A 382267-nucleotide genomic window follows, 5' to 3' on the forward strand; every position below is an offset into this window, starting at 1 on the left:
GCGGACGCGAAGCGGAAGCCTCGAAGGAGGGCTCCAGCCAGCCGCTGCGATCCCTGGAGCCCTCCTTCGAGGCTTCCGCTTCGCGTCCGCACCTCAGGATGAGGGGATTTGGCGGGAGAGCCCGTGACCGTCATCGCACCACGATCCGCGCGGTAGCCTCGGTGACGCCGGGCGTCGCTCGGATCTTGTCCAGGAGATCGAGCACGTCGGCCGGCTGCAGCAGCCGGGCCTCGCCATCCGCGGCCGGCGCCGCCGCGAGCCAGCGTTCGGCGAGTTCGGGCGGCAACCCGTCCTCCACGCCGAAACAGGCAAACAGGTTCTCGAAGGGCTCGCCCGCGACGATCTCGTCGAGGCCGTAGCCGCGCGGATAGCGGCGGGTGTCGCCGGGCTTCAGCGGCGCGAGCGAGGCCGCGTTGCCGCGCACCGGCAGGGCGACATAGGCGGTCTCGTCGGAGGCGACGACCCAGCAATACAGGCTCTGGCGCGCCCGCGATTCGATGCGCATTTCCAGGCGCTGCCCGGCCGAGAAGGGCGTCGCCGTGGCCGCGACGGTGAGGCGGCCGCCATCGGTGCGGGCGGTCGCGGCAAGGTGGTCGAGGAAGGGCCGCGGGGTCGGATCGCAGCCGAGGCCCTCGATGCCGATCCGGCGCCGGCCGGTCGGCGCGATCACGGCGCCGTCGCGCTGGAATTCGAGCTCCATCCAGGACTGGCGCTGCTGGTCCATGGAAAAGCGGCCGCGCGCGGTGAGGGCGCCGGAGCAGGCAGTGGCAGGCGGTCGGCGGCGCACGTCGAGGCGGTTGCCCTTGAGGACGCGGTTCGGCGCGCGGGCCTCGGCATCCAGCGCGATCATCAGGCGGTCGGTCAGCGCGCCGGCGCAGGTCGAGTGGCCGCCCTCCGCCACGAAGGGACAGACCTCGATCGCGCTCGCATTCGGCGCGGCCTGCGCGAAGGCCTTCACCGCGCCCTGCATGACGGCATCGACGTCGGAGACGCCGGCCCCAACGCGGATCGGCACGATCATCGGCTCGCTCGTCGCCTTGCAGGCGGCGTTGCGGGTAATGGCCTGGAGCCGGATCGCCGCGGTCTCGCCGGCCCGGCGCGGCTCGACCAGGAAGACGCTGGCATCTCCCGCGAACGCCTCGCGGATCTGGCTCTCGGCCTCGGCGCCCGAGAGGCCGGTGGTGCCCTCGCGCAGGGCCTTGATCCGCACGACGTCGGCCGAAGCGGCAAGTTTGACGCGGCCGGTGGCCTGCAGGCGGCTCTCGACGGCGAGGCGGATTTCTTCCGCTTGCTCGCGGGAGAGCGCGGCCTGGCTCGGCTCCACGCCGATGACGGCGAGGGTCAGGTCGGGGTGCCCGGCACAGGCGGAGACCGCGTCGAGGAAGGGGGCGAGGGAGGCGGTGGCGGGGTTGGCTTGGGCGGAGCTCGACAGGAAAAGCCCTGCAAGAACAACCCAACCCGTCATTCCGGGGCCGCGAAGCGGAACCCGGAATCCACGGCTGGCCTCGGCGCGTGATCGTGGATTCCGGGTTAGACGCTTCGCGTCGCCCCGGAATGACGGCGCGGTGAGCCTCATTCCGTCTCGTTCGCCTTGGCATACTGGTCGAGCGCCCTCACGAAGACCGGGTTGAAGCGGCCGTCGATGGCGCCGGGGTAGTAGTCGGCCTCCTTGATGGCCCGCTGGACGGTGCGGATCGTGTCGGGCTTGAGCTTCTGGGCCGCCGTGTCGGTGGCCGAGACCGAGGCCGCGCCGAGCTCGCCCTTCTTGAGCGCCCGCATCACCATGTCGGAGGAGCGCACGCCCGGAAAGAACCCGGCAAAGCCGTTGTCGATCAGCGTCGCCATGGTCGCCATGGCCACCGGGTCGCCCTTGTCCGCTGCCCGGCGGAACAGGTCGAAGCCCTGCCTGAGGTCCCTCGGGAAGCCGTAGGAGCCGCTGGAATAGTAGGGCACCAGCTTGCTGATCGAGGGCACGTCGCCCCCCTCGGCCGCGCGCTTGTAGAGGGCCGCCGCCTGCGCCTCATTCTTGGGGATGCCGTTGCCGTATTCGAGCATGCGGGCGGCGTTGGCGAGCGCCACCACGTTCCCGCCATCGCCCGCCTGCCGATACAGGCGAAACGCCTCCGCCTGGTGGCGCTTCACGCCCTGGCCGTTCTCGTAGAGCGTGGCGAGGTTGTTCATGGCCGAGATGCTGCCGGCCTTGGCCGCCACGTCGTAGGCCGCGAAGGCCTCCTTGTAGCGATCGACCCGGTCGTAGGCCCGGCCGAGCTGGTAGGAGAGGCGCCGGAGGTTCGGATAGGCGGTCGCGGCATTGCGGCAGGCCTCGATCGCCGAGGCCGACTCGATCCGGCCCATCTTGACGCCGGTGACGCCCTTGGGCCGATCGCGGTCGTCGGTGGCGGCCGCGAGCTCGTCGCAGCGTTTCACGCGCGGGTCGCTGCTCGGATCGGAGCCGCCGAGATAGCCCTCGGCGAGGGACTTGTAGGCGCAGACCTCGCGGCAAGATTCGAGATAGGCCTGATATTGGCGCTGCGCGCTGAAGCGGCCCCAGTTTTCCTGGTCGATCGCCGCCGCGTCGCGTTTGCGCCCGGCGAAGAGGCGCTCCATGGCGCTGTCGCGATAGGCGCAGATCTCGCCGCAGGTGCCGACATAGGTCTCGAAACCCTCGCGGGTGCCGAGGCCCTCGGCCCGGCGCCAGGCGGCCTCGTCGCGCACGGCGGCGACGCCCTTGGCGACGGCGTCGACGGGCAGCGACGCCTTGAGCACGATCGGGGCGTCGTCCACTTCCGGAACCTGCGCTCGGCCGCTTGCACGGCGAGCGGCGTCCTCGACCTCCCTGCGCAGGTAGCTCTTCAATTCGGGCCATGCGATCTGCCCGTCGCCCTGCCCATCCTTCGCATCGGCGAGCCCCGAGACGCCCATCAGGAAGCGGCTGGTGAGCAGGCCGAGCCTGTTCGGCTCGTCCCAGTTTGCCGGCGTCGCGCCGGAAGTGGCGACGACGCGCACGATGCCGGCCTCCGTCTTGGGCTTGGCCGGTGCGAAGCCGGGAGCCGAGACCGCGAGCAGGCTCTCGCCCTTGCGGCCGGTCTCGCCGGTGAAGCAGGCATCGACCATCACCACGAGTTGGCGGTCCGCACCGATCTTGCGCTTTACGAGATCGAGGTTGCGGTAGAGCGTCTCCAGCGCATAGCCGCTCTCGCCCTGGTTCGGGTTGCCGTCCTCCGGCAGCAGGAAGGGCTGGTGCGTGGCGAGGTCCGGCACGCCGTGGCCGGAATAGTAGACGAAGACGTTCGAGCGGCCCTCGCGGACGCTGCGCCAGAGGCGGCCGGATTGCGGGTTGCGCTCGGTGCCGAAGGCCTGGTTGAACTCGTTGAGAGTCGCGTCCTTCAGTACGAAGACGTTGCTCTCGCGATAGCCGAGGCGCTGGACGAGGTAGCTGCGGATCGCGTCGGCATCATTGTGGGCGTAGTCGACCGGCACCGTCTGCTTGTAGGTGCGGTTGCCGATGACCACCGCCACCGAGTCGGCATTGTCGGCGAAGATCGCTGGATCGGCGGCAGCTCGCGCTCGTGGTGGGAGAATGAGTCCGAGGCCTGCTGCGAGAAGAATGGCTCCGGCAATGCGCATGCCCTTGCGCATGACGGACATCACGGCCTCTCTCGGCATGCGCGTCTTCTCCGGTCGGCCTCGGCCTGGTCGTCGGTCCTTGGAATGGCGCGCACCCGTCTCCGGGCGCGGCAGAGGGTTAGCCGCTGGAGCCGGGAGAAACAATCGCGCGCCATGGTGGTCGGCCGGAGGCCGTTCCCGCTCGTTCCTCAGCATCCGGCGATCAGTGCCACGGCGAGGCTGAGGACGATGAGGTGGAGGGGCGAGATCGTGACGAGCACCATCGCCTCGCGCGCCCTACGGCAGGTAAAGGCCGCGGCCGCAGCGGCGGACCCTGCGGGCTTCGACGTAGCCGGTGTAGCGGTTGTAGACGTCGACGGTGCGGTAGAGGCAGTAACGGCCCGAATTGTAGCCGTTGTAATAGACCCCGCCATTGTCGAGATCGACGCCGAGGAACTCCTGATTGCTAGCGGTTCCCTGGGCGCGGGCCGGCTGAGCGAGGCCGAGCAGGCCGAGGCCCACCAGTACGAGGATCGTCGTCTTGGTCATGATTCCATCTCCCATGTCGGGCGGCGATCACCGCCTTCGACAGGGGCATGGGACGGGCAGAGCGGTTTTCGCGCAGGCTGGCGGAAGAATCGTCAGGTGGACGCCCGCAGGAAACAGGCTTCGGCATCAGGCGACCGATCGCGGCCCACTCCGCATCCGTCACATCGGTTTCGTAGCGAAGACCCGCGCGGCCATGCTGCCGCAGGGCAGTCGGGGCCCGCATGGCGCCTAGATCACAGGCCTCAGCACCGTTCTAGAAACACCGCCATCTCAGCCACTCAACCCTCTCGTACCCTTGTCGAGCACACTCTCAGCGAAACTTGATTACTCCGGGCTTTGCTCGCGCGACTTCAATCGAGGTTATACGCCGACGAAGTTCGGGGCGGTTGGCGGCCTGCTTTTCCGGTGGTGGCCAAGATTTTGCTGCGCATCATCAGCAGATTGGGCGGTCCCACCATTGAGGCCGCGATATCGATCGGCGAGTGGCCAAAGAAGCGGAGACGATACGGCTGGAGAAAAGAGGGGCAATTCGAGGTGTCTTCTCGGCGAGAAGCGGCCCAAAGGCGTATCGAGCGAGGAGCGGCACTCGATGACGAAGGATGGACGCGGCAAGGCCTTCGAGCAGCGCGCCGATGCTGGCGAAGCGGAACTTCGACTGGCGATGAGCCGGTCTCGCGCCGCTTTCGTCGGCACGGCCGTGATGAGCGGGCTCATCAACATCCTCTATCTCACCGGCTCGTTCTTCATGCTCGAGGTCTACGACCGGGTCATTCCCAGCCGGTCCGTTCCGACCCTGACCGGCCTTCTGGTGTTGGCCCTGGCGCTCTTTGTCTTTCAGGGCGCTCTCGAGATGCTTCGGTCCCGCATCCTCGCCCGAACGGCCGCCAGCCTCAATGAAGACCTCGGCGGCCGCGTCTTCGATCTCATCGTCAAGAGCCCGCTCAAGGGCAGCCTGCCTGGCGACGGCCTGCTGCCGTTGCGTGACCTCGATGCGGTGCGCAGCTTCATGTCCGGATCAGGACCGAGCGCGTTCTTCGACCTGCCTTGGATGCCGATCTACCTGTTCGTCTGCTTCTTGTTTCATCCCCTACTTGGCAGCATGGCGCTCGCGGGGGTCTTCGTGCTCGCGGGCCTGACCGTGCTGACAGACCGCGCGACGCGCCAGCCGACACTGTCTGCCACCCGATCCATGCAGCAGCGCAACGCTTTAGCCGAGGCAGGCCGTCGAAACGCGGAAGTCCTGTCGGCCTTGGGCATGCAAGAGCGTTTCGCTCACAGATGGATTCGCGCGAACGACGACCATCTCCAGGCCCAACAGAGCCTCTCCGACGCGACCAGCGGCTACGCCACCGTCTCCAAGACCTTCCGAATGGTTCTGCAATCCGGCGTGCTGGCCTTGGGCGCGTGGCTCGTGATCAACAACATGGCCACCGGCGGCATCATCATCGCCTCCTCGATCCTGGTCTCTCGCGCGCTTGCGCCCGCTGAGCTCGCCATCGCGAACTGGAAAGGCTTCGTCCAGGCCCGTCAGAGCTGGGGACGCCTTGCCGATCTTCTCAACCGTATTCCCCCTTCGAACCCGCTTCACGCGCTACCCGCGCCACGGCAGTCGCTCGTCGCGGAGGCGGTCAGCGTCGCGCCTCCCGGTGTGCCGCGCCTGATCGTCCAGGACGTCAGCCTCGCGCTACAGGCCGGTCAGGGATTGGGGATCATCGGTCCCTCGGCCTCCGGCAAATCCACGCTCGTGCGCTGCTTGGCCGGGATATGGCCGACTGTGCGAGGCAAGGTCCGTCTCGACGGCGCCGCCTTGGGCCAATGGTCGGCTACCGACCTCGGCTCCCATCTCGGCTTTCTGCCCCAGGAGGTCGAACTCTTCGCCGGCACGGTCTCCGAAAACATTGGGCGCTTCGACCCGGCGTCGTCCGCCCAGGCCGTCATTGCGGCGGCCCAGGCCGCCGGCGTGCACGACATGATTCTTCGCTTGCCGGATGGCTACGACACACGACTCGGCGAAAGCGGTACCGGCCTTTCAGCCGGTCAGCGCCAGCGAGTCGGCTTGGCCCGCGCCCTCTACGGCGAGCCGTTCCTCGTCATTCTGGACGAGCCCAATGCCAATCTCGATGCCGTGGGTGAGCATGCCCTGACCCAGGCCATCCTCGGTGTTCGTCAGCGCGGCGGAATCTGCATCGTCGTGGCCCATAGGCCGAGCGCGTTGGCAGCAGTCGACCTCGTCCTGATGATGAACGAAGGGCGCGCCCAGGCTTTCGGCCCGCGAGACGAGGTGCTGAAGCGCGTGCTCCAGCCTGTTCCTGCCGCGCAGTCCGGGCAGGTGTCATCGCGGTCCGTAGAGGTTGGCGGGCGCGCCTCCCAGGGAGGTCTGCAATGAGTGGCGCTTTGGTGACGACCGGGCCGCTTCCCTTGCCGGCCAACTTAGGCTCGCGCGCTCAGGGCTCGATCCGTCGCCATCTGGCCGTGGCTCTCGGCCTCAGCGGCGTGCTCGTCTTCGGCATCGGCGGTTGGGCGACCTTCACTCAGATTTCAGGCGCCATCATCGCGCCAGGGCAACTGGTCGTCGAGTCGGACGTCAAGAAGGTACAGCACCCCACCGGCGGGGTCGTTGGTGAACTTCTGGTACGCGAAGGTCAGGCCGTCACGGCCGGGCAAGTGCTGATACGACTGGACCAGACGCAGACCCGTGCCAATCTCGACATCATCATCAAAGCGTTGGACGAGCTTGCAGCCCGAGGCGCGCGCGACGAGGCCGAGCGCGACGGGGAAACGACGGTCATGTTTCCACCCGAGCTCCTCGCGAAGATCGCCGAGCCGACGGTGGCGCGGTTGATCGACGGGGAGGCGCGCCTGTTCGTCTTGCGTGTGACCGCACGCGCCGGACAGAAGGCGCAGTTGCGCGAACGGGTGGCTCAACTCGGCCAGGAGGTTGCCGGCCTGACGCAGCAAGCGTCGGCCAAGGTGCGTGAGATTGCGCTGATCCAAAGCGAGCTGACCGGCGTGCGCGCGCTCTACGCCAAGAATCTTGTGCCTTTCTCCCGGGTTACCTTGCTGGAGCGGGACGGTGCCCGACTGGAAGGTGAGCGCGGGCAGCTCATCGCGCAGACGGCCTCGGCGAGGGGCAAAATTACCGAAACCGAGCTGCAGATCCTTCAGATCGATCAGGAACTGCGCACCGAGTCCGGTAAGGATCTGGCCGAGATCCGGGGCAAGCGGTCCGAATTGATCGAGAAGCGGATCGCTGCGGAGGACCAGCTCAAGCGGATCGAGCTGCGCGCACCCCAGGACGGGACCGTCCATCAGTTGACGGTCCATACGATCGGCGGCCTGGTGACCCCCAACGAGCCGGCGATGTTGATCGTGCCCTCAGCCGATCAGCTCGCGGTCGAGGCGCGTATTCAGCCACAGGACATCGACAACGTGCGTCTCGATCAGAAGGCGATGCTGCGCTTCTCTGCGTTCAACCAGCGGACCACGCCCGAAGTCGAAGGCGCCGTCAGCCGCGTCTCGGCAGACGTGATGACCGATCCGAAGGCCGGCACGAGCTATTACACGGTGCGCATACGGGTCCTTCCGGACCAATTGAGTCGGCTCGGCGGCGCGCGCCTCGTGCCGGGCATGCCCGTGGAGAGCTTCGTGCAGTTGGGAGACCGCTCCGTGCTGAGCTACCTCACGAAGCCGATTTCGGACCAGATCGCAAAAGCTTGGCGGGAGCGGTGATGCCGGTTCGCCGGTGGCGGGCGAATCTCGGTCGCGGCTGTTTCAGCAGTCGTTGATCTTTACCGATCGGCTCAATGACATTTTGGATTTCGAAAACCCCGATCTGATCGCCCGCTTATGTCGGCATCCATCGGCTCAAGCCGCGTCGAGGTTGACCTGTAGGCCGGAGCCATCCGGGCGGTTGCGCAGCCGCAGGGCGAGGCGCGAGCGACGCGCCGCCATCTCGGTGATCGCCAGCCCGAGCCCGCTTCCCGAGGCGCTCTTGTTGCGTCCGCGGAAGAAACGGGTCGTAACGTGCGGCAGCTCCTCCTCCGGGATGCCCGGTCCTTCGTCGCGTACGAAGAAGCCGGCCCCGGTGGGGCTCAAGCCCCATTCGACCGTGCCGGCGCCCATGTGTTGGATGGCGTTCTCGTGGAGGTTGCGGATGGCGAGCCGCAGGCTTTCCGGGTCGCCTCTCATCCTCAGATCGGCGAGGCGCGGGTCGACGATCGTCCGGATACCGTCGCCGACGCGCATGCCGCCCACCGTCTCGGCGATCAGGGCGCCCACCTCGACGTCGACCAGCGGGCGTTCCTCGGTCTCGGCATCGAGCCGGGCGGCGTCGAGGAGCTGGCGCACCAGCCGGGTGGTCTGATCGACGGCGACGAGGATCTGGCGGAGAGCCGCCTTCACGACGCCGGGATCGGTGGTCGCCATGGCGACCTGGGCCTGCGTCTTCAGCCCCGCGAGCGGCGTGCGCAATTCGTGGGCTGCGAAGGCGGTCACCGTCCGCTCGTGCCGCCGCGCCGTTTCCACTTTCAGGAACAGGGCGTTGAGGGCATCGGCAAGCGGCCGCACTTCGGCCGGCGCGCGCCCGGCATCGATCGGACGCATGTCGTCGGCGTCGCGCGCCGAGAGGTCGCGCGCCATGCGCCGAAGGGGACGCAGGCCACGCCCGAGGCTGACCCAGATCAGGAGGCCGAGCAGCGGCACCACGAGGATCATCGGCATCAGGAAGCTGCGCACGAGGTCGGTGGCCAGCCGCTCGCGCATGCCGACCCGGTCGCCGACCATGACGCGGAGGCCCTTGCCCGGATCCTCAAGGGTAAAGACGCGCCAGGTCTCACCGTTGATCTCCCGCTCCGAGTACCCCGAAGCGGTGTCCGTCATGCGGTGCTCCGGGGCGCCGCTGGAGCGGGCCAGCATGCCGCCGGAGAGCGACCAGATCTGGCAGGTGAGCTGATGCTCGTAGCCCAGCGCCGGGATCGGCGTCTCGAGTGCGCCGGTTCGGGAGCCCGGCGTGACCCTGTCGGCCACTGAGATCACCATGCGGGCGGCTTCCTGGAGCTGCGTGTCGACGAAATGCTCCACCTCGCGCTTGGAGCTGACGTAGATCCAGAGCACCGCGCTCAGCCAGATCAGGCCGGTGGCGACGACGAGGATGGCGAAGAGCCTGGTGCGAAGCGCGCTCATCAGACGCCCCTCATCCGGTAGCCGAGGCCGCGCACCGTCTCGATGGCGTTCCGGCCGATCTTGGCGCGCAGGTTGTGGATGTGCACCTCCACCGCGTTGCTCTCGACCTCCTCCTGCCAGCCGTAGAGCCTCTCCTCCAGTTCGGACTTCGCGTGCAGGACGCTCGGGCGTTCCATCAGCGCGCCGAGCACCATGAACTCGCGCCGCGAGACCGGGACCGGCCTGTCGTCGACGCTTACCGCGAAGCTGCCCGGGTCGAGCCGGATGCCGCCGTGCACGAGGGCGGCCGAGGCCCGCCCCGCCGCGCGGCGAACCACCGCCCGGATGCGGGCCGAGAGCTCGTCGAGGTCGAACGGCTTGCCGATATAATCGTCTGCCCCGCCGTCGAGGCCGGCGATCCGGTCGGCGACCGCGTCGCGCGCCGTCAGCAGAACCACCGGGGTCCGATCACCCCGCGCCCGCAGGGCGCTCAGGACGTCGAGGCCCGAGCCGTCCGGCAGCATGAGGTCGAGGACGACGGCCGAGAAAGCGCCAGCGATGAGAGCAGAATCCGCATCCTCGCAGGTGCCGACGCAGTCCACGGTCGCGCCGGACAGGCCGAGCCCGACCCTGAGGCCGTCCGACAGGATGGGATCGTCCTCGACCACAAGCAGGCGCAACGCGTGTCTCCTCGGTTGCGGGGCAGTCTAAAGCGTTGCCTTAAGCCTGGCTTAAGCTGCGTTTCCGACCTGGGGCGACCTCATCGAACAACCGACCGCGTCGCCATCATGTCGAACACCGTCCATACACGTCCCGCTCACCGCCGTGATCCTGTCCGCGGTGCATCGGCCTGTGTGCTGCGCCTCGCCGCGGTCCTGGCCCTCGCGTCGGCGCTGGGCGCCTGCACGGCCTCAATGGGCGGGCAGCCCGAGGTGGCTGCCGTGAGCCATCGCTTCGGTCCCGACGTGCTGCGCCGCTACGCGGCCCTGACCGACGAGCCCTTCCCGGTCGCGGCGATCGAGGACCGGGATCTCAAGCCCGACTACGTCCGCCGCGTCGTGGACTACCCGACCCGGGAGCAGCCCGGCACGCTCGTCGTCGATCCCAACAACCGCTACCTCTATCTCGTCATGGAGGGCGGCCAGGCGATGCGCTACGGGGTCGGCGTGGGCAAGGCCGGGCTCGAGTTCACCGGCACCGCCACGGTCGGCCGCAAGGCGAACTGGCCGCGCTGGACGCCGACGCCGGACATGCTGCGCCGCGAGCCCGAGCGGAACGGCAAGTGGGCCGGCGGCATGCCCGGAGGTGCCGGCAATCCCCTCGGAGCACGTGCTCTCTACCTGTTCAAGGACGGCAACGACACGCTGTACCGCATCCATGGGACCACGGAGCCGTGGAGCATCGGCGAGGCCGTGTCCTCGGGCTGCATCCGCATGCTGAACCAGGACGTCATCGATCTGCACCGCCGGGTTCCGGTCGGCACGCGCGTCGTCGTGCTCGGTGGGCAGGGAGCGGTCGCCGCGCGGCCGCAGGCCGCCGAACCGTCGGAAGCGTTCGGCGAGGCGCCGGTAGACCTCGACGACGCGCCCTCGCCGGTGCGAGGCTAGATCGAGCCACGGACGGGCGGCGCGGCAAATCGCGCCGGACCCGCTTTTCCGGGACAGGAGGACGCCATGACCGATGCCATTCCCGACACGTCGAGCCGGCGGGAGGTGTTGGCGGCTTCGCTCCTCGGTGCGCTTCCGCTGCTGCTCGCAGGCTCTGCGACGGCGAGCCCTCTCGACCCCGCCCAGACCATCATCCAGCCGCCGGATGAGCTGAAGTGGATTCCGACGAAGGGCTATCCCGAGGGCGCATCCGACCGGTGCGTCCTCGCCGGCGACATGAACGGTAGTGGGCTCTACTACACCCTGGTGCGCTGGTGGCCGGGCTACATGAGCGCCCCGCACCACTACACGACCGACCGCTTCTGTATGGTCGTGTCGGGCACCTGGTGGTGCAACAGCGGCGCGGATTTCGACCCGGCCTCCTGCGTGCCGGTGAAGGCCGGCAGCTATGTCCACCGCGTCGCCGGCACGCCGCACTACGACGGCGTGGTCGCACAGGGGACCGAGCCTGCCGTGATCGCGATCTGCGGGATCGCGCCGATCAATTACGCCCTGGTCGATGCCTCCAAGCCCGGCTGGCGGAAGGTCTGATCGGCCGGCCCTGAGACTGAGACGATCAGCGCTCGGCGGCGAGGAGCTGAAGCAACTCCACGAGATGCGGATCGAGCTGTTCCTCGATGATCGGATCGTAGAGCCGCTTCAGCTGCTCGCCCAACCGTGCCCGCGTGCCCTCGTCCAGCTTCGGCGACGCGTCGAGGTTCGGCTCCGGTGCGCGCAGGGGGCGTTCGCTGTTCGACATCGTCCCTAGATCGCGCTCTCCGGACGCGCGGCAACGGGCCGAACCGGTCGTGCGGTCATTTTTGATGCTGGCGCACCGCGCATTCTCGATGCGCCCCGAGGATCGACTGCAAATTTCCGCGGACGCGATCCGTGCAAACGAAAAGCGCCGCGGGCCTGCCAGCCCGCGGCGCTTTCGGATTCTCGGTGTCGGAGGCTTACGCGCCGACGATGGTCTTGAGGTGGCCGATCAGCGAGGCGACGCTGCCGAACTTCTCTGCGAAGTTCGGATTGAAATAGGCCGCACGCGCCGCGACGATCACGACGACCATCGCCCAGAACAGTCCGACGCCGGTGCGCAGAGCGATCCGCGATACGCTGCTGGGCGCGCCGTGGTCAGTGCCGTGAGCGACCGGCTCGCCGAATGGGTCGAATTGGATGGGGCGCATGACGACCAAGATTGCTCGAAACCAGATCTGTAAGTCGTCACAGCATAGCCTCGACGCAATGGAGACGGTTTTCGAATTTCGGGCTCGGCGGGGAGAGTCCTTCTCCGTGGAAATTCCGGCAGAGAAGAATTCTCTCGGGGGGCTTTGGAGCGCCCGGCGATCGCGCCGAGGACGATGGCGAGGTTCTCGATCTCCGGTCATGCGGGCCTCGATCGATGCGCGTCTGGCATCGATCGATCCAGTGTTTGACTTGGACGGCGCATCGATCCGCCTTTTAGGTTGTCTTCGGAAAAGGCCGCCTCGTGCCGATCGGGACGAAGAAGCCGGCCGACCTCCGCTACGGTAACAGCCGGGCGGCTCGATCACATGGGAGAACGCTCATGGGCGCCACGCTTGCCGTGTCGCTGGCCAGGCCGAGCCGCGTCCGGCTCGTCATCGTGACGATGATCTTCGTCGCCAGCACCATCAACTACGCCGACCGGGCGACGCTCTCGATCGCCGGTCCGTCCCTCGCCAAGGATCTCGGCCTCGACGCCGTCTCCATGGGCTACGTATTCTCGGCTTTCGCCTGGTCCTACGTGCTGGCGCAATTGCCGGGCGGCTGGCTGCTCGACCGCTACGGCGCGAAATCGGTCTACGCCGTCGCCATCTTCCTGTGGTCCTCCTTCACCCTGATGCAGGGTGCGGTGGGGTTCTTCACGGGCTTTACCGCGGTCGCGCTGCTGTTCTGCCTGCGCCTGATCGTCGGCCTGGCCGAGGCGCCGGTCTTCCCGGCCAATGCCCGCATCACGGCCGCCTGGTTCCCGGCCTCCGAGCGCGGCACGGCCTCCGCCTTCTTCAACTCATCGCAATACTTCGCGACGGTGCTGTTCACACCGCTGATGGGCTGGGTGGTGCACAATTTCGGCTGGCACCACGTCTTCACCTTCATGGGCGTGCTCGGCATCGCCTTCGCGCTGCTCTGGACGCAGGTCATTTACGGGCCGAAGGAGCACCCATCCGTCAACCAGGCCGAACTCGATTACATCAGAGAGGGCGGCGCGCTGCTCGACATGGATGGTCACACCCGGGCCACGGCCCCGGGCCAGACCTGGGAGACCATCCGCAAGCTGCTCTCCAACCGGATGCTGCTCGGCATCTATATTGGCCAGTACTGCATAACGACGCTGACGTATTTCTTCTTGACCTGGTTCCCGGTCTACCTCGTCAAGGAGCGCGGCCTGTCGATCCTCCAGGCTGGCTTCGCAGCGGTCCTGCCGGCGCTCTGCGGCTTTGCCGGCGGCATCCTCGGCGGATGGGTCTCCGACCTGCTGCTCAAGAACGGCTACTCGCTCACGGCTGCGCGAAAAATCCCGATCGTCGGCGGCATGCTGCTCTCGATGGTGATCATCGGCTGCAACTACGTTCAGGCGGATGCGGTGGTGATCGGGCTGATGGCGCTTGCCTTCTTCGGCAAGGGGATCGGCGCGCTCGGCTGGGCCGTGGTGTCGGACACCTCTCCGAAGGAAGGCGGCGGCCTCTCGGGCGGCCTGTTCAACACCTTCGGCAACACTGCCGGCATCACCACACCGATCGCCATCGGCTACATCGTCCAGCAGACCGGCTCGTTCAACGGCGCGCTCGTCTTCGTCGGACTGAACGCGCTCGTGGCGGTGTTCTGCTATCTGGTGATCGTCGGCGAGATCAAACGGGTGGAGCTGCGCTGACGGCGCGCGACGTCTCCACCCACGCTTCGTCAGGGTGGGGGCATGCTCGACTTCAGCCAGCTCCGTTGCTTCGTCGCCGTCGCCGAGGAGCTGCATTTCGGCCGCGCCGCCGCGCGGTTGAACATGACGCAGCCGCCTCTGTCCCGGCAGATCCAGGTGCTGGAGCGGGTGCTCGACGCGGCCTTGCTGGAGCGGACCAGCCGCTCCGTGCGCCTCACCGCGGCGGGGCGGAGCTTCCTGCCCGAGGCGCAGCGCATCCTGCGGCTCGCGGAAACGGCGGCCCACGTGACCCGGCAGGTTGCGGCGGGACGCGCCGGCACCCTCCGGCTCGGCTTCACGGCAGCCTCGGCCTACGATTTCCTGCCGCGTCTCGTCATCGGCTTCCGCAATGCCCTGCCGGACGTGACGCTGGCTCTGCGCGAGATGGTTTCCCGCGACCAGCTCGAAGAGCTTCTTTCCGGGCGGATCGACGCGGCGCTGATGCGGCCGCCGGTGACCCATCCCGACCTCGTCTGCGCCCGCGCGCTCGCCGAGCCTCTCGTCGTGGCGGTACCGGCCGATCACCCCCTGGCCCGGTCCGAGGTCATCACCGTCCGGCACCTGCACGAGATGCCGTTCATCGACTACGCTCCGCACGACGCGCGCTACTTCCACGACCTCGTCCAGGGCCTGCTCGACGAGGCAGGCGTGCGCCCGCGCGTGCTGCAGCAGCTCACCCAGATCCATTCGATCCTCGCCCTGGTGCGCGCCTCGCTGGGCCTCGCCCTGGTGCCGGAGGCCGCCGAGCGCCTGCGCTTCGAGGGCGTCGTCTTCAAGCCGCTGGTGACGATGCGGCCGCGACTCGTCGAGCTCTACGTGGCGTGGCGGCGCGACCGGGACGACCCGCTGATCGGCGCGCTCGTCGGCCTGCTCGACGGGCTTTGACGATCGATCGATGCGTATCGTGCATCGATCGATCCATCCTTTGGCTTGGACCCGCATCGGCGGCCATGATGAGATTGCCTCCGGACGCCCGGCGCATCGCACGCTGGCGCCGCACGGGAGGAAGCCATGCTCGCCCAGTCCGCCGCCGCGCAGTCGCGTGGCCTGTCGCGCACGCCGACCATCGCCGAGATGCGGGTCGTGCCCGTCGCCGGCCGGGATTCGATGCTGCTCAACCTCAGCGGCGCGCATGGACCGTTTTTCACCCGCAACCTCGTCGTCCTCACCGACTCGACCGGAGCCACCGGCCTCGGCGAGGTGCCCGGCGGAGAGGGTATCCGCAGAACTCTGGAGGATGCCCGCGACCTCGTGATCGGCCGGTCGCTCGGCGACTGGCAGGCGGTGCTCAACGCCATGCGGACCCGCTTCGCCGACCGCGACGCGGGCGGGCGCGGCCTGCAGACCTTCGATCTGCGCGTGACGATCCACGCGGTCACTGCGATGGAATCCGCCTTCCTCGACCTGCTCGGCCAGTTCCTCGACGTGCCGGTAGCGGCGCTTCTCGGCGAAGGCCAGCAGCGCGAGGCGGTCGAGATGCTCGGATATCTCTTCTATGTCGGCGACCGCCGCCGCACCGATCTGCCCTACCGCGAGCCGGAGGCCCGCGACGGCTGGCTGCGCCTTCGCGACGAGGAGGCCCTGACGCCCGACGCCGTGGCGCGCCTCGCCGAGGCCGCGCACGAGGCCTACGGCTTCAACGACTTCAAGCTGAAAGGCGGTGTGCTCGCCGGCGACGATGAGATCGCCGCCGTCACGGCGATCCACGAGCGCTTCCCTCAGGCCCGCGTCACCCTCGATCCGAACGGCGCCTGGTCGCTGCAGGAGGCGATCCGCCTCTGCAAGGGCCGGGGCGACGTCCTCGCCTATGCCGAGGACCCTTGCGGAGCCGAAGACGGCTTTTCGGGCCGCGAGATCATGGCCGAGTTCCGCCGCGCCACGGGCTTGCCCACCGCCACCAACATGATCGCCACCGACTGGCGGCAGATGAACCACGCGATCCAGCTCGGTTCGGTCGACATCCCGCTGGCCGATCCGCATTTCTGGACCATGGCCGGCTCGGTCCGCGTTGCCCAGCTCTGCCGCGACCATGGCCTGACCTGGGGCTCGCACTCGAATAACCATTTCGACATCTCGCTCGCGATGTTCACGCATGTCGCGGCGGCGGCGCCCGGCAAGGTCACGGCGATCGACACCCACTGGATCTGGCAGGATGGCCAGCGCCTGACCCGCGAGCCTTTGCAGATCCGCGGAGGGCTGGTTCGGGTGCCGGAGCGGCCGGGGCTGGGCATCGAGATCGACTGGGCCGAGGTCGAGGCGGCGAACCTCCTCTACGAGAGTCACGGCCTTGGCGCCCGCGACGATGCGGCGGCGATGCGGTTCCTGATCCCTGGCTGGACCTTCGACAACAAGCGCCCCTGCCTGCTGCGCTGAACGAGACACCTCGAGGAGACCCGTGCGATGGACGTCCTGACCAACCGCTTCAAGGCCGCGCTCCGCGAGGGGCACCAGCAGATCGGCCTATGGTGCAGCCTGGCGAGCCCGATCTCCACCGAGATCGTCGCGGGCTCCGGCTTCGACTGGCTGCTCCTCGACATGGAGCACTCGGCCAACGACCTGCGCGACATATACGGGCAGCTTCAGGCCATGGGTGAGGGCACGGCCAGCGCCATGGTGCGCGTGCCTAGCGACGAGCCGATCACCATCAAGCGCATCCTCGATACGGGCGCGCAGTCGCTGATGATCCCGAACATCGACGATGCTGACCAGGCCCGACGCGCGGTGGCGGCGACGCGCTACGCCCCGCGTGGAGTGCGGGGCTTCTCGCAAGCACCGCGTGCCGCCCGCTTCGGCCGCATTCCCGACTACCACGCCCGCTGCGAGGCCGAGATCTTCGTGGCCGTGCAGATCGAATCCCGCCGTGCCCTCGACAACCTGGAGGAGATCGCCGCCGTCGAGGGCGTCGACGGCGTCTTCATTGGCCCCGGCGACCTCTCGACCAGTCTCGGCTTCATCGGCCAGCAGAACCACCCGGACGTGGTGCAGGTGATCGAGACCGCGATCGCGCGCATCCGCGACGCAGGCAAGCATGCCGGCATCCTCACCGCAAACGAGGAGCTGGCCCAGCGCTACATCACCGCCGGCACCACCTTCACGGCGATCGGATCGGATATGGGGCTGCTCGCGCGCAGCTCCGAGGCGCTCGCCAAGCGCTTCCGCCACGACGACTGATCGGTATCTCGGAGACGGACATGAAGGTCGGATTCGTCGGCCTCGGCATCATGGGCGCGCCTATGGCCGGGCACCTCATCGCGGGCGGCAACAGCCGGTTTCTTAAGACGCGCCGAGAGGTGCCGCAGGCATTGATCGAGGCCGGCGGCTAGGCCTGCGGCACGCCGGCCGAGGTCGCCGAGCGCTCGGACGTCATCCTGCTGATGCTTCCAGATACGCCGGACGTCGAGACGGTCTTGTTCGGCGCCGATGGCGTCGCGGAGAGCCTGAGCGCCGGCAAGACCATCGTCGACATGAGCTCGATCTCACCGATCGCCACGCGCGACTTCGCTGCGCGGGTCGCCGAGAAGGGCTGCGACTATCTCGACGCTCCGGTCTCCGGTGGCGAGGTCGGCGCCAAAAACGCCGCTCTCTCGATCATGGTAGGCGGCAAAGTAAAAGCTTTCGAGCGGGTGAAACCGCTCTTCGACCTCATGGGCAAGACCGTGACACATGTCGGCGAGGCCGGTGCGGGACAGGTCGCCAAGGTCGCCAACCAGATCATCGTTGCCCTGACGATCGAAGCTGTGGCCGAGGGCCTGCTCTTCGCCTCGAAGGCCGGCGCGGACCCGGCCAAGGTCCGCCAGGCCATCACCGGGGGGCTCGCCACGTCGCGCATTCTGGAACTGCACGGCGAGCGCATGATCAAGCGGACCTTCGATCCCGGCTTCCGCATCAGGCTGCACCAGAAGGATCTCAACCTGGCCCTCGAGGGTGCGCGCTCCCTCGGCATGGCCTTGCCGGCGACGGCCCTCGCTCAGCAGCTCTTCTCGGCCTGCGTCGCCAATGGCGGCGCCGATGCCGATCATTCCGCCATGGTTCGGGCCCTGGAGCTGATGGCTGGTCACGAAATCGGCGAGGCCCCCCCAACCGAACGCTGACCGGGCGGTTTCTTCTCAAAACGGTGCGCTCTTCGACCGCGCCGTCCAGGCTGTGCACGCGAGCGAATCCTTCATGGCTCGCTAAGCGTGGCCGGCTATTCTGGAGGCATGTTCCGGTCGGTCCTCAGCCTCGCCGTTCTGCTCACCTTCGTCGGGGCGGCCTCGGCCCTGCCGAAGACGGCAGAGGTTCCCACGCTGGCGACCGTCAAGGGCACCTGCGAGCGGCTGGTGATCGGCGGCCAGGATGTCACCGGCCAATGCAGCGGCACGCTGCTCAACACGAGCTACGCGACCGGGCGCGTCGGGTTCTACTTCGTCACCAGCGACGGGGCGGCGCTGACCTTCACGGGGCTCGGCAGCAGTCAGGTCAAACCAGATCCGGACACGGCGGTGCAGCCCGTCGACGGGGTGATCTTCGGCTTCAAGGGGCAGTACGACCGCGAGAAGGCGGTAGGGATCTGCCGCTTCACCAACCCCAACGACCGCCCGGGCAGCGTGAATTGCAGCGCCGAGACGCGCGGCGGCAAGTTCTCGGCGGATTTCACCACCGACGGCAAGCCGCCCGAGATCGTGAAGCCCTGACGCGATCAGGCCGCCGGCTTGGTCCGGTGCGGCGCGAACCAGGCGAGACCGTCCTGCGTGCCCGCGGCAGGGAGATACTCGGCGCCGACCCAGCCGTCGTAGCCGATGCGGTCGAGCCGTTCGAACAGGCCTGCGAAGTCGATCGCGGCAGTGCCCGGTTCGTGCCGGCCGGGTGCGTCGGCGATCTGGATGTGGTCGATCCGCCCGAGATGCTTCTCGATCACGGCACCTGGATCCTCGCCCATGAGCTGCATGTGGTAGACGTCGTACTGTACGGACAGGTTGGCGGAGCCGGTCTCGGCAATCAGGTCGAGCGCCTGCGCGGTACCGGTCAGGAAGAAGCCGGGCACGTCGCGGGTGTTGATCGCCTCGATCACCAGCCGGATTCCGGCCCGTTCGAACGCGGCGGCGGCGAAGGCGAGGTTGCCGACGAAGGTGTCGCGCAGCCGCGCCTGGCTCACCCCCTCGGGGGCCAGTCCGGCAAGGCAGTTCAGCCGGGGGCAGCCGAGCATTCCCGCATAGTCGATCGCGCGGGCGACGCCTTCACGGAACTCGGAGACCCGCTCGGGCAGGATGGCGATGCCGCGCTCACCCGCATCCCAGTCTCCCGGTGGCAGGTTGTGCAGGACGCAAGTCAGACCGTTTCGCACCAGCCGCTCGGCGATGGCCTCCTTCGGCGTTTCATAGGGAAACTGGATCTCCACCGCCTCGAATCCGGCCTGGGCCGCACGGTCGAAGCGGTCGAGAAAGCGGTGCTCCGTGAACAGCAGGCTGAGATTGGCGGCGAAGCGGGGCATCGATCCTGGAACTTCGGGTGGGGGTCGTCGCTTCAGTCCTTCACGCCCGGCCATCATGGAGGGCGATCGCCGACAGGCGGCGTCCTTCTCCGCGAACCGGCGGACCCCGCATCCGGGCGGGGCCGCCATGTCCTGATGAGACCGTGAGCTGCGAAGGGCAAGGCGGCGGCATGACGGAGATGGTCGTTTCCATCCTTTGTGCAGCCGGGCTCGGCATTGTCGCCGGAGCCTCATTTTGGCTCACGCGAATCGTCTTGCGCAGTCGGCGCAGGGAGAAACCGGCCGACCAGGAGCGCGGTTCACGAGACCTGCGCACCTGGTAGGCACTCGTGCCTTGCCTCGGGCGCACGCCTTGCGCGGCTTCCGGCGGCCCCGTATTCAGCTCCCGGACCGGCTCCGATCGGGCGGAGCGGCGAGGCCCGTTTCGATGATCCGTTCCATCGCCAGCTTCCTCGGCCTGCCCTTCCTCAGCCGCGCGCTCGGGTTCCTGTTCCTGGCCGCCGGCTTCGTCCAGGTCGTCTATGACGGCGCCCGCTCCATCGCCAACAACACCCTGCGCATCACCACGGTGAGCGAGCTGCTCTTCGCGCTGTTCAAGGATAAGGCGAGTGCGCTGCAGGTCTCGATTGAGGGTGTCGCTCCCTGGCTCTGGAAAGTGCTCGTGCTGCCGCTGACGCTGGCACCGGCTGCCGCCTTGGCCCTGCTGGTCGGCGCGGCGCTGCTCTGGCTCGGCCAGCCGAGCCGCGAGCCGATCGGTTTCGCGATGCGGACCTGAGGCGGCCCGTGCCCGCACGGCGCTTGACCGGCTGATCAGGCGATGCGGTCGGCCACCTCGGACCACTGCACATTGAAGGCGAGCCGTACCTCGGCCTTCGCCTGTCGGCCGTGATCCCGAACGGTCACGACGACGGCTCCGCCATCCTCCGGCCGCGTTGTCGGATCTTTCATGAAATCACTGGCGATGACGGCTGCATGACGAATGGCCGCTCTGTCGTTGGGACAGTCGCACCCATCGTGATCGACCATCTCGCGCCCGTCGTGAGCATCGAAAAAGTAACGCGGCATCAGCCTGTCGCCTCCCAACGGTCCTGATCATCTTTCAATGTAAATTCGAGGATGTCCAGGTTGATGAAACCTTGAAAATACAAGATTTTGCTTTCGCTCAACTATCGCCCGGCCCGTGCAACGCATTCAAAATTAGGAGTATGACCAAAACTCACGGCTCGTGATATTTTGTCACGGCTTTGGAATGCTTGACGGTTTCGATGCTCGCCTGGCGCCGTACCGTTGTTCACGCCACGCGCGCACAACTTTACGTTCGAGGCTCGCGGTGGCCTCGAAGACGGCCATCGTGCTACGTAGTCCGGCCCAACTCACTCAGAGGCGGCTGTGCCGCAGCAATCTTACGTACCCCCGCCCTGCCATTGCACGGCCATCCGGCAGGCCGCCCGGCAGGTCACGCAGATTTACGATCGCCATCTGGCACCGGCGGGCCTGCGCGCATCGCAGTTCGCCGTGCTGCGTGCCGTCCGGCGATACGCGCCCGTCGGGATGCAGGGCCTCGCGGAACGATGCGTCATGGACCGCACCACGATGAGCCGGGCGCTCCGTCCGTTGGAGCGTGGAGGGCTGATCGAGGTGAGTGCGGGCACCGACGCGCGCACGCGTCTCGTCGAGCTGACGCCGGAAGGGCACTCTCTGCTGGAGCGGATCGCACCCGCCTGGGAGCAGGCGCAGGCGGAGTTCGAGCGGCGCTTCGGCGCGGACGAAACGAGCGGCTTCCGCGCGATGCTCTCACGGGCCGTCGTGCAGATGGCTTGACGGCGGTCTTCGCGACCGGCCCGGTCTTCAGATCCCCCAATACGGCGCCGCATTGTAGTAGCGGTGGACGTGCTCTTCCCATTCACGCTCGTCCTGCGGATCGCCACCTTCGGGCGAGCGCGCCGGCGCGTTGCGGAGTTGCTCTTCGGTGATGTCGACGGAATAGGCGTCCATGCCGGTGTCGTAGGTCAAGACGGCCCAGGGCAGCGTGTAATAGTCCTCGCCGAGGCCGAGGAAGCCGCCGAAGCTCATCACCACGTAGGCGACGCGGCCGGAGGCCTTGTCGAGCATCAGTCGCTCGATGCGCCCGATCTTGCTGCCGCCCGGCCGCCTGACCTCGGCGCCCACGACGCGGTCGCTCGCGATGAGGGTACGGGGCGGTCGACCGGCGGTGGCGGCGGGCGAGGGGGTGTGGGTGTCCGTGTCCATGGCGCGCGGCTCGCAACCTTGTTACATCTCGCCTCGAAAACGCCTGGGCGACCGGGCACGTTCCGGTGCGGCGAGCCCGTCGGCTTGCCTCATGGTCGAGGGATCCCCCCGCCGATGCTGCTGACTGCCCGTCTGCCCGCCGCTCTCGCCCTCACTCTGGCGATTCTCGCAGGACCGGCACAGGCGCAGGACAAGGGGACGCTGGACCCGAAACCGCTGCCGCCGCTCGCCAACCCCAACGACCCGTCGACGCCGGCCAAGGCGCTGTTCGGCCGCGTCACCGTGCCGTCGAGCGGCGCCAGCCACATCTACGGTTCCTATGCCAAGGGCTGTTTCGCCGGCGGCGAAGGTCTGCCGTTCGACGGGCCGACCTGGCAGGTGATGCGCCCCTCGCGCAATCGGCGATGGGGTACGCCCTACCTGATCAACTTCATGGAGCGCCTCGCCAACACGGCACCGCAGGTCGGCTGGCCGGGGCTGCTCGTCGGCGACATGGCGCAGCCACGCGGCGGCCCGATGCTCACCGGCCATGCCTCGCACCAGATCGGCATCGATGCCGACGTCTGGCTGACGCCGATGCCCGACCGCACGCTGACCCGCGCCGAACGCGAGCAGACGTCGGCCACCGATATGGTGCGCGGCGACCGCCTCGACATCGATCCCGACGTCTGGACCTCGGCGCATCTCGCCCTGATCCGGCTCACGGCCAAGCAGCCGGAGGTGGCGCGCATCTTCGTCAACGCAGCGATCAAGAAGGCGCTGTGCCGGAGCGCCGGCGGCGACCGCGGTTGGCTCACCAAAGTGCGCCCGATGTACGGTCACAACTACCACTACCATATCCGGCTCGCCTGCCCGCGCGGCTCCGAGACCTGCGAGGACCAGGCGCCGCCTCCGGGCGGCGATGGCTGCGGCTCCGAATTGGACTATTGGTTCAGTAACGCGGTGCTGCATCCGCAAAAGCCCAAAAACCCACCGCGGCCGAAGCCGCCGATGACCATGGCTGCCCTCCCGGCTGCCTGCCAGGCGGTTTTGCACGCGCGATAGGCGTCCGAGCTACGGCTCTCGCCCCGGCGGCCTGGTTCGTGCACCATCGGGTGCATGACCGTTCCCGCCCAGGAGCCCTGCCCGGACACTCTCGCGCCCACGCGGCCTGACGGATCGGCCGGCGCCCTGCGCGAGGGGCTCCGCCACCGCCATCTCGGCATGATCGCGCTCGGCGGCATGATCGGCGCCGGATTGTTCGTCGGCTCAGGGTCCGTAATCCGACAGGTCGGGCCGGGCGCTTTCCTGTCGTACGCGGCCACCGGCCTCCTGATCATCCTGGTGATGCGGATGCTCGGCGAGATGGCCACCGCCGCACCCTCGACCGGCTCGTTCGTCACGTATGCCAGGGAGGCGCTTGGCGACTGGGCCGGTTTCTCGACGGCGTGGCTCTACTGGTATTTCTGGGTGATCGTCGTCGGATTCGAGGCGGTGGCCGGGGCCGGCCTGCTGCAGGTCTGGCTGCCGCAGGCGCCCCTCTGGACCCTGTCCCTCGGCCTGATGCTGCTGATGACGGCGACGAACCTCACCTCAGTCGGAGCCTACGGCGAGTTCGAGTACTGGTTTGCCGGCATAAAGGTTCTGGCGATCCTCGCCTTCCTCGCCCTCGGCGGCTCATTCGCCCTCGGGCTCTGGCCCGGCCATGCGATGGATCTGTCGAACCTGTCCCGCGGCGGAGGCCTGTTTCCGAACGGCGTCGGCGCGATCTTTTCAGGGATCGTCGTCGTGGTTTTCTCGATGGTGGGGGCGGAGATCGCCACGGTCGCCGCCGCCGAAACCAAGGACCCCGCGAAGGCCGTCGCGCGGGCGACCCGCACCGTCGCGTTCCGCATCATCGTCTTCTACGTCGGCGCGATCCTGCTGCTCACGATCATCCTGCCCTGGGACGGTCTGACCCCGGGCGGCTCACCCTTCGTCGCGGCCTTCGAGCGCATGGGGTTCGGCTGGGCGGGCGGCGCGATGAACGCGGTGGTTCTCACCGCTGTCCTGTCCTGCCTGAATTCGGGGCTCTACACCGCCTCGCGGATGTTGTTCGTGCTTGGGGAGCGTGGCGAGGCGCCGAGGGCGCTGATGCGGCTCAATCATTCCGGTGTACCGGTGCTCGCGATCCTCGTCTCGACGGCGATGGGCTACCTCGCCGTTGTGGCGGCCTACGTGTCGCCGGATGCGGTGTTTCTGTTCCTGCTCAACTCGTCGGGCGCCGTCATCCTGCTGGTCTATCTGGCGATCGCGGTCTCTCAGTTGATCCTGAGACCGCGCATCCCGCCGGATCGTCCCGTTGTGCGGATGTGGCTCTATCCCTACCTGACGCTCGCCACGATCGCGGCGATGCTCGGCATCCTGGCCGCCATGGCCTTCCAGCCGGAGACGCGGTCGCAGCTTCTACTCAGCCTGCTCTCGGCCGCGCTCGTACTGGGCGCCTATGGCATCCGGCGCAGGTTCGTCGCGGCGGCCTGACCGATCAGGTCTCGTGGTGTCCCGCCGAGGTCCGGTCCGTCAGCGCCATCAGCAGACCCGAGACCACGAAGACCATGTGGATCCCGACGAACCAGGCGAGGTCGCGATCCGTGTAGTTCTTCATGTCCATGAAGGCCTTGAGGAGTTGGATCGCCGAGATCGCGACGATCGACGACATCAGCTTGAGCTTGAGCCCCGTGAAGTCGATCGTGCCCATCCATTCGGGCCAGTCCTTGTGTTCCGTATGGTCGAACTTCGAGACGAAGTTCTCATAGCCCGAGAACATCACGATGATGAGCAGCGAGGCGGTGAACGACAGGTCAACCAGGGTCAGCACGCCGAGGATGGTCTGCGATTCGTTCAGTTCCAGCAGGTGCCCGGCAAAGTGCCAGATCTCCTGGCCCAGCTTGACCAGGAGGATCAGCAGGCCGAGCACCAGGGCCGCATAGAACGGCGCGAGCAGCCACCGGCTCGCGAAGAGAAAACGCTCGAAGCCCCGTTCCAACATCCGTCCGCCGATCCCTTGCTGAGCGATCAGCGGTGTGGCACGCGACTGCTACGCCTTCAAGGCAGCCGCTACGCTGCGGCGACGCCCGCTCCCAGGCCGACCGGGCACGACACGCCGGTGCCGCCCAGCCCGCAATAGCCGGCCGGATTCTTGGCGAGGTACTGCTGGTGGTAGTCCTCGGCGAAGTAGAACGCCGTGAGCGGCGCGATCTCGGTGGTGATCGCTCCGTAGCCCTGCTCCGCCAGCGCCTGCCCGTAGCGCGCGCGCACCGCATGAGCGGTCTCCGCCTGAGCCTCGCTCGTGGTGTAGATGCCCGAGCGGTACTGCGTGCCCGTGTCGTTGCCCTGGCGGTAGCCCTGGGTCGGATCGTGGCTCTCGAAGAAGGTCCCGAGCAGGCTCTCGAGCGGCAGCACGGCAGGATCGTAGGCGACGAGCACGACCTCGTTGTGCCCAGTCAGGCCCGAGCAGACTTCCTCGTAGGTCGGATTCGGCGTGATGCCGGCGGCATAACCCACAGCCGTAACGAAGACTCTCTCGGGCAACTGCCAGAACTTGCGCTCGGCGCCCCAGAAGCACCCGAGCCCCAGCGCGATCGTCTCGACGCCGGGCGGATAGGGTCCTTTTAGTGGATTGCCGTTGACGAAGTGCCGCTCGGCGGTGGGCAGCGGGGTCTGCCGCCCCGGCAGGGCATCGGCGGCAGACGGCATTTCGGCGCGCTTGCGGAAGAACAGCATGGATACGCCTCTCGCGTGTCGGGAGATCTTTGGGGTCTCCCGGATATGGGGTGCGAGCCCTGCTCTTGCGATGGGCGTGTCTGGTCGCTCAGTGCCTGTCGTCGAGCGCCGGCGGCAGAGGGGCAACCTCGATGCCCTCGTCGATGAGCGCGCGGGCCTCGTCCGGGCTCGCTTCGCCGTAGATCGCGCGGGTCGGCGCTTCGCCGTAATGCATGGCGCGGGCCTGCTCCGGGAACTCGGCCCCGACATTGTCGGCGGTGCGCGTCACCTCCTCGCGGACCGCCCGCAGCAGGGCGCGCAGGCGCCGCTCCGGCTCGGCGATCATCGGGACCGCAGCCTCCGTCGCTGCAGGCGGCGCGTCCCCTTGCGGTTCTGCCGGGGCGGGCAGGCCCGAGCGCTCTCTGTCCCGACGCGCGATGGCGGGGGCCATCAGGGCCTTGGAGACCTTGCGCGAGTCGCAGATCGGGCAGGTGACGAGGCCGCGTTCTACCTGCTCGTCATAGGCGCTGCCGGAGGGAAACCAGCTTTCGAAGCCGTGGCCGGAATCGCAGGCGAGGGTGTAGCGGATCATGCGGTTCAAGCGTGCCGCACGGTGAAGGGCCGCGCATTTCGTAGAGCCGGGATACGTCCCCGCACCTCGGCGACCTGGGCGAGATCGATCTCGGCGAGGATGATGCCCGGAGCGTCGCCGGCGGCTTCGGCGAGGATGCGGCCCCAGGGATCGACGATCAGCGAGTGGCCGTAGGTCTCGCGCCCGTCCTCGTGCAGACCGCCCTGGGCGGCAGAGATCATGAAGGACCCCGTCTCGACCGCGCGGGCACGCTGCAGCAGGTGCCAATGCGCTTCGCCCGTCTGCCGGGTGAAGCAGGCTGGTGCGGTGAGCACCTCGGCGCCGGCCTCGGCCAGCGCGCGGAAAATCGCGGGGAAGCGGATGTCGTAGCAGATCGAGATGCCGATCTTGGTCCAGGGCAGAGCGGCCACAACGGCGCAATCGCCGCCCGTATAGGTCGCCGATTCCCGCCAACTCTCGCCGTTCGGCAGGTCGACGTCGTAGAGGTGGACCTTGTCGTAGGAGGCTCGGATCTCGCCCTCGGCATCGATCAGGAAGGCGCGGTTGGCGACCTTGTCGCCGTTCCTGACCGCGAGCGAACCGATCTGGACGACGACCTGGTTCTCCCGCGCCGCTTCGCGCAAGCTCGCGAGCGTCGGATCGCTCTCCTCGGGTCCGACGTGCTCGAAAAGGCGAGCCCGGTCGCGCTCCACCAGCGAGGTCATTTCAGGGGTCTGGACGTAGTCGGCGCCCTGCCCAGCCGCCTCGCGCACCGCCGCCACGGCCGCGTCGCGGTTGACCAAAGGCTCGCGACCCGAGCGCATCTGCACGCAGGCGGCGACGAAACGCGGAGGTTCGATTTGCGCCATCAAGCGGTCAGCAGCGGATCGAGGCGTCCGGCCCGGTCGAGGGCATAGAGGTCGTCGCAGCCGCCGACATGAGTCTCGCCGACGAAGATCTGCGGCACGCTGGTGCGGCCGCCGGCACGCTGCGTCATCTCGCTGCGTGCGCCGGCTGTCTTCTCGACGTCGATCTCGTTGAAGGCTGCTCCCTTCTCCTTCAGCAGGCTCTTCGCTGCCGAGCAGTAGGGGCACCAGGCCGTGGTGTAGATGGTTACCGGAGGCATGTTTGGGAAAGGCCGTGCGAGGGATTGCCCGACCCATATAGTGTCCCGGCAGGCGGTTCCTATTGCAGGCGCCACACAGGCGCCCGCTTTGCCGAGCCGATCAGGCGGCCAGCAACTTCTCGACCTCGTTGACGAGCTCACGCAAGTGGAAGGGCTTCGAGAGCACCTTCGCGTCCTTCGGAGCCTTCGAATCGGGGTTGAGGGCCACCGCGGCGAAGCCCGTGATGAACATCACCTTGATGTCGGGATCGAGCTCGGTGGCGCGGCGCGCCAACTCGATGCCGTCCATCTCCGGCATCACGATGTCGGTGAGCAGCAGCTCGAAAGGCTCTTCGCGCAGGCGATTGTAGGCGGAGAGGCCGTTGTCGAACGACAGCACTTCGTAGCCGGCATTCTGCAGCGCCTTGGCCAAGAAGCGGCGCATGTCATTGTCGTCTTCCGCCAGAAGGATCTTCATCAAACGGCTTCCTGGGGCTCTTCGAGGCCCGACATGACTCGGTAGTTCTTTTCATAAAGCGGCGGCTTGGTAAACACGACGTTAAGCGTTGCGCGGCTGACCCGGTGTCGCGGCTCGGTGGACAGGATCGCGCGCGCGCAGCAAACTGCGTCGATGATCGAGCGCCCCGCGCCCCCGCCTTCCGGTTTCGAGCTGCCCTTCGCCGTGGACGAGCCGGACGCCCACGCGGTTCCGTTCGTGTTCAACACGCCACACTCGGGCGCGATCTATCCGGATCATTTCCTGGCGGCCTCGCGCCTCGACGCGCTGGCGCTGCGGCGCTCTGAGGACGCCCATGTCGACCGGCTGTTCGCGCCCGTCGTCGCGCTCGGCGCGCCGCTGATGCGGGCGAATTTTCCGCGCGCCTATCTCGACGTGAACCGCGAGCCCTACGAACTCGACCCGCGCATGTTCCTCGGGCGCCTGCCGCCCTTCTCCAACACACGCTCAATGCGTGTCGCCGGAGGGCTAGGCACCGTGCCCCGTATCGTCGCGGACGGTCAGGAGATCTATCGCGAGCGGCTGCCGGTCGAGGATGCGCTCGCCCGGATCGAGCAACTCTACAAACCGTATCACCGGATGCTGCGCAGCCTGATCCAGCGCACGGTGAAGTCGTTCGGCAATGCCGTGCTGGTCGATTGCCACTCGATGCCCTCGACCAGCCTCGGTCGGAACGACGATGCCAGGACCGACATCGTGCTCGGCGACCGCTTCGGCACCGCCTGCGCGCCGGCCCTGATCGACAGCTTCGAGCACTACATGCGCGCGGAGGGTCTGCGGGTCGTGCGCAACAAGCCTTATGCGGGTGGCTTCATCACCGAGCATTACGGCGAACCGAACCTGTCCCGGCACGCGCTGCAGATCGAGATCAACCGCGACCTCTACATGAACGAGCGCACGCTCGCCCTGACGGCCGAGTTCGATGGTCTCGTGGAATGCCTGACGCGGGTCGTGGCGGCAGTGGCGGCCGATTGGTCGGGCTGGGGCACGCAGCGCATCGCCGCCGAGTAGATCCTGCTCCCGAAACGGTGGCCCGAAAAGAAAAAAGGCCACTCCCGAAGGAGCGGCCCGAAGTCTAGGGAGGAAACGCCCAAGAAGGGCTGCAAAACCGCGACGCCATCGCGATCTCGCAATGCACAAGATACAGTGCGGCGCACAAAGCGCAAGCTGCCTTGCATGAAAATTCCCCGCGCTAAGCGCATGGCCGGCCTGCAAGGGCTGCGAGCTATGCAATTCTGCGGGTAACTGCGCACCCTTTCAGCTGCGTCAGCTGCCCAGGCTGAGGTCGATATTCGACGAGCGATCATGTTCGGCGGCGATGTAGGGCAGGGCTTCGTTGGCGAAACGACGGCCCTGGGTGCTGTCGCCACTGCGCGCATAGCCTTCGTAAAGCGCCAGCGCCCGCGCATCGGCGCGCGCCTGCTGTGCGACGTAGAGCTGATCGAAGCTGCCGCCATCCGGCGTCGCGCGAAGCCGATCGACCCGGGCCTGGCCCTGCGCGCCGAGGGCGACGCGCCGGCCGGGCTCTCCCGAATCGCCGTCGGCCATCCGTGACGGGACCGCCACGGGCGTCAGCACGATGCCGGCCGGATTTCCCGACGCGGCCGCGTCGCCCATGCGATCGAAGGCGATGAGGCCGCTGGCGGTGAGCAGGGTGCCGGGCGGAAGCAGGGCGTCGGTCGTCGCCTCGCGGGTTTCGATCACACGGCGGGCATAGTCGCGCACGTCGCGATTGCGCGAGCGCTGCAGGGCGAGTTGGCTCGACGCGATGCTGGCGGCATCCGAGCGCAAGGCCTCCACGCGGAAGGTGCCGGTGTTCGTCAGGGCGCCGACGGGAAGCGACGCCTCCGGCGGCGCGACGCGCACGGGCAATGGCTCCTGCGCGAAAGCGGGGCCGGCGAGAACCGCGGACAGGCCGAAGGCGGCCAAGGCGAGGGTCTGTTTCATAGACAATACTCTTCTCGATCCATGCACCACTCCGCCCCTTGCGGCGCAACCGGCCGACCAACCGATGGGCGGAATCGCCGTTCCTGCATTGCAGCGTTGTGCTGAGGGGGATTCCCACAGCCGGGACGTCACTCCTCGCCAGCGGCCTGAGGCTGCTGCGGTTCGGCGCGGTGCAGGAGGAAGATCGAAATCACCATAACCAGGATCAGGCCGGCGAGTACGCCGAGTTCGACCATCGAGGCATTGAACAGGGCCTGTCGCTCTGCGGTCATCGACCCGTGCATCACCTCCGATGACTGAAGCGTGATCACCAGGACCCGCCGGATCGAGGCGATCAGCCCGACGATCAGGAAGGGCTCGCAGGTCAGCCGGCCCGAGCGCATCGAGACCCGCACCGTATGCAGGATCTCGACGATCATCAGCAGGAAGAGCAGCCGGTCGATGACATCGAGCATCGGCTGCGCGCCGCCGAACTTCTTGAGCGCCTCGAACAGCACGCCGGCCGCATCGAGCAGAGCGAGGGCGGCCGTCACCGCGAGCAGGCCGCCGAGCAGGGCGTAGACCAGATGCTCGGTGTGCAGGAACAGGAAGGCCGACAACTTCGTCAGCCGGTTCTCGACCTCGTCGTCGGAGCGCTGCGCCATGGCCGGCCCGTCCGCTGCGGCTCGGAGAGAGGCCGCCAAGCGCAACTCTGACAGGCGTGTCCGGCGAACGCTACACGTCTCCTCGTCGCGGGAGCTGGCCGGATCAGTGCAGGAAGGGCAGCGTGTGCGGCGCGAACATGCCGAAGGCGGCGAGCGCCAGGCCCGCGAAGCCGAGGAAGCCGCCGGCGAATGCCAGCAACACGATCCCGGTGATCACCTGAGCCGAGGCCAGCACGATGCCGACCTGGAAGGCTGCCGAGGCGAGCTCGTAATGATGGTAACGCTCCAGGGCGAGGTCGCGCCGGTGCTCCGCGTCCTTGGCTTTGGCGGCCAGTTCCTTGCGGCCCTCGCCGGTGGCGGGCTCGGATTCCCAACGCGCGATGGTCTTGGCCCAATCCTCGCGCTTGGCCTTCACGGCCGCCTCGTTTCCCGCGGCGGGGGAGGTCAGCGCCAGGGTCTCGTCGGCGGTCTTGAGGACGGTCGCGCGGATGGTGCGGGCCTGGAAATACGCCCATTGATTGGAGGCCTCGACGTTGGCTCCGAGTGCTTCGGTCTGCGCGCTCTTGGCCAGCGTCTCTGCGCCGGCCAGAAACAGCGCCAGAACCGAGATCAGCAGCGCGACGCGCTTATTCGACCCCTCGACTGCCCCGTGACCGCCACCCGACATCCGTGTCATCCCTTAGTGATTCGCAAGCGTCGCAGTCACAGCCCATGACGGGACGGCGCGCAATGCGAAACTGCTACGGTGGATCGACCCTGGACGACGGAACGGAGTGACCATGCGGCTTCAGGTTCTCGGCTGCGGCGACGCGTTCGGATCGGGCGGGCGCTTCCACACCTGCTTCCACGTCGAGGCGGAGCGAACCAACTTCCTGATCGATTGCGGAGCCTCCTCGCTCATCGCGATCCGCCGCTTCGGCGTCGACCCGAACGGGGTCGACACGATCTTCGTCACCCATCTCCACGGCGACCATTTCGGCGGCCTGCCCTGGCTGATTCTCGACGGGCAACTCGTCAGCCGCCGGACCAAGCCGCTGGTCATCGTCGGGCCGCCGGGGATCCAGGCGCGGTTGTTCGCGACCATGGAGGCGCTGTTTCCGGGATCGAGCACGGTCGAGCGCCGGTTCGCGGTGGATGTCCGGGAGATCGAAGCGGGAGCACCGCTGACGGTTGGCGAGGTCGAGGCCGAGGCCTTCACCATGAGGCACCCGTCCGGCGCGCCGTCCCAGGCGCTGCGTCTGGAGAGCGGCGGCAAGGTCGTCGCCTATACCGGCGACACGGAGTGGGTCGACGCCATCGTGCCGGCCGGCCGCGAGGCCGATCTGATGATCGCCGAGGGCTACACCATCGCGCGTCCCGTGAAGTACCATCTCGACTGGGCGACCTTGAAGGCGCGCCTGCCGGAGATCGCCCCGAAGCGGCTGATGCTCACCCACATGAGCGACGAGATGATCGCGCATCCGCCCGACGGCTACATCGCGGCCGAGGACGGCCTGGTCGTCTCGTTTTGAGCGCTGTCGCCGTTGCGTCGTGGAAGGAGGATAATCCGCCCTCCTCGCGAGATAAGGAATCCCATCATGCGCTCACTGGTCGTGGCCGGGCTTTTCTCCCTCGGCGTCGGTCTCTCGCTGGCGATGGCGCAAGTCCCGGCAAAACCCGGCGCGACGCCTCAGGTCGCGGCAGACCCGGAGCGCCTCGCTGCCGCAAAAGAGGTCGTGGCAGCCGCGCAGGGTGACCGCGCAGCGGTCCTGGCGGCCATGAAGACGCCCATGGTCGGGATGATGCAGCAGATGGGCATCAAGGAACTCGATCGCGCGCAGATCATGGTCGACGAGGTCGTACTGCCGACGCTCGCCGCGCATTACGACGATCTGCTCTCGGTGCAGGCGCTCGCCTTCGCGGCGGTTCTGTCGAAGGACGACTTGAAGGCGGTCGCCGCGTTCTACGGCACGACGGCCGGCAAGAACATGGTCAAGGCTCAGCCGCAGCTCTCCCAGGCCATGCTGACCGGCATGCAGCAATGGATGGGCTCGCTGACGCCCGAATTGCGCGACAAAATCGCCAAGGCCGCGCAGGCCCATGGCTGGGACGGGAAGTCCGTGAAGCCCTGAGGCTTCAACGGCCGCCTACTCCGCGGCGGCGGCGAAGATCGTCCCCGCCCGCGGCAAGTCGAGCGTGTCCCAGGTCTCGACCAGCGCCGTGGTCAGCGTGGCGATGCGGGCATCGTCGTGGAACGGCGTCGGCGTGATGCGCAGGCGCTCCGTTCCGCGCGGAACAGTCGGGTAGTTGATGGGCTGGATGTAGATGCCGTGATGCTCGAGCAGATGGTCGGCGGCCGCCTTGCACAGCTCGGCATCGCCCACCATCACCGGCACGATATGCGTGTCGGTGGCCAGCACCGGCAGGCCGGCAGCGTCGAGCGCGGCCTTGGTCTGTGCGGCCTGGCGCTGATGCGCTTCGCGCTCGGTCTTCGAGCGCTTGAGGTAGCGCACGGAGGCCCGCGCCGCTGCGGCGATGGCGGGCGGAAGGGCGGTGGTGAAGATGAAGCCGGCCGCATGGCTGCGCACGGCATCGCAGAGCACGGCCGAGCCGGTGATGTAGCCGCCGACGCAGCCATAGCCCTTGGCCAACGTGCCCTCGATCACGTCGATCCGGTGCATGACGCCGTCACGCTCGGCGATGCCGGCCCCGCGCTCGCCGTAGAGGCCGACCGCGTGGACCTCGTCGATATAGGTCATGGCGCCGTATGCATCGGCGAGGTCGCAGATCGCCTCGATCGGCGCGATGTCGCCATCCATCGAGTAGACCGACTCGAAGGCGATCAGTTTCGGCCGGTCGCCGGCCTCGCGCAGCAATTGCTCCAGGTGGCCGCGATCGTTGTGGCGGAAGACGCGCTTCTCGCACCCCGAATGGCGTACGCCCTCGATCATCGAATTGTGATTGAAGGCGTCCGACAGGATCAGGCAGTTCGGGATCAGCTTGGCGATCGTCGAGATGCCGGTCTGGTTCGAGACGTAGCCCGAGGTGAAGACGAGGCCCGCCTCCTTGCCGTGCAGGTCGGCGAGCTCGCGCTCGAGGTCGACCAGGGGCGAGTTGTTGCCGGCGATGTTGCGGGTGCCGCCAGCGCCGACGCCGCAGCGCTTGGCCGTGTCCGTCATCGCGCCGACGACCTCGGGGTGCTGACCCATGCCGAGATAATCGTTCGAGCACCACACCGTGATCTCGCGGGTGCCGCCATCGGGCTTGCGCCACTTCGCCTGCGGGAAGCCGCCAGCGATCCGCTCGATGTCGGCGAAGACGCGGTAGCGGCGCTCGGCGTGCAGCCGGTCGACGGCCTCGCGGAAATGGCCGTCGTAGTCGATCTTCGGCGAGGAACTGGCCCGAGCTTTGCTGGGACGGTCGAAGCCCATGTCCAGACGATCGGAGCCGATGGTCTGCGCAGGCACTAGGGTCACGGGCATCCGTCCTCGCCGCTCTTCTCGGCTGCGGGCCTCGACGCCTCCCGACCAGCCGCAAGACCGGTTTCGCCTCGGGAGAGTGATCTCCTACGGCGGCCCGGCCGAGTGTGTTCTGTGGCCGGGACAATAGTAGCGATTTTGGAATTGGTTCAAGGTGACTTCTGGGCAATCCAGCTCTGCACCTGTTGAGACGGCTTCGCGAAATCGCTAGCCCTCATCGAGAACGGAATGCGGCCGCTTCCGACCCGACAGCGACCCCGTTGCGAAAAGTTGTGGTTTGCCAGAAGTCTAGCGCCGCTTTGCGATGCGAGCCGGGGCGGGCTCCGGTGGCGACGATGCGTCGCGCAAGGGGGACGGGATCGAAGCCGATGTCGCGCCAGGAACGATTGAAGTCAGCTCTGCGGGACAACCTCAAGCGCCGGAAAGAGCAGGCGCGCGGACGGACGCAGGCCGCAGACAACGGCACCGAGCAGGCCGGCGAGCCGAAGCCGCCTGCGGAGAAAGGCGACGGCGACCGGTCGTAACCGGACCGGCGCGGGAATCGCTGTCCGGTGGCCGGCGCCCACGATGCATCGCGGCCACAGAGCGTGAGTTCCGCGATCCCCCATCATCCTCTTTCCGCCCCATAGCGCTTATACTTGGCCGTTTAGAGGGGCGTCGGCCCCGCGATTGACGGGGCGGCGCTCGGCAGACGGGTTCGCGCTCGGGGAACGGACATGGACCGCATCCACATCACCGGCGGCACGCAGCTCAACGGCGTGATCCCGATCTCGGGCGCGAAGAACGCGGCTCTGCCGCTGATGATCGCCAGCCTGATGACGGGCGAGACGCTCGAACTCGTCAACGTGCCGCGGCTCGCCGACATCACCTCGCTGCTGCGCATCCTCGGCAATCACGGCGTCGACCAGATGGTCGTCGGCAAGCGCCCCGGCCAGACCACCGAGGCCGGCCAGACCATACGGCTGACCGCCTCCAACATCATCGACACAACGGCGCCCTACGAGCTCGTTTCCACCATGCGCGCCGGGTTCTGGGTCATCGCACCGCTGCTGGCGCGCTTCGGCGAGGCGAAGGTCTCGCTGCCGGGCGGCTGTGCCATCGGCACGCGGCCGGTCGACCTGCTGATCAAGGCGCTAGAGGCGCTCGGAGCCCAGGTCGAGATCGATGCCGGCTACGTCATCGCCAAGACCAAGAACGGCCTGCGCGGCGCCGAGATCGACTTCCCGAAGGTCACAGTCGGAGGCACCCATGTCGCGCTGATGGCGGCCTCGCTCGCCTACGGCACCACGGTCATCGACAATGCCGCGCGCGAGCCGGAGGTCGTCGACCTCGCCGAGTGCCTGATCAAGATGGGCGCTCGCATCGAGGGCGCAGGCACCTCGCGCATCGTCGTCGAGGGTGTCGCCCGGCTCGGCGGCGCGCGCCATGAGGTGCTGCCCGACCGGATCGAGACCGGCACCTACGCCATGGCCGTGGCCATGACCGGCGGCGACATCGTCCTGGAGAATACCCGCGCCGACCTGCTGTCCTCGGCACTCGACCTTCTCGGTACCACCGGAGCGGAGGTGTCCTCGGTCGCGAACGGCATCCGCGTCCGTCGCAATGGCGGCGGCATCCACCCGGCGGACGTGACCACCGATCCGTTCCCCGGCTTCCCGACCGATCTGCAGGCGCAGTTCATGGCGCTGATGACGCTGGCCAAGGGCCAGTCGACCATCCGCGAGACCATCTTCGAGAACCGCTTCATGCACGTGCAGGAGCTGGCGCGGCTCGGCGCCAAGATCCGCCTCGACGGCGACCTCGCCATCATCGAGGGCGTCGAGCGGCTGAAGGGCGCGCCGGTCATGGCGACCGATCTGCGCGCCTCCGTCTCACTGGTGATCGCGGGATTGGCGGCCGAGGGCGAGACCCAGATCAACCGGGTCTACCATCTCGATCGCGGCTTCGAGGCCCTCGAAGCCAAGCTCGGCCGCTGCGGCGCCGAGATCCGGCGCGTCCGCTCCTGACCAGAGCATGTTCCGGCGAAGCGTCTCCGCTTCGCCGAACGTCGTGACGTCGAGGCGCGCGTTCAGTATCCGTTGTCGATGGCGCCACGCTTCGGGCCGAAGCCGGGAATCTGGCAGCGGCACGGGGAATCCTGCGGCGCCGGCGGGTAAGGGCAATTGCCGCGCGGAGTCACGCAGACGCTTCCCTGACGGCCATAGGGCCGCGGGCGCGGGCGATACTCGTCGTCGTAGCGGCGCTCGTAGCGGCGCGGACGATCGTATTCGTCGCCGTTGTAGTACTGGCCGCCATATTGCGCGGCTGCAGGAACGGCACCGGCCGTCAGCCCCAGTACCGTCGCGGCCATCGCGGCCAGGGTTACTCGTTTCAGGATCATTCGCTGCCATTCCTCGCCTTCGGGCCATCGCGCAGACGCTGCGGATCGCCTCGCTCGTCGCCGGATCGTCCGCATCGGACACGGCGCGCGCTGCAAAATCATTTCTACCGGTGGCGGATGAACCGCGGCTGACACGGCGGACAAAGCCACACCTGGGCTTTATCGGTTGGTGACTTGACCAGGATCGCGATGGTGCCTTGCAGCCGAGTCGGGCCCTCGGCAAAAAGGTGGTTCTGCTTCTGGTTGCGCCGACCCCTGAGATGAAGACCCCGATGGCTCCGACAATCGGCCTGCGCGGCGGCCTGTGGACCATCGGTCTCGTCGGGCTGCTGGTCGTGCTGCCCCTGTCGATCGTCGCTCCCGTCGCGGGAGCGTTGGGCCTGGCCGTGCTCGGGCTCATGGCCGCGCTGCTGACCGCGATCATCCAGCAGCGCCGTGCCGCCGGCCTCTCAGCCTCTCAGGAGAAGCTGTCGAACGAGATCGGCGTGCTCTCGCAGCGCCTGCTCAAGGCGGAGGCCGCCATCACCGTTGCCGCCCGCGCCGTGCTCGCGAAGACCGAGCCGCCGGCCGCGGCGCCGGCGGCCGCCGACGCGGTGCTGGCAGCCGGGGTCGAGGACGTGACCCGCGAGATCGGTCTGCTCAGCGGCATCGTGCGCGAACTCGCCGAGGTCGTCTCGGCGCAGGAGGCCGAGATCGGCCGCCTCAAGGCTGTTCCTCGTTCCGTGCCCGCGGCGCCAATGGAACCGCCATCCGTCACCCCGCCGCATCGCGGACCGGCTCCGATCGCGGCGTTCAAGCCGCCCGCCTTCGTGCCGGCCCCCCGCGATCCCGAGCACGAGAGGGCGCTGGTCGAGGCCTTCGACGGCGACGGCCTCGAGGTGTGGCTGCAGCCCATCGTGACCCTGCCGCAGCGGAAGGTGGTCTCCTACGAGGCGTTGGCGCGTTTGCGACTCGGTGCGGACATCCTGGCGCCCGAGGCGTTCCTGCCCGCGCTGGAGCGCCAGGGCCGCACGACGTCCCTCGATCGCCGCATGATCCGCAGCAGCACCGTGATCGCCCGTCACCTACAGGGTCGCGGAAGCACGGCGACGGTGGCCTACGGTCTCTCGCCGCTCTCGCTGTTCGAGCCGGATTTCCTGCGCTCGCTCGGCGGCCTCGTCTCGGACGGCTCGGACATCGTTGGCCGCGTGACGGTGATCCTGCCGCAGGCGAGCTGGCGCAGCCTCGACGCGGAACAGAATGCCGTCCTGGGCACCCTGCGGGGACGGCTCGGCTTCGGCCTCGACCGGCCGACGGACCTCCGCTTCGATGCCGGGCAACTCGCCGAACGCGGGGTCTCGCAGATCAAGGTGCCGGCCGCGCTGCTGCTGCGGCCGTCCTCACGTGAGACGATGCCCGACATCGCGATCGAGGACCTCGTCACCGCCCTCGGCCGGGCCGGCATCCGGCTGGTGGCGACCGAGGTCGAGCGCGAGGGCGAGGTACCGGACCTGATCGATCTCGACGTGCCGCTGGCGCAGGGCACGGTCTTCGCCGGCCCGAAGGCCGTGCGGGCCGAGGTCTTTGCGGAGGCCAAGGCTCCCGCCGTCGCGTCCGCCGGGCAGGAGATCGGCGAGGATCGGCCCGCCTCAGAGGCGCCGCAGCAGCGCAAGGCCTTCCGGGACTTCCTCCGCCGCGCCGTCTGACGGGACTGAGCACCGGGTCATCCGCTGGCGATTGATTTCCGAGGCTGCGGTCCCTAACCCGGCGGCTGATCCCCGAGCCTCGAGATGTCCATGTCCGACCGCGCCGCCGCGGCCCCCGTTCCCACGCTTCGCGGCTTCGCGGAGGTCGCCGAGTCCTACGACCTCATCCTGTGCGATGTCTGGGGCGTGCTCCATGACGGCCGGGTCGGTCACAAGGCGGCCAGTGAGGCGCTGATCCGGTTTCGCGGGTTGTCCGGCGAGCGCCCGCGCCGCGTCATCCTGGTCTCGAACGCCCCGCGGCCCTGGCGCGGCGTCCAGACCATCCTCGACGGTTACGGCGTGCCGCGGGAGGCCTACGACGCCATCCTGACCTCGGGCGACCTCACGCATGCGCTGCTGGCGCAGCATCCGGGAGAGCGGGTCTACCATCTCGGCCCGGACCGCGACCGGCCAATCTACGAGGGACTCGATCTGAGGCTGGTTCCGGCGGCCGAGGCGCAACGCGTGGTCTGCACGGGCCTGTTCGACGACGACATCGAGACGGCCGAGGATTACCGGGAGGAGCTCGCCGACTTACGGGCGAGAGGGATCCCGATGATCTGCGCCAACCCGGATCTCGTGGTCGAGCGCAATCGCCGGCTGATTCCCTGCGCCGGCGTCATCGCCGCGGCCTATGCCGAGATCGGCGGCGAAGTCGTCTATGCCGGCAAGCCGTACCGTCCGGTCTATGACGCAGCCCTGGCCAAGGCCGGGACGCTCGACGGCTTGCCTGCGCCCGACCTCGCGCGGGTAGTCGCGGTCGGCGATGCCATTCGTACCGACATCGCCGGGGCCAGCGCTGCGGGCATCGCCTCGATCCTCGTCGCCCGCGGCATCCATGCCGAGGAGCTCGGTCTCACGGCGGAGCATCACAGCCTCGGCGACGTCGCCGACTGGCTCTCGCGCCAGCCGGTCAGACCCAACGCGGTGATCGAGCGGCTGGCCTGGTAAGCCGCTCGACCGGCGCGAGGCTCAGCTCCCCTTCTTCGGCGTCAGCTTGAGGATCTCGCCGTTCTCTCCCTCGGTGACGGCGTAGATCGCGCCGTCCGAGCCCACCTTCACGTCGCGGATGCGGCGATCGAGGGACAGCCGCTCCTCGGTCACGACGGTGTCTCCGGTCAGCTTGAGGATGACCAGGCCCTTGCTGACCAGTCCGCCGACGACGAACTCGCCCTTCCAGGCCGGAAACGCGTCCTTATCGTAATAGGCGATGGCCGAGGGGCCGATGACAGGGTCCCAGTAATAGACCGGCTGCGAGGTGCCGGCCGCCACGGTGGCGCCATCGGCGATCTTCTCGCCCGAATATTCGATGCCGTAGGTCGCCAGCGGCCAGCCGTAATTGATGCCGGGGCGGGGCCGGTTGAGCTCGTCGCCGCCGCGCGGGCCATGCTCGACGATCCAGAGCCGGCCCTGGCCGTCGAGCGTCGCGCCCTGCACGTTGCGGTGCCCGTAGGACCAGATCTCGGGCTTGGCCTTGTCGCTGCCGGCGAAGGGGTTGTCCTTCGGCGCGTTGCCGTCGGTGTCGATGCGGAAGACCTTGCCGAGGCCGCTGGTGAGGTCCTGGGCCTGTCCGCGAGTCTGCTTGTCGGAGCGCTCGCCTACGGTGACGAACAGCTTGCCGTCCGTCGAGAAGACGAGGCGCGAGCCGAAATGCTTGTCGCCGTCATAGGTCGGCGTCTGGCGGAAGATTACCTTCAGATCGTCGAGCTTGGCCGTGCCGCCGGCCTCGATCAGCTTGGCTTTCGCCACGCTGGTGCCGTTGCCCTTCTCGCGCGGTTCCGAATAGCTGATGTAGACGAGCCTGTCGGCGGCGAAGCTCGGGCTCAGGGCGATGTCGAGCAGGCCGCCCTGGCCGCGGGAATCGACCTTCGGCACGCCTGCGATCGGATCGCCGACGGCCCCTTCCTTCGAGACGATGCGGATCTTGCCGGCCTTCTCGGTCACGATCATGCGACCGTCCGGCAGAAACTCCAGAGCCCAGGGCGAGGCCAGGCCCTTGGCGACCGAGGCGACATCGACCTCCGTCTTCTGCGCAGGCTGGGGCGCCCGGGTCTGGTTCGGCAGCAGCGGCTTGTAGTCGGTGTTCGGCGCCTGCGACTCGGCGGTGCTCCCGGTGCCGGAGGCGGTCGGCGCCTGGAAGGCTTCACCGCCGACGCGCGCTGCCGGGGTTCCCGCGTCGTTGGTCTGGGCGAGACCTGCCTGCTGTCCCAGTCCGAGGGTGGCGGCGGTCGCGAGCAGAAGGAAGAGAGTGCGCTTCACGTGATCAAATCCTTGAAATCGGGCACGGCCGCGGATGGGTCCGCCGTCGGGCGCCTTCCCGCCCGCGTCGGCGCTTGCGCCGCGAGGTGACGGGACGGGTCTGAAAACCGCGAGTTGGCGCGGGTCACACCCGCAGATGGGGCGGCAAAGCCTCGCGGCGAGGGCTGAGCGCGTCATCGGCGTCGTCAACCAGCCCTGGGAGCGGGCGTGGCTGCCCCCGCCGGGGCGGTCGACGGCATGAGATACCCGCGTGCCAGGGCTGTCTCCAGCGAAGGTGCCTTGACCGTGCGTCGGGCCGTCGCCAATTCTGCACGTATTCCCCGGCATCGGTCCTCGGTGAGGACGGATCGGCCGTCGCGGCATGGGTCCGCGGGGAAACGAGATTGCGAAAGGGTTTTACGATGGCGACGGTCAAGGTAACCGATGCGAGCTTCGAGCAGGACGTCCTTCAGTCCGCCGAGCCCGTCGTCGTAGATTTCTGGGCGGAATGGTGCGGCCCCTGCCGGCAGATCGGTCCGGCGCTCGAGGAGATCTCCACGGATCTGCAGGGCAAGGTGAAGATCGCCAAGGTCAATGTCGACGAGAATCCCGGCATCGCCTCGACCTACGGCATCCGCTCGATCCCGACGCTGTTGATCTTCAAGGACGGCAAGCTCGCCAGCCAGAAGGTCGGCGCGGCTCCCAAGGGCGATCTCTCGCGCTGGATCCAGGCCAGCGCCTGAACGTTCCGACAAGATTATCGATAGAGCGAAGCCCGGCCATTTGGCCGGGCTTTTTTGTCTGCACTTCGCAGACGGCTTGGCGCAAACGAAGAAAGCCCGGCCAGATGGCCGGGCTTTCCTGCGAGGATCGAGATCCTAGAGTTCGGCTTAGTACGAGCCGAACTTGTAGTTGATGCCGGCGCGCACGACGGCGAACTCGGTGTCGCGGGTGCGGGCCCCACCGGAGACCAGGACGACGCCCGGGCCGCCGATGGCGGAGACAACGCCGTCGGCGCTGGTGGCGAAGGCGCCGTTGTTGCGGTTGCCGCGGTCGAGGTTCACGTAGAGACCTTCGACCTTGAACGTCACAGCCGACGAGCGGAAGAAGTTCAGGAACGAGTCGGTCGGGAGAGCGTACTCGATACCACCGCCGGCAGCGTAACCGGTCTTGAAGTCGTCGGTGGACGTGCCCGAGCCGAACTGGCGGCCGCCGCCGGCGCCGTAGGCGAAACCGCCGGTGCCGTAGAACAGGACGCGGTCGAAGGCGTAACCGATGCGGCCGCGGACGGTGCCGAAGTAGTCGAGGCCCGAGATGCCCGACGGGTTGTACACCAGGGTGCCCGGGATCACGCCGCCGGCAACGCCACCGTTCGGGAAGGCGCTGAAGCGGTTACGGTTGCGGCCGAAGTCGGCGTACTGAGCGTCAGCCTCGACACCGACGACCACGCCGTTGCCCGGGGTGAACTGGTAGTTGTAGCCGATCTGGCCACCACCGACGAAGCCGTCGCTGCTGTTGCTGTTGCCGAAGGCGAGAACGCCGTTGCGGAAAGCAGCCGGAGCAGCACCCGTTGCGAAGACGTGACGCGAAGCGTCAACGCCGACCACGGTCGGGCCGCCATCGTTGGAGCCGGCATCGAAGCCGTAACCAGCGTTGAAACCGGCGTAGAAGCCCGTCCAGGTGAAGACCGGAACCGGCGTGAAGACGGGAGGAGCCGCGCGGCGCGGCAGGTCGGCCGCGGAAGCGGCGGCGGTGAGCGCCGTGAAGGCGGCGAACGATGCGAGAAGCTTTTTCATTGTTTGATCCCCAGCGAGGTGCCCGATCGCCGGAGAAGCTAGACCATTCTCAACCGACGGGATGTAGCCTCGAGGACACACCGCCGGCTCGGAGACTCCCGGATGGTTCCGACAGAGTGCTGATCGGCCCGCTCTGCAGAGGCGATTCCCTTCGCAACGGCCTAAATCACATGATCGGTATTCGATGCATTCTTGGTTATTGAATTCTTAATTGAAACCGCTGCCGCCCTAGGCAGCGATTGCTGACGAGAGCTTAGGCCTAGACCGGCGGCGTCCCGTTCGCTTCGAGAACGGCACCGGCGAGATAGAGCGAGCCGCAGATCAGCACGCGGGGCGGCCGCTCGAAGGCCTCTGCAGACAAGCCGAGCAGGGCGGCCTCGGTGCCGCGCGCCACGCGGGTGACGAGTCCGACGGATTGCGCGATCTGCGCGACCTCCTCGGCCGGGCGGGCAGCGATCTGGCCGGGAATCGGCACCGCGACCAGCGTTCGGGCGAGGCCGACGAAGTTCTTCAGGAAGCCTTCGGCGTCCTTGGTCCCAAGGAGCCCGACCACCAGCACCAGCGGCACGTCGCTGCGCTCGCACAGGTCGGCCATGGCGGCGGCGAGGATGCGGCCGCCATCGGCGTTGTGGCCGCCGTCGAGCCAGAGCTCGGCATCTTTCGGCATCAGGTCGGCGAGGCGGCCGCGGGTGAGCCTCTGCAGGCGGCCCGGCCAGTCGACGTTGCGCAGGCCCGCCTCGTAGGCGGCTGTTCCGAGATCGCCGAAGCCGGCCGCGCGCAAGGCGGTGATGGCGGTTCCGGCATTCACGAGTTGGTGGCGCCCGGCGAGCCGCGGCAGCGGCAGGTCGAACAGCTCGGTCTCGTCCTGGTAGACAAAGCGCCCGCTCTCTTGATGGACCGAGAAATCCTGGTTGCCGACGAGGATCGGAGTGGCGCCGACCCGCTCGGCCTGCCGGCACAGGACCGAGTCGGCTTCGGCATAGTCCTGCGCGGCGATGACGGCCGGGCAGCCGCGCTTGAAGATGCCGGCCTTTTCGGTGGCCACCGATTCGAGCGTGTCGCCGAGATACTCGGCATGGTCTCGTCCGATCGGGGTGACGACGGCACAGGCCGGCTGCGCGATCACGTTCGTGGCGTCGACCCGGCCGCCGAGGCCGACCTCGAGGAGAAGCACGTCGGCCGGGGCTTCCGAGAAGAGCAGCAGGGCCGCCGCCGTGGTGATCTCGAAAACGGTGATCGGATCGCCGGCATTGACCGCCTCGCAGCGGGCAAAGGCCTCGGCGAGGCGCTCCTCGGGGACGAAGGTGCCGCCGCCGATGCCGCCGATGCGGATACGCTCGTGGAAGCGCACCAGATGCGGTGAGGTATAGACGTGCGCGGCGAGGCCGCCGGCTTCGAGGATCGCCCTCATGAAAGCGATCGTCGAGCCCTTTCCATTGGTGCCGGCGACGTGGATCACCGGCGGCAGCCGCCGCTCCGGATGGTTCAGCCGAGCGAGAAGGCTCTCGATCCGGCCGAGAGACAGGTCGATCGTGCGCGGATGAAGGGCGAGGAACCGCCCCATCAGGGCGTCTGAAGAGTCCATGTCTCGCTGATCGCGGTCTTCGTCGATGGTGGGCCGGCCATGGATGGCCGGCGGGTCAGGCTGCCTTGGACGTCGGCACGTTCAGGAGAAGGCCGCAAACCCGCGCGATCGTCTCCCTGAGATCCTTGCGGTGGACCACCTGGTCGACCATGCCGTGCTCTCGCAGATATTCCGAGCGCTGGAAGCCATCCGGCAGCTTTTCGCGGATGGTCTGTTCGATGACCCGCGGGCCGGCAAAGCAGATCAGCGCGCCGGGCTCGGCGAGATGCACGTCGCCGAGCATCGCATAGGAGGCGGTGACGCCGCCGGTGGTCGGGTTGGTCAGCACGACGATGTAGGGAAGCTTCGCCGCATTGAGCCGGCGCACGGCCACCGTGGTGCGCGGCATCTGCATCAGCGAGAGGATGCCCTCCTGCATGCGCGCACCGCCCGAGGCCGAGAACAGCACGTAGGGTGTGCGCTTCTCCAGTGCCGTCTCGGCGCCGCGGACGAAGGCCTCGCCTGCCGCCATGCCGAGCGAGCCGGCCATGAAGGCGAATTCCTGCACCGCGATCGTCGTGGGCAGGCCGCTGACCCGGCCGAAGCCGATCTTGAAGGCGTCCGGCATGCCGGTCTTGGTGCGGGCCTCCTTGAGGCGGTCGATATATCTCTTCTCGTCGCGGAACTTCAGCGGGTCGGTGGCGACCTCGGGAAGCGGCACGTCGATCCAGGTGCCCTCATCGAACATCGTCTTAAGGCGCGCCTGGGCGCTCATCTTGAGGTGATGCTCGGAGCCGGGGATCACCCAGAGGTTCTGCTCGACCTCCTTGTGGAAGACCATCTGCCCGGTATCGGGGCACTTAATCCAGAGGTTCTCCGGGGTCTCGCGCTTGTTGAAGAGCGTTTTGATCCTCGGCCGAACGACCTCCGAGATCCAGTTCATCGGTTCGACCATGCGAACGTCCTTGCCGCGAAGCCACGGATGGTGAGCACGACTGCCCATTGGGCGATCGGATCTCGGCGAGCGCTTTATCCCAGATCCTGTCGCGGCGAAACGGATCGCGCGCGGCTGGTGTGCGCCGGCCCTCAGTCGGGGATGGCGATCGCGTCGGGATTGCCGCCATCGACGGGCGCGGGCTTACGGCGCACGGGCCGCGGCGCGACGCTCGCAGTCGGTGCGGTCACGCCGAGCCGGGTCGCGAGCGAGACGGCGCGGGCCTCGGTGAAGCGCAGGTGGCAGAAGCCGTGCGCGCCCTCGCGGGCGTAGGTCCGGCAGACCTCTTCGCGATCGGAGGAGAAGGCGGCCTGCTCCTGAACCACGGGGCGCACGTCCTGGCCGCGCACGCGCTGGGTCATGACCTTGTAGTTGTCGTAGACGGCCCGATCCGCGGTGCCGCGGGCGCTGTCGAACTCAGCCGAGCGCGAGATCAGGCTGGCGGCGGCCGGTCCCCACAATCCTTTCGGCGTGGTGGCGCAATCCGCGGCGGAGAAGGTGCAGATCGCGCTGCCGCCGAGGGGCGTGGCGAGCACGCTGCCGTCGAGCACGTCGAAACGCAGGGGGCACTCGGCCGCGGCCGCCTCGAACCGCGCGACGCCCTCGGGCTTGCCCGACGACGTCAGGGCGATCGGGTTGCCGGCGTTGAGCTTCACCGTGCAGGTCTCGGCCGGCTGCGAGATCTTGGTGCCCGGCAGCGTGACGCGGGCGCTGACGGCGGTGCCGGCCCGCTCCAATTTCAGGCTGCCGGTCAGGCCGTTGAGCAGAAGATCCTGCCCGACGACGTTGTCCTCGGTCGGCGCCCTGAGCACCACCGGCTGACGCGGCGGCGGAGGGGCGGCCGGTGTCGCGGGCGGAACGTCGCCGGGAGGCGGGGCGCCGGGCTCTCCCGGAATCGGTGCGCCCGGAACCGGCTGGCGCGGCTGCGGGGGACGCGCCGCGCGGCCAATCCCGAACAGTTCCTCGAAGAAATTTTGCGCGTTCGCTGGGCCCGACGCTGCCAAAGCCGCAGGCAGCATCATCGCCGAGAGGAGGAGAATGCGGGGGAGGCGCATCGAAAGTCTCGCCCGTGGAGCGGAGGATTCGCCCGCGGCGAGGCCGGTCTCGCCGAAGGCGCGAGGGCATCGACAGGGCAGGGTCGGATGGCGCTGTAGCACGCGACCCGTGGCGGGGACGTGGCAGGCCCGTAACATTTCGGGGGCAGAACGGCGAATCGGGCCGCCTAACCGTCGACGATCGCGGCTTCGCGCCCGTCTCCGCGATCGTCTTGCGGCTCCGCGACCACATTCTTATATCCGGCTAGGCACGGCGAGGGGGCCGATCCGACCGGGTTACGGTGCGGACCCTCCCCCAGTTCGTTTCCACGCTTTCAGTTTTGCACCGCCAGTAAACCCAGCCATGGGCCGAGCTGCTTCGGGGCTCGGCGGTCTGCTTGAACAGATAAACAGAGGGATCCCACCATGGGTAAAGTCATCGGTATCGACCTCGGCACCACCAATTCCTGCGTCGCCGTTATGGAAGGGTCGCAGGCCAAGGTCATCGAAAACGCGGAAGGCGCGCGTACCACCCCGTCCATCGTCGCCTTCACCGACGACGGCGAGCGCCTCGTCGGTCAGCCGGCCAAGCGCCAGGCCGTCACCAATCCCGACCGCACCTTCTTCGCCATCAAGCGTCTCGTCGGCCGTACCTTCGACGACCCGATGACCAAGAAGGACATGGGTCTCGTCCCCTACAAGATCGTGCGCGGCGACAACGGCGACGCCTGGGTCGAGGCCGACGGCAAGCGCTACTCGCCCTCCCAGATTTCCGCCTTCACTCTGCAGAAGATGAAGGAGACGGCCGAGTCGCATCTCGGCCAGCCCGTCACGCAGGCCGTGATCACGGTGCCCGCCTACTTCAACGACGCCCAGCGCCAGGCCACCAAGGATGCCGGCAAGATCGCCGGCCTCGAAGTGCTGCGCATCATCAACGAGCCGACCGCGGCTGCGCTCGCCTACGGTCTCGACAAGAAGAAGACCGGCACCATCGCGGTGTACGACCTCGGCGGCGGCACCTTCGACGTGTCGATCCTCGAGATCGGCGACGGCGTGTTCGAGGTGAAGTCCACCAACGGTGACACCTTCCTCGGCGGCGAGGACTTCGACAACCGCGTGGTCGAGTACCTGACCGCCGAGTTCAAGAAGGAGCAGGGCATCGACCTGACCAAGGACAAGCTCGCCCTCCAGCGCCTCAAGGAGGCCGCCGAGAAGGCGAAGATCGAGCTGTCCTCGGCCACCCAGACCGAGATCAACCTGCCCTACATCACCGCCGACAACACCGGCCCGAAGCACCTCGCGATCAAGCTCTCGCGCGCCAAGTTCGAGTCGCTCGTCGACGATCTCGTGCAGCGCACTGTCGAGCCCTGCCGCAAGGCGCTCAAGGATGCCGGCGTGACCGCGGCCGAGATCGACGAGGTCGTGATGGTCGGCGGCATGACCCGCATGCCGAAGGTCACCGAGGTGGTGAAGGCGTTCTTCGGCAAGGAGCCGAACAAGGGCGTGAACCCTGACGAGGTCGTCGCCATCGGCGCCGCGGTCCAGGCCGGCGTGCTCCAGGGTGACGTCAAGGACGTGCTGCTGCTCGACGTGACCCCGCTCTCACTCGGCATCGAGACGCTCGGCGGCGTGTTCACGCGCCTGATCGACCGCAACACCACCATCCCCACGAAGAAGTCGCAGACCTTCTCGACGGCCGAGGACAACCAGAACGCGGTCACCATCCGGGTCTTCCAGGGTGAGCGCGAGATGGCGGCCGACAACAAGATGCTCGGCCAGTTCGACCTGATGGGCATCCCGCCGGCCCCGCGCGGCATGCCGCAGATCGAGGTGACCTTCGACATCGACGCCAACGGCATCGTCAACGTGACGGCCAAGGACAAGGCGACGAACAAGGAGCACCAGATCCGCATCCAGGCCTCTGGCGGCCTCTCGGACGCGGATATCGACAAGATGGTCAAGGACGCCGAGGCGAATGCCGCCGAGGACAAGAAGCGCCGCGAGCTCGTCGAGGTGAAGAACCAGGGCGAGAGCCTGGTCCACTCCACCGAGAAGTCGGTCGCGGAGCACGGCGACAAGGTTGGTGTCACGGAGAAGGGCGCCATCGAGTCCGCGATCGCAGCGCTCCGCACGGCGCTGGAGGGCACCGACGTCGAGGCGATCAAGGCCAAGACCAACGACCTGATGCAGGCCTCGATGAAGCTCGGCGAGGCGATGTACGCCGCCAATCAGGAGGGTGCCGCCGAGGGTGGTGCCGCTCACGAGGGCGAGAAGAAGAAGGACGACGACGTGATCGACGCCGACTTCTCCGAGGTCGACGAGAAGAACGAGCACAAGAAGCGGGCCTGATCCGCAGATGGACCCGGCGCTCGACGGTGCCGGGTCCTCGCTCGTGATCGAGGTGGGCCGATGACCGACTCGCTGCGCGTTTCCCGGGCCGATCGGCGTCAGGTCGAAAACCTGACTTACGTCGAGGTCGAGTTGACGAACGGTTCGGCCTCGATCGTGCCTCCCGGCGGTTTGCGCGTGCGGGCCGGCCGCAGCTACGGCGACCCGCATGCCTACCTGTCCGCCTCGAACCACTGGCCGATCGCGCCCGGTGCAGTGGTTTTTATGACCGTCATCCTGCCGACCGACAGCTTGAAGCACATCGATTTCGTCGAGTACATCGACGCGAACGGCACCGCTCATGCACTCGGCGATCGGCTCTCGATCGGATGGCTGGGGTGCGAATTCAAGCGGGGAGCCGCCGGCGCCGATGTCTAAGCGTGATTATTACGAGGTCCTCGGGGTCACCAAGACGGTGACCGAGACCGAGCTGAAGGTCGCCTTCCGCAAGCTCGCCATGGTCCATCACCCGGACCGCAATCCCGGCGACAAGGAAGCCGAGATCAAGTTCAAGGAAGTCAACGAGGCCTACCAGTGCCTCTCCGACGGCCAGAAGCGCTCGGCCTACGACCGTTTCGGCCATGCCGCGTTCCAGCAGGGCGGCGCGGGCGGTCCCGGATTCGGAAACGAGTTCGGCGACTTCATGTCGGACATCTTCGAGAACTTCTTCGGCGAAGCGCAGGCCGGGCGCGGCGGCGCTCGCGGACGTGGCGGGGCGCCGGGCCGCGAGCGTGGTGCCGATCTTCGCTACAATCTCGAGATCACCCTTGAGGAGGCGTTCTCCGGCAAGACCGAGACGATCAAGATCCCGACCTCGATCGCCTGCGAGACCTGCTCCGGAACAGGCGCCAAGCCCGGCTCCAAGGCGCGGACCTGCCAGACCTGCGCCGGCTACGGACGGGTCCGGGCGGCGCAAGGCTTTTTTGCGATCGAGCGGACCTGCCCGAACTGCCACGGCCGCGGCGAGGTGATCGACGATCCCTGCTCAGCCTGCTCCGGCGCGGGCCGGCTCGAGCGCGAGCGTAGCCTCTCGATCAACGTGCCAGCGGGCGTCGATGACGGCCTGCGTATCCGGCTGGCCGGCGAGGGCGAGAGCGGGTTGCGCGGCGGCCCGTCGGGCGACCTCTACGTGTTCCTCTCGATCGCGCCGCATCTCTTCTTCCAGCGCGACGGCGCCGACCTGTTCTGCCGCGTGCCGATCTCGATGGTCACCGCGGCGCTTGCCGGCGAGATCACCGTGCCGGTGATCGACGGCGGACAGACCCAGGTGCGCATCCCGGCCGGCACGCAAGCCGGCAAGCAGTTCCGCATCAAGGGCAAGGGCATGCCGGTGTTGCGCTCGCGCGAGGTCGGCGACCTCTACATCCAGGTCTCGGTCGAGACACCGCAGAACCTGACCAAGCGCCAGCGCGAGCTGCTCCAGGAGTTCGACCAGTCCGCCTCGGACGAGAACCATCCCGAGAGCGCCGGCTTCTTCTCCAAGGTCAAGGACTTCTTCGTCAGCGGGGCGACGCGCCCGTGATCGCCGAGCGCGGGATCAAACGCGGCACATTTCCTGTTATGCCTGTGGCGGCAGGTCGCACCGGGTCGCGATCTGCCGATGGCATACCTCAGAAAGGTTGCCGGCTTGACTGTGTGAAGGCTTTCGTCGTCTAGCCTTTTCGCCCATCTCCGACCCGAGGGTCCTCGCTCTTGCCGCCGCTTCGCCGTTCCAGCGCCAAAGCCGTCGCCGTGTCCAACAGCGTCAAGCGATCGCCGGCGGAACGGCGGGAGTCGCTCGAGGACGATGCCCGCTTTCTTCGCTCCTGGTTCGAGCGCCCCCTCGTCACCGGCTCGGTGACGCCGTCGGGCAAGATGCTCGCCCGCACCATGGCCTCCTACGTCGATCCGCGCATGAGCGGCCCGGTGATCGAACTCGGACCCGGCACCGGTCCGGTGACCGAGGCTCTGATCCGTCGCGGGATCGAGCAGGAGCGGCTGATCCTGGTCGAGTTCAATCCGGGCTTCTGCGAGCTGCTGCGCAGCCGCTTCCCCCGCGCGACCGTGCTGCAGGGCGACGCCTACCGCATCCGCGACACGCTCAAGGGCCTGGTCGAGATGCCCTGTGCGGCGACGATCTCCAGCCTGCCGCTCTTCACCAAGCCATTGGAGCAGCGCATGGAGCTGCTCCAGAGCGCCCATGACGTGATGCATCCCGGCGCACCCTTCGTGCAGTTCACCTACGCCGTCGTGCCGCCGATCCCGGCGAAGTGCGAGGCGGGCAGCTACACGGCCAGCCGCTCCAACAAGGTCTGGCTCAACCTGCCTCCGGCGCGTGTGTGGGTGTATCGCCGGCCCTGAAAGCCCGCGACAGCAGCGAAGCGCGTCAAAGCCTACACGCCTGCATTGCGGGTTTAATCCCGGGTTGCTTCTCTGCGCTCGTAATTCCGAGACGATTGCCAGTGCTGCCGCAGTATTGCCCGGCGTCTGCCGTGCATTGTTGCAGTTTGTTGCTTTCCCTCTCACGTCACATTCATGGCGGGCGCCCTAACTCTCGTCGTCCAAGCCGGGATCGTCCGGCTCGACGACAGGAGCTCAGCATGATGAAGGATCGCACTATCCGGCGCGGGCGTACCGCTCTCGCCGCAGCGGCCGTGATCGCAGGCGGACTCTTCGCAGCCGTGACCGGGTCGGCTCAGGCCGCGCCGCTCGCTCCCTCGGCCGCCGCAACGGTGGCGGGCGACGCCGGCACCACTGCGGTGCATTGGCGCGGCCATCGCGGCTGGGGGCATCACCATCATCACCACCGCCATTTCGGCTGGGGACGGCCGCGCCACTATGGCTGGGGTGGGCACCACCACCATGGCTGGGGTCATCGCCACCATGGTTGGGGTGGCCGTCACCACGGCTGGGGCCATCGCCACCACTGGTAAATCGGGCTCAGCCGACGCGTTCGAGGATCGCGTCTGCGATCTCCGGGGCGTCGGCGCCCACCCGGTAGGCGGCCCTCAAGGCCGCCGCCGCAACGTCCGCGGCACCCTCGTCGCGGGCGTGAACCATACCGAGCGGAGCCTCCGCGCCGACGGCATCGCCCGGCCGGACGAGACCCGAGAAGCCGACCGCGTGATCGATTCCGTCTTGCGGTCGGCTGCGCCCGCCGCCGAGTCCGATCACCGCAAGCCCGATCTCCCGCGTCGCGACGCCCGCGACGACGCCAGGCTGCTCGGGCAGCACGGCGCGAATGACGGGGGCGGCCGGCAGAAGAGCGGTTGAGCCTTCCAGGAACCCGCTTGGCCCACCGAGCCCAACGACCATCCGCTCGAACCGTTCGGCCGCACGGCCCGCTGCCAGGGCCTCCTCCAACCGCCCGGTCGCCTCGGCCGTATCCGCCGCGAGACCGCCGATCACCAGCATCTCGGCGGCCAGTGCCAGCGTCACGGCGCGGAAGCGCGGCTCCCGCTTCCGACCGGTGAGGTAATCGACGGCATAGGCGACCTCGACGGCATTGCCGGCGGCGGAGGCGAGAGGCGCGTCCATATCGGTAATCAGCGCCACGGTCCGCATCCCGGCGCCGGTGGCCACGCCGACGATGCTCTCGGCAAGCGCCCGCGCTGCGTCGAGCGTGCCCATGAAGGCGCCCGAGCCCGTCTTCACATCCATGACGAGGCCGTCGAGCCCCGCCGCGAGCTTCTTGGAGAGGATGGACGCCGTGATCAGATCGAGCGACTCCACCGTGCCGGTGACGTCGCGGATCGCATAGAGGCGCTTGTCGGCCGGTGCGAGATCGCCGGTCTGGCCGATGATGGCACAGCCCGTCTCCGCGACGACCCGGCGGAAGGCATCAAGTCCCGGCATCGCATCATAGCCGGCAATGCTTTCGAGCTTGTCGAGGGTGCCCCCGGTGTGGCCGAGGCCGCGCCCCGAGATCATCGGCACGTAGCCGCCGCACGCCGCCACCATCGGCGCCAGCACGAGGCTGACGGCATCTCCGATGCCGCCGGTGGAGTGCTTGTCGAGGACGGGACCAGGAAGGTCCCAGCGCAGGACGGTGCCCGACTCCGTCATCGCCCGCGTGAGCGCGACACGCTCGTCGAGCGACAATCCACGGAAGTACACGGCCATGGCGAAGGCCGCTGCCTGCCCCTCGGTCACGCCGCCATCGGTCAGCCCGGCGATGAAGCCGGCGATCGTCGCCTCATCCAGCGTTTCGCCGTCGCGCTTGGCCCGGATGACCTCCTGCGGAAGCTTCACGGCGCGGCATCCCGCGCTCGGACGAGGTCGGCATAGAGGCTGCTCGCCCCGAGGCGCATGGTTTTTGGGTTGGCCCAGCCCGGCCCCATGATGCGGTCGGCCAAGTCGAGATAGGTCGCGGCATCCGCGACGGTCTTGAGCCCGCCGGAAACCTTGAGACCGCCGCTTCCATGATCGCGGATCGCTGTCAGCATCACCTCGGCCGCCGCCGGCGTCGCCGAGATGGCGGTCTTTCCGGTGGAAGTCTTGATGAAGTCGGCGCCCGATCGAAGGGCGATCCGGCTCGCCTCGGCAATAAGGTCGGACGTGGCGAGCAGGCCGGTCTCCAGGATCACCTTGAGTGGCTGGCCCTGGTCGCAGACCTCGCGCACGGCCTGGATCATGTCGCGCACCAGCCCGGTCTCGCCGCGCAGCAGCGCGCCGTAAGGTATGACCAGATCGATCTCCTGCGCGCCATCGCGAAGAGCCTGGACCGTGTCCTCGACGGTCCGCTCGATGTCCTCGCCGCCGGCCGGGAAGTTGACGACGGTGGCCACCGCGATCGGATCGCCGTGCAGTCCGCGCAGGCATTGCCCGACGAATTGCGGCCAGACGCACACAGCCGCGACACCGCCCTCTCGCGCCGTGCGGCAGAGCGTGTCGACGGCGCTGGCGCGGCAGGCATCGCCGAGATCGGTGAGGTCGAGGAGCGGGATCGCGCGGCGGGCGAACCCGGCCTCCTCCTGCGGCGAGAGCGTCGGGCTGGCTGTCATGATCCGGGTGTCGAAGAGGGGAGGGGAAGGCGCGACAGGAAGGCGGTGACGAGGCGGGCGAGGTCGTCCGCGGCGCGGGCTGCGACAGCCTTGGTCTCTGCGTGGTGCGGATCGCCGCCTGCGATGCCCGCGGCGTGGTTGGTGACGACGGACAGCGCGGCGACCCGCAGGCCGAGGAAACGCGCGAGGATCGTCTCGGGCACCGTCGACATGCCGACGAGATCCGCGCCGAGCCGCCCGGCCATGCGCACCTCTGCCGGCGTCTCGAAGCTCGGTCCCGAGAACCAGGCGTAAATCCCATCGTGCAGCGAAATCCCGGTGGCTGCGGCGGCTTCGTGCAGCAGCGCGCGCAGGCCGGGATCGTAGGAATCGGTCATCGGCACGAAGCGGGCATCGCTCGGCTCGCCGATCAGCGGATTGAGGCCGGACAGATTGATGTGGTCGGAGAGCGCCACGAGGCTGCCGGGGCCTGCCTCCGGTCTCAATGAGCCGGAGGAATTCGTCAGCAGGAGCGTCTCGGCGCCGAGCTGGTGCGCGATCGTCAACGGCAACCGCATCGCGGCGGCATCACCCGCCTCGTAGGCATGGATGCGGCCCTCGAAGACGAGCACGGGGCGCCCTGCGAGCCGCCCGCGAAACAGTGATCCGGTATGCCCGCTGACGCCCGAGCGCGGGAAACCGGGGATGTCGGCATAGGCGATGCCGATACGCTCCTCCAGGCAGGAGGCGAGGCCGCCGAGACCGGTGCCGGTGACGATGGCGGAGGCGTACGGCCCTTCGAAGCCGCCCTGCCTCAGGCATGCGAGGGCGCCAGCGAGGAGCGGCTCCGCCGTCACGCGAGGTTCTCCGGGCCGAAGGAAGCCGGCAACAGTGCGTCGAGGGTGAAGCGGGCGCGCAGGCCGGAGGGATCTGCGGCGAGCACGGGCGTCTCGGGGCCGGCGAATTCCCGGATACGCTGGCGGCAGGCGCCGCAGGGCGTCACCGGAACCGGGCCGTCGCCGAGGACGAGGATCGCCGCGATGCGCGTGCCGCCTGCGGCGACCATCGCGGAGATGGCCCCAGCCTCGGCGCAGCAGCCGACGGGGTAGGCCGCATTCTCCACGTTGCAGCCGGCATGGATGCGGCCCGCCTCGTCGACGAGCGCCGCGCCGACGTGGAAGCGCGAATACGGCGCATGGGCGCGCTCGCGCACCGCGCGCGCCGCCTCGAACAGGGCGTCGACGGCGGGATGATCCGGCACGGAATCGGAGGCCTGCGGGACCGGGCTTGGCATGGCCGACCATAGGCCCGAGCCGCCACTCCCTGTCGAGAGGCATCTCGGTTCGATCGACAATCGCGATCGGACGGCGCTATGACGCGAGGGACGAGACAGGAGTGGCAAGGATGCTCGGTCGCTACGATCGCGGATCACCCGGCGGCGAGGCGAAGGTCGAGTACGGCGACGGCACGATGCGGGTGGTCAAGCCCGGCAACTTCGTGCGCTGCGCCGTGACCGGCGAGGAGATCGCCCTCGACGCGCTGCGCTATTGGAGCGTCGAGCGCCAGGAGGCCTATTCCACCCCGGAGGCCGCCATGCAGCGCCTCAAGGCGATCGGGCTGGCGGGCTGAAGCTCAGCCGATTCCGCCATTCCGGGTTCACCTACGGCGCCCCGGAATGACGGCGGTGGGTTTCAGACCGTCGAGTCAGGCCGTGGTCGAGTGCAGAATCCCCTCAAGCTGCGTCCGTAAAGCCGCCTCATCTTCGAACACCAGCCGCACCGCCAGCGTCTGAGCGAAGGCTTTCGGCAGTCGCACGGCATCCTTCTCGGTCGTAACGAGCGTCGCGCCGACGCGCCGGGCAGCATCGGCCAAGCCCGCGAGATCGCTCTGCGAGAAGCGGTGGTGATCGCCGAACACCCGCGTTCCAGCGAGATGAGCCCCCACGCCACGCAGCGTCTCGAAGAACTTTTCGGGCCGGCCGATGCCGGCGAAGGCAAAGACCGGATGCCTTTCGAGGCGGTGGTCGGACTGCGGGACCAGCCGCCCGCGATGGACCGGCAAACCGCGGCGTTCGGCCTCCCGCGCAATTGCCTCGCCGGGGTGCCCGTCCCCGATCAACACGATCCCGCCGACGTGAGGCCATTGCCGCGCGAGCGGTACCCTGAGCGGGCCGGCCGGAAAGGTCAGGCCGTTGCCGATGCCGGCGCCGGCATCGATCACAGCGAGTGACACGTCTTTGATCAGGCTTGGATTCTGCAGCCCGTCATCCATCACGACGATGTCCGCGCCCTGCGCGACGCAGAGCCGGGCACCTGCGGGACGATCGCGCGAGACCACGGTCGGCGCGACGCGTGCGAGCAGCAGCGGCTCGTCGCCCACCGCATCGGCAATCCGCAGGGCCGGATCGACCACGAGCGGTCCGCGCTCCCGTCCGCCGTAGCCGCGTGAGAGAAAGGCGGCCCGCTTGCCCTGCTCTCGCAGCATCGTCGCGATCGCGATCGCGGTCGGCGTTTTGCCGGCGCCGCCCAAGGTGAGGTTGCCGATGCAGAGCACCGGGCAGGCGGCCCGTTCGCCCGGCGCGTCCATGCGCTTGGCCGTGAAGCGTCCGTAGAGGCCGCCTGCCGGCACCAGCGCCCGGGCCAGTGGAGACGGAGGCGTTTGCGCCCAGAATCCGGGCGCGCGCATTCAGGCCGGGGTCCGAGCCGCGAGCTTGAGCTGCGCCACGAAGGGATCGAGCACCGCGAGCGTGCGCAGGACCGCGCCCTCGAACGGTCGCAAGGCCGCGTGACCCCGCCGCGCCATCACGTCGATGCGACGATGGTCGGCGAGCAGATCGCCGACGGCGGCTGCCAGGTCGCGCGCATCGGTGACGGTCAGCGCGCCGCCGGCCGCGTCGAGGGCCTGGTAGGGTTCCGAGAAGTTCGCGACGTTCGGTCCGTGCAGGATCGCCGTATCGAGCCGGACCGGCTCGATCGGGTTCTGGCCGCCATGCGGTACCAACGAGCCACCGAGGAAGACGAGCCGGCTGAGCCGGTAGAACAGGCCGAGTTCGCCCAGCGTGTCGGCCACATAGAGATCGATGGAGGCCTGCGGCCTTCCGTTCTTGGCGCGGCGGCTCGTGCGAAGGCCGGCGGCGCTGGCGCAGGCGGCGACTTCCTCGCCCCGGCGCGGATGGCGTGGCACTATGACGGTGAGAAGGTTCGGCAGGCGTTCCTTCAGCAGGCCGTGGGCCTCGGCGATCACCTCGTCCTCGCCGGGATGCGTGCTCGCCGCGACCCAGACCGGCCGGTCGCCGACCATGTCGCCGAGATAGGCGAGCTGCTGCGCATCGGCCGGCGGCACGGCGGAATCGTATTTGAGATTGCCGACGACCTTCACCCGCGGCGCGCCCAGCCGCAGGAAGCGCTCGGCGTCGTCCTTGGTCTGAACGAGGCAGACCGAGATGCGCGCGAGCAGGGCCTCCGCCGTTCGCGGCGAGCGCGCCCATCCTTTGAACGAGCGATCGGACATCCGGCCGTTGACGAGGATCAGCGGCACCTCGCGCCTGTGCAGCGAAATCACCGTGTTCGGCCAGATCTCGGATTCGGCGATCACCGCGAGATCCGGCTGCCAATGATCGAGGAAGCGCTCGACCCACCGCGGCGCGTCGAGCGGCATGTATTGGTGCACCGCGCCGGGCGGCAGCCGCGAGCCGAGCAGCTCGGCCGCGCTCTTCGTGCCCGTCGTCACTAGCACCGAAAACCCCCGCTCGATCATGCCGTTGATCAGGCCGATCAGCGAGAGCGACTCGCCGATGCTGGCGCCGTGCATCCAGACGAGATTGCCGGCGGGCCGCGCCCGGCCCGGTCGTCCGCGGCGCTCCGGAAGGCGTCCGGGGTCCTCTTTGCCGCGCCGCGACCGCCAGGCGAGAAGGCCAGCGACGGCCGGTTCACCGAGATACAGGCCATAGCGATAGGCCCGCAGCGTCATGGGGAGGGACGGCGCTCTCACGCTGGATTCCCGACGCGGTCAGGACGCCCGACGAGCGTGTAGGCGTGGTCGTGAACGCGATTCAATTCGGTCTGGACCTTCATGCGCAGGTTATCAACGAACTCGGGCTCGACCTCGCGCGGAACCCAGATCGGTTCGCCGAACACCATGGCACCGCGGCCAAAGGGCAGCCCGAGACAGGCCCGGTCCCAGCTGTTGAAGCGGATGTGCCGGCTCGTGACCACGGCCACCGGCAGGATCGGCCGGCCGGAGAAGCGGGCGAGCATGATGATGCCGGCATCGCAGATCCGCGAGACCTTCGGAACGTCGGCCGAGAAGCAGACGGTGTCGCCGCCCTTGAGCGCCCGCACCATTGCACGCAAGCCCTCGGCGCCGCCCTTGGCCTTGGCGTCGCGTACCACCCGGCCGCGGGCTCCGGAGGCGCGCATCACGCGCACGCCCATCTTCTCCAGAGCGTAGGTGTTGATGTTGCCGTCCGGCGACTTCGAGATGATCGTGGCGATCCGATCGTGCGGGCGTTTCATGAACGAGATCATGATGTGCTGGCCGTGCCACATCGCGGCGATGAACGGGCCGGTCTCGTCGAGCCAAGCATCGGGCGCGGCGGGCACAACGGTGAAGCGGTTGGTGCGCCGCACGAGGTTCAGATAGCCGTAGGCGGCGAGGCCGAGGGCCTTCTGCACGGGCGGCTTGCGGCCGATGGTCTTGATGAGGCCCATGTGCCGGGGGCGGTCTCCCGCTCTTCGTGCGCTGCCGCCGGAGGCCGCGACGAATGCGGGCGGCGAGTCGCGGCTCTGTACTCTCAGTTAAGATTGCGGCGCAACCTCGCCGGGCGCGCGAAACGCCGCGCGGTTGACCTTCGGCGCGACTGCGGCACATGCCGGCGCACCTGACTTTCACGATCGCGTGGCCTCGCTCTCTCGCCGATGTTCCGTCTCGCCCACATCACCGATCCGCATGTCGGTCCGCTGCCCCGGCCGAAGCTGCGTCAGCTCTTGAGCAAGCGCGCCACCGGCTACGTGAACTGGCATCGCGGGCGCGGTCGGCACCACGACATGGATCTGCTGGCGGACCTCGTCGCCGACCTCCACCAGCAGGATTGCGATCACATCGCCTGCACGGGCGACCTCTGCAACATCGGCCTGCCGGACGAGTGGGAGACCTCGCGGATCTTCCTCGAGGCCCTCGGCGCGGCGGACAGCGTCAGCTTCGTGCCGGGCAATCACGATGCCTATGTGCGCGGCTCCCTCGACGGGCTGCTCGCTGCCTGTGGCGCGTGGGCGAGCGGCGAGGATGGCAGGGCCGGCATGTTTCCCTATCTGCGCCGCCGCGGACTGGTCGCTCTGATCGGGCTGTCCTCGGCCATTCCCACGAAGCCGTTCGCTGCGACCGGCCGGGTCGGGCCTTCACAGATCGAGGCAACCGAGCAACTACTTGATGCGCTGGCTAAAGAGTCCGATCCGCCCTTCCGGATCGTCATGATCCACCATCCGCCCCATCCCGGCGGGGCACGCCAGGGGCGCGAGCTGAAGGATGCCGAGGCTTTCACCGCGATGATCGCCCGTGTCGGCGCCGAGTTGGTCCTGCATGGGCACAACCATGTCGGCAGTGTTGCTTTCGTCGAGGGGCCGAAAGGCGCGATCCCCATCGTCGGTGCGCCCTCGGCCTCGGCCCGCAGTATCCGCGAACACCACCGGGCCTCGTACTACCTCTACGACATCGTCAGGGATGGTGGCCGTTTCGTCGTCACGGCAGCCGAGCGGGGGCTGACGGCGGAGGGCACGATCGGCCCGCTGCGCCCGCTGACATTGATGCGGGCATGAAAAAAGGCGCGGACCTCACCGGGTCTGCGCCTTCTTCCAGTCGGTTCGAAGGGCTTAGCCCAGGACCGCGATCGGCGTGCTGCGCGGCTGCCGCCGAACGATGCTCGCTTCGTAGCGCTCCGCCTGCAGCCTGGTGAGGCCCGCGACGAGGGCCATCGTGCCGCGATAGACCGTGTAGGTGCCGTCCTGCGTAGGTTTGACGCGAATCGCTTCCTGCATACGTTGGCTCCCTGCCCCCAGGATGATCGTTTTCGGACGCGACTGAATGGCAACATGCTACCCGGACCGGGCCGTCTCACAAGAGCGACAGGACGCGCGAGCACCAACATTCGTCGCTGCAGCGCAAGAGGCAATTAGGGGGTAAGGGAGCGCGGCTGCGCGGTCCGATCGTCCTTGCGGCGAGCTACCGGCGCCGGCGGTTATCGGTCGAAACTGCGTAAGTACCGAGGCCTGAGTTGTTATCTGCGGCGTGCTCGGTTCTCGGCCGTTTGGGCCCACCCGGATTGTGCCATGCAACAGAAAGTTTTGGGGATAGGCCGCCGGCCCCGGTCTCAGTCAGTCTCCGTCACGCGAATGTGAAGGTACGCGAGCGCGGTTCATCCGCGCAGCGCCTGGGGATCGTCGCCGCGCAGCCGTTCGAGCCTGTGAGCAGCAGAGTCTCGCAGAAGCGCAGGTGAACGATCGCTGGAAATCAGATTTCGGCGTAGCGGTGCAAAAGTCTATTGTTGCGAAAGCAGATATCAAGATTTCGGTGACAGCATCGCCGCCTTGGGGAGGCGCGGTGGGATCCATGCCAGGGGAAGGGCTCGTTAGGTTTCTCGCAGAGTCGGGAGATGCGAGTGGGGCGGCCTCCGCCGACTCGCGCGCAGTCGAACGACGCAGCGAGCCACGCACACCGACCAACTGGATCGCCAAGATCCGATTGCCCGACGGTGAGGAGATTGCCTGCACCGTGAAGGACGTGTCGAAGTCCGGTGCCCGGCTTGGCGTTCCCGGTGCGGTTGTTTTGCCCGAGAGCTTCCAGCTCAAGGTCGTCGGTTACGACTTCCTGTTCAACGTCAGATCGGTCTGGCGGAACGATCGCTGTGCCGGCGTCCGTATCGAGCGGTTCGGGAAGCAGCCGCCTCCGACGACCGCGCCGGAGGAGCCGAAGCCTGCGGCCGATTCTCCAGGGACCGGCAGGTTGCTCGGACGCCGCCTGAGCCGATTCTCGCCCTATTGATCAGTTGCGGAGCGGGCGACCGCTGCTCGCCGAGCCCGAGAAATGCGTGGCGGCGAGGTCGTCGCCCGGACTGCGGGCGGTGAACCGGGTCGCGACGGCGTCGACGGTGAAGATGTTCTCCAGCGCTTCATCCGGCTTCGGTTGGATGGCGGCGAGGCGGATCGGCGCATCGCGGCGCGCCGGCTCGGAGGCGCCCTGTGCCTGGGTCGAGAACAGAGCGTGCAGGTGATCCCGCGCATCGGCCTCGGGCGGCAGCAGGTGGAAGGCCGCCGGTGCGACCGGCCGATTGCCGAGAGCGAGGTTGGCGAGGCCGACATTGCCGATGCCGGCAACCTGGACGGCGCGTCCCGGCGGAAGCGGTGCCGCGATGGCGGCGGCGATGGCCGCGAATTCGGCCGGCCGCCGCGGCGGGAGGGGAGCAAGGCGGGCCGTGGGCTCGCCGGAGGTCTGATCGGCCTTCTCGGCGGTGAGCAGGGCCTTGGCGGAAGGTGTCTCGCGGCCCTCACGACGCAGCATGGCGTTGCGCAGCGCGTCGGTGCTGTTCGGTGCGGCGTAGGCGAGCGCCTGGCGGGCGCCGGTCGCATCATCCGGATCGGCGCTGGCCACCGCGATCGTTGCCTTGCCGCGCGCCTTGGTCGGCGCTGCCGTAGGCGCGGGCGCCGATGCCGTCGTGCTGCCGCCCCCGAAAAGGCCGGCGAAGAAGCCCTTGATGCTCGGGCCGTCGTCGAAGTCCTCGTTCGCGGCCATTGCGGTGTAGCCGAGCACGGTGCCGCCGCGCGCCAGGATCTCGGCACGCGCCTCCTCGTAGCGGGGGAAGGGCTTGCCGTCCGCCGGCAGGTGCACGGTCTTGCCGTCCGGGAAGATGCGGGCGAGCTGGTCGTGGGTCATGCGCGGCCAGGCGCGCACCGAGCCGACGTCGAGATGCACGAAGGGTGAGCCCGAGCGCGGGTACCAGCCGACGCCGCCGCGCTGCAGCCGGATGCCGGCGGCGCGGATATCGTCGATCGAGGCGTCGGTCATGAAGAAGTCCATGGCCTTGCCGAGCATGTGCTGGCTTTGCTCGGCAACGGCGCGGGAGCGACGGCGAAGCATGCCGTTGGTCTTCGGGCTGCGGTAGCCGCAGACGACGCGCAGGGGCTGCGTCGAACCGATGGAACGTTGCGCCTCCCAGACCACGTCGAACAGGCGCGGATCCATCTTCGTCGCCTCGGCCTCACGCCAGTCGCGCAGCAGCCAGTTCAACTGCTCGAGGGCCGCCTTGTCGTAGCGGCCGTCGCGCTTGAACGTGACGGTTGCGCTTTCCTTGGTGTGCTCGTTGATCAAGGACAGGGTGCGGGTATCGCCGTTGGCGACCGCGTTCTGGGTCTCGACGGTGCCTGCGAACATCGCGGCGGCGAAGGCCAGGGTCGAGGCGAGGTGTCTGGACTTCGCGCGGCGCAGGCGGTCGAAGGTTTGCCCGGCGAGAGCGCCGGCCCGGTCGCGAAGCGATGTCAGCACGGTGGTCACCCCTCGCAGACGGCATGACGGGCTGTGCGCGGCACAGGGCGTCATGGTGAGCGCGAGGTTGCCGAAAACCGTGACGGCGCGGTTGACGGGGCCTGATGCTGCTCACCTTCTCGTGAACCGGCTAAAGCTCAACCGTGGCGGAATCGTGCCGGGCAAGTGTCCGGACGCACCCGTGCCCTGGAAAGAGTCGTCAGAGCCCGAATTTCGTGCAGCGAACAGGGGCCGAGGAACGGCCCACTGCGCTCACCACCAGAACCGAGGCGCGGCGGGCGGCGGTGCCGGCGTCCACAGATCCGGCTCGCCCTGCGCCGCCGGCGCGGCGCGGCGCTGACGCTGGACGGTGGAATGCTGCTCGACGGGAGCCCGCATCGCTTCACGCCGAGGCCGTACCGGCCTCGGTTGGGCATTGGCCTGCGCCGCCGGTACGGACGGGACGTTCGCCATGCGGCGCGCCGGTTCCTTCGGCACCGAGACCATCGCTCCCGGACGCGTCGACAGGCCGAGCGCTTCCTTGATGCGGGCGTCGTAGCCGTAGAGGTCTGGCAGTGTCCGGTAGACGCCGGCATCGTCCACGAAGGCTGTGAAATAGGCGATGTGGACCGGCAATTTGTGCGGCAGCTTGATCGAGCGCTCGCCCTTGCCGATCAGCTTCCTCAGGCTCGCCTCGGTCCAGGCATCCGGCAGCACGGCGTCGGCGAAGCGGAAGGGATCGTCGACGCGCACGCAGCCATGGCTGAAGGCGCGCTTGGAGGCGGAGAACAGAGAGCGGTTCGGCGTATCGTGCAGGTAGACCGCGTGCTGGTTCGGGAACAGGAATTTGATGAAGCCGAGCGCGTTCTTCTCGCCGGGTGGCTGCCGCAGCGAGATCTGGCCATGGCGGTTGACCACCTCGAAGCCGTTGGTCCGCCCGGAGGCAAGCATCTGCTTGAGGATGGACGGCGGCACGTACCAGGACGGGTTCACCACGGCGGTTTCCATGGCGCCGGAGAAGATCGGCGTCGGGGAATCCGTCTTACCGACGATCACCCGAGTCTCGTCGCGCATCACGCCGCCGCGATAGACGCGCAGCCGGTATTCGGGGACGTTGACCAGAACGTAGTCGGAGCCGAGTTCGCGCGGCAGCCAGCGCCAGCGCTCCATGTTGGAGATCAGCTCGGCCTCGTCTCCGCTGCGCGGCGCCGACGACGGCGCGTCGGCGAGCGCCAGAGCGACGATCGTCGAACGGGTCAGGTTGCCGTTGTCCGGCAGGCCGTGGCTGCGCTGGAAGGCGGCGACGGCGTCGGAGACGGCCTTGTCGTAGGTGTCGGGCTCGCCGGGCGCCGCGTCGAGCGTGCCGGCGCTGCGTGCGGGCAGGCTGAAATGGTCGCGCAGGAGCGGAACGCGCGGATCGCTCATCCCGATCTTGAGGACCGGGCCGACCGGAAGGCGCAGAGCCTTCGGCGCGCTGGCCGTGGCCGTCGTGTCCACGCCGCGCAAGGTTGCGAGCCGCTGCTTGAGGGCGAGGTAGCCCTCCTGGTTCGGATTGTAGGCCTGAAGCCGGTCGCCGGCCTCGGTGTCAGAGACCGCGAGCTGGCCGAGCACGAGATCGGCCGGCGTGATGTTCAGGTCCGGCGTGATCAGCTTCGAGATTGCGGCGAGGTTGACGCGGCCGCCGCGGGCATCGCGCGCATAGAGCACGATGGCGGCGGAAAGCTTCAGCTCGGCGTCGGCGATCTCGGCCGGGGACATCGTCCGGCCGTCGCCGGCGAGCGATGGGATCGGGTAGGCGCTCGGGCTGAGGCCGTCATCGGCAGCAGCGCGCAACCGCGTGATCAAGGATTGCGCGGCGGGCGTGAAGGCGCTGCCGCTGATCCAGACCGGCCTGTAGTCGGCGATGGTGTAGAACACCTGCATCGCCTCGCGCTCTTTCGGCGTCAGGCGCGCGACCAGCGGTTTGCCGTCCTTCAGCCGCGCCAGGATCGCCTCGCCCTGCGCGTCGAGCGCCTGCGTCGGAGCCACGGGAGCGGCTGTGACCGGCTGCTCCTCCTTGGCGGGTTCCTTGAAATCGGATTGCGGCGGCGCGTCGCTGGTGGGAGGCAGCGTGCTGAGGTCGTCGCCCGGAGCCGCCGGTGAAGTTGCGGCCTTCACCGTCGCGGAGGGCTCGACGGCGGCGCTGCGGATCGTCGAGGATGGCTGGGCCAGCGTCGACTGCGCGCGCGCCAGCGTGGTCATACCGACGGAAGACGCCAGCGCCATGGCCAGAACAGCGGCGGCCGTACGCGAAGCGTTCGACGAGGCGCGCATGACGAGGTCTCCTCCAGTATGGCTCAAGGCCATACGGACTGTATGATTATCGTCTTAAGCACGGCCGTGTGCAACCGCACTGCTCTCTTGGGACGACGCTTCGGCGCGACCTGTGTCGAGCCGGCCACCCTCAAGTCTCTGTCTTTCCACGGCCTCGCGGGCTCATCGCCGCCACCCACGGTGACGGCACCCCGCGAGATCGCGGTGGACAACCTCAGGCTGCAGCCTCGTCCGACTTGTCGTCGCCGTCGAGCCCCAGGTCCTTGAGCTTGCGGTAGAGGGTGGATCGGCCAATTCCAAGGCGGCGCGAGACTTCCGACATCCGGCCCCGGTAGAATTGCAGAGCGAAGCGGATCGCTTCGGCCTCGATCTCCTCCATCGTCTTCATCTCGCTGGTGTCCTCGACGACGAGGGACATCGCGTGCGGGTCGCGAACCTCGACCCGGACGATCTCGCGCACCGGTTCCAGGCCGCCGGCCGGCAGCATCGGCTGGTTCGGCAGCGGCGGGATGCGAACGTCGAAGCCTTCGACCTGCGCCGCGATCTGCGGAAATTCCGTGACCGAGAGTTCGTCGCCGTCTGCAAGCACCACCGCGCGAAACAGGGCGTTCTCGAGCTGGCGGACGTTGCCGGGCCAGGGATAGCGGGTGAGCAACGCCATCGCCTCGGAGGAGATTCCGCGCAGGCGCTTGCCTTCTTCCGCCGCGAAGCGGGCGCAGAACGAGCGGGCGAGATCCGGGATGTCCTCGCGGCGCGCGCGCAGGGGCGGCAGCGTCATCGGGAACACGTTGAGGCGGTAGTAGAGGTCTTCGCGGAACTTGCCCTGCTTCACGAGGTCGAGGAGCGAGCGGTTCGTTGCCGAGATCAGGCGGATGTCGACGCGCACGGAGCGCTTGCCGCCGACGGGATCGACTTCGCCCTCCTGCAGCGCGCGCAGCAGCTTCACCTGGGCATCGAGGGGCAACTCGCCGATCTCGTCGAGGAAGAGCGTGCCGCCCGACGCCTCGACGAACTTGCCGGCATGGCGCTCGGTGGCGCCGGTGAAGGCACCCTTCTCGTGGCCGAACAGGGTCGACTCGACGAGGTTGTCCGGGATCGCCCCGCAATTGACGGTGACGAAGGATTTTCCACGCCGGTCGCCCGAGCCCTGGATCGCGCGGGCCAGCACTTCCTTGCCAACGCCCGACTCGCCTTCGATCAGCACGGGGATATTCGACTTGGCCGAGCGCTCGGCGAGCCGCATCACCCGGTCCATGTCGGGGCTCTTGGAGGTGAGATCCTTGAATCCGAGTGCGCCGGAGGCGCGACGGCGCATGCGCCGGACCTCCTCCTCGAGTTGGTCCACGCGAAGCGCGTTCTTGATCGAGACCTGGAGGCGCTCGGCGCCGGCGGGCTTCACGACGAAGTCGACGGCGCCTGCCCGCATGGCGTTGACCACTGCGTCGATCGAGCCGTTCGAAGTCTGCACGATCACTGGGGTGTCGATGCCGGCCTTGCGCATCTCGGTCATGACGGCGAGCCCATCGAGGCCACCCGGCATCACCATGTCGAGCAGCACGACGTCGATCTCGCCGCCGGCACGCAGGGCGTTGAGGCCGTCGAGACCGTTCTCTGCGACGCGGGCATCGAAGCCGAGCCGGCGCACCATGCTCTCGGCGAGACGGCGCTGCACCGGATCGTCATCGACGATGAGAACGGTGGTCGACATGCGGGTCCCTCGCTTCTTCGTTGGGGACAGCCGTCCGCTCGCCAGGATCGTCTCGTGGATCGAGACCAACGGCGGGGTGCTTCGGGGCTGTTCCGTTTCGAAGCGTAAGGTCGCCGAAGAGCGTAAAGCTCCGCTTAACGACGTTGCGAGTTTTTGCCGAGCCCGCGCAAACGGCCCCTTTGAATGCAATCCTCGACCGGATTTCGCGATGCCTCGTTGAACGGTCGCAGAAGCACGCGATATCAGGCGCTCAGACGAACCGAATGAGGTGGCCCAAGGCCGCCGGAGAGCAGATCCCATGTCGAGCCGAGTCATAGCGTCCGCGGGATTGTCGACGGCAGCGCAGAGCCTTGCCACCGCCAAGGCCATGGCCCACGCGGTCGATCTCGGCGCGCTGCCGGAATGGGATCTGCGCGACCTCTATTCCGGCATCGACGCCCCGGAATTCCGCGACGACCTCGCCAGGGCCGAGACCGACTGCAAGGTCTTCGCCAAGGACTATGCGGGCCGGATCGCCGAGTTGGCCGAAGGTCCGCACGCCTCCGAGAAACTCGGCGCAGCGGTGAAAGCCTACGAGGCGATCGAGGATCTGCTCGGGCGGCTGATGTCCTTCGCTGGCCTCGTCTATTCCGGGGACACGACGGATGCGGCACGGGCCAAGTTCTTCGGCGATACGCGCGAACGGCTCACCGCTGCGTCGGGCGACCTGCTCTTCTTCGGGCTGGAGCTCAACCGCGTCGACGACGCCGTGATGGACCGCGCGACGGCCTCTGGCCCACTCGCCCACTATAAGCCGTGGATCGACGACCTGCTGAAGGAGAAGCCGTTCCAGCTCGACGACCGGATCGAGAAGCTCTTCCTCGAGAAGTCGGTGACCGCGAGCGCGGCCTGGGACCGCCTGTTCAACGAGACCATCGCGGCTTTGCGCTTTCCCGTCGGCGGAGAGAAGCTGCCGCTGGAGCCGACCCTGAACAAGCTGCAGGACCCGGACGGCGCCGTCCGTCAGGAGGCGGCCGGCGCGATCAGCGAGACGCTGCGGAGCAATCTGCGGATCTTCACGCTGATCACCAACACGCTCGCGAAGGACAAGGAGATCTCCGATCGTTGGCGGGGTTTCGCGGACGTCGCCGACGCGCGCCACCTGTCGAACCGCGTCGAGCCCGAGGTCGTCGCCGCCTTGGTCGAGGCGGTTCGTGCCGCCTATCCGCGCCTGTCGCACCGCTATTACCGGTTGAAGGCCAAGTGGTTCGGCGTCGAGGCGTTGCCCTATTGGGACCGCAACGCGCCGCTGCCGAAGGTCGAGCAGCGCACCATCCCCTGGACCGAGGCGCGCGACACGGTGCTCGATGCCTATGGTGCCTTCTCACCGGAGATGGCGGGCATTGCCCAAAAATTCTTCGACCATGGCTGGATCGATGCGCCGACCCGGCCCGGGAAGGCGCCCGGCGCCTTCGCTCACCCGACCGTCCCGTCGGCCCACCCCTACGTGCTGGTGAATTACCAGGGCAAGCCTCGGGACGTGATGACGCTCGCCCATGAACTGGGCCACGGCGTCCATCAGGTGCTCGCCGCCGGCAACGGCGCGCTGATGGCGCCGACCCCGCTGACGCTCGCCGAGACTGCCTCCGTGTTCGGCGAGATGCTCACCTTCCGCCGTCTGCTCGCCGCCACCACGGACTCGACCCAGCGCCGCGCCATGCTCGCCGCCAAGGTCGAGGACATGATCAACACGGTGGTGCGCCAGATCGCGTTCTACTCGTTCGAGCGGAAGGTCCACCTCGCCCGCGCCAACGGCGAGCTGACCGCCGAGCAGATCAACGAGCTCTGGATGTCGGTGCAGGCCGAGAGCCTCGGCCCGGCCATCACCCTCGACAAGGGCTACGAGCCGTTCTGGGCCTACATCCCGCACTTCATCCACTCGCCGTTCTACGTCTACGCCTATGCTTTCGGCGATTGCCTCGTGAACTCTCTGTATGGCGTCTACGCCAAGGCCGAGGGTGGCTTCGTGGATCGCTATTTCGCGTTGCTCAAGGCCGGCGGTTCGAAGCCGTATGGCGAGTTGCTCGAGCCGTTCGGACTGGACGCTAGCGATCCGGCCTTCTGGCAGATCGGCCTCGGCATGATCGAGCGGATGATCGTCGAGCTGGAGGGGATGGAGGAGGGCTGAAGCCCGCGACGCGCCGACCCAGCGCCCTGGTAGCAGCCACGCCTCGGCTTATCTCGTGAACAACAACCGCACGAGACAAAGCCGCCCGATGGCCGAATCCGACCGCGAAGCCAACCGCTTCTCCGCCCGCGCCAGCCGCTACGCCAATGTCGGCGCCAATATGGGCGGCGTCGCCGCGCGGATGGCGATGGCGCGCCTCTTTGGCGGAGAAGGCACGACCAACGCGGCGGCCCTTGCGCAGGCGCTCGGCGGCCTGAAAGGACCGATCATGAAGGTGGCCCAGCTGATGGCCACCATCCCGGACCTGCTTCCGCCGGAATACGCGGCCGAACTGCAGAAGCTGCAGGCGGACGCTCCACCGATGGGCGCGGCGTTCGTCAAGCGCCGGATGATGGCCGAGCTCGGAGCCGACTGGCAGACGCGGTTCGGCAGCTTCGACCTCAAGCCCGCAGCGGCGGCCTCGCTGGGCCAGGTCCACAAGGCGACCTCGCTCGACGGAGCGGCGCTCGCCTGCAAGCTCCAATACCCGGACATGCAGTCGGCGGTGGAGGCCGATCTCAAACAGCTCGAGGTCGCCTTCGCCCTCCATCGCCGGATGAACACCTGGCTCGATACCAGCGAGATCAAGAAGGAGATTGGCGCCCGGGTCCGCGAGGAACTCGACTACGCCCGGGAGGCCAAGCATGCCACGCTGTACGGAAGCGTGCTGAAGGATTTCGACACGGTGCGCGTGCCCGTGGTTCATCCCGATCTCTCGACCAAGCGCCTGCTGACGCTAGGATGGCTCGATGGGGAGCGCATCCTTTCCTTCGCCGAGGCGCCGGTGGAAATCCGGAATCGCATCGCACAGGCGATGTTCAAGGCTTGGTGGCACCCCTTCAGCCGCGCGGCCGTAATCCACGGCGATCCGCATCTCGGCAACTACACCGTCTTTTCCGAAGGCGGCGAGGCGCAGGGCATCAACCTGCTCGACTATGGCTGCGTGCGGATCTTCCACCCGCGCTTCGTCGGTGGGGTGGTCGATCTCTATCGCGGCCTGCAGAACGACGACCATGACCGCGTGGTCCACGCCTACGAGGTCTGGGGTTTCAAACGCCTCGACCGCAAGACCATCGACATTCTGAACATTTGGGCGCGCTTCATCTACGGCCCTCTTCTGGAGAATCGCACCCGCACGGTGGCCGATGGCGTGAAGCCCGGAGCCTATGGGCGCCGCGAGGCCTTCTCGGTGCACCAGGCCCTCAAGGAGCACGGCCCGGTGACGGTGCCGCAGGAATTCGTCTTCATGGACCGAGCGGCGGTGGGCCTCGGCGCCGTGTTCCTACATCTGCGTTCCGAGCTTAACTACCATCGCCTGTTTGAGGCCGAGATCGAGCACTTCTCGCTTGACTCCCTCGGTGCGCGCCAAAAATCAGCTCTGGAGGCGGTTGGTCTGACGTCGCCAGCCTGAGGAAATCCCTCAGATCAATCGTTTGCCGACGGCCAAGCCGATTGCCGCTGCGAAGACCATGCGCTAAATCCGCCCGGGACCAGAATAAGACATATTCGAGGGAACGGGCTCGCAATGGCCGATACCAAGACCCTGTCCGGTGCGCTGTACAGCCCGGCTATGGACGAGAAGACCCACGAGCAGACCTATCGCGGCTTCGTGAAATTCGTCGAGATCGGTTCGGCCACCGTGCTGTGCTGGGTCGTGGCTCTGGCCGTCGGCGGCGTGCGTGAGGCCTGGCTGACGGCGATCGCCGGCGTCCTGCTGTCCTGGGTCGCCGCGGCGATCGGCGCGTTCGTTCCTGCGATCGGCTGGAAGGGCCCGGCCGTGGTGCTGGCCCTCCTGATTCTCGCTTTGGTTCTCGGCTGAGCCGACCGAAGCGTTTCGCAAAATCCTGAGGCGGGTCGCGACCGAGGTATCCGGCGGGCCGACCCGCGCAGGCAAAAATTTAATCTGACAGGCTCGGATACCGGTATCCTCGCGGGGATGCTGTAAGAACGGGAGCTCTTGAATGCGCATCGGCGTCTTGACGGAATCGGATCCGGGGGAATCCCGGGTCGCGGCCGTCCCCGACATGGTCAAAAAGTACGTCGCGCTCGGCGCCGAGGTGGCGGTCCAGTCCGGTGCCGGCAAGGATTCCGGAATCACGGACAAGGATTACGAGGATGCCGGCGCGCGGGTCGTCGGCTCCGCCGCCGAGGCCGTCGGCGATGCCGACCTCGTCCTGAAGGTTCGCCGTCCCAGTGCCGACGAGCTGAAGTCCTTCAAGAAGGGCGCCCTCGTCCTCGCGATCATGGACCCCTACGGCCGTGACGCCGAGCTGAAGGCGATGGCCGATGCCGGCATCTCCGCCTTCGCCATGGAGCTGATGCCGCGCATCACCCGTGCGCAGGTGATGGACGTGCTGTCCTCGCAGGCGAACCTCGCCGGCTACCGCGCCGTGATCGACGCCTCCGCCGAGTTCGGCAAGGCGCTGCCGATGATGATGACCGCCGCCGGCACCGTGCCCGCGGCCAAGGCCTTCATCATGGGCGTCGGCGTTGCCGGTCTCCAGGCGATCGCCACCGCCAAGCGCCTCGGCGCGGTGGTCTCGGCCACCGACGTGCGCCCGGCCGTGAAGGAGCAGGTCGCCTCGCTCGGCGGCAAGTTCATCGCCGTCGAGGACGACGAGTTCAAGCAGGCCGAGACCTCGGGCGGCTACGCCAAGGAGATGTCGGCCGACTACCAGAAGAAACAGGCCGAGCTGGTGGCGAGCCACATCGCCAAGCAGGACATCATCATCACCACCGCTTTGATCCCGGGCCGGCCTGCGCCGAAGCTCGTCTCCAAGGCGATGGTCGACTCGATGAAGCCGGGCTCGGTCATCGTCGATCTCGCGGTGGAGCGCGGCGGCAACGTCGAGGGCGCTCGGCTCGGCGAGGTCGTGACCACCGAGAACGGCGTGAAGATCGTCGGCTTCGCCAACGTGCCGGGCCGCCTCGCCGCGACCTCTTCGGGCCTCTACGCCAAGAACCTCTTCGCCTTCGTCGAGACGATGGTCGACAAGGAAACGAAGACACTCGCGGTGAAGTGGGACGACGAGCTCGTCAAGGCGACGAACCTCACCCATGACGGGCAGGTCGTCCACGACTCGTTCAAGCCGAAATCGGACGCGCCTGCAGCCGACGCCAAGCTGCCCGAGGCCACGGGCCTCGATGAAACCAAACCCGCGATGCCTGCGACCAAGGACGGGGAGAAATAAGAATGGCCAATCTTCCTTCCGGTGCGGCGGCCGACCAGGCTCAGTCCGCAGCGGCTGCCGCTCGTGCGGCCGCCGACATCGCACGGCAGAACGCCGACTATGCCCAGAGCATCGCCGACGGCCTCGGCCACGGTGCCGCCGCCATGACGCATGGCGCGGTCGACCCGACCGTGTTCCGCCTCGCGATCTTCGTGCTCGCGATCTTCGTCGGCTACTACGTGGTCTGGTCGGTGACCCCGGCGCTGCACACGCCGCTGATGTCGGTCACCAACGCGATCTCCTCGGTGATCATCGTGGGCGCTCTGCTCGCCGTCGGCGTGCCGCTTCTGGAAGCCGGCACCGGCTGGGCCCGTGCCTTCGGCTTCATCGGCATCGTTCTGGCCAGCGTGAACATCTTCGGCGGCTTCCTCGTCACTCAGCGCATGCTCAGCATGTACAAGAAGAAAGCCTGAGCCGATGTCTGAGAATATCTCCTCGCTTCTCTACATCGTCGCCGGCGTCATGTTCATCATGGCGCTGCGGGGGCTATCGCATCCGACGACGTCTCGTCAGGGCAACTATTACGGCATGGCGGGCATGGCGCTCGCCGTACTGACGACGCTGGTCGGGCATCCGCCCTCCGGCGCGAGCGCCTGGTTCCTGGTGTTGCTCGCTCTCGCCATCGGCGGCGGCATCGGCGCCGTGATCGCCAAGCGCGTGCCGATGACGTCGATGCCGGAACTCGTGGCGGCCTTCCACTCGCTGGTCGGCATGGCTGCGGTCTTCGTGGCGGCCGGTGCGCTCTACGCTCCGCAAGCCTTCGGCATCGTCGAGAACGGCCACATCCACGGGCAGTCTCTCTTCGAGATGGGCCTCGGCGTAGCGATCGGCGCGATTACCTTCACCGGCTCGGTCATCGCCTTCGCCAAGCTGTCTGGCCGGATGTCCGGCAAGCCGATCATCCTGCCGCAACGTCACCTGATCAATGCCGGCCTCGCGATCCTGCTGGTCGTGCTGCTCGGCGTGTTCGTCGGCGGCGAGAGCAAGGCGGTGTTCTGGTTGATCGTGCTGGTGTCGCTGGCACTCGGCGGCCTGCTGATCATCCCGATCGGCGGCGCGGACATGCCCGTCGTCATCTCGATGCTCAACTCGTATTCGGGCTGGGCGGCGGCCGGCATCGGCTTCACCCTGGGCAACCTCGCGCTGATCATCACCGGCTCGCTGGTCGGTTCGTCGGGTGCGATCCTGTCCTACATCATGTGCCACGCGATGAACCGGTCTTTCTTCTCGGTCATCCTGGGCGGCTTCGGCGGCGAGACCGCCGGCGGCGGCGCAGGCGGATCGCAGGAGCAGCGCCCGGTCAAGCAGGGCTCGGCGGACGACGCCGCCTACCTGATGAAGAACGCCGAGCGCGTCATCATCGTCCCGGGCTACGGCATGGCCGTCGCCCAGGCACAGCATTCGCTGCGCGAGATGGCCGACGTGCTCAAGAAGGAAGGCATCGAGGTCAAATACGCGATCCACCCGGTCGCAGGCCGCATGCCGGGCCACATGAACGTGCTGCTCGCCGAGGCCAACGTGCCCTACGACGAGGTCTTCGAGCTCGAGGACATCAACAGCGAGTTCCGTGATGCGGACGTCGCCTTCGTCATCGGCGCCAACGACGTCACCAACCCGGCGGCCAAGACCGACAAGACCTCGGCGATCTACGGCATGCCGGTGCTCGACGTGGAGAACGCCAAGCAGGTGCTGTTCCTGAAGCGCGGCATGGGCTCCGGCTATGCCGGCGTCGAGAACGAGCTGTTCTTCCGCCAGAACACCACGATGCTGTTCGGCGACGCCAAGAAGATGGTCGACTCGATCCTCAAGGCGATGTGATCGACCCATCGATCGCGCGCTAAACGAAAAAGCCCTCGCCGACCGAAAGGTTCGCGGGGGCTTTTTGGTTGAGGTCGTGCGTGTCGGATCAACCGCCAGCGAGCGTCCGTGCGACTGAGCGCGGATGACGACCAAGCAACCGAGGCTCGAACAGCCTCAGCTTCTCGCGATGTTGGGTGGGGAGCATAGGCCTGATGTTCGGGCATCGGCCTAAGTCTTTGATATCTTGGTCGGAGTGGCAGGATTTGAACCTGCGACCCCCACGTCCCGAACGTGGTGCGCTACCAGACTGCGCTACACTCCGAAGCACGGCCAAAAGCTCTGCTTTCGGCCAGCGAGCGGGCTTATAGCCGGGGGGCGTGGCCCCGGCAAGCGCATTGGGAAAAGGTTTTCGGCGCTCATGCCGGGCGGCTGGCCCAGTCCGCTCCGAGGCTTCGGAACAGACAGGCCGCTCCCGCGCTCTCAATCGCTACCGCGCCGACATGACCGGCCCCGAGATCCAGATGCTGCAGGCTCCAGGCCGACGCCGCCCCAGTCGAGCCGCCAATCGAAACCAATGCGGGAGGCTCGGGCGGGACCGCGACGACGAAGCCGTCGAGCGGGAAGGACAGGCCCGAGCCCAGGGCCTTCACGAAGGCCTCCTTGCGCGTCCAGCAGGCGTAGAAGGCCGCCTGACGCTCTGCCGAAGGTAGAGCCTCCAGTGCCGCAATCTCGGGGCGGGCGAAATGGCTGCGGGCGAGGCTCAGGCAGTCGGGGAGTGGACGCATCCATTCGACATCGACGCCGATCCGCGCGGCCGGCGACAGGCCGATCAAGCCGACGCTCCCGGAATGCGATAGGTTGAACTCCAGACGATCCCGCCAGGGCGCGTCGAGTTCCGGCTTGCCGGAGGGACCCAAGCGAAAGCGAAGCAGGGCTGGGTTGGTACCCAAGGCACTGGCGAGAATCCGACGCAAAGCCGCATGGCTCGCTGCGTAGCGGTCGCGGTCTTCCAGGCGCAGGAACCGTGCGGCGCGGGCGCGTTCGTCGTCCGAGAGCGCGGCAAGGCACGTCCGTTGCCCGGCTTCGTCGAGAGTGAGATCGATATGCCACACCGTCGGCTGCCGAACAGGACCCCGCTCGCCGGTAGGCCACTCGGCCGCCGTCATCGCGATCGGCCTCGATGCCAAGCTGAGCAGCGGTTTGGAAGACGCCTTCGGCCGTCAAGCCGGAATCGCTGCAAAAGATTAGGCAAGCTTAATTGATTTCGCGTCAAGAATAAGAGGCGCTGAGATCTTGCGAATGATCGCCACCTGATCGCTTCCTAAGCATTGGCCGGTCGCGGCATTCGATTCGGGCATTGGCGTGATCCGCCATCTCCGAAAACGACAATATGCTATTTGGTACACAAAACACCTTCTCGCACAGCTTTTTTTGGGATCTGATGTCGATTCCGCCGCGTTCCCTTTCATGAGCGGAAAAATGATTCCACGAACGAAATCGTCCCGAAAGCGGACGCCGACATTGATTGCTTCGCAGTATGATCTATTGAAATAAAGTACCTCATGAGTGAGGCCATAGCTGCACTGAAAGACGACTAAATCCTCAGATAACGAGCAGACATCATTATGCCACATCCCCAAGTTCTCAGAGATATGGCGTTGTTTGTGGAGGTCGCCAAGCGCAAGAGTTTCAGCCAGGCGGCTGCAGCGCTCGGCATGCCCATCTCGTCGTTATCGAGACGAATAACGTTATTCGAATCCGCCATCGGTTTGCGTCTTCTCGACAGGACTACGAGAAAACTCGTCCTGACGTCCTATGGTGAGGCCTACCTCGGCCAGGCCACTAGGCTGGTCGAGGAAGCACAGCGCACCTTCGACGACATGGTGTCTCAGGCCAAAGGGCCGAGCGGCCAGCTGAAGATCGCGGTTCCCCCGGATTTCTGGGTCCTGCGCCATCTTTCGGGAATCATTTCGGAATTCTCTCGCGAGCACGAGAACATCCAGGTCCATGTCGACCTCAAGCCCCCGCCCGTCGACCTAGTGGGCGACAACTACGATCTTTCCATCGCTATTGAGGAGCCGCGCGAGACGTCGCTGATCGTACGCAAGGTCGGCGATCTCGAGAATGCGTTATTCGCCTCGCGGTCTTACCTGCTCGCGCAAGGGCGACCCGAGCATCCGCAGCAACTGCCCCAGCACCGCATGATCCTTCCGGCACAGGGGAGCAGCGCCAAGTGGGTGCTGACCCGCAGCGGCGAGACGGCGACCGTCGTCGTGAACGGTCCGGTCTCCTGCAACAGCCTCAGCCTCGCGCGCCAGTTCGCCGTATCGGGGCAGGGCATCACCTCGGCGAACCTGATCAACGTCGAGCGCGATCTGATCTCCGGTAAGCTGGAACGCGTGCTGCCGGATTGGTGGCTGCCCCCCACGCCCGTCTACATCGTAACCACGTCGAGGCTGTTGCCCGCGAAGGCGCGCACCTTCATCGATTTTGCCACGCGGCGTCTCAGCGCGATCCTCATCGCCGTCGCTCGTGGCACTCCGGTGCCCGATAGCTTTGCCGCCGATCCCCGCAAGGAGCATGTGCCGCAGCCCATCTTCGCCGTGCGTTCCTGATCCGCGAGCGCCCGTCGCCTAGACGGCGGCCGCGGCGAGATAGGCCAGCTCGGTGGTGGCCAGCATCCCATAGAACAAGGCCGCTGCCTGGCACGGAGCGAGCCTGTGGTGGCATGTGGCCACGAGCGTCAGAACCGCGAGGACCAGGGTCAGTATCGCCAGGGTGGGGATTACCTTCACCGGGGCTCCTGCTGGTTGTCGAGCGGCACGCTTGGCGCCCGCCTCACCCGACATCCTCCGCGGGCGGCCGTGTATCCAGAGCAGGCTGAAGTTCGATAACGGAGACGGCGGAGTCATCGCTGCTCCGCCGCTCCTCGCCGCTGATGAGAGATCGCGTTTCAGGCGTAGATGTTGTTCGCCGAGCTCGGGAACCGGTCCGCCAGAGCGCGGCGGAGCTTCTCCAGCGCCCGGTTCTCGATCTGCCGCACCCGCTCCTTCGAGATGCCGAGCCGGTGCCCGAGAGCCTCAAGCGTCGCCTGATCCTCGGCGAGACGGCGCTCTCGCAGGATCCGCAGCTCGCGCTCCGACAGCACCGTGAGGGCCTGTTTCAGCCAGTTCAGCCGGCGCTCGCCGTCGACCGTGGCGGTCACGGTCTCGTCCGGCAGGGCGGCGCCGTCCACGAGGAAATCCATTCGCTCGGAGGAGGCCTCGCTCTCCTCGCCGACCGGGGCGTTGAGGGACATGTCGGGACCCGACAGCCGCGCATCCATGAGAGCGACGTCCTGGGTGGAGACACCGATCGCCGTGGCGATGCGGCTATGGATCTCCGAGCCCACCTGCTCCTCGGTCGATTGCATGAGCCGGGCGCGCAGGCGGCGAAGGTTGAAGAACAGGGCCTTCTGGGCGGAGCTGGTCCCACCGCGCACGATCGACCAGTTGCGCAGGATGTAGTCCTGGATCGAGGCGCGAATCCACCAAGTGGCGTAGGTGGAGAAGCGAACCTCACGTTCCGGCTCGAACCGCGCGGCGGCCTCCATCAGGCCGACGTGGCCTTCCTGGACGAGATCGGCCATCGGCAGGCCGTAATGACGGAAGCGGCCGGCCAGGGCGATGACGAGGCGCATATGGGCCGAGATCAGGCGGTGCAGGGCACGCTCGTCGCCTTTGTCCTTCCAGCTCACCGCGAGACCGCGTTCTTCGTCCCTTGCGAGAAACGGCGCCTCCATGGCGGTCCGAATGAACTGACGCCGAATCCCTGCGATTTCCGCCATCCCCGTCGTGCCTTTCTGGTCCAAGTCTTATGGCAGCAGGGGTGCCGCGGCGGCCGATCGTGTCGCGCGGCCCCTCGCTGGGCGTAACCACAACACGCCCGCGTCCCACGTTGTTCCGCACTTTTCGCGCTGCAAGGTGGAACGGACCGGGCGATTTTCAAGAGCGGGCCGAATGGCTCTCCCAAACGAAAAAACCCGGCGCATCGGCGCCGGGTTTCGAAATATCGGGTCGTCGAGAGGGGAGGCTGATCAGGCCGCCTCCTCCTGGACGTCGTCGCTCTCGGCTTCGCCCTCGGCATCGGCCTTGGCGCGGCGAGGGGACTTGGCGAGGCTCTGCTCGATGAGCTTTAGCGCCTCGGTCTCAGTGATCTTGTTCACCGAGGAGATCTCGCGCACGATCCGGTCGAGGGCCGCCTCGTAGAGCTGGCGCTCGCTGTAGGACTGCTCGGGCTGAGCCTCGGAGCGGTACAGGTCGCGCACCACCTCGGTCACCGAGATCAGGTCGCCGGAATTGATCTTCGCCTCGTATTCCTGGGCGCGGCGCGACCACATGGTGCGCTTCACGCGGGCGCGGCCGGTCAGCACGTCGAGCGCCTTCTTGACGAGCTCCGGCTCGGCGAGCTTGCGCATGCCGACGCTGTTGGCCTTCGCGGTCGGGACGCGCAGGACCATCTTGTCCTTCTCGAAGGAGACGACGAACAGCTCGAGCTTGTAGCCAGCGATCTCCTGCTCCTCGATCGCGGTGATGCGGCCCACGCCATGAGCGGGATACACGACGGCCTCGCCGGTCTTGAAGCCCTGACGGCCGGCGGCGGGCGTCGTCTTCTTGGCTGTGGTCATGCGAGAAGGGCTCCAGATCATCGCGCGCGGATGCGCGTCCGCGCAGGGTCACATCCGGGTTGGGACACCCGGCTCACACCACTCGACCGCCAAGCGCGTCTCACGCCCTTGCCGGCTCCCGGGCTCGCCATGCAATCACGCAAAAACTGAACCGCCACGGAAAGCGACAGAGCTTTCCGCGGGCGATCGCATGCAACCTCTGTCCAAAGCTGGAACCGCAAGGAGGCGGCGGAGGGAGCACGTCAAGCGAGAGCGACGGCAGACATATGTCTACCACAATCCAGGCCTCGAATCAAAGGATTGCCGCGGCACGACAAAGCCTCCGCACAAGCGGTTTGCCGGCCAGCCGATCGCCATGGCCTCTTCTGCCGTATGCCCGATCTGGGCCCGGCGAGAGGCTGCTCCCCGTGCCTGCGGCGCTCAGTCGCCGGAGCCGGCGTTGGCGGAGAAGTGCTCTTCGAGCTTGTTCGACACCCCGTCCCACTCCTTGGCGTCGGCGGGAGCGTCCTTCTTCTGGGTGATGTTGGGCCAGCTCTTGGCGTAGTTGGCGTTCAACGTCAGCCAGCTCTCGAGGCTCGGCTCGGTATCCGGCTTGATCGCCTCGGCCGGGCATTCCGGCTCGCAGACACCGCAATCGATGCACTCGTCCGGATGGATGACGAGCATGTTCTCGCCCTCGTAGAAGCAGTCCACCGGGCACACCTCGACGCAGTCCATGTACTTGCACTTGATGCAGTTGTCGGTGACGACGTAGGTCATGGGCTGCTTGGTCCTCGGTACGCTTTCTCGGGCCTGTCCTGCCGCGTGCGGTGACGAGCTTGGCAGGGCCCGTCGAGCGTCGGTTTCCCGTTGGATCACGCGCAGGATCGAAGGGATCTGCACGCCTCCGTGCGCCTTAGACCCTGCCTTCCGCACTGACAAGCCGATGTGAAGTGCGCGACGACGCTCGGCGACGGGGTGTCGCGCGGCGGCCATGCCGCAGACCGTCCCACTCAAGAGGCTGTCGGCTCCTCGGATTGTCGATCGACTTCCTCGTAGAGAAGACGCGCCTCCGGCGCCGGGCCGCGGCGTTCGCCGAGACCACGGACGCGGATCAGCGCGGTGCCGTGGGCCGCGGCGACCGTAAGGACGTCGCCGACCGCGATGCCTTTGGATGCCGCCTCAGCCCGCTTGCCGTTGATCCGCACATGCCCGTCCGTGACCAGCCGTGCGGCGAGGGAGCGCGTCTTGGCGAAGCGCGCGAACCAGAGCCACTTGTCGAGGCGCTGGCGGCCGGGATTCAAGCGAGGCCTTGCGCCGTCACGCTCATCCCCACCCTTCTCCGCTCAGCTTTTGCTGCCGTCGCCGGATTCGAGCTGCGCCTTGAGGGCGGCGAGCTTGGCGAAAGGCGAGTCCGGGTCGGGCTGTCGCTCGCGGCGCGGCGGCCGAGCCTCCGCCTTGCGGACGTCGTCGCGCGCCTGATCGGGCCGGCGATCCGGACGGCCCCGCTGCTCGCGGCGCGGCCCACCCTCGAAACGCTCGCGTCCGCCCTCGGGGCGATCGCCACCACGGCGGTTGCGGTCGTCGCGCCGGCCACCTTCCGGACGGCCGCCATCGCGGCGCCCGTCGTCCTGACGGGCCTCGCCGGATCGCGGTTCGCCTGGGCGTGCATCGCCGCGCGGGCCGCGGTTGGGCCGCTGACCAGCGGGACGCTGATGGCGCTGGAGCCGCCAGACCTCGGTCGTCTCGACAGGAGCCGGTTCGGCAGGGGCGACGGCCTCAGCCGACGCATCGACGGGAGCGGCCTCGGCCGTCGCATCCGGCTCGGGAGACGCGGCCTGGACCGCGGCGATTTCGGACGTCTGCTCGGCAGCAGGCTCCGCAGCCTCGGGTTCCGCGGTGGGCTCCTCGGAGGACACCGCCTCGGGCGTCTCGGCCTGGGCTTCGGGCTCGGCGGCGGTCGGGGCGGCTTCCACGGCGGTCTCGGCGACCGGCCCGGTCGTGGGCGCGTCTGCGGCCTCGGCCTCGGAGGATGCGGAGGGCTCCGCGCTCAACTCGGCCGCCTCGTTGACGGTCTCTTCGTTGCCGGTCTCCTCAGCCCCATCTGAGACGACGGCATCGGTGCCGGCAGCCTGCTGCACCGGCGCAGCAGGCGTCGTTGCGGCGGCGGGAACCAGCGGAACGGTGATGGCCGGCCCCTCGCGCGTCTCCGAGGCGTAGCCGAGCGACTTTAGGATCGAGGCGAAATCCTCGCCCGAACAACCGACCAGCGAGGTCATGTTGACCGTCGCCGTGAAGCCGTCGCCGTCGGCGGTGCCGGGAGGTGGCTCACCGGGCGTGGTGCCGGGGCGGTAGGCGATGGCTGGGCGGATGAGGTCGGCGAGGCGTTCCAGGATGTCCACGCGCACGGCCCGCTCGCCGCAGACCCGGAAGCCGGCAGCGCGATACAGGCCTTTGGCGATTTCCTGGTCAACTTTGATCGAGGTGCGGCCGGAGCCGGCGAGATGCGCGATCTCGTCGAGCCCGCGCTGGTCGAGGCCGCCGTTGCGCAGGGCCCAGAGCTGGGCTGCCAGCGTACGCGGGGCCGGCTTCAAGAGAGCCGGCAAAAAGATGTGGTAGGCGCCGAAGCGGACGCCGTGGCGGCGCAGGTTGGCTCGGCCGTCCTGGTCGAGCGTGCGCATCTCGTGCGCGACTTTGGCCCGCTCGAGGACGCCGAGCGCTTCGACGACCTGATAGCCGATGCCGCGGGACAGGCCCGTGAGGTCGGCGGCCGACTCGATCTCCATCAGCGGCCCGAGCAGCCGCACCACATAGGCCTTGAGCCATGCGGTGAGGCGGCCCTCGACCTTCTCGCGGTGCGGCCCGGTCAGGCCGTCATCGGCGATCAGGCGCAGGCCCGGCTCGAACAGCTTGTCGCCGGGAGTGAGCTTGGCCACCGGATCGCCCGTCCAGCGGATGATGCCGTCATGCGAGAGCACCAGGGCGGAATCGGCTGCAGCCGAGAACCTTTCGGCCCGGGCCTCGATCTCTCCGCCGAGCGCCTTTTCGGCCGCGCTACGCAGGGTCTTGGCCTCTTGCCCTTCCGCATTCGCATCGGGGACGAACTGAAAGCCGTGGAGGTGACCGACATGTTGACCCTCGACGGTGACGTCACCGCCGGGAGTGATCTCAGCTTCGAGCATCGCGTTCTCTCGTAAGCGCCGCATCAGGACGCTGGTACGCCGGTCGACGAAGCGGCTCGCGAGGCGCTCGTGCAGGGCATCCGACAGCCTGTCCTCTACCCGACGAGTCTCGCCCTGCCAATGCAGGGGGTCGATGAGCCAATCCGGGCGGTTCGCGACGAACGTCCAGGTGCGTCCCTGCGCGATCCGCTGGGACAGCGCGTCGATGTCGCCGTCGGTTCGGTCGATCATCGCGACATGCTTGGCGAACCAGTCGTTCGGGATGCGTCCGGCCATGCCGCGCATGAGGAAGCGGTAGAGCTGGGCGACGAGATCCGCGTGGGTCTGGGGATGCACCTTGCGGTAATCCGGCACGCCGCAGGTATCCCAGAGCCTCTGCACGGCCGCCTTCCCCTGAGCGAGATCGCGGATGTCGTCCTCGCGCGACAGGATCTCGAAGGAGGCCTGGTCCTCGCCGATCGGCGCACGGGTCAGGCCCCCCTCGTGGGGATGCTCGTCAAGACTCTTCTGCAGGGCGTCGAGCGAACTGAAGTTCAAGTCCGGATTGCGCCATTGCAGGATGCGCACGGGATCGAACTGGTGGTTCTCCAGCGCCTCGACCATCTCCGGTTCAAAAGGCTTGCAGCGTCCCGTCGAGCCGAAGGTGCCGTCGGAGAGGTGGCGTCCCGCGCGTCCCGCGATCTGTCCCATCTCGGCCGCCGTTAGCTTCCGGAAGCGGGTGCCGTCGTATTTCCAGGTGGCCGCGAAGGCGACGTGGTCGACGTCGAGATTGAGACCCATGCCGACGGCGTCGGTGGCGACGAGGTAGTCGACCTCGCCCGACTGGTAGAGCTCGACCTGCGCGTTGCGCGTCCGGGGCGAGAGCGCTCCGAGAACCACCGCCGCTCCGCCGCGCTGGCGGCGGATCAGCTCGGCAATGGCGTAGACCTCCTCGGCCGAGAAGGCGACGATCGCCGTGCGGCGCGGCAGTCGCGAGATCTTCTTCTCGCCGGCGAAGCTCAGGGTGGACAGGCGGGGGCGCGTGGTGACGTGGACGCCGGGAATCAGCGCTTGCACCAACGGCTGCATGGTGGAGGAGCCGATCAGCAGCGTCTCTTCGCGGCCGCGCCGGTAGAGCAGGCGGTCGGTGAAGACGTGGCCGCGATCCATGTCGGCAGCGAGCTGGATCTCGTCGATCGCCACGAAGGCCACGTCGAGGTCGCGCGGCATCGCCTCGATGGTGCAGATCCAATAGCGCGGCCGGTCCGGCTTGATCTTCTCCTCACCGGTGACGAGGGCGACCTTCTCCACGCCGACCCGCGCCACGACGCGCAGATAGACCTCGCGGGCGAGCAGCCGCAGCGGCAGGCCGATCATGCCGGTCGGATGCGCGAGCATCCGCTCAATGGCGAGATGGGTCTTGCCGGTATTGGTCGGGCCGAGCACCGCCGTGGCGCCGCGGGAGCGTGCCTGCGGGGAGAGCGAGTGAAAGTTCATCCTGTGGTCGGCGGTCCCTTCGACGGGGGACGTCGATGCGCGAAGGCCGCGCCGGTGAACCCGTAGCCGGCGAAATCTCTACGGATAACGCGGCTGCGGCGGGCCTCCGACGAGCGGCTGCCGGGTACCATATGGGGCCGAACCGGGCCCGGAGCCAACCTGCGGCGCGATGATCGGGTTTGCGTAAATGTCGATCCTGGCCGGAGGCTGCTGCGGCGTGATGTCGGCGCAGAGCGTGTCCGGCACCGCGGTCAGAGGCCCGCGCCGGGGTGGCCGGTGCTCGATGACCTGGACCGAGGAGAAAGCGTCGCCTCCGCAATCCGGTGTGCCCGCGCTCAACTCGCTAGCCGAAGCGGGGCAGGCGAGGAGGAGGGTCGCGACGAGGAGAGTTGTCCGGCGCATCCGATCATCACACGCGGAAAACGTGAAGATTCTGCTCCTGTCGTCGTCGCAAGCTCGGCGAAGCAATCCTGGGTCGATTCGCACAGACGGCGCGATCGTCAGCTCATCGGGAGAAGTATAGTTCAGACAGTGACTTGATGACGTTTCCGTGCGGGCCCCAATGCCTGCAAGCCGTCTGCCCTAGAGAGGCCCAGCATAGGCTGGCGATGCCTGCAGACGCTCGATGTCGCGCCTTGGTGGCGCGCCGAACAGCCGGTGGTATTCCCGGCTGAACTGAGAGGGGCTGTCATAGCCGACGGCAAAGCCTGCATTGCCGGCGCTCATGCCCTGCGCGAGCATCAGCCGCCGCGCCTCCTGCAGGCGGAGCTGCTTCTGATATTCCAGCGGCGTCATCCGCGTGACCGACTTGAAATGCTCGTGCAGGGAGGAGGCGCTCATCCCCGCCGCCGCGGCGATCTCGTCGACGCGAAGCTGCTCGCTGAACTCGCCGCGGATCTTCGCGATGGCGCGGCCCACCTGACTGATGCGGCTATCGACCACCGCCATCTGGCGTAGGGACGGGCCGTGCGGACCTGTCAGCAGACGGTACAGAATCTCGCGCTCGACCAAGGGTGCGAGGACCGGAATGCTTGCGGGCTGGTCCAACAGAGCTACGAGACGGCAGGCAGCATCAACCAGGTCCGGGTCGCTCGGATAGACGGCGAGAGCCGGCAGGTCCGCCCGCGGGGCGGCGGTGCCCTCGGCCATAATCAGCTCGGCGAGTGCGCCGTGATCGATGTCGATCTTCGCGCAGAGATACGGCGCGTCGGGGCTCGCCTCGAGGATATGACCGACGAGCGGCAGGTCTAAAGAGACCAGCAGATAGCTGTAGGGGTCGTAGGTCACGCTACGGCCGGCGAGCGAAACGCGTTTCGATCCCTGGGCGATCAGGCAAAGCGAAGCCTCGTAAACCGAGGGGATCGGCATGGTCGGCCCGTTTGCGCGGATCAGCTGCAGGCGGCGCATGACCGTGCCGGCCAAGCCCTCCTCGGGGCCATGACGCAGGATGAGCGCGGCGAGTTCCCCAGTTCTGTCCATGACAGCGTTGTCGACGCGCCCTCCAGGCGCCGCAAGCGTGACGACCGCTTTCGGAGTATCGTACAAAGCCTTCGGGCGATCGCTCTAACGGCGCGATCCGCCTCCGCCGCATGGTCCGCCCCGTGATCCGCAACGGGAAGGACCCATCATGACGGGCGTCAGCGACAAGACCATCCTCATCACCGGCGCGTCCAGCGGCATCGGCGAAGCGACCGTGCGCGAACTGGCCAAAGAGGGCGCGCGGCTTTTCATCGGCGCACGCCGGGCCGACCGGCTCAAGGCGCTAGCCGAGGAACTCGGCGATCACGTCGCGTGGAGCGAACTCGACGTCACGCGGGCAGACGCCTTCGAGGCCTTCGCGGACGCAGCGGCGGCGCGGTTCGGCCGGATCGATGCGCTCGTGAACAATGCGGGTGTGATGCCACTCTCGCTCCTCGCCGCACTGAAGCGCGACGAGTGGACCAGGATGATCGACGTGAACATCTACGGCGTCCTCAACGGCATCGCCGCCGTGCTGCCGCGGTTCATCGCGCAGAAGTCGGGTCATGTCGTGAACGTCGCCTCGATCGGCGCGCATCTCGTGGTGCCTTCGGCGGCCGTCTATTGCGGCACGAAATATGCGGTCTGGGCGATCACCGAGGGTCTCCGGCAGGAGCATGACGACGTCCGCGCGACGATCATCTCGCCCGGCGTCGTTGCGACCGAACTCGGCAACGACATCACCGACGCGGAGGTCGCGGCCGGATTGAGGGTCTGGCGGCAGAAGTCGCTGACCCCGGACGCCATCGCTCGCGCAATCCGCTACGCGCTGGAGCAGCCGGAGGGCGTGGACGTCAACGAAGTGATCGTGCGCCCGACTGCCGCCGGCATGTAGTCCGTTCAGATCGAAGTACTCGATCCGCGAAGTTTCCAGGCACAGGGCAACGTTTGCCTGGAAACCGGTGCGGGCAACTCGACCGTCAGGATGGCGGTCTGGTCTCGCGGTGCCGAAGCATAAGGCCGCAAAACGCGCGCCGAATGGCCCGGCTCTGCTATGCCGTCCGGTTTGCGCACCGGGACGCCTTGATTACTGGCCAGCGAGGCTCGCCTGGACCATTGCGCCTTCCGGCGCGGCCTGCGTGCGGCCGGCGGTCCCGGTCGGGGCGCCGCCGGAGCGGGTGAAGCGGGTTGCTTCGATAATGTTGGTGCCGACCGTGGTGCGCACCGAGATGCGCATCGGCACGAGCACGCGCGAGCCCTCGACCGGCGCGAGCCAGACCGACATGTCGCGGTTGTCTTCCATGAACTTCACGCCGGGCCGATCGGGCCGGTGACCGCCGATCGCCACGTAGCGGGCGTTGCAGACCAGGACCGGGCCGCTATAGCCGGGCTTCTCGACCTGGCGGGTCTCGGCATAGCTCAGCACCACGTTGAAGCGGGTGGCGCCGTCGAAGACTGGCAGGGTGCGGTTGCAATTGGCCGGATCGGTCAGTTCGCCACGGCTCTGCGCCGGCATCAGTAGGGCGCTGGCCGGATCGACGATGCCTCGCTTGGCGGCGGCCGTCACCGGCACGCGGTCGCCCATGTCGGGCAGCGGCGGGATGACCTCGGCGCGCGAAACGTTGCCGTTGGCGAGCGCCATGCGCACGGCGATGCCCGAATTCGTTGTCCGCGTCGCGATGGAGAAGGCGTTCGGCAGCGGCTTGTCGGCGAGGGCGCCCGAAGCGCGGGCCGATCCCTGGCCGCCGGTCACGGCGCCGACGAGACCGGTCAGCTGCGCGGAGACGTCCATGCTGTAGCGGCTGCCCTGGAAGGCGCCGGAGAGCTGCGCGGTCCCGATCGGGAAGCCGGCGAGATTCACGCCGTAATCGACCACGACGCCCGTTCCACCGGGCGGAACCTTGGCTGCCCTCGGCCGGGCCTCGGCGCTGCCGCCGGCGAGACCGCACAGGAGGGCGGCCGAGATGAGGGCGGCGCGCGGGGCGGGCAGGGCGCACATGGTCACGACTGGGATGTCCTCAGAACAGCGCGCGACCGATGACGGCGCTGGACGCATCATTACGGACCCATCGTCCAGCCTCATGGTTAACAGACGGTTCTCCGGCGTGAAGTCGCCACGAGGGCACACCCGCCAAAAGCCGCTCGGCCTATCCAGCCTGCTGCCTGCTCGTTCAGCGCGTCCAAAGTTTCGGCATGCTTGCCGCAGTTGCTCACGAATGAGCTGAAATTCAGCATGCACATATTGAAAGCATTCGGCGCCTTTTTATCGTTAAGATGATGTTAACGACTTGAAACGTCTGATACGAACATCGAATTGAAGGTTAGTAATCGTAGGATCGCACAAGCAGAGGCAATGCGATGTCCGTGACCAGCTACCAGGAATCGGCCCGGATCTATCAGTTCGTGCCGCGTGCGCGCGCAGGCCAGCCGCTCCAGCGCGATCAGATTGCGCCTGTGATCGAGCTGATGCCCTCACGGATTGCGCTGTGCGACTTCGGAAGCGGCTCGTATCACGACGCCGCGATCGCAGAGGATCGCGCGCGCAAGTCGTGAGCCCGGCGCTTACGCCCGCGGCAGCATCCTGTCGCTGATGATGCGGCGCTGGATCTCGCTCGTCCCCTCGAAGATCGTCGTTAGCCGCGCATCCCGCCAATAGCGCTCGACGCGCCGCTCGGTCGTGTAGCCGTTGCCGCCATGGAGCTGCATCGCCTGGTTGGTGACGCGCACGGCCATCTCCGTCGCGAGCAGCTTCACCATCGCGCAGCCGCTCTCCGCCGGTTCCCCCTCATCGAGCAGATGCGCCGCCTGCTGCCAGAAGGCACGGGCCTGCGCGACCTCGGCCGCCATGTCGGCCAGCGCGAAGCGCAGCGCCTGGAAGTCGCCGATCGGGTGCCCGAACTGCTCGCGCTCCTGCAGGTAGGCCTGGGTGTCCTCGACGGCGGCGCGCGCCACCGCCACGGCGCGTGCGGCCGTGTGCACGCGGGCGATGTTGAGTCCACGCTGCACCGAGGCGAAGCCGCCGGAATCGGCATCTGCACCCTCGTCGCCGTAGAGCCCGGTGAGCCGGTCGCTCTCGGGCACGCGTACGCCGTCGAGCTCCAGCTCGAAGGTGAGGAAGCCGTGATAGCCGATCTTGTCGATCACCTTGCCGGTGATGCCGTTCGGGAAGGTACCGGGTTTCTTGATGACGAGGAACGGCTCCAGTCCCGCCGAGCGGGACTCGCCGGGCTCCGGATCGCGGGTACGGGCAAGCACCTCGATGAAGTCGGCCGCCTTGGCGAAGCCGGCCCAGCGCTTGGTGCCGGTGAGCACCCACGCGTCGCCATCTCGTACGGCGCGGGTCTGGACGCCGGCGAGATCAGAGCCTGCGGTCGGCTCTGAGAGCGAGATCGAGCCGATCCACTCGCCCCGAGCCGACTTGCGCAGCAATTCGCGCTTACGGTCGTCATCGAGGGTCTGAGTGCCGAGACCCTGGCCGCGGGCCAGGATCGAGCCAACGGAAAGCCACGCGCGGGACAGCTCCTCCGAGATCAGGCAGTACTCGAAGACGCCGAGGCCCATGCCGCCGTATTCGGCGGGGATGGTGATGCCGAACCAGCCCTTCCGTGCCATCGCATCGATGAGCGAGCGGGGCATCTCGCCCTTCTGCGGATCGAGTTCGTCGGCGATCGGCAAGACGACGTCGCGGGCGAAGGCGCGGGCCTCGTGCTGGAGCCTGACGCGCGTCTCGTTCCGCCACGGCGAGAGCAGTTCGGGCGGCCGTGGCTGATGGCGGTCCTGCTTCGGCATGGGGTTCCGGGTCCGATCACCTGACGAACGGCCTCGCAGGAAGCGCGACCGTGTCGGGCTATAACCCGCTCGCCCGCCGACGGTTGCGGAGGCGGAATCACCAATGCCTGGATCAGGTTGGCTATGGCTGGCCGCTCACTCGTCTTCGCCGAACCGGGTCGCTAGCAACTCCTCGATCGCGTCGAGCGCGGCTTGCGCATCCTCGCCGACCGCCGTGACGTAGATCGACGTGCCCTGCGCGGCGCCCAGCGTCAGCAGGCCCATGATCGAGCGCCCGCCGACCGTCTCTCCGGCACGGGTCACGGTGATCGTGCTCGAGTAGCGCTCGACCATCTGCACGAACTTCGCCGAGGCGCGGGCATGCAGGCCGCGCTTGTTGATGATCGGCAAAGAACGGAGGAGGCCGCCCTCGGGAATCTCCGGCGCCTCGTCATCCGTGCTGAAACTGTCGCTCATCGCCGTGGCGTCGTCCTGGAAAGCGGCCGGACCGGAAAGGCCCCACGCGTGCGGGAGGCCAGAGCGCAGATAGAGCGCTCAAGCTGAACGGCGACCGACAGGATGCGAAGACTGATTGCGCGGGGCGCAAAACCGGGCGGCGGCCGGCTACTTTCCGGCGAGGACCCGTGAGGCGACGTTGATGTATTTGCGGCCTGCTTCCTGGGCGTGGAGCACCGCGTCGCTCAGGCTCTCCTCGTCGCGCACGCTGGCGAGCTTGATGAGCATCGGCAGATTGATTCCGGCGACCACTTCGACCTGGCCGCCGTTCATACAAGACAGGGCGAGGTTGGAGGGCGTTCCGCCGAACATGTCGGTGAGCACCACGACGCCGGCACCGGTATTCACCCGGCTGACCGCGGCCATGATGTCGCGCCGCCGCAGCTCCATGTCGTCCTCGGGGCCGATCGTGATCGTCTCGATCTGCTCCTGCGGGCCGACGACGTGCTCCAGCGCGGCCTTGAACTCGGTGGCCAACAGCCCATGGGTGACGAGCACCATTCCGATCATGGAAGCGCTTTCCGACGCCGTCCGAGCGGCGTCGCCGAGTTGTGCAGCGCAAGATACAGCGCGAGCCATCTGAGACGTTTTGCCCATTCTCAAGCCATCACCATACATGATGGCCTTGCCGGCGCTACACGTCGCGATCGTCTGCGGCCAACGCGGCGGCCGAGTGCGACCGTGGAGACACGATCGCTTCTTGCCGCATCGCAGTAAGCGCCTGTCGAATCACGTATGCGCGAGGCTGGCGAGGTTCAAGTCGCAGCCAGGGGAAGGCGATCCCGAGAATCGTCGCGGGCTCCGCCGCGTCATCCGGCAGTCGCGGACGCTTCGCCACCAGATCGACGACCAGCCGAATCACGGCCGCCGGCGCGACGTCGACCATGCGCCGGATCCCGAGGCCTCTCAGCTCGATCAGGCCGGCGACGGCCGGGTGCGGGCGGGCGATGATACGGCCGTGCCGTAGGGCGAGTCGAACCCGGTCGTCCGCCACGAGCCGCGCGTGCTGGCCCACCGTGTCGGCATGATCGAGCAGTTCGACGCAGAGCGACGATTTTCCGGAGCCGGCCGGCCCCCGGATCAGGATGCCGTCCTCGCCGAGGACAAGGCAGGTGGCGTGGCAGGCGAGCTCGGAGGCCGAGGCTCGCCCGTCTTCGCTCATGCGGCCTTCTCGTCGGGGCCGAACAGGTCGGCCCGCGAGGCCGGCGGCAACCGGACGATGAATCGGGCGCCGCGCACGGTCGGCTCGCCGTCCTCGTCGGCCGGCCCAGGCCGGTTCTCGGCACGGATGGTTCCGCGATGCGCCTGGATGATCTGGCGCGAGATCGAGAGGCCGAGACCGGAATTCTGGCCGAAACCCTGCTCGGGCCGGTCGGTGTAGAAGCGCTCGAAGATGCGCTCCACGGCGTGCTCGGGGATACCCGGACCCTCGTCCTCGACGACGAACTCGATCTCCTTGCCGAGCCGCCGGAGCGCGAGCCTGACCTTGGCGCCTGGCGGCGAGAACGAGCGGGCGTTGTCGAGCAGGTTGTTGACGACCTGGCCGAGGCGGCTGTCGTGGCCGACGATGCGGAAGGGGTCGTCGAACTCGCTTGGCGGCTTCTCCAAGTCGAAGGTGATCACCGCCGCGTCGGCACGCCGACGCTCGTTCGCCACCGAGACCACGGTGGTCAGGAGCTTCTTGAGGTCGACGCGGCGCGCTTCGGCGCGGGCGAGTTCGGCATCGAGGCGGGAGGCGTCGGAGATGTCGCTGATCAGACGGTCGAGCCGCTTCACGTCGTGCTGAATGATCTCCAGCAGACGCCCGCGCGATTCGTCGGATTTGGCGAGCGGCAGCGTCTCGACGGCGCTGCGCAGCGAGGTCAGCGGGTTCTTCAACTCGTGGCTGACGTCGGCCGCGAAGCTCTCGATGGCGTCGATCCGCCGGTAGAGCGCCTGGGTCATCTCGCGCAACGTGCCGGAGAGGTGCCCGATTTCGTCGGTGCGGCTTGTGAAGTCCGGGATCTCCTGGCGGGACTTGATGCCCATGCGCACCTTCTCGGCGGCATCCGCGAGGCGGCGCACCGGCCCGGCGATGGCGCCGGCGAGCAGGATCGAGAGCACCAGCATCACCGCGGCGGCCACCAGGAAGACCTGGAGCAGGCCGAAGCGTTCCGACGCGATGACGCGGTCGATGTCGTCGCCCTGCGTCGAGACCATCAGCGCGCCGCGCACGCCGCCGGTGCGTTGGATCGGCACGGCGACGGAGACCACGGTCTCGCCGAGCTCGTTCCGGCGCACGATGGTGCCGCGCGAGCCGGACAGGGCCGCCTCGACTTCCTTGAGGCTGCGGCCGTTCTGCGGGCCGACCTCCTCGGTCGTCCCGGAGCGGTCGCCGACCATCAGGCCGAGGATGCGGACCTGCAGGAAATCCCAGCTGCGTTCGAGGAAGTTGCGCTTGTGGCGCGGCATCTCGGGGCGCCCGGCATCGCCGCGCGCCGAGAGCGAGCGCGTGTCGAACAGCAGGCCGCCCTCCTGGTCGTAGACGCGGGCGCGATGCCCCGTCGGCGTCACCAGGCGACGCAGCAGCGGGGCGACCTTCTCCGGGTTGAGGGAAAAGCTCAGCGCCGAAGGGTCATCGTCGCCCTCCTTGCCTTCGCCGGCCTGGAGCTGGAGCAGGCGGTCCGGGTCGACGCGGATCGTATCCGTATCGACCGAGGCCTGCGCGGCCAGCGCGCCGGCGATGATCTCCCCCTGTACGAGCAGGCTCTGGATGCGTGCCTGGATCAGTCCCTGCCGGAACTGGTTCAGATAGAGGAAGCCGACGAGCAGGACGATCAGCCCGACGAGGTTCAACACGACGATCCGCCGGGTCAGGCTCGACGAGGCGCGCTGGCCGATGCCGTTCCAGATGTCGCTCAGCCAGTTCAGCGGCGGCTGACGGAACAGGCTCGACAATGTGGCCCAGGCGCCGGCCGCACGCGGCCGTGTGTCGCCTGGCTCCGAGTTACGGAAGAAGGGTGAGAGCATCGCGCGGAGGCGCTTCGTCCCGGACAGGTCTCTCACGCTTCCTTGAAGCGGTAACCGACGCCGTAGAGCGTCTCGATCATGTCGAAGCTGGTGTCGGTCACTTTGAACTTCTTGCGCAGGCGCTTGATGTGGCTGTCGATGGTGCGGTCGTCGACATAGACCTGATCGTCATAGGCCGCGTCCATCAGGGCGTTGCGGCTCTTCACCACGCCGGGGCGCTGGGCCAGCGACTGCAGGATCAGGAACTCGGTGACGGTGAGCGTCACCGGCTCGCCCTTCCAGGTGCAGGTGTGACGCTCCGGGTCCATCATCAACTGCCCGCGCTCCAGAGAGCGGGCGGCGGCTTCGGCGTCGGCCTTGGCGGCGTTGGCTGGGTCCTTCGGGGCGAACCGGCGCAGAACCGCCTTCACGCGCTCGACCAGGAGCCGCTGCGAGAACGGCTTATGGATGAAGTCGTCCGCGCCCATCTTGAGGCCGAACAGCTCGTCGATCTCCTCGTCCTTCGAGGTCAGGAAGATCACGGGAAGGTCGGATTTCTGCCGCAGGCGCCTGAGCAGCTCCATCCCATCCATGCGCGGCATCTTGATGTCGAAGATCGCGAGATCGGGCGGGGAGTGCTTCAGACCGTCCAGCGCCGAGGCGCCGTCGGTATAGGTCTGGATGCGGTAGCCTTCGGTCTCGAGCGCAATCGAGACCGAAGTCAGGATGTTCCGGTCGTCGTCGACGAGGGCGATGGTCGGCATGCGCTTTCCCTGACTAATCGGCGCGTCGGCGGATGGTCATGAAAAGAGCCGCCCCGCTGCCGGTCCTGTTGAACAGGCTTGTCATCGACGCGGATCGCGGCTCGCCTCGGGGGCGAACCGGTTGGCGCGTCAGAGCTGTGTCCTTTACGACCATCGTTCGAAAAAAGCGAGCGAGTCTCATAGCTTGGCCATATAGAGGCTTCCGCGGCGTCGTGCCCTCGTGCCACGCGCGCCGGCCGACTTATGCTCGCTCCGCGGGAGGAAAACGATGTCCGAGACCGAGCCGTCGAACCAAGTGTCTGAGCCGGCAGGCGTCTCTCCGCGCGAGCAGGCCCGGCCGCTTCCCGCCGGCGAGGCCGGCTTCGATGCGATCGGACTCGGCCGCCAGCTCCTGCGCACGATCCGTTCCGGCGCCCTCGCGACGCTCGATCCGGAAACCGGCATCCCCTTCGCCTCGCTCGTCACCATCGCCACCGATTGCGACGGCACGCCGCTGATGCTGCTCTCGCGGCTCTCCGCCCATACCCGCAACCTGATGGCCGATCCGCGCGCCTCGCTGCTGTTCTCAGCCGGCGGCAAGGGCGATCCGCTCGCCCATCCCCGCCTCACTGTGACGGGACGCGCGCTCCGCACCGAGGAGCCGCGGATACGCGAGCGCTTCCTAGCCCGCCATCCGAAGGCGAAGCTCTATGCGGACTTCCCGGATTTCGGGTTCTTCGCCCTGGAGCCGATCGCCGGCCACCTCAATGGCGGTTTCGCCAAGGCCGCGACGCTGACCCCGGCGGAGCTGTTGCTCGATATCGGGCAAGCCGAGGCGGTCATCGCAGGCGAACGCGGCGCTGTCGAGCACATGAACGCGGACCATCTCGACGCCATCGCGCTCTACGCGAAGGGTGTCGGCGCCGAGGGCGACGGCTGGCACCTCAGTGGGCTCGACCCGGAGGGCATGGACCTGATCGCCGGAGACCGCACGGCGCGGGTTCTCTATCCGAGCCCGGTCACGGATATGGGCTCTCTTCGAAAGGGACTCGTGGCGATGGCGCAGGCGGCGCGGGCAGCCGGCGAGAGCACGCCGGGCTGACGCCTTGGCGCTGGGGCCTGCCGCTGCTATCTCCCGCGGCTCATACGTTTCCCTCTTCAGACCTGCCGTGCGCCGCCAGCCCCTCGGACGGGCCGCCTCGCGCCGGGGACCATGATGACCACCGCACCCATCGACAACATCCGCAACTTCTCCATCGTCGCGCATATCGACCACGGGAAGTCGACGCTCGCCGACCGGCTGATCCAGACCACCGGCACGGTGGCTTTGCGCGACATGAGCGAGCAGCTGCTCGACTCGATGGATATCGAGAAGGAGCGCGGGATCACCATCAAGGCACAGACGGTGCGCCTCGAATACCGGGCCGAGGATGGCAAGGACTACATCCTCAACCTGATGGACACACCTGGCCACGTCGACTTCGCCTACGAGGTTTCTCGTAGTCTCGCCGCCTGTGAGGGTTCGTTGCTGGTGGTCGACGCCTCGCAGGGCGTCGAGGCGCAGACGCTCGCCAACGTCTACCAGGCGCTCGACGCCAACCACGAGATCGTGCCCGTCCTCAACAAGGTCGATCTGCCCGCCGCCGAGCCGGACCGCGTGAAGGAGCAGATCGAGGAGGTCATCGGCCTCGATGCCTCGAACGCTGTGCCGATCTCGGCCAAGACCGGCCTCAACATCGAGGCGGTGCTGGAGGCAATCGTCACCCGGTTGCCGCCGCCGAAGGGCGACCGCGACGCACCGCTCAAGGCGCTGCTCGTCGACAGCTGGTACGACGTCTATCTCGGCGTGGTCGTGCTCGTGCGCATCGTCGACGGCGTTCTCAAGAAGGGCATGAACATCCGCATGATGCGGGCCGATGCCGTCCACGGCGTCGACAAGATCGGCGTGTTTCGCCCCAAGATGCAGGACATCGCCGAGCTCGGCCCCGGCGAGGTCGGCTTCTTCACCGGCTCGATCAAGGAGGTCGCCGATACCCGCGTCGGCGACACGCTCACGGAAGACAAGCGGCAGTGCAAGGAGATGCTGCCGGGCTTCAAGGACGTCCAGTCGGTCGTGTTCTGCGGGCTCTTCCCGGTCGACGCGGCCGAGTTCGAGACGCTGCGCAGCGCCATGAGCAAGCTGCGCCTGAACGATGCCAGCTTCTCCTACGAGATGGAGACCTCGGCCGCCCTCGGCTTCGGCTTCCGCTGCGGCTTCCTCGGCCTGCTTCACCTCGAGATCATCCAGGAGCGGCTCGAGCGCGAGTTCAACCTCGACCTGATCTCGACGGCGCCGAGCGTGGTCTACCGCCTCGACATGACTGACGGCACCACAAAGGAGCTTCACAACCCGGCCGACATGCCGGACGTGATGAAGATCACCTCGATCAACGAGCCCTGGATCCGCGCCTCGATCCTCACCCCCGACGAATATCTCGGCGGCGTGCTGAAGCTCTGCCAGGACCGGCGTGGCGCCCAGGTCGATCTCAACTACGTCGGCAAGCGCGCCATGGTCGTCTACGACCTGCCGCTCAACGAGGTGGTGTTCGATTTCTACGATCGGCTGAAGTCGATCTCGAAAGGCTATGCCTCGTTCGACTACCACATCTCCGACTACCGCGAGGGCGACCTCGTGAAGATGTCGATCCTGGTCAATGCCGAGCCGGTCGACGCGCTCTCGATGCTGGTCCATCGCACCCGCGCCGAGCATCGCGGCCGCGCCATGTGCGAGAAGCTGAAGGACCTGATCCCCCGCCACCTGTTCCAGATCCCGGTCCAGGCGGCGATTGGCGGCAAGATCATCGCCCGCGAGACCATCAAGGCCCTCTCCAAGGACGTCACCGCCAAGTGTTACGGCGGCGACATCTCCCGGAAGCGCAAGCTCCTGGACAAGCAGAAGGAGGGCAAGAAGAAGATGCGCCAGTTCGGCCGTGTGGAGATCCCGCAAGAGGCGTTCATCGCCGCGCTGAAGATGGACGACTGAGTCGGATCGCGATCGTCTCGTTCGCCGTCAGCGCGTCACTGCGCACGCGATGATGGAATGACGAGCGAAGCGATCCGCCTCCTCTGATGAACGTTGGTTCGTCGGTCATTGCTGCCAGCAGCCGCCCTGAAATGAGCGCTGACCGTATTCCACCGAGGTGAAACTCCTCGCTGCCCTGGGTGGTCGGTAAGCTACCCGACGATCCGCCGAACCACGGGCAGATCCTGCGCCGGCCTGCGTTTTTGGAGCTCATCCAGGAGGCGCTCGGTGAGGCGCTGGGGTGGCAAAAGCAAGTCGTCCAGAGACGTCCCAGCCCCGACCTCGCTCGGCTCGAAATCCGGTGGATGGTGAACCCAAAGCGCTATTGCCACGTTCGGATCTCATGATTTCGACAGCAACGCTCCCCAACAAGGCCGCCTTCGATGTCTCCGGTCTCGACGATGTTCTCGGCGGAGGGTTGACGCGAAACCGCCTCTATCTGCTCGAGGGTGATCCTGGCACCGGCAAGACCACGATTGCTCTTCAATTTCTGCTGGAGGGCGCCAGGCTCGGCGAACGAGGACTGCACATCTCCTTGTCCGAGACCGCGGTCGAGCTGCGCGAAACCGCCGAATCCCATGGCTGGACGGTCGGCGACGACGTCGACATCTTCGAGTTGATCCCGCCGGAGAGCCTGCTCGACGCCAACCAGCAGCAGAGCCTGCTCTATTCCTCCGATCTGGAATTGGGCGAGAGCACGAAGGCGATCTTCGAGAAGATCGATGCGATCAAGCCGGTGCGCGTCGTGCTCGACAGCCTGTCGGAGATCCGTCTGCTGGCCGGCAGCTCGCTGCGCTATCGTCGTCAGATCCTGGCTCTGAAGCACTACTTCGCCCGTCAGGGCGCGACGGTCCTGATGCTCGACGACATGACCGCGGATTCGAAGGACCGGGCCGTCCACAGCATCGCTCACGGCGTGATCCGGCTTGAGGAACTCGCGCCGGATTACGGGGCCGAGAGGCGACGGCTTCGCGTGATCAAATATCGCGGCCAGCGCTTCCGCGGCGGCTACCACGATTTCACCATCGCAACGGGCGGCGTGAAGGTTTTTCCGCGCCTCGTCTCGCTCGAACACAAGACGACCTTCGCGCGCGATCCATTGACTTGCGGCATCCCCGAGCTCGACGCGCTTCTCGGTGGCGGCATCGATACGGGATCGAGCGCACTGATCCTCGGGCCGGCCGGCACCGGCAAGTCGCTGTTCTCGATCCAGTATGTCTGCGCGGCGGTGGCCCGCGGCGAACGGGCGGCGATGTTCATCTTCGAGGAGGAACTCGGACTGCTGTTCGAGCGGACCAAGGCGATGGGCTTCGACCTCGAGAGCATGCGTGACCAAGGCAAACTGGTAATCGAGCAGGTCGACGCCGCCGAGCTATCGCCCGGCGAGTTCGCGCACAGGGTGCGGTCCGTCGTCGACGATCTACAGGCCAAGACCGTGGTGATCGACAGCCTCAACGGCTACCAGGCGGCGATGCCGGAGGAGAACGCGCTCATCCTCCACATTCACGAATTGCTGCAATACCTGAACCGCCAGGGCGCCACGACCTTCGTGACGGTTGCCCAGCATGGCCTGATTGGCGACATGCGCTCGCCCGTGGACGTGACCTACCTCGCCGACACCGTCATCCTGTTGCGCTACTTCGAGGCGACGGGTCAGGTGCGGCGTGCGATCTCGGTCGTGAAGAAGCGCACGGGCGCGCACGAGGATACCATCCGCGAGTACCGCATCACCGGGACCGGGTTGCGTGTCGGCGAGCCGCTCAGGAAATTCCAAGGAATTTTTCGCGGTGTGCCGACTGTGGTCGAGAACCAGGGGCCGTTCCTGGACACCAAGACGCCGTGACGGTTCCGGGCAATCCAAACTCCGAACGCGTCCTGATCCTCGCGCCGCTCGGCCGCGATGCGGTGCTGGCCGCCAACCTGCTCGGTGAGGCGGGCCTGCGATCGGTGATCTGCGAGGATTTGAGCGCCCTGCTTCGCGGCCTCGAAGAGATCGCCGGCATGGTGCTGGTCACCGAGGAAGCAGTTCGCACGGCCGACCTCGCCGAGATCAGCCGCTGGATCGCATCGCAACCGGCCTGGTCGGACCTGCCTTTCGTGGTCCTCACTGGCCATGGCGGTGGCGTCGAGCGCAATCCCGCGGCGGCACGGCTCGCGGAGGTTTTCGGCAACACGACCTTCCTGGAGCGGCCATTTCATCCGACGACGCTGATCAGCATGATCCAGGCGGCCTTGCGCGGGCGCCGTCGGCAATACGAGGCCCGCAGCCGGCTGGAGGACCTTCGCCTCGGTGAGGCGAGACTCAAGGTGATGCTCGCCGCGGAAAAAGTCGCGGCCGAGCATCAGCGCCTCTTGATCGACGAGCTGAACCACCGCGTGAAGAACACGCTCGCGACGGTGCAATCGATCGCGATGCAGACTCTGCGGAACGCCGACGATACTGAACAGGCCAACGAGGCTCTCGAGCAGCGTCTGCTCGGCCTCTCGCGCGCTCACGACGTGCTGACCCGCGAGAACTGGGACGGAGCCGACCTCCACGAAGTCGTCACGCAGGCGATCGCCCCGTTTCGCGATCGCGCCGGCCGGCGCTTTCAGGTGGAGGGGCCGTCCGTCCGCCTCAATCCGCGCATGTCGCTAGCCATCGCCATGGCTCTGCAGGAGCTCGCCACCAACGCGGTCAAATACGGCGCCCTGTCGAATGCGGACGGCGTGGTGGCGATCGCCTGGACCAGCGAGGCGGTAAGCGGAGGGGATCAGCACCTGCGCTTCTGCTGGCACGAGCAGGGCGGCCCGCCGGTCGCGCAGCCCAAGCGCCGCGGCTTCAGCTCGCGGCTGATCGAGCGCAGCCTCGCGCGCGACCTCGATGGCAGCGTCGAGATCGCCTTCGAGCCGTCCGGCGTGGTCTGCCGGATCGAGGCGCCGGTGACGTGACGCCGGCGCGCGTGGTCAGAGCCCGTAGGCGAGGTCGATCGCCGCCCGGGCCAGCACGCCGTCACGCGGCCTCAGCGCGTCGAGCACCGTGAAGTGGTTGGCCTTCGGCACCGGGATCAAGGCGCCCGCGGCGTGCTGCGCGGCGCGGAAGGCGTGGAAGACGCGGGAGTTTTCCACCAACGGCGACAATTCGGCGGTGCCGTAGGCGAGCGTCAGCGGTTTCTCGATGGCGGGCAGGCGCAGCGGCGAGAGGCCCGCCACCTCCTCGTCGGTGAGTTTCAGCTTGTCGTTGAGATAGGTATCGCGCAGCGGCGCCAGCTCGAAGATGCCGGAAATGGCGAGCCCTGCCCGCACGCTCGGATGCGCCAGCAGCCGCGCGGCCAGATGGCCGCCCGCAGACCAGCCGGAGATGATCACCGGCCCCTCGATGCCGTGCGCTGGTCCCTCCTTGCCCAGCCAATCGAGCGCCGAGATCAACTCGGCGAGGATCTGCGAGAGGGTCGCATCGGGCGCGAGGGTGTAGCCGGGCAAAGCCGCCGACATGCCTGCTTCGCGGACACCTTCGGTCAGGCACGAAAAGCTCTCGCGCGAGCGAGACTGCCAGTAGCCGCCATGGACGAAGACCAGGCAGGGTGCCTTGGAGTCCTTGGCCGGAAACAGGTCCCAGCGGTTGCGTTCACCCTTGCCGTAGGGGAGGTCGACCGTGTCCTTGTGCTGCTTGCGCAGATCCGCGGAGGCCGCGTTCCAACGGTCGATCATGCCGGCGCCCTCTGGTACGGCGGCCGAGTTGTTGTAGGCCGCGTCGCGCTCGGCCCGGTTCATCGTCGCCCAGTTATCCGGCCCCTCGACGAGGTTCTGCGCGGCGCTCGGGGCGGCAATCAACCCACCGCCGAGCAGAGCGCCAGCGGTGCCAGCGAGGAGGGAGCGGCGGTTGGGATCGGTCATGAAGGCTCCGGCGGGGAAGAGGGTGCACGGGTGATCTCGGCCGCGGCGCGCCACTATCAAGCAAGCCCGCGCTCGGACGAGGGCCTTGCGGCCTCCGAGAAGAAGTCGATGAAGGCCCGCAGCGCCGGCCGCATCTGCCGGCGGCTCAGGTAGTAGAGGAAGAAGCCGGGGAAGACTGGGCACCAATCCTCCATGATCCGGACGATCTCGCCCTGCTCGATGGCGGGCGCTGCGAGGCCTTCCAGGATGAAGCCAAAACCGAGGCCCTGGATAACCGCGGCGAGGATCAGGCGGTTGTCGTTGAAGATCAGCGGGCCGGTCACGGCGACGTCGACGGCCTCGCCGTCCTTCTCCATCTCCCAGGCATAGAGCGCGCCGCTCGTGAGCCGCATGGCGATGCAGGGATGGTCGGCGAGGTCGCGCGGATGGCGTGGGGGCGGCCGTTTCGCCAACAGGCTCGGGGCGCCGATCGCGACGAGGCGCTGTTGGCGCGGGCCGAACGGAACGGCGATCATTTCGCTGTTCAGGCTCTCGCCGAAGCGCAGTCCGGCATCGAAACCCTGCGCGACGATGTCGATCAGGCCGTTTTCGGCGTGCAACTCCACCGTGATGCCGGGATAGGCGCGTACGAAATCGCCGAGGCGCGGCAGGATCAGCACCTCCACCACCGAGCGGGGCACGGTGATGCGCAGAAGCCCGGACGGCTTCGCCCCGCTCTCCATTGCCTGCCCGACGGCCGTGTCGATCCCGGCGAGCGCCGGCTGAAGCTCGCGCAGGAGGGCGCGGCCGGCCTCGGTCGGCGCGACGCTCCGGGTGGTGCGGGCGAGCAGGCGTACGCCGAGGCGCGCTTCGAGAGCGCTGACCGCATGGCTGACGGCCGAGGGCGATAATCCGAGCTCACGCGCCGCCGCGCGAAAACTGCACCGCTCGGCGACGGTTGCGAACACGGAGAGGGCAGCGAGGTCGGCGCGCGGCATTGATGCACCAGATCGAACAGCTCGTGCAGGATTGCACGAATTATCCGGACGTCGCCACGGCCGTATCTAGCTTGGCATTCGACGAGCCAGGAGAAACGGCATGCAACAACGTCACCTCGGGAAAGACCTGCGGGTCGGCGCCATCGGCCTCGGCTGCATGGGATTCACTGGCGTCTACGACGGCGGCCAGGACGAGGCGGGGGCGATCGACACCCTGCGCCGCGCGGTCGAGATCGGCGTCACTTTGTTCGACACCGCCGAGGTCTACGGCCCCTATGAGAACGAGGAGGTCGTCGGCAAGGCGCTGAAGGGCCTGCGCGACAAGGTCGTGATCGCCACCAAGTTCGGCTTCGACATCAGTCCCGAGGGTAAGGGCCTGAGCCGCATCGCCGGCCTCGACAGCCGCCCGGAGCATATCAAGCAGGTGGCCGACGCTTCGCTGAAGCGCCTGGGCATCGACCACATCGACCTGCTCTACCAGCACCGGGTCGACCCGAACGTGCCGATCGAGGAGGTGGCCGGCGCGGTCGGCGAGCTGATCAAGGCCGGCAAGGTGCGCGCCTTCGGCCTATCGGAGCCGAGCGCCGACACGATCCGTCGCGCCCATGCCGTGCAGCCGGTCAGCGCAGTGCAAAGCGAGTACTCGCTCTGGACCCGTGATCCGGAGGCCGCCGTCCTGCCAACCTGCAAGGAGCTCGGCATCGGCTTCGTGCCGTATTCGCCACTCGGCCGCGGCTTCCTGTCGGGCGCGCTGAAGGATCTCAGCAGCCTGCCGGAGGACGATTACCGCCGCACCTCGCCGCGCTTCCAGGGCGATGCGCTGGCCGCCAACCTCGCGCTGGTGGCAACGCTGGAAAAGATCGCGACGGCGAAGGGCGTGACGACGGCGCAGCTAGCGCTCGCCTGGGTGCTGCACCAGGGCGATGCGATCGTGCCGATCCCTGGGACGCGCAAGATCTCACGGCTTCAGGAGAACGTCGGAGCGGCCGATGTCGTGCTCAGCGCGGCGGACCTCTCCGAGATCGAGGCAGCGATCCCGCGCGAGGCCGTGGTCGGCGCGCGCTACACCGCACCGGGCATGGCGATGATCAACCGCTGAGCGGTGCGCGGCTTTTCCTCCCCCTTGTGGGGAGGGGTGGGGGTCGTTCAGGATCGAGCGCAGAGATGCCTTCTGAACCACCCCCACCTCCACCTCCTCTCTGCAAAGGGAGAGGAGAGTCCCCGCCTGTCCGATGAGATGCAGGGTCCGAAACACGTCTCAAACGCAAAACGGCCCGGGGCATCACCCCGGGCCGTCTCGTTTCGTCCGTGTCTCGTGAGGCGCCGAGCCCCTCAGCCTTCCTTCGAGCGCTCGAAGCGCTTGCGGTCGTTCGGGTCGAGGTGGGTCTTGCGCAGGCGGATCGACTTCGGCGTGACTTCCATCAGCTCGTCGTCCTGGATCCAGGCCAGCGACTTCTCCAGCGTCATCCGGATCGGGGGCGTCAGGCGCACGGCCTCGTCCTTCGAGGTGGTGCGGATGTTGGTGAGCTTCTTGCCCTTGAGCACGTTCACCTCGAGGTCGTTCTCGCGGTTATGCTCGCCGACGATCATGCCCTGGTAAACCTTGGCACCGGGCTCGATCATCATCGGGCCGCGGTCTTCCAGGTTCCACATGGCGTAGGCCACGGCCTCACCCTTGTCGTTCGAGATCAGCACGCCGTTGCGGCGGCCGGCGATCTCGCCCTTGAAGGGCTCGTAGGCCTTGAACAGGCGGTTCATGATCGCGGTGCCGCGCGTGTCGGTCATCAGCTCGCCCTGATAGCCGATGAGGCCGCGGGTCGGGGCATGGAAGACCAGGCGCAGGCGATCGCCGCCCGAGGGGCGCATCTCGATCATCTCGGCCTTACGCTCGGACATCTTCTGCACGACGACGCCGGAATATTCCTCGTCGACGTCGACCACGACCTCTTCGACCGGCTCCAGCGTGTCGCCGTTCTCGTCCTTCTCCAGGACGACGCGCGGACGCGACACGGCAATCTCGAAGCCCTCGCGGCGCATCGTCTCGATCAGGATCGAGAGCTGCAGCTCGCCGCGACCGGAGACGTAGAAGCTATCCTTGTCGGCGGCTTCCTCGATCTTGAGCGTGACGTTGCCCTCGGCCTCCTTGAACAGGCGGTCGCGGATCATGCGGCTCGTGACCTTGTCGCCTTCCGTGCCGGCGAGCGGCGAATCGTTGACGATGAAGGACATCGTCACGGTGGGCGGATCGATCGGCTGGGCCTGGATCGGCTCGCTGACCTGCGGATCGCAGAAGGTGTCGGCGACGGTGCCCTTGAGCAGGCCCGCGATGGAGACGATGTCGCCCGCCTCACCGACGTCGATCGGCGCGCGCTCGAGGCCGCGGAAGGCGAGGATCTTGGAGACGCGCCCGGTCTCGACGACCTTGCCGGTGCGATCCATGACCTTGATCGCCTGGTTCGGCTTCACGGTACCGGCGGCGATGCGGCCGGTGATGATGCGGCCTAGGAACGGGTTGGCCTCGAGCAGGGTGCCGAGCATCCGGAACGGACCGTCGTCGACGCGGGCCTGCGGCACGTGCTTGAGAACGAGGTCGAACAGCGGCGCGAGGCCGTCCTCGGGCGAGGCTTCCGGAGAATCGCCCATCCAGCCGTTGCGGCCGGAGCCGTAGAGGATCGGGAAGTCGAGCTGCTCGTCGGTGGCGTCGAGCGCGGCGAAGAGGTCGAACACCTCGTTGACCACCTCGGTGATGCGCGCGTCCGGCCGGTCGACCTTGTTGACGGCAACGATCGGCTTGAGGCCGATCTTGAGGGCCTTCGACACCACGAACTTGGTCTGCGGCATCGGGCCTTCGGCCGCGTCCACCAGCACGATCACGCCATCGACCATCGAGAGGATACGCTCGACCTCGCCGCCGAAATCAGCGTGGCCGGGGGTGTCGACGATGTTGATGCGGGTGTCCTTCCAGACGACCGAGGTCGCCTTGGCCAGGATGGTGATGCCGCGCTCCTTCTCCAGGTCGTTGGAATCCATCGCCCGTTCTTCGACGCGCTGGTTTTCGCGGAAGGTGCCCGACTGCTGGAGCAGCTTGTCGACGAGCGTGGTCTTGCCGTGGTCGACGTGGGCGATGATGGCGATGTTGCGCAGCTTCATCGGGAGTATGGCGTCCGAAACGGGTCGAGCCCGACAAAGCGGGGGCCGCGTCATGCGGCCCTCGACGTCGGGCGGGGAAGGCTGGATCGTGTCGCGCTGCAATAGAGCCAGCCGTCGCATCCGGCAAGGCACCCGAGCGCATGCCGTCGCGCGACGAGGAAATCGTGTTGGCGGAAACGTGTTGACGGGGCGCCGCAGCCACGGGCGCGGCCTGCAACCTGCTATAAGGACGGATGGTCCACCCGTTCTCCACCTTCAGCGGACACAGCCTTGACCGGCCCTGACACCTCCCGCCCGCCGATCCGCTTTCGCGGCCGCTCGTTCCTGGCGATGGTGCTGGCGCCGGTTCCGCCGATCGCGCAATGGCTCGAAGAGCTCGATGCGCTCAAGCAGCGCGCGCCGGCGTTCCTCACCGTGCGGGCGCTGATCCTAGACGTGACCGGCCTGAGCTTCGATCGTTCGGATCTCGCCAATCTCTGCGCCGAGCTCGCCAAGCGCAGCATCACCATCCTGGGTATCGAGGGCATCGGCCCCACGGCGCTCGGCCCCGGCTTCCCGCCGCCGCTGACCGGCGGAAAGGCGGCCGACGACGTCACCGTGCCCGAGGGCGGCGCGGCGGCGCCGGCTCCCGCCGAGCCCATGCCGACCGCTTCCGCCAAGCCGCTTGCTCGGGCGCGCTCCCTCGTGCTCGATCAGCCGGTCCGGTCGGGTCAGGTGGTGCAGCATCTCGACGGCGACGTCACCGTGATGGGCTCGGTCGCCTCGGGCTCAGAGATCATCGCCGGCGGCTCGATCCACGTCTACGGCGCACTGCGCGGCCGGGCCATCGCGGGCGCCGTGGGCGATGCCAATGCACGGATCGTCGCCCGTCGGTTCGAGCCGGAGCTCATTGCGATCGACGGCCTCTACAAGACGGCCGACGATCTCGGGCCGAAGCTGTGGGGGCAGGCCGTGCACGCCCGGCTCGACGACGACGCGATCGTGGTGACGTCCCTCGACTGAAAGCCCGTTCCGTCATCGCGAGCCGAAGACGAAGCAATGATCACCCCACGGCGATCGGCAGTTTTCTTGACGTCAGCAGCAATGACGGCGTCGTCTGAATGACGACCGCGCTCATTCGCCAGACAGGTTCCCGCACGTCTCTCGTTGCCAGTCGATGAGGCCGTTGGCAGCCGCGCGGCCGCTCGCGATCGCCGCCTGGAGCAGGTAGCCACCGGTCGGCGCCTCCCAGTCCAGCATCTCCCCGGCGAAGAAGCTGCCGGGCTGCGCGCGCAGCATAAAGCGCGCATCGAGTCCGTCGAAGGACACGCCGCCTGCGGTCGAAATCGCCCTGGCGATCGGCGCAGAAGCGACGAGCCGCAGGGGCGCAGCCTTGATCGCTGCGGCCAGCGCCGCGGGCGCGTCAGGCAGGTGGAGGCCGTGGGCTTCCCGCAAGAGGCCGGCGGCGACGGGGCTGAGGCCGGCATCCTTGCGCAGTCGCGTCGCCATGGACGCTCCGGGTTTCGGATGGTCGAGGCGCCGGGCCAGTGCCTCCGCATCAAGATCGGGCCGCAGGTCGAGAAGGAGTTCCGCGGCGCCCTCCGCCCGGATCGCCTCGCGGATGCCTCGCGACAGCGCGTAGACCGCGCCGCCCTCGATGCCCTGGGCGGAGATCATCGCCTCGCCGCGCACCTGCCGGTCGCCGAGCCGCAGGCCGAGCCGCTTGACCGGCTCGCCCGCGAAACGCCCAGCGAAATGCTCCGACCATTGCACCGAGAAGCCGACATTGGCCGGAAGCAGCGGCGCAACCGCGACCCCGCGGTCTCGGAGCAGGGACACCCAGGCCCCGTCCGATCCGAGTCGCGGCCAGCTCGCGCCGCCCATGGCGAACAAGCAGCCGCGTGGCCGGACTTCGAAGGCGCCGTCGGGGCCTTCGAAGCAAAGCGCGGTTCCGTCCCAGGCCGTGAGGCGATGGCGGGTGCGGATGCTGACACCAAGCGTGTCGAGGCGCGTGAGCCAGGCGCGCAACAGCGGCGAGGCCTTGAAGCTCTTCGGAAACACGCGGCCGCTCGACCCGACGAAGGTCGGCTGGCCGAGCCCTTCGCACCACGCTCGGAGGGCATCGGGCGGGAAGGACTCGACCGCCTCCCGCAGGGCCGCATGCGCCGGATGGTACCGTTCGAGAAATGCGGGCAGCGGTTCGGAATGCGTCAGATTCAGGCCCCCACGGCCGGCGATCAGCAGCTTGCGGCCGACCGACGGCATCCGGTCGTAGACCGTCACGCGCCGTCCTGCCGCGGCCAGAACCTCGGCGGCGGCGAGCCCGGCGGGTCCGCCGCCGACCACCGCGATGAAATCGTCTCGCTCCATGGCCAGGGCAGGCCGTGTCGAGCCTGTGGCTGTCAACCCTTCGGCTGCGAGGTGCGGTTGTGGAGACTGCCCTTGATTCGCCGAACTCCGCTCGCTAACTCGCGCCTATCGGCTGCGGGCCCCTCTGGCGGACGCATCTCCATGCGTCCGTGATGTCGGAGTCGATGCTCTCTTCAATGAAGCATGGGCTCCGCATTCGATGGACTTCCTACATACGCTTTGGCTCGGCCAGCCCGTCTGGATGTGGCTCGGTTTCCACGTCCTCGTCGTGGGGCTGATGGCCTTCGATCTCGGGCTGCTTCACCGCGACAAAGACCGGGTGATCGAGGTCAAGGAGAGTCTGGTCCTCACCGGCTGCTATCTGCTGCTCGGCCTCGCCTTCGGCGGCTGGGTCTGGTGGTACATGGGCCGGACGCAGGGCGAGGAGTTCGTGACGGGCCTCGTCATCGAATACTCGCTGTCCATGGACAACGTCTTCGTGATCGCGGTCATCCTCACCGCGCTCGGCGTACCGCGCTCGGCCCAGCACCGCGTTCTGGTCTGGGGCATTCTCGCTGCCGTCCTGTTGCGCGGGCTGATGATCGGGCTCGGCTCCGCGCTGGTCGCCCAGGCGCATTGGGTGCTGTCGCTCTTCGCCGCCTTCCTGATCTATGCCGGCCTGAAAATGCTGTTCTCCAAGGAGGAGGACGAGGCCGACGTCGAGAACAGCGCCTCGCTGCGCTTCCTCCGTCGCCGCCTGCGCATCACGCGCGAGCCCCACGGGCAGAAATTTCTCGTGCGCTTGCCCGATCCCACGACCGGCAAGGCCGTCCTGTGGTTTACGCCGCTCGCCCTGGCGCTGACGGCGGTCAACATCGCCGACGTGATCTTCGCGGTCGACAGTGTGCCGGCCATCTTCGCGATCACCACCGACCCGTTCATCGTCTACACGTCGAACATCTTCGCCATTCTGGGCCTGCGCTCGCTGTATTTCGCGCTGGCCGCGATGGTGGAGCGCTTCGCCTATCTGAAGACGGCGCTGGCCTTCATCCTGATCTTCATCGGCTGCAAGATCGTCGTCGCGGATACCCTTGGCCTCGTCGACCTGCCGCCCTGGGTCTCGCTCGCCGTGACCTTGGCTTTGCTCACGATCGGCATCGTCTACAGCCTGTGGCGCACCCGAGGTGTTTCGCAGGCCCACGACAAGGCTGCGCACCGGGTCTAAGCACGGGCAGTCTCAGTCCGCAGGTCGCGTGGCGATCAGATCGCGCAACGTGGTGATGGTCGAGGCATCGGCGATGCCATCGACGCGGTCCTGCCGGAAATGGCGCTGGAAGGCGGTCACCACCGCAGCGGTGCGCGCATCGAAGATGTCGGTCACCGGCTGGTCGTAGCCGTAGAGCGAAAACATCTCCTGCAATGCCCGGATCGGCTCGCCGGAATCGCCCTGCGAGAAGAAGCGCCCGTCGCGGATCGGCGCCGGTTTCACGAGATGGCCGACGCCTGCCTTCGAGAAACTTTCCCATGGAAAGTTCTCGCCGGGATCCTCCTTGCGCTCGGGCGCGACGTCGGAATGCGCGAGCACACGCTCGGCCGGGATCGCGTTGCGGTCGACGATATCCTTCGCCAGCGCGATCACCGCATCGATCTGCTCGGCCGGGTAGGGTGGAAGGCCGCCGACATGGCCCGGATGCACGATCTCGATGCCGATGGAGCGCGAGTTCACGTCGCGCTCGCCTTTCCAGCAGCCGAGTCCGGCATGCCATGCGCGCCGTCTCTCGGGCACGAGCTGCGCGATGCGACCATCCTCGAAGACGAGGTAATGCGCCGAGACCTGTGCCGCGGCTTCGCAGAGCCGCTCCAGGGCGACCTGCGCGTTGGCCATGCCGGTATAATGCAGGATCAGCATGTCGAGCGGGCCGTCCTTGCGCTCGCCGTGGTTCGGCGAGGGGACGACCTCGTGGACGAACGCGCTGTCGGCGGGAAAGCTCATGCCAGAGCCCGCTCCTTGGCGATGCGGTCCCAGGCGGCGTTGATGGCGGCCAGCCGCCGCGTTGCGATCGCGACGGCTTCGGGCGGCAGGCCGCGGGCGATGGCCCGATCGGGGTGGCCCTCGACCACGAGGGAGCGGTAACGGGCCTTCAGCTCCGCGTCGCTCGCGCCGCGCTCCAGGCCGATGACCAGGTAGGGATCGTCCGCGCGCTGCACATGGCGCGCGGCGAGGCGCTCGAAGGCGGCGTCGTCGAGCCCGAAGATGCGCGCGACCTCGCGCAGGTAGCGGTCTTCGTTCTCGTGGATCGCCCCGTCGGCCTTGGCGATGTGGAAAAGCCCGTCGAGCACGTCGACCAGCAGGGCGGGCTCGTCGTGAAAGGTGCTGGCGAGCTGCTGCGCGTAGCCCTCGAACCCGTCCGTGGTCCTCTTGGCGAGGTCGAACAGCCGCTCCACGCCGGCCCACGCCTGCGGCTCGACCTCGATGACCTGCCCGAACGCCTCGACCTCCGATGGAGTCACCACGCCGTCGGACTTCGCCATCTTCGCGGCGAGGGCAACGAGGCCGGTGGTGAAGACCACGTCCCGCGGCGTCGCGCCGAACGGCGCGCCCTCGCGATCAACCAGAAAATGCCCAGCGACCGAGCCGACGAGCGCCCCGATCGGGCCGCCGACGATGGCGCCGAGCCCGGCCCCGCCGAGCTTGCCCCAGATGCCGAGGCTCATCGGGCAGTGCCGTTCGAGGGGGCGGCGAGGAGCCGCTGGCGGAGAGATTGGGGCACGGGCTCGGCCTGCGCAGCGTTTCGGGTCGGTTGCTAAACCCGAATGGCGTGGCGGGCGCAAGGCGCGCAGTCGACACCGGTTCGAGCGCTGGACTTCCGCGAGCTCTCGCGGCCACGGTCTTTCATGACCTTGCAGGATCTCCGCTACCTCGTCGCCCTCGTCGACCATGGCCATTTCGGCCGGGCGGCCGAGGCCTGCCATGTCAGTCAGCCGACGCTCAGCACGCAGATCAAGAAGCTCGAAGCGCAGCTCGGCGTGACGCTGTTCGAGCGCACCAACCGCTCGGTCCGCGTCACTGCCTATGGCGAGGAGGTGGTGGCGCGGGCGCGACAGATCCTCACGGACGTCGAGGCCATCGCGAGTGTGGGCCGTCGCGTCGCGGGGCCGCTGGTGGGCACGTTCAGCCTCGGGGTGATCCCGACGCTCGGCCCGTACTTGCTGCCCTGGCTCGTGCCGGCCCTGAACGGCGACTATCCGGAGCTGCGCCTCGCGGTCCATGAGGATCTGACCGCCTCGCTGATCGAGCGCCTGCTCTCGCACCGCCTCGATGCGGCACTTGTCGCCCTGCCCGTGGAGGATGCCCGGCTCGAAACGCTGCCCTTGTTCGACGAGCCTTTCTGGTTCGCCGAGCCCAAGGGCGGCGAGGCCCTGGCCGAAGTGTTGACCAGGGATGATCTGCGCGGACGGCGGCTGCTTCTGCTCACCGAAGGGCATTGCATGCGCGACCAGGTGCTCTCCTTGTGCCGGACGCCCGACCGTGAGGCCGACGAGGATTTCCGCGCGACCAGCCTCGAGACCATCCGCCAGATGGTAGCGACCGGCATGGGCAGCACGCTGCTGCCAGCCATGGCGGTGGAGGAGTTTCGCAACCGCGGCGTGACCGTGCGCCCGCTCGATGCCGGGCTCGGCCGGAGGATCGGGCTGGTCTGGCGGCGCTCCTATCCTCGATCGCGGGACCTGCAGCTCGTGGCCCGAACGCTGTGCGAACACCTGCCGGCGGCCGTCCTACGCTTGCCGGCCGAGCCCCTATCATAGCGCTAGTCAATCGCACTCATCTCGGCAATCAATTATACAAACACTCTAAAGAGCCCTACACCCCGGCGGAACGATCTTCGACGAGGCGCTCCGTAAGGCGCCGGCCCATCACGAGCCGGCTTTCGGCGCGCCCGTGAACCGTTTTACCGATGTGATGGAGTTCGACATGGACATGCAGGTTGACGGCCAAGGCGGCGGCAAGTGCCCTGTGGCGCACGGCCCCGGCGGCCGGGGGAACCGCGACTGGTGGCCCGAGCAACTCAACCTCGAGCGCCTGAACCAGCACAATCCCCGTTCGAACCCGCTCGGCAACGTTTTCGATTACGCCAAGGAATTCGAGACCCTCGACCTCGATGCGGTGATCAAGGACCTCCATGCCCTGATGACGGATTCGCAGGAGTGGTGGCCGGCCGATTTCGGCCATTACGGCGGCCTGTTCATCCGCCTCGCCTGGCACAGCGCAGGCACCTACCGCACGACGGACGGGCGCGGTGGCGCCGGTGGCGGCCAGCAGCGCTTCGCGCCGCTCAATTCCTGGCCGGACAACGTCAACCTCGACAAGGGCCGCCGCCTGCTGTGGCCGATCAAGCAGAAATACGGAAACAAGCTCTCCTGGGCCGACCTCTACGTGCTCGTCGGCAACGTCGCCCTCGAATCGATGGGCTTCAAGACCTTCGGCTTCGCCGGCGGCCGCGTCGACACCTGGGAGCCCGAGGAGCTGTTCTGGGGTCCGGAGGGGACCTGGCTCGGTGACGAGCGCTATTCCGGCGAGCGCCAGCTCTCCGAGCCGCTCGGCGCCGTGCAGATGGGCCTGATCTACGTGAATCCCGAAGGCCCCAACGGCAAGCCGGATCCGCTCGCCTCGGCCCATGACATCCGCGCGACCTTCGCCCGCATGGCGATGAACGACGAGGAGACGGTGGCGCTGATCGCCGGCGGCCACACCTTCGGCAAGACCCATGGTGCGGGTGATCCGTCCTTCCTCGGCGCGGAGCCGGAAGGTGCCGTGATCGAAGATCAGGGTCTCGGCTGGCGCTCCAAGCACGGCACCGGCTTCGGCGCCGACACCATCGGCGGTGGCCCGGAGGTGACCTGGACCCAGACCCCCACGAAGTGGAGCAACCTCTTCTTCGACAACCTGTTCAAGCACGAATGGGAGCTCGAGAAGAGCCCGGCCGGCGCCCTGCAGTGGGTCGCCAGGGACGTGGCTGCCGACGTGCCGGACGCCCACGATCCCTCGAAGAAGCATCGCCCGAAGATGCTGACCTCGGATCTCGCGCTGAAGGCCGACCCTGCCTATGAGAAGATCTCGCGCCACTTCTACGAGAATCCGGACGCGTTCGCCGACGCCTTCGCCCGCGCCTGGTTCAAGCTGACCCACCGCGACATGGGTCCGATCCAGCTCTACCGTGGCAAGCTGGTGCCGCAGGAAGAGCTGATCTGGCAGGACCGCATCCCGGCCCTCGATCACGCCGTGGTCGACGCGCAGGACGTCGCGGCGCTGAAGCAGAAGGTGCTCGCTTCCGGCCTCACCGTGCAGCAACTCGTCTCGACCGCCTGGGCCTCGGCCTCGACCTATCGCGGCTCTGACAAGCGCGGCGGTGCCAACGGCGCGCGCATCCGCCTCGCTCCGCAAAAGGACTGGAAGGTGAATGAGCCCGCACAGCTCGCGGGTGTGCTCGGCAAGCTCGAGGCAATCCAGGCCGAGTTCAACGGCTCGGCCTCCGGCGGCAAGAAGGTCTCGCTGGCGGACCTGATCGTGCTCGCCGGCGGCGCTGCCGTCGAAAAGGCTGCCAAGGATGCCGGGATCGACGTCACGGTGCCGTTCACGGCGGGCCGCATGGACGCTTCGCAGGAGCAGACCGACGTCGAGTCCTTCGAGCCCCTGGAGCCGCGCTCCGACGGGTTCCGCAACTTCCGCGAGGGCCCGCAGTTCATGGCGCCGGAAGAGGCTCTCGTGGATCGGGCGCAGCTCCTGCGTCTGTCCGCTCCGGAGCTGACGGTTCTGGTTGGCGGCCTGCGCGTGCTCGGTGCCAACGCCAACGGCTCCAAGGACGGCGTCTTCACGAGCCAGCCGGGCAAGCTGACGAACGACTTCTTCGTGAACCTGCTCGACATGGGCACGGAGTGGAGCCAGGCCGGTTCCGATACCGCGTTCGTCGGCAAGGACCGCAAGACGAAAGAGCAGAAGTGGACGGCAACGCGCGTCGACCTGATCTTCGGATCGCATTCCGTGCTGCGCGCACTGGCCGAGGTCTATGCGGGCTCCGATGCCAAGCAGAAGTTTGCCGACGACTTCGTGGCGGCTTGGACCAAGGTGATGAACGCCGACCGCTTCGACGTGGCGGCTTCGACGCTGACGTGAGGCTATGAAACAAGGGCGGCGCTCATCTCTGAGCGCCGCCCTTTTCGACGAAGAAGGCCGGAGCGGATGCTCCGGCCTTCTTCGTCTCGTTCGATGGCCTGGTGCCGGAGTGGCTCAGCGGCAGTACACGTCGCCGTAGGCGTCGCGGTAGGTGCCGTAGGGGCATTGCGGGGCGGTGGCCGCACCGCCGATGGCGCCGGCAGCGCCGCCGATGGCCGCACCGGCGAGCGCGCCGCTCGCACGGCCGGTGGCGAGACCGCCGACTGCTGCGCCGAGGCCTGCGCCGAGGGCGCCGCCGCCAACGGCGCGCTCGCCCGGCGTGTTGCAGGCGCCGACGGACAGCGCCAGGGTGGCGGCGAGCAGAGCCGCGGTGATCTTCTTCATGGTCGAATGACTCCCTTGTGCATCGGCCCGCCCGGCGTTTTCGCCGTGGCGTACCTGGAGACCGCGCGAGCGGCCTTCGGTGCAGGCACGTCACGCGATACGGTCAAGATTGGGGCGGGGGTCGCGGGGGACATGACATTTCGCGCGCGAGAGGCCATTTGAGGCGCAAGCTGTTGCGCAAACACACCGAACCCTTCGAGGATCTCATGCCGAACGCCACCCTGATCGTCCGCAAGGCCGCCGTCCGGCCCGAGCAGGTCGTGGACACGGTCGTGCTCGACCACGCCGCGCGGCAGGTCTCGACGGGCTCGCTCAGCGCTTCGGGCGGGACGGCTTTCGACCTCGCGCTGGCCAAACCCGCCGAGGTTCAGGACGGCGACGCCTTGCGCCTCGATGACGGCCGCCTCGTCGCGGTGAAGGCCGCCGAGGAGGCGCTGCTCGAGGTGCGCGCCGACAACATCGCCCGGCTCGTGCGTCTCGCCTGGCAACTCGGCGGCAACCACGTCCCGGCCGAGATCGGCGCCGACGTGCTCTACGTCCCCGCCAGCGCCGCCGAGCTGGTCCGCGGCTCCGGTTGCGCCGCGACTCCCGTTCAGCGTGCCTTCCGGCCGGAGAAGGAGGCGCACGACCACAGCACATGCGGGCACGATCACGCGCACGGGCATGACCATGCTCACGGCCCGTCCTGCGGCCACGATCACAGTCATGATCATCATCACCACGATCACGGGCATCACGGCCATCACGATCACTGATTGCAGCCGCCGATGACCCTGATCGCGCGAGACCTCCGCTTCTCCGTCGCCCCGATGATGGATTGGACGGACCGGCAGTGCCGGGCCTTCCACCGTGTCCTCTCGGCCCGCGCCCGGCTCTATACGGAGATGGTGACGACCGGCGCGGTGCTGCACGGCGACCGCGAGCGGCTGCTCGGATTTTCGGAAGCGGAGCACCCAGTGGCGCTGCAGCTCGGCGGCTCCGACCCCGTCGCGCTCGCTGCCTCCGCGAGGATCGGCGCCGATCTCGGCTATGACGAGATCAACCTCAATGTCGGTTGCCCCTCCGACCGTGTGCAGGAGGGCAGATTCGGCGCCTGCCTGATGCGCGAGCCGGGCCTCGTCGGCGTTTGCGTCGCGGCGATGAAGGCGGCGGTCTCGGTGCCGGTCACCGTGAAATGCCGCATCGGCGTCGACGACCAGGACCCGGAAGCGGCCCTCGACGCCCTCGTCGCGGCGGTGAAGGGCACCGGCGTCGACGGCCTCGTCGTGCATGCCCGCAAGGCCTGGCTGAAGGGCCTGTCGCCGAAAGAGAATCGCGACGTCCCGCCCCTCGATTACGGCCGTGTTGTCCGCCTGAAGGCAGCCCATCCCGAGTTGCCGATCGCCATCAATGGCGGGATCACGGACATCCGGCAGTCTGTCAAACTCGTGGATCAGGTCGACGGCGTGATGATCGGGCGCGCTGCCTATACCGATCCGGCCATCCTGCTTGACGTCGACCCGCTGCTCTTCGACGAATCGGCCCCGGCTGCGGACCCGTTCGAGGCGATCGATCTCTTCGCGCCGACGATCGCACAGGGCCTGGAAGGCGGATTGCGGCTCCACGCCTTCACCCGGCACATGCTTGGCTTGTTCAACGGACGCCCCGGCGCCCGCGCCTTCCGACGGCACCTCGCCACGGCGGGCATGGCACCCGATGCCGGCCTCGCGACTCTGCGCGAGGCGGTCGGCAAGGTCTCGCGGGACTGGCAGCCGCTGCCGGCCGGGCAAGCGGCCTGATTGTATACTCTGGCCTGTCGCCGCCGCACCACGATGCACCGCGATACAACCAGAGCGTATTGACCATCCGGCCGCTTTACGGCTTAGCTTGAGCCCGACGGTTCCCCTCGGGGATCAAAAGGGAACGCGGTGAGGGGCTTTGACCCTGATGCCGCGGCTGCCCCCGCAACTGTAAGCGGCGAGCCTTCCACCACCGATGTCACTGAGGTTCCTCGCCTCGGGAAGACGGATGGACGGCAACGACCCGCGAGCCAGGAGACCTGCCGTCAGTCGTGGTCACACGCGAAACGCGTCGGGCGGGGTGCTCCGGCGGGTGTCGAGCCGCTGGGCCATGCCCGGCGCCGAGACTTCGTTCGCGGTGACGTGCCACTGCCGTTGCCCGAGGTCTCGTGTCCCGTCTGTCGTTTGGTTCCGTTGCGCTCCCCGTATTCGCTCTCTTCGCTTTCACCCTGACGGCCGCCGCCGAGGAGGCGCAGCTCGACGAAATCGCCGTCGCCGCTGAGAGCACGAGCGGCCAGGCTGCCGGGCCGTTCGCGAGCGCCGGCTACGTGAACGGGCTCACGGGCACCGGCGGCGCGCTCCGCGTGGTAGATGCGGCCAGTGCCGGCACGATCACCGGAGCGCAGCTCAACAGCCGTCCGGTCACGCGGGCCGGCGAGGTGCTGGAAGCGGTGCCGGGCCTGATCGTCACCCAGCATTCCGGAGAGGGCAAAGCCAACCAGTTCTTCCTGCGCGGGTTCAACCTCGACCACGGCACCGACATCGCGATCGATGTCGATGGCATGCCGGTCAACATGCGCACCAACGCCCATGCCCAGGGCTATGCCGACATCAACTTCCTGATCCCCGAACTCGTCGGCGCGGTGGAATTCCACAAGGGCCCGTACTTCGCCCGCGACGGGGACTTCGCCTCGGCCGGCTCGGTGCGGATCGACTACCTCGACAGCGTCGAGAAGAACCTCGCGCAGCTGTCGCTGGGCAGTTTCGGCTACAAGCGCGCGCTGTCGATCGCCTCGACTCCCCTCGGCGAGGGCCGCCTGCTCGTTGCCGGCGAGGCTCAGACCTATGACGGGCCTTGGGACGTGCCCGACCGGCTGGGCAAGCTCAACGGCGTCATCCGCTACAGCCAGGGTACGCAAGCCGACGGCTTCTCGCTCACCGGCATGGCCTATTGGGCCAAATGGAACGCCACCAACCAGATCCCCGAGCGCGCCGTCTCCGAGGGCATCATCGGCCGCTACGGCACGCTCAACCCGACCGATGGCGGTAATAGCGGCCGCTTCTCGCTCTCCGGCCGCTGGAGCCAGACCGACGAGACCGGGATCACCAGGGCCTCGGCCTACGTGATCCGCTATCAGATGAACCTGTTCAACGACTTCACCTATTTCCTGAACGACCCGATCAACGGCGACCAGTTCCACCAGCGCGATCAGCGCATCCTCGGCGGCGGCGAGGTCGCGCACATCTTTCAGGGCAGCCTGTTCGGGTTGTCGATGGAGAACGAGATCGGCGTCCAGACCCGGACCGACAGCATCCGGGTCGGCCTGTTCAACACGGCGAGCCGGCAATACCTCTCCACCGTCCTCGACGACCGCGTGCTGGAAGCCAGCGCCGCCTTCTATTTCGAGAACCGGGTGAAGTGGACCGACTGGCTGCGCACCAGCATCGGCTTCCGGGCGGACGGCTACTATGCTGACGTGGTCTCCGACACGCCCGCCAATTCCGGCAAGGCGCGGGACGGCATCGTCAACCCGAAGCTCGGTCTCGTGCTGGGTCCATGGTTCGATACCGAGATCTTTGTGAATTACGGCGGCGGCTTCCACTCAAACGACGCGCGTGGTGTGACTGCGACGGTCGATCCGCAGAGCCCGCTCTTCACGCTGAACCGTTCGCCTTTCCTGGTGCCCTCCACAGGCTACGAGGTCGGCATCCGCAACCGCTCCATCGCCGGGCTGGAGACCTCCCTGTCGCTGTTTCGTCTCGACTTCGCCTCTGAGAACCTGTTCGCGGGCGATACCGGGACCACGGAGCCGAGCCGTCCGACCCGGCGCATCGGCGTCGAGTGGACCAACCGCTACGCCGTCACCTCCTGGCTGTCGCTCGAAGGCGACCTGACCATCACCAATGCCCGCTTCACCGATGCCGATCCGGTAGGCAACCGCGTGCCGGAGGCGCCGACCACCATCGCTTCGGCCGGCTTCACGCTGGGGCAGGGGCTCGGCTGGTTCGGCTCGATGCGTCTGCGCTATTTCGGCCCGCGTCCGCTGATCGAGGACAATTCGGTGCGCTCGAAGCCGACCGCGCTCGTCAATGGCCGCGTCGGATACAATTTCGACAACGGCATGAGCCTGGCGCTCGACGTGCTCAACCTGACCAACGCCAAGGCCGACCAGATCACCTATTTCTACGAGTCGCGCCTGCCCGGAGAGCCGGTCGCCGGGATCGCCGACAAGCACTTCCATCCCGTTGAGCCCACTGCGGTCCGGCTGACGCTGGCGGGGCGGTTCTAAGCTGCTCGGGCCTCAGCGCCCGTAGCAGCTCACGAATTCACGATACACCCAGCCGATCGGCTGGTCGCCGAGTTCGACGTCGCCGACATAGACCCAGGCCTTGCCGTTGATCTGCTGGCGCTCGAGGACGCTGACGCGCTGGCCGTTGGCGAGCGTGCCGACGACACGCCCGTTCGGCGTTGTCCGCACGTTGAGCGGCGTGCCGGTGGGATCGGTGACTCGGCACTCCGCCGCCTGTGCGCCCGCTGCCGCCAGCAGGCCGATCGCCGAGAACCCCCACATCCGCATCGCTGTCTCCTCTGCCCCGAGTCGGTCGGCAAAAGCGTAGCAGTCAAGCTGTGTTCGGCGAAGGGCAGGTGTTCGCCGAGGCTTCGTCCACACCCAACAAGAGCTGTAACACAGTCTTTGATGAGCCGGATAAGTATGCGTTGGCAAAGGATTCGTTGCAAGTAAATCACAGAGCAAACCAAGTCTAAATATGACGAGATTATGACTAAGCGGCCAACGTGATTCTCGCTTAACCGCAGCGAAGACGACCTGTCCCGGTGGTCGAGGGGAATCCGACAATGCTCTTTAAACATAGCGTATCGATGGCGGCGATCCTCGCAGGCACTATCGGGGTCGCGCACGCGCAGACCGCCAACGTCACGCCCGCCAACGTGAACGTCCTGAACCTGCTCTCGCCCTTCCTGGCCCTCAACGGCAATCAGGTCGGCCAGCAGACGCTTCAGCAGAACCTTGCCTTGGGCCTCGCCGACAACCAGGCCGCCAACACGGCCCGCCAGCAGCTCGCCATCAGCGACAAGACGCTGGCCGGCAGCATTTTCAACGGCGCGATCGCGACGATCACCCTCGCAGATGGCACGAAGGTCAATCTCGGCCCGGGCGACAACCTTGCCGGCGGCCTTCCGCTGCAGCAGGCGCAGAGCGCCGGCGGCCTGCAGCCGCTCCAGCCGTCGGGCGGCTACGGCCTGCGCCTCGGCCCGATCTACCAGACCGGCATCCGCGCCAGCAGCCTGACCTCCGGCCCGCTGACGAAGACCTTCACCCTGCTGAATAATGCCTATTCGGTGATGAGCGCCGATCTCGGCGTTGCGAAGAACTACTTCGCCAACGGCGCCGCCACGAATCCGAGCACCACGCCTCCCGGTTACGTGCCCGTCCCGGCCGTGGCTCCGGCCGGCTACACGCTGCCGACCGCACCCTACACGATCCCCGCCGGCTCGGCTGGCGCCGGCACGACCGGCACGCTGCCGAACACCCGGGACAGCGTCCTCGACATCGCCTACGGTGTGAAGAACACCGGCGCCGGCCAGGACGTCTACGGCTCCTCGCGGCCGGTTCAGGTAACTCCGAGCAGCTACAACATCTTCGACCCGACCGCGCTGAACGGGCTTGCCACCAATCCGTCCTTCCCGAGCGGCCACACGCAATACGCTTTCACCGACAGCTACCTGCTCGGCATGCTGGTGCCGCAGCAGTTCCAGTCCATGATGGCGCGTGCCGCGGAATACGGCGACAGCCGCATCGTGCTGGGCGTGCACTACCCGCTCGACATCATCGCCTCGCGTTCGTTCGCGGCCTACGACATCGCCCAGGCCCTCACGAACCCGCTCTACGTCAACAACGCCGCGACGACCGGCACGGCGATCAACCTGCCGAGCCTGTTCACGGCGGCCCAGGGTGAGCTGCAGAGCTACATCTCGGCGCAGTGCGGCAACACCGTCGCGGCTTGCGCGACCTCTTCCGCGAACACCGCCGGCAGCCCCTACGCGGCCTCCGCCGCCAACCAGGCGCTCTACCAGCAGCGTCTGACCTACGGCCTGCCGACCCTGACCTTCGCTCAGGCTCCGCGTGAAGCCGCCCCGACCGGCGGTCCCGACGCCTCGATCCTGCTCTCGACGCTCTACGGCGGCAGCACGGCCGCCGCCAAGACGATCGCCCCGACCGGCGGCATCTACGGCAACCTCTCGACCGACACGATCAACCAGATCATCGTCAACACCGAGACCAACGCGCTCGCTGCCTTCTACGGCACGTCGCTGAGCTACTGGAGCCGCCTCGACCTGTATTCGGCCGCCGGCTACTTCGACAACGTCACCGGTCGCCTCGACCTCGCCACCACTGATCGCGTGACCCGCGACGTGGCGATCGGCAATGGCGGCTCGCTGTTTGCCAACGGCACCATCACCGGTGTGGCGATCGTGCAGACCGGCGCGACCCTCGGCGGTTCGGGCACGGTCGGCGGGATCGCCGCTCAGTCGGGTTCGACGGTGGCTCCTGGCAACTCGATCGGCACGTTGAATGTCGCCGGCAACGTCGCCTTCGCGGCAGGCTCGACCTATCAGGTCGAGGCGAACGCGGCCGGCCAGTCCGACAAGATCGCGGCCACGGGCACGACGACGCTCCAGGGCGGCACCGTGCAGGTGCTGGCGGCGGCCGGCGCCTACAATCCGCGTACCCAGTACGCGATCCTGACCTCGGCCGGCGGTGTCGGCGGCCAGTTCGCGGGCGTGACCTCGAACCTCGCCTTCCTCACCGCCACGCTGCGCTACCAGCCGACCGAAGTCGACCTGACGCTCACCCGCAACGACGTCGCCTTCGCCACGGTGGCGTTGAACCGCAACCAGGCCGCTGCCGCCAACGGCGTCCAGAGCGCGGGTCCGAACTCCGGCGTCTACGGCCGCACCGTCGGCCTGACGACGGCCGAGGCCCAGGGCGCGTTCCAGGCTCTGTCGGGCGACATCCACGCGAGCGCGTCGGGCGCGGCCTTCGAGACCGCCTTCTTCGTGCGTGAGGCGATCCTCGACCGCCTGCGCAACGGCGGCACGGCGGAGGGCGCCGATTACGGCTCGCTGCCGGCGACCTACACCGCCGACCTGCCCGGTCGTCGGGTGGCCCCGACCATGGTGCCGGCCCGCGTGCTCGATCCGCGCGTGTTCGGTGTCTGGGCACAGGGCTTCGGCGGCTTCGGCCATGCCGACACCGACGGCAACGCCGCCGGCGTCAACAGCTCGACGGCAGGCTTCGTGGCCGGTGCCGACGTGCGCTTCGAGAATGGCTTCCGCATCGGCGTGGCCGGCGGCTACACCCGCACCAATCTCGACACCGCGGCCCGCACCCAGTCGGCCCAGATCGAGAGCGGCTTCGGCGCCATCTACGGCGGCACCGAGTTCGGTCCGATCGCGCTGCGCCTTGGCGCGGTCTATTCCGGCAACGACTCGCGGACCCGCCGCTCGGTGGTGTTCCCGGGCGTCGGCGACAACGACACCGCCCATTACGGCGGCTCGACCACGCAGGGCTTCGGCGAGATCGGCTACCGCATCCCGTTCGGCAACGCGGCTCCGGTCGGCCTGATCACCAAGGGTGCGGCGCCGGCTGCCGCCTTCGCGACGAGCTACATCGAGCCCTTCGTCGGGGGTGCCTACGTGAACGTGAACACCGACCGCTTCACCGAGACCGGCGGCATCACGGCGCTTCGCGGCTTCTCGCACGACAACGACATCGGCACGGCCACGGTGGGCGTGCGGGCTCAGACCACGTTCGACCTCGGCCTCGGCGCCCCGGTCACGGCCCACGGCCTCGTCGGCTACCGCCGGGCCTTCGGCGACGTGGTTCCGACCGCGCTGCTCGCCTTCCAGACCGGATCGAGCTTCGTGACGGCGGGTCTCCCGATCGACCGCGACGCGCTGGTGGCCAATGCCGGCCTCGACCTGCGCATCTCGGCCAACGCCACGATCGGCGTCGCGTATACCGGTCAGATGGGCAGCCGCGCCGAAAACCACGCCGCAAAGGGCAACTTCACCATCCGCTGGTGAGCTCTTGAGACTGACGAAACGAAGGGGCGCCCCCGAAAGGTGGCGCCCCCTTTTTCTTGTCCTCACGACAACCTGATCACCCCATCGCGCGTCGTCCTGAAGGTCGACACCAGTGACGGAGGAGGGCCGCCTACTTCTCGTATTTGATGTAGGCGAAGCGCGGGTCTTCCGGCGTGCCGGAGAGAGGGCTGCCCTCTTCCAGGCCGGGCTGCCACATCACGACCTCCTCGATCTTCTTCGCCAGGGCGAAGTCCGAAGCGGTGATGCCCTTGGCTGCGTGATTCATCAGCCGGACCTCGACCCAAGCATAGGAGGCGGTGATGTCGGGATGGTGGAACGCGGCCTCGGCGAGGTGGCCGACGGTGTTGATGATCATCAACGTGCCCTTCCAGCCCGCCGTCTTGTAGGTCCGCCGGATCCAGCCATCCTCCAGCCGCCACGTCGGCAGCTCGGTCTTGAGCCGCTCCTCGACCTGGGCCTCGTCGAAGACCGTCGCCTTGGCCATCCTCGTCACTCCTCGAGTTTCGCTCCGTGTCGGCGTGAGACTGCGCCGAGTCCGGTGGTGGCACAACCACCGTGGAGATCCGGCATTTGCCGCAGGGTGAACTGGCCTCGGGCTGTGGACGCCACAAGGCCGAAACCCTATTGGAAACTCAAGAGATTGCGCCCGGCACGCCGCCGGGTGGTCGATCCTGGAAGGTTCAGGGAGAAGGCGCCCATGCTGTCACGGCGCGGACTGCTCGCGACGGCGGCCTTGTGGCCGCTTCCGGCGATCCTGCCCGCTCGCGCGGCGGCCGACGTGATCAAGCTCGGCGTGCTTCCCTTCGGCACGGCCTCCTGGGAGGCGGCCGTCATCAAGGCGCGCCGGCTCGACGAGGCGAACGGCTTCACGCTGGAGCTGGTCAAGCTCGCAGGCAACGACGCGGCACGCATCGCCTTCCAGGGTAACCAGCTCGACACCATCATCGGCGACCTGATCTGGGCGGCCCGTCTGCGCAGCGAGGGGCGCAACGTGAAGTTCCTGCCCTATTCCACCACCGAGGGCGCGGTGATGGTGCCGGGCGACAGCCCGATCAAGGGCCTCAAGGACCTCTCGGGCAAGCGGCTCGGCGTGGCGGGGGGCGCCCTCGACAAGAGCTGGGTGCTGTTGAAGGCGCAGGGGCGCGAAACCGGGGACATCGACCTCGAACGCAACGCCCAGCTCGCCTTCGGCGCGCCGCCGCTGCTGGCGCAGAAGCTCGAGACCGGCGAGCTCGATGCGGCTCTGCTCTACTGGCAGTTCTGCGCGCGGCTCGAGGCCAAGGGGTTCAGGCGCCTGATCAGCGCCGACGACGTCATGCGGGCCTTCGGCGCCAAGGGTGCCGTGTCGCTGATCGGCTACCTGTTCGAGGGAGAGACCGTCGACCAGCGCCCCGAGGCAGTGAAGGGTTTTGCCCGCGCCTCGCGCACGGCGAAAGACATCCTCGCCAACGAGCCCGAGGCCTGGAACGCAGTCCGGCCGCTGATGGCCGCGGAGGACGACGCGACCTTCGCCGTGCTCAAGCGTGACTTCCTCGCCGGCGTGCCGCGCCGAACCGTCGAGGCCGAACGAGCCGACGGCGAGCAGATCTACACGACCCTGGTGCGCGCCGGCGGCGAGCAGCTCGTCGGCACCGGCAAGACCCTGCCGCCGAACCTCTATCTCGACGCGACGGGCAAGGGGTGAGTTCGTGACCTCACGCCTCGTCCGGAGCCGCTGACGCGCAGATGGCCCTTCTCGCGCGTCTCGCCTCGCTCGTCGTTCTGCTGGTGCTGTGGCAGGCGGTCTCCGTCTACGCGGACGTCCGCACGCTGCCGGCCCCAAGCGCGGTGCTCGCCTTCGTCATCCGCGAGGCAGAGAAGGGGGATCTGTTCTCCAACGTCGGCATCACCCTGCTGCGCGTGGCGATCTCCTTCGTCATCGCCATGAGCCTCGGCGGGTTGCTCGGTATCGTGCTCGGCCGCTCGAAATGGGCCGACCAGATCCTCGACACGCCGTTGCTCGTCATCCTCAACACGCCGGCCTTGGTGATCACCGTGCTCGCCTATGTCTGGCTCGGGTTGACCGAGACCGCGGCGATCGTCGCGGTGGCGCTGAACAAGCTGCCGAACGTCGCGGTGATCATGCGCGAGGGCGCCCGCGGTCTCGATCCGGGCCTGGAGGAGATGGCGGCGAGCTACCGTTTCGACCGGCGGACCTGGATCGGCAACGTCCTGGTGCCGCAGCTCCAGCCCTTCGTGATCGCGGCGGCGCGCTCGGGCATCTCGCTCGCCTGGAAGATCGTGCTGGTGGTGGAGCTGATCGGCCGGCCGAACGGCGTCGGCTTTGCCATCAACTACTATTTCCAGCTCTTCGACGTCACGGCGGTGATCGGCTACAGCCTCGTGTTCATGACCGTGATGCTCGCGCTCGACACCCTAATCCTCCAGCCGATCGACGCCCATGTCCGCCGCTGGCGCTGAGATCGCCCGGGTGACGGCCGAGGTGAGCGAGCCGCTGCTGCGCGTCGCCATCGCGAAGAAGGTCTATCGCCGCGCCGGCACCGAGCCGGTGGAGGCGGTGCGCGACCTCGCCTTCGAGGTCGGCCCGCGGGAGATCACCTGCCTGATCGGACCCTCGGGCGCCGGCAAGACCACGACCTTGCGCATCCTGCTCGGCCTCGATGCCGACTACGAGGGCTCGGTCGCGCCCGATCCGGCCGAGGCCGGCATCGCCATGGTGTTTCAGGATCCCCGGCTGCTGCCCTGGCGCACGGTCGAGCAGAACGTGCGGCTCGCCCTGCCACGGGCGAACCGCGACAAGAACCTCGACGAGCTGTTCGAGGCCCTCGGCCTGGCGCCGTGGCGCTCGCGTTATCCGGGCGCGCTCTCGCTCGGCATGCAGCGCCGCGTCTCGCTGGCCCGCGCGCTCGCGCAGGAACCGCGCATCCTGGTGCTCGACGAGCCCTTCGTGTCGCTCGACGACGCGGCGGCGGCGGGCTTGCGCGGGCTCGTCGTCGCGGCGGTGGCGCGGTTCGGCACGAGCGTGCTGATGGTCACGCACAACGTCGACGAGGCCATCGAGATCGCCGACCGGCTGCTGCTGCTCTCCGGCCGGCCGGCAAGCCTCGTCGCCGCGATCCCCCTCGACACGCCGCGAGCGCAACGAACCCGCGGCTGGGCCGAGACCACGCGGCGCGGGCTGGCGCAACGCTATCCGAGCGTCATCGCGGACTGATCCTCCACGGCTACGCCGCCTTCGCCGGCCGCGCGAGCCGCACCGACGTCACCACACCCACCGCGAAGATCACTGCGGCACACACGGCCAGCGCGGGGAACTGTCCGAGGTGCTCCAGCGTGAAGCCGAAGATCGCGACGCTCATGGCTTGCCCGCAGAAATACGAGAAGGCGTGAAGCGCCACCGCCGAGGCGCGCGCCGTCGGCGACAGCTCGGTCACCTGCACCTGGTAGGTGTTGTGCAGCATGTAGAAGCCGAGGCCGAGCCCGACGAAGGCGGCGCAATCGACCGGCCAGTTGCCCGCGAGCCCGACAATCAGCAGCGCGACGGCGCAGATGGCACCCCCGACGATCAGCATCCGGTAGATGCCGAGGAAGCGCAGCAGCAACGGCACCAGCAACGAGTAGAGCAGGCCTCCCACCGCGAAGCCGGCAAGCACCAGCCCGGCCTCGCGCGGGCCGCCCTCGCCGCGCGCGCTCAGCAACGGCGCGATGTAGGGCAGCACGCCGAAGATCGCGATGCCCTCGACGAAGACCGCCGAGAACAGCAGCTGCGCCCGGGGATTTGCAATGAGCGAACCGTAGCGCGCGATGGCTTGGCCGACCTCGATCGGCCTCGGGGGCGCCTGCTTGCCCTTGTCGAAGCCGAACAGGGTGGTGGCGCAGCCCAAAGCCGCGACGACGCCGGTGGCGGCGAAGACGCCGCGCCAGCCGACGAAGGCCTCGATCAACCCGGCGAAGGTCGAGCCGAGCAACTGGCCGAGGATCACCGCGACGAGAAAGCGGCTGATCGCCACCTGTCGCTGGCCCAGCGGCACCCGGTCCCCGAGCATCGCGAGCGAGAGCGGAATGCAGCCGCCGGCCGCGGCGCCCGCAACCATGCGCAGCACGAAGAGCAGGTCGAGATTGGGCACGGCCGCGCAGCCGGTCAGGGCGATGGTCAGGGCGGCGAGGCAGGCGACGAGCACCCGCTCCTTGCCCAGGGCATCGCCCACCGGTCCGAGGATCGGTTGGATCAGCGCATAGGGCAGCGCGAAGGCGGTCGAGAGCAAGGCAACGGTGTGCGGGTCGCTCTCGAGGTCGTGTGCGAGCACGCCGACGAGCGGCTCGGCCGACCGCAGGGCGAAGCTGCTGGCGAAACCCGCGGCCGCGAGGACGAGGACCAACCGGGAATGGGACGAGGGATGCGGTCCGGCCGCCCCGGCCGAGTCGACCCCGGAGGTCACGCGACGAAGTCCGTCATGGGAACGGGCCTACTCTGCGGCCTGGCGCGTGGTCTCGCGGAACGGGTGGGCCGGGTAGGTGCCGATGATCCTGAGTTCGCGCGAGAAATAACGCAGCTCGTCCAGGGCGCGCACGAGCGCCGGATCGTTCGGATGGCCGTCCACTTCGGCGTAGAATTGCGTGGCGGTGAACCGCCCTTCGACCATGTAGCTTTCGAGCTTCGTCATGTTGACGCCGTTGGTGGCGAATCCCCCCAGCGCCTTGTAGAGCGCGGCTGGAATATTACGCACCCGAAAAACGAAGCTCGTCACACTTTCCACGCCACTCGGCATGCCCGGTCCGGCCTCTGGCGAGAACACCACGAAGCGCGTGGTGTTGTGGGCCTCGTCCTCGACGTCCGTCTCCAGGATCTCCAGACCGTAGACGTCGGCCGCCAAAGCCGGAGCGAGCGCCGCGCGGGTCGGGTCGCGCACTTCCGCCAGCTCGCGCGCCGCGCCGGCGGTATCGCCGGCGACGACCGCCTTGAGCCCGAGCCGGCGAATGACGCGGCGGCACTGGCCGAGCGCGTGGATGTGGCTGTGCACGCTCCGCAGGTCTTCGATCCGCACGCCAGGCATCGCCATGAGCTGGAAATGGATCGGCAGGAAGTGCTCGGCGATGATGTGAAGCGGCGAGGACGGCAGCAGGTGGTGGATGTCGGCGACGCGTCCGGCGATCGAGTTCTCGATCGGGATCATCGCGAGCGCCGCCCGCCCCTCGTTCACCGCCGCGAAGGCGTCCTCGAAGGTGGCGCAAGGGAGCGAGGACCAGTCGGGATAGGCCTGCGCGCACATGATGTGCGAGTTGGCGCCGGGTTCGCCCTGATAGGCGATGGTCTTGTCGGTCATCGGCCGTACTTTCTTTGGCTCGTCCTCGACCGAGGACGGTCGAGGACGTCCGCTGCACGATCAGCGGCGCGCATTCGCGCTTGTCGACGGCCGATCGCAGGAGAGCCCATGGTCTTCGGTCGTCGGGATGTCAGTTGAGGCGCCGACGCGTCAGCAGAGTGCGGGCGCGGTCGAGGTCGGCCTGGGTGTCGACGCCGAGGGGCAGGTCGTCGACGATCATCGCATCGATGCGCATGCCGGATTCGAGCGCGCGTAGCTGCTCCAGCTTCTCGCGCCGTTCGAGCTCCCCCTGTGGCAGCGAGACGAAGCGGGTCAGGGCCGTGCGGCGATAGGCGTAGAGGCCGATATGGTGGAAGAGCGGGCCGTCGCCCCAAGGCGCCCGGCCGCGCGTGAAATAGAGCGCGTGCAGGCGGCCCGGGCCGACATTGTGACCGACGAGCTTCACGACGTTCGGATTGTCCGCTTCGTCCGGATCGGTGATCAGCGCGCAGAGCGTCGCGATGTCGACCGTACGGTCGGTCAACGGCGGCAACACCGCGCCGATCACGGAGGGATCGATGGTCGGCAGGTCGCCCTGGACGTTGACCACCACGTCGTGCCGGCCCTCCGGGTCGACGATCTCCAGGGCTTCCGCGAGGCGATCCGAGCCGCTGGCATGGTCGACGCGGGTCATCACGGCGAGGCCGCCCTGTGCTTCGATGACGGCAGCGATGTCGGGCGTGTCGGTGGCGACCACGACCGGGCCGATGCCGGCCTCCATGGCGCGACGCCAGACATGCACGATCATGGGCTCGCCGGCGATCTCGGCCAACGGCTTGTTCGGCAGGCGCGTGGCGGCAAGGCGGGCGGGAATCAGGACGAGAGGGTCGGACATGGTTGGGGCCGGAATGCGGGCTCGTCGTGCGCGGGAGGCCGGTGCTTAACAGCGGCGGCGGCCCTTGTCATGGAAGCGCTGCGCCGTCGGGCGCGCTCTCGAGGCAACGACCCCCTGCCAAAACCGCGTGATCCGCGCACCCGCGACGCGCGCGGCCATTGTCAGGAACGGGGGCTTGCGGCTAAGCACCTTCGAAATCCTCCAAAGTCCGGCGATGCGTCCGCCGGTCCCTCGATAGGCCGGGTTTCAGAGCCCTGCGCGCGGAGCTGGTGAGAATGGACTCCTTCGAGATCAACAAGGTCGCGGGCGCGGTGCTCGGGACCCTGCTGTTCGCCTTCGGGACGGGCTTTCTCGCCGAACTGATCTACACGCCCAAGCCCGCCGGGACCGCGGGCTACGCCCTGCCGGGCGGCGGCAAGGAAGGCGGCGAGCACGGCGCCCCTCCGGCCGGCGGCGGCGAGGCGGCGGCCGCCTCGGACTCGATCGCGACCCGTCTCGCCAGCGCCGACGCCGAAAAGGGCAAGGGCGGCACCAAGGCCTGCCAGGCCTGCCACAGCTTCGAGAAGGGCGGCCCCAACAAGATGGGCCCGGATCTCTGGGAGGTCGTCGGCCGCAAGAAGGGCTCGCATGAGGGCTTCGGCTATTCCGATGCGATGAAGACCAAGGGCGGCGACTGGAGCTACGAGGACCTCGACCACTTCCTGACCAAGCCCGGCGAGTACGTGAAGGGCACCAAGATGGCCTTCCAGGGCATCTCCTCGCCGGCCGACCGCGCCAACGTCATCGCCTACCTGCACACCCTCGCCGACAGCCCGAAGCCGCTCCCGGCCGCGGACAAGAAGGACGACGCGAAGAAGGACGCGGCCAAGCCCGCCGAAGGCGAGAAGAAGGCCGAGGGTGACAAAAAGCCCGACGCGAAGGCGGCAGAGGGCGAGAAGAAGTCCGACGCCAAGCCTGCCGACAAGCCGGCGGATGCCAAGAAACCTGCAGATGCCAAACCTGCGGATGCGAAACCGGCCGACAAGCCTGCCGAGCCGGAGAAGAAGGCAGACGAGGCCAAGCCGGCCAACAAGCCTGCCGAAGGCGAGAAGAAGGCGGATGACGCCAAGCCGGCAGACTCCAAGCCTGCGGAGGCCAAGCCTGCAGACAAGCCGGCCGAGCCGAAGCCTGCGGACGACAAGCCGGCTCAGCAGTAAGCCGCCACGCGGCCGGCCCAGTCCCAGGTCGACCCTGCGCGCACGCGTCGGGTTGGCCTCGGGCCGGCGTCCGTCCTAGAACGGCGCCCGACCCCCGCGGCCTGAAGGCTGCGAGAGACCGGGAGACCGCTCGACCGTGACAGCACCCGCCGTGATCGGACGCCGTAGCTTCCTCGCCGGAGCCATGGCCGTCGCCGCCGCCCGCAACGCCGCAGCGCAGGGAGGTGCGGCTCAGGTATCGGCCCAAGTTTCCGCCCAAGAGGCGCCCGGCACGTGGCGCCACGCGCTGACGCTGCTCGGCGATCCGAAATACCCAGCCGATTTCAAGCATTTCGAGTATGCCGATCCCGCCGCGCCTAAGGGCGGCCTCGTGCGGCTCGGGGCGCAAGGCGGCTTCGACAACCTCAATTTCATCGTCAACGGCCTGAAGGGCGACATCGAGGGCGGGATCACCCAGATCTACGACTCGCTCATGGAGGATTCGGGCGACGAGCCGTTCTCCTCCTACGGCCTGATCGCCGAGGGCGTTCGCATCGGCGAAGACGGCAAGTCCGTCACCTATCGGCTGCGGCCGGAGGCCAAGTGGCATGACGGCCAGCCGATCGGGCCGGACGATGTGATCTGGTCTTTCGACACGCTGAAGGCCAACAGCCCGTTCTACGCCGCCTATTATCAGAGCGTCTCGAAGGCGGAGAAGACGGGCGAGCGCGAGGTCACGTTCCGTTTCGACGAGGCCGGCAACCGCGAGCTGCCGCAGGTCCTCGGCCAGATGCAGGTGCTCCCGAAGCACTGGTGGACCGGCAAGGACGCGACCGGAAAGGCGCGCGACGCGACGCAGACCACCCTGGAGATCCCGCTCGGCTCCGGTCCATACAAGCTCGCCAAGATCGATGCCGGCCGCAGCGCCGTCTACGAGCGCGTCGCCGATTATTGGGCCAAGGACGTGGCCGTGAATGTCGGGCGCAACAACTTCCAGACCGTGCGCTTCGAGTATTTTCGCGATGGGTCGGTGCTGCTCGAAGCCCTGAAGGGCGACCTCTACGACTTCCGCACCGAGAACATCGCCCGCAACTGGGCCACCGCCTACGACGACTTCCCGGCCGTGAAGGAAGGCCGGCTGGTCAAGGAGGAGTTCCCGAGCCGTGGCACCGGCATCATGCAGGCCTTCGTGTTCAACCTGCGCAAGGACAAGTTCAAGGACGAGCGCGTCCGCCGGGCCTTCAACCTCGTCATGAACTTCGAGGAGATGAACCGGCAGCTCTTCTACGGGCTCTACAAGCGGATCGATTCCTTCTTCTTCGGCTCCGAGCTGGCCTCCTCGCAGGGGCTGCCGGAGGGCAAGGAGAAGGAGCTGCTGGAGGGCCTGAAGGACAAGGTTCCGGCGAGCGTCTTCACCGAGCGCTACAAGAACCCCGTCAACGACAACCCGGAGGCCGTGCGTGCCAACCTGCGCGAGGCCGTGAAGCTACTGCGTGAGGCCGGCTACGAGCTCAAGGGCGGCCAGATGGTCGACAAGACCGGCACGCCGCTCACCGTCGAGTTCCTGGAATTCCAGAACGTCTTCGAGCGGGTGATCCTGCCCTTCGCCGCCCAGCTCAAGCTCATCGGCATCCAGAGCTCGATCCGGGTGATCGACCAGGCGCAGTACCAGAACCGGATGCGCAACTACGAGTTCGACATCACCACTTCGAACTGGCCGGAATCGCTCTCGCCCGGCAACGAGCAACGCGAGTTCTGGGGATCTGCGGCGGCCGACAAGCCGGGCACGCGCAACATCGCCGGCATCAAGGACCCCGCGATCGACGCACTGATCGAGACGGTGATCTACTCCACCGACCGCGAGAGTCAGGTCGCGGCGACGCATGCCCTCGACCGGGTGCTGCTCTCGCACAACTACGTGCTGCCGCAATGGTCGTCGCCGACCACGCGCACGATCCACTGGAACCGCTTCTCGCGGCCGAAGCTGCTGCCGAAATATCGGGGATCGGGCTTCCCGGCGACCTGGTGGTACGACGAGGCGCTCGCCGCCAAGACGGGGGCGCCGCGTTGAGCCAAGATCCCGCCTCCGTCATTGCGAGCGAAGCGCGGCAATCCAGGGCCGACGGGCCGCCGTCGCGGGTGGGGTACTGGATCGCTTCGCCTCCAGCTCGCAATGACGCGGAGGGGCAGCCGAGCCGTCGCGACCTCGTGATCGGCGCCGGAGCGCTCGCTGCAGGCTCGCTGCTACCGCCCCGTGCCCGAGCCGCCGACGCTCGCGTCACCCACGGCCTGTCGAGCTTCGGCGAGCTGAAATATCCCGCCGACTTTCCGTATTTCGACTACGTGAACCCCGCGGCTCCACGTGGCGGCAGCTTCTCCGCGCAGCTCACGCAGTCCTACGGCAACCAAGCCTTCGACACGTTCGACACGCTCAACATCTACGTCTTCCGCGGCAACGGCGCCGCAGGCATGAACCTGACCTTCGACACCCTGATGGTCCGCGCCCTCGACGAGCCGGATGCGCTCTACGGGCTCGTGGCGCGGGCCGTCGAGATCAGCCCGGACGGCCTGACGTACCGCTTCTTCCTGCGTCCGCAGGCCCATTTCAACGACGGCACCCGGCTGACCGCTAAGGACGCCGCCTTCTCGCTGACCGTCCTCAAGGAGAAGGGTCATCCGACCATCTCCCAGGTCATCCGCGACATGGCCGAGGCCACGGCCGAGAACGACGAAACGCTGGTGGTGCGCTTCGCGGCCGGGCGCAGCCGCGACCTGCCGCTGGTGGTGGCGCAGCTCCCGATTTTTTCCGCGGCCTATTTCGCATCGCGCGATTTCGAGGAGCCGACCCTGCAGGCGCCGCTGGGATCGGGGCCGTACCGGGTCGCGCGCATGGATATCGGCCGGTTCATCGAGCTGGAGCGCGTGCCCGAATACTGGGCGGCCGACCTGCCCGCCGCCATCGGCCAGAACAACTTCGACCGGGTGCGCTACGAGTATTTCCGCGATCGCCAGGTGGCCTTCGAGGCCTTCAAGAGCGGCGCCTTCACCTATCGCCAGGAATACACCTCGCGGATCTGGGCGACGGGCTACGATTTCCCGGCCGTGCGCGAGGGCCGCGTGAAGCGTGACACGCTGCCCGATGCCTCGCCGCCCAACATCCAGGCCTGGTACTTCAACACCCGCCGCGAGGCCTTCAAGGATCCGCGCATCCGCGAGGCGATCGGGCTGTGCTTCGATTTCCCCTGGACCAACCGCACGGCGATGTTCGGGGCCTATACGCGCATCTCGTCTTTCTTCGAGAAGACCGAGCTGATGGCGACGGGTAAGCCCTCCGCCGAGGAGCTGGCCCTGCTCGAGCCGCTGCGGGACAAGCTGTCCGAGCAGGTCGCACCCTACGTCTTCGGCGAGCCGTGGTCGCCGGCCGTCGCCGACGGGTCGGGGCAGGATCGGGTCCTGCTCAAGCGAGCCGATGGCCTGCTGAAAGAGGCCGGCTGCAAGAGGGACGGTACCAGGCTGCTGCTGCCGAACGGCAAGCCGCTGGAATTCGAGTTCCTCGACAACGATCCCGTCTTCGAGCCGGTGATCCAGCCCTTCATCAAGAATCTCGGGCTGCTCGGCATCAAGGCGAGCCAGCGCGTGGTCGATGCCTCGCAATACCAGGCGCGGATGCGCGACTTCGACTTCGACGTCAGTTCCCGCGCCTCGGGCGCCGATCCCACTCCAGGGCCGGAGGTCCGCGAATCCTACGGCTCGCGCTCGGCCGGCATCCCCGGTTCCAGCAACTTGGCCGGGATCAGCGATCCGGCGGTCGATGCCCTGCTCGACAAGGCTATGGCCGCCGCCACGCGGGCGGAGCTGACCATCGCCTGCCGAGCCCTCGACCGAGTGCTGCGCGCCGCGCGGTACTGGATTCCGGCATGGTATTCGCCGAACTATCGGCTCGCGGTCTGGGATGTGTTCGGCCATCCCGAAAAGCCGCCGACATACGCGCTCGGCACACCGGGCCTGTGGTGGTTCGACGAGGCCAAGGCCGCGCGGATCGGGCGGAACTAGAGATCCTGCATGCTCGCCTACATCGCCCGCCGCATCGCGCTGATGATCCCGACCATCTTCGGGATCATGCTGATCACCTTCGCGATCATCCAGTTCGCCCCCGGCGGCCCGGTAGAACGGGTGCTGGCGCAGATGCAGGGCCAGCAGGAGGGCTCGCTCTCCCGCATCACCGGCGGCCAGGGTGACATGGGCGGCGGCGTGACCCGTGGCGGCACCGGCGATTCGAACTCGAAGTATCGCGGCGCGCAGGGGCTCGACCCGGCCTTCATCAAGAAGCTCGAGGTGCAGTTCGGCTTCGACAAGCCGGCCCCTGAGCGCTTCGCCAAGATGCTCTGGGACTACGCCCGCTTCGATTTCGGCAAGAGCTATTTTCGCGACGTTTCGGTGCTGCAGTTGATCAAGGAGAAGCTGCCGGTCTCGATCTCGCTCGGCCTCTGGATGACGCTGATCTCCTACGCGATCTCCATCCCCCTCGGCATCCGCAAGGCCGTCTCGGACGGGTCGAGCTTCGACATCTGGACGTCGAGCATCGTCATCATCGGCTACGCGATTCCGAGCTTCCTGTTCGGCCTGCTGCTGATCATCCTGTTCGCCGGAGGCTCGTTCTTCCAGATCTTTCCGATCCGGGGCCTGACGTCCGAGAATTTTGATCAGCTCAGCGTCTTCGGAAAGGTGCTCGACTACGGCTGGCACCTGGTGCTGCCGCTTTCGGCCCTGGTGCTAGGTGCCTTCGCCACCTCCACTCTGCTGACCAAGAACTCGTTCCTCGACGAAATCCGCAAGCAATACGTGATGACCGCTCGGATGAAGGGTCTGACCGAGACGCGCGTGCTCTACGGCCACGTCTTCCGCAACGCGATGCTGATCGTGATCTCGGGCTTCCCCGGCGCCTTCATCACGGCCTTCTTCACTGGCTCGCTGCTGATCGAGACGATGTTCTCGCTCGACGGGCTGGGGCTCTTGTCCTTCACCGCGATCATCGGGCGCGACTATCCGATCGTGTTTGCGACCCTCTACATCTTCTCGCTGATGGGTCTGGCCGTGAACCTGCTGTCGGATCTGATCTACACCTGGATCGACCCACGCATCGATTTCTCTGCACGCGCCGCGTGAGGTCTGCTATCGGCCCAGCCGAGCCTCGCAATGACGGAGAGGCGATGGCACGACACGCTCCGACTCCGTCGGGGACAGGCATGATTGGGCAGACGTCGCCTTGACTGCGCTCCCCCTCGATATCCGGCAGGAACGTCCAGAAGACGCACAGGCCATCGAGCGCCTGCATGCCCGCGCCTTCGGTCCGGGCCGTTTCGCGCGCACCGCCTATCGCCTGCGCGAGGGGGCGCCGTTGCTGCCTGAGCTGTGCTTCACCGCTTTGGTCGGCACCTATCTCGTCGGCTCGATCCGGTTCAGTCCGGCCGTTGCCGATGGGCATGCGCTGCTGGCGCTGGGGCCGCTGACCGTCGATCCGAGCTTTTCGAGCCGAGGCATCGGCTGCTCGCTGATGAATGCGGGGCTCGATGCGGCGCGTGCCGCCGGCCATGGCCTCGTCGTGCTCGTCGGCGACCTGCCGTATTACCGGCGCTTCGGCTTCTCGCCCGTCCCGATGGGGCGTCTGGTATTGCCGGGGCCGGTCGATCCGGCGCGATTCCTGTGGCTCGCCCTGTCGGAGGGTGGCGCCGAGGGCGTGTCCGGGAACGTGAGCGCGCGGGCCGGGCTTTAGCCGCGAGGCGGCGGTGATGCTCTGGAACAGCGGTTGAGTGTCGAGGTTTCCTGGAGGAATTCCAGGAGGATCGCCCCATGCTCAACCCGCCCATCCGCTACATGCCGGACGTCGAAGACGTGAAGCCCGACGAGGGGCAGACGATCGAGCACCTCTGCGAGGCCTTCGACACAATCCTCGAGACCACGGCGAAGGATTACGGCCACGCGGTCCGCTCGGTCCACGCCAAGTCCCACGGTATCCTCGAAGGCGTGATGCGGATCGAGGACCGGCTGCCGCCCGAATTGGCTCAGGGGCTCTTCGCCACTTCCGGCGAGCACAGAGTCTTCATGCGGATGTCGACCAATGCGGGCGATATCCTCCCCGATACGATCTCACTGCCACGTGGCCTTGCGCTGAAGGTGCTCGACGTGACGGGCGAGCGGCTGCCCGGTGCCGAGGGCACGACGCAGGACTTCGTGATGGTCAACGGGAAGGTCTTTCAGGCGCCGAACGCCGAGAAGTTCCTAGGCAGCCTCAAGCTCCTCGCGAAGACGACCGATCGGATCGAGGGTGTGAAGGTTGCCGCCTCGGCCGTCCTGCGCGGCGTCAACAAGGCGCTGCATGCGGTCGGCATCGACAGCCCCGCCATCGGATCGCTCGGGGGCGCCCCGAACGTCGATCCGCTCGGCGAGACCTATTACAGCGTCACGCCGTTCCGCTACGGCGACTACATCGCCCAGTTCTCGCTGGCCCCGGTGGCACCCGCCCTGACTGCGCTGACCGGGACCGAGATCGATCCCTCTGGCAGGCCGGATGCGATCCGTGAGACGGTGCAATCCGAGATGCGTGGAATCGAAGGGGTCTGGGAATTTCGGGTTCAGCTCTGCCGCGATCTCGAACGGCAGCCGGTCGAGGATCCGACCGTGGCCTGGGACGAGGAAGAAGCGCCATTCCAGAGAGTCGCCACGATCACGGTCCGCCCGCAGGATAGCTGGGACGCGGAGCAAGTTCGGGCTGTCGATGAGGGCATGCGCTTCGGCGTTTGGACCGGCCTCGCCGCACACCAGCCGCTCGGAAACATCAATCGCGCCCGCAACGCGCCCTACCGGCACTCGGCGAACTTCCGGCAGCGATTCAATGGCTGCCCGATCCACGAGCCGCAGGCGGGGGATGCGCCGCGATCCTGAAGCGGCACTCAGTGGATCGCTAGGCATGTCTCAAGCTCAACCGTCATAGCGAGCGTAGCGACGCAATCTAGGGCCACAGCCGCAACGTCGGTGCGTTGGCCCTGGATTGCTTCGCCTTCGGCTCGCAATGACGGGTCACGGTCGAAGCCCAGCCGCTACGCCGTCCGGCCTCTCCGGCCTTCGACCAGCCACATCGCCAGCACCGCCAGCGCGAGCGCCGCAAGCGCCCACAGTCCCAGCGCCAGCGGATAGACCTCGACGCCCAGGATGTTGGCGCTGTCGCTCGGGCGGAAGCCGATCCAGTCGGCGCCGCCGAGGCGACCACCGCGAACGGTCTGGAGGCGCGGAACGATGGTCGCGCCGTTGGCGTCCGCCACGCGGCGGATGCTGCCGCCACTGGCCTCCGCGACGGCTTTCAGCCGCTCGGTATCGCTGAACACGTCTGCGAGTTCGCGGGGATTGGCCGGGCCGACGCTGACGAAGGCGACGAGGTTGCCGGAGCGCAGGGTGTGCAGGCCGAGCTGCTCGGCCTCGAAAGTGCCGGTGAACAGGCCCGGCTCGGACTGTTTCAGGTCGAGGGTACGCGTGTTGCCGGTCGGGCCGGTGACAGTGACGGGCTCGGCCATCTCGCTCATGGTCTGGCGCTCGACGCGAACCTCGCGGCCGTGCCCGGTGGTCTGCGCGCGCAGGGCCTCCTCTTCCAGGCCCGGCTCCTTCATCAGCCAGTGGGCGAGGCGGCGCAGCAGGTCGAGATAGGGGCCGCCCTGCTGGTAGCCGCGCGCCCAGAGCCAGGATTGATCGGACAGCATCAGCGCGACGCGGCCCTTATCGACCCGCGACAGGTTGAGCAGCGGCAGGTTGTTCGGGCCGGATAAGATCGGCTGAATGCCGGGTCGCGATTCCGACGAGACGATGCGCAGCCAGTCGCCCCAGGCCGGCGGGTTCGCTTCCGATCCCGGCAGCGCCCGCGTGACGGGATGGCGTGCGCCGGTCTCCGTCAGCTTGGCCTTGAAGGCCTGCTCGACGACCTTGCCGTTGGGTTCGCCGGGCAGGACTGCCGAGAGCCGCGTGCGGGCGAGGCTCATGGGCGAGGCGAATTCCGGCCCGGCGGCCACCAGCAGCGCGCCGCCCTCACGGACGTAGCGGGCGATGTTGTCGAAATAAGCCGAGGGCAGCACGCTCTGATTGGCGTAGCGGTCGAAGATGATCAGGTCGAAGTCTTTGATCTTCTGGACGAACAGCTCGCGGGTCGGGAAGGCGATCAGCGAGAGTTCGGAGATCGGCGTGCCGTCCTGCTTCTCCGGGGGACGCAGGATGGTGAAGTGCACGAGGTCGACGCTGGCGTCGGATTTCAGCAGGTTGCGCCAAGTGCGCTCGCCCTGGTGAGGCTCGCCCGAGACGAGCAGCACCCTGAGTTTCTCGCGGATGCCCTCGATCGGCAGAACGGCGCGGTTGTTCACCGTCGTCAGCTCGCCGGGCAGCGGATCGACCTCGATCTCGACGACGTTCGGGCCGCCATGCTCGATCTTGGTGGTGAGCGAGAAGGGCTGACCGGTGGGGAAGGTTTTCCGGCCGATCTCCTCGCCGTCCCGACGTACGGTGACGGTGGCGCTGCCGGTGCCGCCGCGCTCCTGCACTTCGGCCCGGATGGTGAGGTCCTTGCCGACGATGCCGAAGCGCGGGGCCTCCAGCATCTTGATCTGTCGGTCGCGCTCGTCCGGATGGCCGGTGACGAGCACGTGCAGCGGTGCCTTGATGCCGAGCGCCTCGAGGCTCTGCGGGATGTCGTGGACCACGCCGTCCGTGAGCATCACGACGCCGGCCAGCCGCTCGGGCGGGACGTCGGCAAGGGATTGCGAGAGGGCCGTGAACAGCCGGGTGCCGTCGTCGCCGTCCTTGGCGTCCTGCACGTCGATGAAGCGCGGTTCGATATTGGCGAGGGTGCCGAAGCGCCGCTCCAACTCGGCCTTCACCTGATCGGTCATCTGCGGCCGGTCGCCGAGCGTCTGAGAGCCCGACCGGTCGACGATCACCGCGGCGACGTCCTTCACCGGCTCGCGGTCCTCCCGCACGAGGGAGGGGTTCGCGAGCGCGGCGAGCACCAAGGCGAGGGCCACCGCGCGTAGCAGAGCTGTCCGTCCACGCGCCACGATGGCCAGCACGACGAACAGCGCGACGATGACGCCGAAGCCGGCGAGCACCGGCCAGGGAATCAGCGGAGTGAAGCTGAGGCTCAGCATAAGGTGGAGCCTTCAGTGATGAACGGGAAAATCCCTCTCTCCGCGTACGGGGAGAGAGGATGCGCGGGTGGCGTGGTCTGGCAAAAAATCACTGCCCCAACCGCTCAAGCAGTGCCGGGACGTGCACCTGATCCGCCTTGTAGTTTCCCGTCAGCGTATAGATCACGATGTTCACGCCGCCGCGGAACGACATCTCGCGCTGGCGCTGGTCGCCGCCGGACATCGGGTAGAGCGGAGCGCCCTCCTTGCTGAACGCCCAGGCCGCGGCGAGATCGTTGCCCGTGATGATGATCGGCGTGACCCCGTCGCCGGCGCGGGCCGGGCGTCGCTCGGCGCCGTCGGTCGGAGCCGGGGGCAGGGCCTCCACCCAGGTCTGGCCAGTCGTGTAGCGGCCAGGAAAATTGTCGACGAGGTAGAAGGCTTTGGTCAGCACGTGGTCGTGCGGGATCGGCTCCAGTTCGGGCACTTCGAGGGTCGAGAGCATCTGGCGCAGATAGGCGCCCTCCGGCGTCGGCGGCCCGCCGGGGCGGGCGACCAGGGCGTCGCGGGTATCGAAGATCACGGTGCCGCCGTTGCGCATGAAGGCGTCGATCTTGCGGATCGCGGCCTCGCTCGGCTGCGGCCGGCCGGCCACGATCGGCCAGTAGATCAGCGGGTAGAAGGCGAGCTCGTCCTTGGCCGGATCGATCCCCGCCGGCTCGCCGGGCTCCAGTGCCGTACGGGCGGCGAGCACCTGCGTCAGGCCGGAGAGGCCGCTGCGGCTCGCTGTATCGACGGTCTCATCGCCGGTCGCGACGAAGGCGAGGCGGGTGATCAGCGCCGATTCGATGCCGTTCGGCCGGTTGGGCTGCGGCTCCGCGGCGTGGGCCGGTCGGATCGCGGGTGAGGCGGCGAGGAGGCCGATGCCGACAAGTGCGATCACTGCCGGACGGCTTCTCAGGCGCCCCATCAGGCTGGGACGGCCGCGTCCGCCGAGGAAGCCGCCGAGCCACAGGCCGGCGAGCGTGTCGAGGACGAGCAGTGCCAGGGCGAGGCTGAACAGCACGGCCCGCAGATCCACCGTCTCGGCCCCGCCGAGACCGCCGAGGCGGACGCCGGCGATGGCGCCGATATCCAGTGGCTTCAAGCGATCGTCGGGTTTCAGGGCGTTGACGCTGATGCCGCCCTCGGCCGGACCGTAGAAGCCGGGCGGATGGTCGAGCGTGGCGCGGTCGCCGTAATCGGCCGACACGGCGGTGGCCGAGGCGGGCGGGGAGCCGAGCGCGCCGAAGCCGTCGAGGGTCAGGCGCGGGGCGAGCACGGCGGCCTTGGCTTGTCCGCCTTCTCCGGTGGTGGGCTTCGCGCCCGATCCGGCCATGCCGACGACCCGGCGCAGCATATCCACGAACAGCCCGGAGAGCGGCAGGTTCGACCAGGTCGTGTCGGCGGTGACGTGGAACAGCACGAGGAGGCCCTGGCCGCGCTTCTCGGCAGTCACGACGGGCGTGCCGTCCTGCAGGGAGGCCCAGGTCTTGCCGGGCAGGTCGCCATCGGGTTCGGCCAGGATCTGGCGGCGCACGCCGATATCGGCAGGGGGCTTCAAGCCGGCAAAGGGACTCTCAGGCGCGAAATCAGCCACCGTCTTCGGATTGTCCCAGGAGAGCGTGCCGCCAAGATTACGGCCGCCGCGGCGCAGCCGCACCGGCACCAGCGGGTCGTTACCGCCCGCGAGACGCGGGCCGGCGAAACGCAGCAGCAAGCCGCCCTCGTCGACGAATTTTGTGACGCGCGCCAAGGTCTTGTCGTCGAGGGCGCCGACATCTGCCAGCACCAGCACGGTGACCTGGTTGTCGAGCATCTGCCCGATCGCCTCGGCCGTGCCCTGGCCGCCGCGCGGTTGTTGCACGTCGGCGAAGGGCGTCAGTGCGCGCGACAGGTAGTAGGTCGGGGCCAGCAGCGGCTGCGCCTGATCGCTGGTCCCGCCGAAGACGAGGCCGACGCGGCGGCGTTTGCCGCGCTCGTCCATCAGCACGACGGCGCCGGCCGAACGTTCGCCGGCGATCTCGAGCCGGGCGATGGTGTTGCGGATCTCCACGGGCAGGTCGAAGCCGACTTCCTTCTCGGTGCCATTGGGCTCGAAGGCAAAGGGCGTCTCGGCGAGCGGCAGGCCCTTCTGGTCGAGGGCTCGCACGGTGCCGGTGTCGCGTCCGTTGGGCGCCGCACGCAGCACATGGGCGACCAGCCGACCGCCGCTTTCGCCGCCGGCCAGGGCCAAGGCGGGTGGCTGGTCGGCCTTCAGGACAGTGAGGGCTGTGCCGTGATTGGCCACCAACGCCGCGAGTGCCTTGGGGAAGCCTGCTCCGCCCGCATCCTCGATCCCGTCGCTGATCCAGACGATCGCGGCATTCGGCGTCTTGTCGAGGAAGGCGCCGATCTGCGGGAGATGCGCGGAGCGGTCGGTGAGGATCGGGCGGGGCTGCACGGCGCGCAGCCGCTCCAACGCCGCGGCCGGCGCCTTGGCTTCGAGTGCGCCAGACTGCACGGCGACCGGATCGGCGGTCGGTAGCAGCGCCACCGGGCGGCCGTCGCGGGCGGCGCCCTCGATCTCGTCGGTGGCGGCGCGCAGCCGGTCGCGCCAGTCGTGGGCGGTGGAAAAGCCGTTATCGAGCAGGACGAGGAGCGGCGTGCGTCCGGCGGCCGCGCCGAGGCCGGCGGGGTTCCAGACGGGGCCGGAGACGGCGAAGATCAGGCAGGCAGCGGCGAGGATGCGCAGCAGCAGCAGCCAGGGCGGCGTGCGGGCCGGAGTCTCGCGCTTCGGCAGCAGGTCGGCGACGAGCTTCAGCGGCGGAAACTCGATGCGGCGCGGCCGCGGCGGCGTCACCCGCAGCAGGAACCACAGGGCCGGCAGCGCGGCGAGGGCGGCCAGCGCGAGCGGTGCGGCGAAGGTGAGGGGAAGTCCGAACACCGCGTCTCCTCAGCCGCTTCCGCGCGCGGCGGCGACGAGCGTCAGAAGGCGGAGCGCCGCCTCGCTCGCCGGGCGATCGGTGCGGTGGATGGTCAGGGTCCAGCCCTGAGCGCGCACGATCTCGGACAGCCCGTCGCGATGCGCCGCGATTCGCGTCCGATAGGCCTCGCCCCAGGCGTCCGCATCGCCGATGTCGAGGCTCACCCCGCTCTCCGGTTCGTGCAGGACGGCCTGGCCGGCGAAGGGAAAGGTCTCCTCGATCGGGTCGACGATCATGACGAGGTGGCCATGCGTGCCGCGTCCCGAGATCGACTGGACCGACCCGCGAATCCGATCGAGCGGGGTCAGGAAGTCGCTGATCAGGATCGCCTCGTCGAAGCGGCCGGGCGTCGCGGTGGGGGGCAGGTCCTGAGTCAGTCCCGCTTCGTCATGGGCCAGCGTCTGAGCCATGCTCTCGACGATTCCGCGCGAGGAAACGGAGCGGGTCAGTCCGAGCAGTCCGACTCGCTCGCCGCCTTCCACGAAGGTGTCGGCCATTGCGAGGCCCAGCACCAGGGCGCGCTCGATCTTCGGCGCCTGGGCGAGATCGGAGGCGAAGCCCATCGAGGCGGAGCGGTCGATCCAGAACCAGATGTTGTGAGCCGCTTCCCACTCCCGCTCGCGGACATAGAGCCGGTCGTCGCGGGCGGAGCGGCGCCAGTCGATCCGCGCGGCGGCCTCGCCGGTGACGAAAGGCCGAAACTGCCAGAAGGTCTCGCCCGGTCCGGCCCGGCGGCGACCATGCAGGCCGTGCGCGAGCAGGCTCGACACGCGTCGCGCCTCGAGGATCAGTCGCGGCATCCTGTCGGCGAGCGAGAGAGCACTTTCGGTCTCGCCCCGTCCGGGGATGCGTCGGTCGGCTTCGACGAGCCGGGTCTGGACCATTCGGTGCGGCGCCTCAGAGCTTGTTCGCGAGCTGCGCGATGAGCCCCGGAATGGTCTCGCCATCGGCGCGGGCGGCGAAGTTGAGCGCCATGCGGTGCTTGAGCACCGGCTCGGCCAGCGCCTTCACGTCGGCGACCGAGGGTGCGACTCGGCCCTCGATGAGCGCGCGGGCGCGCACGGCGAGCGTCAGGGCCTGGCTGGCGCGTGGACCCGGACCCCAAAGCAGCTTCTTGCCGATCGCGGCATCCCCGCCTTCGGGGCGGGCGGAGCGCACGAGGTCGAGGATCGCATCGACCACAGCGTCGCCCACCGGCAGGCGGCGGACGAGGCGCTGTGCGGTGAGCAGTTCATCCGTGGTCATCACGGGCTTGGCCGTCTGATCCTCGACGCCGGTGGTCTCGATCAGGATGCGGCGCTCGGCGGCGCGGTCGGGATAGCCGACGTCGATCTCCAGCAGGAAGCGGTCGAGCTGTGCCTCGGGCAGCGGGTAGGTGCCCTCCTGCTCGATCGGGTTCTGCGTGGCGAGCACGTGGAACGGGCGGGGCAGGTCGTGCCGCTCGCCGGCGACCGAGACGTGGTGCTCCTGCATCGCCTGAAGCAGGGCGGATTGCGTGCGCGGCGAGGCGCGGTTGATCTCGTCCGCCATCAGGAGCTGCGTGAAGACCGGCCCCTTCACGAAACGGAAGGAGCGGTGGCGGTCGGCATCCTCGTCGAGGATCTCGGTGCCGAGGATGTCGGAGGGCATCAGGTCCGGCGTGAACTGCACGCGCCGGGCATCGAGGCCGAGCACGGTGCCGAGCGTCTCGACGAGCTTGGTCTTGGCCAGTCCCGGCAGGCCGACGAGCAGACCGTGGCCGCCCGACAGGATGGTCACGAGGGCGAGATCGACCACCGCCTCCTGGCCGAAGATCACCGAATGGATCGACTCGCGTGCCCGGCCGACAGCGGCGAGGCAGGATTCCGCCGCCGCGACGATGCCGTCGTCGAGGCTCGTCGCTGCCGGGTTGGCGCCCTGTGCCATCGAGGGGGATGCTCCGCATGAAGAGAGGCCACCTCCTGGACGAAGGTGGCTACGAAAGGTCGAGTCTGCCGCCGAACATGGGGCGAACGCAAGCACCGCCGGTTTTGCCCGAGCGGACGGACGCTATATGGGCGGCTTCGGGCTCACGGCAGCATGGCCGCGACATTACGCGGAGGCCGGGCCTGAGATTTCGCCGCGAGGGAGCAGGGCTGCATGGCTGACGGATCGGACGGCACGGCGTTTCCGGCAGGCTGGACGGCGTTCGACGATCCGGGCTTCGTCGCCCTCACCGGCCCGGTCCATCACCGCGTGGTGGATGGCCGCAAGCAGTTCGCCTTCAAAGCCGAGGACAAGCACGTCAACCTCGTCGGCCTCGTGCATGGCGGCATGCTCGTGACCTTCGCCGACCGCTCGCTCAGCATCGTCGCGATGGACGCGATGGACGGCGCCGGCTGCGTCACCATCGAGATGAACGTCCAGTTCGTCGGCGCGGCCAAGATCGGCGATCTGGTGGAGACGGTCCCCGAGATCGTGCGTAAGACCTCGTCGCTCGTCTTCGTGCGCTCGATCCTGACGAGCGGGGGGCGCCCGCTGGTCACCGTCTCGGGGATCTGGAAGGTCCTGAAGGATCGGTCCTGACGCCGGGCGAGCGGTTCGACGGAGAGGTTTTGCGTGCAGTTCGTCCTGATCATCCACGATGTCGCCGATTACGGTGCGTGGAAGGGGGTGTTCGACGATGCCGCCTCGATCCGGCGGGAGGCAGGCGAGATCTCGTATCAGGTGCTGTGCGACGAGACGGACCCGAACAAGGTGGTCCATTTCTCGCACTGGCGCTCGCTCGATGAGGCGCGGGCCTTCTTCGAATCCGAGCGTCTGGTCGAGATCCGGCGGCAGGCCGGTGTGGCGGCTCCGGAATTCCTCTACCTGCATCAGCGCGACAGCGGCGTGCTGAGCTGATGCCTGCGCCTCGGCAGGCGCAACGCGCGGAGAGCCGACGCGTTGGAGAGTTCGGCCGGTCGACAATGGACCAGAGACAGCGAAACTGCGACGGCATGAACGACTCAGCCGACCCAACCCTCGAACGGCTCAGCGCGGCGCTTGGCGACCTGCCGAAGCGCGGTGCGCCGCCGGTGGAGACGTGGCATCCCGAACATTGCGGGTCGATCGACATCCGCATCGCGGCCGACGGCACGTGGTTTCACGAAGGCTCGCCGATCCGCCGGCCGGCGCTCGTGAAGCTGTTTTCCACGATCCTGCGCAAGGAGCCCGACGGTTCGACCGTGATGGTCACCCCCGTCGAGCGCATGACCATCACGGTCGACGACGCGCCCTTCGTGGCCGTCGAGATGGCCGTGGACGGCGAGGGCGAGGCCCGGCGCATCGCCTTCCGCACGAACGTCGACGACCTGGTGCCCCTCGACCACGGACATCCGATCCGCTTCGAGCAGGACGGCTCTGGCGGGCTCAAGCCATACGTGAAAGTGCGCGGCGGCCTCTGGGCGCTGCTGACGCGCGCGCTGACCCATGAGCTCATGGATTGGGTCGAGGAGCGCGAGGTCGACGGCGAGCCCTGGCTCGGTCTCGCGGCCGGCGGTGTCTTTCACGCCATCGCGCGCAGCGCCGAGCTGGAGGTGGCCAAATGAGGCTTCCCGACGGGGCGCTCGCCCTCGACTTCCCGGCGATCCACGCCGATGAGCTGTCGGATTTCCTGCATCGTGCCGAGCGTGGCCTCTCGCGCGATGCGCCGGGGCCTGGCGATCCGACCTGCAACCCCCGCGGCGACCACGACCTCGATCCGGACGGTCTCGCCATCGCGCCACCCCAGCCGCACCGCCCGGCGGCGGTGCTCGTTCCGATCAAGCCGGTCTGCGGTGGCCTCGCGGTGGTGCTGACGCAGCGCGCCGTGCATTTGCGCGACCATTCCGGACAGATCGCCTTTCCCGGTGGCAAGGTCGATCCGGGCGATCCCTCGCCGGTCGCGACGGCTCTGCGCGAGGCGGAGGAGGAAATCGGGCTCTCGCCGGCACTGGTTCGTCCGCTCGGCTATCTCGACCCCTACCTCTCGGCTACCGGCTTCATGGTCACGCCTGTGGTGGGACTGGTCGAGGCGAATGCGCCCCTCACCATCAACCCGGACGAGGTGGCCGACGTGTTCGAGGTGCCTCTCGACCACCTGATGGATCCCGGGCGCCACCTTATCAAGACGCGGAGCTGGCAGGGGCGGATGCGAATCTACTACGCCATTCCCTTCGGCGAGCGATTGATCTGGGGCCTCACGGCCGGGATCGTGCATAATCTCTACGAGCGCCTGTTCCGGTAGGCGCGCGGCTCCGAATTCGCGTCAATCGCCCGCCATGCTCCGCTGGATCATCGAAGAGGTTCCGCTCTTCGCGATACCCTTTATCGCCTTCGCCTGCTTTCTCGTGCTCATGCGGCGCAACCCGCTGCAGGCCGAGCATTGGGAGGAGCACTGGCTGCGCCTCGTATTCGCCGGGGCGGCGGTCGTCGTCGCCTCGCTGGTGCTGACGGGGCTGTTCGCCCCCCGTCACCCCGACGGCTACGTCCCGCCGCACATGGAGAACGGCCGCATCGTGCCGGGGCAGTTCAAATGATCCCGGCGGGTCTCGACCCGGACGGGCCGAAGCGCCTGCTCGAGCGGCCCGGCGTCGCCACCTGTCTCGCGGCGCTCGCGGCCGAGGGAGAGGAGACGCGCCTCGTCGGCGGCTGCGTGCGGGACGCGCTGCTCGGACGGGACGCCGCCGACATCGACTTCGCAACCACCCATCCACCGGCCGGCACCCTGACGCTCGCCAAGACCGCTGGCCTCAAGGCGGTGCCGACGGGATTCGAGCACGGCACGGTGACCCTGGTCGTCGACGGTGCGCCCTTCGAAGTCACCACGCTGCGCGAGGATATCGAGACCGATGGCCGTCACGCGGTGGTGCGCTTCGGCCGCGACTTCGCCCGCGATGCCGAACGGCGCGACTTCACCATCAACGCGCTCTCGCTCGGCGCCGACGGCCATCTGCACGATCCCGGCGACGGTCTCCGCGACCTCGCCGAGGGCCGGGTCCGCTTCATCGGCGATCCGGCGACGCGCATCCGGGAGGACGCTCTGCGCTCACTGCGCTTCTTCCGCTTCGATGCCCGGTTCGGTCGGGGCGCACCGGATCGGCCGGCGCTCGATGCCATCGTCGCGGCCCGCGCCTCGCTCGATCGCCTATCCCGCGAGCGCATCAGGGCGGAGCTCCTCAAGCTGCTGCTCGCGGAACGCGCCGTACCGGCGGTTGCGGTGATGAGCGAGACGGGGCTGCTCGCCCGGCTCCTCGGCGGGGTCATCGATCTCGGCCGCCTCGCCCGCGCCTCCGCCGATCCGGCTTCACCCGCGATCGCACGGCTCGCCGCCCTGGCGGTGCAGACCGTGGAGGATGCCGAGCGGCTGCGCGAGGTCTTGCGGCTCTCCAAGGCCGAGCACACCCATCTCGTGGCTTATGCGAAGGCTCTCGCCGCGCTTCGCGGGCAAGCGCAGATCGAAGCGCAGGCGATGCGCGGACTCGCGGCGACATATGGGCCGGACATGGTCGCGGAGGTGCTGCGCGCGATCGAAGGGGAGCCGCGTCCGCGAGTGGAGGCCGAGGCTCTGGCCGTGTTGAGCGGTCTCGTCGCGGCCCGCGACACGCCGGTGCTTCCGCTGGGTGGTGCCGATCTCGTCGCCCGCGGCGTTCCTGCGGGACGCGCGATCGGGCGCGGGCTTGCAGCAGCGCGAGCGCTATGGCTGTCGGAAGGTTGCCCGATGGACGAGGCCGCACGGGAGCGGCTGATCGCTCACGCCCTGACGGCCGCCGAACGAGATGATTGAGACGGCTTCCGCTTTCCCGTCATTGCGAGCGCAGCGAAGCAATCCAGGGCCAATGCGCTGACGTCGCGGGTGTGGCCCTGGATTGCTTCGCTGCGCTCGCAATGACGGCTGAAGGGCCGGCGCATGGGACCGAAGTCATCAAGTGGTAGCTAGCGGGCCTTGCCGGCGCCCCGCACGCCCTCTGCCAATTCTCGCACCAGGTCACCCACCGCCGCGACGGTGTCGGAGGTCGCGCGGTTGTCCGCATCGAGGCTGCCGGCAAGCGCCGCCACCAGGGCCGAGCCCACCACGACGCCGTCGGCGCCGCGGGCGATCTCGGCGGCATGCGCGCCCGTCTTCACGCCGAAACCGACCACCACGGGTAGCTCGGTGTGAGGCCGGATGCGGCCGACGGCCTCGGCGACGCGGCCGAAATCCGGGGTCGCTGTGCCGGTGATGCCGGTGATCGAGACGTAGTAGACGAAGCCCGCCGTGTTCTTCAGGACGGCCGGAAGCCGTTGCGCGTCGGTCGTCGGCGTGGCGAGGCGGATGAAGGCGAGGCCCTTGGCGAGCGCCGGCAGGCACAGCTCCTCGTCTTCTTCCGGGGGCAGGTCGACGACGATCAACCCGTCGATCCCGGCGCTCAGCGCATCGTCGAGGAAGCGGGTAACGCCGTAGACGTAGATCGGGTTGTAATAGCCCATCAGCACGACGGGCGTGTCGCGGTTGCCCTCGCGGAAGCGGGCCACGAGGTCGAGGGTCTTGCGCAGGTCCTGACCGGCCGCGAGGGCGCGCAACCCGGCCGCCTGGATGGCGGGGCCGTCCGCCATCGGGTCGGTGAACGGCAGGCCAAACTCGACGATGTCGGCGCCCGATTCCGGCAGGGCCTTCAGCACGGAGAGCGAGGTCTCGGGGTCGGGGTCGCCCGCCATCACGTAGGTCACGAGGGCCGCACGGCCTTCCGCTCGGCAGCGGGCGAAGGTGGCATCGATGCGGGCGGTCATGGCCGAAATCCGGGAACGAGAGAGGCAGGGTCGGAAAGGGTGGCGCCTACACCATCGCCGCCAATGCGTGAAGCGCGGGCGCATCCGGCGTCGTGCACGACGAGGAGCGGCGATCCCGCGCCGGAGACGAGCCGCGTGAGCAAAAACGCGAGAATCCAGAGTATTTTGGTCAGACTCCCTTAGGCCTCTTTCTCAAGCCGCCCTTCATGCGCCGCTGCCACGATCCGGGACGTTGGCCCCCGGGCCGTTCGCGGAGCGTGTTGATGTCGGTGGATGGGGTCGCGCTGCTGGTCTTGAGCCTGACCGTGATCGTGCTGACGACCATCCTCGTCGTCGCCATCCGGCGCAGCGGGCCGCTGACGCACGAGACCGACGATTCCGAGGCGCTGCAGGACCGCCTCTGGCTGCTCGCCGAGAGCGAGGAGCGCTACCGGACGCTGATCGAGGCGACCACGGAGTGCATCGTCCAGCGCGACGACCAGGGCCGCATCACCTTCGCCAACGAGGGCTTTGCCGCGATGCTCGGCATGCGGCCGCTCGACCTCCTCGGCTCCGCCGTGCAACTCCAGGTCCTGGAATCGAGCGAGACCGTGCAGCGCGCCGACGGCGTGCGCCAGGTCGAGGAGCGGGTGCTGCCGGTCGACGGGCGGCCGCGCTGGTTCTCCTTCATCGAGATGCCGGTTCAGGGCACCGGCGGCGCGCCGCATTGGCTGCGCGCGGGCTGCGACGTCACCGCCCGCGTCGAGGCGACGCGCTCGCTCGACGAGGCCAAGAGTAGGGCCGAGAGCGCCAACATCGCCAAGTCGCGCTTTCTCGCCACCGTCAGCCACGAATTCCGCACGCCGCTCAATGGCATCCTCGGCATGGCCGATCTCGTGCTGGAGACCGGCCTCGACGCCGAGCAGCGCACCTATGTCGAGGCCGTGCAGACCAGCGGCCGCGCGCTGCTGACCCTGGTCGACGGCATCCTCGATTTTTCGCGCATCGAAGCTGGAAAACTCGATCTCGCGGCCGAACCCTTCGATGTCGCCGCCACCGTCGAGGGCGTGGTCGAGCTGCTAGCGCCGCGCGCGCAGGACAAGGGGCTGGAGATCGCCCTCGACGTCTCGGAAGACTTTCTCGCCCAGCGCGTCGGCGATGCCGACCGGGTGCGCCAGATCCTGCTCAATCTCGCCGGCAACGCCATCAAGTTCACCGAGGCCGGTGGAGTCGGTGTCAGTCTCTCCCAGGCGGAGGGAGCGGTGGTGCTGTCGATCGAGGATACCGGCCCCGGCATCCCCGAGGAGCGGATTCCGCTACTCTTCGAGGAATTCGAGCAGGGCGACGGCAGCGCGAGCCGGAGCCACGAGGGCACCGGCCTCGGGCTCGCCATCACCCAGCGGCTCGTGGACCGCATGGGCGGCCGGATCGAGGTGAATTCCAAGCCCGGCCGCGGAAGCGTGTTCCGCGTGATCCTGCCGCTCCCGCTCTCCGGTGACGAGGTCGCGATCCGCGCGCCTTCGCTGCGGGCGAGGACAGTGTTGATCGCGGCGGATTCGCCGTTCCAGGCCCAGTATCTGGCGCGACGCCTGTCTCGCTCGGGCGCCGCGGCGGTCATCGTGCCGAGCGTGGAGGCTGCCCTCGACGCGCTCTCCGGCGCCCGCTTCGACGCCCTGATCGCCGACCGCTCGCTGGGTGATGCCGACGTGCGCCGTCTCGCGGCCGAGGCCCGCCGCAGCGGCGTGCGCTGCAGCCTGATCCTGCTCTCGCCCTTCGACCGTCGGGAGTTCGGCGCGCCGGGGGCGGCGGGGTTCGACAGCTACCTGATCAAGCCGGTGCGTGCCCGCTCGCTGTTCGACCGCCTGCTCGAACCCGGCGCCGGCCCCGTGACTGCGGAAACTGCGACGGACGCCAAGCCGACGCCGCCGCGTCAGGCCGTCGCTCAGCCAGTGACGGGCTCGTCAGTGAGGGCGAAATACTTGCCCGGAACGGGCAAGCGCGTGCTGCTTGCCGAGGACAACGCGATCAATGCGCTGCTCGCCACCAAGGCGCTGGAGCGCCTGGGCGCCGGCGTGACGCTCGCCCGCGACGGCATCGAGGCATTGGCGGCGATCGAGGCGGCGGCGGATCCCTTCGACCTCGCTCTGATCGATATCCGCATGCCCGGTCTCGACGGGATCGGAACGATCCGCCGCATCCGCGCCCTCGAAGCCGCAGGGGCTCCGGTGCCGCATCTCCTGGTCGCACTGACGGCCAATGCCGCAGGCGAGGACGAGCGCGCAGCCCGCGAGGCCGGCTTCGACGACTTTATGGCCAAGCCCCTCGACCTCAAGGCCTTGCCGGGCCTGCTGGAGTGGCGCTCACAGGCGGCGTGAGGCGTCGCGCGCCGAAGGTTCTTGCCAGTCACGGCCGGTCGTCCGATCACTCCCGCTTCGGATGGCGGAAGGCAGGGCACGGATGAAGGTTTCGGCAGGGGCGCTCGCCCTCGCATTGCTGGGCTCGGCGGCGGCCGCTCAGGACAAGCCCCTGGTCATCCCGCAGGTCGAAGGTGCCAAGCAGGGCCGCATCGTCGGCCGGGCCATCGCTTGCGGCGTCGCGCAGGAGCGGACCGGCCCCGTCGTCACGCAGAACCGCCAGCGGATGCTGGCCCGGGTCGGCGCGGCCTTCACCGAGGATCGCTATCTGCCGGAGCTCGAGCGGGCGATCGCCTTCGAGACCAGCCTACCGAAACCCTCCGAGAGCTCCTGTGCCAAGGCCATCACGGCGTTCGAGGCTCTGGAGACGCTCAAGTAGGCCGTCGACCGCCGGAATGGGTGAGAGAATCTTAACTCTCCGAGCGCAGGCTTTCCGCAGTGGGACATTATCCCACACTACGAAGGCCTCTCGATGAGCACGATCTCGGCAGCCAGCCAAGCCTATCCGTCACCCAAGCAGCGCATCCTCGACAGCATCTCGAGCAAGGTCAGCGCCGGCAGCATCAGCAGCACCGACCAGAGCGCCCTCGACAGCGCGGTCGAGTCCATCGACAGCAGCCTGACGAGCAATGGCTCGGTCTCTCCGAGCAGCCTCGACCCCTCCGATCTGAAGAGTCGGATCGACGGCCTGATCTCCCAGCAGGTGGACAGCGGTACGCTGACCAGCGACCAGGCCGACACCCTCAAGCAGGTGCTTTCGCAAGGCCACGGTGGTCACGGCGGCCATCATGGCGTCGGCGGTGCCGGCGGCCCCCCGCCCGGTCCGCCCCCGGCCGATGACGGTTCGGATGATTCCGATAACTCGGACGATCCCTTCGCCACCGCACTGAACGGGACGAGCACGACATCTTCGACCAGCGACTCGGCTGGCGACCTGCTGTCGAGTTTCATGAAGCAGCTGCAGGAATCGCAGAACCAGTCTAGCGCCTACGGTGCCAACGGCAGCACTGGCGGAAACCGCTCCGCCAGCGCGATGCTCCTCGACTTCCAAGCTTGAGACGGTTCGTCCCGCTCATCGCAGGGGGGCGCGCCCCTTCCCGGATCACCTTTCGCTGCCGCTCCAGGCGTCCGGGAATTGAGTGCTGTGCTAGCTGATGGAGGCGCCGTTCTCGGCGTCTCCAGCCGCTGAAATCAGAGCAGGCCCTGAGCCTTCGCCAGGGCGACGAGGTCCTTCTGCGGACGTGCGCCGATATGCTCGATCACCTCGGCTGCGGCGAGCGCTCCGAGGCGCGCGCTGGCGACGTGATCCAGCCCGCGGGCATGCCCGGCGAGGAAGCCGGCCGCGAACAGGTCGCCCGCGCCGGTCGTGTCGACCACCTCGTGGACGGGTGAGGCCGGCACGGCCTTCACCTCGCCGCCCTTCACCACCAGCGCACCGTCGGCCGAGCGCGTCACGAGGCCGAGCAGGTGCCGGCCCTTCGCGTCGCGCTCGTCGCGCAGGGCCTTGATCGCGGCCTCGGCGTCGTCGGTCTGGTAGAGGCTCTTCAGCTCGCCGAGATTGGCGAACAGGATGTCGATGCTGCCGTCGCGGATCAGCCCCAGGAACTCGTCGCGGTAGCGGCCGACGCAGAAGGCGTCGGAGAGGGTCAGCGCCACCGCGTTGCCGGCGCCGTGCGCGATCTTCACGGCCTTGCGGAACGCATCCTTGGCCTCCGGCGGATCCCAGAGGTAGCCCTCGAGATAGGTGACGCGGGCGCTCTTCACAGTCGCCTCGTCGACATCGGCCGGCGAGAGCTTCTGGCAGGCCCCGAGATAGGTGTTCATGGTGCGCTCGCCGTCGGGCGTCACCAGGATGAAGCAGCGTGCGGTGGCTGGCCCGTCCGTGGCGGCGGCCACGTCGAAGCGCACGCCCGTCGCGCGAAGATCGTGGGCGAAGAGGCCGCCGAGTTCGTCGTCGCGGACCTTGCCGATGAAGCCGGTTTTGGCGCCGAGAATGGCCGCGCCCGCCGCGGTGTTGGACCCTGAGCCGCCCGAGACCACCGTCGTCTGGCCCATGGCTCCGAAGAGTTCTTCGGCCCGTGCCTCGTCGATCAGCGCCATCGCGCCCTTCGGCACGCCCTGCTTGGCGAGGAAGTCCTCGTCGGTGCGGGCGATCAGATCGACGATGGCGTTGCCGAGGACGAGGAGATCGAGGGGGTGGGACATCGGGCCATCCGGTCTGTCGGTCGGTATGACTCGGGCTGTCGCATCGCCGCGATGGGGCGTCAACCGAACACGGAGTTGGGCCCGAAACGAAAAAACCCCGCCCAGTGAAGGGCGGGGTCTTGGTGTCCGTCTCGGATTGCGTTCAGGCGGCCCGCACGGTGACGAGGAAGCGGTTCACCTCGTCCGTCAGCTGCTCGGCTTGCCGCGACAGCTCGGAGGCTGCGCCGAGAACCTGGCTCGCGGCGGCGCCGGTCTCGTCGGCGGCGGTGGCGAGGCCGGCGACGTTGCTGGTGACGTCGCTGGTGCCCATGGCGGCCTGGGCGACGTTGCGCACGATCTCCTGCGTGGCGGCGCCCTGCTCCTCGACGGCGGCGGCGATCGAGGTGGCGACGCCGCTGATTTCCTCGATCCGCGCAGTGATCGAGCTGATCGCGGTCACGGCCTGGCTGGTCGAGCCCTGGATCTGATTGATCTGGCTGCTGATCTCCTCGGTGGCGCGGGCGGTCTGACCGGCCAGTTCCTTGACCTCTGAGGCCACCACCGCGAAGCCGCGGCCGGCCTCGCCGGCACGGGCCGCCTCGATGGTGGCGTTGAGGGCGAGCAGGTTGGTCTGGGCGGCAATGGTCGAGATCATGGCCACGACGTCGCCGATGCGGGTGGCGGCGCTGCTGAGTTCCTTCACCAGGGCGGTGGTCTGACCGGCCTCGGTTACGGCCGCGCGGGCGAGGTCCGCCGAACCGCCGACCTGGCGGCCGATCTCCTGAACCGAGGCACCGAGCTCTTCGGCCGCTGCGGCGACGGTGTTGACGTTGGAGGCGGCCTCTTCAGCGGCGGCGGCAACGGAGCCGGACTGGCCCGCCGTCTGGCTCGCGGTGGCGGTCATGGTCTGCGCGGTCGCCTGCAACTCGGTGGCCGAGGAGGACACCATGCCGACGATGCCGCCCACGGCGCGCTCGAGGCCGTCGGCCAGGGTCCGCATCGTGTGCTTGCGCTGTTCCTCGGCGCTGGCGCGGGCCAGAGCCGTCTCCTCTTCGAGGGCGCGCATGCGCAGCAGGCCGTCCTTGAAGACCTGGACCGCTGCGGCGATGGTGCCGATCTCGGTCTTCTCCTGCTGATGGGGCACGTGGACCGTGAGGTCGCCGGCGGCGAGCGCCTGCATCGGCTTCACCACGGAGGCGATGCCGCTGCTCACCTGATGGATGATCAGGCCGGCCGAGAGAACTGACAGGACGAGGCCGAGGATCACAGCGCCGACGCCGAGCTCCCAGGTCGTGTCGAAGACGTCCGCGCTGCGCTTGGCCGCGGCGGCGGCTCCGTCGTTGTTGATCGTCACGAGCTTGCCGAGTTCGGCCGACGCGATGCGGCGCGGGCCGATGCCCTTGTTTTCGTAGAGCGCGAACGCCTCGGCCTTCTGGCCGCTGCGCGAGAGCTGCAGGATGCTCTCCCGGACGATCTCGAACTGGCCCAAAGCCGCGACGAAGGCGTCGTAGGTGCTCTTCTCCTCCGGCGAAGCGATCATGCGGGCGTAGTCGGCCCGGGTGTCGGCCAGGATCTTGGCGAACTTGTCCATGTCCTTCTCGATGGCGGCGACGAGCGCCGGATCGGTGGCCTGCGTGTGGCGGAGAAGGAGCGCGCTGGAGCGCGCCGTGTAGGTGTCGATCACGCCCAGCGCGCGGATGCTCGGCAGCCAGTTCGTCTCGGTCTGAATGCTGTTCTCGCGCAAGCGCTGCGCGCCGATGATGCCGAGACTGCCGAGGCCGACGACGAAGGCCGTCAGCAGCGCGAAAGCGGCGATCAGCTTGGAGCGGATGGAGAATTTCTGGAGCGACACGTCGAACCTCGGATGACAGCCGGTCGGATCGGGTGCGTGCGGCTGCTTAATCCCAGTCTTTGATCCTCAATTGTTAAAAAGTGGTCCTTTGGTGAAGGGTTGGTGCATGGTCGACAGGCATTTCGCGCGATAAGACCGCAGCCATTTTCCGGCTCGTGCAGTTTTGTCACGGGTGGGCGGACGAGCGGAGGACGGCATGGCGAACCCGGGCGACGTCGGCCATGGTCGTGACGAGGCCGATGGCGAGACCGTCTCGCCATCGCGCAGGCGCTTCCTCTCCCGAGGGACGGCGTTGGTCGGCGGCGCGATGGCAGGCGGACTCGCGGCGGAGACGGCCCTCGCCGAAGACCCGAATGGCCCACCCAATGTTCCGGAATGGATGAAGGCGCCGGGCGCCGATACCGGCGCGCAGCCCTACGGCGCGCCCTCGCCCTTCGAGAAGCACGTCGTCAAGAACATCCCGAAATCGCTGAAGCAGTACACCTCGGCCTCGGTGCGCACGCCGCTGCAGGATCTCGACGGGATCATCACGCCCAACGGCCTGTTCTACGAACGCCACCATGGCGGCGTGCCTGCGATCGATCCGGCGCAGCACCGGCTGATGATCCACGGCCTGGTCGAGCGGCCGCTGATCCTGACCATGGAGGACATCCGGCGCTTCCCCTCGGAATCGCATGTCTACTTCCTCGAATGCTCGGGCAATCCCGACTTCAAGGCGATCCAAGCCGGGAAGACTGCCTCCGACCTCGTCGGGCTGGTGAGCTGCGCCGAATGGACCGGCGTGCGTCTCAAGACCGTGCTGGAGGAGGCCGGGCTCAAGCCGGGGGCGAAATGGGTCGTCGCGGAGGGCGCGGATTCCGCTGGCCTGACCCGCAGCATCCCCATCGAAAAATGTCTCGACGATGCGCTGCTGGTCTACAGCCAGAACGGCGAGCGCCTGCGGCCGCAGCAGGGCTATCCGCTGCGCGTGTTGCTGCCCGGCTTCGAGGGCAACATGAGCGTGAAGTGGCTGCGCCGCCTCAACGTCACGGACGAGCCGGCCTATTCGCGCGAAGAGACCGCGAAATACACCGATCTGATGCCGGACGGCACGGCGCGGCAATTCACCTTCATGATGGAGGCGAAGTCGATCATCACGCGGCCATCGGGCACGCAGCGGATCGCGCGCGGCTTCAACGAGATCACGGGCATCGCCTGGAGCGGTCGCGGGAAGATCACTAGGGTCGAGATCTCGGTCGATGACGGCAGGACCTGGCAGGATGCGGGGCTGCAGGCGCCGGTGCTGAACAAGGCGCTGACCCGGTTCCGCCTGCCCTGGAGCTGGAACGGCGAGCCCGCCATCATCCACAGCCGCGCCACCGACGAGACCGGCTACGTCCAGCCGAGTTTCGACGCGCTGACCAAGGCGCGCGGCATGAACTCCTTCTATCACGACAACGCGGTCATCCCCTGGCGCATCGCGGCGAGCGGAGAGGTCTCCAATGGCTATCCGAAGGCTTGAGATTGCCGCCGCGCTGATCCTGGCGCTGGCCGGATCGGCGCAGGCCGAGGGTCGGTACGGGCTCGGCCGCCCGGCGAGCGAGGCCGAGATCGCGGCCTGGAACATCGACATCGACCGGGACGGCAGGAAGCTGCCCGCCGGCAGCGGCAGCGTTGCCCATGGCCGTGAGGTCTTCGCCGCACAATGCGCCTCTTGCCATGGTGAGACGGGCGAAGGCGGGCTCGGTGACAAGCTGGTCGGAGGCAAGGGCACGCTCGCCTCGGCCAAGCCGGTGAAGACGGTGGGCAGCTATTGGCCCTATGCGCCGACCTTATTCGACTACGTCCACCGCGCCATGCCGATGAACGCGCCGCAATCGCTCGGCAACGACGACGTCTACGCCGTGGTCGGCTACCTGCTGAACCTCAACGGACTCGTGCCGGACGGCGCGGTTCTCGATGCTAAGTCGCTCTCCGCGGTGCGGATGCCGAACCGCGACGGCTTCGTCCCCGACCCGCGGCCCGACGTGCGCTGAACTCGGGCTCGCCTATTGCTGCAGCGACTTCGCTTCGCAGCCGGCATACTCGCTGCTCGCCTTCACGTAGGCATTGAGCTTCTGGATGTAGGCCTCGGCCAGCGGCCGGAAGGCCTGTGCCTGCAGGTTGTAGGCTTTCACGGCGTCGTTGAAGCTGTAGGCCTCCCAGCCAGGGCAGCCGCCCTTGGCATCGAGGCAGGCCGGCTTTTCCGGAAGCTTCGGCTTTTCGGGCTTCACTTCGGCCGTCGGCGGCACGGGGGGCGTGCAGCCAATCGGCGCGGCGAGCGCCGTGCCATGAGCGACCGCCCAGGCTGCTAAAACTGCCACTGTCATCGCTCGCGCGGTCTGCATCGAACTCACTCCCGTCGGCCCTCGAGGCGTCTTTCGCCGGGGCGTGTGGCAGGATTCGGGTGCGGGCGCAGCCCCGCTCGACCTAGACGCCCTCCGTCCAAAGCAATGGCCGATGCCAGGCTTGTCCGAGGCGGGGCGCGATGCTGTAGAAGGCGCCGCTTCACAAGGGTCCGCGTTCATGGCCAAGGCTGCTTCCGCCTCCGTCGAGGATCTCACCGAAGAGGGTGCCAAGGCCCGCCATGCCACCCTCTCGGCCGAGATCGCCGAGGCCGACCGGCTCTACCACGGCGAGGATGCGCCGGAGATCTCGGATTCGGATTACGATGCCCTGCGGCGTGAGCTGGAGCAGATCGAGGGGCGTTTCCCCGATCTCGCCGGAACGGGCGAGGCCAGCGCCTCCGTCGGCGCGAAGCCGTCCTCGAAATTCGAGAAGGTGAAGCATGCCGTGCCGATGCTCTCCCTCGGCAACGCTTTCGCCGAGGAGGAGGTCGAGGAGTTCGTGGCGCGGGTGCGCCGTTTCCTGAACTGGCCGGAAAGCGAACCGCTGGCCTTCACGGCCGAGCCGAAGATCGACGGTCTGTCGCTGTCCCTGCGCTACGAGGACGGGAAGCTCGTCACGGCCGCGACGCGCGGAGACGGCGAGGTCGGCGAGAACGTCACGGCGAATGCCCTGACGATCGACGACATCCCAGAGACCTTGAAGGGCGAGCCGCCCGGCATCTGCGAGGTGCGCGGCGAGGTCTACCTGTCCCACGAGGACTTCGCCGGCATCAACGCGCGGCAGGAGGCGGCCGGCAAGCCGCTCTTCGCCAACCCGCGCAACGCGGCGGCCGGGTCGCTCCGCCAGCTTGATCCGAGCATCACGGCCTCGCGGCCCCTGCGCTTCTTCGCCTATGCCTGGGGCGAGGTGAAGCCGGCCTTCGAGGGCACGCAGTCGGTGGTGCTGGAGCGCTTCAAGTCTTTCGGGCTGACCGTGAACCCGCTCACGGTCCGCTGCGAGACGGCGGCCGAGCTGATCGCGCACTACGAAAAAATCGGGCGGCAGCGGGCCGATCTCGGCTACGACATCGACGGCGTCGTCTACAAGGTCGACGACCTCGCCCTGCAGAAGCGCCTCGGCTTCGTCTCGCGCTCGCCGCGCTGGGCGCTGGCGCACAAATTCGCAGCGCAGGAAGCCTTCACCACGCTGGAGGCCATCGACATCCAGGTCGGCCGCACCGGCTCGCTCAACCCGCTGGCGAGATTGAAACCGGTCACGGTGGGCGGCGTGGTGGTGTCCAACGCGACGCTCCACAACGAGGGCTACGTCCAGGGCGTCGGCGGCGACGGCGAGCCGATCCGCGAGGGCCGCGACATCCGCGAAGGCGACACGGTAATCGTGGTGCGGGCCGGCGACGTGATCCCGAAGGTGCTGGACGTGGTGCTCGACAAGCGCCCGGCCGATGCAAAGCCCTTCGTGTTTCCTGACCATTGCCCGGCCTGCGGCAGCAAGGCCGTTCGAGAGCTGAATCCGCGCACGAAGAAACTCGACGCGATCCGGCGCTGCACAGGCGGCCTGATCTGCCCGGCGCAGGGTGTCGAGCGGCTGAAGCACTTCGTCTCGCGCAACGGCTTCGATCTCGAAGGGTTCGGCCAGACCTATATCGAGGTGCTGTTCGAGGCCGGCCTGGTGAAGCAGCCGGCGGACCTGTTTCGGCTCCAGTTCGAGCCGCTGAAGGCTGCGATCGTCGCCCGCCGGGAGGAGTTGTCGGCGCAACGGCGCGGTGAGGACGAAGCCGCGCCGAAAAAGGCGGCCAAGAAGAAAGGCGACGACGAGGACAAGGCGATCAAGAACCTGCTCGCCTCTCTCGATGCGCGCCGGATGATCCCGCTCAACCGCTTCCTGTTTGCGCTGGGCATTCCGCATATCGGGGAATCGACGTCCAAGGCGCTCGCCAAGCGCTTTTCGGATATGCAGGCGCTGAAAGTTGCGCTCGATGCCGCCGCAGAGGCCCAGGCCGGCCCGGATTGGCTGGAGCTCTCGGCGATCCCGCGCATCGGTCCCGGCACACGCGACAAACTGCTCGCCGATGTCGAGGCCACGCCGGGCGAAGCCTTGAAAGGCCAGTCGACGGGTGCCCGCCTGCGCGCGCGGCTGACCGCGAGCCAGGGCGAGGCGCTCCTGACGCATTACAAGGACGCCGAGACGGCGGAGGCGGCCCTCGAACGGGCGGCCGGGCAAAAGCCGGGCGAGGCCTATCACCTATTTTCCGACGACGGCGAGATCGGGCCAGTCGCGACGGATTCGCTGATCCAGTTCTTCTCGGAGACGCACAACGCCGACGCGGTCGCCGCCCTGCTCGACGAGGTGAAGACCGAGAAGCTCGCCGCCGCCACGTCTTCCGCCGCCTTCTCAGGCAAGACCGTGGTCTTCACCGGAACGCTCGAAAAGATGACGCGAAGCGAGGCCAAGGCCACGGCCGAGCGCCTCGGCGCGAAGGTCTCGGGCTCGGTGTCTGCGAAAACCGATCTCGTCGTGGCCGGTCCCGGCGCGGGCTCGAAGGTCAAGGATGCCGAGAAGCACGGGGTAAAGGTGATCTCGGAGGACGACTGGCTGGCGATGCTGGCGAGCGCCTGAGCCGGGACGGTCAGAACTCCATGTCGAGCTCTTCGATCTCGTCCGGCTCCTCCGCGGCGGCCTGCGTCCATTCCGCCAGGAGATCCCATGCGAGGATGGTGTCTCGGTACGTCTCCGCGATGAAGGGCAGCGGCACGTCGTAGGTGCGGAAGCGCGTGCAGACGGGGGCGTACATCGCATCCGCCAGCGTCGGGCGCGCGCCGAACAGGTACGGGCCGCCGGAGCGGCCGAGGCAATCCTCGACGATCGCGACGATGCGCTCGATGTCGCCCCGGGCGCCGTTGAAGATCCGGAAGCCGGGGATGTGCGCCCGCAGGTTCATCGGCAGCGCCGAGCGCAGGTTGATGAAGCCGCCATGCATCTCGCCCGAGACCGCGCGGCAGCGAGCCCGGTCGGCCACCGACTCCGGGAGGAGGGCCGCACCCGGATAGGTCTCGTTGAGATATTCCCCGATCGCGAGGGCGTCCCATACGGCGACCGGGCCGTGCGTGAGCCGCGGCACCAGGAACGACGGCGACAGGTGTAGGAGTTCGGCCCGGGTGGAGGAATCCGAGCCCGACAGGAGTTCGACCTCGAAGTCGAGCCCGGCCATGCGACAGAGCAGCCAGCCTCGCAACGACCACGAGGAGTAGTTGCGGCTGGAAATCGTGAGCGTCGCGTCCGCCATCACCCTCGTCCCACTGAATCGGTCCCACTGACACGGCATCCAAGAGTCGTGCCGCGGCATGGCTCGAGGCCGACGCCGGGACGATCGTGCGCTGGACGGGGGAGAGGATGCGAGAGGATGTCCTGGCCTTTGGTTAGTTCAATACAGGTGCCCTTTCGGTTGGGTTTCGAAATTCGCGCTGTAGAACAACCGTTTACCGTCGATTGGATATATGAGGCATTTTTGTTTCACTGACTCTAAATCATGGTGGAGTTGTACCTTTAGCCGGTTGCGAAGAACTCGCACGCCCGTAACCCTTGCTCCCCCGCTGCTGCGCTCATCCGAGCGTCGGCATGTCGGATCATCGCGGACGCGCCGGGAGTTGCGGATCTGATGATGTACCGTGCGTTCGATGCCCAGTCGGACTTCGCCCAGCAGACACGCAACTGGGGGCGGATGCTGAACCAGGTGGTCTCGCCCTGGGCGGGCACGCCGTTCCGCGACCAGGCGAACTGGTGGTCGGCCGGCGCGCGCATGATGATGCGCGCGGGCCTGACCTTCGCCCGGCCCGATTACGGGATCCACTCGGTCACGGTCGGCAACCGCGAGGTGCCGGTGATCGAGGAGGCGGTGGTGGCCACGCCCTTCGCCACCTTGCTGCGCTTCCGCAAGGACATCGCCAGCCCGCAGCCGAAGGTGCTGGTGCTCGCGCCGCTCTCGGGGCATTTCGCGACGCTGCTGCGTGGCACCGTGCGCACCTTGCTCGCCGACCACGATGTCTACATCACTGACTGGCACAACGCTCGCGACGTGCCACTCTCCGAGGGCGAGTTCGGCTTCGACGACTACGTCGACCACGTCGTGCGCTTCCTGGAGACGATGGGCGAGGGCTCGCACCTCGTCGCCGTCTGTCAGCCGGCCGTGCAGGCGCTGGCGGCTTCGGCCGTCATGGCCCACACCAAGAACCCGGCCCAACCGCGCAGCATGACGCTGATGGCCGGCCCGGTGGATTGCCGCATCAGCCCGACCTCGGTGAACGAGCTCGCCACCTCGAAGCCGATCGAGTGGTTCGAGAAGAACCTGATCGCCACGGTGAGCGACCGCCATAAGGGCGCCGGCCGCCGGGTCTATCCCGGCTACATGCAGGTCTCCGCCTTCGTGGCGATGAACGCCCAGCGCCACAGTCAGGCCCACCAGGACCTGTTCTGGCATTACGTCAGCGGCGACGCGGACAAGGCGCGCGCGGTCGAGAGCTTCTACGACGAGTATTTCGCCGTGCTCGACCTCACCGCCGAGTTCTACCTCGAGACGGTCAAGACGGTGTTCCAGGACTACACCCTGGCTCGCAACGCGCTGACCTATCGCGGTGAATCGATCGACATGCGCGCGATCCAGCGCACCGCGCTGATGACGGTGGAAGGTGAGCGCGACGACATCTGCGCGGTGGGCCAGACCATGGCGGCGCACGATCTCTGCGCCAGCCTGCCGCCCCATATGCGCAGCCACCACCTCCAGGCCGGCGTCGGCCATTACGGTGTCTTCTCGGGGCGCAAATGGGAGGCGCAGACCTATCCGCTGGTCCGCAACTTCATCCAGTCCCACGCCTGAGAGCCGAGCCCTGCACGGGATGCCGGGGACGGTTCCGCCGGCCAGCTTGCCGCAGGCGACCCGCCCCCGTATACTCTTGCGCTCTATGCCCTGTTGAAGAGTGAGCCCTCAGCCCGCCGATGTCCGATCTGGTGCAGCTTCAGGCCGTGTTGAATGCACGTCCGTCATCCGTTCCGAGCGAGGCTCCGGGCCGTCGTGGTTGCCCGCTGTCCGATCTGCGTGACCGGCTGCGCCGGGCGGGCCTGCGCCCGACCCGTCAGCGCCTTTCGCTCGGCTGGCTGCTCTTCGGACGCGGCGACCGCCACCTGACCGCGGAAATGCTCTACGACGAGGCGATGCGCGCCAAGGTGCCGGTCTCGCTCGCCACCGTCTACAACACGCTCCATCAGTTCACCGAGGCCGGTCTTCTGCGCCAGCTCGCGCTCGACGGGTCGAAAGCCTATTTCGACACCAACCCGAGCGAGCACCATCACTTCTTCCTCGAGGAGGAGGGTGAGGTGATGGACATGCCGGAATGCGGCATCTCGGTCGAATCCCTGCCGAATGCCCCCGAGGGCATGGAGATCGCCGGCGTCGAGGTGATCGTGCGCCTGCGTCGCCGGGGAGCCTCCGGCCGCGCCTGATCCGATCGGGTAACAAGAATATCGAAAGGGCCGGCGAGGGATCGCCGGCCTTTTTCGTATCTTGCCGGTTCAGCCGTCATTGTGAGCGCAACGAAGCAATCCAGGGCCAACGGGCAAGCGTCGCGGGTCTGGCTCTGGATTGCCTCGGCTTCGCCTCGCAATGACGCGGAGCCGTATCAGTCCAAGGTCTCGTTCGGATAGACGCCCCAGAGACGCTCCTGGCGGATGTAGCCGTCGACGTCGCCACGGCTCTGCGGCAGCGCCACGATGACGCGGCACCACGTGCCCGTGCAGGTCTTTACGCTGCCGATGACGCCGGGTTCGAGTTTGGCCTCTTCCGTCGAGCCGGTATCGGCACGCGCCAGCAGCGGCACGGTCGGCGTGGCCTGGGCGCCGGCCGGCGGCGTGACGACGGCGGTGCGCCGGCCCGAGAGCAGCGAGTGCAGCACCCAGCCCTCGGTCCCCTCGGAATCGCGGATGCGACGCCAGGTCTCGAATTCGGCGATGATCTCCACCGGCAGCCCTGCCCGGCGATAGACCCAGAGCGTGCGGTTGTCCTTCGACGGACCCTCGCGCAGGTTGACCCGGTCGGTCTTCAGGCTGGCATAGCGGGGCAGCGGCAGCTTGGTCGCGCGCCCGCCCTCGGGGGGGGCGGCGCTCACGGGGCCGAGGCCGGCGAGGAGGAAGGCGAGGGAAGTCCCGAGAATCGCGTTGCGCATCATCGATCGTCCTTAGCTCGTCGCCCGGAGCCACGGGAGCTTGGCCCGCATTGTCTTCCGACCTCTCTCTGATAGAGAAACCGGGAAGATGTGCGGCGGAGCGTGGTCCGAGGCGCGTCGGCCGATCGCTCCATCTGGCCGTGTCACGGTTAACGGAGCGTAAGCCCAGGCGCTGCAGAACCCGCCGAACGCGTAACGAGTGCCCTCACGGGAGGAACCATGTCGTCGTTGAAGCGCAAGCCTCTGGTGGTGGTGACGCGTCGCCTGCCGGAAGCGGTCGAGGCGCGGATGCGCGAGCTGTTCGACACGCGCCTCAACGCCGAGGACGCGCCGCTCTCTCAGGAGGCCCTCGTCGCGGCGCTCCGCGAGGCCGACGTGCTGGTGCCCACCGTCACCGATGAGATCGATGCCGGGCTGCTGGCCCAGGCCGGCCCCAACCTCCGGCTGATCGCCAATTTCGGCAACGGCGTCGATCATATCGACGTCGGCACGGCTTTGGAGCGCGGCATCACCGTCACCAACACCCCGGGCGTCCTCACCGAGGACACCGCCGACATGACCATGGCGCTGATCCTGGCCGTGGCCCGCCGGGTCGCGGAAGGCGCGCGCATCATCCCGGAAGACGATTGGAGCACCGGCTGGTCGCCGACCTGGATGCTCGGCCGCCGCATCACCGGCAAGCGTCTCGGCATCGTCGGCATGGGCCGCATCGGTCAGGCCCTAGCCAAGCGCGCCAAGGCGTTCGGCCTGTCGATCCACTACCACAACCGCCGCCGGGTCCCGACGGCCATCGAGCAGGGTCTCGACGCCACCTACTGGGAATCTCTCGACCAGATGTTGGCGCGCGTCGACGTGGTCTCGGTGAATTGCCCGCACACGCCAGCCACCTATCATCTGCTTTCGGCGCGCCGCCTGAAGCTGATGAAGCCCGAGGCGATCGTCGTGAACACCGCTCGCGGCGAGGTGATCGACGAGAATGCCCTCGCGCGCCTGATCGAATCCGGCGACATCTCGGGCGCCGGCCTCGACGTGTTCGAGCAGGAGCCTGCGGTGAGCCCGCGCCTCGTCAAGCTCGCCCGCGCTGGCAAGGTGGTGCTGCTGCCCCATATGGGCTCGGCGACCCACGAGAGCCGCACCGACATGGGCGAGAAGGTCATCATCAACATCAAGACCTTCATGGACGGCCACCGGCCGCCGGACCGCATCCTTCCGAGCATGCTCTGAGGCGGGGCGCTTCATCCGCTCAGGGCGCGACCCCGTAGGACTGCCCAAAAGGATCAGGCGATGGCGGATGACAGCGAACTCGACCGGACGATCGCGCCGCTGATCGCGCTGGCGCAGGATGTCTTGAACGGCAACGGGTCCGCGGCCTCGCTGCAGGACGTGTCCGAGGAGGACTGGCAGACCCTGCTCGGCAAGGTCGCAACCCAGGCGCAGGAGAACGGCCTCGGCTTGCCGCTCGGCTGGCAGGAGTCCCTGAGCCGCTACCGAGATCGGCAGCGGCTGCAGGCAGATGTCGACGACACCCGTCTCGCGGAGCAGGGCGAGGTTTTTGGCCGGGAAGACGACGCCTGACGTCGGGGGCGTTCAGCGCTCCGCGACGGCGATGAGCGCGGTCGAGGGGATCGGCAGGATCGGTCGCGTTCCCGCCATCCGCCGCGCTTCAGCGACGACCGCCTCCTTGTCCTCGGCAGTCAGGCCGGCCCAGTCGGGGGACATGCCGAACAGCGTGTCGGGCTCGTCGAGCATCGCGATATCGAGCTCGTAGTCGAAGACCGCACGCTCGATCCGCGGAGCGTGATACCCGGCGGCTACCAGTTCGCGGGCGAAGGCATCTGGCTCGCCGAGCGCCATCACCCCCTCGGGCATCGCCATGGTCTCGCGCTCGGGGAAGAGCTTTCGGCGGATCTGGCCGAGCAGCAGAAACGTCGCGGCGCCGCGCTCCTGCCATGTCGCCACGACACCATGGCCGCCGGGCCGCGTCACACGGGCCATCTCGGCGAGCCCCCGGCGCCAGTCCGGGAACATGATCACGCCGAAGATCGAGAACACGGCATCGAAGCCGGCATCGGGCAGCGCCAGATCCTGTCCATCCATGACCTTGGCATCGACGTTGGGCAGCCCCGCCGCAGCGACGCGGGCGACCATGCCGGGCGAGAAGTCGACAGCGAGAACCTGCGCTCCCGTCCGTGCCGCGGCGAAGGCGAGGGCGCCGGTTCCCGTGGCGACGTCGAGGACGCGGCTCTGCGCAGTCAGCGGCACCCGCGCGAGCGCGGCTTCGGCGAAGCGCGCCGTGAAGGGATGGGCGGTGCGCTCGTAGTGCTCGGCGGCCTTGTCCCACCGGTCGGGGTTCTCGAATTCGCGCAAGGCGGACGCTCCATGAATCACGTAACTTAATAAGTAGCGTGATAGGCCATGGTTGCCAATCCGCAGGTCCGGCGTGAAGGATCGTGTCGTGCGTAACGACAGCCGCCTTTCCCGAACGCTCCACGTGCTGCTTCACATGGCGCGCCGCGACGGACCGATGACCTCCGAGGTGATCGGGCAGATGCTCGGGACGAGCCCCGTGGTCGTCCGCCGCACGATGGCGGGCCTGCGAGAGGCCGGCTACGTGAGATCGGAAAAGGGGCATGGCGGCGGATGGACCATCGCCGCCAACCTCAGTGACGTCTCGCTTCTCGACGTCCATCGTGCCGTCGGCGGTCCACGCATCTTCGCGATCGGCAGCGACCATCCGAACCCCGATTGCGCGGTCGAGAAGGCGGTCAACGCAGCGTTGGAGGACACGCTGCGCGAGGCCGAGGCCTTGCTCATCGCGCGGTTGGGCGCGGTCAGCCTCGCCGAGCTGGTGCGCGGCTTCGACGTCCAATGCGATCCGAGCGGGCCAGCGGCCGCTTCCCGGTGCGGATGACCGATGGCTAACGGATGGACGTGGCGGATGGCGCCTCAAGCAGCGCCTTGCGGCTCAAGCCCTTGTGCACATGGACCATCAGCGCGATGCCGAAGAGCGGCACGGCGAGGTTCACGATCGGCACCACCATCAGCCCGGCCAAAGCCGCTCCGGCCGTGAGCGTCGTGACGTTGAAGTGCCGGCGCATCTCCTGCGCCTCGGCGATCGGCCGGAATCGGCTGGCGGCGGCCTCGAAATACTCGCGGGCGAGCAGGTAGGCATTGGCGCCGAAGAAGGCGACGAGGTTCACGCCCGGCACGAAGATCAGAAGCAGCGCGACGAGGTTCACCAAGAGCGCTAGGCCGGCGAAGCGCAGCGCATAGAGCAGGGCCTGCCCCCAGGGCAGCGGGCGGCCGGGCGGGTCGTTCGGAAAGTCGGTGCGCTCGACGATGGCGGCGGCGTCGTCGAGGAAGAAGCCCGCCACCAGGATCGAGACCGCTGGCATGATGTAGGCCAGCGCCACAAACAGCCCGGCCCCTGCCAGGAAGAACGCGATGGTGTCGAGGATCGGATAGTCCGCCGCGATGTGGTGGCTCGACTGGAACCACTGGATCAGCCGCGTCAGCGCGAACCAAACCACGATCAGCAGGCCCAGGGTCAATGCCAGCGATTTCAGGAGGATCGCCCGCATGGCCGGCGAGAAGACCTGCCGCAGGGCCGCGGCGGCGGCTTTGATCAGCATCGTGGGTCCGGATGTGCAACGACGTCGCGAAGGGTTCTCGCCGCATGGCGAGATCTGCGCAAGGGAGGGTCCTTTTGCGGACCCGGGCGTTCTCCTCGCGAATGGATGGAGCCGAGCATGCCGAGACATGCCGCCTTGCTGATCGCGGGCACCCTGCTGGCCTCGCCGGCCATGGCGCATGAGGTCGGCGCCTGGGCCGGCGCGAGCAACGCCCCCGCCGAGCGCTCCGAAGTCGCGGTCGCGGCGATCGACGGGAAGGCCTACGTGGTCGGCGACTACAACGGCGCGACCGAGCTGCTGATCTACGATCTCGCCGCGGATCGCTGGAGCCGGGGCGCGCCGTTTCCCTATCCGGTCCACCACACCATGGCGGTCGGGCAGGGCGGCCTGATCTTCGTCTTCGGCGGCTATGTGAATGGCTGGGAGGCCACCGACAAGGTCTGGGCCTACGATCCAAAGGCGGATTCCTGGACGCCGCGCGCCCCGCTGCCCTCGGCCCGCGCGGCCGGCGGCGCCACGCTGCTCGACGGCAAAATCCACGTCGTGGCCGGCAGCGTCTCGGGCCGCAAGAACACGCCCCTGCATGAGATCTACGAACCCGCGACCGATCGCTGGAGCAAGGCTGCGCCGCTGCCGACGCCGCGCGACCACCTCTCCGTCCAGGCGATCGGAGGCAGGATCGTCGCCGTGGGCGGTCGCATCGATGGCGATCCCGGCAAGAATCTCGCGACCAACCAAGTCTATGATCCGGCCGGGGATGCCTGGGGCGAAGCGGCCCCGCTCCCCACGGCGCGCAGCGGCACGGCTTCCACCGTGCTCGGCCAGGACGTCTACGTCATCGGCGGAGAGTCCAACCGCAAGACCTACGACGAGGTCGAGGCCTTCGACCTGCCGAAGAACTTCTGGCGCAGCCTCGCGCGGCTGCCGACGGCCCGGCACGGTTTCGGCGCGGTGACCTATGACGGGCGGATCTACACGATCGTCGGAAGCCCGAAGCCGGGTGGGTTCAAGTCGGGCACGGTGGAGGTGTTCGATCCGAGGGCGGGTTCGACGACGCGCTAAGATCCCCACCAAACCCCGTTATTCTGGGGCTCGCCGTAGGCGAGAACCCGGAATCCACGACTGGCCGCCACGGAGTGTCTGGGCCGCGCATCACGGGTAGATTGCCCGCCTTCGGCGTGCCCCTTCGGGTCCGGGATCCGCTTCGCGGCCCCGGAATGACGGGTCGGGGGGCATCGGCTCGATGCGCTTGCACAGGGCACAGCGCAGACATGCCGTTCGATGGACCTGCGAAATTCGCCATCCGTCGCTAGTTTGAGCTTATGCTGCGCTGCAAAATGGGCTGCTCGTGACGAATTCCTCCTCCATCTGCTGTGACGACGCCTCGACGGCCACCGCCGAGCGCGAGGTCCACCCCGCGCTCGTCATCTTCGCGCTCGCGGTCGGCGGCTTCGCGATCGGGACGACCGAATTCGCCTCGATGAGCCTGCTGCCGGAATTCGCGCCCGCGCTCGGCATCGACGCGCCCACCGCCGGCCATGTGATCAGCGCCTATGCGCTGGGCGTCGTCGTCGGCGCGCCGGTGATCGCGGTGCTGGCCGCGCGCATGGCCCGGCGGACGCTGCTCGTCGGCCTGATGCTGATGTTCGCCGTCGGCAACCTGCTCTCGGCCCTGGCACCGAGCTATGGGGCCATGATGGCCTTCCGGTTCTTCGCCGGTCTGCCGCACGGGGCGTATTTCGGGGTGGCCATGCTGCTCGCTGCCTCGCTGGTGCCGCGCGAAAAGCGGTCGCAGGCGGCCGCGAAGGTGCTCACAGGCCTGACGGTCGCCACCGTCGTCGGCGTGCCGCTAGCCAATGCCGTCGGCCAGCTCTTCGGCTGGCGCTGGAGCTTCGGCATCGTCGCCGGGCTGGCGCTGCTGACGGCTGCGCTGGTGCGGCTCTACGCGCCGCTGGGCGCGCCGATCGCGGGAGCCAGCCCGTTGCGCGAACTCGGCGCGCTCAAGCGCGGGCAGGTCTGGCTGACGCTCGGCATCGGCGCAGTCGGCTTCGGCGGCATGTTCTCGATGTACACCTACCTCGCCTCGACCATGCTCTCGGTCACGCAGGTCTCGCCGGCCCTGATCCCCGTGGCGCTCGCCGTCTTCGGCGCCGGTCTCACGGTCGGCAACCTCGCCTGGGCCTGGATCGCGGACCGCTCCGGCAAGCTGATGCTCTCGGCCGGGGCGACGCTGGTCTGGAGCGCCGTCGTGCTCGCTCTCTACCCCGCCGCGACCGCGAGCCTCTGGACGCTGCTACCGGTGGTGTTCCTGATCGGCAGCGGCGGCGGCCTCGCCACCATCCTTCAGACGCGTCTGATGGACGTAGCCGAGGACGCGCAGACGCTGGCCGCCGCGCTGAACCACTCCGCCTTCAACGTCGCCAACGCCCTCGGGCCGTGGCTCGCCGGGCTCGCCATCGCCGCCGGCTTCGGGCTGCCGGCGACGGGCTGGGTCGGCGTCGCCCTGGCGCTGGGTGGGCTGGCGGTGTGGGCGGTCTCTCTGGCGCTCGATCGCGGCAAGACCACCTTCGCTGCCTGACAGGTGGTTGGGGATCGTTGACTGACGATACCCAGGCGTTGACCGTTTCCGACCCGACGACCAGGAGAGCGCTAAGCAAAGAAGCGCAGCGCCGATAGCGATGCACGCACGGCTATCTTTCATCGTTGAAGAAGCGCATCCTGCCTCATCACCGGCCGAGAACGACAGGCTCCGGTGACTGAGGGCCAAGTGCTCCCGCCTGCAGGGTTCGGGAGATCACGTGGCCAGGATCGATATCCACCGGACATCCTTGAGTCAGCCGAGCAGCCCGGCCGTTTCGGCCATCTGCTTCTGTATGCCGTGGCTGCCGGGTGCGGTGCGGCCAGTTCCACAATCACAGATCGGGAGTGACGATCATGGCTACGGAAAAGCAGCGCGGCAGTCGTGAGGCGAAGAAGCCGAAGAAGCCCGTCGTGAAGATGAATGCCTCTGCACCGTCGACGAAGAATCTCGTCAGCGACACTTTGAAGTCCGCCGGACGAAAGTAAGCGCGAGAGCGCTCGATCGCACTGAGGGGCCGCCTCGATCGCAGCAGTTGCGCAACGATGCGGCCTCTCGTTCAGCCGGCTGATGAGGCACTTCAGACAGTAGCTGAATCGCCGGCTTCGATTTCTTGGCAGTTTTGGACCAGCACGAATGCGAATTCTCGTCGGCTGCGAGATGACCTACGATTTTCAGTATCCGACAACGCTCATCGCGATGCTCAATGTTCACTCATCGCGGTTTTCTGACCTTGAGCGGCCGGATTATATCCTGACGACGCCATCCGTACCGCTCGAAGGATATCGTGACAGCTTCGGAAATTGGTGCACGCGCCTGGTCGCGCCGGCCGGCCGACTGACGCTGAAGACCGATACGGTCGTGCGCGATCACAGCGAGAATGAAACACCGCCCGACACGAGTGCGACCGAGGCGTTCGCCTCGATGTTGCCGACGGACACGCTGCTCTTCCTTCTCGGGAGCCGGTATTGCGAGACGGATCGGCTCTCGGACATTGCCTGGAATCTTTTCGGAAGCCTGCCGCCAGGGTGGTCGCGTGTGCAGGCCATCTGCGACTACGTGCATGATCGGATCACGTTCGGATACGAACACTCGCGGCCGACGCGTACCGCCGCAGAGGTCTTCGAGGAGCAGCGAGGCGTGTGCCGCGACTATGCTCACCTCGCGATCGCCTTTTGCCGATGCCTGAACATCCCGGCACGTTACTGCACCGGTTATGTCAGCGACATTGGCTTGCCGCTGCCGCATTCACCCGGCGATTTCGCGGCCTGGATGGAGGTTTTCCTGGGCGGACGCTGGCACATGTTCGACCCGCGGAATAACAGCCCGCGCATCGGCCGAATTTTGATTGCATACGGTCGCGATGCTGCCGACGTGCCGCTGACGCTCACCTTCGGGCCAAACTCGCTCGTCAATTTTCTGGTTACGACTGAAGAGGCGCCCGCCATCGCGCGTTAAGGTCGGCTTCTTGTCGTTCTTTTTCGGCTGCTTCAATGGGCGTGTACGTCTCGAGCTAAATTTTCATGATTGCTACACTTGCGGCTTTTTCGGCGCCCGCACCTTGTCTCAAGGATGCGCAAATGGAGGACGATAAAATACTGATTGCGTCGGTTCTGATGCCTTCGTAATCAAGAGTTCGATCAAAATCTTTGATTTGCTTAGCGTAATACGAATTAGGATAGTGTTGATCGACGTACTTCTGAGTCAGGCGCATTGCCAGGCGATACTTTTCGTCGAAATCGCGGCCTCCAAAAGTAGATTCATCAGCAAAAGTGCCATTTTCGATCGCATCGGCTCGATTTTCATTCAAATTTTTACTTCGAGCGGATTCTTTTCGCCGCCGAATCTGATCTGTCAGCCAGGAGATAATTTTCATTGCCGACTCTCAAATTTTGATGGCGCGCAAACATTTATTCTATCGATCTAGTGCGCGGATCATAAAACTGCACACGAGCAAAAATATTTATTCCGACTCAGGGATACATATCGATATGCATTCCAACGAACGCACATCATCGATCATCTAGCGCTAGGCACGAGCGGCATACGACCGATCGAGCCGCATGTGTCATCGCTGTTGCAGCACGTAGACGAGAAACCCGCAGCTCTCGATCGGATGGTCAGCGCCGCGCGGAACGCTCAATCGCCAGGCGTCCACTCAATGTTCGGTCGCTGGGCCAGCATTCGCTCAAAGTAGCCGGCAACCGCCTGTGCCCCGTCCGAATGCATCATTGCGACCGGATGCGCGAGATAAGCGCGGGCGAGGTCGCGCGGTAAGCGGCCAGACTGAAAAGCACCGAGCACCTCATCGATAAAAGCGTCATTCGCTTCGTTGAAGTCGTTCGACAGCTTCTTACGGTCGTTCAGTGCTTTAATTGCCATGCATTGGTCCTAGCGTATCCAAGATGGAGATCAGGCCAACGCCATGGGATGTCGAGATGGTCGACCCTTGTAGCGGCTCTCGAGGCGTGAGCAGCCGTCGTGCCTCTTGCGATGCTGGAGGTTGACCTGTCCGCCTGGCGTGTAGACGCCTGCGGTCGCCACGGCACCGTGGCATTCCGGGCACCGCTTCGGATTGTCCCGATGGATCTTGTGGGCCACCGACACAGGCATTGCTACCCAGGCGCCATCAACCTGGACATCGCAGAATGGTGAGGTTCGCTGGGTCATGAGCCTCTATGGCAGGCGAACCGCAAGACTTGGTTAACGGAACGGAAAAGTCCGGTGCAGCGGGCGCTGGCCGGTCGGTTCAAGTCCGTCCGATGACGCTCAGTTCGGGTTGCTGCCTCCACCGGCATCGCCGGTTGCGGATGACGACGCGCCGCGTCCGTCGGCGCAAGCAGCAATGGTGAGGTTTTTCGTCTCCGCTTACGACTGACCGCTGCGCCGCGCCGCCACGGTGGCCAGCGCCGCGAAGTCCAATTCTCCGTCGCCGTGGCTGATCGCGTCGATGAGGTTGTCGCGGAGCACGCTGGCGAAGGGCATGGTCACGCCCGCGCCCTCTGCCGCCGCGAGGACGAGGCGGATGTCCTTGGCGCCGAGCCGCAGGGTGAAGCCCGGCGGCTCGTAGCGGTCCTCCGCGATCAGCGCGCCGTAGTTCTTGTAGACCGGCGAGGCGAAGAGCGTGGTGTTGAGCAGGTCGAGCAGCGACTGCTTCGAGACGCCGTGCCCTTCCGCAAAGGCGGAGGCCTCGCCCATGGCCTCGATGGCCGAGACGATCATGAAGTTGCCGGCGAGCTTCACGGCGTTGGCGGCCGAAGGCTCAGAGCCGAAGCGCCAGGTCCTGGTGCCCATCGCGTCGAGCAGCGGCTGTACCTTGGCAATGGCGGTTTCGTCGCCTGCCGCGACGATGTTGAGCGCCGCGTTCGCCGCCGCATCCGGCCGGCCGAAGACGGGGGCGGCGACATAGGCGATGCCGGCCTTCTCGTGCAGGGGCGCCAGCTCCTTCGCGAGGGCGACAGCGACTGTGGACATGCTGACATGCACGGCCGGGCGCTCGGCGGCCTCGAGCAGGCCGCCCTCGACGATCACCGAGCGCAGGGCCGCGTCGTCGGCGAGCATGGTGATCGCGGCGTCCCCGCGGAACGCCTCGGCCGCCGTGGCGACAGGGGTCGCGCCCGCGATGCCCTGCGCGGCCTCCGGCGATCGGTTCCAGACCCGGACGGTATGGCCCGCCTTCACCAGGTTGGCGGCCATGGCCTGGCCCATGCGGCCGAGCCCGAGAAATCCGACATCCATGCTCATGCCTGCCTCAGTGATTGCCGCGGTCGACGCGAGACGCGCCGGGGCTGCGTGGGATAGGAGCGGGTCGGCCCCGCGCGGGAGATAGGGCGCCGCCCCGCCCCCGTCGCCATCGGAGACCCTCCCGGAACGCATGACCGACACCCCACCCGACGGCCTGCCGATCCGCGAGCGTCTGCTCGCCCTGCTCGCGATCGCCCTGGCGATGACGCTCGCGGTGCTCGATGGCGCGATCGTGAACGTCGCGCTGCCGGCCATGGCCAAGGATCTCGCCGTGCGGCCGGACCAGGCGATCTTCCTGGTCAACGGCTACCAGATCGCCGTCACCGCCGCCCTGCTGCCGCTGGCGGCGCTCGGCGACGGAATCGGCTACCGCAAGGTCTATCTCGCCGGCCTCTCAGTCTTCACCGTCGCCTCGGCCGCCTGCGCCTATGCGCCCAACCTCGATCTGCTGATCGTGGCGCGGATCGCGCAGGGGCTCGGCGCAGCCGGCATCATGAGCGTGAACATCGCGCTGGTGCGCTTCATCTACCCGGCGCGGCTGATCGGGCGCGGCGTCGGCAACATCGCGCTCATCGTCGCCGTCGCCTCCGCCGCGGGGCCGACGGTGGCCGCCGCGATCCTCTCGGTCGCGACCTGGCACTGGCTCTTCCTGGTGAACCTGCCCGTGGGCTTGGCGGCCCTGCTCGTCGGAGCGCGCACGCTTCCCTACACACCGACGAGCGGGCGCCGCCTCGACATCCCGAGCAGCGTCCTCAACGCCCTGACCTTCGGCCTCGTCATCATCGGCGTCGACGGGCTCGGCAGCGCCGAGAGCCGTCCGCTCGCCCTCGCCGAGCTCGGCGCGGCCCTCGTGATCGGCACCGTCTTCGTGCGCCGCCAGCTCGCCCTGCCGGCGCCGCTCTTGCCGGTGGACCTGCTTCGCATCCCGGCCTTCGCTCTCTCGATGGCGAGTTCGATCTGCGCCTTCTCCGCCCAGATGACCGCCTTCGTGGCGCTGCCCTTCTACCTGCAGGACGTGCTGCATCTCTCGGCGACGCAGACCGGGCTGCTGATGACACCCTGGCCGATCGCGGTGGCCGCGATCGCGCCCTTCGCCGGGCGGCTCTCCGACCGCTACCCGCCGGGGCTGCTCGGCGGGATCGGCCTCGCTACGATGGCCGCCGGGCTCACGGGCGTGGTGCTGCTGCCGGCCGATCCGTCGCCCCTCGACATCGCCTGGCGGCTCAGCCTGACCGGCCTCGGCTTCGGGTTGTTTCAGTCGCCCAACAACCGTCTGATCATCACCAGCGCCCCGCCAGAGCGCAGCGGCGGTGCGAGCGGCATGCAATCGACCGCGAGACTGACCGGCCAGTCGCTCGGCGCGGCGCTCGTCGCGGTGCTGTTCGGGATCACCCATGCCGACGGAGCGGGCGGCAACCCGGCCCATGCCGTTCTGTTCTCGCTCAGCGCCGCCATCGTCCTGGCCCTCACGGGCACGCTCACCAGCGTCCTCAGGAAACCGCTGCCCGCAAAGTCGTGACGCCGCCATGGCCGATCGATGGGGCCGTTCCTACGTTGCAGGTGCGAGCGGGCGAGACCTTCAAAACGACGCGGGTGAAAGCATGGATATCGATCTCAAGGGCAAGAGCGCCCTCGTCACCGGTTCGACGGGTGGCATTGGCTACGCGGTGGCGCGGGAGCTGGCGCGGCTCGGCGCCTATGTCGCCGTGAACGGACGCACGGGAGAGCGGGTCGAGGCGGCCATCGCTCAGCTGAAGGGCGAGGTCCCGGAGGGCGAGTTCATCGCCGGGGTTGGTAGCGTTGCCTCGGCCGAGGGTGTCGCCGAGCTGCTCGCGGGGCTGCCCAGGGTCGACATCCTGATCAACAATGCCGGCATCTTCGAGCCGAAGCCGTTCTTCGAGATCCCCGACGAGGACTGGCAGCGCTTCTACGACGTCAACGTGATGAGCGGGGTGCGGTTGTCGCGCGCCTACGTCCCCGGCATGGTCGAGCGCGGCTGGGGCCGCGTGGTGTTCATCGCCAGCGAGTCGGGGATCAATATCCCCCTGGAGATGGTCCATTACGGGATGACGAAGACGGCCCAGCTCGCGATCTCGCGCGGCCTCGCCGAGACCGTCGGCGGCAGCGGCGTCACCGTGAACAGCGTGCTGCCCGGCCCGACCCTCACCGAGGGCGTCGCGGAATTCCTGAAATCGATGGGTGGCGCAGGCTCGGATCTCGAGCAGGTCGGCCGCGAATTCATCGCGGAGAACCGCCCGACCTCGCTGATCAAGCGTCTCGCCCGGCCCGAGGAGGTGGCGAGCATGGTCGCCTATCTCTGCACCCCGGCCGCCAGCGCCACGTCGGGTGCGGCCCTGCGGGTCGACGGCGGCGTTCTGCGCGGCATCGCCTGATCGTTTCCGCTGCGGAGCTGCGCCGGCCACTGACGAGGCCGGCGCAGCTCCGCAGGAGGGCTTAGGCCTTGAGGTGGGCGGCGAGGTGCTTGTTCATCTCGAACATCGAGCACTTGTCCTTGCCGAAGACCTTCTTGAGCTTGTCGTCGGCGACGATCTCGCGCTTGTTGGCCGGGTTCTGCAGGTTGTGCTTCTTGATGTGCTCCCACACCTTGCTCACGACCTCGCCGCGGGCCAGCGGCTTGTCACCGACGATGGCGGCGAGCTCGGGCGACGGCTTGAGGGGCTGCTGAAGCGCGTTCGGCTTGGCAGTGCCGGTCTTGGCCGCGGCGGTCTTGGCCGGGGCCGCCTTCGCGGCAGCGGCCTTCGGGGCTGCAGCTTTGGTCGTGGTGGTCTTCTTGGTCGTGGTAGCCATCGGTTTCCTCCGTTCGGCGCTCGAGCGCAGATACCTGCCTGCCTGCCCCACGGGCACGTAGCAGCAACAACTAGACGGTGATGCTGCCGTTCCAAGAGCGGAGTGTTTCCTCCGATCGCGCCATCCACAGGTGTAGCCCGTGTCAGGGGGATCGGTCCGCGCTCTCGGGGAAGTCTTGCACTCACCGAGCGAAATCTGTTCCCCGTCCTGCAGGACGAGGTCAAGCCGAAATGGCCGCCTTCCCCCTGGATCGCCCGGATTTCTCGCTCTTCTCGGGGGCCTGACCCCGTCTTCGGACTGGGAAGCGCCGTCGAGCGATCTCTTCGAGAACCCGTGCCGGGCATCGGCGATGTAGATGCAGTCGCGCCGTCGAGAGTGGAGTGCGGGCTGCCGGACCGTGTCGGAGCGCGGAACGGGAAGGGCGAACCGAAGGTTTCCGCGATGGCGCCCCGACCGACGGCGTGCGGCTCGAAGCTGCAATCTCGGGTCGTATAGTCGTTGCAGTGCCTAAAATGAAAATCAGGTGCTGAATAAAAGGACGTGAATTCGGTAGATCGAAGCTTATATGATCCATGCACGGCGCATGAGATTTCGCGATGCTCGCGCATGCTAGGTCCGGAGAGGGTTTTGCCAAGGTTTTATTTCGACATTCACGACGGCGCGACCATCCGCGACGAGATCGGGCGGGTGCTGACGAGTCGGGAGGAGGTCCGCCGTGAAGCCCTCAAGGTCGCGCTGAAGCTTCTCGCCGCCGAGGCCGAGGATGCGCGCGAGACCGCCCTCGTTCTCACGGTTCGCGACGAGGCAGGCGGGGTCTCGCTCAGGATCCGCGTCGTGAGTCAGGTCGAAGAGCACTGACACCCGCACTCTCCCGGTCATAGCGGAGTCCTGCACGGGACCGGGAACCAGCTGCCGCTCCCGCGCTTTGGCAGCCCTGTGACCGCATCCGCGGGAGCAGGCTGCGAAACGGCTTTTCGCCGGAGGCCTGCCCTCGCTCCATGATCTGGCAGGGAGACAGCTGATGCCCACCGATCTGCCGAAGGAGCGCGCCCTGAGGCCGCCGGGCAGCCTGGAACTCGATCCATCCTCCGGCGAAGGCGTCGCGGTCGACGAGACCGGGCGACTGATCGCCTCGAGCAAGGTCGAGGGCACGCCGGTCTTCGACGGACGAGGCGAGCGGCTCGGTTCGGTCTACAACTTCATGGTCGACAAGGTCTCGGGACAGGTCGCCTACGCCGTCCTGTCCTTCGGTGGTTTCCTCGGCATCGGCGAGGCCTACCATCCGCTGCCCTGGAACGCGCTCACCTATTCCGTGGAGCTCGGCGGCTACGTGGTCGAGCTCGACCGCGAGACCCTGGAGGGCGCGCCGACCCACGGGCCGGGCGAAGACCCCTTCTCGGAGCCCGGTTACGGCGAGCGCCTCAAGGGCCATTACGGCGGCAGGAAAGCGCCCGCGACGTGAGGCGCGGGATGCTGTCTCTGCACCGCCGTTGCGGGCGTTGGTGCGCGGCAGCGGCATGACCGGCTCGGAAAAGCCGTCGGCCGCCGGCGTGGCTTTAGAACTTGCCGCCCATGCCGATGCCGCCGCCCGGCGTCAGCGCCGGGGTCATCCCGCCGCTGCCACCGCGGCCGCCGGACTCGGCGCCCTCGATCTCGTCGCGGTTGATCCGGCGCGGGCCGGCATCGGCACTGCGCACATCGCCCCTCGCGTTCTTGGGCAGGGAGAGCGCCCGGCTCGGCGCGGTGGAGACCGGATTGCCGTCGTCGTCGACCGCCACGGCGGTGCGCTGCGGGGCGCCCTTGATCGAGCCGCGCATGGAGGGCGGGGGGCCGACCTCGGTCTCCGGCATGACGCCGCCCGTGCCGCCGATGATGTTCCCGAGGCCGCTGTTGCAGGCACCGAGCGAGACGGCGAGGAGCGCCACGGCGCAGAGTCTCGACGGAAGGGACATGGGCTCAAGATCCTCGAACAAGCCGCTTGTGCAGTCGGCAGGCTAGATCACGCTGCGTTTCGACGGAATCCGCCGAAACGCAGAAAACGCGATCGATTCAACGGTTTAGAGCATTCTTTATCCGAAAAACCGTTGCCACTTTTTCGCAGCATGCTCTGGGCCGCTTTCCGGGCACCTCTAAGACGAGGATTGGGCGAAAAACAGACATCGCATCGACCCATGTTAACGAGGCCGAGGTTGTCCGCACGATTTGACGGGGTCGCCTCGCGGATTCCCGCGTGCGTTGCACGGTTGCGCCACCGAGCCGACGCGCCCTCCGCACCGGTCGGCCGCGCTGCCATGGTCCGGCTTTGCGGCATCCTTAACTTCGCCCAGGTCCGGCGCGATATCTGCAGGGTCGGTGGCCGCTGCTTCGCCAGTGGTTTAACCAGTCGTTAACGAAGCCGGCCGAACCATCGTCGTCTGTCAGGTCTGAGACGGGTGGAGCCAACCTCGAGGTAGACGGGTGCTGAGACTGATCCGGACGATCGCATCGCTGACGATCGCCCTCGGCTCACTGGCGATGGGTTCCCTGGCGACGGCCGGCGAAGCCGGTCCTGCGGGACAGCCCGAGGCATCCCCGAGTGCGCCTGCGACCACGCCGCCCCCCACGACGCCCGCCGCACCGCCGCCGGTCGCCCAGCCGACGGGCTCCGCACCTGCCGCGACCCCGGTCCAGCCCCCCAGCAATGCGGCCAATGCGCCGAGCCACGGCACCCCGGCCCTTGTGCTCGACACGGCGGATTACGAGGGACTTCTCGGCAAGAGCGTGCGCGCCCAGAACGGCGACGACCTCGGCCGGATCATCGACGTGATCACCGACCGCGAGGGGCACCCCCGCGCGGCGATCATCGATTTCGGCGGGTTCCTCGGCGTCGGCTCGCGCAAGATCGCCGTGGACTGGCGGGTCTTGAAATTCAGCGTTGACGGCAAGGCCGGCCGCGTCACGCTGGCGCTGAACCGCAACCAGGTCCGCGTTTCCCCCGAATACAAGACCGGCGAGCCCATCGTCGTGCTCGGTGCCGTCGCCCCGGCGCCCGAGGGTGAGCAGACGGCCGCGCCCGCATCTCAGGCCGCGCCCGCCGCGGCAGGGGACAAGCCGGCTGCGGCTGAGAAACCGGAGAAAACTCCGGACAAATGATCGTTCATCGCCCCCTGGAGAGACGCACCATCGGATCGCGCGACACGGCCCGGCCGGAGATGCGCGGACGCGCTCCGCGCCCGGCTGCGATCCGTCGCGATCCTCCGCCCCCGGAGCCTGCGACGGCGTCAAAGGCCGGGAACCGCGGGCTCGACGCTTTCACCTTCTTCATCGCCAACCTGCAGACCGGGTTCGGGCCGTTCCTCGCCGTCTATTTCACCCAGCAGAAATGGACGCAGTCGGATATCGGCCTCGCCCTGACCGTCGGCGGCCTCGTCAGCCTACTCGGCCAGGTGCCGGGCGGCGCCTTCGTCGACGCCTCGCGCTCGAAGCGCTTCGCCGCTGGCTTCTCGGCCTTCTGGGTCGGGGCGAGCGCCGTGATGCTCGCCGCCTTCCCGAGCTACCTCGTCGTGCTGCTCGCCATGGCGATCCATTCGGCGGCGAGCTGCGTGTTGACGCCGTCCATCGCAGCCATCGGCATCGGCATGGTCGGCCATGCCAGGGCCGGCGCGCGGTTGGGGCGCAATGCGAGCTTCTCCGCCATCGGCAACGCGCTCGGCGCCGCCTCGATGGGGGCGATCGGCTATTACCTGACCAACGACGCGGTGTTCTATTTCGCCGGCGCGCTCGTGGTCCCGGCGCTCTTCGCGCTGTCCTTCATCCCCCGCCGCGCCATCGGCGAGGTCTCGCAGCCCGAGGCCGGCACCACCGAATCCGAGGGTTCGGTGAAGGGGCTCCTCACCAACCGGGCGCTGCTGTGCTTCGCCGCCTGCATGGTGCTGTTCTTCCTGGCCAATGCCGCGATGATGCCGCTCGTCGGCAGCGTGCTGACGATGCGCGCCAGCGAGACCGCGACGGCGCTGGTCGCCGCCTGCATCATGGTCCCGCAGGCCGTTCTGGCGCTCACCGCGCCGCTCGCCGGCCGCCTCGCTCAGGTCTGGGGCCGCAAGCCGCTCCTGCTGATCGGTTTCGCCGCCCTGCCGATCCGCGGCCTGCTCTTCGCCTACGTGGACAACCCCTATTGGCTGGTCGCGATCCAGGTTTTCGACGGCGTCTCGGCCTCGGTGCTCGGGGTGATGGTGCCGCTGATCGTCTCCGACGTGACCCGCAGGACCGGCCGCTTCAACCTCGCGCTCGGCGCCGTCGGCACCGCGATGGGGCTCGGTGCCGCGCTCTCGACCTCGCTCGGCGGCTACATGGCGGACCGGCTCGGCAGCCAGAGCGCGTTCCTCGGCCTCGCCATCGTTGGGGCCCTCGGCACCGTTCTCGTGGCGCTCCTCATGCCGGAGACCCGGCAGCCGGACCGCAAGGCCTGATCCAGGCAGCACTCTTGCATCGTCGGCTCACGATGGAGGATGCGGGGCGCTCAACTCGGGTTCAGGTTCGGCCGGTATAAGTGGAAAAACGGCCGCCTGCCGAAACAGAAGGCGACGCTTCGCGTTGCGTTACGGGCACCCCTTGCGTTTGGGGCTGTTCCCCTTCAGCGACGACGTTTATCGATCGAATCGGGATTTGCGATCGCGATGGAAGAACTCACCCCGTACGCGGACCGACCGTTTGCCTTCGTCGGACGCTACCTCAAGCGCCGCATGCTGCCGCACCTGGTGATCCTGGTCTCGGTGCTCGGCGCGGTGAGCTTTTCGGTCTCCACCGACTGGGCGCTGAAGGGCGTCGTCGACTCCCTGAGCAAGGGCCCGAGCAGCGGCATGGTCTGGCCAGCCTTGGCGATCCTGATTGCCTTCATCGCCGCCGACAACATGCTCTGGCGCGTCGCGGCACTCGTCGGCGCCTTCACCTTCGTCGGCGTGACCGGCGACATCCGCCGTGACCTGTTCCGGCACCTGACAGGGCACTCGCCCTCCTTCTTCGCCGACCGTCAGCCGGGCACGCTGGCCTCGCGCATCACTGCCACCTCGAACGCGATCTTCACCGTCGAGAACATGGCGACCTTCAACGTGATGCCGCCCTGCATCGCGGCCTTCTTGTCCATTGTCTATATCGGCACCGTGAACCTCACGATGGCCGCCGTACTCGCCGGCATCTTCGCCGCCGTCGTCGTGCTGATGTTCAAGATGGCCTCGGCCGGCAAGCCGCTGCACCACGACTTCGCCGCCAAGGCTGCCTCGGTCGACGGCGAGATGGTCGACCTCGTCGGCAACATGAATCTGGTGCGCGCCTTCTCGGCCTTCCGCCGCGAGCAGGTGCGCTTCGAGGGTACCATCGGCACCGAGATGCGCTCGCGCCGCTCGTCGCTGCTCTACCTGGAAAAGCTGCGCATCACGCACGCCTTCCTCACCGTCGTCTCGATCCTCGGCCTGCTCTACTGGGTCATCAAGATGTGGGAGGCGGGCAACGCGACGAACGGCCAGGTCGTGCTCGTCACGACGCTCGGCATCCGCATTCTCGCCGCCACCCGCGACCTCGCCGTGGCCCTGGTCGATGCCACGCAGCACACCGCCCGCCTGTCAGAAGCCCTGCACACGCTCCTGCAGCCGCACGATCTCGTCGACCATCCCGAGGCCGTGCCGCTGAAGGGCGAGACCGGCGTCGAGATGAATTTCGACCACCTCGCCTTCAAGTACCCCGACGGCCGCACCGTCTTCTCGGATTTCAACCTGAACATCCCGGCGGGCCAGAGCGTCGGCCTCGTCGGCAAGTCGGGCGGTGGCAAGTCGACGCTGTTCTCGCTGATCCAGCGCTTCTACGAGGTGCAGGGCGGCAAGATCGAGATCAACGGCCACGACATCACCCTGGTCACGCAGGAATCCCTGCGCGAGGCGATCACCGTCGTCCCGCAGGACGTCTCGATGTTCCACCGCTCGCTGCTCGAAAACATCCGCTACGGCCGGCCGGACGCCAGCGACGAGGACGTGCGCCGGGCCGCCGCGGCCGCCCATTGCACCGACTTCATCGAGGCGCTCCCTGAGGGCTACGACACCATCGTCGGCGACCGCGGCGTGAAGCTGTCGGGCGGCCAGCGCCAGCGCATCGCCATCGCCCGCGCGATCCTCAAGGATTCGCCGATCCTGCTCCTCGACGAGGCCACCTCGGCGCTCGATTCCGAGTCCGAGTCGGCGATCCGCGCGGCGCTCGCCAACCTGATGAAGGGCCGCACGGTCATTGCCATCGCCCACCGGCTCTCGACGCTCCGCGATTTCGACCGGATCGTCGTCCTCGAGAACGGCGGCATCAGCCAGGACGGCTCGCCCGAGATGCTCACCCACAAGGAGGGCTTCTACCGCGAGCTGCTCAAAAAGGAATCGATGTCGGTGCTGGCGGCGGCCTGACATCCTGTCCAGCGTCGGGCTCAGGCGCCTCGCGCCAACTCCTCACCCGTCATTGCGAGCGCAGCGAAGCAATCCAGATCGAACCCGCGACGTCGGAGTGTCGGCCCTGGATTGCTTCGCTCACGCTCGCCATGACGGCGCGTTCGTCGCCTCACTGGGCGGGACCCGCCGTGAGGCGCCCGCTCTAGGCCGGCAGCACCACCACCTTCGTCTTCACCGGCGTGCGGGAATAGAGGTGGATCATGTCCTGGCTCAGCAGGCCGACGCAGCCGCTGGTGATGCCGCTGCCGATCGTGTCCGGCTCGCTGCTCGCGTAGATCGTGTAGAGCGTATAGGCGCCGTTCTGATAGAGATGCAGCGTGCGGGCACCGAGCGGATTGTCGAGCCCGCCCGGCATGCCGCGGGCATATTTGGCGGCCTCGGGCTGGCGCTTGATCATCTCCTTCGGCGGCGTCCAGGTCGCCCATTCGGACTTGCGGCCGACATAGGCGTCACCGTGCCACAAGAACCCGTCCCGGCCGACATTGGCGCCGTAGCGCGTGGCCGTGCCGTCGCCCTCGATGCGGTAGACGTAGAACTTGCCCGGATCGATGATGATCGTGCCGGGCGCCTCCTTCGACTCGTACTGGACGACCCGCCGATAGTATTTCGGATCGACCTTGCTGATATCGACGGCCGGGATCGCAAATTTCTCGTCCGGCATCGGCCCGTAATTCTGCCGCGCCTCGGCGAGCAGCAGGGCATCGGTGCCCGAGCAGCCGGCGAGCCCGAGCGCCCCGAAACCGGCGGCCGTGCCGCCGAGGAAGGCCCGGCGGTTCAATAGCGCGCGCCGGAGCCCGGACGCATCGCTCTCGCCGATCCCAGCGTTCCGATTATCCCACATCATGACCCTGGGGATCTCCCTTCCGGCGCCCGTCGCGTGAGCCCGCGCTCCCGCGCGCGTAAGGCCAAGCTGACATGTCCGATGCACAGCGCGCCCTGCAACCTCCGCCGTCGCCGTATGGCACCGACTGTGCGGCATCCGTGAGGCAGGGGAGAGCGCGCCTCGGGTTATCCAGACCTTCGGCCCGCCCGCGCGGCAGCTATGCCGCGAGGCTTGCGGTGACGCTGGAAAGCGCGGGGTGTTGCAAGCGCGACTGGAGCTGGATGCCCGCCTCGCCATCCGCGATCCAGACGATCGTGCCCGCAATGCGTTGGCCGTCCCCGAGTCTCAATTCGACCGTTCGCCCTTGAGACAGAGGAGGCAACCTGCCGATGCGCGCGCCCGTCTCCGAGATCTCGATGAGGGTGACGGGGTGGTCGTGTCCTTCGACCAGGAGCGATGCGGCCTCGTTGATCTCGACACGCATCGCGTTGCGCCGCTCCTTGGCCGGGACCGAGACACGGTCGTTGAACCCGGCGATGGATTGAGCCAAATCGCTCGCAACGGACTTCAGTGCTTCCGACGCGCGCAGAGCCGTCTCGGAATAGCGTTGCGTATCGCTCGTTGCCTGGGAAACCGTCGCGGCGACTTCGTGAGCCACCGAGCTGCCCTCGGCAACGCGAGAGATCGTCCGCGATATCTCCCCCGTCGCGCTGTTCTGCTGCTCGACTGACGCCGCAATCGAATAGGTCAGGCTGGCAACCTCTTGCGTTGCCAGTTCGATGGCCTCCACCGAGGCCACCGTTCGACTTGTCGAGACCTGGATCGCCGCGATCTGTCCGACGATCTCATCGGCCGCCTTCATCGTCTGGTTCGAGAGAGCCTTCACTTCGGCGGCAACGACAGCGAATCCGCGACCGGCTGCACCCGCTCGCGCCGCTTCGATCGTCGCATTGAGGGCGAGAAGGTTCGTCTGGTCGGCAATCGATTTGATGAGTCCGATGACGGCTTCGATTTGCTCGGCCAGTCCAGCCAGATGCCGAACATCCTGGCCGGTCGAGATCGCGATCTGGTTCATCCGTTCGATCAGGCTGCGGGCCTGTCCGGACTGACCGGCGATCTCGTTGATCGACACGGTCAATTCCTCGGCTCCGGCCGATGCGGAGACGACGTTTTGCGCGGTTTTGGATGCCGTGACCTCGGCTCGACCCGCATGAAGCCTCGCTTCGTCCGCCACCCTGCTCAGAGCAAGCGCGGTGTGTTGCATGCTCGTCGTTTCCTGATCGACCTGGCGTTCGATCGCGATCAGGGCAGTGCGGAAGTCAGCGACGACCTCGCCGAGCGATTGTTGGCGATAATGCTCGAGTCCGCGTGTCTGGCGGGCCACCATCTCCGTCTGCCGCTCCGCTGCGGCGCTGTTGGCAGCCTGCCGCGCGGCAGCCTCGGTTGCCGAGAAGGCTTTGGTCAGCTGGACGGCCGCGAGAGCCAGCGCGCCAGCCTCGATGACCAGAACGACCGCATGCAGCATGACGCGCATGAAGTCGGCGCCGTCCGGAAAGACCGCCGCCGGATAAACCACGTTCAGCCCGAGGTGGTGGATGGCAACGACGCCTGTCGCAACCAGGATCGAGGACCAGCAGCACCAGCCGGCGACGACCGCCAGGGCAGCAAAGAAGATCATGTGCAGATCGATGTGAAGATGTGTCCCCGAAGCGGAGAACACGAGCAGGCCGACCAGCCCCATCATTGCGGAGGCGGACAGATGCCGCGTTGCCGTCGAGGCCCCGGTCGCCGCCGCCGAAAGGGCCACGACCGCGCTCATCATCATCGCGGTTATCGTGAGGAGCACCGGCTGGGCGCTCGCCCACCAGGCAACGACAACGACGATGACGGTCAATACCGCCAGCAGACCGATCATGAATGGCAGGAAAGAGCGACGGAGGGAGTCGAGGCTGGCAGTTTGGGTCATGGAGCGCTCGGTCCGTTCGTCAGCGGGGTGTTCGGGTCGGCAGGCATGCGCTGAAAAGGTCAGCCGCGAGCACGATGGAGGCGCCATTTCGATAAAGCGCTGCCGCCAGGTCCTTCGTCTCGGACGATTGAACGATTGCGACCTGACCGCCCGGAGACAGCCAGAGGATCCGCGCATCCGATGCCGCGATGGATCTGATGATCGGCTCGGCCGGCCACACAGAGACGGCGAGGACGGGCTCTCCGGATTTGGGTGTCAAAGCAAACGCGGTCGGCGCGAGGCCGAACATCAAGACTGCAGAACAATTGAGAACAGCGAGGCGCATCGGGCGTCGAACGTTAAAATGGCGTCTATTTTATTGATTATTATAGGTTATCAAACGGTAAATGAAGAAATACTGACAAAAAGCAAGTATCTATAAATGTGAGATTTCAAATCGGCGTAGAGTGAAATTGGAAGTTGCATCGTGCGCGTGCCTGCCCCTAAGCCGGCAGCACCACCACCTTCGTCTGCTGCGCCAGGGCGAGCAGAAGGGCGTCGGTCCCCGAGCAGCCGGCCTCGGCGGCCGTCCCGCCAAGGCCGGGACTGAGGCGGCGATCCGTGCGGCGTTAGGGTGAGAGACCTCGTCCCAATTGTAAAAAGCAGGGCGCGAGGGTGAAGGCCCATGAGTCCGCTTTTCTGTCTCCTGCTATCTGTTGGCAGACCATCGCCCAACCACCCTATGCAGCCATGTCGCTACCGACCCAATCCAGTCGTTGTTCACGGCCCCACCATGCCGGTAAGCGGTCGTTCGCCCCGCCGCCGTTCCGGCAGCGTTGCGATCATTTCCTTCATCCAACCGGCACGGACAGTTTCTTAGTCCCGCGGCTGTGGCGCGACTTTGCCGAGGATGCGCCCGAGCTGATCGGCCGAGTAAGGCTTGTGCAACAGCTCGAAGCCGTGCAACCCGTCCTGAGCCAACACATGGCTGTAGCCCGATGCCAACAGGACGGGCAGGTCCGGCATCCGTCGCTGCAAGGTCTTGGCTAGCTCGATGCCGCCCATGCCGGGCATGACCACGTCGGAGAACACGACGTCGAAGCCGGCTCCATCGGCGCCGAGCTTCTCCAGCGCCTCCTCGGCATTGGCTGCCCAGGTTGTCCTGTAGCCAATGTCTTCCAGAATCTGGGTCGCGAACTTGCCGACCTCGACGTTGTCCTCGACGATGAGCACGCACTGGCCATTTCCGGCCGAGAAGCCTTCTTCGTTGCGTGCGGTTGCCGGAAGCTCAGACGCCCCCGCATCGATCTTCGGTAGGTAGAGCGTGAAGGTTGTGCCCCGGCCAGGCTCGCTCTCGACCTCGACATCGCCGCCCGATTGTTTGGCAAAGCCGAAAACCTGGCTGAGACCGAGCCCGGTTCCCTTGCCGATCTCCTTCGTGGTGAAGAACGGCTCGAAGATACGGGCGATCTGTTCCGGCGCGATCCCACTTCCGGTGTCGGTCAAAGCAATGGATGCGAACCGACCGCTTGCGGCGGCGTGCCCCCGAATGGGAGGCAAGTTGCCGGTGCGATCGAGGCGGAGTGTCAGCACGCCCTCACCGTCCATGGCGTCACGGGCATTCACTGCCATGTTGACCAGGGCAGTCTCGAACTGGCTTACGTCAGCCATCACGAGGCAGGGCTCTTCTGGGATTTCAGTCACGACGCTAATGCGTGCGCCCGTGACCGTGTCGAGCATGTCGGCGACGCCGCGGAGCTTTTCCCCGACATTGAACACCTCCGGCTTCAGGGCCTGACGTCGCGCAAAGGCGAGGAGCTGGCCGGTGAGCTTCGCGGCCCGGTCGACCGTGTCGGAGACCGCATCCATGTAGCGGGCCCGGCGGTCCTCGGGCAGGTCCGGCCGGCGCAGGAAGTCGACCGACGAGCGGATGATGGTGAGGAGGTTGTTGAAGTCGTGCGCCACGCCGCCGGTCAATTGCCCGACCGCTTCCAGCTTCTGCGACTGGCGCAATGCCTCCTCGGCCCGGACCAGTGCGACGGCCTGCTCATGCTCGACCGTCGTGTGTCGTCCGGTCGCGTAGATCTGGCCGTCCTCGAACGCGCCGGTCCAAGCGAACCGGCGATAGGTCCCGTCGATGTGCCTGAGGCGGAACTCGTAAGGTTCGGCGAGGGGTGTCGTCATGATGCGGCCGAGGGCGGCCCGCGTCGGCTCCAGGTCGTCCGGGTGGGTGAACCCGGCAAAGCCCTGCCCGACGAGGTCGGAGGCCTCCCAGCCGAGCAGGTCCGTCCAGGCCGCGTTCACCGCGAGCAGCGTCCCCTGCGCGTTGGCGATGGCCAGGAGATCCGGCGAGAGCCGCCAGGCCCGGTCGAGGGCGCGCGCACGGTGGGCGACCCGAGCTTCGAGGGTCTGGTTGAGTTCCCGCAGCGCGACCGTGGCCCGCTCCGCGACGCGGCGCGCCTCCAACATCTCCCGCTCGTAGCGCCGGCGGTCCGAGGCGTTGAAGACGGTGATCCGGATGAAGCGCACGCCGCCCGCCTCGTTCTTGCGCACGACGGCGTTGACGAGGACCGGCAGCGTCGTGCCGTCAGCGCGCACGAGATCGAGGGCGACCTCGTCGAAGAAGCCTTGCATCCGCAGCATCGGCGCGAAATGGGTCTCGTAATAGACCTTGCCGGCGATGTTCAGGAGGTCGAGGAAGCGGCGTCCGACGAGTTCTCCCGCCGGGTGACCCAGCCAGGTCGAGAGCGTGTGGTTGACCTTGGAGATTCGTCCGTTCGCCAGGGCGGAGGCGTAGCCGCAGGGCGCATTCTCGAACAGGTCCTCCAGGTCGTCCACGTCCGGCACCGGAAGAGTGGCTGATGTCTCATCCACGGCTCGGGCCTTGAAGGAAAGCCTGGATGGCCGCGATGGTCTCAGCAGGCGCACTCAGGTTCGGGCAATGGCCCGTCGCGTCAAGCAGCACGAGCTCGCTGTTCGCCAGATGTCGGTGAACATAGGCGCCTACTTCCTGTGGTGCGATCACGTCCTCGGAGCTCTGGATGACGAGGCAGCGGGCCTCCACGCCCGCAAGGTCGGCGCGGTTGTCCGCTAGGAAGGTCGCGCGTGCGAAGCGCTTCGCGATGTCCGGGTCGGTGCGGCAGAAGCTGTTGGTCAGCTCCTCGCCGAGGTCGGGGCGGTCGGCGTTGCCCATGATCGCCGGCGCCATCGCCTGGGACCACCCCATGTGGTTCGTGTCGAGAAACTCGAGCAGTTCCTCGACCTGTGGGCGGGTGAAGCCGCCGACGTAGCCGTCGTCGTCGAGATAGCGCGGCGAGGGGCATACCAGGACAAGGCTCTCGAACAGCTCCGGGGCCTTCTTCGCGGCGAGGACGCCGATCATGGCGCTGACGGAATGGCCGACGAACACGCCGCCGGCCACCGACAGGCCGCGGCACAGCGCGACAACGTCGTCGGCATAGCCGTCCAGGGAGGCGTACTTGGCGGCGTCGTAGGCGGACAGGTCCGATCCGCCAGCCCCGATATGGTCGAACAAGATCGTGCGGTACTCATCTTCGAAGGCTGGAGCCACGAAACGCCACATGTTCTGGTCGCAGCCGAAACCGTGCGCGAAGACCATGGCGGTCGCGCCGGCGCCGGCCTGCCTCACGTTGTGCCGCTGAACGACGGACAAGCCCGCACTCCTTGGAAGCCGAGCGGTCTAGCATGCATCGGCGCGCAGCGCTCACATAACCCGCTGGCCCTGCTGACGCGGCAGTCTTCAGGTGTGCAGGGGGCCACCTGTCGTTTTCGGAACCGGTTCGCGATCATCCCGCAGCCAGCGCTGGCCATTCAGCGAATGTCCGCTTGTCTACTATCGCGCTCCGAAAGCAGCCCAGCGGAAATCCACCCATCTGCGCCATCCGCATGTCTAGCTGCACGGCCACTTTGGAGTTGATGAAGAGGCTGTAGCGGGTTGGGGCTCATCCTGCTGTCATTTCCCCACGCTTACGCGCACCCTACGCGGCCGCGACACCCGCGAGCGCGGCATCCCTGGCCGATCGAGACGCTGCACCAGCGCGAGGATGCGGACGGCACGGGTGAAGGCGGCGGGAGTTGCGGAAGGGTCCAGCTCGACCCGGCGGACCAGGTCCTCGGCCGCGCGCAAAACCCGCTCCGCCAGGAGACCGCGCCGCGCCCGGCGCTCGGCCTCCGCGCTGAGCGGCGGGACATCACCGCCCTGCGGCCTGATCCAGCCGCCATCCAGCACGTGGCGCGAGATGGTCGTGCGCGGCACGCCGGTGATCCGCGCGATGGCCCGGTAGGAGAGGGCGCTCGTCTCGATCAGCCGCCGTACCTCGGCGAGGGAGGCTGGATCATGCGGCTTGCTCCGTGACCGCTTCGGCTGCTCGCCCGGCGGGTCCTGGAGTGCCGTCGACAATCTGAGCACGCTTCCCAACATATAGGAATTATGTCATAGTATGGGCTGGGTGTCAAGATTTTGGGAGTGGGGCTTCCCACCCACAACCTCATCCTGAGGTTCGGAGCGCAGCGCAGCCTCGAAGGAGGGTTCTAGGGATCGTAGTGGGTTCTGGAGCCCTCCTTCGAGGCTCCCCTTCGCTCCGCACCTCAGGATGAGGGGGGTTGGTGAGAGAGCGCAGTGGGCCGGGCTCGGGCGGAATCGTTGCGGCTACGTTTGTTTGGGCGAACGGTGCGAGAATCGTCTGCGGAGTGCGGGCCGGCGTGGGACGGGCCGGGACGGGTGGGACGGGCGTCCCAAATCCCGTCGATGAGACGCGTTTCGGCGCGGTTGCGTTCGGTTTGCCGATGGTCGGCCAGGATGGCGAGCGTTGCGAAGCCACCCAGCGCGAGCACCTGCGTCACCTGCCCGGTGGCCCTGAATGGCGTCGGCCGGGCCTCGCCATGACAGGCGGCATGCGGCGCATGCTGGCGCGCGTCATCGCCCGGAACATGATCAGGCCGGGTTCGGCTCGCGGATGAAAGTGAGGTAGCTCGGGCGGCGGCCCGCGGCGATGGCCTTGGCCTCGTAGCGGGTGCCGGGCCAGCCCGGGAAGGGTTTTCGCCAGTCCTCGGCGCGCTCGGCCGCCCAGCGCAAGGCGGGGCAGCGGGCGGCGCGCACCAGGGTCCAGCCGGCATAGTCGTCGATGTCGGAGGCGAAGCGGAAGAGGCCGCCGGGCTTCAGCACGCGGGCGATCTCGGCGAGCGAGGCATCCGAGACGAAGCGGCGCTTGCGCTGGCGGCGCTTCGGCCAGGGATCGGGATAGAGCAGGTAGAGGCGGGCCACGCTCGCATCGGGCACGGCCGCGAGGAGCGCGGTGGCGTCCTCGTCGCGGATGCGCACGTTGGTGAGGCCGCGCTCGTCGACCTCGCGCAGCAGCTTCACCACGCCGTTCACGAAGGGCTCGCAGCCGATGATGCCCACGCGCGGGTTTTTCGCAGCGTTGTCCGCGAGATGCTCGCCGCCGCCGAAGCCGATCTCGACCCAGACCTCGTCGACGGGGGTGGGGAAGAGGGTTGCGGGGTCGAGGCGGCTGCCGTCCTCGGGGGGCGTGACGCGCAAGCGCGGGAGGAGGGAGGCGAGGCGATCCTCCTGCGCCGGGCGAAGGCGCTTGCCCTTGCGGCGGCCGAAGAAGGCGCGATCTGACGGATCGGGGAGAATGGGACTGGTCTCGTACTGGACGGGAGGCCCGTGTCGCGCAGAGCAGGGGACGGGACAAGGGCGATTTTGGGCTGGCTTCCAACCCGTGCCCTCATCCTGAGGTGCGGACGCGAAGCGGGAGCCTCGAAGGAGGGCTCCAGATGGCGCGGTGCTCGCTGGAGGTCTCCTTCGAGGCTTCGCTGCGCTTCGCACCTCAGGATGAGGTGGGTGGGGTTGGAGTGGTGCTGTTCTCGTGCCCCGTCGTCATTGCGGGGCGGAGCCGAAACGATCCAGGGCCGTCACCCGGTTGTGCGGGTGCGGCCCTGGATGGCTTGGCTCAGCTCGCGATGACGGAGCGGGGTCGGACCCGAGCGGGTCTCAGCTCAGCGCGGACTTCAGCTTGTCGGCCAGATCCGTCTTCTCCCAGGAGAAGCCGCCATCGGCATCGGGCTCGCGGCCGAAATGGCCGTAGGCGGCGGTGCGGGCGTAGATCGGCTTGTTGAGCTGGAGCGCCGTGCGGATGCCGCGGGGCGACAGGTCGATGGCGTCGTTCAGGACCGCCTCCAGCTTCGCCTCGTCGACGTTGCCGGTGCCGTGCAGGTCGACATAGATCGAGAGCGGCTTGGAGACGCCGATCGCGTAGGAGAGCTGGATCGTCGCCTTGCTGGCGAGACCGGCCGCGACGACGTTCTTGGCGAGGTAGCGGGCCGCGTAGGCCGCCGAGCGGTCGACCTTGGTCGGGTCCTTGCCGGAGAAGGCGCCGCCGCCATGGGGCGCTGCGCCGCCATAGGTGTCGACGATGATCTTGCGGCCGGTGAGGCCGGCATCGCCGTCGGGGCCGCCGATCACGAACTTGCCGGTGGGGTTCACGTGCCAGACGGTGCCCTCGGTGATCCAGTCCTTCGGCAGGGCCGCGCGGATATAGGGCTCGACGATGGCGCGCACGTCGGCCGAGTCGAGGGACTCGTCGAGGTGCTGGGTGGAGAGCACGATCTGCGTGGCCTCGACCGGGCGGCCGTTGGCGTAGCGCACCGTGACCTGGCTCTTGGCGTCGGGGCCCAGCTTGGCGGCGTCGCCCTGCTTGGCCTTACGCGCGTCGGCGAGGTCCTTGAGGATCTTGTGGGCGTAGTAGATCGGCGCCGGCATCAGCGAGGGGGTCTCGTCCGAGGCGTAGCCGAACATGATGCCCTGGTCGCCCGCGCCCGCGCCCTCGTCCTTGTTGCCGGCCGCGTCGACGCCCTGGGCGATGTCGGCGGACTGGGCGTGCAGGTAGATCTGGACGTCGTTGTTCTTCCAGTGGAAGCCGTCCTGCTCGTAGCCGATGTCCTTCACGGCCTCGCGGGAGAGCTCCTCCAGGTCCTTGAAGGTCACGGAATCGGGGCCGCGGACCTCGCCGGCGATGATCACTCGGTTCGTGGTGGTCAGGGTCTCGACGCCGAGACGGGCCTCGGGCATCGCCGCGAGATAGGCGTCGACCACGACGTCCGAGATCCGGTCGCTCACCTTGTCGGGGTGGCCTTCGGAGACGGATTCGCTGGTGAACAGGAAGTCGGAACGAGGCATGAAGCACCCCCGATGACGGGCACGCCCGCCAATACCGCGGCGCTTGACCCAGAAGCCCAAGCTTCTCGCACCCCCAAAAAAAACGGTCAACCCGATCTGGCGAAATCGTCCGCTATACCGAACGACGTCAGAATAGGTATCAGCGGTTCAGCTGGCGTGAGAGCGCATCGATCACGAGGCCCAAGTTGCGCCTCTGGGGCTCGTCGAAGTGGTCGGATACGTGCTTGACGACCACGGCGGCGAGTCCCGCCCAGCGGTCGTCCGATGAAAAGGTCCGCTGCTCCGCGTCGGCGAAGCCACGATCGGGCACATCGTCGAGATGCGGAATTTCTGTGAAGAACTCCGACAGCGGTACCCCGGTCATCCGGCTCAGGATCTCGAGATGCACCGCGCTGACCCGGTTAATGCCCTTCTCGTATTTCTGGAGCTGCGCCGCGGACATGCCGAAGCTTTGAGCGACCTTCCGCTGCGTCAGCTGGCGACGTTTTCGCTCTTCCGCCATGCGTTGGCCGAGATAGATATCTCGCTCGTCGGTTTTTTGCCCCGCCATCTCGTGTCCTGCGCAGCCCTGTCCCTCTGCCGGATCATTCGGAAGGATCCCGGCACCGCACAAGCTCTAAAACATAACAAAAGATAAAAAGACAACTAATTCTGCGTTAAGAAAGAATGGTTGGCGTCCCCGGCAGGGCTCGAACCTGCGACCCCAGGTTTCATACCACTTCGGTTTTCACCGCCACCCTGGGGCTGTCCCTCGGGTGTTCGTGGTCTGGACTATCCCTTCACCGTAGGCCTCGGAACGAAGCCTTTAGGTGCCGCCCGTCTAGTCTCTACACCTTCCTGCGGTGATCGCAGGCTTGGCTCGGGATCGGCAGGCGCCCTCGCGGGCGCTGTGAGCTTTCCCCGAATTTGAGCGGATCCGCCGCGTGGTTTCCCTTCGCGGCGCCCAATTTGTGTCTAGGAAACCTGTGCTCTGTCCAGCTGAGCTACGGAGACAACCGAGGTTGCCATAGCATCGCGGCGGGGCAGCGCCAACTGGCCGCGCGCGGAACGTATCCGCCGGCTCCAAGACACGCCGCCCCATCGGCTGCGGAAGCAACCGCTGCGGGAAGTACATCGGCGCCGTCGAAGAACCGCCGCAGATGATCGTGATGATGCGCCTCATGCTCACGCAGCGGGCCCATTTCCGCAGCGCCGATATCGGGTCGTCCATCCGTGTCACGATCGTTCGTCCCAGCCGTCGGCTGCCTGGGTTTTGCGCTCGCCATCCTGCCGGCTGCGGCCGCGCCGCGCATCGCGCCGGAAACCTGCCAGGCCTCCATCTTGCGCGAGGATCGCATTGACGCCGTGGGTCCTCGCGGAGAGCTGGTTCTGGCTTCCGGCACGCGGGCGATCCTCGACGGGATCCACTGGCCCGAGACCGAGCCGGAAGCGGCTCAGGCCGCCGCCCATCTCGCCGGCTTCCGCGGCAGGGGGCTGGCTATCAGTCAGCGCGGCGAGACCGACCGCTGGGGGCGCGCGCGCATCGACGCCGTCGCCGAGCCCGCCTCAGAGACGGACGAACCGAGCGATCTCGCCACCGGCCTCGTCGTGGCCGGCCTTGCCCACGCCGATGCCGGCGAGAGCGACCTTTTCTGCCGGATCGACCTGATCGCGCCGGAAGGCCAGCCGCGGCTCGCGCGGCGTGGGGTCTGGCGCGAGCCTGTCCTCGACGCCCGCGACGGATCGGCACTGGCGACCCAGGCGGCCCGCTTCGTCGTCGTCGAGGGCCGGATCGTGAGTGTCGGCGAGCGAGCCGAGCGCACGTACCTCGACTTCGTGAGGCGTTCGGCGGAAGGCTTGACCGTAACCGTGACGAAACGCACTTGGCGGATCATGCGGGAGCGTGGTTTGACTGCCGCTACGCTGAGGGGGCGCCTCGTGCGTGTTCGCGGCAGACTGGAGGTTCGGCGAGGGCCGATCCTCGAGATCGCAAGCGCGGACATGATCGAGGTGCTGGAAGGGGAGCGGGCGCTGACGCGCTGACTGGTAATGGTTGGGGCACTGCAGCATAGATTGCGGGCGAAATTCGCACGGCGCCTGATCGCGCTCGGCGGACTTGCCGCCGCGCTCGCGGGATGCGCCGGCGAGCAGACCGGCACGATCCTCGCGCCGGCCACGATCGCCGTGCCGGCCCAGGCACCGCGGACCACCGGACGGCGCATGGCCGACGAGGCGGATCACGCCAAGCTCGTCGCCTCCTTCGGCGGCGAGTACCGTGCCCCCGCCACGCTCCGCCTCCTGACCGAGGTCACCGACCGCTTGGTGCGTGCCAGCGAACGGCCGGACGAGGCCTACGCGGTCACTCTGCTCGATTCGCCCGTGGTCAACGCCTTCGCGCTGCCGAGCGGCCGGCTCTACGTCACCCGCGGCCTCGTTGCGCTGGCCTCGGACACCTCCGAGGTGGCGGCCGTGCTCGCCCACGAGATCGCTCACGTCACCCTGCGCCATGCCACGGCGCGCACCGAGATGGCGCTCCGCTCGCAACTCGTCAGCCGCGTCGTCGCCGACGTTCTGAACGACCCGGCCACCGGCGCGCAGATGGAAAGCCAGTCGAAGGTCACCTTGGCGCGGTTCTCGCGCGACCAGGAACTCGAGGCGGATGCGGCCGGCGTGAAGACGCTGGCCGGGGCCGGTTTCGATCCCTTCGGCGCTGCCCGCTTCCTCAACGCGCTCAACCGCACCACCGCGATGAAGAACGGCACCGGATCGGGCGCCGAGCCGGACATGCTCGCGACCCATCCGGGCACCGCTGAGCGCATCAACCTGGTCACCCGCGCTGCACGGCGTATCGGCGCACCAGGGCTCGGCGTCGACGAGCGGGCGCGGTTCCTCGCGGCGATCGACGGCATCGCTTACGGCGACAATCCGGGCGATGGCATGGTGCGCGGCAACCGCTTCCTGCATCCGAGCCTCGGCATAGCTTTCGAGATCCCAGACGGTATCGCCGTCGAGAACACGCGTAACGCGGTGCTCGGCACCACCCGTGACGGCAGTCGTCGCATCCTGTTCGATCAAGTCGAGAGCAGCACTGGCCGCAGCCTCGATGACGTGCTCAAGGCGACCTGGAACGACGGGATCGATGCCGCGTCCATCGAGAACCGGATCGTCGGCGGCCGCCCGGCGGTGTTCGCTGTCTCGAAGGGCAAGGATTGGACCTTCCGCCTCGCAGCGATTCGCGTCGGCGAGGGCACGTTTCGCATGATCATGGCCGCCAAGGGTTCAGCGGACCCCGATGCCGCCTTCCGGCGCTGGGTCGACAGCCTGTCGGGCGTCGATCCGGACGAGGCGCGCTCGCTGAAGCCGTTGCACCTGCGCATCGTCACGGCATCGTCGGGCGACACCACCGAGCAGCTCGCCGCCCGCATGGTCGTGCCCGATCGCGCGCTCGATCGCTTTCTCGCCCTCAACGGGCTGGAGCGCGGAGCCGTTCTGAAACCGGGTCAGGGCTACAAGCTGATCGAGGAATAAGGCGCGGATCGGCCGGGCGAGACCAAAGCCGGGCGGTTGCCGCGAGAGCCGCTCCAAGCCCGTGTTCCGAGACTGCGAAACAGCCCTCGGAATCCGAGCCGGACCGCTTCCTCGCAAGCCTTGCCGTTGCACCTCGCGGAGTCCATGGTGCGCCCGCTCCGCTGGACAGGGCCGACGAGCGACCCATTTCCGCCCGACAGCACGGCTGCGAGCCCGCTGAACGAGGTTGCGTCTTGGACGACAGAGGCGAGGACGACGACCGGGCGGCTCCGCCCGCTCCCGGCCTGCATGAAGCGGTCTTCTCGGCGGCGTCCGTCGGCCTCGCGCTGATCGCCGCGGACGGCCGGACTCTGCGCGACGCCAACCCTTTTCTCTGCCGCTTGCTCGGCTACACGCCCGGCTGCCTCTTCGGCGCGCCCGTCGCGAAGCTGCTCATCGACCGCACGCCTGTGCTCGCGCCCGGCATCCGGCGCTGGCGCAGGGCCGATGGCGAGGGCATCGACCTTCGCTTGACGATCACTCCGGCGGCGCAGGCAGGGGGGGAGCCTGACCTCGTCGCCGTGGTCGAGCCGGTCGACGCCGACGAACTCGTCCGTGCCGAGCAGAACCGCGACGCCGTCATCGCCGCCGGCCTCGGCGAGTGGCGCTGGGAGGCGGCGCGCGGCCAAGTCTCGCTCTCGCGCCGCGCCGGCGAGATCCTCGGCCATCCGGCCGGCCGCTCCGCGCGTTGGGCCACGATGCAGGCGGGCTTCTCCTCGCGGAACTATCAGCGCATCGAGCAGGTCGTGACCGCGGCGCTGGCTCGTCGCGAGTCTTGGGAGTTCGAGAGCCGCTTTGTCCGTGGCGGCGACGGCGAGGAGATCGCCATCGGCGTGCGCGGCCAGCCGATCTACGGCGCCGACGGGGCGCTCAGCGGCATGGTCGGCATCGTCTGTAACGTCACGCAGCGCATCGAGGCGCAGCGGCTGTTGCGAGAGCATGAACAGCGCCTGCGCGTCGCCACCTCCCTGGCCGAGCTCGGCATCTTCGAGTGGCACCTACTCGACGATGCGGCGATCTGGGAGAACGAACGCATGTTCGAGATCTTCGGGCGCCGGCGGGAAGAGGGTGGCCTCGGAAAGGGTGAGTTCCTCAATAGGATCGTCCACCCCGAGGATCGCACGACGGTGCGCCGGGAGATCATGAAGGCGCTGCGCAAGGACGGCATCCTCCAGGTCTCCGGCCGGATCAGGCATTTCGAAACCGGTGCCTGGCGCAGCATCGAGATGGCGGGCCGTTTCGAGCGTGACGCTCCGGAGCAATTGCCGACGCGGCTGATCGGGGTGGTCGCTGACGTCACCGACCGTCGTCAGGCGCAGGAGCGCCAGAGCCTGCTGATCCGCGAACTGCACCACCGAGTGAAGAACACGCTGGCCACGGTGCAGGCGATCGTCGGCTCGACAGCCCGCACGGCGACGAGCATCGACAGCTTCTACGAGGCCTTTGTCGGCCGCATCAAATCGCTGTCGCACACGCATTCGGTGCTCACCGAGGACACTTGGCAGACGGCGAGCCTGCATGGCCTGCTGTCCAATGAGCTGACGCCGTATCTCGGAACCGGTGTGGAGGGCGGCCTTGAATCCCGCGTCTCCCTCGATGGGCCGGAGGTCGACCTGCCCTCGGACATCGCCGTGCCGATCGGAATGGCGATCCACGAACTCACCACCAACGCGGCGAAATACGGCGCGCTCTCGACGCGTCAGGGCCGGATCAGCGTGAGCTGGTCGATCCTACCGGGCGGCGAGGCCGGCATCCTGCATCTGGCCTGGCGTGAGAGCGACGGACCGCCGGTCACCGCGCCGTCGCGCCAGGGGTTCGGCTCAAGGTTGCTGCAGCGGGTCCTGACCACGCAGGTCCAGGCTCAAGTGCACAGCGAGTACGCCGCGGATGGGTTCCGTCTGATCATGCAGGCGCCGCTGCCCGGCCGAAACGCGGCGCTCAACCCGCTGGTCTGACGTGGTTTGCCGCCTAACTAGTGCGCGCAAGCATCAGGCCGCGCCGCGAGCGGCCGTCTCTCCGCCGGAATCCACGAAGGCCTTCAACTCGTCGAGCGACTGGAAGGTGAATTTTCCGCGCGGCGTGTCGGCCTGGATCGTTCCGTTGGCGAACATGACGTAGGTGTTGGCGCCGGACGAGTAGGTTCCGACGACCTGCAACTCCTCGGGTTTCTGCGGCTCAGTCTCCGTGGCCGATGGCTCCTCGGCAACCGGGGCGACATCCACGGCGGCGGCTTTGTTCTCTGGGGCCGGGTCTTCGAGGGCTGGCCGCAGCGCGAACTCTTCCTGAGCCGGGTCGGGCTCTGGAGCGGCCACGGCGGCTTGTTCCTCGATCGGCATGTCGGGGGCGGCGCGCGGACCATGCCCGACCTGGTCGTCGGGCCAGGCGAACAGGTCCTCATCCTGCAAGATCGGCTCGCCAGGCGCGGGCGGCGGCACCGGGCCGGGCACGGCCGGCGGGGGCAGGTCCGGCAACGGCAGCGTCGGCTCGGCTTCGAGGGAGCGGGCCGGCGTCGGATCGAGGGATGGGCGACGGTCCCGGCTGAACATGTCACGCGCGGCTCCGAGCGCAACTCCGGCGAGGCCGGCCGCGCCGGCCGTGGCAGCGGCCGCGCCGGCCGTGGCAGCGGCCGGCCCGATCGAGACGGGCGCGGCCTCCTCGATGGCGGGCGCGTGCAACGGGACGGCCGTCGCGGTGAGAGCTGGTTCGGACACGACGTCGCCGCCGTGGCGCTGGCCGAGCCGCGAGATGAGCCGCCTCACCTCGATGAGCGCCATGGCGATGCCGAGCAGCACCGCGCCTGCGGACGCCGCCGTGGCACCACCCATCACCAGGACCTGCCCACTCTCGAGGCGGACGTAGGGGAAGCCCTGCGTCACCGCGGCGATGCCGCCGAGGATCATGACGAGGCTGAGCGCAAACAGCGCGACGATCATGGGATACTCATGTACGGCCGCAGCGAGGGCTGCGGGTGTTGCGGCGAGGATAAAGCTCTGAGGTGCTTTTTCAAAATTGAGTGACCGGACGCGGCGGGCTTGCGCACAGCCGCACGATCGACGCAGGACGATCATGCGACATTGCGGCGTTGCCGAGGCGGCGACGTGACTTACCTACAGGCCGGTCGTCCCGAGAGGCCACACGCACTCAGCGTGCGCCAAGACCGACCTGCGCCCCGGGGCTCAACCGACACGGAGTGACCAGATGACCCTGACCTTGCCAGAGCTTCCCTACGCCTACGACGCGCTCGGCCCGTACATGTCGAAGGAAACCCTCGAGTTTCACCACGACAAGCACCACAAGACCTATGTCGACACGGCCAACAAGCTGCTCGAAGGCAGCGAGCTCGAGGGCAAGAGCATCGAGGAGATCGTCAAGGCCTCGCACGGCTCGAACCAGCCGCTCTTCAACAACGCCGCGCAGCACTTCAACCACCTCCATTTCTGGAACTGGCTGAAGCCCAACGGCGGTGGTCAGCCCCCGGCTGCGCTCGCCAAGAAGATCGACGAGGATCTCGGCGGCTACGAGAAGTTCAAGGCCGACTTCGTCCAGGCCGGCATCGGCCAGTTCGGCTCCGGCTGGGCCTGGGTCGCGGTGAAGGACGGCAAGCTCGCCATCATGAAGACCCCGAACGGCGAGAACCCGCTGGTGCATGGCGCCAAGCCGATCCTCGGCGTCGATGTCTGGGAGCACTCCTACTACATCGACTACCGCAACCGCCGTCCCGACTACCTCAAGGCCTTCGTCGAGAACATGATCAACTGGGAATACGTCGAGAAGCTCTACGGCGAAGCGAAATAAGCCGGCTTAGTATCGCCGTTTCGGCGATGTGCGATCGAAGCCGTCCCTGTTTGGGGGCGGCTTCTTTCGTTTCCGATACCGTGGCGCGCTGCTCTGGCCGCTTGCTTGTGCTGCCACGCCGCGCCTAGACCTGCCGCCGGATCCCCCCCTTCTGATCCGGGTCGAAGAAAGACGATGATCCGCTCGATCCTCTCCGTCGGCGGCTGGACGCTGGTCTCGCGGGTGACGGGATTTGCCCGTGACGTGGTGATGGCGGCGATCATGGGCGCCGGCCCCATCGCCGACGCCTTCGTCGTCGCCTTCCGCCTGCCGAACCATTTCCGTGCGATCTTCGGCGAAGGCGCCTTCAACACCGCCTTCGTGCCGGCTTATGCGCGCCTGGAGGAGGCGGGAGAGGCCGGGGCGGCCAAACGCTTCGCCGACCGCGTCTTCACGCTGATGCTCGTCGTGCAGATCGTGCTGCTCGCCCTCGCCTGGCCGGCGATGCCCTGGGTGGTGAAGGCGCTCGCGCCGGGCTTTTCGCAGGACCCCCAGCGCTTCGATCTCGCGGTCTCGCTGACGCGGATCACCTTCCCCTACCTGCTGTTCATGACGCTGGTGACGCTGTTCTCCGGCGTGCTGAACGCCCATCGCAAGTTCGCGGTGGCGGCGGGGGCGCCGGTGCTGCTGAATCTGGCGATGCTGGCGGCTTTGGCGCTGGTCGGCCTGTTTCCGAACGCGGGCTACGCCGCCGCCTGGGGCGTCACGGTCTCCGGCGTGCTGCAATTCGCCCTGGTCTGGTGGGCCTGCCGCCGTGGCGGCTACGCACCGAACACGACGCGTCCGACGCTTCGCGACCCCGACATGCGCCGCTTCTTCAAGGTGCTCGGCCCGGCGGTGATCGGCTCGGCCGGTTTCCAGATCGCCTCCTTCGCCGACACGATCATAGCGAGCTTCCTGCCAGTGGGTGCGGTCTCGGCGCTCTACTATGCCGACCGGCTCTACCAGCTCCCCTTCGGTGTCATCGCCATCGCGGCCGGCACCGTGCTGCTCCCCGAGATGAGCCGGAGGCTCGCGGCAGGGGACGCCGCCGGAGCCCATGCCGCGCAGAACCGGGCCGCCGGGTTCTCATTGGCACTGTCGGCCCCCTTCATGGTGGCCTTCCTGACGCTGCCCGGGCTGATCATGGCCGCGCTTTTCCAGCGGGGCGCCTTTTCCGCGGAGGACGCGGCCCGCGCGGCTTCGGTGCTGGCGGCCTACGGGATCTCGCTGCCGGCCGTCGTCCTGGTGCGAAGCGCCGTGGCGAGCTTCTACGCGCGCCAGGACACGGTGACGCCGCTCGTCGCCTCGCTCACGGGCATCGCGGTCAACGTGCTGCTGAAGATCGTCCTCACCGGCCCCTACGGCGTGACGGGCCTCGCCCTGGCCACCGCAGTCGGCCAGTGGATCAACCTGATCCTGCTCTACGGTCTGGCCATGCGGCGCGGTTGGACGGCGCCGGGCCGGACGCTCGGAGTAACGGTGCTCGGCGTGGCGATCGCCTGCGTGGTGCTGTCATTGCTCGCGGTCTACGGGCTGCCCTTCGCTGAGCAGATCGTGCCGCCGCTGCCGCATCTGCGCGAGATCGCGGTGCTCTCGGTGCTCGGCGTTGCCGGGGCGGTCGCCTACGCAGGCACCCTGGTCGCCGTTCTCGCCGCGTTCGGGCTGCGGCTCAAGCGGGCCTGATCATTCTTCGCCGGCCAGCGACCATTCCAGCACGCGGGCGAGGTGGTCGTACTCGTTGTAGGCGCGGGCATATTGCGGGTAGGGCCGCGAGACGTAGGCTGCCTCGCCCGTCATGAAGCGCGCGATCAGACCGCGCAGCCGGGCAACATGTTCGTCGACGATGCCGTCCACCGTGCGCGCCTCCCCCTGCGGCGGCTTCACCGGCACGGGCCGGAACGGCTCGCGCCCGCCCGAGGCGTGGACGTAGAGCAGGTCCGGCGTGGTCGTGGCCTTCATCCCGTCGAAGGCGCCGTGCATCAGCATCGCGGCTTCCAGCGTGAGCTGCGGCGAGAAGCCGGCAAAGACCGTCTTGTTGCTCGGCGGCGCGCCGGTCTTGAAGTCGACGATGCAGTGGGTGCCATCCTGCCGTGCCTCGATGCGGTCGGCACGCCCGGTCAGGGCGAAGCTTTCCTGGCCCAGCGGGATCGTCCACTTGCCCCCGATTTCCGGGCGGATCTGCGCCAGCTCGGGCCGGCGCGCGCGCTCCCAGGTCAGGAAGGCCGCGGCCATGCGCTGGAAGCGCGGAAACCACTCGGCGAAGAGTTCGGGATAGTCCCGCTTCACCCAGGCGAACTCGTCCTCGGCTAGCCGGTCGAGATCCGCCTTGGCCCGGTCCGGATCGTCGATGGCGTCGGGATAGAGCCCGACGAATTTCGCCATGACGTCGTGAACCAGCGTGCCGCGCTCGCTGGCACCGGGCGGCACGGCGAGATCGTCGAGGGCTTCGAGGCCGAGCACGTATTCCGCAAAGATCGAATAGGGGTCGCGCACCAGCCGCTCGATGCGCGTCACGCTGAGACTGCGCGGAAACAAAGCCGGGTCCGGCTTCGGTGCTGGCCGGGCTAAACGCGGTGTGCGAGCATCACCGCTGCTGTCGATGGCGACGGCATAACCGCGCAGGCGCTGGCCGGCCGCGATCGATACCTGCCAGGCCTCCTCGCCGGAAAATGCGCGCAGCCGCTGCAGAAAGCGGGAGGGTACCGTCGGCGTGCCCTCGCGTTTGGCGGCGCGGGTGACCACGGCGTCGTGGCAGCCGAGCGCCTGCACGAAGTCGTGCGCGCTCTGGCCGATGCGCCGCTCCGGCGGGTTCAACCCGACTCGAATCCGCATCGGCCGATTGAGAAAGGCGTCGGTCTTGGTCCGCATCGGCCAGACGCCTTCGTCGAGGCCGCCGAGGATGATGCGGTCGACGCTCAAGAGCCGCGCCTCGAGCAGGCCGAGGATGCGCAGCCGCGGATGCACAGCCGCCGGCATCGCGACGATCGTGCGATCCTGGGCGAGGGCGGCGAAGAAGGCCGGATAGTCGCGCAGCTCTCCGGCCAATTCCTCGGTGGTGGCGAAACCGAGATCGTCGAACAGGCTGTCGAGCACATCGAGCGACTGATCGCCGGGCGCTCCGGCGGGGTCGTCGGCCGGGGCGTCCATCAGACGCTCGCAAGTCGCGCGGTGATGCTCCGCTACGCCGACGAGGTTGCAGATGCCCTCGCAGGCATCGGCAAATCCCGCAAAAGCCGCGTCGAGACGCTCGATGAGCATCTCGGCCAGATCCCAGTCGATGGGTTTCAGGCGGCGTCGCGCCCGCGGCACGCGGCCGGTGCTCGATCGCGCCTTGCGTGCCGCCTCTCGAAGCCCATCGAATCCCGGGCGCGGCGCCGGCCCGCGCAGCACCCCAATCTCCAGGGCGGCCGTACCGCGCACCACCTCGCTTCGCGTCAGCCCGAGGCGGGTGAAGGGATGCGACAGCAAAGCGATGACTCGCGCCGGTTCCACGGCCACGGCGAGCTCGGCGGCGAGCCGGGCGAAGCGGCCGGCCGGCGCGCGCGCGAGGCTCGCGCCGGCGGAATCCTCTGCCGCGATGCCCCAACGGGCGAGCTCCGCCGAGACGCGCATCGCCAGCATCCGGTCCGGCGTGACGAGGGCCGCCGTGGCATCGGGCGTCTCCAGCGTCTCGCGCATCGCCAGCGCGATCACCAGGGCTTCCTCGCGCTCGTCCAGGGTCTCGACCACGGCGATGCCGTCGAGGCCTCTGCTCGCGATCGCGACCCGCGCGTCGGTGTCGATCTCCGCCCAGGCGTCGGTGGTCTCGGCCGGACGCAGCGCCTGGGACAACACAGCCTGCCGCGCCTCCGCGGCGGGCGACGGCACGCCGAGGGGGACGACATCCGGGCGGTCGACGGCGAGACAGCCCGGCCCGAGCAGCCGGTGCAGGATGGCTTGCGGATGGCCGTGCGCGATCTCCTCGTCCGTCTCGATCGCGTCCCAACCCTCCGCGTCGAGGCCCTGATCGAGGCCGGGCAGCACCACGGCGCCGCGGGGCAGGGCGGCGATCGCTGCGATGAGCTTGGCGGTGGCCGGGACCGAGCCCGTCGAGCCGGCGACGATCACCGGGTCGGATGGCGTTTCCCGACGCAGCCGTTCGGCTTCGGCCAGCACCATCAGCCGCGAGCGGGCGACGGGGTCGCTCAAGCCGCGCTCGGCGAGGATGCCGGGCCAATGCTCGGCGGCGATCTTCAGGAAGTCGAGGGTCAGTCCAAAATAGCGCGAGTGCTCGGCTTCCACCGCCGCGCCGATCTCCTTCCAGGGCAGGCCCTCGACGGTGAGGGCATCCATCAGGCGTTCCAGATCCGCTGCGAGGCTGAGGGAGTCGGCCGGGGACGAGGGCACCAGGAAGGGCACGTCGTCGCTGATCGGCAGCAGGTTTCGGTCGATTGCGTTCGACCAGCCCTGCACCAGCCGTGAGAGGGTCAGCCGGCGCTCCAGCGGCGGCATCGCCGGATTCAGCGCCTGCGCGGCGGTCTCGAGCTGCGGGCTCGCCGCGAGGTCGAGCTCCGCTTCGTCGGCCTCGCCGAGCGGGATCATCCGCGGCAGCAAAGCCGCGTGCCCGAGCCTCTCCGAGAGGATCGCCGACAGGGCCGGCACGGCGCGCCGCGTCGGTAGGTAGAGGGTGACCGCACCCAGCGCGAAGGGATCGCTGCCGACATCGCCCACGAGCCGCCCGGAGACCAGCGCGTCGGCCAGTGTCGGCAGGAACGGGACGCCGGGTGGGATCGTGAAGATGTGGGACGCGGGCATGGCTCGCGCCTTCTAGCATCGGCTGCGGGCCGAAACCTAAGGCGCGGTGGCGCTCTCCTTCACACGCGTCTCGGCGGCGGCGATGGCTTCCGGCGTGCCGACATGGAGCCATTGGCCGTCGAGGCGTAAGCCGTACAAGCGCTCGCGCTCGATGGCGCGGCCGAAGAGCAGGGTGAGGGAGAACGAGCCCTCCGGCGTGTCCGCGAAGAGCTCGGGCTTCACGATCGCGACGCCTGCATAGATGAAAGGCGCCACCTCGCGCTCGCCGCGCCAGGTCAGGCGGCTGTCGGGGTCCATGAAGAAGTCGCCGGCGCCCTCGTAACCGAGGCTCGTCGCGGTGGGAGCGACGAGGAGCAGGATGTCCATCGTCTCCGGATCCCAGGTCTCGATGAGACGGGACAGGTTGGGCCGGGGTCCTTCCAGCCAGAACGAGTCGGAATTGAAGATCACGAAGGGCTCGCTGCCGAAATGCGCCAGTGCCTTTTTCACGCCGCCGCCGGTCTCGAGCAGTGCGTCGCGCTCGTCGGAGATGGTGATGGACGGAGCTCCGGTGCGGTGGCCGAGATGGCCTTCCATCTGGTCAGCGAGCCAGTGGATGTTGACGACGGCCTCGCTGATACCGCCTTCCGCCGCCCGGTCGAGGGCGTGGTCGATCAACGCCTTGCCGGCGACCTCGACGAGAGGCTTGGGCACCGTCGCGGTGATCGGACGCATCCGCTTGCCGAGGCCAGCCGCGAGGACGAAGGCGCGCGAGATCGCGGGCTGTTGGGGGGCGTCGCTCATACCGGCCGGCTCTCTCGAAGGCACAGGCACAGGCCGTGCCGCGGCATCCTGTTCACGGCGCTTGCCGCGTCAAGCGGAGATGCCGGAGGTCGGTCAGTCCGGCAGCCGCATGCTGCCGTCGGGCAACAGGGTGAATTCCGGATTCCAGGCGACCTCCCAGAGGAAGCCGTCGGGATCGGCGAAGTAGCCGATATAGCCGCCCCAGAACACGTCGTGCCCGGCCTTCACCAGCGTCGCCCCGGCCTCGACGGCCTTGGCCAGCACCGCATCGGTCTCCTCGCGACTCGCCGTGTTGTAGGCGAGCGAGAAGCCGCGAAAGCCGCTGCCCTCTACGGGCAAGCCGGCGTCGCGCGCGAGATTTTCACGCGGGTAGAGTGAGAGGGCGAGGCCGCCGAGCTGGAAGAAGGCGACGCCTTCGGCCGCCTTCACTGACCGCGTCCAGCCGAGCGCCTCGTAGAACCGGATCGCGCGAGACAGATCGTCGGTGCCAAGGGTGATCAGGGTCAGGCGTGGCTGCATGGTGGGATCCTCTCCTGTGGCCGAGAAGCAGAGGCGCGCGGCCACCGGCGGTCACATGCCCTGCCAAGCCCGCTTGAACGCTCCCCTCACGACGGTTGATTGGCCGGTGCCCCGATCGACCGTCATGGTCATCTGGAGTTCGTCGCGTTCGAGTCGGAAGCCGATGGCAAACGGGCGATTGCTGACCCAGTTGCGTCCGACGTCCTGCCAGCGTCCGGCCCCGCTGACGACGGTGCCCCCCGCGCCATCCAAAGTGGCCTGCCAGCCGTTATTCGCGATCACGGACAGGCGGCCACCGAGGCGAACGAACGCGATGCTGCAAGTCGGGCACGCGCCCGCGTTTGAAGCGACCTGCCCCCACTCGCCGAGCAGCGCATCGCCGTCGCCTGCATGCGATGGGTCAGCCGTCGTCGCCAGAACCGGGAGCACCACCGCGATCGCTCTGAGCGTACCCCACACCGAACGTGCTCCGATCTTCTGTGCCATGCGGGCGTGCCTCGCCTGGGTCATTCGCCTCAGCCGACGAGGTCCGGCAGGTGCCTGGCGTGCCAGGCCCTCAGGCTTTCGAGGGCCGGATGGGCGAGGTTGCGCGCGAGATAGCTCTCGATCCGCGGCAGGTGGGCGAGGTAGCCCGGCTTGCCGTCACGCTTGTTCAGCCGGGCAAAGATGCCGAGGATCTTCGTGGCACGCTGTGCCGCCAGCACCGCATAGGCGCGGGCGAAGGCCTGCATGTCGAAGTTCTGGTCGCGGGCGCGGCGCTCGCGGATGTAGAGGCCGAGCAGGCGCAGCTCGAAATCGGCGCTCGCATCGACGCGGGCATCCTGGAGCAGCGAGGCGAGGTCATAGGCCGGGTGGCCGAGCACTGCGTCCTGGAAATCGATCACGCCGACCCGCTCCAGGCCATCGCGATCCGGGAGCCAGATCAGGTTCGGAGAGTGGTAGTCGCGAAGCGTCCAGGTGGGCGGTTCGGCCAGAAGGTCGTTCAGCGCATCCGTCCAGAGGGCGAGGAACTCGCGGCGACCCGTCTCGTCGAGGGAGCTGCCCTTATGGGCCGTGTACCACTCGGGCATCAGCTCGGCTTCGAACAGCAACGCCTCAAGATCGTAGGGTGGCAGGTGGTGATCGATGCCGTCGGCCACGGGCAAGACGGGCGGCAGCTCGGTGGCGTGAAGTCGAGCGAGCAGGCGCACCGCCTCCGAGTAGCGCTCGGGACGCGGCGCGCCGTTCTCGACCACCGGCTCGCGGCCGAGGTCTTCTATGATCAGCAGGCCCTGCTCGCGATCCTCCGCGTAGATCTTCGGTGCCGAGAAGCCGAGCGCGCGCAGGCCTCGATCCATGGCGACGAAGGCGTCGACGTTCTCGGCGAGCTTGACGATGGCGCTGTAGGGCTTTCCTCCGCGCACCGGGGGTCCGTCGGCACGAGCCGGGGCGATCATCAGCACGGCGCTGGAGCCATCCGGCTTCACCAGCCGCTCGTAAGCACGGGCTGAGGCATCACCCTGCATGAACTGGCGCTCGGCCTCGTCCCAACCGCTGCGGCCGAGCAGGGCGCGGATGGCCCGGGCCCGTTCGAGCCGAGCGCGCATGCTGTTGAGACCGTCGATGCGCACGAAGCGCGCGCCCTCGCCGAATTCCGGCCGGAGCGACAGCTCCACCGTGAGGATCGGCGTGGCCCGCGGCTCCATCCGCTCCGGCCACTCGACCAGCGTGATCGCCGCCTCGGTGATCTCGTCGAAGCCGAGCTCGACCAGCTCGTCGGGGCCGCGCAGCCGATACAGGTCGGCATGGATGATCGCCGCGCCGGGCTGGTCGCCGCGGGGTTTGGCCTCGTAGGGCTGGATCAGTGTGAAGGTCGGGCTCGGGACTTCGAGATCGTAGTCGCCTGTGAGCTCCCGGATCATGGCGCGGGCGAGCACAGTCTTGCCGCCGCCGAGGCCGCCGGACAGCGCCACCAGGTCGCCCGGTACGAGCATGCCGGCGAGGAAGGCTCCCAGATCCTCGGTGGCGCCCTCTTCGGGCAGCACGATCTCCCAGGGCTTCAGCGCGGCAGCCTCCGCCTCGGCGCCCTGCACCCCCTGGATGGTCTCCCGATCCTCGTTCACCGCGCTCTCCTCCGCCCCAGGCCCTCCGCGTGGATCGGCCATGCGCGAAGGTCAATCTGTCTTGGGGCAACCTTAGACTGAATTTTCCTTGGTTCGTCAGCCCTTGGGGGTATCTGCGCCGGTTTCTACCCAGCCGGATGTATCCCCTTTCGCGCTGTCTACTCCGCCGCCTCGCGGTTCCCTTCGGGCGTCTGCAGCGGGAAGATGCAGGTGACGCTGGTGCCGACCCCGAGGGTCGACTCGATGCCGACCCGGCCGCCATGCAGCTCGACGAAGGAGCGCACGATAGAGAGGCCAAGCCCGACGCCGCGGTGCTTGGTGCCCAGCGTATGGCTCTCGAACCGGTCGAAGACCCGCGCGATCACGTCTGGCGGGATGCCGCGGCCGTGGTCGATCACCCTGAGCACCAGCTCGTCGGAGGTGCGTCGTGCCTCGACCTGCACCCGTTGGCCGGGCCGCGAGAAGCCCACCGCGTTCGAGAGCAGGTTGAAGAGGATCTGGCGCACCCGCTTGGCATCGGCGGGGAAGCTGCCGACGTTGCCGGGCACGTCGAGATCGAGGGCGACGTTCGATTCCTTGAGCCGGTCCTCGACGCCCCGCGCCGCCGCCTCGATGGTCGAGCGCACATCGACGGTCTCGCGCTGGAGCGCCAGCGAATGCGCGTCGATCGAGGCGAGGTCGAGGATGTCGTTGATGATGGCCAGCAGCGCCGAGGAGGAGCCGCGAATATGGTCGGCATATTCGCGCTGGCGGCCGTTGAGCGGTCCGACGGTCTCGTCTCCAAGCAGCTCGGTGAAGCCGATGATGTTGGTGAGCGGCGAGCGCAGCTCGTAGGAGACGTGATGGACGAAGGTGTCGCGTAGCTGTGCGGCGCGTTCGAGGGCGTCGTTCTTCTCGGTGAGCGCCCGCTCGACGTTCACGCTCGCGGTAACGTCGATGAAGGTCAGCAGGGTCGCGTTGGCGGGCAGCGGCTGGGCGGTACAGTCGAGGACCGAGCCGTCGAGCACCTCCAGGCGACAGGACAGGCCCGAGCGGGTCTCGCTCAGGCCTGTGACGATCCCGCGGATGTCCATCCAGGGCGCCGGGTCTGGCGACAGCGTGCGACAGGCCGCGATTACCGCGTCGATCCGCGGGTTCTCGCTCACCGCAGCCTCGCTGATACGCCAGACGGTGCGGAAGGCCTGATTGGCGATCCTCAGGCGGCCATCGGCTCCGAACAGGGCGACCGGTTCCTTGAGGGTGTCGAGAGTCTCGGCCTGCTCCTTCATCGCCGCCGAGTAGCGGGATTCAAGCATCAGGTTCTCTGAGACGTCCTGGAACAGGTAGGTCAGACCGCCCTGCGGGTTGGGGTCGGCGATCACGTTCAGCGTGCGGCCGTCGGGCAAGTACCATGGTCCGTCCGTCGCCTCGACGGCGCGATAGGCGGCGAGCACCTCGGCCTTCCAGCTCCGGAAATCGGCCTGCTCCGGAAGTTTGCGCATCACCCGCAGCCGGTCGAGAATCTCGCCGTCGAGGGGGCGGCTGTCGAGGAAGGCGGGATCGAGGTCCCAGAGCTTCTGATAAGCGGCGTTGTGGAAGATCAGGCGCTGGCCCTGATCGAACATCGCCACTGCCGTCGGGAGCTGGTCGAGGGTGCGGACATGGGCCGCCATCTGGCGCTGGTGGTCGGCTTTCACGCTCTCGAGGTCCGTGACGTCGACGGCGATGCCGACCCGGCTGCCCTCGGCCGTGCTCTCGCTGACATCGAGGATGCGTCGTGCGCCCGCGACGACGGCGGACAGGCGCAGGGCTTGGGTCGCGCCGCCGAGCCCGGTCTCCTCGCGCGCGACCCGCTCGCGCGCACCGCGGTCGAGGAGTTCGGTGCCGGCCTGGAGCACCGCGTCGCGGCTGCCACCCTCGACGGCCGAGACATAGGCGGTGTTGACGAAGGACAGCGCGCCGGCCCGGTTACGGTGCCAGACCGGTTGCGGAATCGCGTCGAGCAGGCCGTGTAGGGCGAGGATCTCGTCCGCGGCAGCATCGACGCTGGCCCGGGCCTCGATCAGCGCCCGGTGTTCGCCGGTGGTCTCGCGCAGGCGCAGGAGTGCCCGGCCGCTCACCGCCTGACCATGCGCCTCGACGAAACGGCCCGATTGCGTGCGCAGGGTACGGCGGAAGCCGGTGCCGCGCCGGCACAGGGATTCGATCGCGGCCTCCAGCGCGGTCGCGTCGGCTTGGAGAAGCCAGGTGCTGAAGGCGAAGATGCGCCGGCTCGCGGAATGGGCCTGCACCACGGCACCGAGATGCGTGCCGTCGAGCGCAAAGCTCGGATCGCCCTCGATGGTCGGTTCGCCGCGTCCTGCCCAGGCGATGATTATCTGGCTGTCGGCATTGAGCAGCAACTCGGCCCGGTCGTCGGCGCCCTGGAGAGCGACGAGAGCACTCTGGAGGGCCAGTTCGCGGCGGTTCCAGCCGGCGCGCTCGCGCAGGTAGAGCAGAGACAAGATGGTCGCGAAGGCGGTCAGTCCGACGAGAACGACGAGGACGCTGCCACTATGCGCCGGAAAGGCGTGCATCAGCGGACCCGCCGGCGCCACGGAGTCCTGCGCGGTCGCCGTGTGCGGCGCCGAGGCAAAGACCACGCACAGAGCGCCGGCGCGCGTCAGGCTGCGCGCCGCCCGTTCAAGCCCCATGACCCCCACCGTCTCCAAGACCCGCCCGCGGACCGCCGACGGGGTGCAGCCGGAGCGCTCCAACGAGCATCCCGGCTGGCAATCGCTGCCGATTCCGCTCCCGACATCGGCCGAACGCGAAGCACTCTCACCCGAGAATCGGTTCACCATATCTCGGTGCCGAATCGCGCCGGAAGGGGGAATTCGGCGCGTGACTCACGCCGGCGGCGGTGGGCGCAGAAAAGACACAGTCAGAAAAACCGATCTTGACTTCGGCTCACGTTGATGGATCGTTTTTGGACTGAGAACGAAACAGGAAAAGCCCGGCGCAAGGCCGGGCTTTCCAGTCGTCATCAAGTCTTCGGCGGATTGAAGCCGAAGGGGTAAGATCAGTAACGGTAGTGCTCGGGCTTGAACGGGCCGTTCTCGCCGACGCCGATATAGGCGGCCTGATCAGGCCGAAGCTTCGAAAGCTTCACGCCGATCTTCTCAAGGTGGAGTTTGGCGACCTTTTCGTCGAGCGCCTTCGGCAGAGTGTAGACCTGCTTCTCGTACTTGCCCGGGTTGGTCCAGAGTTCGATCTGGGCGAGCGTCTGATTGGTGAAGGAGGCCGACATCACGAAGGACGGGTGGCCGGTAGCGTTGCCGAGGTTCACCAGGCGGCCTTCCGACAGCAGGATGATGCGGTGGCCGTCGGCGAAGGTGATCTCGTCGACCTGCGGCTTGATGTTGTTCCAGGTGAGGTTCTTCAGGCCGGCGACCTGAATCTCGTTGTCGAAATGGCCGATGTTGCAGACGATCGCACGGTCCTTCATGGCCCGCATGTGTTCGATCGTGATGATGTCCTTGTTGCCGGTGGCGGTGACGAAGATGTCGGCGCGCGGGGCGGCCTCTTCCATCGTCACGACCTCGTAGCCTTCCATGGCGGCCTGGAGAGCGCAGATCGGATCGATCTCCGAGACGAGCACGCGGCAGCCGGCGTTGCGGAGCGAGGCGGACGAGCCCTTGCCCACGTCGCCGAAGCCCGCGACCATCGCGACCTTGCCGGCCATCATCACGTCGGTGCCGCGGCGGATACCGTCGACCAGCGACTCCTTGCAGCCGTAGAGGTTGTCGAACTTCGACTTGGTGACCGAGTCGTTCACGTTGATCGCCGGGAAGAGCAGCTTGCCCTCCTTGGCGAGGTTGTAGAGGCGATGAACGCCGGTAGTGGTCTCCTCGGAGACGCCCTTGATCGCGTCGGCGAGGCCGGCGAACCAGCCCTTCGGCTTTTCGGCGAGCTTCTTCTTGAGGAGGGCGAAGAACACCTCCTCCTCTTCGCTCTCCGGCTTGTCCAGGAAGGCGGTGTCGCCGTTCTCGGCGCGCAGGCCGAGATGCACGAACATCGTGGCGTCGCCGCCGTCGTCGAGGATCATGTTCGGCGTACCGCCGTCATGCCAGTCGAACAGGCGGGCGGTGTAGTTCCAGTAGTCTTCCAGGGTCTCGCCCTTCACGGCGAAGACCGGGATGCCGGCGGCGGCGATGGCGGCTGCGGCGTGGTCCTGGGTCGAGTAGATGTTGCACGAGACCCAGCGGATGTCGGCGCCGAGAACCTTCAGCGTCTCGATGAGCACTGCGGTCTGGATCGTCATGTGCAGCGAGCCGGCGATCTTGGCGCCCTTGAGCGGCTGCGATGCGCCGTATTCCTCACGGGTGGCCATGAGGCCCGGCATCTCGGTCTCGGCGATCGAGATCTCCTTGCGGCCGTAATCGGCCAGCGCGATGTCCTTGACGATGTAATCGGTGGCGGCAGCCATGTGTCCAAATCCTCTTGCTGTGCCGGCGTTCGGCCGTCCCTAGCAGGCCGCTCGATAGGAATCAATCAAGACATAAAGATGTCTTTATATAAGTTCGAAGCTGGCTACGGCTCCCGAGGAACTGGAGGGCGGTTTCCGCGACCTCGACGGATCGCCGCCGCGCTCGATCATCGAAAGGGCCAAGCACTCTTGCCGAGGTCTCGCACCGGCCGCTATCACCGCATCGCCGAGTCTGACGAGGACTGGATGCGTATTCTTTCTGCCCTTGCGGTCTCGCTGCTGTGGCTCACGGCGCTCGCCGTCTCCGGTCATCCGGCTCCCGCGCAGGCCGCCTCCGGCCGCGTTGCTTTGCTGATCGCCAACGCGGATTATCCCGACAGCGACGCCGAGCTGCCGACGCCGAAGAACGATGCTGCGGCCCTGTCCGAGGAACTGAGCCGCCGCGGCTTCGCGGTCGAGGTCGTGACCAACCTCACCAAGGACCGCTTCCAGAGCGCGATCGACGGCTTCATGCGCCGGATCGAGCCGGGCTCCACGGCACTGATCTTCTACAGCGGCTTCGCGATCCAGGTTGCTCGGAAGAACTACCTGATCCCGATCGACGCGAAGATCTGGAGCGAGCCGAACGTCCTGGAGGAGGCGATCGGAGTCGATGCCCTGATGGCCGATGCGGCCAAGCGCGGCGCAAGCAGTCGGGTGCTGGTGCTCGATGCCTCGCGCCGTAACCCATTCGAGCGCCGTTATCGAAGCTTCTCGACCGGGCTAGCGCCGGCCGCGGCGCAGCCGGGCTCGCTGGTGCTGTATTCGGCCGCTGCCGGAAGCGTCGTCAACGAGACGACCGCCAACCGCGGCCTGTTCGCGACGGAACTCGTGAAACAGATCGCCCTGTCGGGGATCAGTGCCGAGCAGGCCTTCGGCGCGACGCGCGATGCCCTGTCCAAGGCGAGCAAGGGCCAGCAGATTCCCGCCCTGGTCTCGGGTCTCGAAGATCCGTTCTCTTTCGACCAGAATTGGGTGAGGCCGGCCGTCTCGAAGCCGCCGCCGGCTGCAGTCGAGAACAAGGCGCCGCCCCCGCCCTCCAACAAGCCTGTCGCCGTCGAGCCGAAGCCTGAACCGGAAGCGCCGGTGGCGAAGCTCGAACTCCCACCCGACCCGAGCGATCCCCCGCTATCCCCGGCGGCTGCGGATCCCTCCGCCGCGATCGAGCCGAAATCCACTCCGCCGGCCGACACCAAGCCGTCGCAGCCGGTGCAGACGGCTACGAAGGAGCCGGCCGCGCCGGCTGCGAGCGAGGCGACGACATTGCGCGAATTCGAGGATGCGAAGGCCATCGGCTCGCGGGAGTCGTATCAGGACTTTCTGGACCGGCATCCCGATGGGTCCCTGGCCGCGCAGGCGCGTGCCGAGATCGCCAAACTCGACGCCGCCGCGCTGCCGCAGCCGGCCCAGCCGCCGACCTACACGCCTGCCGAGAGCGCGCGGAAAGCGGCGCTCGACGCGGCCATCAAGAAGAATCCGGCCGATGAGCAGGCCTATTACGAGCGCGGCCAGTTCCATGCCCAGCGCGGGGACACGGTGCCGGCGATCGCCGATTTCGACCAGTCGATCCGGATGAACCCCAGCAATCCCGACGCCTACAACAACCGCTGTTGGATGCAGGCCGTGAGCGGCGCGCTGGATCGTGCGCGGGCCGATTGCGATCAGGCCCTGAAGCTGCGCCCGAACTACGTCGACGCCCTCGATAGCCGCGGCTTCGTGAACCTCAAGGCCAGCCGTTTCCGCGCCGCCGTGGCCGATTACGATGCGGCTCTGCGGATCGACCCAGCGCACAGCTCCTCGCTCTATGGGCGGGGTATCGCCAAGCGCCGGCTCGGTCTGACCGGGCAGTCGGAGAAGGACTTTGCCGGCGCCCTGCAGCTCAATGCCCGCATCGGCGAAGAATTCGCCGGCTACGGGCTGCGCTGAGCCAGGGAAAAGGGGTGAATCGACTGGGGAGGACAGCAGCCGCAAGGCCAGGGCCTTGCCCGAAGACTGGAATGATCTGTCGTTTCGTGTCGCGGCGCACGGCTGATCTGTGGGTTGCCTGTCATCACGTCGTTGATCGGCGCGCCGCGCCGTGTGAAGACAACCGAGGCACAGGATGTCGCAGGCGTCGACTCCTTCGCCCTGTCATGGGAGGCTCTGATGGTGAGCTCAGCACGTGCGGTCCGCCGGGTGATCGGGTTGGGTGCCCTTGCCTTGGTCGTCTTGTCACAACCGGCCGGCGCGCAGGAGGTGACCGAGCAGCAGATCGTGCGGGCGCTGATGCCGCCGAAGACACGCGGTCTCTCGCTCGGTGCGCCGACCCCGGCCCCGGCCGAGGTCGTCAGCCCGGACAAGGCCTTCGTCGACTCCCTGCGCGGGCGGTCGACGCGCTCCTTGAGCCTCGGCGACCGGGTGAAGCTCGATACCGTCGCCGCGGACAAGCCCGCGATCGACCTCGTGATGGAGTTCGATTTCAACTCCGACATCCTGCGTGGCGATGCGCTGGCCACCGCAGACAAGCTCGGCAAGGCGCTGTCGAACCCCGAACTGAGGGGCCAAACCTTCATGATTGCCGGTCATACCGACGCCAAAGGCGGCGAGGACCCGAACCAGAAACTTTCAGAGCGCCGTGCCGACGCCGTGAAGCGCTATCTGGTCGAAACCTATCGCATCCCGGCCGACACCCTGATCGGCGTCGGCTACGGCAAGTCGCATCTCAAGAACGGGAGTGATCCGTTCGGGCGCGAGAACCGCCGCGTGCAGGCCGTCAACATGCTCCAGGTCAAGACCGCCGAGCGCTGACTGCTCGCAGCCGGCGGGTCCGGCTGCACGAACGACACCCATGGACGGCCCGGTAGTGGTCGAGACGGAGCAGCGGGGGCATGCGCGAGGATCCCATCGGGCGATGGTTCTGTGACGTCTTCGGGGTTGCGTCGATCCTCGCTTGCCTCGTGACGCCCGCGCTGGCCGAGAGCACGCCCGAGGGCACCAGCGTCGTCGGCGTACGCGCGGGCGCTGCTTGCCTGAAAGAGCAGGTCCGGATCAGCGGCTTCGCGCTAGCCCGCGAGGAGAGCGGCGCCAGTGTTCCGCTCGAAGGCTACCGTATTACCGAAATCCTGGTCGGCGAGGGCGACACCGTCACCGCCGGGCAGGAACTCCTGCGTGCGACGCGGCTCGGGGCCGAGGCGGGGCGGCCTGCCCAGGCCCTGCCGCCGAGCTATAGCCTGCGCGCGCCGATCGCCGGCCGCATCACCAAGCTCAACGTGCGCGTCGGCATGGTCACCAGCCTGCCTTCGGCCGCGCCATCGGCCTCGGGCCAGCCGCCGGAGCCGCAGGTGCGGATCATGGCCGATGCCGGCATCGATCTGCTGGTCGACGTGCCGAGCCTGTTCGTCACCAAGATCCGCACCGGGCTCACCGCGCGCATCCTCTCGGAGGACGGCCGCGAGGCTGCCGGCACAGTCCGCGTTCCGGCGAGCGAGGTCGATCCCGCGACCCAGCTCGGCCGCGCCCGCCTCTCCGTGGAGCCGGCGACGGCCCTGCGCCCTGGCCAATTCGCGAGTGCCGTGCTCGAGACGGCGCGCGATTGCGGCCTGTCGGTGCCACGCACGGCGGTGAGCTACCGCAACGGCGAGGCGACGGTTCAGGTGTTGAACGGGACGGCGGTCGAGACACGCAGCGTCCGCACGGGGCTGTTCGACGAGAACACCATCCGCATCAGCGACGGGCTCAGCGAAGGCGAGCCCATTGTCGCGAATTCCGGCAACGACCTGCGGGCCGGCGACAAGGTGCGTGCGGTGATCCCCGCCGCCGGCGGAGCATCGCGATAGACATGGGCCACTGATGTCGCTCAACATCTCGGCGCTTGCGATCAAGCGGCCCCTGCCTTCGGTCGTCTTCTCGATCATCCTGCTCATCCTCGGCTGGACGAGCTTCATGCGGCTGCCGGTCACGCGGCTGCCGAGCGCCGACATCCCGCTGGTCTCCGTCGTCGTCTCGCAATTCGGGGCCGCGCCCGCCGAAATCGAGGCGCAGGTCACCAAGACCGTCGAGGACGGCGTCTCCGGCGTCGAAGGCGTGCGCCACATCGCGTCCTCAGTCACAGACGGCCTCTCGATCACCACCATCGCCTTCCGCCTGGAGACCAACACCGACCGGGCGCTGAACGACGTCAAGGATGCGGTGACGCGCATCCGGGCGAACCTGCCGCGCAGCGTCCAGGAACCGCTGATTCAGCGCGTCGACGTGGTCGGTCTGCCGATCGTCACCTACGCCGCTGCCGCCCAGGGCAAGAGCCCGGAGCAGATCTCCTGGTTCATGGAGAACACCGTCAAGCGCTCCCTCCAGGACCTAAAGGGCGTGGCGCAGGTCGAGGTGATCGGCGGCGTCGAACGCGAGATCGGCGTGGCGCTCGATCCAGACCGGCTCCAAGCCTTCGGCCTGACGGCGGCGGATGTGAGCCGGCGGCTCTACGGCACCAACATCACCGTCACCGGCGGTAGGGCCGAGATCGGCGGCCGCGACCAGGCGATCCGCACCCTGGCCTCCGCCAAGACGCTCGAGGAGCTCGCCGGCACCATGATCACGCTGCCGAGCGGCGGCGAGGTCAGGCTGCAGGACCTCGGCATGGTCACTGACGGCATCGCCGACCGGCGCACCTTCGCCCGGCACAACGGCGAGCCGACGGTGGCAGTCGGCATCAAGCGCGCTCAGGGCGCCAGCGATGTCGTGGTGGCCAAGGCCGTCGCCAAGCGCATCAAGGAGATCAAGGCCGAGAACCCGGATTACGACCTGAGCCTGATCGACACCTCGGTCGATTTCACGCTCGGCAATTACGAGGCGGCGATCCACACCCTGTTCGAGGGCGCCATCCTCGCCGTGGTCATCGTGTTCCTGTTCCTGCGCGACCTACGGGCAACGGTGATCGTGGCCGTGTCTCTGCCGCTGTCGATCTTCCCCGCCTTCTGGGCGATGGACATGCTCGGCTTCTCGCTGAACCTGATCAGCTTCCTCGCCATCACGCTCTCGACCGGCATCCTCGTCGACGATTCCATCGTCGAAATCGAGAATATCGTCCGGCACATGCGAATGGGGAAGAACCCGATCCGGGCCGCCATGGACGCCGCCGACGAGATCGGGCTCGCCGTCGTGGCGATCTCGCTCACCATCATCGCGATCTTCGCGCCGGCGAGCTTCATGTCCGGCATCGCAGGCCAGTTCTTCAAGCAGTTCGGCATCACCGTCGCGGTGCAGGTGTTCTTTTCGCTGATCGCGGCACGCTTCGTCACGCCGATGCTCGCCGCCTACCTGATGAAGCCGCACCAGGCCGAGGAGAAGTCGCCGGGGCCGGTGCTGCGCGCCTATACGAAGTTGGTGACGCTCTCGGTCGAATGGTCCTTCGTCACCGTTCTGATCGGCCTCGCCTTCTTCGCGGCCTCGATCGCCAGCGTCGGGCTGCTCTCGAAGGGATTCTTGCCGGCTCAGGATACCGCGCGCTCGGTGATGGCGCTGGAGCTGCCGCCGGGCGCGCAACTCTCCGATACCGAGAAGACCACCGAGCAGGTCGTCTCGGTGATCCGCGGGCTGCCCGAGGTGCGCAGCGTCTTCGTCGATGGCGGCCGCGTGCCCAAGGAGCCGGTGGAGTTCCGGCGCGCCTCGCTGATCATCAACTACACTCCGAAGGCCGAGCGATCGATCACGCAGGTCGAGCTGCAGCGCGAGATCGGCAAGCGCTTGAGGCAGGTGCCGGACATCCGCTTCTACTTCGTCGACGAGAACGGCCTGCGCGCGATCTCCCTCGTGGTACGCGGCCCGGATCCGCGCATCGTCGCCAACGTCGCCAACGAGTTGGCTGGCCAGATGCGCCGCCTGCCGACCGTGGCGAACGTCATCTCGGGCACTACCCTCGATAGGCCCGAGCTTCAGATCCGTCCGCGCCTCGACCTCGCCGCGCGTCTCGGCGTCTCGCCGACGATCCTCGCCGAGACGATCCGCGTCGCCACCATCGGCGATGTCGGCCCCGCGCTCGCCAAGTTCGATGCCGGCGACCGGCTTGTGCCGATCAGGGTGCAACTCGACGACAAGGCGCGCGCCAACCGCCACATCCTGGAGCAATTGCGGGTGCCGAAGGGCGGCGGCGGCTCGATCCCGCTCTCGGCCATCGCCGATCTCGACTTCCAGCAGGGCCCGTCGAATATCGGCCGCTACGATCGCCAGCGGCAGGCAACGGTGGCCTGCGACCTCGTCGGAATGGCCGCGCTGGGCGACGTGCTGAAGTCGATCGACACGCTGCCGGTGATGAAGTCGCTGCCCAAGGGCGTCACGGTGAGCCAGTCGGGCGATGCCGAAAGCCTCAACGAACTCTCGGAGGGCTTCACCCAGGCGATCAGTGCCGGTCTGATGATGGTCTACGCGGTGCTGGTCCTGCTGTTCGGCTCGTTCCTGCTGCCGCTGACCATCCTGTTCTCGCTGCCGCTTTCGCTCGGCGGCGCGGTGATCGCGCTGATGGTTACCGGCAAGCAGCTCACGACGCCGGTGTCCATCGGCATCCTGATGCTGATGGGCATCGTGACCAAGAACGCGATCATGCTGGTCGATTTCGCGGTGGAGTCGATCCGCCACGGCATGCCGCGGGACGCCGCGATCATCGATGCCGGCCAAAAGCGCGCCCGGCCCATCGTGATGACCACCATCGCCATGGTCGCCGGAATGCTGCCCTCGGCGCTTGCCTTCGGCATCGGCGGCGAGTTCCGTTCGCCCATGGCGATCGCCGTGATCGGCGGCCTGATCCTGTCGACGCTGCTGTCGCTGGTCTTCGTCCCCGCGGTCTTCGTGGTGATGATGAAGCTGTCCGGTGGATCGGAAACGGTGTTCCGGCGGATCAGCTCCCGGTTCGGTGGCCGCAAGACGCAGGCGGATTCGGGCGAGGCGTCGGCCAATGCCACGAACCCGCTGCCCCATGGCGCGATGCCTCAGAGCGCCGGCACTGCCTCTCCTTTGCGCTGAGGGCCGGTTGCCGACAGGCATTCGTCGAGAAATGCCATGACGTCTTCCGAGAAGCCGTAGCGCTCGAATTCGCAGAACGGGACACCAGCCGCGACGAGTGCCTCGGCGCAGCCGACATAATCGCCGGGTGCCGTGTCGTCGATCTCGCCGAAGCGCGACGCGAAAGACAGGGTCCCGAGCGAAATATCACCGAAACCGTGCCGCGTGCGCCAGTCGGCACCGTGACTGAGGAGCAGCTGTGCCATCTCCGCATCGCCGCGGAAGATGACGAGGTTCAGGGCGGTGGTGTCCCAGGCCGTCTTCACCTCGGTCGGCCAGCCGAGACTGAGCATGGTGCGCACTGCCTCGGTGTCTCCGATGTCGGCCAGTTGCGGCATCACCTGGAGCTGCACTGAGCCGAGCCGCGCGACAACATCCGGTACGCGGGCCAGGATCGTGCGCGCCCCGGCCTCGTCGGCCCGCGTGCAGGCCACGACGAATGCGTCCTCTTCGCTCAGCGCCTCGTCGACCCCTCTCTCGCGCAGCAGGCCGACCACGTCCTCGCGTCCATGCAGGAGTGCCCAGCGGAACAGGCTGACGCCGTTGTCGTCCTCGGCGCGCGGATCGGCCCCGTGGTCGAGCAGGGCGCGGACATGGTTCAGCGAGCGGCCACGCAGGATGGCATGGTGAATCCAGGGCCGCTCGCTCGCATCACCGCCATGCGAGAGGAGAAGCAGCAGCCCGTCGAGTCGATCGAAGTCGAGCACGCGGCCGATGGCGTTGGTGCGGATCACGCGCGCGCCGGCATCGAGCAGGAGCCGGGTGCAGGCGAGGTCGCGGCTTTCTACCGAATGGTAGAGCGACTCGCCGTCATCCGTTTTTGCTCCGGCATCCAGCAGCAGCCGCGTCATGGCTGGATGGTGCGTTCGGCCGGCGGCTCCGTAGAGCGCGGGAAGCGGCGAGTCGGGAAAGCGAGTGTCGATCCATGTAGCGTTGGGGTCGGCTCCGGCGCGCAGCAACAGTTCGGCGCTCGCGAGGAGGCCCGCCACGAAGGGCTGTTCGAGGATGAGACGGGAATGGGTGACGGCGATGAGCGGCGTCATGCCCGAGGGACCGCCGGGACGGTGGACCCAGTCCGCGTCGGCGGAGAGGGCTTGCCGGATGCGAGGCGTGTCGCCGGTCACGCAGGCTAGCCAGGGATCGTCGGCGAAAAGCGCAGGTCCCTCGCGAAGCATCCGGATCGCCGATCCTCGGGCGCTGGAATTGCCCTCGAAGACCCAGCTCAGCCAGGTCTCGATGCGCTTGGCCGCGGCGCTGCGCTTCCATTCGACGAGCCGCTTCAGCTCGCTCCATGAGGCGAAGCCGTATTCGCGAGCCACGACGGATTGCGCGTCATGCAGCTTGAGCGCGTCTTCGGCGAGGGCCGCGATCTGCCGGTTTTGGAGAGCGGGCAGCGTCTCGATGAAGCGCTGAACGGCCGTTGACTCGCCCGCCAGGGCGTCTCGCAGCAGGGCTTTCGCCTGCTTCTTCAAGTGAGACAGGTCGGGGGATGCAGGAAGGGTCTTCACGGTGCCTCCATGTGCATGAGGCCGAAGACCCGCAATCCGGCTGCACAGGGGCAGAGCGTCGACGCAGCGATCGTCCGAGCAGGTTGAACCTTTCCCGCGGGTCCGGAGGCGTCTCGGTACGCCAACGGCAGATTACGAGTGCCGTGCTCGCGGGGCAAGGTGAACCGGATTTCAGGCGATGGCCTGCACCTGCGGCTCCGAGGCCTCGACCGGCGTGCACCGGATCGACAGGCGTCGGCACAGTCAGCGCTTCACACTCGCGGACGATGGCGCCGTGGAGACGCGGGACGGATTTGCAATCGCGTACACATGGTCCTAACCCGAGCTTGGCCGTTACCGGCCGGTGACCGAAGGACATTGGATGACTTCAGACACGCAGCTCGACCGCTCTTCTGCGCCTCTCGCTTCTGTCTCTGAGCAGACCCGACCCGACACCATCGTTCGTCCTGACGCCCCGCTCATCGTCATCGAGCAGGCATCCTCCGACCTCGAAGACAGTTCGGACACTCCTCCGACGAATACGTTCGAAGGTTTCGGCTCTTTTTCGAGCTGACGATCAAGGACTTGCTGCGGTGCCGGGGGTCACTGCGGTAGGCCGTCCAGGCCCGGCGCGTCGCGAAGGCGGTCCGTCGCTAGCGACTGCCGTTCGCCCGGCCCTTATCCTCGACCACGACCGGATGGACCCGGTCGCCCTCCCGCACGAAGGCCCCGGCTCGCGTCAGGACGACGTCGGTTTCGCCGAGCCCCGAGCGAATCTCGGCCTCCTCCCCGTCCGCCAGCCCGACGGCGACCTGCCGCGCCTCGATCCGGTCTTCCGCGACCACGTGGACGATCGTGCCCTCCGGCTCATAGGTCACCGAAGAGAACGGCACCGAGAGCCCGCAGCTCTCGCCGACCTCGACGATGGCGCGCGCAAAGGTGCCGATGCGCAGGTCCTGGCCCGTGCCGAGACCGACCCGTACCTTGCCGAGCTGCGTGGCAGGATCGGTCGACTCATCGACCCGTCGCGTCTTTCCCGTTATCGGCGCGAGGCCGAGCGGCGTCACCGTAACGGCTTGGCCGGCTTTGAGCCTCGAGAGGGCGTCGATCGCGACGCCGGCTTCGAGTTCGATGTCGCCCTTCGCCGCGATGCGGAACAGCGGGCCGAGGCTCGACGACACAGGAAGGCCCACCGTCGCGGCGCTCCGCACGATGAAGCCGGCGACGGGCGCCCGCACTGCAAGCCCGGGCGCATTACCGGCATCGCCCGGCTGGGCGACACGCGCCAGCACCTGGCCCGAGGCCACCTCGTCGAGAGGCTGGGCCAGGACCTGGATGACACGCGTCCCCTCCTGCTCCGCGCCGACATCGACGATCTCGCGGGCGACGAGGGTGCCGGTGATCTCGATCCGGTCGCGGAAGCAGCGCTTGTGCACAGGCCGCACGCTGACCGACATTTCGACTGGCCGGGCCGAGGGCTCGTCCGCCGCGAGGCTCGGGCTGTAAGCCAGGGCGGCCGCGAGTACGGGCCCGATGCAGCCGCCCGCTCGCCGGCTCCACCCCATTCTCTCGTCCCGTCGGGTCATTGGGCCGCCCTCATACCTCGACCGGCATCATCGTGCGGAGTCGAGGTCATCGTCGAGGGAGCGCGAGCGCGGCCGCAGGGGCGATCCACGGTCCGATTTGCCGAGGAGGCCGTCGAGCAGGCCGCCCAAGGCGTCGCCGATATCCTTGCTACCCTTCTCGCCGATGATGTTCGAGCCGAGATCCTGCAGCGACTGGAGCGCGCCTTCGGGATTCTCGGCGATCCCCGAGAAATCTGCGGAGACGGCCGGGTTGGTCCAGGGGCCGACGATGTGGACCGGCACGTCGAGCGGGTTGCGGCCGCCCTGCTGGCGCGCACCGGAGGCGACTGCCTGCGGCTTGAGCCGCACGTCGAGGGTACGGGCGATCAGATCGATGCTGCCGATTCCGGTTGCCTCGATCAGCGAGGTCTTCACCGTGAGATCGTTGGAGACGGCCTGTCCTTCGGCGATGGCGAAGTTGCCGCCGAGCTTGTCGAGCCGCGTCGCCAGCGCACCGTTGCGTGCGCTCTTCGAGGGCAGCAGGCCGATGGCCCCGGCGAGATCGAGCCCGTCGATCTTGCCATCCGTCACCAACACATTGGCCGACCCGGACAGAGAGCGACGGACGGCGTCGACCTCCGCGCCCTTGGCCTGCAGATCGACCCGCAAGGTGCCGCTCCCGTCGATGCCGCGCACCCCAAAGGCGTCCGACAGGAGCGGGAGCACCTGCATCTTGTTGAGCGACACTGCGAGCTGATGCCGGCCGCCGCTGTCAGCCTCGGGCGACAGCACGTAACGCCCACGCGCGGCGCCGCCGTAGCCGGAGGCCGCAGTGAAGGCGGCGTCGAGCCCACTGTTCTTCACGCTGCCCGTCAGCGCGACCGTGTCGAACCGTGTCGGGCCGAGGGTGAAACGCGCGATGCTCAGCCGGCCCGTCGCGTCGAAGCCCGAGAACCAACGCACGTCCGGAATGGTGTCCGGGGTCACCGGCACGACGAGTCCGGTCTGCTGCCCTGATTCCAGCTTCGTCGCACTGGTTGCGTCGACGAGCGCGAGCGCATCGAGCTGTGCATCCACGCTGATCCGGGGCTTCGCCTGGTCCCAATCGACCGCGACGCTGCCCTTGAACGGTGCGGCGTCGATCGTCCCGGCTCGGGTGTCGAGCGAGAAGCCGTTCGGTTTGACGCTCGCCTTGCCGCTCGCCGCAACGCGCATGGCCTTCGCGTCGTGCGGGTTCAGGGTGAAGGTGAAGTCGCCCCCGTGCTGGCCGGATACCGGGATGGTGAGGCTCGCCGCGGCGCTGGCGCGCAGCAGCTCCAGGGTGGCGCGGATCTCGCTCGCGGGCTTGGCGGAGGCGAGATCGAAGGTGATCTCCATGGTCTCGGCGGAGACGACGACGGCACGGCCCGATTCCGCCAAGCCGGCATCGGCACCGCGCGCGGTGATCTCGACGCTTGCCGCCTTGCCGCGGCTTCGCGATGACGCCGCCCCTCCAGCCGTTCCGGGCTTCCCGGTGAGAGGCGCCCGCAAACTCACGCCCTGCGCGACGGCGTGGCCGCTGCTGCCAGAGCAGAGCATCAACGACACTGGATCGCCGAGCCGCAACTCGCGAATCCGCGCACCTGCGATTTCCGACCCCTCGCGATCGTCGCCGAAGGCGAGGTTGCGCAGGGTGATCTGCGGCGTCGGCGAAAAACTCAGCCCCACGCCTTCGACGCGCCAATCCTGACCGGTCTCCTCGCGCAGCCTGTCAGCGACGCGCCTGCGGGCGGTCTCCGCGATCGAGGGCCAGACCACGACCGCCGTCACGGCAGCGACGATCAGGACGAGTCCGGCAATGGCCAGGCCGCGAAGTCTCATGCAATGTTAGCCGAGGTCATGGGCACGGGCATGCCCTGATCTCCCATCGGCACGGGCCGCTTGTCGAGCCTTTCCTGCTCGCCCGGCAGCAGCGCGGTGATGTTTCGCATCGGTATTCAGATGTGACGCGAGCCGCTGCTGACGAGCCGCTTCGTCTCGACATCTCCTGCCAGTCTCAAGGGGCAGCCGACACGAGAGCCGGCTGCCCGAGACGATTATTCCGCGGCCGCCGCCAGATAGTTTGCCGGATCGTAGTTGAGGATCGGACCGAGCCAGCGCTCAACGTCACGGATGTCCATCGCCTTGCGCAGCGCGTAGTCCTCGACCTGGTCGCGCTCGACCTTGGCGACCCCAAAATAATGCGATTGCGGGTGGCCGATATAGAGACCCGATACAGAGGAGCCGGGCCACATCGCGTAGGATTCGGTGAGCTTCACGCCGATGCGGCGCTCGGCCTTGAGCAGGTCGAACAGGGTGACCTTCTCGGTGTGGTCGGGCTGGGCCGGATAGCCCGGAGCCGGGCGGATGCCGTCGTATTTCTCGTGGACGAGGTCATCGATCGAGATCGTCTCGTCCGCCGCGTAGCCCCAGAACTCCTTGCGCACGCGCTCGTGCATGCGCTCGGCAAACGCCTCGGCGATGCGGTCGGCGAGTGCCTTGACCAGGATCGAGCGGTAATCGTCGTTCGCCCGCTCGAACTTCTCGGCGATGCGCACCTCTTCGAGACCCGCCGTGACGACGAAGCCACCGATATATTCGGGGAGCCCCGTCTCCTTCGGCGGGATGAAGTCGGACAGGCAGGTATTCGGCCGCCCATCGCGCTTAGAGAGCTGCTGGCGCAGGCCGTGGAACGTGGCGAGCACTTCGCTGCGGCTCTCGCCCGTATAGAGCTGGATGTCGTCGCCAACTGTATTGGCCGGCCAGAAGCCGATCACCGCCTTCGGGTTGAACCAGCGCTCGTCGACGATCTGCTTGAGCATGACCTGGGCGTCGTCGAACAGAGCCTTGGCGGCCGGCCCCTGGACCGGATCGTCGAAGATCGCCGGATAGCGGCCCTTGAACTCGTAGGTCTGCAGGAACGGCGTCCAGTCGATATAGGGGACCAGGTCGGCGACCTCGTAGGAGCCGAACACCCGCGCGTCGGTGAAGGATGGCTTCGTCGGCTTGTAGCCCGACCAGTCGATCTTGAAGGGGTTGGCGCGCGCCTTGGCCAGCGGCAGGCGCTGCTTGTCCGCCTCCGAGCGGGCATGGGCGTCCGCGACCTTCTTGTACTCGGCGCGCACGTTCTCGATGACGCCGCCGCGGGTCTCCTTCGAGATCAGGCTCGACACCACGCCCACCGCGCGGCTCGCATCGGTGACGTAGACCGTCTGCCCGCGCGCATAGGCCGGGTGGATCTTCACGGCGGTGTGCACGCGGCTCGTCGTGGCGCCGCCGATCAGCAGCGGCACGTCGAAGCCCTCGCGCTCCATCTCGGCGGCGACGTTCACCATCTCGTCGAGGGAGGGCGTGATCAGGCCGGACAGGCCGATGATGTCGACCTCTTCCTTCTTCGCCGTTTCCAGGATCTTGGCAGCCGGCACCATCACGCCGAGATCGATGATCTCGTAGTTGTTGCAGGCCAAGACGACGCCGACGATGTTCTTGCCGATGTCGTGGACGTCGCCCTTCACCGTCGCCATCAAAACCTTGCCGGCGGCCCGGCGCTTGCCGTCGCCGCCATTGGCGAGTTTCTCGGCCTCCATATACGGCTCGAGATAGGCCACGGCTTGCTTCATCACGCGCGCCGACTTCACGACCTGCGGCAGGAACATTTTTCCTGAGCCGAACAAGTCGCCGACCACGTTCATGCCGTCCATCAGCGGGCCTTCGATGACGTGGAGCGGGCGCTCGGAATTCTTCCGCGCCTGTTCCGTGTCCTCGATGATGTACTCGGTGATGCCATTGACCAGCGCGTGCTCGATCCGTTTGTTCACGGGCTGCTCGCGCCAGGAGAGATCCTGCGTCTTGGCTTTGGCCTCGCCGCCGGTCTTGAAGCGCTCGGCCGCCTCCAGCAGGCGCTCGGTGGAATCGGCCCGGCGGTTGAGGACGACGTCCTCGCAGAGCTCGCGCAACTCGGCCGGGATTTCGTCGTACACGGCGAGGTTGGCGGCGTTGACGATGCCCATGTCCATGCCGACGGCGATGGTGTGGCGCAGGAACACTGCGTGCATCGCCTCGCGCACCGGCTCGTTGCCGCGGAACGAGAAGGACAGGTTCGAAACGCCGCCCGAGACGTGGGCGTGGGGCAGGGTGTCGTGGATGGTGCGCGTCGCCTCGATGAAGGCGTTGCCGTAGTCGTTGTGCTCCTCGATGCCGGTGGCGACGGCGAAGATGTTCGGGTCGAAAATGATGTCTTCCGGCGGGAAGCCGACGTCCTCGGTCAGGATCTTGTAGGCGCGCGTGCAGATCTCGACCTTGCGCTCGTAGGTGTCGGCCTGACCGACTTCGTCGAAGGCCATGACCACGACGGCCGCACCGTAGGAGCGGCAGATCTTGGCTTCCTTGATGAACTTCTCGATGCCCTCCTTCATGGAGATCGAGTTCACGATCGGCTTGCCCTGCACGCATTTCAGGCCGGCCTCGATCACCTCGAACTTCGAGGAATCGACCATGACCGGGACGCGGGCGATGTCGGGCTCGGCGGCGACGAGGTTCAGGAACTCGACCATCGCCTTTTCGGAATCGAGCAGGCCCTCGTCCATATTGATGTCGATGACCTGCGCGCCCGCGATCACCTGGTCGCGCGCGACGTCGAGGGCCGCGGAGTAGTCGCCGTTCTTGATGAGCTTGCGGAACTTGGCAGAGCCGGTGACGTTCGTGCGCTCGCCGACATTCACGAAGGGAATCTCCTTCGTCAGCACGAAGGGTTCGAGGCCCGACAGGCGCATGAAGCGCGGGATCTCGGGAATTTTTCGTGGAGCCTTGTCGGCAACCGCTTCGGCAATGGCGCGGATGTGGTCCGGCGTCGTGCCGCAGCAGCCGCCGACCATGTTGACGAGGCCGGATGCCGCGAACTCGCCGACGAGCCGGCCCATTGCCTCCGGGCTCTCGTCGTAGAGGCCGAATTCGTTCGGCAGGCCGGCATTCGGATAGGCGCAGACCAGCGTGTCGCAGAGCCGCGACAGGTCGGTGATGTGCTCGCGCATCTCCTTGGCGCCGAGCGCGCAGTTGAGGCCGAAGGTCAGCGGATCGGAATGGCGCAGCGAGTTCCAGAACGCGCCCGTGGTCTGGCCGGAGAGGGTGCGGCCCGAGAGATCCGTGATCGTACCCGAGATCTGGATCGGCAGCTTGATCCCAGTCTCCTCGAAGACCTGCCACGCCGCCGCGACCGCCGCCTTGGCGTTCAGCGTATCGAAGATCGTCTCGATCAGGATCAGCTCTGCGCCACCGTCGATCAGGCCGCGGACCTGCTCGACATAGGCCTGCTTGACCTGATCGAAGGTCACGGCCCGGTAGCCCGGATTGTTCACATCCGGCGAGATCGAGAGCGTGCGATTGGTCGGGCCGATGGCACCGGCCACGAAACGGCGGCGGCCATCCTGCTCCTCGGCGAGCTTCGCCGCCTCGCGGGCGAGCCGCGCGCCCTCGCTGTTCAGTTCGTGGATGATCGACTCCATGCCGTAATCGGCCTGGGCGATCGTGGTGCCGGAGAAGGTGTTGGTCTCGCAAACGTCGGCGCCGGCGAGGAAGTAGTCCAGGTGGATCTGCCGGATCGCGTCGGGCTGCGTCAGGATCAGGAGGTCGTTGTTGCCCTTCTGATCGTGGCCGTGATCCATGAACCGCGACCCGCGGAAATCCGCCTCGCCGAAGCCGAGCCGCTGGATCACGGTGCCCATCGCACCGTCGAGGACGAGGATTTTCTCGGCCGCGCGCTCGCGCAGGGCCTTTTCGATCTCGGTGCCGTCGACAGGTCGCAGGTCGGTCATTGGATATCCTTCGGGATCGTCGATCCCAGCGGTCACCTCATGTCGAGGCGCCGCAGCGAAACTCAAGTGCGTGTTTCTAAACCCGCGTCACGCCTGGGCTCGCCGGAGGCGAGAGCCTGGACTGACGAAGGCTTCACGCTGCCTTCCGATCCGTCGCCTTCGGGCCATGCCCGCGCAGGCCGAGGATGTGGCAGATCGCATAGACTAGGTCCGAGCGGTTCATCGAGTAGAAGTGAAAGTCGTTGATCCCGGCATCGACGAGGTCGACGACCTGCTCGGCCGCGACCGCAGCCGCCACGAGCCGTCGCGTCTCGACGTCGTCCTCGAGACCCTCGAAGCGGGCGGCGAGCCAATAGGGCACCGAAGCGCCAGTGCGGCGGGCGAAGTTCGCGGCCTGCTTGAAGTTCTGAACCGGCAGGATGCCCGGGATGATCGGGATGGTGATCCCGGCCGCGCGCACCTTGTCGAGGTAGCGGAAGTAGACGTCGTTATCGAAGAAGAACTGTGTGATGGCCTGGTCGGCGCCGGCATCGACCTTGGCCTTCAGCGCATCGATGTCGGCGTCGAGAGAGGCAGCCTCCGGGTGGACCTCCGGATAGGCCGAGACCGAGACCTTGAAGTCGCCGACCTTCTTGATACCGGCGACGAGATCGCAGGCTTGGGCGTAGCCGCCCGGGTGCGGGCGATAGGTGGTGCCGACACCATCCTGCGGATCACCCCGCAGGGCCACGATGTGGCGGACGCCAGCGTCCCAGTAGGACTGCACGACCCCATCGATCTCCTCCTTCGTCGCATCGACGCAGGTAAGGTGCGCCGCCGGCTTGAGGTTGGTCTCCTTGACCATGCGCGCGACGGTGTTGTGGGTGCGCTCGCGGGTCGAGCCGCCGGCGCCGTAGGTGACCGAAACGAATTTCGGCTGCAGGGGCGCTAGACGCTCGATCGACGACCACAGGATCTTTTCCATCTCGTCGGACTTCGGCGGGAAGAATTCGATCGAGACGCGGATCGGCTTGAAACCGTCCCGGCTGGCGCGGTGGCTCTTGGAGGGGGCCATGGGTCGTCCTCTATGACTCGGTTCAGACGAAGCTGTCGGGCGCCCCCGTCATGCGACGGCGCGTGCGGAAGTCAGGGCAGCGGCCGAGGTGTCCTCGGCGAGCCAAAGGGTGACGGTGAGCGGATGCTCGGTCCCGTCGGTCGGTGCGATGTCGCGGTGCTCGACATGGTCGAGCCCGGCCTCGACGAGCCAGTTCGACACCTGATCGGCCGCGAAGCCAAGGCGGCGATGCGCCTGGGTCTCGCGTAAGTGTTCCAGGCTGTGCGGGGCGAAATCCACCACCAGCAGGCGGCCGCCCGGAGCGACGAGACGCGTGGCCTCGCGCAGCGCCCGTGCCGGATCGTCGAGATAGTGCAGCACCTGATGCACGACGACGAGGTCGAAGCTGCCGCGGCCGAAGGGCGGCGCGTGGATGTCGCCCTGGCGCAGGTCGACTTTGGAGAGACCGGCCCGTTCGAGATTGGCGCGTGCCACCGAGAGCATGGCGTGACTGGTATCGAGGCCCGTCGCACGTCCTACGAGCGGGGCGAGCAATCCGAGCATCCGGCCGGTGCCGGTGCCGAGGTCGACGAGGCTGCGGATGGGTGCGTCGCCGAGGGCGTCGAGGACCGCAGCCTCCACGGTCGCTTCGGGCACGTGAAGCGAGCGGAGGCTGTCCCATTTCGGGGCCAGCCGCGCGAAGAAGGCCTGCGCCGACTCGGCTCGCTGCTCGCGCACCGCGTCGAGACGCGCACGATCCTCGGAAAGGGGAGGCGTCTCACGGTCGAGCCCATCGATCATGGGATCGACGAGGCCGATGCTCGCTTCCCGCAGGCGGAAAAAGGCCCAGGCGCCCTCGCGGTGGCGCTCGACCAGGCCGGCTTCGACCAACAGCTTGAGATGGCGCGAGATGCGGGGCTGGGACTGGCCGAGAATGTCGGTGAGGTCGCTGACGGAGAGTTCGCCATCGGCGAGCAGCGCGAGGATGCGCAGCCGCGTCTCCTCGGCGACGGCGCGCAGCATGCCGACCGCGTCCGCGAAGGGGATAGATGCTGTCGGGATCGGGTCCGTATCAGACATAAAGATATCTTTATGTTCGACGAGCGGGATTGGCAAGCCCTCTTCTCAGCCCGATCATCTTTCCGGAGCCGCGCCGCGGAATCCGGATTCCAGGCACGCAGGTTCGGTCGGCATAAGCACGGCCGGTGTTTCAGGATTTCGATCTATCGCCTCCGGCGAGCCTAAGAATGCTGGCGAAGGAATCGTCGCGCCAAGCTCTCTTATCGCGCGCCATGCTCGGCATGACAGAACGCATCCACCGCGTCGGTCACCGCAGAGGCGATCCGGTTCTGCCGGCCCACGCCCGCGAGTTGCTCCTCCTCTGCCCGGTTCACGATGAGGCCCGCTTCCATCAGCACCGCTGGCGCCTCCGTAGCCTTCAGGACGGCGAGCGCGTCGTAGCGGTAGATGCCGCGCGCAGCGTCGAGGAAGCGGCGGTTCTCGCCCCGGATCGCCTGGGCATGGTGGCGCGTGAACGGCAGCCCGGAAGCAAGCAGCCTGTCGGCCAACATCCGGGCGAAAGCCGCGCTCTCTCGCGGATGCCCGCTCGCCTGCGACACGAAGAGCGACCAGCCCTTGAAGCGATCGCTGTATTGCTGGTCGGTGCCATTCACCGACCAGGTTTCGAGATAGGTTTTTTGGACCGAGTCGTGGTGAACCGAAAGGAAGAGATCGGGCTGGAGCGCATTCGCCTTGGCAACGCGCGTACCGAGGCCGGCCCGGCCGCCTCCGGTCAGCATCCGAGTGGTTTCGGTGTAGCCGCGCTGCTGGAGATGCGACTCGATCGCCGCCGCAAGGGCAAGGTTGAATTGGTACTCGTCGACGCCGCGTGCACTCTTGGCGCCCGGCGACTCGGGACTGTGGCCGACATCGAGCACGATGCGGAAGGCCGATCGCTCGCAGGCCGCGCCGGCAGCGTCGGCGTGGAGCGCGGCTGGGCCGAGCATCAGCGCCGAAACCGCGAGCCGGGCGATCATGGCCCGATCTCCGCCGCGCGTTGCTGGACGGCCTCCAGAAGGCAGCCGCGGATCGCGCTCACCGGGCCGCCGGCGCACCGGGCGTCCCGATCGAGAAGCCAGACGCGGCTCTCCCTGACGAAGCGGAGGCGGGCCTGACCGTTCAGTCGCGCGACGGTGCCGTTGTAGAGTCGGTTCAGCCTGACATCCCAGCGTGACAGCTCAGGATCCGAGCAGATGATGAGCTCGACCTGCTTCTTGGGCGTATTGCCGAGACACCAGTCCGGACGTTCGACCGCGATCTCCGCAGCCGTCGGCCTGTCCGGCGCGGACAGGGCGTCGGTACGCTCCTCGATGGCCGCGAGCAGACAGGTGCGGATGGCCGCGTCGGTCCCGGTGGCGCAGCGTGCATCCCGCTCGCGGATCCAGTCGCGGCTGTCTTGAATGAAGCGCAGGCGCGTCGGCCCGGAGAGCTTCGCCGCCCGCGCGACGTAGACCTGGTTGAGCTTCACGTCCGATCCGCCGAGGCGGGGATCGGAGCAGATGATGCGCTCGATCCGTGTGCCGGGGCCGCCGCGCGTGCACCAATCCGGCATCGGCCCGACGACGGTTTCGGGCTCGACCGGACGCTGCACCACCGACGGCGCGGGTGGCTGAACGGGAGGCAAGGCGGCGACTTGCTGGGGAGGTGCGACGGGAGCAGGTGTCGGGGCCTCCGGCTGCATGGTGTTCGACGCCTGGGCGGTGCCGGCGAGGTAGAGTTTCCGCGCGCCGATCAGGTCGTTGTAAACGGCGGGCACCTGGTCGTGGCCGGCCGAGCGCGCCAGCATCGCGACGTCGTCGCGCACGGTCTCGCCCAGTTCAGAGATGCTGACGCCGGGCTTCCTCAGCGTCTGCACGAAGATGCGCGTGAAGACGGAGTTGCGGTTGTCGTCGCCCGCGATGCTGTCGAGCGCCGTTTGGCCCTCGCGGGCCGAGTAGAGGGTGAAGACGCCGTCGGCCGCCGTCATGCGCGTGAGGCCGCGCGTCGAATTGCCGAGCGCACGGGTGCCGCGGGGCGGGAATGGGTTGTTGCGGCAGGCATCCAGCACGACGAGGGCGGCGCGCGCGCCGGTCCCACGCAACTGGCCGCTGATCTCGCGCTCGGCGATGGTGGCCCGCTTGGCGAGAAGCTCGTCGGTCGGCTTCAGGGACGGCACGTCGGAGGGCAGCAGATAAGTGCCGTCGTCGAGCGAGATGCCGTGGCCGGCGAAGAAGAACACCACGGTGTCGCCGGGATTCACGGTGCTGACGAACTGGCCGAAGCTCGACAGGAGTGGCGCAAGATCCGCCTTCTGCGTAAAGCGGGTGACGGTGAAGCCGATCTGCTCCAAGGCGTCGCCCACCGCCTGAGCGTCATTCCCTGCACGCTGCAACTGAGCGTCTGCGCCGAGATTGGGATAGGCGTTGAGACCGACGACGAAGGCGCGCTTGCCCTCTGCTCGCACCGGGACGGCGCCGAGGATGACGAGCAGGCAGGCGCTCAGCAAGGCTGCGATCGCGTGCCGGCCCCTCTGCATGCAGGATCGTCCGTCCGTTTCGACGAGATCCGTTTAAGGCGTGGCGGCAGCGATGCAAGTGGACCCGGCCGCCGAAACGGCTGGGGCGACTTGGAGTTGTGGAAGATCAGCCGTGCAGGCCGGATTGCTTCTCGATGGCCGCGAGCAGGATGCAGATCGCGATGCCCTCCGAGGCGGATTTCACGTCGGCGAGCGACGGGAAGGTCGGTGCGAGGCGCAGCGTGCGGTCGTGATGATCCTGGCCGTAGGGTGAGGTGGCGCCGGCCGGGGTCAGCGCGATGCCGGCCTCTTTGGCGAGCGTCACGATCCGCTTGGCGGTGCCCTCAAGCGCATCAACGGTGACGAAATAGCCGCCGGCCGGCCGCAGCCACTCGGCCGCACCCGTGCCGCCGAGCTTGGCTTCGAGGATCTGGAGCAGGGCCTCGAACTTCGGTGCGATGATCTGGGCCTGCTTCTCCATATGCGCTTCGATCCCGGCATGATCCTTCAGGAAGCGGACATGGCGGAGCTGGTTGAGCTTGTCCGGCCCGATAGTACGGAAGAAGGCGCGCTCCAGGTACCAGCGCACGTTCTCCGGCGAGCTCGCGAAGAAGGCGAGGCCGGCGCCGGCCAGCGTGACCTTCGAGGTCGAGGCGAACAGGAAGGCGCGATCCGGGTTCCCGGCCTCGGCGCACAGCGCCAGGATGTCGGGGACGGTGTGGTGGTCCTTGGTGAGGTGGTGGACCGAGTAGGCGTTGTCCCAGAAGATGCGGAAATCGGGCGCGGCGGTTTCCATCGCGGCTAGCCGGCGCGAGGTCTCCTCCGAATAGGTCTCGCCCGAGGGGTTCGAGTATTTCGGCACGCACCAGATGCCCTTGACGGCATGGTCCTCGACGAGCCGCTCGACCATGTCCATGTTCGGTCCGTGGCCGGTCATCGGCACGGGGATCATGCGGATGCCGAGCTCCTCGCAGATCGCGAAGTGACGGTCGTAGCCCGGCACCGGGCAGAGGAAGGTCGGAGCCCCCTCGCTCCATGGCGCAATCGAACCCGGGACGCCCTTGAGCATCGCCGAGACGAGGGTGCCGTGCATCAGCGCGAGGCTCGAATTGTCGGCGATGACGACCTGGTCCGCCGGCGCCTGGATCATCTGCGAGAACAGCGCGCGCGTCTCGGGCAAGCCGTTCAGGCCGCCGTAATTGCGCGCGTCGACATGGCCGTCGGCGAAGTAGTCGCCGTTGCCGGGCAGCGTCAGCATGGCATTTGAGAGGTCGAGCTGCTCGGGCGAGGGCTTGCCGCGCGTCATGTCGAGCTTGAGCCCGCGCGCCTTGAAGGCCTCGTACTCGGCGCGCACTGCCTCATGGCGGCTGCGCAGCGTCTCGGGATCCATGCTGGTGAGGGTCGTCATCGGGGTCTCAGCCTGATTGGGGCGAACGGACGGAATGCGGCCCTCCCTTACAAGCGGCGGCTCCGTCTGTGTAGGGAGCGCCGGTGACAGCTCCCATGCAGTGTCAAGAAGGCGCGTCCCACAGCCAGGCCGCACCGCGCACGCCCGAGGCGTCGCCGTGCAGGCTCGCGCGGACCGGCGTGTCGAAGACGTCGGAGAAGACGTGCGGAGCGATGGCCTCCGGCAGGCCGGCGAGCAGTTCGGACACGCGCGAGAGGCCGCCGCCGAGGACGATCACGTCGGGATCGAGGATGTTCACGACATGGGCGATGCCACGGCCCATCCGGTCGAGGTAGAGAGCAAAGGTCTGCTGCGCTTCCGGGTCGCCCTCGCGCATGGCGGCGACGATCGCCTCGCCGCTGAGGGTCTGCCCGGTGCGGCGGCCATGGTCGGCGGCGATGCCCGGGCCGGAGAGCCACGTCTCGATGCAGCCGTGGCGGCCGCAGTAACAGGCCGGGCCAGGCCGCTCGTCGTCGCGGGGCCAGGGCAGGGGGTTGTGGCCCCACTCGCCGCTCACGCGCCCGCGCCCCGAGAGGGGGCGTCCGCCGACAGCGATGCCGGAGCCGACGCCGGTTCCGAGGATCGCCGCCCAGACGAGATGCGCGCCGGCGCCTGCGCCGTCCGTCGCCTCGGACACGGCCAGGCAATTGGCGTCGTTCTCGACACGCACCGGGCGGCCCAGCGTCCGGGCGATGTCCGCCTCGAACGGCTTATCGATCAGCCACGTCGAGTTGGCGTTCTTGATCAGTCCGGTTGCCGGCGAGATCGCGCCGGGCATTCCGATGCCGACGCTGACGGCACTGATGCCGGCCTCGGCTTCCAGGGCGGCCACCAGTCCAGAAACGGCGGCGAGCGATCCGTCATAGTCGCCACGCGGCGTCGGGATGCGCTGGGCGGCAAGCGTGCGCCCGTCGGCGGCCAGCACGATCCCGGCGATCTTGGTGCCGCCGAAATCGATGCCGATGCGCGCGCGGCTCAAGGCCGGCGCGCGCTTACTGCGCCGCGACCGCCGTGACGCCCGGCTTGCCGACCTCCGAAGGTGCGTCTGGCGTGTGGTCGGAGATGTCGGTGCCGATCGCGATCGGATGCGCCATCACCTGGCGCAGCTTCTCCTTGTCGAGCTCACCCTCCCAGCGGGAGACCACCACCGTGGCGACGCCGTTGCCGACGAGGTTCGTCAGGGCGCGGCACTCGGACATGAACTTGTCGACGCCGAGCACCAGGGTCATCGCGGCCACCGGCACGGGGTTGCCGGGGATGGCGGCCAGCGTCGCGGCCAGCGTGATGAAGCCCGCACCGGTGACGCCGGATGCGCCCTTGGAGGTCAGCATGGCGACGAGGAAGATGGTCGCGTACTGCCCGAAGGTCAGGTCCGCGCCCACTGCCTGCGCCAGGAACAGCGTGGTGAGCGTCATGTAGATGTTGGTGCCGTCGAGGTTGAATGAATAGCCCGTTGGGATGACGAGGCCGACGACCGAGTCCGAGGCGCCCAACCGCTTCATCTTGGTCATCATGTGCGGCAGCACCGTCTCCGAGGAGGAGGTACCGAGCACGATCAGGAGTTCGTCCTTGATGTAGGCGAGGAACTTGAAGATCGAGAAGCCGGAGAAGGCGGCGATCCCGCCCAGTACCAGGAAGATGAACAGCAGCGAGGTGATGTAGAAGGTGCCGACGAGCCAGGCGAGATCGATGACCTTGCCGATGCCGTACTGGCCGATGGTGAAAGCCATCGCACCGAAGGCGCCGATCGGCGCGAGCTTCACGATGATGCCGATGATGCGGAAGAACACCTGCCCGGCGGCCTCAATGCCGTGGGTGATGCCCTCCCCCTTCTTGCCCATGCCGGTGAGCACGACGCCCGTCAGGATCGAGACCAGCAGCACCTGCAACAGGTCGCCGTCGGAGAGCGCGTGGAAGAAGCTCTTGGGGATGATCGCGAGGACGTGCGCAACGGTCGAGTCGTTGGCCGCCAGCTTGGCGTAGCCCTCGACCGCCTTGGCATCGAGCTTGGACGGATCGGCACCGAAGCCCGCGCCTGGCTTGATGACTTCGCCGACCAGAATACCGATGAGGAGCGCGACGCTCGAGACGACCTCGAAGTAGATCAGCGCTTTGAGGCCGACGCGGCCGACCTTCTTGAGGTCGCCGATCGAGGCGATGCCGTGGACGATGGTGCAGAAGATGATCGGCGCGATCATCATCTTGATCAGCGCGATGAAGCCGTCACCGAGCCATTTCAGCCCCTTGCCCTGTTCGGGATAGAGCCATCCGAGCAGGACGCCCAGCGCGATCGCGATCAGCACCTGGATATACAACACCTTGTACCAGGGCGTGTGATGCCCCGCGGACTCGGCGGTGCCAGGATGATGTGTGATCGACTGAGCCATCTTTCCTCGCCTTTGACACTCGATCGTGTCGGCCTCTTTGCGGGCCGGAGCTGACGCTAGCGGGTTTGCCGTTGCCGCTCAACGGCATATCGGACGTTCGACGGCGCTCACCCTGTGAGAAGAATGTCGAAACTGTGGCGCGGCCTCTTTTCTGCCACACCCAAGGGCAGCAGAAATATCCGCCTGCTCAGCGCCTGATGTCGACCAATATGTCCTTGGCCGAGCAAGAGGATCGCGCGGCAGCTGCTCGGCTGGCCATCTCGGATATCCGTGTCCCTGTCCGCATTCGCCAAGCGCCCCATGGGATGGCGGCGGTACGCGAAGGGCAATCAGCGATCACGCGGCGTCTCGACCGATGCCGTCGGATTGCGCCAAACCCAGTCGATCCAAGAGTTTCGGCTGCACGATTTCACAGCGTACCTTGGCCTGCCGAGTCTCCATGGCAGGAGCTTCGGCCGCCGGCCGACCACCGAGATCGCTGCCGGTACGCCGGAACGGTCGCCGAAAGGACGAGCCGTCCGATCGACAGGAGGCCTGCGGCGTCAGCTCTGGTTCGTGCGACGGGGGCGAACCGTCCAGCGCTCGAACGAGCTGCCGCCACTTTCGTCCTTGGCCGGTTCCTTCGGCTGCTGGATCGCGGCGCTGAGGGCTTGCGACAAGCTCTCGATGACGTCGTCGATGCGCGCGTCGCCCTTGTCCTCGGTGACCGTGCTGGGCTTGGGTGCCTCGGCGGGAACTGGTGCGGGAGGAAGCACGGCGGCCGGCATTTCGGCGACGGGCTCGGGAGCTGGCGCCTCGACCGGCTCCGGCGCGGTCGCCTGTGCCACGGGAGCGGGCGGTGCGACCGGTGCGGGAGCGGGGGCTGCCGGGATCGGAGTTGTATCGCTCAAGGGAGAGCGCCGGACGCTGCTGCCGAAGCCGAAGCGCGGCTCGATCAGATCGAGCACTGCGTTGAGGGCGGCATTGGTCAGGCCGATCTCGCCTGCATTCGGCACACCCTGGATCGCCACGGAATGGCGGTCATAGCTGGCCTCCTTCGAGACCTCGGTACCAAACCAGGCCGGCGCAGCGAAGGCGTTCGCGGCGGCCTCGTCGTCGAAGGACACGTTGGCGATGTCGAGCCCGGCGGGCGTGACGTAACGATCGATCTGGACGTCCCGGCCGCCCAGCGGGATCAGGGTGCGCTCGTAGGCGGCCTTGCCGGAGCAGACGTCGAGAAGCGCGTCGCCGTGGGCGCGCGGCACCTCCGTACGCTCCTCGGTCGAGCGGCCCTCGGCATCCGTGGTGACGAGCACGAGGTGGCAGTCCTGCCCGTCGATCCGCACGAAGGACGTGCGTCCGGCCTGCGGGGCGAAGTAGCCCTCGGTGATGCGGGCACCCCCGCGTTCCTTGCGGATCAGCCGCACAAGCGACGGAGCAATCAGAAAACGCCGGACGACACTCATACGCTCACCTCCCCGTGGGGTTCGAGGTCGAGCGGCCCGGTCGCCCCGGCCGGAATCGTGTCGATGGCGCCCTGCCGTCGTCTCGAAACCGGGTAAGCGAAGTCGCTCGGCATCTCTATTCCGTTCACCGCTAAGCGAAACGCCGTCGAAATCAAGACAGTTCAACCTCTGTCACGCCGGCATTAACCCTCTCGTCCCCATACAACGCCCCTCGCACGGCAGTGGGATCAATCCGCAGGCTCGAACTGGAGCGAGACCCCGTTCATGCAGTAACGCAGACCGGTGGGAGCCGGGCCGTCGTTGAAGACGTGCCCGAGATGGCCCTGGCATCGCGCGCAATGCACTTCGGTCCGGCTCATCCCGTGGCTGCGGTCGACGGTGGTTTCCACAGCCCCTTCGAGCGGGTCGAAGAAGCTCGGCCAGCCGCTGCCGGACTCGTATTTGGTGCCGGTCTCGAAGAGGGGGGCGCCGCAGCCGACGCAGCTATAGGTGCCGGCGCGCTTCTCGGCGTTGAAACAGCTCGAGCCAGGCCGCTCGGTACCGTGCTCGCGCAAGACACGATATTGCTCGGGCGTGAGCACTCGGCGCCATTCCGCGTCGCTGCGCGTCTCTGGCGGGCTGATCGTGCCGGCATCGTGCTCGGCCATGGGCGTCCTCCACGTCTCGCGGGGTATGTCGTCGCCCCGATATGGGGTCTTGGCACCGATCGAGCGAGGCCGGAAGACGATTCAGGCCGCCGCGCCCACTGTGTCGGCCATCCTGGCCCGGCGTTCGCCGAGCGCGCGCTCGCGGCCCGTCGTCGAATCCCGCGCCGTCTGGTGCTCGATCTCCGCGTTGATCTCGCCTCCGAGCAGGACGATGGTCGCCGAAATCCAGATCCAGGTCATGAAGGCGATCACGGCGCCGAGAGACCCGTAGGTCTCGTTGTAGGAGCCGAAGCTCGCCACGTACCAGGAGAACAAAATCGAGGCGACGATCCAAAGCAAACCGGCCACCGCGCCGCCCACGCCGACCCAGCGCCAGCGGGCAGGTTCGCGGCTCGGGCCGTAGCGGTAGAGGATGGTCAGCCCGCCCAGCAGCACGATCAGCAGGGCCGGCCAGCGCAGCATGGCCAGTGCCCAGGCGCCGTCCCCGAGGCCGACGAAGTTGAACACCACCGGCAGCACGACGATCGCCGAGAGCGCGAGGATCACGAAGAGAAGCGCGCCGATGGTGAAGGTCAGCGAGCGCAGGTTCAGCCAGAAGAAATTGCGCTTCTCCTCTTCCTCGTAGACCACGTTCAGCGCGTCGAACATGGCCTTCATCGCGGCGTTCGCGCTCCACACCGAGAGCAGCAGCGTGGTGAAGAAGGTCAGCCCGAGCGTGCCGCCGCCCTTGGCCGCGATGCGTTTCACCTGGTCGCCGACGATGTCGATGGCCGAATCCGGCAATACGCCGCGCAGGCTGGCGAGGTGCACGTTGATGGTACCGGCATCGGAAATCAGGCCGTAGCAGGTGACGAGCGCGGCCACCGCCGGAAAGAGCGAGAGCAGGGTGTAGAAGGTCACGCCCGCGGCCACCGACAGCACGCGATCCTTGTTGAATTCCTGGAAGACCCGGAAGGCGATGTCCTTCCAGCCCGGCGCCTGGATCTCGGTGGGGTCCTTCGCGGCCCGGCCGCGATCGGCCTGTGTCGCGGCGACCCAGCGCGCGCTGCGGCCCTTGTGAGAATGTGCTCCGCCGTTCCGCTCGGGTTGCTCCGGCGCCGTCTCGTCATTGACTTCGGATCGCACGCGGCGGGGGCTGGCGGCGATCGCGACCAGTGCCGCTCCGAGCGCCAGCGTCCACAGGATCGACGATGCCTCGCCGGTTCGATCGGGCGGGGGCGAGAGGGGCGACGACATCGGCAATCAGGGCGCCTGGATCGGGAAGGACGCAGTTCAACGGGGATCAGGCTTGGCTGTTCCCCCTGTTCCAGACGGTTGCAAGGAGCAGCCAAGTCGTTTGCCCAAGGGGCTGACGCGGCGCCGATTGAATGCCCGGCAACCGTGATGATCGCCGGTCGATCGATGCCGAAGACTTCGATGAAGAGGGCTGGCGAAACGGGGGCGTGTCACGCGCAATCGCCCTTCGCCCTTCGCCGTTCGCGAAGTCTGCGTATAGAACTCTCGAATTGCGGTGATCCGACGATTTCATCAGATTTTCTCCAACGACAATGATCGATGGAGACAGACGATGGGCTCGCGGTCACTCTCCGTGAAGAGCCGTCAGGCTACTCAGGACTTGTACATCATCATCGCGATCGGATTTCTTGCGCTGACGTGTTTCGGCGCGGCGATCGATCGGCGAGGCTCCATCCTCGACAGATCGTCGACAGCCCTCCGGATGGCCGACAGAGCGTCCGTGCCGCTCGGCAACGCTGAGCTGGTGCGGGAAATGCTCACGCACGACTGACGGGTCGCCCCGGGCAGAGCAGCCGGTCAGCCGTCCCGGTAAAGCCCGGCATGGGTCTCGCGCAGCAGGTTCTTCTGCACCTTGCCCATGGCGTTGCGCGGCAGATCATCGGCGAAGAGGATGCGCTTGGGCTGTTTGAAGCGCGCGAGCCGCCCTTCCAACGCCGTCAGGATCGCGGCCTCGTCCCGAGCCTCGGGACCGGCGACGACCACGGCCGTGACGCCTTCGCCGAAATCCGCGTGCGGCAGGCCGATCACGGCCGACTCGACGACCCCGGGAAGTCCGTCGATCTCGGTCTCGATCTCCTTCGGATAGACGTTGTATCCACCGGTGATGATGAGGTCCTTGCCGCGGCCGACGATGTGGACGTAGCCCTGCGGGTCGATCTTGCCGAGGTCGCCGGTGATGAAGAAGCCGTCGGCCTTGAACTCGGCCATCGTCTTTTCCGGCATCCGCCAATAGCCCTTGAAGACGTTCGGGCCTTTCACCTCGATCATGCCGACATCGCCGACCGGCAGGCGCGCACCCGTCTCGGGATCGACCACGCGCAGCGCCACGTCCGGCAGGGGGAAGCCCACGGTGCCGGCGATGCGCTCGCCCTCGTAGGGGTTCGAGGTGCTCATGTTGGTCTCGGTCATGCCGTAGCGCTCGAGGATGGCGTGACCCGTGCGCGCGGACCATTCGCGATGCGTCTCGGCGAGCAGAGGCGCCGAGCCGGAGACGAAGAGCCGGATGTGCGCGGTCGCCTCCCGCGTCAGGCCCGGCTCCTTCAGCAGCCGCGTGTAGAAGGTCGGCACGCCCATCATCGCGGTGGCCCGCGGCATCACCGACAGGATCTGCTTGGCGTCCAATCGCGGCAGCCAGAGCATCGAGGCGCCGGCCATGATCACGGTGTTCGTCGCAACGAACAGGCCGTGCGTATGGAAGACCGGCAGGGCGTGGATCAGCACGTCCTCCGGCCCGAAGCGCCAAGTGCGCGCGAGCGTCACCGCATTCGAGCCGAGGTTGTCGTGGGTGAGCATGGCGCCTTTGGAGCGCCCGGTCGTGCCGGAGGTGTAGAGGATGGCGGCGAGGTCGTCGGAACCGCGCGCGACGTCGGCGAAATCGGTCGCCGCGGCATCCGCAGCATCGCGTGCCGTGCCTCGGCCGTCACCGCCCAGAGTCAGCACGCTGGCGACGCCGGCCTCACCCGCGACCGTGTCGAGACTCGCCTTGCGGGTCGGATCACAGACGAAGACGGTCGGCTCGGCATCGCCGAGGAAATAGGAGATTTCTCGATCGGTATAGGCTGTGTTGAGGGGCAGGAAGACCGCGCCAGCCCGCACGGAGCCCAAAAACAGAAAGACGACCTCAGGGCTCTTCTCGACTTGAGCGGCGACGCGGTCACCCGGCTTCACGCCCAGCGCGACGAGCGCGGACGCATAGGCGCCGGAGCGCGCGATCATATCGGCGTAGCTGAAGCGCGGGCCGTCGGGCGTCTCGAGCAGGGTCTTTTGCGCCGGCTCCGGCGGCAGATGCGTCCGGATCAGGTCGAAGAGGTGATTGGCCATGTTTTGCCGTCGGCGTTTCCGTTCCCGGCGACGGCTTGGCGCGGTTCGCGCCGGCGTTCAAGCCCGCTGGCGGTCAGCCCGGCGGAATGCGCCCGACCGAGCAGAGCGTGCGCAGGGACGACGAGCCCGGATCCGCATAGCAGCTCGCCGACCAGCCGCTCTGCTGGATGAAGGACTTGCGGCGCTCGCGGAGCGCCGTCTCGTAGGCCTTCACCAGGGCGGCCTCGACGGCGGCCGGCGGGACCTCGATCGCGATGCCGCCGGCGATCGACAGGTCGCGGTAATAGGTGGCCGACGGGCTCGCATCGGAAGACGAGGCCTGGACGATCGGCTCGGCGCGGCAGGTGATGTCGATCTTGAGGCCGCCGGCGGAGCGCACGTCGACACTGGGACCGACCCGCCGCCCGACCTTCTTGGCACCGGTGGCCTCTGCGATCCGTCCGACCAGGGCGTCACACTCGTCGGCCCGTGCGGCGGTCGAGAGCAGAAGAAGGCAGGCGAGGGCGGTCCGGATCATGGGCGCAGTCTTTGGCAAAGGCGCTGCGGGAAGTCGAGGCCATTCCGCGCGGCCTCGCGGCCGCTCGCGCAGGCTTGACCGGAGGGCCGGCGCGGCCGCAGGTGCATGCCGGTTCGCGAAGGAGCTGGTTTCATGATCGGGCGCGTCTCTGCGGCTCTGGCACTGATGCTCGGCGCGGGATGGCCCGCGGCCGCTCAGCAGCCGGCGGCTCCGGTTCCGGCAACTCAGGCGGAGGTGCCTCGCGAGCGGTCGAAGCCCCGCCGGCCGCGGCAGCCCCAGCAGCCGATCATGGTCTACGATGCCCGCATCGAGGCGGGCGATCTGCGCATCTCGGGCAGCGTGCGCAAGGGCGGCCTGATCGTCGTGCTCGACGACGACATTTCGGTGGCCGCCGACGGCCGCGGCCGCTTCACCTTCCGCCTGCCATACCGCCCGCGCACCTGCGTCGCGACGCTGAAGTCCGAAGAAGACGAACGCGAGGCGGTCATCGCCAATTGCGCTCCCGAGGGCGAGGCCGGCCCGAAGGGCGAACTCGGTCCGACCGGACCGCAGGGCATGGCTGGGAATCAGGGGGCTGCCGGCCCGCAGGGGGCGGCCGGCGCCCCGGGTCCGGTCGGTCCGAGCGGCGAGCCAGGTGCCAAGGGCGAGCAGGGCCAGCAGGGCCAGCAGGGCACCTCGCCACCGGCCGGCATCGTCATGCGGCAACTGCAGGCCGGCACCTGCCCGGAGGCCGGTTGTGCGCTCTCCTGCGAGAGCGGCGAGGTCCTGGTCTCGGCCTATTGCCTCGGTAGCGCGAGCCCGAGCTACCGGGCCGGCCCGGGCGGCTCCGCGACGGCGACCTGCCCGGCGGGCGGCGAGGGCATGACGGCCTTCTGCGCCAAGCCCTGAGCGGGCTTCCGACGGTTTCCTACCCATCCGACCGGCTCACTGAGGCCAAGCCGCCGATCGCATGGCAACGAGGCGACCCAGGATCTGATTCGTCGAGCTTGGGGCGTCGGCCCTGGATCGCGGTCGATCCGCCCTCAACGACGGGGTCGCAAAATCTAGCGGCTCCGCAGGATCAGCCGGTCTCCGCGCACCTCGTAGGAGGGCAGCCTCGTCAAAAAGCTCTGGCCGAGGAGGTTTGTGCTCAGCGCGCCCGGCTGGCTCACCATCGCGTCGACGTTGCGCTCGGTGATCGGCCCGATCGTGATGGATTCGAGCCGGATCCGCGCAGTCATCGCGGTGCCGTTGGCAGTGGAGACTTTTTGGGTGAACTCCCGTTCCGCCGGCTTGATGCCGAGCGCGGCGGCGCTCTCCATGGTCAGCACCACCGAGCTGGCTCCGGTGTCGAAGGCGAAACGCTGCTCGGTCCGGCCGTTGATCTCGGCAAAGACCGAAAAGTCGCCGTCGGAGCGTCGGGTGATGGTGACCTCGCCGCCGGCCCCGACGACGGCGGTCCCCGGCCGCAGCGAGCCGAGCATCGTGCCGCCGAACTCCTTGGCCTGTTCCTTGTAGGCATAGCCGGCGATGACGACTGCGCCGATGACGGCCCAGACCAGCAGGTGCCGAACATTCTCGCCCATGCGGTCGCGGAAGCGATGCCAGATCCCGGCGCTCATCAGCACGAGCAGCGCGCTGAGATAGGCCATCCGTCCAAACTGATCCGAATCGACGCCCCCGACCTGGCTGTGGTCGCCGGCGGCGAAAAGCGCGATCAGCGCGATCCCGAGAACGCCCAGGCCGATCCAGAGTCTCATGGGTCCTCGCCGGTGCGGTGGGGGTAGGCCCGGCGGAGGCGCTCGGGCAACGTGGCCATTACCGCCAATCGCTGCGGCTCGGTCATCGAACCCCAAAGCGCGATCTCGTTCCGTGAGCGGCCGCACCCCTCGCAGAGCCCGGTGACGGCATCGAGGACGCAGACCTTGGTACAGGGGCTCGACGGCTTTGGGTGGGGCAGGGTGCTCATGTGGTGCGCAAATGAGCCGCCGGGCGCGTCGGAATCAAGAGTAAGGCCGGCACTCGAAGTCTCTCCCCGTCATTGCTTCGCTTGCGGCTCGCAATGACGGGATGAGTGCTCACACAGGCGTCGCCGCCAATAACCCGATCAGACCGGCGATCTCGGCGACCTGTTGGCAGGCGCCGATCACGTCGCCGGTCTGGCCGCCGATCTGCTGGCGGGCGAGGCGGGTCAGCCCATAGGCGGCGGCCGGAGCGAGCACCAGCATCAGCACGACCCCGAGCAGCGGGAGCCCTGCGGCCCAGGCGATCAGCCCCAAGACGATGCAGATGGCAGCCGCAACGGCGACCGTGGGCGGCGTCGGGCGGCCGACCGAGGCTCCGGCCCCGCCGGGCCGCGCGGGTTCGAGCAACACCATCGGGGCGAGCGCCGCACTGCGCGAGACGGCGGCCGTCAGGAGGAGCGCCACGGCTGCAAGGGCGCCCGAGCGGTCGAGCAGGGTCGCGAGCGCGCCGAGCCTCAGCGAGAAGGACAGCACCAGGGCCGTGCCGCCATAGGCGCCGATGCGGCTATCGCGCATGATCTCGAGGCGGCGCATCCAGGTGTTGCCGCCGCCGAACCCGTCGGCGACGTCGGCGAGGCCGTCCTCGTGCATCGCGCCGGTGACGAGAGCCAGCACCGTCAGCGCCAGCGCCGAGGCGACGAAGGGGCCGAGCCGCAATTCCCAGGCGACGACGAGCACCAAAGCCGCCGGCAGCGCCAGCAGCAGCCCGGCCAGCGGTAGCACGCGGGGGACGGTGGCGAAATCCGGCGTCGCGAAGGGTGCCGGCTCGTCCGGCAGCGGCGGGATCGGAAGTCGCGTGAAGAAGCGCAGGCAGGCGGCGATGTCGTAGAGGACGCCCGCGCCGGGAAAGAACGGGGTGTGGTCGGCCCGATCGTCGCTCATCGCTCGCCTGTCGCCGGGCCCGGCTGCGTGTCGGATCGTCCGCACGCCTTCACCGCGCCCGCCAGGACTTCTATAGCGCCGCAACCGCTTCCCGCCACGCCCTCCCGGCGCCCCCGTTTCGTTCGAGTTCCCGCGATGACAGACGAATCCTCGCCCTTCGCCGATATCCGCCGCCTCGTCGCCGAGATCCCCGGCCCCGACGAGGATGCCCTTGCCGCGGTGCGCGCCCGCGATGCCGTGCTGACCAAGCCTGCTGGCGCGCTGGGCCGGCTGGAGGATCTCGTCGAGTGGGTCGCCGTCTGGCAGGGCAAGGCGAAGCCGAGCTTCGACCGGCCGCTCGTCTGCGTCTTCGCCGGCAGCCACGGCGTCACGGCACGCGGCGTCTCGGCCTTCCCGGATGCGGTCAACCGCCAGATGCTGGAGAACTTTTCGGCTGGCGGGGCGGCGATCAACCAGCTCTGCGCCGCCTATGGGCTCGGCTTCAAGGTGTTCGACCTCGCCATCGACATGCCGACAGGCGACATCTGCGAGGGGCCGGCGCTCGACGAGAAATCCACCGTCGCCACCATGGCCTTCGGCATGGAGGCGGTGGCCGCCGGCACCGATTGCCTCGGCATCGGCGAGATGGGGATCGGCAACACCACGATCGCGGCGGCGATCTATTGCGCGCTTTGGGGGGGCGAGCCGGAGCATTGGGTCGGGCGTGGCACGGGTGTCGACGCGGCCGGGCTCGCGCGCAAGGCGGAGGCCGTGGCGCTCGCCATGAAAACGCATGCCGGGCATCTCGACGATCCGCTGAGTGTGCTCGCCCGGCTCGGCGGCCGCGAGATTGCGGCCATGGCCGGGGCGATCCTGGCCGCGCGCTTACAGCGCGTGCCGGTGGTGCTCGACGGCTACGTTTCGACGGCTGCGGCGGCCGTGCTGCATGCCCTTGATCCGCGGGCGCTCGACCATTGCGTCGCCGGCCACGTCTCGGCTGAAGGGGTTCATGCGGAGGTCTTGGATCGCCTCGGACTGGAGCCCGTCCTGTCGCTGGGCCTGCGCCTCGGCGAGGCCTCCGGCGCGGCCCTGGCGATGGGGCTGATCAAGGGCGCGCTCGCCTGCCACCGCGACATGGCCACTTTCGAGCAGGCCGGGATTTCGGGGAAGAGCGCGGGCTGATTCCGGCATCGCTCCGGCGCAGCGAGCCACGCCGGAACGATGCTACTCCGAGGTCAGCGCCAGTGACGATGGTGCCGGTGGTGGCGCCAATGGTGGCGGTGATGCCAATGGTGGTGCCGTCGGTAGTGACCGTGCATCCGGGGGCGGCCGTTGCCGCTGCGCGCGGCGCCCGGCGTCAACCCATCGCCCGGGCTGTTCATCTGTGCGAGCTGGATGGGCTCGTTCGCCCGGATGTTCACGTTCGGCGAAACGGCAGCGGCTTGAGCGCTCAGGCCACCGGCCACGAGCAGGCCGGCCGCGAGCATCGCGGTTCGTATTGTTCTCTTCATCCGTTCTCGATCCTGTCTGCCTTGACGGAGCCGCCGGCGTAGCCGTGCTCCTGTCGGGCTAACGAACGAAGGGCATGTTTCAGCGGGAGATCGGCTGGAATGTCGCAGGCGGACCTGTCAGCCGTCAGCCGTCAGCCGTCAGCCGTCAGGCGGCCCGGCGGCGCTTGGCGGCCGCGCCCTGCCGGGCCTCGGCGGCCTCGTCCTTCTTCGGAGTCAGATCCACCGCCGGCAGCGTGTCCATCACGCGGCTCGCCGGGAAAGTCACGATCACCTCGGTGCCCTCGCGCGGCTTCGACTTGAGTTGGAAGCCGCCGCCATGCAGGTCGACGAGACCCTTCACGATCGGCAGGCCGAGGCCCGAACCCTGCTCGGCGGTCTTGATGGCGAGCGAGCCGCGGCCAAAGGACGAGAGCACGGTGCCGATCTCGTCCTCGGGGATGCCCGGTCCGGAATCCTTCACGCTGACATATTGGCCGCCCGACGAGGTCCAGCCGACCTTCACGGTGATCTCGCCGCCCTGCGGCGTGAACTTCACCGCGTTCGACAGCACGTTCAGCACGATCTGGCGGAGCGCGCGCTCGTCGGCCCAGAGCCTGGGCATCGAACCGTCGACGTGGACGTGGATCGTCTGGCTCTTTCCGCGGGCACGCAGGGCCATCATGTGCTGCGCCTCCTCGACGGCGGCGGCCAGCGTCACCGCCTCCTCGTTGAGGTCGTAGCGCCCGGCCTCGACGCGGGAGAGATCGAGGATCTCGTTGATCAGGTTGAGCAGGTGCATCCCGCTGTCGTGGATGTCGGTCGCGTATTCTTGGTAGGCCGGCGAGGCGTGGGCGCCGAAAATCTCGTTCTTCATCACCTCGGAGAAGCCGAGGATGGCGTTGAGCGGCGTGCGCAGCTCGTGGCTCATGGTGGCGAGAAAGCTCGACTTGGCGAGGTTGGCCTCCTCGGCACGCTTACGGGCCTCGTCAGAATTCGCCTTGGCCTGCTCCAGCTCGGCAAAGATCGCGTCCTTCTCCGCGCGCGATTGCAGCGCGCCGACCGCCGAGGCGTAGAGCCGCCGGCCGAGCCCGGCGAAGAAGACCTGGCTGCCCACCGCCATCACCACCAGCGGCACCGTGTGGGTGCCCTGCGCGTCGACGAGGAGCGACAGGGCGGCCAGCATCAGCGGTACCAGCGCACAGATCGCGGCGAGCGGCACGGTGGCGGCGAGCATCGTCGCCACGGCCGCGACCACGACGAGCCCGAACAGCGAGAAGGTGCGCGCATCCGCCATCGTGAGCGGGATCAGGAGCGCCCAGGTGCTGCTCTGCAGGACCTCGCCGAGCACGAAGTTGCGACGCCAGCGCTTGAGCGCATTGCTGGCGGACGCATCCTTCAGGAAGCGCCGGCACACCAGCGTCGTCGCGGCGAGCGCGGCCACCACCATGGTGCAGCCGATCGCCGCCGTGATGGGGGGCACCCAGATCGTCGAGGCGCCCGCCAGGGCGATGGCGAAAATCACCAGCGGGATCGCGGCGTCGGCGCGATACTGCGCGTAGAGCCTCATCAGCTCGTAGTCGAAGGCCCGCTCCAGGCCGCTGGTCGAGGTCAGCCGCTCGCGTGCCGAGCGAAGATCGCGCGACATGCTGCGGCGGCGGGCGGCCTCTTCGATGGAAGGGCCGCGGCCACGCTGAACCATCTCCGCGGTCAGTTCGGACATTCGGGCGGGATCGGGCACGCAAGCGACGCCCCGCTGGTGCGAGGCTGGATACCAAGACCGACACAGTGCGCCGGAACCGTTAAGAAGCGGCTGCCGGGATCGACGGCATTTTGCGGTTCACGCCCGTCCGTCGCGTGCGGCCTCGGGCTGGCGATGCGCGAAACGCTTCGTCATGGTGCAGTCCTCGATTCCGATCGCGCGGCGGATACTGTCTAGCGAAAGACGAAGACTTCCGAGGACACGGCGATGCGCATGCGAATGGCACCCTCTCTGCGGATCGGCACGCTCGTCGCCCTGCTCTCGGGATTCGCGTCGGCGACCGCCTGGGCGGGCGACGTCGCCGGGGCGAAGGACCATCCCCTGGCCGGCCGCTTCGAAGGATCGACCATCGTGGACTACAAGGCCCGAAGTTTCGACGAAGCCGCGCTGCTTCGGGCACCGATCGACTATGCCGCTCTTCTCGATCGCAATGCGCCCGAGGAGAGATCCGGCCCCGAATGGCTCGCCGTCCAGGGCAAGCTGACCGAGATCCGATACGACATACCGGAACACCGGTCGTCGCTCGAAGTGATGGTCAACTATCAGTCATTCCTGAAATCGAACGGTTTCGAGATCCAGTTCAACTGTGCGGACAGCGCATGTCTGAAGGGCAACGTGCGAGATCCCTACGTGCTCGGTCAGCTGATCGATACGCGGAACGGCGTCTCGACGTCCTATTTCGACCATGCGCGCTATCTTCTGGCCGTGGTCGATCGCTCGGGCGCTCCTGCCTACGTGGCCGTGATCACCGGCGAGGACAAAGAGCGGACCACCGCCTTCGTCCGGGTGGTGGAAACCAAGGCAGCCGAACTCGACAAGATCAAGCTCGTGACGGCGAGCGAGATGAAGCAGGCCATGGATCGCGCCGGACGAGTCCAGCTCTACGGAATTCAATTCGATTTCGACAAAGCGACGATCAAGCCGGAATCGAGGCCGACACTCGCCGAGATCGCCAAGGTGATATCGGACAACCCCGGCCTGAAGCTGGAGATCGTCGGTCACACCGACGACAAGGGTAAGGACGCCTACAACCTGGCTCTGTCCAATCGCCGCGCGGCCAGCGTCGTCTCGGACTTGCAGGGCAGCTTCGGCGTCGCGCGATCGCGGCTGACGAGTCGCGGTGCTGGCGTGTCGCAACCGCTCGTCCCGAACGACAGCGACGCCAACAGAGCGAAGAATCGGCGAGTCGAGCTGATCGTCAAATAGCTCCGCGACGATCGCGACGCTTCAGGCCCCGAGACGAATCTCCCTTGCGCTGCCGATGAAGAGGGCGGCTTCTAGGAACGATTCCAGCTTCATGTGCGCCGGCGCACATCGCATTCGCCCTCGCCGGTCACATTCCCTCGGGCAATTCGAAACGCGGAGACCGCGATGCTGAAGCTCACCGTCAACGGCGTCCCCCACGACGTCGACGCCGATCCCGAAATGCCGCTGCTCTGGGCCATCCGCGACCGCCTCAACATGACCGGCACCAAGTATGGCTGCGGCATCGCGCAATGCGGTGCCTGCACCGTGCATATGGACGGTCAGCCGGTCCGGTCCTGCCAAACCCGGATTGGGGATGTCGGCGAAGCCAAGATCACCACGATCGAGGGCGTGTCGGGCAAGGTCGCCGAGGCGGTGCAGGGTGCCTGGCGTAACCTCGACGTCGTTCAGTGCGGCTATTGCCAGTCGGGGCAGATCATGTCCGCGATCGGCCTGCTCACGGACAATCCGAAACCGTCCGATGCCGACATCGACGGCGCCATGGAGGGCAACATCTGTCGATGTGGCACCTACCAACGCATCCGCGCCGCGATCCACGAGGCGGCCCGCACGCTCGGCTGATCGTTTTCGCTGCCTTTCCGACACTCATTGCCGAAGCGGAGCCTGCCATGCTCAAGATTGCCCGGCCTAGCGCCACGCCGTCCCGCCGCGCCTTTCTCGCCGGAGGCGCCGCCGGCGCCATCCTGATCGGTTTCCGGCTCGATCTCAGAAATCCCGCCCATGCTGCCGCCGGACCGGATCTGTCGAAGGTCCCGGCCCAGCCCAATGCTTTCGTGCGCATCGCCGCCGACGACACCGTCACGGTGATGATCAAGCATCTCGACATGGGCCAGGGCAACACCACCGGCCTCGCCACCATCCTCGCCGACGAGCTCGACGCGGACTGGGCACAGGTCCGCACCGCCTTCGCTCCCGCCGATGCCGCGCTCTACAACAACCTGCTGATGGGCCCCGTTCAGGGCACCGGCGGCTCCACGGCCATCGCCAATTCCTGGTTCCAATTGCGCAAGGCCGGCGCCGCGGCCCGCGCGATGCTGGTGACCGCCGCGTCCTCTCAGTGGACGGTCCCGGCCAGCGAGATCACCGTGGCGAAGGGCGTGGTGCGCCATGCCGCTTCGAACCGCGAGGCCCGGTTCGGTCAGCTCGCCGAATCCGCCGCCAGCCTGCCGGTGCCACAGGAGCCACGGTTGAAGGATCCGAGCGCCTGGACGCTGATCGGCAAGAAGGGCCACCGCCTCGATTCGATCGCCAAGACGGATGGCAGCGCGATCTATTCCCTCGACATTCGCCGCCCTGGCCAGGTGACGGCGCTCGTCGCGCATCCCCCGCGCTTCGGCGCCACGGTGAAACGGGTCGACGATGCGGCGGCGAAGGCCGTGCCGGGCGTGGTTGCGGTGGTCAAGATCCCCTCCGGCGTCGCCGTGATCGCGCGCGACACCTGGACCGCGAAGAAGGCCCGCGAGGCCCTGAAGGTCGAGTGGGATGACAGCGCCGCCGAGTCGCGTTCGTCGGACAAGATCCTCGCCGAGTACCGCGAGATCGCCAAAAAACCCGGCCTCGTCGCCTCCCAGGCCGGCGATGCCGATGCGGCGATCAAGGGTTCGGCCAAGGTGCTGGAGGCCGAGTTCAGCTTCCCCTACCTCGCGCATGCCGCGATGGAGCCGCTGAACTGCACGATCGAGCGTGCCTCGGACGGCACCTTCGACGTCTATGCCGGCTGCCAGCTCCAGACCGTGGAGCAGGCGGTGGTGGCGGCGACGCTGGGCGTCACGCCGAACAAGGTCCGGCTGCACACGCAATGGGCCGGCGGCTCCTTCGGCCGCCGCGCGACGCCCGGCGCCGACTATTTCGCCGAGGCCGCAAGCATCGTCGCCGCCTGGGACGGCAAGGCGCCGGTCCATCTCGTCTGGACGCGCGAGGACGACATGGCCGGCGGCTATTACCGGCCGACGGTCTACCACACGATCAAGGCCGGCATCGACGCCAAGGGCGCGGTGACCGGCTGGCGCCACACCATCGTCGGCAAGTCGATCATGATTGGCTCGCCCTTCGAGGCGATGATCGTGAAGAACGGCATCGACGCCACCACCGTCGAGGGCGCCTCCGACACGCCCTACCAGATCCCGGCCTATCGCTTCGACGTGCATAACGGGCGAGAGGGCGTGCCGGTGCTGTGGTGGCGCTCGGTCGGCCACACCCACACCGCGCATGCGATGGAGGTGTTCATCGACGAATTGGCGCATGCTGCCGGCGCCGACCCCGTCGCCTACCGCCTCGGCCTGCTTGGGCGCGCGCCCCGGCTCTCCGCCGTGCTCAAACTCGCCGCCAAAGAGGCCGGCTGGGACCGGAAGCCGACGGAGAAGGGTCGCGGCTACGGCGTCGCCGTTCACGAGAGCTTCGGCTCCTACGTCGCCATGGTCGCCGATGTGACGGCCGGTGACTCCTCGGTGAAGGTGAACCGCATCGTCGCCGCCGTCGATGTCGGCGTGCCGGTGAACCCGGACGTCATCCGGGCTCAGGTCGAGGGGGCGGTCGGCTTCGCGCTCTCCGCGGTCCTGCGCAACCGCATCACGCTGAAGGACGGCGTGGTTCAGGAGACGAATTTCGATAGCTACCAGCCGACCCGGATGCCGGAAATGCCGCAGGTCGAGGTGCACATCATGCCCTCGTCGGAGGCGCCCACCGGAATCGGCGAGCCCGGCGTGCCGGTGCTCGCGCCCGCGATCTCGAATGCGGTGTTCTCCGCGACCGGGCAGCGTCTGCGCTCGCTGCCGCTCGATCTGGCGGGGTTGAAGGGCGCGTGAACGCGTGCGGTTGCACACATCGGCGGCGACGGGATTGCGCGATGGTCCAGCCCTCTTGAAGGTTTAGACCCCCCAAGTCCCCTGCGGCGTGGCTCCCCGGCCACGCCGCTTTTTCGTGCGCCGATGACGCGCCGCCGGCCCACAATGACGGCCGGGCTCATTCAGCCGATACTCTGCCCCTGCCGACGAGTCGGTGGAGGATCTCCGGATGACGAAGCGCATCGTGGTGGTGGGCGGCGGCTTCGCCGGATTGTGGGCCGCAGCCGCGGCTTCACGCCTGCGCGCCCTTCACGGCGCCGAGGGCAGACTCGACATCCGGCTCGTGGCTCCCGATCCGTTCCACACCATCCGCGTGCGCTGCTACGAGAGCGATCTCGACGGCATCCGCGTGCCGCTCGACGACGTGCTCGTGCCGATCGGTGTGCAGCATTGCGAGGCGCGGGTGGAGCGGATCGATGCGGATCGTCGCTCGCTGACGGTGCGCGCCGCCGACGGCTCCGGGCAGGACCTGACCTATGATCGGCTGGTCCTCGCCGCCGGCAGCGCCGTGGCTCCGCCGCCGATCCCCGGGTTGGCGGAGCACGCCTTCGACGTGGACACCTATGCCGGCGCGGCCCGGCTCGACGCGCATCTGCACACCCTGTCGAAGGGCACAAAGCGGCCGGGTTGCTGGACCGCAGCCGTGCTCGGTGCGGGCCTCGTCGGGATCGAGATCGCCTGCGAATTGCCCGCGCGCCTGGCGGCTTTGCAGGCGGCGGCCGGCTCGGATGAGCCGGCACGTGTGATCCTGATCGAGCGCGGCCCGGAGATCGGCGCCGATATGGGCGCTGGCCGCCCGGCCATCCTCGCGGCTTTGGCGCAGGCCGGCGTCGAGGTCCGGACCGGCACGGCGATCGCCGCGGTCGATGACCAGGGGATCACCTTGGGGAATGGCGAGGCCATCGCGGTCGGCACGGTCATCTGCGCGACCGGCCTGCGCGCGAGCCCGCTGGCCGAGCAGATCGCCGCGCCCCGCGATGCCTTCGGCCGCCTCGGGGTCGATGCCTACCTCGCGGTGGAGGGTGTGCCCGGCATCTACGCGGCAGGCGACATCGCTCGCGCGGTTGCAGACGAGGCGGGGCACGCGACGGTGATGTCCTGTCAGCACGCCCGGCCGATGGGCCGCCTCGCGGGGCACAACGCGGCCTGCGATCTCCTCGGCATTCCCGCCGCGCGCATCGCCTTTTCCGCGCCCGACTACGTCACCGTGCTCGATCTCGGTCCCTGGGGCGCGGCCTATACCAGCGGATGGCAGCGCGATGTCCTCGTCGCCTCCGGTGAGGAGGCCAAGCGGGTCAAGACGGTGATCAACCGCCAGCGCATCTATCCGCCCAGCGGTCGCGGCGCGATCCTCGCGGCGGCCGCACCGATCGTCCAGAGTCGCCCGGCCGCGCCCCAGGCCACGTGATCGGTTGCCGCACCGACGAAGCGCCCATCGTCTTGGGCCGCCCCACAACCCATTTCCCGGTGATGCCCGCCTCTGTGCCCTTCGAGAGGACAGCCGCAAGTCTGCGCGCCTGCCGGATCTGTCGCGATGCCCCGCTCTACGGAGCGCCCCTGCCGCAGGAGCCGCGGCCGATCGTTCAAGGCTCGGGCACGGCGCGTCTCTGCATCGCGAGCCAAGCTCCGGGCAACCGCGCGCATCGGTCCGGTGTGCCGTTCAAGGACCCGTCCGGCCTGCGGCTGCGCGATTGGCTCGGGCTCGGCGAAGCGGACTTCTACGATGCGCGCCGCCTCGCCATCGTGCCGATGGGTTCGTGCTTCCCGGGCCTCGACGCCAAGGGCGGTGATCGGCCACCGCGTCGGGAATGCGCGGAACGCTGGCGCGAGGAACTGTTCGCAGGCTTGCCGAACCTGGAGTTGATTCTGGTGATCGGCCAATATGCGCAGGCTTGGCATCTCGGGCGTCTCGAGGGCGGTCTGACCGGGACCGTGCGGCGCTGGCGCGAGATCCTCGCCGAACCGCGCCGGCCGCGCATCCTGCCGCTGCCTCATCCCTCATGGCGCAACAACGGTTGGCTGAAGGCGCAGCCCTGGTTCGAGACCGAGCTCTTGCCGGTGCTCAAGGCCGAGGTCGCGCGGGTGATGGGGCCGCCGCCCGCGGCATTGACAGCTCCAGCCGACCCGTGATGGTGCCGCCAACCTTCAACCGGGACCGCCGATGCCCGCGCTACAAGACCCCCGCGACCGCCTGATCGTCGCCCTCGACCTCGCCGACGTGGCGGCAGCCGAGGCGTTGGTCGAACGCATCGGCGATGCTGCGACCTTCTACAAGATCGGCTACCGGCTCGGTTATGCAGGCGGTCTCGAATTCGCGGCGCGGCTGGCCCGGCGCGGGCTCAAGACCTTCCTCGATCTCAAGCTTCATGACATCGGCAATACCGTGGAGGAGGGGGTGCGCTCGCTCGCCGGTCACGGCGCCACCTACCTGACCGTCCACGCCTATCCGCAGACCATGCGCGCCGCGCTGCGAGGCGCCGCCGGCAGCGGTCTCAAGATCCTGGCCGTGACCGTGCTCACCTCCTACGACGAGAGCGATGCGCGCGAGGCCGGCTATGCCTTGCCTGTGCCCGAACTCGTCGCGTTGCGCGCCCGGCAGGCCGCGGAAGCCGGGATCGACGGCATCGTCTGCAGCGCGGTCGAGGCCATCTCGGTGCGGCGCGAGATCGGTCCCGACCGGCTCATCGTCACGCCGGGCATCCGGCCGGCCGGCGCCGATCTCGGCGATCAGAAGCGGGTGATGACGCCGGGCGAGGCGCGGGCGGCAGGCATCGACCATGTCGTGGTCGGCCGTCCGATCACCGGGGCAGCGGATCCGCGCGCCGTGGCGCAGGCGATCGTCGCCGAGATGGCGTGACGTCGGCAGTTTTCTTGGGGCGTCGATCCGAGGCCGCGCGAGGGCTCAGCGTTCCGCGAACCGGCTACGGCGGGCCTGGAGCGTGGTGGACGCTTCGGCCGGCGGCGATACGGTCGTTTCTGGCGCCTCCTTCGCAGCCGGCGTCTCCTTCGCAGCCGGCTGCTTGAGCTTGCCGACCTGCTCGATGGTCACGCCGACATACTCGCCACGGCGCCACGCCACCTTCACCGCGCAGACGAAATCGCGGCCGAGCACCTTGAACTTGAACTGATCGGGAAGCTGAATCTTGCTCGGCACGCCGAGCCGCGCGCCGGATTTCGACACGTCTTTGACCGTGCAGGGGATCTCTGTCCCATCGGCGAGCCGGATCATCGCGATCCAGTTGGTCTCCCGACGCTCTTCGGCCCGTGTGATCATTTCCGCCCGAAGATCGAGGCATCCTTTTTGGAATTTACATTTTCACTCCTAGGAATGCGTAAACGTCAGATTGCCCTCGGGCAGGCCTTTCAGCGGCGGCCGCGCGGGCGCTGGGCCACGATCCGGTCGTGCAGCGAGGCGAAGCCGTCGCGCAGCCGATAGAGCTGTGCCGGCCGGTGCCGGCCGCCCTTCCGAAAGCCGTCCGGCACGGCCTCGATCAGGTTCATCTCGTCCATGCGCTTGCGGAAGACGCTCTGGTCGAGGGCGAGGCCGAGCACGCGCTCGTAGACATCCTGCAACTCCGGCAGCGTGAAGGTCTCGGGCAGCAGGAAGCCCGGCAAGTTCGAGTAGCTCGTCTTGGCGCGCAGGCGCTCCACCGCTCGCGCCACGATCGCTGCGTGGTCGAAGGCCAGTTGCGGAAGCGCGTCGACGGGCGCGAGCCGGCCCACCCCACCCGCCAGCCGCGCCTCCGGGACGAGTGCGTAATAGACGACGCTGGCTGACCAGCCGCGTGGGTCGCGAGCGGATCCCGATACCGTGCAGAGCTGCTCGAGGAAGAACCTAGCCCCGCCAATGCCGAGCTTGGCCGCGAGCACGCGCCGCGCCGCCGCTTCGAGGTCGGCATCTTCGTCGGCGTGGACATAGCCGCCGGGCAAGGCCGCCACGCCTTCGAAGGGCGCGGTATCGCGCATCAGCAGCGCCACGCTGAGGCCAGCTGCCGGCACATCACTCGGCAGGGTCAGCAGCACGCAGTCGATCGTCAGGATCACGGGCGGGAAGTCGTCCGGCATGCGCCCGTCTTACCCCATCCCGCCGGGAGTGCCAGTTGCCATATCTTTGTTATTTGCAAATAACAAAGATATGGCGTATCGAGCGATACTGCATGAGGCCGGACAGCAAGGAGGTTGAAATGGGACACGGGCGATGGAGCACCGCCGATTGGCGGGATTGGGCGGGCCGCAACACGGCCGGTCGTAATCGGGAAGAGATCTTCACCAGCCGCGGGCTGCTGCCGGAATACGATCCGGCGCGTATCCGCATCAGGGAATCGCGCGATGGGCCGGATAACGCGGCCTCGACGCCGATCGTGCTGGCGAGCGACGTCACCGGCAGCCTCGGCGAGGTCGCGCGCATCCTGATGCAGGACAAGCTCGGGGTGCTGGTCTCGGAGATCCTGGCCCGCAAGCCGGTGAGCGATCCGCACATCATGGCGATGGCGGTGGGTGACGCCACCTGTGACCGGGCGCCTCTGCAGGCGACGCAGTTCGAGGCCGACATCCGGCTTGCCGAGCAGATGCGTCAGCTCTTCGTGGAAGGGGGCGGCGGCGGCAATGGCGGCGAGAGCTATGCGCTTCCCTGGCTGTTCTGCGGCACCAAGACCGCGACCGATTCCTTCGAGAAGCGGGGCAAGCGCGGCTACTTGTTCTCCTTCGGAGACGAGCCGATCCTGCCTTACGTCACCCGCGAGGAAGCAGCGCAGTTCCTCGGCATCCGCCTGGAGCGCGACGCGACCGCCGCCGAATGCCTGGGCCTGGCCCAGCGCAGCTACGACGTCTTCCACGTCATCCTGCGCGAGGGCTTTTCGGCGACGGATGGTGGCTTCCACAAGGCGTTGCGGACCTGGCAGCCGCTGCTCGGGCGCAGGCTGCTGATCCTCGACGATTACCGCAATCTCGCCGAGCTCGTCGTCTCGGCGATCCAGGTCGCGGAGGGCGTCGACCCAGACGATGCGGCCTCATCCTGGGCCAATGCCTCGGCCGCGGCCTCGGTCCGGGCGGCCCTGGCACCGCCGTCATCCGGCTTTTTCGGCACCTGGTTCCGCTGAGGGGAGGAGAGCATGAGCACGGCAGAGCGCGCACCCGCCTTCGCGGTGATCGGGGCGGGCTATGGCGACGAGGGCAAGGGCGTCGTTACCGACGCCCTTGCTGACCGCCTCGGCGCAGGCACGGTGGTGATCCGGCACAATGGCGGTGCCCAGGCCGGGCATACCGTGACCACGCCGGATGGGCGCCGCCACGTCTTCCACCATGTCGGGTCGGGAAGCTTTGCCGGCGCATCGACCTTCCTGTCCCGGCATTTTGCATCGAACCCGATCGTGCTCGCCGAGGAGATCGCGGCGCTCGCGCAGCTCGGTGTCGCGCCCCGCATCCGGGCGGACGAGCGCGGGCTGCTGACCACGCCCTGGGACATGATGATCAACCAGTTCGTGGAGGAGGCGCGCGGCGGCGGCCGCCATGGCTCCTGCGGGCTCGGTTTCGGCGAGACAATCGAGCGGAACCTGAACCCGGCCTTCGCCACCGATCTCGCCATGCTGCGCGGGGATCTCGGGCGCTTACGCGACCGCTTCGACCGCATCCGCCGCGAATGGGTGCCGGCGCGCCTGACCCGGCTCGGCCATCCCGGCCTGTATCTGCGCCACCGCGACCTGATCCTGTCGGAGGAGGGGCTGGAGCGCGCGGTCGCGCTCGCGGTCGGCATGCTCGCGCATGTCGATCTGGTGGGCCGGCCGTCGGAGGCAGTGGCCCCCGACGCGCCGATCGTCTTCGAGGGCGCGCAGGGGCTGATGCTCGACCAGGATCGCGGCGCCTTCCCGCATGTCACCCGCTCGAACACGGGGCTCGCCAATGTGCTCGACGTGGCCGGCGAACTCGGCCTCGGCCGGCTCCAGGCCGTCTACGCCACCCGCGCCTACGTCACCCGCCACGGGGCCGGCCCGCTCGCCTACGAGCAGGCGGCGCCGCCGAGCCCGCTTTTCGCGGATGCCACCAATCGGCCCAACCCCTGGCAGGGGCAGCTTCGCTTCGGCCGGCTCGACCTCGACGTTCTCGGCGGTGCCATCCGGGCCGATCTGTCCGATGCGGAAGGTCGGCTGCAGGTCGAACCGCGCCTCGCGATGACCTGCCTCGATCAGTTCGAGGGCAGGCCGGTCTCTTCGGTCAGCGGAGGCCGCATCGTCCAAGGGCCTGCAGAACGGCTCGCCGAGGCCGCAGCGGCGATGGTTTCCGATGGAAACCTTCCGCTGTCGAGCTATGGCCCGAGCCGAACGACGCTTTGCAATCTCGCCGCCGAGGTGAAGGCCTGACGGCTCATCGCGAACCGATGTGTGCTCGCGCACGGCAAGATGTCTTGCCGCATTGGGCATGCCGGTGGGATGTCATCGCTCGGCCGCAATGAGTGCAAAGGTTGGGCGCGCCTCGGCGAAAATCCCATCGGACAGAGGATTGCGTGATCGGTGACAGGTTCGCATCGCGTCTCGGCGCGATCGTCATGCTCGGGCTCGCGCTGGTGCTGCCGGCCGCGGCGCGTCCGCGTGTCACCGAGGCGACCTATGCGACCGCAGCGGAGGGCCTGATCGAGCCCTACCTGCAATCCGGCCTGTTTTCCGGCACGATCCTGGTGGCGAAAGACGGCAAGCCGGTCTTCCGCCGCGCCTACGGCCTCGCCAATCGCGAGTGGAACGCGGCTAACACCCTCGACACGCATTTCCGTATCGGATCTCTCACCAAGCCATTCACCGCGGCGGCGATCCTGAAGCTCGTAGAGGCCGGCAAGCTCAAGCTGGACGACCGTATCCGCCAGTTCGTGCCCAGTGCGCCAGCTTCCTGGGACCACGTCACTCTGCGGCACCTGCTCGGCCACACCTCCGGCATCATCAACTACACGGCGCTGCCGGACTACTACGCCAAGATCTCCCGCCTCGAACGCTCACCGCAGGAAATCATCGCGCTGGTCGAGAACGAGCCTCTGCTTTTCGAGCCCGGCGCGCGGATGGAGTACAGCAACACCGGCTACGTGCTGCTCGGCATGGCGATCGAGGCGGCGACCGGCCAGCCCTATGCGCAATATATCCGCGACACCTTCCTCACGCCGCTGGCGCTGACGGAGACGGGCTACGACGACGTCAGCTTGGTGCTGCCGCGCCGAGCCTCGGGCTACCGCTTCGGCCAGGCGCATTGGCGCAACGCGCCGGCCATGGCCTCCAGCATCGCCTATGCCGCCGGCGGCCTTTATTCCACGGCCGACGACCTGCTCGCCTGGAGCCGTGCGCTGTTTGGAGGAAAAGTGCTTTCGGCCGCCTCGCTCGCCGAGATGACCGACGATGGCGGTCGCGGCTACGGGCTCGGCTGGTATGTCGGCAAGGCGCATGAGCGCCGGGTGTGGTCGCACGGGGGCGCCGTGTCCGGCTTCCTCTCCATGATCGACCATTATCCCGATGACGGGCTCGACGTGATCGTGCTCGCCAACAATGAGAATGCGCCCGCGCAGAAAATCGCCCGCGAGCTCTCCGCGCTCTGGCTCGGCGTGCTCGATCCGCCCGACTCGATCGTCCTCGAGGATGTGATCCTCGATCGCTATGCCGGCACCTATCGGCTCGGGCCGCGCTTCTTCCTGACCATCACCCGCGAGCATGGACGCCTCCTGTCGAAGGGCACGGGCGAGCCGGCCGTGCTGTTCCTTCCCGAGAGCGACCGCACCTTCGTCTCGCCAGCGATCGATGCCCGCATCACCCTGGACACCGAGCCGGACGGGCGCCCGAACGGCCTCATCTTCCATCAGGCGGGACGCGACCGCATTGCCCCGAGGATCGCCCCCGAGGAGGCCGAGCGCATCCTCGCCCAACCGCGGCCGCTCCGTCACGAGGTCGCGGTCGACCGCACGCGCCTGCGCCGGCTCACTGGCCGCTACGACCTCGGCCCGAACGCCATGCTGACCGTCAGTTTCGAGAACGGCCGCCTGTATGCCCAGGCCACAGGCCAGCCCCGCAGCGAGGTTTTCGCGGAGAGCGAACGTCAGTTCTTCCTCAAGACGGTCGATGCCCAGTTGAGCTTCGAACTCGATGGCGGGGGGCGCGCCACGGGTCTCGTGCTGCATCGGAACGGTCTCGACACGCCCGCCCACCGCATCGAGCCGGATCAGGCTTCCACGAAGAAGCCGGCCAGGACGCAGACCCGCTGAGGGCGCGCCGCCGGGTGTCGCCATCATCCCGGAACAGGCGTAGAAGACGCTCCCGCAAGCGGCACCCAGGCGGATTTCTGCCTTGAGAAAAAGCCGTTATCGGACAATGACTTGCGGGGTGCGGCGCGGGGTTGGCCTAAAGTCCACCTTGATTTGAGGCACCGGCTGGATTTGTCTCCCGCAACAAAGCCGCCAAAGAGCCACACGGAGGAATGCCGATGAACAAGCCGGAATTTTTGGCTGACGCCAAGACCAAGTCGCCCTTCTCGGCGCGCTACGACAATTTCATCGGCGGCAAGTGGGTCGCCCCCGTTGCCGGCCGGTACTTCGAGAACACCTCGCCGATCACGGGTAAGATCATCTGCGAGATCGCTCGCTCCGATGCGCAGGACGTGGACAAGGCCCTCGACGCCGCCCATGCCGCCAAGGACAGCTGGGGCAAGACCTCGCCGGCCGAGCGCGCCCGCGTTCTCAACCGGATCGCCGACCGGATGGAGGAGAACCTCGATCTGATCGCGCTGGCCGAGACCTGGGACAACGGCAAGCCGATCCGCGAAACGACCCACGCTGACATCCCGCTCGCCATTGACCATTGGCGCTACTTCGCCGGCTGCGTCCGCGCGCAGGAAGGCTCGATCTCCGAGATCGACCACGACACGGTGGCCTACCACTTCCACGAGCCGCTCGGCGTCGTCGGTCAGATCATCCCGTGGAACTTCCCGATCCTGATGGCGGTGTGGAAGCTCGCTCCGGCGATCGCTGCCGGCAACTGCGTGGTGATCAAGCCCGCCGAGCAGACCCCGGCTTCGCTCCTCGTCGTGATGGAGCTGATCGCCGACATCCTGCCGCCCGGCGTCATCAACGTCGTCAACGGCTTCGGCCTCGAGTGCGGCAAGCCGCTGGCCTCCTCGCCGCGCATCGCCAAGATCGCCTTCACCGGTGAGACGACCACGGGTCGCCTCATCATGCAATACGCCTCGCAGAACCTGATCCCGGTCACGCTGGAGCTGGGTGGCAAGTCGCCGAACATCTTCTTCTCGGACGTCGCCGACGCTGACGACGACTTCTTCGACAAGGCGCTGGAAGGCTTCACGATGTTCGCCCTCAACCAGGGCGAAGTCTGTACTTGCCCGAGCCGCGCGCTCGTGCACGAGTCGATCTACGACCGCTTCATCGAGCGCGCCATCAAGCGCGTCGAGGCGATCACCCAGGGCTCGCCGCTCGACCCGGCGACCATGATCGGCGCTCAGGCCTCCTCGGAGCAGCTCGAAAAGATCCTCAGCTACGTCGATATCGGCAAGCAGGAAGGCGCGCAGTGCCTCACCGGTGGTGCCCGCGGCAACCGCGACGGTGACCTGGCGGAAGGCTTCTACATGCAGCCGACCGTGTTCAAGGGCCACAACAAGATGCGGATCTTCCAGGAGGAGATCTTCGGCCCGGTTCTCTCCGTCGCCACTTTCAAGGACGACGAAGAGGCGCTCTCGATCGCCAACGACACCCTGTACGGCCTCGGCGCCGGCGTCTGGACCCGCGACGGAACCCGGGCCTACCGCTTCGGGCGTGCGATCCAGGCGGGCCGCGTCTGGACGAACTGCTACCACGCCTACCCGGCCCACGCGGCTTTCGGTGGCTACAAGCAGTCCGGCATCGGCCGCGAGACCCACAAGATGATGCTCGACCACTACCAGCAGACCAAGAACATGCTGGTTTCCTACTCCCCGAAGAAGCTCGGCTTCTTCTAGGAGGCGTTTCCTCCCGCACCTCCGACCCCGGCCGAAAGGCCGGGGTTTTTTGTTTGATGCCGCCTGAGCCCTCTCCCGCAGAGGGGAGAGGGATGGGGACAGCATGGATTTCCGCGCCCATCACCTCACATAACAAGCGAACCGTTCTGGGAGACGACGCCATGACCGAACAGGTTACGAGCCACGCCGAGACGATCGAGCCCGTCACCGCCGAGCAGGCCGATAATGCCGGCACTCCGCTGCGCGTCACCGCCACGCCGGCCGCGCTCGAGCTGATCGAGGAGCTGAAAGCGGAATACGGTCCGGTGATGTTCCACCAGTCCGGCGGCTGCTGCGACGGCTCCTCGCCGATGTGCTATCCCGTCGGCGACTTCATCACCAGCGATGCGGACGTGCATCTCGGCAAGGTCGGGGGCGCGGATTTCTTCATCTCGCGCTCGCAATTCTCCGTCTGGCAACACACCCACATCATGCTCGACGTGGTGGCCGGACGTGGCGGCATGTTCTCGTTGGAGAACGGACGCGAGAAGCGTTTCCACATTCGCTCGCGCCTGTTCAGTCAGGCCGAGAACGATGCGCTCTCGGGCGCCTGCCGGATCTGAGTGTCAGCCCTTCGGCGTCGGCGTCCCGCTCGCCTCGGCACGTGAGGCGGCGCCGTCCGACCCGCGCTCGGGCACGGAGGCTTCCGGATAGCGCTTGCGGTACTCGGTGAGGAATGCGCCGAGCGTTTCGGCGGAGGTGGCGCGGCGGGCTGCCTCTCGGAAAGCCGGCGTCCGTGGTGCGTCGCTGCGGGTCAGCAGCGCGAAAGTGCGCGCGTCCGGCCCGTCGGCCATCGGGCCGGCGAACTTCGCCTTCAGCCGCTCCAGCCCAAGGCTCTCGCCGGCCAATCCGTAGGCGATGCCGGCGCGAATGACGTCGGCACGGCCTGCATCGTCGAGCGGTTTGCGGCCGCGCCAGATGTCTCCGAGCAGGCCTTCATGCGCCTCGCCGGCCTCGCGCCAGCGCCGCGCCGACCAGAGGATATCGGCCCGCAGGCGCTCGGCATCGGCGCCGCTCTCGCCCTCGATCGTCTCCAAGGCGAGGTCGGTCCGGGTCAGGTCGGACAGGGCGCGGGCGCGCAGCAGGGCGCGCGCACGACGCAGGTCCTCGCCAAGCGACGGCAGATGCGTCTCTTCCAGAACCTTGAGCGCTTCGAGGGGCTTGCCCTCCATCAGCCGGATCGTTGCGAGCCGTGCGGCGACGCTGGCGCGGGCCGGCCCGGTCAACCGATGTGCGACCTGGTGGTCGAGGAGCTCGTCGGCGGAATCGAGCAGGTCGAGGGCGACGAGCCGGTCGGCCAGACGTCGGACGATCTCGTCGGCACGCCGTCCGACCGGCGCGAATTCCTTGTAGTCGAAATAGAGCGCCAAGGCCTCGACGCCGCCGAGCGAGGCCGCGCGCTCACCGAGGAAGAGATCCTCGAACAGCGCCTGAGCGGCCTCGTGCATCGTGCGCGTGGCCGGCGCGTCCGGCGCCAGGATATTGGCGCGCCGCGCCGTCACGAAGACCTGCCGCCAGCGCCCGGCCTCCGTGTAGAGCCGGCCGAGCATGCCGAGCGCCTCGCTCTCGGTCGCGCCGCCGTGCCAGGTCAGCACCAGCGTTTCCAGCCGGTCGATGGCCTCTTTGGTGTCGATCTTGTGCAGCGACTGCGCGAGCATCGTCGCGCGCAAGGTCGCGGCCGCCGCGACCGGCCGCTGCGCCTTGGCGGCCAAGGTCTCGTAGTTCTCCAGCGCCGCCTCGACGCCGCTCTTGGCCTCGTCGATACGGGCGCGCAGCAGCGTGACCCGGTCGCGGGTCAGGGCGTCGGCGCCCTGGGTGGCAGCCCGGATCGTGCGCAGTGCGCCGTCCCAGTCGCCGAGTTCCACCGACGCTTCCGAGGCGGCCGCGTAGACTGGAGCGGCGACATCCTCGGGGTAGCGCTCCAGCACGTCCGAGCCGGCGTTCAGGCTGGAATCGGCCGCGCCCCAGCGACCTTGTTTGGCCGCGATGTAGCCGCGCCAGAGCCGCGCCTCGGGATTGCGGGCGTAGCGTTCGCCCGCGAGAATCTTCTCGGCCTCGTCGAGGCGGCCGATGCGTGCCGTCACGATGCCGCGCATCAGCGCGGTCTGCGCTTCGCTATCGAGCACAGGGTCTTCCGACGAGGCGACGGCGAGCACGCCGAGCGCTTCGATGTCGAGGCCGTTGGCCATCAGCGCCTTGGCGAGGGCGAGGCGGCCCGGACCGCGCCCGGAATTCGAGGCCGCGGCCGCGGCGGAATACTGTGCACGCAGCATCGCGCCGACGTCGCCACGCCGCGCGGCCTCCCAGGCCTCGCGATCGATCACCAACTCGCCAGCCTGGGCGACGGTCGGCTCCGGTGCGCGAGTGATGCCCGATACCGCGACGCCGCCCTCTCGCTCGATCGCGATGCCGTCGATGTCGGGCCTCACCGCGAGGTCGTCGGCGTTGGCGAGCACCGCGAGGCCGACCCGGCTCGGCAACAGCTCGAAATCGACGAAGCGCTGCGGCTTCGATACGCCGGCCCTCTTGGTGCCGCGGGCGGTGACCACGGCGATGTGCTCGCCGTCGAGGTCGAGCCAGGTGACGGAGCCGGGATCGGGCAGCCCGACGCCGATGGCGACGCGGCCCTTGCCGCCCGATGCCCGCTTGGCGAGCAGGCTCTCGCTCGGCGCCACGACGTCGCCGGTCGCAAGTTCCCAGCCCCGCGGCTCCGTGACCGGCAGGAGGTCGACGAGGGTGCCCGTTGGCAGGTTGAAACGCATCATCGTCACGTTCCCGACCCGCTGCGGGGGGGCGAGCGGCACCAGGCCGGTCGCGCCGGGAGGCGGCACTGCGACGGGCTCGGCGGTCTCGAAGACGAGCGTGGCGATCCCGGCCCGCTCGAACAGAGCGGCCGGGACGGCTTTCTCGAAGGGAAAGACGAGCCCCGAGCCGGCACGGCGCGGCGAGGGCTCGGTCGCGCGGGCTTCTGCCTTGGCGCCCTCGGCCTTCGGAGTCGCCGGACCGACCGCTTCGGCCTTGTCCCGACTGGGTTTTTCGGCGGCAGCGAGCTTCTGAGCCTCCTTGCCGTCTTCGGTCTTCGCGGCCGCGGGCGGCGTCCAGAGGAAATCGATGACCGCCTCATCGGAGTCGCGACTGGTCTCGATCCTGACGCCATCGGCGGGAAGGGCGGTCAGTCGCGCACCCGAGGCGTCGTTCTCGACCTGGATGCTGCCGATCTCCGGCTTCAGGCGCCCGCGCGCCTCCCGGTCCTCGATGCGCCACGCGCCGGCCAGCGTCAGTCGCTGCCCATCGTCGGCTTCCTCGAAGACCGCTTTGAGGTCGGGCGGCAGCTTGAGGCTGACACGGGTTCGTCCGGGCGCGTTCGAAATCTCGGCCGCGATGGGCTTCGGTGCAGGCGTGGCCTTGCTGGCCTTCAGCGCGGCCTCGGCCTCGCGGGCACGGCGGGCGAGTTCGGCGATGGTTTCCGGCGGCAGCGGCGGCGGCAGCCCTGCCCAGTTCTCCGGCAACAGATCCACGAAGACCTGCTCGCCGGCCTGCTGCAGGTTCACGCGGTAGCCCCGCTGAAGGGCGAGTCTGAGCGCTGAGCCGTCGGGATCGCGCCGCACGACACTGACGAAATCCGGCATGCCCGCCGCGATCCGCTCGGAGGCCGCGGTGACGGTTTCGCCGAAGCCGAGCGTCAGGACGGTGCCCGAGACGCGCGCCTTGACTTCGACCGGAACGTCGAAGGCGAGAACGATGCGGCCGTAGCCACCGGGCTGGCTGCCTTTGGCCGACAGCAGGCGGGCGGCCTCGGCCGTGGCCGGCAGAGAGGCGGCGAGCAGGGCTGACAGCGCGACGAGCCGCAGCAGGGCACTGGCCCCGCGCGGCCGCCTCTCGCCATCGGCTCGCAAGTGCATCGCGCCCGCCCGAACTCTCGGCGGCCCCGCGACAGGGCGGCCGTACGCTACATTCGGGCCGGAGTGTCGCCGAACGGGGTGAATGCGCGCTTAAGGTCTCGTCACTGAGCCTTGGTTTCGGGAGGCTTTGCGTCAGGTGAGGTGGCGTTTGGCGCCTTGTCGCCCGCAGCCTTATGAGCGAGGAGCCCCGGCACCGTGGTTCCGCTCTCGCCGAAATGCTCGAAGGCGCGCTTGCAGCTCTCGGCCGTATTCTTCTTGTAGGCCTCGCTATAGCCCAGCGACTCGATCATCAGCGGACCTTGTTCGAGGTCCTTGAGATCGACGCCCATCGACGCGATGACCTTCTTGAAACGGTCGTAATCGGGCTTTGCATCCGGGCATTCGACGTCGACGAAGCGGATCATGCCGGCGAGTTTCGCGGCACCCTTGCGCTGGCGCTCCACGCGCGGGTCGCCCTGGGGCGCCGGAGCAGGTGCCGGCGTCGTCTGCGCCGGAGCCGATTCAGGCGCGGTGGGCGTCTCGGCGGCGAGCGGGCCAGCCGAGGCCACGGCGAAAGCAGCCGCGACGCATGCGGCAGATAGGGCCTGCTTCATCATCTTCCTCCCAAACGGATTTCCAATGCGCTTGTGATCGCGCGTTGGCCTTCCGTTGCGGGAGGACGCTGCCGGGGTCAACCCAGCGCGGCTTGCCTGTTCTGCCCAGTGTCAACCGCCGAAAGCGGCAGCTCTGGCGAAGGCCGCCGCGAAGCCGGCCAGCGGCACGCTGATCGTCGTCGGCTCCTTCGCGTCCTGCTTCATCCCCGACACGCTCATGGTCTGGGCGGTCTTCATGGTGTCGGTGGCGAGCGTTGGCAGGCTGATCGGCACGAGGCAGCCGTCATTGACGCAGTAGGAGTAGGGCGCGCCCTTGCCGAGGGTTCGATCGTCCAGCTTGAAGCTGACGCCGGGCTCGATCTGCATGCCGAACGGCATCAGGATCAGGCCCTCGGCGCGGCCGTCCTTCGGCGCGCGCAGCTCGACGCTGAACTGGCGCCGACCGGTACGGCGATCGCCCTGGGACTGGATCACCACGCAATCCGTCTGCGAGCCCTCGCGATTGCAGTTCATGGTCCAGTCGCCATAGGCCTCGCTGACGGAGCGGGCGCCGTTCGGCCACTGCACCTTTGCGTCGGAAGCCGTCGGCTCCAGCAACGTACCGTCGGAGGCCGGCTTGGCCGCGGGCTCTGCGGTCTTCTGTTCGGCAGGCTTCGCTTCCGCCGGCTTGGGCTCGGCAACCTTCGGCTTGTGCGGCAGCACCTTCTTGATACGGGGCTTGGCTTTGGCTGCTTCCTCGGGCGCCGCCGGTGCTTCCGGTGCTGCTTCCGGTGCTGCAGCCGGGGCCTCGGGCTCCTGCGCCCGAGCCGGCGGCGCGAGCGTCGCGGATGCGATCAGCAACGTTGCCGTGAGCAGGGAAAAGCGGATCGGTGTCATGGAGCGGCCTTCAGCACAGCGTGTGCGCCGCCTAACGTTGCCAGCGGCGCGGCGCAATCATATCAGCGGCAAAAGATTGGTGACGATGCAGGAATGCCGCGTTGATCTTGGATCTATTCAAAACTGAGCTTGCCTAAACATCCCGGATCGCTCGACATGATGGTGCGAGCTTTTCCGCCGACGCCGCTGTATCGAGACCGCGGGCGTGTAAGAGGAACGCGGCATGAGCGGCATCTACGATTTTTCACCAAGCGACGCGGGCGGCGCCCCTCATCCGCTCAGCCAGTATCGTGGCCGCGTTTTGCTTATCGCCAACACGGCCTCGAAATGTGGGTTCACGCCGCAATACGAGGGACTCGAAGCGCTCTGGCGGCGCCATCGCGAGGCCGGGCTCGTCGTACTTGGCGTGCCCTGCAATCAGTTCGGCGCGCAGGAGCCAGGGAATGCCGAGGAGATCGCGCGGTTCTGCTCGCTCACCTATGATGTGACCTTCCCGGTGCTCGCCAAGGTCGAGGTGAACGGGCCGGCGGCCGACCCGCTTTTCGTCCGGCTCAAGCGTGAGCGTCCGGGCCTGTTCGGCTCGCAGTCGATCAAGTGGAATTTCACGAAGTTCCTGGTCGGGCGCGACGGCCGGGTGATCGCCCGGTTCGCACCCAAGACCAAGCCGGCGGATCTCGAACGGGCCGTGACGGCGGCGCTCGCCGAGCCGGTGGCGGCCTGAGCGCTGTGTCGGACCCAAGGTCCAGCGCGACCGGTCGGGCCGGCCATCATTTGGAACTGTCGAGCTGTCGAGGCCGTTTGATGGGCCTGTCCCACAGCTCGGAGAGATTCATGCGAGCCATCTTTCTCGCCGCCGCGACCGTTGTCGCCCTGAGCGGCGTCGCCTCGGCCCAAACCACCATCATCGAGCGCGACGAGCCGGCGGTCGTCGTGCGTGACCGGCCCGCCGCGGTGATCGAGCGCCGCGAGGTGGGCCGTGATTTGCCGCCCGCGGCCGGCTGCGAATCGAAGACCGTCACGCGAACGGACGATGACGGCGAGACCACGACCGTCCGCAAAGAGCGCTGCGACTAAAGACGGCCCAACCAGGGCGCATCGAACCGGTTCGCGGTGATCGCGGGCCGGTTCGAGAGCTACGGCAAGCCTCTCTTGTCGAGCTGCTTCTTGGCCATCATCAGCTGGTCCCAAACCGTGCTGGGTGTGGTTCCGAAGAAGTCGAAAACGGCGTTCACGCCCCACCAGAGGCCGAGAACGATGAGGGGGACGAGGATCCAGGCCAGGATTTCCTCGCCGCGCCGACGAGCCTTGCGCCGCTTGCGCCGGGCCTCGCGTCCGGTGAGCTTGGTCTTGGCCGTGACCCTCGGCTTGGCAGCCGGGGGCTGGCTGGGGACAGGCGCGAGGGCGTCCTCATGCGTGTCGCTCGTCATGGTGCCCCCGTCTTCGGCCGATCCGCGAGAGCGCCCCCGCTCCCGCTCGTCTCATCCCGGTGCGCCCATATCCGCGACCGGCCCGAGGAAGGCAACCCGCCTTCCTCGGAACGCGGACGAGATCACGCCTTGACGAGCGGCACCTTCGGCACCGTGCTGCGGACGCTGCCGGTGCCGCCGGAACCGTCCGATCCACCATCCTTGCCGCCCCCGGCCTTGCGCTTGGGAGCGCTGCGCGGCTTCGAGCGCTTGTGGCGCTTGACCGCGTTGGTGACGTCCTTCTCCGGGCGCGGCGTCACGGGGCCGGCGGGGAATTCGAAGGCCAGCGCGGCCTTGGCCGAGATGCCGTCCTTCGCGCCCGCGTCGGGCTTGCCGAGCACGACGCGCACGAGGCCGCCGTTCTTCAGCTTTCCAAACAGCACTTCGTCGGCGAGCGGCGTCTTGATGGTCGACTGGATCAGGCGAGCCATAGGACGTGCGCCCATTGCGTCGTCGTAGCCGTTCTCGACGAGCCACTCGCGGGCTTCGTCCGAGAGCTCAATGGTGACGTTGCGGTCGGCGAGCTGGGCCTCGAGCTGCAGCACGAACTTGTCGACCACCTTGGCGACCACGTCCTTCGGCAGGTGGCCGAAGGAGATGATCGAGTCGAGCCGGTTGCGGAATTCCGGCGCGAACAGCCGGTTGATCGCCTCGACGTCATCACCCGAACGCTTGTTCTGGGTGAAGCCGTAGGAGGCGCGTGCCATGTCGGAGGCGCCCGCATTCGTAGTCATGATGATGATCACGTTACGGAAATCGACCTGCTTGCCGTTGTGATCGGTCAGCTTGCCGTGATCCATGACCTGCAACAGGATGTTGAACAGGTCGGGATGGGCCTTCTCGATCTCGTCGAGCAGCAGCACGCAATGCGGATGCTGGTCGATGCCGTCGGTGAGCAGGCCGCCCTGGTCGAAGCCGACATAGCCGGGAGGCGCGCCGATCAAGCGGCTGACCGTGTGGCGCTCCATGTATTCCGACATGTCGAAGCGCAGCATCTCGACGCCGAGCGAGGCGGCGAGCTGCTTGGCGGCCTCGGTCTTGCCGACGCCGGTTGGACCGGCGAACAGGTAGGAGCCGATCGGCTTGTCGGGATCACGCAGGCCGGCGCGGGCGAGCTTGATCGCTGAGGTCAGCGCCTCGATGGCGTTGGGCTGGCCGTAGACGACGCGCTTCAGGTTCTCGGTGAGGTTCTGGAGCACGACCGCATCGTCCTTCGAAACGGTCTTCGGCGGGATGCGGGCCATCGTGGCGATGGTCGCCTCGATCTCCTTGACGCCGATGGTGCGCTTGCGGCGCGCCTCGGGCACCAGCATCTGCGAGGCTCCGGTCTCGTCGATCACGTCGATCGCCTTGTCCGGCAGCTTGCGGTCGTTGATGTATCGCGCAGACAGTTCCACGGCCGCTTTGACGGCGTCGGCCGTGTACTTCAGCTTGTGGAACTCCTCGAAATAGGGCTTGAGCCCCTTCAGGATCTCGATCGTATCGGGCACCGACGGCTCGTTGACGTCGATCTTCTGGAAGCGACGCACCAGGGCGCGATCCTTCTCGAAGTACTGGCGGTACTCCTTGTAGGTCGTCGAGCCGATGCAGCGCAGCGTTCCGCTCGCGAGCGCTGGCTTGAGCAGGTTCGAGGCATCCATCGCGCCGCCCGAGGTTGCACCGGCGCCGATCACCGTGTGAATCTCGTCGATGAACATGATCGCGTTCGGGTGCTGCTCGATCTCCTTCATCACCTGCTTGAGGCGCTCCTCGAAGTCGCCGCGATAGCGGGTTCCGGCCAGAAGCGTGCCCATGTCGAGGGAGAAGACGGTGGCGTCGGCGAGAACCTCCGGCACCTCCTTCTGGATGATCTTGCGGGCGAGGCCCTCGGCGATGGCAGTCTTGCCGACGCCGGGATCGCCAACGAGCAGCGGGTTGTTCTTCTGGCGGCGGCAGAGCACCTGAATCGTGCGCTGGACCTCGCTCTCGCGGCCGATCAGCGGGTCGATCTTGCCGTCCTTGGCCTTCTTGTTGAGGTTGACGCAGTAGGCGTCGAGCGCGTCACCCTTCTTCTTGGCGCCGCGGCTACCCTCCTCGTCGCCACCGGGACGTTCCGAAGAGCCTTCGTCGTCCGATCCGCGCACGGGCTTGGTCTCCGAAGCCCCCGGCCGCTTGGCGATGCCGTGGCTGATGTAGTTGACCGCGTCGTAGCGGGTCATGTCCTGCTCCTGCAGGAAGTACGCCGCGTGGCTTTCGCGCTCAGCGAAGATCGCCACGAGCACGTTGGCGCCCGTCACCTCCTCGCGTCCCGACGATTGGACGTGGATCACCGCGCGCTGGATCACGCGCTGGAAGCCAGCGGTGGGCTTGGCATCCTGGCGGCCGTCGCCGGTGAGGTTGGAGAGCTCGGTGTCGACGTATTCGACGAGGTTGCGCTTGAGCGCCTCGACCTCGACGCTGCAGGCCCGCATGACGGCGGCTGCGTCCTGGTCGTCGACGAGGGCGAGCAGGAGATGCTCCAGCGTCGCGTATTCGTGGCGCCGCTCACCGGCCAGGGCCAGTGCACGGTGGAGGGCTTGTTCCAGGCTGCGTGAAAAGCTTGGCAATGCTCGAGCCTTTGTTCCGGGGCCTTACTTCTTCTCCATAACGCACTGGAGAGGGTGTTGGTGCTTGCGGGCGAAGTCCATCACCTGCGTCACCTTCGTCTCGGCGACCTCGTAGGTGAAGACGCCGCACTCGCCGACGCCGTTCTGATGCACGTGCATCATGATCTGATATGCGTCGTCGTGGTTCTTATTGAAGAAGCGCTCGACGACGTGGACGACGAATTCCATCGGCGTGTAGTCGTCGTTCAGGAGCAGCACCCGGTAGAGGCTCGGGCGCTTCGTCTTCGTTTTGGTGCGCGTGATGATCGCGGTGTTCGAGCGGTCGCCATCGCCGGACCCGCGTGGGCCTGCGGCCTCGATCGGCGTGGCGCCGTTTGCGCGCCAGCTTTCGCGTCCAGCGGTCGCCACGGCCCGCTTCGGCGTCTGAGACATCGGAACCGTATCGAGTCCGTCCGGCGACATGTTCGTTCGTATGACGTTGTTCGTGGGAAGTGTGACGGACCTGAGGCGGCCCTCCGCCCAGGGCGCCGCTGAGACGCAACCAGCAACAGGCAATCTATAGGCCGTGATCCGACTCCGCCAGTCGGATGCGCTCACTTGTCCGGGTCGAGCGCGCGATCTTTACGATTCGGAGACCCACGAGTTTCACACAGCTTGCTGTCGAACCACGCGGTTTCGGCACCGATCGGCTCCGAATTAACGGCCGCGTAACCGCGTCCGCATACCTTTGCTCATCAGTGATGGAGCGGAATGTCGGGCCGGCCCGGCGCTGTCCGCGATGGCGGCGCGGCTTTTGGCCGGGCAATCGGTTCGAAGAGTGCGGAACGGATCACCGGTAATGCGTAGCGTGTCAGGCCGTACCCTTCGTGCGACCGTTCCTCCCGCCGCTCTGGTCGCCGTCGCGATCCTCGCCGCGATCACCACCCCTGCCGAGGCGCGCCGCCACGGGCATCACCGGGGCGCCCATCATCGCGCGGCTTCGGGCGGCTACAATCCGCCTTACGCCGCGATGGTCGTCGATGTGAAGACCGGCAAGACGTTGCATGCGGTCAACGAGGACGCCCTGCGCCATCCGGCCTCGATCACCAAGGTGATGACGTTGTACATGCTGTTCGAGCAGCTCGAGCGCGGCCGCTACCGCCTGGACTCGCCGCTGACGATCTCGTCCTTCGCTGCCTCCCAGGCTCCGTCGAAGCTCGGCCTGCGCCCAGGCTCGACCATCGAGGTCGAGGACGCGATCAAGGCGATCGTTACGAAGTCGGCCAACGACGTCGCCTGCGCCATCGGCGAGAACATCGCCGGTTCGGAATCCAAGTTCGCCGAGATGATGACGCACAAGGCGCGCTCGCTCGGCATGACCCGCACGCACTACGCCAACGCCTCCGGCCTGCCGGATGCCGATCAGATCACCACGGCCCGCGACCTCACGGTGCTCGCCCGGGCGATCCAGGATCGCTTCCCGAACTACTACAAGTATTTCCAGACTCGCTCTTTCGCCTTCCGCGGCCGGGTCATCGGCAACCACAATCACCTGCTCGGCAACGTCCAGGGCGTCGACGGCATCAAGACCGGCTACACGCGCGATTCCGGCTTTAACCTCATGACCGCCGCGAAGTCCGACAACCGCCAGATCGTCGCCATCGTGCTCGGCGGCAAGTCGGGCGCCAGCCGCGACCGGATCATGGCCGACCTCGTGCGCGGCAGCCTGCCGCGCGCCTATGCCGGTGCCCGCCAGGTGCCGGGCCTGATTGAGACGGCCGAGCGCGGCCGCCCGGCCGTCATCGCCGACGCCGCCTCGAAGACCCGCACCCGTTACGCCTCGGCCGAAGATGACGAGATCGAGACGACGGCTTCGACCGATGCCGTGCCGACCACGACGCCCGGCATGAGCCGCAAGCCCCCGCAGGCTATCCCCGGCGCGGCGCAGGCCTACGCCCCCGCCCAGGCCTCGTTCCCGGGGGGCAAGTCGAGCGCCCGGCTTCCGGCCTACGATTACGACGCCGTGGCCGCGCGCTCGGAGGCCCCCGCGAAGGCAGAGAAAGCCGAGAAGGCCGAGATCACATCGCGCGGCATGACGCCGACGGCCTGGGTGATCCAGCTCGGCGCCATGGACGACGAAGACAAGGCCAAGTCGATGCTCGCCGAGGCCCGCGGCCGCGCTGCCGGCGCCCTCGGCAAGGCCGCGCCCTACACCGTGCGCGTCAGCCATGGCGGCACCACCCTCTACCGCGCCCGCTTCTCGGGCTTTGCCGAACAGGGTTCCGCGCAGGATGCCTGCTCGGCCCTCAAGAAGAACGGCTTCAACTGCTTCGCGACCCGGAGCTGACACCAGCCATCCTAGCCCCTTAGCGGGCGATCTACCCCTCGGCCCCGTTCGGGCCGGCGGTCGTCACATCAGCCATTTCTGACAACGCGCGTGGAGTATCAGCGATGTCGGTCCGTCAGTCTGTCTCGAGCCGCGTTGACGCGAGCGGCAATCGCAGCGCTGCCCCCCTGGTCGGGATGCAGCCGCTTCATCAGCGTCCGGTGCGCCGAGCGGACCTGCTCCAGGGACGCCCCGCGCTCAAGCCCCAGGACCTGATAGGCCTCCTCTTGCGTCATCGCCCCTGGGTCAAGCGGGCGGCCCGCCCCCGGGTGAAGATCGCGCTCAGCGTCTACACGCCAGCCGGCATGCCGGCGGTCCAGATACGCCTCTAGGAGCCGCGCGCCGTCGGGATCGGCCCCGCGGCAGAGGGCGTGAAGCGCAACGAGATCCTCGCGGGGGATTTCCGAGAGACGTTCGCCGGTCCGAGGGCCGGCCAGGATCACACCATCCCCGGATCCGGGGTCGAGTTCGACCGTTGCGGTGCGCCGCGCCGGGCGTCGCGGTTTCATTGCCGACAGGAAGCGGGCGAGCCGGCGCGACAAGCCTTCTCCGCCCTCCAGCATCCAGAGCGCGCATGCGGCGAGCAGCGTGGCCGGCAGTAAGGAACCCCGTAGAGCGAGCAGTGCCGCCAGAGCGAAGCCCGCATAGCTTCCGAGCCGCCTCGGGCTCAGCCCGGCAGGCAGTCGGCCGCCGCTGCGGCCGAGCCACCAGAAACCGAAGAGCGCGACGAAACCGAGGGCGAGCAGCATGATCCCGTGATCGGGCCGTTCGGCCTCCGGGTAAAGCCTCGAGACGGGTGCGCTCGCTCACCGACGCCCGGTCGACGACGCCGGATGATGCAGGATGCCCACACTCATCCACAAGCTGACGACGTGCGTCACCGCACTGCAGCGATGGTGGTCGCCAAGCTAACGAATTGCTTACACTTCGAACGCACAGTCATCGTATCGCCGAAGACGAGCATCCGAGGTGGAAAAGAGGCACAGAGGCGCGGAAGCTTTTGTGTCCGAAGTACGCAACTGCGTCGAGACCGTGACGATCAGGCCCCAATTGCCTGAAATGATCGCAAAGACGCCAACAGATGCTCCCATTCGCGCACGAAGAAGCATCACCTCGGCTCATCGAAGCGGCAAATCGCCGATGGGTCGGAAGAACAGGGTTCAAGAGGACAGTCGAGACATGGAAACCGAGGCTCTCGAACGACCGGCCGACCTGACGATCTGGCGCACGCTCCCGGCTTCTTCGCCGTTGGCGCAGCCCGCGCGCTACGACACGCTGCGCGAGGCGCTCGCCGCCGCCGCCGGCGCGCTGAGCGATCCGGCCAAGCAGCCCTGGATCATCACGGAAGAGGGCGAGATCCTCTCCCCGAACTGGATCCGCACCTATCTGAACTGATCGCCGCTTTTCGGCGATCGACATCGCCGGGTTTCCGGCAACAAGCGGTCCGGCCCGTCCTCGGGTCCGGACCGTTGTCGTTTGCGGCCCATGCCAGCGCGGCTCAGGCGCCTTCGGCAACGGGCAGTGGCCTCCGCCGGGTGCCCGCGGCCGCCTCGCTCATGGCTCTCGGCCGGCTGACCAGCGTTACCAGCACGTAGGAGACGATCATCAGCAGGAACCAGGAGCCCAACTTGGCAAATGCAACCGGAGACCAGCCGGCCGCCTGGCTCGGATAGATCCAGACCCGCGTGGCCGTGCCGATGTTCTCGGCGAACCAGATGAATAGGGCGACGAGGCCGAAGCCAACGAGCAGCGGCATCGAGCGATGCGTGTGCCAGACCTTGAAGTGGACGATCGTGCGCCCGAACAGCAGCGCTGTCGCGGCGAACAGCACGAGCCGCAAGTCCGGCATGTAGTGGTGGGCGAAGAAGTTCACGTAGATCGCTGCGGCGAGCGGCAGCGTCAGAACGATCGCCGGATGCCGCTCGAAGCGGAAGTCGAACAGCCGCCAGACACGGGCGATGTAGGAGCCGATGCTCGCATACATGAAGCCCGTGAAGAGCGGCACGCTGGCGATCCGTAGAAGGCTCTCCTCGGGATAGATCCACGAGCCGACACCGGTCTTGAAGATCTCCATGACCGTGCCGACGACGTGGTAGAGAGCGATGACCTTCGCCTCCTCCCAGGTCTCCATCCGAAGCATCAGCAGGGCCACCTGGATCGCCACCGCGGCGAGGGTGAGAAAGTCGTAGCGGCCGAGCGCGGCGTGGGCCGGGTAGAAAAGATGCGTGCCGATCAGCAGCGCGCACATCAACCCGCCGAACAGGCAAGCCCAGCCCTGCTTTACCCCGAAGCGCAGGAATTCGTAGGCGAAAGACGCCGCTCGGCCCTTCGCGGCAACACGCGCCCCGAGCCGGGCTTCTGCCGTGATGAAGCGCGCGAGCGGTGGCCAGAGCCGCGCGGCACTGGTCTCTTCGGGCTTGTCGCCGCGTCGCCACATCGTGCGAACCCCTCCCGCCGCGATGGCCGGTGCCATGCGAGCGTCCCGAGCCTAGCGATGATGGCCGCGCCTTCGCGTTCGCTGGCGCACGGATGAAACCGTCGCGTTCATTCGACAATACTGTGTCTGACGAAGGGGGGAGGATCCGATGCTGCCGTCGACGATCCATGACAGCCGCGACCCATCGGTGATCCGCGTCGAGCGGGAACTGGCGCGGCTCGAGGCGCTGGCTGCACGGCGGCGCTACCGCATCGCGATCCTACGGACGCTGCGCGGGGGCCTCGGCGCGGGCGGGACCCTGGCGACGATGCTGAAACTGAAGGTCGCCGGCTCGCTCGGGCTCAAGCTCGGCCTTGCGCTCGTCGTCGGCCTCGGATTCGCGTGGCCGATCTATGCGCTCGCCGCCATCGCGATCGGCTTCGTCCTCCTGTCGGTGCTGTCTTGCGAATCGCCGGACTGCAATTGCGATTGTCCCAGCGATTGCCAACGCAAGGAGAAACGCCGGAAGCACCTCGATGAGATGATCGAGACGCGCAGGGCTTGGCTTCTCGCCCGAGCCTGAGCCCGGCGCCACCCGATCCGGCCGCCAGTCACCTTCGGCGACAGCCGTCGCGGACATGATCCCGCCGCGAAGCGGGAGGAAGGCGGCATCACGGGGGATTTCGGGTCGGTGGGTCGGAGTCGAGCATGGCATGGCGGCTGAGCAGCTTGGCGGGCGCGCTCCTCCTGGCGTCGTCGCTCGCCGCCGACGCGGCGCCACGATCCTTCGTCATCGACTACGGCCTGTCCTTCCTCGGCCTCACGGTCGGCACGTCGAAGCTGACGGCAGAGCGGAACGCGGAGCACTACTCGCTCGAGCTCGACGGGGGGCTCGCTGGAATGGCCGGCTGGTTCTTCCAAGGCGGCGGCAAGGCCGGATCGAGTGGCCGGATGTCAAAGTCGGGAACCGTGCCCTCGTCGTTCAAGATCGACGCGCATTACTCGGATTATCCGGTGACGGTCGCCGTCGCTTTCAACGACGGCACCGTGAAGAGCGCCGCGGTCGACCCGATGCCGACGCCGCGCCCCGATCGGCTCCCGGTCGCGGCCGGCGACAAGGTCGGCGTGACGGATCCGGTCGGCATGCTCGCGATCCCCGCGCCGTCCGGGCCGCTGGAACCATCGATCTGCGATCGGCGCATCCCCGTCTACGACGGGCTGACGCGCGTCGACATCGTGCTCTCCCGCGGCAGCGTGAGCACGCTCACCAAGGGCCCTTATCGCGGGCCCGTGCTCGAATGCCGTGCGCGCTGGGTGCCGGTCTCGGGCCACCGGCCGAAGGGCTCCTCGGTCAAGCGGATGCAGGAAAACGACGACATGCGCATCCGTCTGGCCCCGGCGCCGGAGGTCGGGCTGCTGTTGCCGCTCTCTATCAGCGTCGGCCTAACCTGGGGCACGGCCAAGATCGATGCGACGCGGTGGGGCGAGGCCGCCCCCACGCCGAAGCCCGGCAAGGGGGCGAAGGCGTCGGCACAACCGTAGGGCTCCACCATAAGGTGTGCTTGGCCGCCGCCACAAAGCTTCTATAACCGGGCAAAGGCTGTACTAGAGTTCGCCGATGTCCCGGATTCCAGATTTCACCACTCTCTCCTATGCGGCAGAGCCGATTCCGGCTCCCCCGCCTCCGGTGTCCGAGCCCTGGATGACCCCCGAGGGCATCGCGGTGAAGGGCTTCTACGGCCCTGAGGACCGCGAGGGCCTGGAGGGTGTCGGCTCGTTCCCCGGCATCGCGCCGTATCTGCGCGGTCCTTATCCGGCGATGTATGCGGCGCAGCCCTGGACCATCCGGCAATATGCCGGCTTCTCGACGGCCGAGGATTCGAACGCCTTCTACCGGCGCAACCTCGCGGCCGGGCAGAAGGGCCTGTCGGTCGCCTTCGATCTCGCGACCCACCGCGGCTACGATTCCGACCACCCGCGCGTCTCGGGCGACGTCGGCATGGCGGGCGTGGCGATCGACTCGATCTACGACATGCGCGTGCTGTTCTCCGGCATCCCGCTCGACGAGATGACCGTATCGATGACGATGAACGGCGCGGTGCTGCCGATCCTCGCCCTCTACATCGTCGCGGCGGAAGAGCAGGGCGTGCCGCCCGAAAAGCTCGCCGGAACGATCCAGAACGACATCCTTAAGGAGTTCATGGTCCGCAACACTTACATCTATCCCCCCAAGGGATCGATGCGGATCATCTCGGACATCTTCGGCTATACCTCGAAGAACATGCCGAAGTTCAACTCGATCTCGATCTCCGGCTACCACATGCAGGAAGCCGGGGCGACGAACGACCTCGAACTCGCCTACACGCTCGCCGACGGCGTCGAATACATCAAGGCGGGCCTCGCCGCCGGCCTGACCATCGACCAGTTCGCACCGCGCCTGTCGTTCTTCTGGGCGATCGGCACGAACTTCTTCATGGAGATCGCCAAGATGCGGGCTGCGCGCCTGATCTGGGCGAAGCTCGTCAAGCAGTTCGACCCGCAGAAGGAGAAGTCGCTGCCGCTGCGCACGCATTCCCAGACGAGCGGATGGTCGCTGACGGCGCAGGACGTGTTCAACAACGTCACCCGCACCGCCATCGAGGCGATGGCGGCGACGCAGGGCGGCACGCAGTCCCTCCACACCAACGCGCTCGACGAGGCGCTGGCCCTGCCGACCGACTTCTCGGCCCGCATCGCCCGCAACACCCAGCTCTTCCTGCAGCAGGAGAGCGGCACTACGCGGATCATCGACCCGTGGGGCGGCTCCTATTACGTCGAGAAGCTTACCGCCGACATCGCGGCTCGCGCCTGGGAGCACATCAAGGAGGTCGAGGAACTCGGCGGCATGGCTAAGGCCATCGAGGCCGGCATCCCGAAGCTGCGCATCGAGGAGGCCGCGGCCCGCGCCCAGGCCCGGATCGATTCCGGTCGCCAGACCATCGTCGGCATCAACAAGTACAAGCCCGACGACGACATGGCGATCGAGCTGATGCGCGTGGACAACAAGAACGTGCGCACGCTGCAGATCGACAAGCTCAAGCGGCTGCGCTCAGAGCGCAAGCAGGCCGACGTTGACGCGGCGCTGGCCGCGCTGACCAACGCGGTGAACACCAGCGAGAACCTGCTCGAACTCGCGGTCAACGCGGCGCGGGCCAAGGCCACGGTCGGCGAGATCTCCGAGGCGCTGGAGAAGGCCTGGGGCCGTCACCGCGCCGAGATCCGCTCGATCTCGGGCGTCTACAAGCGGGAGGTGGGCGGCATGTCGCCGGCAGTGGAACAGGTGAAGCAACTCGTCGAGGAGTTCGAAGAGAATGACGGGCGCCGCCCGCGTATCCTCGTCGCCAAGATGGGCCAGGACGGGCACGACCGCGGCCAGAAGGTCATTGCCTCCGCCTTTGCCGATCTCGGCTTCGACGTCGACATCGGGCCGCTCTTCGCCACTCCGGACGAGGCCGCGCGCCAGGCGGTGGAGAACGACGTCCACATCATCGGCGTCTCCTCGCTCGCCGCAGGCCATCTCACCCTGGTGCCGGAGTTGAAGACTGCACTGACGGAACAGGGCCGCGAGGACGTGATGATCGTCATCGGCGGCGTGATCCCGCCGGCCGATTACGACGCGCTCTACGCGGCCGGCGCCTCGGCGATCTTCCCGCCCGGCACGGTGATCGCCGAGGCGGCGGTCAAGCTGATGACCGAGCTGAACGACAGGCTGGGCTATGCGAAGCAGCAGGCTGCGGAGTAGTCTTCGAAAGAAGAGCTTGCGCGAATTTTGCTCGGGTGGATTTGAGTTGACTCGATCCGTCCCGGACCGGGCCAGTCTCCCGTGGGGTTCCCTCGTTCACGTCTCAGGCCGAGACTTCGAGGGCGCTTAGCGGATCACAATCTGTCTCTTGGGGCGGCCAGATCCGATGTCCGAAGTCAGCGTCGAGCGCGTCCTCCCGGTGATCCTCTGCGGAGGGTCAGGCACGCGATTGTGGCCGGCCTCCCGCGAGAGCATGCCGAAGCAGTTCTCGCGGCTCGTCGACGCCGAGACCTCGACGTTCCAGGCCACCGCGCTGCGCGTGACGGACGCCTCGGTCTTTGCGAAGCCGATCGTCATCGCCTCGTCGGACGCGCGCTTCATCGTCGCCGAGCAACTGGCTCAGAGCGGCGTCGCCGCCGACATCGTCCTCGAACCCAGCCGGCAGGATTCCGCCGCGGCCGTTGCCGTCGCCGCCCTCTGCGCCGCCAAACGCGATCCCAGCACCGTCTTGCTGATCCTCGCCGCCGACCACGTGATCGGCGACACCGAGGCTTTCCGGGCGGCGGCTCGTGACGCGGCCAGCGGCGCACGCGCCGGCCACGTCATGACGCTCGGCATCCAGCCGACGCGACCGGCGAGCGATTACGGCTATGTTCGTCCAGGTCCGGTTCTGGATGGCCTGTCCGGCCTCCACGCGGTCGAGCGCTTCGTCGAGAAGCCGGACAAGGCCGGCGCCGAGCGGCTGATCGCTGAGGGTGCCCTCTGGAATTCCGGCTACTTCATGTTCCGCGCCGACGTGATGATCGCGGAGCTCGCGGCCCATGTGCCCGACGTGCTCGCCGCGGCCCGTGCCGCGCTGGAGGCGGCCACGAGCGATCTCGACTTCATCCGCCTCGACGCCGCCGCCTTCGCCAAGGCGCCCAAGACCTCGATCGACTACGCGGTCATGGAGCGGACCAGCCGGGCGGGGGTGCTGCCCGTCTCGTTCCCGTGGTCGGATGTCGGCACCTGGGACGCGGTCTGGAAGGTGCTCGACCGAGACTCGCAGGGCAACGCTGTGCGCGGCCGGGTCGAGCTGGTCGGCACCACGAACAGTCTGGTTCACAGCGAGGGCGAGGGCCTGACCACGGTGGTCGGCCTCGACGACGTCGTGGTGGTGGCGACGCCCGACGCCGTGCTTGTTGCTTCGAAGGCCCGCTCGGGCGAGGTCAAGGATCTCGTCGCCACGCTGCGCCAGAAGGCTCACCCCGAGGCGGACGCGCACCGGCGCATGTACCGGCCCTGGGGCTGGTATCAGCGCATCGATATCGGCGAGCGCTTCCAGGTGAAGCGCATCATGGTCACGCCCGGCGGCCGTCTGTCGCTGCAGAAGCACTATCACCGCGCCGAGCACTGGGTTGTGGTCAAGGGCACGGCCGAGGTCACGGTGAACGAGCGTGTCGTGCTCGTGCACGAGAACGAGGCGGTATATCTGCCGATCGGCTCGATGCACCGCCTCACCAACCCCGGCAAGATCCCGCTGGAGCTGATCGAGGTCCAGGTCGGCTCCTACACCGGCGAGGACGACATCATCCGCGTCGAGGATATCTATGGACGGTAGCCGCCGGCTGCCGTCATGAAAGTGTTGCCGGAGCTGAGCCAGGAACACGCCCGGCCTGCGATGTCGTCGCAGGTGTTCCAGACCTCGGGAACGGCCGGCACTCATCCCCATGCAACATCTTCTGAGCGACGCGCCGGCCATGCCCGGTCTTCTCTGGGCCATGCGCTTCGACGAGGGGGGGCGAGGCCATCTCGTCGCGCATGGTGAACCGCTGCCGAATCCCGGCGATTTCGGCGAGTCCTTCGTCTGGCTGCACTTCAACCTGAACCACGCGCGACTCGCCGATCTGATCTCCCAGGAACGGTTCGGTCCGTCGCATCTGGCGACGTCTGCCTTCGGCGCCGATGAGCATCAGCGCATCGCGGTCGAGAATGGCCATATCGGTGGCGTGGTCGCCGACCTCGTCCAAGAATTCTGTCCCGAGGCGAATGCGGATGCCGCGGGGCGTCTGCATTTCGTGATGGGTCCGCGCTTCCTGGTCAGCGGTCGCCGTCATCCCGTCCTGGCGCCGGAGGCGGTTCGCGAGGCCGCGACGGAGGGCAAGAGCATGAGCGCGCCGATCGCGCTGCTCGAGACGCTCGTCAGCCACGTCATCGCCTCGATGGCAGCGACGGGCGCCCGCCTCGTCGACGAGCTCGACGCGATCGAAGATCACATTCTCGAACGCCGCGAACGCACGCGGGGCGAACGTCGCCGTCTCGGTCCGATCCGCCGCGACGCGGTGCGGCTGCACAGACAGCTGCTCGGGCTGCGCGCCGTGTTCCATCGCCTGGAGGCGGCCGACGAGGACGAGAACATCTCGGCCGCAGCCATGAAGACGGCGAGCCGGATCGCCCAGCGCCTCGACGCCCTCGACCGCGACATGGTGATGATCGCGGATCGAAGCCGGCTGATGCAGGACGAGGTCAGCGCCCACCTCGCCGAGGAATCGAACCGGCAGATCTACACGCTCTCGATCCTCACCGCGGTCTTCCTGCCGCCGACCCTGGTCACCGGCTTGTTCGGCATGAACACCAAGGGCCTGCCGCTCTCGGATTTGGAGAACGGCTCCACTATCGCGATCGTCATCGGCGTCATGTCCGCCATCGCGGTGTTCGGCGTGATCCGCGCGCTCGGGATCAAGTCGCCGCGCGACTGAGACGGCCCGCTCCGATCAGTAGTTGATCGTGGTGCGAAGGCCGAAGACGGCGGCGTTGCGAAGCCGGGTGCCCTGCTCGTCTGCGAGGCCGCCACCGGGGCGCATCACGTATTGGAAGTCGGGCTGTACGGTCAGGCCCGGCACGATTTCGGCCTGATAGGTCAGCTCCAGGACCGCCTCGCTGCTGCGGACCGGCCCGGTGCCCTGGCCGAGGAAGATCAGGTCGCGGTCGTAGCCGCGCGCCGCCGAACTGATCTTGGAATAGAGCAGTCCGAGGCCGATCGTGTCGTTCGGGCGATCCGGGAACAGGCCTTTATAGGCGATGCCCGTGTCCAGATAGAAGCTGACCAGGTTGCGGTCCGACGGGGTCGCCGAGACGCGCAGGAACACGCTGGCGCCTTGGTCGTCGTGATCTGGGTCGCGATAGATCGTCTGATCCAGGATCGCGTAGATTCCATCGTCGCCCCGGAAACGGCGGGCGAAGCCGCTGGCCTGGGGATCGGCGAGAAGGCGGCCGCCGACGCTGTCGAAGCGCGGGCTGTCGAATTGTCCGAAATGGTGCCAGCCGCCGAGGGTCGCCGTGCCGGGCAGCCCCTTGGCGTCGTTGGCGATGCTGTAGGCGTAGGCGACCTCGGCGATCACGAGTGCCGGATCGTTCACCCGGAAGCTGGTCCCGCTGGGATTGCGCCGCTGCGGATCGGTGACGTCGCCGAGCGCCGGCACGCCGGCCGAGTCGCCGTTGAAGAGCCCGGCCTGGAACGAGAGGTGCTCGTCCGGCACGTATTTCGCGCGGATCGCCGGGGTCGCCAGGGGATAGATCGGTCCGCCGCTCGGCAGCACGACGGCTCCGATATTCGGCCAGCCGAACCCGGCATTCAGAAACACCACCGCCGACTGGGCGATGGCGAACTCGGTGTCGGCCGAGATCTGGCCGACCTTCAGCGATAGCTTGTCGTCGAACAAGCGCTGCTCGACCCAGAGCTCGAACAGCCGTGTCGCCGACAGCGCCTCGATGCCGCTCACCGTCGTTAGGTTGTCGACGAATTTTCGGCTCAGGCCGTGGCCGTTGATCTGGAAGAAGTCGGTGTGGAAGCGGGCGCCGCTCCAGCCCGCCAGCTTGTCGAGGTCGACGTCGAGCGAGGTGTCGAGGCGCCCGCCATAGGTCGCGCCGCGGCGCAGGCCGCCGCGCACGTCGGCAAGCCCCTCGCCGATATAGGTGACGACGTAGGTGATCCCGCGTTCGGCGAGGTAGGCGCGATATCCGAACGGATCGCCGTAGGGTCCGAGCGACGACTGGATCGAGCCGCCGTTGGTGACGGAGACCTGATCCGAGGTGCGCGATTGGGCGACCGCGGTCTGCGGATCGCCGCCGGCGCCGGTCAGGGGCAGCTGCGATTGCTGCGCCTGCACCGGGCTGCCGCCCCAGAGGGCGCCCGCCATCGCGATGGCGGCTGCGGCGTGCCGCAGCCGTTCGGGCAGGCGCCGGCGGGCCATGGCCGACGCGTCGGCCGGATCAGAACTTGGCCGGAACGTACAGCTCCGGCGCGACCGGGTGGCGGATATAGTCGTCGTGGCGGACGCGGTCAGGCAGGTTCACCGGGGGATGCGGAACCTCGCCGTAGGGGATCTGCTCCAGCAGGTGGCTGATGCAGTTCAGGCGGGCGCGCTTCTTGTCCACCGCCTCGACAACCCACCAGGGCGCCTCGGGAATGTGGGTGCGGGCCAACATCTCTTCCTTGGCGCGAGTATAATCCTCCCAGCGGCTGCGCGACTCGACGTCCATCGGGCTGAGCTTCCACTGCTTCAGCGGGTCGTGGATGCGCATCTGGAAGCGGAATTCCTGCTCCTCGTCGGTGATCGAGAACCAGTACTTCACCAGGATGATGCCCGAGCGCACGAGCATGCGCTCGAATTCCGGCACGGAGCGGAAGAACTCCTCCACGTCGTTCTCGGTGCAGAAGCCCATCACCCGCTCGACGCCGGAGCGGTTGTACCAGGAGCGATCGAACAGCACGATCTCGCCGGCCGCCGGCAGATGGGCGACGTAGCGCTGGAAGTACCATTGCGTGCGCTCGCGCTCGCTCGGCGCGGGCAGCGCCGCCACGCGGCAGATCCGCGGGTTGAGGCGCTGGGTGATGCGCTTGATCGCGCCGCCCTTGCCGGCCGAGTCGCGGCCCTCGAACAGCACCACGACCCGCAGGTTCTGGCTCTTCACCCAATCCTGCAGGCGCACGAGCTCGTGCTGCAGGCGGAGCAGCTCGCGGAAATAGACCTTGCGGTCGAGCCCCCTGGCCTTCCGCTCGGCGGCGCCCTCTTCGAGGCTCTCGAGGCGGTCGTCCTCGAGCTCCAGCTCGAACTCCTCGTCGTAGCTGTCCGCCAGCTCGCGGCGGATGGCCTCGATGGTGGCTGCGTTGTCGGTCATCTCGGCTGTTCCAGGTTATGGTGTTCCGACCGGGATTAGACCGCCGTTCGTGACAGTTCCGAGAAGGCTGTGGTCCTGGACGCGGTTTCCCCACCTTGCATCCACGGCTCGCGCGCGATGCAGCCGCGCCACGCCCCGTCGCCATCTCGTCCGCGGACGGCCTCGTCGCTTGACGGCGATGGCGCCCCTCCCAAGGTTAGCGCACCTCACGCTCCGCGAGCCCCCATGGCGCTGTTCGCCCGACTGATCTCCTACGCCACGGCGGCCTTCGGCTCCGACAAGCCCGTACGCCAGGATGCGGAAACGGCCGCCCAGGCCGACGAGCATCTCGCGGCCACGGCCCTGCTGGTGCACGTCGCGCGGGCCGACGGCGTGCTCGATCCGGCCGAGGCCGAGCGGCTGACCCGGCTCGTGCGCTCGCGCTTCGCCGCGACGGAGTCCGAGGCGACGGCGCTGATCGCCCGCGCCGCCGCGTTCGACGCGGAGACCCGCGACATGGCGAGCCTCGTCGAGCTGATCGGGGAGGGCGACAACGAGGAGCGCGAGCGCATCCTGGCCATGGCCTGGTCGGTCGCGGGAGCGGATGGCGACGTACACGAGTTCGAGGAAGCCCTGGTCTGGCGCCTCGGCAAGCTGCTCGGCCTCGACGAGACCGCCATCGGCCGTGCCCGCGAAGGCGCCCGCATGGCGGCCGAGGCCACGGCGGAGCTGGCGCAAGCGGGCCGCACGGGACGGTGACCGATCTCGAGCGGAGCCTCTTCCCACTGTGATCGTCAGCCTCGCCCTCATCCTCATCGCCCAGCTCCTCGGCGAGGTCGCGGCGCATGCGAGCGGCGCGCCGGTGCCCGGGCCGGTGATCGGGGCCGCGCTGATGTTCGGCTTCCTGCTGATCCGGGACCGGTATCGCCGGGCTGCCGAGACGGTCCTGCCCCGCCCCCTCGTCGAGGGTGGGCTGGAATCCACCGCGAAGGGCTTGCTCGCCCATCTCTCGCTGATGTTCGTGCCGGCGGGCGTCGGCATCGTCGGCCGCCTCGACGTGCTGGCGGCGAACGGGCTCGCGCTCGCCGTTGTCCTGCTCGTCTCCGTAGTGCTGACCCTGTCGGCGACGGCGCTTACCTTCGCGGCAGTCTCGCGCCTCGTGCGACCGCCGGAGGAGCGTCCGTGAGCGGCGATTTCGCCCTCTGGGTCTATCTCTCGCGCACGCCGCTCCTGTGGCTGACCGTGACGCTCGTCGCCTACACGGTCGCGGACCGGTTCTCCGAGGCCACCGGGCGGCACCCGCTCGCCAACCCGGTGCTGCACGCGATCTGGCTGACCGGTCTCGTCCTGAAGCTGACCGGCACGCCCTATGAAACCTACTTCCAGGGTGCCCAGTTCGTGCACTTCCTGCTTGGTCCGGCGACGGTGGCCCTGGCCCTGCCGCTCTATGAACGCAGGGCCGTCGTGAAGCGCGCGCTGCTGCCGATGCTCGCGGCCCTCGTCGTTGGCTGCGTCACGGCTCTCACGAGCGCGATCGTGCTCGGGAGGGCGCTCGGGTTGAGTCACGAGATCGTCGTGGCGATCGCACCGAAATCGGTGACGACGGGCGTCGCCATGGGCATCGTGGAGACGCTGGGCGGCGATCCGACCCTAGCCGCCGTGCTGGTCATGCTCACCGGCGCGGCGGGGGCGATCATCGTCACGCCCCTTTTCAACGTCCTGCGCATCCGGGACCTGCGCGCCCGCGGCTTCGCGGCGGGCCTCGCCGCCCACGGCCTGGGCACCGCGCGCGCCTTCCAAGTCAGCGAGACCGCCGGCACCTTCGCCGGCATCGCCATGGGGCTGAACGCGTTTCTCACGGCGATGCTCGTGCCGGTGGCGCTTGGGCTGATCAGGTAGTCCCTGCTTCGGCAGCCCCATTCATTATTCCGCCTCGCGCAGCAATGAACTGCCGAGATCGGGCATTATCATCGACAAGGTCCCAGAGCACTCTGTCGTCACGGCCCGGGGACATCCCGGCCAAGACAGCCAGGGATCAAACCGATGAAACTCCATGTCCATCCCCTCTCCGGCCACTCGCACCGGGCTCGCCTGTTCCTTTCGCTGCTCGGTGTTCCGCACGAACTGGTCGAGGTCGACCTCATGGCCGGCGCGCATAAGACGCCCGAATTCCTCGCGTTGAACCCCTTCGGCCAGGTGCCGGTACTCGAGGATGACGGCGTCGTCGTCTCCGATTCCAACGCGATCCTCGTCTATATCGCTCGCAAGCTCGGACAGTCCGATTGGCTGCCGTCGGATGCGCAGGGCGAGGCTGCCGTGCAGCGTTGGCTGTCGGTCGCCGCCGGCGAGCTGGCCTATGGCCCGGCCGCGGCCCGTCTCGTCACCGTCTTCGGTGCGAAGTTCAGCCCAGAGGAAGTGATCGGCCGGGCCCACACCCTGCTGGGGCGCCTCGAAGCGCATCTCGGCAGCCGCAACTGGCTCGTCGGCGAGCGCCCGACCATCGCCGACGTGGCGATCTACGGCTACGTGGCCCGCGCTCCCGAGGGCAATGTCGATCTCTCGGGCTACCCGAAGGTGACGGCCTTCCTGCGCCGGGTCGAGGCGCTGCCTGGCTTCGTCTCCTTCGTCGAGACCCCCGCCGGCCTCTCGGCCGCAGCGTGACATGAAGCTCAGGGCGCGCCGGGTGGCGCGCCCTGTCTCACCCGATCGGAGGACACGGCCATGAGCTACGTGACGACGATGAGCAAGCTGGCCACCTGGCATGCCGGGGAGAAGGCCATCCAGGAGAAGGCCGGCGTCGCCGAACGGATGGAGCAGGTCGGTCAGCGCGTGGTCCGGGACTACCTGCCGGACCAGCATCGCGACTTCTTCGAGCACATCCCCTTCATCATCCTCGGCAGCGTCGATCGCCAGGGCGATCCTTGGGCGACGATCCTGCCGGGAAGGCCAGGCTTCATCGCGTCCCCCGACGCGCACATCCTCGAGATCGGCGCACGGGGTGACGCGAGCGATCCGGCTACCGAAGGCATGGCGGAAGGCAATGCCATCGGCTTGCTCGGGATCGAGCTGAACACCCGACGCCGCAACCGCGTGAACGGTATCGTCCGCGCCGAGACCGGCGACGGCTTCCGCTTCGACGTCGATCAGAGCTTCGGAAACTGCCCACAATACATCCAACTGCGCGACCTCGATTATGTCCGCGACCCGAGCGAGCCCTTCGCCGGCCTCGTCGAGGAGAGCGTCGCGCTCGACCCATCCGCCCGCGAAATGATCGCTGCTGCCGACACCTTGTTCGTTGCCTCCTTTGCGGAGCGCGACGACCGGCGGCAGGTCGACGTCTCGCATCGCGGCGGCAAGACCGGGTTCGTGCGCATCGCCGAGGACGGCACGCTCACCATTCCCGATTTTGCTGGCAATCTGTTCTTCGCGACGCTCGGCAACATCCTGCTGAACGGCAAGGCCGGCCTCGTCTTCGCCGATTTCGAGACGGGCGACCTGCTGCAGATGACGGGCGAGGCCGAGGTCATCCTCGACTCGCCCGAGATCGCCGCCTTCCAGGGGGCTGAGCGCCTGTGGAGCTTCCGCCCCCGCCGCATCGTGCGGCGGCGTGGCGCGCTGCCCCTGCGCTGGTCGTTCCGCAAAGACGCCTGGTCGCCGAACGCCCTGATGACCGGCGATTGGCAGCAGGCCGCCGACCGCCTCCGTGCGGCCGAACTGGCGACGCGCTGGCGCCCGATGAAGGTGGCGCGGATCGTCGACGAGAGTCAGGCGATCCGCTCGTTCCACCTGGTGCCGGACGATGGCGCCGGGCTGCTCCCGCATAAGGCGGGGCAGCACCTGCCGATCCGCGTCACGCTGCCGGGATCGGAGAAGCCGGTCATCCGCACCTACACCCTGTCGGTCGCGCCGTCAGATGCGGTCTACCGCATCAGCGTGAAGCGGGACGGCGTGGTCTCGCGGCACCTGCACGACACCCTGCGCGTCGGCGACATCATCGAAGCGCGAGCGCCGAACGGCGTGTTCACGATCGATGCGCGCGAGAAGCGCCCGGCCGTGCTGCTCGCCGGCGGCATCGGCATCACGCCGATGCTCGCGATGCTGCGCCATGTCGTCTACGAGGGCCTGCGCACCCGCGGCATCCGTCCGACCGTCCTGTTCTACGCGGCCCACTCGAAGAGCGAGCGCCCGTTCGACCGGGAGCTCGAGGCCATCGTCAAGGCCGCGCAAAGGGGCGTGCGGGTCGTTCGCGTGCTGAGCGATCCGGAGGGCGCCGAGGAGGGCGTCGACTACGATGTCGCCGGTCGGATCGACATGGCGATGCTCGGCCGCTTCCTGCCGTTCTCCGATTACGACTTCTACCTCTGCGGACCGCCGCTGTTCACGCAGGCGCTCTACAACGGCCTTCGCGGGCTGAACATCGCGGACGAGCGCATCCATGCGGAGGCGTTCGGGCCCTCGTCGCTGGTCCGGACCCTGCCGGTGGCGGCGCCCGTGTCGTCCTGGCCGCCGCCCTCGACCAAGCCGGTGCCGGTGGCGTTCATGGACTCGACGAAGGAGGCTCGCTGGACGCCTGAATCCGGGTCCCTGCTCGACCTCGCCGAGGCGCGCGGACTCAGCCCGGAATTCAGCTGCCGGACGGGCTCCTGCGGCACCTGCAAGACCCGGCTGCTGGCCGGAAAGGTCACCTATCTGCGGGAGCCGACGGCTCCCCTGGAGGAGGGTGAGGTGCTGATCTGCTCGGCTGCGCCGGCCGAGGGCGAGGACCGCATTCAACTCGCCCTCTGACATCGTCAAATCGCGGAAAAACGAGGTTTTTCGCGATTGCCCTCGGTCTCTCGAGAGGAGCCGACGTCTCGAACGGGGATGAGATCATGCACCGTCTTTCGATTCCCTTCGGCCTGCAGCACGGCCCCTCCCGGTGGTTCCTGCAGGCATTCCACAGGCATCGCGACCGGGTGCCGGAGGCGATCCGCGGCCTCCACGCCTCCGTCGGAATTCCACCCGTCTGCGGCGCGGTCGCCCTGAGTGACATGGCCGCGGTCCATGCGGCCGGCTTCGGCGACGCCGAGATCGTCGAGGCCATCGCGCGCGACAGGCGAGCCGGCGTGATTGTCCCCGTCCCCGGCCGGTAGGCGACCTGACTCCACAGCCACGAAGCCGCCGATCGGAAATCCCACCATGTCCTCCTTCACGCTCGACGAGCGCGTGCGCCTGTCGATCGCTCTCGGTCTCACGGCGGGTTACGGCGATCCGGCGCTGCACCGCCGACAGGAGAAAGCGGCCTGCCGGCTCGGCATGACCGGGGCCGAGATCGACGCCGCCCGGCATGGCCGCAGCTTCGACATGCGGACCTCCGCAGCCCTGGCCCTCGCGCTGGCTTCGGCCTCTGGCGACCGGGACCGCGTGCGGATCGAGCGCGCCCGCGCCCGACGGTTCGGCATCGCCGAGGCCGTCTGCGACGAGATCGAGGAGTTGGCCGCTCGGGCGTGATCCACTGCCTTAGCGGCGAGAGCCGCGTGTTCGCGCCTTGCCGATTGGCTGTTCCATCCCGGATGATAGAAGCTGTCGGAGGGCGCGGCTGCGCGCTCCAAGTCTCGTCCGGGAGCGAACGACAGTCGATGGACCGCTGGCATGCCATGCGCATCTTCGCGAAGGTCGCCGAGACGATGAGTTTCGCCGAGACCGCGCGCCAGATGCACATGAGCGCTCCGGCCGTGACCCGTGCCATCGCGGCGCTGGAGGAAACCATCGGCGCGCGCCTGTTTGTGCGCACCACGCGTTCGGTGAAGCTCACCGAGGCTGGCGGGCGCTACGTCGAGGATTGCCGGCGCATCCTCGCAGACATCGCCGAGGCGGAGGCTGCCGCTGCCGGCTCCTACGCGACTCCGTCCGGGACGCTCTCCCTCACCGCGCCGCTCCTGTTCGGGCATATGTACGTCCTGCCCGTCGTCACCGAATACCTCGACAGCTACGCGACCATGGCGGCGCAGACACTGTTCGTGGACCGCTCCGTGAACATCGTCGAGGAGGGCATCGACGTCGCCATCCGCATCGGGAACCTCGCGGATTCCGGCTTCACCGCGGTCAAGGTCGGCGCGGTGCGCCGGGTCGTCTGCGGGTCGCCGGCCTATTTCGAGACGCACGGCGTTCCCGAGACCCCGGCCGATCTGAGGAACCACCGCATCGCGGCGCCGACCAGCGCCTGGGCTTCGCCGGAATGGCGCTTCGGGCGGGATCAGCGGGTGACGATCGGCGCCGTCCTCCAGTGCAACACCAACGAGGCCGCGATCTCTGCCGTGTCGGCGGGCTGGGGTCTGACGAGGGTGCTGCACTATCAGATCGGGCCGGCCCTGCTCGATGGACGCCTGCAGATCGTGCTCGGCGATTACGAGGAGCCGCCCCTACCGATCCACGTCATCTACGCCGAGGGGCGCCAAGCTCCGGCCAAGGTCAGGGCCTTCGTCGATCTCGCCGTGGCCCGGCTTCGCGCCAACCGGTTCCTGAATTGAGGGCAGGAGGAGCGAACCGTCAGCCGGCGCCGAGCCCGTCGGTCTCGACGGTGGCAAGCCACAGGACGTGGCGGCGGCCGCTATCGACGTTCGAGCGGATGCGGATCTCCTCGACGGAGAAGCCGACCCTCTTCAGGCGCGCCTTGAACTTGCGGTCGGGGTGGCCGGACCAGACCGCCAGGATGCCGCCCGAGCGCAGGGCCCAGCGCGCGCGCTTCAGGCCCCACTCGTCGTAGAGGCGGCTGTTTTGCCTCCGGGTGGCGCCCTCGGGACCGTTGTCGACGTCGAGCAGGATCGCGTCGTAGGCGGCCGGCGTCTCCTGGATGATCCGGTTGACGTCCTCGAGCCGCAGCGCGACTCGCGGATCGTCGAGCGCTCCCTCGAAAAGATGCGCGAGGGGGCCGCGCGCCCAGGTGGCGACGGCAGGGACGAGTTCGGAGACGACGACGTTGGCCTGCGGGCCGAGACCGTCCAGAGCGGCGCGCAGCGTGAAACCCATGCCGAGCCCCCCGATGAGCATGCGGGCGGCCGGACGGTCGCGCAGGCGCTCGCAGGCCAGGGTCGCCAGCGCCCGCTCGGAGGCGCAGAGGAGGTCGCTCATCAGCTCGACTTTGCCCACCATGATGGTGAAGCCGTCGCTGCGCTGCATCAGCCGCATCGTCTCGGGGGTGCCGGGCACCGCGCCGACATCACGTTGGATCCAGTCGTTCACGGCGGATGGCTTTGCTGTGGGTGAGAAGAGGATGACGGCCGGCGCTTAGCAGACACGACACCGGACGGGGTAGGCGCCGATCACGGACGGGGCTATGCAGGCGCCCGAAGCGAGGCCCGTTGGTCTCGTCGTTTCGGGCATTCCGCATCGCCGGCCTCGCCAAAGATGGCCGCGATCGATCAAAAGAGTCTCCTCCCATGGCCAAGCGCGTGAAGTCGAAGCCGCAGGAGCGCGGGTTCGTTCTGTTCGACGTGGTGTTCGAGGATGGCAGCCTCGCCTCGAACCGCCGCATCCCGATGGAAATCCTCGGAGGCCTCGACGGCGACGAGCCCGCTCGGACGATGATCGAGGAGCAGGAGGCCGAGATCGCCGAAAAGGCGAGCCGTCCGCCACGCGTGATCCAGACGCTGGGCCGTACACCCACGCGCCGCCTCGAGGTGAAGGTCGACTGAGTGGCCTTTGTGCTGGGCTGCTACCCCAGGGCCCGCAATTTCCCGACCGGTTGAGCAGCGCGATCGCAGCTTCGATGCCGCGGGCTACGCGAACCGATGAAACGGGTCAGCGCGGCCGGTTCGGTGGACGGACCCAGAATGGCTGGGCGCACGCCGATCGATCGGATCACGGACGACTGGAGCATTGGGAAATGCGAGCGGCCCGCGGCTCGTACCCAACACGCCGGTCGGAGCGTCGGCCTGCAGCCGCCCTCTGGGGTGCCGCTGCTCGCTCAAGCGGCGAGCGCGCGATCGAGTGCCTGGACGAACCGCGGCTCGACCTTGGTGCTCATTCCGTGAAGAACGGCGATGGCCTCCTGCGGCTCCATGGCCGGCTTGTAGGAGCGCCGTTCCGTGAGAGCGGAGTAGATGTCGCAGATCGTCAGAAGCCGGACGATGTCGCTGATGGCGTCCCCCGACAAACCGTCCGGATATCCGCTCCCATCCAGAAGTTCGTGATGATGCCGGACGGCGTCCAGCATCGCCGAATCCGCGTTGCTGCTGGCCTTAAGAATATCGTAGCCGAGCGTCGTATGCGCCCGCATGATCACCAGTTCTTCCGGGTTCAGCGAGCCCTTCTTCAACAGGAGCTCGCGAGGAACCTGTGACTTTCCGAGATCATGGACGAGGGCGGCCCGAACCAGTCGTCTTCTCTGAAAATCCGGGAAGCCGATGTGATTTGCGAACTGGGCCGAGAGGCCGGCGACGCGCAAGCTATGCTGATAGGTCGCCTTGTCGTGCGCCTCGATCGTGTTGAGCCATCGGGCCAATCCGCCATCCTTCAGCGCGGTGAGGATGGGGTCGACCGAGTCGTCGACGGCTTTGAGATCGATCCGCCCCCTGGTCCCGGCCGAGTGGAACAGATGCGAGACCGCGGCCGCCGCCTGCTCCGCGCACCGGCGCGTGGACGCATTGAGAATGCCGTCGTCCGGGTCGATCAGGTTCTGAACGGCGGCCACGATGACGTGCGGCTCGGTGTAGAACGGGATGCAGGCGTCGAGCCCGAGAGCCATCGCCGTTCGCAGTGCCTTGCTCGAGCTTCTGTAGGCGATGCCGAGGATGTTCGCGGTGATGTCCGGTCGATCGCCGAGCGCCTTGAGGCAGCGGCCGACCGAGAGCTCTGTGAAGTCGCAATCCACGACGACGGCCGCCACGGGTGTCTGCGCGCTCCATTCGACCGTCGGTCCGACGACCTCGCATGGTGTGACGCATCGCAGCGCCTCGATGAGGGGTCTGCTTCGCTTCCCGTTATCGGTGATCAGCAGAACAGCCATGTAAAATCAGCCGCACCGTACGGGCTCGAAGTGAATCTTCGGTCGTTTTCCATCCCAGAAAATAAGTTTCCACAAAACCGATACTGTTCGGTTTACTGCGATAGTTAACGAACTGATTTCTCGATCATCTCACCGAGGGCGCGAGGTGGTTCGTCGTGCGGACGATGACGGGCGCCGTCGACTAACCCAGCGCCTCGCGGAAGGCGCGCAGGTTGGAGCGCATCATCTCGAGATAACCCGGTGCCGGCCCGTCTGCCGCGCTCAGCGCGTCCGAATAGACCCGCCCGCCGACCCTGGCGCCGCTCTCGCGGGCAATCTGCTGCATCAGGCGCGGATCGGCGATGGTTTCCAGGAAGACCGCCGGGATCTTCTGCTTGCGGATCTGCCGGATGATGCGGGCGACGTCCCGCGGCCCGGCCTCGCTGTCGGTCGAGAGGCCCTGCGGCGCGACGAACCGTAGGCCATAGGCCTGCGTGTAATAGCCGAAGGAATCGTGCGTGGTGATGATCCGCCGGCGTGCTTCGGGAATTTCGGCGATCGTCGTGCGAATCTCGGCTTCGAGCGCGTCGAGTTTTTCGGTGTAGGCCCTGGCATTCTCGGCATAGGCCGCGGCGTGGGCCGCATCGATCCGCGAGAGGCCGTCGCGGATCGCGGCGACGTAAAGCTTGGCGTTTGCCACGCTCTGCCAGGCATGCGGATCGTCGTGGTTGTCCGCGACATCGCCGTGATCATGGTCGGCGTGATCACGCGAGCCGGCGATGGTTTTCGCCCCGCTCGACGCGACGATCACCGGCGCCTTGGTGCCGGAGGCGCGGATCAGCCGCTCCATCCAGCCCTCGAAGCCGAGGCCGTTGACGAAGATGATGTCGGCGCCGGCGAGCCGGCGCGCATCGTCCGGAGACGGGCTGAAACTGTGCGCGTCAGCATCCGGCCCGACGAGGTTGGTGACGGCTACGCGGTCTCCCCCGACCTGGCGCACGAGGTCGCCGAGGATCGAAAAGGTCGCCACCGCCTTGATCCGCTCCTCGGCCGAGGCCGCAGCCGGTGAGAGCACGGCCAGGATCAGCAGCAGCCATGCCGCCGCTCGCCGAAGTCCCCAAACCCGATTGCCCGTCATCGATCCCGTCCGACTCTCACCGATCCGGGTCAGATAATGTAACATTATCACATTGCCAATCGCGTCAGGTGTTGCGCAACGTGACGAAACCGCAATCTGCCGGACATACGCCGGATACACTGGCTTGGGCATTCTGTTGGCCTGGGGTGTGTTCGTTCGTTGATCGAGGTTCCGCCATGTCCAAACGTGTGATCGTTGCGGTGATGCTGGCCGGGCTGGCCGGTGCAGGCGCCATCGCCTCGGCGAGCGCCGAGGGGCGTCACGGCTGGGACGGCCCCGGCCATCGGCACGGCCGCTGGAGCGCGCTGACCCCCGAGGACCGTGCGGCCTTCGCCGATGCGCGCATCGCTGCGCTCCATGCCGGCATGAAGCTCAATGCCGACCAGGACAAGCTCTGGCCGCCGGTCGAGGCCGCCATGCGCGAAATGTTCAAACAGCGGCAGGCCCGGATGCAGGCCTGGCGCGAGCGCGGCGAGAAGCCCCAGGACGCACCGACCCGCCTGCGCGCCATGGCCGATGCGGCAACCGCCCGCGGTGAGGCCCTGCGCAAGCTCGCCGACGCCACCGGGCCGCTCTATGCCACCCTCGACGAGGGCCAGAAGCGACGCGCCGCGATCCTCGCGCATCCGCTACGTGGGCGCGGTGGCCATGAGGGCGGCCATGGCGGCTGGCGCCATCATGACGGCGACCGGGACGGTCCGGGCGAGAAGCGCGACGACTGATCGTTTCGCGGGTTTCGCTTGATCCCGGGGGACGGCGGCGGCAAACACCGCTGTCCCTTCGACGGGGGCGGATCACGGAAAACGCGAAACGCATGGCGCGGCGCCCGCTCCTGAGAGGCGACACTCTCCCCCTTCTCGGACGGCTCTGGCGCGAGTGGATGGCGCCGCATCGGGCGACGCTTGCTGCGGTGCTCGTGCTGATCGCCATCGTCGGAGCCGCGACCGGGCTCTACCCGACGCTGATCAAGGCGGCTTTCGACGCCTTCGACGCCAAGGACCAGCGTGCTCTGATCTATGGGCCCTTCGTCGTCATCGCCGTGACGGCCGTGCGAGGCTTCGCGCTGTACGGCCAGACCGTGCTCACGAACCGTGTCGTCACCCAGGTCGAGGCCGACATGCAGGCGGCGCTCTACGCGCACCTGATCGAGGCCGACATGGCCCAGCTCGGCCGGGAGAGCGCCGCCTCGTTCACGCAGCGCTTCACCACCGATTTTGCCTTCATCAAGGAGGCGCTGACCCGCATCTCCACCGTGATGCTGCGCGACCTCGCCATGCTGATCGCGCTGGTGGGCGCCCTGCTCTGGATCGACCCGATCATGACACTCGCGGCCGGCGTGACGGCGCCGTTCGTCGCCGGGCCGATCGGCCGGGTCGGCAAGAAGCTGCGCCGCGTCTCCACCAACACGCAGGAGCAGATGGGCCTGATGGCGAGCCTGATCAGCGAGAGCCTGCAGGGTGCGCGCGTCGCCAAAACCTACGCCCTCGAAGGCTATCTCAAGGGCCGCGCCGCGGACGCCCTGCAGCATGTGCGCCGGCTCAAGATGAAGGCGGCCAACACCCGCGGCCGGCTCGACCCGCTGCTCGAGGTCGGCGGCGGTTTCGCGGTCGCCGCGGTGCTGGTGCTGGTCGGGCAGCGGGTGATGTCGGGCGAGAAGACGGTCGGAGATTTCACGGGTTTCGTCGCCGCCCTGCTGCTCGCCTCGCAGCCGGCACGCGCGCTCGGCACGCTCAACGCCATCCTGCAGGAGGCCTCCGCCGCCCTGACCCGGTACTACGCGCTGCTCGACGAGCCCGCGACGATCCGCGAGCCGGCCGATTCCGTACCGTTGCAGGTCACGAAGGGCGAGATCCGCTTCGAGGACCTGCATTTCCGCTACCGCGAGGACGCGCCGGCCATCGAGGGGATCGACTTGACGGTGCCGCCCGGGACCACCACGGCGCTGGTCGGCCGCTCGGGCTCGGGCAAGTCATCGCTGCTCAACCTCGTGCCGCGCCTCTACGACGTCACGCAAGGCCGCGTGCTGATCGATGGCCAGGACATCCGCAGCGTGACCCTCGCCTCGCTGCGAGAGGCCGTCGCCGTGGTCTCGCAGGACGTGGTGCTGTTCGACGACACCATCGCGGCCAACATCGCCTTCGGCCGCCCCGGCGCGAGCCGGGCCGAGATCGAGGCCGCCGCCGAGGCCGCCGCGGCGCACGGCTTCATCTCGCGGCTCGCCGAGGGCTACGATTTTCACGTTGGGCCGGCTGGCGGCCGGCTCTCGGGCGGCGAGCGCCAGCGCGTGTCGCTTGCCCGCGCTTTCCTGAAGGACGCGCCGATCCTGCTGCTCGACGAGGCGACGAGTGCCCTCGATTCCGAGTCGGAGCGGCTCGTCCAGGCCGCCCTGGAGCGGCTGATGACGGGGCGCACCACGCTGGTGATCGCCCATCGCCTGTCTACGGTGCGTGATGCCGGCCTGATCGCGGTGCTCGATTCCGGACGGGTGATCGAGACGGGAACCCACGACACCCTGGTCGCGGCGGGCGGGGCCTATGCGCGTCTCCATCGCCTGCAGCTCGCGGACCCGTCGGAGCCTCAGGCCGTGCTCGCCGAACAGTAGGGCAGCGCGCGTTCAGCCCATGGACGAAGCCATCTCGCGCGCAATGTTCCCTTCGGGAGCGTGGCAGCGCGGGAGAGCCCGATGGCCGGCGAGATCTTCGGCAAGACCAAGGGCGGCGAGATCGTCAGCCGGCTGACGCTGGAGCGCGGCAATTTTCGCGTTCAGGTACTCGATTACGGCGGCATCCTCACGACGATCGAGACGCCGGACCGCGAGGGCCGCCTCGCCAACGTCGTGCTCGGGCTCGATTCCGTCGAGGGCTACGAGACGGTGAGCCCGCATTTCGGGGCGCTGGCCGGGCGCTATGCCAACCGCATCGCCAGGGGCCGCTTTGCCCTCGACGGGACGACCTATGAGCTGCCGATCAACAACCCGCCCAACACCCTGCATGGCGGCATCAACGGCTTCGCCAAGCGGCTCTTCCGGATCGAGGCCGCGGATGCCGGGCGCGTCGTGTTGATGCGGCGCAGTCCAGACGGCGAGGAGGGCTTTCCGGGCAATCTCGACCTCGAAGTGGTCTACAGCCTGCCCGAGGACGGCGTGCTGCGCATCGACTACCGTGCCTTCACGGACAAGCCGACCGTCCTGAACCTGACCAATCACAGCTACTTCAACCTCGCCGGCGAGGGGTCGGGCGACGTGATGGGCCATGTCGTCGAGATCGCGGCCGATGCCTACACGCCGACCGATGCGGGTCAGATCCCCACCGGCGAGATCCGCTCGGTGGAGGGCACGCCCTTCGATTTCCGGAAACCCACGGCGATCGGCGAGCGCATCCGCCAGGAGGACCCGCAGATCGTGCTCGCCAAGGGCTACGACCACAACTTCGTCCTGCGCAACGCCGGCGGCGGCCTGCGCCCCGCCGCCTCCTGCCACGATCCCGCGAGCGGTCGCCGGCTCGACATCGCCACGACCCAGCCGGCCGTGCAGCTTTACACGGGCAACAACCTCGACGGCACGCTGGTCGGCCCGTCGAAGCGCACCTACCGCTCCGGCGACGGCATCTGCTTCGAGACGCAGGGTTTTCCAGACGCGCCGAACCACCTGGATTTTCCCTCGACCGTGCTGCGGCCGGGGGCGCCGTTTGTCTCCACCACGACCTATCGATTCTCGGTGGCATAAGCCGGGCTTTGCCATGCTCGAAACGGCTTGACGATCAGCTCAAGCCAGTCTCTAATTTCTGTCATGACAGAAATAACGGACCAGCAAAAGAAGCTTCCGACCGCGGTCGAGGGCTTCGTCATGCATTGGGGCAACCTGGGCAGCCAATGGGGTGTGAACCGCTCCGTCGCGCAGATCCATGCCCTGCTCTACCTCTCCGAGAAGCCCATCACGGCGGAGGAGATTGCCGACACGCTCGGCATCGCCCGCTCCAACGTGTCGAACTCGCTGCGCGAGCTGACCGGTTGGAACCTGATCCGGCGCGTCCCGGTCTTCGGCGACCGACGCGATCATTTCGTGGCCGAGACCGACCTCTGGGAGATGGCGACGCGGATCGCCGCCGGGCGCAAGGAGCGCGAGATCGATCCGGCCATCGCGGCTTTGCGAGCCTGCGCGGTCCAGGCCGAAGACGATCCCGCGGTCGGTCAGGTAGCGCGGCGGCGGCTGACCGCGATGCTCGATTTCACGCAGACGATGGAGGGCTGGTACGCGCAGATGCTGCACGTTCCGCACGGGACGCTCGCCAAGCTGATCAAGCTCGGCAGCCGCATCGTCCGCTTCCTGCCCACGAAGCCGGAGGGGTGAGCCGATGTCAGCCCTCGCACGCTGTCTTCCGACGCGCGCCGATCCCGCGCTGGCCACGACGGATCTGCTCGATCTGCGCTTCCGCGCGCTGATCCCGGAGGCGCAATGGGCCTCGCTGCCCGAGGCCGTGCGCCGCCGCTTCTCGAAGCGACTGCCGCAAGGGGCCAGCGCCGTCTATGCCGGGCAGGTCGTCTCGACGCGGATGAATTGGGCCGGTTGGCTGCTCGCCCAGGCCACCCGCTTCATCGGTGCGCCGCTGCCGCTCTCGCGGGCGGCCGGCATGGCGAGCGTCGTCTCGGTCACCGAAGACCCACAGGGCGGCGGCCAGATCTGGACACGGCTCTATGCCCGGCCGAGCGGCTTCCCGCAGATGATCCACTCGGCCAAACGCTTCGCAGGGCCGACTGGGCTCGAAGAGCACATCGGCGCGGGGATCGGCATGAGTCTGAGCGTCGGCGTCGATGATGGAGCGCTGGTGTTTCGCAGCCGCGGCTATTTTTTCGACGTGTGCGGTCTGCGGCTGACGCTGCCGGCGTGGTTGTCGCCGGGCGCACTCAGCGTCAGCCATGCGGCGATGACGGACGACGCCTTCCGCTTCGTCCTCGACCTGCGTCACCCGCTGCTCGGGTTGCTGATCCGGCAGGAGGCGGAGTTTCGGGACAGCGTGGCGGTGAAATCAGGGCTCTGACGTCACTGCGAGGTGGAGCCGAAGCAATCCAGGGCTACACCCGTAAACGTCAGCCTGTTGGTCCTGGCTTGCTTCGCTGCGCTCGCAATGACGGAGATGAAGCTCAGCCGCCGAGATGGCCGGACGGGCGGTCGTCGCCCCAGATCTTCTCGAGATTGTAGAAGCCGCGCACTTCCGGGCGAAAGATGTGGACGAGCAGGTCGCCCGCATCGATCAGCACCCAATCGCAGGCCGGCATGCCCTCGACGCGAGCCGTGCCGTAGCCACCGGCCTTCAGGCCCTGCAGGATCTTGTCGGCGATGGCGCCGACATGGCGCTGGTTGCGGCCCGAGGCGATGATCATCGTGTCGGCCAGGGAGGTCTTGCCGGCGAGATCGATCGCGATCGTCTCTTCTGCCTGCATGTCGTCGAGACAGCCGAGCGCGAGGGCCTTCAGATCCTCGGAGGCCTGCGCTCCATGAGAAAGTTGGTCGTTCAGCGGATCGGTTCCCAATTCGGTCGCGGCCTCATCCGAGGCGGCTGTCGTTCTGTCTCGAAAACTTGGATGGTTTGGCGGCCGACTTCAATGCCGTCTCGTCAACCGCGCCTTCATACACGGTTCCGCAGCGCCGTCGATGACAGGGACGAGCGCGGGCCATGCAGGAAGACCCAGGCGGGAGCCCGCAGGCCTGCCAGCAGGGGAGCATCGGTTTCGTCGATACGCCAGCGCGCCAGCGCCCGCGCACCGGGCGCGTTCGGCCCCGACAGGGTGTAGCCCGGCCGGTCGATCACCGCGATCGGCATCAGTGAGGCGATCTCTTGGAAGCGTTCCCAGCGGTGGAAGCTCGCCAGAGAATCAGCGCCCATGATCCAGACGAACTGCACGGTTGGGCAGTGCCGGCACAGCCAGCGCAGGGTCTCGATGGTGTAGCGTGCGCCGATCGCCGCTTCGAACCCGGTCACGGCTATCCGTGGACAGTGCGCCACGTCCCGTGCCGTCGACATGCGCTCCGAGAGCGGCGCCAGCTCCCTGCGATCCTTCAGCGGGTTTCCTGGCGTCACGAGCCACCAGACCCGGTCGAGGCGCAAGCGCCTCAGCGCCATTCGGCTGACATGCAGATGGCCGGCATGGGCCGGGTTGAAAGATCCCCCGTAGAGCCCGACCCGCAGGCCGGGCACCACCGGCGGCAGGCGCGCCGCATCGAGTCCGTGCGTCATGCCGAGACGGGCCGGGGCGCAAACGTTTCCGCCGTCATTGCGAGCGCAGCGAAGCAATCCAGGGCCTCACGCGCGACGTCGGACCGGTGGTCCTGGAATGCTTCGCCTGCGGCTCGTAGTGACGGTGGAGGGTGCATCCGCGGGCTTCGTCAGACCGGGCGCGTCTGCCCATTGCCGTGGACGCGGTATTTGAAAGTGGTGAGCTGTTCGACGCCGACGGGGCCGCGCGCATGCATCCGGCCGGTGGCGATACCGATCTCGGCGCCGAAGCCGAACTCGCCGCCGTCGGCGAATTGCGTCGAGGCGTTGTGCGTCACGATCGCAGAATCGACTTCGGCAAGGAAGCGCGTCGCGGCATCAGAATCCTCGGTGACGATGCAATCGGTGTGATGCGAGCCGTAGGTCTCGATATGTTCGATTGCCGCGTCGAGACCGTCGATGACTCGGGCCGAGATGATCGCGTCGAGATACTCCGTGTGCCAGTCGGCCTCGTCGGCCGCAGTGACACGCGGATCGACGGCCCGCACGGCCTCGTCGCCGCGCACTGCGCAACCGGATTCGAGCAGCGCCGCGACAAGCGGCTTGAGGTGCGTTTCGGCCACGGCCTTGTCGACGAGCAGGGTTTCGGCCGCCCCGCAGACGCCGGTGCGGCGCATCTTGCTGTTCAGGAGCAGCGTGCGGGCCATGTCGAGATCGGCGCCCTCCGCGACATAGACGTGGTTGATCCCGTCCAGATGGGCGAAGACCGGCACGCGGGCCTCGGCCTGGACGCGCTCGACCAGGCTGCGGCCGCCGCGCGGCACGATGATATCGATGCAGCCGTCGAGGCCCGACAGCATCAGTCCGACCGCGGCACGGTCGCGGGTCGGCACGAGCTGGATCGCGTCCGCCGGCAGGCCGGCCTGGGCGAGGCCCTCGCTCATGGCGCGGGCGATCACGGTGGCGGTGCGGTGCGAATCCGAGCCCGCACGCAGGATCGCGGCATTGCCGGCCTTCAGACAGAGTGCACCGGCATCCGCGGTAACGTTGGGGCGGCTCTCGAAAATTACGCCGACGACACCGAGCGGTACGGCGATGCGCTCGATCATCAGGCCGTTCGGCCGCTCGAAGGCGGCGAGCTGGCGCCCGACCGGATCGGGCAATGCGCCGACCTGTGCAACAGCCTCGGCAATGCCGGCGACGCGCCGCTCGTCGAGGGTGAGCCGGTCGATGATGGCGTTCGACTGACCGGCGGACTTGGCGGCGCTGACGTCCCGCGCGTTTTCGCGAAGAATCTCGGCGGCGCTGGCGCGGATGCGCTCGGCGATGGTGCGCAGCGCAACGTCTTTCGTCTGCGCCGAGGCGAGCGCCATGCCGCGCGTAGCGGCACGGGCCCGGTGGCCGATCCTGGCCATCAGTGCCGGCAGGTCGTCGGCATCCGCGAGTTCGGATCTCAGGTTCAGAACAGGCACGATCCCGTTTCCATCATCGACGGCGCGTTTCTCGCGCAGGATAGTTCATCGTCTCATCGCACGCCGCGCGTTTCCGGAACAGACCGGGACGCTTTGCCGGCGATCCTTGCGCTCAGCGCGGACCCACGGGGCCGACCGTGGCCATGTCGTCGCGGTGAACGATCTCGCTGCGCCCCGAATAACCGAGCAGCCCGGCGATCTCGCGGCTCGGCCGGCCGATGATCAGTTGGGCCTCGGTGCTGTCGAATGCAACGAGGCCACGACCGAGCACGCGGCCATGCGCATCGCGGATCAGCACCGCATCGCCCTTGCCGAAGGCGCCCTCGACGGCGGTGACGCCCACCGGCAGCAGGCTGGCGCCGCTCTGCAGGGCGCGCGCGGCCCCTTCGTCGATCACGAGTGCGCCGCTGGGCTCCAGCGCGCCGGCGATCCAGGTTTTCCGCGCCGCCGTTGGAGTGGAGGCAGAGAGAAACCACGAGGAGCGCTTGCCCTCGCGGATGGCCCGCAGCGGATTTTTTCCGCGACCGTCGGCGATGACCATGTGCGTGCCACCGGCCACCGCGATCTTTGCCGCCTCGACCTTGGTGCGCATGCCGCCACGCGATAGTTCCGAGGCCGGGCCGCCGGCCATCGCCTCGATCTCCGGTGTGATCCGGTCGATCACCGGCAGGTGCAGTGCGGCCGGGTCGGTATGGGGTGGGGCGGTGTAGAGGCCGTCGACGTCGGAGAAGAGCACCAGCACGTCGGCGCCAATCATGGTGGCGACGCGCGCAGCGAGGCGGTCGTTGTCGCCGTAGCGGATCTCGACCGTGGCGACGGTGTCATTCTCGTTGACGACCGGGACGGCGCGCAATTCGAGCAGCTTCTGGATGGTGGCGCGGGCATTGAGGTAACGGCGCCGCTCCTCGGTGTCGCGCGGCGTCACCAGGATCTGGCCGGCGACGATGTCGTGGTGGCCGAGTGCCTCGGTCCAGTACCGGGCCAGCGCGATTTGGCCGACGGCGGCGGAGGCTTGGTTTTCCTCCAGCCGAAGGACTCCTGGAGGCAGCCCGAGGACGGTGCGCCCCAGCGCGATGGCGCCCGAGGAGACGACAACGACGTCGACGCCGCTCGCATGCAGGTCGGCGATGTCCTCGGCCAGGGCCGCGAGCCAGGCATTGCGCAGGCGCCCGCGACTGCGGTCGACGAGCAGGGCCGAGCCGACCTTGATGACGACGCGGCGGAAATCTTCGATGGCAGGTGTCGACACGAGAGGACGCGAAACGGTCAGTGAGAGAGGAACGCCTTCCGTTTGCACGAACTCGCAGGGCTTGAACAGGAGAGGGCAGGATTGCGGGGCGATCACACCGACCGCGCTTGAGGCGTTCAGGACACAGGCGGGGCGGAATAATTTTGCATTTCGCTCGTAGCGCGCCGGCGCCGTGTTCAGCCGCGATTGCGCCATGTTAAGAATTTTGCGCGCCGGCGGAGATCGGCCTGCACTATACCGAGCGATGGGGGCGATGCGATGAAGGCGTTACTCACGGGACTTTCCGTCCTCGGGTGCTGTGTGATCGCCGTCACGGCCGCATCGGCTCAGCAGGCCCCCACGGAAGCGCCCGGGGCCGAGGCGCCGATCGTCCAGCCGAAGCTGCGGCCGGCCACAGCGCGGGCTGCGAGACCTCGCACGGCGCAGGGCGACCAGAGCCAAGGCATCGCTGGCACGGACAGCGCCCAGGGCAACGCCGCCCGTCAGGGCCAGACTGCCGCGCCGCCGAAGCTGCCGCCGGGCACCTTCGATCTCGGCAACGGCCTGACCTTTCTGCTCAACTACACGAGCGAGTCCGCGGCCAACCCGATCGGTGGCATCCGGCAGGGCACGGCTTATGCGGCGCAGATCTTCTTCGGCATCGACGCCGACCTGAACCGGCTCGCCGGGATCGAGGGCGCCTCGCTCCACTCCATCGTCACCCAGCGCCATGGCCGCAGCCTCTCGGGGGACTTCATCGGCAACGATACCTCGGTGCAGGAGATCTATGGGGGTGGGCAGACCGCGCGGCTGACGCAGCACAGCTGGCAGCAGAAGCTGTTCGACAACCGGCTGGATTTCGAGGTCGGGCGTCTGAACGGGCAGGGCGCGTTTCTCGGCTCGCCGCTCTATTGCAACTTTCAGAACAATGCGACCTGCGGCTCGCCGACCTTCACCTTTAAGACCACCAACTTCACCTTCTTCCCGACTTCGAGTTGGGCCGGCCACGCCAAGATCTGGCTCGACGAAGAGCGCACCTACTTCTTCCACATCGGCGCTTACGAGGTGAACCCGAGCCTCCTGCTCCCGACCGACAACGGCATCGACTGGTCCACGCGTAAGGCGACCGGTGCGGTCATTCCGATCGAGGTCGGTTACTCGACGACCTTCGACAACGACCTGATGCCGCGCAACTACGGCATCGGCGCCGTCGTCGACCGTTCGAAGTACAACGACCCGGTGCGCGACGTGCTCGGTGGCTCCTCGCTGTTCTCGGGGCTCGACCCGTTCACGCAGTTCGGCCGCTCGCTGGTCTATGCTCGCTTCGACCAGATGGTCTGGCGCCCTGATCCGACCCAGCCGCAGGGGTTGAGCCTGTTCGGTGTGGCGATGCAGTCGACCGGCGGCCGTCAGATCCAGGATTACTTCCTCGAACTCGGCGCCGTGCAGACGGGCACCTTCGCCGACAGGCCTTACGACACCGTCGGCTTCGTGGTCTCCACGCAGAAATACTCGTCGCTCGGCCTCGCCAACATCCGCGCGGCGCGTGCCTCGCAGGGGCTGAATCCGCGCGACATCGCGACCCAGCAGATCATGATGGAGCTGAACTACGGCATCCAGCTCTCGCCCGCCGCCCGCCTGACGCCGCAGCTGCAGTACATCGTCAACCCGGACCAGACGCGCTTCCCGTTCCGGCCCAAGCCCATCCCGGACGCCTTCGTGCTTGGCGCGAAATTCTCCTGCGACCTGTTCACGCTGTTCGGTCTCGCCAAGGGGCCGGGCAGCATCTAGCAAGCGAACCCGCTTGAGGGTGCGGCGCAACATGATGTGTTGCGCCGCACTTTGAATTGCACGGCACCTTCCCAGATCCGCTTCACACCTCGGCTGATCCCGATCCCATCCATCAGCCAGCGAAATCGAAGCGGAGCTGTCCATGAGCCAGCGCATCCTCGTCCTCACCGCCGCCGCGGTGCTCGTCGCCAGTGCTGCCATCACCGCTGCCAACGCGCAGGGCTTCGGCTCGACCGGCAGCGTGGCGGCATCGCTCGGTGCGACGGCCGGTCCACCGATCCCTCTAGGCCGCACCCTCACCGGTGATACCGTGTCGACGTGGCAGCCGGAGACCGCCGGCTCGTTGGCGCATCGGGACCGCGCATGGTCGAGGCCCGAGCATGCGGGAAGATCAGCCCACCGCGCTCAATCGATCCGGTGACTGATTAGCGAAGCCGCTCGGTCGCAGTTTCGGCTTTCGTCATGTTGCCATCGCGTCGCAACTCCCCCTGATTTTGGGGATAATTTTGTATTCATTTGCCGTTCGTCTCGGGCGACGTCTGATTACGTGGATTGCCGTCTATCCTTGGCCCTTTGGCCCCCTTGGACACCCTCGGTAACGTCGCTATAGCGACGCGAAACTTCGTACCTGAGGAGTGCCAAGATGGCATCGAGCGCAGCGGTGACCCAAACCTGGACGGGTGGGTCCACCGAGAAAAAGGACCTCTACGATCTCGGCGAGGTCCCGCCGCTCGGCCACGTGCCGAAGACCATGTACGCCTGGGTCGTCCGCAAGGATCGCCACGGGCCGCCGGAGAGCGCCAACGAGGTCGAGGTCGTGCCGACCTGGTCGCTCGGTGATGACGATGTGCTCGTCTACGTCATGGCCGCCGGCATCAACTACAACCACGTCTGGGGTTCGCTCGGCGAGCCGGTCTCGCCGATGGATTCGCATAAGTGCGACATCCACATCGGCGGTTCGGACGCCTCCGGCATCGTCTGGGCGGTCGGCTCCAAGGTGAAGCTGTGGAAGGTCGGCGACGAGGTCGTCATCCACTGTAACCAGGACGACGGCGACGACGAGGAGTGCAACGGCGGCGACCCGATGTTCTCGAACTCCCAGCGCATCTGGGGCTACGAGACGCCGGACGGCTCCTTCGCGCAGTTCTGCCGGGTGCAGTCCCGCCAGCTGATGCCGCGCCCCAAGCACCTGACTTGGGAAGAGGCGGCCTGCTACACGCTGACGCTGGCCACCGCCTACCGAATGCTGTTCGGCCACACGCCGCACCAGCTGAAGCCTTCCGACAACGTCCTCGTGTGGGGTGCCTCGGGCGGTCTCGGCGTGTTCGCGGTGCAGCTCATCGCGGCGTCCGGCGCCAACGCCATCGGTGTGATCTCCGATGAGTCGAAGCGCGATTACGTCATGAGCCTCGGCGCCAAGGGCGTGATCAACCGCAAGGACTTCGACTGCTGGGGCCAGATGCCCAAGGTGAACTCGCCCGAGTACAACACCTGGCTCAAGGAAGCCCGCAAGTTCGGCAAGGCGATCTGGGAGATCACCGGCAAGGGCAAGGACGTCGACATGGTGTTCGAGCACCCGGGCGAGTCGACCTTCCCGGTCTCCTGCCTCGTGGTGAAGCGTGGCGGCATGGTCGTGTTCTGCGCCGGCACCACCGGCTACAACATCACCTTCGACGCCCGCTACGTCTGGATGCGCCAGAAGCGTATCCAGGGCTCGCACTTCGCCCATCTGAAGCAGGCGGCCTCGGCCAACCGCTTCGTGATCGACCGCCGCGTCGACCCCTGCATGAGCGAGGTCTATCCCTGGGAGAAGATCCCGGAGGCCCACACCAAGATGTGGAAGAACCAGCACCCGCCGGGCAACATGGCCTGCCTCGTCAACGCGACCAAGGCCGGACTGCGCACCGTCGAGGACGTGATCGAGGCCGGCCCGAAGAAGGCGGTCTGACGCTCTCGCGCCGACAGCTCCGTCCGCAGGGCGATCAGCCCTTGCGGACGGGTTGCAGGTCTCCGAAGAAGCCGGTCCACTTCATGCCCATCGCGTGCGCGCGCTGGGCGATCACCATGTGAGCGGTCATCACGCCGATGGTCGGTGTGCCGCTGGTCACCGGGTCGCTGAGGATGCGCCCCATCTGACGGCCGCCCCACCAGAGCTGCGCGATCAGCAGCCCGACGACCGCGATCAGGCCCCATGTCGCGAGGCTCTCGCCGTAGACGTAGAGCCCGTAGGGCGGCTTCAGCCAGGTGCCGAAAATGCTGAGGCCCCAGCAGGCGGGAAGGCCCAAAACGCCCAGCGCGACCACCTTGAGGACCGTTCGGCGGTAGAGCCGCAGCGCTTCGTTGAGCTCTTCGACGGTCGATGGATGTGGGCCAGGCGCGCTCACGGGCTGTCTCGTCCTCCGATCACGAGCGATCACGGATCACTCGGGAATCGGAGCGGTGGCACGGCACTTTCGGTCCCTCAATGCACGACTTGGTGAAGCAAAGCCGTGATCGAGACCTGGCGCCTCAGCGCTTGCCGGACTCGTTCTGCGGGAGGTGGCGCTTGTACGTCTCCTCTTCCTCCCCACGCTTGGTGATGAGATCGGCATAGGCCTGCTTCATCTCTGGCGACATCGTGACCCGACGGCCTTTGTCGCCCTTGCGCTTCGGTGCCTTCTTGAAGGTGTTGGACGAGTCGGACATGGGGTCCTCGACGGTTCGGTCGGTCACAGGTCTTGATCCCGCCGGCCTTGGGCTTCTTCCGAATACTGTTCGTGAGACCGAAACATGACGGACGGCGCTCCGCTCTCGGCCTTTCCCCGGCGACCGCTCGCCCTGAAGGCCGGCTGGCGCGCCCAGGGCGCCCTCTATTTCGGCGCTTTCATGGTCCTCGCCTCGCTCGCCGGAGCCGTCTTCATCGGCATCAGCCAGTCGCGTGAGATGCAGGATCAACGGATTTGGCGGGAGGGACGCCCTGTTCCGGTCAAGGGCATCCACGGGCGTTGCCGCAACAACCTCATTCTCGCCGCGCAATGCAGCCTCACGGTGAGCTACGAGCCGTCGCCGGGCAAGAGCGAGGAGACGGAGGTGTCGGCGCTGGTCTTCGGCGGCCTCGACAACCCGCTCCCCCGCCCGGTCGCCAAGATCGATCCAGCCGATCCCCACAGCCTCGCGCTCAACGCGATGGTGGACGCCGCTGCGGAGCGCTGGATCGCCGTCGCCGAACTGACGGGTGGTCTGGTGTTCCTCAGCGCCGTGGTCGCCTTCGGCGTCTGGATGTCGCTGCGCGAGGCCCAGCTCTGGCGCATTCTGGTCAAGGATCCGCAGCCCGTCGCGGCGCGCGTGATTGCCTCGCGCTACGTCAAGACCCCCGACTATGCCCGCGAGTTCACCTTCGAAGTCGACGGGCCGGACGGGCCGCGTCGCTCCAAGCAGCGGCTGGGCGTCGTGCCGGCGAACCCGGGCGTCTATGATCGCAAGACGCGCTATCGCGAGCCTATCCCGCTCGACCAGAAGGGAACGCGGCTTCTCGCTCTGACCAGCCCGCAGGGTGCGCTGCTCGTCGCCACCGATTCCGCCCGCTCGTTCTGACGGACGAGGAGAAGGCCGCGATCCTCGGCAAGCGCGCATGAGTCAGCCACGGCTTCCGACCGGTCCGACGCGCTGCTAGAAGGCCGGTTCAGCGCGGCGCGAGCCCACGACAGTCACGACGGCGACGATCATGGAAAAGTTCATCACCCTGGAGGGCGTTGCCGCCCCGATGCGGATCATCAACGTCGACACCGACCGCATCATTCCGAAGCAGTATCTCAAGACCATCAAGCGCTCCGGCCTCGGCAAGGGGCTGTTCTCGGAGATGCGCTACAAGGACGACGGCTCGGAGAACCCGGACTTCATCCTGAACAAGCCGGCCTACCGGCAGTCCAAGATCCTGGTGGCGGGCGACAATTTCGGCTGCGGCTCGTCGCGTGAGCACGCGCCCTGGGCGCTCGCCGATTTCGGTATCCGCTGCGTGATCTCGACCAGCTTCGCCGACATCTTCTTCAACAACTGCGCCAAGAACGGCATCCTGGCGATCGTCGTCTCGCCGGAAGATCTGGAGAAGCTGTTCGAAGACGCCGAGCGCGGTTCCAACGCGACGCTCACCGTTGACCTCGCGGCCCAGACCATCAAGGGGCCGGATGGCGGCACGCTGCATTTCGACATCGACGAGGCGCGCAAGCACAGCCTGCTCAACGGCCTCGACGAGATCGGCCTGACCCTGGAGCGCGGCGCGGCGATCTCCGGCTACGAGGCCAAGCTCGCGGAGCGGGGCTGGGCTTGAGGCAGGGCTTCGGGAAGACTTCGTTAGAGAAGTCTTTACCATCCGGGCGCCTTAAATCTGCGGAATAGCCAGAGCACGATCCGACGAAACGAATTCCGGTTCGTCGTCGGACAGTGCGGCGACGGCAGAGCCGGCAGGAGACGCTCCGATGACCTCGCGCGCCACGATCACCGCCCTCGTCTGCTTCGCTGGCCTAGCCGCGAGCCCCGCCCGCGCCGACTTCGATTCCTGCCTTGCCGGCATCCAGGGGCAGGCCGCCTCGGCCGGCGTTTCGGCGCAAACGTTCCGCACCGCGACGCGCGGCATCGAATACGACGACAAGGTCATCGAACTCTCGCAGAAGCAGCCCGAGTTCAAGACGCCGATCTGGGACTACATGGCAGCGCTGGTCGACGACGAGCGCGTCGAGGACGGCAAGGCCGCCATGCGCCGCAACGCCCAGGCGCTGGCCACCGCCGAGCAGCGCTACGGCGTCGACCGCCACGTCATCGCCGCCGTCTGGGGCGTCGAGTCGAATTTCGGCAAGAACCTCGGCACCATGCCGTTGGTGCAGTCGCTCGCGACGCTCGCCTGCTCCGGCAGCCGCCGCCGCGACTATTTTCGCGGTGAACTGATCGCGACCCTGAAGATCATCGAGCGCGGCGACATCGAGCCCTCGCGCCTGACCGGCTCCTGGGCCGGTGCCTTCGGCCAGACCCAGTTCATGCCCTCGACCTACCAGCGCCTCGCGGTCGACCTCGACGGCGACGGGCGCCGCGACGTCGTCGATTCTACGGCAGACGCAGTCGGCTCTACGGCGAACTTCCTCCGCGCGGCCAAATGGTCGAACGGCATGGGCTGGGGCTACGAGGTGAAGCTGCCGCGCGGCTTCAACACGGCTGCGGCCGGGCGCACCCGCAAGCATCCGGTCGGACATTGGAGCGCGATGGGCGTGACCAAGGTCGATGGCAGCCCGCTCTCGGCCTCGGGCCCCGTCGGCATCCTGGCACCTGCCGGTGCCAACGGACCGGCCTTCCTGGTCACCAAGAACTTCGACTCGATCTACTCCTACAACGCGGCCGAATCCTACGGCCTCGCCATCGCCGTGCTCTCGGACCGCCTGCGCGGGCGTCCCGGTGTTCAGGCCGACTGGCCGACCGACGATCCGCCGCTCTCGCGCGCTGAGCGCCGCGACCTCCAGGTCCGCCTGACCAAGCGCGGCTTCGACGTCGGAGAGCCGGACGGCAAGGTCGGCGAAAAGACCCGGCAGGCCATCAAGGAAGTCGAGCGCAGCCTCGGCATGCCGCTCACCGGCCGCCCGGGCGGTAAGGTGTTGCAGGCTCTCGGGGGCTGACCTCGGTTGGCCTCTTCCGGCTGAATCCCGCATCTGGTCGCAACAAAAAGCCCGCTCCGAGACATCGGAGCGGGCTTTTGTATTCTTGGAGGTGGGCTCCGCGACGGGAGCCCCTAAGCCATCACTCGGCGGCGGCGGGAGCCTTGGCGGCCTTCGCTGTGCGGTCGGTGCGCTCGACGATACGGGCCGACTTACCGCGGCGGTCGCGCAGGTAGTACAGCTTGGCGCGACGCACCTTGCCGCGGCGGACCACCTTGATCGAGTCGATCAGCGGGCCGTGCACGGGGAACACGCGCTCGACGCCCTCGCCGTAGGAGATCTTGCGGACGGTGAAGCTCTCGTTCAGGCCGCCACCCGAGCGCGCGATGCAGACGCCCTCGTAGGCCTGGACGCGGGTGCGCTCGCCTTCCTTGACCTTGACGTTCACGATGAGCGTGTCGCCGGCCTGGAAGTCGGGAATGGTCTTGGCGAGACGAGCAACTTCTTCCTGCTCGATCTGCTGGATGATGTTCATGGCAAAGCTCCGGCCGTCGCGCCTCGCCATCCCTCATGGACGACGGGCGTCAGGATTTCGGCATCCTGTTGTGAGTTGGCGTGCGCCATACAGGAGCCGGGCGCGTTTGTCACGCTGCGGTCATGAGGCCCCCCGAAGCACGTCGCCCGGCGTTGCAGGCGTCCCTGTCCTCATACGCTGCCATGTTGAGAAAATCGGCGTCCGGGTCCACATGGGAAACGGCGTTGGACCGTTCCGGCGCCGTTCCCGGCCGGCCTTGAACCGGCGCCAGTGGACGAGGATTTCCAGCAGCCATGTTCATCCAGACCGAAGCCACCCCGAACCCCGCCACACTGAAGTTCCTGCCCGGACGTGTCGTGCTGCCCGAATCGACCTTCGAGGCGAAGGATGAGGAGAGCGCTGCCCGCTCGCCGCTGGCCAAGGCGCTGTTCGACGTGCCAGGCGTTTCCGGCGTCTATTTCGGGCACGACTTCATCTCGGTGACCAAGGCCGACGGTGTGAGCGAGTGGCCGCAGGTGAAGCCCGCGGTGCTCGGCGCGATCATGGAGCATTTCCAGTCCGGCGCACCGATCCTCGCCGAGGGCGTGGTGCTCGAAGAGGGCAGCGCCGAGGAGTTCTATGAAGAGGCCGACCATGACGTCGTCGTGACCATCAAGGACCTGCTCGAGACCCGCGTGCGTCCGGCGGTGGCCAGCGACGGCGGCGACATCACCTTCCGTGGCTACAAGGAGGGCGTGGTCTACCTGGAGATGAAGGGAGCCTGCTCGGGCTGTCCGTCCTCCACGGCAACGCTACGCCAGGGCGTGCAGAACCTGTTCCGCCACTTCCTGCCGAGCGTGCGCGAAGTCCAGGCGATTTGAGGGAGCGCCGGGCACACCGGCAACACCCGCCCGACAATGCACCTGAAATCGGCCGCCTCGCGCTGACGGGGCGGCCGTTCTTGTCTTAAACGTGGTGTCAGAGGTGCGGTGATCGCGAGCACCGCCACCCGCTACGGAGAGAGTGTGCGCATCCTCGCCATCGATACGGCGCTCGACGCCTGTTCCGCCTGCGTCGCCACCGACGAGAGCGAAGAGTTGCTCGGCGAGGAGTCGATGACGCTCGCGCGCGGCCATGCCGAGGCCCTGCTCCCGCTGGTCGAGCGGGTGATGGCCCGGGTCGAGGGCGGCTTCGAGAGCCTCGACCGTGTCGCGGTCACGGTCGGCCCCGGCAGCTATACCGGCCTGCGGGTCGGCCTCTCGGCCGCGCGCGCCATCGGACTCGCCGCCAAGATCCCCGTCGTCGGGGTGACGACGCTGTCGGCCCTGCTCGCGCCGCAACTCGCCCTGCAGACCGAAGGCCTGGTCGTCGCCGCGATCGATGCACGCCACGGCGCAGTCTATCTCCAGGCGATCAGCGCCGCGGCCGGCGTCGCCGTGTCGCCGGTCCGGCTGTCCGTCGAGGAAGCGCTGGAGCGTATCGCCGGCGACCGGATCACCCTGGTCGGCTCGGGCGCGCAGGCACTGGCTGCCGCCGCGAAGGAACGCGGCGTCGCCGTCACGGTGGCCGAGACCGGCGCGCCGCTGATCGCTTGGGTTGCCCAGCTCGGTCTGGTCGCCGACCCCGAACAGGCGCTGCCGAGGCCGCTTTACCTCCGCGGCGCCGATGCCCAGCCCCAGGATCATGCGAGGATTGCGCTCCGATGACGCGCGGCCTATCTCCGTTCTGGGCTCTCGATTGGTGGTCCGCCTGGTGGGATGCCTGGGGCTCGACGCCCTACATCGCTCCCTTGCGCGATCCGGGGCAGGCCTCGACGCTCTCGCGCCTGCACGCCACCGCCTTCGCCCGACCCTGGGACGCGCATGAATTCGAGCGCATGCTGTGCGAGCGCTCCACCGAGGCGCACGGGCTCTGGCGCGGCAACGGCGTCCACGGCTTCGCCCTGTCGCGCAAGGTCGAGGACGAGGCCGAGATCCTGACCATCGTGCTCTCGCCCGCCCTGCGCGGCGGTGGCCATAGCCACCGGCTGCTGCGCGAGCATCTGACGGCGTTGAGCTTCGCCGGGGTGCGCAGCGTCCATCTCGAGGTGGACGAGGGCAATGGTCCGGCCCTGAAGCTCTATGCTCGCCACGGCTTCATCAAGACCGGCGAGCGCACCGGCTATTACCCGCGCCCCGACGGCAGCCGCGCTACGGCGCTCACCATGCGCGCCACGCTGGCATGAGGGTCGGCGCCGGGTTCATGGCCAGCCGCGTGTCATGACGCGGATCGGGACCATCGCGCGGCTGGTGCTCTACGCGCTGTTCTTCGGGCTGATCGTCGGGCCGCACGTCCTGAGCCTGCGCTACGGGCGCGGGCGCCTCGCCGGCTGGCTTCCGACGATGCTGCACCGGGTCTTTCTGCGGTTGTTCTCGGTGCGGGTGATCCAGAGCGGCTCGCCGCCGAGAGCGGGCGAGGGCGCGCTGGTGCTTGCCAACCATGTCTCTTGGCTCGACGTCGTCGTGCTCGGCGGCCTGCGACCGCTCTCGTTCGTCGCGAAATCGGAGATCGCCGGCTGGCCAGTGATCGGCACCTTCGCGCGGCTCCAGCGCACGGTGTTCATCGATCGCGCCCGGCGCGGGGCCACGGCCACCGTGAACTCGATGATCGGCGAGCGCCTTGCCGCTGGCGAACTCGTCGTGCTGTTCGCCGAGGGCACCACCGGCGACGGCCTGCGCCTGCTGCCGTTCCGCTCCTCCCTCGTCGGTGCGGCGCGCGAGGCGCTGACCGAGGGCACCGGAGGTCTGGCCCGCATTCGATTGCAGCCCCTGGCGCTCGCCTATACCGGGCGTGCCGGCCTGCCTCTGACACGCATCGAACGACCCGAGATCGCCTGGTACGGCGACATGGAACTCGCCCCGCATCTCGATCTCTTCGCGCGGCGCGGCCCGATCGACCTGCACGTGGTCTGGGGAGCGCCCATCGCCTTCGAGCCCGGCACCGACCGCAAGGTCGCGACGGCGCAGGCCGAGGCCTCCGTTCGGCAAGCCCTGCGCGATGCGCTCGCCGGGCGTCCGGTCCAGGGGCACGGCGCCCGCGCGGCCGAGGCCGCCGGCCGCCAGACCAGCCGCGAGGGCGCCGACGTCTCCGCACCGGGCGTGGCGGCGGTGTGACGGGCGCAGTTCTCCTCCCCGCAACGGGCAGGGGAAGAGCCCCGTGTCAGCCACCCTCCGGCAGTCGATACGTCGCCGCCTGCCCGTGATCGATCCCGGCTTCGTCGCGCAACTGCCAGACCGTCACATCGACGATCGGAAAACGCCGGCCCGACTTTGCGATCCGAACCCCCGAATAGCCGGCGACATATCCATCCCGCGCCACGGCTGCCAGCAGTCGGTCCCGCTCAGAGCGATCCGGCGCCTCCGCCGAAAGCCGCGAGGGCATGCCGATCATCTCGTCGAGCGCGTATCCAAAGCTCTCCTGCGCCATGCGGTTGGCGTAGACGAAAAGCGGATCGGCATCCGTGTCGTGCGCCAGCAAGGCAAAAGGCGCCTCCTCGTACGCCCATCGCGCATTCGCGCCGGCCGGCAGCAGCGGCCTCCCGACGAGGCGCTGGTGGCTGCTGCTGAGGAGCGCGAAGAAGTCGGGGTCGTTCGTCAGGTCCATTCGTCTTTCGGCTTTCGTGTGATGATCTCGGCGGCACTCGCGACAGTGACCGATCTCGATCTGGGCACGAGGCGTCCGGAGTTCTCGGTGATAGGCCGGCGCAACGGCTTGCCGACGGTCCCGCAACGACGGCCCGTGGCATCGAAGGGTGGATGATCGCCGTTTCGCTGCTCGACCTGATTGTTTCGAGCATCCATCCACTCGATATAGCCGACGGCCATCGTCGAGGACGTTGTCGTGAGAGAAGCGCCGACCGCTACCTTCCGCCCGGTCTTCGTGCCGTGGATCGCGGTGGTTCAGCAACTGCCGTTCCAGCTCTTCTTTACCCTCTGGGCCGGCGCATTCTTCGGAGGGATGTTCCAGACCTTCCTACGCCCGATGCTGGGGGCGATGTCACTGACGGTGTCGCCCGCCGTCTTCGTCGGCGTGTTGGTCTTCATCGGCTTTCCCATCGTCGTCGCCGGGACCCGAGCCATGAACTACCGAAACACGCAGTATCGGCTCTTCTCAGATCGGCTGGAGGTCGAGGAGGGCTTCATGACGCTTCACGAGAAGCGCATCATGTTCCGGGACGTGCGCGAGGTGTCGATCCGGCGCGGTGTCTTGCAGCGAACGGCGGGTCTCGGTTCGGTCTATCTTGCGACGCAGGCGACGGGCACCGGACAGGCGTGGAGCCCGTTTCGCCTCCTGGGCACAGGCAGTACCTTCGGCAGCGGTGCGATGATCATGGATATCCCGGATGCCGGTGAGGCTTACGAGCGCATCCGTGATCTCGTCGACGGTACGCGGCACGACTGACACCGAAATTTGTGTTAGGCGCTGCGCTCGTCCGCGGCAGCCGCGAGGCCTCCAGCTTCGAGGCGCGGGCCCCTACGCATGCCTGTTCGAGACCCGATTTTGAAGAAAGCCTTCGTCAAATCCTACGGCTGCCAGATGAACGCCTACGATGCAGGGCGCATGGCGGACCTGCTCGCGGCCGAGGGCTATGCCGCGACGGAGACGGTGGAGGAGGCGGATGTCGTCGTCCTCAATACCTGCCACATCCGCGAGAAGGCCGCCGAGAAGGTTTTTTCCGAGGTCGGGCGCCTGCGCGTGCTCAAGGCAGAGCGGGCTCAGGCCGGGCTCGATACGCGGATCGTCGTCGCGGGCTGCGTCGCGCAGGCCGAGGGCCGTGAGATCCTGGCGCGCACGCCGGCCGTCGACGTGGTGGTCGGCCCGCAGAGCTATCACCGGCTGCCTGAACTCCTCGCGGAGTCGAAGAGCCGCCGGGTCGTCGACACCGAGTTTCCGGTCGAGGACAAGTTCGCCAAGCTGCCGGCTCGCCGCAACCGCGGCGTCACCGGCTTCCTGACCATCCAGGAGGGCTGCGACAAGTTCTGCGCCTTCTGCGTGGTGCCCTACACCCGCGGCGCCGAAGTCTCGCGCCCTGTCGCGGCCATTCAGGCCGAAGCCGAGGCGATGCTCGCCGGCGGCGTCCGTGAGATCACCCTGATCGGCCAGAACGTGAACGCCTATCACGGCGAGGCGCCCAGCGGCGGCTCCGCCACGCTCGCCGATCTGATGCGGGCGCTCTCGGATCTGCCGGGGCTGGCGCGGCTGCGCTACACCACGAGCCACCCCAACGACATGGGCGACGACCTGATCGCTGCCCACGGCGACAACCCCCTGGTGATGCCCTACCTGCACCTGCCGGTGCAGTCGGGTTCGACCCGCGTTCTTCAGGCGATGAACCGGAAGCACACGGCCGACGAGTACCGCCGGCTGATCGCACGTGTCCGCGAGGCGCGGCCGGACATCGCCCTGTCCTCGGACTTCATCGTCGGCTTCCCCGGTGAGACCGATGCGGAGTTTGAGGAGACCATGCGTCTCGTCGCCGATATCGGTTTCGCGAGCGCCTTCTCCTTCAAGTACAGCCCGCGCGCCGGCACGCCTGCCGCCGAACGCGAGGACGCGATCCCGGAAGCTGTGAAGATCGAGCGCCTCGCCCGGCTCCAGCAGCTCCTCGACCGTCAGCGTCATGCCTTCAACGAGAGTATGGTCGGCCGGACTGTCGAGGTGCTGGTCGAGAAAGCCGGGCGTCACCCTGGGCAGGTCGCCGGCAAGACGCCACATTTACTCATCGTGCAGTTCGATGCGCCGGCGTCGACGATCGGTACTCTGCTGACCGTCAGGATCACGCGGAGCGGATCGAACAGCCTGTTCGGCGAGCTGCTGCCTGATGCGGCGGCTGCCTGATCGAGAAGGACGTCGGCTTGAAGGACCTTGCCAGTGCCGAATGACGCCGCCGGGCGGACCCTAAAGGGGAGGGGGCTGGCAGCGCAAGGCGGCCTCGCAGAGGCCGTCGAGGTCTCGCTGACCTTCGAGGACAACCGGCTCGCGAGCCTCGTCTTCGGCCAGTACGATCAGAACGTCGCGCATATCGAGCGGCGCATCGACGTGAAGGCGACGGCGCTCGGCAACCACCTCGTCATCAAGGGCACGCCCGATGCCGCCGAGAAGGGCCGGCGGGTGTTCGAGCGCCTCTATGCCCGTGTGCGCAAGGGCGGCACGGCGCTGACCCTGGGCGACGTCGACGGGGTGATCCAGGAGGTCACCGTCCAGGGCAACCTGTTCCCCTCGGCCGAGATCGCTGCCGAGCCCGACCGCGAGCATTTCGAGCAGATCGCCACCCGTCGCCGCGGCGCCGTGCGCGCCCGCAACGCCGCGCAGAGCGACTACATCAAGCTCCTGCGCTCGAACGAACTCGTCTTCGCCGAAGGGCCTGCCGGCACCGGCAAGACCTGGCTCGCAGTCGGTCATGCCGTCTCGCTGCTGGAGCAGGGGCATGCCGAGCGGCTGATTCTTTCGCGGCCTGCGGTGGAAGCGGGCGAGCGCCTCGGCTTCCTGCCCGGCGACATGCGCGAAAAGGTCGATCCGTATCTGCGGCCGATCTACGATGCGCTCTACGACTTCATGGAGGCGCGCCATGTCGACCGCGGCCTGCAGACCGGTGTCATCGAGATCGCGCCGCTCGCGTTCATGCGCGGGCGCACGCTGACCAATGCGGTGGTGCTGCTGGATGAGGCCCAGAACACCACGTCCATGCAAATGAAGATGTTTCTCACCCGGTTAGGCGAGAATTCGCGGATGATCGTCACTGGCGACCCGAGCCAGATCGATCTGCCGCCGGGCCAAAAATCCGGGCTCGTCGAGGCGGTGAACGTGCTCGACGGCGTCGAGGGCATCGGCCGCGTGCGGTTTCGGGATGTCGACGTGGTTCGCCACGACCTCGTTCGGCGGATCGTCACGGCCTACGAGGCCGCGAGCCACGGCGAGGCGGAGGCCGACCGCAACCCGAACCCGCGGCGGCGCTCGCTGGCGTGATGCGCACAGCTCTCGCCGATACGCTGACGGCGTTGCGACGCGGTGACCTCGCAGGAACGCGGGAACTCTACCTGCCGGGCGGTCTCGACGCGTTTCCGCAAGAGATCTTCGGGCTGGCCGACAGCCTCGAGATCCTCGATCTCAGTGGCGGCACGCTCACGAGCCTTCCTTCCGATTTCAGCCGGCTGACAAAGCTGCGCGTCCTGTTCATGTCCGGCAACCGCTTCAAGCGGATGCCGTCGGTGCTGGGCGATTGTCCCGCCCTGAGCCAAATCGGCATGCGCAGTGCCGGCCTGCGCGAGGTGCCGGATGAAGCGCTGCCGCCGCGCCTGCGCTGGCTGACGCTCACCGACAACGCCATCGAACACATGCCCGACTCGCTCGGCGAGCGGCCTCATCTGCAGAAGCTGCTGCTCTCCGGCAACCGGCTTCGCGCCCTGCCGCAGGGGCTGGCGAACGCGGAAAAGCTCGAACTGATCCGGCTCGCCGCCAACCGTTTCGAGGCGCTGCCGCCCTGGATCGCGAGGCTGCCCGGCCTCGCGTGGCTGTCCTATGCCGGCAATCCGCTGGAGCGCGAGACACCGCTCGTCGGCGTCGCGTCCGTGCCGTGGGGCGACGTCGTCCTCGGCGAGCGGCTGGGAGAGGGCGCGTCCGGCATCACGCACCGGGCCGTCTGGCATGCAGATGGCGAAAGCCGCAGCATCGCGCTCAAGCTGTTCAAGGGCGCCATGACCAGCGACGGGCTGCCCGATCGTGAGATGGCGGCCTGCCTCGCAGCCGGAGCGCATCCGAACCTCACCAGCGGGCTCGGCCGGCTGACGGGACATCCCGAGGGGTTGGAAGGGCTGGCGATGCGGCTGCTGCCGCCGCATTGGCGCGTGCTGGCCGGACCACCGAACCTGTCGAGCTGCAGCCGAGACGTCTACGATCCGGCCTTGCGGCTCGACATGGACGTGGCTCTGCGCCTCGCCTGCGCCGCCGCCTCGGCCACCGCGCACCTGCACGCACGCGGCCTGCTGCACGGCGATCTCTACGCGCACAACCTGCTCTGGGACGGCGTGACCGGTGAAGCGGTCCTTAGCGATTTCGGCGCAGCCTCGATGCTGCCATCCGGCGCCGAAGGCGCAGCTTTCCAGCGGATCGAGATGCGCGCCTGGGGCCTGCTGCTCGGCGAACTGCTCGCCCTTTGCGACACACCACCGAAGGCGTTGCTGGATCTGGAACAGGCCTGCATCCAGCCCGACTCTTCGGGCCGCCCGGTCATGGCCGAGGTGCTGTCGGCCTTGATTGAGGATTTGGGCTGACCCGGCGCGATGGGCGCAGCAGCCCTGTCCACCCACCGGTTGCCGGAGTGCCCACCCGACCGCTAACAGCGGCCTCCGTTTCCCGATCTGCCGAACAATCCCAGCCCGTGAGCCAGCCAGAGATCGACATCGCCATCGAGGACGCGCGTTGGGAAACGGCCGTGCCGGATCTCGACGCCCTCATCGCGCGCTCCGTCGCCGCGGGCCTCGCGGCGTTGCCCGATTCGGGAGCGGGGCCCGTCTCGGTCAGCATTCTACTCGCCGACGACGCGACCGTGCAGGACCTCAACAAGACCTGGCGCGGCAAGGACAAGCCCACCAACGTGCTCTCGTTTCCGGCCGCCGACCAGCCCGTGCCGCCGGGCGAGCCGGAGCCGCTCGGCGACGTGGTTCTTGCTTATGACACGGTGCTGCGCGAGAGTGTCGAGCAGTCGAAGCCGCTCAGCCACCACCTCGCGCATCTCCTCGTCCATGGCACTCTTCACCTGCTCGGGCAGGATCACGAGACCGGCGAGGCCGAGGCTGACGCGATGGAAGCCATCGAAGTCGCGGCTCTGGCGACGCTCGGCATCCCGGACCCCTACGCCGACTGACCCGCTTCGACACCGGCTCTTCCGCCTCGGACATTCAAGAGAGACATGACCAACGACCGAAGTCGCGGCGCGGCCCTGGCCGCGCCCAATGCAGATGCCGACGCCCAGCCCCGCGAGGCCTGGTACGATCGCCTGCTCAGTGTCTTCAACCTGCGCTCACGTGACAGCCTGCGCACCGGCATCGAGGATGCCCTGGCCGAGCCCGATACGGGCGAGGATTCGTTCTCGCCGCTGGAGCGGGCGATGCTCAAGAACGTCCTCGGCCTCCACAAGGTGCGCGTCGACGACGTGATGGTGCCCCGGGCCGACATCGTCGCCGTGCCCGTCGACAGCAGCCTCGGCGACCTGCTCAAGCTCTTCCGCACCGCAGGCCATTCGCGTCTGCCGGTCTATGGCGAGACGCTCGACGACCCGCGGGGCATGGTCCACATCCGCGACTTCGTGGAATACCTCGCCTCGAAGGCCGAGCCGGCCACGCGCCGCTCCGCCGCTCCAACGGCGGCCACGACCGAGGACAAGCCGGTGACGTCGACCCGCGTACGCCGGCTGCCGGCGCGCGCGGTGCGCGATCTCGATCTCGGCAAAGTCGATCTGTCGGCAACCCTTGCCTCAACCCGAATCCAGCGCCCGGTCCTGTTCGTGCCGCCCTCCATGCCGGCGATCGACCTGCTGGTGAGGATGCAGGCGACGCGCACCCACATGGCGCTGGTCATCGACGAGTATGGCGGCACCGATGGCCTGATCTCCATCGAGGACCTCATCGAGGTCGTTCTCGGCGACATCGAGGACGAGCACGACGTGGCCGAGGGCCAGCTCGTCAATCGCGTCGAGGGCGAGACCGAGACCTATGTCGCCGACGCCCGAGCAGGCCTCGCCGAGGTCTCAGAGGCCACCGGCGTCGATCTGGTCGCCTCGGCCGGCGAGATGGCGGAGGAGATCGACACGATCGGCGGCCTCATCGTCACGCTCGCGGGCCGCGTGCCCTCGCGTGGCGAGATCATCGCCGGACCGAGCGAACTCGAATTCGAGGTGCTCGATGCCGATCCGCGCCGCGTGAAGCGCCTGCGCCTGCAGCGCGGGCAGGCGAAGATCGGTCAGGTGGTGCCCCTGGCGCTGCCGGCTCCGTCGGCCGATCTGCCGTCGCCGGCTCAGGCGGCCGGGGGCTGAAAACCGCGCCTCCTTGACCGCGACCGTCACGCCGCGTGGCGTGACGCGCATATCATCTCGGCGCGCCTCGCCGATCGGAAGGCGAGGCGGCCCTGAAGGCGCTGGGCCATGGCGATCAGAGCCTGCTCGAAGCAGTGCTCTGCTGATACATCGAAGTTCAGGTCGAGAGGTCGGATAGCGCCTGGGTCTCGCAGGACGCAGCCAAAGTCTGGGAATCGTGTAATGCCCAGCGGCTCAACGCCAAGCTCGGCCGCCCGATGATCCGCCTCGTATGACCCTCGCGCGCAAGAGCGATGCCCAGACCGGTCTGCCCATCGGCGGCTGGCTCGAGGCGGTCGCCCATCGCATCATCCTGAGCCACGGTTGGCCGAGGGTCGGGCTCGCCATCCTCGCAGGCGCGGTCGGGGCCTTGGCGATGCCGCCCTACGGTATCCTGCCGGCCCTCGCCGTATCGCTCACCGTGGCGGTCTGGCTGATCGATGGTGCGAGTGCTGGCCCTCGCGGCTGGCGCACGCTCCGGGACTGCGCCCTCGTCGGCTGGGGCTGGGGCTTCGGCTACTTCGTCGCCGGCCTGTGGTGGCTCGGTGCGGCCTTCCTGGTGGAGGCCGACCAGTTCGCATGGGCGATGCCGCTCGGCGTGGTCGGGCTGCCGGCGGTGCTTGCCGTGTTCTACGCCCTCGGCTTCGCGGCGGCCCGGCTCGTCTGGTCACGCGGGGCGGGACGCCTCTTCGCGCTGGCCTTCGCCTTCGCGGGAAGCGAGTGGCTGCGCGGGCATCTGTTCACTGGCTTTCCCTGGAACAACGTCGGCATGGCGCTCGGCGGCAATCTTTGGCTGATGCAGGGTGCCTCGCTCGTCGGCCTTTACGGCCTCAGCCTGATCGTCGTACCGATCGCCGCCGCCCCTGCAGCGCTCGCCACCGGCGCCAGCCCCCGCGCGCGCTTCGGCCCGCTCGTCCTCGGCGGCTCGATGCTGGCGGCGCTCGCTCTGTTCGGGGCCTGGCGCGTGCCGAGCGGACCCGACGCGACCATCGCCGGGGTGAGGCTGCGCCTGATCCAGCCGAACATCCAGCAGGACGACAAGTTCGAGCCCGGCAACCGCGACGCCATCGTCGACAAGTATCTCGCGCTCAGCGACCGCGCGACGTCGCCCGAGCGCAGCGGCATCGCCGACGTCACCCACATCGTCTGGCCGGAATCCGCATTCCCCTTCCTGATCCAGCGCGATCCCCAGACCCTCGGGCGCATCGGCGCGGTGCTGCCCAAGGACAAGCACCTGATCACCGGCGCGGCGCGGGCGCAGGAGCCCTTCACCCGAGAACACGCGGTGTTCTTCAACGCGATCCTGACGATCGAGCATGGGGGCACCCTCGGCCCAATATACGACAAGGTGCATCTGGTGCCGTTCGGCGAATATCTGCCGGGTCCGTTTGACGCGATTCTGAAGGCGGTCGGACTCCGGCAATTCGTCTCGGTACCAGGCGGTTTCACGCCGGGATCGCGTGCGGGCCAGCGGATCCTCGCCGTGCCAGGCCTGCCGCCAGTAGCGGCGACGATCTGCTACGAGTCGATCTTTCCCGGTGCCATCGTGCCGGCTGAGGCATCGGATGGCGGTGCCGTGGTGCCGGGCCTGATCCTGAACCTCACCAACGATGCCTGGTTCGGCGACACGCCGGGGCCGCATCAGCATTTCGCCCAGGCGCGGCTGCGCGCCGTTGAGGAAGGCCTGCCCCTCGTGCGCGACGCCAATAGCGGCATTTCAGCCGTGGTCGATGCCCATGGACGTATCGTCGCCGCGCTGCCCCTCGGCCAGGAGGGCGTGCTCGATGCCGATCTGCCCGCGCGCATCCCCGGCCGCACGGTCTATTCCTATCTGGGTGACGCCCCCTTCGCCGCGATGCTACTCGGCGCCCTCCTTGTCGCCTTTGCCGGCCGTCGGCGTGACGCCAACGGTGCCGTATGACCGCGACGACGGATGGAAAACGGCACGGACCGCTTCTCGTCGGCCTGGCCGTGACGCTGGTCGCGTTCAATCTGCGGCCGGCACTGACGAGCGTCGGACCATTGCTGACGCAGATCGTGGCCGACACCGGATCGACCGCGACGACTGCCGCCGCGCTCACCACCCTGCCGGTGCTGTGCCTTGGCCTCGGCGGCGCCTTCGGGCCGCCGGCGATCCGCCGGCTCGGCGTCGATGCCGGCATTCTCGCGGGCCTCGTCGCTGTCCTCGCCGGACTTCTGCTGCGTGGCCTCGGTGGCCTGCCCGCCCTGTTCGCCGGGTCGGCTCTGTCCGGACTCGGAATCGGACTTTCGGGCGTGCTGCTGCCGGCGCTCGTAAAGCGCGACTTCTCCCGCCATGCCGGCCGCGCCACCGGGCTCTACACCATGGCGCTCTGTATCGGTGCCGGGACGGCGGCCGGCCTGACGGTGCCGCTGGAACACTGGCTCGGCCAAGGCTGGGCTGCGGCACTCGCCATCTGGGCGCTGCCGGCGCTCGCGGCCGTGGTCGCCTGGATTCCGTTCGCACGTCTGCGCCCGACGCCGGCCGCTGCACCGAGCGCGAAGGCGGCAGTACGGCTCTGGCAGGAGCCGCTCGCGTGGCAGGTGGCCGGCTTCATGGGGCTGCAATCCTCGCTGGCCTACATCCAGTTCGGCTGGCTCCCGGCGCTGCTACAGGGACGCGGGCTTGATGCCGTCGATGCGGGCTATCTCACCGCGCTGTCGGCCTTCGCGCAGGCGCCGGGCGCTCTCGTGGTGCCGACCTTGGCGGCCGGAGCGCGGGATCAGCGCGGCTGGATCGTCGGCAGTCTCTTCGTCACCGTGGTGGTCTTTGCGGCGCTCGGCTTCGGCCCGACGAAAGGCATGGTAGTGGCCGCGATCGTGCAGGGCTTCGCCTTGGGAGGCTGTTTCGGGCTCGGCCTGACAGTGATCGTGCTGAGGGCCCGCGACGCCGCGAGCGCCGGAGCGCTCTCCGCGATGGCGCAGGGTTTCGGCTATGCGCTCGCCTCGCTTGGACCCTTCGGCTTCGGGCTCGCACACGAAGTCAGCGGCGGCTGGGCATGGCCGACGCTCCTGTTCGCGGCCGTGGCGCTCGGGGCCGCGATCTGCGGCCTCGGCGCCGGGCGCAACCTGCACGTCGGTCAGGCGGCGCGCGGTCCGTAGAGAATCACGGCCATCCCAGCGAGGCAGAGCGTGGCGCCTGCGAGATCCCATCGATCCGGGTGAACGTCTTCGACGAAGCGCAGCCAGACCAGCGAGGCGACCACGTAAATCCCGCCATAGGCTGCGTAGGCGCGCCCGGCCGCGGCGCTGTCGGCGAGGGTGAGCAGGCTCGCGAAGACGATCAGCGACGCGATGCCAGGCAGCAGCCAGAACGCGGAGGCGTTCATTCGCGCCCAAGCCCAGAAAGCGAAGCAGCCCGCGATCTCGGCGAGCGCGGCACCGATGAAGGCGGCAAGGGTCGTCATCGCCCCTCTCTCGGATGCCGTCGGGCATCGAGCAAGCCGACCCATGCGCCCCTCAGCAACAAATGCCGTTTTGCCGCATGATCAAACCAAGCTCGGGCGCGTTTCTTCACCAAGGGACATTTCCCGCAACCTGGTGAAGACGATGAATCGCATCCTCACGGCATCGGCAGCATTGGCCGGTGCGCTCCTTCTCGTCCCCGCGACCGCTGACGCTCGCGGCTTCGGTGGCGGCGGCTTCCATGGCGGCGGCGGCGGTTTTCGCGGCGGCTTCGGTGGTGGCGGTGGCTTCCGCGGCGGTATGGGCGGTGGCGGCTTCCGCGGCGGCAATTTCGGTGGTGGCTTCAGGCCAGCCGGGTCCGGCGGCGCTGGGGCGATCGGTGCCCAGCGGAGTGCGATCGGCGGCGTCGGTGCAAATGGCGGCTTTCAGCGAGCCGTCGTCGGCGGTGGCGTGAACCGTGGCGTCGCTCCCGGCTTCGCCGGACGGGGCTTCGCAGCTAACCGCGGCTTCAACGGCCGCTGGCATGGCCGCCACAACCGTTACGGCTGGGGCTATGGCGGCCTCGGTTTGGGGCTCGCTGTCGGTGGCCTGGGCTACGGCTACGGGTATGACGGCTACGGTTACGACGATGGCTATTACGGCGGCTACGCCCCGGCCGCCTATGGCTACGATCAGGAAGGCTACGACGTTGCCCAGCCACAGGCGGTCCAGCCTGCTCGAACCGTCGGGTACTGCGTCAGCCGCTTCAAATCCTACGACCGTCGCAGCGGCACCTATCTCGGTAACGACGGGGCCCGTCACGCCTGTCCGTAACCGGATCGAGACCAGCCTCCGTTGAGCGGAGGTCGTTTCCCGCTCGTCGACCTCTGAAAACGGCCCCGCGAAGCTCAGGCTTCGTGGGGCATTGTTTTGCCGTCTGACGGACTGCTTCTCGGATCGCCGAACCGTGACAGGCGCCCGCAAGCGGTGTAGCGGCACCGGGCGCGGTGCTCCCGCGCGGCTCTTCTCGGAACCTGCGGTCGCAGCTCTTGCCCGATCTCCGCACGCCCGCTCGCTGGATAGGGCTCCTGGCGGTCTCCGCCCTCCTGGCCATTGCGCTCAGCTATGCGCGGTTTCCGGCAGCGCTGCTGCTCGGGCCGATGCTGGCTGCCATCGCCTTCGGCGTCGGCGGCGCGCGGCTCCTCCTGCCGCGCCCGCTCTTCCTTGCGGCCCAGTCGATCATCGGATGCCTCGTGGCGCATTCGGTGACGCCCGAGATCGTCCGAACCATCGTCAATGACGGCGCCTTGATGGTCGCGGCGGTGCTGGTGACGGTGATGGCCGGAGTCGTAGTGGGTATCACCCTGACGCGGCTGCAAGTTCTGCCCGGCGCCACCGCGGCATGGGGCTCGGCGCCGGGCGGCGCGGCCGCGATGGTGGCGATGGCGGAGGCCTACGGTTCCGATCCGCGCCTCGTCGCCTTCATGCAATACGTGCGCGTCGCCGCCGTCGTGCTCACCGCTTCTGTCGTGGCGCGGCTTCTCGTGGACGTCTCGGGTGAGCCGGCGAGCGTGGCGGCCCCGCCGCTGCCGGTCACCTCCATCGTCGCGACCCTCGCGGTCGCCGCCTTCGGGGCAGGCCTCGCGCTGGCGCTGCGGATGCCAGCTGGAGCGCTCGTCGGGCCGATGCTGCTCGGCGCGGCCCTGCATGCCACCGGTATCGCCAGTGTCGCCGTGCCCGGGCCATTGCTCGATGCGGCCTACGCCGCCATCGGTTGGTATGTCGGCCTGCGCTTCACCCGTGAGACCCTGCACACGACGCTGCACGCGCTGCCCGGCATCCTCGTCGCCACCTTCGCGATCATCCTGCTCTGTGGCGCCTGGGCCTATGGCCTGACCTTCCTGCTTCCCATCGACTTCCTGACCGCCTTCCTGGCGACCAGCCCCGGCGGCCTCGACTCCGTGGCGATCATCGCCGTCGGCTCGAAGGCGGACGTGTCCTTCGTTCTCGGCGTGCAGACGCTGCGCTTGTTTACAGTCCTGCTGACGGGGCCGATTCTGGCGCGATGGATCGCCCGCTCCGCGCCGGATTCGGCTGCATGAGGGCGCTCTACCTCGCCTTCCTGAATTCCTGGCGCGGCCTCGTCTACGGAGCCCGCACGGAGCGTGCGATCCGGCTCGAACTCGTGCTGCTGGCATTCGGGCTGCCTTGCGCTCTGCTGCTCGGCACCGGTCTCTGGGTGCGCGTCGCGCTGCTGGCGAGCCTGCTGCTGATGATCTGCGCGGAGTTTTTGAACACCGCCATCGAGAAGCTCTGCGACCACCTCCACCCTGGCCATCATGACCGGATCGGCGTGGTCAAGGATCTCGCCTCTGCCGGTGCGTTTTTCGCCCAGGGGATCGCTGCCCTCGTCTGGATCGCGGCCCTCATCGAACGCCTCTGAAGGGCAGACCTGCGCCAGGGTGCTCGCGTCCGGCGCCCGGACGGACTAGATCGGTCGCTTCGAAGCCTGCTGCTCCGCCCCAAAGCCCCCTGCCGTGACCGACTACATCAAGAAGATCCTCTCCGCCCGCGTCTACGACGTCGCCAAGGAAAGCCCGCTCGATCCGATGCCACGCCTGACGGCGCGCCTCGGCCGTCCCGTGCTACTGAAGCGCGAGGATCTGCAGCCGGTCTTCTCGTTCAAGCTGCGCGGCGCCTACAACAAGATGACGCAACTGCCGCCCGAGCAGCTCTCGCGCGGCGTGATCTGCGCCTCGGCGGGCAATCACGCGCAGGGCGTGGCGCTTGGCGCGGCGCAGCTCGGGGTGCGCGCGGTGATCGTGATGCCGGGCACGACACCGACCATCAAGGTCGATGCCTGCCGCGCGCGGGGCGCCGAAGTCGTGCTGTTCGGTGACAATTTCGATGAGGCGCTCGGCGAAGCCCGCCGTCTCGAGGCCGAGCAGGGCCTGGTCTTCCTGCACCCCTTCGACGATCCCGACGTGATCGCCGGCCAGGGCACCATCGGCATGGAGATCCTGCACCAGCATTCCGGGCCGATCGAGGCGATCTTCGTGCCGATCGGCGGCGGCGGCCTCGCGGCCGGCATCGCTACCTTCGTGAAGTACCTGCGGCCCGAGACCAAGGTCATCGGCGTCGAGCCGGATGACGCCGCGAGCATGAAGGCGGCCTTCGATGCGGGACGCCTCGTCACGCTGCCGAGCGTCGGCCTCTTCGCCGACGGCACCGCGGTGCGCCAGGTCGGCGAGGAAACCTTCCGACTCTGCCGTGAGCATCTCGACGGGATCGTCACGGTGGATACCGACGCCATGTGCGCGGCAGTCAAGGACATCTTCGACGACACTCGCGCCGTCTCCGAACCTTCGGGCGCGCTGAGCCTCGCCGGCGCCAAGGCCTGGGCGGCCGAGAACGGCGGCGGGGGAACGCTCGTCGCGATCTCCTCGGGCGCCAACCTCAATTTCGACCGCCTGCGTCACATCGCCGAGCGCGCCGAGATCGGCGAGGAGCGCGAGGTCCTGATCGGCGTCACGATCCCCGAGCGACCGGGCTCCTACCGCGCCTTCATCGCCGCGCTCGGGCCGAGGGCCATCACCGAGTTCAACTATCGCTACGCCCGCGATGCGCAGGCGCAGATCTTCGTCGGCATCAATCTGCCCGGCGGCCGGCCGGAGAAGCGCGAGTTGATCGCTTCCCTGACTGCCGCGGGCTACCGCGTGCTCGACATGAGCGACAACGAGATGGCCAAGGTCCATGTCCGCTACATGGTCGGCGGCCGCGCTCAGGGGCTGCCCGACGAGCGGCTCTATCGATTCCAGTTTCCGGAGCGGCCGGGTGCTCTGATGAAATTCCTCGAGGCGCTGGGCGACGGCTTCAACATCACCCTGTTCCACTACCGCAACCACGGTGCCGATTACGGCAGGGTGCTGGCGGGGATCGACGTGCCGCCGGCCGAGCGCGCCCGCTTCGACGCGGCGCTGGAGGCTCTCGCCTATCCCTATGTCGACGAGACCGACAACCCGGCCTACCGGCTGTTCCTCGACGACGCCTCGGTCTGAACGGCGCGCCGCTAGTCGCCCGAGGACGCGACGCTGATCACGTTCTCGTTCTTGCGCAGCTTCTCGGCGATCGCATCCACGCTGGTCTGCGACAGCCGGACGAATGACACCGTGACCTCTTCGTGGTCGGGGTCCGTGCCTGGCCTGACCACGAACTGGCGCACACGGGAGGCACGGGCGCCCGCGACCACGTGCAAGGTGTCGATCGACATCGTCCCGCTGCGGACGGTCAGCCGCAATTCGCGCGTTTGCATGCGCCCGCGCCACTTGTCCTCGATTGGCTTTACGCCGGCCAGGATGCCGATCACGATGACGGTGGTCGCGATGCCGGCCACGTAGAGGCCGCCGCCGATGGCGAGGCCGATCGCCGCGACGGCCCAGAGGCTCGCGGCCGTGGTGAGCCCCTTCACCACTTCGCCGCGCAAGAGAATCGTGCCTGCGCCGAGAAAGCCGATGCCCGAGACGACCTGGGCGGCGACGCGGGAGGGATCGAGCACGACCTTGTCCGCTCCCATGACGTCGGCGAAGCCAAAGGCAGAGACGATCATAATCAGGCAGGCGCCGACGCAGACCAGCATGTGCGTGCGCAGGCCCGCTGCCCAGAGCAGCCGCTCGCGCTCGAAGCCGATCACACTGCCGAGCGCGCCCGCCAGGACGAGCCGCGCCACCATCTCCACGTTGCTCAACAAGCCGACCGCCCCCGTCGCTTCGTCGTAAAGATGGAGCTTTCCCGCGCTACAGCCATCGAGACAAGCACCGGCCGCCGCGCTTGACGCTTCCGCGGGCGCGGGTGCAAGGCCAGCGCGACCGATCGCATAGCCCGACGCTCCGGGACCTCAGCCGATGCCACCCCTCTTCGCCATCCCGTTTCCGGCCATCGATCCCGTCGCGATCTCGATCAGCGGCGTGCCGATCGTGAAGTGGTACGCGCTGTCCTACATCGCCGGACTCGTCGGCGGCTGGTTCTACGCAAGGCAGCTGGTGGCGGCCGATTCCCTCTGGGGTGTGGTGAAGCGGCCGAAACTCAGCGACGTTGACGACCTGATCGTCTGGGTCGCACTCGGCGTCGTGCTCGGCGGCCGCATCGGCTACGTGCTCTTCTATAACCTTCCGATGTACTTGGACGACCCCGCCGAGATCCTTGCGATCCGCAACGGCGGCATGTCGTTCCACGGCGGATTCCTCGGCTCGATTTTCGCTCTCCTGCTGTTCGCGCATCGGCGCGGGCTCAACGGTTACACCCTGCTCGACCTTGCCTCGGTGGTGGTGCCGATCGGGCTGTTCTTCGGCCGCATCGCAAATTTCGTGAATGGCGAGCTCTGGGGGCGTGCGGCACCCGATTTCCCCTACGCGATCGTGTTCCCCACCGGCGGGGATGTGCCGCGATATCCGAGCCAGCTTTTCGAGGCGACGGCGGAGGGGCTACTGCTCTTCATCGTCATGGCGATCAGCGTGCGCCGGTTCGGCTTCCGCAAGCCAGGGCTCCTCGGCGGCATCTTCGTCCTCGGCTACGCCATCACCCGGACCTTCTGCGAGTTCTTCCGCGAACCCGATCCGCAACTCGGCTTCCTGTTCGGACGTGAGGTCGGCGCGCTGGGTGGAGGCATCACCATGGGCATGCTCCTGTGTGTACCCATGGCCATCGTGGGGATCATGTACATCGTGCTCGCGGCACGCGGCGTGACCCGGCCGCGTCATCCCGAGGTCGAGGTCCAGGCTGAGGCGGGCCAGATCTGACCACCCTCAGTCCAGAGCCCACGCCGCTCTTAACGGAGATCGCGGCCGAGATCCGTGAGAACGGCCCGATCGGGCTCGATCGCTACATGGCCCTGTGCCTCGGGCACCCGGTCCACGGCTATTATCGGACGCGCGATCCCCTCGGACGCGGCGGCGACTTCGTCACCGCGCCCGAGATCAGCCAGATGTTCGGCGAACTGATCGGCGTTTGGATCGCCGCAACCCGCGCTGCGATGGGCTCGCCCGAGAGGCTGAACCTCGTCGAGCTGGGTCCAGGCCGCGGCACGCTGATGGCGGATGCCTTGCGGGCTCTGCGCTCAGCCGCACCCGGTGCCGCGATCGATCTCCACCTCGTCGAGACGAGCTCGGTTCTGCGCGCGCTCCAGGAGGATCGACTTTCCGCGGTCTCGCCGCAGTGGCACGAGGCCGTCGACACCCTGCCCGACGGGCCGGCCATCGTCGTCGCCAACGAATTCTTCGATGCACTGCCCGTCAGGCAGTTCGAGCGGCGGGAGACCGGCTGGTGCAAGCGGCTGGTCGGCCTGTCGCCAGACGGGACGCGTCTGGTGCGCGGCCTGTCGCCCGAGCCGGACCGAACGATCGCGCGGGACGCGCCGGTCGGTGTCGTGTTGACCGTGCCGAGCGCGGCGCTCTCGATCGCGCGCGCACTCGCTGGACGGTTCGTGCGCCAGGGTGGCGCTTTGCTCGCCATCGATTACGGGCATCTCCGGCCAGGGTTCGGCGACACGTTGCAGGCGCTCTCCTGCCATCGCTTTGTCGATCCGCTGGAGACACCTGGCGAGGCCGACCTCACCACCCATGTCGATTTCGCCGCACTCGGCTCCGCCGCCTCCACGGAGGGAGCGCGCATCCACGGTCCCGTCGACCAGCGCGATTTCCTAGGCGCCCTCGGCCTGCGTCTTCGCGCCGACCGGCTGAAGCAGCGCGCGACGCCAGCTCAGGCCGAGGCGATCGAGGCGGCGCATGCACGGCTGGTCGATCCGTCGCGTCGCGGCATGGGCTCCCTGTTCAAGGTGCTCTGCATCAGCCATTCCTCGCTCGACGCGCTGCCCGGCTTCCCGGCGCCGGCGTAACCACGTCCCCCGCAACGATCGCCCGCCCGGACCCGCCATGTTCATCGAAGCGCCCGAACTCTCCTCGCATTCGTATGTGCGGCACGCCTTCTTCACCCGGCAGGGCGGCGTCTCGGAAGGTCTCTACGCGTCCCTCAATGGCGGCATCGGCTCCCGCGACGAGGCGGCTCTCGTCGTCGAGAACCGGGCGCGGATGTGCGCGCAACTGGCGCTGCCGACGGATGCCATGGTCAGCCTCTACCAGGTGCACTCGAACCGGGTGGTGACCGTCGAGGCGCCGTTCCAGCTCGACGAGCGTCCGCAGGCCGACGCGATGGTGACGCGAGTTCCGGGGCTCGCGCTGGGCATCGCCACGGCCGATTGCGGGCCGATCCTGTTCGCTGATCCCGAGGGCCGCGTCGTCGGTGCGGCCCATGCCGGCTGGAAGGGCGCGTTGACTGGCGTGATCGCCAACACCGTCGCAGCCATGGAGGCGCTCGGAGCGGATCGCAGCCGCATCGTCGCCGTGCTCGGGCCGACCATCTCGCAGGCCGCCTACGAAGTCGGAGGGGAGTTCGTCGACCGCTTCCGCGCCGAGGCGCCAGGCTCGGAACGCTTCTTCAGCGAGGGCGAAAAGGCCGGGCATGCGCAGTTCGACCTGCCGGGCTTCATTCTGGCTCGCCTGCAGGAGGCCGGTATCGGCGAGGCCGCCATCCTCGGCATGTGCACCTACGCCGACGAGGAGCGCTTCTACAGCTATCGCCGTACGACCCATCGCGCCGAGGACGATTACGGCCGGCTGATCTCGGCGATCGCCCTGACTCCCTGATCCTCGACGCCGAAACCGAGTGCGGCACCGCACATCGCTGGTTCCCTAGGCCTTGGTATCCCGCTCTCGGAACTTGGCCGTACGGGTTCCACCCCTGCGACAACTTGTCCAATAAAACAGGGGAAAAAAGCTCGGCGGTAAGGCAACCTTGACCGTTTGGTGGCGTTTTAGCCTCAAGTGACCAAGGGAACGGCAACCATCGCCACAAAGGGGCCGCCTTCGGGACGGCTGGCGTGGTTGCAGCGCAACAGCATCCCCTCGGTTGCTGGAATAGATACGGGGAACCGCGTCGGACCTGCCTGCGGGCGGATCGGCGCAGAGTAAAAGGGACCAGTACGATGAAATCTTTCCTCCGGGGCGCGACCGCCCTCGCTGCCATCGCTCTCGCTGGCTCGGCCTTCGCTGCCGACCTCCCGCGCCGCGCTGCGCCCCCGCCGGTGTTCGCTCCGATCCCGGTCTTCACCTGGACGGGCTTCTACGCCGGTTTCAACGCCGGTTACGGCTTCGGCACTTCTGACAACAACACCCCGACCGTGCTCGGCGTGAACGGCGCCAGCACCCTGGTTCTGCCGGGCACGACAGCGGTCATCGCCTTCCCGGGCCAGCGCAGCAACGACGGCTTCGTCGGCGGTGGTCAGATCGGCTACAACTATCAGTTCACGCCGGGCTCCGGCTTCGTGATCGGCGTCGAGGCCGACGCCCAGTACGCCGATTTCGGTCGCGATCGTAACCGCTTCGTCTCCAGCGGCCCGCTCGCCGCTCGCGCCGTGTTCAACCCGAACGGCCTCTCGGGCCTCGACTACTTCGGCACCGTTCGCGGCCGTCTCGGTTACGCCTTCGATCGTACCCTCGTGTACGGCACCGGCGGTTTCGCTTACGGCAGCGGCGGCGGCAGCCAGTTCGGCACCGGTGTCTCGTCGAACGACTTCCAGACCGGTTGGGTCGCAGGCGGTGGCGTCGAGTACGCCCTCCCGACCGACTCCTTCCTGAACTTCTTCAAGTCTTCGGCTGTGACGCTGAAGGTCGAAGGTCTGTACGTGAACCTCGATCGCAACAGCAACAACAGCGCAGGCGCTTTCGCCGTCAACAACGCCGGCGCGCTTGTCACCACCACGAGCCCGGGCGTCATCGTCGCCTCCGGCAACCAGCGCATCCGCGACACCGAGTTCGCTGTCGTCCGCGCCGGCATCAACTACAAGTTCGGCTCGTACTAAGCCGAACTTGGGGGGCGATCCTCGCGGTCGTGCCCGATCAAGCTCTACCGCCTCGGTATCGCTCAGGAAGCCCGGCCTCACAGCCGGGCTTCCGTCGTTTCAGGCGGATGTGGGCTACGGTTCGCGCATTGGTTTTCATCCCGCGGCTCCTGCGCGCAGCGCAAAGTTCGCGGCGACCCCTGACAAAGCTGTCGCAGCCCCCCCATCTCTCAGGCGTCATGCGGTGGCGTTGCTGCCGCCCGCCCTCAGGAGGACGGCCTATGAACAGCGAAGAACGCGACATCATCAACGGCATCTTCCAGCGGCTCGAGCAGGCTGGAAACCAGCAGCGCGACGCCGACGCCGAGCGCTTCATCGGCGATAAGCTGCGCAGTCAGCCCTACGCGCCCTATGCGATGGCTCAGCTGATCTATGTGCAGGAAGAAGCGATCAAGAGCCTGAACCAGCAGCTCGAACAGGCCAAGCAGCAGGCGCCGCAGCAGCCGCAGGGCGGTGGCGGCTTCCTGTCGAGCATCTTCGGCGGCGGCGCTCGGCAGGATCCGCAACAGCAGCAACGTACGGCCGGACAGCCCTGGGGCAACCAGGGCGGCCCTCAGCAAGGCTATCCGCAGCAGGGCGGCTATGGTGGACAGCCGGCCTATGGCGGCGGTCCGCAGCAGGGCGGTCCCTGGGCTGGTCAGGCCCAGCAGCCACCGGCACGCGGCGGCGGCTTCCTCGCCACCGCCCTTCCGATGGCTGCCGGTGCAGCCGGCGGCATGCTCCTCGGCAGCGCCCTGTCGAACGCTTTCGCAGGAGGCCACTCGCACCTCGGCAGCTCTGCGGCGGCGGGTCTCGGCGGTGGCGACAATATCACCGAGAACAACTTCTTCGGGAGTGGCGGCGACAACCAGGATCTCGGTTCCGCGCTCGGCGGCGGCAGCGATTCCGCCAGCTTCGACGACGCTTCGTTCGACAATGACTCGGGCGGCGATTTCGGAGGCGGCGGCGACGACGATTGGGTCTGACCGTCGCGGATACGAATGACGAGACGCAAAACAAAAAGGGCCCTGGTGTGGAGCGATCTACACCGGGGCCTTTTTCGTCGCCGTGATCGTCAGATCACTTCGACGCGCGTGCCGACCGGCGTCCGCTCGTAGAGGTCGATGACGTCCTCGTTCATCATCCGGATGCAGCCCGACGAGACCGCTTGGCCGATCGTGTGCGGCTCGTTGGTGCCGTGGATGCGGTAGAGCGACGAGCCGAGATACATGGCGCGGGCGCCGAGCGGGTTGGCCGGGCCACCTTCCATGTGACGTGGCAGATCGGGGCGGCGCAGCAGCATCTCGGCCGGCGGAGTCCAATCCGGCCATTCGCGCTTGGCGCTGATCGTCTTGGTGCCGTGCCAGAGGAAACCGGGCCGACCGACGCCGATGCCGTAGCGGACGGCGCGGCCGCCGCCCTGCACGAGATAGAGATACTTGGCGTTCGTATCGATCACGATCGAGCCGGGGCGCTGGCCACCGGAAAACTCGACGACCTGGCGCTCGTAGCGCGGGTCCACCGCACGGCCGATCGCGGCCTCCTGGGGCGCCGCCTGCGGGGGGAGGGCGGCGAGGCGCGTCCGCGGGGGCAACGACGCTTCGGGGCTGTTGCCGGAATAGGGATCGCCGTCGGGATAGCGCATCGCGTCCGGGCCGCCATAGCCGTAGGCCGCCGGGTGGCGCGGCAACACGCCATCGTCACGCAAGACGGGACCCCGTGCACGAGCCGGCGCAGGGCCGCCGCCCGTCACCAGATATTCGATGAAGCCACCGCCGTATTGGCCGGACTGCGACTGAGCTTGCGCAGCCGTCGCCGAGAGAATGCCGGCGATCCCGGCCGCGCACAGAGTCACCGTCAAACGCATCGCATGTCGTCCTCATCGCGCCCGGGACAGCCGGCGGGGCTGACGCGGGGTTGTCTGGAACGAGCTTCGCCGGGCGGTGCGAGAAAGCGGTGAAGGAACGTGGTGAATCGTTCACGACGTTCCGGAATGCATCCCACGGCAACCTTAACAAAAATCCGATCGATTTCAGTGACTTGTTGGCAAGAAGCGGCTTGCGCCGAGTGGCCCGCAGATCATGTTCGGCCTGCGGACGAGACGATTCGTCGTGAACGGACGGTAAATGCGCGAGCTCCGCCGCATTCTTTCAGCAATTGGAAACCGTTTTGCGGGATTTTCACCTGCCATCCCTGCTATGGGCCGAAGCCGACCGATGACCGCAAAACGCTACCGCATCGAGGATACCCTCGGCCTGAGTCTCGACATGCAGGCCGAGTCGGCGGCGGCGTCGCCGGCCCGAGCGGCCCAGCTCGATGAGATCCTCTCCGCGATCCAGGATCTCAAGCGCCTCACGCAGGCCAGCGCCGGCGAGACCGTCGATGCCTGTCGCCGCGAGCTGAGCGAGGCCTTCGCCATGCGCTCCGAGCTCGACCTGATGAAGGACGCGATCACGCGCACCAAGCAGGAGATCGCGAACCTCCACCGCTCGGACAGCGCCGGCAAGGGCATGCGCCGCGTCGCGGGTGAACTCGACGCCGTGGTGGAATCGACCGAGGCTGCCACCTCGACCATCCTCGGCGCGATCGAGGAGATCGAGACCAACGCCAACATGCTGCGCGGCCAGCGCCTTCCGCAGGCGACGCAGGCCCACGTCGACGTCATCCTCGAACGCGTCATCGTCGCCTACGAAGCCTGCAACTTCCAGGACCTGACCGGCCAGCGCATCAGCAAGATCGTCAGCGTGCTGAAGTTCGTCGAGGAGCATCTCGACCGCATGATCGAGGCCTGGAGCGGACTCGACAGCTTCCGCGAACTGGTCACGGTCGACGCGCCCACGGTCGACATCAACGACGAGAAGTCGCTGCTGAACGGGCCGAAGCTCGACGAGGATCCCGGCCACGTCGATCAGTCGGACATCGACGCCCTGTTCAACTGATCCAGGCACGCCCGGCCCTTCCAAGCGGAATCGCCGGGCCTTACATCGGGGCCATGAGCCGGCCCGGACCCCGATCGAACCAAGGCGACGTTCCCCCCGACGGGTTCGATGCCGCCGAGGACGAGGAGCCGGAGGCTCCCGCTCTCGACGATGCCGCCGAGATCGACTTCGATTTCGAGCCCGGCGCGGTCGCGGCCGGCACCGAGGTCATCAAGCGCTTCTGGTCGACCCTGCCGGGTTCGCCCGGCGTCTACAGGATGTTCGACCACAAGGGAGACGTCCTCTACGTCGGCAAGGCCAAGAACCTGAAGGCGCGCGTCGGCTCCTATGCCCGCGGCCAGGCGCATTCCAATCGCATCGCCCGCATGATTTCGCAGACGGCGGCGATGGAGTTCGTCACCACCGCCACCGAGACCGAGGCCCTGCTGCTCGAGGCCAACCTCATCAAGCAGCTGAAGCCCCGCTTCAACGTGCTGATGCGGGACGACAAGTCGTTTCCCTACATCCTGCTCACCGCCGACGGGCCGGCTCCGCAGATCGTCAAACATCGCGGCGCGCGGCGGCGGAAAGGCAGTTATTATGGCCCCTTCGCCAGCGTCTGGGCGGTGAACCGCACGGTGAACGCGCTGCAGCGCGCCTTCCTGCTGCGCACCTGCTCGGACAGCTACTACGAGAACCGTAGCCGGCCCTGCCTGCTCTTCCAGATCAAGCGTTGCTCCGGCCCCTGCACCGGCGAGATTTCCGAGGGGGACTATGCCGGGCTCGCCGAGAACGCGCAGGCCTTCCTCTCCGGCAAGTCCAATGCCGTGAAGGACCGGATGCGCGAGTCGATGCAGGAGGCCTCGGACGCGATGGAGTTCGAGCGCGCCGCGCGCTTCCGCGACCGGATCGCCGCGCTCTCGACGATCCAGGGCACGCAGGGCGTGAACACGCAGGGCGTCGAGGAGGCCGACGTCTTCGCCCTCGACGAGCAGGCTGGCCAGTTCTGCATCGAGGTGTTCTTCTTCCGGAACCACCAGAACTGGGGCAACCGCGCCTATTTCCCCAAGGCCGACAGAAGCATGAGCCCTGACGAGGTGCTCGCCTCCTTCATCGGCCAGTTCTACGACGATAAGCCGGCTCCGCGTGCGGTCCTGGTCAGCCATGCCATCGAGGATGCCGAACTCGTCGCTGCCGCCCTGTCGAGCCGCGTCGAGTACCGCGTCGAGATACACCAGCCGCAGCGCGGGGAGCGCAAGGCGCTGGTCGATTACGCGCAGCGCAATGCCAAGGAGGCCCTCGGCCGCCGGCTCGCGGACACGGCGTCGCAGGGCAAACTGCTCGCGGCGCTCGGCCAGGCCTTCGGGCTCGACAAGGCTCCGCGGCGGATCGAGGTCTACGACAACTCGCACATCTCCGGCACGAATGCCGTCGGCGCGATGATCGTCGCCGGGCCGACCGGCTTCATGAAGACGCATTACCGCACCTTCACGATCAAGTCGGAGGAACTCGCCCCCGGCGACGATTTCGGGATGATGCGCGAGGTGCTGCATCGCCGCTTCAGGCGTCTGGTCAAGGAGGCGCCGCGCACGCCCAAGGAGGCGGCCGTCGCTGCGGCGGAGGGCGGCGCGCCTGAGCCCGTCCCAGAACCGGAGGTCGACGGCGACGCGTTTCCGGCCTGGCCCGACCTCGTCCTGATAGACGGTGGCAAAGGTCAGCTCGAAGCGGCGCGTTCGATGCTGGAAGAGGTCGGCGTCACCGACGTCGCGCTGGCCGGCATCGCCAAGGGACGCGACCGCGATGCCGGCCGCGAGACCTTCTTCATCCCGGGCAAGGCACCGTTCAAGCTGCCGCCGCGCGACCCGACGCTGTATTTCGTCCAGCGCCTGCGCGACGAGGCCCATCGCTTCGCCATCGGCACCCACCGGGCCAAGCGCAAGCGTGAACTCGTCCGCAACCCCCTCGACGAGATCGCCGGCATCGGGCCGACGCGCAAGCGCGCGCTGCTCCACCACTTCGGGACCGTGAAGGCGATCCAGCGCGCCGCCTTGGAGGACCTCGCCCAGGCTCCCGGCGTGAATGCCGCCACGGCAAGGGCCGTCTACGACTTCTTCCATGCAAACGCCTGAGCCCACGTCTCAAACGCCACGGTTGACGCCCTCGCGGGCGCGTGATTTCTCCGCGCCGATGAACGCGGTCTTTCCTCAGAGGCGCTCGCAGGCCTGGACGCTGGCGAATTGCCTGACCTATGGCCGCCTCGTCGCGGTCCCGGTGCTGGTGGCGCTGTTGTTCTGGCCCGAGGAGCACACGGCCCGCTTCGCGGCACTCGGCGTCTTCATCGCGGCTGGCATCACCGACTATCTCGACGGCTACGTCGCCCGCACCTACGCGCAGAGTTCGGCACTCGGGCGTATGCTCGATCCCATCGCCGACAAGCTGCTGGTCGCGGCCTGCCTGCTGATGCTGGTGGCCGACCACACCATCGGCGGCACATCCGTCTGGGCGGCGATCGTCATCCTATGCCGCGAGGTGCTGGTCTCGGGCTTGCGCGAATATCTCGCCGAACTGAAGGTCGGCGTGCCGGTCAGCAAGGTCGCGAAATACAAGACCACCGTGCAACTCGTCTCGCTCGGCTTCCTCGTCGCGGGGCCGGCCGGCGAGACCATCCTGCCAGGCACGGTCACCATCGGCCTCGTGCTCTTGTGGATCGCCGCGGCTCTGACGCTCTATACCGGCTGGGATTATATGAGAGCCGGTATCAGGCACGTCATCGACGAGCCTTGAGGTGGTCGGGGTCGCCGTGAAGCTCGTGTATTTCGCCTGGGTCCGTGAACGGGTCGGCAAGGCCGAGGAAACCGTCGCGCTGCCCGCTGAAGCCAGGACCGTCGCCGACCTCGTCGCCTGGCTCAAGAGCCGCGGTGAGGAATACGCCTACGCCTTCGAGAACGAGGGTGTGGTGCGCGCTGCCATCGATCGCGTCCATGCCCGCACCGACAGCCCGATCGCGGGAGCCCAGGAAATCGCGTTCTTCCCACCGATGACCGGCGGCTGACCCGAGCGGGTCAAAGAGACACTCCGCCGGGGCGCCGGGAACGGTCTCGGCCGCTCGATCCTCGCCGCGCGAACGACCGGCGGTCGCCGGGACATCGGGAAGCAGGGAAAACGCAGGGAGCTATGCTAAAGGCCGAGCGCGCGGCGATAAGGGGGTGATCGATGGCGGATGTGCCTCAAGAGGATCTGGCCAAACTGATCTACGCGGCGACCTTCGCCGAGGAAGCCTTGAAGGCCGTGTACGAGCGGCACGGGATCATCGTGGCCCGGGAGGCCATGGGCGAGCTCGCGGCCGCGATCAGGCTGCTCGAGTCCTATTCCGCATCGTCGAAACCAGACGCTGCACCCATGGCAGAGGCGGGCGGCCGCTAGGCGGCGGCAATCGAGGACCTGCCTGGGTCCTGGTTATACTATTCGAGGTGGGACCGGGCGGGAGCTGTTGAGACTTGATCGCCCGGTCCCTATCGCGCGCCGACCTTGGGAAGGTGAGACACGTCGATCGTCTGGCGGAGGCCGTCCCGGCGCCGTCATCCGGCAGCCGCGACAGCCTTTCCGCGTCTGAGTTCGCCCCTCGTCAGTACTTGCTGACGACCGCGATCGGGGCCGGTGCCGGGGGATTGTAGAGCGGCACGATCACGCGAAACATGCCGTCCGTGCTGTAGTTGGTCTTGGTGATGCCGGTGATGGGCTGGGCGTAGGTGACCGTCGAGACGACGTCCGTCGCGACGATGGCCTGCACCGAGAACTTCCCGAAATCGTAGCCGATGAGGCCACCGACCGCGAAACGGCCGGCACGCCCGCTCTGGGTGCCGAAGATGCCGGCCGTGGCGCTGGGATCCAGATTGATCGCGCCATAGGCGACCGGGCCGATCTCGAATTTCGCCTTGCCCTCGTTGAAAAGGTCGAACTTCTTGGTCGCGGTCAGGTCGAGGAGCAGCGCGTCCGAGATCCGGAATGGGCCACGGGTGTTGAAGCCCGGGAGGTTCGCACCGTCGAATTTTCCGGGCGAGTCGTAGAAGTTGTAGGTCAGGTTGGCGGTGAGATTGTAGCCGGCGCCGGTGTAGCTGCCCGCGAAGCCGATGCGGTAGGTGTTCGAGGAGAGCTGCGGTAGCAGCGGTGCCCCGGCGAACGTGCCATTGTTCAGCCGCACCACGCCGCGGTCGGCATCGAGGTCGTTCAGGTGGACGGCGCCGAGAAGGCTGACGCCGAAATTGTTGCCGAGATCGAACGCCCAGATGCCGCCGAGCAGGGTGCCGACATTGACCGAGAGATCGCGGACACCGGTCGCTCCGCCTGCGCGACCGTAGGCGGAGACGGTCGGCTGCGCGGCTAGGAGCTCGAGGCGACCGCCGAGCGGCGTCCAGGGCGTCGACCAGACGAGGACCGGGACGTTGATCGAGGTGTCGGCGGCACCCGTCAGGGTCGACGAGGGCGCGCTGGGCGAGCGGTAGATGAAGGTGTCGATAGCGTAGACGCCCTCTGGCAGCGGAGCGCCGACGGCAAGGCCGACCTGCTCGCCGGGGATCGTCGTCGCCTGGGCGAAGGCGCCCGTCGCCGCCAGACCGAGCGAGAGCGAGAGTGCTCCCGTCGCGAGAATATGCTTCATGGTCAGACCCCTTTTTGTTGAGTTTCGAGCAGCCGACATCGGCCACAGCCACCGGCTGCGTTGGGTGAGTCAATGATCACTCAGCAATCATTGACCGGAAAAGCATTCAATTTGACTGTTTTTCTAGTCTATACAGTTATTGTGCACTGCGATTTGCTTGAGTCTACTCAAAATCATCTTCGAAGAATGATGAAACGCGTGTCGTTGCAAGAAGAGCACATCTCGATGTGACGACGCCCGGACAGCTCCTGCCTCGGGGCGCCTCCCATTCAAATGTAGGCCGAGGCCAAGGCCGGCGACTGCTCGAGTACGTGGGCCATGACTTCGAGAGCCTGGGTGATCTCGGCGCGGGTGGCCAGCCCTCCGAGGCAGACCCGCGCGGCTTCCGGCGGCTTTCCGGAGGTGCAGAAGGCATCGCTGCCGACGACACCGAGGCCGACGGCGCGGGCCTGGCTCGCGAAGGCCGAGCGCGTCCAGCCTTCCGGCAGCGAGAGCCAGAGGTGGAAGCCATGAGGATCGGCCTGGACCAGCTCTGGCGGTAGGAGCCGTGCGGCGATCGACTGGCGGTTGCGCGACTCCGTGCGGATGAAGCCGAGGACCGCCTCCGCCGTCCCGTCGTCGATCCAGCGGGTCGCCAGGGACGTGGTTAGTGGCGAGGCCATCACGGCCGTCGCGCGCAAAGCGGCGGCCAGGGGTAACGAGGCGCGGGCGTTCGGGGCGACCAGATAGGCGATGCGCAGGCCCGCGCCGAGGCACTTGGCCAGTCCGGCGATGTAATAGGTGATCTCGGGCGCCAGCGTCGCGAAGCTCGGCGGCGGCGTCGGGCAGACGAAGGCGTAGGCGTCGTCCTCGATGATTGTGACGGCGTAGCGTCGGGCTACCTCAATGATGGCTTGGCGCCGTCCTCGCTTGATCGTGGCGGTGGTCGGATTCTGCAGGAGCGGGTTGAGGTAGATGGCCTTGGGAGCCGCGCGCGTGCAGGCGGCTGCGAAGGCCTCCGGGTCGACGCCGTCCTCATCGATCGGCAGGTCGACGAGCTGTAGCCCACGCCGAGCAGCGAGTGCGCGGATGCCGGGATAGGTCAGCCGTTCGACGCAGATCGCGTCTCCCGGTTGCGCAACGGTGTCGAGGATCGCGCCGAGCGCGCTGTGCGTGCCGGGGCAGATCAGCAGCCGGTCCGAGGTCGCGATGACGCCGCGGCGGCTGAGCCAGCGCAAGGCCGCCGCCTTGTCGTGCTCGGTCCCCCCGAAGCCCTGGTAGCGCAGCAGGTTCGGAAGCTCCGCGGCGAGCGCGGCATAGCCGGCGCGCATCCGCGCGATGAGCGCGGGGTCATCCGGTTCCGGCGGCAGATTCATCGTGAAGTCGACCGCGCCGCGATGAGCCGGTGGAGCCGCCCGTTCGCGCCCGGCCGGATCCGTCACGAAGGTGCCCTGCCCGACGCGTCCTTCTACGAGACCGCGCTTCTGCGCCTCGACGTAGCCGCGCGCCACCGTGGTGAAGTTGAGATCGAGCGCCTCGGCCAGGGCGCGCTGCGGCGGCAGCCGCGTCCCCACCGCGAGCCGACCGGTACGGACGTCCTCGGCCAGCGCCTCGACGATCGCGAGGTAGTGCGGCTTGCCCCATCGTCTGAGGTCCGGGTTCCAGGAAATCATGCCCGCGGCATCCATCCAGCCTTTGATCCGGTCAATTCAGTATTGAATGGATAGCAAGCTCCATGCCGATCGCATCAATGCGACGAAAGAAATGGTGCTCGTTGCGATAATTTCGAGAGATCAATTCAATCCAGTCAAATAGAGACTGGGATTGATGCAGTTCATGCATGCGAAATATGCGCGATGCTCAATTCATGAACAGCACGTGATTGATCGTATCTTCGGGCTAATTGAACGGATTTATGAGCGAAACTCGCCTGGACTTGATCGGATCTCGGTGCTGGCACGGGCCTTGCCATTCCCTGTTCGATCGGCAGCGGGGCTCGCTGCGGAGCAAGATCAGGGAGCACACACATGCCGGCCGTCACTCACGAACAGCACAAGAAGGGCGACTTCTTCGTCGATTACGAGGAGAAGGTCTTCGAGGATGTGAAAGCAGAGCCCGGTCAAAAGGCGCTCGTCACCTTCCACACCGTCGCCTTCGAGGGCTCGATCGGCTTCGTGAACCTGCTCCAGGCGACCCGCCTGCTGCGCAAGGGCTTCGAGACCTCGATCCTGCTTTACGGGCCGGGCGTGACGCTGGGCATCCAGCGCGGCTTCCCGACGCTCGGCGACGAGGCCTTCCCGGGCCACCAGAACTTCAACAACCAGATCGCGAAGTTCATCTCGGAAGGCGGCAAGGTCTATGCCTGCCGTTTCGCCCTTCAGGCCCTCTACGGCCATGGCGAGCCCTCGCTGATCGAGGGCATCCGGCCGATCAGCCCGCTCGACGTCCTCGACCTGTCGCTCCTGCACAAGCGCGACAACGCGGTGATCATCGACACCTGGACCCTCTGACGCGACCACCCCGGCGGCCGCACGCTCGCGGCCGCCGCCCAAGCCGGAGTCACGCCATGTCAGAGAACCGGATCGTGCGGGCCGCTGCCGTCCAGATCGCGCCGGACCTCGAGAACCCGGACGGGACGCTCGAGCGCGTCCTCAACGCCATCGACGAGGCCGCTGCCAAGGGCGCGCGCTTCATGGTCTTTCCGGAGACCTTCGTCCCCTACTACCCGTATTTCTCCTTCGTGCTGCCGCCGGCCCTACAGGGCGCGGAGCATCTGCGCCTCTATGACCGCGCGCCGACCGTGCCGGGACCGGTCACGCAGGCGGTCTCCGCCGCGGCGCGGCGGCACGGCGCGGTGGTGGTGCTCGGCATCAACGAGCGCGACCACGGCTCGCTCTACAACGCGCAGCTGATCTTCGATGCCGACGGCACGCTGAAGCTCAAGCGCCGCAAGATCACGCCGACCTATCACGAGCGCATGATCTGGGGTCAGGGCGACGGCGCCGGCCTCGCGGTCGTCGACACCACCGTCGGGCGCGTCGGAGCGCTGGCCTGCTGGGAGCATTACAATCCCCTCGCCCGCTACGCGCTGATGGCGCAGCACGAGGAGATCCACGCGGCGCAGTTCCCGGGCTCCCTCGTCGGCCAGATTTTCGCCGACCAGATGGAGGTGACGATCCGGCACCACGCGCTGGAGGCCGGCTGCTTCGTCGTCAATGCCACCGGCTGGCTCACCGACGAACAGGTCGCTGCCGTCTGCCCGGACGAGCGCCTGCGCGGGGCCTGCCGCGGCGGCAACTGCACGGCGATCGTCTCCCCCGAGGGCCGGCATCTCGCCGACCCGCTCGGACCCGGCGAGGGCATCCTGATCGCGGACATGGACCTCGCCCTCGTCACCAAGCGCAAGCGGATGATGGATTCCGTCGGCCACTACGCCCGGCCGGAACTGCTCAGCCTCAACCACGACCGGCGCCCCGCCGCGCCGGTCCATGCCTCGGCCGACTTCGAGACTGCCCCGACATCCTCCGGCACCAGGAATCGCGATCATGAGCGACAGCCCGCTTCTGACCAGCCCTCTCTCGCCCTCGCCGCCTCCGGAAGCCTCTGTGATGGCGGCGGGCATGCCGACCGAGCGCCTGATCAACGCCTTGCAGTCCTTCGGAGTCAGGCTGGCTGACACCTCCGCCGGCGTCGCGAGCCGCCGCGGCGGGGCCGGGCCGTCCGACCACAAGGCGATGACCATCGCCGGCCGCACGGTGATGGTCCCGGTGCACACCGCCCCGGCCTTCGAGTCGCCGTTCCTGGTCCGCCGTCCAGGCCCCGACGGCTTCTCGGAGATCGAGCATGACGGCGCGGTGATCGGCCGGGTGACCTTCCCGGGCAAGCCGCGCTTCTACGGGCTCTCGACCTTCGACGGCGTGCCCTATTCGAAGATCGCGGTGCTGCACGGGCGCGACGTCCTGGCCACGACGATCCTGCAGACCTGCATCCGCTACCAGAGCCGCACCAAGACCTGCCAGTTCTGCTCGATCGGCCAGTCCCTCGCGGCCGGACGTACCATCGCGCACAAGAGCCCGGCGCAGCTCGCCGAGGTCGCCCGCGCCGCGGTGCTGCTCGACGGCGTGAAGCACATGGTGATGACCACCGGCACGCCGAATGCCACCGATCGTGGCGCCGCGGTGCTCTGCGAGAGCGCCTTTGCCGTGAAGGCCGCCGTCGACCTGCCGATCCAGGGCCAGTGCGAGCCGCCGGACGACGACCGCTGGTTCGAGCGCATGAAGGCCTCCGGGATCGACGCGCTCGGCATGCATCTCGAAGCCGTCACGCCGGAGGTGCGCGCCCGCATCATGCCGGGCAAGGCGAGCGTGCCTCTGGAGCGGTACTACTCGGCCTTCGAGGCGGCCGTTCCGGTCTTCGGTCGCGGCCAGGTCTCGACCTACATCCTGGCCGGCCTCGGCGACACGCCAGAGGCGATCCTGGCGATGTCCGAGCGCCTGATCGGCATGGGCGTCTATCCCTTCGTGGTGCCCTTCGTGCCGATCTCCGGCACGCCGCTCGAGAGCCATCCCTCGCCGAGCCCCGATTTCGTTCACGCGATCCTGCAGCCGCTCTCGCAGATGTTGGAACGCGCAGGGCTTCGCTCCACCGAGATCAAGGCTGGCTGCGGTCGCTGCGGCGCCTGCTCGGCTCTGTCGAGCTACGAGCGCACGAGGGTCGCGGCATGATCTTCGAGCCCTTTCCGGCCTATCGCCCAAGCTACTTCCACGTGAAGTTCGCCACCGCGCCCTGGGAGCGACAGGCCTGCGCGGCGCTTCGCCGGCAGGTCTTCTGCACCGAGCAGGGCATCTTCGAGGGCGACGACCGCGATACGATCGACGGTCACGCCATCCCTATCTGCGCTCTCTCGACCCTCGGCGGCGAGACCGATGCCGTCGTCGGCACGGTACGCATCCACGAGGTTGCCAAGCGGCCCGGCGAGTGGTGGGGCTCGCGTCTTGCCGTGTCGAAGGCATTTCGCGGCACGGCCGCCCTCGGGGCCGGCCTGATCCAGGTCGCCGTCTCCTCGGCCCATGCGCGGGGCTGCACGCGTTTCCTGGCCCATGTGCAGGAGCGCAACGTGGCACTGTTCCAGGCCCTGCATTGGGAGAGTCTCGACGCGCTCGACCTGCATGGGCGTCCGCATCACCTGATGCAGGCGGATCTCGCTGCCTATCCGCCGATGCGCGACCCCGAGACCGGGCTCGTCACTCTGCGCAAGGCGGCGTGATGAGCGTGGCCGTCGACATCGAGGCCCTGGCCCGCCAGATCCGCGACGCGCGCGGCGTTGCGCACAAGCGCGACATCGATGCGGTGGTCACGCGGCTCGGGCTCGGCAGCCGCGACGCCGCCGTTCCGGTCGGCGACGATTGCGCCGCGATCCCCAACGGCGACGAGCATTTGCTGCTCGCCATCGAAGGATTCATCGACTCCTTCGTCGCCGCCGATCCGTATTTTGCCGGCTATTGCGGCGTCATGGTCAACCTCAGCGACGTCGCCGCCATGGGCGGACGGCCGATCGCGGTGGTCGACGCGCTCTGGAGCCGCGATGCGACCCAGGCTGACCCGGTTCTCGCGGGCCTCGCCGACGCGGCGGCGATCTACGGCGTGCCTGTAGTCGGCGGCCATACCAACACCCGCGCCGAGGCGGGCAACCTGGCCGTGGCGGTGCTCGGCAAGGCGGGGCCGCGCCTGCTCACCAGCTTCGACGCACGGCCCGGCGACGACCTCGTCGCGGTGATCGACCTGCGCGGCCGCTTCCGTGAGCCGAACCCCTATTGGGATGCCTCCACCGGCTCGCCGGCAGAGCGGTTGCGCGGCGATCTCGCCCTGCTGCCGGGTCTCGCCGAGGGCGGCCTCTGCAAGGCTGCCAAGGACATCAGCATGGCCGGCATCGTCGGCACCGCGCTGATGCTGCTCGAATGCTCGGGCGTCGGTGGCCTGATCGACCTCGACGCGATCCCGCGGCCCAGCGACGTCCCGCTCGCCCGCTGGCTCACGGCCTTCCCGAGCTTCGGCTACCTCCTCAGCGTCCGGCCCGACCGCACGCCCGAGGTGCTGTCGCGGTTCTCGGAGCGCGGCATCGCGGCAGCGACCATCGGCACCATCGATGCGAGCCGGGTGGCGCGCGTGTGCGATGCCGGCGGAGACGAGGCGGTGGTCTGGGATTTCCTGGCCGGTCCGCTGATCGGCTGCGGCGCGGCGGAGCCGTCGCCATGAGGCCGCTGCGCATCGCCATCCTGACCCATTCGGTCAATCCGCGCGGCGGCGTCGCGCATTGCCTGTCGCTGGCCGAGGCGCTCTGCGCCATGGGACACGAGGCGGTGGTGCACGCACCCGACACTACCGGGGAAGGTTTTTTTCGCGACGCCCGCTGCCCGACGATCTCCGTCGCGGCCAAGCCCATCGACGGCACGACCGCCGATCTCGTGCGGACCCGCATCAACGACTACCTGCGCCATTTCGGCTCGCCTGCGGCCTGCGATTTCGACGTCTTCCATTGCCATGACGGCATCGGCGGCAACGCGCTCGCCACCCTCAAGCATCGCCGCCTGATCCCGGGCTTCGTTCGTACCGTCCATCATCTCGACCACTTCGACGACCCGTCGATCGCCGAGTGGCAGGACCGGGCCGTGCGCGAGGCGACGCGCCTGCTCTGCGTCAGCCGGGTCTGGGCCGATTGGATCGGCGACGAGTTCGGAGCGGAGGCCGAAATCGTCGGCAACGGCGTCGACCTCGACGCCTTCCAGGACCGGCCGACCGAGGCGGATGCCGTGGTGCGCGAGCGCTGGGGTCTCGGAGCAGGTCCGATCGTGCTCGGCATCGGCGGCCTGGAGGAGCGCAAGAACACCGCAGGCACCATCGAGGCCTTCGCGCGCCTTCGCGAGACCCATCCCGGCGCCCAGCTCGTCCTGGCCGGAGGCGCCTCGCTGCTCGATCATACCCCCTACCGCGCCCGCTGCCTCGCGACGCTCGATGCCCTCGGCCTCGCCACCGGGCCGGGCAAGCCCGTGGTCGTGACGGGGCCGGTCCCGAACGATCAGATGCCGGCCCTGTACCGGGTGGCGGACATGCTCGCCTTCCCGTCCTGGCGCGAGGGTTTCGGGCTCTGCGTGCTCGAGGCGATGGCCTGCGGCACGTCCGCCATCGTCTCCCGCCTGCCGCCCTTCACGGAATATCTGGAGCCCGGCGACGCACTCTTCGTCGATCCGGCCAGGCCGCGCGACATCGCCGGGGCCATGGCCTCGACCCTGGTGCCGGAGATCCGTGCCGCCCTCCGTGCGGCCGGCTTCAAGCGGGCCGCAGCCCATTCCTGGCGCGCCTGCGCCGAGCGCCATCTCGACGCCTATGCGTCCTGCGCCAGCCTGAGACCGGAGCCGATCCATGCCTGAAATGCGCTTCCACGTGCTCTGGCCGGATGGCCGCCGCGAGGCCTGCTACTCGCCCTCCCTCGTCGTGCAGGACTTCCTGACGCCGGGCGAGAGCTACGCCCTCGCCGACTTCGTCGAGAAGAGCCGCACTGCGCTGACCATCGCGAGCGAGCGCGTGCGTGAGAAGTACGGCTTCGCCTGCTCGTCCGCCCTGGACCAGCTCGCTCGCATCGAGAGCGCGGCCGAGCGCCAGGCTCCCGGCGGCCGCGTCACCGTCGAGACCTTCGATCTCTGAAGCAATCGGACCAGCAAGGAGCTGCGGCCATGACCTCCACCTCCCGTCACGTCCCCGTCGCCATCGTCGGAGGCGGCCAGGCCGGCCTCTCGGTGAGCTATCACCTCAAGCAGCGCGGCATCGACCATCTCGTCTTCGAGAAGCACCGCGCCGCCCATAGCTGGGCGACCCAGCGCTGGGACACGTTCTGCCTCGTGACGCCGAACTGGCAGTGCGATCTACCGGGCCATCCCTATGACGGGCCGGACCCGCACGGCTTCATGAAGAAGGACGAGATCGTCGAGTATCTGAAGGGCTTCATCGCCAAGGTGAAGCCGCCGATGCGCGAGGGCGTCGCGGTGCGCCAAGTCCAGCGCCGCCCCGACGGGGTCTTTTCCGTCGAGACCTCGGACGGCGATTACACCGCGGACGAGATCGTCGTGGCCTCGGGCGGCTACCACACGCCGATCATCCCGCGCATGGCGGAAAAGCTGCCCGGATCGATCACGCAGATCCACTCGAACCAGTACCGCAACCCGGCCCAGCTACCGGAGGGCGAGGTATTGGTGGTCGGTTCCGGCCAGTCCGGCGCGCAGATCGCCGAGGACCTGCATCTCGCCGGCCGTAAGGTTCACCTTGCCGTCGGCGACGCGCCGCGCTGCGCCCGGTTCTACCGTGGCCGCGACGTCGTCACGTGGCTCGCCGACATGGGCTATTACGAGATGTCGGTGGACGAGCATCCGCTGCGGGATGGCGTCCGCGACAACACCAACCACTACGTCACTGGCCGCGACGGAGGCCGCGATATCGACCTGCGCCGCTTCGCCAACGAGGGTATGACGCTCTACGGCGTGCTGGAGGATTACGAGGCTGGCGCCCTGCGCTTCCGCGACAACCTCAAGCGGTCCCTCGATCAGGCCGACAAGACCTATAACGGCATCAACGCGGCCATCGACAAGCACATCGCCGAGAAGGGCGTCGAGGCGCCGAGCCAGGATCATTACAGCCCTGTCTGGGAGCCCGGCGAGCCGGTGACCGCGCTCGATCTCGCCGCGAGCGGCATCACGTCGATCGTCTGGTGCATCGGCTTCACGCCGGACTTCAAATGGCTCGACGCCTCGGTGTTCAACGGCGCCGGCCGGCCCAAGCATGCGCGCGGCATCACGAGCGAGGCCGGAGTCTCTTTCATCGGCCTGCCCTGGCTTCACACCTGGGGATCGGGCCGGTTCGGCGCGGTCGGCCGCGATGCGGAGCACGTCGTGCAGGCGATCGAGAAACGGCTCGGGACCGAGCGGTTCGCCATGAAGGTCGCGGTCTGAGCCGCTGCCGGCCGCGATCGACGCCCGGGCAGCGGCTCCGATAACCGCAAGCCGCCCCGCACACATCGTTCAGGAGGGGACTGTTGTCGGTGCCGCTGCCCTGCGGAAAAGATCGCCATTTCGAAATAACGTCAGAGTTCCGACGATCGAGAACAATGCAGCGCAGGTCAGCCATAACCCGGGCATTGCGCGGTTTGCGGTCTCGTGGATGAGATAAGTGCAGACTGCGGGCGTAAATCCGCCGAAAATCGCCTGCGCCAAGCTGTAGGCGAGGGAGAACCCGGTGGCTCGGACTTCGGCCGGCATGATTTCGGTCAGAGTGACGACCATGACGCCTTGGTAGCCGCCATAAAGGAACGACATCCACATCAACACGGCAAAGAGTCGTACGAACGAAGGCTCGGACACGAGCCAGGCCATGACCGGATAGGCCGTGATGGCAATCAACACCGAGAAAGTGATCAACACGGGCAGACGCCCGACGCGGTCTGACACCGCCCCCATCACCGGCACCCAGATGAAGTTGGCGACGCCGACGCAGACCGTGACGACGAAGCTGTCGTTGGCGCTCAAACCCAACACTTGCCGAGCATAAGTCGGGGTGTAGGCGGTGATCATGTAGAAGAACACGCTCGTCAGCGTGACGAGCAGCACGGCCTTCAGCACGATCGCCCAGTTCTGCGCGAGCGAGCCGTAGATCTCACCGAGGGTGGGCTGGCGGCGCTTGGTGCGCTGCGCGAATTCCTCGCTTTCGTGCATCGAGCGGCGGATCCAGAACAGCACCGGCACGATCATGCAGCCGATCAGGAAGGGGATGCGCCAACCCCATTCCAGCATCTGCTGCTCGGTGAGAAGGCCGCGTAGGCTCACGCCGATGACGGCCGCGAAGACGACGGCCACCTGCTGGCTCGCCGATTGCCAACTCACGTAGAAGCCGCGGTTCCCGGGGGTGGCGATCTCCGAGAGATACACGGAGACGCCGCCGGATTCCGCTCCGGCCGAGAAACCCTGGAGCAGCCGTCCGATCACCACCAGGGCCGGCGCAGCGAGGCCGATCGTGGCGTAGGTCGGGGTGAAGGCGATCAACGCGACGCCCACCGACATGATGGCGAGGCTGAGGATCAAGCCGGCGCGGCGGCCGTGCCGGTCGATGTAGGCACCGAGCACGATGGCCCCGAGCGGGCGCATCAGGAAGCCGATGCCGAAGGTCATCAGCGACAGCATCAGCGAGACGAACTCGTTGTCGTTCGGGAAGACGGCCTGCGCCACGGCCGAGGCGTAGAAGCCGTAGACCATGAAGTCGAACATCTCGAGGAAGTTGCCGCTGACGACGCGAACGACGTCACCCTTGGTTGGCGGCCCTTTGACTGTGGCGTCCATCATTCCCTCCCATAACACCGGTTCGAGCGCTTCGAAGTCTGAAACGCGATGACCCAACTGCCTGTTGTTCTATTATTCAGAACAGCGGTCTATGATTTGCTACAATAATGAGAAGTCTTCTTATTCGTCAACTGGATTGAGCAGCATTGTGCAGTGCTCCGACTCGCCTGTTCTCCCCGCGGAAAAATTCTTCTGGTTCGTGTGACGTCGCCGCTTGACCCCACGAAACGAACAGAGGTATCAAATTCTCAGAACGCTGTATCGGATATCAGAACGATGGACAGCACACTCCTCAAAGGCCTGACGGTTCTGGAGCACATCGCAGCCAGCGACGCGCCTCGTGGCGTCAGCGAGCTGGCTCGGGCGCTTCAGCTCACCAAGAGCAATGTCCACCGGACGCTGCAGACGCTGGTGGCGGCCGGCTATGTCCGCGCGACGCCGAGCGGCACCTACGAGTGCACGCTGAAGCTGTTCGAGTTGGCGAGTTCGGTGCTGTCTCGCGTCGACGTGCGGCAGGTTGCGGAGCGATTCATGCGCTCCCTGGCCGAGCAGACCCAGGAGACCATCCACCTCTCGCTGCTCGACAAGGCCGAGGTGATCTATCTGCACAAGATCGAGAGCGCGCATCCGGTGCGCGCCTATTCCTCGATCGGCGGCCGCGCACCGGCCTATTGCGTGGCCTCGGGCAAGGCACTGCTGGCCTATCAGGAGGGCGCGCTGGTGCATCTCTCCGATCCGCTCGCCGCCCATACCTCGCGCACGATCACGGATCTCGACACCCTCCGGCAGGAGCTGGAACAGGTGCGGGTCCAGGGCTTCGCGATCAATCGCGGCGAATGGCGCGAAGGCGTCTGCGGCCTGGCTGCGATCGTTCACGACGCCATGGGCAAGCCCGTGGCCGCGATCGGCATCTCCGGCCCCGCCGACCGCCTCGATCCCACGGCGCTGCGCCGCTTCAGCGACGTGGTGGTCGACGCGGCGCGCGGGCTGTCGCGTGCGCTGGGCTACAACCCCATCGCCCTGGCGCCGCGGCCCGTCCGCATCGGCGGCCTGGGCGCATTCGTCTGATCGAAGGAGACGAGCTTGCGACCGCTTACCGGTATCCGGGTCATCGAGTTCTGCAGCGTCGCTGCCGGCCCGTTCTGCGCCATGCTCCTCGCCGACATGGGCGCCGACGTCATCAAGGTGGAAAACCCGGATGGCGGCGACACCATGCGGGCCTGGCCGCCGATCAGCGAGGGCTACAGCGAGAACTTCGCATCGCTGAACCGCAACAAGCGCTCCGTCACCCTCGACCTCAAGGATCCGGACGGCAACGCCAAGGCGCGCGACCTGATCCGCTCGGCCGATGTGGTGCTGGAGAACAACCGCCCCGGCGTGATGCAGCGCCTCGGGCTCGACTTCGCCACGGTGAGCGCCGAGCAGCCGGGCCTCGTCTATTGCTCGATCTCGGCCTTCGGCCAGGAAGGCCCGCGCTCGCGAGAGGCCGGCTTCGACCTGACGCTGCAGGCGATGAGTGGCGTGATGAGCGTCACCGGCGAGCCCGGCGCCCCTCCGGTGAAATGCGGCGTGCCGATCTCGGATTTCGGCACCGGCCTCTATGCCGCCTATGCCATCGCCTCGGCGCTGCTCCAGGTGCGCGACGGCGGCCAAGGCACGCATGTCGACGCCTCGATGTTCGGCGCGTCCCTCGCCATGGGCGCCCTCCAGACCAGCCAGTATTTCGGCAGCGGGCGGGATCCGGAGCGCCTCGGCTCGGCCCATCCGCGCAATGCGCCCTACCAGGCCTTCCGGGCCAAGGACGGCTACATCGCCATGGCGGCGGGCAACAACGCACTCTATCGCGCCGCCTGCAATGCCATCGAGCGGCCGGACCTGATCGACGATCCGCGCTTCGCCTCCACGGCCCTGCGCGCCGAGCACCAGAAAGATCTGCTCGAGATCCTGGAGGGGGATTTCGCGAACCACGGCTGCGAGGACCTGCTCGCGCGCTTCCGCAAGGCCGGCGTACCCTGCTCGCCGATCAACGGCTATTTCGATGCGCTCGCCGATCCGCAGGTGGCGCATATGGGCTGGGTCCAGCCGATCACGCTGCCGTCGGGGGTCGAGACCAAAACCTTCGTGTCGCCGCTGAAATTTTCGGGCGAGGGCTTCCCGATCTACCGGCAGCCGCCAGCGCTCGGCGAGCACAACGACGAGGTGTTCGGCGAGGCGAAGACGGCTGCTTTGGCGAAGAGCGCGTGATGGACGAGCTTCTCATCGAGCGCGCCGGCACCACGCTGACGCTGACGCTCAACCGCCCCGACAAGATGAACGCGTTTTCGGGCGCGCTCGTCGAGGCGCTCCTCGCCCAGGTGCAGGAGGCCGCTGCCTCGGGCGTGCGGCTCCTCGTCCTCAAGGGGAACGGACGCAACTTCAGCGCCGGCTTCGATTTCGGCGGCTACGAGGAGCAATCGACCGGCGACCTCGTGCTGCGCTTCATCCGGATCGAACAGCTTCTGCAGGCGGTGCGCTATGCGCCCTTCGATACGCTGGCCCTGGCCCATGGCCGGAATTTCGGCGCGGGCGTCGACCTGATCTGCTCCTGCGCCCGACGCGTCGCCGACCCCGCCGCGACCTTTCGGATGCCCGGGCTCGGCTTCGGGCTGGTGCTCGGCACGCGCCGCTATGCCGAGCGCGTCGGATCGACCCGCGCCCGCGCCATCCTCGGGGACGGCCTCGTCTTCGATGCGAAAGAGGCCCTGGCCGACGGCTTCCTGGCCCGCCTCGCGCCGAGCGCCGAATGGGCGGACATCGTGTCGACCAGCTCGGAGACCTCGACCCAGCTCACGCCCGAGGCGGCTGCCGCCCTCTACGCCGCGACCGCCACCGACACCCGATCCCAGGATCTGGCCGAACTGGTCACCTCCGCCGCGCGGCCGGGGCTGAAGGAGCGCATCCGCTCCTACCGCGCCGCCTGACCGCCCTTCGCTCGGGAGACATCCTCGTGAGTTCCGGTACCTCGAAAATCGTCCCGCTGGCGGATCTCGCCGCGCGGATCACCGATGGCAGCTCGATGGCGCTCGGTGGCAGCTTTCTCCACCGCGGCCCCTTCGCGCTGGTGCGCGAGCTGATCCGCCAGGGCCGCAAGGAGCTGGAGGTCATCAAGCAATCCCCCGGCTACGATATCGACATCCTCTGCCGGGCCGGCGCGCTCGCCCGCGCACGGGCCGGCATCGTCGCCATGGAGGGCAATTTCGGCCTCGCGCCCTGGTATCGGAAGACCGTCGAGAAGGGCGAGATTCGCCTGGAGGAGCATGCCTGCGCGACGCTGACGGCGGGCCTGCGCGCCTCGGCCTTCGGCGTGCCCTTCATGCCCTGCGGCGGCATCCATGGCTCGGACCTGCCGGCGCTGAACGGCTGGCGGCAGATCGAGGACCCCTACGGCACCGGCGAGTCGGTCTACGCCATCCCCAAGATCACCCCCGATTTCGCAGTGATCCTCGCCAACGAGGTCAGCGAGGAGGGCGATGTCCGCGTCTACGGCACCTCGCATTGGGACCGGATCATGAGCCGCTCGGCCAAGCGCGTTCTGATCGTCGCGGAGAAGATCGCGCCGAGCGCCTCCTTCCGCGATCAGCCCGAGCTGACGCTCGTGCCCCACTTCCTCGTCGAGGCGATCAGCGTGGTCGAGAATGCCGGCTGGCCGGGCTCGTGCTGGCCCCATTACGAGGTCGATTACCCAGCCGTCGAAGCCTACATGAACGAGGCAGAATCGGTGCTGAAGGCCCATCTCGACGCGGCCCCCGAGGCACGGGAGGCAGCCCATGCGTGAGTGGTCGGGCTTTTCCTTCATCGTTACGAATCTCGCGCGGTTCGTGCGCCCCAACGAGATCACCTTCAGCGGCGTGAACTCGGCCCTGCCGATGCTCGCCTGCCTGCTCGCCAAGCGCGCCTATGATTTCGACTTCACCTACATCAACGTCGCCGGCGGCGTGGACCCGCGCCCCTCGAAAGTGCCGATCTCGAGCTCCGACCCGGTGCTCGCCGAAGGCTCGCGCTCGATCTTCTCGAACGAGGACTTTTACGACCTCTGCACCCGCGGCCAGATGGATCTCTGCTTCCTCGGCGCGGCGCAGGTCGATGGGCTCGGGCGCACCAACGTCTCGGTGATCGGCGACTGGCACGCCCCGAAGGTGCGGCTCCCCGGCGGCGGCGGCGGCGCGGTGATGCTGCCCACCGCCCGGCGCGCGGTGACCTGGCGGACCGAGCATTCGAAGCGCACCCTCGTCGAGACCCTCGATTTCGTCACTGCGTCCGGCGGCATGCATGGCGTCGTCACGCCGATCGCGGTCTTCACGAAGCGCGACGGCCGGCTCGTCCTGTCGTCCTGGCATCCGCAGGCGAGCCTCGACGAGGTCCGCGCCCGCACCGGCTTCAGCTTCGAGGCCGACGGCGCCGAACCCTCGGCCTGGCCGAGCGAGGCGGAAGCCTCCGGCCTCTCCGCGATCGACGCGGATGGCAGCTTCGAACGCGACGCGGCGATCAAGCTGCGCTGACACCCAGAACAATCGGTAGGAGTAGGGACATGGCGGAGTCGATCAGCGGGCGCCTGCGCGCGGCGATGGCGCGCTATGCCTCGGCCGGCCTGACGGCGATCACGATCCCCGAGACGGTCGGCTACGGCGCGCTTCGGGACACGATCGACGCCTATGCCGCCGGCTTCCACGCCTGGGGCGTCGCCCGCGGTATGACGGTCGGCGTGATTGCCCCGAAATCCCTCGCCGGCATCGCAGCCTATTTCGGTGCGATGCAGGCCGGGGCCTGCGCCTGCTTCCTCGAACCCGGTCTCGCCCCCGAGGCGCTCGCCGAGCAGGCCGAGGTCGTCGGCATGCGCCACCTCGTCGTGGACGAGACGCTGATCGAGCGTTTCACGGTTCCCGCGCTCGCCGCCCTGGCCATCAAGCCGCTCGCGGCCGTGCGGGGCGAGGGCGCCTATGTCGACGAGGCGCTCGGACCGCAAGACAACGCCATGCTGCTCTTCACCTCGGGCAGCACCGGCCGGCCGAAGGGCGTGTTGCTGCGCCACGGAGCGCTGATCTGCAATGCCGAGGGTGTCCTCAGCCACACCGGCACCTCGCCGGAGGACCGGCTGCTGCACGTGATGCCGCTCCACCATACGAACGGCGTCAACAATCAGCTGATCGTGCCCTTCCTGGCAGGCGCCAGCCTGATCCTCGCCGACCGGTTCAAGCCGGAGATCGCCATCGAGCATCTGCGCCGCGATGGCCCGACCTATATGACCGGCGTCCCGACCATCTATGCGCGGATGCTGCCGCATCTCACGGACGGCGAGCGCTTCCCGAACCTCAAATTCCTGCGCTGCGGCTCGGCCCCGATCACCCCGGCCCTGCACGAGCAGATCGAGGCGGCGTTCGGGGTGCCGCTGGTGGTCTCCTACGGCCTGTCCGAGGCGACCTGCACATCCACCATGAACCCGCCGAAGGCTCGCAAGATCGGCACGATCGGCACCGTGCTCGCGGGCCAGGAGCTGCGCCTGTTCAATCCCGTCACCGACGCGCCCGCGCCCGAGGGCGGGGAGGGCGAGATCCGCATCACCGGCCCGGCCCTGATGGCCGGCTATCTCGGCAGCACCGACCAGCCCATCGTCGACGGCTGGCTGCGCACCGGCGATCTCGGCCGCTTCGACGCGGACGGCTTCCTGGCCATCACCGGCCGGATCAAGGACGTGATCATCCGCGGCGGCGAGAACATCTCACCCGCGCTGATCGAGCGCCAGCTTGCGACGCATCCCGCCATCCGCGATTGCTGCGTCGTGGGCGCGCCCGACGCCGATCTCGGCGAGGTCCCGGTGGCCTTCGTCGTGCTGCGCGAGGGCGAGAGCCTCGACGAAGCCGGCCTCAAGGACTTCATCCGCGGCTCATTGGCTCGGATCTACGTTCCCGCACAGATCCGCAGCCTCGACATCCTGCCGACCAACGGCGTCGGTAAGACCGACCGCAAGTCGCTGAGGAGTTTGCTCGCGGCATAGAGGGCAATCGCCGGCACGGCAGGCCGTCGAAACGTGCCGGCTGAAATCAAAGCGGCGAGTTCGTCAGTTTGTGTTTCGATGATGCTGACCGGGTTCGTGCGGTAAGCTTGTTCCCGTCCGGATCGCGAAGGTAAGCGACAAAGGAGCCGTTCGGACGCTCTGTGGGCGGGCTCTCGATTGCAGCACCACCATGCGCGGTGCCGGCCTCATGCCACGCGAGAACATGGTCGCGGGTCGCTGCAGCGATACCGATCGTCCCACCATTGGCAGCGGTTGCCAGCTTGCCGTCGATGGGTTTCGTGATCATCAGCCGACCGCCCTCGTGCGAATAGATCAGCCGACCCCTGGCATCCACCTTGCCGGGCTCACCTCCCAAAGCGGCGAATGTGGCATCGTAGAAGCCTCGAGCCCGCTCCAGGTCGTTGCTTCCGATCATGACGTGAGTGAACATGCTTTCTCTCTCCAAAGGGACAGGTTCGGCGTGTCGCAGATGACCGCCCAGGCCTCGGCACGGATCGCGGGCGGCCCTGTCGTATTCCTCCCAACTCGGGCCGCCTGCGTCGATTCAACAGGTAGGGAATTGACCCTCTCCGGCACTGGCCTCTGCTTACAGCTTGGAAAATAGGGAGATAGGTTCTAGCGCGTGCCGTGAGCCCGAGCACCGCATGTTCGATTGGAACGATCTCACCTTCTTCCTCGAACTCGCCCGGCATGGGCGGCTGATGCCGGCCGCGCGCCGGCTCAAGGTCGACAACACCACGGTCAGCCGGCGCATCGCCGAACTGGAGCGCAGCCTCGAAGCGAAGTTGTTCCAGCGGGGCTCCGATGGCTTCCAGCTCACGGAAGCCGGCCATAAGCTCTTCGCGATCGCCGAGGTGATCGAGCAGAAGATGCTCTCAGTGCCCGAGGCGCTCGGGCTGCAGAACGCCGAGCTGCCGACAGGCCTCGTCCGAGTCGCCAGCATGGAGGGCATCGCGGCCTTCTATCTGTCGGCCAAGTTCGCCGAGTTCTCCGGGATCATGCCCGGCATCGTCGTCGAACTCGTCACCGAGCGGCATCTGATCAACCTGACCAAGCGCGAGGCCGACATCTCGGTGTCCTTCGTGCCGCCGAATGGGCCACGCCTTCAGGTTCGGCGCGTCGGAGAGTTCCGACTCGCCCTGTTCGCCTCGGAGGCTTACCTCGCCCGGCGCGGCCGGCCGAAGTCGAAGGCCGAGCTGCAGGACCACGACTTCGTCGACTACATCGACGATCTCATCGCCATCGAGCCGGTACACTGGCTGCTCGAAGTGCTCACACCTGCCACCGTGGTCTTCCGCTCCACCAGCATGGCGGCACAGCAAACCGCCGTCGCATCGGGGGCCGGGATCGCGCTGCTGCCGCTCTTTTCGGCAAAAACCAATCCGGCGCTCGTTCCGGTCCTCGCCGAAGACGTGATCGTTCGCCGCGAACTCTATCTCAGTGTCCACGAAGACATAGAGCATGTCGGCCGAGTCCGCGCCGTGACCCGGTTCCTGGCGAACCTGTTCACGGAAGAGGCAGACTACCTGAACCGATTTTAGGCATACCCGGCATGATTGCAGCGGCCATTGCAAATTTTCCGGGTTCGCGGCGCCGATAACCTCTGTTGCTAATGCGGCTACCCAATTCAGGAGCCGCGTCCGATGTCCGTCCAGTACCCGCAATTCAAGGCGGCTGCCTGCCACGTCGCCTCGGTGTATCTCGACAGCACGGCCTCGGCCGAGAAGGCGGTCGCCCTGATCGGCGAGGCCGCCCGTGCGGGGGCCGATCTCGTGATCTTCCCCGAGGGCTACATGCCGGGCTTCCCGCTCTGGGCGGCCCTGCGCGCGCCGATCCTCAACCACGACCTTTTCAAGCGCCTCGCCGCCGAATCCGTGCGCCTCGATGGGCCGGAGATCGGCGCGGTGCGCGCCGCGGCGCGACGGCATGGCGTGCTCGTCTCGCTCGGCTTCAGCGAGAGCACCGAGGCCAGCGTCGGCTGCCTGTGGAACTCCAACGTCCTGATCGGACGGGACGGGGCGATCCTCAACCACCACCGCAAGCTGGTGCCGACCTTCTACGAGAAGCTCATCTGGGCGAACGGCGATGCGCGCGGCCTGCGCGTGGTGCCGACAGAGATCGGCCGGGTCGGCATGCTGATCTGCGGCGAGAACACCAACCCGCTCGCCCGCTACGCCCTAATGGCCCAGGGCGAGCAGGTCCACATCTCAACCTATCCGCCGGCCTGGCCGACCCGTCCCCCCGGCGAGAGCGCCGCCTACGACCTGCGGCGGGCCATCGAGATCCGGGCCGGCGCGCACGCCTTCGAGGCGAAGGTGTTCAACATCGTCTGCTCCGCCGTCCTCGACCGAACGGCCCGGGCGATCCTGTGCGACGGCGACGACGCCCTGGCCGACATCGTCGAGCGCACCCCTGCGGGCGTCTCCATGGTGCTCGACCCGACCGGCTCGCATGTCGTCGAGGCGCATCAGGGGGACGAGACCATCCTCTATGCCGATATCGACGTCTCGGCCTGTGTGGAGCCGAAGCAGTTCCACGACGTCGTCGGCTACTACAACCGCTTCGACATTTTCCGGCTCAATGTCGACCGCTCGCCGCGGGACCCAATCACCTTCGATGCCGCGGCAGTTCAGCCGATCGGTGGGGTCGATAGCCCCGACTTCGGCAGCCCCGATCCCGACCTCCGCGAGCCTGCCCAGCCCCTTCGCCGCACAGGTACCTAATCCTGCTCGATCGCGTCCAAACCTCACGCCAACGGAAGGAAATGCAGCATGCTTTCACCTGACAAGGTCGTCCTTCCGAGGGAGGGCGATGAATTCGCAAGGCTTTCCCGAACCCGATCGCGCATCGCCGTCGCTCTAAGCTTGATGATGATCGCGATGTATTTCGGCTTCATGGCGATGTTCGCCTTCGCGAAGCCGACGATGGGCACGATCCTCGTTCCCGGCCTGTCTCTCTGCATCCTGCTCGGCGCCGGCGTGATCGTCGGATCCTTCCTCCTGTGCCTCGTCTACGTCGTCTGGGCGAACCGTTTCTACGACCCGGCCGTGCGCCGCATCATGAGCTGAGGAGCCAGCAATGCAGGCCGCGAACAACCCACTCGCCATCACCTTCTTCTTCGTCTTCATGTCGCTGACGCTCGGCATCACCTACTGGGCAGCGAAGCGCACACGCACCACGGAACAGTTCTTCGCCGCAGGCGGCCAGATCACGGCCTGGCAGAACGGCTGGGCACTGGCGGGAGACTTTCTCAGCGCGGCTGCCTTGCTCGGCATCGCCGGCATCATCACCTCGAACGGCTTCGACGGGCTGATCTACTCGATCGGCTTCCTGGTCGGCTGGCCGATCATCTCGTTCCTGATCGTCGAGCCGCTGCGCAACCTCGGCAAGTTCACCTTCGCCGACGTCGTCGCCTACCGCCTGCGGCAGCGGCCCGTGCGGATGGCGGCGGCGATCGGCACGCTCACCGTCATTCTGCTCTACCTGATCGCCCAGATGGTCGCGACGGGCTCGCTGATCAAACTGCTCTTCGGGCTGCCCTATACCGTTTCGGTCGTCGTGGTCGGTACGGCGATGCTCACCTACGTGATCTTCGGGGGCATGCTGGCAACCACCTGGGTTCAGGTGATCAAGGCCGTACTGCTCTCGCTCGGCGGTCTCGTGCTGGCGCTGCTCGTGCTCGCACATTTCGACATGAACCCGCTGAACCTGTTCTCCGCCGCCGCCGAGAAATACGGCACGCGGGTCCTCCAGCCGGGGGTCAAGGTCGCGGGCAGCGGCTGGGACTCGATCTCGCTGGGCGTCGGGCTGATGTTCGGGACGGCGGCGCTGCCGCATATCCTGATGCGGGCCTTCACGGTGCCGGACGTCAAGGAGGCGCGCATGTCGATCCTCTACGCCACCGGCATCATCGGCTCGTTCCACCTCTTGGTCTTCGTGATCGGCTTCGGCGCCATGGTCCTCGTCGGCCCCGAGGTGGTGACCAAGGCCGGAGGCGGCGGCAACATGGCGGCCCCACTGCTCGCGCTCACCGTCGGCGGCAACGGCTTCTTCGGCTTCATCTGCGCGGTCGCCTTCGCAACGATGCTCGCGGTCGTCGCCGGGCTGACCCTGTCGGGCGTGGCCACCGTCTGCCACGACCTCTGGGTCAACGTGGTCCGCGGCGGCGATGCCCCGGAGCGCGAGCAGTTGATCGTCGCGCGCATCGCGACGGTGGCCATCGCGGTGCTGGCGGTGTTCCTCGGCATCGTGTTCGAAGGCCAGAACGTGGCCTTCATGGCGGGCCTCGCCTTCGCGGTTGCCGCGGCGGCCAACTTCCCGGCGCTCCTGCTGTCGATCACCTGGAAGCGCTTCACCACCGCCGGCGCCGTGGCCAGCATCCTCGTCGGGACGGTGTCCTCGCTCCTGCTCATCTGCCTGTCGCCCACCGTGCAGGTCGACGTGCTCGGCAAGAGCCTCGCCGCGGTCTCCCAGGCCTGGTGGTTCGTGCCGATGAAGAACCCGGCGCTGATCTGCATGCCGCTGTCCTTCCTCGTCGCGGTCGCCGTTTCGCTGGTGACCGAGGAGACCGGCGCGGAGAGCAGCTTCCGGGAAATGCGTCGACGCATCATGTTCGGCGCCGCGCGGGAGACCGTCGCCGCCGAGTGAAGCGAGCAGCATCGATCCGAGTGAGGAAACGGGGCGCCGAGGAGCGCCCCGTTTTCGTTCGAAGCGGCGAGGCTAACCCCAAGGCTGGGGAGCGGCCTCGACGGTCAGGCCGAGCTTGGCGGCAACGCGCCGCGCGGTCGCCGTGCGCCGGTCCGTGATCGCGGCGACGGAGGCGCGGGCCTGCTCCAGCACGGCGGCCGGCGCCCGCTCCGGCGTCCCGGCATCGAAGGGCGGCTCGGGGGCGTAGGCCATGAAGAGCTGGATCGCCTTCGCCACGTCCTCGCCGCGCAGCTCCGCGGCGAGACGCAGCGCACCGTCGATCCCGGCGGTGACGCCGGCTGCGAAGACCCAGCTTCCATCGAGGACGACCCGCTCATCGACCGGAATCGCGCCGAAGAACGGCAGTAGGTCGAACGAGGCCCAGTGGGTCGTCGCACGCCGTCCCTGCAGGAGGCCGGCCGCCCCGCAGAGCAAGGCTCCCGTGCAGACGGAAAACACGCTTTGCGCGCCGGCCGCCTGACTGCGAAGCCATGCGAGCACGGCCTCGTCCTCCATCAGGCCTTCCTGACCGAAGCCGCCGGGTACGTGCAGCACGTCGAGCTGTGGCGCATCCCCGATGGCGGCATCCGGCGTCAGCACGAGGCCCTTCACGTCACGGACCGGTTCTGCCGTCGTGCCGTAGATTCGATAGGTCGCGTTCGGGATGCGCGAGAGGACTTCGAACGGGCCGGTGAGATCGATCTGGTCGATGCCCTCGAAGAGCAGGGAACCGATCTGCAGGTGAGTGTCGGGCGAAATCATCGTTGCCTCCAATGGACAACCGGAGACTATCGCGGCAAGACTTGGCGCGAATGCCAAACACCCCTCATTTCTCGCCAAAGCCCCCTCGCTCCGTCGAGGTGCTTGCCTTCGAAGGCGTGCAGGTGCTCGACGTCACGGGCCCGCTTCAGGTCTTCGCCTCCGCCAACGAGCATCTCGCCAAGGCGGGGCAAGCCCCGGCCTATCGGCTGCGCGTCGTCGCGAAGGGCGGCGGCGCCGCACTGTCCTCGGCAGGCCTGATGCTCGCGACCGAGCCGCTGCCCGCGGCCGGCGAGGTTGTCGACACAGTCGTCGTCGCTGGCGGCCCCGGTGTCGATGCCGCTGGAGCCGACCCGGAGTTGATCGACTGGGTGCGCGACCGGGCGGGGCGTGCGCGACGCATCGCAACAGTATGCACGGGCGCCTTTCTCGCGGCGGCGTCAGGCGTCCTGGATGGCCGGCGGGCCGTCACGCACTGGTCGTTCTGCGATGCTCTCGCCAGGCGCTTTCCGGCCGTGCGGGTAGAGCCCGATCCGATCTTCCTGCGTGATGGGCCTGTCTGGACTTCAGCGGGCGTGACGGCCGGCATCGACTTGGCGCTCGCCCTGGTCGAGGAGGATCTCGGCGGCGAGATCGCCTTGGCAGTGGCACGCTACCTTGTCGTCTTCCTCAAGCGACCGGGGGGGCAGGCCCAGTTCAGCGCGGCTCTGTCGTTGCAGACGGCTAGGGACCGCTTCGCCGCTCTGCACCGTTGGGTGCGAGCAAATCTCACCTCAGATTTGTCCCTGTCGGTCATGGCCGCACAGGCGGGAATGAGCGAGCGCAGCTTCAGCCGGCGCCATCTCGAAGAGACGGGCGTGACGCCTGCCCGCGCCGTCGAGCGGCTGCGGGTCGAGGCCGCCCGGCAGATGCTGACCGATACGCGTCAGCCCGTGAAGCGGATTGGTCAGCTATGCGGCTTCGGTTCCGAGGAGACCATGCGCCGGAGTTTTCTGCGCCATTTGGCGAGCGCACCGCAAGATTATCGCTGTCGCTTCAGCAAATTTCAATAAACAAAGTGAGTTTAAATTACTATTGAACCAAATCTACCGAGCTTGCATTGCAAACATAGTCGAGCGAAGCGGCTGAACGCAGCGCCAGCAATGCCTTGCCGACGGCGTCGGGCTCGGCCGAGGAGACGATCGCGCACGATGGTGTGATCGCGGGTGCCGCCGAGCCAGCGGTGATCGCGAACCGTGGAATTGCACCGATCACGACATGATGGTGCACGCGTCCCAGCGTCGCTGGCGAAAGATTTGACCAAGCCGCTGGTGAATGCCACCGCCGATCTGAAGGTTGTTGCTGGTTCCACACTCACGATCTGAAATATTCCAGATACTTGCTTCCGGCAAACAACGATCCGACCAACCCCGCTCTGCATCCTGGGCGCTTGGGTTGATTGCGAGCACGATGTCCCGCGAAGACCGAAAGCCGATTTATGCACTCCAAACCGGCGAGTTTGGCTAAACCACGCAAGCGGAGCTGGGCCATCTGGCTCTTGCTGGCCCTGATCGGTGTGGGCAGCTACCTCGCTTGGAGTAAGCTCGGCGATAGGACTTCCCATACGAAGCCGACGACGCAAGGACAGCCGCCAGTTCCCGTCGAAATCGGCACCGTGGAAAAGGGGCCCTTCGACGAAGTCCTCGCCAGCCTGGGCACCGTGCAGGCGTTCAACACCGCCCAGGTCCGCACACGGGTCGACGGGCAGATCCAGGCCGTCGCCTTCAAGGAAGGACAGATCGTCCGGGCCGGTGATGTCCTCGTCCAGGTCGATCCTCGACCCTACCAGGCGAGCCTGGACCAAGCGAAGGCCAAGAAGACCCAGGACGAGTCGACCCTGAAGAACGCCCGGGCAGATCTCGAACGTTATACGAAGCTCGGCGACTACGCCTCGCGCCAGCAGACCGACACCCAATCCGCGACGGTGAACTCGCTCATCGCACAGGTCGCGTCAGACCAGGCCATCATCGATAACGCGCAGACACAACTCGGCTACGCCACCATCCGCGCGCCGTTCGACGGCGTCGCCGGGTTCAGGCTGGTCGACGTGGGCAACATCGTCAACGCTTCGGCCCAGACCGCCATCGTCACGATCACGCAGGTCGAGCCGATTTTCGTGGTTCTCACGGCGCCCGAAGATCAACTGCACGAGATCACAGCGGCGCTGGCCAAGGGCATCGTCCCGGTCGAGGCCTGGAGCACCGACGGGCAGTCGAAGCTTTCGGAGGGGCGGCTCTCGCTTCTCAACAACCAGGTCGATACCGCCACAGGCACAATCCGGCTCAAGGCCGTGTTCGAGAACAAGGACCATGCGCTCTGGCCGGGCCTCTCAGTTTCGACCCGGATGCGCATCGGGGTCGTCCAGGACGCGGTGACGATTCCGGACGACGCGGTTCAGCACGGACCGGGTGGCTTGTTCGCCTTCGTCGTGAACGAGAGCGACACGGCGCACCAGCAATCCGTTAAGGTCGGGCGCTCGAACCTTGGGCGAACGCGCGTGCTCGGTGGCCTCAATCCCGGGGAGAGGGTCATCACCGCCGGGCAGTCCCGGGTCACGCAAGGCGCCAAGGTTGCGCAGAAGCGCTCGGACGGGGCGACGCGGATCGGCATGACGCAGCCCGCCGACGCTGCGGCCGGAGCGCACTGACATGAAGGCTGGCATTTCCGGCTACTTCATCCGCTACCCGGTTGCGACGACGCTGATCATGGTCGGCATCCTGTTCCTGGGTGTCGTCTCGTATCCCTTGCTCGGTGTCGCTCCCCTTCCGCAGGTGGACTTCCCGACGATCCAGGTGACGGCGCAGTTGCCAGGCGCCAGCCCCGAGACGATGGCGTCGTCGGTCGCGCAGCCCCTGGAACGGCAGTTCTCGCAGATCCCGGGCGTCGCGCAGATGACCTCGTCGAGCTCCCTCGGGATCTCGGCCGTCACCGTGCAGTTCGACCTGAACCGCAACATCGACGGCGCCGCCAACGACATCCAGGGCGCGATCAACGCCGCAGGCGGCCAGTTGCCGAAGAACCTCCCGAGCCCGCCGACTTACCGCAAGGTCAATCCAGCCGACTCGCCGATCCTGCTGCTCTCGGCCGTATCGGACAGCCTGCCGATCACCGAAGTCGACGACGCCGTCGACATCCAGCTCGCCCAGCGCATCAGCCAGATCTCCGGTGTCGCGCAGGTGACGATCGGCGGTCAGCAGAAGCCCGCGATCCGCATCGAAATCGATCCGGCCAAGCTCGTGGCCAAGGACCTCTCGCTGGAGGACGTGCGCACGCAGCTCTCGCTGACCACCGTCAACAACCCGAAAGGCAGCTTCGACGGAACGACACGCAGCTACACAGTCTACGCCAACGATCAGCTCACGGCCGCGAAGGACTGGAACGACGTCATCGTCGCCTATCGCAACGGGGCACCGCTGCGGGTGCGCGACATCGGCACCGCCGTGGCGGGCGCCGAGGACACCAAGCAGGCCGGCTGGGCCGGCGGCAAGCGCGGGGTGTTCCTCGTCATCTTCAAGCAGCCCGGCGCCAACGTCATCGACACCGTCGATCAGATCAAGGCGCAGTTGCCCCGGCTGACGGCGGCGCTGCCGGCCGGGATCAAGGTCGAGACGCTGAGCGACCGCACCCAGACGATCCGCGCGTCCGTGCAGGACGTTCAGTTCACCCTTCTGCTCACCATCGCCCTCGTTGTCGGGGTGATCTTCGTGTTCCTGCGCAGCGTGTGGGCGACGATCATCCCGAGCGTCACCGTTCCGCTGGCGCTGCTCGGCGCCTGCGCCCTGATGTGGCTCGCCGGCTATACCCTCGACAACCTCTCGCTCATGGCGCTGACGATCGCCGTCGGCTTCGTCGTCGACGACGCCATCGTGGTCCTCGAGAATATCAGCCGATACGTCGAGGAAGGCATGAAGCCGCTCGAAGCGTCGCTGAAGGGCGCCGGCGAGATCGGCTTCACCATTGTCTCGATCAGCATCTCGCTGATCGCTGTCCTGATCCCGCTCCTGCTGATGGGAGGCATCATCGGGCGGCTGTTCCGGGAATTCGCCGTGGTGCTGTCGATGACGATCGCCGTCTCGGCCTTCGTGTCGCTCTCGTTGACGCCGATGATGGCCTCGCGCTTTCTCAAGCCGCACGACCAAGTCCAGCACGGCCGGCTCTACCGCGTCAGCGAACGCTGCTTCGACCTGCTGCTCGCCGCCTACGAGCGGGCACTCGACGTCGCCCTTCGGTTTCGATTCATCACGCTGCTGACTTTCTTCGCGACGCTGGGGCTGACGGTCTACCTGTTCGTCATCATCCCCAAGGGCTTCTTCCCGCAGCAGGATACCGGCCTGATCATCGGCGTGACCGAGGCCGGCCAGGACATCTCGTTCCAGGCGATGAAGCAGTCGCAGGCCGCGGCCGGCGCGATCATCCAGGCCGATCCGGGTGTCGCCACCGTCGCCATGGTGGTCGGCGGCAACGGGCAGGCCCTGAATTCCGGCCGCATGTTCATCACCCTGAAGCCGCGCGACGAGCGCGACGCCAACGCCTTCCAGATCATCAGCCGGCTGAGGCCGAAGCTCGACACGCTGGTCGGCATGAAGGTCTTTCTCCAGGCGCAGCAGGATGTTCGCACCGGCGGCCGCACCAACCGCACCCAGTTCGAGTACACGCTTCAGGACCCGGACCTGTCCGAGCTGAACACCTGGGCGCCGCGCATTCTCGCGCGGATGAAGACGCTTCCCGAATTAAGGGACGTCGCGACCGACCAGCAGACCAGCGGCACGACGCTCACATTGAACATCAACCGCGACGCCGCCTCGCGTTTCGGCATCACGCCGCAGCTCATCGACGACACACTCTACGACGCGATCGGTCAGCGGCAGATCGCGCAGTACTTCACCCAGCTCAACAGCTACCACGTCGTCCTGGAGGTGCTGCCCGCACTCCAGGGAACACCCGACAGCCTCCAGAACATCTACGTCAAAGCGCCGAATGGCGGCGGGCAGGTTCCGCTCGCCTCCTTCGCGAGCTGGACCACGGATCCGGTTCGCCCGCTGGCGATCAACCACCAGGGCCAGTTCCCAGCGGTGACGATCAGCTTCAACCTCGCGCCGAACGTCGCGTTGGGCGAAGCCACGGCGGCCATCGACCGCGCGAACCGAGACCTACAAGTCCCGGCTACGCTCTCGACCGGGTTCCAGGGTACCGCCCAGGCGTTCCAGCAATCACTGAGCACGGTGCCACTGCTGATCCTGGCCGCCTTGTTCGTCGTCTACCTGATCCTCGGGGTGCTCTACGAGAGCTTCATCCACCCGATCACGATCCTCTCGACACTACCATCGGCCGGCGTCGGTGCGCTCGCGATCCTACTGTGGTTCGGCTACGATTTCAGTCTGATCGCCCTGATCGGGATCATCCTGCTCATCGGCATCGTGAAGAAGAACGGCATCATGCTGGTCGACTTCGCGATCGTGGCCGAGCGGACCGACAATCTCGCCCCTGAAGAGGCGATCCGGCGCGCGGCTCTGCTGCGGTTCCGTCCCATCCTCATGACGACGATGGCGGCCCTGCTCGGCGGCATTCCGCTGATGATCGCCACCGGCACCGGCTCCGAAATCCGCCAGCCCCTCGGCTTCGCCATGGTCGGCGGCCTCGCCGTCAGTCAGATCCTAACGCTGTTCACGACGCCCGTGATCTACATCTATCTCGATCGGCTGGCCCATCGCTTTTCCTCCAAGGCCAGTGACGTGGAGGGACCGGCCGACGTCGAGGTCGTCCGAGGACCGCGAGTGCTCCGAGCGGCAGAGTAGGCCAAAATATATAGGCGCGTCGGCCCGAAACCGCGTGGCCAGCCCTGTCGTCGAGCGCGGCTCGCGTAACCTTATTAGCGCGAATGGATCAACACCTGCGGCTGGTAACGTTATACATAAAGCTCCAATCGACTTGGCGAGAGCTGGTTGGATTGCAGCTTCCGATTGGAAGCCTAATTTGATACGATAACGACAGTTTTTGTGGCCAAGAAAATTTATCGCTGCAATGATACCCATCGCCTATTGCCGAAATATACCGCCTGACATGAAAGTGTCACAAACTGCGCAAACTGATGCTCAATAACAACAATAGTGTTGCATTTTTGCACTAAATATTTCAGGGTATTCGATTCGCTGCATTGCACCAAAGTTATCTGGCAACTTATCTCATGCTCTGGTAGCCAGCGCAAAATCTGCAATGTCTTGGAGAAGGATCGTGAGCAATCGCGATATTTCGCACGAGTCGCGTCTTGAAAGCTTGCTGCGAGAAGCACTACGGGTGACCGAATCTAAGGGGTCATTTCGCTTACGCGTGCTCCTTGAAATGGCCTTGATCGAGGCGGGTCGCGCGCCATCGGCGCATAACCCGCAACGTCAGAACGAGCCTACTGCCGCAGAACCAGCCACAAAGCTGGTCTAGCGCTGGGCGTAATCTATACAAAACAGTCACGGAGTTAGCTGATGCTCACGCGTCGCGCCGGGTGATGATACAAGTTATCCGCTCAATAGACACTTTAGTTATCAATGTGGGCGTTCAACTCATCCCTCTAAAAAAGCCTCTTTCGAAAAAATCTTAGCGCAACGCGGTGACTTCATTCAATGGATAAAGATCTAGGTTTGGCGTAGCGCCCATAGGATTGCTGCCGAGAGCCGCGCTGGGACCGAGGGCACCTCAGCCAAATGTGATCGATTTTCTCATTCAAATTGAGAAAAGTATTAAGGTCAGATTAGCTGGAACATTTTGCTTTATTAAGTTTTTTTTAAACGAAGATTTGATTGCCTCATCAAATATGTAACTGCAATTATTTTAGAAAAATGTCGTATGCAAGATGTAATCAGAATGTATTGGCCAATATTGCTTGAAAATGTTATCGTTCTTAAGGCTTTGGAGCCCTTAGGGAAGCAAGATCGGCCGCATCCGCATTTCCTCGGACGGCTTTGAGGCGGATATCGAAGGCGATATGCGTCGACGCTAAAATTCCGATCCTTCGATCCGTAAGCGGAATCGCTTTGTAAGCCCCGTGTAACCACGGCGCTCAAAATGGACGAGGAGCGCTTTCAACGTAGCCGGACAAGCAGTGTCTTTCGACGGAGATAGAGTGGTGCCGGTTGCGGGACTTGAACTCGCGACCTACCGCTTACAAGTGGATCGATCGGTTTGTTTGGCAAATGTACTGGGCTTCGTCTCATTCGACGTAATTTCGCGAGTTTGCCAGCGTACCTTTTATTTAGTCGAATCGCAGCGAATGTGAAATTTAGCGGATTTCTTAGCTCCGTGCGTTCTAGCGTGTTGCCGCGTGACAGTAACCACACATGTAACCGCGGCTCCAAAGGAGCCATTGCAAATTAGCTTCCCCCTCTCGGCCGCCTTCGATGGGGTGGTGTAGCGGATGCCGGAAGTTGGCCGAAAGCGGAACGGCTGCTTTGGCGGATAGAAAACAGATTGCGGACATTGCCAGCGCGTCATCGGCGTCCGGGATTAGCAAGTCCTGATCTGCAATTTGTGCGAGCGTCGCGGAATACACGGCGCTCAAGCGCCAATCGATCCAATACGCGCGGCAGACCAAGCTGAGACCGAAGCGCCCCATCTTTCGATCATTAAGGCAGATCGAAACGATCAAAACATTCTGTTGGAAAGAACGAACGCAGAGGCCGAGTTTGGGTGGGCAGATCGGAGCCATCCATGACCGCGCCCAGACGAGCAGACCCCTTTCAAAAGCTTCGCCACGCCACCCAGCGGATCCTCCCTGGCTTCGGCTTGTGTATCGTCGTCACTGCTGCAGCGCTCGGCTTGGAGGCGGCAGAGGGTCACCTGTTTGGTCGGGCTTGGCTGGAGGCGCTCGTGCTGGCGATCCTGCTCGGCACCGCGCTGCGCACTGCCTGGACGCCTCCAGAGCACTTCTTTCCCGGCATTGCGTTCGGTGCGAAGACGGTACTGGAGATCGCCGTCGTTCTGCTCGGTGCTTCGCTGAGCCTTGGGACGCTTCTGGCGGCAGGCCCCGGCCTGCTCGTCGGTATCGCCGCGGTCGTGGCGCTTGCTATCGCCGCCAGCTACGGTATCGGCCGGGCGCTCGGGCTGCACCATCGCCTTGCGATCCTCGTCGCCTGCGGGAACTCCATCTGCGGCAATTCTGCCATCGCCGCAGCCGCGCCGGTGATCGGCGCCGACGGAGAGGACGTCGCGTCGTCCATCGCCTTCACGGCTGTCCTCGGCGTCCTCGTCGTTCTCGGCCTGCCACTGCTCGTACCGCTCTTCGGCCTTTCGCCGATGCAATACGGCGTGCTCGCGGGGCTGACGGTCTACGCGGTGCCGCAGGTTCTGGCAGCGACGGCTCCGGTCGCCGCCTTGAGTGTTCAGGTCGGTACGCTGGTCAAGTTGGTGCGTGTCCTGATGCTCGGCCCGGTGGTGCTGGCGCTCTCGCTCGGCGCGAGCCGGCTCCGTGAAGAGGCGGACGTCCCCGCTCCGCATTTCACCGCCGGCGAACGCCCGCAGAAGGGAAGCGTCGCCATTCACCACCTCGTACCATGGTTCATCCTCGCCTTCCTCGGTCTCGCTGGACTGCGCTCGGCAGGCCTGATTCCGCAGGCCGCGCTCTCTCCAATCGCAGAGATCGCCAACATCCTCACGATCGTCTCGATGGCTGCCCTCGGACTCGGCGTGGATGTCCGTAGCGTCGTCGGCGCGGGTCCACGCGTCACGATCGCCGTGGTGGCCTCCCTGGTCGCCCTGACCGGAGCGAGCCTTGGCCTGATCCGGCTACTCGGGATCGCATGAGGAACACCCACCGTTGCACTCGAACATAGGAGTTTCAGTCGTGAACAGCCGTCAGACCATCAAAACAACCGACAATGCCCGCGAGGGCGAAACGAGCGGCCGTATGCGCTGGGTCCTGGTCTGGACGTTGATCCTTTCCGTCGTGGCTATCGGCACCGCGTGGCTGACCATCGTTTGAGCAGCGCGACCGCTCGCCAGAATTCATGAAGTAAAGGGAGGAGACATTGATGAGACGATCGTTCGAAACGCGGCTGAATCGGCGCGCGGTGATCGGAGGCATCGGCTTCGGCGGACTTGCCGCTTCTTTCCCGGCTTGGGCCGCTGGCTCGGTCAAGCTGCCGCTGCCCGGCGGCCCGGATGAGCGCCAGCTCACCACGGCCTTTCCGGGCAAGGGCGAGATGATCCTGCAGCGGACTCACCCGCCGCTATTGGAGACGCCGTTCGAGGTGTTCGACCAGGGCGTGTTCACACCCAACGACCGCTTCTTCGTGCGCTGGCACTGGGCCTCGATCCCAACCGAGATCGACGCCGACGCCTTCCGGCTGAAGGTGCATGGCGCGGTCGAGCGCGAGCTGTCTTTGTCGCTGAACGACATCGCAGAGCTCCCGCGCTTCGAGATTGCGGCGGTCAACCAGTGCTCGGGCAACTCGCGCGGACTCTTCGAGCCGCGCGTTCCCGGTGCTCAGTGGGCGAACGGCGCGATGGGCAATGCGCTCTGGACCGGCGTCAAGCTCAAGGACGTGCTCGACAAGGCAGGTGTGAAGTCAGACGCCGTACAGGTCCGGTTCGATGGTCTCGATGCTCCGGTCGTCGACGAAGCCCCGGACTTCAAGAAGTCGCTCGACGTCGCCCATGCCCAGGATGGCGAAGTGATGATCGCCTACGCCATGAACGGCGAGCAGTTGCCGATCCTGCACGGCTTCCCATTGCGCCTGATCGTGCCGGGCTGGTTTTCGACCTACTGGATGAAGATGCTGTCCGACATCGAGGTGCTCGACAAGCCGGACGAGAACTACTGGATGAAGACCGCCTATCGCATCCCCGATACACCCGGCGCCAACGTGAAGCCCGGCGAGAAGGGTTTTCCGACGGTGCCGATCAACAGCATGGTACCGCGCTCGTTCCTGACGAACCTCAAGGCCGGCCAGCGCGTGGCGGCAGGCAGCCCGATCGCGCTGCGCGGCATCGCGCTCGGTGGCGATTGCGGGGTGAAGTCGGTGGAGTTTTCCTCGGACGGTGGCAAGAACTGGTTCCCAACGCAGCTCGGGAAGGACGAGGGCCTCTACAGCTTCCGTCGCTTCGACGGCTCGCTGCCGTCGCTCGCAGCAGGCTCGGTCGAGGTGAAGGTCCGCTGCACCAACACCAAGGGTGTGGTGCAGCCGGACGCGGCGGTCTGGAATCCCGGCGGCTTCATGCGCAATCCCATCGAAACCGTCGCGATCACGGTCGCCTGAGAGGAGGATCAGATATGGGACGCATACTCCTCGCCGCCATCATCGCGATCGGCGCTGCTCCGGCATTTGCCGAAGGGCAAGCACCCAAGCCGATGACCTTCACCTCACAGAAGATCGAGCTGCCGCAGAGTGAGCGGATGTTTCCAGGCGGTCCCGAGGCCGAGGCGATCAACAACAACTGCCTCGCCTGCCACTCGGCCGGCATGGTGCTGACACAGCCCAAGCTGACCAAGGCGCAATGGACGGAGACCGTGAACAAGATGGCGAAGGTTTATCACGCGCCGGTCGCGCCGGAGGATTCGGCAGCGATCATCGACTACCTCACGAACCTCAAGCCGCAACCGTGATTGCCATCCGCTCGGGGACCATTGGGCCCCGAGCGCGTTTCATGCGGAAGCCCCTGCCTCACACCGGGAATGTGCATGAACCTGTCGGAGCGCAAGAAACATCTCATCGTTCACGGCGAGGCGCCCTACAACGCCGAGCCGGCGCTCGACCGCCTGCGGGCGGCCTTCCGAACGGATGCCGACGACTTCTACGTGCGCAGTCACGGCAACCTGCCCGAGATCGATGGAGGCTCGTATCGGCTCGCGATCCGTGGGTCGGTCTCGACACCACTCGACTTATCGATCGCCGATCTCAAGGCGCGCTTCGACATCGTGACGGTGACAGCGGTGATGCAGTGTGCCGGCAACCGTCGATACGACATGCAGGCCGTGGCGCCCGTTTCAGGAGACCCGTGGGCTCCCGGTGCCATCGGCAATGCGGACTGGACCGGCGTCCGCCTCGCCGATGTGCTGTCGGCGGCGGGCATCGACGAGAACGCCGATCTGCACGTCGCCTTCGAATGCCACGACATTGTCGAGGGTGAAGATTACCCCTACGGGGCCTCGATCGGCCTCTCGAAAGCGATGGCGCCGGAAACGCTTCTCGCCTTCGCGATGAACGGGAAGCCGTTGGAGCCCGAGCACGGCTTTCCCCTTCGCGCCGTGGTGCCCGGGTTTGCTGGGGTGCGCAGCCCGAAATGGCTCGCCTCGATCACCGTCCAGGATCAGCCCTCGGCCAATCCGATGCAGGCGGACGACTACAAACTATTTCCGCCCGACGTCACCGAGGAAACCGCCGATCCGGCCAAGGGCCACACGATCGAGACGATGCCGCTCAATGCTGCGATCTGCGAGCCCTCTCCTGGAGCGAAGCTGAAGGTCGGTCACAACACGGTGCGAGGATATGCGGTCGCAGGCGATCGCAATGTCGTACGCGTCGATGTCTCCTGCGACGGCGGTCGCAGTTGGTCACAAGCGCAGCTGGAGGCCGAAGCGAAATCCCCCTTTGCCTGGACCTTCTGGTCGATCGAACTCGATCTGAACCCGGGCGAGCACGAACTCGTCGCCCGCGCCTGGGACGAGGCCGGTCAGACACAGCCCTCGCAGCCCGACGACACCTGGAACTACAAGGGCTACCTGATGGCCTCGTGGCACAGGGTAAGGGTCACCGCCGATTGAGGGTGCTCAGGGCCACCACAGCACGATCGCCGCGAGGCCCGAGATCGCGATCAGGAGAATGGCCACGCCGAGCGTGAGAGCGCGCGGCATCAGGTGGATTTGTGCTTGATTGAGGCGAGTACGGATGGCGCCATCGCGCCAGGCGGCGGCAACGAAGCAGGCCAGCGCGCAGGCGAAGAGGGCCAGCGCCAGCACGCGCAAGGGCCAAGCGGGCAGTACCTCCCGCAGGAAGCGCTGCGCGGCGAGCCCGACGCCGAGGAAGGCAAGGCCGGTACGCAGCCACGACGCATACGTGCGCTCGGCAGCTAGCACCGTGCGATCCTCGGCGAGCTTCACACGGGGGTCGTCGGGCGCGATGTTGCTCACGGCTTCGCATCTCGAATCAGATCGAGCAGAGCGTCGGCGGCTCGGCTTTGATAGCGCTCCTTGTGGCGCAGGACGCGGAACGGGCGGTCCGGAAGATCGAACCGCACATGCACCAGCTCGCCACTTCTCAAGCCTGCAGCCACGACACTCTCGGACAGGGCACTCGCGCCACCGCCGGCCGCTACAGCCGCGAGCACGGCTTCGTTCGAAGGAAGTTCGAGCATGGCCTGCAGTTCCGACGGGGCGATGCCACGTCCCTCCAACGCTTCCTCGAACTCCGAACGCGTACCCGACCCAGCTTCCCGCAGCACCCAATCGGATGCTCGGAGATCATCGGGCGTGACCTTCCTCGCCTCGGCGAGCGCGTGGCCCGGCGCGACGACGATCAGGAGCCGGTCTCGCGCGATCGTCGTGCTGGCCAGTGCCGGATCGTCGAGCGGACCCTCGACGAAGCCGAGCTCGGCGGTTCCTTCGTGGACGGCGGCAGCCGCTTGCTCGGTGTTTCCGACGGTCAAAGAAATCCCGACCTCGGGATAGGCCTTGCGGAATGCGACGAGGTGGGACGGCAGCCAATGGTTTGCGATGGTCTGGCTTGCCTGAATGATGAGAGTGCCGCGACGAAGGCCGCTCAGATCGGCAAGAACGAGTTCAGCCATCTCGGCGCGAGCAAGAACAGCACGGGCCTCGATCAGGAATGCGCGGCCCGCCTGGGTCAACTCGATGCCGCGGCCTACGCGATCGAAGAGTTTGGTCGCATGCCGCCCCTCGATATTGGCGATGGCGGTGCTGACGGCGGATTGCGCCAGATTGAGCGCCTCGGCGGCACGGGTCACGTGCTGCCGTTCGGCGACGGCGACGAAGACGCGGAGCTGGTCGAGGGTCACGGGCGCTCCTGCGTCGTGCCCTTCGGGGCCGGCAGACCGCGCACCTGAGCGTCGACCGACTCGGCGACCGCGAGCAGCCGCGTCTCGGCGGTTCGGGCGGTGACAACATAGGCCATGCCGCCATCGACCCAGGAGAACGCGGCAACATCGCCTTCGCGTGCGAAGCGGAACACCGTGCGCCCCTCCGCCGTGCCGACGCGGCTGTAGAGCGTCAGCCTCGTGCCCCGGTCGTCGTCGTACATCAGGAGTGCGGCCTGTTCGGAACCGGCCGGGAGCAACCGGCCGCCCATCAGGCGCAAGCCCAATCCCCGCAGATCGGGTGCAACGAGTTGTCGTCCGAGCCTCTGCGACAGCCAGGAGACCAGATGTGGCATCTCGTTGGCGCGTACCTCGACGGGATGGGCGGCCTCGACCACGAATGTCCGGAAGGCTGCCACCGCATCCTGCGTCGCCGGTTCAGAGAGGAACGTCGATGCAACCGGCGCCGGACCGAACCCACGCGCGGTGACCCACCCGCCAATCCCCCCGAGGACGAGGCAAACTACGGCCGCGGCCGCAACCGGCCTCCAGACACTCTTCTGGCGCCGACGCTGGAGGTTGGCGATGCGCAGCCTCGCCGGGATCGGCTCGTGTGCGATCGGATCGAGGCCGGCACGTAGACGGAGGCGCGTCTCGCGATCCGCGGAGACGCGGGCCGCCTGCTCGGGCCTCTCGGCGAGCCAAGCCTCGACGAGTCTGCGCCGCTGCGGATCGAGGCGCTCGTCGATGAGCGCGTGCAGGTCGTCCTCGCCGACCGGTCGCAGGTCCAGCCCACTCATTTGACCCTCCTGAGTAGACCGATCCGCCCGCTTTCGACGAAGTTGCGCATGCGCTCGCGCGCCCGGCTGAGCCGCGACATCACCGTCCCGAGCGGCACGTCGAGAACGGCGGCGGCGTCAGCGTAGGACATGTCCTCGACAGCGACGAGCAGTAGGACCGAGCGCTGGTCCTCCGGCAGCGCATCGAGGCCGGCAAAGAGGTCGCGCAGTCCGAGGCCGGCCGCGGGATCGGTCGAACGATCCGGCACGATGTCGAGGGCGTCTGGACCCGCATGCGGCGCTGCGCGACCCCGGCGGCGCAGTCCGGCCAGAAACAGATTGCGCTGGATCGTGAACAGCCACGCACGCAGATCGCCATCGCGACGTCGCTGGGGCCACACCGCGAGCGCCCGCTCCAGCGTATCCTGGACGAGATCGTCGGCGGCCTCCCGGTCACGCAGCAAAGCGACGGCGTAGCGACGCAGGCCCGGGATCTGCGGCTCGATCAACGTGGCGATCTCGTCCACGAACACTCCCCTTTTGAACCCTCTGACAAAGGAGATGCCTGAACGGCGCTTCTATTCCATCCGGACCACGAAGGTCTGTCGATCACCCTGGCTCGCACTTTTTTTCGAGAGGTGCGGAATGATCGGCCTTCGCCAGCATCTCTTCTGTCAGACACCAGGAGGAGAGACCATGCGTGGAGCAGTGATGTCGCTGGCGGTCGCGGCCCTCATCGCTACGGGTGCCGTTGGCGGCCGTTTGATAATCGGTACCGGCCAGGCCGAGACGACGGCCCAGGCCGATCCGTCGAGTTTCGATGGCATGATGGCCACGTCGATGGCGCGCATGCACGCCGACATGGCGGTCGCGCCGTCCGGCGATCCCGACCGCGACTTCGCGGCAATGATGATCCCGCACCATCAGGGCGCGGTCGACATGGCCAAGGCCGAACTCGCTCACGGCCGCGATCCCGTCCTGCGCCGGCTCGCCGAAGGCATCATCGTCGAGCAGCAGCAGGAGATCGATGTGATGCGCCGCGCGCTCGCCGCGCGACCGCCTGCGCCGCCGATGCAGGGTGCCACGGCCCCGCACGCCCACCATCACTGAAACAGAGCTGAAGAGGATCCAACGATGACCCGCATGAGCACGCGCATCCTGCTATCGGCAACGCTCGGTGTCCTGATCGGCGGCACGGCACTCGCCGGCCAAGCGCCCGGTCCGGCCTCGGCTCCGGATGTTCCGGTGAGCCACCGCGACCGCTTCTATACCTCCGACCAGTTCTCCAACACGGTCTCGGTGATCGATCCAGCCGACAACAAGCTCCTCGGCGTGATCAAGCTCGGTGACACGACGCCGATGAACCTGAGCCCACTCTACAAGGGCCAGTTGCTCGTGCACGGCATGGGCTTCTCGCCCGACCACAAGACGCTGCTCGCCGTCTCGATCGGCTCGAACTCCGTCACCTTCATCGACACGACGACCAACGCCGTGCGCAAGACCGCCTATGTTGGACGCTCACCACACGAGGCCTTCTTCACGCCTGATGGCAAGGCGGTCTGGGTCAGCGTGCGCGGCGAGGACTACATCGCCGTGCTCGACGCCGAGAGCGGCAAGGAGACCGGCCGGATCACGGTGCCGAACGGGCCGGGCATGACCATCTTCTCGCCGGACGGACGCTACGGCTACGTCTGCTCTAGCTTCTCGCCCGAGACGGTGGTGATCGATGTGAAGACCCACGAGATCGCGGGCCGGGTGAAGCAGGAGAGCCCTTTCTGCCCCGACATCGCCGCGACGCCGGATGGCGCGCAGGTGTGGTTCACGCTGAAGGACGTCGGCAAGGTGCAGGTCTTCGAGGCCAAGCCCCCGTTCAAGCCGCTCAAGACGCTCGAGACCGGGCCGATCACCAACCACGTCAACATCGTGCGGAACAAGGCCGGGCAGTTCGCCTATGTCACCATCGGCGGCGAGAACACGGTGAAGGTGTTCCGGACCGACGACTACTCCCAGGTCGCGGCGATCCCGACCGGCGCCCTACCGCACGGTCTATGGCCTTCGGGCGACGGAAGCCGCGTCTATGTCGGCCTGGAGAACGCCGACAAGGCTGCGGTGATCGACACCGCCACCAACAAGCTGATCGCCGAGATCCCGATCGGTCAGGGGCCGCAGGGCGTCGCGTACGTGCCAGAGGCAGTGCCGGAAGGCGCCGGTACGGCGAACCTCCAGCCGCTCGGCCCAGCCGGCAAGACAAGCATGCTCACACTTTCCAACAAGGATGGCAAAGCGGCCACGCAGGTGACGCTGTTCGATCAGGGCGTGCTGCAGACGCTGCAGGCTGCCGTGACCGGACTCGCGCCGAAGAAACCCTTCGTGCTCGCCCTGTCGAAGGACAAGACCGGAGCCGGCACCGTCGAGCCCCTGGCTGGCTTCATGACCAACCCGGCCGGTGCCGCCATCGTGAACGCCGTCGGCCCGATCCGACAGGTCACACAAGGGGCGTCGGAGGATAGCCGCCGATTCCTCGTTATCGTCGAAGGCAAGCCGGGCGAACTGGGGCAGCCGGTGCAGCGGCAGAGCGAATGATAGCGAGCCGCTGGATCACCGCCCTCGGGATCGCAACAGGCTAAACGACGAATGGGGAGCGGAACCAGATACGGTCCGCTACCCATCTCACGCCCAGTACAAGGTCCGCGTCGGAGATCGCGTTTGGCTCGGGCGTACGATCGACAGGGACGCCGAGCTGGCTCGAAGGCTAGCGTTTCCCAAAACCGATGTCCGCAGCCACATCTCTTAGGCGATCGGGTTCACGCTCCTTCCGCTCGCTGTAGCGATCGACGAGATAGTCGGCGCATTCGCGTGTTAGGAGCGTGAACTTCATCAACTCCTCGCACACGTCGACGACACGTTCGTAGAGCGGACCCGGCTTCATGCGGCCGGCCTCGTCGAATTCCTTGTAGGCCGTCGGCACCGATGACTGGTTCGGAATGGTGATCATCCGCATCCAGCGCCCGAGGACGCGGAGCGCGTTCACGGCATTGAAGCTCTGCGATCCGCCCGAGACCTGCATGACCGCGAGTGTACGCCCTTGCGTCGGACGCACCGAGCCCTCGCTGAGCGGCAACCAGTCGATCTGGCTCTTCATGACCCCGGTCAAGTTGCCGTGGCGTTCTGGGCTGACCCAGACCTGACCCTCGGACCAGATCGACAGGGACCGCAGCTCCTGGACTTTTGGATGGTCGGCCGTGGCGTCGTCCGGCAGCGGCAAGCCGTGGGCATCGTAGATTCGGACCTCGCCGCCCATCGCCTCCAGCAGGCGAGCCGCCTCGTAGGCCAGGAAGCGGCTGAACGAACGCTCGCGTAGCGACCCGTAGAGGATCATGAAGCGCGGCGCGTGGATGAAGGGCGTGGTTGCCTGGACGCGCTCGCTCGTCGGCACCTCGAAATGCGCCTCGCTGAGGTTCGGCAGGCCATCGGTGAAAGGCTGATCAGGCTTGTCCAAGGCGCTTGCTTCTTCTACGTTTCAACAATCATTGAAACAATGGATCAATCGTGGACGAACGGCAAGCCGTCATGGCCTTCGCGGCCCTCGGGCAGGAGAACCGGTTCCGGGTGGTCCGTGCTCTCGTCACAGCTGGGCCGGATGGCCTTGCTGCCGGCACGCTCGCGACCGAGATCGGCGTCTCGGCGACGAACCTGACCTTCCACCTGAAAGAGCTGTCCCATGCCGGGCTTATCCAGTCCCGGCGCGAGGGCAAGTCGATCATCTACAGCGCCGCCTACGAGGGCCTGTCCGACCTCATCACCTTCCTGATGCGCGACTGCTGCCAGGGCCGGCCCGAGGTCTGTGCCCCGGCGGTCCGAGACAGCGCCCATGCCTGAGGCGTTCGACGTCGTCATCTACCACAACCCGGCCTGCGGAACGTCCCGCAACACCCTGGCGATGATCCGCAATGCCGGCATCGAGCCGCATGTGATCGAGTACCTGAGATCCCCGCCATCGCGAGCGATGATCAACCACCTCACCGACCGTGCCGGGATCACTGTCCGCGACCTGATACGGGAAAAGGGGACGCCCTACGCCGAACTCGGGCTTAGCGACCCCTCGCTCTCAGAGGAACAGCTCCTCGACGCCATCCAGGCTTACCCAATCCTGATGAACCGGCCGGTCGTGGTCTCGCCCAAGGGCGTCCGGCTCTGCCGTCCCTCCGAGGCCGTGCTCGATCTGCTGCCAGCACAGCAGGGCGAGTTCGTGAAGGAGGACGGCGAACGCGTCGTAGACGAGCACGGCCGCCCCGTGGCCACGGCCTGAGGGAAACCCGCTTATGTCGATCTTCGAACGCTACCTAACTGTCTGGGTCGGGCTCTGCATCGTGGCCGGCATCGCGCTGGGCCATGTCATGCCCGCTGTCTTCCAGGCTGTCGGCGCGGCGGAGATCGCGAAGGTGAACCTGCCGGTCGCAGTCCTGATCTGGCTCATGGTCATCCCCATGCTGCTCAAGATCGACTTCACCGCTCTCGGCCAGATCGGCCGGCACTGGCGCGGCATCGGCGTCACCCTTCTGATCAACTGGGCGATCAAACCATTCTCGATGGCGGCGCTCGGCTGGTTTTTCGTGGGTTGGCTGTTCCGGCCCTACCTGCCGGCCGACCAGATCGACAGCTACATCGCCGGCCTGATCATCCTGGCGGCCGCACCCTGCACGGCCATGGTGTTCGTCTGGTCGAACCTGACGAAGGGAGAGCCGCACTTCACGCTCTCGCAGGTGGCGCTGAACGACGCGATCATGGTGGTGGCCTTCGCGCCCATCGTCGGTCTGTTGCTCGGGCTCTCGGCCATCACGGTGCCATGGGGGACGCTAGTGCTGTCGGTGGGGCTCTACATCGTCATCCCGGTCATCATCGCCCAGTTGGTCCGACGTAGCCTCCTGGCTTCCGGCGGACAGGCGGCCCTCGACCGGTTGCTCGGCGTGCTCGGTCTCGTCTCCCTGATCGCACTTCTCACAACCCTGGTACTGCTGTTCGGCTTTCAGGGCGAGCAGATCCTGGCTCAGCCCGCCGTCATCGCGCTCCTGGCGGTCCCGATCCTCATCCAGGTCTACCTGAACTCGGGACTAGCCTACCTGCTGAACCGGCTAGCTGGAGAGGAGCACTGCGTCGCAGGTCCTTCGGCTCTAATCGGCGCTTCGAACTTCTTCGAACTCGCGGTCGCTGCCGCCATCAGTCTGTTCGGGTTCCACTCTGGCGCAGCCCTGGCCACGGTGGTCGGCGTCCTCGTCGAGGTGCCGGTGATGCTCTCGGTCGTCTGGATCGTGAACCGGAGCAAGGGCTGGTACGAGCGCGGCGCCGTTCGTCCCGAAGCCATGCCACGCCTTTCGCGGGAATAGGGGCGGCTGATGCCCCAGCAACGGAGCGTCCGCTTTCGGCGGTTGAAGCGAGGCGCGGGAGCGACAGAATTGGGTCGAAACCGGAACGTCCGCTTCCGGGCGTCGAGCCGGCTTCCGCTTCTGGCGCAAAGCCGTAATGAAGAACGACTAGGTTGGGTGGAAATGCGCCTGTCTGCATTCGGGTGCCGAATATCAAAAAATGGACGTTCGATGATCAGCAGGAGTGGCCGAAAGCCGTCGGTCCGCTCTGGCTTACGGAAAATGTGTAAGCGGACAGTCGGCCAATGGGGAGACCTTCTCCGGTTCGCCTGGTGCCCAAGTAAGTGGCCGGTCGATCCTTTCGTCATAGGAGATCGCGGGGCTTTGGTAGCCGCTACTGAATTCGGAACGTGCATCGCAAAGAAGCCGGGCCGCGATGAATAAGCTCGCTGCCACGCGTGCCCTATTCAGGATGTCATATCAAAAGTGGCGCCGTGATAAAATAATATGCATAAATTAATCTCCAAGATTGACGCAAGTTCTTTCAGGTTAAATAACGCGTAATTTCATTTTGATCTGTGCCTGTAACAAGTTTTCAATGTAATTATCTAAGCATCCAACCGCGTGAAAGTAAAAAAACGCTCGATTGCGTCTTGGGATTCCGTTGGCGAGAGATCGGCTGCGATGTGGATCCCGGTTTCGCTCTGCGACACAACGATGTCGGTGCAATGGATTGTGACATCCGCATCTTTGTCGAGGCCGCGCGATCTCGCTCGCGGTCGCTCTGGCGCCCCGCGTCAGGCCCCGACATTGAGATCGATTTCGCG

353 protein-coding genes, 1 tRNA gene, 2 pseudogenes and 1 riboswitch are annotated in these 382267 nt (G+C 67.5%); of the genes and pseudogenes, 199 read left to right on the forward strand and 157 right to left on the reverse strand.

The window, feature by feature from the left end; translation table 11 throughout:
* Positions 1-130 precede the first annotated feature (130 nt).
* The 4 genes and pseudogenes from GGR33_RS02210 to GGR33_RS25800 all read right to left on the reverse strand — a co-directional run.
* A complete protein-coding gene (locus GGR33_RS02210; RefSeq protein ID WP_183501729.1) occupies positions 131-1465 on the reverse strand; it encodes a hypothetical protein in 1335 nt (444 codons plus the stop codon).
* Between the two features lie 107 nt (positions 1466-1572).
* A complete protein-coding gene (locus tag GGR33_RS02215; protein ID WP_183501730.1) occupies positions 1573-3666 on the reverse strand; it encodes a caspase family protein in 2094 nt (697 codons plus the stop codon).
* 237 nt (positions 3667-3903) lie between these two features.
* A complete protein-coding gene (locus GGR33_RS02220; RefSeq protein WP_183501731.1) occupies positions 3904-4155 on the reverse strand; it encodes a hypothetical protein in 252 nt (83 codons plus the stop codon).
* A 94-nt stretch (positions 4156-4249) separates the two neighbouring features.
* Positions 4250-4378: pseudogene (locus GGR33_RS25800) on the reverse strand (transposase); the annotation flags it as partial.
* A gap of 438 nt (positions 4379-4816) precedes the next feature.
* On the opposite strand from GGR33_RS25800, the gene GGR33_RS02225 reads away from it, so the two are divergent.
* Both GGR33_RS02225 and GGR33_RS02230 read left to right on the forward strand, forming a co-directional pair.
* Entirely contained in the window at positions 4817-6541 is a 1725-nt protein-coding gene (locus GGR33_RS02225; RefSeq protein ID WP_246412799.1) for a type I secretion system permease/ATPase, read from the forward strand.
* Positions 6538-7884, forward strand: coding sequence for an HlyD family type I secretion periplasmic adaptor subunit (locus tag GGR33_RS02230; protein WP_183501733.1), 1347 nt, complete (start codon positions 6538-6540; stop codon positions 7882-7884). Before GGR33_RS02225 ends, GGR33_RS02230 begins: the two co-directional genes overlap by 4 nt.
* Positions 7885-8019: 135 nt before the next feature.
* Here GGR33_RS02230 and GGR33_RS02235 read toward each other — a convergent pair whose 3' ends face one another.
* Entirely contained in the window at positions 8020-9336 is a 1317-nt protein-coding gene (locus tag GGR33_RS02235) for an ATP-binding protein (RefSeq protein WP_183501734.1), read from the reverse strand.
* Positions 9336-9995, reverse strand: a complete 660-nt coding sequence (locus GGR33_RS02240; RefSeq protein WP_183501735.1) for a response regulator — start codon at positions 9993-9995, stop codon at positions 9336-9338. Before GGR33_RS02240 ends, GGR33_RS02235 begins: the two co-directional genes overlap by 1 nt.
* Before the next feature lie 234 nt (positions 9996-10229).
* Between GGR33_RS02240 and GGR33_RS02245 the strand changes: the two genes are divergently transcribed.
* Both GGR33_RS02245 and GGR33_RS02250 read left to right on the forward strand, forming a co-directional pair.
* Positions 10230-10922: a L,D-transpeptidase gene (locus tag GGR33_RS02245; RefSeq protein WP_246412801.1), complete on the forward strand. Its 693-nt coding sequence runs from the start codon at positions 10230-10232 to the stop codon at positions 10920-10922.
* A 66-nt stretch (positions 10923-10988) separates the two neighbouring features.
* The gene (locus tag GGR33_RS02250) at positions 10989-11513 is read left to right on the forward strand and encodes a cupin domain-containing protein (protein ID WP_183501737.1); all 525 of its coding nucleotides are present in this window, start codon (positions 10989-10991) and stop codon (positions 11511-11513) included.
* Positions 11514-11538: 25 nt separating this feature from the next.
* Here the strand turns inward: GGR33_RS02250 and GGR33_RS02255 are convergent, their stop codons facing one another.
* Positions 11539-11721 (reverse strand): hypothetical protein, encoded by a 183-nt coding sequence (locus GGR33_RS02255; RefSeq protein WP_183501738.1) that lies wholly within the window; start codon positions 11719-11721, stop codon positions 11539-11541.
* A gap of 196 nt (positions 11722-11917) precedes the next feature.
* A complete protein-coding gene (locus GGR33_RS02260) occupies positions 11918-12148 on the reverse strand; it encodes a hypothetical protein (RefSeq protein WP_183501739.1) in 231 nt (76 codons plus the stop codon).
* Between the two features lie 380 nt (positions 12149-12528).
* On the opposite strand from GGR33_RS02260, the gene GGR33_RS02265 reads away from it, so the two are divergent.
* The 6 genes and pseudogenes from GGR33_RS02265 (at position 12529) to GGR33_RS02290 (ending at position 18566) form a co-directional block, all read left to right on the forward strand.
* Positions 12529-13854 carry an MFS transporter gene (locus GGR33_RS02265; protein ID WP_183501740.1) on the forward strand — a complete coding sequence of 442 codons (1326 nt, stop codon included), beginning with the start codon at positions 12529-12531 and terminating at the stop codon, positions 13852-13854.
* A 42-nt stretch (positions 13855-13896) separates the two neighbouring features.
* Positions 13897-14778 carry a LysR family transcriptional regulator gene (locus GGR33_RS02270; protein WP_183501741.1) on the forward strand — a complete coding sequence of 294 codons (882 nt, stop codon included), beginning with the start codon at positions 13897-13899 and terminating at the stop codon, positions 14776-14778.
* Between the two features lie 126 nt (positions 14779-14904).
* Positions 14905-16266, forward strand: a complete 1362-nt coding sequence (gudD, locus tag GGR33_RS02275) for a glucarate dehydratase (RefSeq protein ID WP_183501742.1) — start codon at positions 14905-14907, stop codon at positions 16264-16266.
* A 27-nt stretch (positions 16267-16293) separates the two neighbouring features.
* A complete protein-coding gene (locus tag GGR33_RS02280; protein WP_183501743.1) occupies positions 16294-17064 on the forward strand; it encodes an HpcH/HpaI aldolase family protein in 771 nt (256 codons plus the stop codon).
* Between the two features lie 20 nt (positions 17065-17084).
* Positions 17085-17984 (forward strand): annotated as a pseudogene (locus tag GGR33_RS02285) (2-hydroxy-3-oxopropionate reductase).
* 108 nt (positions 17985-18092) lie between these two features.
* Positions 18093-18566: a hypothetical protein gene (locus GGR33_RS02290; protein ID WP_183501744.1), complete on the forward strand. Its 474-nt coding sequence runs from the start codon at positions 18093-18095 to the stop codon at positions 18564-18566.
* Between the two features lie 5 nt (positions 18567-18571).
* Here the strand turns inward: GGR33_RS02290 and hyi are convergent, their stop codons facing one another.
* Entirely contained in the window at positions 18572-19363 is a 792-nt protein-coding gene (gene hyi / locus GGR33_RS02295) for a hydroxypyruvate isomerase (protein ID WP_183501745.1), read from the reverse strand.
* A gap of 427 nt (positions 19364-19790) precedes the next feature.
* Between hyi and GGR33_RS02300 the strand changes: the two genes are divergently transcribed.
* A complete protein-coding gene (locus GGR33_RS02300) occupies positions 19791-20138 on the forward strand; it encodes a PetM family of cytochrome b6f complex subunit 7 (protein ID WP_183501746.1) in 348 nt (115 codons plus the stop codon).
* Positions 20139-20173: 35 nt separating this feature from the next.
* On the opposite strand, the gene GGR33_RS26495 is transcribed toward GGR33_RS02300, so the two are convergent.
* Positions 20174-20428, reverse strand: a complete 255-nt coding sequence (locus GGR33_RS26495) for a DUF6894 family protein (protein ID WP_425488728.1) — start codon at positions 20426-20428, stop codon at positions 20174-20176.
* A gap of 324 nt (positions 20429-20752) precedes the next feature.
* Between GGR33_RS26495 and GGR33_RS02310 the strand changes: the two genes are divergently transcribed.
* Complete coding sequence (locus GGR33_RS02310; protein WP_183501748.1) at positions 20753-21184, forward strand: MarR family winged helix-turn-helix transcriptional regulator; 432 nt, start codon at positions 20753-20755, stop codon at positions 21182-21184.
* 27 nt (positions 21185-21211) lie between these two features.
* Here GGR33_RS02310 and GGR33_RS02315 read toward each other — a convergent pair whose 3' ends face one another.
* Complete coding sequence (locus GGR33_RS02315) at positions 21212-21613, reverse strand: PRC-barrel domain-containing protein (RefSeq protein ID WP_183501749.1); 402 nt, start codon at positions 21611-21613, stop codon at positions 21212-21214.
* Positions 21614-21727: 114 nt separating this feature from the next.
* On the opposite strand from GGR33_RS02315, the gene mepA reads away from it, so the two are divergent.
* Together mepA and GGR33_RS02325 are read left to right on the forward strand one after the other, a co-directional pair.
* Positions 21728-22657 (forward strand): penicillin-insensitive murein endopeptidase, encoded by a 930-nt coding sequence (gene mepA / locus GGR33_RS02320; RefSeq protein WP_183501750.1) that lies wholly within the window; start codon positions 21728-21730, stop codon positions 22655-22657.
* 54 nt (positions 22658-22711) lie between these two features.
* The gene (locus GGR33_RS02325; protein ID WP_183501751.1) at positions 22712-24112 is read left to right on the forward strand and encodes an amino acid permease; all 1401 of its coding nucleotides are present in this window, start codon (positions 22712-22714) and stop codon (positions 24110-24112) included.
* 4 nt (positions 24113-24116) lie between these two features.
* On the opposite strand, the gene GGR33_RS02330 is transcribed toward GGR33_RS02325, so the two are convergent.
* The 6 genes from GGR33_RS02330 to cpdR form a co-directional block, all read right to left on the reverse strand.
* On the reverse strand, positions 24117-24620 hold the full coding sequence (locus GGR33_RS02330) for a TIGR00645 family protein (protein WP_183501752.1): 504 nt from the start codon (positions 24618-24620) through the stop codon (positions 24117-24119).
* Positions 24621-24688: 68 nt separating this feature from the next.
* Complete coding sequence (gene msrA, locus GGR33_RS02335) at positions 24689-25354, reverse strand: peptide-methionine (S)-S-oxide reductase MsrA (RefSeq protein ID WP_183501753.1); 666 nt, start codon at positions 25352-25354, stop codon at positions 24689-24691.
* 88 nt (positions 25355-25442) lie between these two features.
* The gene (locus GGR33_RS02340; RefSeq protein WP_183501754.1) at positions 25443-25925 is read right to left on the reverse strand and encodes a DUF1178 family protein; all 483 of its coding nucleotides are present in this window, start codon (positions 25923-25925) and stop codon (positions 25443-25445) included.
* A 5-nt stretch (positions 25926-25930) separates the two neighbouring features.
* Positions 25931-26773 (reverse strand): carbon-nitrogen hydrolase family protein, encoded by an 843-nt coding sequence (locus tag GGR33_RS02345; protein WP_246412732.1) that lies wholly within the window; start codon positions 26771-26773, stop codon positions 25931-25933.
* Positions 26773-27030 (reverse strand): glutaredoxin 3, encoded by a 258-nt coding sequence (gene grxC, locus GGR33_RS02350; protein ID WP_183501755.1) that lies wholly within the window; start codon positions 27028-27030, stop codon positions 26773-26775. Before grxC ends, GGR33_RS02345 begins: the two co-directional genes overlap by 1 nt.
* A gap of 100 nt (positions 27031-27130) precedes the next feature.
* Complete coding sequence (gene cpdR / locus GGR33_RS02355; protein ID WP_147045432.1) at positions 27131-27487, reverse strand: cell cycle two-component system response regulator CpdR; 357 nt, start codon at positions 27485-27487, stop codon at positions 27131-27133.
* A 153-nt stretch (positions 27488-27640) separates the two neighbouring features.
* Between cpdR and GGR33_RS02360 the strand changes: the two genes are divergently transcribed.
* On the forward strand, positions 27641-28537 hold the full coding sequence (locus GGR33_RS02360) for an N-formylglutamate amidohydrolase (RefSeq protein WP_183501756.1): 897 nt from the start codon (positions 27641-27643) through the stop codon (positions 28535-28537).
* 255 nt (positions 28538-28792) lie between these two features.
* On the opposite strand, the gene GGR33_RS02365 is transcribed toward GGR33_RS02360, so the two are convergent.
* The 3 genes from GGR33_RS02365 to GGR33_RS02375 form a co-directional block, all read right to left on the reverse strand.
* Positions 28793-29473, reverse strand: a complete 681-nt coding sequence (locus GGR33_RS02365; RefSeq protein ID WP_183501757.1) for a DUF4142 domain-containing protein — start codon at positions 29471-29473, stop codon at positions 28793-28795.
* Positions 29474-29601: 128 nt separating this feature from the next.
* The gene (locus tag GGR33_RS02370; RefSeq protein WP_183501758.1) at positions 29602-30117 is read right to left on the reverse strand and encodes a phosphate-starvation-inducible PsiE family protein; all 516 of its coding nucleotides are present in this window, start codon (positions 30115-30117) and stop codon (positions 29602-29604) included.
* 103 nt (positions 30118-30220) lie between these two features.
* Positions 30221-30784 (reverse strand): DUF4337 domain-containing protein, encoded by a 564-nt coding sequence (locus GGR33_RS02375; RefSeq protein ID WP_183501759.1) that lies wholly within the window; start codon positions 30782-30784, stop codon positions 30221-30223.
* A gap of 112 nt (positions 30785-30896) precedes the next feature.
* Here GGR33_RS02375 and GGR33_RS02380 point away from each other — a divergent pair, with 112 nt between their 5' ends.
* Both GGR33_RS02380 and GGR33_RS02385 read left to right on the forward strand, forming a co-directional pair.
* Positions 30897-31628, forward strand: a complete 732-nt coding sequence (locus tag GGR33_RS02380; protein WP_183501760.1) for an MBL fold metallo-hydrolase — start codon at positions 30897-30899, stop codon at positions 31626-31628.
* 66 nt (positions 31629-31694) lie between these two features.
* Positions 31695-32228 (forward strand): DUF2059 domain-containing protein, encoded by a 534-nt coding sequence (locus tag GGR33_RS02385; RefSeq protein WP_183501761.1) that lies wholly within the window; start codon positions 31695-31697, stop codon positions 32226-32228.
* Between the two features lie 15 nt (positions 32229-32243).
* Here GGR33_RS02385 and hemA read toward each other — a convergent pair whose 3' ends face one another.
* Entirely contained in the window at positions 32244-33527 is a 1284-nt protein-coding gene (gene hemA / locus GGR33_RS02390; RefSeq protein WP_246412807.1) for a 5-aminolevulinate synthase, read from the reverse strand.
* A 416-nt stretch (positions 33528-33943) separates the two neighbouring features.
* On the opposite strand from hemA, the gene GGR33_RS02395 reads away from it, so the two are divergent.
* Positions 33944-34099, forward strand: coding sequence for a hypothetical protein (locus tag GGR33_RS02395; protein WP_306484378.1), 156 nt, complete (start codon positions 33944-33946; stop codon positions 34097-34099).
* Between the two features lie 192 nt (positions 34100-34291).
* On the forward strand, positions 34292-35581 hold the full coding sequence (murA, locus tag GGR33_RS02400; RefSeq protein ID WP_183501764.1) for a UDP-N-acetylglucosamine 1-carboxyvinyltransferase: 1290 nt from the start codon (positions 34292-34294) through the stop codon (positions 35579-35581).
* Between the two features lie 62 nt (positions 35582-35643).
* On the opposite strand, the gene GGR33_RS02405 is transcribed toward murA, so the two are convergent.
* Positions 35644-35955, reverse strand: a complete 312-nt coding sequence (locus GGR33_RS02405; protein ID WP_183501765.1) for a hypothetical protein — start codon at positions 35953-35955, stop codon at positions 35644-35646.
* A gap of 272 nt (positions 35956-36227) precedes the next feature.
* Here GGR33_RS02405 and GGR33_RS02410 point away from each other — a divergent pair, with 272 nt between their 5' ends.
* Both GGR33_RS02410 and GGR33_RS02415 read left to right on the forward strand, forming a co-directional pair.
* Positions 36228-37640, forward strand: a complete 1413-nt coding sequence (locus GGR33_RS02410; RefSeq protein WP_246412734.1) for an EAL domain-containing protein — start codon at positions 36228-36230, stop codon at positions 37638-37640.
* A gap of 90 nt (positions 37641-37730) precedes the next feature.
* Entirely contained in the window at positions 37731-38630 is a 900-nt protein-coding gene (locus tag GGR33_RS02415; RefSeq protein ID WP_183501767.1) for a TIGR01459 family HAD-type hydrolase, read from the forward strand.
* 21 nt (positions 38631-38651) lie between these two features.
* Here the strand turns inward: GGR33_RS02415 and GGR33_RS02420 are convergent, their stop codons facing one another.
* Positions 38652-39938 (reverse strand): PQQ-dependent sugar dehydrogenase, encoded by a 1287-nt coding sequence (locus GGR33_RS02420; protein WP_284211726.1) that lies wholly within the window; start codon positions 39936-39938, stop codon positions 38652-38654.
* Positions 39939-40339: 401 nt separating this feature from the next.
* Between GGR33_RS02420 and trxA the strand changes: the two genes are divergently transcribed.
* A complete protein-coding gene (trxA, locus tag GGR33_RS02425; RefSeq protein WP_183501769.1) occupies positions 40340-40660 on the forward strand; it encodes a thioredoxin in 321 nt (106 codons plus the stop codon).
* Between the two features lie 147 nt (positions 40661-40807).
* On the opposite strand, the gene GGR33_RS02430 is transcribed toward trxA, so the two are convergent.
* From GGR33_RS02430 to GGR33_RS02445, 4 genes are all read right to left on the reverse strand, one after another.
* Entirely contained in the window at positions 40808-41713 is a 906-nt protein-coding gene (locus tag GGR33_RS02430; protein ID WP_183501770.1) for an outer membrane protein, read from the reverse strand.
* A 259-nt stretch (positions 41714-41972) separates the two neighbouring features.
* Positions 41973-43298 carry a bifunctional folylpolyglutamate synthase/dihydrofolate synthase gene (locus GGR33_RS02435; protein ID WP_183501771.1) on the reverse strand — a complete coding sequence of 442 codons (1326 nt, stop codon included), beginning with the start codon at positions 43296-43298 and terminating at the stop codon, positions 41973-41975.
* A 55-nt stretch (positions 43299-43353) separates the two neighbouring features.
* Entirely contained in the window at positions 43354-44232 is an 879-nt protein-coding gene (gene accD / locus GGR33_RS02440; RefSeq protein WP_183501772.1) for an acetyl-CoA carboxylase, carboxyltransferase subunit beta, read from the reverse strand.
* Positions 44233-44363: 131 nt separating this feature from the next.
* Positions 44364-45326, reverse strand: coding sequence for a hypothetical protein (locus tag GGR33_RS02445; RefSeq protein WP_183501773.1), 963 nt, complete (start codon positions 45324-45326; stop codon positions 44364-44366).
* Positions 45327-45731: 405 nt separating this feature from the next.
* Between GGR33_RS02445 and dnaK the strand changes: the two genes are divergently transcribed.
* The 5 genes from dnaK (at position 45732) to GGR33_RS02470 (ending at position 50605) form a co-directional block, all read left to right on the forward strand.
* Positions 45732-47654 (forward strand): molecular chaperone DnaK, encoded by a 1923-nt coding sequence (gene dnaK, locus GGR33_RS02450; RefSeq protein WP_183501774.1) that lies wholly within the window; start codon positions 45732-45734, stop codon positions 47652-47654.
* Positions 47655-47714: 60 nt separating this feature from the next.
* Entirely contained in the window at positions 47715-48071 is a 357-nt protein-coding gene (locus GGR33_RS02455; protein WP_183501775.1) for a hypothetical protein, read from the forward strand.
* Entirely contained in the window at positions 48064-49215 is a 1152-nt protein-coding gene (gene dnaJ, locus GGR33_RS02460) for a molecular chaperone DnaJ (protein ID WP_183501776.1), read from the forward strand. The genes GGR33_RS02455 and dnaJ overlap by 8 nt, the downstream gene beginning before the upstream one ends.
* 170 nt (positions 49216-49385) lie before the next feature.
* The gene (locus tag GGR33_RS02465; protein ID WP_183501777.1) at positions 49386-50033 is read left to right on the forward strand and encodes a class I SAM-dependent methyltransferase; all 648 of its coding nucleotides are present in this window, start codon (positions 49386-49388) and stop codon (positions 50031-50033) included.
* Positions 50034-50272: 239 nt separating this feature from the next.
* Positions 50273-50605: a hypothetical protein gene (locus GGR33_RS02470; RefSeq protein WP_183501778.1), complete on the forward strand. Its 333-nt coding sequence runs from the start codon at positions 50273-50275 to the stop codon at positions 50603-50605.
* A 7-nt stretch (positions 50606-50612) separates the two neighbouring features.
* Here the strand turns inward: GGR33_RS02470 and deoA are convergent, their stop codons facing one another.
* From deoA to GGR33_RS02490, 4 genes are read right to left on the reverse strand one after another with little or no spacing between them, the layout of a single operon-like run.
* The gene (gene deoA / locus GGR33_RS02475; RefSeq protein WP_183501779.1) at positions 50613-51923 is read right to left on the reverse strand and encodes a thymidine phosphorylase; all 1311 of its coding nucleotides are present in this window, start codon (positions 51921-51923) and stop codon (positions 50613-50615) included.
* The gene (gene deoC, locus GGR33_RS25805) at positions 51920-52675 is read right to left on the reverse strand and encodes a deoxyribose-phosphate aldolase (RefSeq protein ID WP_183501780.1); all 756 of its coding nucleotides are present in this window, start codon (positions 52673-52675) and stop codon (positions 51920-51922) included. The genes deoA and deoC overlap by 4 nt, the downstream gene beginning before the upstream one ends.
* Positions 52672-53511, reverse strand: a complete 840-nt coding sequence (locus GGR33_RS02485; RefSeq protein WP_183501781.1) for a purine-nucleoside phosphorylase — start codon at positions 53509-53511, stop codon at positions 52672-52674. Before GGR33_RS02485 ends, deoC begins: the two co-directional genes overlap by 4 nt.
* Positions 53508-53948, reverse strand: a complete 441-nt coding sequence (locus GGR33_RS02490) for a cytidine deaminase (protein WP_183501782.1) — start codon at positions 53946-53948, stop codon at positions 53508-53510. The genes GGR33_RS02485 and GGR33_RS02490 overlap by 4 nt, the downstream gene beginning before the upstream one ends.
* 110 nt (positions 53949-54058) lie before the next feature.
* Between GGR33_RS02490 and GGR33_RS02495 the strand changes: the two genes are divergently transcribed.
* Positions 54059-54283, forward strand: a complete 225-nt coding sequence (locus GGR33_RS02495; RefSeq protein ID WP_183501783.1) for a DUF2093 domain-containing protein — start codon at positions 54059-54061, stop codon at positions 54281-54283.
* A gap of 75 nt (positions 54284-54358) precedes the next feature.
* Here GGR33_RS02495 and lpxK read toward each other — a convergent pair whose 3' ends face one another.
* Genes lpxK through GGR33_RS02510 form a run of 3 tightly spaced genes read right to left on the reverse strand, consistent with a single transcriptional unit; the run spans position 54359 to position 57363 of the window.
* Positions 54359-55339 (reverse strand): tetraacyldisaccharide 4'-kinase, encoded by a 981-nt coding sequence (gene lpxK, locus GGR33_RS02500; RefSeq protein ID WP_183501784.1) that lies wholly within the window; start codon positions 55337-55339, stop codon positions 54359-54361.
* Positions 55340-56644, reverse strand: coding sequence for a 3-deoxy-D-manno-octulosonic acid transferase (locus tag GGR33_RS02505; RefSeq protein ID WP_183501785.1), 1305 nt, complete (start codon positions 56642-56644; stop codon positions 55340-55342).
* Positions 56641-57363, reverse strand: coding sequence for a lysophospholipid acyltransferase family protein (locus GGR33_RS02510; RefSeq protein ID WP_183501786.1), 723 nt, complete (start codon positions 57361-57363; stop codon positions 56641-56643). The genes GGR33_RS02505 and GGR33_RS02510 overlap by 4 nt, the downstream gene beginning before the upstream one ends.
* A gap of 207 nt (positions 57364-57570) precedes the next feature.
* Here GGR33_RS02510 and GGR33_RS02515 point away from each other — a divergent pair, with 207 nt between their 5' ends.
* Complete coding sequence (locus GGR33_RS02515; RefSeq protein ID WP_183501787.1) at positions 57571-58467, forward strand: metallophosphoesterase family protein; 897 nt, start codon at positions 57571-57573, stop codon at positions 58465-58467.
* Positions 58468-58521: 54 nt separating this feature from the next.
* Here the strand turns inward: GGR33_RS02515 and GGR33_RS02520 are convergent, their stop codons facing one another.
* The gene (locus GGR33_RS02520; protein ID WP_183501788.1) at positions 58522-58686 is read right to left on the reverse strand and encodes a hypothetical protein; all 165 of its coding nucleotides are present in this window, start codon (positions 58684-58686) and stop codon (positions 58522-58524) included.
* 454 nt (positions 58687-59140) lie between these two features.
* Between GGR33_RS02520 and GGR33_RS02525 the strand changes: the two genes are divergently transcribed.
* The gene (locus GGR33_RS02525; RefSeq protein ID WP_183501789.1) at positions 59141-59689 is read left to right on the forward strand and encodes a PilZ domain-containing protein; all 549 of its coding nucleotides are present in this window, start codon (positions 59141-59143) and stop codon (positions 59687-59689) included.
* Here GGR33_RS02525 and GGR33_RS02530 read toward each other — a convergent pair whose 3' ends face one another.
* The 3 genes from GGR33_RS02530 to GGR33_RS02540 form a co-directional block, all read right to left on the reverse strand.
* Complete coding sequence (locus GGR33_RS02530; protein WP_425488729.1) at positions 59690-61186, reverse strand: peptidoglycan L,D-endopeptidase MepK; 1497 nt, start codon at positions 61184-61186, stop codon at positions 59690-59692.
* A 252-nt stretch (positions 61187-61438) separates the two neighbouring features.
* On the reverse strand, positions 61439-63478 hold the full coding sequence (locus GGR33_RS02535) for a L,D-transpeptidase family protein (RefSeq protein WP_183501790.1): 2040 nt from the start codon (positions 63476-63478) through the stop codon (positions 61439-61441).
* A gap of 214 nt (positions 63479-63692) precedes the next feature.
* A complete protein-coding gene (locus GGR33_RS02540) occupies positions 63693-65186 on the reverse strand; it encodes a sigma-54-dependent transcriptional regulator (protein ID WP_183501791.1) in 1494 nt (497 codons plus the stop codon).
* A gap of 298 nt (positions 65187-65484) precedes the next feature.
* Here GGR33_RS02540 and GGR33_RS02545 point away from each other — a divergent pair, with 298 nt between their 5' ends.
* The 6 genes from GGR33_RS02545 to GGR33_RS02570 all read left to right on the forward strand — a co-directional run bounded on the left by GGR33_RS02545 (position 65485) and on the right by GGR33_RS02570 (position 72440).
* Positions 65485-67353 carry a M3 family oligoendopeptidase gene (locus GGR33_RS02545; RefSeq protein WP_183501792.1) on the forward strand — a complete coding sequence of 623 codons (1869 nt, stop codon included), beginning with the start codon at positions 65485-65487 and terminating at the stop codon, positions 67351-67353.
* A gap of 88 nt (positions 67354-67441) precedes the next feature.
* On the forward strand, positions 67442-68803 hold the full coding sequence (locus GGR33_RS02550) for an ABC1 kinase family protein (protein WP_183501793.1): 1362 nt from the start codon (positions 67442-67444) through the stop codon (positions 68801-68803).
* Positions 68804-68917: 114 nt separating this feature from the next.
* Positions 68918-69211 (forward strand): aa3-type cytochrome c oxidase subunit IV, encoded by a 294-nt coding sequence (locus GGR33_RS02555; RefSeq protein WP_183501794.1) that lies wholly within the window; start codon positions 68918-68920, stop codon positions 69209-69211.
* Positions 69212-69353: 142 nt separating this feature from the next.
* On the forward strand, positions 69354-70583 hold the full coding sequence (locus tag GGR33_RS02560; protein WP_183501795.1) for a Re/Si-specific NAD(P)(+) transhydrogenase subunit alpha: 1230 nt from the start codon (positions 69354-69356) through the stop codon (positions 70581-70583).
* Positions 70584-70585: 2 nt separating this feature from the next.
* Entirely contained in the window at positions 70586-71035 is a 450-nt protein-coding gene (locus GGR33_RS02565; protein ID WP_183501796.1) for a proton-translocating transhydrogenase family protein, read from the forward strand.
* Between the two features lie 4 nt (positions 71036-71039).
* Positions 71040-72440: an NAD(P)(+) transhydrogenase (Re/Si-specific) subunit beta gene (locus tag GGR33_RS02570; RefSeq protein WP_183501797.1), complete on the forward strand. Its 1401-nt coding sequence runs from the start codon at positions 71040-71042 to the stop codon at positions 72438-72440.
* Positions 72441-72667: 227 nt separating this feature from the next.
* On the opposite strand, the gene GGR33_RS02575 is transcribed toward GGR33_RS02570, so the two are convergent.
* Both GGR33_RS02575 and GGR33_RS02580 read right to left on the reverse strand, forming a co-directional pair.
* Positions 72668-72744: transfer RNA gene (locus GGR33_RS02575), tRNA-Pro, on the reverse strand.
* Between the two features lie 94 nt (positions 72745-72838).
* On the reverse strand, positions 72839-73588 hold the full coding sequence (locus GGR33_RS02580; protein ID WP_183501798.1) for a 4'-phosphopantetheinyl transferase family protein: 750 nt from the start codon (positions 73586-73588) through the stop codon (positions 72839-72841).
* Positions 73589-74074: 486 nt separating this feature from the next.
* Here GGR33_RS02580 and GGR33_RS02585 point away from each other — a divergent pair, with 486 nt between their 5' ends.
* Entirely contained in the window at positions 74075-75037 is a 963-nt protein-coding gene (locus tag GGR33_RS02585) for a LysR family transcriptional regulator (protein WP_246412817.1), read from the forward strand.
* Positions 75038-75055: 18 nt separating this feature from the next.
* On the opposite strand, the gene GGR33_RS02590 is transcribed toward GGR33_RS02585, so the two are convergent.
* The 7 genes from GGR33_RS02590 to GGR33_RS02620 all read right to left on the reverse strand — a co-directional run bounded on the left by GGR33_RS02590 (position 75056) and on the right by GGR33_RS02620 (position 83147).
* Positions 75056-75217, reverse strand: coding sequence for a hypothetical protein (locus GGR33_RS02590; RefSeq protein WP_183501800.1), 162 nt, complete (start codon positions 75215-75217; stop codon positions 75056-75058).
* Positions 75218-75375: 158 nt separating this feature from the next.
* Positions 75376-76248, reverse strand: coding sequence for an RNA polymerase factor sigma-32 (locus GGR33_RS02595; RefSeq protein ID WP_183501801.1), 873 nt, complete (start codon positions 76246-76248; stop codon positions 75376-75378).
* A 249-nt stretch (positions 76249-76497) separates the two neighbouring features.
* A complete protein-coding gene (locus GGR33_RS02600; RefSeq protein WP_183501802.1) occupies positions 76498-77088 on the reverse strand; it encodes a CarD family transcriptional regulator in 591 nt (196 codons plus the stop codon).
* 420 nt (positions 77089-77508) lie between these two features.
* Positions 77509-77847 carry a ferredoxin FdxA gene (gene fdxA, locus GGR33_RS02605; protein ID WP_183501803.1) on the reverse strand — a complete coding sequence of 113 codons (339 nt, stop codon included), beginning with the start codon at positions 77845-77847 and terminating at the stop codon, positions 77509-77511.
* 233 nt (positions 77848-78080) lie between these two features.
* Positions 78081-78371, reverse strand: coding sequence for an RNA-binding S4 domain-containing protein (locus GGR33_RS02610; RefSeq protein ID WP_183501804.1), 291 nt, complete (start codon positions 78369-78371; stop codon positions 78081-78083).
* Positions 78372-78413: 42 nt separating this feature from the next.
* Positions 78414-81725 carry a helicase-related protein gene (locus GGR33_RS02615; protein WP_183501805.1) on the reverse strand — a complete coding sequence of 1104 codons (3312 nt, stop codon included), beginning with the start codon at positions 81723-81725 and terminating at the stop codon, positions 78414-78416.
* A gap of 582 nt (positions 81726-82307) precedes the next feature.
* Positions 82308-83147: an AraC family transcriptional regulator gene (locus GGR33_RS02620; protein ID WP_246412737.1), complete on the reverse strand. Its 840-nt coding sequence runs from the start codon at positions 83145-83147 to the stop codon at positions 82308-82310.
* 205 nt (positions 83148-83352) lie between these two features.
* Here GGR33_RS02620 and GGR33_RS02625 point away from each other — a divergent pair, with 205 nt between their 5' ends.
* A complete protein-coding gene (locus GGR33_RS02625; RefSeq protein ID WP_183501807.1) occupies positions 83353-84078 on the forward strand; it encodes an SDR family oxidoreductase in 726 nt (241 codons plus the stop codon).
* A gap of 192 nt (positions 84079-84270) precedes the next feature.
* Here the strand turns inward: GGR33_RS02625 and GGR33_RS02630 are convergent, their stop codons facing one another.
* On the reverse strand, positions 84271-85182 hold the full coding sequence (locus GGR33_RS02630) for a DUF3108 domain-containing protein (RefSeq protein ID WP_183502149.1): 912 nt from the start codon (positions 85180-85182) through the stop codon (positions 84271-84273).
* A 359-nt stretch (positions 85183-85541) separates the two neighbouring features.
* On the opposite strand from GGR33_RS02630, the gene GGR33_RS02635 reads away from it, so the two are divergent.
* Entirely contained in the window at positions 85542-85736 is a 195-nt protein-coding gene (locus GGR33_RS02635; RefSeq protein WP_183501808.1) for a DUF2735 domain-containing protein, read from the forward strand.
* A gap of 9 nt (positions 85737-85745) precedes the next feature.
* On the opposite strand, the gene GGR33_RS02640 is transcribed toward GGR33_RS02635, so the two are convergent.
* The 6 genes from GGR33_RS02640 to GGR33_RS02665 form a co-directional block, all read right to left on the reverse strand.
* Positions 85746-86972, reverse strand: coding sequence for an acyl-CoA dehydrogenase family protein (locus GGR33_RS02640; protein WP_183501809.1), 1227 nt, complete (start codon positions 86970-86972; stop codon positions 85746-85748).
* A 135-nt stretch (positions 86973-87107) separates the two neighbouring features.
* Complete coding sequence (locus GGR33_RS02645) at positions 87108-87428, reverse strand: HPr family phosphocarrier protein (protein ID WP_183501810.1); 321 nt, start codon at positions 87426-87428, stop codon at positions 87108-87110.
* A 147-nt stretch (positions 87429-87575) separates the two neighbouring features.
* Positions 87576-87977 (reverse strand): PTS sugar transporter subunit IIA, encoded by a 402-nt coding sequence (locus GGR33_RS02650; protein WP_183501811.1) that lies wholly within the window; start codon positions 87975-87977, stop codon positions 87576-87578.
* Between the two features lie 124 nt (positions 87978-88101).
* Positions 88102-88629: an HPr kinase/phosphorylase gene (locus GGR33_RS02655; RefSeq protein WP_183501812.1), complete on the reverse strand. Its 528-nt coding sequence runs from the start codon at positions 88627-88629 to the stop codon at positions 88102-88104.
* Positions 88626-90476 (reverse strand): sensor histidine kinase, encoded by a 1851-nt coding sequence (locus GGR33_RS02660; protein WP_183501813.1) that lies wholly within the window; start codon positions 90474-90476, stop codon positions 88626-88628. The genes GGR33_RS02655 and GGR33_RS02660 overlap by 4 nt, the downstream gene beginning before the upstream one ends.
* 32 nt (positions 90477-90508) lie before the next feature.
* Entirely contained in the window at positions 90509-91219 is a 711-nt protein-coding gene (locus GGR33_RS02665) for a response regulator transcription factor (RefSeq protein ID WP_147045480.1), read from the reverse strand.
* Positions 91220-91487: 268 nt separating this feature from the next.
* On the opposite strand from GGR33_RS02665, the gene GGR33_RS02670 reads away from it, so the two are divergent.
* The 4 genes from GGR33_RS02670 to GGR33_RS02685 all read left to right on the forward strand — a co-directional run bounded on the left by GGR33_RS02670 (position 91488) and on the right by GGR33_RS02685 (position 97190).
* Complete coding sequence (locus GGR33_RS02670) at positions 91488-92300, forward strand: HugZ family pyridoxamine 5'-phosphate oxidase (RefSeq protein ID WP_183501814.1); 813 nt, start codon at positions 91488-91490, stop codon at positions 92298-92300.
* A gap of 114 nt (positions 92301-92414) precedes the next feature.
* Complete coding sequence (gene lepA, locus GGR33_RS02675) at positions 92415-94220, forward strand: translation elongation factor 4 (RefSeq protein WP_183502151.1); 1806 nt, start codon at positions 92415-92417, stop codon at positions 94218-94220.
* 385 nt (positions 94221-94605) lie between these two features.
* Positions 94606-96102 (forward strand): ATPase domain-containing protein, encoded by a 1497-nt coding sequence (locus GGR33_RS02680; RefSeq protein WP_425488739.1) that lies wholly within the window; start codon positions 94606-94608, stop codon positions 96100-96102.
* Positions 96099-97190 (forward strand): sensor histidine kinase, encoded by a 1092-nt coding sequence (locus tag GGR33_RS02685; RefSeq protein WP_183501816.1) that lies wholly within the window; start codon positions 96099-96101, stop codon positions 97188-97190. The genes GGR33_RS02680 and GGR33_RS02685 overlap by 4 nt, the downstream gene beginning before the upstream one ends.
* 15 nt (positions 97191-97205) lie before the next feature.
* Here GGR33_RS02685 and GGR33_RS02690 read toward each other — a convergent pair whose 3' ends face one another.
* Together GGR33_RS02690 and GGR33_RS02695 are read right to left on the reverse strand one after the other, a co-directional pair.
* Entirely contained in the window at positions 97206-98135 is a 930-nt protein-coding gene (locus GGR33_RS02690) for an alpha/beta hydrolase (protein WP_183501817.1), read from the reverse strand.
* 56 nt (positions 98136-98191) lie between these two features.
* Positions 98192-99112 carry a LysR family transcriptional regulator gene (locus tag GGR33_RS02695; protein WP_183501818.1) on the reverse strand — a complete coding sequence of 307 codons (921 nt, stop codon included), beginning with the start codon at positions 99110-99112 and terminating at the stop codon, positions 98192-98194.
* A 100-nt stretch (positions 99113-99212) separates the two neighbouring features.
* Here GGR33_RS02695 and GGR33_RS02700 point away from each other — a divergent pair, with 100 nt between their 5' ends.
* On the forward strand, positions 99213-100211 hold the full coding sequence (locus GGR33_RS02700; RefSeq protein WP_183501819.1) for an aldo/keto reductase: 999 nt from the start codon (positions 99213-99215) through the stop codon (positions 100209-100211).
* Positions 100212-100444: 233 nt separating this feature from the next.
* Here GGR33_RS02700 and typA read toward each other — a convergent pair whose 3' ends face one another.
* Positions 100445-102262: a translational GTPase TypA gene (gene typA, locus GGR33_RS02705; protein ID WP_183501820.1), complete on the reverse strand. Its 1818-nt coding sequence runs from the start codon at positions 102260-102262 to the stop codon at positions 100445-100447.
* A 330-nt stretch (positions 102263-102592) separates the two neighbouring features.
* Here typA and minC point away from each other — a divergent pair, with 330 nt between their 5' ends.
* The gene (minC, locus tag GGR33_RS02710; RefSeq protein ID WP_246412819.1) at positions 102593-103264 is read left to right on the forward strand and encodes a septum site-determining protein MinC; all 672 of its coding nucleotides are present in this window, start codon (positions 102593-102595) and stop codon (positions 103262-103264) included.
* Positions 103265-103375: 111 nt separating this feature from the next.
* Here minC and GGR33_RS02715 read toward each other — a convergent pair whose 3' ends face one another.
* Positions 103376-104611 (reverse strand): TIGR03862 family flavoprotein, encoded by a 1236-nt coding sequence (locus GGR33_RS02715; RefSeq protein WP_425488730.1) that lies wholly within the window; start codon positions 104609-104611, stop codon positions 103376-103378.
* Positions 104612-104810: 199 nt separating this feature from the next.
* Between GGR33_RS02715 and GGR33_RS02720 the strand changes: the two genes are divergently transcribed.
* Positions 104811-105815, forward strand: coding sequence for a TerC family protein (locus GGR33_RS02720; RefSeq protein ID WP_183501822.1), 1005 nt, complete (start codon positions 104811-104813; stop codon positions 105813-105815).
* A 12-nt stretch (positions 105816-105827) separates the two neighbouring features.
* On the opposite strand, the gene GGR33_RS02725 is transcribed toward GGR33_RS02720, so the two are convergent.
* On the reverse strand, positions 105828-106583 hold the full coding sequence (locus tag GGR33_RS02725) for an N-acetylmuramoyl-L-alanine amidase (protein ID WP_183501823.1): 756 nt from the start codon (positions 106581-106583) through the stop codon (positions 105828-105830).
* A complete protein-coding gene (locus GGR33_RS02730; RefSeq protein WP_183501824.1) occupies positions 106580-107305 on the reverse strand; it encodes a J domain-containing protein in 726 nt (241 codons plus the stop codon). Before GGR33_RS02730 ends, GGR33_RS02725 begins: the two co-directional genes overlap by 4 nt.
* Before the next feature lie 180 nt (positions 107306-107485).
* On the opposite strand from GGR33_RS02730, the gene GGR33_RS02735 reads away from it, so the two are divergent.
* On the forward strand, positions 107486-108397 hold the full coding sequence (locus GGR33_RS02735; RefSeq protein WP_183501825.1) for a LysR substrate-binding domain-containing protein: 912 nt from the start codon (positions 107486-107488) through the stop codon (positions 108395-108397).
* Between the two features lie 166 nt (positions 108398-108563).
* On the forward strand, positions 108564-110762 hold the full coding sequence (gene katG / locus GGR33_RS02740; protein WP_183502155.1) for a catalase/peroxidase HPI: 2199 nt from the start codon (positions 108564-108566) through the stop codon (positions 110760-110762).
* A gap of 114 nt (positions 110763-110876) precedes the next feature.
* Here the strand turns inward: katG and GGR33_RS02745 are convergent, their stop codons facing one another.
* A complete protein-coding gene (locus GGR33_RS02745) occupies positions 110877-111146 on the reverse strand; it encodes a hypothetical protein (protein WP_183501826.1) in 270 nt (89 codons plus the stop codon).
* Between the two features lie 173 nt (positions 111147-111319).
* Here GGR33_RS02745 and GGR33_RS02750 point away from each other — a divergent pair, with 173 nt between their 5' ends.
* From GGR33_RS02750 to GGR33_RS02760, 3 genes are all read left to right on the forward strand, one after another.
* Complete coding sequence (locus GGR33_RS02750) at positions 111320-111901, forward strand: urease accessory protein UreE (RefSeq protein WP_425488731.1); 582 nt, start codon at positions 111320-111322, stop codon at positions 111899-111901.
* 12 nt (positions 111902-111913) lie between these two features.
* The gene (gene dusA / locus GGR33_RS02755) at positions 111914-112924 is read left to right on the forward strand and encodes a tRNA dihydrouridine(20/20a) synthase DusA (protein ID WP_183501827.1); all 1011 of its coding nucleotides are present in this window, start codon (positions 111914-111916) and stop codon (positions 112922-112924) included.
* Between the two features lie 81 nt (positions 112925-113005).
* A riboswitch (cobalamin riboswitch) is annotated at positions 113006-113206 on the forward strand.
* Positions 113207-113409: 203 nt separating this feature from the next.
* Positions 113410-115434 carry a TonB-dependent receptor gene (locus GGR33_RS02760; RefSeq protein ID WP_284211705.1) on the forward strand — a complete coding sequence of 675 codons (2025 nt, stop codon included), beginning with the start codon at positions 113410-113412 and terminating at the stop codon, positions 115432-115434.
* Positions 115435-115446: 12 nt separating this feature from the next.
* On the opposite strand, the gene GGR33_RS02765 is transcribed toward GGR33_RS02760, so the two are convergent.
* Entirely contained in the window at positions 115447-115722 is a 276-nt protein-coding gene (locus GGR33_RS02765; RefSeq protein WP_183501828.1) for an SH3 domain-containing protein, read from the reverse strand.
* A 278-nt stretch (positions 115723-116000) separates the two neighbouring features.
* Between GGR33_RS02765 and GGR33_RS02770 the strand changes: the two genes are divergently transcribed.
* Positions 116001-119252: an autotransporter family protein gene (locus GGR33_RS02770; RefSeq protein ID WP_183501829.1), complete on the forward strand. Its 3252-nt coding sequence runs from the start codon at positions 116001-116003 to the stop codon at positions 119250-119252.
* Between the two features lie 130 nt (positions 119253-119382).
* On the opposite strand, the gene GGR33_RS02775 is transcribed toward GGR33_RS02770, so the two are convergent.
* Complete coding sequence (locus tag GGR33_RS02775; protein ID WP_183501830.1) at positions 119383-119757, reverse strand: 4a-hydroxytetrahydrobiopterin dehydratase; 375 nt, start codon at positions 119755-119757, stop codon at positions 119383-119385.
* A 213-nt stretch (positions 119758-119970) separates the two neighbouring features.
* On the opposite strand from GGR33_RS02775, the gene GGR33_RS02780 reads away from it, so the two are divergent.
* The 3 genes from GGR33_RS02780 to GGR33_RS02790 are packed head-to-tail and all read left to right on the forward strand — an operon-like array spanning position 119971 to position 122487.
* Entirely contained in the window at positions 119971-120957 is a 987-nt protein-coding gene (locus GGR33_RS02780; RefSeq protein WP_183501831.1) for an ABC transporter substrate-binding protein, read from the forward strand.
* 41 nt (positions 120958-120998) lie between these two features.
* Positions 120999-121733, forward strand: a complete 735-nt coding sequence (locus tag GGR33_RS02785) for an ABC transporter permease (protein ID WP_183501832.1) — start codon at positions 120999-121001, stop codon at positions 121731-121733.
* A complete protein-coding gene (locus GGR33_RS02790) occupies positions 121714-122487 on the forward strand; it encodes an ABC transporter ATP-binding protein (RefSeq protein ID WP_183501833.1) in 774 nt (257 codons plus the stop codon). Before GGR33_RS02785 ends, GGR33_RS02790 begins: the two co-directional genes overlap by 20 nt.
* Positions 122488-122497: 10 nt before the next feature.
* Here the strand turns inward: GGR33_RS02790 and GGR33_RS02795 are convergent, their stop codons facing one another.
* From GGR33_RS02795 to GGR33_RS02805, 3 genes are all read right to left on the reverse strand, one after another.
* The gene (locus GGR33_RS02795) at positions 122498-123712 is read right to left on the reverse strand and encodes an MFS transporter (protein ID WP_183501834.1); all 1215 of its coding nucleotides are present in this window, start codon (positions 123710-123712) and stop codon (positions 122498-122500) included.
* A 27-nt stretch (positions 123713-123739) separates the two neighbouring features.
* On the reverse strand, positions 123740-124597 hold the full coding sequence (locus tag GGR33_RS02800) for a prephenate dehydratase (protein WP_183501835.1): 858 nt from the start codon (positions 124595-124597) through the stop codon (positions 123740-123742).
* Positions 124598-124727: 130 nt separating this feature from the next.
* A complete protein-coding gene (locus GGR33_RS02805) occupies positions 124728-125471 on the reverse strand; it encodes a 3-deoxy-manno-octulosonate cytidylyltransferase (RefSeq protein ID WP_183501836.1) in 744 nt (247 codons plus the stop codon).
* Between the two features lie 275 nt (positions 125472-125746).
* Here GGR33_RS02805 and GGR33_RS02810 point away from each other — a divergent pair, with 275 nt between their 5' ends.
* The 6 genes from GGR33_RS02810 to GGR33_RS02835 all read left to right on the forward strand — a co-directional run bounded on the left by GGR33_RS02810 (position 125747) and on the right by GGR33_RS02835 (position 133588).
* Complete coding sequence (locus GGR33_RS02810) at positions 125747-126667, forward strand: c-type cytochrome (RefSeq protein ID WP_183501837.1); 921 nt, start codon at positions 125747-125749, stop codon at positions 126665-126667.
* Positions 126668-126803: 136 nt separating this feature from the next.
* The gene (locus GGR33_RS02815; protein ID WP_183501838.1) at positions 126804-128717 is read left to right on the forward strand and encodes an extracellular solute-binding protein; all 1914 of its coding nucleotides are present in this window, start codon (positions 126804-126806) and stop codon (positions 128715-128717) included.
* 68 nt (positions 128718-128785) lie between these two features.
* Complete coding sequence (locus GGR33_RS02820; RefSeq protein ID WP_284211706.1) at positions 128786-130699, forward strand: extracellular solute-binding protein; 1914 nt, start codon at positions 128786-128788, stop codon at positions 130697-130699.
* Positions 130700-130708: 9 nt separating this feature from the next.
* On the forward strand, positions 130709-131812 hold the full coding sequence (locus GGR33_RS02825) for a microcin C ABC transporter permease YejB (protein WP_183501839.1): 1104 nt from the start codon (positions 130709-130711) through the stop codon (positions 131810-131812).
* Between the two features lie 100 nt (positions 131813-131912).
* Entirely contained in the window at positions 131913-132419 is a 507-nt protein-coding gene (locus tag GGR33_RS02830; RefSeq protein ID WP_183501840.1) for a GNAT family N-acetyltransferase, read from the forward strand.
* 77 nt (positions 132420-132496) lie between these two features.
* Complete coding sequence (locus tag GGR33_RS02835) at positions 132497-133588, forward strand: catalase family protein (protein WP_183501841.1); 1092 nt, start codon at positions 132497-132499, stop codon at positions 133586-133588.
* 155 nt (positions 133589-133743) lie between these two features.
* Here the strand turns inward: GGR33_RS02835 and GGR33_RS02840 are convergent, their stop codons facing one another.
* The 4 genes from GGR33_RS02840 to GGR33_RS02855 all read right to left on the reverse strand — a co-directional run bounded on the left by GGR33_RS02840 (position 133744) and on the right by GGR33_RS02855 (position 140717).
* Positions 133744-135828 (reverse strand): hypothetical protein, encoded by a 2085-nt coding sequence (locus GGR33_RS02840; RefSeq protein WP_183501842.1) that lies wholly within the window; start codon positions 135826-135828, stop codon positions 133744-133746.
* An 88-nt stretch (positions 135829-135916) separates the two neighbouring features.
* On the reverse strand, positions 135917-138772 hold the full coding sequence (locus tag GGR33_RS02845; protein WP_183501843.1) for a DUF4159 domain-containing protein: 2856 nt from the start codon (positions 138770-138772) through the stop codon (positions 135917-135919).
* 9 nt (positions 138773-138781) lie between these two features.
* Positions 138782-139696, reverse strand: coding sequence for a DUF58 domain-containing protein (locus GGR33_RS02850; protein WP_183501844.1), 915 nt, complete (start codon positions 139694-139696; stop codon positions 138782-138784).
* A 13-nt stretch (positions 139697-139709) separates the two neighbouring features.
* Positions 139710-140717, reverse strand: a complete 1008-nt coding sequence (locus GGR33_RS02855; protein ID WP_183501845.1) for an AAA family ATPase — start codon at positions 140715-140717, stop codon at positions 139710-139712.
* Positions 140718-140930: 213 nt separating this feature from the next.
* Here GGR33_RS02855 and GGR33_RS02860 point away from each other — a divergent pair, with 213 nt between their 5' ends.
* The 6 genes from GGR33_RS02860 to GGR33_RS02885 all read left to right on the forward strand — a co-directional run bounded on the left by GGR33_RS02860 (position 140931) and on the right by GGR33_RS02885 (position 144576).
* Positions 140931-141356: a PaaI family thioesterase gene (locus GGR33_RS02860; RefSeq protein WP_183501846.1), complete on the forward strand. Its 426-nt coding sequence runs from the start codon at positions 140931-140933 to the stop codon at positions 141354-141356.
* Between the two features lie 33 nt (positions 141357-141389).
* Positions 141390-141674 carry an antibiotic biosynthesis monooxygenase gene (locus tag GGR33_RS02865; RefSeq protein WP_183501847.1) on the forward strand — a complete coding sequence of 95 codons (285 nt, stop codon included), beginning with the start codon at positions 141390-141392 and terminating at the stop codon, positions 141672-141674.
* A 95-nt stretch (positions 141675-141769) separates the two neighbouring features.
* Positions 141770-142360, forward strand: coding sequence for a DUF1285 domain-containing protein (locus GGR33_RS02870; RefSeq protein WP_183501848.1), 591 nt, complete (start codon positions 141770-141772; stop codon positions 142358-142360).
* A complete protein-coding gene (locus GGR33_RS02875) occupies positions 142357-143037 on the forward strand; it encodes a CoA pyrophosphatase (protein ID WP_183501849.1) in 681 nt (226 codons plus the stop codon). Before GGR33_RS02870 ends, GGR33_RS02875 begins: the two co-directional genes overlap by 4 nt.
* A 34-nt stretch (positions 143038-143071) precedes the next feature.
* The gene (locus GGR33_RS02880; protein WP_183501850.1) at positions 143072-143329 is read left to right on the forward strand and encodes a DUF6111 family protein; all 258 of its coding nucleotides are present in this window, start codon (positions 143072-143074) and stop codon (positions 143327-143329) included.
* The gene (locus tag GGR33_RS02885) at positions 143326-144576 is read left to right on the forward strand and encodes a CCA tRNA nucleotidyltransferase (protein ID WP_183501851.1); all 1251 of its coding nucleotides are present in this window, start codon (positions 143326-143328) and stop codon (positions 144574-144576) included. The genes GGR33_RS02880 and GGR33_RS02885 overlap by 4 nt, the downstream gene beginning before the upstream one ends.
* Positions 144577-144725: 149 nt before the next feature.
* Here GGR33_RS02885 and trpA read toward each other — a convergent pair whose 3' ends face one another.
* Positions 144726-145559: a tryptophan synthase subunit alpha gene (trpA, locus tag GGR33_RS02890; RefSeq protein WP_183501852.1), complete on the reverse strand. Its 834-nt coding sequence runs from the start codon at positions 145557-145559 to the stop codon at positions 144726-144728.
* A gap of 263 nt (positions 145560-145822) precedes the next feature.
* Here trpA and GGR33_RS02895 point away from each other — a divergent pair, with 263 nt between their 5' ends.
* The 3 genes from GGR33_RS02895 to GGR33_RS02905 all read left to right on the forward strand — a co-directional run bounded on the left by GGR33_RS02895 (position 145823) and on the right by GGR33_RS02905 (position 149009).
* Positions 145823-147913: an ATP-binding protein gene (locus GGR33_RS02895; RefSeq protein ID WP_183501853.1), complete on the forward strand. Its 2091-nt coding sequence runs from the start codon at positions 145823-145825 to the stop codon at positions 147911-147913.
* Between the two features lie 82 nt (positions 147914-147995).
* On the forward strand, positions 147996-148331 hold the full coding sequence (locus tag GGR33_RS02900) for a hypothetical protein (protein ID WP_246412739.1): 336 nt from the start codon (positions 147996-147998) through the stop codon (positions 148329-148331).
* A gap of 93 nt (positions 148332-148424) precedes the next feature.
* Positions 148425-149009, forward strand: a complete 585-nt coding sequence (locus GGR33_RS02905; protein ID WP_183501855.1) for a hypothetical protein — start codon at positions 148425-148427, stop codon at positions 149007-149009.
* Between the two features lie 134 nt (positions 149010-149143).
* On the opposite strand, the gene GGR33_RS02910 is transcribed toward GGR33_RS02905, so the two are convergent.
* Together GGR33_RS02910 and GGR33_RS02915 are read right to left on the reverse strand one after the other, a co-directional pair.
* Positions 149144-150157, reverse strand: coding sequence for an adenosine kinase (locus GGR33_RS02910; RefSeq protein WP_183501856.1), 1014 nt, complete (start codon positions 150155-150157; stop codon positions 149144-149146).
* Positions 150158-150299: 142 nt separating this feature from the next.
* Complete coding sequence (locus tag GGR33_RS02915) at positions 150300-151988, reverse strand: methyl-accepting chemotaxis protein (RefSeq protein ID WP_183501857.1); 1689 nt, start codon at positions 151986-151988, stop codon at positions 150300-150302.
* 196 nt (positions 151989-152184) lie between these two features.
* Here GGR33_RS02915 and soxC point away from each other — a divergent pair, with 196 nt between their 5' ends.
* Both soxC and GGR33_RS02925 read left to right on the forward strand, forming a co-directional pair.
* On the forward strand, positions 152185-153489 hold the full coding sequence (gene soxC / locus GGR33_RS02920; protein ID WP_183501858.1) for a sulfite dehydrogenase: 1305 nt from the start codon (positions 152185-152187) through the stop codon (positions 153487-153489).
* Complete coding sequence (locus GGR33_RS02925; RefSeq protein WP_183501859.1) at positions 153470-154003, forward strand: c-type cytochrome; 534 nt, start codon at positions 153470-153472, stop codon at positions 154001-154003. Before soxC ends, GGR33_RS02925 begins: the two co-directional genes overlap by 20 nt.
* Before the next feature lie 12 nt (positions 154004-154015).
* Here the strand turns inward: GGR33_RS02925 and GGR33_RS02930 are convergent, their stop codons facing one another.
* Positions 154016-154354 (reverse strand): hypothetical protein, encoded by a 339-nt coding sequence (locus GGR33_RS02930; protein ID WP_246412741.1) that lies wholly within the window; start codon positions 154352-154354, stop codon positions 154016-154018.
* Positions 154355-154532: 178 nt separating this feature from the next.
* Here GGR33_RS02930 and ligA point away from each other — a divergent pair, with 178 nt between their 5' ends.
* Complete coding sequence (gene ligA, locus GGR33_RS02935; protein ID WP_183501860.1) at positions 154533-156971, forward strand: NAD-dependent DNA ligase LigA; 2439 nt, start codon at positions 154533-154535, stop codon at positions 156969-156971.
* 10 nt (positions 156972-156981) lie between these two features.
* Here the strand turns inward: ligA and GGR33_RS02940 are convergent, their stop codons facing one another.
* Positions 156982-157638, reverse strand: coding sequence for a glutathione S-transferase family protein (locus GGR33_RS02940; RefSeq protein WP_183501861.1), 657 nt, complete (start codon positions 157636-157638; stop codon positions 156982-156984).
* A gap of 372 nt (positions 157639-158010) precedes the next feature.
* Here GGR33_RS02940 and GGR33_RS02945 point away from each other — a divergent pair, with 372 nt between their 5' ends.
* Both GGR33_RS02945 and irr read left to right on the forward strand, forming a co-directional pair.
* Positions 158011-159225 carry a polyhydroxyalkanoate depolymerase gene (locus GGR33_RS02945; protein WP_183501862.1) on the forward strand — a complete coding sequence of 405 codons (1215 nt, stop codon included), beginning with the start codon at positions 158011-158013 and terminating at the stop codon, positions 159223-159225.
* Between the two features lie 119 nt (positions 159226-159344).
* Positions 159345-159848 (forward strand): Fur family transcriptional regulator Irr, encoded by a 504-nt coding sequence (gene irr, locus GGR33_RS02950; protein ID WP_183501863.1) that lies wholly within the window; start codon positions 159345-159347, stop codon positions 159846-159848.
* A 176-nt stretch (positions 159849-160024) separates the two neighbouring features.
* Here the strand turns inward: irr and GGR33_RS02955 are convergent, their stop codons facing one another.
* Positions 160025-160567: an SH3 domain-containing protein gene (locus tag GGR33_RS02955; RefSeq protein WP_183502165.1), complete on the reverse strand. Its 543-nt coding sequence runs from the start codon at positions 160565-160567 to the stop codon at positions 160025-160027.
* Positions 160568-160786: 219 nt separating this feature from the next.
* Between GGR33_RS02955 and GGR33_RS02960 the strand changes: the two genes are divergently transcribed.
* Together GGR33_RS02960 and GGR33_RS02965 are read left to right on the forward strand one after the other, a co-directional pair.
* Positions 160787-161791 carry a 2-hydroxyacid dehydrogenase gene (locus tag GGR33_RS02960; protein WP_183501864.1) on the forward strand — a complete coding sequence of 335 codons (1005 nt, stop codon included), beginning with the start codon at positions 160787-160789 and terminating at the stop codon, positions 161789-161791.
* Between the two features lie 60 nt (positions 161792-161851).
* Positions 161852-162142, forward strand: coding sequence for a hypothetical protein (locus GGR33_RS02965; protein ID WP_183501865.1), 291 nt, complete (start codon positions 161852-161854; stop codon positions 162140-162142).
* Positions 162143-162154: 12 nt separating this feature from the next.
* On the opposite strand, the gene GGR33_RS02970 is transcribed toward GGR33_RS02965, so the two are convergent.
* Positions 162155-162934 (reverse strand): class I SAM-dependent methyltransferase, encoded by a 780-nt coding sequence (locus GGR33_RS02970; protein WP_183501866.1) that lies wholly within the window; start codon positions 162932-162934, stop codon positions 162155-162157.
* An 88-nt stretch (positions 162935-163022) separates the two neighbouring features.
* Here GGR33_RS02970 and GGR33_RS02975 point away from each other — a divergent pair, with 88 nt between their 5' ends.
* Positions 163023-163478, forward strand: a complete 456-nt coding sequence (locus tag GGR33_RS02975; RefSeq protein ID WP_183501867.1) for an Rrf2 family transcriptional regulator — start codon at positions 163023-163025, stop codon at positions 163476-163478.
* Positions 163479-163485: 7 nt separating this feature from the next.
* Here GGR33_RS02975 and GGR33_RS02980 read toward each other — a convergent pair whose 3' ends face one another.
* A complete protein-coding gene (locus tag GGR33_RS02980) occupies positions 163486-164199 on the reverse strand; it encodes a sulfate transporter family protein (RefSeq protein ID WP_183501868.1) in 714 nt (237 codons plus the stop codon).
* A gap of 117 nt (positions 164200-164316) precedes the next feature.
* Here GGR33_RS02980 and GGR33_RS02985 point away from each other — a divergent pair, with 117 nt between their 5' ends.
* The 4 genes from GGR33_RS02985 (at position 164317) to GGR33_RS02995 (ending at position 168235) form a co-directional block, all read left to right on the forward strand.
* Positions 164317-165261: a Kelch repeat-containing protein gene (locus tag GGR33_RS02985; RefSeq protein ID WP_183501869.1), complete on the forward strand. Its 945-nt coding sequence runs from the start codon at positions 164317-164319 to the stop codon at positions 165259-165261.
* 304 nt (positions 165262-165565) lie between these two features.
* Entirely contained in the window at positions 165566-166777 is a 1212-nt protein-coding gene (locus GGR33_RS02990; protein WP_284211709.1) for an MFS transporter, read from the forward strand.
* Positions 166778-167133: 356 nt separating this feature from the next.
* Complete coding sequence (locus GGR33_RS26190; RefSeq protein ID WP_281381073.1) at positions 167134-167265, forward strand: hypothetical protein; 132 nt, start codon at positions 167134-167136, stop codon at positions 167263-167265.
* Between the two features lie 148 nt (positions 167266-167413).
* Positions 167414-168235 carry a transglutaminase-like domain-containing protein gene (locus GGR33_RS02995; RefSeq protein WP_183501870.1) on the forward strand — a complete coding sequence of 274 codons (822 nt, stop codon included), beginning with the start codon at positions 167414-167416 and terminating at the stop codon, positions 168233-168235.
* Between the two features lie 55 nt (positions 168236-168290).
* Here the strand turns inward: GGR33_RS02995 and GGR33_RS03000 are convergent, their stop codons facing one another.
* The 3 genes from GGR33_RS03000 to GGR33_RS03010 all read right to left on the reverse strand — a co-directional run bounded on the left by GGR33_RS03000 (position 168291) and on the right by GGR33_RS03010 (position 170515).
* Positions 168291-168653, reverse strand: coding sequence for a hypothetical protein (locus tag GGR33_RS03000; RefSeq protein WP_183501871.1), 363 nt, complete (start codon positions 168651-168653; stop codon positions 168291-168293).
* A 263-nt stretch (positions 168654-168916) separates the two neighbouring features.
* A complete protein-coding gene (locus GGR33_RS03005; RefSeq protein WP_183501872.1) occupies positions 168917-169159 on the reverse strand; it encodes a hypothetical protein in 243 nt (80 codons plus the stop codon).
* Positions 169160-169645: 486 nt separating this feature from the next.
* Positions 169646-170515, reverse strand: coding sequence for an NAD(P)-dependent oxidoreductase (locus GGR33_RS03010; RefSeq protein ID WP_183502169.1), 870 nt, complete (start codon positions 170513-170515; stop codon positions 169646-169648).
* A 136-nt stretch (positions 170516-170651) separates the two neighbouring features.
* Here GGR33_RS03010 and GGR33_RS03015 point away from each other — a divergent pair, with 136 nt between their 5' ends.
* Entirely contained in the window at positions 170652-172040 is a 1389-nt protein-coding gene (locus tag GGR33_RS03015) for an MFS transporter (RefSeq protein ID WP_183501873.1), read from the forward strand.
* 82 nt (positions 172041-172122) lie between these two features.
* Complete coding sequence (locus tag GGR33_RS03020; protein ID WP_183501874.1) at positions 172123-172914, forward strand: SDR family NAD(P)-dependent oxidoreductase; 792 nt, start codon at positions 172123-172125, stop codon at positions 172912-172914.
* Between the two features lie 61 nt (positions 172915-172975).
* On the opposite strand, the gene GGR33_RS03025 is transcribed toward GGR33_RS03020, so the two are convergent.
* Complete coding sequence (locus tag GGR33_RS03025; RefSeq protein ID WP_183501875.1) at positions 172976-173329, reverse strand: SWIB/MDM2 domain-containing protein; 354 nt, start codon at positions 173327-173329, stop codon at positions 172976-172978.
* Between the two features lie 627 nt (positions 173330-173956).
* On the opposite strand from GGR33_RS03025, the gene GGR33_RS03030 reads away from it, so the two are divergent.
* Positions 173957-174187 (forward strand): DUF6894 family protein, encoded by a 231-nt coding sequence (locus tag GGR33_RS03030; protein ID WP_183501877.1) that lies wholly within the window; start codon positions 173957-173959, stop codon positions 174185-174187.
* Between the two features lie 163 nt (positions 174188-174350).
* Positions 174351-174791 (forward strand): PRC-barrel domain-containing protein, encoded by a 441-nt coding sequence (locus GGR33_RS03035; protein WP_183501879.1) that lies wholly within the window; start codon positions 174351-174353, stop codon positions 174789-174791.
* Positions 174792-174885: 94 nt separating this feature from the next.
* Here GGR33_RS03035 and GGR33_RS03040 read toward each other — a convergent pair whose 3' ends face one another.
* The gene (locus GGR33_RS03040) at positions 174886-175281 is read right to left on the reverse strand and encodes a hypothetical protein (RefSeq protein WP_183501880.1); all 396 of its coding nucleotides are present in this window, start codon (positions 175279-175281) and stop codon (positions 174886-174888) included.
* Between the two features lie 505 nt (positions 175282-175786).
* Between GGR33_RS03040 and GGR33_RS03045 the strand changes: the two genes are divergently transcribed.
* The 3 genes from GGR33_RS03045 (at position 175787) to GGR33_RS03055 (ending at position 179748) form a co-directional block, all read left to right on the forward strand.
* Positions 175787-176461, forward strand: a complete 675-nt coding sequence (locus GGR33_RS03045) for a PRC-barrel domain-containing protein (protein WP_284211692.1) — start codon at positions 175787-175789, stop codon at positions 176459-176461.
* The gene (locus GGR33_RS03050; protein ID WP_183501881.1) at positions 176458-177777 is read left to right on the forward strand and encodes an MFS transporter; all 1320 of its coding nucleotides are present in this window, start codon (positions 176458-176460) and stop codon (positions 177775-177777) included. The genes GGR33_RS03045 and GGR33_RS03050 overlap by 4 nt, the downstream gene beginning before the upstream one ends.
* A gap of 207 nt (positions 177778-177984) precedes the next feature.
* Entirely contained in the window at positions 177985-179748 is a 1764-nt protein-coding gene (locus GGR33_RS03055) for an ABC transporter ATP-binding protein (protein WP_183501882.1), read from the forward strand.
* Positions 179749-179932: 184 nt separating this feature from the next.
* Here GGR33_RS03055 and GGR33_RS03060 read toward each other — a convergent pair whose 3' ends face one another.
* From GGR33_RS03060 to GGR33_RS03100, 9 genes are all read right to left on the reverse strand, one after another.
* The gene (locus tag GGR33_RS03060; protein WP_183501884.1) at positions 179933-180634 is read right to left on the reverse strand and encodes a L,D-transpeptidase; all 702 of its coding nucleotides are present in this window, start codon (positions 180632-180634) and stop codon (positions 179933-179935) included.
* Positions 180635-180830: 196 nt separating this feature from the next.
* Positions 180831-182579 (reverse strand): methyl-accepting chemotaxis protein, encoded by a 1749-nt coding sequence (locus GGR33_RS03065; RefSeq protein WP_183501886.1) that lies wholly within the window; start codon positions 182577-182579, stop codon positions 180831-180833.
* 19 nt (positions 182580-182598) lie between these two features.
* The gene (locus GGR33_RS03070) at positions 182599-182904 is read right to left on the reverse strand and encodes a hypothetical protein (RefSeq protein ID WP_183501887.1); all 306 of its coding nucleotides are present in this window, start codon (positions 182902-182904) and stop codon (positions 182599-182601) included.
* 530 nt (positions 182905-183434) lie between these two features.
* Positions 183435-185486 carry an ATP-binding protein gene (locus GGR33_RS03075; protein ID WP_306484377.1) on the reverse strand — a complete coding sequence of 684 codons (2052 nt, stop codon included), beginning with the start codon at positions 185484-185486 and terminating at the stop codon, positions 183435-183437.
* A complete protein-coding gene (locus GGR33_RS03080; protein WP_246412743.1) occupies positions 185425-186231 on the reverse strand; it encodes an alpha/beta fold hydrolase in 807 nt (268 codons plus the stop codon). Before GGR33_RS03080 ends, GGR33_RS03075 begins: the two co-directional genes overlap by 62 nt.
* 300 nt (positions 186232-186531) lie before the next feature.
* The gene (locus GGR33_RS03085; RefSeq protein ID WP_183501889.1) at positions 186532-186978 is read right to left on the reverse strand and encodes a hypothetical protein; all 447 of its coding nucleotides are present in this window, start codon (positions 186976-186978) and stop codon (positions 186532-186534) included.
* Between the two features lie 534 nt (positions 186979-187512).
* Positions 187513-188217, reverse strand: a complete 705-nt coding sequence (gene trmB, locus GGR33_RS03090) for a tRNA (guanine(46)-N(7))-methyltransferase TrmB (RefSeq protein ID WP_183502177.1) — start codon at positions 188215-188217, stop codon at positions 187513-187515.
* 357 nt (positions 188218-188574) lie between these two features.
* The gene (gene metK / locus GGR33_RS03095) at positions 188575-189759 is read right to left on the reverse strand and encodes a methionine adenosyltransferase (protein ID WP_183501890.1); all 1185 of its coding nucleotides are present in this window, start codon (positions 189757-189759) and stop codon (positions 188575-188577) included.
* Between the two features lie 139 nt (positions 189760-189898).
* Positions 189899-190309, reverse strand: a complete 411-nt coding sequence (locus GGR33_RS03100) for a helix-turn-helix domain-containing protein (protein WP_183501891.1) — start codon at positions 190307-190309, stop codon at positions 189899-189901.
* Positions 190310-190971: 662 nt separating this feature from the next.
* Here GGR33_RS03100 and GGR33_RS03105 point away from each other — a divergent pair.
* The 3 genes from GGR33_RS03105 (at position 190972) to GGR33_RS03115 (ending at position 195260) form a co-directional block, all read left to right on the forward strand.
* Positions 190972-191781: a DNA-binding protein gene (locus tag GGR33_RS03105; protein ID WP_284211702.1), complete on the forward strand. Its 810-nt coding sequence runs from the start codon at positions 190972-190974 to the stop codon at positions 191779-191781.
* A 6-nt stretch (positions 191782-191787) separates the two neighbouring features.
* Complete coding sequence (locus GGR33_RS03110; protein ID WP_183501892.1) at positions 191788-193266, forward strand: M48 family metalloprotease; 1479 nt, start codon at positions 191788-191790, stop codon at positions 193264-193266.
* Between the two features lie 233 nt (positions 193267-193499).
* Entirely contained in the window at positions 193500-195260 is a 1761-nt protein-coding gene (locus GGR33_RS03115) for a sensor histidine kinase (protein WP_183501893.1), read from the forward strand.
* A gap of 33 nt (positions 195261-195293) precedes the next feature.
* Here the strand turns inward: GGR33_RS03115 and GGR33_RS03120 are convergent, their stop codons facing one another.
* A complete protein-coding gene (locus GGR33_RS03120; protein WP_183501894.1) occupies positions 195294-196238 on the reverse strand; it encodes a hypothetical protein in 945 nt (314 codons plus the stop codon).
* A gap of 265 nt (positions 196239-196503) precedes the next feature.
* Between GGR33_RS03120 and GGR33_RS03125 the strand changes: the two genes are divergently transcribed.
* Together GGR33_RS03125 and murJ are read left to right on the forward strand one after the other, a co-directional pair.
* Positions 196504-197100: a superoxide dismutase gene (locus GGR33_RS03125; RefSeq protein ID WP_183501895.1), complete on the forward strand. Its 597-nt coding sequence runs from the start codon at positions 196504-196506 to the stop codon at positions 197098-197100.
* Positions 197101-197274: 174 nt separating this feature from the next.
* Positions 197275-198804 (forward strand): murein biosynthesis integral membrane protein MurJ, encoded by a 1530-nt coding sequence (gene murJ, locus GGR33_RS03130; protein WP_183501896.1) that lies wholly within the window; start codon positions 197275-197277, stop codon positions 198802-198804.
* Here the strand turns inward: murJ and addB are convergent, their stop codons facing one another.
* From addB to ahcY, 7 genes are all read right to left on the reverse strand, one after another.
* Positions 198805-201915: a double-strand break repair protein AddB gene (gene addB, locus GGR33_RS03135; protein ID WP_183501897.1), complete on the reverse strand. Its 3111-nt coding sequence runs from the start codon at positions 201913-201915 to the stop codon at positions 198805-198807.
* A gap of 36 nt (positions 201916-201951) precedes the next feature.
* Complete coding sequence (locus tag GGR33_RS03140; RefSeq protein ID WP_183501898.1) at positions 201952-202698, reverse strand: nucleotidyltransferase family protein; 747 nt, start codon at positions 202696-202698, stop codon at positions 201952-201954.
* A gap of 93 nt (positions 202699-202791) precedes the next feature.
* The gene (locus tag GGR33_RS03145) at positions 202792-203217 is read right to left on the reverse strand and encodes a VOC family protein (protein ID WP_183501899.1); all 426 of its coding nucleotides are present in this window, start codon (positions 203215-203217) and stop codon (positions 202792-202794) included.
* Positions 203218-203268: 51 nt separating this feature from the next.
* Positions 203269-203703, reverse strand: a complete 435-nt coding sequence (locus GGR33_RS03150; RefSeq protein WP_183501900.1) for a hypothetical protein — start codon at positions 203701-203703, stop codon at positions 203269-203271.
* A 29-nt stretch (positions 203704-203732) separates the two neighbouring features.
* The gene (tsaE, locus tag GGR33_RS03155; protein ID WP_183501901.1) at positions 203733-205361 is read right to left on the reverse strand and encodes a tRNA (adenosine(37)-N6)-threonylcarbamoyltransferase complex ATPase subunit type 1 TsaE; all 1629 of its coding nucleotides are present in this window, start codon (positions 205359-205361) and stop codon (positions 203733-203735) included.
* Between the two features lie 116 nt (positions 205362-205477).
* Positions 205478-207991, reverse strand: a complete 2514-nt coding sequence (locus tag GGR33_RS03160) for a sensor histidine kinase (RefSeq protein WP_183501902.1) — start codon at positions 207989-207991, stop codon at positions 205478-205480.
* A 368-nt stretch (positions 207992-208359) separates the two neighbouring features.
* The gene (ahcY, locus tag GGR33_RS03165; protein WP_183501903.1) at positions 208360-209766 is read right to left on the reverse strand and encodes an adenosylhomocysteinase; all 1407 of its coding nucleotides are present in this window, start codon (positions 209764-209766) and stop codon (positions 208360-208362) included.
* Positions 209767-210012: 246 nt separating this feature from the next.
* Between ahcY and GGR33_RS03170 the strand changes: the two genes are divergently transcribed.
* From GGR33_RS03170 to GGR33_RS03185, 4 genes are all read left to right on the forward strand, one after another.
* Positions 210013-211731 (forward strand): caspase family protein, encoded by a 1719-nt coding sequence (locus tag GGR33_RS03170; protein WP_183501904.1) that lies wholly within the window; start codon positions 210013-210015, stop codon positions 211729-211731.
* A 219-nt stretch (positions 211732-211950) separates the two neighbouring features.
* Positions 211951-212592, forward strand: a complete 642-nt coding sequence (locus GGR33_RS03175) for an OmpA family protein (protein WP_183501905.1) — start codon at positions 211951-211953, stop codon at positions 212590-212592.
* Between the two features lie 80 nt (positions 212593-212672).
* Positions 212673-213620 (forward strand): efflux RND transporter periplasmic adaptor subunit, encoded by a 948-nt coding sequence (locus GGR33_RS03180; protein WP_183501906.1) that lies wholly within the window; start codon positions 212673-212675, stop codon positions 213618-213620.
* 13 nt (positions 213621-213633) lie between these two features.
* A complete protein-coding gene (locus tag GGR33_RS03185) occupies positions 213634-216795 on the forward strand; it encodes an efflux RND transporter permease subunit (protein WP_183501907.1) in 3162 nt (1053 codons plus the stop codon).
* On the opposite strand, the gene GGR33_RS03190 is transcribed toward GGR33_RS03185, so the two are convergent.
* Complete coding sequence (locus tag GGR33_RS03190; protein ID WP_183501908.1) at positions 216762-218342, reverse strand: ankyrin repeat domain-containing protein; 1581 nt, start codon at positions 218340-218342, stop codon at positions 216762-216764. The genes GGR33_RS03185 and GGR33_RS03190 overlap by 34 nt on opposite strands.
* 361 nt (positions 218343-218703) lie before the next feature.
* On the opposite strand from GGR33_RS03190, the gene GGR33_RS03195 reads away from it, so the two are divergent.
* Positions 218704-218895: a hypothetical protein gene (locus tag GGR33_RS03195; protein ID WP_183501909.1), complete on the forward strand. Its 192-nt coding sequence runs from the start codon at positions 218704-218706 to the stop codon at positions 218893-218895.
* 79 nt (positions 218896-218974) lie between these two features.
* On the opposite strand, the gene GGR33_RS03200 is transcribed toward GGR33_RS03195, so the two are convergent.
* From GGR33_RS03200 to GGR33_RS03260, 13 genes are all read right to left on the reverse strand, one after another.
* Entirely contained in the window at positions 218975-219886 is a 912-nt protein-coding gene (locus tag GGR33_RS03200) for an efflux RND transporter periplasmic adaptor subunit (RefSeq protein WP_183501910.1), read from the reverse strand.
* 48 nt (positions 219887-219934) lie between these two features.
* Entirely contained in the window at positions 219935-221746 is a 1812-nt protein-coding gene (locus tag GGR33_RS03205) for an AsmA family protein (protein ID WP_183501911.1), read from the reverse strand.
* Between the two features lie 215 nt (positions 221747-221961).
* The gene (metH, locus tag GGR33_RS03210) at positions 221962-225714 is read right to left on the reverse strand and encodes a methionine synthase (protein WP_183501912.1); all 3753 of its coding nucleotides are present in this window, start codon (positions 225712-225714) and stop codon (positions 221962-221964) included.
* 133 nt (positions 225715-225847) lie between these two features.
* A complete protein-coding gene (gene metF / locus GGR33_RS03215; protein WP_183501913.1) occupies positions 225848-226768 on the reverse strand; it encodes a methylenetetrahydrofolate reductase [NAD(P)H] in 921 nt (306 codons plus the stop codon).
* A gap of 48 nt (positions 226769-226816) precedes the next feature.
* Positions 226817-227827: an ArsR/SmtB family transcription factor gene (locus GGR33_RS03220; RefSeq protein WP_183501914.1), complete on the reverse strand. Its 1011-nt coding sequence runs from the start codon at positions 227825-227827 to the stop codon at positions 226817-226819.
* A gap of 200 nt (positions 227828-228027) precedes the next feature.
* A complete protein-coding gene (locus GGR33_RS03225) occupies positions 228028-228783 on the reverse strand; it encodes an N-acetylmuramoyl-L-alanine amidase (RefSeq protein ID WP_183501915.1) in 756 nt (251 codons plus the stop codon).
* On the reverse strand, positions 228780-230321 hold the full coding sequence (locus GGR33_RS03230) for a caspase family protein (RefSeq protein WP_183501916.1): 1542 nt from the start codon (positions 230319-230321) through the stop codon (positions 228780-228782). The genes GGR33_RS03225 and GGR33_RS03230 overlap by 4 nt, the downstream gene beginning before the upstream one ends.
* Positions 230322-230427: 106 nt before the next feature.
* Positions 230428-231708 carry an aspartate aminotransferase type Ic gene (locus GGR33_RS03235; RefSeq protein WP_183501917.1) on the reverse strand — a complete coding sequence of 427 codons (1281 nt, stop codon included), beginning with the start codon at positions 231706-231708 and terminating at the stop codon, positions 230428-230430.
* Between the two features lie 103 nt (positions 231709-231811).
* The gene (locus GGR33_RS03240; protein WP_183501918.1) at positions 231812-232726 is read right to left on the reverse strand and encodes an ROK family protein; all 915 of its coding nucleotides are present in this window, start codon (positions 232724-232726) and stop codon (positions 231812-231814) included.
* A gap of 13 nt (positions 232727-232739) precedes the next feature.
* The gene (locus tag GGR33_RS03245) at positions 232740-234134 is read right to left on the reverse strand and encodes a dicarboxylate/amino acid:cation symporter (protein WP_183501919.1); all 1395 of its coding nucleotides are present in this window, start codon (positions 234132-234134) and stop codon (positions 232740-232742) included.
* A 542-nt stretch (positions 234135-234676) separates the two neighbouring features.
* Positions 234677-235579, reverse strand: a complete 903-nt coding sequence (locus GGR33_RS03250; RefSeq protein WP_183501920.1) for a hypothetical protein — start codon at positions 235577-235579, stop codon at positions 234677-234679.
* Positions 235580-235806: 227 nt separating this feature from the next.
* Positions 235807-236226 carry a peptide-methionine (R)-S-oxide reductase MsrB gene (gene msrB / locus GGR33_RS03255; protein WP_183501921.1) on the reverse strand — a complete coding sequence of 140 codons (420 nt, stop codon included), beginning with the start codon at positions 236224-236226 and terminating at the stop codon, positions 235807-235809.
* An 81-nt stretch (positions 236227-236307) separates the two neighbouring features.
* The gene (locus GGR33_RS03260; protein ID WP_183501922.1) at positions 236308-237462 is read right to left on the reverse strand and encodes a YihY/virulence factor BrkB family protein; all 1155 of its coding nucleotides are present in this window, start codon (positions 237460-237462) and stop codon (positions 236308-236310) included.
* 379 nt (positions 237463-237841) lie between these two features.
* On the opposite strand from GGR33_RS03260, the gene GGR33_RS03265 reads away from it, so the two are divergent.
* The gene (locus GGR33_RS03265; RefSeq protein WP_183501923.1) at positions 237842-238012 is read left to right on the forward strand and encodes a hypothetical protein; all 171 of its coding nucleotides are present in this window, start codon (positions 237842-237844) and stop codon (positions 238010-238012) included.
* Between the two features lie 26 nt (positions 238013-238038).
* Here the strand turns inward: GGR33_RS03265 and GGR33_RS03270 are convergent, their stop codons facing one another.
* Complete coding sequence (locus tag GGR33_RS03270; RefSeq protein ID WP_183501924.1) at positions 238039-239562, reverse strand: malonate--CoA ligase; 1524 nt, start codon at positions 239560-239562, stop codon at positions 238039-238041.
* A gap of 73 nt (positions 239563-239635) precedes the next feature.
* Entirely contained in the window at positions 239636-240079 is a 444-nt protein-coding gene (locus GGR33_RS03275) for a hypothetical protein (protein WP_183501925.1), read from the reverse strand.
* 132 nt (positions 240080-240211) lie between these two features.
* On the opposite strand from GGR33_RS03275, the gene GGR33_RS03280 reads away from it, so the two are divergent.
* Entirely contained in the window at positions 240212-240967 is a 756-nt protein-coding gene (locus tag GGR33_RS03280; protein WP_183501926.1) for a collagen-like domain-containing protein, read from the forward strand.
* A gap of 155 nt (positions 240968-241122) precedes the next feature.
* Here GGR33_RS03280 and GGR33_RS03285 read toward each other — a convergent pair whose 3' ends face one another.
* From GGR33_RS03285 to cobS, 3 genes are all read right to left on the reverse strand, one after another.
* The gene (locus GGR33_RS03285) at positions 241123-241818 is read right to left on the reverse strand and encodes a retropepsin-like aspartic protease family protein (protein ID WP_183501927.1); all 696 of its coding nucleotides are present in this window, start codon (positions 241816-241818) and stop codon (positions 241123-241125) included.
* Positions 241815-242027, reverse strand: coding sequence for a DUF1289 domain-containing protein (locus GGR33_RS03290; RefSeq protein ID WP_183501928.1), 213 nt, complete (start codon positions 242025-242027; stop codon positions 241815-241817). The genes GGR33_RS03285 and GGR33_RS03290 overlap by 4 nt, the downstream gene beginning before the upstream one ends.
* Before the next feature lie 109 nt (positions 242028-242136).
* Positions 242137-242964, reverse strand: coding sequence for an adenosylcobinamide-GDP ribazoletransferase (cobS, locus tag GGR33_RS03295; RefSeq protein ID WP_183501929.1), 828 nt, complete (start codon positions 242962-242964; stop codon positions 242137-242139).
* A gap of 135 nt (positions 242965-243099) precedes the next feature.
* On the opposite strand from cobS, the gene cobT reads away from it, so the two are divergent.
* Positions 243100-244125, forward strand: coding sequence for a nicotinate-nucleotide--dimethylbenzimidazole phosphoribosyltransferase (gene cobT, locus GGR33_RS03300; RefSeq protein ID WP_183501930.1), 1026 nt, complete (start codon positions 243100-243102; stop codon positions 244123-244125).
* Positions 244126-244178: 53 nt separating this feature from the next.
* Here the strand turns inward: cobT and GGR33_RS03305 are convergent, their stop codons facing one another.
* Both GGR33_RS03305 and GGR33_RS03310 read right to left on the reverse strand, forming a co-directional pair.
* Positions 244179-244454, reverse strand: a complete 276-nt coding sequence (locus GGR33_RS03305; RefSeq protein ID WP_183501931.1) for a hypothetical protein — start codon at positions 244452-244454, stop codon at positions 244179-244181.
* Positions 244455-244599: 145 nt separating this feature from the next.
* Positions 244600-246153 carry a sensor histidine kinase gene (locus tag GGR33_RS03310; RefSeq protein ID WP_183501932.1) on the reverse strand — a complete coding sequence of 518 codons (1554 nt, stop codon included), beginning with the start codon at positions 246151-246153 and terminating at the stop codon, positions 244600-244602.
* A 246-nt stretch (positions 246154-246399) separates the two neighbouring features.
* On the opposite strand from GGR33_RS03310, the gene GGR33_RS03315 reads away from it, so the two are divergent.
* The 6 genes from GGR33_RS03315 to pyrF all read left to right on the forward strand — a co-directional run bounded on the left by GGR33_RS03315 (position 246400) and on the right by pyrF (position 253158).
* A complete protein-coding gene (locus GGR33_RS03315; protein WP_246412748.1) occupies positions 246400-247398 on the forward strand; it encodes an OmpA family protein in 999 nt (332 codons plus the stop codon).
* Positions 247399-247563: 165 nt separating this feature from the next.
* Positions 247564-248019 (forward strand): (2Fe-2S)-binding protein, encoded by a 456-nt coding sequence (locus GGR33_RS03320; RefSeq protein WP_183501933.1) that lies wholly within the window; start codon positions 247564-247566, stop codon positions 248017-248019.
* A gap of 47 nt (positions 248020-248066) precedes the next feature.
* A complete protein-coding gene (locus tag GGR33_RS03325; protein ID WP_183501934.1) occupies positions 248067-250262 on the forward strand; it encodes a xanthine dehydrogenase family protein molybdopterin-binding subunit in 2196 nt (731 codons plus the stop codon).
* 208 nt (positions 250263-250470) lie between these two features.
* Positions 250471-251709 (forward strand): NAD(P)/FAD-dependent oxidoreductase, encoded by a 1239-nt coding sequence (locus GGR33_RS03330; protein ID WP_183501935.1) that lies wholly within the window; start codon positions 250471-250473, stop codon positions 251707-251709.
* A 62-nt stretch (positions 251710-251771) separates the two neighbouring features.
* On the forward strand, positions 251772-252431 hold the full coding sequence (locus GGR33_RS03335; RefSeq protein WP_183502184.1) for a uracil-DNA glycosylase family protein: 660 nt from the start codon (positions 251772-251774) through the stop codon (positions 252429-252431).
* 31 nt (positions 252432-252462) lie between these two features.
* Complete coding sequence (pyrF, locus tag GGR33_RS03340; RefSeq protein WP_183501936.1) at positions 252463-253158, forward strand: orotidine-5'-phosphate decarboxylase; 696 nt, start codon at positions 252463-252465, stop codon at positions 253156-253158.
* A 45-nt stretch (positions 253159-253203) separates the two neighbouring features.
* On the opposite strand, the gene GGR33_RS03345 is transcribed toward pyrF, so the two are convergent.
* Together GGR33_RS03345 and GGR33_RS03350 are read right to left on the reverse strand one after the other, a co-directional pair.
* Positions 253204-253575 (reverse strand): PilZ domain-containing protein, encoded by a 372-nt coding sequence (locus tag GGR33_RS03345; protein ID WP_183501937.1) that lies wholly within the window; start codon positions 253573-253575, stop codon positions 253204-253206.
* A gap of 89 nt (positions 253576-253664) precedes the next feature.
* Positions 253665-254366 (reverse strand): NUDIX hydrolase, encoded by a 702-nt coding sequence (locus tag GGR33_RS03350; RefSeq protein WP_183501938.1) that lies wholly within the window; start codon positions 254364-254366, stop codon positions 253665-253667.
* A 119-nt stretch (positions 254367-254485) separates the two neighbouring features.
* On the opposite strand from GGR33_RS03350, the gene GGR33_RS03355 reads away from it, so the two are divergent.
* The 5 genes from GGR33_RS03355 to GGR33_RS03375 all read left to right on the forward strand — a co-directional run bounded on the left by GGR33_RS03355 (position 254486) and on the right by GGR33_RS03375 (position 260875).
* Positions 254486-255400 carry a hypothetical protein gene (locus GGR33_RS03355; RefSeq protein WP_183501939.1) on the forward strand — a complete coding sequence of 305 codons (915 nt, stop codon included), beginning with the start codon at positions 254486-254488 and terminating at the stop codon, positions 255398-255400.
* Between the two features lie 12 nt (positions 255401-255412).
* Positions 255413-256657 (forward strand): adenylosuccinate synthetase, encoded by a 1245-nt coding sequence (locus tag GGR33_RS03360; protein ID WP_183501940.1) that lies wholly within the window; start codon positions 255413-255415, stop codon positions 256655-256657.
* A gap of 143 nt (positions 256658-256800) precedes the next feature.
* Positions 256801-258531, forward strand: a complete 1731-nt coding sequence (locus tag GGR33_RS03365; RefSeq protein ID WP_284211499.1) for a serine hydrolase — start codon at positions 256801-256803, stop codon at positions 258529-258531.
* A gap of 218 nt (positions 258532-258749) precedes the next feature.
* The gene (adh, locus tag GGR33_RS03370) at positions 258750-260273 is read left to right on the forward strand and encodes an aldehyde dehydrogenase (RefSeq protein WP_183501941.1); all 1524 of its coding nucleotides are present in this window, start codon (positions 258750-258752) and stop codon (positions 260271-260273) included.
* Between the two features lie 161 nt (positions 260274-260434).
* Entirely contained in the window at positions 260435-260875 is a 441-nt protein-coding gene (locus GGR33_RS03375; RefSeq protein ID WP_183501942.1) for a DUF779 domain-containing protein, read from the forward strand.
* Positions 260876-260878: 3 nt separating this feature from the next.
* On the opposite strand, the gene GGR33_RS03380 is transcribed toward GGR33_RS03375, so the two are convergent.
* From GGR33_RS03380 to GGR33_RS03390, 3 genes are all read right to left on the reverse strand, one after another.
* A complete protein-coding gene (locus GGR33_RS03380) occupies positions 260879-264214 on the reverse strand; it encodes a hypothetical protein (RefSeq protein WP_183501943.1) in 3336 nt (1111 codons plus the stop codon).
* Positions 264215-264315: 101 nt separating this feature from the next.
* Positions 264316-264810, reverse strand: a complete 495-nt coding sequence (locus tag GGR33_RS03385) for a hypothetical protein (RefSeq protein ID WP_246412750.1) — start codon at positions 264808-264810, stop codon at positions 264316-264318.
* 108 nt (positions 264811-264918) lie between these two features.
* Positions 264919-265683, reverse strand: a complete 765-nt coding sequence (locus GGR33_RS03390) for an invasion associated locus B family protein (protein ID WP_183501944.1) — start codon at positions 265681-265683, stop codon at positions 264919-264921.
* A gap of 223 nt (positions 265684-265906) precedes the next feature.
* Between GGR33_RS03390 and GGR33_RS03395 the strand changes: the two genes are divergently transcribed.
* On the forward strand, positions 265907-266404 hold the full coding sequence (locus tag GGR33_RS03395) for a glutathione peroxidase (RefSeq protein ID WP_183501945.1): 498 nt from the start codon (positions 265907-265909) through the stop codon (positions 266402-266404).
* Between the two features lie 80 nt (positions 266405-266484).
* Complete coding sequence (locus GGR33_RS03400) at positions 266485-266757, forward strand: hypothetical protein (protein ID WP_343068387.1); 273 nt, start codon at positions 266485-266487, stop codon at positions 266755-266757.
* Positions 266758-266816: 59 nt separating this feature from the next.
* On the opposite strand, the gene GGR33_RS03405 is transcribed toward GGR33_RS03400, so the two are convergent.
* The 3 genes from GGR33_RS03405 to clpS all read right to left on the reverse strand — a co-directional run bounded on the left by GGR33_RS03405 (position 266817) and on the right by clpS (position 270166).
* A complete protein-coding gene (locus tag GGR33_RS03405; protein ID WP_183501946.1) occupies positions 266817-267110 on the reverse strand; it encodes a hypothetical protein in 294 nt (97 codons plus the stop codon).
* 122 nt (positions 267111-267232) lie between these two features.
* Positions 267233-269734 carry an ATP-dependent Clp protease ATP-binding subunit ClpA gene (gene clpA / locus GGR33_RS03410; protein ID WP_183501947.1) on the reverse strand — a complete coding sequence of 834 codons (2502 nt, stop codon included), beginning with the start codon at positions 269732-269734 and terminating at the stop codon, positions 267233-267235.
* A gap of 24 nt (positions 269735-269758) precedes the next feature.
* A complete protein-coding gene (gene clpS / locus GGR33_RS03415) occupies positions 269759-270166 on the reverse strand; it encodes an ATP-dependent Clp protease adapter ClpS (RefSeq protein WP_425488740.1) in 408 nt (135 codons plus the stop codon).
* Positions 270167-270572: 406 nt separating this feature from the next.
* On the opposite strand from clpS, the gene GGR33_RS03420 reads away from it, so the two are divergent.
* Entirely contained in the window at positions 270573-272060 is a 1488-nt protein-coding gene (locus GGR33_RS03420) for a D-alanyl-D-alanine carboxypeptidase (RefSeq protein ID WP_183501948.1), read from the forward strand.
* 98 nt (positions 272061-272158) lie between these two features.
* Here GGR33_RS03420 and GGR33_RS03425 read toward each other — a convergent pair whose 3' ends face one another.
* Complete coding sequence (locus GGR33_RS03425) at positions 272159-272848, reverse strand: J domain-containing protein (RefSeq protein ID WP_183501949.1); 690 nt, start codon at positions 272846-272848, stop codon at positions 272159-272161.
* Positions 272849-273278: 430 nt separating this feature from the next.
* Between GGR33_RS03425 and GGR33_RS03430 the strand changes: the two genes are divergently transcribed.
* On the forward strand, positions 273279-273494 hold the full coding sequence (locus GGR33_RS03430; protein WP_183501950.1) for a hypothetical protein: 216 nt from the start codon (positions 273279-273281) through the stop codon (positions 273492-273494).
* A gap of 103 nt (positions 273495-273597) precedes the next feature.
* Here GGR33_RS03430 and GGR33_RS03435 read toward each other — a convergent pair whose 3' ends face one another.
* On the reverse strand, positions 273598-274536 hold the full coding sequence (locus GGR33_RS03435; RefSeq protein ID WP_183502192.1) for a DUF817 domain-containing protein: 939 nt from the start codon (positions 274534-274536) through the stop codon (positions 273598-273600).
* 148 nt (positions 274537-274684) lie between these two features.
* On the opposite strand from GGR33_RS03435, the gene GGR33_RS03440 reads away from it, so the two are divergent.
* The 5 genes from GGR33_RS03440 to GGR33_RS03460 all read left to right on the forward strand — a co-directional run bounded on the left by GGR33_RS03440 (position 274685) and on the right by GGR33_RS03460 (position 281034).
* On the forward strand, positions 274685-275098 hold the full coding sequence (locus tag GGR33_RS03440) for a hypothetical protein (protein ID WP_183501951.1): 414 nt from the start codon (positions 274685-274687) through the stop codon (positions 275096-275098).
* A gap of 125 nt (positions 275099-275223) precedes the next feature.
* Positions 275224-276057 (forward strand): DUF3108 domain-containing protein, encoded by an 834-nt coding sequence (locus GGR33_RS03445; RefSeq protein WP_183501952.1) that lies wholly within the window; start codon positions 275224-275226, stop codon positions 276055-276057.
* A 76-nt stretch (positions 276058-276133) separates the two neighbouring features.
* A complete protein-coding gene (gene scpA / locus GGR33_RS03450; RefSeq protein WP_183501953.1) occupies positions 276134-278296 on the forward strand; it encodes a methylmalonyl-CoA mutase in 2163 nt (720 codons plus the stop codon).
* A gap of 166 nt (positions 278297-278462) precedes the next feature.
* Complete coding sequence (locus tag GGR33_RS03455) at positions 278463-279896, forward strand: mannose-1-phosphate guanylyltransferase/mannose-6-phosphate isomerase (protein WP_183501954.1); 1434 nt, start codon at positions 278463-278465, stop codon at positions 279894-279896.
* Positions 279897-280035: 139 nt separating this feature from the next.
* Positions 280036-281034 carry a CorA family divalent cation transporter gene (locus GGR33_RS03460; protein ID WP_246412754.1) on the forward strand — a complete coding sequence of 333 codons (999 nt, stop codon included), beginning with the start codon at positions 280036-280038 and terminating at the stop codon, positions 281032-281034.
* A 15-nt stretch (positions 281035-281049) separates the two neighbouring features.
* Here the strand turns inward: GGR33_RS03460 and GGR33_RS03465 are convergent, their stop codons facing one another.
* Together GGR33_RS03465 and ppk2 are read right to left on the reverse strand one after the other, a co-directional pair.
* Entirely contained in the window at positions 281050-282528 is a 1479-nt protein-coding gene (locus GGR33_RS03465; protein WP_183501955.1) for a carbohydrate porin, read from the reverse strand.
* Positions 282529-282547: 19 nt separating this feature from the next.
* Complete coding sequence (gene ppk2 / locus GGR33_RS03470; RefSeq protein WP_183501956.1) at positions 282548-283456, reverse strand: polyphosphate kinase 2; 909 nt, start codon at positions 283454-283456, stop codon at positions 282548-282550.
* A gap of 225 nt (positions 283457-283681) precedes the next feature.
* On the opposite strand from ppk2, the gene GGR33_RS03475 reads away from it, so the two are divergent.
* From GGR33_RS03475 to GGR33_RS03510, 8 genes are all read left to right on the forward strand, one after another.
* On the forward strand, positions 283682-284194 hold the full coding sequence (locus GGR33_RS03475; protein WP_183501957.1) for a tellurite resistance TerB family protein: 513 nt from the start codon (positions 283682-283684) through the stop codon (positions 284192-284194).
* Between the two features lie 28 nt (positions 284195-284222).
* Positions 284223-284621, forward strand: a complete 399-nt coding sequence (locus GGR33_RS03480) for a CidA/LrgA family protein (RefSeq protein WP_183501958.1) — start codon at positions 284223-284225, stop codon at positions 284619-284621.
* Positions 284618-285334, forward strand: coding sequence for an LrgB family protein (locus GGR33_RS03485; protein ID WP_183501959.1), 717 nt, complete (start codon positions 284618-284620; stop codon positions 285332-285334). Before GGR33_RS03480 ends, GGR33_RS03485 begins: the two co-directional genes overlap by 4 nt.
* Before the next feature lie 144 nt (positions 285335-285478).
* The gene (locus GGR33_RS03490) at positions 285479-286096 is read left to right on the forward strand and encodes a glutathione S-transferase family protein (RefSeq protein ID WP_183501960.1); all 618 of its coding nucleotides are present in this window, start codon (positions 285479-285481) and stop codon (positions 286094-286096) included.
* Positions 286097-286156: 60 nt separating this feature from the next.
* The gene (locus tag GGR33_RS03495; protein ID WP_183501961.1) at positions 286157-288220 is read left to right on the forward strand and encodes a 2Fe-2S iron-sulfur cluster-binding protein; all 2064 of its coding nucleotides are present in this window, start codon (positions 286157-286159) and stop codon (positions 288218-288220) included.
* Between the two features lie 86 nt (positions 288221-288306).
* The gene (locus tag GGR33_RS03500) at positions 288307-288567 is read left to right on the forward strand and encodes a hypothetical protein (RefSeq protein WP_183501962.1); all 261 of its coding nucleotides are present in this window, start codon (positions 288307-288309) and stop codon (positions 288565-288567) included.
* A gap of 46 nt (positions 288568-288613) precedes the next feature.
* Complete coding sequence (locus GGR33_RS03505) at positions 288614-288925, forward strand: hypothetical protein (RefSeq protein WP_233382247.1); 312 nt, start codon at positions 288614-288616, stop codon at positions 288923-288925.
* A 128-nt stretch (positions 288926-289053) separates the two neighbouring features.
* Positions 289054-289944: a LysR family transcriptional regulator gene (locus GGR33_RS03510; RefSeq protein WP_183501963.1), complete on the forward strand. Its 891-nt coding sequence runs from the start codon at positions 289054-289056 to the stop codon at positions 289942-289944.
* Between the two features lie 19 nt (positions 289945-289963).
* Here GGR33_RS03510 and GGR33_RS03515 read toward each other — a convergent pair whose 3' ends face one another.
* Complete coding sequence (locus GGR33_RS03515; RefSeq protein ID WP_284211488.1) at positions 289964-290656, reverse strand: polyamine aminopropyltransferase; 693 nt, start codon at positions 290654-290656, stop codon at positions 289964-289966.
* Positions 290657-290853: 197 nt separating this feature from the next.
* On the opposite strand from GGR33_RS03515, the gene GGR33_RS03520 reads away from it, so the two are divergent.
* Entirely contained in the window at positions 290854-291108 is a 255-nt protein-coding gene (locus GGR33_RS03520) for a hypothetical protein (RefSeq protein ID WP_183501964.1), read from the forward strand.
* A 272-nt stretch (positions 291109-291380) separates the two neighbouring features.
* On the opposite strand, the gene GGR33_RS03525 is transcribed toward GGR33_RS03520, so the two are convergent.
* Together GGR33_RS03525 and GGR33_RS03530 are read right to left on the reverse strand one after the other, a co-directional pair.
* Positions 291381-292301, reverse strand: a complete 921-nt coding sequence (locus GGR33_RS03525; RefSeq protein WP_183501965.1) for an HD domain-containing phosphohydrolase — start codon at positions 292299-292301, stop codon at positions 291381-291383.
* 301 nt (positions 292302-292602) lie between these two features.
* Positions 292603-293538: a metal ABC transporter substrate-binding protein gene (locus GGR33_RS03530; RefSeq protein WP_183501966.1), complete on the reverse strand. Its 936-nt coding sequence runs from the start codon at positions 293536-293538 to the stop codon at positions 292603-292605.
* Positions 293539-293714: 176 nt separating this feature from the next.
* Between GGR33_RS03530 and GGR33_RS03535 the strand changes: the two genes are divergently transcribed.
* From GGR33_RS03535 to GGR33_RS03555, 5 genes are all read left to right on the forward strand, one after another.
* Positions 293715-294260, forward strand: coding sequence for a Spy/CpxP family protein refolding chaperone (locus GGR33_RS03535; protein ID WP_183501967.1), 546 nt, complete (start codon positions 293715-293717; stop codon positions 294258-294260).
* 92 nt (positions 294261-294352) lie between these two features.
* Positions 294353-296140, forward strand: a complete 1788-nt coding sequence (locus tag GGR33_RS03540; protein WP_183501968.1) for an ABC transporter ATP-binding protein — start codon at positions 294353-294355, stop codon at positions 296138-296140.
* A gap of 81 nt (positions 296141-296221) precedes the next feature.
* Complete coding sequence (locus tag GGR33_RS03545) at positions 296222-297262, forward strand: aldose epimerase family protein (protein ID WP_183501969.1); 1041 nt, start codon at positions 296222-296224, stop codon at positions 297260-297262.
* Between the two features lie 63 nt (positions 297263-297325).
* Complete coding sequence (locus GGR33_RS03550; RefSeq protein WP_183501970.1) at positions 297326-297886, forward strand: GbsR/MarR family transcriptional regulator; 561 nt, start codon at positions 297326-297328, stop codon at positions 297884-297886.
* A 4-nt stretch (positions 297887-297890) separates the two neighbouring features.
* Positions 297891-298574 (forward strand): DUF4166 domain-containing protein, encoded by a 684-nt coding sequence (locus tag GGR33_RS03555; RefSeq protein WP_183501971.1) that lies wholly within the window; start codon positions 297891-297893, stop codon positions 298572-298574.
* A 103-nt stretch (positions 298575-298677) separates the two neighbouring features.
* Here GGR33_RS03555 and rsfS read toward each other — a convergent pair whose 3' ends face one another.
* From rsfS to proB, 4 genes are all read right to left on the reverse strand, one after another.
* Positions 298678-299067 carry a ribosome silencing factor gene (rsfS, locus tag GGR33_RS03560; protein WP_183501972.1) on the reverse strand — a complete coding sequence of 130 codons (390 nt, stop codon included), beginning with the start codon at positions 299065-299067 and terminating at the stop codon, positions 298678-298680.
* Positions 299068-299162: 95 nt separating this feature from the next.
* Positions 299163-299771: a nicotinate-nucleotide adenylyltransferase gene (locus GGR33_RS03565; protein WP_183501973.1), complete on the reverse strand. Its 609-nt coding sequence runs from the start codon at positions 299769-299771 to the stop codon at positions 299163-299165.
* A 149-nt stretch (positions 299772-299920) separates the two neighbouring features.
* Positions 299921-301222: a glutamate-5-semialdehyde dehydrogenase gene (locus GGR33_RS03570; RefSeq protein WP_183501974.1), complete on the reverse strand. Its 1302-nt coding sequence runs from the start codon at positions 301220-301222 to the stop codon at positions 299921-299923.
* A gap of 112 nt (positions 301223-301334) precedes the next feature.
* Positions 301335-302471, reverse strand: coding sequence for a glutamate 5-kinase (gene proB, locus GGR33_RS03575; protein ID WP_183501975.1), 1137 nt, complete (start codon positions 302469-302471; stop codon positions 301335-301337).
* Between the two features lie 258 nt (positions 302472-302729).
* Here proB and GGR33_RS03580 point away from each other — a divergent pair, with 258 nt between their 5' ends.
* The 3 genes from GGR33_RS03580 to ccrA all read left to right on the forward strand — a co-directional run bounded on the left by GGR33_RS03580 (position 302730) and on the right by ccrA (position 306189).
* Positions 302730-304241: a carbohydrate porin gene (locus tag GGR33_RS03580; protein ID WP_183501976.1), complete on the forward strand. Its 1512-nt coding sequence runs from the start codon at positions 302730-302732 to the stop codon at positions 304239-304241.
* A 142-nt stretch (positions 304242-304383) separates the two neighbouring features.
* Positions 304384-304662 carry a hypothetical protein gene (locus tag GGR33_RS03585; protein WP_183501977.1) on the forward strand — a complete coding sequence of 93 codons (279 nt, stop codon included), beginning with the start codon at positions 304384-304386 and terminating at the stop codon, positions 304660-304662.
* Between the two features lie 222 nt (positions 304663-304884).
* Complete coding sequence (gene ccrA / locus GGR33_RS03590) at positions 304885-306189, forward strand: crotonyl-CoA carboxylase/reductase (protein ID WP_183501978.1); 1305 nt, start codon at positions 304885-304887, stop codon at positions 306187-306189.
* Between the two features lie 34 nt (positions 306190-306223).
* Here the strand turns inward: ccrA and GGR33_RS03595 are convergent, their stop codons facing one another.
* Entirely contained in the window at positions 306224-306625 is a 402-nt protein-coding gene (locus GGR33_RS03595; RefSeq protein WP_183501979.1) for an ABC transporter ATP-binding protein, read from the reverse strand.
* Positions 306626-306749: 124 nt separating this feature from the next.
* A complete protein-coding gene (locus GGR33_RS03600; protein ID WP_183501980.1) occupies positions 306750-306926 on the reverse strand; it encodes a hypothetical protein in 177 nt (58 codons plus the stop codon).
* A gap of 84 nt (positions 306927-307010) precedes the next feature.
* On the opposite strand from GGR33_RS03600, the gene GGR33_RS03605 reads away from it, so the two are divergent.
* From GGR33_RS03605 to GGR33_RS03615, 3 genes are all read left to right on the forward strand, one after another.
* Positions 307011-307814 carry a hypothetical protein gene (locus GGR33_RS03605; RefSeq protein ID WP_183501981.1) on the forward strand — a complete coding sequence of 268 codons (804 nt, stop codon included), beginning with the start codon at positions 307011-307013 and terminating at the stop codon, positions 307812-307814.
* Between the two features lie 130 nt (positions 307815-307944).
* On the forward strand, positions 307945-308547 hold the full coding sequence (gene leuD, locus GGR33_RS03610) for a 3-isopropylmalate dehydratase small subunit (RefSeq protein WP_183501982.1): 603 nt from the start codon (positions 307945-307947) through the stop codon (positions 308545-308547).
* A 148-nt stretch (positions 308548-308695) separates the two neighbouring features.
* Positions 308696-309880, forward strand: a complete 1185-nt coding sequence (locus tag GGR33_RS03615) for a lytic murein transglycosylase (protein WP_183501983.1) — start codon at positions 308696-308698, stop codon at positions 309878-309880.
* Positions 309881-310001: 121 nt separating this feature from the next.
* Here the strand turns inward: GGR33_RS03615 and rplS are convergent, their stop codons facing one another.
* Complete coding sequence (rplS, locus tag GGR33_RS03620; RefSeq protein WP_183501984.1) at positions 310002-310394, reverse strand: 50S ribosomal protein L19; 393 nt, start codon at positions 310392-310394, stop codon at positions 310002-310004.
* Positions 310395-310687: 293 nt separating this feature from the next.
* On the opposite strand from rplS, the gene GGR33_RS03625 reads away from it, so the two are divergent.
* From GGR33_RS03625 to GGR33_RS03640, 4 genes are all read left to right on the forward strand, one after another.
* Positions 310688-311254 (forward strand): NifU family protein, encoded by a 567-nt coding sequence (locus GGR33_RS03625; protein WP_183501985.1) that lies wholly within the window; start codon positions 310688-310690, stop codon positions 311252-311254.
* Between the two features lie 144 nt (positions 311255-311398).
* A complete protein-coding gene (gene tsaB / locus GGR33_RS03630) occupies positions 311399-312079 on the forward strand; it encodes a tRNA (adenosine(37)-N6)-threonylcarbamoyltransferase complex dimerization subunit type 1 TsaB (protein WP_183502200.1) in 681 nt (226 codons plus the stop codon).
* Entirely contained in the window at positions 312076-312597 is a 522-nt protein-coding gene (locus GGR33_RS03635; RefSeq protein ID WP_183501986.1) for a GNAT family N-acetyltransferase, read from the forward strand. Before tsaB ends, GGR33_RS03635 begins: the two co-directional genes overlap by 4 nt.
* Positions 312598-312631: 34 nt before the next feature.
* A complete protein-coding gene (locus tag GGR33_RS03640) occupies positions 312632-313525 on the forward strand; it encodes a lysophospholipid acyltransferase family protein (protein WP_183501987.1) in 894 nt (297 codons plus the stop codon).
* A 46-nt stretch (positions 313526-313571) separates the two neighbouring features.
* On the opposite strand, the gene GGR33_RS03645 is transcribed toward GGR33_RS03640, so the two are convergent.
* Complete coding sequence (locus GGR33_RS03645; protein WP_183501988.1) at positions 313572-314015, reverse strand: MEKHLA domain-containing protein; 444 nt, start codon at positions 314013-314015, stop codon at positions 313572-313574.
* 237 nt (positions 314016-314252) lie between these two features.
* On the opposite strand from GGR33_RS03645, the gene GGR33_RS26385 reads away from it, so the two are divergent.
* The 8 genes from GGR33_RS26385 to GGR33_RS03690 all read left to right on the forward strand — a co-directional run bounded on the left by GGR33_RS26385 (position 314253) and on the right by GGR33_RS03690 (position 323601).
* On the forward strand, positions 314253-314813 hold the full coding sequence (locus GGR33_RS26385) for a PH domain-containing protein (protein WP_183501990.1): 561 nt from the start codon (positions 314253-314255) through the stop codon (positions 314811-314813).
* A gap of 99 nt (positions 314814-314912) precedes the next feature.
* Positions 314913-316250, forward strand: a complete 1338-nt coding sequence (gene miaB, locus GGR33_RS03660; protein ID WP_183502203.1) for a tRNA (N6-isopentenyl adenosine(37)-C2)-methylthiotransferase MiaB — start codon at positions 314913-314915, stop codon at positions 316248-316250.
* A gap of 33 nt (positions 316251-316283) precedes the next feature.
* Positions 316284-317378, forward strand: coding sequence for a PhoH family protein (locus GGR33_RS03665; RefSeq protein WP_284211833.1), 1095 nt, complete (start codon positions 316284-316286; stop codon positions 317376-317378).
* Positions 317378-318682: a leucine-rich repeat-containing protein kinase family protein gene (locus tag GGR33_RS03670; RefSeq protein WP_183501991.1), complete on the forward strand. Its 1305-nt coding sequence runs from the start codon at positions 317378-317380 to the stop codon at positions 318680-318682. Before GGR33_RS03665 ends, GGR33_RS03670 begins: the two co-directional genes overlap by 1 nt.
* 107 nt (positions 318683-318789) lie before the next feature.
* Positions 318790-319275, forward strand: coding sequence for an rRNA maturation RNase YbeY (ybeY, locus tag GGR33_RS03675; protein WP_183501992.1), 486 nt, complete (start codon positions 318790-318792; stop codon positions 319273-319275).
* 45 nt (positions 319276-319320) lie between these two features.
* Positions 319321-320442 carry a hemolysin family protein gene (locus tag GGR33_RS03680; RefSeq protein ID WP_183501993.1) on the forward strand — a complete coding sequence of 374 codons (1122 nt, stop codon included), beginning with the start codon at positions 319321-319323 and terminating at the stop codon, positions 320440-320442.
* A 271-nt stretch (positions 320443-320713) separates the two neighbouring features.
* Positions 320714-322402: an apolipoprotein N-acyltransferase gene (gene lnt / locus GGR33_RS03685; protein ID WP_183501994.1), complete on the forward strand. Its 1689-nt coding sequence runs from the start codon at positions 320714-320716 to the stop codon at positions 322400-322402.
* A complete protein-coding gene (locus GGR33_RS03690; RefSeq protein ID WP_183501995.1) occupies positions 322399-323601 on the forward strand; it encodes an MFS transporter in 1203 nt (400 codons plus the stop codon). The genes lnt and GGR33_RS03690 overlap by 4 nt, the downstream gene beginning before the upstream one ends.
* Here the strand turns inward: GGR33_RS03690 and GGR33_RS03695 are convergent.
* Complete coding sequence (locus tag GGR33_RS03695) at positions 323580-323906, reverse strand: YnfA family protein (RefSeq protein ID WP_183501996.1); 327 nt, start codon at positions 323904-323906, stop codon at positions 323580-323582. The two genes, GGR33_RS03690 and GGR33_RS03695, sit on opposite strands and share 22 nt — an antisense overlap.
* Positions 323907-324048: 142 nt before the next feature.
* Here GGR33_RS03695 and GGR33_RS03700 point away from each other — a divergent pair, with 142 nt between their 5' ends.
* From GGR33_RS03700 to ilvA, 4 genes are all read left to right on the forward strand, one after another.
* Positions 324049-324717: a BA14K family protein gene (locus GGR33_RS03700; RefSeq protein ID WP_183501997.1), complete on the forward strand. Its 669-nt coding sequence runs from the start codon at positions 324049-324051 to the stop codon at positions 324715-324717.
* Positions 324718-324932: 215 nt separating this feature from the next.
* Positions 324933-325985, forward strand: coding sequence for an AbrB family transcriptional regulator (locus GGR33_RS03705; RefSeq protein WP_183501998.1), 1053 nt, complete (start codon positions 324933-324935; stop codon positions 325983-325985).
* Positions 325982-326326, forward strand: coding sequence for a diacylglycerol kinase (locus tag GGR33_RS03710; RefSeq protein WP_183501999.1), 345 nt, complete (start codon positions 325982-325984; stop codon positions 326324-326326). The genes GGR33_RS03705 and GGR33_RS03710 overlap by 4 nt, the downstream gene beginning before the upstream one ends.
* Positions 326327-326375: 49 nt before the next feature.
* Positions 326376-327941 carry a threonine ammonia-lyase, biosynthetic gene (gene ilvA, locus GGR33_RS03715; RefSeq protein ID WP_284211836.1) on the forward strand — a complete coding sequence of 522 codons (1566 nt, stop codon included), beginning with the start codon at positions 326376-326378 and terminating at the stop codon, positions 327939-327941.
* Positions 327942-327952: 11 nt separating this feature from the next.
* Here ilvA and GGR33_RS03720 read toward each other — a convergent pair whose 3' ends face one another.
* Complete coding sequence (locus GGR33_RS03720) at positions 327953-328630, reverse strand: MgtC/SapB family protein (RefSeq protein WP_183502001.1); 678 nt, start codon at positions 328628-328630, stop codon at positions 327953-327955.
* A 154-nt stretch (positions 328631-328784) separates the two neighbouring features.
* Here GGR33_RS03720 and lgt point away from each other — a divergent pair, with 154 nt between their 5' ends.
* The 5 genes from lgt to GGR33_RS03745 all read left to right on the forward strand — a co-directional run bounded on the left by lgt (position 328785) and on the right by GGR33_RS03745 (position 333798).
* Entirely contained in the window at positions 328785-329678 is an 894-nt protein-coding gene (lgt, locus tag GGR33_RS03725) for a prolipoprotein diacylglyceryl transferase (protein ID WP_183502002.1), read from the forward strand.
* An 86-nt stretch (positions 329679-329764) separates the two neighbouring features.
* Positions 329765-330772 carry a class I SAM-dependent methyltransferase gene (locus GGR33_RS03730; protein WP_183502003.1) on the forward strand — a complete coding sequence of 336 codons (1008 nt, stop codon included), beginning with the start codon at positions 329765-329767 and terminating at the stop codon, positions 330770-330772.
* Between the two features lie 37 nt (positions 330773-330809).
* On the forward strand, positions 330810-331580 hold the full coding sequence (gene pgeF, locus GGR33_RS03735; RefSeq protein ID WP_183502004.1) for a peptidoglycan editing factor PgeF: 771 nt from the start codon (positions 330810-330812) through the stop codon (positions 331578-331580).
* A 338-nt stretch (positions 331581-331918) separates the two neighbouring features.
* The gene (locus tag GGR33_RS03740; protein ID WP_183502005.1) at positions 331919-332794 is read left to right on the forward strand and encodes an outer membrane protein; all 876 of its coding nucleotides are present in this window, start codon (positions 331919-331921) and stop codon (positions 332792-332794) included.
* A 260-nt stretch (positions 332795-333054) separates the two neighbouring features.
* Entirely contained in the window at positions 333055-333798 is a 744-nt protein-coding gene (locus tag GGR33_RS03745; RefSeq protein WP_183502006.1) for a DUF2076 domain-containing protein, read from the forward strand.
* Between the two features lie 89 nt (positions 333799-333887).
* Here the strand turns inward: GGR33_RS03745 and GGR33_RS03750 are convergent, their stop codons facing one another.
* The gene (locus tag GGR33_RS03750) at positions 333888-334679 is read right to left on the reverse strand and encodes a L,D-transpeptidase (protein WP_183502007.1); all 792 of its coding nucleotides are present in this window, start codon (positions 334677-334679) and stop codon (positions 333888-333890) included.
* A 349-nt stretch (positions 334680-335028) separates the two neighbouring features.
* Here GGR33_RS03750 and GGR33_RS03755 point away from each other — a divergent pair, with 349 nt between their 5' ends.
* The 5 genes from GGR33_RS03755 (at position 335029) to GGR33_RS03775 (ending at position 339153) form a co-directional block, all read left to right on the forward strand.
* Complete coding sequence (locus tag GGR33_RS03755; protein WP_183502008.1) at positions 335029-335751, forward strand: protein phosphatase CheZ; 723 nt, start codon at positions 335029-335031, stop codon at positions 335749-335751.
* 53 nt (positions 335752-335804) lie between these two features.
* The gene (uvrC, locus tag GGR33_RS03760; RefSeq protein ID WP_183502009.1) at positions 335805-337859 is read left to right on the forward strand and encodes an excinuclease ABC subunit UvrC; all 2055 of its coding nucleotides are present in this window, start codon (positions 335805-335807) and stop codon (positions 337857-337859) included.
* 58 nt (positions 337860-337917) lie between these two features.
* Positions 337918-338514, forward strand: coding sequence for a CDP-diacylglycerol--glycerol-3-phosphate 3-phosphatidyltransferase (pgsA, locus tag GGR33_RS03765; protein ID WP_246412755.1), 597 nt, complete (start codon positions 337918-337920; stop codon positions 338512-338514).
* A 16-nt stretch (positions 338515-338530) separates the two neighbouring features.
* On the forward strand, positions 338531-338782 hold the full coding sequence (moaD, locus tag GGR33_RS03770; RefSeq protein WP_183502207.1) for a molybdopterin converting factor subunit 1: 252 nt from the start codon (positions 338531-338533) through the stop codon (positions 338780-338782).
* A 161-nt stretch (positions 338783-338943) separates the two neighbouring features.
* Entirely contained in the window at positions 338944-339153 is a 210-nt protein-coding gene (locus tag GGR33_RS03775) for a hypothetical protein (RefSeq protein ID WP_183502011.1), read from the forward strand.
* 202 nt (positions 339154-339355) lie between these two features.
* Here the strand turns inward: GGR33_RS03775 and GGR33_RS03780 are convergent, their stop codons facing one another.
* Together GGR33_RS03780 and GGR33_RS03785 are read right to left on the reverse strand one after the other, a co-directional pair.
* Positions 339356-340387 (reverse strand): transporter, encoded by a 1032-nt coding sequence (locus GGR33_RS03780; protein ID WP_183502012.1) that lies wholly within the window; start codon positions 340385-340387, stop codon positions 339356-339358.
* A 269-nt stretch (positions 340388-340656) separates the two neighbouring features.
* Positions 340657-342039, reverse strand: a complete 1383-nt coding sequence (locus tag GGR33_RS03785) for an aminotransferase-like domain-containing protein (protein WP_246412757.1) — start codon at positions 342037-342039, stop codon at positions 340657-340659.
* Positions 342040-342393: 354 nt separating this feature from the next.
* On the opposite strand from GGR33_RS03785, the gene GGR33_RS03790 reads away from it, so the two are divergent.
* From GGR33_RS03790 to GGR33_RS03825, 8 genes are read left to right on the forward strand one after another with little or no spacing between them, the layout of a single operon-like run.
* Positions 342394-342876, forward strand: coding sequence for an MSMEG_0572/Sll0783 family nitrogen starvation response protein (locus tag GGR33_RS03790; RefSeq protein ID WP_183502014.1), 483 nt, complete (start codon positions 342394-342396; stop codon positions 342874-342876).
* Positions 342877-342932: 56 nt separating this feature from the next.
* Positions 342933-344042 (forward strand): Nit6803 family nitrilase, encoded by a 1110-nt coding sequence (locus tag GGR33_RS03795; protein ID WP_183502015.1) that lies wholly within the window; start codon positions 342933-342935, stop codon positions 344040-344042.
* Positions 343987-345090 carry an MSMEG_0568 family radical SAM protein gene (locus tag GGR33_RS03800; RefSeq protein ID WP_183502209.1) on the forward strand — a complete coding sequence of 368 codons (1104 nt, stop codon included), beginning with the start codon at positions 343987-343989 and terminating at the stop codon, positions 345088-345090. The genes GGR33_RS03795 and GGR33_RS03800 overlap by 56 nt, the downstream gene beginning before the upstream one ends.
* Positions 345087-345632: an MSMEG_0567/Sll0786 family nitrogen starvation N-acetyltransferase gene (locus tag GGR33_RS03805; protein WP_183502016.1), complete on the forward strand. Its 546-nt coding sequence runs from the start codon at positions 345087-345089 to the stop codon at positions 345630-345632. The genes GGR33_RS03800 and GGR33_RS03805 overlap by 4 nt, the downstream gene beginning before the upstream one ends.
* Positions 345632-346621: a sll0787 family AIR synthase-like protein gene (locus tag GGR33_RS03810; protein WP_183502017.1), complete on the forward strand. Its 990-nt coding sequence runs from the start codon at positions 345632-345634 to the stop codon at positions 346619-346621. The genes GGR33_RS03805 and GGR33_RS03810 overlap by 1 nt, the downstream gene beginning before the upstream one ends.
* Positions 346618-347793: an MSMEG_0565 family glycosyltransferase gene (locus GGR33_RS03815; protein ID WP_183502018.1), complete on the forward strand. Its 1176-nt coding sequence runs from the start codon at positions 346618-346620 to the stop codon at positions 347791-347793. The genes GGR33_RS03810 and GGR33_RS03815 overlap by 4 nt, the downstream gene beginning before the upstream one ends.
* Positions 347786-348067 (forward strand): MSMEG_0570 family nitrogen starvation response protein, encoded by a 282-nt coding sequence (locus GGR33_RS03820; RefSeq protein WP_183502019.1) that lies wholly within the window; start codon positions 347786-347788, stop codon positions 348065-348067. The genes GGR33_RS03815 and GGR33_RS03820 overlap by 8 nt, the downstream gene beginning before the upstream one ends.
* A gap of 29 nt (positions 348068-348096) precedes the next feature.
* Positions 348097-349365, forward strand: coding sequence for an MSMEG_0569 family flavin-dependent oxidoreductase (locus GGR33_RS03825; protein ID WP_183502020.1), 1269 nt, complete (start codon positions 348097-348099; stop codon positions 349363-349365).
* Between the two features lie 69 nt (positions 349366-349434).
* Here the strand turns inward: GGR33_RS03825 and tcuC are convergent, their stop codons facing one another.
* Complete coding sequence (gene tcuC, locus GGR33_RS03830; protein ID WP_183502211.1) at positions 349435-350745, reverse strand: MFS transporter; 1311 nt, start codon at positions 350743-350745, stop codon at positions 349435-349437.
* 276 nt (positions 350746-351021) lie between these two features.
* On the opposite strand from tcuC, the gene GGR33_RS03835 reads away from it, so the two are divergent.
* From GGR33_RS03835 to GGR33_RS03860, 6 genes are read left to right on the forward strand one after another with little or no spacing between them, the layout of a single operon-like run.
* Complete coding sequence (locus GGR33_RS03835) at positions 351022-351813, forward strand: IclR family transcriptional regulator (RefSeq protein WP_183502021.1); 792 nt, start codon at positions 351022-351024, stop codon at positions 351811-351813.
* 15 nt (positions 351814-351828) lie between these two features.
* Entirely contained in the window at positions 351829-352989 is a 1161-nt protein-coding gene (locus GGR33_RS03840) for a CaiB/BaiF CoA transferase family protein (RefSeq protein WP_183502022.1), read from the forward strand.
* Complete coding sequence (locus GGR33_RS03845; RefSeq protein WP_183502023.1) at positions 352989-353705, forward strand: enoyl-CoA hydratase/isomerase family protein; 717 nt, start codon at positions 352989-352991, stop codon at positions 353703-353705. The genes GGR33_RS03840 and GGR33_RS03845 overlap by 1 nt, the downstream gene beginning before the upstream one ends.
* Positions 353706-353731: 26 nt before the next feature.
* Positions 353732-354559, forward strand: a complete 828-nt coding sequence (locus GGR33_RS03850; RefSeq protein ID WP_183502024.1) for a CoA transferase subunit A — start codon at positions 353732-353734, stop codon at positions 354557-354559.
* Positions 354552-355283, forward strand: coding sequence for a CoA-transferase subunit beta (locus tag GGR33_RS03855; RefSeq protein WP_183502025.1), 732 nt, complete (start codon positions 354552-354554; stop codon positions 355281-355283). Before GGR33_RS03850 ends, GGR33_RS03855 begins: the two co-directional genes overlap by 8 nt.
* A gap of 29 nt (positions 355284-355312) precedes the next feature.
* A complete protein-coding gene (locus tag GGR33_RS03860) occupies positions 355313-356776 on the forward strand; it encodes a class I adenylate-forming enzyme family protein (protein ID WP_183502026.1) in 1464 nt (487 codons plus the stop codon).
* A 46-nt stretch (positions 356777-356822) separates the two neighbouring features.
* Here the strand turns inward: GGR33_RS03860 and GGR33_RS03865 are convergent, their stop codons facing one another.
* Complete coding sequence (locus GGR33_RS03865) at positions 356823-357227, reverse strand: VOC family protein (protein ID WP_183502027.1); 405 nt, start codon at positions 357225-357227, stop codon at positions 356823-356825.
* Between the two features lie 214 nt (positions 357228-357441).
* On the opposite strand from GGR33_RS03865, the gene GGR33_RS03870 reads away from it, so the two are divergent.
* From GGR33_RS03870 to GGR33_RS03885, 4 genes are all read left to right on the forward strand, one after another.
* Complete coding sequence (locus GGR33_RS03870; protein WP_183502028.1) at positions 357442-358338, forward strand: LysR family transcriptional regulator; 897 nt, start codon at positions 357442-357444, stop codon at positions 358336-358338.
* A gap of 102 nt (positions 358339-358440) precedes the next feature.
* Complete coding sequence (locus tag GGR33_RS03875) at positions 358441-359520, forward strand: carbon-nitrogen hydrolase family protein (RefSeq protein ID WP_246412759.1); 1080 nt, start codon at positions 358441-358443, stop codon at positions 359518-359520.
* 48 nt (positions 359521-359568) lie between these two features.
* Positions 359569-359865: a DUF485 domain-containing protein gene (locus GGR33_RS03880; RefSeq protein ID WP_183502030.1), complete on the forward strand. Its 297-nt coding sequence runs from the start codon at positions 359569-359571 to the stop codon at positions 359863-359865.
* Positions 359866-359875: 10 nt separating this feature from the next.
* The gene (locus tag GGR33_RS03885) at positions 359876-361444 is read left to right on the forward strand and encodes a solute symporter family protein (protein WP_183502032.1); all 1569 of its coding nucleotides are present in this window, start codon (positions 359876-359878) and stop codon (positions 361442-361444) included.
* A 72-nt stretch (positions 361445-361516) separates the two neighbouring features.
* Here GGR33_RS03885 and GGR33_RS03890 read toward each other — a convergent pair whose 3' ends face one another.
* A complete protein-coding gene (locus GGR33_RS03890; protein ID WP_183502033.1) occupies positions 361517-362245 on the reverse strand; it encodes a DJ-1/PfpI family protein in 729 nt (242 codons plus the stop codon).
* A gap of 50 nt (positions 362246-362295) precedes the next feature.
* On the opposite strand from GGR33_RS03890, the gene GGR33_RS03895 reads away from it, so the two are divergent.
* From GGR33_RS03895 to GGR33_RS03930, 8 genes are all read left to right on the forward strand, one after another.
* Positions 362296-363294 carry a GlxA family transcriptional regulator gene (locus GGR33_RS03895; protein WP_183502034.1) on the forward strand — a complete coding sequence of 333 codons (999 nt, stop codon included), beginning with the start codon at positions 362296-362298 and terminating at the stop codon, positions 363292-363294.
* A gap of 425 nt (positions 363295-363719) precedes the next feature.
* Positions 363720-364928, forward strand: a complete 1209-nt coding sequence (locus tag GGR33_RS03900) for an efflux RND transporter periplasmic adaptor subunit (protein WP_183502036.1) — start codon at positions 363720-363722, stop codon at positions 364926-364928.
* Position 364929: 1 nt separating this feature from the next.
* On the forward strand, positions 364930-368076 hold the full coding sequence (locus GGR33_RS03905; RefSeq protein WP_183502037.1) for an efflux RND transporter permease subunit: 3147 nt from the start codon (positions 364930-364932) through the stop codon (positions 368074-368076).
* A gap of 1903 nt (positions 368077-369979) precedes the next feature.
* A complete protein-coding gene (locus tag GGR33_RS03910; protein ID WP_183502038.1) occupies positions 369980-371071 on the forward strand; it encodes a YeiH family protein in 1092 nt (363 codons plus the stop codon).
* A 40-nt stretch (positions 371072-371111) separates the two neighbouring features.
* A complete protein-coding gene (locus tag GGR33_RS03915; protein ID WP_183502039.1) occupies positions 371112-371249 on the forward strand; it encodes a hypothetical protein in 138 nt (45 codons plus the stop codon).
* Positions 371250-371298: 49 nt separating this feature from the next.
* A complete protein-coding gene (locus tag GGR33_RS03920; protein WP_183502041.1) occupies positions 371299-372525 on the forward strand; it encodes a molybdopterin-dependent oxidoreductase in 1227 nt (408 codons plus the stop codon).
* A 14-nt stretch (positions 372526-372539) separates the two neighbouring features.
* Positions 372540-372872 carry a cytochrome c gene (locus GGR33_RS03925; protein WP_183502043.1) on the forward strand — a complete coding sequence of 111 codons (333 nt, stop codon included), beginning with the start codon at positions 372540-372542 and terminating at the stop codon, positions 372870-372872.
* 75 nt (positions 372873-372947) lie between these two features.
* Positions 372948-374030 (forward strand): molybdopterin-dependent oxidoreductase, encoded by a 1083-nt coding sequence (locus GGR33_RS03930; protein ID WP_183502045.1) that lies wholly within the window; start codon positions 372948-372950, stop codon positions 374028-374030.
* Between the two features lie 6 nt (positions 374031-374036).
* On the opposite strand, the gene GGR33_RS03935 is transcribed toward GGR33_RS03930, so the two are convergent.
* The 4 genes from GGR33_RS03935 to GGR33_RS03950 are packed head-to-tail and all read right to left on the reverse strand — an operon-like array spanning position 374037 to position 376604.
* A complete protein-coding gene (locus GGR33_RS03935; protein ID WP_284211835.1) occupies positions 374037-374396 on the reverse strand; it encodes a DUF202 domain-containing protein in 360 nt (119 codons plus the stop codon).
* Positions 374393-375280 (reverse strand): LysR family transcriptional regulator, encoded by an 888-nt coding sequence (locus tag GGR33_RS03940; protein ID WP_183502047.1) that lies wholly within the window; start codon positions 375278-375280, stop codon positions 374393-374395. The genes GGR33_RS03935 and GGR33_RS03940 overlap by 4 nt, the downstream gene beginning before the upstream one ends.
* Positions 375277-376098 (reverse strand): anti-sigma factor family protein, encoded by an 822-nt coding sequence (locus GGR33_RS03945; RefSeq protein ID WP_183502049.1) that lies wholly within the window; start codon positions 376096-376098, stop codon positions 375277-375279. Before GGR33_RS03945 ends, GGR33_RS03940 begins: the two co-directional genes overlap by 4 nt.
* The gene (locus GGR33_RS03950) at positions 376095-376604 is read right to left on the reverse strand and encodes an RNA polymerase sigma factor (RefSeq protein WP_183502051.1); all 510 of its coding nucleotides are present in this window, start codon (positions 376602-376604) and stop codon (positions 376095-376097) included. The genes GGR33_RS03945 and GGR33_RS03950 overlap by 4 nt, the downstream gene beginning before the upstream one ends.
* A 169-nt stretch (positions 376605-376773) precedes the next feature.
* On the opposite strand from GGR33_RS03950, the gene copM reads away from it, so the two are divergent.
* Both copM and GGR33_RS03960 read left to right on the forward strand, forming a co-directional pair.
* A complete protein-coding gene (copM, locus tag GGR33_RS03955) occupies positions 376774-377187 on the forward strand; it encodes a CopM family metallochaperone (protein ID WP_183502053.1) in 414 nt (137 codons plus the stop codon).
* Between the two features lie 33 nt (positions 377188-377220).
* Positions 377221-378660 (forward strand): YncE family protein, encoded by a 1440-nt coding sequence (locus GGR33_RS03960; protein WP_425488741.1) that lies wholly within the window; start codon positions 377221-377223, stop codon positions 378658-378660.
* A 169-nt stretch (positions 378661-378829) separates the two neighbouring features.
* Here the strand turns inward: GGR33_RS03960 and arsH are convergent, their stop codons facing one another.
* Positions 378830-379576, reverse strand: a complete 747-nt coding sequence (gene arsH, locus GGR33_RS03965) for an arsenical resistance protein ArsH (RefSeq protein ID WP_183502064.1) — start codon at positions 379574-379576, stop codon at positions 378830-378832.
* 50 nt (positions 379577-379626) lie between these two features.
* On the opposite strand from arsH, the gene GGR33_RS03970 reads away from it, so the two are divergent.
* Genes GGR33_RS03970 through arsB form a run of 3 tightly spaced genes read left to right on the forward strand, consistent with a single transcriptional unit; the run spans position 379627 to position 381461 of the window.
* On the forward strand, positions 379627-379956 hold the full coding sequence (locus GGR33_RS03970) for an ArsR/SmtB family transcription factor (protein WP_183502066.1): 330 nt from the start codon (positions 379627-379629) through the stop codon (positions 379954-379956).
* Complete coding sequence (arsC, locus tag GGR33_RS03975; protein WP_183502068.1) at positions 379949-380386, forward strand: arsenate reductase (glutaredoxin); 438 nt, start codon at positions 379949-379951, stop codon at positions 380384-380386. The genes GGR33_RS03970 and arsC overlap by 8 nt, the downstream gene beginning before the upstream one ends.
* Positions 380387-380399: 13 nt before the next feature.
* Entirely contained in the window at positions 380400-381461 is a 1062-nt protein-coding gene (gene arsB, locus GGR33_RS03980) for an ACR3 family arsenite efflux transporter (protein WP_183502070.1), read from the forward strand.
* Positions 381462-382267 lie beyond the last annotated feature (806 nt).

Origin of the sequence: Methylobacterium brachythecii (genome assembly GCF_014196345.1) — a bacterium.
Classification (GTDB): Bacteria; Pseudomonadota; Alphaproteobacteria; order Rhizobiales; family Beijerinckiaceae; genus Methylobacterium; species Methylobacterium brachythecii.

Bases quoted from the DNA above. Each gene is read 5' to 3' on its own strand.
- GGR33_RS02210 (WP_183501729.1), bottom strand. From the start codon at position 1,465: ATGACGGGTTGGGTTGTTCTTGCAGGGCTTTTCCTGTCGAGCTCCGCC.
- GGR33_RS02215 (WP_183501730.1), bottom strand. From the start codon at position 3,666: ATGCCGAGAGAGGCCGTGATGTCCGTCATGCGCAAGGGCATGCGCATT.
- GGR33_RS02220 (WP_183501731.1), bottom strand. From the start codon at position 4,155: ATGACCAAGACGACGATCCTCGTACTGGTGGGCCTCGGCCTGCTCGGC.
- GGR33_RS02225 (WP_246412799.1), top strand. From the start codon at position 4,817: ATGAGCCGGTCTCGCGCCGCTTTCGTCGGCACGGCCGTGATGAGCGGG.
- GGR33_RS02230 (WP_183501733.1), top strand. From the start codon at position 6,538: ATGAGTGGCGCTTTGGTGACGACCGGGCCGCTTCCCTTGCCGGCCAAC.
- GGR33_RS02235 (WP_183501734.1), bottom strand. From the start codon at position 9,336: ATGAGCGCGCTTCGCACCAGGCTCTTCGCCATCCTCGTCGTCGCCACC.
- GGR33_RS02245 (WP_246412801.1), top strand. From the start codon at position 10,230: ATGGGCGGGCAGCCCGAGGTGGCTGCCGTGAGCCATCGCTTCGGTCCC.
- GGR33_RS02250 (WP_183501737.1), top strand. From the start codon at position 10,989: ATGACCGATGCCATTCCCGACACGTCGAGCCGGCGGGAGGTGTTGGCG.
- GGR33_RS02255 (WP_183501738.1), bottom strand. From the start codon at position 11,721: ATGTCGAACAGCGAACGCCCCCTGCGCGCACCGGAGCCGAACCTCGAC.
- GGR33_RS02260 (WP_183501739.1), bottom strand. From the start codon at position 12,148: ATGCGCCCCATCCAATTCGACCCATTCGGCGAGCCGGTCGCTCACGGC.
- GGR33_RS02265 (WP_183501740.1), top strand. From the start codon at position 12,529: ATGGGCGCCACGCTTGCCGTGTCGCTGGCCAGGCCGAGCCGCGTCCGG.
- GGR33_RS02270 (WP_183501741.1), top strand. From the start codon at position 13,897: ATGCTCGACTTCAGCCAGCTCCGTTGCTTCGTCGCCGTCGCCGAGGAG.
- gudD (WP_183501742.1), top strand. From the start codon at position 14,905: ATGCTCGCCCAGTCCGCCGCCGCGCAGTCGCGTGGCCTGTCGCGCACG.
- GGR33_RS02280 (WP_183501743.1), top strand. From the start codon at position 16,294: ATGGACGTCCTGACCAACCGCTTCAAGGCCGCGCTCCGCGAGGGGCAC.
- GGR33_RS02290 (WP_183501744.1), top strand. From the start codon at position 18,093: ATGTTCCGGTCGGTCCTCAGCCTCGCCGTTCTGCTCACCTTCGTCGGG.
- hyi (WP_183501745.1), bottom strand. From the start codon at position 19,363: ATGCCCCGCTTCGCCGCCAATCTCAGCCTGCTGTTCACGGAGCACCGC.
- GGR33_RS02300 (WP_183501746.1), top strand. From the start codon at position 19,791: ATGATCCGTTCCATCGCCAGCTTCCTCGGCCTGCCCTTCCTCAGCCGC.
- GGR33_RS26495 (WP_425488728.1), bottom strand. From the start codon at position 20,428: ATGCCGCGTTACTTTTTCGATGCTCACGACGGGCGCGAGATGGTCGAT.
- GGR33_RS02315 (WP_183501749.1), bottom strand. From the start codon at position 21,613: ATGGACACGGACACCCACACCCCCTCGCCCGCCGCCACCGCCGGTCGA.
- mepA (WP_183501750.1), top strand. From the start codon at position 21,728: ATGCTGCTGACTGCCCGTCTGCCCGCCGCTCTCGCCCTCACTCTGGCG.
- GGR33_RS02325 (WP_183501751.1), top strand. From the start codon at position 22,712: ATGACCGTTCCCGCCCAGGAGCCCTGCCCGGACACTCTCGCGCCCACG.
- GGR33_RS02330 (WP_183501752.1), bottom strand. From the start codon at position 24,620: ATGTTGGAACGGGGCTTCGAGCGTTTTCTCTTCGCGAGCCGGTGGCTG.
- msrA (WP_183501753.1), bottom strand. From the start codon at position 25,354: ATGCTGTTCTTCCGCAAGCGCGCCGAAATGCCGTCTGCCGCCGATGCC.
- GGR33_RS02340 (WP_183501754.1), bottom strand. From the start codon at position 25,925: ATGATCCGCTACACCCTCGCCTGCGATTCCGGCCACGGCTTCGAAAGC.
- GGR33_RS02345 (WP_246412732.1), bottom strand. From the start codon at position 26,773: ATGGCGCAAATCGAACCTCCGCGTTTCGTCGCCGCCTGCGTGCAGATG.
- grxC (WP_183501755.1), bottom strand. From the start codon at position 27,030: ATGCCTCCGGTAACCATCTACACCACGGCCTGGTGCCCCTACTGCTCG.
- cpdR (WP_147045432.1), bottom strand. From the start codon at position 27,487: ATGAAGATCCTTCTGGCGGAAGACGACAATGACATGCGCCGCTTCTTG.
- GGR33_RS02360 (WP_183501756.1), top strand. From the start codon at position 27,641: ATGATCGAGCGCCCCGCGCCCCCGCCTTCCGGTTTCGAGCTGCCCTTC.
- GGR33_RS02365 (WP_183501757.1), bottom strand. From the start codon at position 29,473: ATGAAACAGACCCTCGCCTTGGCCGCCTTCGGCCTGTCCGCGGTTCTC.
- GGR33_RS02370 (WP_183501758.1), bottom strand. From the start codon at position 30,117: ATGGCGCAGCGCTCCGACGACGAGGTCGAGAACCGGCTGACGAAGTTG.
- GGR33_RS02375 (WP_183501759.1), bottom strand. From the start codon at position 30,784: ATGTCGGGTGGCGGTCACGGGGCAGTCGAGGGGTCGAATAAGCGCGTC.
- GGR33_RS02380 (WP_183501760.1), top strand. From the start codon at position 30,897: ATGCGGCTTCAGGTTCTCGGCTGCGGCGACGCGTTCGGATCGGGCGGG.
- GGR33_RS02385 (WP_183501761.1), top strand. From the start codon at position 31,695: ATGCGCTCACTGGTCGTGGCCGGGCTTTTCTCCCTCGGCGTCGGTCTC.
- hemA (WP_246412807.1), bottom strand. From the start codon at position 33,527: ATGGGCTTCGACCGTCCCAGCAAAGCTCGGGCCAGTTCCTCGCCGAAG.
- GGR33_RS02395 (WP_306484378.1), top strand. From the start codon at position 33,944: ATGTCGCGCCAGGAACGATTGAAGTCAGCTCTGCGGGACAACCTCAAG.
- murA (WP_183501764.1), top strand. From the start codon at position 34,292: ATGGACCGCATCCACATCACCGGCGGCACGCAGCTCAACGGCGTGATC.
- GGR33_RS02405 (WP_183501765.1), bottom strand. From the start codon at position 35,955: ATGATCCTGAAACGAGTAACCCTGGCCGCGATGGCCGCGACGGTACTG.
- GGR33_RS02410 (WP_246412734.1), top strand. From the start codon at position 36,228: ATGGCTCCGACAATCGGCCTGCGCGGCGGCCTGTGGACCATCGGTCTC.
- GGR33_RS02415 (WP_183501767.1), top strand. From the start codon at position 37,731: ATGTCCGACCGCGCCGCCGCGGCCCCCGTTCCCACGCTTCGCGGCTTC.
- trxA (WP_183501769.1), top strand. From the start codon at position 40,340: ATGGCGACGGTCAAGGTAACCGATGCGAGCTTCGAGCAGGACGTCCTT.
- GGR33_RS02430 (WP_183501770.1), bottom strand. From the start codon at position 41,713: ATGAAAAAGCTTCTCGCATCGTTCGCCGCCTTCACGGCGCTCACCGCC.
- GGR33_RS02435 (WP_183501771.1), bottom strand. From the start codon at position 43,298: ATGGACTCTTCAGACGCCCTGATGGGGCGGTTCCTCGCCCTTCATCCG.
- accD (WP_183501772.1), bottom strand. From the start codon at position 44,232: ATGGTCGAACCGATGAACTGGATCTCGGAGGTCGTTCGGCCGAGGATC.
- GGR33_RS02445 (WP_183501773.1), bottom strand. From the start codon at position 45,326: ATGCGCCTCCCCCGCATTCTCCTCCTCTCGGCGATGATGCTGCCTGCG.
- dnaK (WP_183501774.1), top strand. From the start codon at position 45,732: ATGGGTAAAGTCATCGGTATCGACCTCGGCACCACCAATTCCTGCGTC.
- GGR33_RS02455 (WP_183501775.1), top strand. From the start codon at position 47,715: ATGACCGACTCGCTGCGCGTTTCCCGGGCCGATCGGCGTCAGGTCGAA.
- dnaJ (WP_183501776.1), top strand. From the start codon at position 48,064: ATGTCTAAGCGTGATTATTACGAGGTCCTCGGGGTCACCAAGACGGTG.
- GGR33_RS02470 (WP_183501778.1), top strand. From the start codon at position 50,273: ATGATGAAGGATCGCACTATCCGGCGCGGGCGTACCGCTCTCGCCGCA.
- deoC (WP_183501780.1), bottom strand. From the start codon at position 52,675: ATGACAGCCAGCCCGACGCTCTCGCCGCAGGAGGAGGCCGGGTTCGCC.
- GGR33_RS02490 (WP_183501782.1), bottom strand. From the start codon at position 53,948: ATGCCAAGCCCGGTCCCGCAGGCCTCCGATTCCGTGCCGGATCATCCC.
- GGR33_RS02495 (WP_183501783.1), top strand. From the start codon at position 54,059: ATGCTCGGTCGCTACGATCGCGGATCACCCGGCGGCGAGGCGAAGGTC.
- lpxK (WP_183501784.1), bottom strand. From the start codon at position 55,339: ATGCGCGCGCCCGGATTCTGGGCGCAAACGCCTCCGTCTCCACTGGCC.
- GGR33_RS02510 (WP_183501786.1), bottom strand. From the start codon at position 57,363: ATGGGCCTCATCAAGACCATCGGCCGCAAGCCGCCCGTGCAGAAGGCC.
- GGR33_RS02515 (WP_183501787.1), top strand. From the start codon at position 57,571: ATGTTCCGTCTCGCCCACATCACCGATCCGCATGTCGGTCCGCTGCCC.
- GGR33_RS02520 (WP_183501788.1), bottom strand. From the start codon at position 58,686: ATGCAGGAAGCGATTCGCGTCAAACCTACGCAGGACGGCACCTACACG.
- GGR33_RS02535 (WP_183501790.1), bottom strand. From the start codon at position 63,478: ATGCGCGCCTCGTCGAACGCTTCGCGTACGGCCGCCGCTGTTCTGGCC.
- GGR33_RS02540 (WP_183501791.1), bottom strand. From the start codon at position 65,186: ATGTCGACCACCGTTCTCATCGTCGATGACGATCCGGTGCAGCGCCGT.
- GGR33_RS02545 (WP_183501792.1), top strand. From the start codon at position 65,485: ATGTCGAGCCGAGTCATAGCGTCCGCGGGATTGTCGACGGCAGCGCAG.
- GGR33_RS02550 (WP_183501793.1), top strand. From the start codon at position 67,442: ATGGCCGAATCCGACCGCGAAGCCAACCGCTTCTCCGCCCGCGCCAGC.
- GGR33_RS02555 (WP_183501794.1), top strand. From the start codon at position 68,918: ATGGCCGATACCAAGACCCTGTCCGGTGCGCTGTACAGCCCGGCTATG.
- GGR33_RS02560 (WP_183501795.1), top strand. From the start codon at position 69,354: ATGCGCATCGGCGTCTTGACGGAATCGGATCCGGGGGAATCCCGGGTC.
- GGR33_RS02565 (WP_183501796.1), top strand. From the start codon at position 70,586: ATGGCCAATCTTCCTTCCGGTGCGGCGGCCGACCAGGCTCAGTCCGCA.
- GGR33_RS02570 (WP_183501797.1), top strand. From the start codon at position 71,040: ATGTCTGAGAATATCTCCTCGCTTCTCTACATCGTCGCCGGCGTCATG.
- GGR33_RS02580 (WP_183501798.1), bottom strand. From the start codon at position 73,588: ATGACGGCGGCCGAGTGGCCTACCGGCGAGCGGGGTCCTGTTCGGCAG.
- GGR33_RS02585 (WP_246412817.1), top strand. From the start codon at position 74,075: ATGGCGTTGTTTGTGGAGGTCGCCAAGCGCAAGAGTTTCAGCCAGGCG.
- GGR33_RS02595 (WP_183501801.1), bottom strand. From the start codon at position 76,248: ATGGCGGAAATCGCAGGGATTCGGCGTCAGTTCATTCGGACCGCCATG.
- GGR33_RS02600 (WP_183501802.1), bottom strand. From the start codon at position 77,088: ATGACCACAGCCAAGAAGACGACGCCCGCCGCCGGCCGTCAGGGCTTC.
- fdxA (WP_183501803.1), bottom strand. From the start codon at position 77,847: ATGACCTACGTCGTCACCGACAACTGCATCAAGTGCAAGTACATGGAC.
- GGR33_RS02615 (WP_183501805.1), bottom strand. From the start codon at position 81,725: ATGAACTTTCACTCGCTCTCCCCGCAGGCACGCTCCCGCGGCGCCACG.
- GGR33_RS02625 (WP_183501807.1), top strand. From the start codon at position 83,353: ATGACGGGCGTCAGCGACAAGACCATCCTCATCACCGGCGCGTCCAGC.
- GGR33_RS02630 (WP_183502149.1), bottom strand. From the start codon at position 85,182: ATGTGCGCCCTGCCCGCCCCGCGCGCCGCCCTCATCTCGGCCGCCCTC.
- GGR33_RS02635 (WP_183501808.1), top strand. From the start codon at position 85,542: ATGTCCGTGACCAGCTACCAGGAATCGGCCCGGATCTATCAGTTCGTG.
- GGR33_RS02640 (WP_183501809.1), bottom strand. From the start codon at position 86,972: ATGCCGAAGCAGGACCGCCATCAGCCACGGCCGCCCGAACTGCTCTCG.
- GGR33_RS02645 (WP_183501810.1), bottom strand. From the start codon at position 87,428: ATGAGCGACAGTTTCAGCACGGATGACGAGGCGCCGGAGATTCCCGAG.
- GGR33_RS02650 (WP_183501811.1), bottom strand. From the start codon at position 87,977: ATGATCGGAATGGTGCTCGTCACCCATGGGCTGTTGGCCACCGAGTTC.
- GGR33_RS02655 (WP_183501812.1), bottom strand. From the start codon at position 88,629: ATGAGCGAAGACGGGCGAGCCTCGGCCTCCGAGCTCGCCTGCCACGCC.
- GGR33_RS02660 (WP_183501813.1), bottom strand. From the start codon at position 90,476: ATGCTCTCACCCTTCTTCCGTAACTCGGAGCCAGGCGACACACGGCCG.
- GGR33_RS02665 (WP_147045480.1), bottom strand. From the start codon at position 91,219: ATGCCGACCATCGCCCTCGTCGACGACGACCGGAACATCCTGACTTCG.
- GGR33_RS02670 (WP_183501814.1), top strand. From the start codon at position 91,488: ATGTCCGAGACCGAGCCGTCGAACCAAGTGTCTGAGCCGGCAGGCGTC.
- lepA (WP_183502151.1), top strand. From the start codon at position 92,415: ATGACCACCGCACCCATCGACAACATCCGCAACTTCTCCATCGTCGCG.
- GGR33_RS02690 (WP_183501817.1), bottom strand. From the start codon at position 98,135: ATGACCGATCCCAACCGCCGCTCCCTCCTCGCTGGCACCGCTGGCGCT.
- GGR33_RS02695 (WP_183501818.1), bottom strand. From the start codon at position 99,112: ATGCCGCGCGCCGACCTCGCTGCCCTCTCCGTGTTCGCAACCGTCGCC.
- GGR33_RS02700 (WP_183501819.1), top strand. From the start codon at position 99,213: ATGCAACAACGTCACCTCGGGAAAGACCTGCGGGTCGGCGCCATCGGC.
- typA (WP_183501820.1), bottom strand. From the start codon at position 102,262: ATGAAGCTGCGCAACATCGCCATCATCGCCCACGTCGACCACGGCAAG.
- minC (WP_246412819.1), top strand. From the start codon at position 102,593: ATGGTGCTGGCGCCGGTTCCGCCGATCGCGCAATGGCTCGAAGAGCTC.
- GGR33_RS02715 (WP_425488730.1), bottom strand. From the start codon at position 104,611: ATGGAGCGAGACGATTTCATCGCGGTGGTCGGCGGCGGACCCGCCGGG.
- GGR33_RS02720 (WP_183501822.1), top strand. From the start codon at position 104,811: ATGGACTTCCTACATACGCTTTGGCTCGGCCAGCCCGTCTGGATGTGG.
- GGR33_RS02725 (WP_183501823.1), bottom strand. From the start codon at position 106,583: ATGAGCTTTCCCGCCGACAGCGCGTTCGTCCACGAGGTCGTCCCCTCG.
- GGR33_RS02730 (WP_183501824.1), bottom strand. From the start codon at position 107,305: ATGAGCCTCGGCATCTGGGGCAAGCTCGGCGGGGCCGGGCTCGGCGCC.
- GGR33_RS02735 (WP_183501825.1), top strand. From the start codon at position 107,486: ATGACCTTGCAGGATCTCCGCTACCTCGTCGCCCTCGTCGACCATGGC.
- katG (WP_183502155.1), top strand. From the start codon at position 108,564: ATGGACATGCAGGTTGACGGCCAAGGCGGCGGCAAGTGCCCTGTGGCG.
- GGR33_RS02745 (WP_183501826.1), bottom strand. From the start codon at position 111,146: ATGAAGAAGATCACCGCGGCTCTGCTCGCCGCCACCCTGGCGCTGTCC.
- dusA (WP_183501827.1), top strand. From the start codon at position 111,914: ATGACCCTGATCGCGCGAGACCTCCGCTTCTCCGTCGCCCCGATGATG.
- GGR33_RS02765 (WP_183501828.1), bottom strand. From the start codon at position 115,722: ATGCGGATGTGGGGGTTCTCGGCGATCGGCCTGCTGGCGGCAGCGGGC.
- GGR33_RS02770 (WP_183501829.1), top strand. From the start codon at position 116,001: ATGCTCTTTAAACATAGCGTATCGATGGCGGCGATCCTCGCAGGCACT.
- GGR33_RS02775 (WP_183501830.1), bottom strand. From the start codon at position 119,757: ATGGCCAAGGCGACGGTCTTCGACGAGGCCCAGGTCGAGGAGCGGCTC.
- GGR33_RS02780 (WP_183501831.1), top strand. From the start codon at position 119,971: ATGCTGTCACGGCGCGGACTGCTCGCGACGGCGGCCTTGTGGCCGCTT.
- GGR33_RS02785 (WP_183501832.1), top strand. From the start codon at position 120,999: ATGGCCCTTCTCGCGCGTCTCGCCTCGCTCGTCGTTCTGCTGGTGCTG.
- GGR33_RS02790 (WP_183501833.1), top strand. From the start codon at position 121,714: ATGTCCGCCGCTGGCGCTGAGATCGCCCGGGTGACGGCCGAGGTGAGC.
- GGR33_RS02800 (WP_183501835.1), bottom strand. From the start codon at position 124,597: ATGACCGACAAGACCATCGCCTATCAGGGCGAACCCGGCGCCAACTCG.
- GGR33_RS02805 (WP_183501836.1), bottom strand. From the start codon at position 125,471: ATGTCCGACCCTCTCGTCCTGATTCCCGCCCGCCTTGCCGCCACGCGC.
- GGR33_RS02810 (WP_183501837.1), top strand. From the start codon at position 125,747: ATGGACTCCTTCGAGATCAACAAGGTCGCGGGCGCGGTGCTCGGGACC.
- GGR33_RS02825 (WP_183501839.1), top strand. From the start codon at position 130,709: ATGCTCGCCTACATCGCCCGCCGCATCGCGCTGATGATCCCGACCATC.
- GGR33_RS02835 (WP_183501841.1), top strand. From the start codon at position 132,497: ATGCTCAACCCGCCCATCCGCTACATGCCGGACGTCGAAGACGTGAAG.
- GGR33_RS02840 (WP_183501842.1), bottom strand. From the start codon at position 135,828: ATGCTGAGCCTCAGCTTCACTCCGCTGATTCCCTGGCCGGTGCTCGCC.
- GGR33_RS02850 (WP_183501844.1), bottom strand. From the start codon at position 139,696: ATGGTCCAGACCCGGCTCGTCGAAGCCGACCGACGCATCCCCGGACGG.
- GGR33_RS02855 (WP_183501845.1), bottom strand. From the start codon at position 140,717: ATGGCACAGGGCGCCAACCCGGCAGCGACGAGCCTCGACGACGGCATC.
- GGR33_RS02860 (WP_183501846.1), top strand. From the start codon at position 140,931: ATGGCTGACGGATCGGACGGCACGGCGTTTCCGGCAGGCTGGACGGCG.
- GGR33_RS02870 (WP_183501848.1), top strand. From the start codon at position 141,770: ATGAACGACTCAGCCGACCCAACCCTCGAACGGCTCAGCGCGGCGCTT.
- GGR33_RS02875 (WP_183501849.1), top strand. From the start codon at position 142,357: ATGAGGCTTCCCGACGGGGCGCTCGCCCTCGACTTCCCGGCGATCCAC.
- GGR33_RS02880 (WP_183501850.1), top strand. From the start codon at position 143,072: ATGCTCCGCTGGATCATCGAAGAGGTTCCGCTCTTCGCGATACCCTTT.
- GGR33_RS02885 (WP_183501851.1), top strand. From the start codon at position 143,326: ATGATCCCGGCGGGTCTCGACCCGGACGGGCCGAAGCGCCTGCTCGAG.
- trpA (WP_183501852.1), bottom strand. From the start codon at position 145,559: ATGACCGCCCGCATCGATGCCACCTTCGCCCGCTGCCGAGCGGAAGGC.
- GGR33_RS02895 (WP_183501853.1), top strand. From the start codon at position 145,823: ATGTCGGTGGATGGGGTCGCGCTGCTGGTCTTGAGCCTGACCGTGATC.
- GGR33_RS02900 (WP_246412739.1), top strand. From the start codon at position 147,996: ATGAAGGTTTCGGCAGGGGCGCTCGCCCTCGCATTGCTGGGCTCGGCG.
- GGR33_RS02905 (WP_183501855.1), top strand. From the start codon at position 148,425: ATGAGCACGATCTCGGCAGCCAGCCAAGCCTATCCGTCACCCAAGCAG.
- GGR33_RS02910 (WP_183501856.1), bottom strand. From the start codon at position 150,157: ATGTCCCACCCCCTCGATCTCCTCGTCCTCGGCAACGCCATCGTCGAT.
- soxC (WP_183501858.1), top strand. From the start codon at position 152,185: ATGGCGAACCCGGGCGACGTCGGCCATGGTCGTGACGAGGCCGATGGC.
- GGR33_RS02925 (WP_183501859.1), top strand. From the start codon at position 153,470: ATGGCTATCCGAAGGCTTGAGATTGCCGCCGCGCTGATCCTGGCGCTG.
- GGR33_RS02930 (WP_246412741.1), bottom strand. From the start codon at position 154,354: ATGCAGACCGCGCGAGCGATGACAGTGGCAGTTTTAGCAGCCTGGGCG.
- ligA (WP_183501860.1), top strand. From the start codon at position 154,533: ATGGCCAAGGCTGCTTCCGCCTCCGTCGAGGATCTCACCGAAGAGGGT.
- GGR33_RS02940 (WP_183501861.1), bottom strand. From the start codon at position 157,638: ATGGCGGACGCGACGCTCACGATTTCCAGCCGCAACTACTCCTCGTGG.
- GGR33_RS02945 (WP_183501862.1), top strand. From the start codon at position 158,011: ATGATGTACCGTGCGTTCGATGCCCAGTCGGACTTCGCCCAGCAGACA.
- irr (WP_183501863.1), top strand. From the start codon at position 159,345: ATGTCCGATCTGGTGCAGCTTCAGGCCGTGTTGAATGCACGTCCGTCA.
- GGR33_RS02955 (WP_183502165.1), bottom strand. From the start codon at position 160,567: ATGCGCAACGCGATTCTCGGGACTTCCCTCGCCTTCCTCCTCGCCGGC.
- GGR33_RS02960 (WP_183501864.1), top strand. From the start codon at position 160,787: ATGTCGTCGTTGAAGCGCAAGCCTCTGGTGGTGGTGACGCGTCGCCTG.
- GGR33_RS02965 (WP_183501865.1), top strand. From the start codon at position 161,852: ATGGCGGATGACAGCGAACTCGACCGGACGATCGCGCCGCTGATCGCG.
- GGR33_RS02980 (WP_183501868.1), bottom strand. From the start codon at position 164,199: ATGCTGATCAAAGCCGCCGCCGCGGCCCTGCGGCAGGTCTTCTCGCCG.
- GGR33_RS02985 (WP_183501869.1), top strand. From the start codon at position 164,317: ATGCCGAGACATGCCGCCTTGCTGATCGCGGGCACCCTGCTGGCCTCG.
- GGR33_RS26190 (WP_281381073.1), top strand. From the start codon at position 167,134: ATGGCTACGGAAAAGCAGCGCGGCAGTCGTGAGGCGAAGAAGCCGAAG.
- GGR33_RS02995 (WP_183501870.1), top strand. From the start codon at position 167,414: ATGCGAATTCTCGTCGGCTGCGAGATGACCTACGATTTTCAGTATCCG.
- GGR33_RS03000 (WP_183501871.1), bottom strand. From the start codon at position 168,653: ATGAAAATTATCTCCTGGCTGACAGATCAGATTCGGCGGCGAAAAGAA.
- GGR33_RS03005 (WP_183501872.1), bottom strand. From the start codon at position 169,159: ATGGCAATTAAAGCACTGAACGACCGTAAGAAGCTGTCGAACGACTTC.
- GGR33_RS03010 (WP_183502169.1), bottom strand. From the start codon at position 170,515: ATGGATGTCGGATTTCTCGGGCTCGGCCGCATGGGCCAGGCCATGGCC.
- GGR33_RS03015 (WP_183501873.1), top strand. From the start codon at position 170,652: ATGACCGACACCCCACCCGACGGCCTGCCGATCCGCGAGCGTCTGCTC.
- GGR33_RS03020 (WP_183501874.1), top strand. From the start codon at position 172,123: ATGGATATCGATCTCAAGGGCAAGAGCGCCCTCGTCACCGGTTCGACG.
- GGR33_RS03025 (WP_183501875.1), bottom strand. From the start codon at position 173,329: ATGGCTACCACGACCAAGAAGACCACCACGACCAAAGCTGCAGCCCCG.
- GGR33_RS03035 (WP_183501879.1), top strand. From the start codon at position 174,351: ATGCCCACCGATCTGCCGAAGGAGCGCGCCCTGAGGCCGCCGGGCAGC.
- GGR33_RS03040 (WP_183501880.1), bottom strand. From the start codon at position 175,281: ATGTCCCTTCCGTCGAGACTCTGCGCCGTGGCGCTCCTCGCCGTCTCG.
- GGR33_RS03050 (WP_183501881.1), top strand. From the start codon at position 176,458: ATGATCGTTCATCGCCCCCTGGAGAGACGCACCATCGGATCGCGCGAC.
- GGR33_RS03055 (WP_183501882.1), top strand. From the start codon at position 177,985: ATGGAAGAACTCACCCCGTACGCGGACCGACCGTTTGCCTTCGTCGGA.
- GGR33_RS03060 (WP_183501884.1), bottom strand. From the start codon at position 180,634: ATGATGTGGGATAATCGGAACGCTGGGATCGGCGAGAGCGATGCGTCC.
- GGR33_RS03065 (WP_183501886.1), bottom strand. From the start codon at position 182,579: ATGACCCAAACTGCCAGCCTCGACTCCCTCCGTCGCTCTTTCCTGCCA.
- GGR33_RS03070 (WP_183501887.1), bottom strand. From the start codon at position 182,904: ATGCGCCTCGCTGTTCTCAATTGTTCTGCAGTCTTGATGTTCGGCCTC.
- metK (WP_183501890.1), bottom strand. From the start codon at position 189,759: ATGCCTCGTTCCGACTTCCTGTTCACCAGCGAATCCGTCTCCGAAGGC.
- GGR33_RS03100 (WP_183501891.1), bottom strand. From the start codon at position 190,309: ATGGCGGGGCAAAAAACCGACGAGCGAGATATCTATCTCGGCCAACGC.
- GGR33_RS03110 (WP_183501892.1), top strand. From the start codon at position 191,788: ATGGTTGGGGCACTGCAGCATAGATTGCGGGCGAAATTCGCACGGCGC.
- GGR33_RS03120 (WP_183501894.1), bottom strand. From the start codon at position 196,238: ATGATCGTCGCGCTGTTTGCGCTCAGCCTCGTCATGATCCTCGGCGGC.
- GGR33_RS03125 (WP_183501895.1), top strand. From the start codon at position 196,504: ATGACCCTGACCTTGCCAGAGCTTCCCTACGCCTACGACGCGCTCGGC.
- murJ (WP_183501896.1), top strand. From the start codon at position 197,275: ATGATCCGCTCGATCCTCTCCGTCGGCGGCTGGACGCTGGTCTCGCGG.
- addB (WP_183501897.1), bottom strand. From the start codon at position 201,915: ATGCCCGCGTCCCACATCTTCACGATCCCACCCGGCGTCCCGTTCCTG.
- GGR33_RS03140 (WP_183501898.1), bottom strand. From the start codon at position 202,698: ATGAGCGACGCCCCCCAACAGCCCGCGATCTCGCGCGCCTTCGTCCTC.
- GGR33_RS03145 (WP_183501899.1), bottom strand. From the start codon at position 203,217: ATGCAGCCACGCCTGACCCTGATCACCCTTGGCACCGACGATCTGTCT.
- GGR33_RS03150 (WP_183501900.1), bottom strand. From the start codon at position 203,703: ATGGCACAGAAGATCGGAGCACGTTCGGTGTGGGGTACGCTCAGAGCG.
- tsaE (WP_183501901.1), bottom strand. From the start codon at position 205,361: ATGGCCGATCCACGCGGAGGGCCTGGGGCGGAGGAGAGCGCGGTGAAC.
- GGR33_RS03160 (WP_183501902.1), bottom strand. From the start codon at position 207,991: ATGGGGCTTGAACGGGCGGCGCGCAGCCTGACGCGCGCCGGCGCTCTG.
- ahcY (WP_183501903.1), bottom strand. From the start codon at position 209,766: ATGGCTGCCGCCACCGATTACATCGTCAAGGACATCGCGCTGGCCGAT.
- GGR33_RS03170 (WP_183501904.1), top strand. From the start codon at position 210,013: ATGCGTATTCTTTCTGCCCTTGCGGTCTCGCTGCTGTGGCTCACGGCG.
- GGR33_RS03175 (WP_183501905.1), top strand. From the start codon at position 211,951: ATGGTGAGCTCAGCACGTGCGGTCCGCCGGGTGATCGGGTTGGGTGCC.
- GGR33_RS03180 (WP_183501906.1), top strand. From the start codon at position 212,673: ATGCGCGAGGATCCCATCGGGCGATGGTTCTGTGACGTCTTCGGGGTT.
- GGR33_RS03185 (WP_183501907.1), top strand. From the start codon at position 213,634: ATGTCGCTCAACATCTCGGCGCTTGCGATCAAGCGGCCCCTGCCTTCG.
- GGR33_RS03195 (WP_183501909.1), top strand. From the start codon at position 218,704: ATGACTTCAGACACGCAGCTCGACCGCTCTTCTGCGCCTCTCGCTTCT.
- GGR33_RS03200 (WP_183501910.1), bottom strand. From the start codon at position 219,886: ATGGGGTGGAGCCGGCGAGCGGGCGGCTGCATCGGGCCCGTACTCGCG.
- GGR33_RS03205 (WP_183501911.1), bottom strand. From the start codon at position 221,746: ATGAGACTTCGCGGCCTGGCCATTGCCGGACTCGTCCTGATCGTCGCT.
- metH (WP_183501912.1), bottom strand. From the start codon at position 225,714: ATGACCGACCTGCGACCTGTCGACGGCACCGAGATCGAAAAGGCCCTG.
- metF (WP_183501913.1), bottom strand. From the start codon at position 226,768: ATGGCCCCCTCCAAGAGCCACCGCGCCAGCCGGGACGGTTTCAAGCCG.
- GGR33_RS03220 (WP_183501914.1), bottom strand. From the start codon at position 227,827: ATGTCTGATACGGACCCGATCCCGACAGCATCTATCCCCTTCGCGGAC.
- GGR33_RS03225 (WP_183501915.1), bottom strand. From the start codon at position 228,783: ATGATCGCCCGGCTCGCGGTTTCGGCGCTGATGCTCGGCCCAGCCGCG.
- GGR33_RS03230 (WP_183501916.1), bottom strand. From the start codon at position 230,321: ATGCAGAGGGGCCGGCACGCGATCGCAGCCTTGCTGAGCGCCTGCCTG.
- GGR33_RS03235 (WP_183501917.1), bottom strand. From the start codon at position 231,708: ATGACGACCCTCACCAGCATGGATCCCGAGACGCTGCGCAGCCGCCAT.
- GGR33_RS03245 (WP_183501919.1), bottom strand. From the start codon at position 234,134: ATGGCTCAGTCGATCACACATCATCCTGGCACCGCCGAGTCCGCGGGG.
- GGR33_RS03250 (WP_183501920.1), bottom strand. From the start codon at position 235,579: ATGAGTGTCGTCCGGCGTTTTCTGATTGCTCCGTCGCTTGTGCGGCTG.
- msrB (WP_183501921.1), bottom strand. From the start codon at position 236,226: ATGGCCGAGCACGATGCCGGCACGATCAGCCCGCCAGAGACGCGCAGC.
- GGR33_RS03260 (WP_183501922.1), bottom strand. From the start codon at position 237,462: ATGTCGTCGCCCCTCTCGCCCCCGCCCGATCGAACCGGCGAGGCATCG.
- GGR33_RS03270 (WP_183501924.1), bottom strand. From the start codon at position 239,562: ATGGCCAATCACCTCTTCGACCTGATCCGGACGCATCTGCCGCCGGAG.
- GGR33_RS03275 (WP_183501925.1), bottom strand. From the start codon at position 240,079: ATGATCCGGACCGCCCTCGCCTGCCTTCTTCTGCTCTCGACCGCCGCA.
- GGR33_RS03280 (WP_183501926.1), top strand. From the start codon at position 240,212: ATGATCGGGCGCGTCTCTGCGGCTCTGGCACTGATGCTCGGCGCGGGA.
- GGR33_RS03285 (WP_183501927.1), bottom strand. From the start codon at position 241,818: ATGAGACTCTGGATCGGCCTGGGCGTTCTCGGGATCGCGCTGATCGCG.
- GGR33_RS03290 (WP_183501928.1), bottom strand. From the start codon at position 242,027: ATGAGCACCCTGCCCCACCCAAAGCCGTCGAGCCCCTGTACCAAGGTC.
- cobS (WP_183501929.1), bottom strand. From the start codon at position 242,964: ATGAGCGACGATCGGGCCGACCACACCCCGTTCTTTCCCGGCGCGGGC.
- cobT (WP_183501930.1), top strand. From the start codon at position 243,100: ATGACAGACGAATCCTCGCCCTTCGCCGATATCCGCCGCCTCGTCGCC.
- GGR33_RS03305 (WP_183501931.1), bottom strand. From the start codon at position 244,454: ATGAAGAGAACAATACGAACCGCGATGCTCGCGGCCGGCCTGCTCGTG.
- GGR33_RS03310 (WP_183501932.1), bottom strand. From the start codon at position 246,153: ATGTCCGAACTGACCGCGGAGATGGTTCAGCGTGGCCGCGGCCCTTCC.
- GGR33_RS03315 (WP_246412748.1), top strand. From the start codon at position 246,400: ATGCGCATGCGAATGGCACCCTCTCTGCGGATCGGCACGCTCGTCGCC.
- GGR33_RS03320 (WP_183501933.1), top strand. From the start codon at position 247,564: ATGCTGAAGCTCACCGTCAACGGCGTCCCCCACGACGTCGACGCCGAT.
- GGR33_RS03325 (WP_183501934.1), top strand. From the start codon at position 248,067: ATGCTCAAGATTGCCCGGCCTAGCGCCACGCCGTCCCGCCGCGCCTTT.
- GGR33_RS03330 (WP_183501935.1), top strand. From the start codon at position 250,471: ATGACGAAGCGCATCGTGGTGGTGGGCGGCGGCTTCGCCGGATTGTGG.
- GGR33_RS03335 (WP_183502184.1), top strand. From the start codon at position 251,772: ATGCCCGCCTCTGTGCCCTTCGAGAGGACAGCCGCAAGTCTGCGCGCC.
- pyrF (WP_183501936.1), top strand. From the start codon at position 252,463: ATGCCCGCGCTACAAGACCCCCGCGACCGCCTGATCGTCGCCCTCGAC.
- GGR33_RS03345 (WP_183501937.1), bottom strand. From the start codon at position 253,575: ATGATCACACGGGCCGAAGAGCGTCGGGAGACCAACTGGATCGCGATG.
- GGR33_RS03350 (WP_183501938.1), bottom strand. From the start codon at position 254,366: ATGCCGGACGACTTCCCGCCCGTGATCCTGACGATCGACTGCGTGCTG.
- GGR33_RS03355 (WP_183501939.1), top strand. From the start codon at position 254,486: ATGGGACACGGGCGATGGAGCACCGCCGATTGGCGGGATTGGGCGGGC.
- GGR33_RS03360 (WP_183501940.1), top strand. From the start codon at position 255,413: ATGAGCACGGCAGAGCGCGCACCCGCCTTCGCGGTGATCGGGGCGGGC.
- adh (WP_183501941.1), top strand. From the start codon at position 258,750: ATGAACAAGCCGGAATTTTTGGCTGACGCCAAGACCAAGTCGCCCTTC.
- GGR33_RS03375 (WP_183501942.1), top strand. From the start codon at position 260,435: ATGACCGAACAGGTTACGAGCCACGCCGAGACGATCGAGCCCGTCACC.
- GGR33_RS03380 (WP_183501943.1), bottom strand. From the start codon at position 264,214: ATGCACTTGCGAGCCGATGGCGAGAGGCGGCCGCGCGGGGCCAGTGCC.
- GGR33_RS03385 (WP_246412750.1), bottom strand. From the start codon at position 264,810: ATGATGAAGCAGGCCCTATCTGCCGCATGCGTCGCGGCTGCTTTCGCC.
- GGR33_RS03390 (WP_183501944.1), bottom strand. From the start codon at position 265,683: ATGACACCGATCCGCTTTTCCCTGCTCACGGCAACGTTGCTGATCGCA.
- GGR33_RS03395 (WP_183501945.1), top strand. From the start codon at position 265,907: ATGAGCGGCATCTACGATTTTTCACCAAGCGACGCGGGCGGCGCCCCT.
- GGR33_RS03400 (WP_343068387.1), top strand. From the start codon at position 266,485: ATGGGCCTGTCCCACAGCTCGGAGAGATTCATGCGAGCCATCTTTCTC.
- GGR33_RS03405 (WP_183501946.1), bottom strand. From the start codon at position 267,110: ATGACGAGCGACACGCATGAGGACGCCCTCGCGCCTGTCCCCAGCCAG.
- clpS (WP_425488740.1), bottom strand. From the start codon at position 270,166: ATGTCTCAGACGCCGAAGCGGGCCGTGGCGACCGCTGGACGCGAAAGC.
- GGR33_RS03420 (WP_183501948.1), top strand. From the start codon at position 270,573: ATGCGTAGCGTGTCAGGCCGTACCCTTCGTGCGACCGTTCCTCCCGCC.
- GGR33_RS03425 (WP_183501949.1), bottom strand. From the start codon at position 272,848: ATGCTGCTCGCCCTCGGTTTCGTCGCGCTCTTCGGTTTCTGGTGGCTC.
- GGR33_RS03430 (WP_183501950.1), top strand. From the start codon at position 273,279: ATGGAAACCGAGGCTCTCGAACGACCGGCCGACCTGACGATCTGGCGC.
- GGR33_RS03435 (WP_183502192.1), bottom strand. From the start codon at position 274,536: ATGTGGCGACGCGGCGACAAGCCCGAAGAGACCAGTGCCGCGCGGCTC.
- GGR33_RS03440 (WP_183501951.1), top strand. From the start codon at position 274,685: ATGCTGCCGTCGACGATCCATGACAGCCGCGACCCATCGGTGATCCGC.
- GGR33_RS03445 (WP_183501952.1), top strand. From the start codon at position 275,224: ATGGCATGGCGGCTGAGCAGCTTGGCGGGCGCGCTCCTCCTGGCGTCG.
- scpA (WP_183501953.1), top strand. From the start codon at position 276,134: ATGTCCCGGATTCCAGATTTCACCACTCTCTCCTATGCGGCAGAGCCG.
- GGR33_RS03455 (WP_183501954.1), top strand. From the start codon at position 278,463: ATGTCCGAAGTCAGCGTCGAGCGCGTCCTCCCGGTGATCCTCTGCGGA.
- GGR33_RS03460 (WP_246412754.1), top strand. From the start codon at position 280,036: ATGCCCGGTCTTCTCTGGGCCATGCGCTTCGACGAGGGGGGGCGAGGC.
- GGR33_RS03465 (WP_183501955.1), bottom strand. From the start codon at position 282,528: ATGGCCCGCCGGCGCCTGCCCGAACGGCTGCGGCACGCCGCAGCCGCC.
- ppk2 (WP_183501956.1), bottom strand. From the start codon at position 283,456: ATGACCGACAACGCAGCCACCATCGAGGCCATCCGCCGCGAGCTGGCG.
- GGR33_RS03475 (WP_183501957.1), top strand. From the start codon at position 283,682: ATGGCGCTGTTCGCCCGACTGATCTCCTACGCCACGGCGGCCTTCGGC.
- GGR33_RS03490 (WP_183501960.1), top strand. From the start codon at position 285,479: ATGAAACTCCATGTCCATCCCCTCTCCGGCCACTCGCACCGGGCTCGC.
- GGR33_RS03495 (WP_183501961.1), top strand. From the start codon at position 286,157: ATGAGCTACGTGACGACGATGAGCAAGCTGGCCACCTGGCATGCCGGG.
- GGR33_RS03500 (WP_183501962.1), top strand. From the start codon at position 288,307: ATGCACCGTCTTTCGATTCCCTTCGGCCTGCAGCACGGCCCCTCCCGG.
- GGR33_RS03505 (WP_233382247.1), top strand. From the start codon at position 288,614: ATGTCCTCCTTCACGCTCGACGAGCGCGTGCGCCTGTCGATCGCTCTC.
- GGR33_RS03510 (WP_183501963.1), top strand. From the start codon at position 289,054: ATGGACCGCTGGCATGCCATGCGCATCTTCGCGAAGGTCGCCGAGACG.
- GGR33_RS03520 (WP_183501964.1), top strand. From the start codon at position 290,854: ATGGCCAAGCGCGTGAAGTCGAAGCCGCAGGAGCGCGGGTTCGTTCTG.
- GGR33_RS03530 (WP_183501966.1), bottom strand. From the start codon at position 293,538: ATGACGGGCAATCGGGTTTGGGGACTTCGGCGAGCGGCGGCATGGCTG.
- GGR33_RS03535 (WP_183501967.1), top strand. From the start codon at position 293,715: ATGTCCAAACGTGTGATCGTTGCGGTGATGCTGGCCGGGCTGGCCGGT.
- GGR33_RS03540 (WP_183501968.1), top strand. From the start codon at position 294,353: ATGGCGCGGCGCCCGCTCCTGAGAGGCGACACTCTCCCCCTTCTCGGA.
- GGR33_RS03545 (WP_183501969.1), top strand. From the start codon at position 296,222: ATGGCCGGCGAGATCTTCGGCAAGACCAAGGGCGGCGAGATCGTCAGC.
- GGR33_RS03550 (WP_183501970.1), top strand. From the start codon at position 297,326: ATGACAGAAATAACGGACCAGCAAAAGAAGCTTCCGACCGCGGTCGAG.
- GGR33_RS03555 (WP_183501971.1), top strand. From the start codon at position 297,891: ATGTCAGCCCTCGCACGCTGTCTTCCGACGCGCGCCGATCCCGCGCTG.
- GGR33_RS03565 (WP_183501973.1), bottom strand. From the start codon at position 299,771: ATGACGCACGGACTCGATGCGGCGCGCCTGCCGCCGGTGGTGCCCGGC.
- GGR33_RS03580 (WP_183501976.1), top strand. From the start codon at position 302,730: ATGAAGGCGTTACTCACGGGACTTTCCGTCCTCGGGTGCTGTGTGATC.
- GGR33_RS03585 (WP_183501977.1), top strand. From the start codon at position 304,384: ATGAGCCAGCGCATCCTCGTCCTCACCGCCGCCGCGGTGCTCGTCGCC.
- ccrA (WP_183501978.1), top strand. From the start codon at position 304,885: ATGGCATCGAGCGCAGCGGTGACCCAAACCTGGACGGGTGGGTCCACC.
- GGR33_RS03600 (WP_183501980.1), bottom strand. From the start codon at position 306,926: ATGTCCGACTCGTCCAACACCTTCAAGAAGGCACCGAAGCGCAAGGGC.
- GGR33_RS03605 (WP_183501981.1), top strand. From the start codon at position 307,011: ATGACGGACGGCGCTCCGCTCTCGGCCTTTCCCCGGCGACCGCTCGCC.
- leuD (WP_183501982.1), top strand. From the start codon at position 307,945: ATGGAAAAGTTCATCACCCTGGAGGGCGTTGCCGCCCCGATGCGGATC.
- GGR33_RS03615 (WP_183501983.1), top strand. From the start codon at position 308,696: ATGACCTCGCGCGCCACGATCACCGCCCTCGTCTGCTTCGCTGGCCTA.
- rplS (WP_183501984.1), bottom strand. From the start codon at position 310,394: ATGAACATCATCCAGCAGATCGAGCAGGAAGAAGTTGCTCGTCTCGCC.
- GGR33_RS03625 (WP_183501985.1), top strand. From the start codon at position 310,688: ATGTTCATCCAGACCGAAGCCACCCCGAACCCCGCCACACTGAAGTTC.
- GGR33_RS03635 (WP_183501986.1), top strand. From the start codon at position 312,076: ATGACGCGCGGCCTATCTCCGTTCTGGGCTCTCGATTGGTGGTCCGCC.
- GGR33_RS03640 (WP_183501987.1), top strand. From the start codon at position 312,632: ATGACGCGGATCGGGACCATCGCGCGGCTGGTGCTCTACGCGCTGTTC.
- GGR33_RS03645 (WP_183501988.1), bottom strand. From the start codon at position 314,015: ATGGACCTGACGAACGACCCCGACTTCTTCGCGCTCCTCAGCAGCAGC.
- GGR33_RS03670 (WP_183501991.1), top strand. From the start codon at position 317,378: ATGCGCACAGCTCTCGCCGATACGCTGACGGCGTTGCGACGCGGTGAC.
- GGR33_RS03680 (WP_183501993.1), top strand. From the start codon at position 319,321: ATGACCAACGACCGAAGTCGCGGCGCGGCCCTGGCCGCGCCCAATGCA.
- lnt (WP_183501994.1), top strand. From the start codon at position 320,714: ATGACCCTCGCGCGCAAGAGCGATGCCCAGACCGGTCTGCCCATCGGC.
- GGR33_RS03690 (WP_183501995.1), top strand. From the start codon at position 322,399: ATGACCGCGACGACGGATGGAAAACGGCACGGACCGCTTCTCGTCGGC.
- GGR33_RS03695 (WP_183501996.1), bottom strand. From the start codon at position 323,906: ATGACGACCCTTGCCGCCTTCATCGGTGCCGCGCTCGCCGAGATCGCG.
- GGR33_RS03700 (WP_183501997.1), top strand. From the start codon at position 324,049: ATGAATCGCATCCTCACGGCATCGGCAGCATTGGCCGGTGCGCTCCTT.
- GGR33_RS03710 (WP_183501999.1), top strand. From the start codon at position 325,982: ATGAGGGCGCTCTACCTCGCCTTCCTGAATTCCTGGCGCGGCCTCGTC.
- lgt (WP_183502002.1), top strand. From the start codon at position 328,785: ATGCCACCCCTCTTCGCCATCCCGTTTCCGGCCATCGATCCCGTCGCG.
- GGR33_RS03730 (WP_183502003.1), top strand. From the start codon at position 329,765: ATGGCCCTGTGCCTCGGGCACCCGGTCCACGGCTATTATCGGACGCGC.
- pgeF (WP_183502004.1), top strand. From the start codon at position 330,810: ATGTTCATCGAAGCGCCCGAACTCTCCTCGCATTCGTATGTGCGGCAC.
- GGR33_RS03740 (WP_183502005.1), top strand. From the start codon at position 331,919: ATGAAATCTTTCCTCCGGGGCGCGACCGCCCTCGCTGCCATCGCTCTC.
- GGR33_RS03745 (WP_183502006.1), top strand. From the start codon at position 333,055: ATGAACAGCGAAGAACGCGACATCATCAACGGCATCTTCCAGCGGCTC.
- GGR33_RS03750 (WP_183502007.1), bottom strand. From the start codon at position 334,679: ATGCGTTTGACGGTGACTCTGTGCGCGGCCGGGATCGCCGGCATTCTC.
- GGR33_RS03755 (WP_183502008.1), top strand. From the start codon at position 335,029: ATGACCGCAAAACGCTACCGCATCGAGGATACCCTCGGCCTGAGTCTC.
- uvrC (WP_183502009.1), top strand. From the start codon at position 335,805: ATGAGCCGGCCCGGACCCCGATCGAACCAAGGCGACGTTCCCCCCGAC.
- pgsA (WP_246412755.1), top strand. From the start codon at position 337,918: ATGAACGCGGTCTTTCCTCAGAGGCGCTCGCAGGCCTGGACGCTGGCG.
- GGR33_RS03775 (WP_183502011.1), top strand. From the start codon at position 338,944: ATGGCGGATGTGCCTCAAGAGGATCTGGCCAAACTGATCTACGCGGCG.
- GGR33_RS03780 (WP_183502012.1), bottom strand. From the start codon at position 340,387: ATGAAGCATATTCTCGCGACGGGAGCACTCTCGCTCTCGCTCGGTCTG.
- GGR33_RS03785 (WP_246412757.1), bottom strand. From the start codon at position 342,039: ATGATTTCCTGGAACCCGGACCTCAGACGATGGGGCAAGCCGCACTAC.
- GGR33_RS03790 (WP_183502014.1), top strand. From the start codon at position 342,394: ATGCCGGCCGTCACTCACGAACAGCACAAGAAGGGCGACTTCTTCGTC.
- GGR33_RS03795 (WP_183502015.1), top strand. From the start codon at position 342,933: ATGTCAGAGAACCGGATCGTGCGGGCCGCTGCCGTCCAGATCGCGCCG.
- GGR33_RS03800 (WP_183502209.1), top strand. From the start codon at position 343,987: ATGCCGACCGAGCGCCTGATCAACGCCTTGCAGTCCTTCGGAGTCAGG.
- GGR33_RS03805 (WP_183502016.1), top strand. From the start codon at position 345,087: ATGATCTTCGAGCCCTTTCCGGCCTATCGCCCAAGCTACTTCCACGTG.
- GGR33_RS03810 (WP_183502017.1), top strand. From the start codon at position 345,632: ATGAGCGTGGCCGTCGACATCGAGGCCCTGGCCCGCCAGATCCGCGAC.
- GGR33_RS03815 (WP_183502018.1), top strand. From the start codon at position 346,618: ATGAGGCCGCTGCGCATCGCCATCCTGACCCATTCGGTCAATCCGCGC.
- GGR33_RS03820 (WP_183502019.1), top strand. From the start codon at position 347,786: ATGCCTGAAATGCGCTTCCACGTGCTCTGGCCGGATGGCCGCCGCGAG.
- GGR33_RS03825 (WP_183502020.1), top strand. From the start codon at position 348,097: ATGACCTCCACCTCCCGTCACGTCCCCGTCGCCATCGTCGGAGGCGGC.
- tcuC (WP_183502211.1), bottom strand. From the start codon at position 350,745: ATGGACGCCACAGTCAAAGGGCCGCCAACCAAGGGTGACGTCGTTCGC.
- GGR33_RS03835 (WP_183502021.1), top strand. From the start codon at position 351,022: ATGGACAGCACACTCCTCAAAGGCCTGACGGTTCTGGAGCACATCGCA.
- GGR33_RS03845 (WP_183502023.1), top strand. From the start codon at position 352,989: ATGGACGAGCTTCTCATCGAGCGCGCCGGCACCACGCTGACGCTGACG.
- GGR33_RS03855 (WP_183502025.1), top strand. From the start codon at position 354,552: ATGCGTGAGTGGTCGGGCTTTTCCTTCATCGTTACGAATCTCGCGCGG.
- GGR33_RS03860 (WP_183502026.1), top strand. From the start codon at position 355,313: ATGGCGGAGTCGATCAGCGGGCGCCTGCGCGCGGCGATGGCGCGCTAT.
- GGR33_RS03865 (WP_183502027.1), bottom strand. From the start codon at position 357,227: ATGTTCACTCACGTCATGATCGGAAGCAACGACCTGGAGCGGGCTCGA.
- GGR33_RS03870 (WP_183502028.1), top strand. From the start codon at position 357,442: ATGTTCGATTGGAACGATCTCACCTTCTTCCTCGAACTCGCCCGGCAT.
- GGR33_RS03875 (WP_246412759.1), top strand. From the start codon at position 358,441: ATGTCCGTCCAGTACCCGCAATTCAAGGCGGCTGCCTGCCACGTCGCC.
- GGR33_RS03880 (WP_183502030.1), top strand. From the start codon at position 359,569: ATGCTTTCACCTGACAAGGTCGTCCTTCCGAGGGAGGGCGATGAATTC.
- GGR33_RS03885 (WP_183502032.1), top strand. From the start codon at position 359,876: ATGCAGGCCGCGAACAACCCACTCGCCATCACCTTCTTCTTCGTCTTC.
- GGR33_RS03890 (WP_183502033.1), bottom strand. From the start codon at position 362,245: ATGATTTCGCCCGACACTCACCTGCAGATCGGTTCCCTGCTCTTCGAG.
- GGR33_RS03895 (WP_183502034.1), top strand. From the start codon at position 362,296: ATGCCAAACACCCCTCATTTCTCGCCAAAGCCCCCTCGCTCCGTCGAG.
- GGR33_RS03900 (WP_183502036.1), top strand. From the start codon at position 363,720: ATGCACTCCAAACCGGCGAGTTTGGCTAAACCACGCAAGCGGAGCTGG.
- GGR33_RS03905 (WP_183502037.1), top strand. From the start codon at position 364,930: ATGAAGGCTGGCATTTCCGGCTACTTCATCCGCTACCCGGTTGCGACG.
- GGR33_RS03910 (WP_183502038.1), top strand. From the start codon at position 369,980: ATGACCGCGCCCAGACGAGCAGACCCCTTTCAAAAGCTTCGCCACGCC.
- GGR33_RS03920 (WP_183502041.1), top strand. From the start codon at position 371,299: ATGAGACGATCGTTCGAAACGCGGCTGAATCGGCGCGCGGTGATCGGA.
- GGR33_RS03925 (WP_183502043.1), top strand. From the start codon at position 372,540: ATGGGACGCATACTCCTCGCCGCCATCATCGCGATCGGCGCTGCTCCG.
- GGR33_RS03930 (WP_183502045.1), top strand. From the start codon at position 372,948: ATGAACCTGTCGGAGCGCAAGAAACATCTCATCGTTCACGGCGAGGCG.
- GGR33_RS03945 (WP_183502049.1), bottom strand. From the start codon at position 376,098: ATGAGTGGGCTGGACCTGCGACCGGTCGGCGAGGACGACCTGCACGCG.
- copM (WP_183502053.1), top strand. From the start codon at position 376,774: ATGCGTGGAGCAGTGATGTCGCTGGCGGTCGCGGCCCTCATCGCTACG.
- GGR33_RS03960 (WP_425488741.1), top strand. From the start codon at position 377,221: ATGAGCACGCGCATCCTGCTATCGGCAACGCTCGGTGTCCTGATCGGC.
- arsC (WP_183502068.1), top strand. From the start codon at position 379,949: ATGCCTGAGGCGTTCGACGTCGTCATCTACCACAACCCGGCCTGCGGA.
- arsB (WP_183502070.1), top strand. From the start codon at position 380,400: ATGTCGATCTTCGAACGCTACCTAACTGTCTGGGTCGGGCTCTGCATC.